Source organism: Acinetobacter sp. 797_lipA (assembly GCF_058243025.1).
The window spans coordinates 1,153,426-1,614,798 of record NZ_JBZAYQ010000001.1 but is presented as its reverse complement, the minus strand read 5'-3'; the positions used below and the strand labels follow the sequence as shown (position 1 = coordinate 1,614,798).

Sequence of the window (461,373 nt, the reverse complement as noted above, 5' to 3'; positions counted from 1 at the left end):
TTTTAAAAAAGTAAGTTTTCTGCGATTAATTAATCAATAAAATGGATTTGGCGAGTTTTGCGGATGACAAATGCTTTTGATTACTTTGGGCTTATCCAAAGTAATAGATGAACTCCAAGTATATGATTTAAAAATATAAGACGCCGTCGTGCATAACTAAAAAGCTAAGGGCTTTACTTCTAAAACCCTTTACTGACTGGCACTATTCCGAAGAGGCTTTTTTATAATATATCAGAGCTTTATATTAAACCGCTGAACGTTCTTCAATTGGCGCCACTTTACGCAGTTCAGGCCCTGTATAGTCCGCACTTGGGCGAATAATACGGTTGTCCGCACGTTGTTCCATCACATGCGCTGCCCAACCTGTCACACGGCTCATCACGAAGATGGGTGTGAAGAGTTTGGTCGCAATATCCATGAAGTGGTAAGCCGATGCATGGAAGAAGTCTGCGTTACAGAATAATTTCTTTTCACGCCACATCACTTCTTCACAACGTACTGATACTGGGTACAGGACCGTGTCACCGACATCTTTCGCTAAGCGCTCTGACCAAATTTTGATGATGCCATTACGTGGGTCGTTGTCTTTGTAGATTGCATGTCCAAAGCCCATGATCTTTTCTTTACGTTCTAATTTGCCCAGCATTTCTCGCTCAGCTTCTTCAGGGGACGTCCAGTTCTCAATCATTTCCATCGCAGCTTCGTTTGCTCCACCGTGTAATGGACCACGCAGTGAACCAATTGCACCAGTAATACATGAATGCATATCGGATAAGGTGGATGCGCATATCAGTGTTGAAATTGCATTACTGTCTTCTACAGCAGCTATTATGTCTGCCGTTTCCCCTGAAAAAGCAACCGCAGCTGGAGCTATTGAGGGTATGGCTTATGAGCTCGGGGCTGGTTTGGGAGTTGCTATTTTTGGATTGTTACTTTCATTATTCTATGCCCAAGCTATTGTTTTACCAGAGATGCTACCTGCAAATATGCTTACTGAGGCAAGCTCTTCAATTGGTGAAGCGATCTCACTGCTTCGACATTTGGACCCAGCGTTGATGCAAGAGCTTAAACAAGCAGCTTCAGACGCTTTTATTCATTCACAGGCTTTGTTGCACAAACCTATCTCTAAAGGCTTATTCCACAATATAATTCTCAAATGAATAAGCCCACACCTAAAATCTATCGTACAACCAATTGGTCTTCTTATAACAGTGCATTAATAAATCGAGGAAATCTCTCAATTTGGTTTGATCCCAAGACGCAATGGTACGCTCAACCCAAAGGTAAACATGGTCGAAATCAAACTTATTCAGATACAGCCATCCAATGCTGTTTAATGATCAAATCCTTATTTCGTCTTTCTTTACGCATGGTCACTGGCTTTGTGCAAAGTCTCATTCATCTTTGTAGATTAGATTGGACAGCACCAGACTATTCCACCATCTGCAGAAGACAAAAGCATATTGATATTGCAATTAACTATCAAAAAAGCAGTAATGGTCTCCAGCTACTCGTCGATTCTACTGGCTTAAAGTTTCTAGGCGAAGGTGAATGGAAGCGTAAGAAACACCAACCTGAATATCGTCGCCAATGGCGTAAACTTCATATTGGTATAGATGCTGAAACCCTTCAAATACGCGCTATTCAACTCACTACAAATAATGTGAGTGATTCACAAGTGCTTGGTGATTTACTCGATCAGATTCCACAAGATGAGCAGATTGACTCTGTCTATACTGATGGGGCTTATGACACCAAGCAATGCCGTCAAGTAATTGCAGACCGACAAGCACATGCGGTGATTCCGCCAAGAAAAAATGCGAAACCTTGTAAAGATACAAAGACCAGCTCGCTAGAGCGAAATGAATTACTTCGAACAGTTAAACGTTTAGGAAGAACAATATGGAAAAATTGGTCAGGCTATCATCGGCGAAGTTTGGTTGAAACTAAGATGCATTGCATCAAATTATTAGGCGATAAACTCCGTGCGAGAAACTTTCAAAGCCAAGTCAATGAGATTCATGCACGTGTGGCCGTATTAAATAAATTTACAGATTTAGGCCGACCTCACACCCAAGTTGCCACTTAAATTTAGATAACTTGGAAGAAGTTTAGCTTTTGAATGTTTGTGCAACAAAGCCGAAAGAAATGAATAACTTAAAAAATTCATTGCTAATCATATAAAAATGCCTGAAATAGCATTTGAGATGAGGCGAACATTAAAGGTTAAAGAAGCTGACGCACTGGAGCACGGTGGCCCTCTCAATGAAATTTAAAAGTGTTAGAGCCTAAAAAAAGTTGTAAAAATAGGCTAAATTACATAAAAAACTGAAATATCCATTTCTATCTGCTATTTAGAAAGCAATTGATATATATAAATTTTATGTATTATATGCAGCAATTATGAAGTAAAATTACAATTGAGTAAGAACTCACCATTGAATAAACAGAACAAACCCCTATAAAGTAATAGCGTGACTACATACAATGTTACAAACTGAGGAAATTCTCATGAAAAAGTTGACTGTAGCGGTTTTTGCCAGTCTTGCAACATTAATCGGGGCGCAAAGTTTTGCGGCATCACCTGAGCAAGAGTGTCAAAAATTAAAAGATGATCATGATGTCATTTATGCATCTAAAGGTTTCTGTTTTAAGGACCCTGAAGCGAAAGCAAAATTTGGCAATGATAATTGCTACACCACTAAACCGAAATTCTCTGAAAAAGAGCAACAACGTCTTGACGCCATTAAAGAACGTCAAAAAGAATTGAACTGTAAGTAAATCAGTTTAAGCGAAACTTAAGGAATAGACATGGCTTACGATGAGCAAAACATTTTTGCACGGATTTTACGTGGTGAACTTCCAGCCATTAAAGTATATGAAGATGACCAAGTTCTTGCATTCATGGATATTATGCCTCAAGCAGACGGTCATACTTTAGTCATACCCAAAACACCTGCGGTGACTTTACTCGACCTCCCTGCCGATACTGCTGCCTACACCATTCAAGTGGTACAAAAAGTAGCAAAAGCCATTGAAGTCGGTTTGGATGCCAAAGGCATTGTGCTCATGCAATTGTCTGGAGCGGCTGCTGGGCAAACCGTTCCCCATGTACATTTCCACCTCATTCCGAGTTCGGTACATGAGCTAGGTAAGCATGCGTTACAAATGGGTGATCAAGAAAAAATCAAAGCACAAGCAGAAAAAATTCGCGCTGCTTTGTAATTCCATCCATTCAATCAAGGAGCTTCGGCTCCTTTTTTTATTTAAATACAATTAAAATACTTAAAAATAAATCACAATTATTAGACCTCTTGCGAAAGTATATTTTTATCTAATTTTTGAATTGGCTAAAACCTCATAAAATATAGCTTTCGGGTGCTTAAAACGTGACTAACGCAAGACGTCTATTTATTACATTTTATTACCCGTCATCAAATTGTAATTTTTTCTTCACTTCAATGTCACAAAGTTTGCAGATACTGCTTAGCAAGTTGGTGAGCTTGTGTAACTTTTTGTACACAAGCTAACTAAATAAGAAAGCAAGGCGAATGCCATTTTTAAAAGTGTTTTGGAGAAATCTTGATGAAAAAATTGCTTCTAGCAGCTACTGTTGCAGCAATGGGTGTAAGCGCAGCACAAGCAGCACCAACTTTATATGGTAAGATCAATCTATCAGTTGATCAAATTCAAAATAATGATTTTGAAAAAGATGAAGATTTCACTGAACTAAATTCTAACGCTTCTCGTATTGGGGTTAAAGGCGAAGAAAAATTAACTGACAATGTGTCAGCAGTTTATGTGGCTGAATGGGAAATCAGTGCAGATGGTGATGAAAGTGATGCTCAAACTTTCAAAAAACGTAATCTTTTTGGTGGTTTAAAGTTTACAAATGTAGGTACTTTAAAAGCTGGTTTTTTTGACTCTTATTTCAAAGATGCTGCTGGAAAATATCAAGATATCTTTAATGATCACACCCTTGATATCACAAACACGATGTATGGTGAAGATCGTCTTAAAAACTCTATCGGGTTTGAAACAGACAAGAAAATGCTAGGTGGTTTACAATTTAATATCCTCGCGCAACAAGGTGAAGATGCAACTAAAGACTATGCCACATCTGGTCAAAAAGGAAAACGTGATGGGTTTGGTGATTCCATCTCTACTTCTTTAACTTATGAAAATAAAGAGGTTGGTGTTGCTCTTGCACTAGCTGGTAACTTTGGCGTTCAAGGTAAATACGCTGGATTAGATGATAAAAAACTATATTCAGATGCTGTACGCGTAACTGGTTCTTACGATTTTAGTAAAATCGGCGCAAATGGTCTAGTGTTAGGTGCTCTTTATCAACAAGCTGAACCTACTGATGATATTAATGGCTTAGAAGGTCTTGAAGAGAAAGCATGGTTAATTAGCTCAACATATAAAGTTGGCAACACACCATGGGTTGTTAAAGCTCAATACCAAACTGCTGAAACTACAGCTGATGCATTTAATGATATCACCATTGACCAATATGGTATCGGTGTTGACTACAACTTAAATAAACAAACTCGTTTCTACGGTGTGCTTGCACAACAGAAACTTGATATTACTGGTGTAGATCTTGAAGAAGATAACAAAACAGTATTTGGTTTAGGAATGGAATATAACTTCTAATCTTAAGATTAAAGTGAATTCTAAAAATAAAAGGGCTTATGCCCTTTTATTTTTTCTTAAATTTAGCGTTTTAAGAAGCCGGAAACTAAATTCAATACCTGTTGAATATCCGCGTTGGCTTCTTGAGGATTAGTTTGTCCTGCTTGCGGGGTAAGTGAATCAATAATTTGCGGTAACACTTGTGAAATAGCACTATATACATCTTGTTTAGGTGCATTCGCTTGCTCTGCAACTTGCTCCACCGCGGCATCATCAAACAAGTTTTGCACTTGTTCTGGATTTACACTGGCATTCTCCCCTGGTCCTGTTGAAACCCAGTCTTCAACCTGACTACTTAAACCCTGCCCTTTGAGTTTATCTAAAGCTGCCTGCAAACCACCTTGCTGTTGAATCCATGCCAAAATCAAAGGCAATACCGCAATCAATAAACTTTTTCCACCGCCTGCGAATCCTGAATTCTGCGAGTTTGGCGCCTGCTGCGACTGCCCACCAGTCAAACCACCCAACACCGAGCCTAAAATATCACCCAGACCACCCTGTTGTGTTTGGCTCGTACCACCCGCTCCGAGTTGCCCAAGCACCGAACCCAAAATCCCACCCAAACCACTTTGCTGATTTGGCTGTTGCTGACCGCCCATGGCCTGCTTTGCCAAAATTTCTATAATATTATTAAGGTTCGTCATCACTTTATCCCGTCTAGGTTTTTAAACAGCATACGATGTTTAAAAAAACCCTATAGAGATAAATTGTTAATTTTTGCTATAAATGGAAAAATACAGTCGCAGTCGAATCACCAACGGAATTTATTCCAGTTTTCAGGATTCGCCCAAAATTTTGAATTGAACCAGTCAGGCACATGCTTATAGGTCAAAATATTAAATTGCCATAAAGCAAAGTTTTTACCATGCGTCGTTTTATCGATTAGCTGCGTAAAACCTAAAGCACGAAGCAGTTGTTCATCCTGCAATTGACTCACCACCACAATACGCTTTGCCATCAAATCTCTTAAACGCACCAATAGTTGTGATTTTTGTTGTGAGCTTATATTTTGCATTTCTGCCGTGTCAAAAAACACAAAACCTAAATCATAGCGCTGGGTAAAAGGCAGACTTAAAAAGTCAGATACGCTAAAATATTGCCATTGAATAGATTGATGATGATTTGGGCTGAGATCCTGCCCAATGCACAATGCAGTTGAAATAGGCTGTTCTTGAGATAAATCGTCTAGCATAGAAGTAATGACGTTCAGTTCAGCCATAACCGCATCCTTAATATTGAGTGAGTAATTCTGTATGGAACTTCAAGGCATTTGCCATAAAATGCATGCAGGTCTTAAGGACCTTAGTGTAACTGATCAACATACACACAAGGCAAATGTTGAATATAAATTTATCCTAGATCGTTCAGAAGTTGACCTTCCTTTTAACTTGGGTCAAGAAATTGAGATTGAATGGACTGGTAAAATCTTCTGTGTTTCATGTGGTACGAAAACCTCTAAATCGTTTTCACAAGGCCATTGCTTCAAGTGCTTTAAAACCAAAGCTTCTTGTGACATGTGTATTATGAAACCTGAAACTTGTCACTACCACTTAGGCACCTGCCGAGAGGACAGCTTCGCGCATGAAGTTTGTTTCCAGCCACATATTGTTTATTTAGCCAACTCAAGTGCCCTAAAAGTTGGGATTACACGGATTAGCCAAATGCCAACCCGTTGGCTCGATCAAGGTGCAACCCAAGCCCTTCCAATTATGAAAGTCGGTTCGCGTCGTCTTTCAGGCCAGCTCGAAATTATGTTTGGCACACAAGTGGCAGACAAAACCGATTGGCGCAAATTACTCAAAGGCGAAGCTGAACCACTCGACTTGATTGAAGTTCGCGAACAACTCATTGAAGAGTTTGCACCTAAAATCCAAACCATTCGTGAGGAATTTAGTCAAAATCTTGAATTCAATGAAACGGTTGAGCTTTTGGAAACTGAACTGCCACGCGAGTTTGTTTATCCAGTTGAGCAATATCCTGAGAAAATTAAATCCCACAATCTGGATAAAACCCCAGTTATTCGCGGTAAGTTACAAGGGATTAAAGGTCAGTACCTGATTTTAGATACAGGCGTGATTAATATTCGCAAATATTCAGGTTATGAACTCAAAATTCGTGCCTAAGCCTGTTTATCCTTAAATAAAATTTGTTTATCTACACACATAAAAAAACCTGCACGAATGCAGGTTTTTTTATGTCATACGATTATTTAATTTTTGCATGTGCTTTTAAGTATTGCACATAATCTTCAGCTTCTTGCTGACCACGAAGTTGTTGATATAACTTCGAAAGCTCAGCCAATTGCTCATCCGTCAACGCACTAGACGTCGTCTTGTTTACGTTTGATACCGCTACCACCACCATTTCTGTTGGCAATAATGCTGTTGTTACAGACCACTGTCCTGCTTTTGGTGCCGCTTGGCTAAACACCGCACGCTCAACTGCACGTGGTAAGCCTTGTGAACGAATAAACACTTGCGGTGGAGTAAAGGTCAAACCGCTCTTGGCAACAACAGATACTGCTGGTTGAGTTTTAAAGTCTTTTAAACTTTGAGCAATTTTGGCTTTAGCAGCATCATAAGCTTTTTGTTCAACCAATTTTGCTTTCACACGTGGTGTTGCTTCTTGAAGCGTTTGGACACCTGCCGCATGATAATCACGTACTTTTGCCCAAACCACATCCCCATTCGGAAGTTGAATGCTGCTGGTCACGTTACGATCACCGTTTTTAACGTCATCGTTAAACAGTTTCACTTTTACCGCAGCATTACTTAATACAGGATGCTGTGTAGATAAGGTCATGCCTTTTACAGTTTGAACTTGTACACCTTTAACTTCTTGAGACACCACATCTAAAGCATCTGAGTCTACAACCAGTTCATTTAAACTGTTTACAGTATCAGAGAATGCATTGGCTGTTTTATTCTTTTGAACTTCCGCCGTCAAACGTGCTTTTTCATTTTCAAAAGATGGCAACTTCACAGCTGGCGCATCAGTTTCAATGACATGGTAACCAAATTCAGTTTTTACAGGCGCTGACACTTGACCTGATTTAAGTGATGCTACAGCTTGGTCAAAAGCATCACCAAAAGTGCCTTTGTTATAAACTGCTAAAGCACCACCATTCGCTTTAGATGCAGTATCTTCAGAGTATTGAGCCGCAGCTGCAGCAAAGCTTGTGCCTGCTTTAATTTTTGCCACAACTTCTTCTGCACGTTTTTTCGCTTCAGCATCTGTACGTGCATCCGTCGTAATCAGAATATGTTTAACCAAAGGCGCAACATTATCTTTTTGTGCTTCAACAAACTGTGTATAGGCTTGCTGCAACTCCGCATCTGTGACAGGTGAAGCAGCTGCAGGAACATTGGCTGGTGCTAACAATACATAGTCAACATCCACACTTGCCACTTGTTTAAACATTGCTGGGTGTTGCTTGTAATAGTTTTCAATCTCTTGTGCTGAAACCTTGACGTTCTTTTTATATTCATCAAGATTTACATTGGCAAACTGCAAAGTACGCTGTTCTGTTTGTAAGTTAGCAATTTGTTGAATATCTAGTTTACTCACCAATGCATAATCAACAAAAGTCGAACGCATCATTTTTAATGCATGGTCTTGACGTAAGTTTGCAACGAGCGCATCACTACTCATACCCACAGACTGTAAATAGCTTGAATAACGCGTTTCTGAAAATTTTCCATTTTCTTGAAAACTTGGCTGTTGAGCAATCATCTGTTCAATTTGAGTATCACTGAGTGAAATGCCCAGCTTTTCAGCCTGTTGCAATAACAAAGTATTTGCGATCAGTTGATCCATCGCTTTATCTTTAATAAAGCTTTGGTTGAGTAAAGTTTCATCCCCATTGGCATAAGCTAAGAATTGTTCTTTAAAGGAAGCGGTTAAGGTCTCTAATTCCTTTTCAGAAATATCTTGGCCATTGACTGATTTCACAGCGTCTTTTGATCCGCTACTAAAATATCCTTCAATACCTACAAGTGCTAAAGGGGTCAAAAACAAAATGAGCAAAGCCTTGCCCAACCAACCCTTAATAACTTTACGAAAAGATTCCATAAGTATTCCAATATTTTATTTGCCCGAGATTTTAACTGAAAAGCAGCAATGAATGAATGTGTTATCGACACATTTTCTAATGTTTAATAAAAAACGCGCCGAAAAGGCGCGTTTAGTATTTATTTAAAAGATTAAGCAACAGAATCTTTTAAACCTTTACCAGCTTTGAAGCTTGGTACTTTGCTTGCTTTAATTTCTAAAGTAGCACCAGTTTGTGGGTTACGGCCAGTACGTGCAGCACGTTCTTTCACGTTGAAAGTACCAAAACCAACAAGTGTAACTGTATCACCAGACTTAAGCGCTTCAGTGATTGAAGCAATTGTAGCGTCTAAGGCCTTACCAGCATCAGTCTTAGACAATCCCCCTTTCTCTGCAATTGCATCAATTAATTCTGATTTATTCATGTGGATCGCGTCCTCTTAATATCGTTTATTTAAGGTCCAAAAATTTAGTATAAATTACCGTAACGCCTTTATAGCAATGCTTTAGGTGAAAACGCAATACTCTGTATATGCTTTTTTGGAAAATAAATCACAAAAAAACGTTGAAAAAGGTACAAAAGCACAACCAGATCACTTTTTATTCACTTTTTCGTTTAACTTCTTATTTTCTTCAATCAAAACATCGATTTTATCATTCAGTTGAAGAATCAGGTTTTCTAAGTACTGAATGTCTTTAACCGTGACCAATCCAATCCTGTTTAAGGAGTGATTTACCCCACGATCTACAATCTTCTCAACCTTGTCTTTAGTATCCGTCACCGATTCACGCGCTTTTTCAGATACCTTTTCAACCGTTTGGTCAGCAATTTCAGTGGTTTTAGATTCTAACTCTTCGCCGACTTGGACCAAGGAGTCAAATAATTTATTCCCCTCTTCCTCTGCACGTGAAAAAGCACCCAAACCGGCTAACCAGATTTGCTTGGTATACTTTCTAAAATCCAAACTATTTTTACGGTGAAAATGATGCTTAGTTTTTGTTTTTTTTAGTGTTTCATCTTCTTGCGAAATATCATCTAACTCTATATCTGCTTTTTCCATTAGCACCATCTCCTGCATGATTTATGTGCAAAAACATCCAAAAAATCTTATAGATTGCACTATACTAGCAAATATTAGACTTGATCGATTTGTAAAACTGTTCTACAAAGCATCTTTATTACATTTTTATTTTTAAGTCTGAAGTTTTTTCGAGCAGGATGCTCATTTCAGGTCAGGATTTAGGTTACTACTTATGAGTGATTCTCAAAAAGAACACAATCAAACACATATGCTACTCACTATGGTGATGATTGTTCTTGAGACGATCTTTTCTCTTATTTTAAAACACGACCGTGTGGTTGCACTTCACTGTAAAAAGTTTGTTGAGCAAAATATTGCGATTAAAATAAATAGCTACCTGCCTTATTTCGACTTCTATATCACCTTTACCGCTCGAGGTGTTTTATTTGACGCCAAAGCCCCCGAAAAACCAGTCGACTTAGATGTACGCACCACATTGATGGATTTAATTAAAATTTTCGTCTTTGGAAACCGTCGTAGTATTAAAACCATGCGTATTGATGGTGATATCACCTTAAAAGATGAGTTCCGAGATTTAATTTTACATTTTAGTGCACCTAAAGTTCTTGCCGATTGGAAAAACTGGTTAACTGAACCAACTGATCCGCAAAATGTGGTTGCATCTAAAAAGCGCATTGCACCACTTTTAGAGAAAATTGAAGAACAACGTTCTAAAATCAACACTCTACAGGTTGAAGTGAAACAATACAAAAATCGTATCCGCCGTATCGAGCAACGTCAAAAACGTATAAATGTCACATTTTTTGTGTTTTCTATACTTTTGATTAGCTTATTGGTATATAATATTTGGCTTGCATAACTACATAATATTTCAAGCAAATTAAATACGCACAATCCCTATTAAAAAAACTTGACTATTTTAGTCAGGATTCTTAAAATCGGCACATCTAGTCTAATCATGTGTATCGAATCATGCGCTTAACAACTCGCGGACGCTACGCAGTGACTGCTCTACTTGATTTAGCTTTGCAGCCAACTGAACAAACGATCACGCTTGCAGAAATTGCAGCTCGTCAAACTATCTCTGTTGCTTATCTTGAACAGTTATTTGCGAAATTAAAGCGCCACGGCTTAGTTTCTAGTATTCGTGGTGCCAACGGTGGTTACCACTTAGCTCGTCGCGCTGATGAAATCACGGTATTAGCAGTTATTGAAGCTGTAAACGAAACAGTTGATGCCACTCGCTGTGACCACAAAGGCAACTGCCAAAATGGCGCAATGTGCTTAACTCACGATTTATGGCAAGAACTCTCCCATCACATTGCCGACTATCTCGCTAAAATCACTCTTGCTGACCTTGTAGCACGTGACAACGTTCAAAAAGTTGCCATTCGCCAAAATACAGCACCTTCAGATTCAGCCCTTTTATCGGTAACAGGTATTTGACATGAAACGTCCAATTTATCTTGATTATGCAGCAACAACTCCTGTAGACCCGCAAGTCGCTGAACGCATGATGGAATGTCTGACATTTGACGGCACATTTGGCAACCCAGCATCTCGTTCTCATGCTTACGGTTGGCAGGCAGAAGAAAAAGTAGAATATGCACGTGAACAAGTTGCGAACTTGATCAAAGCAGATCCACGCGAAATCGTTTGGACTTCAGGTGCAACTGAATCAGATAACTTAGCTCTTAAAGGCGTAGCACAATTCTATGCGTCTAAAGGCAAGCACATTATTACAAGTAAAATTGAACACAAAGCTATTTTAGACACTTGCCGTGAGCTTGAGTCTGAAGGTTTTGAAATCACTTACCTTGAGCCACTTCCAAACACGGGTCTAATTACCCCTGAAATGGTTGAAGCAGCTATTCGTCCAGACACTATTCTTGTTTCACTTATGATGGTAAACAACGAAATTGGTTCTGTGACCGATGTTGCGGCAATTGGTGAAATTACTCGTGCACACAAGATCTTCTTCCATGTCGATGCGGCGCAAGCTGCAGGTAAAGTTGAAATTGACCTTTCAACCATGAAAGTTGACCTTATGAGCTTCTCTGCTCATAAAATTTATGGCCCTAAAGGTATTGGCGCACTCTATGTACGTCGTACTCCACGTGTTCGTTTAAAAGCGCAAATGCATGGTGGTGGTCATGAACGCGGTATGCGTTCTGGTACACTTGCAACACACCAAATCGTTGGTATGGGTGAAGCATTTGAACTTGCAGGTAAAAACTTAGCTTCTGAACAAGCACGCATTCGCGTACTTCGTGACAAGCTTTGGAATGGCTTACAAGACTTAGAACAAATTTTCTTAAACGGCCACCCAACACAAAACGTTGCGAACTACTTAAACGTAAGTTTCAACTTTGTTGAAGGTGAATCGTTAATGATGTCGCTGAAAGACGCTGCTGTATCTTCGGGTTCAGCTTGTACTTCAGCAACATTAGAACCTTCTTATGTATTACGTGCACTAGGTTTGTCTGACGAACTTGCGCACAGTTCAATTCGTTTCAGTTTTGGTAAATACACCACTGAAGCAGACATTGACCATGTACTTACAGTGACGCGTTCTGCGGTCGAGAAACTTCGTGAACTTTCTCCACTTTGGGACATGTACAAAGACGGTATCGACCTTTCTACAGTTGAGTGGGCTGAACACTAATTTTTCCTATTGAAGTCATCCACATACTGGATGGCTTCATTGAAAAATCAAGTTTTGACCCCATATTTAATATTAACGCTGACCCCGAGGTTTGGAGACGCATCATGGCTTATAGTGAAAAAGTAATTGACCATTACGAAAACCCTCGTAATGTAGGTGTATTAGACAAAAATGCTGAAAACGTAGGTACAGGTATGGTCGGAGCACCTGCATGTGGCGACGTTATGCGTTTACAGATTCAAGTAGATGACAACGGTGTGATTGAAGAAGCACGTTTCAAAACTTATGGTTGTGGCTCTGCTATTGCATCAAGCTCTTTAGTGACTGAATGGCTAAAAGGCAAAACTTTAGATCAAGCTCAAGCGATCAAAAACATTGATATCGCAACTGAACTTGCTCTTCCTCCAGTAAAAGTACACTGTTCTGTACTGGCTGAAGATGCTATTAAAGCTGCTGTTGAAGACTACCGCAGCAAAAAATCTAAAGCTTAATTGCTTCGCATTTTAAAGAAAGATTAGGGAGTTTTCATGATCAACTTAACTGAAAATGCTGCAACTCATATCAGCAATTATTTAAAAAATCGCGGTAAGGGTGAAGGTATTCGCGTTGGCGTGAAAACTTCAGGCTGTTCTGGTTTGGCTTATGTGCTTGAATTTGTCGATTCAATTGATGCACATGACACCACCTTTGAGCAGTTTGGGGTGAAAGTATTTGTAGACCCAAAAAGCTTGGTTTATCTCGATGGTATGGAGATGGACTACGTAAAAAATGGTTTAAACGAAGGCTTTGAGTTTAACAACCCAAACAAAAAAGGCGAATGTGGCTGTGGTGAATCTTTCACCGTATAACAGTTCATTAACTTGCTTTTCAACATTAAAACAGTGTGTATCACACTGTTTTAATTGCATTTACATAGAGTGTTTTTGCTTTCGCAATGACCCCCCAATTTAGCGCGGAATCCCTCTCCTATGAATCATTTTGAGTTGTTTAACCTCCCAGTAGCACTCGATATTGATTTAGCAACCTTAAAATCAGAATTTTTAAAGTTGCAGCAACAATATCACCCAGATAAAGCTCTCGATAAAGATCAAGCCCTCATAAAATCAAGTGAGATCAATCAAGCATTTAAAGTTTTATCTCAGGTTGATAGCCGTGCAGGATATTTATTAGGATTAAAAAAACAAGATTATCATCTTGATCAATCCATCAATGATTTTGAATTTCTCCAGTCTGCCTTAGAAATCCGTGAACAACTTGATGAAGCACGTTCAGCAGATGAATTACAATCACTCAAATTAGACGTTCAACAATGGATTGATGGTTTAGTCCGCGAATTCAAAATTGATTTTGAAGAGGAAGATTGGGCCGAGGCACGTGATGATGTCCGCAAACTTCGCTTCTTTGTAAAAGTCATGCATGACATAGATAAAGCTGAAGATCGTTTTGAAGATGACGATAGCTTTGATTTAGATGATGAATTTTAACTTATTTTTAATTTTTGACGCTCAAAGGATGTAACACATGGCTCTCTTGCAAATTGCAGAACCTGGACAATCAAGTGCGCCACATGAACACCGTATTGCCATTGGTATCGACTTAGGTACAACTCACTCTCTAGTTGCAACTGTACTTTCAGGCAAAGCAAAGGTTTTGCATGATGAACAAGGTCGTGTCTTACTCCCATCGATCGCGCATTATGGTGTAAACCAAACCCAATATGGCGACGAAGCGAAACCATTTTTGACTGCTGATCCTAAAAACACCATCGTTTCAGTCAAACGTTTTATGGGACGCTCGAAAGCCGACATTAAGTTTCAACACCCCTACACTTTAGTGGGTGAAGATAATCAAATGCCTGCTTTTGAAACTGCTCAGGGCCGCAAAACCCCTGTTGAAGTGTCCGCTGAAATTTTAAAGCAACTAAAAGATCGTGCTGAAGCGAGCTTAAAAAATGAAGTCAATGGTGCAGTGATTACCGTTCCTGCATACTTCGATGAGGCTCAGCGTCAAGCAACACGCGATGCCGCACAACTTGCGGGTTTAAACGTATTGCGTCTTTTAAATGAGCCTACTGCTGCTGCGGTTGCGTATGGTCTCGACCAAGAAACCAATCTTGCGCATGATCACAACTATGTGATTTATGACTTGGGTGGCGGTACCTTTGACGTTTCAATTTTACGCTTTTCACAAGGCGTGTTTGAAGTGTTAGCGACGGGTGGTCACACTGCATTAGGTGGTGATGACCTTGACCGTTTAATCGTAAAATGGGCGAAAAAAGAACTCAATATTGAGCAGTTCGATGATACTGAATATGCACACGTTTTAGTTGCTGCACGTAAAGCCAAAGAAGCTTTAACCGATGCAGAAAGCGTTCATTTACAAGTCCTAGAGCACAGCTTAACGCTTGATCGTGCGACATTTGAAGGCATTATCAAAGTTGCTTTAGATAAAACAATTAGTGTGTGTAAACGCGTCCTCCGTGATGCGAAGCTTGAACTCAGCGACATTCAAAACGTGGTTTTGGTCGGTGGCTCAACTCGCTCTTATGCTGTACAAAACGCTGTACGCGATGTATTCGCTCAAGAGCCATTGTGTACCATCAACCCAGACGAAGTTGTTGCTATCGGTGCATCGATTACAGCCAATCAGCTGATTGGAAACACAGCCGATGGCGCATTACTGCTTGATGTAACTCCGCTTTCTCTTGGTCTAGAAACCATGGGTGGCTTGGTTGAACGTCTTATTTCACGTAATACCGCAATCCCAGTTGCACGTCGCCAAGAGTTCACCACCTACCAAGATGGCCAAACCGCGATGCTGATTCATGTGGTTCAAGGTGAGCGTGATTTGGTTGAGCATTGCCGCAGCTTAGGTCGTTTTGTCCTTCGCGGTATTCCACCAATGACTGCGGGTCAAGCACGCATTGAAGTGACCTTCCAAGTGGATGCCGATGGCCTACTGACGGTTTCAGCTAAAGAAACAACCTCTGGCGTACATGCACAAATTGACATCAAACCATCATATGGTTTGGCTGATAGCGACATGGAACGCTTACTGCTTGATGGTTATAAGTTTGCTGAAGAAGATAAAAATCTTCGTCACTTACAAGAAACCAAAGTTGAAGCAAAACGCGAACTCGAAGCTTTAGAGCAAGCCCTAAAAGTGGATGCTCACCTACTCACGAATGAACAACTAGTTGCATTAAATGCGGCCAAAACCTCATTAGAAGCAACACTTGAAACAACAGAAATCAAAGCAATTGAATCTGCTGTTGAACAGCTTAAAATACACAGTGATGCTTTTGCAGCAGCACGTATGAATCAGCATATCGATGCAGCGCTGAAAGGCACAAAACTCGACGACTGGTCAAACTCAAACTAATTTATAGGTAAAGACTATGCCACGTATTAAAGTTCTCCCACATGCGCAAATCTGCCCAGAAGGTGCTGAGTTTGAAGTTGAACAGAATGCGAATCTTTGTGAAAGCTTACTGAAAAATGGAATCAAGATTGAACATGCGTGCGATATGTCAGCTGCATGTACAACCTGTCACGTTGTGGTACGTAAAGGCTTCGACAGCTTAGAAGAAATGAATGATGTTGAAGCCGATCTACTGGATCGCGCTTGGGGCTTAGAACCTGACTCTCGCTTGTCTTGCCAAGTGAAGTTAGTGGATGAAGACTTAGAAGTTGAAATTCCTAAATACACAATTAACCACGCATCTGAAAATCACTAATTTTCAAAGCATAAAAAAGCCACTCATTGTAGTGGCTTTTTTACGACTCTCGCTTTGTATCTCATCCTATCAACTTAATGATATTCATTTTTTTGAACAGGTTCTATTACTTCATCTTCAAGATTGAGTTTAACGATACCTTGCGAGTTGGTCATCTTCTGCTGGGTTTGAATGCGTTGAATCATTTTTTCTAAAACTTGAATCAACTGCGGATATTCAAAATTCTGCACTTCATCTAAGTTTAGCAGCAAATGAAACCCTTTATATTCATAATCAAACCAGCGTTGATAGTCTGATTTTTGCGACGTATATTTTTCAACGACTTGCCACGTTTTCACAGCACCTTTAATCCCCTTAAGGAAAATTGGTGCTTTCGGCGCACAAAGATAATCATTTTTTACTAAATTATGTGTATCGTCCGAAATTAAGATTTCATCCACTTGCGCTGCACTTTGTAAGCGTGCAGCAAGGTTTGCATCACGACCAACAATGGTATAAGCCATACGGTGCGATGCGCCATAGTTCCCTACGTGGCAATACCCTGTAGAAATTCCCATACGAATATGTAATGGCGGATAACCCATTTTCACCCAACGTTCGCGCAGGATTTTCATTTGCTGACGCATCGCCATAGCCATTTCCAAACAGTTTTGAGCATCACGCTCTACACCTTCGGAATTAGGATCACCAAAAAACACTAAAATTGCATCCCCCATGAATTTATCAACAGTACCTTCATATTGCTTCGCAATCTCGGTCATGTGTTTTAAATAATCATTGAGTAGGAATGCTAAATCATCCGGAATTAAGCTTTCAGAAAGCTCTGTAAAGCCCTGAATATCTGAAAAGAAAACTGTCAGTTTCTTACGCTTGTATTCAATTTTCGCTTCAGACTCACCCTTCATAATCGATTGCCACAACTGAACTGGTGCATAGCGACTCAGTTGATTGGCAAACTCCATATAACGGTTCATCTGATCAAAATAGTGATTTTTGCGGCGGTATATGTCTTGCATTTGGTTGCGCTGATAATAGCTACCCACGCCAAAATAAGTAGTGAGGCACAAAAAGCCCAATACGATCAGTTCAGTACTGGTAGCCTCGAAATACTCACCAAAACCAAAGACAAAAATAATCGAAATATAAAAGACAACCACCCCAATCAGGCTGGCCAAAGACACCATCAAAAAAGAAATTTTATTACTAATAGCCGTGTAAAGCATAGCAAAAATGGTTAAAAATGTGAGTACGATACTGAGATGTACAGCGGCTAAAATGATCGCTGTAATGACAATATCAATAACAAACATCACACCGCGTCGCATCGTATTATTGAAGCGATAACCTAACCACCTTGAAAATGGGGGTGTGATCAATAATACAATGAGCAACAACAGCGGTACATAAATCTGATATTGCGTATCTGCCATCGTATAATGATAGACGATGGTTATTAAAGACAGCATGCCATATCCCATCACACGATGGAAATACTCAAATTGTTTGGGCTCTTTAGATAACCAATCGTCTAATGGCACTGCTCGTTCCCCACTATGCGCACGATCAAATCATCCCTGATTTGATTTCTCACGTGTATTAGTCCATACGCCAATCGAATGGCATATCACCTTGACCACGTAGTGCAAGCATTAAAGTTTGACGCATATGCGCAAGTACTTCATTGCTATAAGGAACAGCGGGTGTACCCCAAACTGGTTTTGGCCATGCGACGTCGTTTTGATAACGTACAACATGGTGAAAATGGAGCTGCGAAACCATGTTACCTAAAGCAGCAACATTCATTTTGTCAGCACGGAATACACGAGCCAATTGGCTTGATAACCAGCTTGACTCACGTAAAAACTGTTCTTGGTCGGCTTGACTGAGTTCATATAACTCAGTGATGCCTGGCACGCGTGGAATTAAAATTAGCCACGGGAATTGCATATCATTCATTAAGCGACATGTTGAAAGTGGAAAGTCGCCTACAAAAAACGTATCTTGAGCAAGTTGTGGATGCAAACTAAACATATCTTTATAAATGATGCAAATTAGAATAATGGCTAATACTATCACATCCAATCAGAGGTGAATATTGCAAGCAATGTGTTTCAACACAAATAAACTACGTTTTACTTTGAACTACATCACATTTATTACTTTAATAAATTTCATCAAAAAATCAAGTCTTTCTTTTCATAGCGCAAGTCCGCAAGAAAGACCTGATATCTGCATGAAATCACAGCAAATTAGAGCTAAATTTTAATGCAATTCTTTCAGTAAACTTTCCAATAAGTCATTGATAAATTGAATCCGTTTTTCATATTCCTCTAGCATCACCATGACCTTTAAGCGCTGACCACCCTCCATCCTAAAAAAGGTCGGGTGTTTTTGCATCATCTGAATAATACTCATCGCCTGAACAGGAGTATCAGGTGAGAATTCAATCGCCCCCCCATTGGCAGAAATATCCACTTTGGTAATGCCCAGTGTTTCTGCTTTCAAACGCATCTGATGCACAGCAAAAAGCTGCTTCACAGGTTGTGGTGGTATCCCAAAACGGTCAATCAACTCCATACGAATGTTATCGAGCTTTTCCTGACTGTCCGTATTACTAATGCGCTTATAGAACAATAAACGCTGATGGACATCTCCTAGATATTCATCTGGAATCAAGGCTGGCATATGTAAATTGATTTCTGCGGTCAGTGATAGTGGCGCATCGAAGTTTGGGGTTTTGCCCTTTTGAATGGCTTTGGTCGCCTTTTCAAGCATCTCCATATACAAGCTATAGCCAATGGCTTGCATTGAACCACTTTGTTGCTCGCCGAGTAGCTCACCCGCTCCACGAATTTCTAAGTCCTCCGTAGCCAACATAAAGCCCGCGCCTAATGTCGATGCCCGCTGAATCGCATCCAGACGTTTTTCGGCATCGCCTTTCAACCCCTTGATGGATGGCACCAACAGATAGGCATAGGCTTGGTGATGCGAGCGCCCTACACGCCCACGCAGTTGATGCAACTGCGCTAAACCCAGCTTATCTGCCCGTTCAATTAAAATGGTATTGGCATTCGGAACATCAATCCCTGTTTCAATAATGGTTGAGCAGACCAGCACGTTATATTCTTTATGGTAGAACTGTTGCATCACTTGTTCTAACTCGCGTTCACGCATTTGACCATGTGCAACAGCCACACGTGCCTCAGGGACCAGCTCTCGAAGACTCTCCGCTGCACGCTCAATAGTTTCTACTTCATTATGCAGGAAATAAACTTGGCCACCACGCAGTAACTCACGCAAGATGGCTTCTTTAACTGAATCACCCGTATGTTCTTGCACAAACGTTTTTACCGCTAAACGTCGTGCAGGTGGTGTAGCAATAATGGATAGATCACGCATGCCACTAAAGGCCATGTTTAGAGTCCGTGGAATTGGAGTTGCAGTCAGAGTCAACATATCCACATCTGCACGCATTGCTTTAATCCGCTCTTTGTCACGTACACCGAAGCGGTGTTCTTCATCCACAATCATCAAGCCTAAGTCTTTAAACTGGACACTTTCTTGTAGAATTTTATGCGTACCAATCACGATGTCGACTTTGCCCTCAGCTAAGTCTTCAATCGTTTTCGTATGTGATTTACTGCTGCCAAAACGTGATAAAACTTCGATACGAATAGGCCAGTCTGCAAAACGATCTTTAAACGACTCATAATGCTGTTGAGCCAGCAACGTCGTCGGCACCAAAACAGCCACTTGTTTATTGTTCTGTACCGCTAAAAATGCTGCGCGCATCGCAACTTCGGTTTTACCAAAGCCCACATCACCACAAACCAAGCGATCCATCGGTTTAGCCAATTGCATATCATACAAAGTTGCCTCAATCGCATTGGCTTGATCGAGTGTTTCTTCATAGGCAAAGCCACTGGCAAACTGCATATATTGACCTTGATCTAACTCAAAACCAAAGCCTGGTTTGGCTTGACGACGGGCTTGGATATGCAACAACTCCGCTGCTACATCATGGATTTGCTCTAATGCTTTACGCTTTGCTTTGCTCCAAGCATCAGTACCCAACTTATGCAAGGGTGCTAAGTCTGGATCGCCGCCACTATAACGGCTGATCAAATGTAAATTGGTGACAGGAACATAAACTTTGGCCGCATCGGCATAATCGAGCTGCAAGAACTCATAGTCTTGACCATCAATGCTTAAAGTAACTAAGCCCGCATAACGCCCCACACCATAGTCAATATGCACCACCGGAGCGCCCATACTCAGTTCAGTCAAACTGCGGATGAGAAACTCTTCTGAAACCTCTTGCTGGCGTTTACGACGGCGCTGTACAACGCGATGCTCATACAACTGATTTTCAGAAATGATGCTAATGCTGTCTTTTAATACCAAACCACGCTCTAATGGCGCACTGGTAATTGCAATGGCATGTAAGGATTTTTGAAATTCAGCAAAATTCTCAACATTAGGAATCTCTCCCAATGTCGCACGTAAGGCATCTTTTAAAGTTTCACGACGCCCCGCACTTTCAGCAACCAGTAATACTGAATGGTTAGCAGCATCAATATACTGTTTAACCGCATGAAAGGGCTTTTCATTTTTAGGATCGACCGCTAAACGTGGTGGAAGTACGGTGTTTAAATTGGTCACACCCGCTTTTAGATCAAAAGCCTCGACTGAAGCAATAATACGTGGAAAGGTATTGAGTTGTTCTAAAACTTGATTGGTCGAAATAAAAAGATGGTTAGGGGCTAAAATTGGCTGGTCAACATTATGGCGGCGGTCTTCATAACGGCGATCGATTTCTTTCCAAAAAATATCTAAACCATCATCAACCTGCTTATCTGTAATGACAATGGAATGACTTGGTAAGTACGAAAGCAGTGTACTTTGGGTTTCCATCTGCGCAGCACTGAAAAAGAGTGGGAAATAGAACTCAATCCCTGGTGATGCAATCCCTTCTAACACATCCTGATAAATTGGATTTTTCTTTGGATTTGCCGTCGGAAACATTTCTGCATAGCGATCACGAAATATGCGGCGTGCCTCTTTCAGCGGAAACTCTTTAGCCGGTAATACTGAAAATTGTTTTAAGTTTTGCGTAGTGCGCTGCGTTTCAGGGTCAAAAAATTTAAGGGTTTCAATTTCATCATCAAACAAATCTATCCGAATTGGGGCAGCTTGACCTGAGGCATAGATATCCATAATGCTACCCCGAACCGCAAATTCACCATGGTCATATACTGTGTCGACCAAATGATAGCCTGCTTGAATCAAACGCTTCTTTTGCTGTTCCAATTCAAACTTTTGACCAACGTGAATATCAAAGTGTTCTCCCAACACCCACGAAGTCGGCGCTACACGCTGCGCCAAGGTCGAAGCCGAAATCAGTAAGATGCCTGTTTGCGGCATATTGGATAAAATTGCAAGACGCTCAGATACAATATCTTGATGAGGAGATAAACGGTCATAAGGCAGAATTTCCCAGTCTGGGAAAATGGTCGGTCGAATACCGTAAAATTCAAATTCACTTTCGAGTTGTGCTAAGTGTTGATTATTTTTTGCCACAACCACAAAGAGCTTATTATTCTGTGTACTTAACGTATGAATGAATAATGCAGCTGAAGAGCCGAGCAAATTTCCCAGCCAACGTTTTTCGCCTGCTTTTAGTTGTTGCACATTCAGTTGGGAGATTTCTTCTTGGAACATGGACATGGCTTTAGCGTTTAAAAACATGCGTCATATACTAGCATGATGTCCTCTCGCTGCATGTTATTTTTCACGACAAGAACTACTTCAAGTTAGCGCTAAGTCCTTTTTACAACTCAAATTTATGGTTTTTAAAAAACTTACTTTTTGTCACGTATAAACTGGTAATAATAGTCATTAAGTAGCTTAATCATTCGCTTTAACTCAGTTAAGTTTTCTAGATTATTGCCTAAACGTACAACAAATCGCTCATTGGCAATTTCCAAGTCGATTTTCTCATTGATTAACATAGCACTATAAAAAAGTGCATTGAGGTCATCAAACTGACTAATTCTACGATTTGAAAAATAGACCAAACGTTCAGCATGTATGGCATTTAGCACAATACCTTCAATGATAAAGCCTTTTTCATCATCATATTCAATCTGATGCTGCTGCAAAAAAAGTTGTTCTGGCGCATCTTTCTTTAATTTAAATAATTGGCTTAATTTACTCAGCATAGACATCTAATCATGGTTCTTCACTCAAGCTTATTGTAGTTCTAACTGCTACCTTTTGTTAGTTTGTATCGGCTAAAAAGTATAAAAGCAGCGCATTGACTACTTTTATACCTATATATAGTTATAAATGTTCTAGCTAAATTATGCTAAAGATACAACCTTAGGCGTCACCTCAGCAGCCAAGTTTCAAATGAGAAAATGTGACCTAAGGGTTATTAAGTCAACAACCCTTTATCCAATACCACTTGCTGAATTGTTTTGTTTTTCCGCAATGCATTGTTTACCCATTTCATCACATTTCGCATGACCTAAAATTGGATCAAACAAAGTCACCATACCAGCACTACGCATGACTGCATCAAAGCAAACGTTTTGATTAGCTTGAATACATTTGGTATTTAAGGCTGCAATACCATTAATAAGTGACTAAAACGCAGCGCCGTTGGATAGACATCATTGGTCGATTGAGATTTATTGACAAGGTCATTTGGTTGAATAACCTAGCATTTACCCTAAGAAAGGAATACATGCTTTAATGCAAGATTGGCCAGCACTTCGTTTCTATTCATTTAATTGAAGTACCCGCTCCACCTTGATAGGCATCTATGGTTAGATGCAAGGGAAAAGCGTATAACCAACTTTCAGGTGGTTGGATCAATTGCTCATATACCACCGCAATGGTCTGCACAATTTCAGGAGAGATTTTGCCAAATGTGCAGTTAATTTATACCGACTCTATTTTCACTTGTGCCAAAGCAAGCAGAAAATGCCATTGAATTCCTATTTTCTAATTAGAAATTTGAAAGTTTTCCAATGCTCTCAAAGCAAAAACGCCCTAACAGAATTAGGTTAATGGTGAAATATTCGTCTTTTTCACCTATTTCATGACTGTAAATACATTTCATAAATGAAACATTTTATATGGAAATGTGCCTACTCTGCAGGTAATGTAATTTTTCGTAAGCAATAAAAAATCATAAATTATAACTAGCCTGCTGATTTTACGAAATAAAAGCTTAGAATTTCACTTACCCTATAAAAAAGAATAATAAATGATCAATAAACAGCATATTTTCAACAACTTATTGTTTAATTTTAAAAAACAATTAATAATTACACAAAACACACAAAAATACCTCATAACTGTTACAGAGTGTAATTTTATTTTTATGCTTGAATCGCCGTCTCAAACAAAGCGATTAAAAAATCTCCCAAGTCGGATTTTGCCAAGGAATGCCTATGAGTCAAATTAACCCCACCCTCGTCACATTTTTAGTTTATATCATTGCCATGGTTGGCATCGGTTTGTATGCATACAAGTCTACAAACAACTTTGATGATTACATCTTAGGTGGTCGTAGTTTAGGAAGTGTAGTTACTGCGCTTTCTGCAGGTGCATCAGACATGAGTGGCTGGTTACTGATGGGCTTACCGGGCGCAATTTATTTGTCTGGTTTGTCTGAAGCGTGGATTGCCGTAGGCCTAATCATTGGTGCATGGCTCAACTGGCTATTGGTTGCAGGACGTTTACGTGTGCATACTGAAGTCCAAAACAATGCCCTCACCCTTCCTGATTATTTCACAGGTCGTTTCGCAGATCGCAAACGTATCTTACGTATGATCTCAGCTGTCGTTATTTTAGTATTCTTCGCCATTTACTGTGCTTCAGGTATGGTCGCAGGCGCACGTCTATTTGAAAGTATCTTTGGTTGGAACTACACCACTGCACTGTGGATTAGCGCAATTGCAACCATCAGCTATGTATGTATCGGCGGCTTCCTTGCAATTAGCTGGACAGACACCTTCCAAGCAGGTCTAATGATTTTTGCTCTGCTGCTTACCCCAATCATGACTTACCTTGCGATTGATGGTAATGCTGCACAGTTCACAGTCTTACTTGAAACGGCTCGCCCACAAGCATTGCATATTGTTTCTGAACTCAGCACTGTTGCCATCCTGTCATCATTGGCATGGGGCTTAGGCTATTTTGGTCAGCCACACATTTTAGTGCGCTTCATGGCTGCGGATTCTGTGAAAACGATTCCTGCTGCGCGTCGCATTGGTATGACATGGATGATTTTATGTCTAGGTGGTGCAGTAGGTGCTGGTTTTATTGCCATCGCGTACTTCCAACAACACCCTGAACTAGCGGCTGTGGTTTCTCAAAACCCTGAAACTGTGTTCATGGAACTGACTAAACTCTTATTCAACCCTTGGATTGCGGGTATCATTTTAGCTGCAATTTTAGCTGCAGTGATGAGTACATTAAGCTGTCAGTTACTGGTTTGTTCTACAACATTGACAGAAGACATGTACAAAGCCTTCATCCGTAAAACCGCTTCTCAAAAAGAATTGGTTTGGGTGGGTCGCTTCATGGTTATTGCAGTTGCTGTTCTTGCAATTTGCTTAGCAAGCAACCCTGACAGTAAAGTTCTAGGCCTTGTAGCTTATGCATGGGCAGGTTTTGGTGCGGCATTTGGTCCACTGATTATCTTGTCTTTGTTCTGGAAGCGCATGACCTTGAATGGTGCTATTGCAGGTATTATTGTTGGTGCGGTAACTGTGATTGTATGGAAAAATGCATTAGGACACTTAGGTCTATATGAAATTATTCCAGGCTTCATCTTCTCTTGGATCAGCATTGTAGTGGTAAGCTTAATGGGTAAAGCCCCTGAAGCTGAAGTGGTACAACGCTTTGAACAAGCAGACAGCATGTACAAACAAGCGATGGCTGAAATGAAACAAGAATCTACACAACGTTAATTGAACGTGTAGACCAAAAAAAAGGGGCTTTTAAGCCCCTTTTTTTACATCTCATGTACTCAATTATTTCGACAAAGGTTTGTATTTGAGTTGAATACGTGAGCTTTCTTTGATGACTTCCATCACTGGATAACTGCGCGTTTCTTTAACACCCGGCAGTTGCCACAAGACTTGACCTGAGATTTTTCGGAACTCATCCATACTGGCACAGCGAATCTTCACCACAAAATCAAAGCCCCCACTGGTCATATGACATTCCACAATTTCATCATGCTGTAGCACGGCATGGCGAAAATCTTCCAAGACATGTGGCGTGGTTTTATCCAAAAGGATCTCCACAAAAACCACAAAACTGGCATTGAGCATGTGTGGATTTAAGCGTGCTTCATAACTCAGAATAAAACCTTCCTTGGTTAATTTCTGTACTCGAGCCAAAGCAGCCGTCGCTGACAAGTTCACTTCTTCGGCAAGTTTAATATTCGATATTTTTCCATCTCTTTGAAGAATATCTAATATTTTGATATCTGTTCGGTCCAAGCTAAAAATTGGGCTCGTCATCTGAATTAATCTCTAAATAGCATACAAATTATAGTGAGTTATTCGGCATTCTTTCTGTAATCATAAATTAATTACTATAGATCTCTCAACACATTATTGTATGCACAGGATGTAGGCATGAATATGATGGAAAGCAATACGCATTTCAACGACGCTCAAACTCAATTTGAATATATTACCGAATTCAAAGAAAAAAGTGAGCTTGAAGTTGAAATCAATACCGCTTGGCGACGTGCCGAAACTGACTGTGTTCAAAACTTATTAGACCACAGCAAAATCTCTGACGAGATGAATCAACGCATTCATGAACTTGCGTTTGATTTGGCTCATACTTTACGTGAACGTAAAAGCGGCAGCGGTAAAGCAGGCATTGTACAGGGTCTCTTACAAGAATTTGCACTGTCTTCTCAAGAAGGCATTGCGCTGATGTGTTTAGCTGAAGCATTGCTTCGTATTCCAGACATGGCGACACGTGACCTATTGATTAAAGACAAAATCAACCAAGGCAACTGGAAAGAACACGTTGGTCAAAGTAACCTGATGTTTGTCAATGCGGCTGCATGGGGCCTCATGTTGACTGGCAAACTGATGGAAACGCCAAAGCAAAATAGCTTATCAGGCACTTTAACAGGCTTATTGGCACGTAGTGGTCGTGGCATCATCCGTAAAGCAGTTGATGTAGCTATGCGTATGATGGGCGAACAGTTTGTGACTGGCGAAACCATTGGTGAAGCATTACAACACGCTGAACGTCTTGAAGAAAAAGGCTTCCGTTATTCATACGACATGTTGGGTGAAGCAGCACTGACCGATCATGATGCTGATCGTTATATGAAAGATTATACCGATGCCATTCATGCCATTGGTCAAGCGTCAAAAGACAAAGATGTTTATGACGGTCCGGGTATTTCAATTAAATTATCTGCTCTACACCCTCGCTACCAACGTGCGCAAGTTGCACGTATGCATGAAGAGTTGTACGGTAAAGTCTTTACGCTTGCTAAATTAGCACGCGGCTATAACATCGGTTTAAATATTGATGCAGAAGAATCTGAGCGTTTAGAAATTTCTTTAGAAATGCTTGAACGTCTATGCTTTGAACCAGAACTCAAAGACTGGAAAGGCATTGGTTTCGTTATCCAAGCGTATCAAAAACGTTGTTTCTACGTGGTAGACTACATCGTAGACTTGGCTAAACGTAGCGAAAAGCGCTTAATGATCCGTTTAGTGAAAGGCGCGTACTGGGACAGCGAAATTAAGAAAGCACAAATTGAAGGGATGACTGACTACCCTGTATTTACCCGTAAAGTACATACAGACTTGTCGTATATCGCTTGTGCGAAGAAATTATTGGCTGCACCAGAACAAATCTACCCACAGTTTGCAACACACAATGCGCAAACCTTGGCGACTATTTATGAAATGGCCAACCCAGAGAAATACTACGTAGGTCAGTATGAGTTCCAATGCTTACACGGCATGGGCGAGCCACTGTATGAACAAGTAGTCGGCGAAAAACTAGATAAAAAACTGGGTGTACCTTGCCGTATTTATGCACCTGTCGGTAACCATGAAACACTATTGGCTTATCTTGTACGTCGTTTACTTGAAAATGGTGCAAACACCTCTTTTGTAAACCGTATTGCAGACAAGTCACTCGCGATTGATGATTTGATTGAAAATCCAACTCAAACCATCTTAAGCAGTGCAAAACGTGAAAATATCGTGGGTCAAAAGCACCTTTCGATTCCACTTCCTGCTGAGCTTTATGGCCAACTGCGTGCAAACTCTAAAGGTTTAGATCTTGCAAATGACTCTGCATTAATTCATCTGAACCAAACAGCTCAACAGTTTGCTAAGCACCAATGGTCTGCTGCACCAATGGGTGAGCACTTTCAGACCAATGACGCCGTTGCTCCGCAAAGCATTATCAACCCAGCACGTCACTCAGATGTTGTGGGTTATGTACAAGAAGCAACAACTGAACAAGTTGAGCAAGCATTAAACAATGCGCAGGCTGTTCAAGACATTTGGGCACGTACGGCTAAAGACACCCGTGCGAGTTACCTCCTTCGCGCTGCTGACTTAATGGAAGCTCGCTTAGAAGAACTGATGGTTTTACTTTGTCGTGAAAGTGGTAAAACGTATGCCAATGCCATTGCAGAAGTTCGTGAAGCTGTAGATTTCTTACGCTACTACGCAACGCAAATGATTGATCTAGATGCAAACGCAGAAGTTGAGCCTTTAGGCACTATGCTATGCATTAGCCCATGGAACTTCCCATTGGCCATCTTCACAGGTCAGGTTGCTGCTGCATTGGTTGCGGGTAATACCGTGATTGCTAAACCAGCTGAACAAACGCCATTGATCGCAGCTCAAGCAATTCAAATCTTATGGCAAGCGGGTGTGCCTCAAGCTGCTGTACAGCTGATGCCGGGTCGTGGTGAAACTCTGGGTGCACAACTCAGTGCAGCCGAGCAAGTTCAAGGCATCATGTTCACAGGTTCAACTGAAGTTGCTAAGATTTTGCAAAAAACTGTGGCGAAACGTTTAAGCAAAAATGGTGAAAGCATTCCACTGATTGCTGAAACAGGCGGTCAAAATGCCATGATCGTTGACTCTTCGGCACTGACTGAACAAGTTGTACTTGATGTCGTTAGCTCAGCTTATGACAGCGCAGGTCAACGTTGTTCTGCCCTTCGCGTACTATGTGTACAAGAAGATAATGCCGATGCAGTAATTCAAATGCTTAAAGGCGCAATGCAGCAACTTCAAGTGGGCAACCCATATCTACTTAAAACAGATATTGGCCCTGTAATTGATGCTGAAGCGCAAGAAAACATTCAAAAGCACATCGACAAAATGCGCCAAAAAGGTCATCGCGTACACCAATTGATGCTTAATGATGCTCAAGACACTGAGATAAATGCAGGCACGTTCATTACACCAACATTGATTGAACTGCCAAATCTAAATGATTTAGAACGCGAAGTGTTTGGTCCTGTGCTGCATGTGATTCGCTTTAACCAAGGTTCACTTAAACAGTTACTTGAGCACATCAACAGCAAAGGCTATGGCCTGACGATGGGTCTACATACCCGTATTGATGAAACCATTCAAACTGTAATGACCCATGCTGAAGTAGGTAACCTCTACATCAACCGTAACATCGTGGGTGCAGTTGTAGGTGTACAACCTTTTGGTGGCGAAGGTTTATCAGGTACAGGTCCTAAAGCGGGTGGTCCAATTTATCTATATCGCCTAATGCAAAACTGTTCTGCGAAAAAGTTGAATAAACCATTTGCAACAGGTGCTGATTTGAACCCTCAAGTCGAGTTCAGCAACTCTGCATTGTTCCTTGAGTGGGCCGCTAAAACCTTCCCAGCTGTAAAATTGGCAAAAATTGAGAACTTCTGTTCAGGCCATCATTACGAGCTGCAAGGTCCGACAGGTGAAAGCAACCAATACATGGTGATTCCGCGTCATGCAATCTTGTCATTAGCAGAACAAGAAGCGGATCAACTACAACAGTTGAATGCGATTTTTGCAGTTGGTAGCCGTCCAGCAGTACTCGCAGATAACAGCTTTGTGTTAAAATACATGCCAAGCATGCCTAAAGCATTGGCTCAAGCGTTCCATGTCATTAAAGACATCAAAACTGATGCTTTTGATGCGGTATTGCATCATGGTACAACGGCGCAGCTTTTAGCGTTGCAACAGCAGATTGCTGAGCGTCAAGGTGCGATTGTGGGTATTACTCATCTTAGCCCATCACAAACTGCCATTCCTTTGGAACGTTTTGTGATTGAGCGTGCTATTAGTGTTAACACTGCAGCTGCTGGTGGTAATGCAAGTCTCATGACTTTGAATTAAGCCCAATTTAAACCTGCAGTCCTCATCAGGACCGCAGGTTTATTACTATGTTTCCTCTATTGCCAAGTCAACATCTCCTAGTCTGTTTACTTGGCATTTTTTATGCGACTCAGTTTGACTTAATCTGCTCAAAAATTTCCGATGTAGCACCGCATCAAACCACTTGTAGCATGAATAAACCCCACGCTTTTGCTGAATATCTTTAGGCTAATTCGGCAAACTTTGTTACCATCTCTTTTTTCAATATGTTTGCGATTTTTACTGCATATGACTTCTTCTTATCAACAACAACTTGACGCCAAAATTGAACGAATTACAGCTCAATTTACTGAATTCACTCCACCTTCGCTTGAAGTTTTTCAATCTCCTGAAAAAAACTTTCGTATGCGTGCAGAATTCCGTATTTGGCATACCGAAGAGGATATGTTTTATGCCATGTTTGAACGCGATGAAAACAATCAAAAGAAAGTCATTCGTATTGATGACTTCCCAATCGCTGATGCCAGTATTAATCAGCTCATGCCTATTTTATTGGCAGAATTAAAAAGCAATGATCTCCTCTCAAAACGCTTATTTGAAGTGCATTTCTTAGCGACCTTAAAAGGTGAAATGCTAGTTTCGCTGATTTATCGCTGCCCACTCGATGAACAATGGCAGGTTTTAGCCAAACAACTTTCAGAAAAATTAAATATTAAGTTGATTGGCCGTAGCCGTGGTCAAAAAGTGGTACTCACTGATGAATTTGTGGTGGAAGAACTACAAGTTTTTGAGCGCAAATATCAGTACAAACAAATTGAAAGCAGCTTTACGCAGCCCAATGCGCAAGTCTGCCAAAAAATGCTCGAATGGGCCTGCAATGCTGCACAGCAGTCAAATAAAGATTTGTTAGAACTTTACTGTGGCAATGGTAACTTCACCCTACCGCTTTCCACCCGTTTTAACCGTGTTTTAGCCACTGAGCTGGCTAAGTCTTCAGTGTATGCAGCACAGTGGAACATCGAACAAAACCACATCGATAATATTCAAGTCGCGCGTTTATCAGCAGAAGACTTCACACAAGCCTATAACGGCGAGCGTGAATTCCGTCGCTTACAAGAAGCAAATATCGACATGAGCAGCTATGAGTTCAATACGGTGTTTGTTGACCCACCGCGTGCGGGTATTGACGATGAAACCTTAAAATTGATTCAGCGTTTTGAACGGATTATCTATATTTCATGTAATCCTGACACCTTGCATGACAACTTAAAAACACTCAGCCAAACCCATAAAATTTCACAGTTTGCTCTGTTTGACCAATTCCCCTATACCCACCATGTTGAATCTGGGGTTTTGCTGGAAAAAGTTTAAACAATTTGTTGCAACTTAAACCGTATAAAAAAGAAGCTCGAATGAGCTTCTTTTTTAATTTTCATGAAAAAAGATAAGCTTATATAAAATGCAAGTATTTCAACTGTCATAATAACGTTAATACCTTGCGCTATAATCGGAATTTTTCGACATCGATCGCTGCTTTTATCTCTCACGCTGACTTGCATTATTTTACAGATTGGTTATATTTCACCCTATGTTAGGTTGTAAATGAAGTCTATATGAGTTTTTGGCAAAAGCTGTTTTCAAATGAACAGCAAAACGAGCATAAAAATCAAATTGCTTGTGTTGAAAATGACTGCTCTTGTAAAACCAATGAACAGCTCATCGAAAAGCTTAAAACAGCGACCGATGAAGACGTGATTGTTGGGATTAAAAAAGTATTAGCTTCTCGTGGCTATGGCCGTAAGGAGTTAAATGAACTTCAGCATCGACCTCTACAGTAGTAGAGTCACTGAATATTCATCAAAAAAAGGCATTTAGATTGATCTAAATGCCTTTTTTAATGTCTGTACGTCACTCTGCTTATAAAAAAACCACGGCATGTGAAACACAGTACACTTTGAACGTTTAAATATTATACAAAGCCTTAAATTTTTGTTACCTTACAGGCTCAATATAAAAATCAATAATGTTTGAAAATTAAAGGTTTAAGCAATGAAAAAATTACTTATGGTCAGCACATGTATTACCCTTTTATCTTTAACAGCATGTAGCAAAATGCCAAAAGCCTGTGTGGAGTCTTGGGAAAAAATGGAAAAACTTGCCGAGCAGATGGGTTTGCCGGAAGAACAACTCAAAGAACAAAAAAAGAAATTTGAAGAAGATGTGAAAGCGATGAACACTGAAGAAGCAACACGCATGTGCAGTACCCAAAACTCACTTTTAGGTCTAGTGAACCAATAAACACTACTTCATCTTAAAAGAGGATGCTTGCATCCTCTTTTAATGCGATCACAAAAGCTAGACACTCCTTTCCAATCGGTCTCTTTTATTTCTATCATCGTAAACTCAAATAACCGAAACCCACTAAACAGTCGATTATTCTCAGCAGAAGCTTTAAAATACAGATAAAAGACAACTGTAATGAATTAGCACGTATTAGGCATGCAACAACAAAAAGTCCACTACCCCTTGGGGGCTCATCTCATAGTCAAAAATTTTGGCTATACGCATCACGGTATATATGCGGGGCGTGGACGTGTGATTCATTATTCAGGTTTTGCACATCTTTTTAAAAAGCATCCGATTGAAATAACCTCCATCGAGAACTTTAGCCACGGACGTAAAATTACAGTCAATCAGTACCAAGCCCCCAAATATAAAGGCCGTAAAGTGGTTCGCCGTATGCGCTCACGCATGCATGAAAACAACTACCATCTTATTATCAATAACTGTGAACACTTGTGTACGTGGGCCATTACAGGCGTTGAAAGTAGCCCACAAGTCATCAAGATGATGCACCGACTTACTACTATTGGCTATGTTAGCTCTATGATGAGTTTCATGAACAGCCTAATGTTAACGCTGACCACCACCTGTTTTGCCTTGGTGCTGTATATCAAAAAGAAATTACGTGATAAGGCCAAACAGCAGCTTGGGAACTATTTTGAGTTTAAAGAAGAGCGCTCTAAAAAAGATCACTGATGTGAACGCAGTTCAAAAGGTGGAAATTTATCTTCAACCAAGTTGAGCTGGATATCGTATTCAAGCCATGCCTTGGCACCATCTAGCACTGTAGTAAAGCCACCTGTTGCATCCATCACATAATGAATCAGCTCATTACCCTGTAACTCAATATCATAGTTTCGAATGATCACATAGGTATTCATGCTGTCGATTTTTTCAAATACAAAATCTACTTTAGTTTTAGGCGTGCCCCATTCGATGCAGATCAGCTCATTTTCAACGACTTGTAGGACATGAGTCGAGTGCGTAATTTGGTATTTATCCCATGTCCAATCGACCATTGCGCCTTTTTCTAAATAGCCGGAAGACTGACTAAACCAAAACTTGGTGGTTATGAGTGGATCAACAAAAGCGTTAAACACAATATTGACAGAACGCCGAATCAACATCTGAGTTTCGATCACGGTAGTCATTGTTATATCCCTATCACTTTTAAACTTAGTGATAGCACATCTCAATAAACCAATCATATCGAAAATTTGTTATGGCTCAGGCAATCCGCTCATTTTCTGTTATGGATTTGTTCACTGCTTTAACTTAAATTGGCTCTATGTGCGCTCACTGGTTCTGGCAAAGATTCATTTAAAGAACTGAGCATTTCGCGCTCTATGCCCCGCACAATAGCATCTAAAGGCAAGTCGTTTTCTTGAAGTCCGAAGGGTTCTTCTAACTCTGCACTTAGCGCATCTAAACCCAATAAGAGATAGGCAATTAAGGCCACGATCACCGGTGACCAAAAACCGAGACTGGAACTTAAACTAAAAGGTAAAATGAGACAGAAAGAGTACACGGCACGGTGTAACAAAACCGAATAAGAAAATGGCAGAGGTGTAGATGAAATACGGTCACAACCAGCGTGAATATCTCCCATTGCCACCGTATGCTTAGTCAGCATACTGTAAATAATATCGCTAATCTCACCACGCTTATACAACACCGCCAGATCTTTCTGCGTAAGCTCTAATAGATATTGCGGTGGATTAATATGCGTAGCCAATACCTCCCACTGCTCTACTGTCAGTTGTACTTTGGCTTGATAGTGGTCATAGGTATGACTTTGCTGCCGTAAACGATCTCGAAGTAAATGACTAAATAACATCACGCGATACATCAAAACTGTACGCTCTGCATCATTTAAGACATAACTATCACGGATCATATGCCGTGCGTTGGCAATCATTGCGCCCCATAGCTTACGCCCTTCCCACCAGCGGTCATAACACGCTGTATTTCGAAAGCTTAAGAAAATCGAAAGAATCACACCAAATACAGTAAACCCAATGACAGGCACTGCAGGAGCTGTCACGTAATGTTGAGTCGCTAGATAAACCAAAAGAGTTGAAATTAAAACACCGACCATCAGTGCCGGAAACACTTTCGGCAAAATAGTGCCGCGCCAAGCAAATAGTAATGCAAAGCTATTGGTTTTATCTCGAACAATCACAGTGTATTCCTATTGGTTTCGCTACGAAAAGGCTCAACCGAAGTTGAGCCTTATATCTATCCACATCAAGCAAACAGCGCTTATTTAGGCTTAAAGCTGTCTTTTAAGTCTAAAATACGGTTAAACACAGGTTTTTCTGCTGTATGGTCGTATTGATCTGCAACAAAATAGCCTTCACGCTCAAATTGGAAACGGTCTTCAGGTTGTGCTTGCGCCAATGCAGGCTCAATCACTGCTTGTACAATTTTCAATGAATCAGGGTTCAAGTTCGCTAAGAAATCATCACCCACTTCAGGGTCTGACTCTGTAAACAGACGATCATAAATACGCACTTCAGCAGGAATGCCTTTAGTCGCAGATACCCAGTGAATCACCCCTTTAACTTTACGACCTTCTGGATTTTTGCCCAAAGTTTCAGGGTCGATTGAACATTTCAACTCAGCCACTTTACCGTTTTCATCTTTAATCACTTCATCACACTTAATGACATAAGCATGACGTAGACGAACTTCACCACCCGGAATTAAACGCTTGAAGCCTTTTGGTGGTTCTTCTTCAAAGTCTTTACGATCGATATAAATTTCAGAGGTTAACGGAATTACACGCTCACCCATGTCTACATTTGGATGACGTGAATGAGTTAAATCTATATCGTTAGGCAAATTTGTGAGTGTGACTTTGAGTGGATTCAATACTGCCATACCACGAGCAGCTGTATTTTCCAAAGACTGACGGATGCAGTATTCAAGCATTGCAACATCAACAATACCATCTGACTTCGACACACCAACACGCTTACAGAAGTCACGTAGGCCTTCTGGGGTAAAACCACGACGGCGCATACCTACAACGGTTGGCATACGTGGGTCATCCCATCCATTGACATAACCACCTTCAACCAATTTACGCAATTTACGCTTAGAGGTAATGGTGTAGTCGATATTTAAACGGCTAGATTCATACTGACGTGGTACTGCTTCAGAATGAACTTTTTCAACCACCCAGTCATAAAACGGACGGTGATCTTGAAATTCCAAAGTACATAATGAGTGAGTAATGCCTTCAATTGCATCGGATAATGGATGCGCATAATCGTACATTGGGTACATTTTCCATTTATCACCTGTTTGGTGATGCTCTGAATGGAGTACACGATACAAAATAGGATCACGCATATGCACATTTGGAGATGCCATATCGATCTTGGCACGCAGAACAGCTTCACCTTCTGCAAACTCGCCATTGTTCATTTTTTCAAAACGCGCAAGGTTTTCTTCAACTGAAGTATCGCGGTAAGGCGAGTTTTTACCTGGCTCAATAAAGTTACCACGGTTCAAACGAATTTCTTCAGGTGACTGCAAATCCACATAAGCATCACCCTGTTTAATCAGTTGAATCGCCCATGCATGGAGTTGATCAAAATAGCTTGATGCATAGCGCGGTTCGCCATTCCACTCAAAACCTAACCATTTAACGTCATTGGCGATCCCATCTACATATTCTTGTTCTTCTGCATCTGGGTTGGTGTCATCAAAACGTAGGTTGCACAAACCATCAAACTCGTTGGCAATACCAAAGTTTAAGCAAATCGCTTTCACGTGACCAATGTGTAAATAACCATTCGGCTCTGGCGGGAAACGCGTGACTACTTTTTGCGTACGACCTTCAGCCAAATCTTCGGTAATCACTTGGCGAACAAAGTCTAAGCCTGGCTGTTGTTCTTGCTGCGCTGCGACAGAGGCATTGTTACTTGGTGTCGGGTTATTTGGCAGTGTTGAAACAACATCATTCGGCTTCATAGTTTAAAAATCACTTTGATGAAAAAAATTAAGGAAAAATAGGGTCCTGCTATACGAGCATAATTCTAACTGATCTATCAGTCGATTTATGAATATTTTACAGCCCCTTAAACGATATTTGATCTATTTTACAAAGAAAATAACGTTTTTACTTGCCTTGTAGTTTACAGTTTGCTTATGCTTCTCACAACCAAAAAACCCATGGCTTTGATGTCCATGATTAGGAGATTACACAATGAGTTTTCCTCAAGTCGAATTAAACACCAATAAAGGTCGTATTGTTCTTGAACTTAACAACGAAAAAGCACCAATCACTGTTGCTAACTTCTTAGAATACGTACGTGACGGTTTCTATGACGGCGTAATTTTCCACCGCGTGATCGATGGTTTCATGATCCAAGGTGGTGGTATGGATGAAAACTTCAAAGAAAAAGCAACACGTGATGCAATTGAAAACGAAGCTGATAACGGCTTAACCAATGACCTTGGTACAATTGCAATGGCGCGTACACAAGCACCTCACTCTGCATCTGCGCAGTTCTTTATTAACGTGGGTAACAACTCTTTCCTTAACCACTCTGGCAAAAATGCACAAGGTTGGGGTTATGCAGTTTTCGGTAAAGTAACTGAAGGCCTAGACGTAGTAAACGAAATTAAAGGTGTTCGTACTGGCAACCGTGGCTACCACGCTGACGTTCCACTAGAAAACGTTGTGATTGAATCTGCTAAGATCATTTCTGAGTAAGAATCCCTCCTAACCTCCCTTTAAAAAAGGGAGGAAGTCCCTCTTTTAAAAGAGGGATTTAGGGAGATAAATTAAAATGGAAACTTCCGTGACCTATTTGTTTATCGCTGATTTACACTTGTCACCAGATCACCCTCGACTCGTTCGGGGGTTTTTAGATTTATTAGATGCTTATAAGAACAAGAATACCCAACTGTATATTTTAGGCGACTGGTTCAATGCATGGATCGGCGACGACTACACTGCTCCTTGGCTAGATGAAATCATTCGCGCCTTAAAACAATTTTCAAATGCAGGCAATCACATCTATTTCTTAACAGGTAACCGTGATTTTGCCCTAGGACAGCAGTTCCTCGACCAATTTAATGGTCAACTGTTAGCTGAAGTTTGCACACTCAAACTTTCAGATCACACCATTCGTATTGAACATGGTGATTTACTCTGCACGGATGACGTATCCTATCAGCGTTTTCGTAAAATTATCCGCAATCCACTTCTGCTGAAGTTTTTAAAAAGTACACCTCTTGGTTTTAGACAAAAACTGGCCAATGGGTTCCGTAAAAAAAGCCGTCAAGCACAACAGTTTAAAAGCTATGAAGTCATGGATGTGAATCAAGATGCTGTTCAAGCAGCATTAAGCAATGCGGATTTACTGATTCACGGACACACCCATCGTGCCAATATTCATGATATCGATGGGAAAAAGAGAATTGTACTCGGTGACTGGAAAGAAGATTCCGCTCAGATTTTAGAAATTAATGCGAATGGTCATCTACAAAATTTGGCATTAAAAAAATGGCAGTATTAATGCCATTTTTTTACTATACCAATCAATATTATACATAATGCTAACTCAAGTACTTACCCGCCTTAATTCAACTCATTTAGACGGTACAATTGATTAACACCGGTATAAAAACTCAAACCATCTAAGTTCATTGGAAGAGTTTCGCCAGATTCAAGTTGAATCATATGCCCCACTTCAACCCAAATTAAACCGTGATTTGTATTCTGTTTACGTTTAAGTGGCACCAATTTTACATTGATTTCACTACCATTTACGGCTGTAGCAACACGCCATGTATCTAAAGTTGTCAAAATTTTAACTCACTAAGTGAGCTTTTTGTGATGGAACAAAGAGATTAATAAAACGGGTTTTGAATAATAATTCTGTAGTTACAATGATGATATTCAAGCCAAATGCCTGAACTCAGATAGATCACAATCAGCTATATCATAGAAAAGTAGGAACAATACCTACTCGTAGTCTGCATTATACTAGGTTGTCAAGATTTAAGCAAAAGTAGCCCATTTTTTAATAGAATCACTTTTTTATTATTTTATCTGTTTGAAATAAAAAACTTTTCATATAAATACTTTATTCACAGGCGCTTAAATGCGTTTTCAGCCAGTACACATATTCAACTAAAATCTAAGTCTGTTAGAGTTGTAGCGTGATCACAAGTCTCCTTTCATCGGTTAGAATGAGACATCAATAATAAATTGAGTGCGATTATGGATCTGCTAAATATTTCAAAAAGTCGTTATACCACCAAAGCTTATGACCCAAATAGAAAGATCCCTCATGAACAGTTTACTCGATTATTAGAAATTCTCCGCTTAACGCCATCGTCTATCAACATCCAGCCTTGGCATTTTTTCATTGCAGAAAACACAAACGCCAAAGAACGAATTGCAAAAGCACTGGTGGGTAAATACGCATACAATGCTCCCAAAGTACTAGATTCATCACATACAATTTTATTTTGTACCAAAGCCGATATTTCTGAGCAACATTTGGAAAATTTATTGCATCAAGATGACCTACATGGTCGTTTTAAAGATGAGGCAGCTAAACAAGGCCAAAAAGACAGTCGTTCAGGTTATGTCAACTATTACCGCAATGAAAAAGGTGATGTACAGCGTTGGGCTGAAAACCAAACCTTTATTGCTTTAGGTCAAATTCTATTGGCTGCAGGTATTGAAAAAATTGATGCGACGCCAATTGGTGGTTTTGATGAATCCATTATTAGTGAAGAGCTAGGTTTAACCGAACAAGGTCTAGTCCCTTCTGTATTGCTCACACTAGGCTATCGGAGTGATGCCGACTTCAATGCAAAATTGCCAAAGTCTCGTTTAAGCAAAGAAGATATTTTCACGCAGCTGTAATGCTATTTGTATATAAAAGGGACTTCAGTCCCTTTTATATTTTGGGCCTGAAAATTGTTTCATCATTTTCAATATCAAAAACAAAAATAGTGAGGTTGCTGATGTCTGTTAAGCCCAATATGCCGATGAAATTTGAATGTGCACACTGTAATAAAATCTATTTAGGTCAGTATCAACATATTATGCGCCCTCAATATCCCGATTGCCCCAGTTGTGAGCAACCAGGGCTGTTATTAGGAATTGCAGTGATTGAAGATCTGTTCAAGCACCCTTTTTCCTTTGTGCAGAACTATTTTAAACAGACATTGCATAAGCTAAACAAGCCACGCTTGTAATACCCAACACCAATCCGATGACTGTTGGGAATTTGAGCTTCTCTTTAAAGAAAAGTAGTCCGCTGAATACGCCTAACAGCACCACCATAATATTCATGCCCGCAAAAACGACCGCTGGGCTATCCTTGAGTAGCAGATGAGCTTTGACATAAAGTGCGATATTGGCAAAGTTCAACACCCCAAGACATAGACCTGCCACGACGTTCTTGGTTAAGCCGATATTTTTCGTAGTCACGGCAACATAACCGACTGACAATAAAAACGCGCAAATAAACATCAGGTTTAACGAAACGGAAAACTGCACACCCAGCCCTGTTGTATATTTGAGCAAGATATCAATCAGCGCATAACCAAACCAAACTAGTGTTAGATACCACACGGCCTGTTTTTGACCTTCTCCACCACCAGAGGCATTGGTAAATAAAATGCACATCACGGCGGCAAGCCCCAAGACTACCCCGATAATTTTGAGCTGATTAAACTGTTCTTGAAAAATAAAATAAGCCGCCAATAAAGATAAAATCACCGACAAACGCTGTGCGATTTCTGTTTTGACAATGCCTGCATATTGTAAAGACTTGGCCAAAAATAAGAATACACTCGGTAACAAGACACCAAGCGCTATAATCAGCCACCACGGAGTATTTGAAACAGAAACGTGGCTTAGGTCAGGTTTAAACCAGACGTAACACAGTAAACTGGCTGAAGCATAGTTCCAGCTGATCATCTGGATCGGATCAAATCCTTTGTTTTTGCCCCATTTTAAAAGAATGGAGACCACCACACTACAACAGGCCGCAGCAAATATCAGTTCCATAGCACACTCTTATTATTGTCGCCTCGAATATAAACACACATAGAAAAGCCCACATCAGGGTGGGCTTTTCCAATATAAATTATTCAAAAAGAATTATTTATAACGATCAACCATTTTCTCTAAAGAAATTGGACGAATCTTGTCAGCATTGCCCGCTGTACCAAATGCTTCATAACGGTCAACACAAATTTGTTTCATTGCGTCTACAGTTTTCGCGAAGAATTTACGAGGGTCAAATTCGCTTGGTTGTTCAGCCATCATACGACGCATTGCACCAGTCGATGCTAAACGCAAGTCTGTATCGATGTTGATTTTACGTACACCGTGCTTGATTGCTTCAACCAATTGCTCAACAGGAACACCATACGTTTCTTTGATGTCGCCGCCGTACTGGTTAATGATCGCTAACCATTCTTGTGGTACAGAGCTTGAACCGTGCATCACAAGGTGAGTATTTGGAAGCGCCGCATGAATTTCTTTAATGCGGTCAATTGCCAAAATATCGCCTGTAGGTGGACGCGTGAACTTATATGCACCGTGTGAAGTACCTACTGCAATTGCAAGTGCATCGACATTGGTATCTGCAACGAACTGACGTGCTTCTTCAACTGAAGTGAGAAGTTGAGAATGATCAAGAACACCTTCAGCGCCTACACCATCTTCTTCACCCGCCATACCCGTTTCAAGGCTACCTAAACAACCGATTTCACCTTCAACTGAAACACCGCATGCATGCGCCATTTGTACTGTACGACGAGTTACATCAACGTTGTATTCATACGTTGTTGGTGTTTTACCGTCTGCACCCAATGAACCATCCATCATCACAGATGAGAAGCCCAATTGAATTGAACGTTGGCAAACGTCTGGATCTGTACCATGGTCTTGATGCATTACCACTGGAATGTGTGGCCATTCTTCAATTGCAGCCAAAATAAGATGACGTAAGAATGGAGCACCTGCATATTTACGCGCACCCGCTGATGCTTGTACGATAACAGGTGAATTTGTCGCATCTGCTGCAAGCATGATTGCGCGCATTTGTTCTAAGTTGTTTACGTTGAATGCTGGTACGCCGTAAGCATGTTCGCCGGCGTGATCCAAGAGCTGGCGCAATGAAATAAGAGCCATAATGTCCTCCCAGTTGATGCGACATATTCTACATGCTCAAAGGTTTCAATTCAGCAACAAATAACACTATTTAAAAAAAATCCCCGCAATTGCAGGGACTTTTTACGAAATTCGCGTGTATTTAGTGTGCTGTAGCCGCCGAAGCCTCTACCGCAGGATCCGCAGTTGCAGCATCTGCTGGTGCATTTGCAACTTCAGCAGGAATGTCTTTGTTCTTTTCATCCAACTCTGGCTGATCAATCGCATCAATTGCCGCTTGTTGTTCAGCCGTTACAGCTTCTTCAACTGCTGCTGTTTCAGATGCCGCAGCGGTTTGCTCTGGTGCTTCATTTTTCTTACAAGCAGTCAGTGCCAATGGTGCTAACAAAAGTGCAGCAAGGGTCATTTTTAAATTCATAATGTTTTCCTAGAACAGATGATTTAATGCCCTGTAGTTTATTTCAGCATTATTTCATTTTCATGACTGAATGATGAATAGATTTGTTAATCCCATAAAAAAAGGTTGACCGAAGTCAACCTTTTTACAACAGCATGAGCACACAATAATTATTGTGCGCGCTCTATCAACGCTGCAACTGCTGGAAGTGTTTTACCTTCGACAAACTCAAGGAAAGCACCACCACCGGTTGAGATATAACCAATTTTGTCTGCAACTTCGTATTTATCAATAGCAGCTAAAGTGTCACCACCACCTGCAATAGAGAAGCCAGCAGATTCAGCGATCGCTAAAGATAAAGTTTTTGTGCCTTCGCCGAATTGATCAACTTCAAATACGCCCACCGGGCCATTCCAAAGAATCGTTTTCGACGTTTTTAGAATGTCTGCAAATGCTTTTGCCGTTTCTGGACCTACATCCAAAATCATGTCATTGTCAGTCACATCTTCAACTTTTTTCACGACAGCTTTTGCTGCTGCCAATGAACCTAAGAAGTCTGCAAAATCGATTTCAGAAGCATCTGCTACTACAACATCCGTTGGAAGCGGTACAGAAACTTTTGCCGCAATTGCCTTTGCTGTATCGATCAAATCATTTTCACACAATGATTTACCGACATTGAAGCCTGCTGCTGCCAAGAACGTATTGGCAATACCACCACCCACGATCAATTGATCGCAAATATCAGAAAGTGATGTCAACACATCTAACTTAGTCGATACTTTAGAACCCGCAACAATAGCAACCATTGGTTTTTCAGGTGTTTGTAATGCACGGCCAAGTGCATCTAACTCAGCCGCCAATAAAGGACCAGCCGCCGCAACTTTCGCTAAACGTGCCACACCTTCAGTTGATGCTTCTGCACGGTGCGCTGTGCCGAATGCATCCATCACAAATACATCACAAAGTGCTGCATATTTTGCCGCAAGTTCTGGGTTGTTTTTCTTTTCACCTGCGTTAAAACGACAGTTTTCAAGGAGTACCACTTGACCTGCTGCAACTTCAACACCATCAAGGTAATCCGTCACTAATTGAACATCTTGACCCAATGCTTCAGTCAAATACGCAGCAACAGGTGCTAAGGATTGTTCTGGTTTTGGCTCACCTTCAACTGGACGACCAAGGTGAGAATAAACCATTAGGGCTGCGCCTTGTGCTAACGCTGCTTTAATTGTTGGTAAAGCGGCACGTAAACGTGCATCACTTGTAATCACACCATTTTTAACAGGAACGTTTAAATCTTCGCGAATAAGAACACGTTTACCCGTTAAATCGAGGTCAGTCATACGCTGAAAATTCATGTAGAGCTCTCTTTCTATATATAAAAATCGCGTCGATTTTAAATGATTATGCAGAAAAAGGTTAGCTTCTTTTGTAGAAAAGCAAACGAAAGGCAAAGTTTTGCTATCATAGTGAAAAGTCTCACTAGATTTAGCATTTATGTCTATTCATCCTGATCCAAATCTAAACCGTTTAAACGTTTTGGGTGAACCTTTAGCCAGCTGTTGTTATTCCCCGATCACGGGATATTTCCGTAATGGTTTTTGTCATACAGCACCTTCCGATTTGGGACAACACACGATCTGTGTCGAAATGACCTCTGAGTTTTTAAATTTTTCTCAGCGAGTGGGTAATGATCTTATTACCCCTGTGCCTGAAGTTGACTTTCCAGGTCTACAACCTGGTGATTTTTGGTGTATCTGTGTGACCCGTTGGGTAGAAGCTTATCAGGCCGGTTTTGCGCCTCCTGTTAAAGTTCAAGCTTGCCATCAAGCTGTACTCTCCTATGTACCACTGAATGTGCTTATGGAATATGCAGTCGAATGAATACTTCAGAAATTATCTTGGCATCAAGCAGTCAAACTCGTAAAGACCTCATGAACCGTTTACGTCTAGACTACCGCTGCGTTGTCCCCGATATAGACGAATCGCCTCGTGGTGAAAGCCATGCCGATGATTTAGCCAAACGACTGGCTTATGAAAAAGCGCATGTCATTGCGTCACAGAACCCGGAAGCAATCGTGATTGGTTCAGATCAAGTAGCATGGCGTGAAGGTGCACCCGATATTTTTATTGGGAAGCCATTGAGTACTGAAAAAGCCATTAAACAGCTACAGGCTAATTCGGACAAGATTGTCTACTTCAGTACCGCACTCAGCGTGCAGCAACATTCAACAGGTTTTGAACGTAGTCTGGTTGAGCACTATAAAGTTAAGTTCCGTAAACTAGGACTGCCTGAAATTCAGCGTTATGTTGAAGTTGAACAACCACTGATGTGTGCTGGAAGCTTCAAGTGTGAAAGCCTTGGTATCAGCTTATTTGAACAAATGATAGGACAAGATCAAACTACATTGATGGGTATGCCTATGATTCAGTTATGTCATATTCTGCGTGAATTAAAAGTACTTGTGCCTTAATTCTGTAGAAGTATTTTTAGTTGGTTCCTCAATAAATTGAACAGCAGCAGATGTTGCTGTTCAATTTTGAGCATTAAATGTAACAACAGCATTAATATAATATATGACCAATCGCTCAAAGCTTTTTAAACGAATTTGCTGAGAGATAAGCTTGAATGAGTCGTTTAAAGTACATTCGAATTAATAAACTACGGTTAGCGCAATGACCATAAAAAGAATAAGAAATGAAAATAGACCAATATTATTAGGGTCAAAGCTACTCACACTTTCCCTCTGTCTAAAGAGATATTTGACAAATAACAATGCCAATATCAAATAGCCATACCACATTTTATTATATAGCGGATGATCTTCAGCGAGACTTTTGGCTTGTCTAAAAAGTAAGATATGCTGATATTGCGGCACCTTAGCCAAATTTTTTGTTTTATATATCCTATCGATTGAGGATGATTTTTTCGCTAATTTGGACTGACTTTTCTCTCTTTCTTTTTGCAATATCTCATTCGCCATTTTCTCGGCATCTTCTTTACTTAACATTATTTTTCTTCACTATATTTTAGACCTATTATGCTGTAAAAATTTTGATGCCTGCAATCATAACGACTCAGACAAACTTAATTTATTTAAATCAACCAAGCGCATTTAAATAAATCTAACGATACTTGCACATAGGCCTTCGATCATAAGACAATAGTCACAATATTGTTTTAAATTTGCTTAGGCTATTTTCATGTCCCAATCTCTTGATGTTCTTGGCGGTATTACAGCTGAACAATTCCTTGCCGAATATTGGCAAAAAAAGCCATTATTGGTCCGCAACGCGCTACCTGAAATTATCAATATTTTAGAACCTAGCGATATCATGGAACTGGCTTTAGATGAAAATGTCACAGCCCGTTTAATCAAACAAAAAGACCGTGACCCAAATCAGTGGTCGGTCAAGTCTTCACCGCTGATAAAAGCTGATTTCCAAAAGATGCCAAAACTCTGGACTTTATTGGTTCAAGCCGTAGACCACTACTCTTTTGACTTAGCAGCACTGTGGAAAAAATTTCCTTTTATTCCGCAGTGGCGCCGTGATGACATCATGGTGTCCTATGCGCCTAAGGGTGGCTCTGTCGGAAAGCATTTTGACTTTTACGATGTCTTTTTAGTTCAAGGTTATGGTCATCGTCGTTGGCAGTTGGGTCAAATGTGCGATGCTGACTCTGAGATTGTTGCAGGCCAACCTTTAAAATTACTGCCTGAAATTGACGTACATTTTGACGAAGTATTAGCGCCAGGTGATCTACTTTATGTACCACCAGGTTTATCACATTTTGGTGTAGCTGAAGATGACTGTCTGACCTTCTCTTTTGGCTTCCGTATGCCAAACGTCACCGACATGGTAGACCGTGTAGGCGATAAACTATCTGATAACGCGCTACTGCGTAATCCTTTGCTCGATATTGTCCGTGATCAACAAAGCCCGATCGGTCAATTAACACAAAACGAATTGGATTATTTAAAAGCAGAAATTTTGGCTCAGCTACAAAATTCAACTTTGCTTGAAGATGCTATTATGACCTTGATGTCAGAGCCGAAATACCCTGAAAATATTCCTGAAGCTGAAGAAATTGGCACAGGAGATTTAGAAGGTATTTTAGACCAAGGTTATCAGCTGATCTTAGAACCCGCTTCTCGGCTACTTTATACCCACGATGAAGATGAATTCTTATTTTGGGCCAACGGTGAAGGGCTATGCATTTCAGAGCAATTTGCACCATTACTTAAGAACTTAGCAGATGGTGAAGCACTGTTACTTGATGAAAGCTTATATGATGCCGATATTCTAGAAGACATTGCAATGCTGATGAACGAATCCGTCTTAATGCTACTCCCACCTGACGAAGCTTAAGCAAACCAAGTGCTGAGGAATCTAATCTACTCAGCACTTTCTCCCTCACCAAACCTTAAACTGGCAATAATTTTGGTACAGCCTTTTTCAGATTCGATATTGAGCTCAGCACCAATTTTTTCTAAACGCATTTTCATACTGCGCATACCAATGCCCATCCCGTGGTTAAGCACACACTCCACATTAAAACCTACACCATCATCCTGAATAATCATGACTAGGTGAGTTGTACTTGGATAATACATTTTTACATCAATATGCCGTGCTTGGCTGTGCTTCATAATATTGGTCAAACTTTCTTCAAGCACACGAATTAAAGTCAAACATTGTAGTGCTGTCGGTTGTATTTCCCATGCCTCTGGAATGCTCCAAGTCGCCTCAATGTCCAACTCATCCATGATCTGACTAAACCGATGGCGAACAGGAGCAATCCATAACACAGGATTATCTGGCGTTTTGTTATTAGTTAAAGAACCGCTGTCAATAATTTGTCTTAAATCATCTCGAAGCAATTTGAGGATGGATAAAAATTGTTGATTCGACATGGTGCTGGAGCTCTGATCCACTAAAATCATGGAACGAACCAAAGATGCACCCAAACCATCGTGCAAATCGTGTGCTAAATGAATACGCTCTTGTAAGCGGACATTTTCAAGCTCTAATTGGTGTCGAGCATATAAACTAGAGGACAGATTACTGGTCACAAAGCTTACCCGCTGCTCAAGTTCACTATTAAATCTTTGTATTTTTTTAATATTTTTATCTAATCGTGTTGCGAGAATAATCACAATAAAAAAAGTGATCACCGGTGAGGTATACGGCGACAAAGGCTGATGGTCATTAATATGCCCATCAAAAAGTAGTGAAATATCGTAAAGCATAACGATAAGAATCACACTTAAACAAACCACCAACAAGATATAATCACGGCGCTTGGTCTTATAAGCACGATAAATCACAAAAAAGAATGATGCGATAAATAATGCAATACATAACAGGAAAATCACAGCAAATACGATATTGACCATCAAGCTCGGGATAAACAAGATGGTGACAATACACACTGCAGCAACTAAAAATAAGGTTTTCTCTAATTCAGCAAACTTTGTCTTCACAAAACGCAGCAAGTAAATGCAAAAGCAAACATTGTATAAAACAAAAAAAGTCAGGTTAGTTTTCATGACCCACAAGGAGTTTGGATATGGAAACACTTCTCGGTTGATGACATTCCAAATAAACAAGACCCAAAACAAACAGCTAACAGAAAACCACAGAAATGTTGTTTCATTGCGTCTAAAAAACCAAATGACAAAGCACACCAAACCTAAGGTGGTGGAAATGACTAAATTGACTTGAAACAGTGCTCTCTTGTTCCAAATTCTTTTTTGTTGTTTATCATATGCTGTTGTGATATCAGAAAATTCTAGTTTGCCTAAACCCGGACTTTCATAACTATTACCAACCACATAGACCCAAATGTCATTGTTTTTTTGTTTTAAGCTTTCGACAGGAAGGATCCAAAAACGCGGAGTATTCCAACTTTTTGATAGGGGTTCAACTAAATGCTTATCTTTCCAAAGCAGGTTTCGATTAAAAAAAACAGCGCCTGCGCTACTCATGCCTTCCACAGAAAATGCTAAAGGCTGCTTCAGTTCATTACTGTCGTTACAACTCCAATGCCAATTAAAATGGTACCAAACGCCGCCATCGTAATGTGGCCAGCGTTCTGTCCACACGTCAGGGTTTTTAACCTCTACCCATCCCGTCTTCGGAACAACATCGATAGAACTTGTTTTCACCGCAGAAATTTTATCGACATTCACTTTACAGGTTGGACTAACAGCAAAGTTCGTTTGTGCGGAACTGGCAAAACTAAGCGCACACAAACACAGTGTGACAAAAATGCTCAGCCAGCCATTTCTCATAAAATACCTAAAGAACGCGCAGTACTGACTGCTTTGGTTCTTTTTGAAACAGAAAGCTTGCGGTAAATATGCTTAATATGGCTTTCAACGGTATAGCGCGAAACAAATAATTGCTCAGCAATTTCGCGGTTACTCAGGCCTTGTGCCACCAAGTTTAGAATTTCAGTTTCTCGATTGGTCAGTTGATCATAGTCCTGACCATCCAACTGCTCTACACGCTCAGTTTGGGGGGTATTTGAGGTTGAGATTTGATTTAAAATTTCGCGAGCAATAAAGGGATCAATCGGCGCTCCGCCGCGCAAAATACTCCGTATCGACATTAGCACTTCAGCATCATCACGTTCTTTCAGTACATAGCCATTCGCTCCTGCCTTAATCGAGGCAAATAAACTTTGCTGTGTACTCCATGCCGAAATCACCAGAATTAAGGCGCTTTCGTCTATCTCTCTAAGTTTTTCAATTAAGGTAATACCATTCCCATCGGGCAACCCTAAATCAACTAAGGCTAAAGAAATCGGTTGTGATGCAATGATTTGCATGGCTTCAGCTAAATTTTTAGCAAAAATCAGCATATCTTGACTATAGCCCAGCTCCGACAGGATCAGATCTAGGCGCGAGCGAATCATGGCTTCATCTTCCACGATTAAAACAGGTGCAGGCAAAACAGTTTCCTTATTTTTCACTGAAGCTTCCCCTTTTTCTTATCATTCTTCAACCACACTATACCGATGCAAGCTTGGCCTAACCTATCCCTAGAAGTAAGTAATTTATAATTTTTTCTTTTGAACAATAAGCGCTTGTTCATATTCATTTTATATACTTTAAATTCTGAAAGATATCAATCTGTATAAAATTTATCCGTAATTTTAATATTGGATTGCCCCTGCGAATAATAACGGACTTAACAACAATTTATTACTTGTAGATGAAATAGAGACTTGGCACATTAGGTCTAAACAACCAGGAAGGATGCCCAGCCATATGTCTAGCCCTGCTCAATCCATACGGCATAAATTACTCAATACTTTTTTTTCACGGCACTCCATTTGGCTACTGTGTATTTTTATTTTCTTGAGCATTTCTTTTTTTCATTATAGCCATACGCCCATCTATATTAATTATTTTATTTCGGACACTTTACTGAACAGTATTTGGCTGATCACAGGTTTACTAAGTCTTGTTGGCTTGCATGATGTTTTACAAAATAAACATTCGATCTTAAAGAACTATCCGATTATGGGACATTTTCGTTTTATTTTTGAAGATTTCCGCCCTGAAATTCGCCAGTATTTTATTGAGGCAGATCAAGACGCACTGCCTTTTTCACGGATGCAACGCAGTTTGGTCTATCAACGTGCAAAAAACCAAAATGCAGATAAACCATTCGGCTCCATTATCGATGTCTATGCAGACAATTACCGCTTCATGACTCATTCACTGAGCCCATGTACACCTGCTGACCCTAAAACCTTCCGTATTTTGGTGGGCAATTCGCAATGCTCACAACCTTATAGTGCTTCTATTTTCAATATTTCAGCCATGAGTTTTGGCAGCTTGAGTGCCAATGCTATTCGCACTTTAAATAAAGGAGCACAAATGGGTAGTTTTTACCATGATACTGGCGAAGGCAGTTTAAGTCCGTACCATCTTGAGTATGGAGGCGATATTGTTTGGGAGTTAGGCAGTGGGTATTTTGGCTGCCGTACTCTAGATGGGCAATTTGACCCTGAAAAATTTGCCGTTCAAGCCAAACGACCTCAAGTCAAAATGATCGAAATCAAGCTCTCTCAGGGAGCAAAACCCGGCCATGGCGGGATTCTACCGAAAGATAAAATTTCTGAAGAGATTGCCGAAATACGGGGCGTCAGTCGTGATCATGACTGTGTTTCTCCTTCAAGTCACTCTGCCTTCAAAACACCTATTCAGATGATGCATTTTATTCAAAAACTGCGTGAGCTATCTGAAGGTAAACCAGTCGGATTTAAGCTGTGTATTGGCCAGCCTTGGCAGTTTATGAGTATTGTCAAAGCCATGCTACATACTCAAATTATTCCCGATTTTATTGTGGTAGATGGTTCCGAGGGCGGGACTGGTGCAGCACCTATCGAACTGATAGACAATATGGGCGTACCACTACGTGAAGGCTTACTTTTTGTACACAACACACTGGTCGGTGCTGGTTTACGTGATCAGATCAAAATTGGTGCCAGTGGCAAATTGGTTAGTGCCTTTGATATTGCCAGTACCATGGCAATTGGTGCAGATTGGGTCAATTCTGCACGAGGGTTTATGTTTGCTGTGGGCTGCATTCAAGCGCAAAGTTGTCATACCAACCAATGCCCTGTCGGTGTTGCGACACAAGACAAAGAGCGTCAAAAAGCAATCCATGTGCCCACCAAAGCCGAACGTGTACTTCATTTTCATGACAACACATTAAAGGCACTTTCAGAAATGATTGCTTCAGCGGGCTTAAAACATCCAGCAGAAATTAAAGCACGCCATTTAGCACAGCGTATTAATGACCGAGAAATTCGAAACTATGCGCAGCTGCATTTTTGGTTAAAAGATGGTGAACTGCTGTCTTGTGAAAATAAAGATGAAGAGAACTTCTATTTCCGTATGTGGAATATGTCCAAATTAGAACATTTCTAAATAAAAAGGAGGCTCTATCAGCCTCCTTTTTATTTTCGATAAGAGAAATCACAGAATGTTAGTAATATCCACTCGATGAACCCTGCGCATGTAAAAAAGCTGGAATTAGACCTGTTAATGCCGCACGAATATCTGAACGTTCATTGATCAATTGATGTGAACCTTCCTCCAACATCAATAAAGTCTGTAAGCGAAACTTTTCACGAATAAACTCAATGTTATAACGCCAGTCTACCGTCTGATCCAGCGCACCTTGGGCTAACCAGACAGGAATGCGACAGGCTGGGCGCTGCTCCATTTCCAACATCCATTTGGACATAGCCAAAATCCAATCCATACCCATCATGCGAGGTTGTAGCGGATCTTTTAAACGAACAAAGCGTAAGAACTCTGGGTTATGGTTATTCCGCCTAAAATGACGCGGTACTTGACGTTTAATCCGTCGAATAATGCCTAGTCCAACCGAGTTATGCCACCAAGCGGATTTTGCAGGTCGAATGAGTGGCGACAACAACAAAACACGTTGCACATAAGGGTTTTCACGGCGTTCGGCAAATTCAAGCAAATGATGCATCAAAATTGCACCACCCGTGCTCTGCCCTATACCTAACCACGGTTGCGGCAACTGCTCAGCATGTTTAACATAACGCACCACCGCATGTAACACATCTTGATAATGATCAAAATTTTGGATATTCGCAGGTGATCCATCACTGAGTCCATGCCCTGGAAGATCATAGGTCAGTACACTAAAACCTTGTTCAAGCAACTCTTTAATAATGGGTTGATAAATTCCGCTATGCTCTAAATAACCATGCAACAGACAGACTGAACCTTTGATTTTTTCAATTTTTGGTGCAAAAACTTGGACATGCAGCTTAAACAAAGGCATTTGAACATAACCTTGCCAGTGATCACAGTCCAACGCATCTAAACCATATAAACGACGATAAGACACCATCTCCACCGATGCTTCATACGGCTGGTTTAGATTCAAAGGCATTAAAAGCTGTGGTGTCGTCTCACGGCTCGGCACAGGAAGTTCAAGTTGTTTGAGTACGGAAGGATTTAAAAAAGGAAGTTCAGGCATTATGGAATCTCCCGACAGTCACTCGAACCCACCAGAACATCACGAATTGTCGCAAGCATTTCATAATTGGCACGGCGACTATGGTCATAATTTTGTTCACTTGGGCGCCATTGGGTTAATTGGGTCGGCATAGGTGCTTCAATCGGCTGTGTTTCTATACCATTTAAAGCAAATAAACGACGTGTACGTGGCATATGATATTGATCTGTAATTAAAATCACTCTAGGTGCGCCACCTTTTTTCTGCAACAGCAAAGAGCTAAAGCGCGAGTTTTCGCAGGTGTTCATACTACGATCTTCCAATAGTTTCGCATCGACTCCACGTGCCTTTAACCATCTTTGCATATACGGGGCTTCGACACCGCTAAGCACAATGGGGAGCTTGAACTGTTGTTCGACCTGCAATGTGGTTTCAAGACGTAATCGCGTATATTCATTCACCACAATATCTTTACGATTTTTGTCTAAAGTTAATCCACCACCCAAAACAACTATGGCATTCGGCATGTTTAATGCCGCTTTTCTCTCTTCATTTTGTGCATGTATTTGTGCGATGTCCTGATAGATTTGTTCATCTATCGGCTCTTCCTCTACAGTCTCAACTTTATGTGTTTTTAAAAAGTCGAGATAATGTTCCATCAAGGCTTTATTTTCTTTGCTATTCAGCTCTAGTAGTTCTTTGACATTTTCGGTCGGATCAACCTCAGAACTTGCCGTCTCAACCACCAAAGGAATTTGAGGCTTTTGCTCTTTTTCTTGCTCTTCACGCTGTTCAGAAATAATTAACTGTTGCAGTGCTTTATAACGTGCCTGAATCGTGGTTAGGTTTTGCGAATTATGTTCTTTGATTTGCTCTTCCATCAACTGTAAGTACGCTTGACGAGCAATCCATAAATCAGAACCCGGTTCTAAGCTTTCTTGTTCACTGAGTGCTGCCATTTTTTGACTTTGTGCTGCAACTTCATTGACGTCTACAGGGACAAAGGCATTTAATGTCGCCACAATCAGCTTAGAGTAAAAAGGCGTATAAATAAAAATCATTAAACAGCCGAAAAATGCAAACAGCACCGAAGTGATTTGCATTAAACGTACCATTTTATGGGTTTTACTCATACTTTTAACGATCCTGATGAGATTGGATGAGACCCGCCGAATTAAATAGCACAGGCTCAGGTTCCAACAAAACTTTAAATTTATTATACACATCCTGCTGTACTGCACGGTATGTGCTCTGTACATCGTTCAAGTCTGCATTGGCATAATTCACTAAAACCAAGGCTTGTTTAGCAAACATCCCGACAACACCGAGCTGCTTACCTTTCCAGCCCGATTGATCAATCAACCAACCAGCTGCGATTTTAACATCACCATTCGGCTGCGGATAATGTGGCAGTTTTTCAAATTGTTGAGCTAAAAGGTCATAAGCTTGCTGACTAATAATTGGGTTCTTAAAAAAACTGCCTACGTTAGGAAATTCTTTCGGATCAGGCAATTTACTTTGACGAATCTGAATCACTTGCTGTTGTAAATTAAAAGCTGTTAGCTCATCACCCACGGCTTGTTTTAAGTCACCATAGCTAATTTTCAAATCTTCTTTTTTCAACAACTTGAAGGTCACATGCGTAATCACATAGCGATTTGGATTATCTTTAAAAATACTATGACGATAACTAAATGCACAGTTTTTAGCTTCAATATCACTAAATGTTTTCAACTGTCGGTCATAGACTTGCACGCTTTCGATGAACTCACCGACTTCTACACCATAAGCCCCAATATTTTGTACAGGAGATGCACCCACGAGGCCTGGAATCAACGCCAAATTCTGTAAGCCAAATAAATGGTGTTCTGTCGTCCAAAGCACAAAGTCATGCCAAACTTGGCCCGCACCGACCCGTATAGTTTTGGTAGTTGCATCTTCAGACAGGTTTTCTACGCCTAGAATATTCATATGAACAACCAAAGCATCAATTTGTGCAGGAAGCAGCATATTACTTCCACCAGATAAAATCATGATATTCAAAGCGTGTTGCTGTGCATAGTCCAATGCTTCTACAAGCTCATCTGGACTGTGAATTTGAACATAATGAGAGGCTATCGCATTTAAGCTTAACGTATTAAAAGGTTTAAGCTGTTTTTGTGTTTCGATTTGCATGCACGAACCTTAATTACTGTTCAAAGTGTTGTTTAAAAATACTGACCCACGCTTGGCTGCTCGACTCACATTGGTCAAGAACACGTTCAAAACCATCAGAGCCACCATAGTAAGGATCAGGTAATGCTTGCTGCGGATACTGCGCGTCATGTTCAGACATCAGTGCAATTTTAGCGCGGAGAGGCTGAGTACCAAATTCAGTTTGCGCTGTTTGATACAAGGCTTGAATATCATCAAAATTAAGATGATCCATCGCCAAAATTAAATCGAAATGAACAAAATCACGGGTCTGTAACTGTCGTGCGCGTAAGCTGGATAAATCATAGCCCCGTTTTAAAGCATGTTCTTGACTACGCAAGTCAGGTGCTTTGTTGGGATGGTAATTACTGGTTCCCGCCGAATCGATTTCGATGTTGAGCTGATGTGCATCACAAAAATGTCTGAGAACCACTTCTGCCGTGGGAGAACGACAAATATTTCCTAAACAGACACATAACACCTTATAGGGCGCTGTGAATGACATAACCACCTCTAAACAGCTTTATTTTCAAGTGTCTTATGTTAAGTTATTTAGAGGATGAATCCTATAGAAGTACAAAACAATATTGTTGGATAAGATATAAAAAAGGATGCTGATATGAACCAATTTCAATTTCAAACTGTGCCGAATATTATTTCAGGCTTAGGCAGCATTCAGCAACTCAGAGGCATTTTAACAGCACGTCCTTATCAGCATCTGTTATTGGTTACAGATGCAGGCATGTTAAAGCATCAGCTCCATCTTCCCATCTTGGAAATTTTAGAAGATCTCTCTCTGACTTACAGTATTTACAGTGAGGTTGAAGCAGATCCAAGTGAGCAAATTGTTTTAAATGCGGTTGATTATGCCAAACAGCAAAAGGTAGATATCGTTATAGGCTTTGGTGGCGGCAGCTCTATGGATGTTGCAAAAATTATTGCCATCCTCAGCCATCCTGCACAGCAGCAACAGTTATCAGATCTTTATGGGGTAAATAATGCCCAAGCACCTCGCCTACCCTTAATTTTGGTCCCAACCACTGCAGGGACAGGCTCTGAGGTCACACCGATTTCGATTGTCACCACAGGTGAAACGACAAAGACTGGAATTGTAGCACCCGTTCTTTTTGCCGATGTGGCGATTTTGGATGCGACATTTACTGAAAACCTACCGCGTCATATTAGTGCTGCTACAGGCATTGATGCGATGGTACATGCGATTGAAGCTTATACCTCTAAAATCAAGAAAAACCCCTATGCCGACATGCTAGCGAAACAGGCTTTAAAACTGCTGAATCAGAACCTCAGCTTGGTGCTAGAAGATGGTCGAAATTTAGAAGCTCGACAAAATATGTTAGTCGGTTCAATGTTGGCAGGACAAGCCTTTGCCAATGCCCCTGTCGGTGCTGTTCATGCGCTTGCTTATCCATTGGGTGGACATTTTCACATTTCTCATGGACACAGTAATGCCTTAGTGCTGACAGAGGTTTTAAAGTTTAATCTTCCACTAGCTAAGCAACATTATGCAGAACTGATCTGCTGGCTCGACCCAAAAAGTACAGGCTGTACCGATGGTCTTTCTGATCTTTTTGTCGATCATATGCAAAACCATTTAGACCGCAGTGGTTTAACCTTAAAACTCAAAGCGTTGAATGTTTCTGAACATAGTCTAGACCAGCTTGCAACCGATGCTATGTTACAAACACGCCTACTACAAAACAACCCAAGAGAACTGGAGTGGCAACAGGCACGCGAGATTTATCAAGCCATTTACAGCTAAGCCATATAATTAACTTAGGCTATTTATAATACGATTTTAAGGATGATATCGATGAGACAAGCTGCAAAGACACGTGACCAATTTCATTATTTTCTACCGATTCAAACACGTTGGTCGGACAATGACCTCTATGGCCATGTCAACAACGTCACCTACTATAGTTATTTTGATACTGCCGCAAATGCCTTACTGATTGAAAAAGCAAATTTTGATATTCACCAATCCCCTATTATTGGTTTAGTGGTCGACTCAGCATGCAGTTTCTTACATGAGTTGTCTTATCCTGAGATTATTGATGTTGGTGTGACTATTGCCAAAATAGGGAACTCTTCACTCACTTACGAACTTGCCATTTTCAAATTTGGTCAAGAAACTGCTTCAGCTCAAGGACATTTTGTTCATGTCTTTGTAGACCGTGAAACACGAAAAAGCACCCCGATTCCCTCTGAAATGCGGAGTGCTTTGCGCCACTACTTAAGCCATGACATTACTTAAGTTGAATATTGTGTAATTCACCATCAAAAGTTTGTACAAGACCTTTGACCGTGTCTTCGTTTTGCAGTAACTCATGTGCACGTTGAAATGCTTTTTGCTTGCGCTGCGCCTGCATGGTGTACGGGGTAATCGTTTCAACTTCTGCATATTTCACATCAAAACGCGTCTGAGGCCATTCAGCTTTAAGCGCTTCTTCCAAGACATGACGTAATTGGGTGAGGAGTTGCTCATAACGCTGCGGAATCATAAACACAGACTCGGCATTAATTTGCCCAGCCATTAAACCTTGCTGAGCCAACTCTTGTACCGCGGGTGATAAGCCACTGCTTCTGAACCAGTACTCCCACTTCTCCACTGTCCACTCACCGACTAACTGCTGCGGTTGTAGTTGTAAAATATCTTGCGGCATTAAATCGGCTGATGCAGTTGAAACCTGTTCAGGTTGAACGGGCTCTACAATAGCAGCAACAGTTTGCAGGCTTTCATTTTCTACAACTTGGGTGTCCTGTACGCTATCAGCAGACAGCACTTCATTTGCTAAATCAGAAGACTCCGCTTGTACAGCAGGTTCAGCTATTACTGCGGCAGGTTCAACGGATGCGTCATTTTGAGTTTCTGTTTCTAGCGGTACAATTTCATCAAATAAGAAATCATCACTATTTGGCTCATCGTCATTGCTTTGCGCATTAAATTCGTCTGCTTCATCTAAATCAAACAACACTTCATCGCTTGAAGGATCGAATACGATTTGATCAGATTGCTGAGATACATCCACTGGTGGTTTATTATCTTCGTCGCTTTCTGAAAGATCTCCATCATCAAATTCAGGCTTAAACTCAGGTTCTGCATTCTGAGTTATTTCAGCGTCTTCAAATGTCACTTCAACATCTGCGTCTTGATGCAAAGCCGTTTCTGGATCAGAAGTCAGTATTGCCGTTTGTTGTACAGATTCGGATTCAACTACAGCGCTATTGGCCTGAGCCACCAGCACTTCATTCGGTTGTAATGGACGGAACGCCAACATGCGCAGCACTGACATTTCAAAGCCTTGCTCTTGGGTGACTGCTAGCTGTAATTCAGCACGCCCTTTACATGCAATTTGGTAATAAAGTTGTAAGTCTTGTGCAGCAATTTGCTGAGACAATTGCATGATTTTTTTATTAATTTCAGCACTATATTTGAGACTAAGTTCTGGCAAATATTGTAGTAATGCCAACTCATGTAAAGTCGAAATCAGCTGATCTAAAACTAAAGATACATCGAGTGCTTGCTGGCGGAATTGCATCAGCAACTCACTCACCCGTTGTTTTTGGTTTTGATGTATCGCAAGGATCAAATCATAAATAATGGTACGGTCGATTAAACCCAACATTTCTTTGACATCTTGGTGCTGAATAGCACCCTGACCGTAAGCAATCGCTTGATCTGTCAAAGAAAGTGCATCACGTAATGAGCCTTGGGCAGACTCTGCAATTTGCCAAATCGCATCTTGTTCGGCTTGGATGCTTTCTTTATTTAAAATATTCCCCAGATGCTCAGTTATTTCATCGACAGCCAACGGGCGTAATGTAAATTGCAAACAACGCGAGATCACGGTAATTGGGAGCTTTTGCGGATCTGTCGTTGCAAAAAGGAATTTGACATGTTCAGGCGGTTCTTCCAATGTTTTGAGTAAAGCATTAAAAGAATGCGTAGAGAGCATATGTACTTCATCGATCAAATAGACCTTAAAACGACCTTGTGTCGGCGCATAAGGAACATTGTCTAAAAGTTCTCGCGTATCTTCAACTTTAGTCCGTGATGCCGCATCGATTTCAATTAAATCAATAAAACGGCCTTCATTCACGGCGGTACAGGTTGGGCAAACTTCGCACGGCGTCGAAGTCACACCCGTTTCACAGTTCAAGCACTTCGCCAAAATACGGGCAATGGTGGTTTTTCCGACCCCACGCGTTCCTGTAAATAAATAAGCATGGTGCAAACGTCCGCGCTCCAAAGCACTGGTTAGTGCTCGAGAAACGTGGTTTTGCCCCACTAGCTCATTAAAATTGCGAGGACGATATTTCCGTGCAAGTACCTGATACATGTATGCTCCTTTTTATAGGCCTAAGCATACTGTTTTTTTGCCAAAGAGTGAATGAATTACTTCACTCCGTTCTCGCATTTCTAAGCTATAAACCTGATTTAGATCAATAATCCAAAAACCATTAGCTCCATTTTTATCCCACTCTCTATCTCAAGCTATTTATGTATTTAGATTATGGATTTGAAATAAAGTGAGAGCTTTGGAAAAGTAAAAAGGTGTAAATATTAAAATGAATTTCTAAAATACAGCTATTTAGGAAATTAAGCTGGTTTCACTAAAATAAAATCACTCTGCATTTGATATTTTTTTCCAGTCACATCTTCACGTATTTCTAAAACACGATCTTCTAAATCGATATAAAGCAAGTTTCGCGTTGTCATATTCACTAACTCTACCTTGTGCTGATCTTGAGCATTAAAACGAAGTGCTCCAGTCAAAGTTTCGATTTCGTTATGGCCACTCAAACTTTCTCGTTTTAGGGTATAAGTCATGTTTTCATGCAGCTCTAGTGCAACTGCCATACCCGGACAGTCTTCACAACGGGACAAACATCCCATACACGGCATTGTCCCCAGATAACTCCCAACCCACGCAGGAATAATCTGCTTTTGTTCTGCCACTTGAAGTTTAGACTGATCATGTTGCGTTTGATTCGCCTCGGAACAGCCTAACAATAGTCCTGTAGCAACCAGCGGGATAAGAATGGGAGCCTTCATGTCACAAATATTCAAAAATCTAAACCGCGACGAACATAACATATCTTAGACGCTGACTAAATCTCAGACTTGTCAAAACCAGCCTTTTTTGCCTGTTAAGACCGCATCTGCGCAGCGTAAACTTTCTTGGCTCAAAGCCCAAAGTCGATAATCCCCAGTTAAAGAACCTGTAGCAAAGTTATGTGTATAGGCAAAACTTAAGCCTCGCTCACTATCGCTCCAAGCCCCTGAACCATTAAAGCCCATATGACCAAAGCCCTGCTCTGCGGTTTTTCCTAAGGTTAATATACGGTGATACCCCAAGCGCCAATGCATAGGTATCGGCATCACGCGATCTCGATCGGTATATTGCACTCGACTCAATTCAGAAAATACATCTGGACGAATCAACTGCTGACCTTTCCAAATTCCTTTTTGAGATAGCATTGCATACACTTTGGCTAAACTATTGGCTGTAAATACACCATTTGCAGCAGGAATAATCGCCTGAATCGCATCATCATGATAAAAGCTGACCTTTTTCATGCCTTTGGGAATCATGCCATCCTGAAAATCTTGTGGATCTTGCCCTGACCACTGCATCGCTTTATCAAGCAATGAAACCTTACGTACCTTCGTTGGACTTTTTTGATTTGGTTGGATAGGTACAGGACGAGTAATAGGTCGTGCGATACGTTTTAATTCAGCACTGGGTGCACCAAAGTAAGCCCCATCTAGCTCAAGTGGCTCAACTAAATAGGTTTGGAAGAGTTCAGTTAAAGGTTTCCCCGTTGCTTTTTCCAAAGCACCACCGACTAGCCAACCAAATGACAAAGGTTGATAGGCGGCATCTTCACCAATTGCAAAGCGTGGTTGTGCCTTTTCAAATACGTCTAACATATGTGCCCAGTCCAACATCTCTGTTGCATCGGCAATGTTATTACGAATATCAAATAATCCACTTTGATGACTCAACACATGTCTTAGCGTGATCTTTCCTTTACCATTTTGGGCAAATTCAGGCCAATAATCCGCAATCGGTTGGTCGTAGCTTAGCACATCTCGACTGACTAAAATATGCGCCAAGGTTGCGAGCACGCCTTTGCCTGTCGAATAACACACCGACATGGTATTGGCCTGCCAAGGAGAATCTACCGCTGCTAAACCCGTATAGATATCGACAACTTTTTCACCTTGAGAATATAAAACACAAGCTGCACCGCCATATGCTGAACGAGCATCCTGCAAGCGGCTAAACAGATGGGCAACACTTTGAAAACGTGGGTCAACATAGCCTTGGTAATGGTTCGGATTCGCTTGTAAATATTGTTTTAAAATTTTCATTTACACATCCTTGTATTTTTAAGCTGGCATAAAAAAGCCCAGTGTAATCTAAACTGGGCTTTTTAAAATTATAGTGCTTTGACCTGTCCCGTCACATGCGGTTTTTGATTCTTACTATTTCGAATTAAGAAAGCGGTATTTACACCATCTGTAGCAGTCATAAAATCGACAGTTGACGGTAAATACATCGGCAGTTTAAACCAAACATCTGCTTCATAAGCATCAGGCAATGTGATCGAAGCCAACGCTCGCGCCTTACTCCACATGCCGTGCGCAATGGCTTGTTTGAAACCAAAGGCTTTTGCTGTCATCGCATGAATGTGAATGAGGTTGAAGTCACCCGATGTCATTGCATAACGACGACCTGTGTTTTCAGAGACTTCCCAGACTGCATTCGGCTGATAATCTGGAGTCGTTGCTTCAACTAATTTTGGTGCTGTTTTACCATCGGTCTTTTGACGTGCTAAATACGTGGTTAATGCTTCAACGACTACTTCATTTCCAACTTTCACTGTGGTAATAAAATCGAACTGAACACCTTTATCATGTGGCTCAAGCGCGCCATATTTACATGATAAAGTGAGGGTTTCATTGACACCAACTTTACGCATTTGTTTGACTTGATTGCGAATATGTACCAAACCTAGCACAGGAAATGGAAACGGCTCTTGCCCCATCATGTGCATTTGTAGGCTTTGCGATAATACGGCTAAATAAATCGCAGGAATATAACCATTATTTTTAAAGCCACATACTTGGTTATAGGCTTTCAAATGCTTTTGATCGACGTTAAAAGAATCCACCACATACTCAACCTGCGGTAAGACTTTTTCACCTTTTGGCTTTTTAAAGATCAAACCTTGAATGACTTTCGGATAAGCCATATATGGTTTTGGAAGTTGACTAAAATGGCGAGTCTTCATACTGAACCTTTGAGAAGTTTTTATTGCAATATTTTTTTGAAAGCTCCTTCTCCCTCAGGGAGAAGGTTGGGATGAGGGAAAATGCCATCCCATTTATAATATAAAGAGTTTATCTCCCCCTCTAAAGGAGAGATAAATTCAAGCTTTTAAATTAAGCACCCAACAAGCTTTGACCACAAACGCGTACCACGTTGCCGTTTAAACCTGTCGATGCTGTCGCTGCAAATAAAGCAATGGTTTCAGCAACATCTACAGGTAAACCACCTTGGCTCATCGAGTTCATACGGCGACCCGCTTCACGGATTGCAAATGGAATTGCAGCAGTCATTTGGGTTTCAATGAAACCTGGTGCAACCGCATTGATGGTAATGCCATTCGTCAAAGTTGGAGCTGTAAATTTAACTACACCAATGACACCTGCTTTCGACACAGCATAGTTGGTTTGACCTAAGTTACCTGCAATACCTGAAATCGATGATACACATACAATACGACCATTGGCATTTAAACCGTCGTTCGCAAGTAAATAATCATTTACACGTTCAATCGCAGACAAGTTAATATTAATCACCAAGTCCCAAAGCTCAGGCTTCATATTTGCCAAAGTTTTGTCACGAGTAATGCCTGCGTTATGCACGATAATGTCTAAACCACCTTGAGCAGCTGCCGCAGCTTTAATTTTCTCACCAGCATCATTTGCAGTGATATCAATCGCCAGTGTTGAACCACCAATCTCACCTGCAACACGGTCAAGATCTGCTTGTTGCTGTGGTACATCTAAACAAATCACATGCGCACCATCACGTGCCAAGACATGTGCAATCGCTTCACCAATACCACGGCTCGCACCTGTCACTACAGCAGTTTTACCTGCCAATGGTTTAGCCCAATCTACATCTACAACAGCAGCTTTAGAAACGCGAATCACTTGACCAGAAACATAAGCAGAACGTGGCGATGCTGCAAAACGTAAAGTTGACTCAAGATTTTCTTCTGCACCTGCATCCACATAAATCAAATGTGCTGCAATACCCTTTTTAAATTCTTTGCCAACAGACTTCACGAAGCCTTCAAGCGCGCGTTGTGCAATCGCTTTTTTCACACTACCCGCAGTTTCAGGGGTAGTGCCTACCACAATCACACGACCAGAAGCAGCCACTTGGCGTGCGATAGGATTAAAGAAGTTATATAACTCATTGAGTTGCTCTGATGACTCAATGCCTGATGCATCAAAAATAACAACTTTGAATTTAGACTCTTTGTCGCCTGCATTAAATGCACTTAAGTTTAAGCCCACTTTAGCCGCAGCTTGTTGTAACTGTGCATTGTTACCCGCATAGCTATTGGCATGGACATTGGCTAAAATTTGTGCAATTACACCAGACAATGAACTGTTTGTTGCTGCACCCAGTAAAACAGCACCTTTAATCACAGGCGTTGCTGACTCAAAACGGTCTAAAAAAGTTGGTGCAGGTAAACCCAAATTTTTAATGACAAATTTACCAATCGGAGATTTTGCAAAAGTTTGGTATTGATCAGTCATGTTTTTTATCTCTCATACAAATTAATTGTTGATGGATTCAAAGATATCCTTTTAACTTCAAAGTGATGTCTAGAGTCTTATATTTCAATAGTTCCATCGGTTTCTATAGAATCATACTTGAGTTATAGATGATATGTCTTGACCTGAAAGCCTGTTGCAATGTCATTCTAGTCAATTCAGCCCTTTTTATAATATGCTAATGTACACCCTAAGAATAGATTAACATGCTTGGAAAAGCCTTATGAGCAAAACAACTCAAGAAAATCCAGCAGTGGAAAATTCTGCTACGGAAACTGTGTCAAATACATCAAAAAGTACATCTCGTAGAACTAAAAGTACTGGCACAACAACCCAATCAGTAAATAACACGACTAAGCCGACTCGCACCCGTGCTGCGTCAACTCGTAGTAAAAGCCCCGCTTCTTCTACAAATGCTTTAAAACCAAAAACTCAAACTGCTGTTCAACAGGATCAAACCATGAGTCAAAACACTGTTCGCCGCGTGGCTATTATCGGTGGTAACCGTATTCCTTTCGCTCGCTCAAATGGCGCATATTTCACCGCTTCGAATACAGATATGTTCACAGCAGCGCTAAACGGTCTTGTTGAACGTTTTAACCTTCAAGGTCAACGTCTTGGTGAAGTGGTTGCTGGTGCTGTTCTTAAGCACAGCCGTGACTTTAACATGACCCGTGAATGTGTACTAAACACTGCACTTGCACCAGAAACACCTGCTTACGATATTCAGCAAGCATGTGGTACTGGCTTACAAGCTGCCTTCTTAGTTGCCAACAAAATCGCACTGGGCCAAATTGAAGTGGGTGTTGCTGGTGGTGTAGATACAACTTCTGATGCACCAATTGCGTTTGGTGATGGTTTACGTAAAGCATTGCTTGAACTCAACATTGCAAAAACGGGTAAAGACCGTTTAAAAGCTTTAACTAAAATCAACCTAAAAGACTTGATGGATGCGCCAAAAAATGGTGAGCCACGCACAGGTCTTTCTATGGGTGATCACCAAGCTATTACTGCGCTTGAATGGGGTATTGCACGTGAAGCACAAGACGAACTTGCTGCATCTTCACATCAAAAAATGGCTGCAGCTTACGAAGAAGGTTTCTTCGATGACCTAATCACACCATTCTTAGGTTTAGAGCGTGACAACAACTTACGTGCTGACTCTACTGTTGAAAAACTTGCTAAGCTCAAACCAGCTTTTGGTAAAGGCGATGCGCGTACCATGACTGCGGGTAACTCAACCCCACTTACGGATGGTGCATCTTGTGTGCTTTTAGCGTCAGAAGAATGGGCCAAAGCAAACGGTCACGAAGTACTTGCTTACTTAACCTTCCAAGAAACAGCTGCTGTTGATTTCGTTGAGAAAAAAGAAGGCTTATTGATGGCGCCTGCTTATGCAGTTCCACGTATGCTTGAGCGTGCTGGCATTACACTTCAAGACTTCGACTACTACGAAATTCATGAAGCATTTGCATCGCAAGTACTTTCTACTTTGAAAGCTTGGGAAGATCCAAAATTCTGTAAAGACCGTTTAGGTTTAGATGCTCCACTCGGTTCAATTGACCGCACTAAACTCAACGTAAAAGGTTCTTCACTTGCAGCAGGTCACCCATTTGCTGCTACGGGTGGTCGTATCATTGCTACTGCTGCGAAGTTGATTAACCAAAAAGGTTCAGGTCGCGTACTGGTTTCAATTTGTGCTGCAGGTGGTCAAGGTGTAACAGCGATTATTGAAAAATAATCTCGCCTTCGCCGTTAAAAAGCACCTCTTTTGAGGTGCTTTTTAACTGGTCAAAACCATCAATTTGCTCTATAGATAAAAAATAAAATAACCAAATACAAAACTATGCGAAATTCATCCTCATTGTTGGCTTATCTCAATACACCCATTCGCTATTATTATTTTTACCTCATTCCCTTAGGACTAGCACTCCTTATGGTCAGTTTTGATGTTCACTTTCAAGGTGTGTTTCCAAATACCATCGCATCCAACTTATCCAGTCCACATAAATTTCTCAATGACTTTTTTGCTATATGTACTTTCATATGTATTGTCGTTATTTTTATCAATTATTTTCGCGTACAGCTCAACAGACAACAAATCCAGCACATTAAACTACACTACGCAAAACTGAATACACAGCAACGTTCAATGTTTAGCCCGTTAGGCTTATTGTTTTTTATTTTTATGTTGCTCTTTTTCTGCTTAAGCTGGTTTTTGATCAGTGATGAAATCCCATACACAGATTCCAGTACAAAGAAAGGCGCAACCATGGTCTATCTAAAAGGCTTTGCTCATCCGTATATTAGCGCTGTAGTGAATAGCTTACACTATGCCCTCACGGTTCTTTTCGCCTTGATGATCCCTTATATTTTCAATGTTAGAAAATTCACATAAGAATCGCTGCATATTAAAAAAGCCACGACATTGCGTGGCTTATTTTTAATTTGAATATTGTGCTTCAGGTTGAATACCCAATTTAGCTTCCAGCATGTCATAACACCACTGGAAGATAAAGGTATAAACCAAAATACACATGGTTAAACTGAAGTCGAGTACGATGGCTTGCCAAATACTCATTTGCATTGCATATGCGACCATTGGGATGGTTGCAAGCATCAAACCACCTTCAAAACCAATCGCGTGAAGAACACGCACGCCGATGGTTCTTTTTAGCTTTCTTTTCGCTTCAAACTTTTCAAAAAAATGGTTAAACACCATATTCCATATGACCGAAGTGACAGCCATGGCAATACCGAGTACACCTGTGACTTCTAAAGGCATATGGAATATGAAACTTAAGGCAACAGCAATGATCACCAATAGGATGATTTCATAGCTGAGCGCATGAATAATCCTTCTTTTGGAAATCAACATTTTTAATTACTCTTTCATGATTGAATGTTGGCTATTTTATTTTTATAATACTGATTAATCGAGTTAGATTCTTTCAATAAAATTGAAAGATAGAAAATTATGAATATCAATCAAGAGCAACTGATTATTTTTAAAACTGTGATTGAGTCAGGCTCATTTTCAGCTGCTGCACGCAAGTTAGGGAAAGTACCATCGGCCGTGAGTATGTCAATTGCTAACTTGGAAATAGACTTAAACCTACAGCTCTTCTTACGCGAAGGACGTGAGCCTACAGCAACAGCACAAGCCATGACCTTGTACGAAAAGACCGAGCAACTACTGACTGAAATGAATCAATGGAAACAGCATGCCTATGCCCTAAGCCACGGTTTGGAGTCCTCGCTCAACATTGTAGTGGTATCTGAGCTTCTACATATGCAATGGATCGACTACATCGCAATATTAGAAGCCGAATTTCCCAGTCTACAAATCAATATTTTTTCTGCACCTCAAGAAGATGCTCAGAAAATGTTACTCAATGGTACAGCACAACTGGCACTGATGTTTGAACGTGAACAACTGGAAAGCAGCGAACAGTTTGTAGAATTAAAACTCGAAACTTTAGTTCCCGTTGCCAATAAGGACTTTACTCTGGCGAAATTTTCACAAGTCAGCTTTGAACAAATCCAACACAGTCGTCAAATCGTGGTTGCCAGTCGCGATAAAAGCATTAAGCCAGAGTTGCTGTATTCCAAACAGTATTGGCGGACAGACAACCATCACTCGGCTTGCGCCTTAATCATGCAAAATTTTGGCTGGGGTGTTTTGCCCTTAGAAATGTTGAATGAAAACCATCAGCTCAAAACTCAGCTCAAAATATTAGATCTGCTGGATTTCACCCCCAAGTTTGAATATTTTGTAGACTTGGTCTGGAGTCGTGAAAGTGAATTGGGTGCAGCTGCACGTTTTTTAATCCAATACATTAGAAATCAGCGTAAAAAAGTATAATAACTGCTGTTAAAACGTCCGAATCCACTTGGGTTAAAAGCAGTTTGTGTTATAAATAATTTACGGGTAATAACTTTAAGAACGAACGATCAATGACACAAACCGCATTAAACCAATTAAAAAGCTTAACCACCATTGTTGCCGACAGTAGCGATTTAGCGGCGATTAACCAATTTCGTCCGCTCGATGCAACCACCAATCCATCTCTAATTACAGCCGCTGCAAGTCAACCTGAAAATAAGGAATTAATTGAAGATGCTTTCGCTCAAGCCAAAGCTGAAGGCTTAGAAGATGACTTACTTATTGAACGCACAATCGACATTCTTACCGTCAAATTTGGTGTTGAAATTCTCAAGTTGATTGAAGGTCGTGTTTCCACAGAAGTGGATGCAGCGCTGTCTTATGATACCGATGCCACCATTGAAAAAGCCAAAGAGCTGCTGGCGCTATATAAAAACTACGGCGTAGATCAGGATCGTATTTTAATTAAAATTGCTTCGACATGGGCAGGCATTCAAGCAGCGAAAGTGCTGGAAGCTGAAGGCATCCATACCAACTTAACGCTTTTGTTTGGTGTGCATCAAGCACATGCTTGTGCGGAAGCGAATGTCACTTTAATCTCACCTTTTGTTGGACGTATTTTAGATTGGTACAAAAAGGCCGAAGGCGTGGAAAGCTATCCCGTTGAAAAAGACCCTGGCGTACTTTCTGTGAAGCAAATTTACCAGTTCTATAAAGCACATGGGGTTAAAACAGAAATTATGGGCGCAAGCTTCCGGAGCATTGACCAAGTGTTGGGACTAGCTGGCTGCGACCTACTCACTGTTGCACCTAATTTATTGGCTGCACTTGAGCAAGATACGCGTGAAGTCAAAGCACAACTGTCTGCAAGTGATGTTATGCCTGCGACAGCACCACTTGACCCACTCGGTGAAACTGAGTTTAGAGATCAAATTGAACATGACCTCATGGCAACGCAACTGCTACAAGGGGGGATTGATGGATTTATTAAAGCTCGTCAACAACTGAACACACTGTTACGTCAGTCTTTTGGTTTAGATGAAGAAATTTCAGCTTAACTTGATTTTTCTTCTTTTAAAAGCCGATTTTGTTATCATGCAACATCGGCTTTTTTATTGAGAATACGTTGTGTTTGGTATTATCGATATCGGTACTTATATCATCGGTACAACTCTAATTGTGATTTTGCCAGGCCCAAATTCTCTTTATGTGATGTCCATTGCCTCACGATTTGGTATTAAGACAGGTTACTGGGGTGCATTAGGTGTTTTCACAGGCGATTTGATCCTCATTCTATGTACCGTGCTGGGTGCAGCATCTCTTTTACATGCTTTTCCTTGGCTGTTTATTTTATTAAAAATTGTAGGTGCACTGTATCTATCATATTTAGGTATAAAACTCTTGATTGCAGGAATCAAAACCTGGAAGTCCAGCCCGCAACAGCTTGCAGCAAGTACAGACCAGAGCACATTACAAACCTTACATCCTTTTCGTTCAGCGCTGACCATTAGCCTTTTAAACCCAAAAGCCATTTTGTTTTATCTGTCTTTTTTTGTGCAGTTTGTCGACCCAAATTATGCCTACCCAGCACTGAGCTTTGCCTTACTTTCTATTATTCTACAAATCATCAGTATGGCCTATCTTAGTATCCTGATTTTTTCAGGTATTAAGCTGGCGAGCTATTTCAACCGACAGTTTAAAGTTGCCGCCGTTGCGGTGGCGACCGTCGGTCTGCTGTTTTGTGGCTTCGGCTTAAAACTGGCACTTTCCACACTGTAATTCTCGTGAATAATCTCATTATTTTCGATAAAAAATCCATAGTGTGCTGTTTTCTTTTTCAAGAACCAGCGTATGATCCTTGAACAATAGTAATTTTCACTCATTCAAATTATGTTTTGATCTTCATGCAAAAATTATTTCAAGATTTCTCAGTTCCAGCAGTATTCGCAGGTTTTATTACCTTTCTCATTGGCATTAGTGTGTCTTCAGTCTTGGTCATTCAATCCGCCCAAGTCTTAGGTGCAAATACCGCGCAAATCAACTCATGGTTCTGGGCTTTAGGTCTGGGTATTGGTTTGAGTGGCCTGCTTTTATCTTGGAAACTTAAATATCCTGTATCGACCTCATGGTCTACGGCAGCACTGGCCTTAATTATTGCGACAGGCAGTGGTTATAGTTTGCATGAAGCAATTGGTGCATTTTTGGTCTGTGGTTTAGTTACTGCCATTTTGGGCTTTTTCGGTATCTTTGAAAAAGTTCTGACGTATATCCCGCAAAGCCTAACCAGTGCCATGCTAGCTGGTGTGTTATTGAAGTTTGGTATTTCATTGTTCGCCAGTATGCAAGACCATTGGGGTTTTATTTTATCCATGCTGGCGGCTTATATTGTTTCTAAGCGACTTACTCCACGTTACTGCATTGTCATTACAGTGATTGCAGGCTTGTTACTCTGCCCGTTGTTCTTAGACTTCCATACGCCTCAAATCACATGGAGCCTAGCGCAACCTGTTTGGATGATGCCTGAATTTAGTATGTCTGCTATTTTAGGTTTAGCGCTGCCTTTGTTTGTGATCAATATGGCATCGCAGTACTTACCCGGTATTGCCATGATTAAAAGCTATGGCTATAACCCCCACGTCAATCAACTGATTGGTTGGACGGGTACCGCTCAAGCCTTACTTGCACCCTTTGGCTGTTATAGTGTCAATACCGCAGCAATTAGTGCAGCTGTTAGTTTAGATGAACAAGTTCACCCTGATCCATCAAAACGCTATATTGCGGGCATGAGCTGCGGTTTCTTCTACATCTTAATGGGACTATTCGCAGCCACCCTGACCAGCCTTTTGTTGTCTTTCCCTGCGATTTTTATTACAGCCTTGGCTGGTATTGCTTTGTTTGGCACGATTAGTCATAACATCGCGATTGCATTTGAAGCGGTATCAGACCGTGAGGCAGCCCTCATGACGTTCTTATTCAGCGCATCTGGGGTACAGTTCTTTGGCATTGGCTCTGCCTTTTGGGGACTACTCTTTGGTTTTGCAGTTATGCTGATATTTAAGTTTAAAGCCAAAAAAGTTTAAGCCCTCATATAAAAAAGCACCCATCGAGGGTGCTTTTTTATTTTTAAATATTGTCCCGTCCTGAAATAAGTTTACACCTTAAGAGACTTATTTTATGGAACATGCACGAGAACAACGAGTTAAACGTACACAACGTGATTATAGCTTGGCCTTTAAAATGATGGTGGTACATGAAGTAGAAAAAGGGCAAATTACTTATAAACAAGCTCAGGCAAAATATGGTATTCAAGGAAGATCAACTGTGCTGGTATGGTTACGCAAGCACGGACAACAAGATTGGACTTCGAATATGCCGACTTCTTCTAAACGTCAATTGACACCCCAACAACGAATCCGCCAATTAGAAAAACAGTTAGCCGCAGAAAAGCTCAAAACTGAATTTATACAGGATGTGATTTATCACATTGATAAAGAGTGTGGGACTGATCTTGGAAAAAAGTATACCGAGCACGTTTCAAAGATTGGCAAAGCCAAAGAAGACTAAGCGTTTCACGTTATTGTCAGTGGTTAGGAATCACTCGACAAGCTTATTATCAAGCAGAAAAACGTGCTCAAATGACTGCACAAATAACCGAACAAATACTCGAGTTGATTATGGAGTATCGCTGTCTCATGCCAAGTATCGGAACACGTAAGCTGTATTGGCTTATTAAAGGCAAATTGTTGCAGCGTGGTTTAAAGTGTGGACGGGATCAGTTATTTAAAATATTGAAAGAAAATAATTTATTGATTCACCCCAAGCGTCGCTATACAAAAACTACGGATAGCAAGCATTGGATGAAGAAGCATCCAAATTTATTAAAGGATTATTCAGCAGTGCAAGCCAACGAAGTCTTTGTTAGTGATATTACTTATGTTGAGAGTGCTGAAGGCGTACATTATTTATCATTGGTGACAGATGCTTATACCCGTCAGATTAAAGGTTATAAGTTATCGAATGATATGCGTGCGGAGAATGTTATGCAGGCTCTACATATGGCGATGCAGCATGTGACGGATCGAGCGACTAGGATGATTCATCATTCAGACAGAGGCTCTCAGTATTGCTCTGAGCTATATCAATCGGCATTGCGCCATTATGGGATATGTCCTTCCATGACAGATGGAGGAGACTGTTATCAAAATGCATTAGCAGAGCGGATTAATGGAATATTAAAGCAGGAGTTTTTAACTACACGATGTCAAACCATGAAGGAGTTAGATCACTTAATTACGGAATCTATCATGATTTATAATTACTATAGACCACATTTAAGTTTAAATATGAACACCCCGAATCAGATGTATGAACAAACTAAAACCGAGCTAATTGCTTAACTCGGTTTGAAGTGGATACTGTCAATCTATTTCAGGACAAGACATATTGCTAACTTGAAAAATTAATGCTGATAACTTCGTTGAATCAATTCTTGCTTAAGTTGCATGGTCTCAGACAAATTTTCCACCTCAGTAAATGCTGTGAGCCAAATGCCATCCGCAGCATAGCGCAAAATTTTAAGTTCCAAATCATTGTCTGTATCCTGATGTCGCGCTAAACGTTTATCAAGCCATTCTATCCAATACTCATTAAAGGTACGGTCCGTCAGCATAATCATCGAAATAGCTGACCAAGAATGCTCCAAGCCTAGCACCTGCTTTTCCAAAGTAATCTCGATATAGGCTCGGGTAAAGCAACCATAACGATCACGGTCTTGACTAATCAACTCATCAACTACACGATCTAATTGTTCAAGCTGTTCGACAACCATCGCTTCAAGTAGCTTTTGTTTGTTTGGAAAATGATGAAAAACACCACCCTTACTCACGCCAACCAAATCAGCCACTGCTTGTATGGAGACCCCAGTCACGCCTTTTTCAGCAGCCAAACAGATCGCATGTTGTAGAATACTTCGGCGAACCTGTTCTGGTGCCTTTTTACGTGGACTTGCTTGTTGCATCGAACTTAATGCCCTGTTGAATTTGAAAATAAGTTAATCACGACCACACCAGAAACAATCAGTGCAATACCGATCATTGCTGCGAAATCTAGACTTTGTCGGAAAACAAAGTAACCAATCAGAGCGGTTAAAACAATACCAACACCCGCCCAAATCGCATAAGCAATACCCAATGGAATCACTTTAATCACTTGAGACAATAAATAAAATGCCAACGAAAATAAAACTACTACCGCCAGTGAAGGCAATAGCTTGGTAAAACCTTCCGACTTTACCAAAAAAGTCGAACCAATCACTTCAGAAATAATTGCCATCGCCAGCAAAGCATAAGCCATTAATATAGGATTCATCAGAAACTCAACAATAAACATACCGTTCGGTCGGTATGTTATTAAAATAGCAAAAACTAAACAAGGCTTTCTGCATACTTTTTTATTTTGTTTCAGTCGGCCTTGAGGCTTGCTTTATAAAATCAATAGTTCGATCAAAGGTGATCTGACTCGCTTGTTTGCTCATCATGAACTGATATTCATGCACCAAAAACTCCTTAGAGTCTGGATAAAAAGCCTCCGTGACTGCAACCTGATGCTGTTTCAACACCTCGACGAAAGGTAAAGACTGGCTCTTGGTTAAAAAGTCTTTATTTCCCCCACTAATAAATACAGGTGGATACTGTGGCGTAATATGCTCACTGGTTGAAATTGACTTTAAAAAAGCTGCATCCTCTTTACGCTCTCCTGTATACGCTTGAACCAAGTTATAAACGCCCCATTCAATGAACCTGAGTTCCTCAGGAGCGGTGTTCACAAAGCGATATAAGTCATAAATACCACAATGCAAAATTAGCCCTTTAAGCTGTTTCGGCTGAATGCTCGGCTTAAAATTGGATGCTTGAGCAAATGCGGGATTCGTCAAAAGTGCAGCATAATGACTGGCAATATTGGCTCCAGCAGAGTCTCCTGCTAGATACAGCTGGTTCGGGTTAATATGATACTGAGCAGCATTCAATTGTAAGAAATTCAGTGCATGATCGACTTGCTGTAACTGAGTGGGATAAATAGCCTCAGGTGCAAACTGATACTCTACCGAGACCACGTTAAAGCCTTGATTGGCCAAAAGTTTGAAATAACCTCGCGCATGCTCTTTTGACCCCGAAACCCACCCGCCGCCATGAATCCAAACCACCGTGGGCACTGTGTTTAATTGCTCAATATTTTGGGGTTGATAGATGTCAACATTCAGCTCAGGACTAGCTTGATATGGAATATTATTATGTACGATGACATCGGGAGGAGCAAAACGATCCAGCATTTTCATTTGAATACTGGTTGCTGTGTTAAATGTACCCGCAATCAGTTTGGTGTTCTTTTCTACACTTTGACACGCGCTCAATAGCACAATCATGAAAACAGTACTAAGTACTTTTATTATTGATTGAAAAATCATACTGTTCGGCTCTCCCCTTTTTTCAAATGATTCTAATACAATCTCTATCACACCGCATGATTAAACAGGTCTCATTTCAGCCTCATTTAAACACTAGAAGCACCTTTTAGAGAATATTGCTTTAAATCTGAAACTTGAGTTTTTCACTCAAGATTTTGGAGACGTAAATCGGCTTTTTTTTGAATTATTTTCTTTAAATTTCATGAATTTTCAATTTTTAGCCCGATCAAAATTGAACATTTAATGGCAGTGTGTTATCAATAAATCAAGAACTAAATCTTATACAAAAGGAGTCCCTCTGATGGCTTACCAACATATTTTAGTCCCTGTTGACGGTTCACAAATTTCTTTTTCTGCGGTTAAACAAGCGGCTGAAATTGCCAAAGTTTTTGGCAGTCAACTCACATTGATTAGCTTAGTTGCTGAAGACCCTCTCAAAGATGCTGATTTTTACTATACTTCTCCAATCATGAAAGACTATTTCATACAAGCCTACAACAATGCTGAGAAAGCCCTTCAGGATGCTGTTCAAATTGCACAAGAACAAGGTATAACAGCACAGTCTAAAATCATCAAAGGTGAAGTCTCTGAAGATGCTGTGGTCGAAGCAGCCGCTTCACTAAAAAATGACTTGATTGTGATGGGTTCACATGGCCGTAAAGGCTTTCAAAAATTCCTATTAGGCAGCTTTGCTCAAGATGTTCTCAAGTCTACTGAGCTCCCAGTTCTCATTGTTAAAGCTTAATCAACTATAACGCGTCTTTATATGAATTGATTTCGCATGTACTGCAAAATAATCCGCATAAAGATGCACCATTAAGGAGAAGATAATGAGCTACAAACACATTTTGGTTGCCGTCGATGAATCCCCGATGTCTTATGCTGCTGTTGAACAAGCACTTGAGTTGGCCAAAGATTTAAATAGTCGTGTAACACTCATGAGCGTGATTGCAGTCGATCCATTTGTCGGAGTCGACTTTTATAAAGTTGCACCAGCCATCACCGACTATTTCCTACATGCTGAAAAAGTCGCTCAAGACCGTTTAGCCGAAGTAAAGCTCTCATTTGACCGCGATGAAATTGAGGTGGATACCAAAGTGATTCGCGGCATCTCTCCTTCTGAAGGTATTATTCATGTGGCCGATGAAGTCGGTGCAGACCTAATTTTGATGGGCTCACATGGCCGTACAGGTTTTAAAAAGATGATGTTAGGTAGTGTGGCGCAGAATGTTCTCACACAGTCTCCGATACCTGTGCTGATCGTAAAAGTTTAATGTCTATAAAAATCCCTCGAAACCGAGGGATTTTTATGTATCTATTCGGCAAAATGCAGAACTTACGTCATTAGTTTTTAATTTGAATCGCGCGTGCCATTACATCTTCAGGCACTTGATCTGTAAATACCACCGCTAAGGCTTTGTCATTTTTAGGCATTTTCTCTGTATTATTAGCTTCTAATACAGCGTTAATATCCTCTGGTGTAAAGCTGTACATTGCACCTGTCGCTGGATCTACCGCCAGTAAGCCAATCAGTCCGCCAAAAATAATATTACCAAAATACCAACCACTGATTGTGCCTTTGACAGCCACCGTTTTCGGCGTAAACCCATCTTTACTAAAAGTAATTTGGTATTCTTCTGGTTTGAAATAACCAGCACCTTTTTTCAAGCTTACTGTTGTAGGTGTTTGCCCAACATGTACACTTTGTCCTGCACGGTTTTTAATTTCAATTTTGGCTGAATCTGGAACACTGGTAAACGTTAGCGTTTGAGTCGACCCCTTAATAATACTCGCACAACCTGTCATCAGCACTGTTGCAGAAATCATAGAGGCCGCTAATAATTTATTCATTTTTATTACTCTTTTAAAGAAATCTGGCGAAATGTAACAGAAAGCCAATAAATTATGAAGAAAATATGTAGAAGAAACATTTAATTGATCATTTTTTGTGACTAAGTTATCCAAATTCCTCCTTAAATTGTTTTCCGTCAGAAAAAATTCAAGTAAATAAATACTTTATCTCGCTACATTTATTCAGTGACTGTATTTTTAATTTTAATGAAATCAATAAAAAGGCTATTTCCCATTACTGAAAAATAGCCTGAAAATGCTTAAAATTTAGAAAACTTTTTATCAAATACTTAACATACTACTTAAAGTCTCACTGACATTTTTAGATTTCACTTGTGGTTTTAAAGCCTCAAGCTTTGCTTTCACTTCGCTACGCTGTGGCTCTGCCAATGTGTACCAACGAGACAAAACTTGAAGTAAACGAGAACCAACAATTGGGTTTTTCTCATCTAAATATTTTGCCAGCCCAATAAAATGATCCACACCAAAACTCCATGTGTTCACTGGGTTTGCATTTAAGCCGCCACTCACTGAACGAATGCGGTTCGGTACGCCCAAATCATAATCGGCATGTGAAGTGAGATATTGAATGGTTTCCGTCGTAGCACAAGGATGTGCCGCTTGAAGTGTGAACCACTGATCTAGTGACAAAGCCTCATCTTTAAACCGTATGTAAAAATCACGTAAAGCTGCTTCTGCTTGCGGTGCATCATTCCACACCAAGACACGTAATGCGCCTAAACGTTCAGACATATTGCCTGTAGCTTCGTATTGCTGATACGCCAGCTCAAAAGCACTTTCATCACCTTGGCGTGCCATCATACTAAGCATGATGTTTTTTAGCGCACGGACTCCCATGGCTTGTGAGAACTCTTTTTGCAAATCTGGGTCTAAAGCCAAATAAGTGTCTTTACAGAACTCACCTAACTCACGTGCCAGTTTTTCAATTAAAGCATTACGTTGTTCTTGAATCTTCGCTGGTTCGTAGTCGGTGTCGATGCGACTACCTAAATAACCTTCACTTGGCACATCAAATAAACGTGATGCCAAGAGTGGATCTTGTTCAACGAGATCTGACAGTGTGTTTTTAATAGCTTGAATATAAATATGCGCATCATGACCATTGAGTAAAATACGCTCAAGCAGTGTTTGCGTTGCTTGCCATTGGTTAAAACCATTGGTTTCGTATTGAATCAGGAACGCCAACTCTTCATCGGTATAGTTAAATTCTAAGTTGACGGGCGCAGAAAAATTACGCAGTAATGACACGACAGGTTTCGTGCTTAAACCACTAAACACAATGCTGGCTTGGTCTTGGTCAAAAAGATACACACCGTCTTTGACGGTATTTTCAAATAAACTGTCTGAGTTTAAAACCAATTGCTCACCTGTTGCAGCATCGAACAGTGCTAAAGCGACAGGAATTGGAACAGCTTTTAGGTTCGGATACTTAGGATGTGCTTTTAAACTTTGCTTAAAGTTTAAAGTATAGGTTTGCGCAGCAGCATCATAATGACCTTCCGCTTCTAACTTTGGTGTACCAGGTTGGTTATACCATGTTAAGAAATTGGATAAATCTACGCCTGAACCTGCGGTTAAAGCGGCTACCCAGTCTTCAACGGTCACAGCTTGACCATCATGGCGTTCAAAGTACTCATCAGTTCCTTTACGGAATTTTTCTTTGCCCAATAAGGTAGCCATCATGCGGTTAATTTCCGCACCTTTTTCGTAGACCGTTGCAGTATAAAAGTTATTGATTTCCACAAAATGATCAGGACGCGGTGGATGAGACAATGGGCCTGAATCTTCTGGGAACTGATGCGCTTTGAGTACCGCAACGTCATCAATACGTTGAACCGCAGCAGACTGCAAATCTTCTGAGAAAGATTGATCACGGAAAACCGTTAAGCCTTCTTTTAAACACAATTGGAACCAATCACGGCAAGTAATGCGGTTACCTGTCCAGTTATGGAAATACTCATGGGCAATGACCGACTGTACACGCATAATCGCGGCATCTGTCGTATATTCTTCATCCGCCAAAACACATGACGTATTAAAGATGTTTAGACCTTTATTTTCCATCGCACCCATGTTAAACGCACTGGTAGCCACAATCATATAGTTGTCTAAATCATAGGGACGACCATAGTGTTCTTCATCCCAACGCATTGAATGCTTTAAGGCTTCCATTGCAATATGACATTTCGGAATATCTTTTTCTTCAGCATAAATTTCCAAAGCCACATCACGGCCTTCAGAGGTCACATAACGATCTTTTAGAACAGCCAAATCACCAATCACACAAGCAAACAAATACGCTGGTTTTTTGGTTGGATCTTGCCAAATGGTATAGTGACGACCTTCGCCCGCCTCGCCCGCTTCAATCAAGTTACCATTGGCAAGGAGCACTGGATATTTTTTGTCAGCTTCTACACGTGTGGTAAAGACTGAAAGGACATCAGGACGGTCTGGGTAAAAGGTAATTTTACGGAATCCTTCAGGCTCATTTTGGGTAACAAACAAATCTGATGCGGCTTGGTATAAACCTTCAAGTTGTGTATTTGACTCAGGATGAATGATCACCGATGTCTCAAGCTTGATCTGATTTGGTGCATTACGAATCACCAACTGCTCAGTATCAAGCACATATTGCTCTTGGCTGAGTTGCTGGCCATTCAGGACTACACTTTTCAACTCTAAATCACGACCAAGTAAAACCAAATCACCGTCGGTTTGGCGCGTCAGTTCCAGTACAGCATCAACTTGGCTATGCTCATCATAGACTTGAATATCGAGGTGAATGCTATCTACTAAAAAAGATGGTTTTTGATAGTCTTTTAAATAGACGGTTTGATCTGCTTCAATAATTGGATTTGCCGCAATATTCATGTCATGTCCTAATGCTATTGGTCTACAGCTTTATATTGTGTATGTTTTGATCATACGACAAGTTTGCCATGCTGTCTGTGTATGTTGAATGATATTTATATGGGCACGTTGAACAAGCTTTTCAATTCTATTGTTCCTATCCCGCGCATATGACTGCACCAAGTGAATAATAAACAAACAACTCCTCACATCGTGCCGTGCTTGTCTAGCAATATTTGCACCAGCCTTTAGACTTGCACAGTGCCATTAGCTCTCTACCATTCAAACGCTGAGAAACTTAAAGACATCGATAAGATATAAAGCCAGCTCTTTTCAAATATCTAACTTAATTTTCAAATCGGCTACATTTTGTGCACAGTTTTTGCTTGTATCTAAATATGCATAGCGCATGATAAAACTTAAGCAAAACAAATAGAGGTGTGAGATGTACTTAAAAGACCATATCGTCCGCGTCGAAAATATAAAAATGCTGCAAGCCATGCATGCTGCAAAAATTGATCATAAAGTCATTGCCCTGTTCATGAGCTGTGAAGGGATGCCTTTACAAGCACACGATGTCAGCAGCATTTTAAATCACTACGACACACTAGGGAGTAAAAAGTTGCCAAGCAGAAAAGTTCAAGCCATGATTCAAGCTAAAAAATTAGGTATGGAAGATGACTCTCTACCTTGCCCCGTTTAAATTCTACTAGTCCAAAAAATACGGTGCATGCCGTATTTTTTTTGCCCTATATTCGCCACTGCGTTGCTTCATCCGTCTAGCGTTTACAAAGCACCTCTGCTTGTTCAATTACACTGCAATTTACAACGCCTTTCTGAAATTTTAGCGTGTATAATTTGAGAAAATCCTGAGTCTCAAATTCATCTTATGTCGCTTCAAATTTTGCACAAACAACTTGATGAAAGCACGCCTTGTCCACTTTGTCAGGCGGCCATGTTTTGGGTGGATGCTGAACAATACGACAAAGAAATTAACTTTCATGAATGTAGCCACTGCCAACATCGTGTTTTTAGCAATTCAAATCTAAATTGCCACTGCGACAGTTGCTTAGCGCAGCGCAAAAAAATATTGAAAGAAACTCGTCAGCAAGAACAACGTAAAACCAAAACCAAGGACATTTATGAGTTTGAACTGGGCCAGCTCAGTTTTATGCATAAATTATTTTTATTGGCCCTGTTAGATGACTACGCACAAGAACATACACAACATCAAGAGTTTATTGATTGGGAACAGATCAAATATTTTAGTATTACCCCCAATTATCTATTTCAAAATAGTCTCGTCAAACAACTGGTAAAAGAACAAATCCTCGTTGCCAAAGATTTTGCCAGTGAAGCCCATCAGTACTATATTAATGTGCGTTTGGACGGCTATTCTGAACCCAGCCTATTTAGTGTTACGCAGCAGTTACGTTATTGGTTTTATGAAAATCTTAGCCTTGGTGTGCCTTTTAAGACCGCGGATGAAGTCAAAAATGCCTTGTACCAATTGCTCTATCAGGAAATTATCCAATTTATGCAGTTTTACTGTCGTACTTGGGGCATTCAAATTGCAGGAAATAACAGTTTCCAAGTGTTTTGTTATCGTTTACTCGATGTACTCGCGGTCGGACAAATTTATTATTTAATCCAAACTGCATTGGAGTATTTATATGAACGTAAAGCCTTACAACCCAGAAATGAAAACTTTATTAACACCAACTTGTTGAAAAAAACTTTACAACAATACCGTGAACGCAGTGTGGCTGAAAAATGGGAAACTTCAACGCTGCCTCGACCGCATAACCTACCATTCAGCAAAATGAGCGAAGTTTTATTTTTCCGCTTTTTAGGCTATGACGAAGCCATTTTCTTTCAGCCTGTCTCTCGTTCATGGCAAAAAATTGAACCACGTTTGAGTTTCTACTCACAAAAACGCTGTATGTACTGCGGTTCAAATGAGCTCACCGTAGATTATGATGCCGACCAATATGTGACTTTATTTTGTCGCAAATGTAAGCATCAAGACCACTATTTCACCAAATAAGGGCATCCACTATGACCCAGCTTTTAGACCTGTCCTTGCTTAACACAAAACAATCGATTCAAGACCAAACCGATGTCTTGGTGGCATATGTTGCTGAAGCTTGGACTGCCCTGCAAACGCAACAACCTTTGGTACAATGTATCACCAACAGTGTGGCTGCCAACTATGCAGCCAATGTTTTATTGGCTGCAGGCGCCTCACCTGCCATGATTGATAATCCCTTTGAAGCTGAAAGTTTCACACGCATTAGTGCAGCGCTCAGTATTAATCTAGGTACGCCAACCTCTGAACAAATGCAAGCCATGCAAATCTCGGCACAAACCGCGCAGCAGCAAAACATTCCGTGGGTATTAGACCCTGTGGGATATGGGCCGTTTTTAAAGTGGCGCTCTGAAATGGTGGATCAGCTATTGGCTTTTCAACCCACGGTTATTCGTGGAAATGCATCTGAAATCAGCACACTTGCGGGAAACCAGATCGAAACCAAAGGCGTTGATAGTACTGCAAGCAGTGCTGATGTTTACCATCAAGCAAAAACACTTTTAGCGCAGGCTGAAGTCATTGCCATTTCTGGTGAGTCTGACTATATTCTCTCCAAACAACTTGATGCTGTAATCCAAGTCAATGGTGGTTCACATTTACAACCCAAAGTTACTGCTACAGGTTGTGCCCTTGGTGCATTAATTGCAGCCTATAGCGCAGTCACCAATCCTGTCATTGCAGCGCTGTCTGCGCATGTCCACTTTGCCATTGCTGGGCAGCTTGCATATGCCCGAAGCCAAAGCACAGGAAGTTTTAATGTAGCGTTTATAGATCACATTCATCAAATGAAAGCTGAAACCATTTATAAATATGCGGATATACAGCTTATCCGTACCTCAGCCTAAATAAAGTATGGCGAGAGTTTCTGCTTAGGTAACTTCTCGCCCTAAAAGCACATTCATCGCCGCTTCTAGCAGAGTCAACAGATCTAATTTACAGATACACATTAAACCCATACCAATAAAATAATCAGGCGTATGTTGCATATAAAAGTTGATATGACGACTGGCTCGATTTCGAAGCCGAATCAATTGTTCAGGCGTGGTCTGCGGCAGTACACAAGGATGCACAAACACATCCTCACTGCGCTGTTGCACATTCACATGACGGTTTTGCATTAGATCAAGAACCTGTAAGTAATCCTTAGGCATTGGCACTTCTGCACGCGGATAAAAGCGTTTTGAACGTGAAGTAAACAGCCGATATACTTTTGGCTGCATCAAACTCGAAACAAACCATAACTGACGCGTGGGATATTTTAAACGATAACCCAAGGTCACTCGAATTGCGGATAAAAGTGTTCTGTTTTGATTTCGGTAATCAGGTAAAAAAGCTGCACGCGAGCTAAGAATATATAAAGGTTGATGCGCTGTCTTAAGCTTCAATATAGCAATAATATTTTGCCCAACTATTTTTCCGCGATGATAAAAACGAATAATTGGTAATGCCACTACATCAGGGTTATATACTAATTGATGTAGTTCTTCTTGGATTGCATTTGGGAAAATTTGTCGATCAAAAGTTTCAAGCTCTTCAAATAGAACTTGTTTTTTCTCTACTGAAAGCTTTTTAAAATCAACGACCTTTTCCATAAGTTGCATGAAGTATTTCCGTTCTTATTTTGATCACTTGTTTTACTGCTATAGTCTAAATGCAATGCTTTGATAACCATAGGGATAGAAACAAGCTGTCTTCACCAAACAGGTAATTTCAAGTACGAAATACGACAGCCCAATTGCAGGCATAGAATAACTGCTTTTTATTTAAGTGCATAGCGCTTGTTTTATAAGCAGAAAAATGCCAGCACGAAGCTGACATTTTTCTCACAATCTATTATTGCAATGATTAAGCAGTACGATAAGTAATATTTACTGTCTTAATTCGATTTGAATCCAACTCAAGCACTTCAAAGTGAACACCACGGTAGTCCAGTTGAGTTCCAATGTGTACATCACCGTGGGTTTTATCTAAGATTAAACCAGCAACACTAATATAGCCCGCATCTTCTTCAACCAAATCGATCATCCCAAGTTCCAGTTCAAGCTGATATAAATCCAGCATGCCTGTCGCCTTCCACGTCTGATCATCAATCTTCACCAAATCAAGTTGCTCATCGGCATCGGGAAATTCTCCAGCAATCGCTTCAAATACGTCAAGCGGTGAAACAAGGCCCTGCACATTACCAAACTCATCACTCACCAAAACCAGTGAACCTTTAGACGTTCTTAGCGTATTAATCGCATCAATGACTTTCATTTTTTCAAAAATGTAAATTGGACGATGACGTTTGATCAGGTCTTTCAATTGCTCTTCATCATCTAAGACATCAAGCAATTCTTTGGCGCGCGCAATACTGATCACTTTATCCAAACTACCGCGGCACACTGGAAATAAACTGTGCGGTACAGACAATACCTGTTCACGAATTTTCTCAGGTGAATCATCAAGATTGACCCACGAAATTTGACTACGCGGTGTCATGATCGACGCGACTGAACGTTCAGCCAACGTCAATACACCGCCAATCATATAACGTTCTTCATCCGCAAAAGTTTCTTGCGCTTGAAGCTGATCAGGGTCTTCAGCTTGGAGCTTGCCACCCATGAGTTTTAAAATAGAATCCGCAGTACGATGACGCAGAGGAATTTTCGCTTCATGTTTTGCCGCATTGCGCTCACCAAATTGGTTAAAGGCTTCAATTGCAATGGCAACACCAATACCCGAATAGATATAACCTTTAGGAATGTGGAAGCCAAAACCTTCCGCAATCAGGCTGATACCAATCAACAGTAAGAAGCTTAAACACAAGATGACCACAGTCGGATGACGGTTTACAAAAGTCATTAATGGTTTCGACGCCAACAGCATGACCACCATTGCAACGACCATAGCCACCATCATCACATTAATGTTGTCGACCATACCAATCGCGGTAATCACCGAATCTAGTGAGAACACCGCATCAAGGATCACAATCTGTGCCACAACTGCGGTGAAACCTGCGTAGACCACATTGGTGGTCAGCTTAACTTCTGGCTTACCTTCAATTTTTTCATGCAATTCGGTAACGGCTTTATACACTAGGAATAAGCCACCAAATAAAAGAATCAAATCTCGCCCAGAGAATGTCCAATCCAATACAGTAATCAGCGGTCGAGTCAATGTAACTAACCAAGTGATGATAAACAGCAAGCCCAGACGCATTAAAAGTGCAAGCGACAGACCAATGACACGCGCTTTATCGCGTTGCTCAGGGGGAAGTTTTTCAGCCAAAATGGCAATAAAGACTAGGTTATCAATACCTAAAACAATTTCTAATATAATAAGCGTAAGTAAACTTACCCATATTCCCGGATCTAATAAAAATTCCATTATTTTATTACCCCAGAATTATGTTTCTGTTTTAAAAGCATAGACCTGCACGGCGACGGATCCATATTTGTGACCTGTTCAACTAAAGATGAAATAATTATGCCTGAGATGTTTGGCTTGTAATAATTTTTTTATGGTTTTTAACAAAATTTTAATATTCGACCACTTATTATGCAAAAAATACATAAAAATATCGAAATCTCTGTTCGAAATTTTGTCACTTAATGCCAATTGTCGCATTCTCTAAAGATTAGACGCGGCGGTCATTTTTTAGTTTTTCTAATTAAAACCATCTCAAATAAAAACCAAATAATTGTTTTTATTTAATTATTTATTTTAATAATAGTTAAAAAATATCAATTCACTACATTTATGATTTCCAAGAATGACACTTTTTGTTAAAAACACTAGTTCACAAATCCATTTTTTTCACTAAAATGAAACACGACCAGCATTGTTGTAAAAGTGGTCAATTACCCAAACCAAGGATGCGCGGATTGACAATCCGATCAAAGTAATCGAAGACAGGATTCATCGCTATGAACAATGAAAAAGCATTGACCTTCAATAAGACGTCAAAAATGCTTGCCAATACTAGCTATGAAGGCGCATATCTGCATTTAGACTCCTCATTTGATCAGCATCAAGTTAAAGTTGTGGTTTCGCATAATAACCAAAAGTTTGAAATGCACTTGCCTATCGTTCTACAGGACGGTGTTCCCATGGCTAAACTCTCTTTAGATTCTCACCAGAATGCTGAAGTCGAAGATGAAGTTGTACAATTTGCTCAAAGTATTGTGAGCTTCCATCAAGATAAAGACGGCTATACCCTGTCTCTTCTAAACAACCACGCTTAACTTTTCTTGATTACTGGCCAAGGCTTTCTTTTAACAGATTTCCTTTATGATGAGAAATCCAGTAATTTTGTATTGATAAGTGTATGAGTGTTCACATAAAATGTGTTCAAATGATCTATAAAATAAAAATACGATTCACGGGGAATCCGTCACATGACCAAAAAGTACAGTAAGTTCCTACCAGGTTCTGAAGATTTTTCTTTAGAAAGCTTTCCATTTTACTGGGTAACGCAAGTACATGCACAGTATGTACTCAATGTCGATCATGCTTTAAAAAAGTATGGTTTAGATAACTCACGTCGTCGTATTTTACTGGCTCTAGATTCAAAGCCACATGCCAGTGTTTCTGATTTATCTGACATGGTGGTCTCTAAAATGTCGACAACCACCAAAATTGTTTATCGCTTAAAAGATGAAGGATTGGTTGAAACTTATTCTTGTGAAGATGATGCACGTATCACCCGTGTTCTTCTCACCGAAAAAGGTGTTGAAATGACCAATAAGATTAATGATCTCACCAGTGTTGTACTTGAGCAATCATTTGAAGGCTTAACACCTTTGCAAATTGAAAAAATGATGGAAAGCTTAAAACACGTGTTTAAAAATTTAGCTCGCTAAACCGTTTAAAAGTCGAAAAAGTTGAGTTGGGGACTCTCTTTTTCGACTTTTATTTTAGGCACATGTGAACATTCAAACTCTCCAACAGGAAAGCCTTTTACAAAGGATTGAATATTCGGTGATTTCCAGCTGAGCCACTCCTCTAAGCGTTCATGTGGAATCACGATCACTGAGCGTTTCACATTCCCCGGCTCATGAAACTCCCGCATCATTGGGTGGTCTATAGCATCCATTGTAAGCATGGTGGCTGAACGCACTACCTCGCCTGCTATACGACAGATTTCATAAAGTGCAGCAACAAAAATCACTTGACCATCCTGTCGTCTAACACCCCATCTCTGCGGCTTTTGTTCTATATATTTGGACTCATAAAATTCAAAAACTGGGATCACCCCAAACTGATATTTGAAAGTGGCCTCAATAAAACTGGCCTTTTGCAGAAGTGTCTCACTTCGAGCATTATAGGTTTTGCTTGCAATACTCTTATCTTCTGCCCATTTCGGTATTAAACCAAAATGTACCTTACGCCACTCAAGACCTATATTTGATTTGAACAATAAAGGCAGCTCATAACCAGGATAGACTTCTTCGACATAATCAAACGGAATTTCAGGTAGACCAAGCTGTTGTACTTGAGCAAGGGTTAGAGGTTTAAAATTAGCGCACATGGATTTTCATCTAACTTGATGGTTAACAATAGTATGACGAGCTTTATATAGCGAATTGTATAAGGCTTTTATCCGCATCGTCTAGTTGAGATACTGATTCAACCCCACGCTTAAACCCATTTATAGCTCTGAGCAAGCACTAATCTATAGACTCCTCTCACACGTGAGTAAATCAAACCTATCGCCCCCCTATAGACACAATACGACTTATTCCAGCCAATAAAAAAGCCTCCGAAGAGGCTTTTTTAGCTTTACAGATTAGTCACCTGTATAACCTTTTAACTTCAAACGTGCAGCATGCAGAAGTGGTTCTGTATAACCTGATGGCTGCTCACCGCCTTTAAACACTAAATCATAAGCTGCTTTGTATGCATAACCATCGAAGTTTGGCGCCATAGGGGTGTAAAGCGGATCGTTTGCGTTTTGCTCATCTACGATTTTCGCCATACGCTGCATCACTTCTTCAACTTGCGCCGCAGATACGATGCCGTGACGCAACCAGTTTGCAACGTGTTGAGATGAAATACGTAAAGTTGCACGGTCTTCCATTAAACCAACGTTGTTGATGTCTGGAACTTTCGAACAACCTACACCCAAGTCAACCCAACGCACAACATAACCCAAGATCCCTTGAAGGTTATTTTCAAGCTCTTTGGTTTTCTCTTCTTCAGTCCAGTTGGTATCTGTCGCTAAAGGTGGTGTTAACAAATCATCTAATGATAAAGGCTGAGTATTCAATAATTCTTTTTGACGCTCAGACACGTTGCATTGGTGGTAGTGAATCGCGTGAATGACAGCACCAGATGGAGATGGAACCCATGCACAGCTTGCACCCGCTTCTGGATGTTCAATCTTGGTTTTATACATGTCTAAAAGCATGTCTGGTTTTGGCCACATGCCTTTACCAATTTGTGCTTTACCACGTAAGCCCGCTTGAAGACCGATCATCACGTTACGGTTTTCATATGCTGGGAACCAAATTTGTGATTTCACTTCGCCCTTACGAACGAATGGACCTGCTTCCATAAAGGTATGGATTTCATCACCTGTACGGTCCATAAAACCTGTATTAATGAAGATGGTACGGTCTTTCGCTTGCGCAATACAGTTTTTCAAGTTTACAGAAGTGCGACGCTCTTCATCCATGATACCGATTTTTAACGTTTTTGCAGGCAGGCCAAGCGCTTGTTCTGAACGCTCAAACAGCTCAACCGCAAAAGCAACTTCTTCAGGGCCATGCATTTTAGGTTTTACGATGTACATTGAACCTTTACGAGAGTTCTTGTTTTCGTTTTCACCTTTAATGTCTGCAAAAGATAATAGCGGAGTGATTAATGCATCCATGATACCTTCGTAGATTTCAGCACCATCTACAAGAATCGCAGGGTTGGTCATGAGATGACCCACGTTACGAAGAAGCATCAATGAACGGCCATGAAGTTTCGTTTCACCACCGATCAAGTTTTTGTGCGTACGGTCTTTATTCAAAGTACGCGTAACAGTTTTACCATTTTTCTCGATAGACTCTGAAAGCGTACCCTTCATCAAACCTAACCAGTTACGGTAGCCTTCAACTTTCTCTTCTGCATCTACAGCAGCGATCGAATCTTCTAAATCCTGAATAGTCGTTACAGCAGCTTCAAGAACTAAATCTTTTACGCCAGCGGCATCTGTTTTACCAATTGGGCTGTTCGCATCAATTTCAATTACAACGTGTAGGCCGTTGTTTAAAAGTACGATTTCTGTTGGAGCCGATTCTTCGCCATTAAAACCAACAAATTGTGCTTCTTTAGCCAAAGTCGATGTCGAACCGTCTTTTAACGTCACAACTAACTTTTTGCCTTCAACTGCATATTTTGTCGCATCAGCATGCGAACCATTCGCTAATGGGAAGGTTTCATTTAAGAAGTTTTTAGCAAATGCAATAACTTTGTCGCCACGCACAGGGTTATAGCCTTTACCTTTTTCCGCGCCACCGTCTTCTGGGATCACGTCAAAACCGTAAAGTGCGTCGTATAAAGAGCCCCAACGCGCGTTTGCAGCATTTAAGCAGTAACGTGCATTACGCACAGGTACTACCAATTGCGCACCAGCTAATAATGCGATTTCTTCATCTACATTTTCTGTGCTGATTTGGAAATCTTCTACTTCTGGTACCAAGTAGCCAATTTCAGTAAGGAAAGCTTTGTAAGCTCCAAGTTCAAATTTGTTGTTGCGGTGCCATTCATCGATCTTCGCTTGAATGTCGTCACGCTTAGCCAATAGTGCTTTGTTCTTTGGGCTAAGATCGACAACGACTTGTTCAAAGTTTTTCCAGTAAGTTTCACTGTCCAAACCTGAACCTGGAAGTGCTTCATTTTCGATGAAATCGTAAAGTTCTTTAGCAATCGCTAACTTGCCTTTTTGAATACGTGCAGTCATTGTCTTTCCTGATATTGCTACTTTTTATACAAGAGATTCTAGTATACCGATTTAAACTTGGCTGAATAGTAATATCACCGTGCGAAATAGTGATCATTTTTTATTTAATAAAATATACAAACTACCAAATAAAATACTGCTCAAGGCACAAGCATTATCAATTTACAAAATGCTCTTTAGTAGTTTATTAAGTTTTTGAAATGCCGAAATTAGACTTAAGTGCAGTTTTGTATATTTTTTACACTTAAAACCAATATTCTCCCTATTTTCAATCCTGATTAAGCCATGATTATTCAAAAAAGTCGATAAATTAATCGATGAAAATGCACATAAAAAAAGCACCCTTTTGGGTGCTTATATTTTTAAATTTCTTCTTGTTGTTTACTTGCTTCAGCTTGTATTTGTCGATGCGCTTCATTCAAGTAATCATCTGATTGCATTTCCAATAAACGTGAACGCGTGCGTTCAATTTCAAAGGCTAATTTATCACCAGAGTACAAATCGATAATTGTATCTTCTGAGGTTAAAATCAGTTTTACCCCACGATCATAAAACTCATCGACCAGATAAATAAAACGACGTGTGCCTTCAGAAAGATAATCGGTCAAATGCGGAACATTACTCACCAACACCGTATTATAAATATTTGCAATTTCGATAAAGTCAGCAGGACTACGGGGTTTTAAACACAGCTCTGAATACTCACACCATAAAACATCTTCAGTATGCCCGACCGTTTCTACAATACGATTATTAATAATAATCGGCTCATCTGAAATGGTTTGAGTCTGTGTCAATGCGCTAAAACGCTGTGCGATCCAGCGTTGGTGCTCATGTGTTAAAGGTGATTTAAAGAGTTGCGCTTGCTTTAAAACACGCAAACGGTAGTCCACGCCTGCATCTACATTTAAAATCACACACTGCTGTTTCACCATTTCAATGGTTGGAATGAAACGATCACGGTGAATGCCGTTTTTATATAAACCATCTGGCGCAATGTTTGAGGTTGCCACCAAGGTAATGCCACGTGCAAAAAGCTTTTGGAACAAATCACTAAGAATCATGGCATCCGTCACATTCGAGACGAAGAACTCATCGAAACAAATAACCACTGCTTCTTTATAAATTTGATCCGCAACTGCATCTAAAGGGTTACGCTGACCTGAAAGCTTGTTGAGCTCACGATGTACATGTTGCATAAAATGGTGAAAGTGCATCCGTGTTTTACGACGAAAAGGAATTGAGTCATAAAACTGATCCATCAACCATGTTTTACCACGACCTACACCACCCCACATATATACACCACGGGGAGAAGTTTGACGGCGGAAACGACGGAATGCTTTTTTAGATGCCTTAAAACGTTGAATTAATTCATGCCAAACGCGATCCAACTCATGAACGGCCTGAGCTTGTGCCTCATCAGACATGAACTGCCCGGATGCTAAGGCTTGCGCATAGCGCTCTGCAGGAGATAAAGGACTGAATGCGGTAGGTGAATTAAAATCTGACATATCATTTAATACTGTTTTTAGGCTATATCAATTATAGCGGAGTGGAAAAGTTAATATATAACACTTTGGCATAATTATGCTTAGGCTATTTCCCATATTGTCGTGGACTGTAACCAAACCACCGTTTAAATGCATGATTAAAGGCTGCAGGCTCCGAGTAACCCAATAACTCTGCAATCATTTCAATGGAATATTCCTGATATTCCATCAAATGTAGTGCACGATCTTTCATTAATTGCTCACGAATTTGTTTATAACTGCTATTTAACTGTTGCAACTGATGTCTTAAGGTTCGCTCTGGCAAATTCAAAGCTTGCGCGGTTTCAGCCATGGTCGGCAGTAAACCTCGTTGCAACTCCAAATAATCTTGTACACGTTGAATCAGACTCGGTTGCTCTGCCGTTTCTTCCAAACGTTGTAATTTCGCCTGACATTTGCCTGCATAAACGTTAAATGTCATCAAATCTGCTGAAGGAATTGGTACATTTAAAACCCATTCGTCAAACCAAAATTCAGCTTGCTGCGTACCAAAACTCACTTGTTGACCATAAACCTGCTGATAGAGCGCCAGTTTTTTCGCATCTTCAGGTCGTGCAACAGGTAAAGTAATTCGAATCTCAGGCATTTCCAGCCCAATCATCTTATAAATATCTTGTAAAAACTTATAGGTTCCCGCTATCTCAGAATGTGCACGCAACTGTCCCACAGACGTTTGTAGGTCTCGCGGTAGATAACATAGTGCGACTTGATCATTTTGTTTTTTTAAACCCAATAAGCCACTCAAATGCGTCAAACTTTGATAGCGAATACCCTGTTCTAACGCGGTGTGTGTCGTTGGACTGGTCATCAATAACATCAGTAAAGGGCCATATCCCGCCAAGACATAATGCTGACCAATGAACAAGCCTTGCTCAGGCTCAATATCCTCTGCAATGATTTTCAAAATATCCCACTCTAGAGCAGGATGGATGATCGCATTCGGATCAAGCGACTCCACACGTAAGCCAATGCTTTGTAACTTTTGATCGACTGCGACTCCTGCTTTACGCATTCCTTGCATCAAATACATCAAGCCAAGTACAGAACGTTTCATAATCAATTAAAAGCAAAATATTGGCCTATGTTTTACTACAGCCACCTAGCGTACAACAATTGCCGAATCTATCAATTTTCTTGTCAGGGCTATCATAGACCTTCTGGATAGTTGCTCTACAATTAAGTAAAACAAAAAGGAAAAAACAAATGCAGGCAGCAAATTCAACAACCCCTCAGGTAAAAATCGCCATTATTGGTGCAGGCTTTGGTGGTTTAGCTATGGCTATTCGCCTTTTGCAAAATAATATTCGTGATTTTGTAATTTTGGAAAAGGCCAGTGACATAGGTGGCACATGGCGTGAAAACCAATATCCGGGCGCTGCTTGTGATGTACAGTCACATCTCTATTCCTTGTCTTTTTCACCCAAGACCGACTGGTCTAAACGTTATGCTGAAGCACCTGAAATTTATCAATACATGCAAACACTTACCGCTGAACATCAATTGCAGCCTTATATCCGCTTTAATACTGAAGTCAGTGCTGCACATTACTTAGAAAATCAGTGTTTATGGCAACTCACCCTTAATCAAAATGAAACTCTGACCGCTCAATTTGTTATTTTCGCATCTGGTCCGCTGCATGTACCACAAATTCCGTGTATTTCGGGTATCGAGAAATTTAAAGGCAAAGTTTTCCATTCATCACAGTGGGATCATAACTATGACCTCAGCAATAAAAATGTTGCCTCTATTGGCACTGGGGGTAGCGCGATTCAATATATTCCTGAAATTGCAGAAAAAGTGAAGCAACTCTACGTACTACAAAGGACAGCTGCATGGGTTATTCCTCGGGATGAACGTCGTTATTTACCGATTGAGAAAACACTGTTTAATCGATTTGATTGGTTTCGAAAAATTCATCGAGCTCGTCTGTATTGGACAAATGAATCTCGTGTAGTTCCCATTATGAAACCAAAGGTCATGAAATATGCACAAAAACTAGCAGAAGCGTATATTCACCATCAAGTCAAAGACCCTGAAACCGCAGATAAGCTGATTCCCAACTATATTATGGGTTGTAAACGCATCCTGGTCTCCAACAAGTATTACCCAAGCTTTAACCGTAAAAATGTTGAGTTGATTACCGATGATATTTTGGAATTAACTGAGGACAGTATCATCACCAAAGATGGGAAGAAGCGTGCAATTGACTGCCTCATCTATGGCACAGGTTTTGTGACTGACCCACGTATTTATCTTAAATCCTTTAGCTGTACAGGGCTGAATCATGTTGAGCTTACAGACGCATGGCAAGATGGGGCCGAAAGTTACTATGGAATTAGCACCAAAGGTTTCCCAAACTTATTTCAGCTTTTAGGGCCTAATACAGTCTTAGGTCATAACTCAGTTATTTTTATGATTGAGTCACAAGTAAATTACATTCTACAGCTCATCGAGATGGCAGAAAAAATCCAATCTCAAGCAATCGTTGTGAAAGCAGATATTCAAGACCAATTTAATCAGTATTTACAAAGTCAATTTACAGATACCATTTGGCAATCTGGCTGCGTCAGTTGGTATCAACAAGAGGACGGGAAAAATTTCTCTTTATGGCCCAACTATACATGGAGGTATTGGCTAAAAACACGAAAAGCCAATCCAGCAGACTATCGTTTTTTAAATTCCAAGCAAGATAGTCAAGCAATAAATTAAGATCGCGGTCATAATAAGTTAGTATTTTTTCACACTTTATTTGACATGCAATCGTTTTGGTTGATTTTTCAGCTTCTTATTTGTTTAGCACTTGGATTTGTTTTGGCGCGTCGTTTGCCCAAATGGCTTGAACGACTTGCCTTTCAAATCCTGCCCTATTTTACGTATATTCTCTTAATTGCAATTGCGATTGAGTTTTCAACGACTTTGCATAGCATTGCCGAACCTTGGCAGATACTCAATCATGCAGCTCTTTTAGCAGTTATGACCAGTATCGGTGCTTTTGTCTGTTGTTACATATTATTTAAACTTTTGGGTTATCAACCGAGTCATGGCAAAGTGTCCATGAGCCTTGTGAGCAAGTCATTAATCAATATCAGTTATGCATTTATCGCACTGGCCTTGGGTTATGGATTGTCGGAGTTATTTTCAGGTTTCGGTTATACCCTTCATATCAGCACATGGAACTTGTTACTGGTTTTCATGTTTCTGATCGGGCTTGATTTAGCCTATTCGCCACTAGATCGTTCATGGTTGAACTGGCAAATACTGCTCGTTCCACTTGGTTGTATTCTTGGTTCAATTATCGGGGCGTTTGTAACGGCCTATTTTGTTCCGAGCATTCAACTAAAAGACCTGATTATGTTGTCTCAAGGTTATGGTTTCTACTCTATGACTGGCATTGTGGTCACAGAGTTAAAGAATGCACATTTAGGCAGTATTGCTCTGATGAATGATTTGTTCAGAGAAATCTTTGCGATTGTGTTTATGTACATCATTGGCTGGCGTTACCCTCGCTCCGCAATTTCATCTGCAGGAGCTACAGCAATGGATGTTACACTACCAATGGTCAAACAAGCCTGTGGGAATGACTTTATTCCACATGCCATGGTGAGCGGTTTCATCCTGTCAGTTTTGGCACCAATTGTTGTGAGTGTCTTGGCTGCTCTGTAAAGCATAGTGTTCTATTCAATGCTGTCTTTTTATTTTGCTATTGCCACTTAGCTCAACAAAAAAATCTTTTTAAAATTTAATCCATAAAAAAGCCTTTCGAATGAAAGGCTTTTTAGATTTCTAGTCGCTTAAAGCGTCGCTAAAATATCTTTGAGCATCTGACACGGATTTGCAGACTGCGTAATTGGTCGACCAATCACTAAATGTGTTGCACCGTCTAACATTGCTTGTTTTGGCGTTACAATACGCTTTTGGTCATCCGCACTTGAACCCTCAGGGCGAATGCCCGGCGTCACCAAGGCAAACTCTGAACCCAAAGCCTCACGCAGCATTTTTGCTTCTTGCGCTGAACATACCACACCATCTAAACCACTGTCTTTAGTCAGTTTTGCTAAACGTTTGACTTGTTCAAATGGTTCAATATCCAGACCAATATCGGCTAAATCTTCACGTCCCATCGAGGTTAACACCGTTACTGCAATCAGTTGAGTGTTATAGTTACCCGCCTTTAAGCGCTCAACGCAAGTTTCCATCATTTTACGGCCACCTGAAGCATGGACATTTACCATCCAAACCCCCATATCTGCAGCAGCACATACCGCTTGCGCAGTCGTATTTGGAATATCGTGAAATTTTAGATCTAAAAAGACTTCAAAGCCTTCACCATGTAAAGCTTTAACAATAGATGAGCCTTCATGGGTAAATAATTCTTTACCGACTTTTACACGGCATAATTGAGGGTCTAATTGCCCAGCAATTGTCATTGCGTCATAATGACTTTTTGCATCTAAGGCAACAATAATACTCATGGGGAGACCCTTCAAACTCACAAAATTATGGCATTATACGGATTAAGCCTAAAACGACCAAGACTATTTTTCTAAAAACCATTTAAAATTCAAACTAAGTTCTTTATTCATATACTTTTTATATAGTTATCAATATTTTAAATCACAATAAAAAACGCCTTTAGCTATATATCCAAAGGCGTTTAAATCAAACTTGCTTCAATACTTCTAAGATAGAAATCTTACTTGATATTGTGGCTTAAAGCGGTGTAGATGGACGATCATTAGGATTGATGTCTAACACCGTTTTCTCATGTCTTGTATGTGCTGCTGCTTCTGCAGCAGCCAGCTGAGCGGATTGAATCTGCTCTTTACGAAGGTGATCAATGTCTTTACGTAGTCGCTTAATTTCCCAACCTTTCTGGAATACACGAAATACCTGAACACCAATTAACAAACCCAACACAATCCCTAAAGCCATTGTTAATAATAACAATAGACCTAAACGCATTGCTGGAACCTGTATAAACAACAGATCAACGGTTAGCTCAGTTCCGTTTTGTAGTACCAAAGCTAGGCAGTAGCCAAACAGTACAATTAATAATGCGAATAATACGTAACGCATAAGCACCCCAATAAATTTTATTCGCCTGCAGTCTCGTTTACTGCATCACGTAATGCTTTACCTGGTTTGAAATGTGGAACAGCTTTAGCAGCCACTTCTACCGACTTACCCGTTTTAGGATTACGCCCAACACGAGGCTCACGGTGATGGAGTGCAAAACTACCAAAACCACGAATTTCAATACGATTATCAGAAGACAAAGATGCAATCATTTGATCAATCATAATCTTAACAGCTTCTTCCACTAATGGCTCTGCTAAGTGCGGGTTTTTAAGAGAAATACGCTCTATTAAGTCAGACTTATTAAGTGCTTCAGTAGTCATCTGCGACCTCTTTAATTATCAAGCTACCTTGTAGATAGATTGATAATAACCTGTTTAAATACAAAACGGTAGCGTAATAAGTGAATACTACGCTACCGTTTATTGTATTTGTGTAAAAAGTATTAGTTAACTTACATTAACAATACAATTCAAACATCTACTTAGTTGCCCATTTGAGCTTTGATCAAATCACCAATAGTCTTAGGACCATTGTCTTGACCAGTAGTTGCTGTCTTCAAGTTAGCAACTGCTTCTTTCTCTTCAGCTTCGTCTTTCGCTTTGATAGACAAGTTGATAGAGCGAGATTTACGATCTACGTTGATGATTTTCGCTTCAACTTCTTGACCAACTTCAAGGAACTTAGTTGCATCTTCAACGCGGTCGCGGTTGATTTCAGATGCTTTAAGAGTCGCTTCAACTTCGTCAGCTAACTTAAGTGTTGCGCCACGAGCGTCAACAGCAGTTACAGTACCTTTTACAAGTGCACCGCGTTCGTTAGCAGCTAAGAAATCGTTGAACGGATCGCTGTTCATTTGCTTGATGCCAAGGCTGATACGGTTGCCTTCAGCGTCTACAGACAAGATAACCGCTTCAACTGTGTCACCTTTCTTGTAACGACGAATCGCTTCTTCGCCTTGTTCGTTCCAAGAAATATCAGACAAGTGAACTAGACCATCGATACCGCCTGGTAGACCGATGAAGATACCGAAGTCAGTGATTGACTTGATAGTACCTGAAACTTTTTCACCTTTGTCGTGGTTCTTAGCAAACTCTTCCCATGGGTTAGCACGAGTTTGTTTGATACCAAGAGAAATACGACGACGCTCTTCGTCAACTTCAAGAACCATAACATCAACTTCGTCACCAATCTGAACAACTTTAGATGGGTGGATGTTTTTGTTCGTGTGGTCCATTTCAGAAACGTGTACTAAACCTTCAACGCCTTCAGCGATTTCTGCGAAACAGCCGTAGTCAGTTAAGTTAGTTACGCGAGCTTTAACGATTGAACCTTTAGGGTAACGGTTCATGATCGCTAACCATGGATCTTCGCCTAATTGCTTAAGACCTAAAGATACGCGGTTACGTTCTTTGTCAAACTTAAGTACTTTAACAGTAACTTCTTGACCAACTTCAACAACTTCTGATGGGTGCTTGATACGCTTCCAAGCCATGTCAGTGATGTGAAGAAGACCATCAATACCGCCAAGGTCAACGAATGCGCCGTAGTCAGTAAGATTTTTGATAGTACCAGTAACTGTTTGACCTTCTTCAAGCTGAGCAAGAAGAGCTTCACGGTCAGCTGAAGATTCAGCTTCCATAACAGCACGACGAGATACAACAACGTTGTTACGTTTAGCATCAAGTTTGATTACTTTAAATTCTAACTCTTTGCCTTCTAAGTGAGTAGTATCACGAATAGGACGAGTATCAACTAAAGAACCTGGAAGGAACGCACGAACTGGACCGATGTCAACAGTGAAACCGCCTTTAACTTTACCAGAGATAACACCAGTAACGATTTCGCCGTCTTCAAAGATTTTTTCAAGTTTAGTCCAAGTTTCAGCACGTTTCGCTTTTTCACGTGATAAAACTGTTTGACCCATGCCGTTGTCAAGCGCTTCAACAACAACATCAACAGTGTCGCCAACTTGAACTTCAAGTTCGCGTTGTTCATTTAAGAATTCAGCGCGGTCAACAATACCTTCTGATTTAAGGCCAGTGTCAACTGTTACCCAATCAGAATCGATGTTTACTACAACGCCTTGGATGACAGCACCCTTTTCAACGTTGAGGTTTAATTCGCTTTCTTCAAAGAGGGCTGCAAAAGATTCGGTCATGATATACCTGATAAAGTCAGCGGTCTTGGATCAGACAAGGCCGGTTTAGTTAAGCGTCTACATAGTCCATTTTGAACTGATCAAGCTATGCTTCTGCTGAATATAAAAATTCGTTAGTTTGCTAATTGCTTATCGATATAAGCCGTCATAAGCTGAAATACCTCATCAATGTTCAATTCAGAACTATCAATGATGTAGGCATCAGCTGCTGGTCTGAGTGGAGCAACTTCGCGCTCCATGTCACGTTTATCACGCGCCTCAATATTAGCTAAAATATCGTTTATTTTAGCATCCAGCCCCATACCCTGCAACTGCTTTACTCTGCGTTCAGCACGAGATTGGGCTGAAGCGGTTAAATAAATCTTGGCTTGAGCCTCTGGAAAGATGGATGTGGCCATGTCTCGACCATCTGCAACCAAGCCTGGTGCTTGTGCAAAAGCATGCTGACGATCGACTAGCGCAGCTCTAAGCTCAGGAATTGTTGCAACTTTTGATGCAAACTCACCAACTCGCTCAGTTCGAATGGTTTGACTAACATCCTCACCATTGAGCAAGACTTGTGTGCCTTGTGCAGAACTTAAAAATTGTATGTCTAAATGTTTAGCAATTTCGACACACTGACTCAGTTCGCTTGACAAAGCATCCAACAAATCTTGTTGATGCAATGACAGGCCCAACAAGCGATATAACGCTCCCGAATCAAGTAAATGAAATTGATAATGGGCTGCTATTTTTGCAGCCAGTGTGCCCTTACCCGAACCACTTGGACCATCAATTGTGATTATTTGAACTGTCATTGCTTACCCAAAGTTTGTTATACAGATTTAGCGAGTTTTGAAAAACCTAGTTTAATCGCAGATTTAAGCTGTGCAAGGATTAATTTACTTACAAAAGGTGCACGTGCCTGTAATTCAATCGTATAGGTCACTAACGTTTTATTCGAGTCAATCGGCTCAAACTCAATAATACCCAAATGATGTTTGATGAGTGGATTTTTAATAATCTTGTATTCAATACGTTCATTCACATTCATTAATGTGATTTGCTCTTGCAAAGGTTTAATTGGACCAAAACCCATACGACGCACAGAACCAAGCCCATCAGGACGTTCTGGATCTGCTGAATCTTTCACTCGCACCACTTGAACTGGTGCAAAAGCGACGTTATAGGTTGAATGTTTAGAAAGTAAATCAAATACCTGCTCTACAGGTGCATTAAATTCTTTTTTAATCTGAATATTATTCATGGTGGTTCCAGCGCCTTATTTGACAATAATTATTGTCATTTCATTTTACATGAAATTATTATTTTACGAATGGATTCATCCCTTTTCTTGTAGACGGGATAGTCGCTTTTGTTCGCGGCGCATTTTAAAAAAGTGACTGAGCTGCTGTGAGCATTGCTCATGTAAACAACCTGACTCAACCAAGAACTGATGATTATAATAACCCGTTTCAAATAATTTACGTGCACTTATAAGAGAACCCGCTTTCGGCTCTGTCGCACCAAATACCACTTTTGAAACGCGTGCATGCACCAAAGCGCCCACGCACATGGTACAAGGCTCAAGTGTCACATACATGACCGCATCATCAGGCAAACGATAGTTTTGTGTATTTTGGCAAGCATCGCGAAGTGCTTGAACCTCAGCATGCGCGGTAGGGTCATTTAGCGTAATAGGCGCATTAAAGCCCGAACCAATAATTTTATTTTGACTCACAATGACTGCCCCGACTGGGACTTCACCTTTTGACGCTGCAATAGCAGCCTGCTCTAAAGCAAGCTGCATCCATTCACTATCTATTTTTAAAACATCAGTCATAAAGATTAGATTACATCGTAATGTTTAAGGAGTTCATTCCAACTTTCAATGCTCGTTGTCGGTGGATTACCAGCAAAAATACCCTTTAAGCTGTTACTAGCCCCTTGTTTCCATGCTGGTGACAAGTCTTTATCCACTAAACGCGCACGCACACCCTCAACAAAGTCTGCATGACGAATTTTCCAGTCTGAAATTTGCGTTTCAAGCTCAAACACTTCATTCCAAGAATGAACCGGCTTACCCCACTGCCATAGCAACCATGTTAGTGCAGCAGTTGTTGGTGAGCCTTTTTGCAAGTTTTCACTGGCTTGACGAAGCCAATCACTACGTGCATCACTTAAACCAACAATAGCATCATAATCATGCTCGAAGTTCACACCACGACACACACTATGAATGACATCCAAAGAATTCTGTAATGGACCTGGGCCTACCGGACGATGCATACTGTTTAATGTATCATCAATGGCTCTAAAATCACCTGCTGGATAATGACTCCAGTCTATATTGATGACTTTCTCAAGCACCGTATTACGCTGCGCATCACAGATATGTGTTGCCCAACCAATACCATATGCGCCCGCAGCCGTCATGATCGAACCCGTTAAGCCCGTGAACAAACCAATTGCCCCACGGTCCGCCAAGAAACGCGTTGCACCCACATCTGGGTACAAACCAATATTAATTTCAGGCATCGCTAATCGTGAATGCGGCGTCACCAAACGGAATGGCGCTGCCATAAACAGACCTAAACCACCACCCATGACATAACCTTCACCCCACACCAAGACAGGCTTAGCATAGTTGTGTAGTAACAAATCTAAAGCATATTCTTGCTCAAAGAACTGATTGGCTGTTTCAACTTCATCGTTAATCACCAATTGACGAAGTTTACGTACATCACCACCCGCACAGAATGCTTTTGGTGTGGTTGAATCCAACCAAATGGCTTTTACTGCGTCATCGCTATGAAAATCTTGAAACACTTCAAATAAAGCTGAAACAATCGTTTCATCTAAAGCGTGAAGTGATTTTGGTCTATTCAGACGAACAATGCGCCAACCATTTTTTGCTTCTTCTACAATCAAATCTGGATGGTAGTTTTTAGAAACGGGAGAATATGTCATGCGTCCAGCTGCCAATCTATAGGCTCAATGCCATGTTGTTTAAGATAATTATTGGATTTTGAAAAAACTTTACAACCGAAGAATCCACCACGGTTTGCTGCCAAAGGTGACGGATGTGCCGCCTTTAACACCAAATGCTTTTCTTGATCAATCCGTTGTCCTTTCCGCTGCGCATATGCTCCCCAAAGAATAAAAACAATATGCTCACGCTGTTCATTTAAAACATCAATCACATGATCGGTAAAGTCTTCCCAACCTTGTTTTTGATGTGATGTAGGTTGACCAGCTTCAACGGTTAATACACTGTTCAAAAGCAAAACGCCTTGCTGCGCCCAACGAGTTAAATCCCCATGTTTAGGAATATCAATTCCTAAATCTTTATTTAACTCATGGAAAATATTACGTAAAGATGGTGGTAAAGCAAGCCCCTTTTGCACAGAGAAACTGAGCCCATGTGCCTGATTCGGCCCATGGTATGGGTCTTGTCCGAGTATTACCACTTTTACATTCGCCAAAGGCGTCGTATTAAATGCATTAAAAATCAGCGCATTTGGCGGATAAATCACTTTATTCGCTTTTATTTCTGTAACAAGAAACTGCTTTAACGCATCCATCTTAGTACTAAGCAAAAAGTCACTTAATCCATGTTTCCAACTGGCATCCAGCTGAATTTTATCAAGCTTGGTTTGCTGTTGTTCTGTTAAAGACATACTTGCGCCTTATTCCCTTACTGTATATTCCGTGACAAATTTCACAGTTTGACTTGCAATTCTACATTCGGATTGTGAAATTGGATACCTTCTTTTAATTTGGTATACATTTCAGTGTCCGCCCATTCCGCTTGGATTTGTTCTGAAAACTCGATCTGGCTTAAATCTAAAAGCCCCATCTGTGTATTTTCAATATCTTCAATAAAACTCTGTGCATAGCCCGTATCAGTCTCATGCACAATCACCGAGTACACTTCCACATCGCCTTCACCGTTTTGAGTCACGGTAGACGCAAGTACTTGCTGTGCAAGATAAAAGAAAATACGTGAAAATTGTTCAGCGGATGGCGAAACAGGCAGCGACACCCAACGTGCACTAAATGTTTTACATGCTTGGATATATTCTGGATCATCGTTTTGCCAAAAACAAATCGCATGATCAAAAGAGTCATAAAGGTCTTTAATCACCCCTTTCAGCAAGCCAAAGTCATAAACCATTTGACCATGATCTAATTTCGATGCTTTGAGGAGTAATTCAACTTTATAACTATGACCATGAATAGAGCGTTTACAACGATCCGATGTACAGTTGCGTACAATATGGGCATTTTCAAACTTAAATAACTTACGAATTAACATATGCCGTAATGCAATCAAACTTTCTGAGAATTGACTTTAATTATAAAGCAAAAGTAAACCTATGCTTATTTATTTTATTGTTCAATCCAATTTGCAAATCATATCAGTCTTATATTTACCCTTTAAAAAGGTGACATACTCCGATAAGCCACATATACCGCTTGATCTTTTCGCACCAAATCACTACTAAACTGACGCTTACGCTCACTCAGCAACACTTCAATTCTCGCTTTAAAATAGTTCGATTGTACCCCGAGAAAATCATTAACAGCAGCCCGCTGAGCCTCGTCCACTTGCTTAAACGGATCAATCTCCCACAGTTCATTAGCATTGGAAAAATGCTCCAAATTGGCCTGTCTTTGCTTTTGTAAATTTTGAATAGCAGATACATCCAACTTAGGATCAATGCTGGCCAACACCAGCGCAGGTGCAGTATTTATATTTACCCTTAATTCGTTATTCGGTAAAGCACTCACATAAGGTGCAATCAGTTGATAATTGCGCCCCTCAAACCCCCGCACCAACTTCAACTGTTCAACATTATAAAAAGCACGATTTGATGCCAAATACCCCTGTGCTAAACTTTGATAATAAGCAGATTCAGCACCCATCGGCCCACTGACTTCATCATCTTCATCTTGCCAGTCAATCACTGCTTCTGAAAGCTGTGCAGGCAATCCAACACGGACCAACAGCTTTTCAAACCAAAGTTTTGCAGCCTCATTCGGCTTTTTATCCGACTTAACTAAAGCATTTAAATTAAATTTTCCTGACTCATCTTCTAAACGCCCAGAAACAAAACCATCCTCCACTGGAAAAGCAGGCATGGGCTTCGCCCACGTTTCTTGTAGATGATCGACTTCTGCTGCATTTTGAGCATCATCCACCAACAGCTCAGAAAAAAAAGCTTCAGCACTTTTTGCGTATAATAGAGCTTGGTTTTGTCGCATTAAATAAGCCGTACTCTCTGCGGTATTGCGCTGATGTTTCGCAATCGTAGCCGCAAGGATGGTTGCTAAAGCCACCATCACCAAAATGGTGATCAATGCAATGCCATGCTGAGAGCGCTTCAAAACATCCACCTATTTACAACGAATACATTTAAGGAAAAATGGTTTTGCATAGAGTCCGTGAGTTTCATATCCTGCAACTTAATTTTTTTGTTTTAAAAAGTCTGTATTTAATAAACTAAACACCCATTCATAACTCACTTCATTGACAGTGAGGTTTATTTTTAAACCGCGCGGTAGTATTTTTGCCTGAGTCACATCATTTTCACTCAATGCCACCTCAGGCCATTGTGCCATTTCATTGGGATTGAGTAACATAATTTGAAATTGATCAACTGAATCAAGTAGAACACTGGTTTCAGGTTGATCATTACCTGTTTGATTTAAATTTTTATATTTATAACGGTACAGTTTTTTTTCATCTGCTTTATAAATATATTCAACTCGCTCTTCAGGCGGTATGCCTTGCATCAAAGGATCAGTCACGCCAGTTTTACTAAAGGTCAACTGACCATTTTGCAACATGACTGCGGGTTGAACCTGCCCCGTAACATTGGCAGTAATTGGTACAATTTGCACCGTGTCACGTAACACTTGTTGATATGCTTCTTGTAGCTGACCTAAGCGTTGTTCATGTTGGGTATTACGCTCTTTAATCTTGATCAGATAATCAAAAACCTTCCAACCCAAAGCTGAAAGCACAGCAAAAATCGCGATTGCCACCAATAACTCAACCAAAGTAAAGCCTGAGCGTTTTGTCATGGTTGGCTTCCATCACGATGGTTAAAAAAAACTAAACTCGTAACACCCGAATCTGCTTTTCCAGTTTCAGTATTCACCAAGCTCACTTGTACATTGACGCGTTGCACATTAGTACTAATCGTTGCCTGCGCTGATTTATCAATTTGCCAAGTTTCACCTTGTTGGGTGATTTGTTTAGAGGCCGTGCCTTGTAGCCAATCACGATTGATTTCCATCATCGAAATTTCATTCAAGGCAACAAATTGTGCCTTGGTACGCAAGATGGCATGGGCTGTAGACTGAGTATATTGCATACCTACTTTGGTTAAAGCGACCGCTGCCGTAGCAAAAATAGCCAGCGCCACCATCACTTCCAGCAATGTAAATCCTGCGACACGGTTAACTTGAGCAAGGTTGGATCTGAGAGGCACTGCCTTACAAGCAAGGCCAAAAGCTATGTTTGAAGTACGAGGATTAATGAAATAACGTTTCATCCGAGCGCAAGCCGGCAGACTATTGTTTAAATCTTTAGCTCGCATTTATTTTACCCAAATGATCAATTTCAATTTCTGCACCCACGGGCTCATTGGCATAATAAAATTGAATACGAACAGGTTTGGCTTCGCCATTCCCCAACCAAATCAGTTTAGGTGCATTCTCTTGGGTTAAATCCTCGTTTCGGGCTTGGGAAACATCATAGTCTAAGGATTGCACAACAAAAGAAACATTTTTGGCTAACACTTGCTGTGGGAACTCATTATATTTTTGCCATTTTTGTTGATTCAGCATTGCATTATTTTGTTGTTCTGTGGGTATGGTAAATTGAGGATTTTTATATTCAACAACAGAATAAGAAAAATCAGCCACATCGGTCGCAGGATGAACCTCTAGTGCCAAAACACGTGCTTGATCATTTGCCTCACGTGCAATTTTCTGTACATCCATGATAAAAAAATCACGAGCTTGCGCTGCTTTACGTTGGTCGACACCATTGATATTCAACATTACCAATGATGCCATAATGGCCATAATAACAATAACCACCATCAATTCAACTAGTGTAAATCCTTGAATCCTTGAAGGTGGTTTCTGTTTCATACATCCTATCCGCTAAGCAAGATATCCCGCTGCGCCCGTTTGTTTAGGCATCGCCAGAGCTTGGTCGATGTAGGCCACGCGCAAAGTATCGCGCGACCCCAAATATCGTTGATAAAAACTAGAGTTCAAAATCGCTGCGGCACCGTGCGTCAAAGACCAAATAGATGCTAAATAGTCACGTACTGTCATTTGACTCTCTATCGACTCCAAATACCGCTCGGTCATACGAATAATTAAACGCAGACGTTGCTTCCGAATTTGATAAAGTTCAGTAAACAACTGATAGATCCCAACACCTGTGGTGGATAATCGCTCTTCTATTTGGTGAAATAGCACCGTGCGTTCAGGATGATGCAAATGGTGTAACATAAAAAAAGCCAGATGTTCAGGGAACTGCTTATCTGTATCTTTAATCATTTCAAGCAACATCTGCTCATTACGAATAATGAGCAACATATACAGTTCATCTTTACTTTGAAAATGTTTATAAAGCGTACCTTTTGCTAGATCTAATTCCGCAGCCAATGCATCAAGGGTCATTCCTGCTTCGCCATTTTCTAAAAGTAACTGTTCAGCCACTTGGAAAATTAACGCTTCTCTTGCTCGAAACTGAGCCTGACGATCCATTTTCACCCTAGTACTCTCTTATACACTTTTATCGTTTCAATTTATTTACTTCATGTTGAGAAGGTTTTCAAAGTTCTGTGTTGTGATGAACGCCATCTCTTCTAAGGACTTATCATATACATCTGCCAAGGCTTTGGCTACATAAGGTACGTACTTTGGCTCATTAGACTTTCCTCTATATGGCATCGGGGCTAAATAAGGACTATCCGTCTCAATCAACAAACGATCTAAAGGAACTTGCTTCGCCACATCACGTAAATCTTGCGCATTTTTAAAAGATACAATTCCTGAAAATGATACATAATAACCACAGTCTAAGACAGCTTTAGCCGTTTCCCAGTCTTCTGTAAAACAATGCAAAATTCCATGCGTTGATTTTTCAGCACGGATAATATCAACAGTATCGTGCTTGGCAGAACGGGTATGCACAACAACTGGTTTTTTTACGGCTTGTGAAGCATGAATATGTCGTGCAAAACAGTCTTTTTGCTCAGCGATGAAATCTGTACTATGAAAATAATCGAGCCCAGTCTCACCAATTGCCCAAACTTTTTCAGGCTGTGCCAACTCAATTAAATAGTCTGTGGTTGCACGAGCCATGGTTTCAGGATCTTCACAAGGATGTACCCCGACGCTATAGCCCACATCGTCATGCCGTGCCGCAATTTTTGCTAGCTCAATATGATCATCAAGATCAACCGAGATACTCATAAAGCGATGAACGCCCGCTGCACGTGCTTGCGCTAATGCTAAATCTAAATCCCCATCATAAGGGGTTAAATCTAGCATGGTTAAATGGCAGTGTGTATCTACAAACACAGGCGTTTCCTACTTCATATACTTAATTACATAGTGTAACTAGTTCGCCCTTCAGACTTAATACCTGCAAGCAACTTTTCCGCTTCTGATTTGTAATAAACCCCTTTCTCCCCAGAAAGTTGAATACCAAATCCTTGGAGTTTGATTCCATTTTGCTTTTGCGAAATCCAAATCACTTTACCTGTGAGAGGAATTTTCTGTGCTTGCTCTGGCAATGTTGCCAAAACAAAGACTTCCTCTCCCATTTTTACGGGTTGTTTGGATGGAATAAATAAACCACCACCAACCACAAAGGGCATGTAGCTTGCATATAACGTTGCTTTATCTGGAATATTGGCTTGAATAATCCCGCCCATACGTGGTTGCATAAAATTCCCCTGTTTTAAACATCCATCAACCGAATACACAATTGGTCGAGCACTAAATTAGTTTGTACGTTTTGTTCAATATATTGTTTTGACTGTTGCAACTCAGCATAAATTGAAAACAAAGTTTCAAGTGAATACCGTTCTGCCAGCACATTAAAATCCAAATCAGTGTTTTTTAACTGCTGATTTAGCTTGACACAAATCAAATCTGACAACAAGTACTCAAACATTTGACTAAAATCACTAAATGTCAGCGCTTTATTCCACTTGGTCGCAATTGCCATCGGCATATTTTTATCCACCACCAACTTTTGCCAATCTTTTAAAAATTCAGCACGTTGGGGAATCCATTCACTCTCGGACAATGTAATTGCCTGCAACGGCATATGATTGGACAAGTTCATCAACAAATGTTGCTGTGCCAAATCGCTATGGGACAAATGCTGATTTAAAAATTGCTCTGCTTGCTGTTCATTTATGCGATCCAAAGCAAAATGTTGCAAACGACTGCGAATGGTTGCAGGCAGTTTTAAATAATGATCTGCCAATAAAATGATAACAACACGATCACCTGGTTCTTCAAGCGTTTTCAATAAAGCATTGGCTGAAGCTGTATTTAAAGCTTCGGCTGGTTCAATAATGATGACGCGCCAACCGTCTACCGTTTGCTGCACAAAAGGCAGCAGATCACGAATTTTCTCAATTTTGATCTTAGCATTTTGTTTCTTATTGTCTTCATCGGTAGTGATGTGCACATAATTGGGGTGTGTATCCGCCTTTAACCACTGACAACTCCCACACTCCCCACAGGCCAAATGCTTTGGCTGCCGCTTCGCACATAAGACCCAAGCAAGAAACTGCTCAGCTAAAGTCTCTTTACCACAACCTTTTTTCCCATAAAACAATAAGCCATGACCAATATTGGGAAAACGTGTGGTTAAAGTTTCCCAAACATTTTGATGCCACGGATAAATCTGCTCAGGCAGCGTTTGTTTCATGTATACGACCTAAGTTCTATTATGCAAAATGAGCCACATCCATGGCATTTAAACGATCTAAATCCTCTTGTGTATCCACACCCGGTGGTAAGTTCGCTTCTGCGATATCAATGGCAATACGATGTCCATTTTCCAAAACACGCAGTTGCTCTAAGCTTTCGAGCGTTTCAAGTGTACCCATATCCCATGTCACATATTCTTGGAGCAATTTCACGCGGTAAGCATACAAGCCCAAATGACGGAAGGCTTGTTTATGCAACGTTTGTTGCACTTGCTTTGCAGCATCTCGGTCATATGGAATAGTGGCGCGACTAAAGTAAAGTGCTTGTTTGTACTTCGACATTACCACTTTAACAATACTGTCACGTTTAAATTCATCTAAATGCTGAATTGGTTCGCACAAGGTCGACATTGAACAATCGGCTTGTGACTCTAAAAGTTGCGCGACTTGCTTAACCAAAGCTGCAGGCAACAAAGGCTCATCACCTTGAACATTCACAATGATATCTTCGCTGGCCCAGCCCTTAATTTTTGCCACTTCACTTAGGCGGTCTGTTCCTGAGGGATGATCCGCAGAAGTCAACACCGCATCCACACCTTCAGCCACGCAAAGATCATAAATTCGCTGATCATCCGTTGCGACGCAAAGATCATCAAAACCTTCCACTTTCTTCGCCTGATCAACGACCCGTAAAATCATTTCACGGCCATGAATTTTAAGGAGTGGTTTTCCAGATAAACGTGTGCTTGCGAAACGTGCAGGAATAACAATATGCTTCATAAAAGACCTTAAGAAATTTCAATACCTACAGCGGCGAGCTGTTGATGTAAGGTGTCATAACACGCCGTCGATAACACTGCATCGACAGGAACAACCCAAATATCACGGGCAAAACTAGGATTTTGTTTGAGCAACGCTAAAATTTTCACTGCATCTTTTTCAGTGGTAATAATGGGATTGGCATCGTCAAAAACCAAATCCTCTAACTCATATTCATAATGATCGGCAAACTCATGACACTGGAACTGCTGCACCCCCATACGCTCTAAAGTACGATAAAAGCGCTGCGGAAACCCAATCCCCACGACCGCATAAAAATCATCTTGCGGATTGAAAGCTTTTGCTTCAGTACTGTTCAACAAATAAGGCTCTGCAACTTCTAAGTGCATGTGCATAGTACGAGTAGGATGATCTGCATGCTCGATCACTATGCCTTGATCCAACCTAGACTTTGGCTCTCGTAAATAACCTTCGGGCAATAACTTTTCATTGCCTAGTCCACGATTATTATCTAGGACAATCCATTCAATTTGGCGACTCAATGCCCAATGTTGAAGCCCATCATCACTAATGATCAGATCAATGGGATAGTGAGATAAAAGCAGTTCAATACTTTCTTGGCGATTTGGACCCACCGCCATCGGCACATCAGTGGATTGCACGATGAGAGTTGGCTCATCACCTACATTTTCAGGCAATGAGTTGAGATCCACCATAGTCGGAAATGGGCCTTTGGCACCATAACCACGACTGATCACACCCACTCGAATATTCTTACTTTGCAGATAACTCACCAAGTGAATGAGCAGAGGGGTTTTACCACTCCCACCCACGGTAATATTACCAATCACCATGACAGGTACAGGAGCCGTATAGGCTTTTTTAATATTGCACCGATACAACTTACGGTTTAGAAGAAAACCGCCTCGATATAACCAAGACAACGGACGAAGCACAATTAACCACTTTGCCTGTGAGTTCCAAGCATCCTGAATAAACTGTGCACCTGACATGACTTAGTTTTCCTCAAAATTACGCTGATGGAGCTGATAGTAAGCACCCTGCTTCGCAATCAGTTCAGCGTGTGTACCTTGCTCTACTATACGCCCTTTATCCATCACCACAATACGGTCTGCATTTTCAATAGTGGATAAACGATGCGCAATGACAATCGTGGTCCGATCCCGCATTGCAGCATCGAAGGCACGCTGAATAAAGTACTCTGATTCATTATCAAGCGCGCTGGTGGCTTCATCTAAGATCAATACAGGCGCATTTTTCAAAATCGCACGAGCAATGGCTATACGTTGACGTTGGCCACCCGATAAATTAAGGCCTTGCGCCCCCAACTTAGTGTTGTAGCCTTGTGGTAAAGCCATAATAAAGTCATGTGCATAGGCCGCTTTTGCTGCTGCAATTACCTCTTCATCAGAGGCATTTTCAAGCTGACCATAGGCAATATTGTCACGCACAGTGCGGTTAAATAAAACCACTTGTTGATTGACCATTGCCACTTGGGTACGCAGACTATTGATTTCAATATCGTGAATATCAATACCATCAAAGAGGATTTGACCCGAGGTCGTATCTTGAAAACGCACCAGTAAATTTACTAAAGAAGTTTTACCAGCACCAGAGCGCCCCACTAAAGCAATCGTCTCACCCTCTTTGACACTCAGATTAAAATCATGCAACGCTTGATAACCATCCACATAAACTAAGTTCACATCTTTAAAGTCGATATTACCTTTCAGTACTGGAGTTAAAGTCCCAGTATTTTTTTCTTCAGGCAAATCTAAAATTTCAAAAACTGAATGTGCTGCAGCCATACCCCGTTGAATTTTTTCATTCACATCAGTCAATGCTTTAATTGGCCGACTCAACATACCTGCTGCAGTAATATACGCCACAAATTGACCCGCGCTGGTATCTTGTAGAATTTCTGGGCGTAGTGCGATCCACATCACAATACTCAGAGCAATTGACATAATCAACTGTACAATTGGACTATTGAGCTGTTGCACAACCACCATTTTCAAACCGCGTCGTAAATTCTCCAATGAGGTATCTTTAAAACGTTGTTGCTCATACCCTTGACCACCAAAACCTTTCACCACTAAGTGACCATTGACTGTCTCTTGTACCACGTGATTGACATCCCCCATGGTGTCTTGGACTTGAATAGAGAGCTTACGCATACGCTTTGCTGCTTTACGAATAAGCAACCCAATCAGTGGCGCAAAAATCAAAATACACAAAGTCAAACGCCAGTTGCTATATATAAGGTAACCGAGCAATGCAAGAGTGATTAGACCTTGCTGAACAATAGTTCTTAATGACTCTGTAGATGCGGCTGTAAGCTGCTCCACGTTATACATAATTTTCGCAGTGATATGACCACTGTTATTGTCCAGATAATACTGCGAAGGAAGACGCAATAATTTGGCAAAGACTTCTTGGCGAATATTAAAGACCAAGTTTCTGGAAATGACCGCTGTAAAGTAGCCGCCCATGAACAAACCCAGCCCACGGAAGAACATTACCACAACAACCAAAATTGGGAACAATGTCGTAAAACCTTGATCACGGTGTTGAATCGCTTCAATAATTTTTTCAAGTAATTTAGCGACAGAAACTTCTGTCGCCGCATTCATAGCAAAACCAATCACCACAAGAATCGCTACGCCCCAATACGGTTTTAAATAGCTCAGTAGACGTAGATAAACTTTTAAATCGTGTTTCACTAATAACCTCGAGAAGGCACTTTGGTACTAATATTGATATTTACAAATCCCAACTGACCTGCCACATCCATCACACGGATCACATCCTGATGGGTTGCTTTTGCATCCGCAGCAATCACAAACATTAGATCACGACGGTCATTGGAAATCTGTTTAATTGCGGTATTTAATTCTGAAACATCTTTCGATGCAATAGACTGACCATTAATTGAATAATGCCCTGTGGAATCTACCACCACTTCGATTTTATGATCAAATGTTTTCGGTGGAACACCTTGCGCATCAGGCAAGGTTAAATTCATACGACTAAATTGATTGAAGGTGGTGGTCAGCAATAAAAACACCAAAATAAATAATAAGCAATCAATCATTGGTGTAAGGTTAATATGAACATCTTCAACTTGTGAACGTTTGAATTTCATACTTCACCTTAGCTCGCTTGCTTCACAACAACATCATCATGGTTTTCAAGCACAGTTTCTGTTTGCTTATAAAATAAAGCCGCATGAAATAAAGTCGATTGCTGTTCTAATTCAGCAACATACTCTTGAACTAACCGCTGAAAATAACGATAAGCAAATAATGCGGGAATCGCAATGAACATTCCTGCCGCAGTTGTAATCAGTGCTTTAGAAATCCCCGGAATCATCAGTGTTGGATTACTACTATTCCCAATATCAATCATTAAAAATGACTCGATAATCCCAAGTACCGTTCCCAATAATCCTAAAAGAGGCGCGACAGCACTCAATGTTCCCAAAAAATTGATGTTTTTTTCAAGATAACCAATTTCCTGAGAGGCTGTTGCTTCCATCTGTGCACGTGCAAACTGTTCACCTTGTGCCTTACTTTGGTAACCAGCTTCCAAAATACGACCCAATGTCGTTGCCTGTAAATCCTTATTTTGTTTAAGTTTAGGCAAAACCATTTGTACGCTTTGCGCTGGGTTTAATAGCAAATCTTTCGGTAAAATAGTAGTTTTCTTCAAGCGAATAAAACGCTCTAAGCTAATCGCAACAGTAAAGATCGAACAGAGCACAAGGGGCAGCATAAGCCACCCACCTGCTTTTACCAATTCCCACATAACACTTCCCCAAGTATTTAGAAATAGAAAATAAAATTATTCAGCTAAGCAAATATTCAAAATACCATCTAACTCATCGAGTGAATGATAATGAATCGTGAGCTTGCCTTTCCCTTGTTTATTATGATCAATTTTGACATTTGCACTAAAACGATCTGTTAAGCGCTGTGTCAATTGTTGAAGATCTGGTGCAATTTCCGTTTTGGATTTTTCTTGTTTAGGCGCATTGAGATCACGAACATATTGTTCAGTTTGGCGAACAGATAAGCTTTTCTCTATCACCAATTCTGCGACTTTCAGTTGATCTTTCCCTTTCAAAGTCAAAATGGCACGAGCATGTCCCATGTCTAGTAAACCTTGCTGCATAAAGTCTTTAACTTGCTCAGCTAGACTTAATAAACGTAGCAAATTACTTACTGTGGTACGCGCTTTGCCTACCGTATCCGCAATTTCTTGATGACTTAAACCAAACTCTTCATGAAAACGTTGTAATGCCATCGCTTGATCAATCGGATTAAGGTCTTGACGTTGGATGTTCTCAATCAACGCCAGTGCAATTGCAACTTGGTCTGTTAAATCACGAACAATGGCTGGGACTTGCGTTAAGCCAGCAAGTTGGGCCGCACGCCAACGACGCTCACCCGCAATAATTTCATAGGGGTGCTTTTCATTATCAATTGGACGAATCACAATCGGCTGCATCACACCGTGTTTTTCAATCGATGCCGCTAACTCTTGTAAGTCTTGCTCATTAATAAAACGACGTGGCTGATATTCACCACGTTGTAATAAATGCACATCAATTTGTTTTAGCTGACCGTGATCAAGAGCTTGTGCTTCAAGTTGTAATTTCTCTTTTTGAATGGAACCGAGTAAGGCATCTAAACCACGACCTTTTGCCAGTCCACGTTTTTTAACGGTCATGCGTTACTTCCTTTTTTCACTTTGCTTTTCTTAATCATTTCAGCTGCTAAATGTAAATAAGCAACTGCGCCCTTCGAGCTTTTTTCAAAATAAATCACAGGCAAACCATGCGCAGGTGCTTCAGCTAGACGCACATTACGTGGAATGACCGTGTCATAGAGTTTTTTGCCAAAGTATTGTTCTAATTCTTCAGACACATCACGCGTCAGTGCATTACGTGCATCATACATGGTGCGTAAAACACCAATAATTTTTAACTCAGGATTTAATGCTTGTTGAATACGATCAATGGTCTGTGTTAAATCTGCCAAACCTTCCAAAGCATAGTATTCACACTGCATTGGAATCATCACACCATCCACCGCTGCCAGTGCATTAACCGTGATCAAGCTTAAACTTGGCGCACAGTCCACAATGATGTAATCATATGCTTGTTCAATTTCTTGCAACGCATCACGCAGAATAAACTCACGCCCTTCTTGTTCAGCAATCGCAAGCTCAACTCCTGCCAAATCACGGTTTGCACCCAAGACCTTATAACCCACTTCCGCCTTGGTAATTGCAGTTTCTATAGGTACTTCACCCAGTAAAACATCGGTCACTGAATACAGTAAGTCATTTTTTTGAATGCCAGACCCCATGGTCGCATTGCCTTGCGAGTCCATATCAACCAATAAAACACGCTTTTTAAGTACTGCTAAAGATGCAGCCAAATTTACTGCGGTTGTGGTTTTACCTACACCACCTTTTTGGTTCGCAATCGCAATAATTTGTGCCATGACCCGCCCAATCCTTTGAATTTTTTTAGATACGTTTTAATAAAAGTAAGTGTCGTTGTTCGTCCAAACGTGGAACTTTTAACGCAATAATGTCACAGCTAAATTCGTTTTTGAACGCTTCAACTTCGTCATGTGGAATCAAGCCTTTCATCGACGCAATGATGCTGTCTTGGTGCATATAAGGCTTCGATGCATTGATAAAATCGGTTAAAGAGGCAAATGCACGACTGGTAATAACATCAAACTGACCCAAATCATGGATGCTATCTTCATTCTCAACACGCGTTTGAACTGCAATTACATTGGTTAATTTTAAGTCTGCAATAAACTGCTTTAAAAAACGAATTTTTTTCCCATTGGAATCGAGCAAAACACATTGGCGCTCAGGTTGGCATAGAGCAATAATCATGCCCGGCATACCACCGCCTGTACCAATATCCAGCAAACGACCTTTCGGCAAATCTTTTAAAATACTTAAACTATCTAATAAATGCTTCACCAGCATTTCTTTAGGATCGCGAATCGCTGTTAAATTGTAAGCTTTGTTCCACAGCACAAGTGCGTCTTGATACTTCAGCAATAAATTTAATGCTTCTTCACTCAAATCTAAGCCAAGCTTTTGACTACCTTGCTTTAAGTCTTGAAAAAATGGATGCATAAAGAAGACATCTCAATAAAATTAAACTGAAGTATACCGATTTCTCAGCCGTGGAACAGTAGCTAACGCTTAGTGATTATGCACTTAAACGTACATACCTTGACGAATCTGTAGATCTAGATCACTTAATCGCTCAGGTGTGCCAACATCCACCCATGCGGCTTGCATTTTCCCGGCAGAAACTTTTCCAGCAGACATCGCTTCTTTTAGCAATGGAGCCAGTGGACGCTTACCTACTTCTAAACCCTTAAACATCTGTGGGTGAATAACCGCAACACCACTATAAGTCAGTGCTTCACCTGACTGCTCTTGTTCAAAGGTATAAGCACGCCCTTGATTTAAGATAAAGTCGCCTTTGGGATGTTGTGTCGGATTGGTTACAAATATCAGATGCGCAAAATCTTCTCCCAAATCGACATTGAGCAATGATGCAAAATCAAAAGTGGTCCACACATCGCCATTCACTAAAATAAACGGTTCCGTCCCCAAAAGTGGTAGAGCATTAATAATACCACCTGCTGTTTCAAGCCCCTCTTCTTCACGCGTCCAACGAATAGTCACTCCAAACTGCGAACCATCGCCAAGCGCGCCAATCAATACATCGGCCAACCATGCAGAATTAATCACAATTTCTGTGACCCCAATTTGCTTGAGTTTTTCAATATGCCAAACGATCAGTGGTTTACCACCAACTTCAAGCAGAGGTTTCGGTTTATAGAGTGTTAAAGGACGCATGCGGTTGCCAAGTCCCGCTGCCAAAATCATTGCTTTCATGCTGCAACAACCTCATATTTGCCATATTTTGCTTCAAATTTTGGCATCACTTTATCGCAAATAAATTGCATGAAAGGTTGTAGTTCTGCATAAGGTTTGCTTTCTTCAAGTAAATACCACATCACACGTGGTAAATCTTTCAGATAACCTGATTTTCCGTCACGTTCAAATAAACGCACAAAAATACCTAAAATTTTAATATGACGTTGAATGGCCATCAGGTCAGCGTCTTGCTTAAACTGTTCAAAATCACGCCCTTCTTTGGCAGAAGCTGGCAATAGCTCATAAAACACTTTAAACCAATGATAAACGCGCTCAGGATTCCACTGTACATACGCATCACGTGTAATTGAGATCAGATCATAAGTATCTGCACCAATCACAGCATCCTGAAAGTCAATTACGCCTTGCTCTTGCTCATCTACCAAAAGCATGAGATTACGACTATGGAAATCACGATGTACAATCACTTGAGGCTGAGCCAACGCTGCATTGGCTAAAATTGCAAATGTACGTTTAATCAACGCAGACTCATCATCAGAAGGTTGAATCTGTAAACTTGGCAATAACCAATCTGTCAACAACGACATTTCGGTGATTAACTTCTCATAAGAATACGCAGGGAAATAACCTTCACCATCAATAGATTGCAATTGAATCAACTGCTTAAAACTTTGCTCATAATGCGCATCGACAGTCTTGTCATCGAGCTGTGTAGACAATAGCACATCACCAAAATCTTCAAGCAATAAGAAACCTTGGTCCAAATCTTTCGCCACAATATGTGGTACACGAACACCGTTCGTATCAAAAAATTCATCAATCGTCACAAAAGGCACACAATCTTCTTTTTCTGGTGGTGCATCCATCAGCATAAATGTTTTATTATTCAACTTGATTCGTGCATAACGACGGAAACTTGCATCGCCTGCTAAAAAGTTAATTTCAAATTGATCTGAACCAAGTACAGATGAAATCCATGTTTGTATCAATTGTTCACGTTGTGTATTCATTTGCGATAAATTCTAATACAGGCTGAGTTTTTAAAGTGCTAAGTGTAGCCACTTATCAACTTTTTCTCTATGATGCGACAATAATTAATTGCGTTTTAAGCATACTTGGTAAATGAGACACATGAAGCATCAGTTTAAATTTAATCCTTTAGCGACTGCGATATTTACCCTTCTTTGTGGTAGCTCAATCACAAGCTATGCTGCAACACCAACCACGTCTATTTCAGACGAACAACAATCGCTAAAACAAGCACTACAAGAAAGCTATCCTGGGCAAAAGTTTTTCGAACAATACTATGTCGATAAGTCATCTCCTGAAGCTCAACAGCGCCAAGGTCGTTACTTAAGCTCCGCGTATTGCCAAGGCACATGGTTAACCCCTGTAAGCCCTGAAACCAAAGCTGCTGACGCAGCCAATGCGACATCCACCATTACAGCGGACTATGGTCACTACAACCCACAAGGTGACTCTGTTCTTGAAGGTAATGTCCTGATTGATCAAGAAGGTCGTCAAATCCGTGCCGATAAAATCACCATTGACCAGACTCAGACCTTTGCCAATGCTGAAGGTCGTGTGCAAATGGCGCAAAGTGGTTTATTAGCGCAAAGCGACCAAATCAATTACAACCTAAAAACCCAGCAAGGCGATCTGAAAAACAGTTTCTATATTTCAGAAGAACAACATGCACATGGGCGAGCTGACCAAATCCTACGTGAGTCGCAAACGACCACTACGCTAAAAAATGCAACTTATAGCACCTGCCCACCAGAGCAATCGCCAACGTGGAAAATCCAAGCAGACGAAATTAAGTTAAATCAAGAAACTGGACGTGGTGAAACACGCGGCACAAAACTTTATGTTAAAGATGTACCCGTTCTCGCTGTTCCTTATTTTAACTTCCCAATTGATGACCGTCGTACTACCGGTATTTTAACACCAAGTTTTGGCTTCACCAATGATGGTGGTGTCGAGCTTGCAGTGCCTGTTTATCTCAACTTAGCACCTAACTACGATGCGACCGTTACGCCGCGCTATATCAGCGACCGCGGCCCAATGTTTGAGGGTGAGTTTCGCTATTTGACCGAAAACTTTGGTTCAGGTCAAATTTGGGGGGGGTACTTAGCTGGTGACCGAAAATATGACGATGAAGACCGTAAAGATTTGCACTTTTTACATAACTGGCAAATCAATGAACAGTTCTCAACCAACCTTGAATATAACTATGCGTCAGACAAAGACTACTTTACTGACCTAAGCAACAACCCAAACACCAAAACGGACTTAAACCTGCGTCGTGCGTGGGAGTTAAACTATAAAAATGGAATTCCTGGTCTAAAAGCCCAACTGAAAGTTGAAGACTTCCAAACACTAGACGAAACCACACCCTACGTTGACCGTCCGTATGCGCGTTTACCACAGTTCTTACTCAACTATAAAGCGGGTAATGCACTGGGCTTAGAATACGAGTTCAACAACGATACGGCTTACTTTAAAAAGGACTTTGGGACTATCGACGGCGATACCAACGATAGCTTTGAACCAAGCGGCACCCGTGTCTATAATGACTTTTCTGTACGCTATAACTACCGTACACCGTGGGCTTTCGCCATTCCTGAAGTATCTATTCGCAATGTGAACACATTCTACGATCAAGATACCATCAATGAGTTTGACAACACCAACCGCTCATCGAATGACAAATCTTATGTTGTGCCACAGGTGACTTTTGATGCAGGTTTGACTTTTGAAAAAGAAGGCACTTTCTTACAGACGTTAAGCCCACGCATGTTCTATGCCTATGCACCCTATAAAAATCAAGATGGCGCACCAAACTTTGACTCTGCAACAGCATCGATCAACTATGATCAGTTATTTAGTGCAAATCGCTTCTATGGCCATGACCGTCTAGAAGACAATAACTTCTTGTCACTGGGCTTAAGCTATAGTCTATTTGATACGGTGGGTCTAGAGCGCTTAAAAGCCAGTGTGGGCCAAAGCTATTATTTCGAAGACCGCCGCGTAACGCTTGACCAAACAGCAGATGTCTTTGACAGAGAAAATCACTCTGGTCCGATTGTCAGCGTATCTAGTCAGCTCTCACAAAACTTTACCCTCGGTGCAAACTCAGCATGGATGGCAAATGGTGATAATGCGCAACGCGACTTACAACTTTACTTTACGGGTGATAAAGGCAACCTCTATAACGTTGGCTATTTCTACCGTAAAGAAATTGCAGACCGTCAAGAACATTACGACCAAGTGGTTGCATCTTTTGTACAACCGATCCATAACAACTGGCGTATTATGGGCCATGCTCAATATGACTTAGACAACAATGTCGCTCGTGAATACCTCCTTGGTGTCAATTACGAGTCTTGCTGTTGGGGAATCTCCGTTTATGGTCGCGAGTACTATAACGACTTGGATGACGTCAATGCTGCAGGTGTAGAACCTAAACGTGCAATTATGGCCGAAATTACACTTAAAGGCTTAGGCGGACTCAACAGTAAACTTTCATCATTACTAGAAAATCGTATTCTAGGCTTTAACAATATTAATCAGACTTGGACAGACCGTTAATGAAGACAAAACAGTTCAAACAATTTTTTAAAGCGAGTGCTTTGGCTTTAGCTCTCGCAACCGCTATTCCAACTTTTGTACATGCGTCGGATGAAGTTGTTGCTGTTGTCGATAACAGTGTCATTTTGAAGAGTGACTTAGAAGCAAGTATGGCTGAGCTCAAACATCAACTTGAGAGCCAAAAGAAACAAGTCCCACCAGAGCAATATTTGGCACAACAAGCATTAGAGCAACTGATTATTCGTCAGACTCAGCTTGAACAAGTGAAGCGTTACAACATTCAACCTGATGAAAAAAACTTGAATGAAGCGGTTTTAAATGTTGCAAAACAATCTGGTAGCACAAGCCTAGAAGCATTCCAACAAAAGCTCGATAAAATGGCACCAGGAACTTATGCTTCTTTGCGTAGTCGCGTTGCTGAAGATTTAGCAATCAATCGTTTGCGCCAGCAAATCGTTACCTCTCGTATCCAAATTTCAGACCAAGACGTTAAAAACTTCTTAAATACCCCACAAGGTCAAGCAGCACTCGGTAACCAAGTGCATGTGCTACATGTGCGTGTTTCAGGTGACAATGCTGACGCTGTGGCTAAGCAAGTTAAAACGGTACTAGCAAACGACAACGATGTCGCTGCAATTGCTAAAAAGTTCAGTACTGCTGGCACCAAAGTTGAAGGTGCAGATATGGGCTTTAGAGCACTTTCTGACATCCCTAGCGAGCTTGCAGCACGTGTGAGTCCACTCCAAGTGGGACAAACCACAGATTTAATTACAGTGCGTGATGGTGTACATCTTTTAAAATTAGTTGAACGCAAAGGTGCTGAGCAAAAAGCGATTGTGCCTCAATACAAAGCACGCCATATTTTGATACAACCGTCTGAAGTGGTTAGCCCTGAAAATGCTAAACAAATGATCGAAAGTTTGTATAACCGCGTCCAAAAAGGTGAAGACTTTGCCGTTTTGGCTTCCACCTACTCTAATGACACAGGTTCAGCACGTGATGGCGGGAGTTTGGGTTGGGTCAGCCCAGGTGTGATGGTTCCTCAGTTTGAAGAAACCATGAAAAATACGCCTGTAGGTCAAACCAGTAAACCTTTCCAAACCCAATTTGGCTGGCATATTCTTCAAGTGACTGAAACACGTCAACAAGACATGACTGCTGAATACCAAGAACGTATGGCCCGTCAAATTTTAGGTGAGCGTCAATTTGATGCAGAGCTTGATAGCTGGTTACGCGAAACACGTAACAGAGCTTATGTCGAAATTAAAGATCCTAACTTAGATCGTAAGAACAACAAGTCATAAGTTTAAACACATAAAAAGACCAGTATTCATACTGGTCTTTTTTTTTGCTTGGACGAAAACTAAAAATTAGACATAAAAAAAGCCTCTCATGTGAGAGGCTTTTTTAACAATTAATTAACGATTATTTTCGTCATCTTGAGTGTCTTCAAATTTTGATTCGCCATCAAAACCAGTCGATTGACCACCGAAGCCACCTTGACCACCGAAGCCACCTTGACTACCAAAGCCTCCACCTTGACCACCGAAGCCACCTTGACCACCAAAGCCACCTTGACCACCAAAGCCACCTTGTTGACCGCCAAAGCCGCCTTGTTGACCACCGAAGCCGCCTTGTTGACCACCGAAGCCGCCTTGTTGACCACCAAAGCCGCCTTGTTGACCGCCAAAGCTACCTTGTTGACCAGCGCCAGCAGGTGCACCAGCTGGACGTGGGTTACGTGCAGGAACAACTGTAGAAATTGCATGCTTGTAAACCATTTGGCTTACTGTATTTTTTAATAAAACAACATATTGGTCGAAAGATTCAATATGACCTTGTAACTTAATACCGTTTACAAGGAAGATAGAGACAGGAATACGTTCTTTACGGAGAGAATTTAAGAACGGATCTTGCAAAGTTTGACCTTTAGACATGTTATAACTCCAAAAAAATTTAAAAATCAGCGCAAAAAACTATCTTTATTTTTCAATTAAAAATTATAAAAAAGATAGTAGCTAAATTTTGCTTTATCCGTAGCAGTTTCGCAAGTCTTCTTGTGCCTGCGTGATAGTAGAATACGTTGTAAATTTATGTGCCTCTTGCAAAGATCTTAACCAAGTGTATTGACGTTTGGCAAGTTGTCGTGTCGCAAAAAGTGCTTTATCCTCCATTTCACGTTGTTTTTCGACAGTTTTATCTCCTTTCTGTAAAAATTCGAGTGCTTGTCGATACCCAACTGAGCGCATAGAGGGTAAATTTTCGTCTAAATCGTATTTTTTCATAAGTGCTTCCACTTCATTCAAAAATCCGATGTCCCACATAATTTTCAAGCGTTGTGCAATTCTTTGGTGCAATTCCGCACGGTCTGGCATCAAAGCATAATTATGAAAATTATAGCGATAAGGCACGTTTTTAGGTTGTTCAGCTTGAAGTTTAGTAATAGGCTGCCCTGTCAATTTGTAAACTTCTAAGGCACGAATAATCCGTTGTTTATCACTCACTTTAAACTTTTCGCCCGCCAGTGGATCCACACTACATAATTCAGCATAGACCGCAGACCAACCCTCACTTTCACCTTTGGCTTCTATTTCAGCACGAACAGCATAATCTGCGCTCGGTAAATTGCTTGAAAGGCCTTCTAAAAGTGCCTTGAAATAGAGCATGGTTCCACCCACCAAAATCGGGGTTTTACCTCGTGCATGCATATCATCAATTAGACCACATGCATCTTCAACAAAGCTTGCAGCCGAGTAGACTTCTAATGGGCTAATCATATCGATAAGGTGATGTGGATATTGCAGCAACTCTTCTTTGGTTGGTTTAGCTGTACCAATATCCATATCCTTAAAAACCAATGCTGAATCTACAGATATCAGTTCAAAATTCCCTTGCTCATAGAGCTGACATGCCAAAGCAGTTTTACCACTTGCAGTTGGCCCCATTAAATTGATGACCGGCAATTGAGTTGACATGTACAACTACTCTCCTCGAGCAAAAAGCTTATCTAGTTGAGCCAATGGAAACGCACGCCAAGTTGGGCGACCATGGTTACATTGGCTGGCAAATTCAGTTTGTTCCATTTGACGAAGCAAAGCATTCATTTCAGAAAGACCCAAAATGCGATGGGCGCGAACAGCACCATGACAGGCCATACCCGCTAGAATTTGATCACGCTTTTGCAGTAAGCCCTGCGCTTCATCATTTGGATCCAAATCGTTCAGCAATTCAGGTACCAGCGCCTCAAAATTGGCTTTATGTAAAATCGCAGGCACACCACGAACAATGACCTGCTCATCGCCATATTGATCAATTTCAAGACCTAAACGCGCCAATTGATCTTTGAGCTCTTCCACTCGCGTAGCTTGCATTCGCGTGATATTAATCACTTTGGGAATAAGTAACTGCTGAGAAGTCCAAAACTCTGGTTTATCCCATGCTGACTTCATTTGCTGTAGCAGAATACGCTCATGCGCTGCATGCATATCAACAATAATCAGCCCTTCTGTATTTTGAGCCAGCACATAAATACCATGCAATTGTGCAATTGCAATTCCCAACGGATGTTCATCGACTTTAGGGCTTTGCACTGTAACATCAACCAAAGGCTGAGCTTGATCAACAGCAGATGACGTATCACGCAGAGGTGCTAAATAGCTTTGCAAGGCATTATTGAGTTGTTCTGAGCCCTGATAGCGTGAAGGTTGCGCCGAATAATGGACACCTTGCGGTTGATTTGAACTAAAGTCAGTGAGCATATCCGATGGGGCTTGCTCACCAGTTTGTGCAGACTCAACATGACGATGCAACTGCAAAGGCTCTTGATAGCGAGGCTGCACAGACATCGAAGCTTGATTCTCTGCAATCTTCATTGCATCAGATAAATCTGCGGTTGCCGTTTGAAACTGCGATAAAGTCTCTTTGGCATAATGACGTACAAATTCATGTACTTCACGTTGATTCAAAAAGCGAATTTCATGTTTGGTCGGATGTACATTGACATCAATATTTTCAGGGTCTACTTCCAGAAAAAGTAAATAACCCGCATGCTGATGTCCATGCAAAATACCATCATAAGCCATACGCAGCGCATGAGAGATGGTTTTATCTTTAACAATTCGACCATTCACATAAACATACTGCAAGTCAGCCTGAGCCCGCGCATCGGAGGGATGTCCCAACCAACCTGTTAAACGCATGTTGATGCTATCTGCATCCATCCAATAAGCATTTTCAGTAAATGCGCGCCCTAGCAACTGCTGTACGCGCTGAAAACGTAGCTCCCCACTATCTGCAATCGGCAAGTTTAGTTTGATGCTTTGATTATGTTCAAGCACAAAACGAATATCGAAATGCGTCAGCGCTAAACGTCGGACAATTTCCTCAATATGACCAAACTCTGTGCCAGGCTTTTTGAGAAATTTTCGACGCGCAGGCACATTAAAAAATAAATCTTGTACCCGAATATGCGTACCTTTCGGCGCAGCTACAGCCTGAATCTCTTGACGGTCAAATGCAGTTCCATTGACTTCAACTTGATAGCCAATTCCATCATCCGCTTGACTACTGGTCAAGGTTAAACGCGACACCGCTGCAATAGAAGCCAATGCCTCTCCGCGAAAGCCTAAACTGACAATTGCATGTAAATCTTCAGCGGTTTGGATTTTACTGGTCGCATGGCGCATCACCGCCAAAGGGAGATCTTCAGCGTGAATCCCTCGACCATTGTCCATGATTTCAATTAAAGTACTGCCGCCTTGCTCTACCCGAATAATCAGCTCTGTCGCACCTGCGTCAATCGAGTTTTCAAGTAACTCTTTGACCACAGACGCTGGACGCTCAATGACTTCACCTGCTGCAATTTGGTTGGCTAAAGCAGGATTCAAAGTATGAATACGACGTATCTTTAAATCATCACGCATTGTTTAATTGGCTCTCTAATGCTTGTAATAATGCTACTGAATGGAAACTTAAGGTAGCAGACCGCGTCAGTTCATCTTCCGATTTTTGGATATCAATAATTAAGTCCGCCTCAGGGATCTCATCGCCCCCTTTAGACGGCCATTCAAACAAAAACAATGCATTGGGCGTTTCCAAATAGTCACGGATACCCATTAACTCCAGCTCATACGGATCGTTTAAACGATACAAGTCAAAATGGAAAATATCATGCCCTTGAACTTGATACGGCTCAACTAAGGTATAAGTTGGGCTTTTCACGGAACCTTGATGGCCTAAATGCTGTAAATAATGGCGTGTTAGCGTAGTTTTACCCGCACCCAAATCCCCAATTAAATACACCACACCCGTCGTAAAATGCTGTGCCAAAATTTGCGCTAAATTTTGGGTATCTTGTTCATTATTGAGCGTTAAATTAAATGAATACTGCATAATACTCACGACAAGTGACAAAAGAACAATTATGATAGCACTGGACTCACAAAATGCCCAAGCTACAAGCTTGAAATCTCGTATTTAACTGCGCCAACCGATTAGATATTGCCTGTACATCATGCTCAACATAAAAACTGCTGAATTTTGTCCACCCATGCTCAATGGCGTGAGCGCAAGCAAAGTGTTCTTGCCTAAATTAAATCCAACACCACACACCGTATTGGCTTATTTATCTGACCAATTTCCGCATATTAAAGCATCTGAGTGGCAGCAACGTTTTCATGATGGCTTGGTCTATGACGCTGAAGGTAATGTACTCCATACAGATTCGGCATATCGTGAAAATCAGCATGTGTTTTATTACCGTTTTTTAGCGCATGAAATTGAAGTTCCATTTCAGCATGAGATTTTATTTGAAAACGATCATTTCTTAGTGGTGGATAAACCGCACTTTCTGACCATCAGTCCCACGGGGCAATATGTTCAACAAACCCTATTGGTGCGGCTGAAAAAACAAACAGGCATTGAGCATTTAACGCCCATCCACCGCCTTGACCGTGAAACCGCTGGCTTAGTGATGTTTTCCAAATGTATTCACAGTCGAGGGCTGTATCAGCAAATGTTTGCAGATCGACAGGTTCAAAAAACCTATCATGCGATTGCACCTTTTAACCGCGAACTCAAATTTCCACGCATAGTAAAACTGCATATGCAAAAAGGTGAACCGTTCTACACCATGCAAGTCCTAGACGAAGCACCGAACAGTGAAACTGAGATCTTGCTTTTAGAGCATGATGAAACATGGGCAAAATATGAGCTTAAACCCGAGACAGGGAAGCAACATCAACTCCGTGTACACCTCAACTTCTTAGGTCTTCCGATTAAAAATGATCCGTTCTATCCTAAAGTTGTACATAAAACCGACGATGATCTTAGTCAGCCTTTACAGCTCTTAGCTAAGCATCTTTCATTTAAAGACCCAATAACTCAACAGCTTATGCAGTTTAGTTCCAATTTTGAATTGACATTGTAATCTGCTTGTCATTACAAAATAATTTAAAATTCCATTGTATGAATATTGAAATTACAATGAAATTGATTAAAATAACTTCTACCCTTAAGTCGTTCAAATTATTTAAAAAATCATGAGAAAAACAGAAGTCTATCAAATTCGACTCGATTCCCAAGAAAAGAAACAAGCTTTTGCGGTGTTTAAACAACTGGGAATTACGCCTGCGCAAGCCGTTCGTTTGTTCTTCAAACAAGTGGTTTTAACCAAATCCATCCCTTTCTCAATCGAAAACCAGAACATCAATATTGAACAGCTGATTAAACTACGTAAGCTCAAGCAAGAACAGAAAGCGGTTGAACACATCACTAGCGCAGACTCAACAGCAACCAATGATTTATTTGCAGACGATGAACATATTGATCTTTTTGAAGAATTAGCTGCAATCTTGGGAGAAAGTGACAAAACTTAACAGTGTTGCATTTCTAAACAAATTTTAGAAATATCTCTTTCAAAACTTAGGTATGCTTCATGTAAATACTATAAATACAGCATGGAGTAATACATGATCGTTAGACGTGCCACTTTAGAAGACTTAGAAAAACTTGCTGTATTATTTGATGAATATCGCCAATTTTATGGTGCATCTTCCAACCTAGCGCTTTCCCAAAAGTTCCTTAAACTTCGCCTTGAAAACGAACAAAGCGTCATCTTCATTCATGTCAAAGACGATGTGATTACAGGTTTTGTGCTGCTGTATTTAGGTTTTTCTTCTGTAGCCTGCGCAACTTACTATATTTTAGATGATGTTTACGTTTCTCCACCGCATCGTCGCCATGGCTCAGCAAAACAATTGATTGATACCGCTATTTTGTTTGCGCGACACGAAAAAGCCATTCGTATTACGCTTGAAACGCAAAAAAATAATTATCAATCCCACAGCTTATATGAAGCCATGGGCTTTGTAGCGGATAATGAGTTTAAGACCTATCATTGCTTTCTATAGTATTCAGCGTCTAAAGACTACCTTTACTCTCAAGATCCATTACGTGTCTTGGCTAAAGCCACTTGTTCGGCATTTAAATAGATCCAATGCCCTTCGACTAAATCTGGCATACCCGTTAAGTCGAGCGCCCCTATTTGCTGACGATGCAAGCTCTCAACTTTATTTCCAACTGCCGCAAGCATACGTTTCACTTGATGATATACCCCCTGATGCACAGTCATTTGCAATTCACATTCAGCTAAGCGTTTTACATCCGTTGCAGCAAAACTTCCTTTTTCATTTCGCAGCTCCACTCCTTGCTCCAGCTGTTGAACTTGTTCATCTGTAACAGGGTCGGTCGTTTGCATGCGATACACCTTTGCCACATGCTTTTTAGGGTGTGTCATCGCTTGTAAAAACTGACCATCATCGGTGAGTAACAATAAACCTGTGGTGTCTTGATCTAGACGACCTACACACTGAATACCACGATTTAAGAGCACATCGTCAAACAAATCAAAAACACTAAAATGATGTGTCGCCTGATGTGAACATTCATAGCCTTGAGGTTTATTTAAGGCGATATAGACTTTTTCACGGTATTCAAAGCTCTCGCCATGTACCTTGTAGTGCAGCGCATCCAATTTGAGTTTATGTTTAGGGTCAGTAATGATCTTCCCATCAATTTCAATGGCTGCATTTTTAATCAACTGTTGGCAATGCTTTCGCGAACCAAATCCTTGCGACTGCAACATTTTTTCCAACAGCATTAGCACACCACATTTTTAAATAAAGGCTCATTTTATACTGAAATACAGGAACATCAATCAAAGGACTCGGATCATACGGCAGAGTGGCTAAAAAAACGTTACAATGCACATGTTTTTTTGACCAGTCTCGCCCCTTATGCCGAACTTAGATTTGAACTTGATCGTCCTCCTGATCCTACTGGCTTGCGGTATTTTCAGTCACAACTCTGCGGTAACCATTGCTGCGGCAGTCCTCATTATTTTGCGGATGACACCGCTAAGCGAATACTTCCCACTCATCCAACAACATGGATTGAATATCGGGATCATCATTTTAACCATTGCAGTTTTAGTGCCTATTGCAAGTGGTAGAATTAGTGGTGAAAGTATTTTTAAATCTTTTTTAAGTGTTAAATCGTTACTTGCCATCGCGATTGGTGTTTTGGTTGCATGGCTAGGCGGCCGTGGCGTAAAACTGATGTCAAACCAACCCGATGTTGTTGCAGGCTTGCTGGTCGGAACCGTTGCAGGAGTTGCTTTACTACGTGGCGTTCCAGTCGGCCCACTCATTGCGGCTGGTTTACTTACCCTAATCATTGGTACAGGACACCCCTAGCCTAACAAATCCAAACTCTCAAACTAGGTCAGATTAATCTGTATTTGCTGCCTTTAAATTTGACTTCTTTTTATAGAAAGTCCACTCAATATAGCGCTATGAATAAATATTCATCGTGTAGAACCTTCAGAGTTCATATGAATATACGCTTGCTTAGTTCACTTATAACTTTTTTGAACAACCAAATTTTAATGTGATAAAGAACGTATAATACTTTTCATTTTCTCGTCTATTTATGTCCTCTCAAGAAAATAGCATCCCGCCAACCCACCACTTATCTGTCATTATTTTGGCATTGGCACTCGGTGGTTTTTGTATTGGTACGACTGAATTCGTTGCGATGGGACTCATCCAAGAGATCTCACAAAGTTTCAAGCTCAGTATTCCTGTCACAGGGCATTTTATTAGTGCTTATGCTTTAGGCGTGACTATTGGCGCACCTGTGATTGCCATTCTAGCCGCCAAAGTTCCGCGTAAAACACTCTTAATTGGACTCATGCTGTTTTATGGCATCACCAATGCCAGTACAGCACTCGCAAATAGCTATGAGTCTATGTTGGTCTCACGTTTTATTGCAGGTTTTCCTCACGGCGCTTACTTTGGTATTGCCGCTTTGGTGGTTGCAGAGTTTGCAGGAAAACAAAAACGTGCTTCGGCAGTCGCCATGCTCATGATGGGGCTGAATGTCGCGACCGTGATTGGTGTGCCTTTTGCGACATGGCTGGGTCAGCTGTATGGTTGGCGGGCAGGTTTTGAGTTTTCTGCATCTATCGCATTTTTGACTGTGGTCGCAATTTGTTTTGGCCTACCCAAAATGCAACTGGATCACACAGCCAGCATTCAAAATGAGCTGCGTGGACTTAAAAATACACAAATGTGGCTCACACTTGCTGTCGGTGCAATTGGATTTGGTGGGTTGTTTTCTGTCTATAGTTATGTATCGCCTATTTTGACTGAATATACCCATGCTAGCATTCAAGTCATTCCTTTTGCACTGGCATGTATTGGGCTCGGGTTGGTCGTCGGCGGTGTCGTCGCAGGACACTTTGCCGATAAAAACTTAAACAAGGCGATTATTTGGGTCTTAGTTTCTAATGCCTGCTCTTATGTACTTTGTGCCCTGTCTATGGATCACCTTGTCACTGCTTTTATTGCACTCTTCTTAGTCAGCTTCAGTATTGCAGGTTTGGGGCCTTTACTACAAACCCGCTTAATGGATGTCGCTGGTAATGCACAAGGCTTAGCCGCTTCGCTGAATCATTCTGCATTTAATATTGCCAATGCTTTTGGTGCTTTTCTGGGCGGCTGGTTAATTAGCCAAGGTTTAGGTTGGCTAGCTCCAATCTGGGTCGGGGTTCTACTAAGTTTGGGTGGGCTAATTATTTTGCTAGTGGCTTTTCAGCATGAGAAAAAGTCGATATCCGCATGTAAAAGCGATGCAAATCGGACTTGTTAGACCAATCTAGATCTCTATTCAGATAAAGTAAGGCATGTGTATAAATGTACAATTTTAACGTTGTTCACATGCCTTTTTACACCGATTTATTCAGGTAGTTTCTTCCCGCAGTGTGGACAATAGGCATATTGCTCACGCTCTTGCCTTAAAGATTCTTCTTTTTGTTCACGAATGAGCTGTAAAATAATATCGTGTGTTTGCTCTTTGGTCAGCCCAACTTCTTTACGAACTTCTTCAATTTTTTCTGTTTCTAAGACAAAATCAATATCGCTATTTTGGATTAATTCTCGAAATCTAAGTTCAAGTTTTTCTTTACGCTGCTCAAGTTCATTGGCCAAACCATTCGCCAAAATACCCGCAGGTAATGCCGCTAAACCTACACCTAAGATGGTAATAATCGCTCCAAGAAAGCGTCCTAACGGCGTAATAGGCGTCACATCGCCATAACCCACGGTGGTCAATGTAACCACGGCCCACCACATTGAAGCTGGAATAGAGCTGAAAACTTCAGGTTGTGCCTGACTTTCAATCAAATACACCCCTGCAGCCGCCATAATGATCATAATCATTAAGATGAAAATAACCGCTTGAAATGAGCCTTTTTCACGCTCAATGACACGTAATAAAATTTGTAGAGAGACAAAGTAGCGGGTGAGCTTGAGAAGTCGAAGCAAACGAACAATTCTTAAGAATCGTAAGTCGAACTGAACAAAGAAGTTTAAATACGCAGGTAGAATAGCCAAAAGGTCGATAATCGCCCCACCACTTTTGACCCAATTTAGACGGTTTTTCCAATCCGACTCAAAACTATTAGATTCAGCAATTGACCAAAAACGTAAGAGATATTCGACGCTAAAAACGATAATAGAAAAGATTTCAAAATAATAGAAAAAGTCTTGATACAACAGATAGTACTTTTGCACCGACTCCAGCAAGACCGCAGCAGCATTACTCATAATCAGTGCAATGAGAAAATAGTTCAACCCTCGACTTAAGGGCGTCTCATAATCCTCATTATGCAAATTGTTATAAACAAATTTGCGTAGCGTGTACCAAGCTGTCAATTTCATTACGATTCTAAGTTATTCTTATCCCTTAAAATTCAGTTTAACTGAAGTTCCAGGCAAAGTAAGTAAGAAATTTCTGCGCGAAATGCCCTAGTTTTAAGATGTTATTCAATATATAACAGCGCTAAACGAACTTGGTCATAGCCCATACGTGGATTTGTCAGTTCCACAATTGGACGAAGCTTAATCGCACCATCTTCGCTAAAGTGTTCTGTTTGCTGACGCTTCATTAAGCGTTTATAAATTTTCCGCACTTGCTCCACCACTTCTTCTCCAGGATGTGCTACGGAAATATCTAGGCCTTGCTCTTTGTGTAGTTTTGCCAAATGGTTGATAATAGTTGCAGCTGTCAAACCGCGCTCTTGTGCGATATCTGCAATTTCATAACCACCTTCAAACAATTCACGTGTTTCATCGAGTGTTGCAGAAGCATAGTTGGCTTTACCTGCATTACGGGCAATTTTCTTTTCATTACGCTCAATCTCAATTTCATTGAGCGTTCCACCGCAGTGACGAATAAATGCCTTGTGTTGTGGCTCAAGATCAATGGCCTCAAAGTGAGTCTCGGCTTCATCGGACAGTTCTTGGAAGCGGCGGTCTGCTTTAATGGCAAGACTGTCTAACTCCAACGCTTGTTCATTAAAACCTAACAACCTTAAACCTTCCAAACTCTTTAAGCGCGACAAAGCCACATAGCCCTGTCCTTTTTCAAAAGTATGACTAAGATTAATTTCTGCTGCAGCTAAAGTCATCCCTTGTGACTTGTGAATAGTAATGGCCCATGCCAAACGCAATGGAATTTGCTGAAAACTGGCAATGGTTTTCCCCGCATCATTGTCCACTGACCAGGTTTCAGGCTCAACCACCAGTACCGTACCATCAGTCAGTTTGACCTTCGGCAAGATCCCAAAGTCATCATCTTCTTCAAAGCCCACCACTTCGCCTAAGCTACCGTTGATATAGCCCACATCGAAGTTGTTCTTTACAAACATCACTTTGGCATTTTTTTTGAGGGTTAGGTTTTCAGGTGCACGCACAGAAGACTTTAAGGTTTCAATAAGCTTGTCATTGCCATCACACACTGCCTCAAACTGTCGACCTTCATTTTCAATTTCATTCAGATGTTTGAAGTTGATGGTGTCCACGTCCATATTATGCGTATATAGACGTGTAAAGATTTCCCCAATATCTTGCTGACGTGTAGCTTGTAAAGCCTGCAAGTGCTGAGAGTTAATACTCTGACTGCGGATGGCGTTTAGAATATCATTGAGATAATCATTGCCCTGACGGTGCTGCTCGGTCAAATAACACACACGAAACTTGGCTTCGACCCAAGCATCAGACATAAAACAGAATTTATCGCGGTTGCGTTCTTCATTTTTACCAACTGGCGGTAACTGGAAGAAATCACCTGCAACAATCACTTGAATCCCGCCAAATGGCTCTTCACTTTCTTTAAAGAACTTAAGGACTTTATTGACCAAATTGAGTTGCTTGGCATGTAACATCGAAATTTCATCGATGATTAAAACTTGGGCATTTTCTAAATGCTCTTTTAAGTATTTACGTTCTTTCATGCGTTTGAGTTCATCTTCCCCCAACGCATCTTTAATCCCTATACCGGCCCAAGTATGAATGGTCATGCCATTCATATGCGTTGCGGCAATACCTGTAGAAGCTGTAATCGCCACAGGCACTTTACGAGCTTTTAAATAGTTAATGTATTGGTTCAGCGTATAGGTTTTTCCTGCACCAGCGGAACCGGTTAAAAAGACATTTTCGCCCGCTTTTAAGAGTTTGAGTGCAGTTTCTTGCTTCATAAGACCTATACCATTGATGAACGGCTATAGCCTACCGAGTTTTTGCTAAAAAGTTAAGCAGATCTCGTCACACAGTAAATGATGTGCGACAAATTAGGTCCATTGTTGTTTAATTTTAAGAGCTGGGTTATTAGTTTTGGTTCAGCATGACAATGAATTGTTCAGCGACGACAACATCATCGGGTAGTGCTTTTTGGTTATTTGGATATTCAAGCTGATCAAATAACAGTTGTCCTGCAATATAGTGACAACCGAGCGTCAAGTGCCGCTGTGCGTCGGTATGACTCATATGAAATGCAGCATATTCACGAACGATAATTCGCTCAGCAAAACTGGCTGCTAAACAATGTTGAAAGCGACGTGACTCAGCAATGATGCGATCAATATCTTTGAGCTCCTCAAGCACCCAACTCTCAATAAAATAATAAGCTTCATGGCTGATCGGTTGCCATGAGACATAACCAAGCTTTCGTTTCAGCTCCGCAAGTAGCTCTTGGCTATGCAATTGATCATGCCACTGCACAGCCTGATGAAATAGGCTCTTCCATGTGACATTTTTTAAAACCTCCTTTTGCGTCTCAAAATGTTCAGGCAAATAATCGCGCACATAAGCATCAAACACCGAAACTCGTAAAGGCGGCCGATTTAAATAAAACAACTGTCGAAAGCTTTCAATATGCAGTTTATGTTGCTTTAACTGAAGATAAAAATCACGGTGTTGTTGCTTATCTTCGCTAAAATAAATCACTAAGTCTTCTGGGAGTTTCTGCGCAATTTTATCTAGATGTTGAATATAGGCCTGCATTATGCGACTCAATTTTGTGTATACCCGTTTCCCCCATTCGGGCTGCTGTTCTACCACACGGCGTAGCAGTTCGAGCCATTCATCTAAATACAAAATAGACGGGCTGATCGCTATACGCTGATCATCCATATCTTGGCGTCTATTTTTTAAGACCACATGCTGGTTGGCCTCCAGCTCAAACCAATGCTGTTGTAAGGCATGTTCATAGCAACTTTGTATAAATAAACGCGCCGCGACATGTTGGAAGTACTTTAAAGTCGTGACAATAATTTCAGGATGATAAGACTGCGTATCGAGATAACTTAAAGCCGTTACGGCAACGCGTATACTACTGTGCTGAATATTTTGACTCACCCAGTCTGTCACCACCGCTTTTTGTTTGAATAACCAATTTACGGTACGGCTTTCATCAAAAATCGGGAGTTTGGCGACCTTCTTTTGCCATGTCTTGGTCTCAGTTTTTAAAAAATGGCGCTTTGCCAACAAATCACGCGATGTCCAAAGATCCCGATGCATAAGCCGCACAAAGCCAAGCATATTGGGCTGCTCTTTAGCATGCGGATATAACAAGTGAATGTCATGCGTATGATCCACCAACTCTTGTAAAGAAAACCGTTCAGGAAATGCCGTTTGTACAATGCGATAAACATACGGATCTAAGAGTTGACTAGCACTACAACACAGCTCGTCATAACTACTCATCAAAGACTGTAGCGGTAAAATATCTTCCGCCTGATCTGCATCTAAGTTACATAAGCGCTGCAACTCGGCCAGCAAACTTCGCTCAGAAGCTGGATCAGCTGTATTGAATTCAACTTGCTGGCATAACTGTTGAAAGAGTTCTGATTGTGTTTCCCGTATTTCAGGCAAAATCATGTGCACGCGACTCGGTCCATCGAACAAAACAAACACCTGTTGTAGAATCAGCTGACGCAGCTGTTTAACTTTATTGCGCAAATACAAAGAATGTTGTGGGGATTGATCACCCACTAAAAACACAATGTCGTGTAAACAAAACTCTTCGAGTGCTTCCGCATAGTGCCCTTGATAGATAAACTGTGGAACACACAGCTCCGCCTGTTCCGTCGGTGTATAAAACTGAATATGAAAACAATGATTTAAAATTTGAATCCGTTGTTGTTTTACGTCGACACTTAAAACGTTTTGCACATTGAGTGTGGAAAGAAAAGCGGCCTGCTCGTGATAAAGCTGCTGAATACTCGGAACAACTTGTCTTAACTGTATAGCAAGACTTTGATGTTGCTTAAGCTTATCGTTTTGCTCCACGGCTTTTCCTCTTTGAATTTGGCTATTTTCACCACAACTTCAAAACCAATATAAACAAATCCTGAACCACAGGCTATGCCTTTTATCGATAGCCATTTTGTTCGGTGAAGCCATTTTTCCTCATTCCCTTACTCATGGTAGGTATTTGGTAGGTACACAAGTTTTTGGAATCATTCAATACTCTAAAAACGGTAATGAGCACCGATAACAACATAAATAATGGTAGAAGGAATCGCACCATGGCTTTTAAAAATATTGCAGATCAAACAAACGGTTTTTATATCCCTTGTGTTTCACTTTTTGGCCCAGGCTGTGCCAAAGAAATTGGTGGTAAAGCACAAAACCTCGGTGCAAAGAAAGCACTGATTGTGACCGACGCAGGTTTATTTAAATTTGGCGTAGCCGACACCATTGCAGGATATCTCAAAGATGCAGGTGTTGATAGCCACATCTTCCCAGGTGCAGAACCGAACCCAACTGACATCAATGTCCACAACGGCGTGACTGCGTATAACGAACAAGGTTGTGACTTTATTGTGTCATTAGGTGGTGGTTCTTCGCATGACTGTGCTAAAGGTATTGGACTCGTGACTGCAGGTGGTGGTCATATTCGTGACTACGAAGGAATTGATAAAAGTACGGTTCCAATGACCCCTCTTATTGCCATCAACACCACGGCAGGTACAGCATCAGAAATGACACGCTTCTGTATTATTACCAATACAGATACCCATGTAAAAATGGCAATTGTGGACTGGCGCTGCACTCCACTGATTGCAATTGATGACCCTAAACTGATGATTGCAAAACCTGCAAGTTTAACGGCAGCAACGGGTATGGATGCATTAACCCATGCAGTAGAAGCCTATGTTTCAACAGCAGCAAACCCAATCACTGATGCCTGTGCTGAAAAAGCCATTTCGATGATTAGCGAATGGTTAAGTCCAGCCGTTGCGAACGGTGAAAACTTAGAAGCGCGTGATGCCATGAGTTATGCACAATATTTAGCAGGTATGGCATTTAACAATGCATCTCTAGGTTATGTCCATGCGATGGCACACCAACTCGGTGGCTTCTATAACCTACCTCACGGCGTATGTAATGCAGTCCTACTTCCACACGTCTGTGAGTTTAACTTAATTGCCTGCCCTGACCGTTATGCACGTATTGCTGAACTGATGGGAGTTAACACCACAGGCTTATCTGTGACAGAAGCTGGATATGCTGCCATTGACGCGATTCGCGAATTATCTGCATCGATTGGTATTCCATCAAGTTTGTCTGAACTGGGTGTGAAAGAGCAAGATTTGGGTGTTATGTCTGAAAATGCGCAAAAAGATGCCTGCATGCTGACTAACCCACGTAAAGCAAACCATGCTCAAGTGGTCGACATCTTCAAAGCTGCACTCAAATCTGGTGCTTCAGTGGTCGATTTTAAAGCAGCGGTCTAAGTTCTCTCCTTAACTTTTAGTTTGCTTTGACAATTTAAGTGGAATGAAACAGACGTCCATACTGTTTCATTCAGGTAAGCCTAATCCTTGCTTACCTGTGCACTTAAATTGTCTTTTTTTATTTGTGGTTGACAAAATTTTGCACTTCATCAAGGATAAGAAAACTCATGACAATAACAACCAGAGCAAATTATGTCAGCAAATCAAACTCATCCTGCGTATACACCTGATGTCCTCGGCGAAGGCTATGAACAATTAAAACTCAGTTTTCCAGACGATTATGAAGGTACAGTCTGCGCAACCCTCGTACGTAAAAAAGCCTCACAAAATACTCAAAAAGCTGTGCTATATATCCATGGTTTTATTGACTACTTTTTCCAAACCGAAATGGCTGAACAATTTAATCAGCATGGTTATGATTTTTATGCGCTCGATTTAAGAAAATATGGTCGTTCTCACTTGAGCCATCAAAAATACTACAACGTCCGTGATCTCAGTGAATACGATGCTGAAATTACCCAAGCCTTAGAGATCATTGGAAATGAAGGCCATACTGCGGTGCTACTTGCAGGGCACTCTACCGGTGGCTTAATCACGACTTTATACGCTGCGCACAATCCTAAGCATCCGCTGATCAAAGCACTGTGGGCCAATAGCCCTTTTTATGATTTTAATATGCATCCCATTAAGCGCAAACTTGGCGTGCCGCAGCTCAGTCGACTCGCAAAGCATTTTCCTGACCTCAAGTTTCCAAGTGAACTGAATAAATGGTATGTACCGAGCCTACATCAAAACGAGCATGGTGAATGGAACTTTGATTTGGAATGGAAACAACCAAGCTATTCTATGGTTCGAATCAGCTTTGTACGTGCAATCCATGAAGCGCAGAAAGAAATTCATCGTGGTGGTTTGAAGCTCTCTATCCCCGCACTCATCATGCATTCACATCAAACGCTCAACCCAAAGAAATGGGGAGTAGCCGCGCAAACCAGTGATGTGATTTTAGATGTTAAAGACATTGAAAAGCAGGCCAAAAATTTACAAGGTGACGTCACTGTCGTGACCATTCAAAATGGTTTACACGACTTAGTCCTCTCCGCACCTGAAGTTCGTGCCGAAGTCTATGCTGAGCTGTTCCAGTGGCTCGAGCAAAAAATAGTGTAACTACACCTTTCCAACACAATTAAGAATTTTTAAATTTTATATTTCTCAAGTAGCTGATGCGCAGGATGCCCATCCGGTGTCAGCTCAATGAGTCGCTCAACGGCATCAATCGCCTCTGGGTAACGCGCGACATGTTTAAACAACATATCAGTTTCATTGGCTTTAAAAATCACACTGCTTAAACGTGACTCCAAACAGTCGCGCCATGCACATAGAAATGGACTTTCTGTTTTAGGCAGTAAAACACCTGAACACAGCTTCAATGCGGTCTCGATATACGCAGCATCTAAGGCCTGCTCAGCTTGTAAAAAATCGGCCTCAATATGCGCCAAAATTCGATAGGGACGAGATCCCAACATTCCACCGAGCAAGTCACGCAATTGTGACATTTCGGCCTTAAGTGTTCCCACACTCACCTTGCGCTCACCATATAAAGCCTGATGCAAAGTGTCTAAAGTCATGCCCTGTGGGCACAGCGCCAAGATGGTCAAAATTTCAATTTGCCGCGGTGTGAGGACCATCACTTTGCCATTGAAATGTACTTGTGGAACACCAAAAGCACGGATATACAACTGTTGACGCTGGTATTCTAACAGTGCCGTTTGAATGATAGATGCACAGCGCTCTGCTGCGAGTAGACCAAGGCTATTGTGGTTTTTCCATGTGGTGGATAAATCAATTACCCCAAGAACGTGTTTTGAGTAAGGGTCGATGATCGGTGCAGCATAACAGACCCAATCATGGATGGAGCTCATGTAGTGTTCATTTGAAAAGACACAACTGGACTGTTGCGTTTTTAAGGACAAGGCCAACGCATTGGTCCCCACCAATTCCTCTCGCCATTGCCCGCCTTCAACAAAATGTACACTTTCTGCCGCATTACGCATTTGTCTGCTGGACGCACTCCAAATAATCGTACTACCAATATCGCCTACAGCCACCACCATCGAAGACTGCTGTGCAATGTGTCTCAGTTCATCTGCACAATAACTTAAAGCATGCTGTAGCGCTGAACCTTGTGACATAGAACATTCAGAAATGGGCGCAGCAAAGCGATCTTTTGGAATTTCTGCGGAGTTAGAGCGCTGCCATGAACTTGCAATACTTTTTCCCAGTTGTTCAGCTTGTACCGTCGAAATACTGCTGCTGGTTCTAAGCTTTTCTATTTCTTGTCTTTTCTGTATTAAATGTTGCATTGCCATCATTCCTTATTCTCAAAACAATTCCTGATATACGTCCACTGTATTACTTGGTTGTAAACATTTGTCAAAGGCTTGTAAACCTCCTTCCTTCCAACCTTTTTCCAACCTTATATTAGTTATGCTACTTAAATATTGTACAGATGTACCTTATACCAAAGCTGTAGATGCTTTTAAAAAATCAATAAGCAAAGGAACTTCAATATGCGCTATGTAGACCCTAACCAATCTGGTTCTAAAGTAGAATTTAAAGCACAGTATGACAACTTTATTGGTGGCGAGTGGGTTGCTCCAGTAAAAGGTGAATACTTTGAAAATATCTCCCCTGTCGACGGTAAAGTTTTTACAAAAGTCCCTCGCTCATCTGTCGAAGACATCGAACTTGCACTTGATGCTGCGCATAAAGCCAAAGAACAATGGAACAAATCTTCTCCAACTACACGTTCAAATTTACTCCTTAAAATTGCAGATCGTCTAGAACAAAATCTAGAAAAATTGGCTGTGGCTGAAACATGGGATAACGGTAAACCGATTCGTGAAACACTTGCAGCGGACATTCCTTTAGCCATTGACCATTTCCGCTATTTCGCAGGTTGTATCCGTGCGCAAGAAGGTGGCATTTCTGAAATTGATGAAGATACCATTGCCTATCACTTCCATGAACCATTAGGCGTGGTAGGACAAATCATTCCATGGAACTTCCCAATTTTGATGGCAACATGGAAAATTGCTCCTGCTTTGGCTGCGGGTAACTGTATTGTACTTAAACCTGCAGAACAAACCCCTGCGAGCATTTTGGTTTTAATTGAACTCATTCAAGATTTATTGCCTGCAGGCGTACTAAACGTAGTCAATGGTTACGGCGTAGAAGTTGGTCGCCCACTCGCAACCAATCCACGTATTGCTAAAATTGCATTCACTGGCTCTACTGCTGTGGGTCAAATGATCATGCAATACGCCACTGAAAACATCATTCCAGTGACTTTGGAGCTTGGTGGTAAATCTCCAAATATTTTCTTTGAAGATGTTATGGCGCAAGATGACGACTACCTAGACAAAGCACTCGAAGGCTTTGCTATGTTTGCTCTTAACCAAGGTGAAATCTGTACGTGCCCATCGCGCGCTTTAGTTCAAGAAAGCATTGCGGATAAATTCCTTGAAATGGCAGTTGAACGTGTAAAACGCATTAAAACGGGTCACCCGCTCGATACAGAAACGATGATTGGTGCGCAAGCTTCACTTGAACAACAAGAGAAAATCTTGGGTTGTATCGCAACAGGTCGCGGTGAAGGTGCACAAGTACTAACAGGTGGTAGTGAGCGTAATGAAGTGGGTTCTGGTTTCTATATTGAACCAACCATTTTCAAAGGCACCAATGACATGAAAATTTTCCAAGAAGAAATTTTTGGGCCTGTACTTTCAGTGGCAACATTCAAAGACTTTGACGATGCAATTAAAATTGCCAACGACACTATTTATGGTTTAGGCGCTGGTGTATGGTCACGTTCAGCACATACCTCTTACCGCGCAGGTCGTGCAATTCAATCGGGTCGCGTTTGGACCAACTGTTACCACATCTACCCTGCACATGCCGCTTTCGGTGGCTATAAAAAGTCAGGGATTGGTCGTGAAAACCATAAAATGATGCTTGATCATTACCAACAAACTAAAAACTTACTTGTGAGCTATGCAACCAAGCCTATGGGCTTCTTCTAAGTACTTAGCTTATTCGTATTCTGTTCTCTATGTGTTTAGGGTGATTCGTTACCCTAAACATTTCTCCATCAAACATCAAACATCAAACATCAAACATCAAACATCAAACATCAAACATCAAACATCAAACATCAAACATCAAACATCAAACATCAAACATCAAACATCAAACATCAAACATCAAACATCAAACATCAAACATCAAACATCAAACATCAAACATCAAACATCAAACATCAAACATCAAACATCAAACATCAAACATCAAACATCAAACATCAAACATCAAACATCAAACATCAAACATCAAACATCAAACATCAAACATCAAACATCAAACATCAAACATCAAAACAATAATTCAAAACTGTGTCATATAAATATTAGACAGGACGTCTAGTCGCTTGGTACTGAAATTGCATAAATATTGCATCCATCAAGCCATCTATAAAAACTCAAGATATGGAGCTTCACATGACAGATTCTCCCATTAACAGCTCAACGACTCCGCTCTCTACTTCAACAGTAAGCACATCTGACGACTATTTTGAAAAAAGGCAACTGAAACAAGGTGCTGTAGGCTGGCTATTATTAGTCGGTTTAGGCGTGGCTTATGTCATTTCAGGCGACTTTGCTGGCTGGAACTTCGGTCTTGCTCAAGGTGGCTGGGGCGGTATGTTTATCGCAACGGTTGTCGTAGCCATCATGTACTTATGCATGTGCCTGTCGATGTCTGAAATGGCCACCATGCTGCCCACTGCGGGAGGTGGCTATAGCTTTGCGCGTACCGCATTTGGTCCATTTGGCGGCTATCTCACAGGCACGGCGATTTTAATTGAATACGCCATCGCTCCTGCGGCTATCGCATGCTTTATTGGTGCCTACTGTGAGTCCTTATTTGGTATCGGTGGATGGATCATTTATCTCATCTGCTATCTGGTTTTTATGGGTATTCATCTTAAAGGTGCAGGTGAAGCCCTCAAGATCATGTTTGTCATTACCGCCATTGCAGCCCTAGCCCTTTTTGTCTTTATCATCGCAATGGCACCACATTTTAACAGCGCCAACTTATTTAACATCGCACCGACTGAAAATATCGGTGCAAGTAGCTTCCTACCGATGGGTTATATCGGTATTTGGGCGGCAGTGCCTTATGCGATTTGGTTTTTTTTAGCAGTGGAAGGTGTGCCACTGGCAGCTGAAGAAGCCAAAGATCCATCCAAATCCTTACCACGGGGTTTGATCGGTTCAATGCTGATTTTAGCCGCTTTTGCCCTACTTATTCTGTTCTTAGGTGCTGGTGCTGCTGGCGCAGAACAACTTAAAGAATCAGGCGCACCTTTAGTTGATGCACTGGTAGCCGTCTATGGTCAAAACAGTTGGTTAGGCAGTTTTGTCAATTTTGTCGGTCTAGCAGGTTTAATTGCGAGTTTCTTCTCTATCATTTATGCCTATTCACGTCAAATTTTCGCCTTATCCCGTGCGGGTTATTTACCGACCTCATTATCACTGACCAATAAAAACAAAGCGCCCTATTTAGCGATTATTATTCCCGGCATCATTGGCTTTTTATTGTCTCTGACAGGTGAAGGTGATCTGCTCATCCTGATGGCGGTATTTGGTGCGACCATTTCTTATGTCTTGATGATGCTTTCTCACATTAAACTGCGTATCAGCCGTCCAGAGTTACATCGCCCCTATAAAACTCCAGGTGGGATTGTCACCTCCTCGATTGCTTTGGTTTTAGCCAGTATTGCGGTGATTGCTGGTTTTGTGGTGGATCCTAAAGTTTGGTTTATGGCTGCTGCTATTTATGCGGTCTTTATTGCCTACTTTATTTTCCATAGTCGCCATCGACTCGTTCAAGGTACACCTGAAGAAGAATTTGAAAGTATTCGTAAGGCCGAACAAGACTTATAGAAGGATCTATGACATGGCTTATAAAACGTTGATTGGACATCAGCACTATGTGTTTAACGATTTAAAAACTTTAATGGCAAAAGCAACCCCGCTGCGCTCAGGTGATCAACTTGCAGGTGTTGCGGCGGAAAATGCCACTGAACGTGTTGCCGCACAAATGGCATTGGCCGATATTCCATTGAAACAGTTTTTAACTGAAGCGCTGATCGACTATGAACAGGATGAAATAACCCGCCTGATTATCGATGAGCACCGTAGTGATTTATTTGCGCCGATTTCACATTTTACCGTAGGAGACTTTCGTAACTGGCTACTCAGTGAAGATGCGACTACGCAGAAATTACAACAACTTGCCCTCGGCTTAACCCCTGAAATGGTGGCTGCGGTGAGTAAAATTATGCGCAATCAAGACCTCATCTTGGTTGCGCATAAATGTGAAGTCATCACCCAATTTCGCAACACCATTGGTTTAAAAGGCCATCTCTCAACACGTTTACAACCCAATCATCCGACCGATGATCTCTTGGGTATATCGGCCAGTATTTTGGATGGTTTGATGTATGGCAATGGTGATGCCGTCATTGGGATTAACCCTGCAACCGATAACCTACAAAATTTATCGGAGCTGCTCAAACTACTCAATCATGTGATCCAAGAGCATCAAATTCCAACCCAATCTTGTGTGCTAACCCATATCAGTTCGGGGATTCAACTGGCTGAGAAAAATGTGCCGATTGATTTAATGTTTCAATCGATTGCAGGCACACAGCGCGCCAATGAAGGATTCGGCATTAACCTTGAATTATTACGTGAAGGCTATGAAGCAACACTGGCTCTCAAGCGTGGGACTGTGGGACAAAATGTGATGTATTTTGAAACAGGTCAAGGCAGTGCTTTATCTAGTAATGCACATCACGGTGTAGATCAACAAACCTTAGAAGTCCGTGCCTATGCTGTGGCTCGTAAATTTAACCCACTACTGGTAAATACTGTGGTTGGGTTTATTGGCCCAGAGTATTTATACAATGGTAAACAAATTATCCGTGCAGGCTTGGAAGACCATTTTTGTGGAAAGCTCCTAGGCTTACCTATGGGCTGTGACATTTGCTATACCAACCATGCCGATGCCGACCAAAATGACATGGATGTACTACTCACCCTATTCGGTGCAGCAGGTTTGAACTTTATTATGGGCATTCCGGGTTCGGATGACGTCATGCTGAACTATCAAACCACGTCATTTCATGATGCACTGTATTTAAGGCAACTTTTGGGCTTAAAAGCAGCACCTGAGTTTGATCTGTGGTTGGCAGAACAAGGCATCTTTAAACAACAGCAGCAGCACATTCTCTGGCCGGAACATATTCCGCCACAATTTGAAAAACTTCTACATATATAAGGAGCAGCTTATGTCACTTGTTCCTCTAGAAAACTATCAATCTAAACAGCATCAGGATGTTTGGGAAAACTTAAAGAAATTTACCGATGCTCGTATCGCCATTGGTCGCGCTGGTTGTAGCATCCCGACCCATGAACTGCTGAAGTTTCAACTGGCGCATGCGGAAGCGCAAGATGCGGTACATCAAGCTTTAAATGTCGATCACTTAGTTGCGAGTTTTAATACACTAGGTTTGGATAGTCTGACGGTACACAGTCAAGCTGAAAACAAACAAGAATACTTAAAACGTCCCGATCTAGGTCGCCTGTTAAGTCCAGCGTCACAACATGGCTTAGAAGTTTTTAAAGCCAGTAACCCGCAAAACTATGATGTCTGTATTGTGATTGGTGATGGACTGTCTGCACGGGCGATTGAAGAAAATGCGGTACCTTTTATTCAGCATTTGATCTCACATCTGCAAGCGGAAAACTGGAGCATTACACCGATGGTGATTGCTACTGGAAGCCGAGTCGCTTTGGGTGATCCAGTCGCAGAGTGCCTACACGCGACTATGCTCGTGATGCTGATTGGCGAAAGGCCTGGCCTAAGCTCACCGGATAGTATGGGCATTTACTATACATGGAAAGCAGCCTCAGGCACTTTGGATGCTAAACGCAACTGTATTTCAAATGTTCGACCTGCGGGCTTAAGCATTCCTGTTGCAGTACAACGGCTAATGTCTCTCATGCGTGGCTCTAAGAAACTCGGCTACTCAGGTGTAGACTTAAAAGATGAACATGAAATGGTGAATCTAGACACGGAACATACCCCTAAGCGTTTATTTTAAATTCAAGCAGATCAGCCGTAATTTTACGGCTAATCCTAAATAGCATGTTCTGTTAACTTAAGTTTTTTAGCTAGTTTTGTTTAGCGCTTGTTCTACAAAATGTAGGCGATCTTGGCCCCAATACATTTCATCACCCACAAAGAATGTCGGTGCGCCGAAAATGCCACGTTGAATGGCCTGTTCTGTTTCAGTGATCAGTTTTTGTTTCACCACCTCCGACTGAACCATACTCATAATATCTTCTACAGAAAAGTCACTTGGTTTTAGCACTTCTGCCAAGACAGTAGGTTCATTCAGATTTTGTGGTGTACCAAATATCGCATCGAATAACAGTTTCAAAACTTGCTCAAACTTTTCTAGATGCAACAATTGAACGCCTGTCAAAATCCTCATTAGGGTTAAAGTATTCATCGGAAAATGCGGATTCATTTGCATTGGGATATGGTAATACTCCGCCCAACGCTGCATATCTAAGATTGAATAAACCCCTTTGACAGGAATCTCTATTGGACTACGATTGCCTGTTGCTTTAAACACCCCGCCCAGTAAAATAGGCTTATACACAATCTGAATCTCTTGCCGCTCTGCCATTTGCAGTAAACGATAGTAGGCCAAATAGCTATATGGGCTGCCCAAATCAAAATAAAATTCTACGCTTTTCATGCTTTGTCCTTTTACCACGTTTCCATCCAAGGTCTTAAATCTAACTCATGCGTCCATGCATCGCGCGGTTGCTGCGACAAATGCCAATAATTTTCTGCAATATGCACGGGATTTAATATGCCATCCTGTTCTTTACGCGCGTACATTTCAGGAAAAGTGTCTTTAATAAAATCAGTATCAATTGCCCCATCCACCACCACGTGTGCCACATGAATATTTTTCGGGCCGAGCTCACGTGCCATACTTTGCGCTAAGGCACGCAGTGCATGTTTCGCCCCTGCAAAAGCGGCAAAGTTTGCTGCACCTCTTATGCCTGCGGTTGCACCCGTGAAAATAATGCTCCCATGTTCACGCACGACCATACGCTTCGCCACTTCACGCCCTGTCAAAAACGCACCGAAGCAAGCCATTTCCCAAATTTTAAAATACTTACGTGCAGTTTCTTCTAAAATACTACATGGCACATTCGCCCCAATGTTAAACACTAAAACATCGATTTCACCAATATTGGCTTCAATTTCCTCTACCAAAGCGATGACTTGCTCTTCTTTACGTGCATCAGAAGCAAAACCATATGCAAGGCCACCTTCAGCTTCTATCTCTGTAATTAAGGGCTGGAGTTTTTCGGCATTTCTTCGCGTCATGCAGGCGATGTATCCACCACGCGCAAAACGTTTCGCAATTTCACCCCCTGTAGCATCTCCTGCGCCAATCACTAACGCGACTTTCTTTTTAGCATCAGCCTTTTGCAACTGCTGTTCTGGCTGTAATCCATCCATAAATACACTCCCTTTATAAAATAACGATCGTTATCATAACGATCACTATGTTATAGTTTTCAGCATCAGTCAATTTTATTTTGATGAAACTCCTATGCGCTATAAAACAGGCTATAAAGAAGAAAAACGTCAAGAGCTGCTTAAAATCAGTGCTCAACTGGCCAAGAAGCAAGGCTTTGCCAATACGGGTGTCGACGGTTTTATGAAAGCGGCTCAAATGACCAGCGGTGCTTTTTATTCGCATTTTTCATCAAAACATGAATTGTTTGAAGCACTGATCCAGTCCGAGTTACAACATAGCTTTCAAGCATGGCAAGCCAATCCGCATGACAACCTCGAAGAGTGGATTGACTTCGAACTTGAACGTTATTTAGCGCTGTCTCATGTGCAACGCCCAGATCAAGGCTGTGTTATTCCCTCTCTTGCAGCCGAAGTAGCACGTAGTAGTGAAACAACAAAACTGTGTTTTCAACAGGAAATGCTTCGCGGTCACGCACTCTTTACACGACATCTAGGCAGTGAAACACAAGCTTGGGCGGTACTATGTCAACTGGTCGGTGCAATCGTCATGGCGCGCAGCATGGCGGATGAACATCTACAAAGAGAAATTTTAAGCTCAAGCAAATGGATGATTAAGAACATGCTACAGCTCAAGTAAAATCTTGGATTGAATTTATAGTTTTTTTCTGCATCTTTTCTGATTTATTGCCTTCAACTTCTACGCATTTCCCTGTACATTTTTATACTTCTTTAACCCCTGTGAACGAGCCAGCTATGACGACACTACCCGATACCATATACGCGATTCAGCATCTTGCTTTTGAAGATTTGGGCGCATGGGAAGATGTGTTATATCAATTGGGTTATCGGGTACGATATTTTGAAGCAGGCAAAGATGACTTAGCTAAAGCGTTAAACTACACAGGTCTAACCGTCATTTTAGGTGGCCCGATTGCGGTATATGAAACTAAAGATTACCCTTTCTTACAACAAGAAATAGACTTACTAAAAGTTCGCTTAGAAAAGAATTTACCGACTTTAGGCATTTGCTTGGGGGCACAGTTGATTGCACATGCGCTCGGTGCAAAAGTATATGCAGGTCATAGCAAAGAAATTGGCTGGAGTCAGTTACAGCTCAATACCGTTGAACATAACCCTCTACAAGCACTCGTAGGAACTGAAGTGCTACATTGGCATGGCGACACCTTTGAACTCCCTGCTCAAGCTGAACTGTTGGCCAGCTCAGAAGTTTATCCCAACCAAGCTTTTCGTGTAGGCAAAACTATTCTAGGCTTACAGTTCCATCCTGAAGTCGCAGCAGACGGTTTAGAAAAATGGCTAATCGGGCATACTGCTGAACTTCGTCAAGCGAACATCAACATTCCAGCATTGCGTGCAGACAACCAACGCTGTGCAGCTCAACTAGAATATGTTTCTGGACAAGTTTTGACAGCGTATTTAAAAGCACTGGTTTAACAATTCAGCCATAATCCGCTCAATGCATCTTTTGCTCTAACTTTTAAGTTTACAGCAGACATAAAAAAGCACCTCTATGAGGTGCTTTTTTGGGGGTAGATATCGCTTATTTTGCAGCAGCTTTAGGCTGTGGAACTGATGCTTCAGTGGTGATATTCACAGTGATTTTATCACCCACGTTTGGCACGTATGCGCCTACACCAAAAGCAGAACGGTCAAATGAAGTGGTTGCGTTGAAACCAATTGACTGTGCTTTGGTCATTGGGTGCTCACCTTGCTTATTCAACACTGCATCTAAAACGACAGGCTTTGTCACATTTTTAATGGTTAAATCACCTGTGATTTTGTACTTATTCGCGCCTACAGCCTGTACTTTTGTACTTTTAAAGGTGATGGTTGGATATTTTGCTGCATCAAAGAAATCAGTCGCCTGTAAGTGTTCATCTAAAGCTTTTACGTTGGTGTTTAAGCTAGATAAAGGAATCGTTACATTCACCGACGAGTTTGCAGGTTTTGCATTATCAACATTAATCACACCCTGAATGTCGCTGAAGTTTGCAGATGGCATTGAAAAACCAAAGTGGCTCCATGTGAAAACTGTTGCTGTATGTGTAGGGTCAATTTGATATGCCACAGGTTTCGCCATAGCAAATGTAGTCGCAGTTGCAACAGCCAAACCGATTGTTAAAGCTTTAAAGTTCATGTTTTTATCTCACATTGGAATACTGCTTAGTCTATAGAGTTCTACAACGAATACATCTATAAAGATAAAACGATATGTTGCAACTTTAGAACGATATAATTGTTTTTAAATGTAGCGACTTACCTACACCTGATATTGAATGAAACCAATCTTCTTCGCGACTTTATTCTAGATTTGCTGTGAGACTAAATTATCCTGATGGGTGAGCCAATAAACCCGATCACATGCTCGCTTTTCGGTACGCATTTTGACGTGTTCGATTAAAGCTCTTGCAACCCCTAGCCCACGATAGTACTCATGCGTAAACAAATCTTGTAAATATGCATAAGGCTTTAACGTCTAACAACTATCATGTTCTACCACATGCACAATGCCTACAACCCGACCGGCCATAAGTGCGGCAAAACCATATATATGCTCACGCTTAGAATCAGTCAGTTTATGCCACGTATTTTCAGAGTAAGCGTCCGCTGAACCCCACTTTTTCTAACTCATTAATACCGCGATAGTGTCCACTAAATTTAAGTGGACACCTATTTATGGATTTAAAGACAGTTATAGACAGTACAGCAACGCTAAAAAAGCCCCGTCGAACCTTCACGGCTGAATTTAAACATCAACTTATTCAGCAATGCCAGCAGCCAGATACATCGGTGGCTAAGGTAGCAATGCAACATCAGGTCAATGCGAATCTGTTGCATAAATGGATTCGTCAGTCCAGATCAATGCCCTCTGCATTAACACCCCCCTCCATTCCACAGACTGACTTTCTTCCGGTCATTCTTCACCCGACTCCAGTCAAACAAGAAGCGCCTCCGCCATCTGTGCCGGAGAAGAAAGCTGTCGCTCATATCAGAATTCCACTGCATCAGAAACAATGTTCCGCAAGAGATCAGGTGATCGAAATCGAATGGCCAGTGGAGTCTGCAACTGAATTACTGTTACTCATCCAAGGTTTGACTCAATGATCCATATAAATGAAATCTGGCTCTCTACCCAGCCGATGGATATGCGTGCGGGTATGGATACTGCCATGGCTCAGGTGGTGAGAGCCTTTGGTTACATCAAACCGCATTGCGCTTACCTGTTCTGTAATAAACGTGGCCATCGCATGAAAGTGCTGGTGCATGATGGATTGGGCATCTGGCTGTGTGCCCGGCGGCTGGAACAGGGGAAATTTCACTGGGCGCAGGTTCATCAGGGTGAAACCGTAGCCCTCAGTCCGGAACAGTTACAGGCATTGATCCAGGGTTTGCCCTGGCAGCGCATTGGACGACAGCAGGTGGTGACTATGCTCTAAACCAAGCTCGTGCATTCTGCTATTCTCCAAACGTTCTATTTCCTCTGCATCATGACCTCAGGCATACTGCGGTCATGAATACGCTGCCTGATTTAAGCCAACTGACCTATGAGCAACTGCTGGAATTTACCAGACAGTTGGCGATTCAGCATCAGTCTCTAGCGCAATCAAATCAACAATTAGATACCAAGATTCAACATCTAGAAGTATCAAATCAACAATTAGATGCCAAAGTTCAACATCTTGAAGTAACCAACCAACATCTTTCCATTCTCACGCAAAAATACGAGCATGAGCTCGCACTATTTAAACAGCACAAATTCGGCAGTAAAAACGAACATCTAACAGCAAAACAAATCCATCTGTGGGATGAAGCGGTTGAAGAAGATATCGCAGCAGTCGATTTGGAACTGGAACGGCTGAATGCAGATAAAATCGATGCAGCGACACAGAAAGCTCTCGTCAACAAACCTAAACGTCGACCGCTCCCAGATCATCTACTCACTCTCCGTATTGAGCATGAACCTGCATCAACCCAATGTGCTTGTGGATGCCAACTGCGTCGTATCGGTGAAGATGTCAGTGAAAAACTGAATTTTAGACCGGCACAGTTCTATAAGGAACAGCATGTACGTGGTAAATGGGTCTGTGATCAGTGCGACACCCTGACTCAGCAAGCGATGCCTGCTTATGTGATTGATAAAGGCATTGCCAGTCCTGAACTGCTTAGCCATGTGCTGGTGTCCAAGTATGCCGATCATTTACCGCTGTACCGTCAACGTCAAATCTTTCTACGCGCAGGTATTGATCTGTCCAGATCCACATTATCTGACTGGATTGGTCGCTGCGGGGTGGAACTTGAACCCTTGACGGATGTCTTAAAACAGGTGGTGCTGCAGCAGCGGGTGATCCATGCAGATGAAACGCCGGTCACCACCATGCAGCTTGGTGATGATGAAAAAAAACCGAAAAAAGGTTATGTCTGGGCCTATGCCACGACACAGTACAATCCGGTTCAGGCGGTGATCTATGACTTTCAGCCGAGCCGTTCAGGTCAGCATGCTGAAGCCTTCCTGAAAGGCTGGCAGGGTCATTTGGTCTGTGATGATTATAGTGGTTATAAAGCCCGCTTTAGATCAGGCGATGTCATTGAGGTGGGCTGCATGGCACATGCACGTCGTAAATTCCATGAACTGCATGTGACCGGGAAAAGTCAGATCGCTGAACAGGCATTAGTGCTGATTCAGAAACTGTATGCCATAGAAGCAGAACTCAGGAAAAAGACGGATGGTACAACGCAACAACGCTGCGAATACCGGCAACAGCATAGTCAACCGGTGATGCAACAACTGTATGAATGGTTAAACCAACATTATCTGACGGTGCCATCGAGTTCTCCAACCGCCAAGGCAATCAATTACAGTCTGAAGCGTTGGCAAGCCTTAAGCCGCTATCTGGATGATGGCAATCTGCCCATTGACAATAATTGGGCTGAGAACTCAATGCGCCCCTGGGCCTTGGGACGAAAGAACTGGCTGTTTGCTGGCTCGCTGCGCAGCGGCCAACGAGCTGCCAATATCATGACTTTAATCCAGTCAGCAAAACTGAATGGCTTGGATCCGTATGCCTATTTAAGTAATGTGCTGAAAAGGTTGCCGACACATAAAGTGAGCCAAATAGAAGAATTGCTGCCGCACCGCTGGAAACCCGACCAAAATTAAAAAATAGCTATGGGGTTCAGCGCACGCTTACTTTTCAGATATCTGCTCCAATAAATCAGCCTGATAAGCTTGCCATAATACAGCCCAGATCGACTGATCTATTTCTGTCAGTGGCACAATATGAATATTTGGTACTTCCATTTTGTTTTCAAAGTGATGTTTATTTTTGTAAGGCTTATATTTAAATTGAAATCATTACAAAGAAAAAGCCTTATTGAATCGCTTCAATAAGGCTTCTTTTAGACGTGACAACCATCATAGTTTTTCAATCAGAATCCGATCAATCAACTTCATACCTGTCTGCTTTTCATGGTTTTTACGACGGATCTTAATTTGCTTATCTTCTGCTAAATCTTGCAATAACAGTTCAACAGCAACCATCGCCTCCAAAGGTAGATCTGGTCCAATCCACTTCTGTTCGCCCGCATCCATCAATACAACTTCATCATGAATTTGATCGTACAAGCTCATATCATCACCTAAAATTTATGCAGCTACTTCAGCAGCAGCTTGCATATTATATACACCATTCAAAATAAAAGACGCCCCTAAACTGGAGCGTCCTTCAAACAGTTAATTTTAAAAATTAAGCTGTCAATTCTTTTACCGCAGCAACAACTGCTTCAGTGGCAATACCGAAGTATTGGTATAAGTCTTTCGCAGGTGCAGATTCACCATAAGTCGTCATACCAATTACACGACCATCTAAACCTACAAACTTCCACCAGTAGTCTACATGTGCTGCTTCAACAGCAACACGCGCACGAATGTTTGATGGAAGAACCGCTTCACGGTACGCTGCATCTTGCTTCACAAATTCTTCAGCACATGGCATAGACACGACACGCACACCGTCAAGTTGTGCATGCGCTTCCATTGCTAAAGATACTTCAGAACCCGTCGCAATAATAATCGCTTTTAATTCGCCTTTTTCTTCAGCCAATACATAACCACCTTTCGCTACATTTGCAATTTGTGCATCTGTACGTGTTTGGAATGGTAAGTTTTGGCGAGAGAAGATCAACGCTGTTGGGCCTTCTGAACGTACAAGTGCAGATTTCCAAGACACAGCTGCTTCAACTGTGTCACATGGACGCCAAGTATTTAAGTTTGGTGTACCACGTAAAGATGCAATTTGCTCTACAGGTTGATGCGTTGGACCATCTTCACCCAAACCAATTGAGTCATGTGTATATACATGGATTACACGTTGTTTCATCAACGCAGACATACGTACTGCATTACGCGCATATTCCATAAACATGAGGAATGTTGCAACGTAAGGAATGAAACCACCGTGAAGCGCAACACCATTTGCAATGGCAGTCATACCAAACTCACGTACGCCATAGTGTACGTAGTTACCTGCTGGATTGTCTTGAACGCCTTGGCAACCTTTCCAAAGTGTTAAGTTAGAACCCGCCAAGTCCGCAGAACCGCCTAATAATTCAGGCAATAATGGACCAAATGCTTGCAATGTGTTTTGGCTTGCTTTACGTGTAGCAATGGTTTCCGCTTTTGCATTGGTGTCAGCAATAAACGCATCTGCTTGAGCAAGGAATTCAGCTGGCAATTCACCTGAAAGGCGACGTTTCAATTCAGCTGCTTCAGTTGGATATTTTGCTGCATATTGAGCAAATAATTCATTCCAAGCTGCTTCAGAAGCCGTCCCTTTTGCTTTTGCATCCCATGCTGCATAAACGTCAGCAGGAATTTCAAATGGACCTTCAGTCCAGCCCAATGCCTCACGTGTTAATGCGATTTCGTCATTACCTAGCGGTGCACCATGGCAGTCTTCTTTACCTTGCTTGTTTGGTGAACCTAGACCAATAATCGTTTTACAGATGATGATCGTTGGTTTTTTCGTTTCAGCTTTTGCTTGCAAAGTCACAGCACGTAATGCATCTGCATCATGACCATCAGCTTTAAGTACTTGCCAACCATAAGCCAAGAAACGTTGCTCTGTATCGTCAGAGAACCAACCTTCTACTTCACCATCAATCGAAATACCGTTGTCGTCATAGTAAGCAATTAGTTTACCTAGACCTAGTGTGCCTGCAAGTGAACATGCTTCGTGAGAAACACCTTCCATTAAACAGCCATCACCTAAGAAGCAGTAAGTGAAATGATCAACAACACTCATCTCATCTTTGTTGAACTGTGCTGCTAAAGTTTTTTCAGCTAGAGCAAAACCAACTGCGTTTGCAATCCCCTGACCAAGCGGGCCAGTCGTAGTTTCGATACCTGGTGCATAACCTAATTCTGGGTGACCTGGCGTTTTAGAGTGCAGTTGACGGAATGCTTTTAAATCTTCAATTGATAAATCATAGCCCGTAAGGTGCAATAACGCATATTGCAGCATAGAGCCATGACCATTTGATAGTACAAAGCGGTCACGGTTCGCCCATTGAGGGTTAGTCGGGTTATGGTTAAAAAACTCACGCCATACCACATCAGCGATATCAGCCATCCCCATTGGCGCACCTGGATGTCCAGAGTTTGCTTTTTGCACAGCATCCATTGCCAATACACGAATTGCGTTTGCAATACGACGTTCGTTAAGCGGGGTTGTCATAGGTCAGAGTCCAAACAAATGATTTAAAGAGTAAGATGAATAGAATTCAAAGATAGGTGTATTGTCTTAAAAAAAGAGGAATGGGTAAAGCCTAATGGACAATATTTCGCTATTTATTCATCATCAATGTCTAATAAATGCGGGCATTGCCTAAAATCACAACAATTTCACTCAGAAATGTCTCTCTCGCTTTTCTCCAGTTCAAATTCTACACGATAGAATCATCAGCTTTTAAAAGCAAAGCTCAGCCACCCTATTCACTAATCAGAACAAACCGTTATCCTTGAGTATCAAACACATCACAAGATACATTTGTATTTTTTACATACAATTAAACATTCATGGTGAATTTTATTCACCTTTTTAAATTATTCATGAATTAGTACAAATTATAGATTATTTTCTGATACTTATTTTGAGCATTTTTATTTACCAACTTAACACCCAAGCCAAAAAAAACTCAAACAAACTATTGTTTTACAATTAGATATAACCAAAGCACAAAATCTCATGATACGCACCCATAAACTTTGAATCAGAACCCGTTATTTTGTCATTTCGAACTAAAAATAAACGCTATATCAATTTTTTAGATGCTTATATCAGATAAAAAGTCGTTGAATTGAAATAAATTCAGTCATTTTGGTCGTGTAGAACTGGCTCAAACGGCTAAGTCGATGTACCATATTGCGTCTTTTAAATTAACTGTGATAGGACTTATGCGCGAGTACGCTGTATTTACCTCGGAATCTGTAAGCGAAGGCCATCCAGATAAAATGGCTGACCAAATCAGTGATGCTATCTTGGATGCGATCTTAAAAGAAGACCCATATGCGCGGGTTGCTTGTGAAACGCTTGTAAAAACGGGTGCGGTAGTACTTGCAGGTGAAATCACAACAACTGCAAATGTTGACTTTGAAGCGATTGTTCGTCAAACCGTAAATGGCATTGGTTACCACCATTCTGACCTTGGTTTTGATGGTTCAACATGTGCCGTGATCAACATGATTGGTAAACAGTCACCAGAGATTGCTCAAGGTGTAGACCGTCAAAAGCCTGAAGATCAAGGTGCAGGTGACCAAGGCTTAATGTTTGGTTATGCAAGCCGTGAAACTGACGTGCTTATGCCTGCTCCAATTTCATATGCACACCGTTTAATGGAAAAGCAAGCTGAGCTACGTCGTAGTGGCGCTTTACCATGGTTACGTCCAGATGCAAAAAGCCAAGTGACTTTTGCTTATGAAAATGGCATGCCTGTTCGTTTAGACGCCGTCGTATTATCTACTCAGCATGATCCTGAAATTTCTCAAAGCAACTTAAAAGAAGCTGTGATTGAAGAAATCGTGAAAAAAGTGATCCCTACTGAAATGTTCCATGCAGACACCAAATTCCACATCAACCCAACAGGGATGTTTGTGATTGGTGGTCCAGTGGGCGACTGTGGTTTAACAGGTCGTAAAATCATCGTAGACACCTACGGTGGCATGGCACGTCACGGTGGTGGTGCTTTCTCTGGTAAAGATCCATCTAAAGTTGACCGTTCTGCTGCTTACGCAGGTCGTTATGTTGCGAAAAACATCGTAGCGGCGGGTCTTGCAGACAAATGTGAAATTCAAGTGTCTTATGCCATTGGTGTGGCTGAGCCAACGTCTATTTCGATCAATACCTTCAATACAGCAAAAGTATCTGAAGAGTTGATCATTGCGTTAGTCCGTGAACACTTCGACTTACGTCCATACGGGATCACTCGTATGCTCGACCTCATTCAACCGATGTATAAGCAAACTGCTGCTTATGGTCACTTCGGTCGTGAAGGTTCAGATACTGCATTTACTTGGGAAAAAACCGACAAAGTGGAAGCACTTAAAGCTTCAGCTGGTCTATAAGTTTGCTCCTAAAAGAAACCCGCTTAATGCGGGTTTTTTTATTTTAACTAATGGAAAATAGTCCATCAGTTCAGTCGTGAAGTCATTGAACCTCACTACTTAGGTTTGTTGTCATGATTGAGCACATCAAAGAGCGAAGTCACGGCAGCGGGTTCGCTGTTGCGGTCGGCCAAATAGACTTGTACAGATTTAACGATAATCGCTGCAGCAAGACATGCAACAATACAGAAAATCCAAAATCCAAAAGGACTTCGAATATTATGTGATCCACAGTTTGGACAGTCTTTATCTGTTGATGCGACAACTGTTTCACAACATGCGCAGTGGTATTGATAGAGCATCGCTTTACCCCCTTGTTTTTGTCCTTTCTTGTTTTTATTGTCCATCACCCTGCCTCACAGAATGTTAGATTCATTTATCTTATGTGAGTATTTGTTGAGACTCAAGCGCAATTCACCTGAAGTGATGTCAGCAACGGCTTACATTGAAAGATTAATCAATTGATTTAACGCATATTCCTCTTTATAACACCGAATCATGACAATTTCATTTTGTAACATAATAGTTTTTGACGTATTCCGTCATATTTGCTTAAAACCCTTTAGTTTTCTCGCGATTGTTTATTAAAATAAGATGCAACGATGAGGAAGAAAGAATGGTTCAGTTGATTAAAAAAGGCGGTTTACGCGAACGTGCCAACCGCAGTCGTAGCTATAAGGGCTCAGAAAATACCGAAGCGACATTGCAGCCCAACCGCTATGCGCAAAGTAAAAAAGATGAGGTGTCCATCTTGGAACAGGCTCCATCATCTAAAGAGCTTAAAAATGACTTAGATGTAGATTGCGAGAGCATCGTACCAAAGCCATAAAGCAAAAATCAGGAACAGCCCGCCAGAAAAAATGTCAATATAACTTCCTGAACGCTGATATGCCGCCTTAATTTTGGGTAATGACAAGAGCAGCATCAGCAGTGCAAAAGTCATAAAAGTTTGAATGGGAATAATGACCGCAAGTTGCATTTTTAAATAGGGACTTGCGCTAGAACTCAGTGCCAGTGAAAACACACTACTGAAATAAATTAGCGTTTTCGGGTTAGATAGGTTAGTCAGCAAACCTGACATGAAATAATGGTTGGCCTTAGGTGTAGGCAGTTTTTGACCATCATCTAGCAAAGCTTCTTGCTGCATCGTGTTGAGGCCTGCTTTCAACATCAGCCACCCCATACGTGCAAGGAACACCCCACCAGTCACCATCAATACTTGTTGAATCCACGGCATTTTGTCGATGAGTACAGTAAAACCTAACAAGGTTAAAACCACCCAAACGACGATGCCAACGGAAATACCTAAGATCGTTTTTAAAGTATTTTTTTGGGTGGTCGAAGCTGAACTTTTGGCAATCAGCAAAACATCAGGACCAGGACTTAGCTGCGCAACAAAATGCAATGCGCAAATCGTGAAAAGCAATGACATAAAAAAACGGCATAAATTTTAAAAAATAATTATATCGTTTGTTATATTTATTTTAAATCATAAGCACTTAAAACATTTTCATAAAGATAAAAAAAGCCGAGTTAGAACTTGGCTTTAAAATTAGGTATGAATGTCCCGTCCTGAAATAAGTTTACACCTTTAAGAGGCTTATTTTATGGAACATGAACGAGAACAAAGAGTTAAACGTACACAAGGTGATGATAGCTTTGCCTTTAAAATGATGGTTGTACATGAAGTAGAAAAAGGGCAAATTACTTATAAACAAGCTCAGGCAAAATATGGTATTCAAGGAAGATCAACTGTGCTGGTATGGTTACGCAAGCACGGACAACAGGACTGGACTTCGAATATGCCGCCTTCTTCTAAACGCCAATTAACACCCCAACAACGAATCCGCCAATTAGAAAAGCAGTTAGCCGCAGAAAAGCTTAAAACTGAATTTATTCAGGATGTGATTTATCACATTGATAAAGAATGTGGGACTGATCTTGGAAAAAAGTATACCGAGCACGTTTCAAAGATTGGCAAAGCCAAAGAGGACTAAGCGTTTCACGTTATTGTCAGTGGTTGGGAATCACCCGACAAGCTTATTATCAAGCAGAAAAACGTGCTCAAATGACTGCACAAGCAACTGAACAAATACTTGAGTTGGTTATGGAATATCGTTGTCTCATGCCAAGTATCGGAACACGTAAGTTGTATTGGCTTATTAAAGGCAAATTGTTGCAGCGTGGTTTAAAGTGTGGACGGGATCAGTTATTTAAAATATTGAAAGAGCATAATTTATTGATTCGCCCCAAGCGTCGCTATACAAAAACTACGGATAGCAAGCATTGGATGAAGAAGCATCCAAATTTATTAAAGGATTATTCAGCAGTGCAAGCCAACGAAGTCTTTGTTAGTGATATTACTTATGTTGAGAGTGCTGAAGGCGTACATTATTTATCATTGGTGACAGATGCTTATACCCGTCAGATTAAAGGTTATAAGTTATCGAATGATATGCGTGCGGAGAATGTTATGCAGGCTCTACATATGGCGATGCAGCATGTGACGGATCGAGCGACTAGGATGATTCATCATTCAGACAGAGGCTCTCAGTATTGCTCTGAGCTATATCAATCGGCATTGCGCCATTATGGGATATGTCCTTCCATGACAGATGGATACCTTGCGAAACAGTGTTTCTCATATCAAAATGCATTAGCAGAGCGGATTAATGGAATATTAAAGCAGGAGTTTTTAACTACACGATGTCAAACCATGAAGGAGTTAGATCACTTAATTACGGAATCTATCATGATTTATAATTGCTATAGACCACATTTAAGTTTAAATATGAACACCCCGAATCAGATGTATGAGCAAACTAAAACCGAGCTAATTGCTTAACTCGGTTTGAAGTGGAATACTGTCAATCTATTTCAGGACAAGACAGAAATTATTTATTCACATCTCTCATTTCAATTTTTTTCGCATCTGGCGTGACTTCTCGTGCTTCGCCATCAATAATACTCGAGTCACGATAAGCTGAACCACCCTGCTGTTGCTGCATTTCTTGCATCTGGCGCATGATATCTGCAAATGGGTTTTGACCTTGAGCACCACCGCCCATGCCATTCATATCCCCCATCATGCCACCCATCATTTTTTCCATCATCGCTTGCTGACGTTTCATCATCACGTTCATCAGCGCGCCCGTCATGGCTTTTTGTACTGCTGGAATAAGCAATAACACGGCAACCACATCTGTCACCAAGCCAGGAATCAATAAAAGAAAACCCGCAATGATTTTTGGCAGATTGTTTGTTAATGCAGGATCTGCACCCATCTGGCCCGCTTGCATTTGCTGCATTTGTGGCATTAAACCTGCTGAATACTTACGAATCAGGCTCATACCAATAAAGAAAGCGGCAATAAACCAGAAGAACACGTACCACATGCTACCAACGAGGTCGCCCACGCCAATCCATACGAAGACTTCGAGAATGACACCAGCTAATATAAAAAGAAATAATTTCATGAAAATTAATCTAATCTCAACAAAATGAATAAGGTGCAAGAATCAAGTGCTCAATCTACATCAAGCTTTTTTGATACGCTTATGTAACAATATGGGCATATTATTTTTTTTAAAGGGCAAGCATGTCATTAATTATTGGTATTGACCCCGGTTCTCGCCTCACAGGCTACGGTATTATTCAAAAAGAAGGTCAAAAACTAATTTTTGTCGATGCTGGCACCATTCGTACCGAAGCTGCTGATATGCCTGAACGGCTAAAACGTATTTTTGCAGGGATTGATCGTATTGTAAAATTTCATGGCCCAACCGAAGCCGCAGTTGAGCAAGTATTTATGGCACAAAACCCTGACTCCGCACTGAAGCTTGGGCAAGCACGCGGGGCTGCTATTGCTGCATTGGTCAACCTTGACCTACAAGTTGCAGAATACACCGCACGCCAGATTAAACAGTCAGTGGTCGGTTATGGCGCTGCGGACAAAGAACAAGTACAAATGATGGTGATGAGACTCCTAAACCTGAGCATCAAACCACAGCAAGATGCCGCCGATGCTCTCGCTGCTGCCATCTGTCATGCACATGCTTCAGGCAGTATGACCAAGCTTGCTGTACTCAATGCTCTTGGCGGTATGGCGCGCGGACGCAGCCGTAGTAGCTCTCGTCGACGCTAAGTGTTAAGTGACATAGTCTTTAAAGTCTTTACGCATTTCACGTACCGATGGTGCTTTGGGATAAGTTGCTATCAGCATTCTTCCCGAAATGCGTAAATTTTTCTTTTGAGCAGGATCGATACGTATAAAGACCAACTCTTCTGGCTCATTGCGATGGTTGATCTCACAAATCATAATGGTGTAGTTTTTTTCGATCACTTTATAACGACCAAATGCCTGCTGTACGATTTGTTTAAAATTTTTCTGTCCACCTGCTGGTGCAAGTTGGGTATAAATCACCAACAGTATGCATGCACCAACCACCAAGGCCACCAGTAAGTATTTATCCATTATTCCTCCCCTCTTTTACCATTATTCGAAGTCTTTAAATTTTAGGCTTGATTGCGTTATATCGTGTTTTCTTACTACATAATAGTTCTTATGCTACTTCAATATTCTTACTTGGAAGCATTTACTTGATTTTCTTCTATCTGAAAAGAATTAAATAATTTTAAAGAATCACGCTGAATTTTTTCCCAATGTGGCAGAAGCTCCGCATGGAAATCTATATCTAAACTACTCGTGTTAAAGCCATAATTTGGTACATGACTATTTAATTCACACGCCGTAGCACCACTTGGATATGAAGCACACGCAATGACTACACTAATGCCTTTCCCATTTTCTTCTTTCCAGTAAATTTTTTTAGAAATATTATCTTGCTCTCCCAAATCTATTTCATAAAGTGACAAACTTGAATTAAATTTCTTCTCTGAATTAATCTCACTTATGCTCATATCTTTTCGAGCACCCATTCGTTTACTCAAATAAAATTTCAATGAAGGCGTATAATCAAAAAACGTTTTGTCGTCTCCCCACTCATCCTTCCAAATACTACGTTGTGTTAAAGTGAAAGCGATGTCACTGTGTTGATTTGAGGAAAGCCTAAAACCTTCTGAAGGATGCATTTCTGGCCATTTCACAAGAAATGTGGCGTTACCGATTTGATCATTACAATCTTTGGTATTATGCAGCTCTCTATAGCCTTTCTCCCAGTAACTGACATCTTGATATTCAACTCTTGCAAAAAATAAATATCGTCGATCTATACGCATTTTCTGATCGCCAAAACTTCCGCACTCATAAGGTTTTTCTTTTAAGCTCGGTATATCACTTGGTTCTAACACGCTAACAATAACGCTCAAAATGACGATAATGATTGGTGACAATAGTATAAAGATCAAAAAATGTTTTAGCTGAATGGGCTTTCTAAGAAAATCTAAAATCATAAGTCATCTTATTTAATTATTAATTTTTTCATGTACTCCTAAAATTAACATAAAGTATTTGAGATATAGTATTTTTTATTCAAAATACCCATCATATAAAATACCCATCAAATGAGATGGGCTTTTTAGCAAGGACAAATACTTACTTCATGCTTGCAAAAACTTCTTTCGCTGCTTGCAGGGTAAATTCAATATCTTCATCAGAATGAGCAGCTGAAATAAAGCCAGCCTCAAATGCAGATGGTGCAAGGTTCACACCACGGTCTAACATACCATGAAAGAACTTACGGAATGCATCGATATCACACTTCAGCATCGAGTCGAAGCTGGTAATGTCTTCTTGATCGGTAAAGTACAAACCAAACATACCGCCTACTTGTTGTGTTTTAAAAGCAATACCCGCTTCATCAGCTGCGGCTTGTAAACCCACAAGCAGTTTTTCTAGCTGCGCTGTCAATTTTTCATAAAAACCATCTTGGCGCAGGTGTTTAAACATCTCAATCCCTGCACGCATTGCAAGTGGATTCCCCGACAGTGTTCCAGCTTGGTAAACTTTACCCAGTGGAGCAATACACTCCATCACTTCTCTTTTCCCACCAAAAGCACCAACGGGTAAGCCTGCACCAATAATTTTACCCAAGGTGGTTAAATCAGGAGTCACGCCATAGTGAGCTTGCGCACCACCCAATCCAACACGGAAACCAGTCATCACTTCATCAATGATAAAAACAGAACCATGTTCATCACATACATCACGAATCGCTTGTAAGAAGCCGTCGATTGGTTTGACTAGGTTCATGTTCCCTGCCACAGGCTCCACAATCACGCCTGCAATCTCTGAACCAAACTTAGCAAAGCACTCTTTTAAAGTAGCAATATCGTTATATGGAAGAGTCAGTGTGTGTTTGGCAAAGTCGGCAGGAACACCAGCTGAAGTCGCTTCACCTTCGCCGCTGGTTAACAAACCTGAACCTGCTTTTACTAGCAGTGAGTCTGAATGACCGTGGTAACAGCCTTCAAATTTTACAATCTTATCACGACCTGTATAACCACGTGCCAGACGAATAGCAGTCATGGTTGCTTCAGTACCTGAGTTGGTCATACGAACCAGCTCAATTGACGGCATAATTTCGCAAATAATGTCGGCTAAAGTCGTTTCATGTACGGTAGGTGCACCGAAGCTTAAACCATCCACTGCAGCATTTTGAACTGCTTTAATAATTGCAGGATGAGCATGACCTAAAATCATTGGTCCCCATGAGCCCACATAGTCTACATAGCGCTTACCATCCACATCGTACAAGTATGCACCTTGCGCCTTTTCAATAAAGACAGGCGTTCCGCCTACGCTATTAAATGCACGTACAGGTGAGTTCACACCACCCGGAATATGTTTGCTTGCTTGTTTAAACAATTGTTCTTGCTTTGGAGATAAGCTCATGAAGTTACTCAACTCAAAAAATAAAAAAACATCTAAAAATACTTAAGCTTTAGATGCAAATAAATCAGCCCACTGTTCTATACGATCAGGAATCGCAGACATTGATAGCCCTAATATATCACTAATCACCGCGCAAAGGTCGGCACCGGCCTCGATCACTTCACCTGAATTTTCAACTGTTAAGCCACCAATCGCACAAATCGGCACATTCAATTTGGCTTTGGCTTCTTTTAAAGTCTGCAAGCCAATATTGCCAGCTTCTGGCTTGGTCTCAGTTGCATAAATTGCACCAAAAGCCACGTATGTTGCACCTTCAGCAATCGCCTTTTCAGCCAGCTCAATCGAGTTCAAACACGTACGACCAATCACCGCATCTTTTGGCAGGCGTGCGAAAGCTTCAGCAACTTCGCCATCTCCTTGCCCTAAATGCACGCCAACACCGTATTTCACTGCCATTTCTAAGTCATCGTTAATCACAAAAGGAACACCATACTCAGCGCACATAGCTTTCATATACTCAACTTCGTAAGCCTGTTCTTCTTTGGGTACTTTTTTACGGCGATACTGCAAAACGGCAACTTCACATGTTGCCATTGCACCTTCTAATTTAGCCAAAAGTAGCTCTAAAGGATCATCATTTGTAATTAAATATAAACCGCGCATTTAACTCTACCTTTGGGTTATGTCGTTCTATTATAAAGCTAAAGGCGACTGATGCTTTAATGAATTGGAGCTGAAAATGCGTTGCTTTGCACAAAAATCCCGCGACCAAGCCCAGGCTATATAAAAATACCTATTTTCAGTGATAGTCGCCCCACCGCTTTCGCAGTTTAATGGATACAGAAAGCAACAAGAATAAAATAAAAATAACAACTTTATAACAAGAATAAGAGACACACAGCGATCTGATACGGCTTTTTAGCTTTTTAAACCAGTGGTGTTTGAACAACATCATAAAAGCTAAAAAGCCGCATATTTTATTTAAAATCCACATAAAAAAAGCCTAGAGAAGGTCGCTCTAGGCTTGGAAAACTAAAAGCACTTTAAAGTTCAAAGCACTTATATATTATTTGATGAAAATATAATCAACGACCTCATTATTAGAATATTAACTCATACTTTGCAACTGTTAATTTCAAGCTTTTCATAAAACTTTCATGATGACGTCACAAAGTGCTTCACTAACTTGGAATTTTATCCAAAGCACGATCTTGTAAGCTTAAATTTCCACGTAAAACATCGGAAAACATGCGCCAGTCAGAAATAAAACTATACAAAGGCTGTTTAAAACTGGCTGGCTTATTTTTTTCAAAAACAAAATGACCTACCCACGCACAGGCATATCCAGAGACTAAGCCGTATATAAAATAACACGGCTTGCGTTTAAGTATGGCTTTAGAGAAAAAGTACAGTCCAATCGAACTGCCCGCGACATGTAGCCGACGACTCATGATGTTGCGGTGCTCTGTTAAATAAAAACGATAAAACTGGTGATAGTCCTTAATCGGCAATTGAAAATTAGGTTCAGCGTCATGTTCCTGTTTCGGTTCAACCTGAGCATTCATCTGTCATCATCCTGATGGTTTTTTACCAACATAGCTGAAAATATGCAATCTGCAAAGTGCAATCGCCTCTAGGCGCGTGTCCACTAAAAACAGAATTGTTTTTTGATCAATCTCACGCTGCAACTTTGTTTTATTGTGTCGTCAAGTCTTACATACTGTCTCTTTTTCGCTACAATCCAGTGGTCCATTGGTGTGCCTTTAGTGCACATAAAAACAAACTACAGATCATGCATCTAAATACATAAAGGCTTGGCACTGACCTAGCCCCTCAAATTAGGAATTTTTCATGGTTGAAATTGAATTAAAATTTCAGATTAGCGAAGCACGACGTACCGCCCTTCTTAAAGCTTTAGATCCTAAAAAATCTGAAACGATTCAACTTCAAGCCAAGTATTTTGACACGCCTGATCGCCTCTTGGCCCAACATGGTGCTGCTTTGCGTCAGCGTCTTGAAGGTGCTTGCTGGATTCAAACACTCAAAGCCGCAGGTAAAAGTCATTTACACCGTTTTGAACATAATCATAATTTGGGTGAGTTAGAGTCATCTCCTGAACTGGACTTAAGCATTTATGAAGCTATTCCAGAGGCTCAACAGATTTTAACCCAAGCTTTAGGCTCAGATGCAGCTGCGTTAAAGCTCACCTTTGAAACGGACATCCAACGCACCTATCGCGTCATTGAGTTTGAAGATGCTGAAATTGAAGTCTGTTTGGATGTTGGTGTGGTTCGTGCATCTGGTCGAGAACAGACCATTCATGAGGTAGAATTCGAACTCAAATCAGGCTCTGTTCAGTCGCTTTTGGCCTTTAGTTTTGAATGGGTGAAGAAGTATCAACTGTGGTTAGATGTCCGCAGCAAAGCCGAAATGGGTAATCTACTGGCACTTGAGCAAACCGTAAGTCCAGCACGTTTTGAAAAAGAGTTTGTCTTATCGAAAAAAGAAAGTGCGGCACATAACCTGAGTTTGTTGATTGGTCAGCAAATGCAGCATTTACTGCCGAATATTGCTGCAATTTCAGCAGGTGTTGCTGAGCAAAGCCATATTGATCAGGCACAAACCGCTTTAGAGCACTTACAACTAACCTTAGCTTTGTTTAAGGACTGGAATAGCAATATTTCTGATAAATGGGCGATGCAACTTGCCGCATTTAAGCATCAGTTTGATCATTTACAACATTTGCAGCATATGCAAAGCACCCTAGGCGCTTTTCTTCAGAATCCAACCACTACAGAAAATCTTGCCAAAGACATTTTATATGCTCAAGAAAAGCTTGGAAATTTAGTTAAATCGACCCAAAACGTCCATCATTATCTTGAGTTATTAACCTTTAGTTTAAGCTCACATGATCATGTGCAGAAGCAGGATTTAAAAACCTATGCGCACAATACCCTGCAAAACCAATATCGACAGCTACAGGAAAGCTTAAATGCTGCGGATATTAGTCACTTTGAAAGCTTAGATGTATTGGCGCAGAAAATTAAGGAATTGAAGTTTAGCTTTCCTATTTTAACGTCAATTTATGATGTGAAAAATTTGCAGAAATACAGTAAAGCGTTGAATGATGCCCAACAAGCTGCACATGAATATCAAATCTTGGCGACTTCAGCTGCATACATTCAACAGACCGAACTTGAAGCCAGTGATTGGTTTGTTTTGGGTTGGCTCACAGCAAAGCTTGAAGTTTATGCCGATAAACTTTTAGAAGCGACAGAACAGTTCTTAGTTAGCCGTAAATTCTTAAAATAACGCTCTGTATACCAAAGCAGTCATGTTAAATACATGACTGCTATCGTCCCCCACAAGGCCTGACAAGCCGCAAAACCACGATAGAAGATCGTGGTTGGTCGCTTCAAACCGCTAATTTATCTATGACAAAACGGCCTATTATCAAAACAATACAGGCTTTATATTCATTTTTATTCTTAAAAAGTAAGGCTATACATTCCTACTCAATGTAGATTTATTATCACTTCGAAGTAACCATCTGTACTTATTAACTCTGGATATTTCTAACCACCATCTCATTTTAAAAGTGACATCTAGCCCACTATTTCTGCTCTTTTAGCTTATACCTATTCAAATCTGGCCTTTTTTTACTCAATTTAGCATATAGTAAAACGTAGGTTGTCATGAGTCAGGGCTATGCAAGAGATTGAGTTTAAGTTTCAAGTTCCAGTTAAGAAGCGTAAGGCCTTGCAAAAAGCTTTTACACTGCTCAAGGCTGAGCCGATTCATTTAGCAGCCCAATACTTTGATACAGCGGATCAAACACTTGCTAAGCATTGCATCGCGATTCGACGTCGGCAGGAAAATGATGAATGGAAACAAACTTTCAAAGCAGTGAATACCGCAAAAGTATTGAGTCGCTTGGAACTTGAATTTGATATAGCGCCACCTGAGACGACTACACTCGACTTAGAGAACTATAAAGATTATTCCGCTATCTACAAAAAATTAAAACGCGCTTTGGGGCTTCCACTTCCAACCCTTGAATTGCTCTTTGAAACCAATATCCAACGTTTACGCGTTTTGCAAAATATTGAAAGCAGTACAGTTGAAATTGCTCTCGATATTGGCAAAATTTTTAAAGAACAAAACAGTGTTGATATTTTCGAGATCGAATTTGAATTAAAACAAGGATCAACAGAGGATTTGATCGCATTTATACGACCTTGGGTTCAAAAATACCAACTGAGTCTCGACACACATAGCAAGTCAGACTATGGCCTTCTAGCTGTTCGTCAGCAAAGTTGCTTTCCTGCACAGTATCAAACACTTCTTCTACTGAACAGAAGCTCAAGAGAAACTGAAGCGCTACAAAGCATAGTGGCCAATTGCTTACAGCACTTACTTCCGAATGCCAGTTCAATTGCTCGACAGCAGTACTCCACTGAGCATGTGCATCAGGCCCGCGTGGCAATCCGCCGCTTGCGTACCGCACTGAAAAGTTTTGCTGCATGGTCGGAGGCTACGCAACCGCACTGGAAAGCGGAACTCACCACTATTTTTCAAGCTTTAGGTGGGACACGGGACATCGATGCGTTGAACGAAGATTTACTCCCTCAACTGATTGAGGCAGGTTATCCATTAGACTATCTTGCACCAAGTACAGAGGCTATCAGTGATGTCTGCGCCCTATTCCAACGACCAGAAACGACGCAACTTTGGCTTGAATTGATTTTATTTACAGAGCAAGAACTAGATTCGCCTTCAAAAAGCAAACTGAAAAAACATGCGCTCAAAGTGATACATGGTTTACACCATAAAATATGCGCACATGCCGAGCACTTTAGCCAGCTTGAGGATGATGAAAAACACCGTATTCGTAAACAAGTCAAACAACTGCGTTATAGCATTGAGTTTGTGGCGTCTTTACTCGATGCAAAAGCATTAAAAACCTATTTAAAAAAACTCAAAGCAGTTCAGGAAAGCCTAGGGCACTATAATGATTTGGTGGTTGCAGAAACCTTATTTTTACAAGCCCCTGAACCAGAAACCGCTTATAGTTTTGCCGCAGGCTGGATCGCCGCGGAAAAAAATAGAATGCTAAAATTGGTTGAACAAGAGCTGAGGCTGTTCAGTCAAACCAAAAAACTGAAATAGCCGTTTAAATCAAAACACACATCAACCGAGAAAGACTCAAAACAGTCCATTTTTACGGGAAATTAGGTTAGCGATACTTGCCGTATACTTTCCACGTGTTGTTATCTGCGAGTGGGTCATTATAACTATCGCTACGCTGTTTACGTGGTTTGTCTCGAGCATCGACCAGTTCAAAGTGTGCTTCGGTACTTAACACGATACCATTCACATAAAATCGAGTACGGGTATATTCGCTTTGTCCATGCTGAAACACATAGGTTCTGAGGTCAATAAACTCCCGATGTGCAACCAAGGCGGCATTATCATCGCTGTCTAACCAAGCGCGCATGGCTTGGACTTGCTCGGGTTCAAACTGCCCACATTTTTCGATTAGGCTCGCAATGCCACGAAAACTTTTAGACTCTTTGGCACGGGTTTTATTAATCCGAATACGATCGACGTGAAAATAAAACAGCGGTAAATTCAAATGGCTGGGCAAATGAATTGCATCCAACACCTCTTCTTCCATAAAGGGTTGGAACAAGTCTTGCGCCCGCTCAATTAAACTCATCCACTGGCGGTAGTAGTCCTCGACCTCTGCTTTCGTTCCGTAATAGATCGGTAAGCCTTCGACATTGGCTAGATTTTGTGGCGGCCAAGTGTTTTGACGCAATAATGCAATATCACTTTTTAAACTTTGTACAGCAATCGCATCTTGCATGGATATTCTCTATTTTATTGCTTAGGCTATTTTTAGATTAAGGCAAAGGTTTAGTTTCTGCAAGGCTTTGCCTATAATGCAGTCTGAGTTATTTATGTATTTTAGGACAAGTTCATGGTTCAGAAGATTGAAGCAACAGATGTAACCGAAGAAGAAGCGTTGAATGCTGCTTTTTTTGAACGTGCAGATGAATTTATTAAGCAAGCCAACGATTTTTGTCGCACTGAAAAAGGTTCACAAGTGAAACCGGCTGAAATACGTGGCCAAGTGAGTGCTGCGATGTTGTTTGGTACAGCCCGTTTTAACACGTGGGTGGCAGCCAACAACTTTAAAGATGGCGATGAAATGCGTGATGCCAAAGAGCAAGTGATGTCTTATATTTTGCAGCAGTTCCAAATGATGCTTGAAGACAACTATGACGAATACTGTGAACAGTTTGAAAACTACCTTCGTTTCCGTCATAACGAAGAATTTCATGCCAACAAGCATGACCACAAACACGATCACTGATCAATCAAAGCCTGCTTCTGCAGGCTTTTTTCATTTCGTCGTATTTGAAACGAAATACAATGTTGCAACACCTCAATTTACAGTAAGGTAATCGCTAAGGAATATGACTTAGGGAAGAACATGCAGCATTTGGACTTTGCACTCATCGATCCACACATCCACCAGTGGGACCCCTATAACACGCCACATGCAGCGGCTTTGGCAGTTAAATTATTGGGTAAGCATCCTAAGCTTTTGGACAAAATGGTTCGTTTAGGGAAACCTAAAGACCTGATTGAAACCATCGGTCTAACCCGTCATATTACACGTCCGTATTTGCCCCAAGACTATAAACGCGATACTGGCCCATACACAGTAGAACAAGTAGTGCATGTAGAAGCCAGTTGGCATCACAGCAAAGGCAAAGGTGTGGTTGAGGAAACTCAATTTATTGAGTCTTTAGCTTTTGGAGCCGATACGGTCAAATTGGGTGGCATTGTCGCAACAGCTGATCCACGTGATCGTAACTTTAAAAAGATCCTAAAATTACACCATAAAGCTTCACCACACTTTCGTGGTATTCGTAAAATGGCGTCTTTTCATGAAGACAAACAAATCCATGCGTGGACAGATGAGCCACACTTATATCGCAATAAAAAATTTCTCAAAGGCTTCGAAGTGCTGTCCCAATACAACTTGAGTTTTGATGCTTGGGTTTATTCCACACAGCTTGAAGATGTGATTTATCTGGCCAAGCAGTTCCCTGAAACTTCCATTGTGCTAGACCATCTAGGTACACCCGCAGGTTTATTTGGTCCAATTGGTGCAAATACAGGGATGACACAAACGGCGCGGGAAAATATTTTCTTTCGTTGGAAAGACGACTTAGCTGAGCTTGCAAGCTGTCCAAACGTCTATACCAAAATGTCAGGACTCTTCATGCCTGTATTAGGACATCGTTTTCATAAAGAAGACCGACTGGCGTCCAAACAAGAAGTCTTTGACCTTGCACATCCCATGATTACACATGCCCTCGCCTGTTTTGGAACCTATCGGGTGATGTTTGCCTCTAACTTTCCAATGGATTCGGTCAGTACATCGTTAGTGAATATTATCGATGCATTTAGTGACATCGTCGCAGCCTATGACCCTGATGCTTTAGAGCGCGTATTCCATCACAATGCCAAACAGTTTTATCGGCTTTAATTGAAAAAATAAGAAAACTAATTTCTAAAAGCTATAACAAAAAGAACCCCTCAATTTTGAGGGGTTCTTTTTAAATGAAAACTGAAATCTTTACTTTTTCAGCGCTGGTTGCGCTTTGCCATATTGGTCAGCCATCACTTCAACCAACTGATCCAGCTTAATATACTTCTGAATCACCGCATCAACATCGGCTTTACTAATTTTGGCCAATGCTAAATCACGCTGTTCGCGATCCAGTAAAGTACGATTACGCTTCATTTGAGGAATCAACATGCGATGGATATTGCGACTATCTTCAAGTGCAGTCACACGCTTTTTCAAAATATCGGCCTTGGCAGCTTCCACTTCCTGTTCAGTAACGCCTTTTGCCAGTAACTCATTCAACACTTTATAGACCGCTTGAGACACTTGAGCCGATTTGCCTGCGCTATAGTTTGCATCAATCGTCAGTGCTCCTGACTCCGTCCAGTCATCCAGCGAAATGCTGCTGCCAAAACCATAGACCAAGGCATTCTTTTCACGTAGCTCTTGCGCCAAACGAGATGATAACTGCGACTCACCTAAGATATGCTCAAGTACCTGTAAAGCAGGTGCATCTGGGTGGTATGTGCCCACAGGGAACGTCATAATGCTCTGATAGCTACCAAACTCACGCTGCTCTGACAGTGCATGTACACGCTGCGCTTTATATGCAGTAAAGTCAGAAGTAATCCGCTGATAAGTCGCTGCCGAATTCCAGTTTGCAAAAGCCTGATTTAAAGTCTTTTTCATCTTTTTCGTATCAATCACGCCCGTTACCGAAATTTGTGCATGATTCATCGCAAAAAACTGCTGATACAACTGTTTAACCTGCGCTTGTGTTGCGGCCTGATACTGCTTCTTGACATATTCAGGCTCAAAGTGATGTCGAATATCCCCAATTGGATAAGTTTCAAGTAAACGAGCAATGGTTAAAGCTGCTACAGTTTCAGGTTCTGTATAGGGTCGGTCTAGACTTGCTAAGCTTTGTGACTTAATCAAATCAAACTGGCTTTGTTCAAAGGTTGGATTTTTAAGTACATCGATCACGAAGTTAAAAAATTCATCAAACTTTTCTTTCTTGGCCACGATTGAAATATTAATCCCATTGCCATTACTTGAGGCACTTGCTCCACCACCCGCATCAATCGAATGATCGGCAATATCTTGCAAACTATATTGAGTTGATGCTCTGAGCAATAAATAAGAAGTCAGATCTAACAACTCTGCTTTATTAAACAAACTTTCTGCAGTACCAAAATCAATCGAAATGGTGGCATAAGTCTTATCATCACGCGTGCTACTTGGGTACAGCGCATATTGCATGCCATTTTTTAACTTGCCACGCTGAATTTGTTTTTCAGCACTTTCTAAATATTGCTTTGAGCTTTTTACATATCCAGCCACTTCTGCCTTATACGCACTGACATCTTTCAATGGTTCTTCAGCCACGGCTTGTTGGTCTAAAGTTTTTGCTGGGGTCGCTGCTGCCGCTTGTTCAAGTGCTTTTTTCTGATCTTCTGGGGTCGGTAAAATAGTGCCTGAAATACGATGCTCGGGTACTAAAAAGTCATCTAAACGTTGGTTCACATCAGTAACGCTGAGCTGTTGTAACTGTTGCTGATCTTTAAAGTATTGTGTCCAATCACCATTGGCAGAAACCACGTAGTCACTGAGCATACCACCGACTGCCGTTGCGCTGCTGAACATGCTTTCTTGGGCATTTTTAATCATGCTCTTCACACGGTTGAGCTCAATCTCGTTGAAGCTTGGTGTCTTTTCTACTCCAGCAACCAAAGCCGACTCGACTTTTTTCACATCATGGTTGGGTGCATAAACTGCGCCCATAAACACCATATTGAAATCTTGGTCTAACCATGTGGTCGACTGAACAGCTGTCGCCGTTCCCGTTTCTACAATGCTTTGGTACAAATGTCCACTTGGTTGCATGGTGTATAAATACGGTGACACCGCCAGCGCAGTCTTAATGTTCTCATTTTTACCATTCAGATAGATATTATATTTGGCGAAATTACTGCCTTTTTTCACCACAAACTGGCGTTCTTTAATCTTACTGGCATCTAAGACAGGCACCTTAACTTTCGCAGGCACAGCGCGCGCTTTAATCGCACTAAACTTTTCATCAATCTGCTTCAGTACAGCAGCTTGATCAAACTTACCCGAAATGACAAATACCGCATTATTCGGTGCATACCAGTCACGATAAAACTTATTCAGTTCAGCCATTTTGATTGACTGTAACTCGTTTAAATCACCAATCGGTAAACGCCCTAAATATTGATTACCATAAGCAGACTTCCACATCTGATCCATGAGTACCGAAAAAGGCTGATCCATACGGACTTCACGCTCGCGTTTTACAATCGCGATTTCAGATGGTACATATTTTTCTTGGAGCACCAAGCCGTCCATACGCTCGGCTTCAAGATTAATCAGCTCATTAATCGCATTTTGTTCAGGACGAACTACATTAATATATTTGGTTGAATAATAGTCCGTGCTGGCATTATTCATTAAACCGTATTGATCTAAACGGCGTTGAAACTCGTCCCCTGGAACATTTTTAGTCCCCTTGAACGCTAAGTGTTCCAATAGGTGCGCTAAACCGCCCTTACCTTTTGGGTCGTTCAATGAACCAGTCAAATAGACCATGTTCATATACACTTTATTTTCTTTATCGTTTGGCGCAAGAATAATGCGTAAACCGTTATCTAATTTATATTCTTCAATTTTCTGTTCCGATTTTACCAATACGGGTTGTGCCCATACTGTGCCCCCAAAGCCAAGTAGCAATACCGACAAACTCAATGTTTTAAAACGCATAAACATTATTTTTCCAAATAATTCGACAAAATATGAATGATTCTCAACATCATAGAGGAAAGTGAAATTATTTTTATAGTAATTTGGTGAAAAATAGCATTTTAATCAATGCTTATTTTTCACCAGTAGTTTTAATTTAAGAGAATTACAACTTAATCTAAGTAAAGTTCAGCCGTCATATATAACTTGGCATAGCCAGAAATTTGGATTCGTGTTTCAGACTGAATATCACAGTAAAGCAATCCTCCACGGCTCGATGCCTGATATGCAAGCAATGAGGTTTTACCCAACTTCTCCGCCCATAGTGGTGCAAGACCTGTATGCATGGAGCCTGTCACAGGGTCTTCATTGATGCCTTTATGCGGTGCGAAATAACGCGCGATATAATCATAGTCTTGAGACGTTGAGGTCATGATAACATCCAAGTTTTCGGCAGTAATCGCAGTACTGACTTTGTGCTTTTCTGCCATTTGACGAATTTTATCCAAGTTCGGTTTTGCATCCTTAACTGCCTGCTCAGACTCACACACTAAAATATAAGCCTGTGGGTTTAAATAGACTTCTTTAATTTCACAATCGACCAATTCATGAATTTCCGCAGGATAGTCTTCTAACTTTTGCGGTGCACGAATTGGAAAATTCATATGAATCTTGCCATCAATATCTTGATCAATGATAAAAACACCCAAGTCTTTGACATGAAACTGGATACGTTTAGCATCGGTATAATCCCGAAACAGGACGAAACTACTGGCTAAAGTCGCGTGCCCACAAAAGTCCACTTCAACCTGAGGGGTGAACCAACGAATTTCATAGTTTTCAGCATCAATGACTTTCACAAAAGCTGTTTCTGCCAAATTATTTTCCAAGGCAATATTCTGCATCAAATCTACTGCTAACCATTCATCACGTACAATCACAGCGGCAGGATTACCTTTAAATAATTCAGTTGTAAAGGCATCGACTTGATACATTTTCATCGTTTTTCTCCTAAATTGAAGCTTTATTTTGCAAAAAACTGAGTAAAAAAGTAGATACAGTTTTTCGTCATTTATGGATACACGCCCAATAAAAAGAAGCCTAATCATTAAGATAGGCTTCTTTTCAGTTCATATGCTATATATTTTTCAGCTTAGACTTCTTTTAAGTCCACATTGTCTTGCTCAAAAATAAGCTTATCGGTTTGACCTAAGACTTGGCTGGTCACGACACCTGCGGTCATAGAACCATTCACATTCAAAGCCGTACGACCCATATCAATTAAAGGCTCAATTGAAATAAGCAGTGCAACCAAAGTCACAGGCAAACCCAGCATCGGCAGGACAATCAGTGCTGCAAATGTTGCTCCACCACCTACACCTGCTACCCCAATCGAGCTCAAGGTCACGACACAAACCAAAGTCAAAATCCAAAGTGGATCGAGCGGATTAATGCCCACTGTCGGTGCAACCATAACAGCCAACATCGCAGGATATAGCCCCGCACAGCCATTTTGCCCAATGGTCGTACCAAATGATGCTGAAAAGCTGGCAATCGACTCTGGTACACCCAGACGTCGTGTTTGCGCTTCAATATTTAAAGGGATACTGGCAGCACTTGAACGGCTAGTAAACGCAAAGGTCAGCACAGGCCAAACCTTTTTAAAGAACTGAATTGGGTTCACACCTGTGAGCGCCAAAATCACGGCGTGCACGATAAACATAATCGCCAAACCGATATAAGACGCAACCAAGAAACCGCCTAAGTTTAAGATGTCTGCCATTTTAGAGTTGGCCACAATATTGGTCATGAGTGCGAACACACCATAAGGAGTGAGCATCATAATTAGACGCACCAACTTCATGACCCACGCTTGCAAGATGTCAATTGCAGACAACAGTTTTTGCCCTTTCTCAGCATCCGCTTTCATTAGGTTCAAGCCTGCAATGCCTAAAAACACTGCAAAAATGACTACACTGATAATTGAGGTTGGATGTGCCCCTGTCAGCTCGGCAAAAGGATTGCTCGGAATAAATGACAGAAATAAATCAGGCACTTGTAAGTCAGCGACTTGCCCGACATAGTCAGTTTGAATCGTATTTAAACGTTCAGTTTCTTGTGTGCCTTGGACCAAACCTGCCGCAGTTAAGCCAAACAGATTGGTCACCACCACACCGACAAATGCAGCAATCGCTGTAGTAAATAGCAAAGTCCCAATACTGATAAAACTAATTTTACCCAATGAACCTGCATCGTGCAGCTTAATCACAGCGCCTAAAATGGAAACAAATACCAAAGGCATCACCACCATTTGTAGTAGTTTGACATAGCCTTTACCGACCAAATTAAACCACTGTACCGACTCTTGCAGTACAGGCGAATGCGTACCATAAAACCCATGTAAAGCGAGGCCAAAAACAATACCAAGACAGAGACCTGCCAGTACTTTCTTCGCTAAACTCCAATCGGTTTTACGGGTTTGGCCCAGTAAAAAAAGCAATGCAATAAAAATGATGACATTGACGATTAAGGGGATATTCATATTGTTTCCCTAAATGATGCTGTCATAATTATAAATCAAAATTTAAACGGGCTTACTGTTTTGCGCCATATTCCACGCTGAATGTACAAATTTAGACTGAATTGGCAGTTTTAGAATGTGGTATAAAGCATTTAAACGGCTGTTAAAGTGTTCTTTTACATGAATCAATCTCTGCTTAATCCTCACATTCTGCCCGTCCCTTTAGAAAAAGCATATCGGCTACTCAACCACGGCCCAACCGTGCTGGTTTCCAGTCAAGATGATGAAAGCACCGATGTCATGGCCGCGGCTTGGGCATGTGCCCTAGAGTTTAACCCCGCCAAAGTGACGGTCGTACTCGATAAATCTACAAAAACCCGCAGTATTATTGAAAAATCAGGCTTGTTTGCGCTGCAAGTCCCTACACTTAAACAACTAAAAATGGTCTACGCACTGGGCATGATCAGTCAATATGATGCACCTGAAAAGTTACGTCAGTGTGGGGTCGAACTTTTTCAGTTTGATCACAGCTCAATTCCAGTGGTTGAAGGCTGTAGTGCATGGATTCTATGTGAACTCATTCCTGAACCACATAATCAACAGCAGCATGACTTGTTTATTGGCAAAGTCATTGCCGCTTATGCAGATGATCGTGTTTTTAGAGATGGGCATTGGTACTACCATGAAGCCACAGATGAATGGAAAAGTATCCATCATGTTGCAGGCGGACACTTTTATACCATTGGTGATGCAGTGGATATCAATCAACTCAAAGATACTGATTAAATTGACTGCGCCTTTACTCCGCTCGACTAAAGGTGGACATCACCCGATTGTTTTATTGTAAATTTCATCTTATAGTTCAAGTGTATTTTTGAAACAAATAGTCAAATTATGATGAACAGGACGTTCTCAAGCACCGTACAACTGAGTCTCTTTCTCTGCCTGAGTATGTGCTTGGGAATTGGCATCTTACGTTTTTCTTATACCGCTCTACTGCCGTCCACTCGCGAAGCCTATGAATGGTCACACAATTTCGCCAGCCTACTCGGTAGCGCCAATCTGCTGGGCTATCTGATCGGCGCATTTTGGGCGATGAAGTTGCCACAAAATGTAAAAATGCCGATCTATATCATTTTTGCTGCGCTCTTTGGTTCAATCAGCCTGTTTGCCTGTGCATTTGCGCATTTTAACGAAGTTTGGTATTTGGTGTGGCGCATCATTTCAGGTATCGGCGGTGGTTTGCTGATGATTCTATCGCCCAGTATTGTGGCACAGTGCAGTGAGTTACAGCACCGTTTTAAAATTAACCTAATTGGATTTAGCGGAATAGGAATTGGTGTATTGGCAGCCACGCTGTTTATGCCGTATTTAGACCGTATTGCAATCAGTAGCGCATGGTTCATTCTCTGTGGCTTTGCATTTGTCATTACGTGGTTATTATGGATACTGGTTCGTCCTTTCCAAAAGCAACTGCACAGTATCCCTACAAACCAACCCCAGACTCATACAGTGAATAAAATTTACTATAGCTTACTCATTGTTTATGCCTGCAGTGCCTTTGCGTATATTCCCCATTCTTTGTTTTGGATTGATTACTTAAGCCATGTGTTGACGCTGAATTTATATTGGATCAATTTTAACTGGATTTTATATGGCTTAGGCAGCGCTTTGGGTGCAGCGACAGCTTATGCTTTAGCGCGTAAATTTGGCAACTTTCTGGCTTTAAAGATTTTATACAGTGTCTATATTGCGGCAGTTTTTATTGCGGTTCTGAGTTTCTCACCTGTATTTACGCTCCTGTCTTCATTTCTCACAGGCCTACTGAACCCTGCGGTGGTCTTTCTCACCTCCTACACCATCTTACAACTCTACGGCTTGGCCTATAAAAAACTGTGGAGTATGGCGACACTCAGCTTTGCAACGGTACAACTGGTCGGTGGCTTAAGTTTTAGTACCTTGCAGCATTTTGGTTGGTCATATCACTTTCAGTTTATGCTTGCTGCGGGAGTCCTCGGTTTAGGAACATTGCAACTATTTTACTTTACTCGTACGACATCCACCTCCAATCCAACAACTAAAAAAGAGGCCTTTTAATCCTTCACATAGAAGGAAATCGAAAAAGAGTTGTAGGTTCCGTTATAGAGGGCCGTCCATGTTAAATACGTAGTGATATTCTTAACTTACTTTTAAATATTACAAATGTACGGTTTAAGAATAAGAAAAGAACCCAATTGATGAGCCATCTATGACCAATACAATGGACGCATTCGAACTTTTACAGCGGTAGATCAAAGCTCTGTTATTTCAACGCATTTAAAGTTAAATACGGATAAGGATTCACAGCTCCTTTTCCAGTCCTATAAATTCCATAGTGCAAATGTGGTGGCGTGTTCTTGGCATTGCCAGTGTTCCCGACATAGCCCAACACTTCTCCCACTTCAACCCAATCACCCGTTTGAATATCAGGTGCATAAGCATCTAAATGTGCATAGTAGTGACGGCTTAAGTTTGGTCCCATTACCCATACCACTTGTCCACCTAAACTATTGAGGCCGACATCCAAAACAATGCCTGATGTAGCACTTAAGACAGGTGTACCACGTTTAGCAAAGATATCAATACCTTGATGTGTTCGGCCCTGACCACGTGCAGCCCCCCAAGTGTCCTGTATGTGCTTATGACTTACACCTTGTACAGGCACATTTAAGTTTTTCTCTAAAGGCGTCTTATATAACTGCCAATATAAATATGGATAACTCAAACCTGCTGCTTCACCCGAAACGGGTGGCTGACATCCACTCATCAGCAGACTTATACTTAAAATAGCTCCACTCAGAACTAAACGAGGCATGATTCAACTACTCAGCTAATTTTTAGATATTAAAATAAGGTAAAGTTACCTTTTCATACTAAATGCCTCATATATTGAAAGATATCTTATATATGTAACGGCAAAGCCCTCATATAAAATGAGGGCTTTGCTTCAAATAAACCACGTAAAACTACTTACGCTTCTTCAGTTTTTTCTCTAAGGCTTTCAGCTTAGACTGATGCTTAGAGATTTTTTTTAAACGTGCTTTGATCTTCTGTTTTAATGTTTTCACAACATTATTCGACATAGGGTCCTCCTTTGGTTCAACGCCCTTTGATCGATTCTTCCTTGAAATGCCTTTAACATTCGTTCATGAAATAGCAATACGCCTAGCGTTGTTGCTGATCTGGGTTCGGTTGGTTTTGATTCGGCTGTTTTTGCTGGCCTTGATTTGGTTTGGGTTGTTGTTGCTGTTGTTGCTGGTCTGGTTGTTCTTGCGGTTGATTTGGTTGTTGTTGACGTTGCTGCTGATTGTTCTGCTGTTGATTTTGTTGATTAGCCATGAGACTACTCCTTTATCATCTGCCGTAACATTCGACAAAGACCACCATACATCACTCAGCTAAAAACCCAAGCTATAAGCTGTATCAAAGTACTTCATTGTAATTACATATATAAATTGTGGTTAAGAATCAACTCTCCGTTTTATTTAACCTTACCTATACTCACTGAAAGCACGAATCCTTTAACCTAGTTTTACATTGCAAATATATTTCCAGGCCTATTTTCAACACAACAAAAGAAAACCCACAGCATGTGCGGGTTTCTACCGATTCAGCTTAAAGTTTATTCCATATTCGCAATAATAGCCTCACCAAACTCTGAACAACGCAATAAGGTTGCATTCGGCATTAATCGTTCAAAATCATAAGTGACTGTTTTCGCCTCAATTGCCCCTGAAATCCCCTTAATGATCAAATCTGCCGCCTCTATCCAGCCCATATCTCGTAACATCATTTCAGCAGAAAGAATAATGGAGCCTGGGTTGACTTTATCTTGCCCGGCATATTTTGGTGCTGTTCCATGCGTGGCTTCATAAACAGAAATCGCCCCACCAATATTCGCACCCGGCGCAATACCAATCCCTCCAACTTCAGCAGCCAGTGCATCAGAAATATAGTCGCCATTCAGGTTTAAAGTCGCAATCACTGAATAGTCCGCAGGACGCATTAAAATCTGCTGCAAGAATGCATCGGCAATCACATCTTTAATGATAATGTCTTTACCATTTTTTGGGTTTTTAATTTTTACCCATGGCCCGCCATCAATGAGCTCACCACCGAAACGGTCCATCGCAAGCTCATAGCCCCACTCTTTAAACGCCCCTTCGGTATATTTCATGATATTGCCTTTGTGAACCAAGGTCACACTCGGCTTATCATTATCAATCGCAAATTGAATCGCTTTACGCACAAGACGCTGCGTTCCCTCTTTCGATACAGGCTTAATCCCAATACCACAGTTATCTTCAAAGCGGATTTTAGTCACGCCCATTTCTTCTTTGAGGAACTTAATCACTTTCTTCGCTTCAGGAGAGTCGGCTTTCCACTCGATTCCTGCATAAATATCTTCTGAGTTTTCACGGAAAATAACCATATCGGTCAGTTCAGGATGCTGAACAGGTGATGGTACCCCTTCAAACCAACGTACGGGGCGTACACAGACGTACAAATCTAATTCTTGGCGTAGCGCCACATTCAAAGAGCGAATCCCCCCACCAACAGGTGTAGTTAAAGGGCCTTTAATTGAAACCACAAACTCGCGTAGCGCATCAAAAGTTTCTTCTGGCATATAAGAGCCATAAATTTTATTGGCTTTTTCACCGCAGTAGACTTCCATCCACTCAATCGAGCGTTTACCACCATATGCTTTTTGTACTGCAGCATCCACTACAGTTTTCATGGCTGGTGTAATGTCAACACCAATACCATCGCCTTCAATAAAAGGAATAATCGGTTGATTTGGAACATTTAATGATAAATCTGCGTTTACGGTAATTTTACTACCATCCGCAGGAACGATGATCTTCTGATAACCCATTTTGCAGGCGCTCCCTTTTATTATAATTGGCAAATTTAAAAAATAATTGCCGATAGACAATACTTTCCACTCTTCTTATCGCATAATAGCTTAATCGAATTCCGCTGTTTTTGAGATTTATACGAGAAATAACTACATTTCTCTATTAAATAAATCTTGATATTTCTTATTTTATGTAATTACAGAAGTTATTGACTATGAAAATCGTCATCCTGAATAAGCCCTATGACGTCCTCTCCCAGTTCCGTAAAGATGAAGCACATATGACGATGTCTGACTTTGTCAGCGACTCTACTTTGCGCTTGGCTGGTCGTTTGGATATGGACTCTGAAGGCTTGGTATTTTTAACCGATCATGGTGGTTTGAACCAATACATCACCAACCCTGCCAATAAAAAATTTAAAACGTATTTGGTTCAGGTCGATGGTGATGTAACTGAAGAAGCCCTTGAGCAGTTGCGTAAAGGCGTGGAACTGAAAGATGGTATGACTTTACCTGCCGAAGCATCTAAAGTTGAACAACCTGAGTGGTTATGGGATCGTGATCCTCCTGTACGTTTCCGTACGTCTGTGCCGACTTCTTGGGTCGAAATTTCAATTTGTGAAGGCCGTAACCGTCAAGTACGTCGTATGACTGCTGCTGTAGGTTTTCCTACTTTACGTTTAATCCGTACTAAAATTGGTGCAATTGATTTGGTTCAAATGGGTTTACAACCAGGTGAATCCAAAGAAATCGAACCACTTTTATACCCTGACTTTCAAAACATTCCTGCGGAAGAACCTTACCGTTCACGCTCTTATGTGAAAAAACCGGGTGGTACAGGTGGTAAGCCTATGGTTCGTAAGAACAAAGATGGTTCTGTGAAAAAGTCAGGTACAAAGCGTATTTGGCAAATGGATGATAGTGAGAAACCAAAGCGTAAAACCAATGGTACAACACGTCCTAATACGAAAGCTCCACGTGGTCGCGGACGTAATGGTCGTTAAAAAATTAAGTATTTTAAAGCCCACGAAAGTGGGCTTTATTTTTTCAGAAAAAATTCTGCACCAAACTGTAATTCATTACGTTTATAGATTAACAATTTAAGTTCTTTGTCTAAATTTTTGCCATTCTTACAAATAAATCCCATATCAAGCTCAACGAATAATTCCTGTTCACGATTTAATACATCAATCTGTAAATCCGCTAAATCAAAATCAATACTTTGAATATTTCCTCTTGCGATATGATCAACTTTTACCACTATCAATTTCTTACCATTTTCTTTTATTTTCAAATCAAAAATTTCTTCGCCAAAATTTATTAAATTAAAAGTAATTCTAACCAATACATTTTCATTAGAATTTAATAAATGTTTATTTTCAGAATTCCTTTCAACTTCTCTGCCTAATACATTAAATACCTCAGCATCAGAAATAATAAAGCGTGGTTCCAGTAGGTTCTGTTGCTCTTCATATTGCTTCTTTTGGATATTAACAAGTTCTGTTTGCTGTTGAACACTCTCTTTCATCTCTTCAATCTGAAGTTGCAACACCTTTTCTTGTTGTTCTAGAGCTTTCGTATTTTGATCTAACTGCTTACCTTGCTGAACATACCCTAGAATTAACCAGAAGAAAGCAACAGGTGCAAAAATACCAGCAAGAAAATCACCCAAAGCATTTAATTCAATTGGCAAGCTATAGCCATTACTTTGAGTAAAACCATAAATTCCTAGAAACCAAATCAAAGTAACTATTACCCCAAAAACTAAACTCTTTTTATTCATCTCTCAATTAAATCACTAAAGCATTATTAAATTATAGTTATAACAAATATCTGATTTTTTTAATATAAAGCATAAAATACTATTAAAAAAAGCCGATGCATATGCATCGGCTTTTTCACTTCATCGGTAAATTTACCGATTTAGTTTTGGCTTAGATCACTTCAAGTGCAGCGTTCAAAGTCTCGCTTGGACGCATTACAGCATTTACTTTAGCTGTATCTACAGCATAGTAACCACCGATGTCAGCAGCTTGACCTTGAACTTGTGCAAGTTCAGCAATGATCTTGTCTTCGTTTTCAGCAAGTGCTTTCGCAAGTGGAGCAAACTTCGCTTTCAAATCAGCATCTTCATCTTGTGCAGTAAGCGCTTCAGCCCAGAACTTCGCTAAATAGAAGTGGCTGCCACGGTTATCTAACTCGCCAGTACGACGTGATGGAGACTTGTCGTTATCAAGTAATTTTCCAGTCGCTTGGTCTAAAGTCTTCGCCAGAAGTTTCGCCTGAGCGTTATCTTCTTTAATGCCTAGCTCTTCTAAAGAAACAGCAAGCGCCAAGAACTCACCTAAAGAATCCCAACGTAAGTGGTTTTCTTCAACAAGCTGTTGTACGTGTTTAGGCGCTGAACCACCCGCACCAGTTTCGTACATACCACCGCCCGCCATTAACGGAACGATAGACAACATTTTCGCTGAAGTACCAAGTTCCATAATTGGGAACAAGTCAGTCAGGTAGTCACGTAGGATGTTACCCGTTACAGAAATCGTATCTAGGCCACGCGCTACACGTTCAAGTGTATAACGCATTGCACGTACTTGAGACATGATCTGAATATCTAAACCAGCAGTGTCGTGGTCTTTCAAGTATTTTTGTACTTTCTTGATCACTTCATTTTCGTGCGGACGGTATGGGTCTAACCAGAAGATTGCTGGTATACCCGAGTTACGAGCACGGTTTACTGCAAGTTTTACCCAATCTTGAATCGGTGCATCTTTCACCTGACACATACGCCAGATGTCGCCTTCCTCAACATTTTGAGTCATTAACACTTCGCCAGTTTCTAGGTCAGTGATGTTTGCAACACCCGCTTCAGACATTTCGAAAGTTTTGTCGTGCGAACCGTATTCTTCAGCTTTTTGCGCCATCAAACCAACGTTAGGCACAGTACCCATCGTACGTGGGTCAAAGTTACCATTCCACTTACAGAAATTGATCATTTCTTGGTAGATACGCGCAAAAGTTGACTCAGGCATTACTGCTTTACAGTCATAAGGTTTGCCGTCAGCGCCCCACATTTTACCGCCACCACGAATCATTGCAGGCATTGAAGCATCTACAATTACGTCGTTTGGTGAATGAAAGTTTGTGATGCCTTTCGCCGAATCAACCATTGCAAGTGCAGGACGGTGTTCTTGGCAAGCGTGTAAGTCTTCGATGATTTCTTCACGTAAAGATGTCGGTAAAGTTGCGATCTTCTCATAAAGACCAGCCATACCATTGTTTACGTTAATGCCTAGCTCATCGAACAATTTACCGTGTTTTTCAAAAGCATCTTTGTAGTAAATTTTCACACAGTGACCGAAAACGATCGGGTGTGAAACTTTCATCATGGTTGCTTTAACGTGTAAAGAGAACAAAATGCCCGCTTCTTTACAATCATCAAGTTCTTTTTCATAGAAATCGCAAAGCGCTTTCTTGCTCATGAACATTGAGTCGATGATTTCGCCGTCTTGAAGTGCAACTTTTGACTTCAGAACAATCGTTTCACCAGACTTGGTGATGAGTTCCATTTTCACATTACGTGCACGGTCTAAAGTCATCGATTTTTCACCATGGTAGAAGTCGCCTTCATCCATGTGAGAAACGTGAGTTTGAGACCATTGCTTCCACTCGCTCATAGAGTGCGGGTGTTTTTTCGCATAGTTTTTCACTGCAGCTGGTGCACGACGGTCAGAGTTACCTTCACGCAATACAGGGTTTACAGCTGAACCAAGACATTTGCCATAGCGTGCTTTAAGCGCTTTTTCGTCTTCAGTGGTTGGGTTTTCAGGATAGTCAGGAATCGCGTAGCCTTTTGATTGAAGCTCTTTGATACATGCTGTTAACTGAGCAACAGAGGCACTAATATTCGGGAGTTTAATGATATTAGTATCTGGATCTTGGGTAAGACGACCTAGTTCTGCAAGATTGTCTGGGACTTTTTGCTCTTCTTTTAGGTATTCAGAGAATTCTGCGAGAACACGTGCGGCAACAGAGATATCAGTTTTAACGATCTCTACACCAGCAGGTTTAGTAAAGGTCTCAATGATCGGCAGTAGCGAATAAGTCGCTAGCAATGGCGCCTCGTCGGTCAGTGTGTAAATGATGGTTGACTTTCCACCAGCCATATATAGCCCCTTGCGTTAGATTGAGTTTTTTAGGGTGATGAGCTTTTGGCTCAACCCCTGCGAACCGATGTGCTTGAATAAAACCCTGAAAGTATCGTCCCTCAGGGCTTTACAGTCAACGTAATATCCAGTGATAACGACATTTCGCCAGAAAATACCACTACAGCCTTCGTTTTTCAAAATCACGTCTTTCCACAAGGCTTTAGCTTTTGCTTAGCAAATAAACAAATTTTTTAGCGAAATGTGTTATTTACCTCATTTAAACGAGAACATCAGATACTTTTCACATAATACAGTCTTCAAATCCTTTTTATAGTCTTATAGCCCTACATGCATCAGAATGACTTTTTTCAGCACTAAATTTAAATCGGCAAAGCAATCCAACATGCCGCAGCTTAAATATTGATAAATAAACCATGTACTCGTACTCCTCCATTTTTACATTTTTAAACCTATGTTTTTTATAGGGTTGGTTAAACTGAATCTTTTTCCTGCAACGGTAAGGGTCAATTCAATGCTAAAAATGCTGCTTTCGCTCATTGGACTTGGTTTTTCTTCTTGGTGTTTTGCTCAAAATCCATTGAGCGTCCATGTGCTGAATTTGGAAAATGGTCTCCCTTCTGCCAATGTCAAAGTGACACTTGAAGCCCAACAAAATGATAAATGGACAGAAATCAGCTCAAGTACGACCGATGACCAAGGTCGAATCAATGATTTATATCCCAAAGATACGACCTTACAAAAAGGTGTATACAAAGTTACCTTTAAAACGGGTGATTGGTTTCGCCAAAAAAATCAGCGCTCATTCTTTCCAGAAGTGCCCGTGGTATTTGTAATTGATGGCTCATTAGATCATTACCATATTCCTCTGTTAATTAGCCAATATGGCTATTCCACTTACCGTGGTAGTTAATGCAATAAATAAGCGCATAAAAAAACCGATGTCTAGGCATCGGTTTTTGTCTGTACAGAATCAAATAAAGTGGCTTAGGGATTAAGCCTTGAACCACTTCTCTGCTTTTGCTTGGTCTTCAACTTTCAATTCAACTTCAGTCAGCTCTGAGCCAGAAGCTTTTACGTCAAAGCTCATCAACTCATCACGGCGGAATGCCAAAATGCTATATATACCTTCTTGCTTGGCATACTTTTCTATCAGTTTCACCGTTGCTTTGAGACCATCAATCGCAATGATCACATCATGGGCAGAAAGGCCAGCTTGAGCCGCAGCGCCATCACGACGTGCGCTTTGCACCAATACACCTTCTGGCTTTTCTACAAGCTTTAAACCTAACGGTAATGACTTATCATTTTTCAGGCTATAACTTAAACCAAACTCAGGGAAAAGTTGATCCAGCGGTAACTCATCTGTGGTGTTAATTAAGTGATTGATTTGCTCAATCCAGTTATCACCTGTCAGCTCATTACACAACTCAACAATCGTACGCTCATGTACTTGTATGCCCTTTAGCGCGTTCTCATAAAGTTTATGCATAAGTGCATCTAGACTTGAACCACGTAAGCGCAAACCTAAGTCTAAGCATAGTGCAACCAAACAGCCTTTGTTGTAATAGCTGGTGCCTGCATTGTTCGAGTTTTCATCCTGACGGTAAAATTTCACCCATGCATCAAAGCTAGACTCAGACACAGACTGAACAAAACGACCCGGATTTTGCAAATATCGATCAATCTGAGTTTTGAGTAGTTTGATATATGAGGCTTGGGAAATCACACCACTACGCAGCAAAATCAGGTCATCATAATAAGACGTGAAACCTTCAAAAATCCAAAGCAAAGAGGTATAGCCTTCTTTGTTGAGATCATAATTGACAAAGTTTTCAGGACGAATGAATTTGACCAACCATGAGTGGAAGTATTCATGACTACATAAACCTAAGAAGCGTTGATAGTCTTCAGACGGCTCTTCAGGCTCATTGGCTTTTGGTAAGTCTTCACGTGGACTAATCAAGCTGGTTGAATTTGGATGCTCCAAACCACCATAACTATTTGCTGTTGCCATCGTCATAAAGGTGTAGTTTAAAAATGGTGCTGAGCCGAACATTGAAATTTCTGTTGCACAGATTTTTTCAATGTCTTGCTGCATACGTGCAGCATTCATGGCATGTTTACCTGACACCACAAACTCATGTGGGATGCCATTGGCTTCAAAACCAAAACGAGTCTGTTCTGCCAACTCAAATGGTGCATCAATTAGCTCGGCATAGTTTTTGGCTTTTAAAGTAAAACGACCTTTAACGAGGCTTTTTGAAGCCATACCGGTGGCCAATTGGAAGTGTTTTAGCTCATCAGGAAGGAACAATTCAACTTCAACTGCTTTGTCCTCTTGACCCTCCAAACCTAAGCAAGCACATGCAGGGTTTACATATAAACGGTTTTGATCTACATACGCACCGCGCACCGACAGATCGTAGGCATAGACATCATACTCAACCGTAATCAATTCATGGTCAGTATTAAAAAGACGCCATTTATTCTTTTCAAATTTTTGAATTTCTAATAAACGCCCTTCTTCATCATAAGCACGAACCGACTCTATATGCTTTGAAAACTCGCGAATGAGGTAACTACCCGGAATCCAAGTCGGTAATGAAAGTACCTGTGTTGGGTCTGCTACAAAACGTAAAGTCACGTGTATAAGGTGTTGACGATAATCGTCAAATTCGATCTGATAATGCAACATAATGGGCGATACAAAATAAAATGAAATGAGTTATAACTTAGCTTAGCATTATTTACGCCAGTTTTGCGTCACAGTCACATTTGTCTGCATTTTTGACTGGTCATTGAAGTAAAAAAGGCATAGCATTTGCAGCTGTTTTAAGTTTAAAAGTCACGGAATGGCTTGGTTAGGGAATTTCATTGAAAGCTGTCATCTACTTCATCGCTACACTCTTCGCCTTATGTTCAAGTTTCACTCAAGCGGCATTGCTCAACATTGTTCCTGAAACAGTTGAAGCTCAAGCTTGGACAGTTTTTGACAGCCAATCGGGGCAAGTCATTGCAGAGCATAATAGTCATGTTCAACGTGCGCCCGCTTCGCTCACCAAAATGATGGTGGCTTATATTGCACTCAAAGAAATTAATGCAGGGAAGCTCAATAAGAGCGAAATTCTTACCGCAACACCTGTGGTCAGTACGGTGATGTGGGATGAGTCCCAAATGTACTTAAAACAAGGTGAACAGATTTCTGTGGATCAGCTTTTAGCGGGTTTAGTGGTCATGTCTGCCAACGACGCAGCAGTGACTTTAGCGGAACGCATCTCTGGTGATATTCCAAACTTTGTTGCACGAATGAACCAAGAAGCCAAAGCACTGGGAATGACTGAAACGCATTTCCAAAACCCTGCGGGTATCACCATGCCAGAGCACTATTCAACTGCACATGATTTAGCGCTATTAGGCCAAGCCTTGGTGAATGAAACACCAGACTATTTACACTATTCAAAACAGCAAAGTTTTAGCTATAACCAACGCTTTCACCGTGCAACCAATATTCTGTTAAAACAAGACCCGACAGTAGATGGCTTAAAAACAGGTTATACCAAAGCAGCGGGATATAACTTAGCACTGACAGCAAACCGCCCGACCATGAATCCAGACAATCCAAACCGTCGCTTGGTGGTCATCGTTTTGGGTACAGAAAGTGCAGCTAAGCGTGCTGAAGTTGCACACAACCTCATGAATTTGTCTTATACCTATACTCGTAACGAAGTTGCGCTGAAAGATAAGCAAATTATTGCTGAACTGCCTGTAGTTAAATCGACATTGAAAATGTTCAAAGTGGAAAGTAAGCAACCGAAAATTGTGACTACATCACTGTACGATCAACCATATGCCATTGACTTACATGCCTTTGACCAGACCAACCAACGCATTATGCTCAATACAGGCAATGGTACTATTCAACGCATTGATCCATTAGAGTCCACAAAAACGCATTTCAATATTGAAGTGTTGCAAAACAAGCTGACCGCTCCGCTGGCTGAAGTGATGCAACTGGCGAAAGTGCAGGTCTATCAAAACAATCAGCTCATTCAAACGTTTACCATTGAAGAAGATGTACAAATTGAAGAAGCCAATATTTTCCAGCGTCTAATGTTTTGGTTCAAAAGCTTGTTTCCATTTTTATCAAGCGATGAACCTAAAGTAAAAACCTATACACTCGGTTAAGTTCGAGCAGTATACCGAGTTTTATACTTTATGTAACTTGTAAGACAATCTAATTATCAATAAATCAAGAAGATGGCATATTCAATGTCATCTTCTTTTTTTTAATAATAAATAGGTTGCTTCATATGGCTGTACAAACAGAACAAGTGCCACACCATATTGTTATTATTGGCGGTGGTGCTGGTGGTCTAGAGTTAGCAACGCAACTCGGTGACAGCTTCGCAAAATCCAAGTGGGTGAAAATCACCCTCGTCGATCAAAACCTCACTCACATCTGGAAACCCTTACTCCACGAAATCGCGGCAGGTACACTCAACCCAAGTGTTGAAGAAATTAATTATTTTGCACATGCTTCTAAACATCATTATGAGTTTGTTTTGGGTCGTTTTGTTGGCTTAGATCAAGAACATAAACAAGTAAAACTTGAAGCACGCCAATATGCCAAACAAAGCACGGAAACCACGCAGTTTGAACTCAACTACGACACCTTAGTCCTAGCAGTCGGTTCGACCTCTAACGACTTTGCGACCGAAGGCGCTAAACATTACTGCCATTTCCTCGACAGTCGCCAGCAAGCTGAAATTTTCCAGCAAGACCTTCTACATTTGTATTTAGATGCACAAAACCGTCCCGAAACACGCGCACTCAATATTGCGATTATTGGTGCAGGTGCCACAGGAGTCGAGCTTGCTGCCGAATTGGTCCATGCGAAAAGTACCTTTTTTAAATACGGTCTCAATAAAATTGACCCAAATAAAGTCAAAGTGACCTTGATTGAGGCAGCGGATCGTATTCTTCCCGCCCTATCCACCAAAATGGCAAATCACACACATACCCAATTGGAAAAACTTGGCGTTGAAGTCCTCACCCATCACCGTGTTGCCAAGTTAGATAAAGACCATGTCTATTTTGCTGACGGCTCACAAATCGATGCCGATCTAAAAGTCTGGGCGGCAGGCATCAAAGCACCTGTCGTTTTAAATGCGCTTGAAAGCTTTGAAAAAGATGCGATTGGACGTCTTAAAGTCTATGCGACTTTGCAAACCCGTTCCGACCCCAACATTTTTGCCTTTGGTGATTGCGCCCACTGCCAGCCTGCGGCCGATGAACCAGTCCTTGGCCCACGCGCTCAAGTGGCCAGCCAACAAGCTGCCTTTTTGGTTCGAGCGCTCAAAGCGCGCATTCGTGGTCAGTCTTTGCCGATGTTTAAATTTTCTGACAAAGGCTCTTTGGTTTCCCTAAGTCAATATAAAGCTGTGGGCGAGCTACTGGGCCAAGTCAATGTGCAAGGCGTGCTGGCAAAAACCATGTATGTTTCTTTATATCGACTCCATCAGGCCACCTTACATGGCTATACCCAAGCTGGGCTGATGACTGCAAAAGACCTGATGAATAAAAAAGTCGGTCCGAAAATAAAATTGCATTGAAATCTAAAAATGCGTCCCCACTAATAAAAAAACGCCATAAGAACGTGGAAAATGCAGTTTTTTTGCTAAATTTAGTCTACAAAAGCTGCTTTTCACTTTATGATATACCCCTTAAATTCTAAATGAATGGACGAAAAACATGACTGCTATCGCAAATGATCACGTGGTTTCTTTCAACTACAAATTGACTAACGCTGAAGGCGAAACGCTAGACCAATCACAAGGTGAACCACTTGCATATTTGCACGGCGCAGGTAACATCATCCCAGGTTTAGAAAATGCATTGCTAGGCAAAACTGTAGGTGAAAAATTCACTGTTACTGTTCCTGCTGCTGAAGGTTATGGCGAATACAACCCTGAACTCGTTCAAGAAGTTCCAGCGCAAATGTTCCAAGGCGTAGACAACATCCAAGCGGGTATGCAGTTCCAAGCTCAAACTGATGATGGCGTTCAAATCGTAACTGTAAAAGCAGTTGAAGGCGAAAACGTAATTGTTGATGCGAACTTCCCACTTGCTGGTCAAGACTTAACTTTCGAAGTTGAAATCGTAGAAATCCGCGATGCAACTGAAGAAGAATTACAGCACGGCCATGCGCACGGTGCTGGTGGTCACCACCACTAAGATTTAACATCTTAGAAAAAAGGGCGAAAGTTAAACTTTCGCCCTTTTTTTATTTTTGAATACTTGGCAGAGTAAAACTTGAAGTGCGACATAAACCACCTAATTAATTTAAAGAGTTTATGGAGTATATAAAATTGTCATACCATCATCTTAACTTTGAAGATCGTACTGCATTAATGCTTGAGTCAAGAAAAGAAGGCTTTTCAGCCAGAAAATTTGCTGAACTCATTAAAAGACATCCTAGTACGATCTATCGTGAGCTTAAAAGAAATAGCATCAATGACGTTTATCAAGCTCAATATGCTTCTGATAACACCTTCGCTAGACGTAGACGTGGTCACATAAAACTCAAAATCGATTCAATCCTCTGGAAATTTATTGTTGAAGCGATCCGTTGTTTATGGTCTCCTCAGCAAATAGCAAAGCGTTTAAAGAGATTTCCTGATTTGGATCAAACAATGAATGTAAGCCATACAACGATTTATTCAACGATACGAGCATTACCAAAGGGTGAGCTGAAAAAAGACTTACTATCCTGTCTGCGACATGAAAATAAAAAGCGAAAAGCTAACGGTGAACCTAAAAAAGATTCTATATTACAGGATATTAAAACTATTCATGAGCGCCCAACCGAAGTTCAAGAAAGAAAAATACCGGGTCATTGGGAAGCCGATTTAATTAAAGGTAAAGACAATAAAAGTTCGATAGCAACACTTATTGAACGAAAAACACGGCTCTGTATCTTGGCAACATTACCTGATGCAAAGGCAGAATCAGTGCGCAAGGCTTTAACTGAAGCTCTGAAATATTTACCCGCAGAACTGCGTAAAACATTGACCTATGACCGTGGACGTGAGATGTCAGAACATAAAATCCTCGAAGAAGATTTAGGCATAGATGTATATTTCTGTGACCCACATTCGCCATGGCAGAAAGGCACATGCGAAAATATGAATGGTTTAATTAGGCAATATTTACCTAAAGGGATTGATTTAAACCAGGCAGATCAGCATTATTTAAATCAAGTTGCCATGTCACTGAATACTCGCCCTAGAAAAGCGTTAGATTGGCTTACACCATTAGAGAAATTTGCTCAGCTTGTTGATTATCATAAGGCTTTTGAAACTGTCGCACCTCATGTTTGAATTCGCCCTTAGTCATTCGCGACGTATTTGAAAATCTGTAAATTTTTGCTGTTCTGAAGCCAGTTCTACGATGACCACATCCGTGACTACCGCATGAGTTGGCCCGACTTTAGCGCGATTCACCAGTTCGGCAACCACACCATCATGACCCAAAAGCAACGCTTCAACTGCACCTGAAGCCAGACTCTGTACATAACCTTTTAAACCTAAAGCAACAGCATATTGTGCAAACCAGCGTCGATATCCAACACCCTGAACTTTTCCCGATATGGTCAGTTTTACTGCTTTCATACCGTATGCTCTCGGTTCACGACCGTATAAATAGCCTGACTCATTTGCTGCGCTTGTAAACCACGTTCACCTTGCTGAGCCAAAAGGTCACCTGCTTGGGCATGCAAGATCACAATTTGATGTAACGCAATGTCATCTTGCAACTGTGCTTTTAAACTGGCAATCATGCCTGCCAATACATCACCCATTCCACCTGTCCCCATCCCCGGATTACCTGCGGTACAAATCCAGAGTTGCGTATCTAAAATCAAGCTTCCTGAACCTTTCAGCACCCATTGTCCTGCATATTTTTTTTGTAAAGCATAAATCGCGGCAATGCGGTCAGACTCCACCGCTGAGGTACTAATACCGAGCAAAGTCGCTGCCTCGCCAGGATGCGGTGTTGCGTACACCTGTTTGCCAAGCTTTACTGGCTTCTCAGCCAAAAACCATAAAGCATCTGCATCTAATACCAACTGCAAAGCACTGGTTTGAATGAGTGGAAACCATGCATCAAACTGCTGCTGAGCCCACGAGTCTCTTCCCAAGCCCATACCAAAACTGATTGCATCCACATGTGCCACCAACGCTTCACGCTCTTGTATGGACATTTGGTTAATATCACGCAGCATAATATTCGGTGCACGGGCTAAAATCGCAGTATGGTGTTTTGCATCACACACCACCGTCACCTTGCCTGCACCCGTATGAAAGGCTGCTTCTGCGGCTAATATCACCGCACCACCCATCTGTGCATGCCCCCCAATCACCAGTACATGCCCATAACTTCCTTTATGTCCAAAGGCTTGACGCGGTACAAGCTGCACATGCTGTGGAGCAAGTGAAGCCAAAGGTTTTAAAGCACTGTCTACAGGAAGTAGCGAAATAAGCGTGACCTCTCCTGAAAATGCTTTACCCTGTCCAGTAAATAAACCTACCTTTAGGCCGAGAGCCGTAAAAGTATAATCGGCGATAACTGCACAAGGTAAAGCTTGGCCCGTGTTGGCCTGTAAACCACTTGGAATATCAACGGCAATTTTTAAGCCTGTTTGTCTATTGATCTGTCGAATGACCGCTTGCCAGTCTGAACTCAGTTCACGGTTTAACCCAATGCCAAACAAAGCATCAATATAGGCATCATATGAATGTTGAAAAGTAAAACCGGTATGAATCATTATCCCCTGTTGCACAGCTGCTGCATGTGCTTGTTGCAGTGAAGTAGACTCTCCCAAAGCAGCTGCATAAATTTCAACGTCATAACCTTGCGCGGCTAGATACGATGCAATCAAGTAACCATCACCTGCATTGTTGCCTTGACCACAACACACCGCAACGCTTTTGACCTGCTGCTGTTTAAGCCTAGGCAGCATCTGTTCAGTTGTTGCCCATGCGACTTGTTGCATCAACCCATAAGCACTATTTTGCTGCGCGAACCAACGCGCTTCCCATGCTTGAATCTCGCTGCTGTGGTACACTTGCTGATGCATGATTTTTCCTTTGTTCTTGGTTATGACAACATCCACATCTTCCTCAAAAATCCCTGTAGATCAATATGATCCAGAGCAGCTTAAGGCTTGGATTAAAGCTGAAGCACTGGCTTTGGGGTTTTCTGATTGTGTCATCGCCAAACCAGATGCTCAAGCTGAATTGCCGCGTTTTAAAAAATATTTAGAACTTGGTTATCATGGTGACATGCATTTTCTTGCTGAAAACTTAGAAAAACGCGCAGATCCAACACTGCTTGTTCCGGGCACCAAAAGCATTATTTGTGTGCGTATGGATTATTTAGTTGCCGTTCCTGAACCACGTCTTGTGCCTTTTGCACCAAATAGCGCCATCATTGCGCGTTATGCACGCGGACGTGACTATCACAAAGTCATGCGTGGGCGTTTAAAGACCCTTTTTCAGAAAATCAAAGCCAAAGTTGGTGATTTTGAATCTCGCCCATTTGCAGACTCAGCACCCATTTTTGAAAAATCATTGGCTGAAAATGCGGGCATGGGCTGGGTCGGTAAACACACCTTACTCATTCATAAAACATCAGGCTCATTTTTTGTCTTAGGCGAACTCTTTACCTCTTTAGAGCTACCTTTTGACCAAGCCACCACCAAACACTGTGGTTCATGTAGCGCATGTATTGATATTTGCCCGACCCAAGCCATTGTTGAGCCTTATTTATTAGATGCGCGTAAATGCATTGCCTATTTAACTATTGAGTTTCAAGGCATTATTCCAGAAGAACTACGCCGCGGTATTGGTAACCGTGTGTTTGGTTGCGATGACTGCCAGCTCATTTGCCCGTGGAATAGCTTTGCCAAAACCACACCAATTGATGATTTTAACCCGCGTCATGGCTTGGATGACATTCAACTAATTGACCTTTGGCAATGGGATGAAAACACCTTTATGGCAAATACAGAAGGGAGTCCCCTACGTCGTACAGGCTACCAAAGCTTTATGCGTAACGTCGCGATTGGTCTAGGTAATGCACCATTTTCAGATGAAATATTGCAGCAATTACAAGCTTCTCGCCCAGAGCTTAACGATATTGTGCAAGTCCATATTGACTGGGCCACCAAAGAGCAACTGATGAAAAAGCACTAATACTTACTTCAAACAGACTCAATCAATCAAAGTTCAATCAAATAGCCATTTGCTTGCATAATTTTATTTATTTTATCTATTTAGCTGCATTTTCAGTGTAACTCAAAATCTAAATAAATAGAATTTTGCGGCCAAATTTCCGAAAAATCGCTCAACTTTGCAACTATTTTTACAATCTCATAAAAAGATAAAATTAAAAACATAATCGGGAGATACTATTAAAACTGAGCAATAATGCCTTTTAAGTTGGCACGTTAAATGTATGATGTATACAAGTTAGAATTAAAAATGGATCGCCATTATGAACCTACGCAATGATTGGACGCGTGAAGAAATCGAAGCTTTGTATGATCAGCCTTTTCTTGATCTCGTCTTTCAAGCGCAGACCGTACATCGCCAACATTTCCAAGCCAATACCATTCAAGTCAGCACTTTATTGTCGATTAAAACAGGAAAATGTCCTGAAGACTGTAAGTATTGTTCTCAGTCAGCACGTTATGACTCAAAACTTGAAGCTGAAAAGCGAATTGCTGTAGACAAAGTTATTTCAGAAGCCAAAGAAGCTTTAGCCTCAGGCTCATCTCGTTTTTGTATGGGTGCAGCTTGGCGTAACCCACATGAACGTGACATGCCTTATGTACTAGAAATGGTTAAAGAAGTGAAAGCTCTTGGTTTAGAGACTTGCATGACTTTAGGGATGCTGAATGAGTCTCAAGCTGGACGTTTAAAAGATGCAGGTTTAGATTATTACAACCATAACCTCGACACTTCACGCGAGTATTATTCACATATTATTAGTACACGTACCTTTGACGACCGTTTAAATACCTTAGAATATGTCCGTCAAGCAGGTATGAAAGTGTGTAGCGGTGGTATTGTTGGTCTAGGTGAAAAGAAAGAAGACCGTATTGGTTTATTGCAAGAGCTTGCAACCATGCCAATTCACCCAGAATCTGTGCCAATCAACATGTTGGTTCCAATTGAAGGCACGCCACTGGCAGATGTTGAAAAACTCGATGTGACGGAATGGATTCGTACCATTGCAGTTGCGCGCATTATCATGCCGCACAGCTATATCCGCCTATCTGCAGGTCGTGAAGCACTTTCTGACTCAGACCAAGCACTTGCATTTATGGCGGGTGCAAATTCGTTGTTCTCAGGTGAGAAACTACTGACCACGCCAAATGCAGGCGAAGGTAAAGATCGTCAACTGTTCACCAAATTAGGTTTAGTGGCAGAAAAGCCAAAACCAACAGTGGCAGACCTTAGCCTAGATGCCATGGCAAGCTAATTCCCAAGATTTGCTAAACACAAAAAAGCCCCTTATTCAGTATGGGGCTTTTTTAATGTCTATCTATTTAACCTTCAGGCGACTGAGCAAAATTATGTGCAGTAATTAAAATACCATAACTGGCATTCAGATAATCACCTTGGAAGATCTCATCTTCACCATTGGCATGGCGTACCGTTAAGGTTTGGCAAATCGCGTCATAGTGAAAAGAATCAAAACACTCTTGATGCTGACACAACCAGCTTAAGGTATCACTCAGATTATCATCGACAATATAAGTCTGTGCTTGAAAATTTTTAGTCATTATCTGTATACGCTAAACACTGTTATTCAGCTATTGTAAGCCGTTCTGCGTCAATTCAGTCGAACTAAGCCATAAAAAAATACAGGCATTAAAAAGTGAGCCTACGCTCACTTTTCCTTAAGATGATTAGTCAGTTTTAGAATCACCGCACTTTCGGCATTCCATATGCTCTCCTATTTCAGTCATTTGTTCATATTCATAAACGTGGATGCAAAATAATTTTTTAAACAACTGAAGCATTTTTAACTCCTGTAAATGATTTTTTAAAAATTCACTTCTTAAAATAGGTATATCTTCCTGAAATACCCACAACTCATATCTCATGAGCTATACACAGTTTTAAACATACTTTTTATAAATTTCAAGTGCCTTTTGTCAAATAACATCATAAAGTGATAAATGGTCATTTACTTTTTTAAATGATGCTTTTTATTTACTTATTGTTCTGCTTCACATCGCTTTTAAAAATGCGGCTGAGAATGAAACAATGCTTGATTTAAATTTGGATCAAGCTAGGATAAAAATACAATCAATGCTCAAAACAGATGTTTCGAGCAACCAATAAAGAGTTTGATAAAAAAGCAACGATAAGGATATTTATACATGCTTGGACGTATGATGTTTCAACCGCTATTAATTAGCAATCTTATTGATCACGCAGAACGCTACCATGCGGATACAGCCATTATTTCTAAAAATACAGACGGCAGTATCACTGAAACCAACTGGGCCAATGTCGCAGCCAATTCTAAGCGATTTGCCAATGTACTCAAAGATTTAGGGCTTTCGCAAAGTGACCGCGTGGCGACCATCGCATGGAACAACCATCGTCACCTAGAATCTTGGTATGCGATCTCTGGCAGTGGTTATATTTGCCATACTATCAACCCACGTTTATTTCCAGAACAACTGATTTTTATTATCAATGATGCCCAAGACCGCGTGGTGTTATTTGATAAAACCTTTGCGCCACTTATTGCTGCAGTAAAAGCCCATTTACCCCATGTAGAGCACTTTATTTGTTTAGATGCTGCAGATGACGCTATTACAGAAAAAATTGCCGATGTGAAATTTTATGATGACTTGGTCAGCAAAGAGTCTGAACAGTTCACTTGGCCAAGCTTTGATGAGCAAACAGCAAGTTCTTTGTGCTATACCTCAGGCACAACGGGAAATCCAAAAGGCGTACTATATAGCCACCGCTCTACCATTTTGCATAGTTTTGCCATCAGCCTACCCGATTCTCTTAATCTGTCTGCAAATGACATTATGTTGCCTGTAGTGCCCATGTTCCATGTTAATGCTTGGGGTACACCTTATGCAGCCGCTATGGTCGGTTGTACCGTTGTATTGCCAGGGCCAGGCTTAGATGGGCCAAGTTTAGTGAACATGATTGATACGTATAAAGTCACTGTGGCTTTGGGTGTACCAACCATTTGGCAAGGTTTACTGGCAGCAGCCAAACAAACAGGCAGCCAACTGGCAAGTATGAATCGTAACGTAGTCGGGGGTTCTGCATGTCCACCATCCATGTTAACAGCCTTTAAAAATGAATATAACTGTGACACCATCCATGCATGGGGCATGACCGAAACCAGTCCACTCGGTTCTGCCAACCAACTTAAAGCCAAACATCAACGGCTCTCTGAACAAGAGCGTTTCAAGCTACGTCTTTCTCAAGGCCGTCCGCCTTTTGGCGTAGATTTACGTCTTACCGATGAAGAAAAAGGCAGCCATGAAATTGCCCGCGATGGTGAACAAATTGGAAATCTACAAATTAAAGGGCACTGGATTATTGACAGTTACTTTGGTAAAGATGAATCCGCACTCACGACCGATGGCTGGTTTGACACAGGTGATATTGCAACCTTAGATGAAGACGGCTTCTTATGCATCAGTGACCGCTCTAAAGATTTAATTAAGTCTGGCGGCGAATGGATTTCATCGGTTGAACTTGAAAACCTGGCGATGGGACATTCAGACATTCTTATGGCAGCCGTTATTGCAGCTGAACATCCAAAATGGGATGAGCGTCCTATTGTCATCGCTGTGAAGAAACCCGATAGCACGGTCACTGAACAAGGTGTCTTAGACTACTATACGGACAAAATTGCGAAATGGCAGATCCCTGACCGTGTGATCTTTGTCGACAGTATTCCACTGAGCGGTACGGGTAAAATGCTAAAACGTGAACTCCGTGCTCAATATGGCCAAGTACTACTGGAACAAAATCCTGTTTAACGTTGTTTAAAATAAAAAGCCTGATCATATGGTCAGGCTTTTCTTTATGTTCGGATAGTTTAAATACCATCAATACAATTTATTTGAAAGCACGTCTAATAAAGACGCTTTAAAGACCTCACCATGCTTTAGATTTGGATAGATTAAAAATTTAGACTCTATGCCCTGCTGATCGAATATAGACAAAATTTCTCTATTTTTATTGATGCCATTTGCATCAAAATTAGCACTTTGCTGTGTTCCACTATGTGTTAAAAGATCACCTTCCATCAGCCATACATGTTTTTGTGGCTCTTTGACTAATTTTACTGTTCTAATTTTTTGCATCATGCGCTCATCTGCCCAAGAAAGTGATGGACTTGCAGCAAAGAAATGGCTGAAATAACGACCATCGAGCAAGCTATCAAGCACAAAAAGCCCTCCATAGGAATGCCCCCATAACGCTCTTTTTTGCGCATCCAGCTTTACATTCCGCTCAACCCAAGGGGCAATATCCTTCAAAATCACATTTCTAAAATCAGCACTTCCCCCGCTCATCCGCTCTGGATTTCTTGGGTCTTGAGCGGGTTTCCCCGTTAATAAATCTGCTGGAGTATAGTCAAGTGAACGAAAAGCTGTGGCAAATGGCAAATTGGTTTTATAACCAATGGCAACCAATACAGGGGCATCATTTTCATACAAAGATTTGAGTATTTCTTCCTTCAGATGGGACATCGCAGCGTTCCCATCCAGCATAAAGACCGATGCATAGGCGTTCTGCGTCTTCTGTACGGTCTTTGGAATACCTAACCAAACGCGATAAGTTTTATTTTGATCTGTAGTTGTAAATTTTTTGACTTTAAAACTGTAATACGCCGAGCCAATTTCAGCAATATTGGCAGGTAAAGGTTTCATTTCAGGTTTTGCATAAATACTTAAGCTGGCACCCAAAATCAACAACGAGCCAAAAATTTGCGAAAGCACAGTAGTAAAAATCTTTCTATAAAGATGAGTCATTTTTCGTATATACAGCCATGAGATACCGAAGCTTAACACACAATAATAGTTATCATTATCAATTAAGTAAATCTTAATCATCTCTCTGTCATGACGTACATCTCATCGATTAAATAGACTACATTTTCTTTGACCACGCACTCCGAAAGATGATTTTTCCTTTTTATACGGATTCAACAAGTCTAGAAAATACCCTTCCAGCTTTTTTATCCCTAAAAAAAAGCCACCGCACTATGAAAGTGCAATGGCTTTATCGACACAATCAAAAAACTTAAAGCTTTTTCCATGTCATGTTGCTCAAACCTTTCGCATCTTTTGCTGTGGCTTGTACCTTCATCTGATCTTTACCAGCATTTAACTGCGCAGTATTGATGTTATACACACGGCCATCTTGAGGATTCAGCCATTGGCCTTTTGCGAATTTTTGACCTGTTGCATCACCCATTAAGCCATTCAGCACTTGCATACCAAAAATCGGTTTATCCTTAAGCCCACCCTGACACTTACTACATACATCACTTACAGGCGCCCCAGCCAAAGGATAGTACTTGGTCACCACTGCACTATATTGTGATGTTTTAGAATTCTTACGAATCACAATATCTGAAATGTAATACCCTGTCCGATCATCAATCACTTTCCATGTTCCAATAAGCGGGTCAAATGGCATGGCGAAAGCAGAATGAGACAACCCCAAAAACAGTGCTGATGCACACAAAAACTTATGTTTCATAAAGTAAATTACAATAAAAATGAAGAAATAAACGGTCGCGATTATAGCAATTCTATTCTTTTAATTATCTATTATTTCATTAAAATTAAATATTTATATGAATTAAGCTGTGAGAAGCATCAACAAAAAAATTGCATATAAAAAAAGCCTCCGAAGAGGCTTTTTTTATAATGTATCAGAGCTTTATATTAAGCCGCTGAACGTTCTTCAATCGGTACTACTTTACGCAGCTCAGGCCCCGTATAGTCCGCACTTGGACGAATAATACGGTTGTCCGCACGTTGTTCCATCACATGAGCAGCCCAACCTGTCACACGGCTCATCACGAAGATTGGTGTGAATAACTTGGTCGCAATATCCATGAAGTGGTAAGCCGATGCATGGAAGAAGTCTGCGTTACAGAATAATTTCTTTTCACGCCACATCACTTCTTCACAGCGTACTGAAACTGGATACAGTACCGTGTCACCGACATCTTTGGCTAAACGCTCTGACCAGATTTTGATGATGCCATTACGTGGGTCATTGTCTTTGTAGATTGCATGTCCAAAGCCCATGATCTTTTCTTTACGTTCCAATTTGCCCAGCATTTCTCGCTCTGCTTCTTCAGGGGACGTCCAGTTTTCAATCATTTCCATCGCTGCTTCGTTTGCTCCACCGTGTAATGGACCACGCAGTGAACCAATTGCACCGGTAATGCATGAATGCATATCCGATAAGGTTGATGCGCATACACGTGCTGTGAAGGTTGATGCGTTAAATTCATGCTCTGCATAGAGGATCAGTGAGACATTCATCACTTGTTCATGCAGTTCATTTGGTTTTTCACCACGCAGCAAGTGTAGGAATTGAGCACCGATTGAGTCGTCATTGGTGTTTTCTTCAATGCGTACGCCATCATGGCTAAAGCGGTACCAGTAGCAAATGATCGCTGGAAGCGTTGCGAGAATGCGGTCTGCAACATCTTGCTGTTCGGCAAAAGATTGTTCTGTTTCGAGGTTACCTAGCATCGATACGCCTGTGCGCATCACATCCATCGGGTGTGAATCTGCTGGGATACGCTCTAAGACTTCTTTGAGTGCTTGTGGCAGTTGGCGCAGTGATTTGAGTTTAGCTTTGTAAGCGGTGAGTTGTTCTGCTGTTGGCAGTTCACCAAAGAAGATTAGGTAAGCGACTTCTTCAAACTGGCAGTTTTCTGCTAAGTCTTGGACGTCATAACCACGGTAGGTTAGACCTGCTCCGCTTTTGCCTACGGTTGATAGTGCTGTCTTTCCTGCGACTTGTCCGCGCAATCCTGCGCCTGTGAGGACTTTTCCTTCAGCCATTTTTAATTCTCCTGTTTAAACAGCTTGTCTAATGTGTTTTCAAAGGTGTGGTAATCCAGAAATTCGTAGAGTTCTTTGCGCTGTTGCATTTTGTCGAGAACGTTGACTTGGGTACCGTCATTGCGAATGGCATGCATGACTTCCAGTGCTGCTTTTTGCATGGCACGGGTCGGTGACAGTGGGTACAGCACCATCGAGATGCCTTGTTCTGCCAGTTGTTCTTTGGTGTAGTATGGGGTATCGCCAAATTCGGTGATGTTGGCCAATACAGGGACACCGACTGCATCACAGACGGTTTTGTACATGGTAATGTCAGTCATGGCTTCGGCAAAGATCGCATCAGCACCGGCTTCTACACAGGCACAGGCACGGTCAATTACCGCTTGTAGGCCTTCTTTTTGTAGAGCATCGGTACGTGCCATCACCACAAAGTTTGCATCGGTTTTAGCATCGACAGCCGCTTTTACGCGGTCGACCATTTCTTGTTGGGTGACGATTTCTTTGTTTGGACGGTGGCCACAGCGTTTTTGTGCTACTTGGTCTTCGATGTGCACTGCGGCTGCGCCTGCGGCAATCATTTGTTTCACAGTGCGGGCAATGTTAAATGCCCCACCCCAACCGGTGTCGATATCGACCAGTAATGGGGTGTCTACACGTTCGGTAATGCGGCGTACATCTTCCAAAACATTATCCAGACTGGTCATGCCTAAGTCAGGCAATCCATAAGAGTAGTTGGCTACACCAGCACCCGAAAGGTAGATGGCCTTGTAGCCCACCTGTTTCGCCATCATTGCTGCATAAGCATTGACTGTACCGATAATTTGTAATGGTTTTTCCACTTCTAGTGCTTGTCTAAATCTTAAGCCTGCAGATTTTTGTTCTGTCATCGTCCTTTCCACGGCATTTACTTTAATTTTCGAGTTTTGAGTATAGCCATAATGACTGAATTGGCTATGACATTTTAGAATGAAAACTCTAAAACTTTAGTCCCATGGTTCACGCTTTTATTGTGTAATTTTCTTCCATGCATTGGGCTTTAGTGGTAAACAGTTAAGCCCCAAAACAACAATGTGTACATATTTTTGCTATGATAGCAACTAGAGATCCACATTTATTAGGCTGTTGTTAGTTATATGCACGACTCAGTTCAACTAGAACCCCTTACACGTGACATACCTCACACAAAACGAGGTCATGAACGCTGTCTTGCATTTTTATTAAGTGCAAACGAGTTGTTTTTGCAACATGGCTACGATGCAGTTTCACTTGATGATATTGTCAATCATGCGGGTGGTTCAAAAGCATCGATTTACAAATATTTTGGAAATAAAGACGGTCTTTTTACAGCCATTTGTGACTATCGTCGTGAGCTGTTTTTTAAAGATATTTGTATACCTTTTGATTTTACTAAGGACAATTTGCGCGTTTATTTAATACAAACCATTTTAAATATTCAAACGCATCTTGTGCTTCCAGAAAATGCCTCTTTTTTAAGACTCATTATGGAACAAGTACAACGTAATCCGCAGTTGGCCTTTCATATTCACAAACAAGGGCCTAAACATATTGAAGATGCTGTGGCTTGTGTTTTAACCAAAGCAGATGAAATAGGTATTATTCGATGTGAACACCCGAATTATTCTGCGCAGCTTTTTTTTGGCATTGTGCGCGAATTAGAGTGGCGAGTACTCATGAACATCTATGTTGAAGAAAATGAACAAGAAAATCTAGAATATGTTCATTATTGTGTAGATCGCTTCTTAGCAGGTCATCAAAAAGTCTAGTTTTTTTGCAATTTCCTTTGCATATAGTATATTAATCGACTCTCTTTTTTCTTTTCACCAACCAACAACTAATTGTTGTTCTGTACCTATTTCGGTTTTCAGCAATTATTGTGGAGTAACAATGGCTCTACGTCACTTTCTTACCTTACGCGATTTATCTACTTTAGAACTGAACCAAGTTGTGCAACGCGGTATCGAACTAAAGCGTAAACAGCACAACAGCGAAGTATTCCAACCGTTTGTTGGTAAAGTCATGGGTATGATTTTTGAAAAATCGAGCACCCGTACCCGTGTATCGTTCGAAGCAGGCATGAGCCAGTTTGGTGGCAGTGCAATTTTCCTCTCTCCACGAGACACCCAATTGGGTCGTGGTGAACCGATTGAAGATTCAGCACGCGTGATTTCAAGCATGTTGGATATTGTGATGATCCGTACTTTTGGACATGACATTGTTGAACGTTTTGCCTCTTATTCAAAAGTTCCTGTGATTAATGCTTTAACCGATGATCACCACCCTTGCCAACTACTTGCAGATGTTCAAACTTTTGTTGAACACCGTGGGCCTATTGCAGGCAAAACGGTAGCGTGGATTGGTGATGGCAACAATATGTGTAATTCATATATTGAAGCTGCGCATATGTGGGGCTTTAAGTTAAAAATTGCTGCGCCTAAAGGTTATGAACCCAAAGCAGAATTTTTAAGTGAATTTGCACATTGTGCAGAACTGGTGAACTCAGCTGAAGATGCTGCCGTAAATGCAGACCTCATCGTGACCGATGTATGGGCAAGCATGGGCCAAGAAGAAGAGCAAAAAATTCGTGAAGCTGCGTTTGCAGACTATCAAGTAAATGAACGTCTTATGGATCTTGCTCATCCTGATTGTTTATTTATGCATTGTTTACCTGCACATCGCGGCGAAGAAATTTCTGAAAAAATGCTCGACCATAAAAATGCCGTGGTTTGGGATGAAGCTGAAAACCGCTTACATGCACAAAAAGCATTGGTTGAATTTTTAATCAATGAAAATACTAAGAAAGATTAATTAATTTTTCCAACGAAAAGCACCTAAGGGTGCTTTTTTTATACGGGTAAAGCTATAATCTGAACATAATTTTTATAAGCGACACTTTCCATGCATTTCAAAAAAACTGGCCTGTGCCTTGCTACAATTCTAAGCTCTACGTTTTTTCAGGTCCAAGCCTCAGAGTTTGATGACTACTTACAATCCAAACAAATTATTGATCAAAATTTTAAAATTAAGCAACCAGAAACGTTGAATGAAATATTAACGGTATTAACTGCAGAAGACTCTCGAACCCTCCCAATTGAAATTGATAACAACACTATCATTGAACAATTTAATCTATATGCAGACCGTACCGAGCTTAAAGGCTTGATCATTACCCCTGACTTCGCGCAATTTGAACAGGATTTGGGTACGAAAGAAGTTCAAAAAGTGATTAAAAAGAATGTTGTGCAAAACTGCAATATTTTCTTCGAGCATCAATATCAACGCCATAATCCCTACATTGTAAAATTACAGCTCAGCTCTGAGAAAAATAGCTACGATTTAGAATTAAAGCAAAAAGATTGTGGTATCAAATAGTACCTTTTTAGCGATTGGTTCTCTACTTTAGCGAACCAATCCTTGCGGTTGTAAGATAATCATGGCCGCACCAATCAACACCACTGTCCCACCCATTATGTCCCAACGGGATAAATAAACTTGATCGACATAACGCAACCATAGCAATGCGGTAAAAATATAAATTCCGCCATAAGCGGCATAAATACGTCCCGAAGCAGCCGGATGTAAGGTCAACAACCATACAAAAGTACCTAGCGCTAAGGCTGTAGGAATCCACAACCAATGACTTCTTCCCTGATTTAAAATCAAATAAGGGAAATAACAGCCTAATATTTCCATCACAGCGGTTACCAAAAACAGTACAAATGTACTTAAAACTTTCGTCAATTGAATATCCATGCAACCTACTTTTATTACTTCTAACTGTTAAATACTTTTTTCAATAAAAAACCCGTGCGAACACGGGTTTTTTATTATGTAGCAATTCTTAAGCAGGTTCAGCCGTTTGGTCTTCAAAAACTTCAAGTTTTAGACCCACCGCTTTACCATTTTCGTTCTTCACAGAGACCGCAACATTGCCACCATGTTCTGCAAGCTCACCAAATAGAATCATTTCAGCCAGTGGTTTTTTCAAATGCTCTTGGATGAGTCGTTGCATTGGGCGAGCGCCCATTAAACGGTCATAGCCATTTTCAGCCATCCACTCACGCGCACTTTGATCCACTTCTAGAATGACTTTTTTCTCATCCAGTTGCGCTTGTAGTTCAGTTAAGAACTTATCCACCACATTTTCAATTACTGTCGTTGGCAAAGCTTTAAACTGAATCACACTGTCCAAACGGTTACGGAACTCTGGAGAAAACGCTTTCTTCATCGCATCTTGGTTATCATTACTGTTGTCTTGATCCATGAAGCCAATACTCACGCGAGAAATAGTTTCTGCGCCAATATTTGTGGTCAAGACCAACACCACATTACGGAAGTCTGATTTACGACCATTGTTATCGGTCAATGAACCATGATCCATGATTTGTAGCAATAAGTTGAATACGTCTGGATGCGCTTTTTCAATCTCATCTAGCAATAATACACAGTGCGGATTTTTATGAATCGCATCGGTCAACAGACCACCTTGGTCAAAGCCGACATAACCTGGAGGCGCACCAATCAAACGTGAAACTGCATGGCGCTCCATGTACTCCGACATATCGAAGCGAACCAGCTCAACACCCAGTAATTTCGCAAGCTGCTTGGTGACTTCTGTTTTACCTACCCCAGTTGGGCCTGCAAAAACAAAACTACCCACAGGCTTATCTGGTGATTTTAAGCCTGCACGCGACAGTTTAATTGCTGAGCCTAAAGCTTCAATGGCTTCATCTTGACCAAAGACCACACGTTTTAAATCACGTTCAAGATTTTCAAGAACGGTCTTATCATCTTTAGATACGGTTTTTGGTGGAATACGTGCAATTTTCGACACGATATCTTCAATATTTTCCACGGTAATCAAGGTGTCATCTTGTTCAGCTTTCAGACGACGTTGTGCCCCTGCTTCATCAATGACATCAATGGCTTTATCTGGCAAGAAACGATCATTAATGAACTTTGCAGACAGCTCAACCGCAGAAATTAAAGCTTTGTCATCATATTTAACATGATGGAAATCCTCAAACTTGCTCTTCAAACCACGTAGAATATCAATCGTTTCTGAAATAGATGGCTCATTGACATCAATTTTTTGGAAACGGCGTGACAATGCATGATCTTTTTCAAAGACTTGGCGGTATTCTTGGAATGTGGTTGAACCAATGCAGCGCAATGAGCCATTGGCCAAAGCGGGTTTAATCAAGTTTGATGCATCCATCGTACTGCCCATACTTGAGCCCGCACCAATAATCATGTGGATTTCATCAATAAACAAAACTGCTTCTGGTTTCTTTTTCAACGCGTTCAAAAGCTGTTTTAAACGTTTTTCAAAGTCACCCCGGTATTTGGTTCCTGCTACCAAAGCACCAATGTCCAAACTATACACTTCAGCATTTGCCAATGGTTTCGGTGCTTTACCATTAACAATGAGCCAAGCTAAGCCTTCAGCAATCGATGTTTTACCGACGCCAGGATCACCGACCAATAACGGGTTGTTTTTACGACGACGGCACAAAATTTGCGCAGCACGTTCAATTTCTTTTTCACGACCAATTAAAGGATCCGTTTTGCCCTTTTGTGCCTCAACATTTAAGTTGGTTGTATACAGCTCTAAAGGGCCTGCGTTGCTTGAACTGGTCGATTCACCATCGAGATCTTCAATTTCTTCTTCCACTTGCACTTCGTCTTTACGTGTGCCGTGGGCCAAGTATTGTGTCAGAGTTAAACGGTTAATTTGATGGCGTTTCAAGAGGTAGACTGCAAAAGAGTCACGCTCAGAGTACATCGCCACTAAAATGTCTGCGCCTTCAACTGTACGATCACCACCGCTTGATTGCACATGAAAAATTGCACGTTGTAAGATACGGTCAAAACTTTCAGTTGGATGCGGAGCTTGGTCACTGTTTTCGCCCAGCTTAGGAGTGTGCTGCTCTACATATTCTTCAAGCTCTTTGCGAAGCACAATAATATCTGCACCGCAGGCTTTCAATGCATTTACGGCCGAATCATTATCGAGTAAAGCCAATAATAAATGTTCAACGGTTAGGAATTCATGTCTCTTTTGTCGAGCCATACTAACAGCCAAACGTAAGGATACTTCTAATTGACGACTGAGCATGGAACCCCCTTAATCTTTCGGCTCAATCTGACAAAGTAAAGGATGACCTTGAGACCGAGCGTAATTATTGACTTGGTTTGCTTTTGTTTCCGCGATGTCTCTCGGGTAAACGCCTGCAACACCTTTTCCTTCATAATGTACAGTTAGCATTACTTGAGTGGCTTGGTCAAGATTCAAAGCAAAGTATTGTTGTAAAATTTCAATAACAAAGTCCATTGGGGTGTAGTCATCGTTCATTAAAACGACAGCATAGAGTGGCGGACGCTTAAGTTCTGGTGGCGCGGTTTGGACAGCGACATCCCCATTTTCTTCTTCATGCGGTTCATCATTGCTCAAGCGCGGGCTGATATGCCAATCGACATAGCCAGATTCATGAAAAGACTGCTTGATTTCATTTAAACACGTTGAACGCTTAGAGATACCCATAAACTTACAATTCACAATTATTGTGCATTCGCCTCAGCCTGAGGAATTTCAGAGACAAATGCTGATTGACTTTCTACGGCTTCACCACGTGACCAACTAAAGCGTCGTGTCACTGGTGTGCTACCTGTTAAACGGACTTCGATAAACTGCGGCGTAAAGCCTTTAGGCATCGTCCAACGCCCTGTTAAACGCTCATAGTTTTCAAAGTTAAAGTTTTTGTCTTCAAGAGGCACAACTAAAACCTCTGTACCACGAATGAGTCGGAGTTCAACTGTACCTGAAGCTGCACGTTTAGATGGACTGACTTGAACCAAGTCAAGTTGATATTCAAATGCATTTTCAGGCAAAGGTTTAATCGCAATATGCTGCACAGCCAGTGGAATACCACCGCGTTGACGCAAAACCTCACGGTAAATCACAGCAGTGGTTTCAGATTGCGCTTGTTGATCTAGAGCTTTTTGCAATGACAAATACAGCTCATTTGAATTGGTCACAGCAACATCACGCTCCTGAACAGCAGCGTTATAGTTTTTATTTAAAGCATCCAGACTGGTCTTTTGCTTTTGTACCACTTCGACCAGTTGCTCAGCATCTGCATCAAAACCTACCACCGTTAAACCCTGACGATGTCCGACGGTATAGCCCAATCCCCCACTTGCAAGCATCAATATTGCAGCACCAATTGCCAAGGGCTTATTGGTCTGTAAAAACGGCTTTGCAGGTTCAGGCTGTTGTGACGTCATATTTGTGTCAGTGTTCGGCATCGTCATCTCTTATTTTGATTCAATTCAAAACACACATTTAAATCGAAATCTAAATGTGTGTGAAGTTTTAAAACGTTTTTTATGGTAATAAACCAATTCCGTCTAGGCCCGCTGTTTCAGTAAATCCAAACATTAAGTTCATGTTTTGAACGGCCTGACCTGCTGCACCTTTAACCAAATTGTCTTGTACTGAAATGACCACTAATTTTTTCGGTTGTGGTTTATACAGCGCAATACGTAGTTGATTTGCACCCCGCACAGAACGTGTCTCTGGTGAACTTCCCGCAGGCATCACATCGACAAAAGCTTCATTGGCATAAAACTGTTCATATAAACTTTGCACATCAGCAGCTTCACCTGCATCGGTTAAGTCCACATAAATCGTGCTCAGCATGCCACGAATCATTGGCACCAAATGCGGGACAAATAAAATGTGGTTAAACACCTCTTTTAAGCCTGAAATATTTTCCAACGCTTCCACAATTTCAGGATGATGACGGTGACCTGCAACGCCATAAGCTTTGAAATTATCTGCATTTTCAGAATAGATCATACCAAGGCTGGCTTTACGACCTGCACCAGACACACCCGATTTTGCATCAATAATAATGCTTTCAGGTTTAACTAATGTGTCGTTTTGCTTAAATAACGGCGCTAAACCCAGTTGTACTGTTGTTGGATAACAACCAGGGTTACCAATGACATTGGCATGTTTAATCTGTTCACGGTTTAATTCTGACAAACCATAAACCGAGTCTTTCAGTAGTTCAGGGCACGCATGTTGCATGCCATACCATTTTTCAAACTGTTCTAAGTCTTGTAAACGGAAGTCTGCGGCAAGGTCAATCACTTTAGTATTTGCAGCCACCAACTCTTCGGCATGCTTCATGGCAACGCCATGCGGTGTCGCAAAGAACACCACATCACATTTTTTCAGTTCATCAATATTCAAATCTGAATATTTAAGTTCGGTATGTCCACGTAGGCTTGGGAACATATCATCTACACGGCGACCGTCTTCTGTACGCGATGTTAATACGTTTACTTGCACATTTGGGTGTCGTAGTAAAAGACGCAACAATTCAACGCCTGTATAACCTGTACCGCCGACAATACCAACTGAAATCACGTGTATTACCTCAAACTTAAACTGTCCATTTCGTAACTGCCTAGTATGACAGGAAGTTTCTGCTTTCTAAACTGTTTTACTTGGAATTTATGCGTTTTTAGTGCTATCGACACCTAATGAGACACATCCAATATACTCTGTGCAGGCTCAAAACCAATCTGATTTCGTCCCGAATGTTTCGCCTGATATAACAATTGATCGGCATCATGTATGGCATATTTTAAGTTGGGTTGATGTACTGCAGCCAGTCCAAAACTTGCTGTCACGGCAATATTTTTTGAGGATAATCGTGCATCGGCAATACCTAAACGAATACGATTGGCAATATTATAAGCCAGCGTGGGGTCATCAATTTGCAATAAGACAATGAACTCCTCTCCACCAAAACGCCCCACTAAGTCGTGCGCACGGACGTTTTGCCCAATAATTTGACCGACTTGTTGTAAAATTTGATCACCCACCAAATGCCCATAGGTATCATTTATTTTCTTAAAATGATCAATATCACACATGAGCAAGAAATAAGACTGTTTAGAGAGCTGATGCAACTTCCGTTTAGCCGCTTCGTTAAAACCACGTCGATTGAATAAATGCGTTAGCGGATCTCTTAGTCGCTCATCATTAAGTTGATGGATAATATCGCGCACCAAGGTTCCGAGCAGCACTATTGCAAACCACATACTTAAGATAATGCTCGCAGCAAGCATCATCAGCCACCAAACTGAATTTGCCAGCATGTCTGCTTCGATATTTCTTAAAAAGAGAAAAATAATGATTCCGCGAACAAAGGTATACAGCACAATAAACAAGTAGGAAAAGTCGACTATTTTATTGAGCAAATCAATCCCTTGATAATGTTTAAACATTGAAAACAAAACCAAAGACTCAACCAATGCAATTGAAATGTTTAAAATCAGCATTCTGATCCACAGTTGATCATCTACGTAGGAATAATAACTGAGTGAAAGTAAAGCCATCACGACCAAGGCCAGACACCAATATGGACGTGCATTGGCATTCTTTCTTAAGCCTATGGCATAGGCGCTGGCCCATGCGCCAAACAAATACATACTGCCTAAAATGGGTGCCGACAAAGCCAACTGCTTATTCGACATCAAACTTTGTGCCGCCACAGAAAACGAAGGCACAATATATCCAAGCCCGAGCCACAATAAATATGAGGGAGCCCTAAAAGCAAAATGACATATTAAAAGCAAGCTTCCCATTAAAATCAGGCAAGCTGGAACGATTAATATAAAATAGTGGATATCTGTAAAATTCACATTTGAGGTCTTTGGACTGAAATTGAGGAATGTTTACCTTAGATCATGAAGTTTAGAGCATTTTTTGACTAACGCTCAATCAATCAGAAGAAATTATTTTTCAATTTTGTACGTAAAATTAACTTTAAGCGCTTGCCCACCAATACGGCAATGCGGTTGTTTTTAAGGTTCTTTGATGCTGCTGAAAAGCGGCATCATATTTAGCAACTTCCGCCCAGAAACGTGCACTATGATCAAAATGTTGCGTATGTGCGAGTTCATGCACACAGACGTAACGCGTAATGACTTCAGGAAACAGCACTAAGGCACTGTTAAGCATGATGTCATGTTTGGCACTACAACTCCCCCAGCGGGTCTTGGGCTGACGAATTGAACATTGTGCAAATTTCAAACCAGTTTCATGACTAATCTGTTGCAAATAAATAGGCAAGTGCTGTTTGGCATATGCAATTACAAAAGATTTTAAATAACTTTCGGGCTGACGGTCACTGATCCAAAGCTGATGATTATCCTCATCCCAAATATACGCATTTTTTTGTGTTTTATAGCTCACCGTTAAAGCATTTTGGCGATTAAATAACCGCAACTCTGTGGGAAGGGTTCGATCTATCTGTACCAGACTGGCTTGTTGCTTCTGCCAAGTTTCAACCATCCACTGTTCAGATTGATTTAAAAAATCCTGAATTTGCCGTTTGCTACAAAACTTAGGCACGGTTAAACGAATTTGAGTTGGTTCAACACGAAGTCGTAACCGGGTCGCACGTGCATGATGGGTGATTTGAATTTCAGGTAGGTCTGCTAAGGTCATTAATATTATTCTTTTATTGAATCATCCTCCCCGGCCCTCCTTTTGAAAGGAGGGAGAAAAACATAAGATAAAAATGTTTTTGCTTTTAGCCTCTTATTTTCAAAGAGAGGTTTGGGGAGATTTAAAATTAAACCGCCGTACGTTCTTCAATACCGCTGTCTGTTGCAACAACTGCCACATCTGCTTTATTGATTGCAAAAATACCATTACACACCACACCTGGAATGTCGTTAATGGTTTTTTCAAGCTCAAGCGCATTTAAGATATTTAAGTTATAGACGTCTAAAATCACGTTACCGTTATCCGTCACCACGCCTTCACGGTAAGCAGGATCACCACCGAGCGCTACAATTTTACGTGCCACAGCTGAACGAGCCATTGGAATCACTTCAATCGGAAGTGGGAAGTCACGCCCCAATTGATCAACCCACTTAGAGTCATCAACGATACAAACAAATTTTCTCGCAATTGAAGCCACGATTTTCTCGCGAGTAAGTGCAGCCCCACCACCTTTGATCATATGCATATGACGGTCAATTTCATCTGCACCATCTACATAGGCATCTAAACCGCCCACAGAGTTCATATCAACCACTTCAATGCCTAATTTTTTTAAGCGCTCAGCCGTTGCTTCTGAACTTGCCACAGCCGCTTCAAGCTGAAGCTCAGGTAAAAGTTCAATTAAGAAATTGACGGTGCTGCCTGTACCCACCCCTAAAATGCCACCTTTAGGTAAGTGCTTTAAGGCAGCTTTTGCAGCAGCTTGCTTTTTTTCATCTTGGGTAGCATACAGACTCATAATTTGGCTCAACTATTTTTTGACATTTGTTGCTGATTTTACAGCCCAAATGTACAGGGGTTTGTTACAATGATCCTCTATTTTAAACTGTTAAATGGGAAATTAACATGCTGTCTCGTTTGGTTCGACAAATATTACAAGCAACAGTCTACGATGTTGCAATCGAAACTCCACTCGAAGCGGCACCTCGAATTAGTGAGAAACTCAATAACAACATTCGTTTTAAACGTGAAGACTTACAACCAGTCTTTTCATTTAAGCTGCGCGGTGCCTATAACCGCATTAGCCAACTCCCTAGAGCCCAACTTGAACGTGGCGTGATTACTGCGTCTGCTGGCAACCATGCCCAAGGTGTAGCACTGTCAGGTAAAAAACTCGGGATTCGCGCCATTATTGTGATGCCGAAAACCACCCCAGATATTAAAGTTCAGGCAGTCAAACGCTTAGGCGGTGAAGTAGTTCTCCATGGCGACTCTTTTGATGTTGCCAACAAATATGCAATTCAACGTGCTGCAGAAGACGGTATGAGTTTTATTCCACCCTATGACGATGAACTGGTCATGGCAGGTCAAGGCACGATTGGCAATGAAATTTTGCGCCAATGGCGCGATGTCGACTATGTCTTCGTCGCTGTTGGTGGCGGTGGTTTAATTGCTGGTGTAGCAGCCTACTTAGGCGATGTTGCACCACATGTCAAAGTCATTCCAGTTGAATATGACGAATCTGCTTGTTTAAAAGCTGCATTTGAAGCAGGTGAACGTGTTGTACTGCCTCAAGTCGGCTTATTTGCTGATGGCACAGCTGTAGCACAGATTGGTGAAAAACCATTTGAAGTGATTCAACTACAAAAGTCAGATAACTCAGGCCCGCTCGTTGAGCGTGAAGTAGTTTTAGTCAATACAGATGAAATTTGTGCCGCAATTAAAGACACCTATGATGAATGTCGTAGCATCGTTGAACCATCGGGTGCGATGGCCTTAGCAGGGATTAAAAAATATGTTGAAACACACGAGCTAATTGGGCAAAACATCGTCTCAATTGTATGTGGTGCAAACATGAACTTTGACCGTTTACGTTATATTGCAGAACGTACTGAATTGGGTGAACGCAAAGAAGCTATTTTTGCTGTGACCATTCCAGAGAAAAAAGGTTCTTTTCTGAATTTCTGCCGAGCGCTACAGGGCCGTAATATCACCGAGTTTAACTACCGTGCGAGCGATGCCAGTGCAGCGCAAGTCTTTGTCGGCATTAGCTTAAAAGGCGGTGAAAAAGAGCGTCATGATATTTTTGAAGCACTCAAAACTCAGTTCGATGTCGATGACTTATCTGATGATGAAGTAGCAAAACTGCATATTCGCTACCTGATTGGTGGTCATGCAGATCTTGAAAATGAGCGTTTGTTCCGTGTTGAGTTCCCTGAACGTCCAGGTGCTCTGTTAATGTTCCTCGAACGCCTTGGACCTACGCATAACATTACCCTATTCCACTACCGTAACCACGGTGCTGCGGAAGGTCGTGTCCTTGTAGGTTTAGAAGCAAGTGACGCGAAACAAAACCCAGATGGTTTGATTGAAACCTTAGAAAGTATTTCGTATCCATATGAAGAAATTACCAATAACCTAGGTTATCAACGTTTCTTAAAATAAAAGATTCAATACATACATAAAACCGCCCTTCGAGGCGGTTTTATTCTATGAGCTGCATCGGCTCTTCATCACCGAACGTGTGATTATATGTAACAATAATTCTATCGATCAGCTCATCATTATGCGGTACCAACAGCCAATAAGGGTTTTCCCGCTCAATAACCAGCAAACTGAGTTCATAAGGCTCGATAAAAATTTTAATGTGGTTAAAAATAACATCAAAACTAAACTCAAAATCATAACCATGCATGTCTGAGGTTTCTTCTTCCTCACTGTCATACATTTGATAAAAAGACGCCATATCATCATTAATTTGGTTTTTCAGCTCGTCTAAGTCAATACCTAACTGTTGGAGTCGATGGCATTCATCAATACCATTTTGTCGAAAATCATCGAGTTCTATTTTTTGAATGTTTGAATAATCGCTATTCAACCAACGTACAAAGTGCTCGAACTCATCTTGTTCTTCTGGAATTGCGGTATCATTCAATTCTGGAAACGCGACCCTCAGGGATTCATACAGTGTCTTCCGCATTTATATACTCCTTTGGATGAGTGATATATTGGTATAAGGCAAAGCGCGGTTGAGCGAAAAAAGCGTGTCTGTATAAAGATGACATCTTGTGAAATTTGGCACAACATTCGTTAACAATCGACGTATAAAAAATTTAAAGGAAAGATGACATGGCACAATTTGCAGTGATTGGTTTAGGAAGCTTTGGAGCCACAGTTGCAACTCAACTCATTGAACTGGGACATGATGTCATTGGTATCGATAGCGAAAAAAAATATGTTGAAAATATTTCTGAGCAGGTGACCCATGCTGTCATCGCCGACGCAACAGATGAACATGTCCTCGATGAATTAAATATTAAAAACTGCGATGCCGTGGTGGTCGCAATTGGTGAAAATATTGAAGCCAGTATTTTGTGTGTGCTGCACCTCAAAAATATTGGGGTTGAAAAAATTTGGGTCAAAGCCAAATCAAAGTCGCACCATATGATTTTAAGCCATTTAGGGATTAGTAAAATTATTCACCCTGAAGAGGACATGGGCGTACGGATTGCGCAGTCTTTATGCTACCCCATGGTCAGTCGCTATATGGCGCTTGAAGATAACCACTATATTGTCAAAATTGAAATTGATGAAAAACTACAAGGGACTCGCTTCCGCCAACTGATGGATCAAGCACCTGATGTGAAAACATTACTCCATAAACGTGGCAAAGACGTTTTGTACAGCATTGACCCCAATTTAATTTTACAAGTGGGTGATATTCTAGTTGTTGAAGGTTTACTCGAAACATTACGTCGTCTTTCAGCACGGTTCAAATCATGAAAAAAGTCAAAGAATGGCAAACCCAACCAAACAGCACCATTAATTTAAGCCCGCCCAGCCTGCTGGCTTTGGGGTTTTTGAGCTTTATTATTATTGGGACTCTATTATTAAAGTTACCCATTTCGCACCACGGTGAACTGAGTTGGATTCACTCTTTGTTCACCGCCAGCTCAGCAGTCACCATTACGGGACTGTCTGTGGTGAATGTCGGTGAAACTTTTACCGTAACAGGTAAAGTCATCATCATGCTACTGATTCAAATTGGTGGCTTAGGCTTTATGACTTTTGCAATTTTAGCCGCACTGAGTCTGTCGACCAAACTCGGTTTAAAGCAACAAATCATGGCGCAAGAGACCATTGGTCAAACCAGCTTATCCAAAGTGTCCTTCACCATTAAAGGTGTACTGCTGTATTCCTTATTTTTTGAAGCGATCGGTACGGTTATTTTGACCATTGCATGGTTAGAAGATTACAACTTCAACCAAGCTCTTTTTTATGCGGCTTTTTATAGTGTATCCGCATTTAACAATGGTGGCTTTTCACTGTTTCCCAACAGTCTAATGAGCTTCTCGGGTCAGTATCTCATTACCTTTACCATCAGTATGCTATACATCATTGGTGGGACAGGTTTTGTGGTGTTAATGGACATTAAACACAGCAAAAGTTGGAAAGGCTTAAGTACCAATAGCAAACTGATTTTATCCACCATTGCAGGCTTAAACCTCATCGCTTTTGTTCTTTTATGGGCGATTGAATCGAACAATCCCCTCACTTTAGCGCCAATGAGCTTAGGTGACCAAGCTTTAAATGCATGGTTCCATGCCACCGTACCTCGTTCATCGGGCTTTAACAGTCTTGATTTGGCACAGATGAAAGATGCTTCGACCCTCGTGACTATGTTACTGATGTTCATTGGGGGTGGCTCGATGAGTACCGCAGGCGGGATTAAAGTAGGTACTTTTATTATTGTTTTACTCAGCGTGATTAGCTTCCTTCGACGCGAAGATGAAATTCGTGTGTTCAATCACTCTGTTTCTCAAAAAACCTCTTTTAAGGCGATGGCTGTCGTCTCTATTACCGCAGCACTTATTTTCTTAGGCATCTTTAGTTTATCTTTAATCGAACCTAATCATCAGTTTATGGATTTGTTATTTGAAGCCATTTCCGCTGCTTGTACTGTCGGTTTGTCACGCGGCATCACGGGTGAACTTCAACCTGCAAGTTTATTTATCTTGATGCTCTTGATGTTTGCAGGTCGTTTAGGTCCTTTAACGCTGGCCTACCTGATAGCGACGCCGAAAAAGAGCCGCCTAAAACACCCAACTGCCGATATTCAAATTGGTTAAAACACCTAACACTTAAACATAAAAAACCACGTATTGAACGTGGTTTTTTTATGTTTCTAAATTAGTACCAATTCATTAAGGAAACACCCAAGCCCACATAAGTCGCTCGGTGGTTATAATCAATTAAGCTTTCGCCATAACCATCAAATAACTGGAAATGGCCACGCAACTTCCCTGAAATAGGAAAAGCCCAGTCAAACTGTGCAGCACCGCGCGAGTCATCGCCACCTTTTAAACTATGGCGTAGCATGAGTGAAAAATCATGTTCATTCCAACGGTAGAATGCTGTTAAGTCACCCCGTCCGACATAATCCTTAATATCAGGGTTATTATCATCATCTGCATCTTCGTCTAAGCGATACCAAGGGCGCAGCATGAGAGCAAAGTTGTCTCTTTCAAAACCCACATTCAACATGACACGGTTCCAACTACGTGACAGCGGATCGGAACGACCATTAGACTGATGATTGAAAGTTAATCCCAGCAAGCGGCCATTTAAACCCAACAATTCATAATTGGTGCGGAAAACCAAACTGGCTTCAGGCTCATAGTTCGTTTCACGGAACGGACGTGATTCATCACTATTATAAAGCTGCCAACGAGAAGACTGGGTATAACCCAACCAAACATCGCCATTGTCCCCAAATAGGTTTTCCACCGCTTTGGTTTTTAAAGACAGTTGGAATTTCGCTTCCATTGACTTTAGGTTCTGATCTTCATCCACCGTATTGGTCGGATTTGGACTTTGTGGATATTCATTTTTATCTGTCGTCCAAAAACCAGGCATTAAATACACAGGTTGGTAGGCACGAATATTCCAAGTTCCCAGTTTGCTTTCTGGTGAAAGCTCCCAACGGCTATCCATTAAAGATAAATTTGGCGATATTTTAGGGCCTTCCGAAGCAAAGACAGAGCTTACACTTTGCGCAATCTTCCCTGTGATATTTTCAGGTTCTGGCGCAATTTCCATGGCTGCACGTTGCTCAGAAACAATGCGCGGCTTTACTGCTTCAGGAATTTTGAATAATGCATCATAACAAGCCAAACGGTCTGCATTCGATGCTAATGCAACACATGCCTCGGCTGTTGCAGGAGTTGCAGGTACTTCGGAAATTTGTGCATGTGTTTTAGCGACACCCAAAGTACTGAGCACAGTCATGCTCAGTACTAAAGTTGAACGCTCAAATGATTTGAACGCCATACGACCCTCTTATTGTTTTACTGAACTTGTTGAATACTAAAACCTAACTCAATTAAAGTATCACGCTTCGCCATAGGTGCAACCACGGCTTTCGTTGGTTTTTGTTCAAGCAAGTATTGTACCGCCACACGTTGCAAGTCCTCTAAACTCACAGCCAAAAGACGGCTACGCAACTGCTTACGGAAGGCTGGTGTACGTGCATGTAAAAGTGCATAACATGCCGTAATCGCTTCACCCGCTGGTGAACCTGGTTTGTCCATACCCGCAATCAAACCTAAAATTGCTTCTTCAAGCTGATGTGGTTTTTGCTCAGTATTGAGCAACCATTGCACACTGGCTTCAAAGTCATTAAAAGTTTCAGCCAAACGCGGATCACGGTAGCTATAGAAGCGGAATGAACATGCATTGCCGTCATAGCTTGCGCCACCACCATAAGCCCCACCTTTTTCACGAATTGCACTGTGTAAGAAACCATTACGCAAGTACGCTGCCAGTACCATCAGCGGTGCAGCATCTGGATGTGACACCTCAACGGCTTGATAAGCCGATGAACAGAATTGAACATTGGCTTGAATTAACCACGCCTCATCTGCATCGGTATCGATCTGCTCAGCCATTTTCAAACTCACAGTTTGCTCAGGAATAGCTAACTTGTCCCACACATTTTGAACTTCTTCAACCAAACGGTCTGACTGATGTTCTTCACAAACCAGTAAGAACTGTTTTGGTGCTTGTAAAAGTTTTAAATGAATCGCTTTTAATTCATTGATAAAATCATCATAAGCTACTGCATCTTTTTCAATACGGCTGACTAGATCGCCTAACCAGTTTAACGCACCTAGGCCCGTGTTGTGATAATCACGTTTTGCCAAAGCGCTGTGGTTACGTCCCGCAATTTGCATGGCATAACTATGGCCTGAACCTGAAAGACGGGATGCCCAACGTGTTTTACGTTGTTGCAATAACTCAACAATGCGATCTTTTTCGTCAAAACGCAGTTGTTCAAAAGCCAGTTTCAACAATGCAATACTGTCAAAATTACTCACCAACGATTTTGTGGTCAGCGTTAACCATGCACTGATTTGATTTTTGTCATTTACTTGAGATCGTAAAGAGGCGCCCATACCTAAACCACCACTCACCGCAGTTTGTAGTTGTTGTAGTTCTAGATAGTCATATTGACCTGCACCAACTTCACCCATCAAAATGGACAGCAAGTTAAAGTAAGGTGACTGCACTACATCTTGCGGAATCTGGATCAGCACTTGGTTGTAGTAAATACCATTCGTACCCGCATGATAAAGATTCAACGGATAATCGATACGATTTGAGATAATCTCGCGCAACTGCCCTTGTACAATTTGCAGTTCAGCAGGCACATCTTCCAAGCCCACTTTTGGCAAAAGATTAAGGTCATCTGGGGTATCTTGACGGACTTTGAGTGCTTCAGTTTGTGCTTCAATTTCTGCTTTTTCAGCTTCTGTTAGCTGTGCACCTATTTCGGTTAAACGTGCTTTTTCTGCCGCTGCTTCCACTGCAGATTTATTGGCATCAGGCACCAACGTCATTTGTACACGGTGTGGGTTATCAATCAAATAAGTTTTGATTAAGTTTGACAACCACATTGGATCTTTCAGTTCTTCTTTTACCGCAGCAATGGCTGAGTCCACATCCCATACAGTGACTGGGTCACTGTGGTGAATCGCACTCCCCAAACCATTTAAAATCAGGCTTAGACCATAAGGCATGCCATCGCCATTGATTTCACGTTGATGCAATTCAATTTGATGTAAAATCGCATCGACCATGTTTTGATCGACAGGTTTTGAAGCGACGTCTTCTAAAACCTTAAACACACCTGCTTTAAACTCAGTTGTATGTTCAGGGTTTGAACCCTGTACGCCACAGTAGAAGGTCATTTCATAATTTGAATCATCTACTCCCATAATCGGGCCAGTAGACTGTGCATAACCACAGGTCTCAAGGTAATGACGCAATGGAGAAGCTGAATCTTCTAACAACACACCTTCGACAAGGCGCATACCTAAGCGTAGTTTGATCTCGCTGGCTTTAGGCAATAACCACGAAATAATGTGATAAGTTTTGTCTTTTAAATCTTCCGCATCTACCGCATAGGTTTCAGTCACTTCTAGTGGCGCAGTCAAACGGCGCTCTTCTTTAGAGAATAGCGTTTCCCCTTTTGAAAACTTCGCCAAGGCTAAAGTTTCAAATTGTTCTTGTAAGTTATAAGCAGATTCATTACCAAAGGTCATGAAAACTGCATTACTTGGATGATAGTGGGACTTGTAGAAACTCACTAACTCATCATAAGTTAAATCTGGAATATCTTTAGGGTCGCCACCTGAGTTGTAATGATAAGTGGTTTCAGGGAATAAGTGATGCGCTAACTGATGATACAACTGGTCTGAAGGCGAACTCATTGCCCCTTTCATTTCGTTGAAAACCACACCTTTATAAACAGGCTCACCGTTTTCAAGCTCAATGCGGATTCCTTCTTGAGCAAAATCCAGCGGATTCAAATTGGCTGCAAAAGCCGCATCTAAATACACTTCGAGTAAATTTTGGAAATCTTTCTTATTCTGAGTCGCAAATGGATACGCTGTCCAGTCCGCCGCAGTAAAGGCGTTCATAAAAGTGTTCAGTGAACGACGAATCATTAAAAAGAACGGATCACGAACAGGAAATTTTTCCGAACCACATAGTGCTGTGTGTTCTAAAATATGCGCTTCGCCTTTTGAATCCATAGGTTGGGTGCGAAAGGCAACCAAGAATACATTTTCATCATGATTGGTGGCCAAGTGATAATGCACTGCCCCAGTGACTTTATGTTTATATTCAGACACTAAAATGTCTAAAGCTTCAACATGGTGTTGACGTACCAACTGAAACGCAGGATGTACAGTTTGAGAAATGGTTTCAGTGACATCTACAGTCATGTGATCTCCTAACAATAATTAATACACTGCCTGCATTATAGCTTTAGTTGTCAAAAGATTTCACGCTGAAAACCCGAGTAATTTGCTGGAAATTTGAAAAGCATCTCACTGCTTTCCAAATTTCAGTCTTTTTGAGTGAAGCGTTCTCAGAAAGTAAAACTAGATGAGATATTTAAAATAATTATAGTTCGGGTGATTCTCTACAAAAACATAGTTTTGCTTTTGATAAAAACTGGCTGCGGATAAATCTGCGGTATTTAAACACAGTGCAGAAAAGTTTGGACGCGCACATTTTTCTAGATGCGCCAACAACTGACGACCCACACCGCTCTTACGGTATTTAGGGTGTACATAAAAACGGCGTACGCGCCCAATACGCGCCTCGATTTCATTTTCACCCCATTGCTGATTTAAACCGCCACAGGCAATCAATTGGTCTTGATCATAGGCCAATAACAACACTTCACCCTTTTGATCAAAACGATTTTTTCCACTTTGATATTCTTCGATCAAGCGGGTCAACGGTTCATATCCTTCTTTTGCTGCGAGTTGTGCCAAAGCTTGTATTTGAGGAGGTAATTGTTCTGCCGCTTGAATTAAAATTTCCATCTAAACTTCCTTGAATATGAGCAAAGCCATTTCACTACATTTGCCACGTAAATAAAATGAATTTTCCTCAACAAACTACAGCAATCTTGAGCATTGGTGTAAAATGTCGCTTTATTTTCAATACGTGACGAAAAAAGACATGGCAACTGTGGATCTTTTTGCAATTGGTAATGCACTAATCGACCAAGAATTTAAAGTCTCTGACGACTTCCTTATTCAACAACATTTGCAAAAAGGCACTATGCAGTTAACTGATGGTGAAACACAAGCAGATCTTTACAAAAAATTAAAAGAAACACAAAGCTATAAAGGTCAGGCTTCAGGTGGTTCAGCAGCCAACACCACCGTTGCTTTTAGTGCCTTGGGTGGTTCAGCATTTTATGCATGCCGCGTGGGCAATGATGAACTAGGGCAAACTTACCTCAATGGTTTACACGAAGCAGGCATTAAAAACACTGATAAATCAATCAGTGAAGGCGTAACAGGCACGTGTATGGTTCTAGTCAGTGAAGACTCTGAACGCACTATGCATACCTATTTAGGTATTACAGCCGAGTTAACTGAACAACAGATTGACTTTGAACCCTTAAAAACAGCGAAATGGCTCTATATCGAAGGTTATCTTTCAACCAGCGATAGCGCACGTTTAGCTGTTAAGCAGGCTCGTGAAATTGCCAAAGCTCATGGTGTTAAAATTGCATTAACCCTATCTGACCCTGCGATGGTGCAATACGCGCGTCATGGTCTAGATGAAATGATAGCGGATGGTGTGGACTTACTGTTCTGTAACCAGCAAGAAGCCATGATGTACACCGAAACTGAAACAGTTGAGGCGGCTTTAGCAAAACTTAAAACACTGAGCCAGCATGTGGTGATTACGCTTTCGGCGGAAGGTGCTCTTATTTCAAATGCACAAGAAACATTTAATGTCGCGGGTCGTAAAGTACACGCTATCGATGCCAATGGTGCAGGTGATGCCTTTGCTGGTGCCTTCCTTTATGCAGTGAATGCGGGCTTAGGCTTACATACAGCTGCGCAACTTGCAATTTTGATTTCAAGTGAAGTGGTGTCACAGTTCGGCCCTCGTTTGGCTGTGGCAGATTACGCTGAATTGTTCCAACAACTGCAAAAGGAATGTGCATGATGCAAAAAATTTGCATGACAGAAGACATCCCAGAACGTGAAGCGCGCTCTTTTGAAACACCTAAAGGGGATACGATTTTTATCACCCAACGTGACGGTGCCTTCTTTGCGTACCAAAACATTTGCCCGCATTTGCAAGTTGAACTTGAATTTTTGGAAAATCAGTTTTTAGACCGCGACCAAGAATTTATTGAATGCTCGACCCATGGTGCATTGTTCATGGTTGAAACAGGTGAATGCATTTCTGGCCCATGCCAAGGCGAAGCACTTGAAAAAGTAGCGATTACCGTGCATTCTGACGGTGGGATTTATCTCACAGAAGAATAATGAAATTGGACGTTCACCATGTATGAGTTGCTACATCACCCTGGCTTGATGCTCTTTCATTTCAGCTTATTGACTTTAGTCATACTCAGCATGGTGGAAACCTTAGGCTACTTTTTTAAATCCAGCCCAAGTCATTTCATCAAAAGGCTCTCCCCGCAAAAATTGACTGAATCTCCACTGCTGGACGTTAAGTTTTCTAAAGTGCTGATTGTGGTTTTTCTCTTACTTAATTTTAGTGTTGCAGGTTATTTCCTTCAGTTCTGCATCTATGCCAAAGAACAAACCTTTACTTCGGCTTACTATCTAATCTTGCCTGCGCTAATTATTGCAATTTTCTTTACCGTTTTTATGATCCACTGTTTGGATCAAGTTATTAAACCCAGACCAGATAAAAAACAAACCAACTTACTGGGTCGTCTGGCGACCATCTCCAGCGGGAATGCACGTCCCGGTTTTTCGGCCCAAGCTCGCGTTCGCGATGAATACGGTCAACTACACTATGTGCAAGTTGAGCCTGAGTTTGGTGAGCTTGAGTTTCAGTCACAAATTATTCTCATTCGTCTAAAAAAGTCGCATTACATAGCAAAGAAAATTTCAAAATCCAATCAACTTTTTAGTGGCGAAAGTACGCGCTAAACAAGCACCAAATCCAATCCTATTTCAACGCTGTACGTCTTTATGAGCAAGTTTATCCTTTGCAATGCCTAACCCTACCAAGATCTTGATACAACGTCAGCCTCCAACAAACGCCTCACAACGCGCTGTTTAAATCTAACCCTTGCCTCATCTTCTGGTTGAAGCTTTTTAAAGCAATCTTTCCATTCACAATCCAGCTTTCTGCATTTTAAGAAAATTTACACAGACTAAGCTCAGGATGAGAATTCTATCTCCCACCTCTGCCCTCAACCCAAGATGACACAACAGAAAAAAGTTTCAATATTAATTCGATTTTCAATTCCTAATTTCCTTGTGATGTATACAACAGATCAAATAACCAATCCTCCATATCAGTTAAAATCCATAATTTAAAATCCCCGTCACTTTTATACTCTTAATAGGAATTAACAATAAAATATCGATGAACGTTAAATATAAGCGTTTTAGTCGGATTTAAAATAAATATATACAAGTATTTTAGTCAGGTATTTAAATATAAACATAAGCAATTTGGTCAACTTTAAAATACAAAAATATTAGTTTATTTTTCATCACATCATTATTTTAAGTACATGTATTTAAAAGACTTAATAATATATTTTTTATTTAAGTTTAAAGACTATTTATCTTTTGTATGTTTTTGTTTAATAATATAAAGCAAGTTAAAAAATAGGCTTTATGAAATGAGCTTAGTCCCCAAAAATCTCAATCAAAAAGTCACCAGAGAGATTGTGGCCATTTTAATCATTAAGGTGATTATTTTAATGGTCATTAAGAACATCTGGTTTGACGCCCCGACTATCCCTAAAAATTTTGACAATCAAGTTGCTGAGCGTATTGCAGGCAATCCATCCCCAATCAAGGAGACACGTTGATGATATCTGAAAGCGTGGTCGATCTTTCGCGGTTCCAGTTCGCTATGACCGCGATGTATCACTTTATTTTTGTTCCACTTACACTGGGGCTTGCCTTTATTCTTGCCATTATGGAAACCACCTATGTGATTTCAGGTAAAGAAATTTATAAAGACATGACCAAGTTTTGGGGGAAACTCTTCGGTATTAACTTCGCTTTAGGGGTCACTACTGGCTTAACCATGGAGTTCCAGTTCGGGACTAACTGGGCATATTACTCACACTATGTGGGGGATATTTTCGGTGCTCCATTAGCCATTGAAGGATTAATGGCATTCTTCTTAGAATCGACATTCATCGGTCTGTTCTTCTTTGGATGGGATCGCTTATCCAAAGTGCAGCACTTATGTGTGACATGGCTGGTTGCACTCGGTTCTAATATGTCTGCCTTATGGATTTTGGTTGCAAATGGTTGGATGCAAAACCCTGTCGGTTCTGTATTTAACTATGAAACCATGCGCATGGAACTGGTAGATTTTGGTGCTCTCATTTTTAACCCAGTTGCGCAGGTAAAATTTGTACATACCGTGTCTGCGGGTTATGTGACAGGCGCTATTTTCGTCCTTGCTATTTCAAGCTACTACTTACTGAAAAAACGCGATATTCCGTTTGCGCGTCGTTCATTTGCCATTGCCGCAATTTTTGGTTTAGCTTCAACACTTTCAGTGATTTTACTGGGCGATGAGTCAGGTTATGAACTGGGTGATGTTCAGAAAACTAAACTCGCGGCCATTGAAGCAGAATGGGATACTCACCCTGCACCTGCACCCTTTACTTTGTTTGGTATTCCAAATAAAGAAACCATGACTACAGATTATGCAGTGAAAATTCCATATGTGATGGGTCTTATTGCAACACGTTCTTTAGACAAAGAAGTGACTGGCATTAAAGATTTGATCGTACAACACGAAGATCGTATTCGTAACGGTATGGTGGCTTACTCACAACTGGAAAAACTACGCGCGGGTGATACTTCTCCAGAGCTAAAAGCTGCCTTTGCTGAAACTCAAAAAGACTTGGGCTACGGCTTACTGCTGAAAAAATACACACCAAATGTAGTTGATGCATCTGAAGATCAAATCAAATCTGCTGCGAAAGACACGATTCCGCACGTACCAAGCTTATTCTGGGCATTCCGTGCCATGGTTGTATCTGGTTTCCTTATGTTGTTGTTATTTGCTCTAGCAACCTTTGCTGTGGCAAAACGCAATGCAGAAAACAAACCATGGTTACTGAAGTTCGCGCTTTTCGCTTTGCCTCTGCCATGGATTGCTGCACAAACAGGTTGGTATGTTGCTGAAGTAGGTCGTCAACCGTGGACGATTGGTGAAGTTCTACCTACACACTTGTCAGCATCAAGCTTAAGCACAGGTGATGTATGGGGTTCTATCGCTGCTTTAGCTGCGTTCTATACCGTTCTTTTGATTATTGAAATGTATTTAATGATCAAATTCTCACGTCTTGGTCCAAGTTCACTTCACACTGGTAAATACCATTTTGAAAAACTTGAAGCAGCTCGTAATGAGGAGACTCAAGCATGATCGAATATGAATTACTCAAAATCATTTGGTGGGTTTTAGTTGGCGTCTTACTGATTGGCTTTGCCCTCACCGATGGCTTCGATATGGGCTCTATGGCGATCATGCCATTTGTGGGCAAAACAGATGAAGAACGCCGTGCGGCTATCAACACCATTGCTCCGCACTGGGATGGTAACCAAGTTTGGTTCATTACTGCTGGCGGTGCATTGTTTGCCGCATGGCCAATGGTTTATGCAACAGCATTCTCAGGCATGTATTGGGCGCTACTGTTGGTACTGTTTGCCCTATTCTTACGACCTGTCGGCTTTGACTACCGCTCTAAACTGCAAAATACCAAATGGCGTACGTCATGGGACTGGGGTTTAGCAGTCGGTGGTGCTGTGCCTGCACTGGTCTTCGGTGTGGCTTTTGGGAACATGTTCTTAGGCGTGCCATTTAGTTTAGATGATACCGTCCGTTCAACTTATACAGGGAGCTTCTTTGCCCTACTCAACCCATTTGCTTTAGTCTGCGGACTAGTTAGTTTATCGATGCTGTGCGCACACGGCGGTGCATGGCTCATGCTTCGTACCGATGGTGACTTACGCAGACGCTCAGCACAAGCAACGAAACTTATGGGCATTGTTTATCTCATCTGTTTCTTAGGTGCTGGTGCTTGGTTGTACTTTGGTGGAATCGAAGGTTATACCTTAGTCACTCCATTTGACACCAACGGTGTTGCTAACCCATTAGCAAAAGAAGTGTTGACCAATGCCAACCATGGCTGGATGAACAACTACTCGACTTACCCAATTACCATGATTGCGCCTATCGCAGGTATCTTAGGTGGTTTGATTGTGGTGCTTGCAGCAAGCAAAAACAAAGCGGGCTTTAGCTTCTTAGGTTCGAGTTTAGCGGTCGTGGGTGCAATTTTAACTGCTGGTTTTGCGCTGTTCCCATTCTTAATGCCATCAAGCATTCAACCTGTTGCAAGCTTGACCATGTGGGATGCAGTTTCAAGTAAAACGACGTTAACTGTAATGACAGTTGCTGCATGTATCTTTGTCCCACTCATTTTGTGCTATACCACCTGGTGTTATTACAAAATGTGGGGTGTTATTACCAACACACACATTAAAGAGAATTCACACAGCCTTTACTAAGGCTGTGTCTAAGGAGATCAAATTATGTGGTATTTTGCATGGATTCTCGGCATTTTGATGGCTTGCTTTGCAGGTGTACTCAGTGCTTTGTATATCGAACATCATCAAGACCTTGATGAGGAATAAACCATGACAGACGTTGCTATGGAAAACCAAACTGTAGATAAAAAGCCGAACAAATTTGCGATGCTAATTTCCTGCCTATTGGCCTTTCCACTTGCAGCGGTGTTGTTAGTGCATCCTGCTGCTATGTTGGATGACAATGGTCACTATAGCCACAGTGCGCTGATGTATATCATGATTGGTATATCAGGTGGCTTTATCCACGGCGTCGGGTTCGTGCCACGCCACTGGATTTGGAAATGGCTGTTTAGCCCGTTTCTATCGTGGCCACTGATGATCTGGGGTTATTACACTTGGTTCTTCAGTTAAATAAAAAAGCCCTCATTTACTGAGGGCTTTTTTATGTTCCGCTATTCGTGGATTCTACATTTCAGCCATGACGCCAATAATGCCATTAATAATCATATCTACCGCAATGGTTCCAATCAGTAAGGCTGACAGTCGCCCGACAATATCAACATAACGGTCAATATATTTGGCATGCTTATAACGCAAATGGTCATGCGCAAATTTCATTAAAATCATCAAGCCACAGGTCAACGCCAAAGTCAGGAAAATAATCATGGCTGCGCCGCTGATTGGCAGTGCCATACCTGTCACCACAGCAGCACTGATGGTTCCTGGACCAATCATAAAAGGCATCGCAATGGTTCCTGCCAAATGCTCTGGCGCACCACGCATTTCACCAATGGTATCTGCCCCCTGAAACACGTAGCGATAACCAATCACCAAGAAAATCAGACCACCAAATATTTGAAAGGCTTCAAAGCGTACATTTAAATATTTACTAAAAATCGCTTCTCCGCCCCATGCAAACAGCATAAATACTATAAAGGCAATGAGACAGCCCTGAATCAAGGCCTTATTAAACACTTTAGCTTCGGAGTTCCGAATCATGCCAATCATGTAAATACTCATTAAGAACGGATTCAGCAATGAGAAAAACAAAGCAAAAGCATGTAAATATGAGGTCAACATGGTTCCTCCTAATTATCCTTGAGGGTCTGGAAATAAGGGACGATTCCCCGGACTAATTCGATTGATATGCAAGAAGGTCATATGGCGTTCATAACGATCTAGCACATCATTAATCACTTGCTCTTTGGTGTAGCCAACAAGGTCGTTGCCTTGAGAACCTTCATACAAATAGGTTTCAAGACGGTAATAAAACCGTTTACCCAGTTTGCCGCGTTCACTAAAGGTCGGTGCGATATAACGTACAGGCCAAATTTGATAAACAAAGTTTTGTTCTTCTTCCAAATGAATCATCAAATCTAAATGATACAGATTTGGATCTTCTTCTAACGCACTCTCTTGAACACTGATGTTGATACCCCGTTTTTGCATTTCCTCTGCAACCGCCATCACCGCGGGTCGACAAATATCATCGAGCATACGCCGAGTATCGGTTGTTCCAGGGTGATGCATAACCCGAGACAAACGCTTTTTCCAGTTGAGAATGTCGACATTCCCTACCACAGGTGCTGCATTTAAGCTACTACTGGCTTGTCGATAATCTTCAAGTCTTAACGATTTGTATAAACCCGCCATCACCAAGAACATGACAAAACTAAACGGTAGTCCCATGATGATGGTGGCATTTTGCAGTGCAGTAATCCCATTAGTCATCAACATGGCAAGGGTCAATAAACCAATCGCCACTGCCCAAAACACGCTTAACCAGCGTGGTGCATCATGATCTACATTGGTAAATTGCGTGGTGAAATTACCCAATACCAGTGCACCTGAGTCCGCTGAGGTCACATAAAACAGCAAGCCCGTAATGGTGGCTACCCCTGCAATAAACGGAAACCACGGATACTGTGCCAGTAAGTCATAAAAACCGTGTGCTGGGTTGGCAATCACACTCTGGGCAAGGGCTAAATTGCCATCAAAAATCACACTATGTAGCGCACTATTTCCAAATATTGATAACCACGTGAGGGTGAAAAATAAAGGAATAATGAGCGTCCCACTAACAAACTCACGAATGGTTCGACCACGTGAAATCCGTGCTAAAAATAAACCTACAAATGGTGACCAAGCCACCCACCAAGCCCAAAAGAACAATGTCCAACTGTTCATCCATTCTTTCGGTTGTTGAAAGGCAAAACTTTCCAAAGTCATACTTGGAAAACGGTTAATGTAGTCCCCAATATTTTGCACAAAAGCATTCAATAGAAATTCGGTATTGCCTAAAAACAAAATAAACAGCATCAACCCGACAGAGACATAAATATTGATCTCGGAGAGAACTCGCAGCCCTTTATTCACCCCTGAAGTTACTGAAATAATGGTCATTACCACCGCAACCACAATTAATGCGGTTTGCATCCAGAGGTTTTCGGGTAAATCGAACAGCACATGCAAGCCGTAGTTCAGCTGTACTACCCCAATCCCGCAGGTTGTCGCAATACCAAAAATAGTCCCGATGACCGCAGCCGTATCGACACTATGACCGATCGGCCCATGAATCTTATTCCCAAAGATCGGATATAAAGCAGAGCGAATAGTCAGTGGTAAGTTATAGCGATAACTGAAATACCCCAATGCCATGCCAATCAATGCATACATACACCATCCAGTTAGACCATAGTGAAACAAGGTCCACACCATGCCTTGACGTGCAGCTTCTAAGGTCTGCCCCTCACCCACAGGTGGATGCATATAGTGGGATAAAGGTTCCGCCACCGAGAAAAACATCAAATCGATGCCGATCCCAGCTGAGAACAACATTGCAGACCAACTTAAAAGGCTAAATTCTGGCTTGGAATGTTTGGGGCCTAATTTAATGTTGCCGTAGCGAGAACAGGCAATAAAAATGACAAAGACCATATACAGAGTCGCTGCGAGTAAGTAATACCAACTAAAAGTTGAACTCACCCACGCCAAGACTGTATTTAAGGTTCGATTGGCAAAGTCATTAAACAAAATGGTGGTAATAGAAAAAATTAAAATAATGAGAGCTGAAATATAAAAGACCACACCATTTAAACGGTCTTTAGGCGCTAATGTTTGATCATCAACTGCTCTTGGATTATCTGTTGCCATACAATCCTCAAGAAAGTAAATAAAAAAAGACAAAAGCCAATTTTTAAACTTCTCGTGGTCGAGAGCTTAAAAATCGACTAACGAAATCGACAGTATTTTTATCAGAAATAAAAACGCTATCTTCTTTAAACCTGAAGGTTTAAATCATTTATGAGGTGCATTTGCTACACAGGCTTAAAATGTGAGCCCCCCTTGTTCATCGATATTCCGATTGGAATCTTGTAGATCTCCCTTCAACATGACTATATGAGCTTTCTCAACTCGAAAAAAGTATAAAACCGTAAGCTCATAGCTCATCAGCTCACTTTTCTGAAAGATGTCCTGAGATTAAACCCTTATGGCACATCCATTTGATAAATAAAAAGTTATGTCGAATACTCAAAGCAATTTAGCAGTATTTTGCTTTGAATTTAACCATAAGTGTACTTTTTATTGATTGAACGTTCAATCAATAAAAAGTATCATAAAAAAATGCTATGATGCTTTCCATGTAAGTTATTGAATCTAACGCCTTTAAATTTAAGGCAAATTGTTCTGGATTGTCATGAATAAACGTAGAGTAAAACCTGAGCATGAGCGCCGTGAAGAAATCATTAATGCTGCCTATGCAGTCATTTATGAAGTGGGCTTATCCAACACCACTATTGCTCAAATTGCGAAAAAAGCACAGCTTTCTACGGGCATTGTGAGTCATTATTTTGGCGATAAACAAGGCCTCATTCACAGTTGCATGCGCCAAATGCTCAATGTCTTAGCCAAGACTACGGCGAGCTATAAAGCAAAGGTGACGCAGCCCAGTCCAGAACATTCGCTCAAAGCCATTATTGATGCCAACTTTGACATCAGTCAGGTCAACAACACTGCTATGCGGGTTTGGCTGGATTTTTGGTCTGCCAGTATGCACCTACCCGACTTAGGTCGACTGCAACGAATTAATGACCAACGGCTTTATTCAAATTTGAAGTTTCATTTCTTGCAGCTCATGCCAAAGGCCCAAGCAAGCCAAGCCGCTAAAGGTCTAGCAGCACTGATTGATGGATTATGGTTACGTGGAAGTTTAAGTGGTCATCAAGCATTTGATCGTGATTTGGCACGTTCTATTGCATACGACTATGTCGATATGCAACTTCGCTTAATTCAACAGATACGGCAGGAACAACAAAATGAATGATGTACAGCTTCACTCGCTTTATATTCACGGACAATATTTCAATGTCACCAGTGGTCAAACCTTTGACAGTATCAACCCCGCTACAGGTGAAGTCATTGCCACCATTCAACAAGCATCCAAAGCTGATGTCGATTCAGCCGTGCAAAGTGCTGTACAAGGGCAGCGTGAATGGGCTGCCAAAACAGCGGTCGAACGTGCCCGTATTTTACGTCGTGCAGTCGATATTTTACGCGCTCGTAATGACGAATTAGCACGCCTAGAAACACTGGATACAGGTAAAGCGTTCAGTGAAACCTCTACCGTCGATATTGTCACTGGTGCAGACGTTTTAGAGTACTACGCGGGACTTGCAACTGCCATTCAAGGTGAACAAGTGCCGCTACGTGAAAGTAGTTTTTTCTACACGCGCCGTGAACCTTTAGGTGTGGTGGCAGGCATTGGTGCTTGGAATTATCCAATCCAAATAGCACTTTGGAAATCAGCTCCGGCCCTCGCTGCTGGGAATGCCATGATTTTTAAACCTAGCGAAGTGACCCCTCTTACCGCCTTAAAGTTGGCAGAGATCTATACTGAAGCAGGCGTACCTGCTGGGGTTTTCAACGTGGTACAAGGTTTTGGTGCTGAAGTGGGTCAATGGTTGACTGAACACCCAGATATTCAAAAAATTTCATTCACAGGTGGTGTGGCAACGGGTAAAAAGGTCATGGCCAGTGCTGCGGCTTCTAGTCTCAAAGAAGTTACCATGGAGCTCGGTGGCAAATCACCTCTGATTATTTGTGCCGATGCCAACCTTGATCGCGCAGCCGATATTGCGGTGATGGCGAACTTCTTTAGCTCAGGTCAAGTATGTACCAATGGCACCCGTGTGTTTGTACCACAAACCCTCAAGGCTGCATTTGAACAAGCAGTGATTGAGCGTGTAAAACGTATCCGCATAGGTGACCCGATGCAGGCTGAAACCAACTTTGGACCTTTAGTCAGCTTTCCGCATATGGAAAAAGTCTTGTCTTATATTGAGTCAGGCAAACAACAAGGTGCGACCTTATTGATTGGTGGACAACGTGCCACCGAAGCAGCACTTGCTCAGGGCGCATATGTATTACCAACCGTGTTCACCGACTGTCATGACGACATGCACATTGTGCAAGATGAAATCTTTGGTCCGGTTATGAGCATTTTAAGCTATGACAATATTGAAGAAGCCATTCAACGTGCCAACAACACCAGTTATGGTTTAGCCGCAGGTGTGGTCACACAAGATATTTCCCAAGCTCATCGTATTATTCATCAGCTTGAGGCAGGTATTTGTTGGATCAATACATGGGGCGAATCCCCTGCTGAAATGCCTGTAGGTGGTTATAAACAGTCAGGGGTCGGACGTGAAAATGGTATCACCACACTTGAACACTATACCCGCATCAAATCAGTTCAAGTTGAACTGGGTCAATACCAAAGTATTTTTTAAAGTCTGAATTTTAGCCACCTAAATCCTTACTTCCTTTTTATTTATTCTTTTTTTCATCCTCAACTCAACATGTGGCCACGTTCTCATGCAACGTGGCTCTGCCATAGAAAAAGGATCATTATGCATTCTCAACACTACGATTATATTATTATTGGCGCAGGTTCAGCAGGTAATGTACTGGCTGCTCGCTTAACTGAAGACCCCGATGTTTCGGTACTGTTACTCGAAGCAGGCGGACCTGATTATCGCCTCGACTTTCGCACTCAAATGCCTGCAGCTTTGGCTTATCCCTTACAAGGGCGTCGTTATAACTGGGCATATTTAACCGACCCAGAACCCCACATGAACAACCGTCGTATGGAATGTGGTCGCGGCAAAGGCTTAGGCGGTTCATCCCTCATTAATGGCATGTGTTATATCCGTGGAAATGCCATGGATTTAGAACAATGGGCAACCCTTAAAGGTCTTGAGGACTGGAGCTATGCGGACTGTCTGCCTTACTACAAAAAGGCTGAAACCCGTGATATTGGTGGCAATGACTATCATGGCGATGCTGGTCCTGTTTCTGTCGCCACACCTAAAGCAGACAATAATGTTTTATTCCACGCCATGGTTGAAGCTGGTGTGCAAGCAGGCTATCCACGCACCGATGATTTAAATGGTTATCAACAAGAAGGTTTCGGCCCAATGGATCGAACCGTGACCCCCAAAGGTCGACGCTCAAGCACAGCACGTGGCTATTTAGATATGGCCAAAGGTCGAGCGAATCTAACCATTATTACCCACGCCATGACCAATCAAATTTTGTTCAATGGCAAACAAGCGATTGGTGTTGAATATATTCAAGGTACTAATCAAAACAACTTGCTTCAGGTCTATGCCAATAAAGAAGTTCTACTTTGTGCAGGGGCAATTGCATCACCGCAAATTTTGCAACGTTCAGGTGTGGGTTCAAGCACCTTACTTCAATCTCTCGACATTCCAGTCGTGCATGACTTACCGGGTGTCGGTGAAAACCTGCAAGACCATTTAGAAATGTACTTACAATATAAGTGTAAGCAACCTGTTTCTCTCTACCCTGCTTTAAAATGGCAAAATCAACCTGCAATTGGTGCAGAGTGGTTGTTTAACGGAACAGGGATTGGAGCAAGCAACCAGTTTGAAGCAGGTGGCTTTATTCGATCCTCCAAAGAGTTTGCTTGGCCAAATATTCAATACCACTTCTTGCCTGTTGCAATTAACTATAATGGCAGCAATGCCGTCAAAGAGCATGGCTTCCAAGCCCATGTCGGTTCGATGCGCTCACCTTCACGCGGTCGAGTACAGGTGACATCTAAAAACCCTTTCGATCATCCAAGTATTTTATTTAACTACATGTCGACAGAACAAGACTGGCAGGAATTTCGTGACGCGATTCGAATCACCCGCGAAATCATGCAGCAACCTGCGTTTGATCCTTACCGAGGCGAAGAAATCAGTCCCGGAAAAGATGTGAGTAGCGATGCTGAATTAGACGAATTTGTGCGTAATCACGCTGAAACGGCTTATCATCCATCCTGTAGTTGTAAAATGGGTGAAGATGATATGGCGGTAGTCGATGGACAAGGTCGTGTGCATGGTCTGCAAAGTTTACGCGTGGTGGATGCATCGATTATGCCGCTGATTATCACGGGTAACTTAAATGCAACCACCATTATGATGGCTGAAAAAATCGCGGATCAAATCCGTGGCCGCACAGCCCTACCTCGTTCTCATGCACCTTTTTATCAAGCTGAAACTGAATAAGTTTTAATAGCTCAGCACCTGACTTTAATTAGCTTTAAAATAATAAAGTCAGGTGATTGTTCATTTTTTCTTAAACAACAGTGCTGCGTTTTGTACAGACAATGCTATTTCTATTAGAATCCAATTTATACATTTTAGCTTTTAAAAAATTGAATGCCTGTATATATATTCAACATCAGCATCTTAATTATTAAATCTTAACAAAAATAAACACCAATAAAAACAATGATTAATATTACACATCACTCATATTTATAGTTCAACCCAAACCATTTACAATAAAAATTACTAAGTCAATACATATTTAGTCTAAAATATTCATAAATCAGGACTGTGTAATAGACTCAAAACTTATATTTTTTGTGCGCTTTTCAGCTTTTAAGTATTACTTCAACTATACCAAGCTGATCTTTATAAGCAGCTCTATCATTCTTCTTATTTTTATTCTATTCGCTATAAAGCGATCCAAAACCTGCTCCCCAAGGTCATAATCGCATGAACAAATTCTTAAAATACCTTTTGGTATTGATCGTACTGCTTATTATTGCAGTCGTAATTTTCTTATTTAGACCCGTCACGTCTAAAAAAATTCAAACCACCAACAATGAGCTTGTTGTTGACGCAGTCTTAGTCGGCGGTGGGATCATGAGTGCAACTTTAGGCACATATCTAAGCGAGCTTGAGCCAAACTGGCAAATTCGCATGTATGAACGTCTAGACAATGTTGCACAAGAAAGCTCAAACGGCTTCAACAATGCTGGCACAGGCCACTCTGGCTTTATGGAAATGAACTATACCTCTGAAAAAGATGGAAAAATGGACATTTCTAAAGCTGTGAACGTTGCGGAACAATTTGAAGTTGCAAAACAGTTCTGGTCTTATCAGGTGAAAGAAGGCGTTTTGGGTCAACCAAATAGCTTTATCAATCCTGTACCGCACATTGCCTTCGTTTGGGGCGATAATGTGAATTTCCTAGAAAAACGTTATGCTGCAATGGTTAAAAACCCGATGTTCTATGGCATGAAATTCTCTGAGAATCCTGCTGAAATTAAACAATGGGCACCTTTAGTGATGAATGGCCGTGATACTGCACAGAAAGTAGCTGCAACACGCATGGATGTAGGTTCGGATGTGAACTATGGTTCGATCACCACTCAATTGGTCGATCACCTTAAAAAACAATCTAACTTCAAACTACAAACATCAACTGAAGTGACTGGCATTAGCCAAAACGATGATAAAACGTGGACTGTTGCATTTAAAAACCTCACTACAGGGAAAACAGATCACGTGAAAACGCGCTTTGTCTTTATTGGTGCAGGCGGTGCAGCGGTTAAACTTTTACAAATGACAGGCTTACCAGAAGCGAAGCAATATGCTGGCTTCCCTGTAGGTGGCGTGTTCTTAATGACCGACAACCCAAAAGTCACTGAAGGTCATACTGCAAAAGTTTATGGTCGTGCTGAATTAGGCGCACCTCCAATGTCTGTTCCACATATTGATACACGTTATATCGATGGTAAAAAATATGTGTTGTTTGGTCCATTTGCAACTTATTCAAACAAGTTCTTAAAACAAGGTTCTCAGCTTGATTTATTGAAATCAACCACTAAGAACAACGTTTTACCAATGACCGCTGTGGGTATGGAAAATCTTGATTTGGTGAAATACTTAGTTAGCCAAGTCATGATGACCGATGAAGACCGTTTTAATGAGTTGAAAAAATACTATCCTGATGCAAAACCAGAAGACTGGCGTATGAACCAAGGTGGTCAACGTGTTCAAATCATTAAGAAAGAACCAGGCAAACCTACAAGCTTGCAATTTGGTACCGAGATTTTTGCATCACAAGATGGTGCTGTGACTGCCCTATTAGGTGCGTCTCCTGGTGCTTCAACTTCCCCTTATATTATGTTGAGCTTGCTTGAAAAAGCATTCCCTCAGCAAGTAGCAGGTAAATGGAATCCGAAATTACATGAAATTGTAAAATCGTACCAACAAGAACTCAGCACTAATCCTGTGCTTCTTGACCAAGTTCGCCAATACACCAGCACAACCCTTGGTTTGAAATATACACCTATGGCTAAGGCTGCAAATGACGAAACTGTTACGGTAGCAAAAGCACAGTAATCTGCTTTAAACCCTAAAAAGGATGGACTTTGCGCCATCCTTTTTTAATTCATATTTGAAACTATTCTGTTTATGTCGCTTTTCCATTCCGATGCTTTTTTGGCTTTTCATTCACGTGATTTTTCACTTCTGAGTGTCAATCAGTTGTGCTTAATTCTAACCATCATGATTCAAGAAGTCGTCATTGCCTATAGTATCTATCAACTCACTCAAAATCCACTCAGCCTTGGCATGATTGCCTTAATTGAGTTACTCCCCTTTATTTGCCTCTCCCTGATCAGTGGCGACTGGGCTGATCGCTATAACCGACAAAAAATTGTGCAGTGGAGTTTTAGCTGTAGCACTTTAATTCCATTATTATTTATTGTTCTTTTTTTTCAGTACCAACAACAGCACATTCAACAAAATACACTTTTATGCGGCATTTATAGCCTCATCTTTTGCTTAGGCATACTTAGAGGCATTTACAGCCCATCATTTAATTCATTACGCCCTTTTCTAACCCCAGAGTCAGCCTATAGCAATGCAGCCACATGGACTGCTCTCATTTGGCAAATGGGCGGCATCTTAGCACCCTTATGTGCAGGACTGTTACTTGGCCAACTTGGGCTTGAAAAAACTCTCTTTATCGTTTTTTTCTTATGTTGCGTAGGTAGCATCTGCTTATTCGCATTAAGCGCTCGCGACTTCCCAAGCCCGCATAAACAACATTTAAGCAAAAGCTTAAAAGAGGCCTATTGGTTTATCTTTAAACATCCACTGATGTTTTGGAGTATGTTGCTGGATCTCAGCGCCATGCTTTTTTGTAGTGTCATTATCTTACTGCCTATTTTTGCACACGAGATCCTGCATCTAGGCGTTGAAGGCTTAGGTATACTCAGAGCGGCCCCAGCCATTGGCGCCTGTATCATGATGTTGGTGCTTACCTGTTATTCTCCAATGCAAAATGCATGGAGAAACATGCTCTATAGTAGTTTTGCAATTGCTTTGTGTACTTTAGCTTTCGCACTATCCCCCCATATTTGGCTCTCAGTCTTCTTTCTTGTTTTGATCGGTGCCTTTGATAGTATCAGTATGGTCATTCGACAAACTTTATTACAGCAACTCCCCCCAAAAGCACTATTAGGACGTGTAGCCGCTTTAAATGGCATCTTAGTGACTTCAGGTAATCAACTCGGTGCCCTACACATGAGCCTGATGACGCGCTATTTTTCGGTAGTGCCAGCAGTACTTATTGGCGGGACGCTGTGTTTAATGATCTGTGGTCTAAGTTCTACTCGTCCGCGACATTTACTCAAGCCATCTCCAACACAACAAAAACATGCCACCGTCACAAGAATCGAATAGCATGTTAAGCTTCAAATCTTCTTTTAATATGATGTGAGTTTTCAATAGAGCAAATTATGAAACAGATTCTCCACTTTTCACACACTCTCTATGTCAAACTCTATTCTTTCGTACTATCCATGTTGTTGGCTTATTGCCTATTCAATGCAATCTATAGTGTGATTATTGGTGGAAAAAGCGCATACCTTTTCAGTAGTCTGATTTTAATATTTCAAACCATTAATGTTTTTAAAGCATCTGTAAATAAGAAGATCTATAACTACATGGGATTGATTGGACTCATTCTAATTCTGATTTATCTCAATCATTGGACGTTTCTTTCTCAGCCTGAGAGTATTGCCATTCTTCCCTCAGTCATACTCACCCTACTTAGCTTAGGCTATTTTTCACAGCAACATTCGCGTTTAAATCTATTGAAGGCAGCTTTAATTTTTGGGTTTTTAGTACTGGCCTATACGCAATACCATGACTTGAATACTCTACAAGACTATTATGACAGCCTGCATACAGGCGAAACATGGCAGCAATATGGTGCTTTATAAAGATCAAAAAACCGTTAGCGTTTTCTTCTTATTTTAAGCACAAAAAAGCCAGCAATATCGCTGGCTTGATTCTTTTAGACTCTAGCGATGAGTATGAATCGACATCACAATGCCCATGCTCGCTAGCATGGTAATCACCGCGGTCCCCCCATAACTCATCAGTGGTAATGGATCACCTGTTACAGGTAAAATCCCACTGACCATCCCCGAGTTTAACAATACAAAGAAGAAGAACGTTAAGCCCACAGCACCCGCGTATAAACGCCCAAAATTATGGAAGCTGTTCATACCAATAATCAAACAACGAATGATAATGGCCGCAAACAAACTAAACAGCAAGAACACCCCAATAAAGCCAAACTCTTCCGCATACGTCGACATAATGAAGTCGGTATGGTGCTCAGGCAAATACCCTAAATGTGACTGTGTACCCTCTGTAAAACCCTTCCCCATTAAGCCACCTGAACCAATGGCAATCTTGGATTGGATAATATTCCAACCGGCACCCAATGCATCCGACTCTGGATCAAATAAAGTGAGCACTCGCTTTTTTTGGTACTCTTGCAAAAAGAACATCCAAAGTAAGGGAGCCACAACAGCCAACGCACCACAGGCCAAAGCAATGAGCCGCCAAGAGATACCGCTGAGGAAAATGACGCACACACCAGGAATCAAGAGACCTAGGTTTAAGTCGGGCTGTAAAGCCGCCAATAAAAATGGCAACATCATAATGCCCAACGAAATCACAATATGCATAAACTTAGGCGGGAATGCGCGGCCTGCAAAGTACCACGCCATCATCAAAGGCATGGCAAACTTCATAAACTCAGAAGGCTGCATGCTACCAATACCGGGTAGACTAATCCAACGTCTTGCTCCCATGCGGGTTTCGCCCACCACCAAGACCAGTACCATTAAAATCACAGCAAAGATGAAAAAATAAGGACTAATGGCCTGATAGACTTTGGGTGGGATTTGCGCACAGATAATCATCACAATGAAGCCCACAGCAAAGCTCGTGGCTTGGCGAAACACCATGCCCATATCTTGCGCTGAAGCACTATAAATAACCAACAATCCCAACACGGCATTTAAAATCAGAAAGCATAAAAGCCATGGATCTAAATGTAATTTAGCCCAGCGAGATGAGTCATGTTTAATGCTTCTACCGTCACGTAAAGACTGACGTAAAAAACGATACTGCTGTGATGGTATCATTTGCGTAAATTGAATGAGCTAAAGACAGGGCAAATTATAAGTTCAAAGTGTTTTAGATAACATCATTCAAACCCATATTTCTGTAGTTTTAGCCCAATAAATCCAAATAATTCTTATTGTGCCGCCAAAATCAGGCGTGCAAGCTCAAGGTCATCTGGATAGGTAATTTTAATATTATCGGAGCGCCCTTGTACGACTTGAACCTTTTCACCTACAAACTCTAAAGCACTGGCTTCATCTGTAATTAAAGCTTGTGCCTCTAGCGCATGTTCAATTGCTTTTTTTAGCACCCCCAGTTTAGCAATCTGTGGGGTTTGTGCCTGCCAAAGCTCTGAACGATCAACGGTTTCTTGAATATCTTGCGCTGAGATCACACGCTTTAAAGTATCTCTAACAGGAATAGCTAAAATTGCCCCTGTATTGGACTGAATAGCAGTGTCAACCAGTCTCACCAAACAATCCTGCGTGACACATGGACGAGCTGCATCATGGACAAAGACCCAGTCGTCAGCATCAGCGATTGTGGAAAGATAATTGAGCGCATTGAGCACTGAGTCTACACGCTCAGCACCACCTTCACAGAAATGTGCTTTTTCTATGTGAGTAAAAGGCAAACTTTGAGCAACATCATCATCTGAACCAATCGCCAAAACATAGCCCTGCAAAGGCAATTGATTAAGACGTAAAACCGTATGTTCAAGTACGGTCTTTTGTCCAATCATTTGATATTGTTTTAGTTCAGTTTTAGAAAAGCGACTACCCGAGCCAGCAGCAGGAATAATAGCCCACAATTTATGGAGTAGCTGGAGGGGTTTCAGGCTCATCGTCTTCATTGGTTCGCAAATCAATTTGGGCGTTAGGATCAATATAAACAGGCTTATATTGAGTACTGATGGTACTCATTTGAATAAACGTTTCTCGGGGTTTGATTAAACCCAAGTCTAAACGCGCATGCTCTTCAATGGCTTCAATACCATTTTTTAAATCATACACCTCAGCTGCCAAGACGCGATTACGTTCTTTTAAGTCGTTATTAATTTCAGTTTGTTGTTGGATTTTTTGTGTGAGTTGTAAATGGTCTTGATAACCACCCTCACCAAACCAGTATAAATACTGAAACCCTGCGATCAAAATGATCGCAAGGCCTAGTAGTACTTTACTCATCAACGAGTCGAATACATTGAACATTGACATCAGTCGCTTAGTTTAAACCTTTAAACTCAGCTTTACCGCGGTAAGCAGCATTTGTCAATTCTTCAATACGAAGCAATTGGTTGTATTTCGCTACACGGTCAGAACGGCACAGTGAACCTGTCTTAATTTGACCAGCTGCAGTACCCACCGCAAGATCCGCAATCGTAGAATCTTCAGTTTCGCCAGAACGGTGTGAAATCACTGTAGAGTAACCATTTTCTTTCGCAAGATAGATTGCATCTAGAGTTTCAGTCAACGTACCAATTTGGTTGTACTTGATTAAGATAGAGTTACCCACTTTCTCATTAATACCACGTTGAAGGATTTTCGGGTTTGTAACGAACAAGTCATCACCCACCAACTGGATTTTGTCGCCAAGGATAGACGTCAAGTAAGACCAACCTTCCCAATCTGACTCATCTAAACCATCTTCAATTGAGATAATTGGATATTGGTTTACAAGTCCAGCTAAATAGTCAGAGAACTGGTTGCTTGTGAATGCTTTATTGCCTTCACCAGCAAGGATGTATTGACCATTTTTGTAAAATTCTGAAGATGCACAGTCAAGCGCAAGCATAATATCAGAACCCGCTTTGTAGCCAGTTTGACCAATCGCTTCAAGAATAACTGTGATTGCTTCTTCGTTTGAACGCAAATTCGGTGCAAAACCACCTTCATCACCTACAGCAGTATTTAAACCCTTTTTGTTTAAAACTGATTTTAGAGAATGGAAGATTTCAGCACCTGCACGTAATGCTTCAGAGAATGAATTGAAGCCCACAGGCTCAATCATGAACTCTTGAATATCCACATTGTTGTCTGCATGCGAACCACCATTGATGATGTTCATCATTGGTACAGGCATAGTCAAAATCGTTTGACCACGTAAGTCTGCAATGTATTGGAATAGAGGAATTTTCTTTTCATCAGCAGCAGCACGTGCAGCAGCTAGTGATACAGCTAAAGTTGCATTCGCACCCAATTTTTCTTTGTTTTCAGTACCATCAAGCGCAATCATGGTGTTGTCGATGTCTTTTTGTTCAAACACTGATTTACCCATTAGAGCATCACGGATCAAAGTGTTTACGTTATTAACCGCATTTTTAACACCCTTACCCAAATAGCGTGCTTTGTCGCCATCACGAAGTTCTAAAGCTTCACGAGAACCAGTTGAAGCACCAGATGGTGCACATGCACGGCCAACTACGCCAGATGCTAAGATTACGTCTGCTTCGATGGTTGGGTTACCACGAGAGTCCAAAATTTCACGTGCACGGATGTCAACGATTTGGCTCATGAACAATTCCTCAGTTGATTAATAACGAGATGCTTTAGATGGCATCAATGAGTTTATAATTTAGTGTGTATCTAGCTTTTTGAAACCTTTAACCAAGGTGTCCAATTCTTTTAGCTGTGCCAAGAAAGGCTCAAGTTGAGACATACGCAATGCGCATGGTCCATCACACTTGGCTTTTTCTGGGTCAGGATGCGCTTCCAAGAATAAACCTGCTAGACCTGTTGCCATTCCCGCGCGAGCAAGTGTCGTGATTTGCGCACGGCGACCGCCCGCAGAATCTGCACGACCACCCGGAGTTTGAAGCGCATGGGTCACATCAAAGAACACAGGGACATTCATTTCTTTCATGATGTCGAAACCCAACATGTCTACAACCAAATTGTTGTAACCAAATGCCGAACCACGTTCACAAATAATGAGCTTGTCATTCCCTGCCTCTAAACACTTATGCAAAATATGGCGCATTTCATGAGGTGCAAGGAATTGTGCTTTTTTGATGTTAATGATGGCATCCGTTTTGGCCATCGCTTCAACCAAATCCGTCTGACGACTTAGAAAAGCAGGAAGTTGAATAATATCCGCAACTTCCGCTACAGGTGCAGCTTGGTAAGGTTCATGTACATCAGTAATAATGGGTACATTAAAATGTTTTTTAATGTCAGCTAACCACTCAATCCCTTTTTCTAGGCCTGGCCCTCGAAACGAGTTCAAGCTTGAACGGTTGGCTTTATCAAAACTGGCTTTAAATACGTAAGGAATCTCCAAACGCTTGCAGATGTCGACATAAGTCTCTGCAATTTCAAAAGCCAAATCTTTAGACTCAAGTACGTTCATGCCGCCGAATAGTACAAATGGCAAGTGGTTTGCCATTTGTATATCGCCTAAACGTACAATTTCTTGTGGTTTTAATTGTGACATTTAAACTTCCTAGTTTATTACTTAACCCAAATTACTTCGCTTTTTTGTACTGTACTTTCGCAGCATCAATAAAACTAGCGAATAATGGGTGTCCATCACGTGGTGAACTTGTAAATTCCGGGTGGAATTGTACAGCAATAAACCAAGGATGTTGAGGAATTTCAACTGTTTCTACTAAGTGCTGTACAGGTGAATAGCCCGAAATTTTCATGCCCGCTTCTTCAAGCGCTGGAATAAAACGGTTATTCATCTCATAGCGGTGACGGTGACGTTCAATAATATCTGCTGAACCATACACTTCACGTGTTTTGGTGCCTTCAACCAATTCTGATTTTTGAGCACCAAGACGCATCGTACCACCAAGATCAGAATCAACATTACGCTGTTGAACTTCACCACGTTCATCTAACCATTCAGTGATTAGACCAATCAATGGAGACTTAGTCGAACGGTTGAATTCAGTCGAACTCGCATCACTAATACCCACGACATTACGTGCATATTCGATCACAGCCAACTGCATACCTAAACAGATACCCAAGAATGGAACACCGTTTTCACGTGCGAACTTAATCGCTTGCATTTTCCCTTCAGTACCACGTTCACCGAAACCACCCGGAACTAAGATTGCATCTGCATCTTTCAATACTTCTGCTACATCTTGGCTTTCAAGCTCTTCAGCGTTTACGTAGTCGATTTGCACTTTCACACGGTTTTGAATACCGGCATGTAAAAGTGCTTCGTTTACAGATTTGTAAGCATCTGGAAGTTCAACATACTTACCCACCATTGCGACACGTACTGTGTATTCAGGGTTAAGTAATGCTTCTACAACATTATCCCAATCTGTTAAATCAGCTTCAGGAAGATCGTTATAGCCAAAACGTTCACAAATTAAATCATCAACGTTTTGTTCGTAGAATGTACGTGGAATTTGATAAATCGAGCGCGCATCTTTACACACCACAACTGCACGTGCTTCTACGTTAGTGAACAAAGCAATTTTGCGGGTCGTGTCTGCATCAACATCATATTCAGTACGACAAATTAAAATGTCTGGCTGAATACCAATCGACAACAATTCTTTTACCGAGTGTTGAGTTGGTTTAGTTTTCAACTCTGCCGCAGATTTGATATATGGAAGCAAAGTTAAGTGCATAAGCATAGTGCGCTTATGACCTAGTTCAACCATAAGTTGACGTACAGATTCCATGAATGGGAGAGATTCGATGTCACCTACTGTACCGCCAATTTCAACAATCGCAACGTCATAACCTTCGCCTGCACGAAGTACACGTTCTTTGATGTTGTCTGTAATATGTGGAATAACTTGAACAGTTCCACCAAGGTAGTCACCACGGCGTTCTTTATTTAAAACGTCTTGGTATACGCGACCAGAAGTAAAGTTATTTAACTTGGTCATTTTCGCACGACGCAAGAAACGTTCGTAATAACCCAAGTCTAAATCGGTTTCTGCACCATCCTCTGTGACAAAAACTTCACCATGTTGGAACGGGCTCATAGTCCCTGGATCGACATTAATGTATGGATCCATTTTTACCATGGTTACTTTTAATCCACGGGCTTCTAAAAGCGCAGCAACTGAAGCAGCTGAAATACCTTTACCTAGTGATGAAACTACACCACCAGTCACGAAAATAAAATGGGTCATTGGGTTTCTCGTACAATCGAGCCTAATTCGGCCTGCAATGTTGCGCAATTTTACTTTACCTTGTACCAATAAAGCAAAGTCAATCCGCATCAATTCATAGAACAATAAACAATTGGATATTCTATCAGCATTTGGCAGATAAAATTAAGCTAAGTTCATAGGATTTTCATCTTGCATTTTGCTGTTATAATGGCACGATCCTTCAAACACTCGATTTTATGTAATTATGAATAAAAAACTTTTAATTTGTGGCGCCATTGCAGCAGGCTTACTATTAACAGCATGTGTAAAGAAAGAAGCGCCTAAAGAAGATGAACAAGAACAAGTTGAAGTCGTCACTACAGAGCAACAACAAACTGTTGAACTGCAACCTTTAGCAGCGTCTGAGCCGGAGATTCCAGCGCAAGTTGAAGTGATTCGCGAAGAAACACCGAATACAACTACCGAGATCCGTCGTGAAACGCCAGCACCTGCTCCAGCAGCTCAGCCTGCACCTAAAGCAGAAGCACCAAAAGCTGAAGAAAAACCAACGCAAGCACGTCCAAGTAATACAAACCCAAATGCACAAACTGAAGACGATGCCGTTGCAGCAGCCATTGCAGCAGCGACACCAGCTTTAGAAAACTAATTATCACTATTTAGATGATTAAAAAAACCCGATTGATATCGGGTTTTTTATTGCTGATTTATAAGTAGTCTTTTAATTTTTCTACAAGAAAATCAATAAATAAACGAATACGCTTTGGCACATAGTTCTGTTGATAGTAGACTGCATGTATTTTCTGCTCTTTGATCTGAATTTGGTCTTCCAACAAAGCAATAAACCGCCCATCTTGAATATCTTGCTCGACCATAAAACGTGACAAACACGCAATCCCTGCCCCTTGCAATGCCAACTGACGAACCGTTTCACCATTTGAGCATTTAATTTTGGCCTGAATAGTTAAAGGTTCATCCTCCAACTGAATAGGCCACGTATTTAAATGTGCAGGCTGACTAAAACCAAGCAAAGTATGTGAGCTTAATTCTGCTGCATTTTTAGGTAGACCATGTTTTTGTGCATAAATCGGACTTGCCACAATATATAAACGACTTTTGCAAAGCAGCTTGGCATGTAAGCTTGAATCCGCCAACTCACCAAACCGAATCGCGACATCGGTTTTATGTTCAAGTAAGTCTATAACCTGATCGTGATTGGTAATTTCTATATCAATTTTTGGGTAGTGCTGCATAAATTCTTCAATCAGCGGCACTATCACATGCAGTACAAAAGGCGTTGCTGAATCAATCCGAATTAAACCAGACGCCTCAGCATCAGTATTTTGCAGACTTTCTTCAGCTTCGGTCAGATCGAGTAAAATTTTACGCGCCTTTGCCAAAAACTGCTGTCCTTCATAGGTCAGCTTGAGCTTCCGTGTCGTTCGTTCCAGCAACGTCACATTCAACTTCGACTCTAAACGTTGTAAGGCACGGCTGACACCTGATGTGGTTTGATCCAATTGCTGCGCAGCTTTGACGATAGAGCCACTATCAACAATGCTCACAAAAGCCGTTAATTCTTCTATGGTTGATTTCATGTGTAATTATTGATTAATAGTCAATAATATTTTGCAAATTACCCAGTTTTTAAGCAAGTCTTTTTTCTACAAAATAGCCTCATTCCATGAAACAAGTTATCGAGTAAAAAATGAATATCGTTCCTCAATTCGGCCTAGGTACTTTCCGTTTAACAGGTGACACTGTCATTGAGTCTGTGAAAACTGCACTAGAAGTCGGTTATCGTGCGGTCGATACTGCTCAAATCTATGGTAATGAAGCTGAAGTTGGTCAAGCCATTGAACTCAGTGGTATCAACCGTCAAGATCTTTTTCTCACCACAAAAATCTGGACGGAAAATTACTCAGCAGAAAAATTGATTCCAAGCTTAAAAGAAAGTTTGCATAAACTAAAAACCGATACCGTGAATCTAACCTTGATCCACTGGCCTGCCCCAAGTACAGGTGTGAACATTACAGAACTCATGCAGAACTTATTGGAGGCAAAACAACAAGGTTTGACTGAGAACATTGGTATTTCTAACTTCAATATTGAGCTGACTCAACAGGCGATTGAGAGTATTGGGCTGGAAAACATCGCAACCAACCAAATTGAACTCAGTCCTTACCTACAAAACCATCAACTGGTTGATTTCCTCCAAGCGCAAAACATTGATGTCACTTCATATATGACACTGGCTTACGGTAAGGTTTTGAATGATCCTGTTTTAATGCACATCGCGCAGCAACATCAGGTATCAACTGCACAAATTAGCTTGGCTTGGGCATTACAACGTGGTTTTGCAGTCATACCTTCTTCAACCAAACGTGAACACTTGATGTCCAACTTAAAGGCGCAAGAGATTCAACTGTCGACTGAAGAAATGATGGCAATTACGCAATTAGACCGAAATCAACGTGAAGTTAGTCCTGAGGGATTAGCACCGATGTGGGATTGAGCATCGCTATGAAAATTAATTTTCCACTTTTGGCACTTGCAGTGGGTGCTTTTGCCATTGGAACCACCGAGTTTTCACCCATGGGCTTTTTGCCTGAAATTGCCAACGATTTGTCCGTTTCAATTCCACAAGCCGGACTGCTGATTAGTGCCTATGCAGTAGGTGTCATAATTGGGGCTCCGCTCATGACCTTATGGCTGGCACGCTTTCCTAAGAAAACCGCTTTAATCCTATTGATGGCTATTTTCACGATTGGGAATGTGTTGGCGACCGTTGCACCTGATTATATGAGCTTAATGGGTGCACGTTTAATTACCAGTTTAAACCATGGTGCATTCTTTGGCTTAGGTTCGGTGGTGGCGGCCAGTGTTGTGCCTAAAGACAAACAAGCCAGTGCAGTCGCCATGATGTTTATGGGTCTCACCATTGCCAATATTGGCGGTGTGCCACTTGCAACGTGGCTCAGTCAAAATACCAGTTGGCGCATGGCTTTTGCTGCGATTTCAATCTTAGGCATTATGACCATATTGGCACTATGGAAAGCACTCCCACAAGATCACGATATGGTTAAACCGAATGTAGCAAAAGAATTACGTGTTTTAACACGTGCGCCTGTCGTCCTTGCTTTATTAACCACGGTCATGAGCGCGGGCGCAATGTTTGCGTTATATACCTACATTGCTCCGAGCCTACATGTATTTATGCAGGCATCACCGCAAACCATCACCTTAATGTTGGTTTTAATCGGGATTGGTTTCTCCATTGGTAATCATTTGGGTGGAAAGTTTGCCGATCTATCCCTAGAGAAAACCCTGATAGGCTTCCTTATACTTTTAATGGTGATGATGCTTGTTTTCCCAGTATTAGCGCAAACAACCGTTGGTGCAGCGATTGGCTTAGTGATTTGGGGTACGGCAGCATTTGCGGTAGTACCACCACTGCAAATGCGCGTCATGTCAGTTGCAGCAGATGCGCCTGGTCTCGCCTCTTCCGTTAACATTGGCGCGTTTAACTTAGGCAATGCCTTAGGTGCCTTTGCAGGAGCAACCGTATTAAGTATGCAACTCAGCTATGCAGCGGTTTCATATGCAGGTGCCGCACTCAGCTTTATGGCCTTAATCTTGGTTTTACTGCAGATGAAGTTCGGTCTCAGCAAGAAAGCTTGTGAAGCCGTTTAAGCCTTACACGACTAAACCAATCAAAAAAAGACCTACACTGCTGTAGGTCTTTTTTATACTTAGTGTTTTTGTTGTTCCAATTTCAAAAAATCCGCAATCAGCTTGGTTGCCCAAGACTCAGTATTAAGCGCCCCTTCATAGAAGCCACAATGGCTGCCTTTTTTGGTGGTCACAACGGCAATATTCGGCATTTGACGGATCATGTCTTTATACGGTTCAAAATTTTTAATGTGACAGACGGGATCATCCTCTGCATTTAAAATCAGCAATGGAATGGTGACATTTTCAAATACATAGATTGGGTTTGTGGCTTGGTTATAACTATCATAGTCCACATAACCCGCCATTTCATAATAACTGGACTCAAACTCAGCCAAGGTTTTGGTCATTAAGACTTGCGACACAGACGCTGTTTGTTGCCACGTTTGCTGGTAGGGAAAAATAAATTTCTTAAACAGCTTCTTGGTCATGACTTTACTGTAAAAGGGATGCACATTTACAAAACCCAACTCCGTGTTATAACCTGGGCACAGCGCAAAAGCCGCTTTAAAAGGGGTCTGACTCCCTTCTTCGCCTAAGTAACGCACCAAAAGCCCTGTTCCTGCAGAAGAGCCTACCGCATACAACATTGAACTTGGAAATGTACTTTGAATAAAGGCAATTTGCTCACGTAAATCATCGGTTGAACCAAAAAGATTCATTTTGGGTACAGGCATTGGAAGGTCTGCATGTCCACGGCGTAAGCACAGTGCAACACGCCAACCCGTATAGCGATTTAAGTCACGCACCACCTCACGCATACTTTCAGGAGAGCCTGTAATCGTATGCATAACCACAACTGTTGGCGTCGCTTCAGGCAAGTCATAACCAAACCACATGATGCCAGTGACCCCACCGTCTTGCATCTCTAACTGATCAAAATGATCGTATTCCAATTGAATTCGACGCTTGCGAATCACATCAAAATACAAAAGATGGGCATGCGTGTTGGATAACCACGGCGTTGGTCGGTACTTTTCTTGAAGCTGTGTAAGCGCCCCAACAGTCTCTTGAATTTGCCCTTGAGGGTTAATATAGAGCTTCGGTTGTTCCGCACCAGTCACTCGATCCCACGCCGTTTGGCTTAATTGGTTTAGCAAACTGAACACAGCATTCATATCAGTACCTTCTTTTTCCTATCTTTCTTGGTGATGCATCAATTTTCTTGCCTAACTATAAATAACAAGTCACACGTTTATCATCCAGCTTGAGGTGAAAAAGCTGCCATTCGCTGTCCCATTTGTACAGCTAAGGCCTCTAGCCCAGATTTAGGGCGGATCATCACTTCAAAATCTACAATTTGACCTTGCTCATTAAAACGAATCATGTCAATCCCTTTGAGCTTTTTTTCGCCGACATTGGCAGAAAACTCAAGGACGACACTTAAACCATCTTCTGTAAAAAATTCACGGTGGTAAGTAAAGTTTTCAAAAACCTGAATCACATTACTTAAAATAAAAAAAACCACTTGCTTACCCGGATAAGGATTAAATGCCACAGGTGAACGGAACACGACATCTTCTGCTAAAAGCTCATTTAAGATGCTCATATCACGAGTCGTGGCCATATCATGCCAGCGTACCAATGCTTGTTTTGTTGTTGCTAAACTCATTCTTATGTCCTTATGAAAGTGAATCCACTCAAATCTGCAATAAAAGCACCTTCTCTTAGACCACATACGTTTCATGGAAAAGGCTACACGAGGGAAAAGATAATATTTTAGAAAATATCTCTCCCAAACCCTCTCCGTATAGGAGAGGGAGCTTTATTACAAATTTTAAGCTGATAAATTATTGTTATCGATTAAATGGTCGCAGCCAGTTCAGCGCCTTGACGAATCGCACGCTTCGCATCCAACTCACCTGCTTCTTTCGCACCACCAATCAAATGCACATTTTTACCATCGGCTTTTAATTGGTCGTACATTGCAGTATAAGACTCTTGTCCTGCACAGATAATCACGTGATCAACCTCTAAAACCGTTGGCTGATCATTCACTGTAATGTGGAGACCTTGATCATCAATTTTGTCGTAGCTTGCACCTGCAATCATTTTTACATCGCGATGTTTTAGCCCTGTACGGTGAATCCAACCCGTGGTTTTACCTAAGCTTGCACCGACTGCCTTCGCTTTACGCTGTAGAAGGTAAATTTTCCGATCCGATTGCTCCAAGACTGGCTGTTTTAAGCCACCGACATGTGCATAGCTGGTATCAATTCCCCATTCATCATAGAATTTTTGTGGGTTTAAACTACCGCTTTCACCTTCATGGCTTAAGTATTCTGCTGTATCGAAACCAATACCACCCGCACCAATAATTGCTACTTTTTTACCGACAGGCTTACGCTCACGTAGAACTTCGATATAACTCAACACTTTCGGGTGATCAATCCCTTCTATAGTTAGCTCACGTGGAGTAACGCCTGTTGCAACCACGATGTCATCATAGTTTTCAGCGCTCAGTTCTTCATAAGTTGCGGTATGATTCAGCACCAATTTGATATTCGGTTGTAATTCAATTTTACGTTTGAAATAACGCAGTGTTTCGTAAAACTCTTCTTTACCGGGAATAGTTTTCGCAATATTAAACTGACCACCAATCTGACTGGCTGCATCAAAAACAGTTACTTGATGTCCACGGTCAGCGGCATAAGTCGCAAAACTCAAACCTGCAGGCCCAGCACCAATCACCGCAATATTTTTCTTAACTGCACTTTCTTTAAAAATCAGTTCAGTTTCATAGCATGCACGCGGGTTGACTAAACACGTCGCAATTTGCATGGAGAAAATTTGATCTAAACAAGCTTGGTTACAACCAATACACGTATTGATTTCATCACTACGACCTTGTTCTGCTTTGAGTACAAACTCAGCGTCTGCAAGCATTGGGCGTGCCATCGACACCATATCCGCATCCCCCTGAGCCAAAACATGTTCAGCCATTTCAGGGGTATTAATACGGTTAGATGTCACTAAAGGAATTTGAACCGAACCTTTTAGCTTCTTGGTCACCCATGTAAATGCCGCACGTGGCACTTTGGTTGCAATCGTTGGAATACGCGCTTCATGCCAACCAATACCTGTGTTGATAATGGTTGCACCCGCCTTTTCAATTTCTTTGGCAAGCTGAATCACTTCTTCTAAAGTCGAACCACCTTCAACCAAATCCAGCATTGAAAGACGATAAATAATAATAAAGTTTTCACCGACTTCTGCACGAGTGCGTTTTACGATTTCAATCGGAAAACGAATACGATTTTCATAGCTTCCACCCCATTCATCATCACGATGATTGGTACGTGCCGCGATAAATTCATTGATTAAGTAGCCTTCTGAACCCATGATTTCAACACCATCATAGCCAGCAACTTGTGACAATTTTGCACAATTCACAAAGTCTGCAATAGTCTGATTCACTTCAGCAGAAGTAAGAGCATGGGGTTTTACAGGGTTAATCGGTGCTTGAATTGCAGAAGGTGCAACGTTTTCAGCCTGATAAGAATAACGACCAGTATGTAAAATCTGTAATGCAATTTTACCACCCGCATCATGTACGGCTTGTGTGATGACTTTATGCTTTTCCGCTTCTTCTAAAGTATCTAATTTAGAACCACCGTGAAAAGTCACACCATGATCATTCGGTGAAATACCCCCTGTTACAATGAGTCCTACACCGCCAGCGGCACGCTCTGCATAAAATGCCGCCATGCGATCATAACCACCTTCAACTTCTTCAAGTCCAACGTGCATAGATCCCATTAATACGCGGTTTTTTAATGTGGTAAAGCCTAAATCTAAAGGCGCAAGTAAATGCGGATAATTAGACATGTGTACTCCTTGGCGTGCTTTCGCTGGCTGGTATTTTTAAATATAAGGTTAGATCAAATTATTTAATGCAACAAGTTGCATAATGTTTATCTTTATAATCGAGATTTGTTTTTTATGCAACATGTTGCATAATGACTCTACGTCCATTTTATTTGCGAAATATTACCGAAATGTCATTAGCTCATGTTTTATTGACCAGTTTGATTGAAAAACCAAGCACAGGTATTGAGTTAGCGCGTCGTTTTGACCGTTCAATGGGCTTCTTTTGGAATGCTACACATCAACAGATATATAGAGAACTCAGCGCTATGCAAAGCAAAGGCTGGATTTCAACAATAGAAGATGATGGTGCAACCTCGCGTAAAAAAACCTATCAGGCAGAACAGCTCGGACGTACAGAACTTGCAGACTGGCTGGTAAAACAAAGCCCACCTGCCCAGCTCCGTGAAGAACTGATGGTGAGACTGCGTGTTGAAGCTCAACTTGGCGGCAACACGGTTTTGCCTGAACTGGAACGACATCTCACCCTACACAAAGAAAAATTACAAATTTACCAAAGCATTTTTGCCAAAGACTTTGGTCATGCTGAAGAAAATGATCGCACCTTATACATCCATAAAATGATTTTACAACTTGGAATTAATTTAGAATGTGGTTGGATTGAATGGCTAGAGACCATAATTCCAGCACTTAAAAACTTCGAAAAATAAAAAACCACACAAAGGATTGACCATGCCACATTATTTAATGCCAGATGGCGAAAAACTCTATGTTCGAGAATTTGGACAAGGCACACCAGTACTGGTCTTATCTGGCTTAGGGATGCAAAGTTGGCAATGGCTGCCTTTTTTATATCAACACCGTAAAAAGTACCGTTTTTACATTCCTGACTGGCGAGGTTTTGGTGGTTCAGCGCAGTGCAAAATTCCCACACTGGATGCGATTTCCAGCCACTGGCAAGATTTAAACTGCTTTCTAAATCAATATGCTGATACAACATTCCATGTGATTGCCTACTCTATGGGCGCCACGACAGCCATGCATGGTATGCAATATGGTCGCTTTCAAGACCATATCAGTAGCTATTTACACATTGACCAAACTCCCAAGATTAGCGTAGATGCAGACTGGCCACATGGTTTATTTGCTGAAAAGCATGCTGACTTCAAAGTCATCCTACAAAACATTGCAGACCTATTGGCCCAAAATGCACAGTATCGTTTGATCTCAGACTTAACAGCGTCTATGCGTACAGAACTGGTTAAGCAATGGTTGGCTTTTATTCAACTACAAGCCACGCCATCTCGAACTGCGGCCTTATTTCAAAAAGCATTTCAACAGCCATACTTGCAAAAATTCATGCTCCCGATCCAGCGTTTAGACTATATGGCTTGGTATATTCAAAATTATCTTGACCATCAAGAAGACTATCGCAGTGCGCTCAGTCAGATTGACCGACCGGCTACATTTTTTATTGGTGAAGGCTCAAAACTTTATCCTGCTCAAGGACAAAAGCTGATTGCCTCAAGCGTACCGCATGCCAAAACGGTGATCTTTAAAAAATCTGGGCATACGCCTTTATTGAGTGAACCGCGCAAATTCTCCCAAGAAATTACACGTTTCCTCAACGCTACGGATGTTTGAATGTGTGTCGTATTATCAATCAAATAATGAATATTTTTATAAAAACTAAATATATATACACTTAATCATTCCATTGTAATGACAAAAAATCAGAGCAACCCGATAAAACACCAATGCTTAGGAATTAAAAAAGGCATCTCTAAGAGGTGCCTTTTTCTTATGCTGCATAGGTCTGCTTGAGATAAGCAACAATATCCGCCGACTCAAACAAAGCCGTTTCAGTGTTCGGATCAACCAAATATGGCACTTGAATATCACGCCCCATCACCTGCATAACTTGCTCACGCTTTCCACCTGCCAAAGGTACATACTTGCCCGGCTTCAAACGCAGTACTGCTGGGCCTTGATCTTGCCAACGTTCTTTAGGCACATTATGAAACTTAAAAGGCAGCTCCAACTCGGTCAGCAAACCACGGACAATCCGAGTATAAGGACTGGCTTCAAATCCCCAAAGTTGTAACAGCTGTTCTGGCGCTACGCGATCTTTAATGTTCTTATTGATCCACACTCCACTCGCTCCATTTACCAATGTCCCAACATAAGCAACATAAGGTGTTTTGGGATAATGTGCATACTTTTTCGGTGTTTTACCACTGCGGCCATACTGTTCAAACAAGTAGTGAATAATATCTTCAGATTCGTACAGCTTGGTGTCTGTATTTTCATCAAGTAAAAAAGGAAATTGGGTTTTCCCACCCAACTGTTTCACCAAAGGGCGATATTTAGTTCCACCCTTAGGACATGGATACACTTCATAATCCAAGTTCAACAAAGTCAATACTTCACGCACACGACGACAATATGGCGAGCCTTCAAACTCATAGAGCTTTAAAGGTTGCTCAGGTTGTTTAGGATGCGGCGTTCCTGTTACACCACGTCCACCTTGCGCAAGCCCAGAAAAAAGAGCCTGAATCACTTTAATTTGATGCTTCACCATATTACACGTCCATATCTTTTGTTGATGTTGTTATGAGTCTGGTTGGTGCTTATGCATCGACCAGTTTTTCTTTTGCAATGACAATGCCGTTATTATCCGCATAGAGATAATGACCTGATTGAATGGTGACACCACCAAAATGCAAGCTGATATCAACTTCCCCTACACCTTTACGGTTACTTTTTTGTGGAATAGCAGCTAAAGCATGCACACCTAAATCTAGTTCAGCAATGGCATCTACATCACGGACACAGCCATAAATCACCACACCATTCCAGTGATTTTTGACTGCTGACTCTGCAATTAAGTCTCCCATCAAGGCACAGCGCATCGAAGCGCCACCATCCACAACCAATACTTTACCCGTACCATCTGTTGCTAACAGCTCTTTCACCCGAGAGTTATCTTCAAAGCATTTAACCGTAACCACCTGACCACCAAAGGTTTTACGCGCACCATAGCTCTTAAAGAACTTACCATCCATTGATGGGCTGACCACTTGTAAATCAAGTTCAGGATGATCATCCAATAAATCGCATGTCACAAATGCTGTCGTCACTACACTTCCCCTCATTTTGTCTTTTGTATGCGTAAATTATCATATATTTCAAATTTTTCGGTCTGCGTTTGGGCAGCCTCGACCATAGTATGAGCCACTTGTTCTGCTGTCACTGGCTTATATTTAAAATGCTTTGGTATAAAATGCGATAGTTTGGTATAAGCCTTTTGGAAAATATCTTCCGACATGCGACCTTCATTACGCTGTCCGATCAGTAAGGATGGCTGCATAATACTGACCTTATATAAATCGAGTCCACGAATGGTCTCTTCAAGCTCACCTTTGACGCGATTATAGAAAATTTTTGAATTGGCTTGCGCGCCCAAGGCACTGATCAACACATAATGGGTTTTGGTCAAAACAAACAATTCAGCAAAATGTGCATTCACCACATAGTCGATGGCATAAAACTGCTCTTTTGAGCCAGCTTTCTTTAAAGTCGTCCCCAAACAACTAAAAGCATGACTGTAGCCCTGAACATCCTCATGGTTGAGTAATAAAAAATCATCCAGCTCCAGTTGCTGAACTTTGTCATAGTGATCGAGCTGCACATTATGCTTTCTGACCACAGCCAGTATTTTGCTACAACTTGGCAGTTGTTGTAATTGTTGAATCAGGTTTATGCCCACCAAACCCGTTGCTCCAATCACAATCGCTTGTTCTATATTTTGTGTCATTTTTATACAAACTCCCATGCAGATGGCTAATCTTACCTTTTCTTTAGAATTTTTATGTATCTTAAATATAGTCAAAGCATGTCAAGACTTGACTTCACTGCGTATATTAATCAAAATATGCCACTTGTTTACGGGCTGGTGATTGTTCTTCTGATGTGGTTTTCAGTTTGAATTTCAGCCCGCCCAGACCAATCTATTTCAAGGAGTGCACGAGTGGCAAACTCTGCTCAAGCTAAAAAACGTGCTCGTCAAAACGTTAAAGCACGCAAACACAACGCAAGCTTACGTTCTATGGTTCGTACTTACATCAAACGTACAGTAGCTGCTATCGCTGCTGGTGATTACGCAGTTGCTTCTGAAGCATACAAAACTGCTGTACCAGTAATCGACCGTATGGCTGATAAAGGCATCATCCATAAGAACAAAGCTGCTCGTCATAAGAGCCGTTTAAATGCACAAGTTAAAGCTTTAGCTAACTAATTTATGCATTAAAAAAAGCCCTTTTTAAAGGGCTTTTTTTGTATCTATTTTTTGAACCTTCCAACGCCTAAACCTTTTCCAATACATCTTTTACTTAACAATACAGCTTAAAACTCAAATAGAATCTATCAACCCTCTCTAGCGGCCACGAGAACATCTACTTACAAAAAAAGCCCCCCTTTAGGGAGCTCTTTTTCATTTCATGTTAAATCATTTGCCAGATGAGCAGTGGTTTAATTCAAAAATTGAGTCTTCAGGTTTTTCACTAAAATACCAATATTTCTTGATGTTGCCCCAGCTAAAATCAAGCTTGTATTTTGGTTCAGCATTGTCCATCTTTGATTGTTATTTCCAGAGCAACCATATCGAATTGCAATCTGACGGTTATTTACTAAATTACCCGAGTTTAAATCTAAGCACTGTCCTGATTGTTTAATGGCAGACGTCGTCGCATCCATTGACCACACTTGTGCTGCATTATTCACCACACAGTCAGTCAAGGTGACTTTAGCACTTCCTCCATTACCCGTTAAACATTGTCCCATAGCCGCTTTGCTATGTATACGTCCTAAACTGTCATAAACCCACTGCTCAGTATCATCAGCAGTACAAGCCGACGGGCCACTAATGTAAACATCCATTTTTTTGTTCGCAGTTAACTCCGTTTTTAAACAGTTTTTGTTATTTTTCAACAATCCACTTTGTGCAAGTGGGTCATCTTGTTGTAAACCTAGCTGTTTGATAAAAGCATTGACTGCATCAATCGCAGCAGGTAGATCTTTGGCTAAATCATCATAATAAACATTTACCCAACGATTTAAACGCATCCACCTAGTTTCTTGCTCTTCATAACGCTCAAGTACCTGCTGTGCAGCTAAACTCATCTCATTTTTATATGACTTATAAGCCTGATAAAGCATTGAACCATTTGGTGACAAAACAATAATATTGTTCGCCGCTTGATTCAGTAGCTCTTGCTCAAGTAGAGGCAACTCTACATCGCGTAAGGTTTTATAACCCTGTGCTTTACCAATCTTAACTGCAGGTGTAATAGCCGTAGCATATTGGGGAATCACTGTAGTCGATAATAATTTGGCAGCAGCATTGGCCTGCTTACAATATAAATCAACTTTTTGAGGGTGATCTGCAAGTGCTAAATTGACATGTAATTTATTGGCATTACTACCTAATCGTGTCGGAGCCAGTGCAATATTGGTCACTGTATTTGGATACTGTACATTTAACCAACATGCATCCTGATTTAACGCCGTATTTGCAGCGGGTAAATCATAGACATTACCCCAATTTGAACGTGCCGCAGGATATAGTAGCCCAACCTTTGCAACAGGGTCATAGCCACCCAAAATAGTCACTACAGGCTCACCAAAGACACGTGGGCGTAAATAGTTTTGCTTTGGTTGATACCAAACAGGTGCAGCAGAATCTGGCATAGTAGGTTGAGCCACTTCCATCTGCCGTGTGACTTCATTCCATTTTTTATAACCCGTCGGTGAAGTCTTGTCCCACACATAACGGTTAAAGTGCGGTTGAATTTTTAAATAAGTGCTATAGCCCGTATAGTGGATATAACGTGAAACTGAGCTTGATGCATAACCGCCAGACATTGCATCTCGGCTATGTGGATATAAAGCTAAAAAATTTGCAATTCCTGTAGAATTAGCCCATAAATCCTTATTATTCCAAATCAAATTACCCCGCATCATATTGCGATACGGAATGTAACCCCAACCACTATCCGCATGATGTGAAGTCCAGAACTGGTTATCACCCTCCTGCCCAGGATAATGCCCCAGTCCATAGTGGTGTCCAATTTCATGACTAAACTCGTTTCCAACCGAATCATACAACGTCAGCATGCCGTTACCACCACTTAAACCATGATTACTTTCGCCATTGGCATATTTTCCACGGCTATGGTGTGCAACTACGGTTTGGGTTAATTGTGGTTGATTTTGACTTGCCATCGAAGCACTGGTAATGCCCCAGTTTGCTAGATTAATGCCTACGCTAAATGTCGACTTACCCACGTTTTCACGCATGTCACCCTCATAAACCCCGCCTTGGCTGGCACTTGCCGTATCGTAAATCGTCCCGTCGGCAATCATGACGCGATCTAACTGAATATCATCATATTTTGCAACGGTCATTTCAGCAGCTGGAATCGTTTGAAAGTAATCTGAACCTGCCCGAACAGGATCATTCAGCATATAGTGACCATTGAAAACAGGGGGAGCTGTTAACATGCCGATACGAATATTATTTAAGACCAACTCTCCCGGAGAGGCAAAATCAATTTTATCTTCCGCAATTTGCCCCTGACGTCCAAGAGAATCTTTGAGCTGAATACGCAAACCTGGACGTATTTCATCCCAATTGAGTTGAGCACTCCACGCACGCTTACTATATTGCACACGCGCACGCTCATCGGTATTGGTTTGATCAGACTGAGGAATCTGAGTTGGATCGTTAAATGTAACTGTGCGGAGCAACTGATTATTCATGTAAATATCAGCACTCAGACCATCAATTTTCCCCATGCTATCAGTTGGCGTAACTAACAATAGCGCTTCTTTTTCCATCGTCAGACGCGGCATTTTTTTACTTTCATTACCATTTGGATCAACCACATGACTCTGACCAAATTGCAGCATTGCTTCGAAGTTACCAGTTAAGTCATTTCGTATCACACGCCTATTGGAGCTTGCATCGTAATCAAAATAACCCAATGTATTTCCATCAGCCACATCCTGTGTAGGTTCAGCATAGGTTTTCACTACAGACGTTGTAGAGTTTTCGGTTCCACTTTCTCCACCACACGCAGCTAACATCAGTGTTACAACGCAAAGACTTAGCTTGCAATACAAGAACTCATTCACACTTTTCACATCTCCCCCCCAAAATAGTCACAAATAAAAATTAAAAAACCATTAATAATTTATATAAATCAAAAGCTTAATTATTTAACACTATTTTCTATACATATTCAATTTACATAATTTGTCACTTCAGGACATATTTTTTATCGGTCTTGAAACTAAAGTCCGAAAAGTAAAAGTTCTGTGACAGGGCTTGAATTTATGAAAAATAATGATGAGTTATACATTTGAATTTGCACCAATATAGTGCCAATATTTATCAGTCAATTTCTTTAAAAAAATATATTTCAATTAATTTTCTTTGTAAGCACGTAGCTTATTTTAATTTTTAGATCCAAAATGATTAAAATCCCATAAATAAATTATGGTATTCTGTTTTCTTATAATGAAACCACATAGAATGTTCTACTGGGGAATAGCATGATTAATAAATTTCTTCCAACACTTGAAAAATTCCAACCGACAGAACAACAATATATTGAGTATTTTTATGCCAAAGGTGAAAAAGACATACTCGCCAAAGTCATCTCAAATATGCGCGGAACCGCAGAAATTCAGGCCTCTCAGGGCGTTGACGCGTGGTTAGGCTATGGCGTCTATTTACCTGCAATTGAACGTATTTTTGCACTGCACCAAGGGGAAACTGAATCTGAGTTTTATACCCGCACTCAATATCCAACCGATGTTGTCAACGCTTATACCCTTTCGAATCATGAAATTGCCACGTTAATTGCTGCAGATAAATACAATCGCATCCATCAGCACAGCGTAGCGGTGAATACCTCATTATGGCCGTTAAATGACGAAGGCTTGAGTATTGACTTGCTCGATTTTCCCAATCGACTCAAAGCAAAAATTTAAACTTATGTGGTATATCATTCAATAACAGTGACAAATGGTCGATCTATAAATCTCGTATATTCTTTTTCTCGTTCAAACGAACGCCTAAATGAATCAACGAGATTTATAGCTGATTTTTTATTAATAAACAAAACACTTACAGATTTTGAAACTCATGAATATTCAGCTCATTCATTTCCCCGCGCCAAATCCATTTCAATTTTGATTCCAAAAACACATCCCCCTCAAACCACACAAAAAGACCTTCCATCATTTTCGGCCAGTCTTCTTTGGTCACAATCGTGCGCCCTGAAATAACCGCCAAAATCGCAGCTAAAATCGTGTCATGACTGACCGCAAGGCTCAAACCATAAGGATTGTTCGGATGCGTGTTATATATGAGTTCCAATACATCTACTACGCCATGAATCGGATGCTTCATACCGGGTAAGGCATTATTAACAAAGCTATTAATAAATCCTAGAGCACCTTGACGCTGAAAATAAGGCCCAGCTTGCTTAATATCCAAAACAAAACTGCCTGGCTCAACCAATAAACCTTGTTCGATAATTTCAATACGGTGGGTATTTGGCTCAAGGGTTTGTCCATCTGCCCCTTGAATCATTAGCGCAGCGGTATCAATACAACGTTGAATTGGGCTAGAAATACAGTGTTGTATCACTCGATCCGTATTATCGATCAGATAAGAACCCCAAGCCTCCGCCAAATCTCGCCCTTGATGCGTCAACTGTAAATCATAGCCTGCAAGCCCCTGACCCGTAACAACTTCACGAATGGAATGACGTGTAAACAACGTCACTGGCGTTTTTGCATCTGGCAATAAATCGATTGCCTTCAACATACTAGGCGGGAGTAACTCTAAGGCCATAATCACTAGCAACTCAATAATTCAAAAAACACTATAGCACGCTCAGTTTTTAGCTCAAGCCGACGAAGGCATTAGTTCAAGTGCTTGTAATGCCAGTTTTTTCATATCGTTATTTCGATATGCAATAAAACCGCCATTCAGTAAACTCAATCTTTGGTTATATACGAATGGTCGTCCCTGAAAATCAACCAAACCACCACCGATCCGCTCCAATAAACACTGTCCAGCACTGGTATCCCACTCACTCGTTGGGTGAAAGCGCGGGTAAATATCGACTCGATCTTCCAACACCATACAGAACTTATATGCACTCCCTGCTCGATACTCTTGAATAGGCGTAAGTTTTTCTAACTGCTCTAAATACACTTGGTACTGCGGTTTACTCTGACTACTTTGGCTTAAGCCGACTTGAACAGCACTGTAGTTTTCAACTGGAACATATACAGACCATACGTCTTTTTCAATATTGTATTTTAAAGGCTGACCTTGTAGTGGACAGAAGTAAATTTGCTGTTCACAAGGAATAGCCAGCACAGCAAAAGTTGTATGCGCACCCTCAATAAGACTGAGATTAATGGTGAATTCAGGACGTTGATGCAAAAATTCTTTGGTGCCATCTAAAGGATCAAGCATCCAAAAAGACTGCCACTGCTGTCTATGCGCATGCTGCCCTTCTTCAGAAAGAACAGGCAAATGAGGAAAGGTATTATTTAAAGCATCAGTAATAAATTGATTGACACGATAGTCCGCTTGCGTAACGGGTGAATGATCGGATTTTCGTTCAACTGTAAAATCACCACCTGCAACATAAGCTTGATACTCTGCTCGTAAAATCTCGCACGCTTGAGTCACAATCGGTACAAGTTGCAATATCAGTGCATCTTGAGGTGCAGTTGTGGGCTTAAACATGAGACCGCCTTATTATTCATTAAGTTATAGATCGAGAAGTTCATCTATTGGGATAGCAGCATGCTGATCGCCTCGTATTCAACGGTATACTGTCACCTCAAAGTGAGAACACGCGAACACTTTTTCAACACTGCCTTAAAAATATTATACGCCTAAGACACTCAGGAAATATCACTCAATTCCAATTCTTCTTTTGACTTTGGGTTGAGTAGTCCAATCAACCTGACTTTGCCTTTACCCACACCTTAAATATTGAGACTAGAGAAAGTCACAAGCTGACCGTTTCTAATTTGTGCTTACGCTTAATTTCTTTTCAGCTTTATACATCCAAGTGATTTCTTTATGAAAAATCATCGCGCAAAAAAATCCCACGCATGGGAGCGTGGGATATAAAACAAGAAAAGCTACAGCGCTTTAATTTCGAGTATAGTATAAACCTGTATTTCAAATACATCAATTAAAAAAATGCGGTATCCCTGCAGTTTTTTTAAATTACTTTACAGCGACTCATTTTTATCTGAACACTTCACTTCTAATTGATACTCATCCTGCGTCACTTTGATCTTAATCTTTTGATACTTTCTTTTATTCGGATCCATAGCCGAACTAGCGACTTCATGCAAAAACTTTCGGTCATTCATAAGCTCGCTATATGCTTTATAACCAATCAAAATCTTTTCAGGCTTTTTATTTTTGGAAATTAATTCTTTTAGAATATCGTCTAGTTCATTTGCAGTAACAATTGACATATCGAAGCAACTCAAAATAAAAAAGATTATCCATGAACAATATGATCAAAAGATGTCAAAAATCATCTTTCTCACTATTTTCATTTCAATAGAAAAATAAAAGCCCGATCAGTATAAAAACAAATCGGGCTTTTAGTCTGCAATCACTCAGACCAGAAAGTTATTATAATAAAAAACCTGTTTACCTCTCTCCAAATAAACAGGCTTAACTGCACAAACATCATCTAATCATTATATTTTCATTTCTTTATGTCACACACTCTACAGACCAAATATTTCAGATAAATGAAACCTTAGGTTTTTTAACACAATTGAATACTTAATCATCATTACGTAAAAAGGTTAACTCATATTCATCGTGCGTAATTTTAATCTTGGTATTGCGATAAGTCCGCTTATTTGGATCTAAAGATGAACTCATTACATTTTCTGCAAATTTTTTATTCGACATAAATTTTGCATAGAGCATATAACCAATACGGATTTTTTTAATGGCCTTTTTCTTACCTTTTGCTTCATATTTATCCAAGGTTTCATCTAAAAAATCTAGATTTAATTCACTCATCCATTCCTCTCTATTTTATTCTCATTCGCCACATCTTTTTTAACCGATTCTTGTTTAAATAACCAGCAAAACCACTTTATTTTTATTTTCATTTTTGTTAGAAAACTTACTTTTATTGCTCTGGGCTGGATACAACGAATCTTTCTCTGTCAGCTGAAGTGGTTTAACTTTAGCTTCAAACATAAAAACTACCCTCAGGTGGTTTTTATGGTATCAATATAAAATGAACATTTGATGAAATAGACATGAGAGCCGAATAGCTAAGTATTACTGAAAAGCTGACAAAACCAATGATGCTGTCCGTTGTAATCCATGGCTGATTTAGGTCAGCAGCAACAGTAGAGGTTTTCGATAATAATGACAGCTCTAAGTGTTCTCATCGGATGTTTATAAAAACTCTTCCTTCTCCATCAAGGTAAATCATTCCTTATGCTGGAATTTCAATATTGTTATGGATCAATGCACAGTTAACACGTCTTATATGCTCTTACTTAAAAAATTGAGATCCTGTATTCTTCAATTTTTGACAATGGGATATGCAAGTCCGTAATCTTATACAGCTATACGCTATAATTACGCCATATTTGCATAAAGCAAAACTGCTAAATCGGTTGCTAACTGTTTTCTATCGCGATTGCTGAACTTTGAAATATTGGAGATTTTTTGAGTGGAAAAGCCAATTATCATTTTTGATATGGACGGTACATTACTGGATCTTGCCTATGATGATTTTATTTGGAATCATCAGCTTCCTATCCGTTATGCTGAACAACACCAGTGCTCTTTAGAACAAAGTACTCAGGCCCTGTTTCAGTTTTATCAAACCCATAATCACACACTCAATTGGTATTCTACGCGCTTTTGGACAGCTAAAGTCGGCGTAGACACGCTCGCTTTGCAGCAGGAATTTAAGCATAAAGTTGGCCTGCGTGAAGGCTGTATTGAACTTCTCGACTATTTAAAAAGTAACGGCTACCCTTGCTGGCTTGCCACTAATGCGGACTGTGAGGGACTCAAGTTCAAACTCGAACACACGAAACTGGCCTCATATTTCGATGTCATCATTAGCAGCGAAACCCTCGGTCATGCCAAGGAATTTACTGAGTTTTGGCAACATCTCCATGAACGCCATCCTTTTGCAGCCACACAGTGTTACTTTATCGATGACACTGAAAAAGTACTAAAGGGTGCTGAAAGTTATGGTATTCAAAACCTATTTACCATTGCTCAACCCTCATCACTAGGTCAAAGCAAGACATCCAGCCCTTATCCGATCTTAAATCAGCTCACCGATTTAATTCCTTATTTAGAGCAAGCTGAGGTCACGGCCAAATATGCGTAAATCCACTTTAGCGGAAGATGCTGTAGGCATGCGCATTGACAAATGGTTATGGGCAGCACGTTTTTTTAAAACGCGCTCCATTGCCAAAAATGCAATTGAGGGGGGCAAAGTTCACCACCATGGCGAACGTGTCAAAGTGTCGAGAGAAGTTCGGGTTGGAATGGAACTCACCATACAACAAGGTATTGACAAGAAAACCGTAGTGATCAAAGAACTCTCTGACGTGCGTGGCCCCGCTCCTGTTGCACAAAAATTATATGAAGAAACTGAAGTCAGTATTACACGACGGGAATTGATTGCAAGCCAAAGAAAGTTGCATAATCTAGCTCGACCTGATCATCGTCCAAGTAAAAAAGACCGACGCGATATCAGTAAGTTTAGACAAGAAAATGATCAACAATTTGACCAATATTGGTCTTATAATGATGATGAATGACATGCGTCATATTGTGTCGCACACGATCTGACTTTTATAGAAGATACAGACTAAATCTGTCACTATACTGAGCATATTCAGTAAATATCCGTGACATCGTTTTGAGGTTGTAAGATGGATGATAATAAAAGCAAGGCGCTCAATGCTGCGCTAAGCCAAATTGAAAAGCAGTTTGGTAAAAACACAGTAATGCGTCTTGGTGACAACACCGTACAAGCCGTTGAAGCGGTATCTACAGGTTCTTTGACACTTGATATTGCACTAGGCATTGGCGGCTTACCGAAAGGTCGTATCGTTGAGATTTATGGTCCTGAATCTTCAGGTAAAACAACCATGACTTTACAAGCGATTGCCGAATGTCAAAAAGCAGGTGGTACATGTGCATTTATTGATGCAGAACACGCTTTAGACCCACAGTATGCGCGTAAACTTGGCGTAGATATTGACAATCTACTGGTTTCTCAGCCTGACCATGGTGAGCAAGCACTTGAAATTGCAGACATGCTGGTTCGCTCTGGTGCTATTGACCTCATCGTTGTCGATTCTGTTGCAGCATTGACACCACGTGCGGAAATTGAAGGTGAAATGGGCGACTCGCACATGGGCCTCCAAGCACGTTTAATGAGCCAAGCATTACGTAAAATTACAGGTAATGCAAAACGCTCAAACTGTATGGTGATTTTCATTAACCAAATTCGTATGAAAATTGGTGTAATGTTTGGTAGCCCTGAAACCACGACTGGTGGTAATGCGTTGAAATTCTATGCGTCTGTGCGTTTAGACATTCGTCGCGTAGGTCAGGTCAAAGAAGGCGATGAAATCGTTGGTTCTGAAACCAAAGTGAAAGTTGTCAAAAACAAAATGGCACCTCCATTCCGCGAAGCGCTCTTCCAAATCCTATATGGTAAAGGCGTCAACCACTTGGGCGAACTTGTAGACTTAGCTGTTCAACAAGAAATCGTACAAAAAGCAGGTGCTTGGTATTCATACCAAGGTGATAAAATTGGTCAAGGTAAAAACAATGTGATCCGTCACCTTGAAGAAAACCCTCAGTTGGCTGAAACCATTGAGAAAATCATTCGAGAAAAACTACTGACGACTGCAAACGCTGCGCCTGTAGAAGAGAATGAAGAAGAGCCAGACTTTTTAGATGCTTAATTAAAAGTATCGAAAAAGATTAAATGTTATTACACGACATTTAGGCTTACACTCAGAAACGCCCTACGGGGCGTTTTGTTTATTCAGATCTATTTCATAGCCGATTATGCCTAATTCAAAATTCCCCAAACTCCTTGACTATGATGCTCTCAAACAACAATTTGGTGAGGAAGAATCCCCTGCTACTCAATACGGCCACACGCAGGTAACACAAGAAACTGATGATGCTTTAGATTTTGATGAAGAAAATCAGCCCAAACCCACAGGTTTAACAGGTTCTCGTCTACGTTCTTATGCCTTTGCTGTATTAACACGTAAGGAATATTCAAAAGCAGAATTGATTGAGAAACTGGCTACATGGGCGATGCACCGTGAAGAAGTGATTACACTGGTTGAAGAGCTTTCAGCACAAAACTATCAGAGTGATCAACGCGTAGCTGAGATCATGCTATCGAGCCAAAAGCGTAAAGGCAAAGGCCCTAATCGCATTAAAATGGCGCTAAAAACCAAAAAGATTGACACTGGTTTAATTTTAGAAGAATTGAAAGAAACGGATTGGGGCGAACAAGCCTATCAACTCAAAGTTAGAAAGTATGGAACTGAGGTCGCAACAGATCCAAAACTAAAAGCCAAGCAAATCCGTTTTTTAATGTATCGTGGCTTTGAAATGGACGCGATTATGAAAGCGATTTCTAGAAAAGTGGAAGATTAAACGGCTATTTACCTGCACTAGCCCACACATGATTGATCTGTCATCTAGCTATATCAAGAAAACGTAAACAGGCTTATCATCTATTAAACCATAAATGCTAAAAATCTAATTTACTGCAGCTCATAAGCTGACCAAGTGATGCCTAAGTTACCTTTATGTAGTGTCATCTTATAACCACCATCAACATTTGTATTATAGTAGTCACCAGATCTCACTTTGACACGCTGTACCGCACCATCAGACATTCGTACATCTAAATAATAATGCGAAAGCGAATGACGACGCGCGCCTACTCTCCAAACACCCTCGCTCTTCTCCTTATTTACGACCTGCACATCTTGAGAACTTAAAATACTATTATCATTTATGCTATTCACAATACGCACCAAACTCGCAGAATAAATACCAACAACAGGTATAGCAAGTGCGATCACCATGATCATTTGCCGCTTCATTTTCTGAGCAAACTTCTTTTTAAATACAATATATAGAGAAGATAATAGAAAGCTCATGCATATCAATGAATAAAATAAAAAAGCTAAATCGTAATGCTGGATAATACCCCTAAGAAATAAATAATTGCATACAAACATAATCAGAAAAGACAGCACTTCTGTAGAGATTTTAGCCTTTTGCATATAAATAATATAAAAATTATGATGCTTTGGATAACTAAGGTATAGATAAACCAAAGCCATACCATGAAATAAAAGATCTGACCAATCAAATATAGGGGCTAAAAAGAAAATAATAACCGTCAATACATCTAAAATTTTTCTAAATCTTAATGCATATTTTAAATATTTTTGTTGCTGTTCACTGGAAATATTTTTTGTATGTTCTTGTATAAAATTTTGTTCTTGCTCTCGTTTATTAACAACCTCAATATCTTCAAAATGTGCCATGAACATATTACAAATTCTTTTATATGACTCAAAATCTGAACTAATATTAACGATTTGATGATGCTGATCAATCAGTAGCAAACGACTTCTTTTTCTAAAAGATAAAATTTCATAGCCTTTTATTTCACTATAGAGCACTTTTTTAACAGTGAAAACTTTACGATAGAGAAGATGATCTTCATTAAAAACAATCTCGGTATTTATGCTTTCAAGCAACAAATAAAAAATGCAGAATAAAACACAGAGACAAGATACAACAAAGCCTATGGCAATATAATTTAAAAAACCATTTGAAATAAAATATAGAATTGAGAAATAGATAAAAATAGTGGTAATTGCAAAAAATAGAAGAAAAAGCAGAATACTTTTCACTTTCTCAGAGGATTCAATACTTACAACTAGACCTGCATCAATGCCATAGTAGTCTTTCATTTTTATTCTTTTTATTTATAAAACTGGTGGCAACCCTACCAGCAAGACTTCGGCACATCATATTTCTACTACCGTTGCTACCTTCCGGTCCTGGCGGGGTTCGTAGAGTACAATTGCGAAGTAACCAGCAGGGCTACCATTGCAAGAACAGAGTATAGAGATTTTTCCCTAAGTTGCAAGCCTATAAACAACTTTTCAATAAGCATTTCATTCAATTGACTATTTATAAAACAAACTCAAGAAAAATCGCTCAATTATTGGTAACGACTAGGCTACATTCATTTACCTAAATATACGACAACAATGTAAAAGCTTATTGCAATTCATAACGTTGCCGTTTTTAATGGGGTAAATGAATTTTGTTTGATGTATTCCCCATCAAAGCCTTATAACACGGATATTTTATGATGCTAAAGAAGCATAGCCTATGTGCCCTCACCCTACTTTGCACAACGCCTGTTTTCGCCAATATTCCAATTGAATCTCGTGGCTTAAGCCAAACAACGAACAATAGTGTCAACTCAACCAGCGTCGCAGTAGACACGGGCGCCAGCACAACAGCGACCAATATTAATTGGCAAATCATGCAAAAGAACCAACAATTAGAAAGTGATTTGCGTAGCTTACGCGGCAAACTTGAAGAACAAGACAATGAGATCGCTCAACTCAAACATGAGTTGGAAAACCGTTACGCTGACCTAGATCAACGCTTAGAGTTACTTCAGCAAAAAATAGACCCTGAAGCGAGCAATACAACGGAGGATAACCAACAGGATACTCCTCCCAGTAACACCACAATCACCAACGCCAGCAGTAGCACAACCGCGGCCGCAGTAAACAAAGCACCTATAGTGGTCAGTACTCAAAACACATCAGAACCATCTGAGCTAGAAAAAGCCGCGTATACTGTCGCATTGGATGCCTATAAGCAAGGTGGTGCGAAGAAAGCGATTGCACCCATGCAAAATTTTATTAAAAACAACCCCAACAGTGTTTACATCAGCAATGCATATTTCTGGTTAGCGGAATTTAATTTAGCGATTGAACCTACCAACTATGCAGAAGCGAAAAAGAACTACGGGATTGTAGCAAACCAATACCCAAACTCTTCGCGCGCACCTCGAGCCGTCTATCAACTCTATAATATTGCCAAAGAAGTGGATAAAAACTCGACTCAGGCCAACCAATACAAAGCCAAACTTCTTAAGCAATATCCCAAGTCTGAAGAAGCCTCTTTCTTTAAAAAATAATTTTCCTACAGATATAAAAAAAGACACGCGAAGTGTCTTTTTTTATCTTTGGATTAAACTTAACGCACAATGCCACGCTCTGACTGTTCTAAGGAGTCAATGAGCAATTGTACCTCAGCGACTTCAGGCAAAATTTCTGCACGGATACGTTCTAAAGCCTGCTCTGTCGTCAAACCTTCTTTATAGATCAGTTTAAATGCTGTACGTAAACCTTGAATCACATTTTTAGACCAACCTTTACGACGCATACCTTCAACATTCATCGCAAAAGCATGTGCAGGATTACCAGAAACCATCACATAAGCAGGGACATCTTTTACAATCAATGATGCACCACCAATCATGCTATAAGAGTCAATCTTACAGAATTGGTGTATACCCGAGTTACCGCCGACAATCACATAGTCACCTACATGAACATGGCCAGCCACGCCGACATTGTTTGCAAAAATATTATGATCACCGACCACACAGTCGTGTGCAATATGCGTATTTACCATCAATAAATTATGGCTACCAATCTTGGTTATACCGTGATCCTGAACCGTGCCACGGTGTAAACTACAATGTTCACGAATTTTATTATGGTCACCAATTTCTAACCAGGTTTCTTCACCTGCATATTTTAGATCTTGGCAGACCTCACCCACGCTTGCGAATTGGAAAATTTCATTGTGTTCTCCAATACGTGTATAACCACCGACCACTACGTGCGAATGTAACTGCGTACCTGCACCAATAGTGACATTTGGACCAATAATACAATACGGTCCAATCTTTGCATCTGCTGCAATCACGGCAGATGCATCGATGATTGCTGTTGGGTGAATAAATTCGTTATTGCTCATGATTGCTCTATTTTCTGATGCGAAACCATAATTTCCGCAGATGCTGCTACTACACCGTCAACGGTGGCAATACAATTATATTTGTAAATACCACGTTTCTGCATAACCAATTCTGATTTTAACACCAATTGATCGCCTGCAACGACTTGCTTTTTAAAGCGAACTTTCTCCGCGCCTGCAAACAAGAACAAAGAACCTTCACTCGGTTTCTCATTATTCATGATGAAACCAAGAATACCTGAAACTTGCGCTAATGCTTCGACAATCAAAACACCAGGCATAATTGGATAATTAGGGAAATGGCCTTGAAGAAACTCTTCATTAATAGACACATTTTTATACGCCACAATTCCATTTTCAGTCACATCAACAACACGATCGACCAATAAAAAAGGATAGCGGTGTGGTAAGTACTCACGAATAGTTTGAATCGTCATTGGCAATTCAGGTTTCGTGAAACTAGTAGAATTCGACTCAGTCATCATATTTCTATTTACGCAATTTAATTGTTGATTCAAGGGACTCGATTTGAGCCTGCATATGATCAAGTTTTTTTACCAATTGGGTCAATGGCACATCTGCTAATTGTCTTAAACGAACAACGGTGCGTTTCCACTTTTGATTTTCAAACAGCCCAATTCCTGAAGAATACGTTCCAGCCACAGAAATATTATTTGTGACCATTGACATTCCAGTTAAAGTGACATTATCAACAATATTTAAGTGCCCTGCAATTGCAGACCCACCACCTACGATGCAATTTTTGCCAATGGTTGTACTACCGGCTATTGCAGTATTGGCAGCAAAAGCCGAATTGGCACCAATTTTAGCGTTATGGGCGATTTGCACAAGGTTATCAATAATGACACCATCTTCCAAAATTGTGTCATCCAATGCACCGCGATCAATACTACAATTTGAACCAATCCGCACATCATTTCCAATGATGACCGAACCCAATTGAGCAATTCGATGCCATTTCCCTTGATAAGGAGCAAAACCAAAACCTTCACTACCAATCACAGTATTGGCATGAATACGTACACGATCACCAATTTTGCATGACATCAGATTTACATGCGATTCAATTAAACCGCAGCGGCCAATTTCAACGCCATCACGTATGCTGACATGTGAATGGATAATCGTGTCATCGCCAACAACGCAATTTGCACCAATGACTACATAATGACCAATATAAGCAGTATCTGAGATGATTGCAGAAGGATGTATCTGTGCAGTGCTTTCAATGCCCTGCTCAGTGTGTTTGGCCTCAAAAGCATGAGTTAAAATGGCAAAGGCCAAATAAGGATTGGCAACAACAATAAAGTTTTGATGTTCAACCAAGAGATCTTTCAGATCTGCTGTAACAATAAATGCTCCAGCTTTAGACTGCTGTGCTTGCTCTAAGTACTTTTCACCATTTACAAATGCAAGATGTCTAGATTCTGCCGAATCTAGACTTGCTAATCCCTTAAGGATTAAATCAGCTTGACCTACACACTCACCTTGGACTAAACGAGCAAGATCTTCTAAGCGGTACTGTTGAGGATTCATTGATTACTTAATTGCGTTAACCTTTTGAATCATTTTATCAGTTAAATCATACTTAGCGTCATAGGCAAGTGCTGAGTTTTTATTCAAAACAACATCTAATTGATTTTCTTTACGCAATTGTTCAGCAACTTGCTTCACACGACCATCAAATACAGTACGTACTTGCTGAATAGAGCTTTGCACACTGCTTTGCATGGTTTGTTGTAAAGTATTGAACTCGTTCATTTTGGTTTGATACTGAGTCACCATTTTTTGCTTATCCGCAGCGCTCAGCTTATCACCTGTTTGTAAACGCTGTTGTAAGTCTTGAAGCTCTTTACTAAGTTGATCAAGCTTCGTACTTTGCGGTTGAATTTTCTGTTGAAAACTCGAATTTTGCTGTTTTAAATAGGTACTATTTTCAACAACACGCTCAAGATCCACCACACCATAGCCAGCAGCATTCGCCACTGTAGAAGTTAATGCTGTAAGTGTTAAAGCTGTAAGAAATTTTTTCATATTTATATCTTTCATGTAGAGAAACGGTCGACCTTAGAAGGTACGACCGATTTCAAATTGAATGTTCTTTGTTTCATCGCCATCTTTATCATTCAATGGATATGCATAGCTGAGAGACAATGGACCAATCATCGTAATCCATGTAAAGCCTACACCCACGCTATAACGCATGTTATCAACATCGAAACCGAAGTTGTCTTTACAATATTGCTTAGAGTCTACATCAGCACCATTCACATAAATGGTTGAACTCGATACATTACATTGAGTATCAAAAACTTGTGCACCTTCAGCAAACAGTACTGGACGGACTTGACGTGTCCAATCCCCTTTAAATGGTAAAGGCAAAGCCAATTCTGTACCAAATTGAATCAACGCATTACCACCGACTTCTTCAGGGTCATAATCAACATCATCAGATTCACTGTACGTTACACCTGGATACTTTGGACCTAATGTGCTGTTGTCATAACCACGGACTGAACCAAAACCACCTGCATAGAAGTTTTTATAAAATGGTAAGTCATTACCATAGCCTAACTTACCATAACCGCGAAGTACGAAGTCTTTGCCTAATGGGAAATAAGCTTGCGCATCATAAGTCAGTTTTTGATATTCAACATCACTGCCTGGTAGTGCAATTTCACCATTTACACGATGCGACATACCAGATGTAGGGAACACCGGACGGTTTAAAGTGTTATATGACCAACCCAAGTTTAAGTTATACGTTAGGAAATCACCGTTAAATTCATTATCATAATCAACAGTCTGACCATTACATTTCGTACCAGTTATTTTTGTTGGATCAGCAGGATCCTCATACAAGTTTTCTATAGTACCAATACAAACATCTTCAGCTTTGCCAGTTGCCTTACCGCCATGTGCCAGCAAGTAATCACGCACATAGGTCGATACATACGGACCTGTGGTGACTTCAGTTTGGTCAATGTTTAAACCCGCACTAATGCTTTGGTTTTCATCAATGGGATAACCGAAATTGATACCACCACCAAAACTATCCGTCACATAGTTGTTGACGTTATAGTCTTCATCCAACTTGGTTTTACGGTAGTACATGTTATAACCACGACGTACACCATCAATCGTAAAGTACGGGTCCGTCACACTTAGGTTGTAATAATCTTGTGTTTGTGAGCGGGATAAATCAATGGCAACAGAGTTACCTGTGCCCATGAAATTAGTTTGACTTAGACCCGCTTGGAAGGTTATACCGCCGCTTTGCGAGAAACCAACTGCCAAGGTACTGGTACCCGAGTGCTGCTCTTCAACATTAATATTTAAATCAACTTGGTCGGCTGTGTTCGGAACACGTGCAGGTTTGATATCTACAGTCTTAAAGAAACCTGTGCGCTCTAAACGAACTTTAGATAAATCAATTTTCTCATTACTTGCGAGTGCACCTTCCATTTGGCGCATTTCACGACGTAATACTTCATCCGCAGTTTTCGTGTTGCCGGTAAAGTTAATACGACGCACAGTGACTTGCTGACCTGGATTCACATAATAATTTAAATCCACCAGATGAGTTTCTTTATCAATCTGAGGCACGACGTTCACTTCTGCATAGTAATAACCTGCATTACCGTATTTACGTAGAAGCAACTGTTTAACCGCATTCACTTTTTCTTGTGAATAGATATCGCCATCTTTATATATTTGTAACGCTTTCAGTTCTGCTGGGGTGTATAAAGCATCGCCCAAAAATTTGGTTTCGCCAAATTTAAACTGTTCGCCTTCATCCACTGAAACTTCAACAAAAATATTCTTTTTATCTTCACTTAAATTTAAGCTTGAGTGATTGATATTAAAGTTGATATAGCCTTTGTTTAAATAAAGTGCACGTAAAGACTCTAAGCTTGCAGCCATCTTTTCACGTGCATAACGGTCACTACGTGAAATAATGGACGTCCAACCACTTTCTTTTACCGCAAACGCTTGTTCAATTTCGCTTTCTTTAAATACGGTATTACCAATAATATTGATATCTACAACTTTTGCAGCCTTACCTTCAACAAACTCAATAGTAAGATCTACACGGTTGTTCGGCTTCGCTGTTGTCACAACTTTTACATCAGCATCATAACGACCTTGCTGCATGTACTGTTGTTCAAGCTCAGACTCAACCGTCTGTAGCGCTGATTTTTTCAGCACTTCACCTTCGGTAATCCCCATCTTCTTCAAGCCTTCTTCCAAGGCCTCTTTAGGAATGAGTTTATTACCTTTAAATTCAACTTTAGAAATTAGTGGACGTTCGACAACTTTGAAAACCAGCGTATCACCCTGCTTTTCTGTTTTAATGTCATCAAACAAACCTGTTGCATATAAACTACGAATGGCATTGGCAAGTGCTGCATCGCTCACACGATCCCCACTATTCAACGGAATCATTCCATAGACATTTGCTGGCGTTAAACGAACAAGTCCATCAACCTTAATATCACGTACTATATAATCTTCTGCTGCATATACTTGTTGTACTGTTGCCATAGCACTGATGAGCGCCAAAGGCATAAATAAATGTGTGTGCTGCATGCCAGTTTTTTCCGATGTAAAATTTAATTCCGTATCTACGCTTTTTTACAAACGCATAAAATCATTGAATAGTGCCAAAAGCATCATACTTCCGAGCAATACCATACCAATTTTTAAACCAACCAATTGTATTTGTTCAGAAACAGGTTTACCACGTATTAGTTCTATAAAATAATAGACCAAATGTCCACCATCAAGCATAGGAATAGGCAATAAATTTAATATCCCTAAACTTACACTCATCAATGCCATAAATGAGATAAAAGTTTGCCAACCCATTTCCGCACTTTGTCCTGCGACTTTGGCAATCGTGATCGGTCCTGATAGGTTGTCTAGACCAATCAAACCGCGCACCATTTTCACAATCGAGTTCAAAATCATACTCGACAGTTGACCGGTTTTATCCACCGCCATCATGAAGGCTTCAGCAGGATTATATTGTATCGTTTGTTTATATTCTGTAGGAATACTGATTTTCCCAGGGTCACTTTGTACACCTAAGACACCAGAAACCTTGCCCATATTGTCGCGCTTACCTTGCGGCATCACTTCAAGCTGTACCAATTTATTTTGACGAAGCACATCAATTTTTAACAATTTCTCAGGCGAGGCTTGAACCACTTGAACCACATCAAACCAATCATTCATCTTGATGCCATCAATCGCGACAATTTTGTCACCTTGTTGCATACCCTGACGAATGGCTGCGCCATCTTCGCTCAACTTAGTCACGACCGCAGGAATTTTAGGTCGATAAGGCGTAAAACCCAGAACATCAAGCGGAGACTGTGTTTGATCTTTCAAGAAGTTTTGAATAGGCAAACTAAATGTCTTAACTTGTCCCGCACGTTCGGCCTGAATTTGGATTGATCCCGTTTCACCTACACGATCAACCAAGGCAAAATTCAACTTTTCCCAAGTGGGTGTCGTTAAGCCATCAACAGCGGTAATTTTATCGCCCACTTGCATTTGAACTTGTGCTGCAGATGTATTAGGTAGCACTTTACCCACACGTGTATTCAACTGCTCTTGTGCAGGCAAAAACAAAATCCAAAACAGAAAGATTGCAAATACCAAGTTAATCAATGGGCCAGCCGCAACAATTGCGATACGCTTCCAAGGTGATTGACGATTAAATGCTTTGGGCACATCCTCTTCAGCAACATCGCCTTCACGCTCATCCAGCATTTTGACATACCCCCCTAAGGGCAATGCTGAAAGCTGATATTGAATACCAGACTTTTTAGACGTCCACTTTAAAACCGTTGGTCCAAAACCAATGGAATAAACTAAAACTTTTACGCCCAATTTACGCGCAACAAAATAGTGCCCAAACTCATGTATTGCAATAAGTGGGCCTAAAAGCAAAATTGCCGCAACAATCATAAACAAGGCGCTCATGCTTAAATTCCTATATTCACCACATATTGCTGAGCAACATGACGTGCGTTTCGATCGGCTTCTAAAATAACATCAAGTTGTGTTGCTGCTTGATGTGGGATGGTATTCAAAGTGTGTTCAACAATAGCAGGAATATCCATAAACCCCACCTGTTGATTTAAAAATGCAGCAACCGCAATTTCATTGGCAGCATTTAAAATCGCAGGGGCTGTACCCCCAGTTTTCATCGCTTGACGTGCCAAGCTTAATGCAGGGAATCTATGCGTATCTGGCGCTTGAAAATCCAACTGATGATTTTTAAATAAATCTAAAGCTGGAACATGGGTTTGAATACGCTCAGGCCATGCCAAAGCATGTGCAATCGGCGTACACATATCAGGATTTCCCATTTGCGCCAATGTTGAACCATCCACATATTGCACCATGGAATGAATAATACTCTGCGGATGCACAACTACTGTAACAAAATGTTCTTCGATTGAAAAAAGATGACAAGCTTCAATTAGCTCTAACCCTTTGTTCATAAGGGTCGCCGAATCAACCGAAATCTTCTGTCCCATGGACCAATTCGGGTGTTTGCACGCCTGTGCAGGCGTTACATTGTGTAATTCATCTAAACTATGTTTTAGAAATGGCCCACCGGATGCGGTCAGAAGAATACCAGAGACGCCGAGTTTCGGCTGTCCGTGACGCTCAGCTTGTAAATAGGTCTGCGGCAAGCATTGGAAGATTGCATTATGCTCAGAGTCCACAGGAAGTAAAAGAGCCTGATGATCATGAGCAGCCTGCATCATGATGTCACCCGACATCACTAGTGCTTCTTTATTTGCCAAAAGGACACGCTTTCCTGCTTTTACCGCTGCTAGCGTCGGCATTAAACCTGCCGCACCCACAATCGCCGCCATCACCACATCCACTTCTGGATGTTCAGCAACTGCGATGAGGCCCGCCTCATCCGCCAAAATTTCAATGCTTTGCAAATTGGCTGCGACAAGTAGTTGGCGTAGTTCATCTACTTTTGCTTGAGGTACAACTGCAATTTGCGGTTGAAACTGCTGACAAATATCAACAAGCTCTTGCATCCGACTATGTGCCGTAACAGCAAACACACGATAGCGTTCAGCATGTTGATGCAATATTTTTAAGGTGCTCTGCCCAATCGAACCTGTAACACCTAAAATACAAACAGATTGAGACATTTACAAATCTACGCCAATAAGTTTTAACACATATACACCCGCAGCAAAGATAGGTGCAGCAGCCAGTAACGAGTCAATACGATCCAATACCCCACCATGCCCCGGCAAAATACGACCTGAGTCTTTAATTCCAGCACGACGTTTAATCATAGATTCAAACAAATCACCTAAAACTGAGCTAAATACAGTCACTACAGATAAAATAAGAAATAATAAATGCTGTGCGTACGTTAAGTCTAAATAGAGGATTTCAACAGCAACCACGATGATCATGGCCGTAATCACACCACCATAGAGACCTTCCAATGATTTATTTGGACTCACTTCAGGTGCAAGTTTACGCTTACCCAGTTTACGCCCAACAAAATATGCCCCGCTGTCAGCACCCCAAACCAATAAAAACAGGTACATCAGCCACCACGGAGACATCTTCCAGAGTGCAAAAATAGCGGTCACAGCTGAAGATATCAGAACAATACCAACCACCTTAAGGGTTGAATTATACCAAGCATCATAATTTGGATAGGATTTAACCCAATACAGGCTGAGCAGCCAACATAGGATAGAGGCAGCCCAAAGTAGAAGCGCAATATCGGTAAAGTATAAAGCAAGTGTAGCAAGGCCAGCACTTAGTAAACCAAAACCCCACACTAGAGGTTTATTAACATTTTTTGTTGTACGGGGCATGAGTTTAAACCACTCATAGCCTGCAACCCCTGCCGCAATAATCATCAGCACAAACATTGGATAGTGTGACTGGGTTGCAAACATACAACTCAGTACAACGGCCACCAAAACCAATGCGGTTATAATCCGCTCTAACATTTATTAGTTCTCAATTTTATCTTGTAGAATTTGTTCCGTCGTTTTCCCGAAACGACGTTCACGCCCACCAAATACAGCCAAGGCGTCATCAAACTCTTCTACACTGAACTCTGGCCAAAGAGTTGGAGTGAAGTAAAGCTCTGCATAAGCTGCTTGCCACAACATAAAGTTCGATAAACGAAAATCCCCACCTGTACGAATCAATAGATCCACAGCCGGTAAATCACTCAAACTTACGTATTGGCCAAAAATATGTTCATCAATTTGCTCAGGATCTAACGCTTGAGATTGAACAGCAAGCGCAATCTGCTTAGCCGCATGCGCCATATCCCACATCCCACCGTAACTAATTGCGATGGTCAAAGTCATTTTGTCGAAATTAGCAGTGTCTTGTTCAGCATGCAACATTAAGTCACGCAATTGCGGAGATAATTTAGAACGATCACCAATAAAACGTAAAGACATTTGATATTGATGCATACGAGGCAACTGTTCATGAATCGTGTCTTCCAACAGTTTCATGAGCAAATCAACTTCAGCTTGAGGGCGCTTCCAATTTTCACTCGAAAAAGCAAAAACGGTTAATGCTTGAATATTTCTTTTTCGACAATGCTCAACAATCGGGTCAAGGACATTTTTTCCTTCACGGTGACCATCGCCCTTTTGCATTGCATTTTTTTTGGCAAAACGATTGTTGCCATCCATGATGATGGCAACATGTTTTGGAAGAGTAAGCTTATCTTCTGAATCGGTCATTATACAAATTAGACCTTCAACAACTCAGCTTCTTTATTCGCAAGACGTTTGTCGATTTCAGCAACAAACTTATCTGTGATTTTTTGAATATCATCAGATGCACGACGTTCATCATCTTCAGAAATTTCTTTTTCTTTCAACAATGCTTTGATGTCGCCCAGTACATCACGGCGAATATTACGTACTGCAACTTTTGCATTTTCAGCTTCGTTACGCGCAACTTTTTGCATGTCACGACGTGTTTCTTCCGTCAATGCAGCCATTGGAACACGAATCGCATCAGCCGTAATCGGGTTTAAACCCAAATCTGATTCACGAATCGCTTTATCAATTGCCGCAACCATCGTGCGCTCAAATGGCTGAATCAACAAGGTACGCGAGTCTTCAACACCCACGTTTGCCACTTGGTTTAATGGCACATCTGAGCCATAGTAAGGAACCATTACCCCGTTTAAGATAGATGGATGCGCACGTCCTGTACGAACCTTGGCAAAACCGTGTTCTAACGAGTCAAGTGACTTGTTCATACGGTCTTCTGCGTCTTTTTTAAGATCGTTAATCATGTGATCTTCCTTACTTAATTCGAAAAGATATAAATTCTAAAATAGCGTGTAGTATAAAGAGCTTTCGAGGTCACGTACATTAGTTCGTTACGTGAGTACCCTCTTTTTCACCCATAACCACTGAAAGCAATGAGCCTGCTTTATTCATGTCAAAGACTTGAAGCGGCACATTGTGGTCACGACACAAGCAAATCGCTGTTAAATCCATCACACCCAATTTCTCATCTAACACTTGGTCAAAAGTTAATGTGTCATATTTAACAGCATCATCATATTTGCTTGGGTCTTTGTTGTAGACACCATCAACTTTCGTTGCTTTTAGGATCAGGTTGGCTTCAATCTCGATACCACGTAAGCATGCTGCTGTATCTGTGGTAAAGAATGGGTTACCTGTACCTGCGACAAACACACAAACTTCACCTTGTGTTAGATGACGAATGGCATCACGGCTTGAGTATGATTCAACTACAGCACCAATTGGCAATGCTGACATCAAACGCGTTTTGATATTACGACGTACCAAAGCATCACGTAATGCTAGACCATTCATTACGGTTGCAAGCATACCCATTTGGTCACCCGTTACACGACCAACCAAACCATCTTTTTGCAATTGACTACCGCGATATAAGTTACCACCACCCACAACGATCCCGACTTGCACACCCAAACCCACTAAGTGCGCAATGGCCAAAGACATTTGATCAAGTACTTGAGCATCAATACCCATATCTTTATTTCCAGCCAATGCTTCGCCAGAAAGTTTCAGTAAGATGCGTTCAAAACGTGGTTTTTTAGAATCCAACATCGCAATAACTCCAATATCTAAATTTTAAAATTTTATTTGTGTCTTAATTCGATTTAATCGAAATCAACTGTGCATACAGATCATATTCATCTGCATCGGTAATTTCGACTTCTAACAAATCGCCTGATTTAATCTGGCTTTTATCAATATCTTCCACAAAGACATTGCCATCAATTTCAGGAGCATCTGCGTATGAACGTGCAATCGCAACTGGGAATTCCTCATCCAGCTCATCAACCAGCACCGTCATTTTCTGACCAACACGCTTTTGAAGTTTTGCAGCAGAAATCGTCTGTTGCACCTCCATAAAGCGTTCATAACGCTGTTGCTTAATCTCTTCAGGCACGTGATTTGGCAAGTCGTTTGCTGTCGCACCTTCAACAGGTGAATAGGTGAAGCAGCCTACGCGATCAAGTTGTGCTTCTTTCAACCACTCAAGCAAGATCTCAAAATCTTCTTCAGTTTCGCCTGGGAAACCCACAACGAAGGTTGAACGAATCACTAAGTCAGGACATTTTTCACGCCACAGCTTTAAACGCTCAAGTGTATTTTCACTATGTGCAGGTCGTTTCATTAATTTTAAAACTTTTGGACTTGCATGTTGGAATGGAATATCCAAATAAGGCAAAATTTTGCCTTGTGCCATCAAGTCAATCACTGCATCCACATGTGGATATGGATAGACATAGTGCAAACGCACCCAAATACCCAGTTGACCTAAGGCCTCACACATGTCATAGAACTTCGTCTTAACAGGTTGACCATTCCAAAAATCTAATTTGTATTTGGTATCGAGGCCGTAAGCAGAAGTATCTTGGGAGATAACGAGTACTTCTTTTACACCGGCACGTTTAAGCGCAGCCGCTTCTTCTAAAACAGAACCGACTGGGCGAGACACTAAGTCACCACGCATACTTGGAATAATGCAGAAGGTACAACGATGGTTGCACCCTTCTGAGATTTTTAAGTACGCATAATGCTTCGGCGTTAAACGAATCCCTTGTTCTGGAACAAGGTCAATAAATGGGTTGTGTTTTGGTGGCTCAGGCACGTATTGGTGCACAGCTTCCATCACTTCTTGATATGCAGCCGCCCCTGTCACTTTTAAGACATTTGGGTGCATTTGGCGAATTTTGTCTTCGTCTTTACCTAGGCAGCCCGTAACGATTACACGACCGTTCGCACTCATGGCTTCGCCAATGGCATCTAAAGACTCTTGCACTGCAGATTCAATAAAACCACAGGTATTTACAACAACTAAATCCGCACCATCATAATCTGATGCTACATCATAACCTTCAGTCTTCAACTGAGTTAAAATTCGTTCGGAATCAACCAATGCCTTAGGACAACCTAAAGAAACAAAACCGACTTTGGGGGATTTCATGAATCTGCGCTCCACTAGAATGCGCGTATTGTATGTCTTTTCTGTTTATAAAAACAGATCGATTCCACACTCTTTGTTTAATGCACCAAAATAAAACCAACACTGTAGTAGAATTAATATAACGCACCATTTTAAGTCACTTTCAGTTTACTTGATTTTTAGAATCCGCTATATCTTTAGCTAATCGTTCATTTACAGCGCATTCCGCAAAAAAAGTGTGCTCATTTCACTATACAAAATCAAAGTTGGCGTGCATTTTGCTTTATTTGCATCAATTCAGTCCGCTATTTGGAACGGTTAATGCTTTATCAAGATGCCATTGCGCTATTTTAATACAGGATACATTCGCTAATGGATCACCCTATTTCTATCGACTATCGCCTTTTAGTGGACAATTTGACCACTGCGATTCTATTGGTCGACAGTAAATTAAATATTTTTTACTTAAATTCCTCTTGCGAAGCATTATTTGATATCAGTCTTTTACGTGCCTCTGGCCAACCTGCGCTTAATTTACTCCATGCACCCAATGATGAGTTCAATACAGAAGAAGCACTTCTCAATACTTTAAACTCGGGACAACACTACACCCGTCGTGAAGCCATTATAAAGGTCAACTTTAAAGATATTCATGTTGACTATACCGTGTCACAGCTAAATTCAAATAAACCCTACCATCCTTTGCTTTTAATTGAGATCAATCCGATTGATCGGATGCTCAAAATTTCCAAGGAAGAAAACTTCTTACAACAACATCAGGTTGCACGCCAACTGATTCGTGGTGTTGCACATGAAATTAAAAATCCGTTGGGCGGAATTCGCGGCGCTACACAACTGTTAGCGCGTAGCCTCAATGATCCGCAATATAGCGAGTTCACCGACATTATTATCAGTGAAGTCGATCGCTTACGTAATTTAGCAGACACCATGCTTGGTTCTCGTCAGCTCCCAAGTTATGAGTTGGTCAATGTACATGAACCTTTAGAGCGTGTCCGCTCACTCATTACCAATCAAACCAAAAAGAAAATTAAGATCACCCGTGATTATGATTTGTCGTTACCTGAAGTGATGGCTGATCGTGATCAACTGATCCAAGTCATGTTGAACATTAGCGTTAATGCAGTGCAAGCCATGACTGAAAATAAAGAGTTCTTTGTCGACCATCAACCTGAGCTAATGTTACGTACCCGTATTCAACGTTTAGTGACCATTAATGGTGTCCTGCAACGCTCCGTAGTGCGGATTGATATCGAAGACAATGGTCCAGGCGTTCCAGAAGAAATTTTAGAATCTGTGTTTTACCCGCTGGTCACGGGTCGTGCTAAAGGCACAGGACTAGGTTTAAGTATTGCGCAAAATATTATGCATCAACATAACGGAATGATTGAATGCCAATCTGTTCCCGGAAAAACAACTTTTAGCTTATATATACCTTGGGAGTTAAACCATGTCGCGAAATAAAATATGGGTAATTGATGACGATCGCGCCATGCGCTGGGTGCTGGAAAAAACATTCAAAGAAGAAGGTTTCGACGTCACAAGTTTTGAAGAAGCTCAATCTGCTTTAGACCAGCTCAGTTTAGATGCACCCGATGTGATCTTGACCGATATTCGTATGCCCGGCATAGATGGCTTAACTTTTTTAGCGAAAGTTAAAGCCAACTATCCTGATCTACCTGTCATTATCATGACGGCTCACTCTGACCTAGAGTCTGCTGTTTCAAGTTATCAAACAGGCGCATTTGAGTATTTACCCAAGCCTTTTGATATTGATGAAGCCTTAGCTTTAGTGAATCGTGCGATTTTGCACATCACCAAAATGCAGCAGCAAGAATCGGCAAAAACGGTACCACCGATTCAATCGACCGAAATCATTGGCGAGTCTCCTGCTATGCAGGAAGTCTTCCGCGCGATTGGTCGTTTGTCTCAATCGCACATTACAGTGTTAATTAATGGTGAATCTGGCACAGGTAAAGAGTTGGTTGCGCATGCTTTACACCGCCACTCACCACGGAGCAGTAAACCTTTTATTGCACTCAACATGGCCGCAATTCCCAAAGACCTGATTGAAACAGAGCTTTTTGGTCATGAGAAAGGTGCCTTTACAGGGGCAAATACCCAACGCCAAGGTCGCTTTGAACAAGCCAATGGCGGAACACTGTTTTTAGACGAAATTGGCGATATGCCGTTTGAAACCCAAACACGTTTACTGCGTGTGCTTGCTGATGGCGAGTTCTATCGCGTCGGTGGGCATATCCCAGTAAAAGTAGATGTACGTATTGTCGCGGCAACGCACCAAGACTTAGAAAAATTAGTACATGATGGTCGCTTCCGTGAAGACTTATACCACCGTCTGAACGTGATTCGCATTCACATTCCAAAACTGGCGCATCGTAGCGAAGACATCCCAATGTTAGCGCAACACTTCTTGGCACGTGCAGGCAAAGAATTAGGCGTCAGCCCTAAAATCCTTCGCCCTGAAACGCAAGAATATATGCAACAGCTGCCTTGGCAAGGAAACGTACGTCAACTTGAGAACACCTGCCGCTGGTTAACGGTCATGATTACAGGACGCGAAGTTTATCCTGAAGACTTACCATCAGAGCTGAAGCAAATTCCAATTACCCGCTCAGGTGAAGATGCGCAAGCCGCGCAAAACTTAGATCGCATTGCAGTCCACCATTGGGACGAGTTATTAGGTCAATGGGCTGTGCAAAAGCTGAAAAATGGCGAGATGAAAATTCTCGATATCGCAACCCCAATGTTCGAACGTACATTGATCATTGCTGCGCTGCAACAAACCCGTGGCCGTAAACGGCATGCGGCTGAGTTACTCGGTTGGGGGCGCAACACCCTTACGCGTAAACTCAAAGAGCTAGGTATGGATACCGCAGATGATGAAAGTGAAGAAGAAGCTTTAGAAAACTAAGGCAGATTCAAATAAAAGCGCCGCAATGGCGCTTTTATTTATTAAGCTGTAAAGCCTAAATAGCGTGAATAGCCTTCAACACCAAGTGGTGCTTTTAACATGATAAATTTTGGGTAACTGGCTTGAGTTAACTCTTCAAACATAATGACTTGATCATCATGTGCGTGGAGATCATCAACACTGCGCTGCATAGTCGCTTCAAATTCATCTGTGATATATTCAAAGCCAATGTCCATCGCAATAAATAAGGTATGTTCACAAGGCTGAACGTATTGTTCATGAGACCAATCAATTACCTGTTGTTGGCAGTGTGGGCACGCTACGGGATCTGTCGCTTCACAGTCTAGTGGGATCAATTGATAAGTCATAATTTAGTTTTTAAACAAAGATGCTGCGAAGTTTAGCATAGGATAAAGTACCTAGAATAATCATGTCGACTTTAGAAAAAGCCATTGCACTGGCTGCAACCCAACATGCAGGGCAACTCGATAAGGGCGGACAACCTTACATCTTGCATCCATTACGCCTCATGTTGCAATTTTCCAATCCCACCCTACAAATCATTGCCGTGTTGCATGACATTTTGGAAGACACCGCAACGACTGCTGAAGACTTAAAAGCGCTTTGCTTTAGTGCCGAGATCATTCAATCCATACAAGCACTGACCAAACAAACAGGTGAATCACGTTTGGAAGCGGCTAAGCGCACTGCATTAAACCCTCTTGCAACCCAAGTGAAATATGTTGATGTACTCGATAATATGAACCTTACGCGCATAAACAATCCAACAGCACACGACTTTGCACGACTTGAAGAATATAAAGTGGTGCTTGAAATACTCAAACAAGCGAAAACTCAGTGAAACCCTTAAAATAACTAAGTATTTTCAATTAAATCTCTACAATTTCAAAATTGACAAAATGCAACGATCACTTTTTAATTAAGCCTATCGTTGCACAAATGGACATCGTGAATGTTAAGCGATTTAGATGATTTTTATTGTTTTGCTCAAGTGGTTGAACATGGTGGTTTTAGCGCAGCCGAACGCGCAACAGATATTCCCAAATCCAAGCTCAGTCGACGCGTGTATAACCTCGAAGAGCGCTTGGGTGTACGCCTGATTCAACGCAGCTCTCGCCATTTCGCAGTGACCGATATTGGTATGAATATTTACCGTCATGCGCAAGTGATGATGAATGCTGCACAAGCCGCACACGACTTGGTCGATCATCTCAGTTTACAACCTCGTGGTGTAATTAAACTCAGCCTACCTGTATCAATTGCACAAAACGAAATTGCACGCATTTTACCAAGCTTCTTAAAAACCTATCCCGAAATTAAAGTACAAATGATGGTGACCAATCGCCGTGTGGATATTATCAACGAAGGTTTCGATATCGCGCTGCGGGTTCGCTCCAATCTAGACGATGATCCAAGTTTGGTGATTCGTAAATTTGAAAATATCGAGCAGCATTTATTTGCCAGCCAAGCCTACTTGAATGAATTTGGCGAACTGAAACAACCTGAAGATTTAAGTCAACATCATATACTGAGTATGGTTGATGAGCATTTAGATCAACATATCATCGTGCATAATGATGCACAGCAACAAAAAAAAATACGCGTCAACCCTGTGGTGATGGGCTCTGATTTGAGCATGTTGGCTCAACTGGTGCGTAAAAACTGCGGCATTGCCCTACTTCCAGACAGCATCGTACAAGATATGGTGAAAATTGGTGAGCTGGTTCGTGTCCTGCCCGTCTGGAAAGCACCACACGGTATTTTTCATGCTGTGTATCCTTCACGTCGTGGTTTATTGCCTGCTGTCCGTGTGTTTATTGACTATTTAATTGAACACCTTAGCTCAAATAAATCACTTTAAACCCTACATATGCTCAATGACACTGAGCCAATCCATGAGACAAAAAAAAGAGCTTAACCGAGGTGGATAAGCTCATGAACTTACAAAATAAGAAACTACAGCGAGTATCTTAGAAACAATTTTAGTGTCAAAATGAAGTCTAGACCAATAGCTTACATGTATAAGTTTTAATCAAAAAATAGAAAAAATGCGATAAATAAAGGGGTTCAGAAATATCAGTGATTGCTTTTAAGACTTAATTTAGCTTTTAGGCCACAAAGCTAGACCAAAGTCTAAAATTTAATCAACGACAAAACATCAACTTAAATTTCTGGATAACTGCCCGTACCTTCAGGCCAAGGTGATAGTAACTCAAAACCGGTTTCAGTCACGAGTACCATATGCTCCCACTGCGCAGTTAAAGACTTATCTGCAGTCACGACTGTCCAACCGTCCTTGAGCTCTTTGACATGTGCTTTGCCCATATTAATCATCGGTTCAATCGTGAACACCATGCCCGCTTTAAGCTGCATCCCCTTACCTGGTTGACCATAGTGCAATACGCTTGGCTGTTCGTGATAAACCTTGCCTATACCATGACCACAATACTCGCGTACCACACTATAACCTTCACGGTGCGCAACTGTCTGGATGGCATAACCAATATCACCAAGCGTTGCACCTTGTTTCACAGCATGAATACCTGCAACCATCGCCTCATAAGTCGTATCGACTAGCTTTTTGGCTTCCGGTTTCACTGTACCGACATAGTACATACGACTGGTATCACCAAAGTAGCCATCTTTAATAATCGCCACATCAATATTAATAATATCGCCATCTTTGAGTACAACATTCGGCGATGGAATACCGTGACAGACCACTTCATTTGGAGAAATACAGGTAGTTTTAGTATAGCCATGATAACCAATATTGGCAGGCGTCACTTTTAAGGTATTTACAATGAAGTCATGACAGATATCATCCAGATATTCAGTCGTGACACCTGGCTTTACATGCTCACCAATCATCGCTAAAACTTCGGCAGCCAAACGACCAGATATACGAAGTTTTTCTACATCTTGTTCAGTTTTTATGCTCACATTTAAGCCACGCATTGAAATATCCTCAATTATGAAGTCGCAAGTATAGACCTTTTCTCAATATTTTTGTTCAAACTTAAATCTTAGGGTAGCCTCCAACAACCAACCTTTAAAAAATTTGTGTAATTTTAAAGCATTTGCACTACGACTTTTAATTTAAGAAAAACAGTGCCTCAAGCTTTTAATATTTATAATTTTTGTATTTTAAAATGGATAATCAATCACATATATCAACCTATTTTTTACAAGTTGATATATTCACTTTTCATCTTATAAAAAAATTTAATACCACCCATGAAATAAATTAGCCAAAAAAACACATATGCACTAAAATCGTCCCCCTTTGTTCAACTCGATCTCCCTTTTATGACAAGTCTGCGTACTCGGGATATTGTTGCTTTGGGTTTTATGACTTTCGCACTCTTCATTGGTGCGGGCAACATTATCTTTCCACCGATTGTGGCTCAACAAGCGGGTGAGCATGTATGGCTAGCAGCTTTTGGTTTCTTAATCACTGCTGTAGGCTTACCTGTAATCACCATTATTGCGCTGTCACGTGTCGAAGGTTCGATTCAAATTTTAAGTTCACCTTTGGGTAAAATAGCCAGTCTCATTTTAACCATTACGTGTTACCTAACTGTCGGACCACTCTTTGCGACACCACGTACTGCAACCGTTTCTTATGAAATTGGTTTTTCATCTTATCTTGGAACATCAAGCAGCAGCTTGCTGATCTACAGTGCAATCTACTTTAGTGTAGTCACCCTCATTTCACTGTATCCAAACAAGATTTTAGACACGGTTGGCTATGTACTCTCACCACTAAAGATTTTATCTTTGACTATCCTTGGCATTGCGGCGATGATGATTCCAACGGGTTTCGTTCCGCCAGCCATCAACAATTATATCGACAGCCCTGTTTCTGAAGGTTTTGTAAATGGTTATTTAACCATGGACACTTTAGGTGCTTTGGTTTTTGGTATTGTGATTATTCAAGCCATTCGTTCACGCGGTGTAAGCAATCCTAAACTGATTACACGTTATGCGGTTATTGCGAGTATCATTTCTGGTATTGGTTTAACTGTAGTTTATCTCAGCTTATTTAAACTTGGCCTTGGAAGCCATGAAGTCGCAGCAAATGCGAGCAATGGTGCAGTGATCCTGCATGCATATGTTCAACATGCATTTGGTGACTTAGGTTCTATCTTCCTTTCTGCCATGATTTTTATTGCGTGTATGGTCACTGCCATTGGCCTGACCTGTGCTTGTGCTGAATATTTTAGTTCAATCACTAAAATTGGCTATAAAGTTTGGGTCTTCATTCTGATTGGTTTCTCTTTCATTATTTCAAACTTAGGTTTAACCAAACTCATCGCCTTTTCTGTGCCTGTTTTAAGTGCAATTTATCCACCTGCAATTGTGGTGATTATGCTGAGCTTTGGCTGGAAATTCTTTAATCATCCTCGCCGAGTGATTGCACCTGTTACAGCAGTGTCTTTGGTCTTTGGTATTCTAGACGGTTTAAAAGTTGCAAACTTTGAACTGCCTTATGCGCTGACTCACTTACCTCTTGCAGAACAAAACCTTGCATGGCTTATTCCATCATTAGTGGTTTTTGTAATTGCCATTGTAATCGACAAAGTGAAAAAGTAAGCAAAAACTGATGTTGTTAAAGTCTGGTTTTACCCAAACCTGATTTTAAGCATGATCAATATTTGTCACATTTTATCCAAATGGACACATATTGTTTCATTTCTTTCTACATCAGGTTTTGTACATACTGACACATTTTATATACACCGCTAAAGTCGTATATCAACACCTTCATATCTCTTATAAATTTAATATTAGAAAATAAAAAATTCTTTAAAGCCTGTCCTAGCAAGCCATTCATGGCATCAATATTGCTTTATACAATCTATGTATAAGCTTACATGCATCATTTATTTGTCCTCTTATACCGTAACGAAATACTATTTATTCACTAAAAAAATGCTACATACATATTTTCTGATTGGTATAGCATAATTTCTCTGAAAAATAGTTGTTTTTGCTCTTGATCAACGCAAGTTTTAGCAGTACAACATTAAGAACTAATCCGACTAAACACATTGGTTTTTAGTCAAAAACTCAAGGAGGGATGGAGATGTTATCATTACATTTCAACAAGCAAGTCTTCATTAACGCTCTGAAGGCAAACAAGAATATGGTGACGTATTTAAGTACCACCATTGCCCTGATGGTCATTATGATCATGCATGGCTTAATTCAAGGTAACCTTAAAGCTGAATATTTTGCTTACGCTATCGTCGTATCATTTGCCTTTTATTTATGGGCAGTCGTCGATCAAAAATTCCGAAAGGCCACACAGTCAATTGACTAGCAAACAGGTGGATGATTAATCATCCACCTTTGTAAAAGTATAAAAATTAAAAAAACTATAAGAACAACTTAAAATAAACCTAAAAACATTCCCCACAACAAACCCAACGTCGCCACAATTTCCCCCACAACCAATGCCATCATTGCCATCAACATGATTGATTTGGGTAAAGTCCATTTGCCTAAAACATGCGGACTACGAAATTGGTTATTGGTGTCTTGCAATACCCCATGCACAATATAGCTCAGTATAGAGAAGCTAAAAAAGAATAAATTGATTCCCACAAACAGCATATTCACAGGTTCAGGCCAGACTGAAATTGCGGCCATTACCGCAATAATTAAACTTGCAGGTGCATATAACAAACTGCTTCGGTGTGCGATATCAACATAATAATGCGCACGAAACTGTGGTGAATGGCGAATTTGCGCATATTTCCATACCCCTGTCAGCATCCCAACAAACAGAAAAATCCCACTAAACAAAAGTGCAAATTTTACCGACATATCTAATTCAACAAACTGCATGTGTTTTCCTTTTTTATTTTCACCCTATTCTATACAGATCTACTTGACTTCAAAGTCATAGATTAGACAAGTTTCTTTTTGGAACTTAGGTAGAGTAGAAAAAAATTCTATGCTTAACCGATTATGCAAAATTACGAAACTTTAGCTATTACCTGCTCTGACCATTATTCACTCAGTGGACGCTTTTATGCAGCCCAAGGTACACAACAAGCCCTACCTGTTTTAATCTGCCCTGCCACAGGTATTACCCAGCAGTTTTACCACCATTTTGCATCATGGCTTGCAGAACAAGGCTATGCCGTTTTGGTTTTTGACTTTCGCGGTATTGGTGAGTCTCTGCATGAACCACTGAAAAAGTCGAAAGCCAGTATCGTGCAATGGGGGCAATTAGATATCCCAGCGGCGATGGAGGTATTATTGAATAAGACCCAAGCGAAACAAGTGATTTTGCTAGGTCATAGTGCAGGCGGGCAACTGTTAGGTATTAACCCAAACTATGAAAAAGTCGCAAAAGTCGTTGCTGTTGCAGGCTCAACCGGACACGTAAAAGATTTGAAAGGTCGTACCAAACTCTTGGCTCCTGTGATGTTTAAACTGATCTTTCCTATTGCACGTTATACCTTAGGTTACGGACCGACCAATGCGATTGGCATGGGCGAAAACCTACCCAAAGATGTAGCACGTGATTGGGCACAGTTTTGCAGCAAACCGGGTTATGTAATTAATGCCCTAGGCAAAACAGTACAAGATGACTTCCACCGTGATATTCGCTGTCCAATCACAGCCATTTGGGCATCGGATGATGAAATTGCCACGCAAGTGAATGTCAAAGGCCTACTCAGCCTTTACCCAAATGCACAAACAGATCAAATTGAACTCAAACCACAGGCATATGGCCACAAAGCCATTGGTCATATGGCAATGTTTAAGCGTTCCCATCAAAACTTATGGCCTGAAATTGCAGCACAGCTTTCATCTTAAGGCGGCACATATCAAGCCAAGCCTGTCGCCAGTTCAAGCAGCACTTACTTGACTGGCTTTATTTTCACCGCAAAATTGTAGCTTTCAGATAAAAACCAACGCTATTGATAAATTTAATTTCATTAATCGATAAATAAATATTATATTTCCACCACGAATTTTTATTAAGTCATAGTTCATGTGATGTCTATCGCATGTGCTAGAGATGGATGAATCATGTCTGCACAACAGCAACCCCAGCTTAAGCATGGGCTGAGCAACCGCCATATTCAGCTGATTGCTTTAGGCGGCTCTATTGGTACAGGCCTATTTTTAGGCATTTCGCAAACCATTAAACTGGCGGGCCCTTCTGTTATTTTAGGCTACGCACTGGCGGGCTTAATTGCATTTTTCATGATACGCCAGTTGGGTGAAATGGTGGTTGAAGAACCAGTAAGTGGCTCTTTTAGTTATTTTGCCTATAAGTTTTGGAGCCCTTTTGCGGGCTTTATGTCGGGTTGGAACTATTGGGTACTCAATATCTTGGTCTGCATGGCGGAACTAAGTGCCATAGGCCTCTATGTCCAGTATTGGTGGCCTGAAATTCCCACATGGATTTCAGCACTTGGTTTCTTTGTACTGATCAATGCCATCAATCTGTTACATGTCAAAGTCTTTGGTGAAACAGAATTTTTATTCTCCATGATTAAAATTCTCGCAATCATTGGCATGATTGGATATGGCGCTTGGTTACTGGCAAGTGGTCACGGTGGTGCACATGCCTCTATTTCCAACCTCTGGGCTCTAGGCGGTTTCTTTCCCAATGGCATTTCTGGCTTAATCATGGCGATGGCCATCATTATGTTTTCCTTTGGCGGTATTGAACTCGTTGGTATAGCAGCTGCGGAAACTAAAAATCCGACCACAACTATTCCTAAAGCAGTCAATCAAATTGTCTACCGTGTGTTACTGTTTTATGTGCTTACGATCATCGTTCTGCTCTCATTGTTTCCATGGAATCAAATCGCAGAAGGCGGTAGTCCTTTTGTTTTGATATTTGACTCCTTAGGTAGTCAAGGCGTTGCAACTGTACTGAATTTTGTGGTCTTAACCGCAGCTATATCGGTGTATAACGGTACCAGCTATGGCACGAGTCGTATGCTGCTAGGTCTGGCAGAACAAGGCAATGCTCCACAATTTTTAAAGAAAATTAACCAGCGTGGCATCCCTTATGCAGCCATTTTATGCTCTGCATTGGTGACCTTACTGTGCGTCGTCTTGAATTATATCTTCCCAGAAAAAGCCTTTAAACTACTGATGAGTCTTGTAGTTTCAGCCATTGTGATTAACTGGATGATGTTGGCGTTGACCCATTTAAAATTCAAGCAACGTATGCTGGCATTGCAAAAATCAACCTTGTTTCCAACTTTGATTTACCCTATCAGCAACTATATCTGTATTGTATTTATGCTTGGTATTTTAGTGGTGATGTGGCTCACACCTGATATGCGAATTGCAGTGATGCTGATTCCACTTTGGATTGGCTGCTTAACCCTAACTTATTGGTTTAAACAAAGATCAAAAACGCAAAAAATACAATAATAAGTCAGCAAACAGCGCCGTTAAAAGGCACCCTTCCCTTTAAAGACGCTGTTTGCAAATCAAAGTCAATTTCCCAAATGACTTTGATTGAATCACTTTATTGTAGTCATGACCGATGCAGAGTGTTTCTCTTTTATTTGCTTATTTTGAGTATTTATTGAGAAATATTTTCACATAAAATAGTTTATAAAGAAAATTATACGAAGGAATACGTTATGAATGATGCTCACTACGTTTTAGATAAAATTGACCGCCGTATTTTGTCTGAACTTCGCCAAGACGGCCGTCTGACCGTTACCCAGTTGGCGGAGAAAGTTGGGCTCTCGTCTTCTCCGTGCTGGACACGTGTAAAACGCCTAGAAAATCTCAACATCATTGAAGGCTATACAGCAAAGATTAATTCAAAAGCCATTGGGATTAATGAGCTGTTTTTTATTGAAATTACGCTTGAACGCCATGATGATGAAATCTTAGAACAATTTAGTGAAGCACTGGCTTACATGCCTGAAGTGGTTGAAGCGCATTTAGTAACTGGCGATTACGACTACTTACTCAAAGTCGCAGTGAAAAATGCGGAACACTATGAACGCTTTTTGCGTAAAAACTTATACTCAATGAAAGGTGTACGACATACACGCTCCATTTTTGCCTTACGCCCTTTGAAGCTCGAAAATAAATCAGACCTCATTATGATTGAGTGATTGCTGCAACTATTGTGTAAATGTGGTTTAATACTCTCAGTATGAGATGAGCCTCTTACAGTATGTGCCTTAGATGTGCATACGACTAGCCCCTAACCATGGGGCTTTTTAATGCCTATAAGTTTTAGAATACTGATATTTTAGATAGTGAAAATCATTCCAATACAAAACCGTAACCAATAAAAAAGCACCCTAAAGTGCTTTTTATTAACGGTATCATCTCTAAAAATATTAACCTAAAATACCAATTGAGAGCTGAATCACAAAAGCATTCACAATATCGACAAAGAATGCACCCGTCAGCGGAATGATCAAAAAGGCTTTATGGGATGGTCCATAGGTATTGGTTACCGCTTGAATATTGGCAATTGCTGTCGGTGTCGCACCTAAGTTGACACCACATTGACCTGCACACAGTACTGCAGCATCATAGTTCTTGCCCATTACACGGAAAGTTACAAAGTACAAATAAAGTGCTAAAAATATTGTTTGAACAATCAAGATAATCACCAGTGGACCAGCCAAATCTGCCAACAACCAAAGCTGTAAGGACATCAACGCCATGGCTAAAAACAGTGCCAGTGAAGCATTGCCAAATACATCGATACAGCGGTCAAAAACCTGAACTCTCAACCCATGCTCTAAAATATTACGTAAAACCACACCACACATCAGTGCCCAAACAAAACTTGGTAGCTCAAACCACTGCCCTTTAGCTACCCCTGTCATGAAGTATGCAAAGCTGATACAAATGGCAAACATCCCCATGGTTTTGACCGCATCATCTGCCGTAATTAGACGCGTTTTTTCAGGAAATTCAAATGGTGCCGTTTGTGCTGAAGGTGGCGCTTCATTACGCCCTGTTGCTGCTGGAATTTCTTCAGCCAACTGGTAGCGACGTATCAGAAATTTAGCGATAGGTCCACCTATTACCCCACCAATGATTAAACCAAATGTTGCACTTGCCATACCCAGCACAATCGCACCATGCACACCATGTTCTTGTTCAAATATCGTGCCCCATGCACCTGCTGTCCCATGACCACCTGTGAGTGTGACCGAGCCTGTAATTAAACCAATCAGCGGGTCTAGACCTAAAACTTTGGCAAGACTAATACCAACCACATTTTGCAGCAGGACAAATACAATAACGCAGACTAAAAATATAAGCAGCGACTTCCCACCTTCTTTGAGCTTAACTAAGCTTGCACTTAACCCCACAGAGGTGAAAAACATCAGCATAAAAATTTGCTGAATATTGGTATCAAAGTTGACAGTTATGTTTGAACTTTTAAATAAGATATAAGTGATAACAGCTGCAATCAACCCACCCGCAACAGGTTCGGGAATGTTATATTTTTTTAAAATACTGACTTTATTCACAAATACATAACCGACCAATAGCACAGCAACTGCTGCAACAATGGTCATAAATGCATCGAATTGATAGTTCATGAGATATCCAATGATGCTTATTGCATTAATTCTAAAACAGATAAGTCAGTGATGAACAGGCTAAAGTTTCTCAATGTACAATTTCTATGCTTTAGATTACATGATGTTTTAAAACTGAGCTCAGTATTTTAAAAATACATAATCTTAAAAAACAAAAAAGACTCAATTGGGTCTTTTTGTTTTTATAGCAGCGTAACTTTAAAATTAAAATTTATAATTAAAGCTTAATGTTGCATTTAATGGATCACCCCAAGCCATAGCATTTGGACCAATGCCTTCATAATACTTCTTGTCAAAGATATTATTTACATTTGCTTGCATACTCATATTTTCATCAAATTTATAACCTAGCATCGCATTTGCAAGATACAAATCACCCCGATCAATTCGCGCAGCACCTGTACCGATATAAATTTTACTGTAGTAGTTTAAACCTGCACCTGCATACCACGAATCATTTTTATATTTTACAAAAACATCAGCCGTGGTACGTGAGTTTGTAGGATTGTAGTCATCACCTTTGGCATCCTTAGCATCAAAATTGGCAACACCAAAGCTAAGCCCCCAGTTATCATTGATTTCACCATCAATATTTAACTCAACCCCTTTGCTCACGACACCATCTGTCCCGTAATAAGCATTTTCATTGGTTGTACCATCAACTTTAACATTTGTACCATCTGCTTTCAGTAAAGCTTGAGCTGCATTACTTTGCTCGATGCGAAACACTGAAAGCCCCGCATTTAGACGCTTATCAAGAAACTCCCCTTTTACACCAGTTTCATACGTTTTACCTTCTACAGGATCTAAGTAGTCACCCGACTGATCTCTATTTGTTTGTGGTTTGAAAATACTGGTATAGCTTGCATACCATGAATAGTTCGGTGCAAAGTCAAAAATAAGACCTGCATAAGGGGTTAATTGATTTTCGAATTTACGATCCGTTGTATGTGTTTCTGACTCATACTCCCAATTTGAAACACGTAAACCAGCAACTGCTTTTAATGGATCTAAAATGTGGAATTTACCTGCAATATACCCAGCGGTTTGCGTGGTTTCATTCAATGGATTGGTTTTATCCATTTCTAATGAGCCTGTCAAACGCGTATTCATGTGATTAAAATCAATTACATCTTGCCCTAACAAATCGATTAGATTTTGCTTAGTTAACGCAGGGTTATTTGGAACAAAGGTCTGCCCATAAGTATTTTTCTTGAGCTGGGCTTTATTCCAAGAGCCACCTAAAACGATTTCCTGATTTCGCCCTGCAAGGGTAAATGGTGCAGTAATATAAACATCGACATTATTTTCATCGTTTCGCTTTTGGTCTCGATATACCGAAGCATTTTCAATAGGAATCGTATTCGTTGCTTTAGTCACTTTTCCTGCAGTATAGAAAATAAAACTATCGGTATCATCTCGACGGTATGAGTACGCAACATTTAAATCAACATTATTAAATAAATTTTGCTTTAAGTTTGCAAAAAGTGATGCGGACTTTACATCCCAAAATGTCCAATCCGAACTCACAATCGATGATCGGTCAAAATTGGTTTTTGTGCCATCGGTATAAAAAGCGGGTAAGCCACCCCAGCGTACTCCATCTCGGTTCAACTCTTGGTAAGAGGCAGCCAAAGAGAGTGAGGTTTTATCGCTAATATCATAGTCAATTGCACCGTAGGCAACATTGCGCTCTTTTTCATAAAAATCCATAAATGATTTTTCATCAGAATGTTTTACAAAAACGCGCCCACGAAGTGAACCATCACTGTTTAAAGGTGCTGACAAATCTGCCGAGCTTGAGTAGCTATCCCATGAACCTACCGATGCTTCAACCTTTCCAGTGAACTCTTTTGCGTTTGCGCGCTTGCGAATCAGGTTCAAGGCCATTGCAGGGTTGCCTGCGCCCGTCATTAAACCATTGGCACCTTTTACGACTTCAACACGGTCATAAATACTGAGGTCTGGATCACCAGCGCCTAAAGTTAAGTTGCTTGGCATACCATCAACTAAGTAATAGTCAATTTGAAAACCACGGGCAAATGCACTCTGCCGTTCATCCGTACGTGTAGTTGACACACCTGTGATGTTATTGAGTAAATCTTGGAAGGACTCAATATTGCGGTCATCCAAATATTCACGGGTATAGACTTTGACTGTTTGTGGCGTTTCACGTAGGGATAAATTTAACTTGGTTGCGGTATTTGTGCTGCTGGTCGTATAGCTACCTGTATTTTCGGTGACTGCTGTTTTATCTTGGGCTGTAAGGGTAATGGTCGCCAACTGTGCATTTGGCTGAGACCTTGCATTCGCCTCCTCCTCTTCCACGGTGTTTGCGTGTGTTATAGACAGCATGGCAGTTGAAGACAGGAAAATAATTTGCATCGCCAAATAGAGTGGCTTTTGCGTAGACAACGGACGTTTAGACATATCAGGACATTCACAGCTAATGAGAAAAAATAAGACAATGAATTGATAATTTTAAAGTGCGCACGTGCCTACTATGCTTAAGTAAAACAAGCACCTTTGTAGCATCACAAGTACTAAGATTCGTAAAATCCTTTTCGAACATCTCAGTGGTTTGAGTCATTACATATCAATCCATTTCGAAAATTATAAACAAAAAATAACGCAAGTGATACTAATTATCATTAGCAAATACATCTTTAATTTAGATTTAAGATATTTGTATTGCCGATATACGTTCCTTTTCACAGAAAAACTGGGTGAAAAAAAACAATCGATATTTATAATGCTCTAATTTTTTATAATTATAAAAGATAGCAACAAAGAAATAGACCACGTGTATTTTGGTCTATTTTTAACTCATGGTCTTGTCGAGGACTTACTCGATGTCATAGACCCAGTTTTTGGCTTGTTGGTCTGTTGTCGTTTCACACACATAGTAGTCTTGATCCCACGCGTCTTGATGGAAAATTTCCATTTTTCGGTAGGTCACTTGTTTGCCATTTTCCACACAGATAAAGCTATCACCTTGGTCTTTGACTTGGGTTCCGTTGAGGAAGCCACCAATACAGAGGAATCGGGATTGTTTGGGCATTGGAAATATTAACTTTAACTATTTTAATCTAGCTAATTAGATGCTCAATTTTATAACATGTAAATAATATTCACTAAATTTCTTTAAGTTCCTAATATTAAAATGACATTACTATTGATTTATATTCATAAATTCATGTATTCTGCCTTCGCAGTTTATTTCAATAATAGAAAGAATTTATCGAATAAAGACGATAATTGCGTATAGTCTTTTCAAAAACTATGTTCGCTTTAGTGTTTCCGATTGAAATTTACTGCATTTTTCCTCTTCTTAGCTCAAACACAGAATAGAACCAAATATTTTGGTTCAACAGGCCATTGTTAACATCATATAATCTTTCTCTTTTAAGAATAACCTGAACTACACTTGAATCTCGATAATTAAAGCTTACATGTGCCCTGATTCCAATATAATCTCTAATAAGTATTTTGTTAGGATCAATTTTATTTTCGATATCTATTCTATCTAATACCTTAAAACTGGCTACATTTTCAATAATATTTCTAGCAATAGGCAATAATAACCATGATGCAATGATTCTCTGGCTACCACGACCTGCTCTAGTTATATGTTTCCACCCCATCCCATTAATATATATATCACCCAAATTAGGATGCTTAAAAACACCTCGCTGTCTCCAATTTTTATAATAATTCCAAGCATCAGTCTTTAAAGTGCTTTTTGTTCCTAGATGTACAGGTAGTCCCTCATTACTTTTTACGAATATATTGCCTAAAGTCTCATCCCCTAGATAACTCCTACATAGGTTATGAAAATCGCTTTTACTCTTTAGACTAATCTTATTCTTTTTAGGAACTAAAATTAGTTGTTTGTTTTTTCCACAATAGCTTTCATCTTTTTTCAAATCCACCCAATACATAACTGGTTTGTATTTATGAGGCTGCCCAACTTCATAAGCATCAGCATCAACAAAAATAAGAATCGCTGGACTTGGTACTATATTCCATTTATGTCTATGACTTTCAATATAATCCCTCCCAACATGTACACCTATATTATCAGGATCTGTTATCCTTTCTTTTTTATAACCACCCGAAGTACCACATTTTATTTGGACAAAAATAATTCCTCCAGTTTCACGTAATGCATTGCTACCTCTTTTCATAATAATCATACCATCGAATGCATTATCATTCTTAGCATCATACCCCTGCCACCCACACAACAAATGTGTTTCAACGAAGCTAGTGACTGAAGTTACACCTAAATTATCTAATATTCTTTTATCAATCGACATAAAAAAGCCCCACCTAAGTGGAGCTTTTATAAACTACTTTAATTTATTTTTCAATAAATTAAGTCAACTGAGCAGCAGCAATTTTCTTGGTATCAACGTCTTTAGCAGCGTTAGTATATTCGCTCATCTTGTCAAAGCTTAAGTATTGATAGATGTCAGCTGACATGCTGTCAATTTGAGCTGCGTACTGTTGGTATTCTTCTGGAGAAGGTAATTTACCCAATACAGCAGCAACAGAAGCAAGTTCAGCAGAAGCCAAGTAAACGTTAGCACCTTGACCTAAACGGTTCGGGAAGTTACGAGTAGAAGTCGATACACAAGTCGTGTTCGGCGCTACACGTGCTTGGTTACCCATACATAATGAACAACCTGGCATTTCAGTACGCGCGCCAGCTTTACCATAAATGTTATAGAAACCTTCTTCCATCAACTGATGTTCGTCCATACGCGTAGGTGGAGCAATCCACAAACGAGTTGACAACGCACCACCAGGAACTTTCTCTAACAATTTACCAGTCGCACGGAAGTGACCGATGTTCGTCATACATGAACCAACGAATACTTCGTCAATTTTCGCGCCTTGAACATCAGAAAGAAGTTTCGCATCATCTGGATCGTTCGGGCAGCAAAGAATAGGTTCTTTGATGTCTGCAAGATCAATTTCATACACTTTGGTGTATTCAGCATCAGCATCCGCTTTGATCAGGCTTGGATTAGCCAACCATTTTTCCATGTTCTCAACACGACGAGCCATAGTACGCGCATCGCCATAACCTTCAGAAATCATCCACTTCAACATGGTGATGTTTGAACGAAGGTATTCAGCAACTTTCTCTTCAGAAAGTGTGATAGAACAACCTGCAGCAGAACGTTCAGCAGAAGCATCAGAAAGTTCGAACGCTTGCTCAACAGTCAGGTCAGTTTCCATTTCTGTTAAGTCGATCTCAAGGATACGACCAGAGAAGATGTTTTTCTTACCTTTCTTCTCTACAGTTAAGTCACCTTCCTTAATTGCGTAGTAAGGAATTGCATGTACAAGGTCACGTAGAGTGATACCAGGCTGCATTTTACCTTTGAACTTCACAAGTACAGATTCAGGCATGTCTAATGGCATAACACCAGTTGCTGCAGCGAACGCTACAAGACCAGAACCCGCCGGGAATGAAATACCGATTGGGAAACGAGTATGCGAGTCACCACCAGTACCAACAGTATCTGGAAGAAGCATACGGTTTAACCAAGAGTGAATAATACCGTCACCTGGGCGTAAAGACACACCACCACGGTTCATGATGAAATCAGGAAGCGAGTGTTGCATTTGAACGTCAACTGGTTTTGGATACGCAGCTGTATGACAGAAAGATTGCATAACAAGGTCAGCAGAGAAACCTAGGCAAGCCAAGTCTTTCAATTCGTCACGCGTCATTGGACCTGTTGTATCTTGCGAACCAACAGTAGTCATCTTAGGTTCACAGTAAGTACCTGGAAGTACGCCTTGACCTTCAGGAAGACCACAAGCGCGACCCACCATCTTCTGAGCTTGAGTGAAACCTTTGCCAGTTGCAGCAGGTTGAACCGGAGTACGGAACATTGTAGATACTGGAAGACCTAAAGCTTCACGAGCCTTAGTCGTCAAACCACGACCAACGATCAGGTTAATACGACCGCCAGCACGTACTTCGTCTAGAAGAACTGGAGTTTTAAGTTCAGCTTCAGCGATTTGCGCGCCGTCTTTGAACGCAGTTACTTTAGCAGCAGCGTGATCGATCTTAAGAACGATTTCATCGCCCATGTTCATGTTGGCAACATCGATCTCGATCGGTAACGCACCAGCATCTTCCATCGTGTTGAAGAAAATTGGAGCGATTTTAGAACCTAGGCAGTAACCACCGTCTTTTTTGTTCGGGATGTGCGGAATGTCGTCACCGAAGAACCAAAGTACAGAGTTAGTTGCTGATTTACGGCTTGAACCAGTACCAACAACGTCACCTACGTAAGCAACTTGGTTGCCTTTCGCGATTAAGTCTTTGATTTGGTTTAATGGACCAACTTCACCAGGAACTTCTGGGTTGATACCGTCACGTACGTTTTTCAACATTGCATTTGCGTGCAATGGAATGTCTGGACGGCTCCATGCGTCTTGTGCAGGTGACAAGTCGTCAGTGTTAGTTTCACCAGTTACTTTGAAAACAGTCAGTTTGATTTCAGTTGGAACGTCTTTACGAGTCGTGAACCATTCAGCGTCAGCCCAAGATTGCATAACCGCTTGTGCATTCGCGTTACCCGCTTTTGCTTTGTCTGCAACGTCATGGAACGCATCAAATACAAGAAGCGTTTTCTTAAGTGCTTCAGCTGCTAATTCAGCAAGTGCAGCATCGTCAAGAAGAGCAACTAAAGGAGCAACGTTATAACCACCAAGCATAGTGCCTAGTAAGTAAACCGCACGTTCTTTAGAAACTAATGGTGAAGTCGCCTCGCCTTTAGCCAAAGCAGCTAAGAATGCAGCTTTAACATATGCAGCTTGGTCAACACCCGCTGGAACACGGTTTTCTAGTAAATCAACTAAAAATGCTTCTTCGCCAGCTGGTGGGTTTTTTAATAATTCAACTAATGCAGCTGTTTGAGCATCGTCAAGTGGCTTCGGTGGGACTCCGAGTGCGGCACGTTCTGCAACGTGTTGGCGGTAAGCTTCTAGCACGGTGTTATTCCTCTTTTTTAAAAAATTATTTACGTATTCCTGCTTTAAATAAAGCTACGTAAATAATATGGACTGCTTAATTTTACTAAAATTCCAGTTAAAAGTTAATGCGCTACAAGTGTTTCTTCGTGATGCCCATTATTTTCTAACTAAATGATGTTCATATCGATTGGACATAAAAACAGCAATATAGTCAGATCGTTTGGAATTGTTTCACATTAACTTTGAACTGCCATTTAAAAATAAAAAAGGCAACCTATGTTGCCTCTTTTTACGCAATATAAATATTCAACCTTAGTGTACCGTTGTCGCTTGAATATATTGTTTGAAACTTTCACGACAGCCTTCAAATTTCATCTGAATTTCGTCCTCATGTAAATTTTGATGTGCAGAGCTTGCAAAAGAAATTTGTACTGAAATTCGTGTAGGTTCATGGTCAAGTGCGTGTTTGAAGTATACATGGTCACCCAAGCTAAGGACATAATGACCACCGCCAATTACGGCCACACCATTTTCATCTTCCAAGAGTAAATCTGCGTGATTTAAATAGCCAACAACTTCCATTTTCTGCTCCTCTCGTTTTTTTATTCTAGGTTCATTATTCTTTATTTTTATATGCTTTGCTATATATATGATTTAGAGTTTTGTCACAAAAAGTTCCATCCAAAAAATAAAAAACCGTTCCTTAGAACGGTTTGTAATCTGGCATTTCGGTATGCGGTGTTGCGATACATTTTTCAGTATATTTCACACGAATTTTTTCACGCGCACCTTCAATATCGGATTTAATTTCAGCCTCAGGTAAAGCATAAACATCTTCAATAATTTCTAACGCAAATGCCTTGGTCATTTCGTCTTCAACTTTATTGGCATGCTCAATCGCTTTATCTTTTTCAATGGCATTTTGGCGGTCTAACATAATTGAACGTGCTGCATTACCAATACTTTTACAATAGCCATGCCATTGCTCTTCTGGGGTTAGCGGTTTTTTTTCAGCACAACCTACCAGTGCAATTACAGCAGCCAAAGCGAATAACTTTTTCATTACAACTCTCCTATTCGCCCTATCATAAACAAACTTTTTCAAATGAAGAACCATTACCCACTTTAAATAAAATAAAAGCCCAAATTCGAGCTTTTATTCTTAGAAAAATTAACCACAGTTTGCTTGAACCACTTTATTAGTTTTCGGATCGACTGTTACTGTCACACGGTCTTCACGATAATCCATAGTCACAGGCTGCCCTGGTTGTACTAAGCGTACCATCTTCGCACTGGTTTTTTGCTTAATCTGCGCTTCAGTTAAATGTGACTGACCAATCAAGGCTGTCGCCTGCTCGGCAACACATTTGCTTTGACTAGCACGGAAAAGTGCCCATTCTTCAATGACCTGACCATTCGGCAAATGGCAATAGCCTACTTCACCATTGGCCTCTTTTCGAATCTCTAATTTACCACCCTGTTCAACACAGTACGTACTGGCAGGATTAGCCATACCTAAAGTTGGCTTTTCAGTTTTATTCTTTTGCGCAGTACTACAACCCGAAATAGCAGCAACCATTAATCCAAGCATTAAGATTTTTTTCATAAAAAATATTTCTTTAAATAAAAGATCAACATAGCAAATATGTTTTAAAAAAACTGTGCGAGTTTTGCAAAATTTAAGGTTTAATAAAAAAGCCCATCACTTGACGGACTTTTTTATGCTGATAATCTTTTTTTCAGGTCATTTTTAATTGACTGAGTGAATATCAAGCTCTTCGTTTTTCGCTAAAACTACAGATGCTAGAATTGGAGTACCTAAAATGAACGGCATAGCAAAGATCCAAAAGACCACGGTATAGTGCGGATCAAAGAAAAACTGAATAGCAAGCGCCACTAAAATTAAAACTGAAAATAAAATCGCTGCAAAGCGTATTACAAATTTGATCGGCATAGGGATCATCACTCTAAATTTAGCAAGTCCATTTACTATACACCTACTTTCATTATGGTTTAATTGATTTTAAGTATCTAGTGTCTGTTATTCATAGGTTTTCTTCATCTATCAAATAAAGAGTTTTATCAAATAGTGAATTAAGCTTTTTTAACACCTAAAAATAAAGCCTACATGATGTAGGCTTTATTTAGCAGAAGAGTAGCTTTAGAACTTCCAGTTATAGAAGACGTCGATGGCACGCTCTAATGACTGACTCGCCTCTAAGTACATACGTTTGTTCATTTGATAACGCAGAGTCAGTTTATTGACTGGTGTAAAGACACCCACGCCATAACGGATATATAAGTCAGGTGTAATATAACCCGTCAGGCTGACTTGTGTGTCATCCCCTGTACCTTGCGCATCTAATGCTAAACCACTTAAGCCAAAAGTACGTCCAATTTGGTTAGTAAAGGCACGTGTACCACCTAAACCTAAACTGATCCCTGCGGCAGCAATGGTGTTGTTGACATCTGACTTGAAGCCTTCAGTTTGACTTAAACCACTTGTACCCTCGTTAATGCGGCCTGTAATTAACGCGTTCAAAGCCTCTTGCTCAGACAGCCCTGCATCGTTATAGACCTGAATATTTGGTGATGTTGCCGTACCCGTCACACGGAAACCCACCGTGCTGCCTTGTACATTTTTATTTGCATCAACATCCAGTGTTGGGTTGCTCAACACACCGTTAAAACGCGCAATGGCACGGTTTAAATCCAAACTCTGCCCATAAGCTTCAATTTTAACTTTCTGACTTACCCCAATTGCACCATTGGCACGCATTGCGGTTTCAGCACCGCGCTGCGACAGATATAAACGACCTAACAATGGAATACGACTATTAAACCCTTGGAAGACAACTTGATTACCTAGTCCAACCATCAGATCGGCACGAATGTCCCAAGGTTTTGCGCTATTTAAAATCGCCAATTGGTTTTGACCTTCTCTGACCACGCGTACATCTGACGATACGTTCACCACAGGTACAGATGCTTCAGGCATGGAAATAAGCGCACGAGGAACTTGAATTTCACCGTTTAAGGTTAATTTCTTACTCAACGGTAAAACATCCAGTGTGATTTTCGGCGTCACTAGCGCGGTAATTAATGGCGCTTGGCGAATCAGTAGATTTTCTCCATTCAACTGAAGCTGAATACGTGGATCATTTTTCCAATCGACTGTCCCTGTAAGTGTGCCCACCCCACGACCACTGTTAAAAGCACCATTGATGGTGGCTTGGTCTTGGCGTATAGCCGAATACAGCTGAATATTGGTCAAGTTGACTGGGAGTGAAATCATACTAATCGAACCGTCTTTCAGGCGGAGATCACCTGTAAGTAGTGGTGCTTTTAGCGTTCCATTAATCTTACCTGCATACGAAATTGTTCCGCCCATCGAACGTACATCCGCAATGAAAGGTTTAAAGACTTTGAGTTGTACCTGATCAAATGCAATTTCACCGCGCATAGGCATATTGTCCCGATACGGATCAATAACCACATTGGCATAGCCCACACCAATTTCAGGTGTTTTGACATCCAAACGGATTTGTAAACCTTCCGCGATGCTTTTGGCAACCAAAGCCACTTGTTCATATTTTAAGGTTGAACCCATATCTTGTGGGTCATCCGCCGCCAAGCCAATCACACCATCACGGGTGACTAAGCGCGCATCAATTTTTGGTTTAGATCCTTGTGCCCAAACCGCTTTAGCATGTCCATTTAACTTACCTGTAATCGCTAATCCTTCAGGCATAAAGGCAGCAAAGTCTTTTAGGTCGAGGTTTTGAGTCACGAATGAAATATTGCCACGTGTTTTACTGACACGAATCGGCTGGTCAAAACACAACTGACTTTGTTGACTCATCCAACAATGCGCACCAATCAACAAATCTGCTTTGGCACTGTTATAGACCACGGCTGCACTTTGGCGCTGTACCAAACGTGCACGCAAAGAGTCAAAATCACCTTTTTGGATTTGGCCTAACCAATCATTTTGCGCATTAAAACCACCTGCCAATTGCACATAAAATTTCGACTTTTCGTTTTGCGCAGAAACTTTTAATAAATGGGCTTTACGAATACCTGCCAGTGAAATTTCACCTTGTTGAATTTCACGATTACCACTTCTTAAGCTTTCCATTTTTGCAGTTAATAATGACGGTGTTGTTTCCGATGTCGGCAATTGCCCGACAATGCGTAATTTACGCATATTAATCAGATCTTTAAAGCCAAAATTATCCACTGCTAAGTTTGCCGTAGCTCTTAAACGTGGTTGAGATTGGATATTTAAATAGCCGTAGGCACGGCCACGTAAGCCCGCATAAATTTCATACAGAGTAGGTGCATTAATATTCAGTCTTAGATTTTGTGCATTACCCGTCGCTTGTACTTGGTTTTTGGCATACGCCAACAGTAGGTTATTCGCTTCAAACTGTTGCGGTAAAAAGCCCTTTTCGCTGGAGTTGAGCACCAAAGCTAAATTACCTGTGCCACGGACTGGCTTATTGTTCAGCGTACCTGCGAGGTTTAAGCTTTCAATGTTAATGCGTTTTAAAGCATCCGACCATGTACCTTTGGTTTTCACTACACCAGACAATTCGCCTTTAACACTAGACGCAAAATATTGAGGTTTAAAACGAATGAATGCTGCATTCACATCCCAAGTGATGCCGTGAATAAAATGCACCAAACCGCTGGCATTAATTTGGCCTGCCACACCATTATGTTTCAGCTCAGTCACTTTAATAAATTCAGGCGTTCCTGAAAGTTTTAGGTTCAACGTACCTTGACTGGCTTCAAACTGGCTGGCTTTTAAAGCGCCATCGTAGTTCACTGCATAGCCTTTGAAAGCACCACCAGCTTTTTCATCATTAAACAGGAGTGCTGCGGTTGACTGACCAGTTAAGTGAACCGTTTCATTATTACCCACCAATTTTCCAGTCAGATCAATCCCCTGTAGCTGAATGATCTGCTGATTCGGTTTGGCATAGCCATTTGCTTGTAGCTTTCCATTCAATAAATTAACCGGTGAAGCCTCTGCCACCATTTGTGGGTTAAAATCTTTCGCGTTTAAAGTGGCTTTCCACTTCAGTTGACGTTTCTCATCTGGTAGCTCAACCACCGCATTACCACTTAAGCTTCCCTTACCTGCCACATAACTAAAACTCGGCACATTTAAATTATTATTTTTAAAATTTAACTGTGCAAGGTAATTACCTGCAGGTAACGTCGCTTTTTCGTGTTTACTCACAACAGTTGCAACATGAATATCTTGCTGACCTTCAACCAACGCCAGTTTTACATCCCCTGAAGCACTACTTAACCAGCCGATATAAGGCACGGCACGATCAATATTTTTCCAAGAGACATCCATCAACATTAGCTGGACTTTGTTATTTTTCTCTGGGTTTTGGTCTAGTGCGAGATGCCATGCTTCATAACGATCAAAGTCTAGATCTGCAGTTAAGTGTAAACCCTTTTCAAGCGTACCTTTGGATGCAATTTTTGCATCCAAACTTGGTGGTAGAAAGTCAGAAACTACTTGTGGCAGTACATCATCTTTAGGATTGATTTTATCTAAACGACCTTGTATGTCCCAAGTGACATGATCCTTCCAACTTACCACACCACCCAGATTGACCGAACCTTTCATCAACTGAGCATTTAAGTTATCAATGTCAAGTTGATGAACCAAATCGGTATGCATCAAAGCAGTATATTGACCTTTTGGAATATCTTTACCACTCAGATCTGTATTTAAGTCAATATTTAAACGTTCGATATCACCTGAAAATTTAGCAATGCCTTTTTCAGCATAGAGTTTGTAATCGGTCAGGAGTGGTAAGTTGTAATGATTAAATTTAAGCTGACCTTGCATCGGTACATGCTTACGTACAGGGTGCAAAATAGCCCAACCCGTCAACAGGTCAGGTGTCCGCGTTGCAAAACCCGCTTGAATAGTATCCAATGTCCCTGTTGCGTGTACAGCAATATCATGCACATTTAAACTATCACGCAGTGACGGTAGGTTGGCAATAGCACTCGCCTCAAGTGGATATTTCCCTGAGAATTTCATTTTCCCAGTTGCATTACGAACTGCTAAATAGCCCATGTCCATGCGAGAGTCTTCAAACTCAAGTTCCGTCCCCGACCAGAGGGCATTATTTAAATGCACATCATAAAAATCTACTTGGGCATCGGATGCAGTCCGGATATTTAAATGATCAATATCTGCTGTATCTAAACGTAAAACAAAGGGTAATTTAATTTCGCTGAACTTAAAGGGTTCATCACTCGGTTCACCTTTGGTAATGATGCGCAAATTGCGTACATCAGCTTCACGTAGATGAATCTCCTTATCTAAGATGGCACGCCAACCCAAAATCACGTCAGCACGGTCAATTTTGACATCGACAGGCTTTAAGGTAACCACCACATTTTTAAGGATAATACCTTTCCACAAGTTACCGCCTTCATACTCATATTGGATAATCTGCTGACGTTGTAAAACTTGGTCGAGTAAAAACTTACTGCCTTTGTCGGTAGAAAACATGACTGCAAGCGATATCACCAACAAAATGAGCGTCAACAACAGTGTCAAAATGACACTTCTAAAAATACGTCGCTGTTTGATAAGCGGCGCAGGTGGTGTTGGTTCTTGCTGCTGTTCTACTTCAGCCATAGTCTTCCCAAAAAAGTGTTAAATATTATAATAATGAGCCAATAAAGAAATGCACACGTATCGGATGACTATCATCAGAAATACCTGAAGCTACATCGATCCGGATCGGTCCTATCGGTGATGCCCAGCGCACACCAAGACCAACACTGTATTCGGTGTCATTGCTAAAATCTGTATCATAAGCATTACCAAAGTCGCTGAATACTGCTGCACGCCAGCCTTCTTTAAACTGATAATTATATTCCATGGAGCCGACAGCTAAGGCCTGACCACCCACTTTAAAACCATCGACCACAGGTGACAAACTCTTGTAGTCAAAACCGCGGATACCTTGGTCTCCACCCGTGAAATAACGTAAGTTATAAGGGACTTTATTAAAGTCTGGGGTAAAGATATAACCGAGATCGCCACGTCCGACAAACTGGTGATTATCATTTTCACCCAATGAATAGATAAAGCGCCAACCCGCATTTACAATAGCCATATCTGCATCTGAAAGTAGGCTTTCGCTTCCCAGTTCAATTTTATAAGTTTGTTTAATTCCTTTACTAGGGTTTACACGTTTATCACTGTCAATTCTAGAAATTTCATAGCCCAATAAAAGCGACTCTTGCTCAGGGTCATTATTTGCAATAAATGCATCCGGCAAATCATCTACATTCGCTGAACCCTTTTGCGTCAATCGATCTAAACGGTAACGCACACCATAGGTATGTTGCCAATTCCCCATTGGGTTTTTGATAACACGGTCAGCCCCAGCAACAGCAGATTCAGTGAGTAAGTTTACGCCTTGTCCGATGTCATCTCGTTCTTCACGCTCATACCCCCCCACGAGACTAATATAATCATTTAGTGGATGCTTATAGGGAATATTATAGCGACCATCAATAGCCTGTCGAATTTCTGAAAGTTCTAAGTTGGCATCAAAAGAGTGTCCACGCTGGTTCACAATCGCACGGCGATACTGTGTACGTAAGCGTGCACCTGAGTCACTACCGTAACCTGCACCGACTTCGACACTATTTAACTGGTCTGCATTTAAAGTGACTTTAACAGGAATTACTTTTGTTTCCCGAGCTTCAAGTTTTAAACGCTCTTCTTCACTCTGTTTGGTTTCTTGTGCGGTGCGAAGCGCTGCTTGTGCTTTATTCTGCTCGGGATCATTGACACCGGCAAACTGTGCCTCACTGACCACAGACTGTGTCACTTCACGATTCGAAGCAACCTTCTTTTTCTCTTGAACCAAAACATCCTGACGAGAAAGTTGTTGATCATCGACCAACTGCTGTAAATCAGGCGGTAACTCACGGATTCCTTCAACCGGATCAGGTCGAACAGCATCTACCAAACTGTAGTTGAAGTAACGTGAGTTGGTCAAATTATTGGCCAAACCATTAACACGCCAAAAGGTATAGTCCGCGCCAGGCTCCCAAGTCACTAAACTTTGTAAAACATCTAAATCAATAGGCAGTGGTTTGCTTGGATCACTCATCACAAACTCAACACCGCCGAGTTTATAACGTTGACCTGTTTCATAACGTAAGTTAATGTCTGCCGTATTTTGCGGCTGCTCAACTTTCACATCATGTAAACGCCAGTAACTATCAAAAAAACCGTTATTGCTGGCCGCTTCATTAATTCGTGCTTTGGTCGACTCGTATAAGCCGTGGTGCAATACATCACCGATGTCTTGCTCCGGTAAGACTTTAATCACTTGGAACTGCGGTAAGTACTGACCTGCACCACTAAATTCGATATTTTGTTCTTCAATCCGTACAGGTGTATTCGGTACCACTTGAATGCGCACACGGTTACTGCTGGTTTTTTCAAACTTAAACTCAGCATTATAAAACCCGACGGCTTGAGCGGCTTGGTTGGAAAGTGAACGCAACTGTGGCAGTGCAGAAGGAAAGTCTTCAAAAGACTCTTCGGTAAAGCTAGAAACCTTGCCTTTGATATTTTCTTTTAGATTGACCAAAGCAGCCTGATACGCTTTATTGGATATCTCGCCTTCATATTTAGCATTAATGATTTCGACATCCGCACTGATCCGCGGAACTTTTGCAGTATCCAATTCTCTTGGTGGTCGAATTTTATAAAGCATGCGTTTAAAGAAATTAGGTTCTTTGGCAATTTGCTCTTCAGCACTCATGCCAAAATCTAAAGTATTTCCTTCCGTGTTGGCTTCTACTGAAATTTTACTGTCTGCTTGAATACTTTGCATCAGTTGATCAACATTGACCGGAGCTTGATTAATTTCCGCCATTTCCTGCTGAGTTGCATCGCTCAGCACCAACTCGGTCGTTTTACCACTTCGGTAAGCTTGAGCTTCTGCTTTCGCTTGCTCAGCCATCTGATAAATATCATTGGCCATACCTTGGTCAACTTGGACAGTTGGCAAGTCCTCAAGGCTATCAAACTCAATCGGTGCAAATTCGGGTAAATTTTTTAAAGCTGCCTGTTGCTGTTGCAACATTTGCATACTGTCCGGAACACTTGGCTGAACTACAGAATTTTCAACTTTTTTTAATTCGTCCGCGCTGCCCATACCTTGGCGAATTGCTTCTTTTTTAATGTCTTCAGTGAGTTGCGTAGAAGTTTGTGGCTCGACTTGTGCATTACTTGGTTCAATCGCAACGGAGGTTTCAGCCAAAGCCGCTTGTGACAAAAGCGTTAAAAAGATACTCAGACACAAATATTTATTGTTATGATGCCACGGTATGAAAGAATTCATACTCAATGAAAGAGTCGACTTTTTAAATTGTGTTTTGGCAAGCATAGAAAACTCTAAATTTATTTAATCGTTATGGATTTGCTCTAATGAATTGTCACAAAAGAACTGAAATCTATTGATTATTTTACCCAATTTCAGGTTTTAAATATCTTACATGATTTTATTGGACGTTTGAGCAATTAGTCACATTTCTTAATAAAACTTAATGCAGTGCAAAAAGCATGAAAAACAATGAACATCTATTAAGTACCCGTCGTTTTCTTCCCATGTTTATTACCCAATTTTTTGGTGCTTTAAACGACAATGTCTATAAACAAGCTTTGCTTTTAGTCATTACTTATGGATGGATTAATCAACAAGCTACAGATGTCAGTACCTTAAATAATTTGGCCGCGCTGTTATTTATTTTGCCTTACTTCATTTTTTCTGCAACCGCAGGACAAATTGCCGATAAGTTTGAGCGCTCACAACTCATTCGTGGCATCAAAGTTCTAGAAATTGTGATTATGCTCATTGGTTCCGCGGGCTTCTTATTGGGCAATTTATGGCTGCTGCTCTTGGCTCTATTTATGATGGGCACACACTCCACCTTCTTTGGCCCCATTAAATACGCCATTTTACCTGAGATTCTAAAACCGAATGAACTCATGTCAGGTAATGCACTATTTCAGTCGGGCACATCCATTGCTATTTTAATCGGGATGATTTTGGGTGGCGCAGTCATTTCGGTTTCTCAGGGCAATCTTATTTGGATCAGCCTGACTGTCGTCATCATTGCCGTTTTGGGTTATCTCTCCAGTCGATTTATTTTAAAACAGCAAGTCAGCTCACCCGACTTAAAAATTGACTGGAATTTCTTTAGAACCAGTTTTCAAACACTCCAATATGCCAAAAGCCTCCCCCTCATCTTTATGATTTTACTGGGAAATTCATGGTATTGGTTTTACGGAGCAACCTATCTCACCCAAATTCCACAGTTGACTCAACAAAACCTACACGCATCAGAAAATGTCGTCAGTCTTTTACTCACGTTCTTTTCTGTCGGGATTGGAGTTGGTTCACTGCTGTGTCGTAGAATTGGTGGCTCTGAAGTGAATATTAAAATGGTGCCTATCGGTGCGATTGGACTCACCCTATTTGCCTTTTACTTGGCTTTGAGTCTAGCCTTTGTACCTGAGCGTACAGGCGCGATGATGAATGTCGCGGATATGTTTAACCACGGTGCAATTTACTACCATGTCATGCTTGCGGTGACCTTGCTCGGCATCAGTGGCGGTTTTTATATTGTGCCGCTATACGCCATGATGCAAGCCTATTCACCGCGTTCACATCGTGCACGTGTTGTTGCCGCAAACAATATATTAAATGCGGTGTTTATGGTGTCTTCTGCTATATTTTCGATTATCATTTTAAGTGTTTTAAAGATTGATATTAAAATACTTTTCAGCATTACTGCTGTATTAAGTGCGGGCTTTACGCTGTGGTTGTTATATCGACTCAAACCCATGCTAAAAACTGTACAACCTGAGTTAGAGGACTAAAGTTATGCGTCATTACACTGGCATCGATAAATTTATCAATTCTTTTGATCAAGCCCTGCGCAGCTTAGTTCCAGGCACGACGTCTGCTCAACGTGAAAACCCAGGCAAGGCGGTCGAAACACAACTCGCAGTGAGTGAAGCACGTCATGTTGCAGGTTTAATGCGGGTCAACCATAGTGGCGAAGTGTGTGCTCAAGCGCTTTATCATGGGCAAGCTTTAACGGCGAAACTGCCAAATGTACGCCGTGAAATGGAACAAGCCGCGATTGAAGAACAAGACCATCTTGCATGGTGTGAAGACCGCTTAAAAGAGCTAGACAGCCATACCAGTCTGCTTAATCCAATTTGGTACGGTTTATCCTTTGGTATGGGTGCAATCGCAGGTATTGCAGGTGATAAATATAGCTTAGGTTTTGTTGCAGAAACTGAACGCCAAGTGAGCCTGCACTTACAGCATCACATCAGCCAACTCCCAGCCCAAGATGACCGTTCACGTAATATCCTTGTGCAAATGAATGAAGATGAATTACACCATCGTGATACAGCACTGAATGCTGGCGGTGTCGATTTGCCAATTCCTGTCAAAATCACCATGACGGCTATTTCAAAACTCATGACCAAGACCAGTTATTTTATTTAAACAAACATGATTTAGCCCAATAAAAAAGCAGTGGAATAACCACTGCTTTTTTATTGACTCTAATTTGCTTATTCCGCTGATATCGGCAGTAATAAGATATTACCCGCTTGCTTTAAATTCGCCGTATATTTTGATGCTAGTGATGGATTGGATGGATAGCTTTTCCCATTGTACTTCAGTACAACTTGCCCTAAACCACGCGTATAAACCGACAAGTCACGCCAACCTTGGGTTTGGGTACTTAAAGCATAAATCGGTGTAGATGACACAGTCATTTTGCTATGCGGTTGAAAACTTCCATTTGCAAGGCCTTTAAAGACCAACAACGTACAGCCACCTGAACCACACCACTCCATCCCACTTAACAAAACCACGGCATCATCGATTCCGTCTTGGTTTAAATCATATAGGCTAGTTTGATAATCCGATTGATCTTGGGTATAGGCCTGAACAGCTAGTTTTAACCCTTGTTTTTCAGTCGTTTGAGATACACTCGTTATATCCATAGCAGTTGTCGCTGTCGTTTTGGACGGAGTTGAATGACAGCCCGCTAAAAGCACTGCTAAAGAAAGAGCACTCAAAATTTGTATTTTCATGAAAATAGCTCGCTGCGAATTATATTTTATAAGCATGTTAAGCCAGTTCAAGTGCCAATCACACTTCGATATGTTACTTGGCTTCCAAGCAGCTCACCGTTGGAAATACATGCGCTTGATGTTGAAATGCATTATCCTTCCACACATCGAACATTGGAATTTTAACATCTAAAGCCAAAGGCAATTTTTTGGGATTGAACTGCATATGTTCTAAGTCTATCCCCCATGCAATCAAATCAACATCCAATGAAATCTGATGCGATGGGCGGATACGCCCAGATTTGGCTTCCATATTTTTCAGCAATACTGAAATATCGGTAACGGACAAAGATGATTTCAGCAAACAGGCTGCATTCCAATAATCTGCCCCAACCCCATCACGGCATGGAATTAAATAAATATTCGAAAATTGCAGTTGCCCAATTTTAGCAAGTTGCTCAGAGGCATATAAAAAATGTTGCTTTGGATTATTATTACTCGCCAGAGCTAGGGCGAAAATCTTTTCGGTGGCGTTCAAGACGAATTCCTACAGAATTTGCTTGCGCGATAATGGCAGGCTTACGGATGGTAATATTAATCGATTCAATCGCATGAAAGGTAGAAAAAAGTGCGTTGATGACCAATTTTGCCGCATGTTCAATTAGCTCAGGCTTAGCATCTTGAATGACCTTTGCTGCAATTTCACAAATTTCAGCATAATTTAAAGTATGGTCTAAGTCATCTAAGTTTGAAGCTTGTTCCAAATCTGTTTGAATAATCATATCCAACATTAAAGGCTGAATAATCTGACGTTCCCAGTTAAAGCAGCCAACCACTGTTTCAACCTTTAAGCCTTCAATGATAATTGCGTCCACATTATTACCTTTAACAGATTTTGACATTTTAATCCCTGTCTTAGGAAACTATGTTTTTCATCCCCTAAACAGGAAAGCATTTTTCAGTCCCTCTTTTAAAAGAAGGACTGAAAGGGATTTTTTGGTGAGTGTGCTTCAAAAGAACTTAGTTTTTTAACAACACATTTGGATCCATAGTTTGCACCATTTGCAAACGCTGGTCAGCATAGATGTCGGTATACGGTGCAAGGATGCGCATGAAACGATCGAAATACAGCATCTGTTTAAATAACAATGCAAAATCACGCGGGAAGCGAATACCGTGACGCTCGCCCACTGCGACCATATCCATCATGATGTCATTCAAATCTGCTGGGTTTGAACTCAGCAATTCTTGCGGATCTGCCAATAACACACCACTAAATAAACGCTCAAGATCGGCAGCCAAAACTTGTGTATCAATCTGTACCGCGGTCATGCCCATTTTCAGCATGTTTTCCGCCATGAGTACATAATCCGTTTTTTGTAAGGCATCCATAAAGGCGATACAAGCTGTCCACACTTCAGGTTTCAACTGCCCCACAATGCCGAAATCAATAAAACCCACACGACCATCATCAAGCAACATTAGGTTTCCAGCATGTAAGTCAGCATGGAAGCTATTACACATCATCAAACTACCAAACCATGTATTCATGGCGGTAATCAGGACTTGGGATGGATCTTTACAGCGCTGTTTCACCACATTGAAATCGGTTAATGGCACACCGTAAAGACGCTGCATGGTGAGTACACGGCGCGTTGAATATTGGTGATAGACCTTAGGTGCCATCGCCTTATGGTTTTGCGTGATATTGAGATAGTTCACAAAGTCATCCAGATTACTGGCTTCTTCAATAAAATCGACTTCACGAACCATGCGGGTTTTAATTTCTTCCACAATGTCTGCAAGAGATGCAAATTTGACTTTAGGCACTGCTTTTTCTAAAACCTTGGTAGCCCAGTGCAGAACATTTAAGTCGGTATAGAGAATTGTTTCTACACCTGGCTTTTGTACTTTAATCACCACATCTTCGCCCGTCACCAGCTTTGCGGCATGGACTTGGGCAATAGATGCTGAAGCTAACGGTGTTTCATCAATCGATGCAAAAATCTCAGACAGGTTTCGCCCTGCAAACTCAGACGCCAAAACCCCTTGTACATAACTAAACGGTAAAGATGGAGTTTGGTCTAAACAGCCTTGAAACTCTTCAACATATTCACGTGGAAAAAGTGAAGGTGTACTCGCAATAAACTGACCCAACTTGATATAGGTTGAACCTAGAGACTCGAAGGTTTCACGCATCAGTTTGGCATTACTTGGTTTTTCAGTTGCGTACTTAATACCCGCACGTGCTGCAATGACTGCTGTTTCCCCAACACGGGCAACAGAGCGCAGTCCATCTAAAAAGATATTGTTTTTCATAATATCGGTCAAAAATAAATTGTATTGAGTGTATCAAAGAATGAAAAAATTGTAGGCTTATCTTGCCTGACAAACTGGACAATCTGTATCTTTTTCGAAAGCAAGCAAACGTTGTTTCATACTTAAGCCATCCCAAAGCAACAGGCGTTGTTTGAGTGCGGTGACATTTAAACCCAAGTATAAAAGTGCATGATGCGCTTGAAGACTGGCCATTACATTTGGGGTGGTAGCTAAAACGCCCGAATCTGCACAGCGTAGGCTTTCATTCGCATGTTCTTCTTTCGGGAACAGACATTCATAACAAGCAGACTCACCTTCCACCATAAACAACTGCCCTTGAAAGCCAATGGCCGATGCACTGATGAGTGGAACATTGGCCGCTTTACACTGCTGATTGACCAAATACCGTGTCGTAAAATTATCACAACCATCAAGAACTAAGTCTTGACCAACAATTAAGCTAGCTGCATTAGATGTATCTAGCTTTACAGTATGCGTATGGACTTGAATATAGGGATTGATCTGCTTTAAACGCTGGGCCAAAACCTCTGCTTTATAGAAACCGACATTGTTTTCTACATAGGTAATCTGTCTTTGTAGATTGCTTACTTCGATCGTATCTGCATCAATCAGAGTGATTTGCCCTACGCCAGCACGTGCCAGTAACTCCGCAGTCAAACAACCGATGCCTCCACAACCCACGATGAGGACGTTGGCCAACTTGAGTTTTTCTTGTGCCTCTATATCCCATCCGTCCAATAAAATTTGGCGGCTATAGAGATGCATTTCAGCACTACTGAGTTCTAGACTTTCATCTAACTCGTCCATGATTCAGCCTTTTGCTAAAGAAAATGTTGATGGCGAATTATAACCATGAAACCAAGGTTAGCTATGCACAAATTCAATAAATGCTATGTGCTTTAGATAGCTCAAATTTTTCATTTTTAAGTAATGGAGATTGAATCATAATAGTTGCCTATTTTAATTTACTTAGGCTATTTATAGCTCTAACTATATTTCAAGCGGTGTTCCACAAGTCACATGCCACTATAAATTGTTAAAAGAAAAAGCCAGCCTATTTAGAACTGACTGACTTTAGCTTTAAGACCCTTTTATTTGTAAATTAAATGGCAGCTTGTAAAGTTTGCATCTTTGCCACTTCTTGCTGTTTCAGCAAATTACGTTGAATTTTTCCACTCGACGTTTTTGGCAAGCTTTCAACAAACTCAATTTCTTTAGGATACGCATATTTAGATAAACGTGAACGCACATAGGCTTGGAGTTTGCTATCCAACTCTTTAGAGGCTTTGTGCTGTGGCTTTAGCACCACAAAAGCTTTCACCACTTCAGTGCGCTCTGGATCAGGCTTACCAATCACAGCTGACTCGAGTACTTCCGCACACTCAAGCAAAGTACTTTCGACATCAAAAGGTCCAACTCGATAGCCTGACGTTGTAATGACATCGTCAGCACGTCCAACAAAGTCGATACCACCAATTTCATTCAGCTTGACCGTATCACCTGTTAAATAATACTGTCCCACAAAGGACTTACGATTATTGCCACCATAGCCCTTAAACCATGTCAGTGGCGACTGGCTAAAGTCTATCGCCAACGTTCCAATTTCGCCGTACTTCACTTCTTGGTAGTTCGCATCAAGTACAGCAAAGCGATGTCCTGGGTTGGCAAAGCCTGCCGAACCAATTTTTTTCTCATGCTCCAATGCATGATGGTTCGCAATCACCATGCCCAACTCAGTTTGTCCATATTGGTCATAAATGTTGACGTTCAGATCATTATTGAACCAATGAATCACTTCTGGTGTCAAAGGCTCACCCGCACTACTGACGGCGCGTAAATGTGTCTTAATGGAAGGATCAAACTTTTCTTTAAAACCAAAGAACATCCGAAAAGCTGTAGGCGAACCCGTTAAGTTACTGACGCGATACTTTTTAATGACTTCAACCGCATGATCGACGCTAAATGCGCGCTCATCCATAATGATGCTATGCCCCAAGCTGAGCGGCCCTGTGATTCCGTAGTACAAACCATAAGCCCAGCCCGGATCGGCTAAATTCCAAAATGAATCGTCTTCTCTTAAATCGACCGCATGTTGCATATAGCCCTTAAAAGCCAAAACCGCTTTTAAAGGGACAGGCACGGATTTCGCCAAACCTGTGGTGCCTGAGGTAAACATCATCAGGAAATCATCATCAAAGCTACGCAAAACAGCTTCACATTGATTGGACTGTTGTTTTGCTTCCTGCCAAAAATCAGCTTCATTGCTAGCTAAGTTTGTTCCCGCATTCACTGTAAGAATATGTTTGACTTCAACATGATTAAGCTTTGGTCGTTGCTCTGCATTGGTCACAATCAATTTAGTGTTTGCAGTTAAAACTCGATGTTCAATCGCCTTCGACTCAAAAGCAGTAAACAAAGGCTGATAAATCGCGCCGATCCGCCATGTTGCTAAAATTGTAATCAGCAGTTCAGGCGTACGCGGTAACAACCCTGCGATACAGTCACCCACTTGAATCCCAATACTTTTAAAATAATTTGCCACCTGAGCTGAGGCAACATCGAGCTGTTCAAAACTCCATTTCTCAGACTCACCATTTTTTCCTTCCCAGATCAGTGCTATTTTTTGCTGCCCGACATAGCGCTGACAACACTCAATATAAGCATTGATTGCATTGGGTTGGCCGACCAATTGTTCCCGAATCAATTGCTCATAGTTAAATTCTTGATGGGCTTGTTCTAATGTCTTCATCACGACAACCTTGCATTATCCATTTTTTAAGGCCAAATCCACTTTGGCCGTCCATGTTCTTTATCGTTTTAAGCGTTGAACTGACCTCATTGTCAGTCCTATATTGTTTGAAAACCTAGAGCAGCTCAGCTGCTCGACTTAATACTTGTAACTAACTGCTGCACCTAGATAACCATGTTTTAAATGAACCTACAATTTCCAAATCCCTCAATGAAAATGCAGGCTTTGAACATCGACCAAGGTCTAAAACTGAGTCGACTTAAACCTTGGTGACTTCACGTGCAATGACAAGACGCTGGATATCAGACGCCCCTTCATAAATCTGGCTCACACGGACGTCCCGATAAATTCGTTCAACAGGAAAATCTGAAACATAGCCATAGCCACCATGAATTTGAATCGCATCAGAACAAACACGCTCCGCCATGGTTGAGGCAAACAATTTGGCCATAGACGCTTCTTTTAAACATGGCAAACCTGCATCCTTCAAAGCGGCTGCATGGAAAATTAACTGACGTGCAGCTTCAATTTGTGTCGCCATATCGGCTAAACGAAAAGCAACTGCCTGATGTTGTACAATTTCAACACCAAAGGCTTTACGGTCATTGGCATATTCAACTGCTGCATCTAAAGCGGCGCGAGCCATGCCCACTGATTGCGCAGCAATACCAATACGTCCCGACTCCAAATTTGAAAGCGCTATTTTATAACCTTCGCCTTCAGCACCTAGCAAATGATCAGCAGGAATGCGGCAGTTCTCCAAAACAATGGTTGCCGTATCCGAACAGTGCTGTCCCATCTTTTCTTCTATACGAGAGACAATATAGCCTTCGGTATCGGTTGGGACTAAAAAGCAAGAAATACCTTTCTTACCCGCAGCTTTGTCTGTGACTGCAAAAACCAAAGCGACTTGCGCATGCTTTCCTGTGGTAATGAATTGTTTGGTTCCATTCAGCACCCATTCCTCACCTTCACGAACGGCCTTGCACTCCAACGCACCTGCATCTGAGCCTGCTTGTGGTTCAGTGAGACAAAAACATCCCAACCACTCACATGTGGCAAGCTTGCTTAAATATTTCTGCTTTTGAGCATCAGTTCCGTAGCGCTGGGTAATACCGCACGGCAGTGAGTTTTGCACACTGACAATGGTCGAAATCGCACCATCACCTGCTGCAATTTCCTCAAGTGCCACCACCAGTGAAATATAATCTAAACCCGCACCACCCCACTCAGGTGAAACAGTCATACCCAAAGCACCCAACTCACCTAGCTCTTTAAGTTCTTGCGCAGGAAACTGCGCTGTTTTATCACGTGCAGCCGCGGTTGGCTTCAGTTTTTCCTGCGAATAACTACGCAACATATCCTGAACCATTTTTTGTTCTTCATTTAAAAGCATGGAGTATCCCTTCTCTGTTCAGGTTATTAAATTTAATAAATATTTGATACACGGCGACCCATTCGCAACCTGAAAGCCTTTCAAAAGATAAAGTTTCTGCGAGAAAGTAGTCTGTAAATTTAATAAAACAGGTTTTGCGAATGGAGATGGTTTTGCCTACTTTTCCCGAAAGAAAAGTAGGTCGAACCGAAGGTTATAAGAAGCCCTTACTTATCGACCTAAAGACTCCGTCATAAACTCAAAGATCACAAGTCAAAATAGATTATTTAGGCTGCATACGAATTGCGCCATCTAAACGAATCACTTCACCATTCAAATAACTATTTTCAAAAATATGCCCTACAAGCTGAGCAAACTCTTGCGGTTTTGCCAAACGCTTCGGAAATGGCACCATTTCACCCAACGCATCTTGTACATTTTGCGGCATCGCCTTCAACATTGGTGTTTCCATAATGCCTGGAGCAATGGTCATCACTCGAATTTTCTCACGCGCTAGTTCACGTGCCAGCGGTAAAGTCATTGAGACAACAGCACCCTTAGAGGCTGCATAAGTGGTCTGTCCAATTTGTCCGTCATAAGCTGCAACCGAAGCTGTATTCACAATCACTCCGCGTTCTTCTTCACCGGCTTGAGGTTCATATTTCGCGATTAACTGCGCAGCAAAACGCAGCATATTAAAAGTACCTGAGACATTGATGTTTAATACTTTTTGGAATAACGCCAGCTCATGAATACCATCACGCCCCAACACTTTGGCTGAAGGCGCTACACCTGCGCAGTTCACCAAACCATTCAATTGCCCATATTCCGCCTCGACTTCTTGGAAGAAACTTTGCACAGCGTGCTCATCAGTAACATCGAGGCTTTTAAACTGAGCATTTTCACCCAACTCACGCTGTAGCTCTGCACCTAAAGCTTGGTTCATATCCACCAAAATGACTTTCGCACCTTGCTCAATCAAATGACGTGCTGTTGCTGCGCCTAAACCCGATGCTCCACCCGTGACAACAAAAACCTTCCCTTGAATCTTCATTTATTTTTCCTTGTATGATTGAATGCTACGACTTAAGAAGAAATGTAAACATAGAACCCTTTAAGTACAATTTCCAAATATTGCATCTTCCATGATGGTTTTGGACAATGCTCAAAATGCACAATAAAAATATGGAAGCCACTATGACTGCATCGGAACATGCAAACGCCCAAAAAGATTCCATTTCAATTGCTTTGGTACACGAAGCATTGTTTGAGGCTGAAAAGCAGGGATACGCAGTTGCTGATATTTTGAAAAATGCAGGCATCAATAGCGAACTGTTAAGTGCGACAAAAGCACGAGTCTCAGTCAATCAATATGCGCAGCTCTGGACTGAACTGGCCAATGTCATGAATGATGAGTTTTTTGGGATGGATCGCCATGCTATGCGCCGTGGCAGTTTTCAATTTTTATCTAAATCACTATTGCACACCACCCAGCTGGACCAAGCTATTCAGCATATTTTGCAGTTTATGAATTTGGTACTAGACGACTTTAGCAGTCAGCTCATGGTGCAAGAACATTATGCTTATATTGTGATTTATGAACGACAACAGCCCAAGCGTATGTTTAGTTACGCAACTTACATCATGCTGATTCATGCTCTAATGTGTTGGTTAGTGGGTCAACGGGTGATTTTGAATCAAATTCAACTCAAATGTGATGCACCTACAGATGACATCGATTACAAAGTTCGTTTTTGTGAAAATATCCAGTATCAAATGGCTGAAAACTATATTCAGTTCGATGCAAATTATTTAAAAATGCCCATAAAACAGGACAATAAATCGTGGTATCAATTTATTCAGCAAACCCCACATATTTTACTGACCCGTTATAAAAATCCACATTCAACCAGTGCCCAAATTCGTCGCTATTTAATGCAAGAACCCCCTATACAGTGGCTTGAACTGTCTGAAATTGCCCATCATTTCAATATGTCTGAGGCGACTATTCAACGGCGACTGAAAAGTGAAGGTTTCAGTTATCAACAACTCAAAAATGATATACGCCGTGATATGGCGATTGAGCTACTCAGTAACAGCCAAGTATCATTACAAGACATTAGCACTGAACTCAATTTTCATGATCCGAGTGCTTTCCATCGTGCTTTTAAAAAGTGGACTGGGGTCAGCCCTGGCGCTTATCGTCAAAATAAGGACGCTTAACTTCAGTCGATTGGTATAAGCAACTACGCGACGCTCTTGCTCTTTCCACATAACAAGTAACCAACCCATACCATTCTCTCGTTAAAGTAAAACCTTATCATTCAATTGTTCTAGGTTTGGTTTTGATTTGCCAAATGAAATGTCAACAGAGCTTATAAATTAAATTGAATTTTTGATGCTCATTCATCGGAAAATCAAGGTGCTGTCGCACTTTGTCACTGACTTAAAAAAATTACCTACCATAGTGATCTCGTCATATTGTTTTACACAATATTGAATAAAAACATCATGGAGGGAACACATGAGCACCCAATTAAATAAAAACTTAATGAAAAATATCGGATGGTTATCATTACTGCTGTGTACACAGCAAGCGATAGCAGACTCATACATTTATGTGACCAATACCACCCCTGAAATGGTATCCGTCAATATTAATCATCATGGTACACGCACCTTAACTCAAGGGAGTCAATGGGCTCAAGAAGCCACCCAAATTGCACCTTATGAAACCAAACGTGTACTGCGTTTTAACCGTTATACTGGGGTAAATTCAGGTCAAACCTATAATTTTGATACCGTGATTACAGGCGGGGGTTCAAGTGTCACCCTGAAACAATCTATGACTGGCACTTGGTCTGGCAGTGATATTAAACACTCTGCATCTGGCAGTGATTTCTCTGCACCATGGTTCAACAATCGTAATATTCAGCGCTTCAACACCAATTATGCAGGAAAAGCCGCGCAGACTGTTCTTAAAGCTGAGTACACTGGTGGTTATGACGACTTCCACTACACTATCCATCAAAATACCGTGCCAGAACCCGTTGTCAGCAGTGCTGATGAGTTTAAAGTTTTAACCTACAATATTTATGCTCTTCCTTTGGTGGCAAGTAAAATTGATTCGCGTTTAGAGCAACTGCCGCAAAACCTAAAAGGCTACGACGCGATCTTATTCCAAGAAACCTTTGCTTCTGGGCGTACCGCCATGTTGGCCAAATTAGCGCAGGAATATCCGTACCAAACCTATATTCCAATCGGTTCAGGTTTCAATATCTATGACAGCGGCATATTGGTTGCAAGTCGTCATCCTATTGTAAAAACAGATCATTTTATTTACCCGAGCTGTACAGGCATTGACTGTTTTGCCGATAAAGGCGTGATTTATGCTGAAATTCTCAAGAATGGCAAAGCCTACCATGTGACCTCCACGCATACCGCATCGTTTGATACCGACGCGGCACGTGATATGCGCCAGCAACAATTTAAGCAAATCCGAGCTTTGGTCGATAAGCAAAATATCCCGTCATTTGATGCGGTCCTCATGGGCGGTGACTTTAATGTCAACAAACTCCTGTGGCCTCAAGATTATGCGCAAATGCAAATTAACTTGAATGGTACGGTACCAGTCAGCACAGGATATACCGAATCGACCTTCGATCCACGAGTGAATAAACTCGCAGGTGCAGGACTCACGGGCGGCTCCACCGTGGAGTATTTAGACTACGTGGTGTCATCCAATAACCACCGTCAGCCTATGCAAGCACGTAATGATGTCCGCATTCTTCGCTCGGCTGCCGACCCCTTATTTATGACTTGGGACTTATCTGACCACTTCCCAGTAATGGGTCAATTCCAATATAACCCATAAGGAAGAACAATGAAGCGCTTTGGGCTTATCGCTTTGGTGCTGAGCGTATTGGTGATCGGTGTGGTGATATGGTTGGGCCTTGGCTCATCATATGCCACATCGGGTCAAACTCAGGCATCCTCACCGTCCCTTACAGAGACTGCTCAACCCAGCAATTTGCAAGAGAAGCTTGCTGCTGCAAACAATGACGAGTCAAAAATGCAGCAACAACAGCAACAAGAATCCATCCAAAAAATCATTCAACTCTTTCAAAAAAATCCGGGCAATATCACACAATTATTAAACCAGTTACAGCAAAACTGCCCTGATACCAACTGTCAGGCATTATTAAAACAGGTATTGGCCGAATATCCAGATCAACAGTTTGCCCAGACTTTAAAACAATTGATAGAACGCCTACCACTGTACGAAAAAGAAATGCAAGCTAAAACCATGTCCACACAAATGACACCGCAACAGCGTTATCAGGAGATTTGGAACTTACGCGAACAGACTTTAGGTAAGCAAGAAACACAACTCGGCTTTGCTGAAGAAAAAGAGTTTGCCAGCTATCAGTTTGCTTATGGTGAGCTCTTGAGCCGCGCATCGCACATGACCTTACAACAACGACTGAGTGAACTTTCACAACTACAGCAACAATATAAAAACCCGAGCAAAAATATTGATGGTCAAAGTGGTAGTTATGATAAAGCCCTTAAATTGGCTTTAATTGGCATCACCGACCCAATACAACAGCAAGAAATTACCCAACAAATTCGTAACAGCTACTTTTCAGGGAAAGAAGCGGCGCAGTTGGCTGAACGCGAACAACAAGTCGCTCGGCAACAACAACAAATCGCCAGTTATCAATCTGAGCTTGCTGCTCTAAACCAAGAAATGAACCAGCAAAAACAAAACTTAGCTGAAAGTGCATGGCAGCAGCAATATCAACTCCGTCTAGAACAACTGAGGCAAAAGCACTTTAACTAGTGGCTTAAACGTTCATCATTCTCCACATCAAACAAAGACAGCTAAAGCAAGATGATATACCTCATGTTGCTTTAGCATGTCCTTATAAATTGCAATTCCACAATGTTTTGAGTTCGCATCAATGATGCGTGAAATAAAGACCATTGCAACAAAAATATTAATAAAATATTATTTTTCAACATCTTAAAAATAACTTAAATAACTTTTTAATTGAAGTCCCTCGATAGTCGGCATTGAATACTTCTTTTGATCGATCTGAGTCCATTTGAGCAGTAGCGTAAAATGTAAACATGCACTCAATTTAATAAATTTAATCTTTTCATTTACTTAACAAATCCATCTTTCATTTATCGGAATCTATTTGCAAAAAGTTCCAAAATGGATTATTTTTCAACCAATTTTAAAGCATTCTTTAATGCTTATTTTCCGGCTGTACTCCCCCTGTTTAATCACCTTATTTCTTTTAAAGGTTATGACATGCTTAAAATGATTGATGTTCTCGATCAACGTCTAGTGCAAAACTTTACTCAAGCTTTGCAGTCTCCTACCCCACAATTTGAAGAGCAATTGGATCAAGGTATTCTCAATGCATCAGACCTTGAATTAAATCATGCTGTTACTGCATTTTTTAATGAAGTTAATGCGATTGAAGCTGCTCAAGCGTTGGATATTAGCGCTGACCGTATTCAAGCCCTACAGTTAGGTGCATCGTTTAAAGATGAACAATATTTAGCTGATCTAAAGAAAATTGTGACACTTTGTCTTGCACTTGAAACTGATGCTTTAGAGCAAGTTGAAGTGTTTGACAGCTTACAAGACTATCCTATGTAAGCTTGCAAGCCCTTAAAAAAGCGACTATTACAGTCGCTTTTTTACATTCAAAATGAATGATTTAGTTATGCAATCTTCATATAAGAAGAAATTATTCTATGCTTTTTTAAAGTTATTCTATACTCCAAAAACTACACAAAGTTCAATCAAGTTATTAAAATTCAGATACTTAAATCAAGACTATCTACTTATTTCAATTTAATATTTTATTATCCATTTTTCTTTTTTTATTTTTCGCATACATAACGTTAAAAGAACTCACAAATGAACTTATTTAAATGATGCAACATGAAAAACTTTAAACTACTGAGCACTTCACTGATTTTAGGTCTGATCGGCTCGTATGCCAATGCCGCTATTCCAAACACACTTAAACTCGATTATGCCTACTACGCACCAACCAGTCTTGTGGTGAAAGAGCAGAAATTGTTAGAAAAAGCCTTACCTAAAACTGAAATTAAATGGGTATTTAGCCAAGGCAGTAACCGTTCACTGGAATATTTAAATAGTGGCAGTGTCGATTTTGCTTCAACCGCAGGGCTTGCAGCCGTACTTAGTCGTGCCAACGGCAGTCCAATCAATACCGTTTATATCCAAAGCCAACCTGAGTGGACCTCTTTGGTGGTTGCTAAAAACTCCCAAATTAAAAGCCTAAAAGACTTAAAAGGAAAGAAAATTGCCGCAACCAAAGGCACAGATCCATTTCTGTTTACCTTACAAGCGTTGGATACAGTGGGTCTAAATAAACGTGATGTACAACTGGTTCACTTACAACATCCAGATGGCAAAACAGCTTTAGAACGTGGTCAAGTCGATGCTTGGGCAGGCTTAGATCCCTTGATGGCATCAGCACAAGTGCAATCTGGCGCAAAACTGCTGTATCGAAATATTGGGTTTAACAGTTATAGCGTACTCAGTGTCAAAGAGTCTTTTACTCAGCAAAGTCCCGAAGCCATTGAAGCAGTGATTAAAGCTTATGAGCAAGCACGTAAATGGGCCAAAGCTAACCCAGAGAAACTGGCGGAGTTATTGGCACGCGAGTCCAAACTTCCGTTGAATGTCGCAAAATTACAATTAAGCCGTACCAACTTTGATCAAAACATTCCGTCAGCCAAACAGATTACCGCATTACAAAAGTCTGGTGGCATCTTGAATGAAGAAGACTTAGTCCGTAAAGGCACCAATGTTAATCAAGTCGTGACTCAGTTGTTTAAACCACAATATGCACAAAAGGTTGTAAGCAAATAATGATCAAGTTAGTCACGAGCTCTTTCACCCCTATTGAAGTGAAAAAGGGTTCCTCATTTCAGTTGAAATTGAAGAGTGTTCTCAAAGCGATCACCCTTCCAGTGCTCTTACTGATTGCTTGTGAATATCTGGTTCGTGCAGGTTTTATTGAACCTTATTTATTGCCTGCACCTAGTAGTCTGTGGCAAACCTTTCTAGATTTATGTCAGGCAGATTTATGGATGCATGTCTGGACCAGTACATGGCGGGTGTTTTTAGGCTTTTTTATTGGGAGTGCTCTGGCGTTAATTTGTGCGATTTTGGTCGGGCTTAACAAACAGGTTGAAGCATTTTTAGAACCCAGTTTTTCAGCGGTTAAATCCATCCCAAGCTTAGCGTGGATTCCTCTACTTTTACTGTGGTTGGGAATTGATGAAGCATCGAAGATTACCCTAATTGCAATTGGCGCATTTTTTCCGACCTATACCAACACTGTCGCAGCGATTAAAGGTGTAGATCGCAAGCTTATAGAAGTCGCACAAGTCTATCGGCTGAAGTACTGGCTGAACCGTACCGGGTTTGTCGGAGACTTTTTTATTTAAGTTAGGCCACCTGACCTAACGGGTTAATCTTATCATAGTACATTGCTTCAAACTCAAAAGGCGATACATAACCCAGTGCACTGTGTACACGCTTTTTATTGAACCAATATACCCAGTTTAGTGTCGCAAGTTGTACATCTGCTAAACCTTGCCAATCTGCTTTTAAATATTCAATCACCTCTGTTTTGTATAAGCCATTCACCGTTTCAGCCAGAGCATTATCGTATGAATCACCAGTTGTACCGACTGATGCTCGTAAATTTGCAGCTTCTAAACGATTGGTATAGCGAATAGAAAGATATTGAACACCTCTATCTGAATGATGAATCACATTCTTAGGCATACCTCGATCGTGCAATGCTTGCTCCAATGCATCGAGCACCATATCTGTATTCATCCGTGTAGATACTTTCCATCCAACAATTGCTCGTGAGAACACATCAATAACAAATGCGGTATATACCCAGCCTGAATGAGTTTGAATATACGTAAAGTCACCCACCCATAGTTGGTTTGGATGATCAGCATTAAAATTACGTTTCACTAGGGCTTGTTGAGAATTAACAAAGGCTACTGATTAATTTATAATAGTACTATGGATAGATACATACTTACTGATGCCCAATGGGCAAAAATGGAACCTTTTTGCCTAGGTAAAGTGACCGATCGAGGTCGTAGTGGAAAAGATAATCGATTATTTTTAGAAGCAGTCCTATGGATTGCCCGTACAGGCAGTCCATGGCGTGATCTACCTCCTCATTTTGGTAAATGGAATACCGTCTTTAAAAGATACCGTGATTGGGTGAAAGCTGGTGTATTTGAAACTATTTTTGCATCTGTAAATGAAGATGTTGATTTGGAATACGCCATGATTGATGGAACGATTGTTAAAGTTCATCGACATGGGCAAGGTGCAAAAGGGGGACTTTCAAACAGTCTATAGGTAAATCTCGAGGTGGAATGACCTGTAAAATTCTTGCCTTAGTGGATAGTCTAGGCAACCTTATTAAATTTCGATTAATGCCTGGTCAATATCACGATTTAGTAGAAACCAAACCTTTAATTGAAGATGTTGATTTTCAAGCATTACTGGCTGATAAAGCATTTGATGCAGATTGGCTCATCCAAGAACTCAATGAACGTAAAGTGAAAGTGGTGATCCCACCTAAATCTAATCGAAAAGTAATGAGAGCATTTGATACGATTATGTATAAATGGCGTCATCTCATTGAAAACTATTTCTGTAAGTTAAAAGAATTTAAACGTATAGCGATGCGTAGTTGTAAAACAGATACGAGTTTTGAAGCCATGATTCAATTGTGCGCGAGTTTAATTAACTCTCGGTAATTCTCAACAGACCCTAAATCATCTGCCCGTTTTTGGTCATCTCGGTTACGAGTAGTTTGTTTATTCTTACCACGCCAAACACCTTGTATACCTAGCTTTTGCATCAATCGAGCAACTGTACAACGTGCAATAACATAACCCTCACGTTTCAATTTTTGCCAAACTTTACGTACACCATATCGACCTGAACTTTCTTTCCAAATACGTTTGATTTGCTCTGCATGATGTAAATCATGCAGAGCACGTTTCGCTCGATGTTCTGGGTTATCAACGAGATCTAAAGCCCGATAATAGGTCGAAGCTGCAATCGGTAAAATTCTACAAATCGCTTCAACACCATATCGATCTTTATTGTTATGGATAAAATCCACCATTATTTGTGTGGGCGGTCGAGCTCCGCCTGGGCGAAAAAAGCGGCTGCTTTGCGTAGAATTTCATTGGCACGTTTTAATTCTTTAATTTCACGTTCCATTTGCTTCATTTTTTCTTGGTCAGATATCTGTTGTACTTTGGCAGGATTTAGTTGATCCAGATGCTTTAAATACCAAACACGCAATGTTTCAGGAGTACAACCGATTTTAGGAGCAATAGCTGTGATTGCTGCCCAAGTAGAAGGATAATCTTTTTCAGATTCAATTAGTAATTGAACCGCTCTTTCTCTGATTTCAGGGGTATAGTTTGGTTTTTTCATCGGCATAGTCTCTCAGAATATTGAGTCTCCGACAAACCCGGTACGGTTCAGGCAGCAAGTGCAACAGATTATTTTGCCTGCAGCATCTCCGGGAATTTTAACGGGACTGCGTAACAGTTTAAGTTTGGCATGGATGTTTATGATTGCAGCAGAACTGATTGCAGCGACACAAGGCATAGGCTACTTACTGAGTGATGGCCGAGAAACTTCACGTCCCGATATTGTGATCTTAGCAATTATTCTTTTAGCCGTACTTGGAAAATTCAGCGATGGCATTATGAAAGCCATCGAGACTTGGCTACTGCGTTGGCGTGACGTATTTGGAACATAAGGTAGAAAAAATAAAAGCGCATCAACTGCGCTTTTATTTTGAAGGGAACAATGAAATTATTGTGTCCACTGCCCTAAAGTGACGCGGTCATTACCACCATAATCTTTCACCGTACGGACTTGTTTATAGCCCGCTTCTTTAAAGATTTTCTGTACAGCGTCAGCTTGGTCATAACCATGCTCAAGTACCACCCAGCCATCAAGAGTTAAATGCTTTTTACCTTGCTGGATAATGACTCTTAAATCAGCCAAACCATGATCTGCTGCAACTAGGGCACGTTCAGGCTCAGTTGCTAAGTCTTGCATGTGATCATCATCGGCATCGATGTACGGCGGGTTCGAGACAATCACATCAAAAAACTTTCGATTCAGCGGTGCAAACCAACTGCCACACACAAAAGTCACATCATTTAAGTCATGCTTTTCTGCATTTTGCTGCGCCACGGCTAAAGTTGGCTCATAAATATCGGTAGCCGTGATGTCCCATGTGTCCCGTTCACTGGCCAATGAAAGCGCAACCGCACCCGTCCCCGTACCTAAATCGACAATGCGGGCATCTTCAGGTAAGTCTAAACGTAGTACAGTTTCAACCAATACTTCGGTATCTGGACGTGGCACTAAGGTGTCAGGAGTGACAATCAGATCCAATGTCCAAAACGGCTGTGAACCTGTCACATAGGCCAAAGGTTCACCTGCTTCAATTCGCGCCAAGGCAGCAACATAGGCTTGCTCTTGTTCATCGGTCAGCACTTGATCTTTTTTCATAAACAAATCAAAAGAATCAATTTTGGTGATGTGTTCCAGCAACCATGCGTTCTCTTGACGTTCGTAACTCTCGGCTTCACCACGTAAAGCCAAAGCTTGGGCAATATTCATTATCCACCATTCTGCTGTGCAAGCATCGCAAGCTGATCTGCTTGATATTCACGATGTAAGCTATCTAATAGTTCAGTTAAATCGCCTTCCATAACCGCGTCTAACTTGTATAAAGTTAAGTTAATACGGTGATCGGTCATACGACCTTGCGGGTAGTTATAGGTACGGATACGCTCTGAACGATCACCCGAGCCGACCAAGTCACGGCGCATTTCAGAAGTTGCTGCATCAGCTGCTGCACGTTTTGCATTTTCCAAACGTGAAGCAAGCAAAGCCATCGCTTTGGCTTTGTTTTTATGCTGCGAACGCTCTTCCTGACATTCCACCACCGTTCCTGTTGGAATGTGGGTAATACGCACAGCAGAATCGGTTTTGTTGATGTGCTGACCACCCGCACCTGAGGCACGGTAGGTATCAATACGTAAGTCTGATGCATTAATCTCGACCGTTGTATCGACATCAATTTCAGGCAAAATCGCAACGGTACACGCCGAAGTATGTACACGACCCTGAGACTCCGTTGCAGGTACACGTTGTACACGGTGCGCGCCACTTTCAAACTTCAAGCGACCGTAAACGCCTTCACCATTCACCAAACAAATGATTTCTTTATAACCACCGTGTTCGCCTTCATTTTCAGACAACACTTCAATACGCCAGCCTTGTGATTCAGCGTACTTGGTGTACATGCGATATAAGTCACCTGAGAAAATAGCAGCTTCATCACCGCCTGTTCCCGCTCGAATTTCCAAATATGCAGAGTTCGCATCATTTGGATCTTTCGGAATCATTAAGATATTTAAATCAGCTTCTAAAGACGCAATAATGGCTTTATTTTCTTTAATTTCTTCAACAGCCATTTCCTTAAAATCAGGATCTGACAGCATCGCTTCAGCCGTTTCAATATCAGCTTCTGCTTGTTTGTACTTAGTCCACACTTCTGTGATTTCGCTTAAATCACTATGTTCACGTGACAACTGACGAAAGCGTTTGTTATCCGAAATGACTTCTACATCTGCAAGTAATGCTGTTAATTCTTCGTGACGGTCAGAAAGTTGATCTAATCGTAAACGTAACGATTCTTTCATTAGGAAAATATCTCAATATAAAGGCTGCAATACAGTTTCACAGCACCAAAAAATTTGCGCTTAGTTTAACGGCTCTATCACGCAAAGAACATCTTTATTCAATCCTGAGCGACGTTTACTTTATACACCGCAGTGGATTGATACACTTTTAATGCGTGTTTATGCGCTTACTAGCGTTCAAAAAATGTAGAACAGCTTATTTCATATACATCTTTTAAATAGGTCATTTCAGCTCAAAATTCAGAGTGTGAACTGCATCACTCCTAGGTTTATCCACATTTGCATGATTTTGGATAAATTTCATTCTGCTTATTCACATTTGTAATAAAACTGATACAAACAAGAAACCAACGGGTTTCAATTTAGTTTTAACTCTCCACAATTAACTGGAATCTTTTTGTTACATTAGCCACATCGAAAAAAGTAAGACAGTTCAACCAATGTTGGACATGGAGAAACACATGAAACTTAATACACTCTTAATGTCAGCAACATTAGCAACGGCATCTATGTTTACTGCAACTGCGTATGCAGACAGCACAACTCGCGTTGCAGCAGCCAGTGCTTTAGGTAGTGTTGCAGGGACAGCAATTGGTAAAAACATGGGCGGCACAACTGGTGCAACTATTGGCGCAGCACTTGGTGGTGCAGGTGGTGCAGCAGTTGCAAGTGACAAACGTCATCGTACTGAATCTGCTATTGGCGGTGCGATCGGTGGTGGTGCGGGCTATACCGTAGGTAAAAGCATGGGCGGAACCAATGGTGGCTACGTGGGTTCTGCATTAGGTGCAGCGGGCGGTGCAGCACTCGGCAACAAAATCTCAAAAGATAAACAGTATGACTCTTACCATGGTAAAAAATGGAAGAAAAAACATAAACACCATTAATTAGCTGCATCGTAAAGATGTCATTGAAAGCACCTTCGGGTGCTTTTTTATGGCACAGATTTAGACGCAACAACACATCAGCCAAACTGGTAGAAAATACGAAGAGTCGTTACACAGCACTTACCAAAGCAACGGTTTCGATAAAATTTCTCTTCATTATTCTTCCCACTTGTTTCGCTAAAGTGAAATCAAGACAAAATAGACATGCTCTTAGGAGTTTAAAAATGAAAATTAAATCAATTTTAATGAGCACCGTAATTGCAGCTTCAGCATTAACGATGACCACAACATATGCAGGTAATACAACCAATACTGCACTAACGTCTGCATTAGGTGGTGTTGTCGGTGCTGCGATTGGTAACCAAATGGGTGGGCAAACAGGCGCGATGATTGGTTCTGCCATTGGTGGTGGTGCAGGTGCAGCTGCTTCAGCCAACAAACGTGACCGTAATGGTGCAATCATTGGTGGAGCACTCGGTGGTGCTGGTGGTTATACCGTAGGTAAAAACATGGGCGGTACCAATGGTGGATATATTGGTGCAGGTCTCGGTTCAGCGGGTGGCGCAGTTCTAGGTAAAAAAGTCTCTGAAGACCGTCGTTATGATGATGAATATGACCGCCGTTACGATGACCGTTATGATCGTCGTTATGACAGCCGCGGCTACCGTAACAGCAATTATAAATATAATGGTCGCGACTATCGTGGTGACAATGGCCGTCACTTGGGCTGGTACAAAAACGGGAAACGTTAAGCACCTATAAAATATTTTCAAATAAAAAGCACCTTCGGGTGCTTTTTATTTATCTCACAGCCGACACTCAAAAAAGACACTGTATCGTCTCTGCGATGCAGTAGCTTACTTCTTTTTGCTTTAAACGTATGTGTGGCTGGTGCGGATCAACGATGTTGAATAGATATTTAGTTTTATTTTTAAATCAATATCTTATATAAAACAACCAGAATATCGAATAAAATCGATATACAAAATAACAGTTATATCGTATTATTTCGATATATAAAGCAAAACTGAGAAGTAGAATGCGCACGTTGTCCGAGACTCAATTTTCTATTTTAGAATTAGCTCCTGTCCGCGAAGATCAGACTGTACAACTCACCCTACAGCATAGCTTAAAATTGGCCCAACAAGCTGAGCGTTTAGGCTATAGCCGACTCTGGCTTGCGGAACATCATAATATGGATGGTATTGCCAGCTCTGCAACTGCGGTGCTACTCGGCTATTTACTCGCAAATACCTCAACCTTAAAAGTGGGTTCTGGCGGTATCATGCTCCCAAACCATGCACCACTGATCGTAGCGGAGCAATTCGGTACGCTTGCGACACTCTATCCAAACCGGATTGAATTAGGCTTAGGTCGAGCACCGGGCACAGACCAAGTGACCATGCGTGCACTTCGCCGTGGCCGTCAAGAAACTGAAGATCAGTTCCCACAAGATGTCTTAGAAATTCTGCACTACTTTAAGGACGCTGAGCCGAATCAGCGCATCATTGCAACTCCGGGGCAAGGGACACATGTGCCCGTATGGCTACTCGGTTCAAGTTTATTTAGTGCGCAACTGGCTGCAAAACTCGGACTTCCCTACTCTTTTGCATCACACTTTGCACCGCGTATGCTGAAACAAGCGATTCAGCTCTATCGTGAAAACTTTGAACCCTCTGAATACTTATCGAAACCTTATGTATCTATGGGTGTCCCGACAGTCGTTGCTGAAACTGATGCTGAAGCTGAATATCTAGCGACCAGCGCCTACCAACGGGTTTTAGGTCTCATGCGCGGTCAAAGTTTAAAGTTAAAAGCACCAATTGCCAGTATGGACGGTCTATGGTCACCTGCGGAAAAAATGTCGGTAGATAGTTTTTATGCCATGGCGCAAATCGGTTCCAATGGCACGGTGAAAGAAGGCTTGAAACAGCTTCTTTTAGAATATGATGTCGACGAATTCATTTTCACCTGTGACATCTATGACACAGACAAACGTTTAGAAAACTTTGAACGTCTCATGCAGATCAAAAATAGCTAAGTACAAATAAAAGCTAATCGCCTTATGCGTATTAATGCATACCCATAAGGCGACGTGCATAAATGAATAACTAAAATCTCAGCCGATATCTAAAAGATCCTCAAAACTCTGCAAAAACTGCTGCTATGTCTAGACTAAAGTTATCGTGACTGCTCAGACAATTTATCACTTTGCCTTTTTAGAGCAAAAGCACTAAAAATAACAAACTAAGGAAAGACGATAAAAAACAATTAAGGATCGAGCATGGTCAATTTGCATTCAACAGACAACGGATCTGGTTTATTTCAAAACCATCCCGAATATTTTCAGCATTTTAAAGGGCAACTGATTCCCTCATCAGAAATTAAACAACATACTTTTGCTGAGCAACGTGTCGCGATTATTGGTACCAACCAACATACAGTAACTGCCCTCGAATCGATTTGTCAGGTCGCTCAATCGGTCTATGTTTTTCAAAACGCGCCGCAATTCATCTTGCCAAAAACGGAACGCGGCATTCAGCCTTTAATCCAACATCCACTGGTTATTAAGAACCGACGTCTATTTAATACACGGATCAAATGCCTACTGGCTTTACGCTTTTTAGAAACCCAAGTTCAAGACCCATGGCTTAGACACCAACTCAAACCTAACTCCGCTGCCGGTAAGCTTAAATTTTTTAAGTCCGATCATTATTATCATGCCCTACAGCGCGACAACTGTAAGCTAATCACTTGGCCAATCGTCAAAATTCGAGAACATGATATTCAAAGTTTAGATGGTGCTGAATATCCAGTCGATGTGATCATTACCACCTATAGCCATTAACCATATAGGGTAAGTTTCCCTACTTACCCGTTGTTTATTTCGTCACACCTGTATACCGATAGCCTGTATTTGAACACTAATAACGTAAGTACTTTCCAGTCGGTCGACTGTTTTGATCCAATAAAGTGATATCAATCTTGTTTAAGTCTTTTGAAACACGAATATATGAACCGCGCTGCTCTTCGTCACAATGACAGTCATAATCTACTTCAATTGAACTTAACTGCTGTTTTTTGGTCTGAAAAACTGGTGTTGCTGTCAAAGCTTGGGCATGCATTTTAAAGGCTTGAATTTGATAGAGACCGTGACAACTATCGCCTTTGTAATAACTTTGAATCAGATAAATCGGCTGTGCACCCCATTTCACTTGATCAATCTTTAAAATATAGCCTGTTTCTAAAGGCTGAAGTTTAGTGGAATTGCTCGATTTCATCTGCACATAGGATGAAAATTCACCCATGGTACCGCCACCACCTACATCAAAGGTATAGAATTTAAGCAGTTGGTCCGGTGAGGCATTAATCTTTAGTCTAAGATTCTCAGTCAATTTGGGGAAAGAATAAGCATAACTTTCTGCATTTTCACGGATTAAATCAACCACATCACTTTCGATCTGTTGATTCGCTGCATAAAAATCTAGCGCTGCATATTTTTGATCAATGGCCTGCTCAGCCTGCTGAATTGATATATTTTGCGCATATACAGCCATATTAAAATGAGCAAAACAAAATACACCTAATAGGCATTTTGATATTATTTTCATTTGATCTAATCTGTATTTTTATATTGATCAACATTATAAAGCATCATCAATATGACGCTTTATAATGTAATGACAATATCAACCAATGCGACGTTTTAAACCCGTCATTTGGAGTACACGAGTTGAAATTTCTTCAATCGACATTTCCGAGACATTTAAGTATTTAATCCCTTCAGAGATATAAATCCCTTCAATTGCACGAAGCTCCATTTGGCACTGGCTGAAGCTTGCATAACGGCTATTGGCTTTACGTTCAGAGCGAATAGCAACAAGACGTTCAGCATCAATCATCAAACCAAAAAGCTTCTGTTTATGCGCGCGAAGTACCGCAGGTAAACGGTTGTCATCTAAGTCTTCTTCAGTTAAAGGATAGTTTGCAACACGAATACCAAACTGTAATGACAAATAAATTGACGTCGGTGTTTTACCCGAACGTGACACCCCAATCAGAATCAGGTCAGCCTTGTCATAGTGGCGTGTACGTGCACCGTCATCGTTATCTAAAGCAAAATGCACCGCATCAATACGTGCTTTATAAGACTCCGAATCGGTCACCGCATGGGTCTGTCCGACTAAAGTTGTAGGCGGCGTTCCTAGCTCTTCAGACAATTTACTAATAAGCCCTTCAAATACATCAAGATTTATAGCATTTGCAGTATTAATAATGTCACGCACGTACGGGTCGACTAAAGTGTCAAAAACCAGTGGCTTTTGTCCGTCTTGTTGTGCCCTTAAATTGATCTCAGCAACCACATTCGTAGCAGCTTCTTCAGAGCTAATATAAGGAATAATATGAATGTCAAAGTCAACATTTGGAAACTGCGCCAATAGCGAGTGCCCAAGGGTTTCAGCGGTAATCGCAGTACCATCAGATACAAAAAAAACACTCCGCTTAAATTGTTTACTTCCCGACATTAAAATTCTCCTCAAAAATTTGTCTTAGTGCTATATAATCTTTATAGTAAACCGATCTTACATGACTGTCGCTTAGTAAAATCAAAAAGCTAAGTAGATTTGTTATAATCTGATGCCAAGATAGTGATTAAATACTGCAAAAGTGGAGTAACAACTTTGGAAGCGCGCGTAATTGGTCTAGAAAAATTAGGGAAACACGACGTTGAACTTGTAGGTGGGAAAAACTCATCTTTAGGTGAAATGATCAGCCACCTATCAAATGCAGGTGTATCTGTACCAGGTGGCTTTGCTACTACAGCTCAAGCATATCGTGAATTTCTCGAGCAAAGTGGCCTAAACGCTAAAATCAATGCAGAGTTAAAAGTCCTCAATGTTGATGATGTAAATGCTCTTGCTGAAACAGGCGCGAAAATTCGCCAATGGATTGTAGATACTCCACTTACGGCAGAACTCGAACAAGAAGTTCGTAAAGCATTTGCAGAGCTTTCAAACGGCAACCCAGACATCGCGGTTGCCGTTCGTTCTTCTGCGACAGCAGAAGATTTACCAGATGCATCTTTTGCAGGCCAACAAGAAACCTTCTTAAACATTCGCGGTATCGACAACGTATTGATCGCGATCAAAGAAGTATTTGCATCACTGTATAACGACCGTGCAATTTCTTACCGCGTACACCAAAACTTTGCGCATGATGTTGTGGCTTTATCTGCTGGTATTCAGCGTATGGTTCGCTCTGAAACTGGTGCAGCGGGTGTAATGTTTACACTCGACACTGAATCAGGTTTCCGTGACGTAGTCTTCATCACTGCATCTTATGGTTTGGGTGAAATGGTCGTTCAGGGTGCAGTAAACCCTGACGAATTCTACCTCTCTAAACCCCTTTTAAATGCAGGCAAGCACGCTGTCCTCCGTCGTAATCTAGGTTCTAAACACCAAAAAATGATTTACGGCGAAGAAGCCTCTGCAGGTAAATCAGTTGTTGTGGTTGATGTTGAAAAACAAGAGCGTCAACAATTCGCATTAAACGACCACGAACTACAAGAACTTGCAAAACAAGCGCTGATCATTGAAAACCATTATGGTTCTCCAATGGACATCGAGTGGGCAAAAGATGGCGATGACGGTCAAATTTATATCGTTCAAGCGCGCCCTGAAACAGTGAAGAGCCGTGAAAACGTCGGTACCATGGAACGCTACCTTTTGAAGCAAAAAGGCACAGTGATTTGTGAAGGCCGTTCAATCGGTCAACGTATCGGTTCTGGTAAAGTACGCATTGTTACGTCTATTAAAGAAATGGACAAAGTACAAGACGGTGACGTGCTTGTATCTGACATGACTGACCCAGACTGGGAACCAGTAATGAAACGTGCCGCTGCAATTGTCACTAACCGTGGTGGTCGTACGTGTCACGCAGCAATTATTGCACGTGAACTGGGTGTTCCAGCAATCGTCGGTTGTGGTAATGCAACTGAAGTTCTAGTAGACGGTCAGGAAGTGACTGTTTCATGTGCTGAAGGTGATACAGGTTTCATCTACGAAGGTTCTTTAGATTTCGAGATTCAAACCAATTCAATCGAATCAATGCCAGAGCTTCCGTTCAAAGTGATGATGAACGTCGGCAACCCTGACCGCGCATTTGACTTTGCACAAATTCCAAATGAAGGGATTGGCCTTGCACGTCTTGAGTTCATCATTAACCGTATGATCGGTGTCCATCCTAAAGCATTGTTGAACATTGACAGCTTGCCACGTGAAACACGTGCTGCGGTGATGGCGCGTACTGCGGGTTATGCATCTCCAATCGAATTCTATGTTGAAAAACTGGTTGAAGGTATTTCTACCCTTGCCGCAGCATTCGCAGACAAACCTGTGATCGTTCGTATGTCTGACTTTAAGTCAAATGAATATGCAAACTTGATCGGTGGTAAATTATACGAGCCTGAAGAAGAAAACCCAATGTTGGGCTTCCGTGGTGCAAGCCGTTATGTGTCTGACAACTTCCGTGACTGCTTCGAATTAGAATGCCGCGCGTTGAAAAAAGCACGTGACGAAATGGGCTTAACCAATATTCAAATCATGATTCCTTTCGTACGTACTGTACATGAAGCAAAACGTGTAATTGAATTATTGGCGTTAAATGGTTTGAAGCGTGGTGAAAATGGTCTGAAAGTGATCATGATGTGTGAGTTACCAACAAACGCATTATTGGCTGAACAGTTCCTTGAACACTTCGATGGCTTCTCTATCGGTTCAAACGACTTAACTCAGTTAACGCTTGGTTTAGACCGTGACTCTGGTATTGTATCTCACTTATTTGATGAACGTGATCCAGCTGTAAAAGCACTCCTTTCTATGGCAATTCATGCATGCCGTAAAGCAGGTAAATATGTGGGTATTTGTGGTCAAGGCCCATCAGATCATCCAGATCTTGCGCAATGGCTGATGGAACAAGGTATCGAATCTGTATCACTTAACCCTGACTCAGTATTAGACACTTGGTTCTTCCTTGCTGAAGAGAAAGTTCAAAAAGCTTAACTTTTTGATCCGATAAAAAAGACCCTTTCAAGGGTCTTTTTTTATATCCACTCTTTCAACGCATTCGCATTGAAACAAACGTTTTTATACAAAAACTTAGACTAAGTCTGGCATTCATGCACCAACATCTTGATTGAGAAGAGATCGCATTGCGATAAAGCTAGAAGAAGCAGCATAATCCTTGCTACACTGTCCTGCATTTTGTGTAGTTTTGGTTAATTTTAGCTTGAAATTCTCTAGACTATCCGCATGTTTTATCATAGATTTTTATTTGTTTTTAATCTAAAAACAAATACATTTATTATTTTAATATCCCAATTTATATTTTGAGATTAAGTTTATATGCAGATTTACTTGGCACGAAATAATCAACAAGCCGGTCCATATACCTTAGAGCAATTGAATCAGATGCTCGCAAGCCAACAAGTTTTATTGACGGATTTAGTTTGGCATCAGGGTATGCCTGAATGGAAAGCTTTAGGTGAACTCACCCAAGGAAAACTGGCGTATGAACCTGTAGGTTATCAACCTCAGCCCCCTATTCCTGAGCCAATACATACGCCAAATCAATTTTCACAGCCAAACCACACAGCGGCGAAAGTTGCTCAACCTGAACTGGCATCAATAGGCACACGTGTCTTAGCCAAAGTCATTGATTTACTTCTTTGGCTCCCTGCCGCTGCTATTCCCTCGTTCTTTTTACAAGCAGATAAATTTGGTGAACTCACTGAAATTCAGCAAAAAATGCAAGCGGCTACTACAGCAACTCAGGCCAGTGAACTACAAGCACAACTGTTCAGTTTGATTCCTACTGAAGCATGGACCACCATGGGCATTTACCTGCTGATTATGCTCGGTATCCAGGCCTTTTTCTTAGCAAAAAATGGTCAAAGTATTGGTAAAAAAATCACCAAAATTAAAATTGTAGATGTTGAAACCAACGAAAAAGTCAGCCTTTTGCGTGTATTCACATTACGCAGTGTTGTCTTTATTGTACTCAATATGCTGTTCATGCCGTTTATTACCATCGCCGATCACGTCTTTGGTTTAACTGCAAAGCGTCAAACTTTGCACGATAAGCTGGCAAAAACCAAGGTCATTAAGCAGTAATTTGACCATATTTAAGCTGAGGTTTGGCGCACCTCAGTTTTCTGCAGTTTATTGATATTCAAAATAAATCCCTAAAGAAATTATAAAATTCCGAGTGAAAAATCGGTTTTTATAACAGCCATTTAAAGCATCTTTACGTATAGCTTAGTTTGTCGATATGAGGCATAATGCCCTACAACGTAGCGGTGTCTTATGATTGAGAAGTGTTTTTAGACTTAAAAAGAAACTTTTCAATCATGCGACACTTTAATCGCTATCCCAATTTTATTAGGGAATGGGACTCTTCACCGAGGTTGTAAAATGAGACAAACGATTTTAGCTGTATTGTCTTTATCTGCGATCGCCGCGCTCTTAACTGGGTGTGGTGGTGATATGGTACTTCTAAACTCAAAAGGTCCAGTTGCACAAGGTCAATCTGACTTAATGATGACTGCGATCTATTTAATGCTATTGGTGGTTATTCCATCAGTCGTAATGGCATTATGGTTTGGTTGGAAATATCGCGCGTCGAATAAAGATGCAGACTATAAACCTACATGGGCACACTCTACTGCAATTGAAATTGTAGTTTGGGGTATTCCTGTCATTATTATTGGTATTCTGGCTTGGTTAACTTGGTGGGGTTCACACAAGTATGACCCTTACCGCCCGCTCGAATCTGATAAAGCACCTGTAAATATTCAAGTCATTGCAGAACAGTTTAAATGGATCTTCATTTACCCTGATCTTAACATTGCGACGGTTAACGAAATTCGTTTCCCTGAAAAAACTCCAGTTGCACTTAAAATTACCTCTAACTTCACGATGAACTCGTTCTTCATCCCTGCGTTAGGTGGTCAAATTTATGCAATGGCAGGTATGCAAACGCACTTGAATTTGTTAGCAGATGGAACTAGCCCAGCTGAAGGCTACCGCGGTTTCTCTTCGAACTATTCAGGCTACGGCTTCTCGCAAATGCGCTTCCGTGCTCACTCTGTAACTGACGCTCAATTCGCTGAATGGGTTGCTGCAGTTAAAGCAGGTAACGGTACAAGCATTAATCCTAACGCTGTACAAAAAACAATTTTAGATCAAGCTGAATTTGAGTCTTTACGTGACGGTAACCGTGGTAAACACCAAATTGAAGTTTTGATTTCAAAAGCAAAAACTCCTGAAGAGAAGGCTGCTGCTGAGGCAATGAAGCCTTATCCAACTAAGCCACACCCTGTGACTTACTACTCTTCTGTAGAGGAAGGCTTGTTTAAGTCAGTCATCAGCAAATATATGAGCAACTATCACGGTGCTGATCACTCAGCGACTGCGGGTGCTCACGGGGCTGCTTCATCTGAAGCACATGCCGCTGTTGAACCTGCTTCATCAGTTGTAGGGGAATAAGACATGAGCTTCTTAGGTAAGTTAGGTCCGGACGTTATTCCGCACGATCCAATTGTACTGGTCACAGTTGCAATGATGATCTTAGGTGGTATCGCAGTTGTTGCTGGTATTACCTACTTTAAAAAATGGGGCTACTTGTGGAACGAATGGTTCACATCAGTCGACCATAAAAAAATTGGTATCATGTATCTTTTCGTATCGATCATCATGCTTTTGCGTGGTTTCGCCGATGCGATTATGATGCGTCTTCAACTGTTCCTTGCAAAAGGTGGCGGTGAAGGTTATTTACACCCAGAACACTACGATCAGATCTTCACCGCACACGGTGTAATCATGATCTTCTTCGTAGCAATGGGTCTAGTTGTTGGCTTAATGAACATCTCTGTACCACTTCAAATTGGTGCACGTGACGTTGCCTTCCCATTATTAAACTCTCTAAGCTTCTGGCTATTTGCTGGTGCTGCAGGCTTAATGATGGCATCTCTTGCAATTGGTGAATTCGCTGCAACAGGTTGGATGGCTTATCCTCCTCTTTCAGGTATCGAATACTCTCCAGGCGTGGGTGTGGACTACTATATCTGGGCACTTCAGATTTCAGGTTTAGGTACGCTATTAACGGGTGTTAACTTCTTCGTTACCATCATTAAAATGCGCGCGCCTGGTATGTCACTTATGGACATGCCGATCTTTACTTGGACATCTTTGTGTACAGCTGTATTGATCATTGCGTCATTCCCAGTGTTAACAGCAACAATTGCAATGTTAACGCTTGACCGTTACTTCGGTTTCCACTTCTTTACAAATGACATGGGTGGTAGCCCAATGTTGTATGTAAACTTGATTTGGACATGGGGTCACCCAGAAGTTTACATCTTAGTATTACCAGCATTTGGTATTTACTCTGAAGTTGTATCAACGTTCTCTCGTAAAACGTTGTTCGGTTACAAATCAATGGTGTATGCAACAATTGCGATCACAGTACTTGCGTTCGTAGTATGGCTTCACCACTTCTTTACCATGGGTGCTGGTGCGAACGTGAATGCGTTCTTTGGTATCATGACCATGGTTATTGCGATTCCTACAGGTGTGAAAATCTTCTCTTGGTTATTCACAATGTATAAGGGTCGTATCACCTTCACTACTCCTATGTTATGGACGCTTGGCTTCCTTGTAACATTCGGTATTGGCGGTTTAACTGGTGTATTAATGGCGGTTCCACCTGCGGACTTCCTTGTACACAACTCATTGTTCTTGATTGCTCACTTCCATAACGTAATTATCGGTGGTGTGGTGTTTGGTATGTTTGCCGGCATCATTTTCTACTGGCCGAAAATGTTTGGTTGGAAGCTCAATGAAGCATGGGGTAAAGCTGCGTTCTGGTTCTGGTTCTTCGGTTTCTACTTTGCATTCATGCCACTTTATATCCTTGGTTTCATGGGTATGACTCGTCGTTTGAATACATATGACAACCCTGAATGGGATCCGTACATTGCTATTGCATTCTTCGGTTCTGTGTTAGTCGCGATTGGTATTGCATGTTTCGTTATGCAGATTGTTGTTGGTTACTTACAACGCAACGACAACCTCGACCTTACAGGCGATCCATGGGATGGTCGTACACTTGAATGGGCGACTTCGTCTCCTGCTCCGTTCTACAACTTTGCTCACCTTCCAACAATCAATGGTATTGATACATTCTGGAATGACAAAGAGAATGGCGTAGCGTATGCGAAACCTACTTCATACGAAGACATTCATATGCCAACGAATCGTGCTGCTGGTGTTGTGATTGCCATGTTCATTACTGTTATGGGCTTTGGTTTAATCTGGCATATCTGGTGGTTAGTTGTTGTGATGTTCATCGCTTCTATTATCAGCTTCATCGCGTCTTCGTTCACGAAGAAAGTGGACTACTATGTTCCTGCTGCTGAAGTTGAGCGTATTGAAAATGAACGTTACGCGATTCTTGAAAAACATTTGAAGAAGGACTAAGACAATGGCTGACGTACTTCATCACGAAAACCACGGACACGATGAGCATCATCACCACGATGATACTGACATCACCGTCTTTGGTTTTTGGACTTATTTGATGAGTGACTTGATTCTATTCGGTACACTCTTCATTGCATTCGCTGTTTTAAGTAGCCATGTGCCTATGGGCACACCAAGTGCAAAAGAATTATTCGGTGAATCTTTAGGTTTCGTTTTAACTGAAACTTTCGCCCTCTTGATCTCTTCTGTAACTTTTGGTTTTGCGGTTCTTGCTGCATACAAAAAGAACGTCAACCAAGTTTTAACTTGGTTAGCGATCACTTGGTTATTCGGTGCTTCATTCATCGGGATGGAACTATATGAGTTTAATCACTTAGTTCATGCTGGCCACGGTCCAAGCGTAAGTGCGTTTTTATCGTCGTTCTTTACTTTAGTAGGTACGCACGGTATTCACGTAACTTCAGGTTTAGTATGGATGATCATTTTGATGATTCAGATCAAGAAAAATGGTTTGACTCTTCCAAACACTCGTCGTCTTGCTTGCCTAAGCTTGTTCTGGCACTTCCTTGACATCGTTTGGATCTGTGTATTCAGCGTAGTTTACTTGATGGGAGTTCTATAATGAGTCACGATCATAACTCAGCTGGTGCTTCACACGGTAACACCAAGCAATACACGATCGGCTTTATCCTTTCAGTTATCCTGACCGTAATTCCATTCGGTATGGTAATGGCTGGTGGTTTTGGTCGCGGTATTGTTATGGCGGTTATCGCAATTACAGCGGTTGCTCAGGTTCTAGTTCAATTAGTTTACTTCTTGCACATGAACTCATCTTCAGAGCAACGTTGGAACGTGATTGCATTTATCTATACAGTACTTTGTATTGCTGTACTTCTAGTCGGCTCTGTATGGATTATGAACTACTTACACTACAACATGATGATCTAAACTGATCGTCATGTTGAAAAAGTATTTATTCCTGACTAAACCAGGAATTCTCTTTGGTAACTTCGTTACCACTCTGGGCGGCTTCTTTTTAGCCGCTCAGGGGTCTGTAGATTTCCTCCTCCTTCTCATCACCCTACTCGGTACAACACTGGTTGTTGCTTCTGGCTGTGTCGTCAATAACGTCATTGATCAAGATATTGATCAAAAGATGGAACGGACGATGAACCGTGCATTAGTTAAAAAAACCATCAGTCCTTCCGTTGCTTTGGCATTTTCTGCTGCGCTTGGAATATTAGGTTTCGCCCTACTCTGGTTCTTTGTTAATGCTTATGCCTTTGGCTTTGCTGTACTTGGTTTTGTGGTTTATGTGATTTTTTATAGTCTATGGAGCAAACGCACATCCATTCACCAAACCGTGATTGGAAGTATTTCTGGTGCTAGTCCACCAGTGATCGGCTATACAGCTGTGACCAATGAATTTGATGTTGCCGCATTGTTGCTTTTCTTAGCATATGCACTTTGGCAAATGCCTCATTCATGGGGAATTGCGGTATACCGCTTTGACGACTATAAAAATGCAGGCATTCCAATTTTACCTGTAGCACGTTCAATTTTCCGCACGAAAGTTGAAAGCTTGATTTATGTCTTGCTGTTTGCTGCGGTGTTAAATGGTTTGTATTGTTTTGGCTATACCAATATGTTTTTTCTTATCACCTTTAACGCACTCTGTGCTTATTGGGTATATTTATCAATCATTGGTTTTAAAGCTGAAAATGATCAGGTTTGGGCAAAACGCTATTTCTTATATTCAGTGATTTTAATTACTGCATTAAGTTTTAGTTTTAGTTTTAGCTATGTCTCACCTGCTCCACATTTGCCGCTGTTTTAAAAAGATAGAGTTCTCTCTATCTTTTTTTTATTTCAACTTATTCAATATTTAAGTCTAGTCTTTAAATTGTTACCATAGCAGACACAACAATAACTCATGCTCTGTAATGAAAATGCCATCACAATTTTTTAAAAAATCTATTTTTATTAGTCTATTCCCTATCACTCTTGCTTATAGCACGCACAGTTTTTCTGGTTTTGATGTTACTTGCTACCCATCGACCAACATTCAAACCAATGCCTATACAGCCTGTGACAATTTGCCTGCGCTCACGCCCGCCAATGACAATCAAACCAATATGCTCCTACTCCTGAGCGACATGGGCTTGGCCAAATTGAATTTTAATCAGCCAAATAGTCCGCTTTGGGAAACTGAATATAGCAACGTACCATTTGCGGCTAAAACATTGTTTGAAAGCGCAACCAATAAACGACCGAATGCCCGATTAAAACCAAACAATCAAAAGACTCCTTACCAAGAACATTGCAGTAGTCTAGACAATGGTGCGGATCAATTTACCCAACAGGTGAAAGCCGACCAAAATCTCAGCAAAGTGGAAAAAGATTTACTGATTCAAGAAAGACAAAATATCTCGGCCTGTGACCGTGATCTTGCCCTCATCCAAGTCAATCCGAACTGGTCTATACAAGCACGTCAGTATGCGTCTTATTTAAATGCAACCATTGCCTTTTATAATAGTAACTTTTCCACAGCTACTAAAATTTACTCAGTATTAACTACGGTTGATCAGTCTTGGATCAAAGAAACATCGCAATATATGTTGATCCGTAGCAGCCTCAATGAAAGCTATCAGTCGGGTATCGGTGAATATGGTGATTTAAAAATCGATAAAGTAAATCAGACTTTACTCAAAAATACCTATGAGCATATCACTACCTACTTCAAACGCTTCCCTGAGGGAAAATATGCGGCAAGCGCACGCGGTTTACTACGTCGTTGTTATTGGCTGAGTGGAAATACCGAACTCCTGACCAGCGAACTCGCATGGCAAATCAATCATCCCGATTCCAAATACTATAATTTAGAGCTCGATAATCTAGTCTTTGAAATTGAACCGTACCGGGTTTGTCGGAGACTTTTTTATTTAAGTTAGGCCACCTGACCTAACGGGTTAATCTTATCATAGTACATTGCTTCAAACTCAAAAGGCGATACATAACCCAGTGCACTGTGTACACGCTTTTTATTGAACCAATATACCCAGTTTAGTGTCGCAAGTTGTACATCTGCTAAACCTTGCCAATCTGCTTTTAAATATTCAATCACCTCTGTTTTGTATAAGCCATTCACCGTTTCAGCCAGAGCATTATCGTATGAATCACCAGTTGTACCGACTGATGCTCGTAAATTTGCAGCTTCTAAACGATTGGTATAGCGAATAGAAAGATATTGAACACCTCTATCTGAATGATGAATCACATTCTTAGGCATACCTCGATCGTGCAATGCTTGCTCCAATGCATCGAGCACCATATCTGTATTCATCCGTGTAGATACTTTCCATCCAACAATTGCTCGTGAGAACACATCAATAACAAATGCGGTATATACCCAGCCTGAATGAGTTTGAATATACGTAAAGTCACCCACCCATAGTTGGTTTGGATGATCAGCATTAAAATTACGTTTCACTAAATCATCTGCCCGTTTTTGGTCATCTCGGTTACGAGTAGTTTGTTTATTCTTACCACGCCAAACACCTTGTATACCTAGCTTTTGCATCAATCGAGCAACTGTACAACGTGCAATAACATAACCCTCACGTTTCAATTTTTGCCAAACTTTACGTACACCATATCGACCTGAACTTTCTTTCCAAATACGTTTGATTTGCTCTGCATGATGTAAATCATGCAGAGCACGTTTCGCTCGATGTTCTGGGTTATCAACGAGATCTAAAGCCCGATAATAGGTCGAAGCTGCAATCGGTAAAATTCTACAAATCGCTTCAACACCATATCGATCTTTATTGTTATGGATAAAATCCACCATTATTTGTGTGGGCGGTCGAGCTCCGCCTGGGCGAAAAAAGCGGCTGCTTTGCGTAGAATTTCATTGGCACGTTTTAATTCTTTAATTTCACGTTCCATTTGCTTCATTTTTTCTTGGTCAGATATCTGTTGTACTTTGGCAGGATTTAGTTGATCCAGATGCTTTAAATACCAAACACGCAATGTTTCAGGAGTACAACCGATTTTAGGAGCAATAGCTGTGATTGCTGCCCAAGTAGAAGGATAATCTTTTTCAGATTCAATTAGTAATTGAACCGCTCTTTCTCTGATTTCAGGGGTATAGTTTGGTTTTTTCATCGGCATAGTCTCTCAGAATATTGAGTCTCCGACAAACCCGGTACGGTTCAAAATAGATCGCCATGTTTTTCAAAGCCGCTCATTCAATGCAAAAAATCTAAAAGATCCCTTCTTTCTGACCATTACAGATTTAATGCAAATGCGTCAGGCAACATCAGCAGAAGATAAAGTCTTAAGCTGGTCTGAACTCAACAACCAAAAAACACTATTTAAAAGTCAGCCAGAACTGTTCCAATACCTACAAGCCAATCACTTATTCTTTGTGCAGAACAAACCAGCCGAAGCTTTAAAATATTTGCCAGAACATTCCTCTAATTCAATCGATAGTTACCTTCAACTCAGTCAAATCTTGTTAAAAGGTCGTATTTTAGAAAAACTCGGACAAACTCAAAATGCGCAACAATATTGGGAAGGTTGGCTTAGTCACTCGAAAGAAGTTGAACAACGTGGCTTATTTGAGCTGATGTTGTATCCACATTATGCTCAACAGCAAAGTGCAAACGTATTCATCGGTTCAAATGCTAAAATCAAACAAGCTTCATTGCAAAAAAGCTTTATTGAAAATGAAGCCAATGAAAAAAGCTTAATGCAAATTGTACAGAGCAAAGCATCAAATACAGATCAAAAAAATTTAGCCTTATATAAAACTTTGCAAAAATCATTGGTGCATCAGAACTTTAAACTGTTTAATCAAGCCTTTGTACTGCTACCACAAGATGTCGCGAAGTATAAATATGACTCAGAAACATATAAAAATTATAAAAATCAACCCCCTTTCAGTGATTTAATTTGGGTAGGAACAAAAATCACGCCACAGATTCAATGCCCCGATTTATTCAGCCTGACTCAAAAACTTGAAAATTCATCTCAAGATTTAAAGCTCCGACTTTGTTTGGGCGAATATGCACGCTCGACTCAAGGCTACAACATAAGCTATGTCACCGCTTTAGAAAAAGAAACTTCCAGCTTTCAAGGTGCAATTTTTGCCCGTGGTCAAGTGTATAAAGACATCATCAAATCCAGTTCTGTACCCGATTTAAAAGCTTATGCGCTTTATCGCTCAATCATGTGTTATTCACCAAGCGGGATGAATGACTGTCAGGATGCAGAAGTTGAAAAATCCACCCGAAAACAATGGTTCGACCACATTAAACGCGATTATCCAAGTACCTCTTGGGCACAATCTTTAAAGTATTACTGGTAAGACTATATGTTGAAGCAGATTTTTTCCGTTGTTATGACGCTGATCTGTATGCTCAGCATCATGGCTTGTCAGCCGAGTCAGTCAGCTTCAACATCTGGTCAGGTAAATGCCGAAGACTATGATGCATTTTGGATTTGGGGCAATATTTCATCTGCCCCTTACCTAAATGCGGCTAAAGAACTTTATATTTTACAAGGTGAAATCCGTTTAGATTCCCAAACACATCACTCTAAGCTCATACCGCAAGGCGTAAGCGTCTTAACGATTCCTCAGCAAAAGGTGTGGCTGGTTTTTCGTAATTATCATTTAGACTGGCAAGGCCAAGAGCTTACACAAATTTTAAAACGCGTTCAGCAATGGGAAAATGCAGGGAATTATATTCAAGGCATACAAATTGATTTCGATGCCAAAACCAAACACATTCACCAATATACCCTATTCTTAAGTCAATTAAGAAAACAATTGCCGCAGCACTATCAACTCAGTATCACGGGTTTAATGGACTGGACCAATGTCACAAATCAGGAGACTTTAAACCTCCTGAATAACACCATCGACGAGTTGGTCATTCAAACTTATCAAGGTTCAACCACCATACCCAACTATGCAGCTTATCTAAAAAAAGTTTCAGCACTGAAACTGCCTTATAAAATTGGCATCGTTCAATACGGTGAGTGGCATAGACCGCCAAAGCTTGAAAATGATACGAACTTTAAAGGCTATGTTGTCTTCCTTTTACGCTCAAAACCTCAAAATAATTAGGGCTTTTTAAGAGAAGTTCTTGAATTTGGCGAGCAAAGTCTCTAAAATTCCCCCTTCGCATCTAATGCGACACAACCTAGGTTGTGACTCCTTGCTTCTAACAACTTTTTGTTAGGGGCTGTTTAAACCGTAAGGAGCTGACAATGCGTCATTACGAAATCGTACTTTTAGTACACCCTGATCAAAGCGATCAAGTCGTTGGTATGGTAGAACGCTACCTAACTCACATCAAAGAAGCTGAAGGTCAAATTCACCGTCTTGAAGACTGGGGCCGTCGTCAATTGGCTTACCCAATCAACAAGATCCACAAAGCTCACTACATTCTTATGAATGTTGAGTGTGGTCAAACTACTCTTGATGAGTTAGAAGAATTGTTCCGTTACAACGATGCAATTATTCGTAGCCTTATCATCCGTCGTGAGAACGCTATCACTGAAGAGTCACTATTGGCTAAGAGTGCTGAAGAAAAACGTGCGCGTAAAGCTCAACGTGAAGAAGCACAACAAGCTCAAGACTCTGCTGAAGCATAAGGAGAACATCAATGGCACGTTTTTACCGTCGTCGCAAGTTCTGCCGCTTTACAGCTGAGAACGTTACGTACATCGACTACAAAGATATCGACACTTTAAAACAGTACATCACTGAAAACGGCAAGATTGTTCCTAGCCGTATTACAGGTACTAAAGCTCGTTACCAACGTCAATTAGCGCTTGCTATTAAACAAGCTCGCTACTTGTCTTTGATCCCTTACACTGACAATCATAAGTGAGGTTGAGCTGTGGATATTATCTTATTACAACGCATTAAAAACCTTGGTAAATTAGGCGATAAAGTTTCAGTTAAAGCTGGTTACGGCCGCAACTACCTTATCCCTCAAGGTCAAGCAGTAGCTGCTACTGAAGCTAACACTGCTGCTTTTGAAGCTCGTCGCGCTGAACTTGAGAAAGCTGAAGCTGATGTTTTAGCTGCTGCTCAAGCACGTGCTAGCCAATTAGACGAAGTTAACATCGTAATCACTGCGAAAGCTGGTGACGAAGGTAAACTATTCGGTTCTATCGGTACTCGTGATATCGCTGACGCGTTAACAAATGCTGGTCTTGAAGTTGACCGTGCAGAAGTTCGCTTACCGAACGGTGCACTTCGTCACACTGGCGAATTCAACATCGCAATCCAATTGCACCATGATGTTGTTGCTGAAGTTCTCGTTACTATCGTATCTGAGTAATTTCTTGCAAAAAAAGAGCATGCTTTTGCATGCTCTTTTTTTTATCTCTATGAAAAAGTAGTTTCATTGCTCAGCTTAAAACTTCATCAGTCTGCCCCACAAAATGCCAAATTTGAATATTATGGGTTTTATCCATAAGCCTTGAATTCAGCACACAGCAGCTGCATTTTTTGATAAAGTGCATAGAGTTAAATGGCTGTAATTTTTTCCAAATTTACAGTGAAATTTATCTTAAGTTATCCCTCTTACTGTATTAAAAATCAGGGCGTTATATGTCACAGGCGAATGCCACTGCTCAAAAGAGCTCATCGAAACAAGACAATAAACCGAATGAGTCAGGGCAACTGAAAGAATTCCGTACACCTCCGCATAACTTAGCATTGGAACAAGCCGTACTTGCCGCTTTAATGACGGTTGCTGAATCCTTTGAACAAGTTGGCGATGTACTGACTGAAAATGACTTTTATGCGACGCGCCATAAATATATTTTTCGTGCGATTGCGCAACTCTCCAAAGACAGCTCACCCTATGATGCGGTTTTAGTCCATGACTGGCTCACCACACAAAACCTACTCGATGCGGTTGGTGGTGAAGAGTACCTGATGCAATTGATGGCAGACTCCCCGTCTAGTTTCTATAACATGGAAACTTATGCCACTAAAATCAAAGAATTTTCGACTTTGCGTAGCATGATTAAGGTCAGCTCTGAAATTTTACAAAATGCCTATGACACCAAAGGTCGTAACGTCAGTGAAATTTTAGATTTAGCCGAAACCAATATTTTCTCCTTGGCAGAACAACACAATAACAACGCCAAAGCTCAAGGGCCTAAAGCCATCAATACAGTTGTGGCCGATGTCTTTGATAAGCTGAATGAGCTGTCGCAAATGGAAGGCAGTATTACGGGTTTAACCACAGGCTTTCTTGAACTCGACAATAAAACCTCGGGCATGCAAGCAGGTGATTTGATTATTGTTGCAGCGCGTCCATCGATGGGTAAAACCACCTTTGCCATGAATTTGGTTGAAAGCGTGCTGTTTAATAATGACCTACCTGCCTTGGTTTACTCCATGGAGATGCCAGCCGACTCCATCGCTATGCGTTTGATTTCATCTTACGGGAAAGTCCATCAGGGCCATTTACGTTCAGGTAAACTCGATGGCGATGAATGGTCAAAAGTTACGGGTACCATTTTGCAACTGCAAGAGAAGAAGCTCTATATCGATGACTCCTCTGCTCTTCCACCTACAGAAGTTCGAGCACGCGCACGTCGTATTGCCAAACAACATGATGGTAAGCTCGGCTGCATCATGGTCGATTACTTACAGCTGATGAAAGTGCCAGGTATGGGTGATAACCGTGTCGGTGAGATTTCGGAAATTTCACGAAGCTTAAAAGCTCTTGCCAAAGAAATGATGTGCCCTGTGATTGCACTATCGCAGCTTAACCGTTCCCTCGAGAACCGTCCCAACAAGCGTCCCGTGATGTCAGACTTACGTGAATCCGGTGCGATCGAGCAGGACGCCGACTTGATCATGTTTATTTACCGTGATGAAGTCTATAACAAAGAATCCAAAGAAGCGGGCACTGCCGAAATTATTATTGGTAAACAACGTAATGGCCCTATTGGTACCGTTCGACTTGCTTTTGAAGGCCAATACACCCGCTTTAGTAACTTATCCCCTGAGTTTTATGCTCAGTACGATGATGAGGAATAATTAAAACCTCATCGTCGCCTTTCCATGACCCTGTAGGAGTAATTAGGGTGCGTCAAGCAACAGTTTATATTGATAGCCAAGCGCTGCAATATAATTTAAACCGTGTCAAACAACTTGCCCCAAACGCGAAAATCGTCAGCATGGTCAAAGCCAATGCTTATGGACACGGAGTCAAAGAATGTTTAGCAGCCTTAAGTGAAACCGATGCCTTTGGTGTCGCCTGTTTAGAAGAAGCACTAGAGATTCGTGAACTCGGCTTTAAACAGCCGATTACCCTGATTGAAGGTGTTTTCTCAGCAGATGAAATGCAAACCGTCATTGAGCAAAATATCGAGTGTGTGGTTCATCAGCAACAGCAAGTCGATTGGTTAATCTCACACAAAGCAGCGTATATCGATCAAAAGCTTAAAGTATGGGTCAAACTCAATAGCGGTATGAACCGTTTAGGCTTTAAAGTTGCTGAAATCATTGATGTCATCAACACTTTAAAAGCAGAAGGCTTTACATGTGTCCTGGCAATGCACTTTGCCAATGCCGATGCGGATCACCCACTCAATGAGCAGCAACGTGCGCAATTTCTACACATCAAAGAAGCCTGTTCACCGATTCTAGCCTCATGTTGTAACTCAGCTGCTATTTTTAAATGGCCTGAACTTAATTTTGATTTTGTTCGTCCTGGCATCATGCTTTACGGTGCATCACCTTTTGCCGATAAAAATGCACACGACTTAGACTTAAAGCCAGTTATGACCTTCACGGCGGAAATTATTGCATTAAATACCATTCAAGCAGGTGAAGGTGTCGGCTATGGTTCACATTTTGTCGCAAACCAAGAAACTGAACTGGCCATTGTTTCGATTGGTTATGGAGATGGCTATCCACGTGCATTTTCAAAGCAAAACTATGTTGCTATAAATGGTCAGGCAGTAGCTGTTGTGGGCCGAGTAGCAATGGACATGATTGCTATCGATGTGACGGGTTTAAACGCCAAACTCGGTACAAAGGTTGAGCTCTGGGGTGAAAACCGCTTAGTTGACGATGTTGCGGAAGCCAATGGAACCATTGGTTATGAGCTACTTTGCCGGTTAAGTAATCGCCCTATACGTAAGCAAATCTAACAAAAAAAGCCCAAGTTCTACTTGGGCTTTTTTCAACACAAACTCTCATCAGACTGGGCATCGTAAAGGTCTTGTAACAACTGATCAATTTGTTGTTGACTCATACTCTGCGGTTCAAATTTTGCAAAACCCATCTCACGCATTTTGGTATGTACGCTACTCATACGTTGCACATACTTCATGCCCCAAGCTCTAAAATGTGCCGCGTGAATCGTTTTCGCCTCAAAGACTTTAATATCTTTATGTCTAGGGTCTTTCAATAATTTCGACATTAATAATTCTAAAGCAGCTTCATCCCCTTCTAAGCACTGGAAATAATGCTGATCAGCATAATAAAGAACGCCTGAAATATTATGTACTGTATTAAAATCACATGCTTCGCTTAAAATGTCCCGAACATCTTGAAGAAGCTGTACATGATCCGAAGTTGAAGTACTTGCATAGCAAATTTGCCGCATAGACTTCCCCAATTGATTGATTTCATTATTTTTAGCATCTAACACGTTTATACTAAATAGTCATCCGTCGGCTTTGCCAATTCTTGTAATCCTTTTCTTAAGGTATCCGACCATTGCTTACTGATGCTTGAAAAATACGGATCTTCTTCATCAATCCGCTTACCCACTGGAATATGTAAACTATCTCTTGTATACACCAAAGCATCTAAGGGCAAACCGACAGAAACATTGGAACGTAAGGTTGAATCAAAAGAAATCAAACTACACTTCACCGCTTCGGCTAAGGGCATGTCATACCGTAATGCACGATCTAGAATCGGCTTTCCATATTTACTTTCACCAATTTGAAAATACGGCGTATCTTTGGTCGCACAAATAAAATTCCCCTGCGGATAAATATTATAAAGTTGCATTTCTGCCCCTTTAATTTGTCCACCGACCAATAAGCTACAGTAGTAATTACTCTGTTCTTGCGTGTCTGGTGCCATATCCGCCAAGACTTTTTTCAAAGTGTGCCCGACCAACTCAGCCGCTTCGAACATGGTATTGACACTATATAAATTCGGTTCTTGGCTTAACTCCAGATGATTTTTTAAATGCCCAATCACCGCTTGGGTCGTTGCTAAGTTTCCTGAGGTTTGAATCGCAATAAAGCGTTCACCCTCCACACCAAAGGTATACAGTTTCCTAAACACGGATATATGGTCTACACCTGCATTCGTACGCGTATCACTTATAAAAACCAAACCATCTTGCAGACGAAGTGCACAACAATAGGTCATAGAACATCCTTTTTCAGCTAAACCTTAACAACTTAAAACTTGTACCATGGAATGCATCGATTCCACCCCACCTTTTTCACGTACGCCACGAACGGGAGCCACATCCCAATAATCGCGCCCAATAGCTACATAGATATGTGACTGTGGTTTGAACAATTGATTACTGGTATCAAAACAATACCATGCATCATCAATATACACCTCGGCCCACGCGTGACTGGCGAGGTGTGAAGTTTCAGGCACATGCAAATACCCCGATACATAACGTACCGGTAAGCCAAGATGCTTACACATGGCAATAAAAACATGACTATGGTCCTGACATACGCCTTGCTGCCCATTGAATGCATCGATTGCCGAAGTGAGTACCGAGGTTTCAGCAGGTACATAAGGAATATTCGCTAAAACTGCTTCTGACAGTTTCATCAAATTTTCCCGATTCAGCTCAGGCACATACTGATGTGCAAATGCCTTCATTTCGGCATTGCACTGAGTATTGGGCGTCGGTTGTAAAAATAAATTGGGATTCAGACGATCTTGGATGCCATGTTCTGCCAAGCTATTAATTTCAACAATGCCCTGTGCCATTATGGTCAGCTGTTGATACGCTTCACGTTGCGAACTGGTAATCCAAATATTTTGGAAGGCATCCCGTTTTTCTTCACGCTCTCCTGGCACACTCACATGCCAGTGACATACCTTTTGGTGTGAATTATTCGTGGGTGTCATTTTGATATATTGAATGCTATTCAGGGCCAATTCACTATATTGATAATGCGTTTGATGATTGATCATAAGTTTCATACATCAACCTCAAACAATTGTTGAATATAATCACTAAAATGATAAAAATTCATCGCATCAGGTTGTGATTTGAGCTCTAGCCAAGCCTGTGCCAAATTTAGCCAGCCCATTTCTTTTAACAACATGACGATGTTTTCTATTTCAACTAAAGTATTTTGTGCATCCTGTTTCAGGCGAATTTGACGGTCGAGCTGCTCAATCATTTGCCCCAAACTAAAGAATAAAAAGACATCACTGGCTTCAGACTCAAGCACATCTTGACACTCTCCAACCACATCACAAATATAGGCGGTGTTTTCAGTGGCATTTTTGATAAATTGATTCAGTTCCGCATATGCCTTTGCAGATAAAATCCCGCGCAAGTCTTGAACATTACTCTTAGCGCTTTGAAATTGCTGGTTAAATGAAGCAGGATTGTTTGGGTTTAAAATCAGCTCATTCAGTGAGCACGCATCAAAAGCAGGCAAACAAAATGCATGCGCATAATCCATTGCAGGCTGGTCTTGGGTAAAAGGAAACTGAGCACACAAATATTGAGTACGTGTTAAATAACGCCCTAACCAAAAAATATTTTCAGCATTGGTGCTTAATAAAATCATAGTTCTACCCTCATATTTGTTTATTTTATGAATGTAAGTTTTCCACGACCCAAGTGTCTTTAATTCCTCCTCCTTGGGATGAGTTGACCACCAACGAACCTTCTTTCATCGCAACACGTGTTAAACCGCCAGGGACAATTTCGGTACGATACGGTGAACTGAGCACAAACGGTCTAAGGTCAATATGACGCTCAGAAACACCCGATTCAGTCATGGTTGGACTGACTGAAAGCTCTAAAGTGGGCTGGGCAATATATAAATGCGGCGTCGCCATGAGCTTATCTCTAAATTGCTCAATTTGACTTTTACAGGCTTGCGGTCCAATCAGCATACCATACCCACCCGAACCTTGCGCCTCTTTGACCACTAACTGCTCAAGGTTCTCCAGTACATAAGCCAAGTCTTGCTTGTTACGGCATTGATATGTCGGAACATTTTTTAAGATAGGTTTTTCACCTAAATAAAACTGAATCATTTTGTCGACATAAGGATAAATCGATTTATCATCCGCAACCCCTGTGCCTGGTGCATTCGCAATAACCACGTTATGACTCAGATAAGCTGACATCAACCCTGCGACACCTAAAGTGCTATTCGGCATAAAGCACAGCGGATCAAGATAAGCATCATCCAAACGTCGGTAAATCACATCTACTCGTTGACGGCCACGAATGGTTTTGACATAGACTTTATCATGCTCTACAAACAAATCACGCGATGTCACCAAAGGCACATCCATTTCACGGGCTAAAAAAGCATGTTCATAATAGGCACTATTAAAACGTCCCGGTGTCAACACCACGATGAAAGGCTGATCGACATAAGCATTTTCAGCCAAGATTTCTTTGAGTAATTGTGGGTATTGTTCTATGCCTAAAATATGGTTCTTCTGCATCAAATCAGGCATAAGTTTTTCACTAATCTTACGACTTTCAAGCATATAAGATACGCCCGATGGCGTTCTTAAATTATCTTCAAGTACATAAAACTCACCCTGCCCATCACGGATAATATCAATTCCACTAATTTGGCTATAAATCTGACCTTTTAAACGGTGCTCATACATATGCGGTTGATAAGCTTCATGCGTCAAAACTTGCAGTTCTGGAATAATTTTAGCTTTGAGAATGTCTTGTTGATGGTAAATATCATGTAAAAATAGATTTAAAGCCCGCACACGTTGTGCAGAGCCAAGGGAGATTTTATTCCATTGTTGTTTAGCGATCACACGTGGAATTAAATCATAAGGAATGGTGCGCTCAATGCCCTCAGATTCACCATATACAGTAAACGTAATACCTTCATATAAAAAATGCTGTTTGGCAATTTGGTTCAGTTCTTCGAGTTCTTCTACACTATGCTGTGACAACCAGTGCTCAATACGCGCACAAGCCTCACCAGACATCGCTTGGTCATCTGTCATTTCATTAAAGAAATTCGAGGTCATTTGATGAAACAATCCAACAGACTGGCTCGATAGACGATCATGAGAGTGAATCGGATTTAATACAGGAGAGTTAAGCTTATATCCGTCCAACATCTTATTTACATTTGTATCTTTATCTTCTTTAAACATACAAACCTCTCAATTGTTATCGATATGTAACCCATACGTAGCAATATCTATGCCATGGATTTCTAAAGATGCTTTGTTTATTAATCGATAAAAAACACATTGCTTCAATTCTATTTCGCATTAAGTTGTGTCAAAAAATATAACTGAAAAATTTCAAGCAAAGCTTGCTTAAACGAATGAGTTTTCTTATTGTGTTCACATTCAAGTAAGTAATTTCGACTCCTATATTTTATTAAACTATGTCTATACAAGAAAAAGAAACGTCCAATAGTCTCTATCGCCAATGGCAAATTTTGTCTCGTCTTTCCACTGGAAAATGGATGGGGACTCGAGAGCTGCAAGAGATTTTACAACGTGAAGGCATCGATATTACTTTGCGAACCATTCAACGTGATTTAAATCAAATCTCTCAACGCTTCCCGATTGAAAACAATGGCGCTGTACCTCAAGGTTGGCGTTGGCGTTCTGATGCCCCGATTCAAAGCTTACCGCACATGACCAGCTCTCAGGCGGTGACGTTTATGATGGTTGAAGAACACCTTAAACATCTACTTCCACCAAGCTTAATTGAAGAAATGAACCCATGGTTTGACTTAGCACGTCGTAGCCTATCGACCCAAAACAATGTACGCCAATGGATTAACCGCGTACGCATTGTGCCTGCGACACAACCGCTGATTCCCCCGATTGTGGAGAAAACAGCACAGCAAGCCATCTATGAAGGGCTACTCCAAGACAAACAGCTGGAATGCGTTTATCAAGGCTTAAACCAAGCGGCTGAAGCAAAAATCTATACCCTCAACCCGCTGGCATTGGTTCAAAAAGGTGCAATTATTTATCTAATTTGTACGCGCCACGACAAAACCGATATTCAAACCTTTGCACTGCACCGTTTCAAATCAGCGACGGTTTTAAACACACGTGCCTTACACCCAGTCAATTTTGATATCGATGAATACATCGAATCAGGTGCATTAGGTTTCCGTGTAGACTTTTCAAAACCTACAGAAACCGTTGCACTTACCCTGACTATGACTGAAATAGATGCGCTGTATTTGGAGGAAACCAAACTCAGCACCAATCAGGTTTTAGAACCGCTTGGAAATGGGCAAATCTTGGTTCATGCGACCGTACCTTTTACCAATCAACTGGTGTGGTGGTTACGTAGTTTTGGGCATAAAATTAGTCACATTGAACCCAAAGAAGTTCGTGATGCAGTTAATCAGACCATCACCGACTAAAATAAAAAAAGCCCCAAGTATTAGGGGCTTTACAGTCTTTTTGGTATTAGATATTTGAATTGCTTGGGTTTGTCGTTTTCATTGCTCATCTTGGTTTAATGCCTCCCCTAAACCAAGATAAGTGCGCTGTTTTTGGTGATTGATACAAACTAGCATTGGCATGCAAGTTCTCCACTGTTAAAACGGATCGATTTCATCGTCATGGTGTTGACCTCATGTTAAGAACGTAAAATCAATTTAAAAGATGGCGATACTTTTGTGAAATAACATGATTGGCTATTTTTATCTGTTTTTATCTTAAACAACTCTTTTGCTTTGTTTATCTGCCAAAACAAAAAGCCAGCCTTATGGTCAGCAGGCTTATGATTAGCCCCTTGCATTTCAAATGTGGATTGCAAGAACCTTTCGACAGTAATCGTTACAAATCATCCGCTTTTATTTCTTCCAAAATTGCCACTTGCTACGTTTAGGCCGCTTTTCTTCAATACGCACCAATCCCTTGAGTGCTTCATTATTGATTCTGTCATACATTTTTAAATACTCAGGATTCAACTGCTCTCCGATATATTCAGGCGTATACGATGTACAAGGTTTTCGTAATGAGCGCTCATACCATTTTTGTGCAACATCTAAATCGGTATTAAAATAGAGCCCTTTTTCATACAAATAACCAATTTTACATTCCGCATATTGGTCTTTCTGATCAGCCGCTTTTTGAATCCAATACACGGCTTCTTCCAAATTTTTCTCAGTGTACAAGCCATTTAAATACCAATAACCCACTTGATACTGTGAGGAAGCTTCTCCTTTTTGGGCATTCAGTAAAAATAGTTTGAAGAATAGTTGTTTGGCTTCATCCATATGCAGAAATGAATCAATCTTTCGGATTTGTTCATTAACCTGATCAATTGAGTAGTCCCGTGCATTTTTGAGAACATGTTGAGCCTGTTGCAGTGGACTTTCTTCAGTAAAGGATGCGATTAATTGCATTGCTTCTGCCTGCATCTCATCTATCCCACTGATACGCGCATCCAGTACGACATTTAAATGTTTTCGAGCCAATTCGAAATCTTGCTCAACACCTCGCCCTTCTACATACATACGCCCCAAACTTAAATCTGCCGCTATGACCTGACCTGCTACTTGTTGATACAGTCCAATTGCCATATCTAAATCAAGTGGTACACCTAAACCATGCTCATACTTATCCGCTAAATTATTGATCGCAACGGGATTACCCAGATCAGCAGACTTTTGATACCAATAGACACATTGCTCGTAGTCTTGTTGAGTCCCAATACCATCTTGATACATCCAGCCTAAATGATAATAAGCATTTGCCAAAACACCTTTTTCAGTTTCGGGCGCTTGTGACGAGATTCGATGATAAAGATAAAATGCTCGTGCCGAGTGAATCACATGTTCGCTCACCACGCCATAATTCTGATAAACTGAATTTACCAAGAAACACGTTAACCAGCCAAAACGATAATAAGCCGCCAACCCCAATGTGGCTGCCCAACAACCTTGTTCAGAGGACTGCTCCAAGAGCTGCAAACTTTTTTGTAAATCTTGTTCGGTGCCATGAGCTCGTGCATAGCATCCCGCCAACTGATATAGCGCTATGCTATCCATTTTGGATGCAGCTTCTCGATACCAGTTAAAACTTCCTTCCAGACTTTTTTGTAAAATTCCACCAATGAATAATTGCTGCGCTAACTGACACATCGCAGGGGTATAACCCGACTGAGCAGATTGACGTAGTAAATCAATATAGAGCTGAAACTCACGCTCTTGATAGGCTTGATCTGCCAAATAATATTGATAAATACCCCGATGTTGCTCGGCTTTACTTCTAATTAATTGAAGGATTAATGCTCCATGACCTGTTTCATGCTCAGAAAAATACTCAATACGTTCAATCAATCCCAAACTTTTAGACACTTGCTCAATGGGTAGAAACCATCGTGTAATGGTATAGAGTCCCGGAACATCTTTCATTTTCACAATGTCAGAAGATGGCTCAGGATCTTCGGGTCGAACCAAAGCTCTCAGCATCTGCATAGGAGATTCTGCTTCTGGTGGCATTAAATTTACCCCAACCAACTCTCTATCATTGGTTTTAGCAACCTCCCAAACTTTCATAATGGCTTGATCAAATTGATAAAACTCACCACTTTGATTGAGCCAGATAACCACATCACCCGCGCGAATCTCTTCTCCACTTTTATAATGTAATGACATAATTTACCTTATTTTTTATTGTATATTTCCCCTGCACAGATTTTACCCAAAAAAAAGCCCGCATAAAGCGGACTTTTTCAATAACTTTCAAATATTAAGCAGACTTTTTCGCTTGTGCATTTTTACGGATCGTAATCATGATCAATTGCACTGCTGCAGGTGTTACCCCCGGAATACGATTTGCTTGTGCCAGTGTCTCAGGGCGTACATCTTTCAATTTTAAAGTAATTTCACGAGATAAACCTGAAACCACATCATAATTAAAATCAGCAGGAATTTTGGTTTCTTCCAAACGCTTCATTTGCGCGACATCTTCATGCTGACGGTTAATATAACCTGCATATTTCACCGCAATTTCAATTTGATCGCCCACTTGTGCAGAGACTTCAGAACCTGTGAGCTCCGCAATTTGAGCAAATGAAATATTCGGACGTTTTAACAAATCAATCGCAGAACACTCTTTCGATAAATCCGCACCTGTCATTTCGACAAACTTTTTACCCATCGGGTTATTTGGTGCAGCCCAAAGGTGTTGTAAGCGACCAGTTTCTTGTTCAACGGCTTCCATTTTTTCACAGTAAGCTGCCCAACGCACATCATCTACCAAGCCCATTTCACGACCCACTGGCGTTAAGCGTTGATCCGCATTGTCTTCACGCAACATCAAACGATATTCGGCACGTGAAGTAAACATACGGTACGGTTCTTTCGTACCGAGCGTAATCAAGTCATCCACCAATACGCCCATATAGGCTTCATCACGTTTTGGTGTCCATTGCTCTTGATCCCACGCACGACGCGCAGCATTTAAGCCTGCTAGTAGACCTTGCGCACCCGCTTCTTCATAACCTGTCGTACCATTGATTTGACCGGCAAAGTACAAGTTATTAATAGCTTTGGTTTCTAAAGTAAACTTCAACGCTTGCGGGTTGAAATAATCGTATTCAATAGCATAGCCCGGACGTAAAATGTGCGCATTTTCCATCCCGCGAATTGAACGAACCAGCTCAAACTGCACATCAAACGGAAGTGAAGTTGAAATACCATTTGGATAAAGCTCATGTGTATCTAAACCTTCAGGCTCTAAGAACACTTGGTGTGAGTCTTTATCGGCAAAGCGGTGAATTTTGTCTTCAATGGATGGGCAGTAACGTGGGCCCACACCTTCAATAACACCAGTGTACATCGGTGAACGGTCTAAACCGCCGCGGATGATGTCATGGGTTTTTTCATTGGTATGTGTAATATAACAATTCACTTGTTCAGGGTGCATAGATGCATCACCCATGAATGACATAGTCGGTGATGGAAAGTCTCCCGGCTGTGGAATCATCACAGAAAAATCAACCGAACGCGCATCAATACGTGGTGGCGTACCTGTCTTTAAACGACCCACGGGCAAATTCAATTCACGTAAACGGTGTGCCAGTGAAATTGAAGGTGGATCACCTGCACGGCCGCCACTTGATTTTTCAAGACCAACGTGGATTACACCACCCAAGAACGTCCCTGCGGTGAGTACAACTGTTTTCGCATCAAAGCGAATACCCGTTTGAGTTACAACGCCCTTTACAGTATCACCCTCAACAATCAGGTCGTCTGCGGCTTGTTGGAAAATATCGAGATTTGCTTGGTTTTCTAAAGTGTCACGAATCGCGGCTTTATAGCGAATACGGTCTGCCTGTGCACGTGTTGCACGAACGGCAGCACCTTTACGTGAGTTTAGGATACGGAACTGAATACCACCTTTATCGGCAGCCAATGCCATTGCACCGCCCAAGGCATCAATTTCACGCACCAAATGCGATTTACCAATACCACCAATTGCTGGATTACAGCTCATCTGCCCTAAAGTCTCAATATTATGAGTTAAGAGTAAAGTCTGTCGCCCCATACGTGCCGCAGCCAATGCTGCTTCTGTACCTGCGTGACCGCCGCCGATAACAATGACATCGTAAACTTTAGGATAATGCATAGTGGTAAAGGAGATTAAAAAATGATAACGAAAGATTATAGCAAATTTTCGATTGTAAGTTCACAGATTCCGTGGAATTTATTGTATATGCAGTGCTGTGGTTACTGCGCCAGCGCTAGGTTTATGTAATTTTACTTGCAGAGCAGTAGCAAAAACTCAACAAAGGATGCGTTTTGTTACCTGAAAAGCCTTGTATTAATTTGATCATTTTTTATCCTATAAGTTGATCATACAACAACCAAAGGTAAGCATTATGAATAAGAAAATTCTTTTTTCATCCATTCTCTGCGGTTTATTTTTTTCGCCTTTTGTATCAGCCAACGACAAAGTTGAAAAGGTTTATGACAGTCAACGTTATCAACAAGTCTGTAAAGGCAAGTCACAAGGAACAGCGGTTAGTTTTGCCTATCGAGGCATTATTTGGAATGGTACCTGTGAAACCCAATTTTTCCCAAGCTCAAAAAATGCCAATATTCATGGTGATGAAGCTGAGTTAACCAGTATTTGTCAAGGTGACTCTAATGCGACATCAATCAATATCGAAGGTAAAGAAATCAAAGGTAAATGCGCCCTTGGTTTTGTAGCACCTAAACCAAGAATGTAATCAAAACAACTTAAAGTTCATGCTGTATTGAGGGTAAAAAATAGTCCATTTTTTACCCTTTTTTCTACCTTGTAAATTATTGAATTCTGTATACACTCAAAAACACAAAAGATAAAAACGAATAAAAAAAGGTATTCCATGGATTCGGAATTGTTTACAGTTTTTTTGCCTTTGACTTTGGCCTTGATGATGATGGGTCTTGGTTTACACCTACGCCCAGCTGATTTTTATCGCCTCACACTGCACCCCAAAGTCATTTTCATCGCTCTATTTTCACAGTTAGTTCTACTGGTGGGCATTGCGTTCCTCATTTGCCAGTTTTTAAATTTAGCGCCTATTTTCGCGATTGGTTTGATGCTCGTTGCAGCTTCACCAGGTGGGCCAACGTCAAACCTATTGACCTATTTATTTAAAGGTGATGTTGCGCTCAACATTACTCTTACAGCCACGAACTCCATCATTTCCACACTAACCCTGCCATTTATTATTAATTTTTCACTGATGTACTTTCTACAGACATCACAACCCGTTGACATGCCCGCCATGAAAATGATTAAGGTATTTTTCATTACTCTACTTCCAGTCAGTATGGGCATGTTTTTACGTTATTACTTTCCAAAACTTGCCGACAGATTAAACCGCCCAATGCGTATTTTATCTGCAAGCTGTCTTCTTTTTATCTTTTTTCTCGCACTGTACTTAGAGCGACATAATTTTGTTGAATATGTGTTTGAGATTGGGCCTGCCGTAGCCTTATTCTGCTTCTGTAGCATGTTTATTGGTTTTTTTGTGCCACATCTTGCCAATATTCCAGAAAAACAAGCCTTAACCTGCTCTTTTGAGATCACCATTCACAACACCGCACTTGCCATTACGGTCGCCCTGTCAGTCTTAGGCAACACCGCCATGGCCATTCCTGCCGGTATTTATTCTATTTTCATGTTTGTATTTGCTGCGTTATTAGGCCTATTAATCTCGCGAAGAAATGACAGTTTATTTTTGAAGAAAGAGACCGCAGCTGAATAATTTCACGGTCATGATTTATATAATTTTAAGGAGAATATACACCTATGGATTCAGGAATGATAACTATTATGTTACCCCTAGCTCTTGCCATCATCATGATTGGCTTGGGCTTAGAGTTAACCCCGAAGGATTTTGCACGTGTGAGCAAGCATCCCAAAGCAGTATTGGTTGCTTTATTTTGTCAATTGGTACTTCTTGTTGGGATTGCCTTTGTAATTTGCAAAGTACTCAACTTACCGCCACTGCTTGCCGTCGGCTTAATGCTTTTAGCAGCTTCTCCTGGTGGCAGTACTGCAAATTTATTTAGCTATTTGTTTAAAGGTGATATTGCGCTCAATATTACCTTAACAGCCATTAACTCCGTTATTGCAGCGTTTACCTTACCGCTAATTGTCAACTTTGCCATTCAGTACTTTATGCAGGATGGACAACACGTCAGTATGCAGTTTAGTAAAATCTTACAGGTTTTCTCAATTATTCTTATCCCTGTCTGCATTGGTATGCTGATTCGCCACTATGCACCCTCTTTTACCAAGAAGCTGAATAAGCCATTACGTATTTTTTCTGTTGTGTTTTTAGTCTTAATCATTGTTGGCGCAATAGCCAAAGAACGCGCACATATTCTGGAGTATCTGACTCAGGTCGGTTTAGCCACAGTCATTTTCTGTATTTGTAGTTTAATGATTGGTTATTTTGTACCGAGACTACTCGGGATCAACAGTGCTCAAGCACGGGCTTGTGCATTTGAAATTGGCATTCATAACAGCACCCTTGCCATGACCATTGCACTCACCGTGATGGCCAGTACCACCATCGCCATGCCCGCAGCTGTCTATTCTATTTTTATGTATATCTTTGCTGCCATCTTTGGGACATTACTCAACCGGTATGCCCCATCGGTTCAAACCAGCACAGAACAAGCCTAGAACTGATATAGGTCTAAGGATGCTTCGGCATCCTTTTTTATTTTGAGGAATGCTGTCGAACCGCCCCCCGTTCCGCTACAATATTTATTTATACATAAATATTAGGTTATTCCTGTGAAGTGGCTACAAATTCATATTACGGTTGATCAAGCGCAAGTCGATTTTACTGAAACCCTTTTAGAATCTTTGGGTGCAGTCAGTGTCACATTAGATGATGCAGAAAACCAAGACTTACTTGAACCACTTCCAGGTGAAACGCCACTTTGGAATAAAGTCATTGTGACGGGTATCTATGCGCAAGAAGACGACGAAGAAATTGATGTCAATGCATTAGAAACTTTTATTCGCACTCAAATGCCTGATGCACCGATGCGTAGCGAATTTCTTGAAGACCAAGAATGGGAACGCACATGGATGGATGCCTACGAACCGATTCAAATTGCTGATAAATACTGGATTGTGCCTGAATGGATGGAAGCACCAGAACCGGATGCAGTGAACATTAAACTTGATCCAGGCTTAGCGTTTGGTACGGGGAACCATGCATCTACTTTTCTTTGCCTGCAGTGGTTAGGTAAAACTGATGTTAAAGATAAAATCGTGATCGACTATGGTTGCGGTTCAGGTATTTTAGGTGTTGCTGCTCTACTCCTTGGTGCAAAAAAAGTCTATGCCACAGATATTGATCCACAAGCAATTTTAGCCACTGAACAAAATGCGGCGCTCAATGGCGTGGCTGAGAACCTTTATGTCGGCTTACCAGACGAGTTCAATTTAGAGCTGGCTGACCAAAAAGCAGATGTCTTTGTTGCAAATATTTTAGCAGGCCCGCTCATGATGTTAGCGCCTGAATTCGCAACTTTAGTCAAATCTGAGGGAGAGTTCGCACTTGCAGGTGTAATTGAAGAGCAAGTTTCTGATGTTTCTAGTGTTTATTCTGAGTTTTTTGATATATTAGAGGTCGAGAAACGTGATGAAAACTGGTGCCGAATCTCGGGTAAACGCCACACCCTTTAAATGAACCCTTAATACACTATGAGCGACAAACAAACCTCTTGCCCTAAATGTCTAACCATCTACAAAGTAAGTGTTGCACAACTCACTGTTGCGCAAGGTATGGTTTGTTGCCCAAAGTGTTCGATGACCTTTAATGCACTCTCGCATTTAACCACGGATCATACTTTTGACACAGGTGAGGAAAGATCGTCGAATCAGAATGACATGAGCATGTCTTCAAATTCAGCATTTTCCTCTCCTCGTGTAGACAGCATTCATTTTGATTTATCACAATCTGCTGCACTTTCAATGTCGACATCAAATTTGCTTGATATTTTCAACCTGAAAGTTGAGCACTCCAACATTGACCTCAAAACTTATTTAAACAATTTAAACTATTTTAGTACTGACCCGATTGGTAACTATCCTGCCATGAATTTGGCAGACAACAATCCAGCGAAACCGCAAAAAAGCCCGATGTACTATATGCTTTGGGGTATGATTAACTTCAGCTTATTGGCATTATTGTGTTTCCAATACTTATGGTTTAACCCACATATCCTCAATAACAGCCCCGCATTAGGTGCAACCTATAATAAAATTTGTCTCGTACTGAACTGTAGCAGCCTACAAGAACGTTACAGTCTGATCAGCATTAATAAATTAAAAGTAAAACGTCTCGATGCACAGAAAACTCAATTTTCAGGTGAACTGATCAACTATCATGACACCAGTCTTCCCTTACCAGATCTTAAGGTCATTTTAAAAGTGGATGGTGAAGTCGATTCAACCTATCAACTACATGCAAATGAATATTTGATTGATAGTCTGGTTGGAATCAAACGAATTCCTAAAAATAGTCCGTTCAAATTCAAATTTAGCTTGCCAGTCAGCCGTAAAAGCTTCAATCATTACAGTTTAGAAATAGTCCAGCCCTAAAATTTAAAAAAAATGTAAAAAAAGTGAAAAAAAATGCAGTTTTCTTGCTCACTTTTTCTTAGACAATGGTATGATACGCGCCACAAAAGCTTAGTGCTGCAATCTCCTCAGTCTTTTAATACAAATAGAACATCAGCAAAAATGCGCGTTATCGAAATATCGCGTATTGAGCAGATTTTTTTGTTTAAAAAAGGTCGGTAACAAATATTTAACTATTGTTACGCTTATATTTCGACCAACTTAGCGATATTGTGGCATGCTAAATGTACAGTTTTAGAACTAGTCGTTTTAGGATCTAAAACGAAGTTCATTTTAATTTTAGACCACTTTATATATGTCACTTTACCCAAGTGATATTTAGATTTTTCGGATTACTTCGCATGAATAGCAAATCTCCTATTTTTACTGCACAGTCTGATGTCGCTCTTCGTATTCACGTAGATCGCGCAGTTCGCCACTATTTTGCACAACTGCAAGGCGAGCAACCATCTCAGGTCTACGACATGGTGCTGGCAGAAATGGAGAAACCTCTTCTATCTGTAGTTTTAGAATATACCCGCGGTAACCAAACACGTGCTGCTGAGATTCTAGGACTTAACCGTGGAACTTTACGTAAAAAGTTGAAAGCTCACGGTTTAATGAGTGAATAAATGATAAAATGCTTGCGGCTTCCGCGGGCATTTTTTTTACCTGCTATTTTTGGCTTTTTGTTTTAATTCTTGATAACTGTGACGAAGATCATGACCATTAAACGCGCTTTAATCTCTGTTTCCGATAAAACTGGCATTGTTGAGTTCGCTCAAAACCTTGTTGCTCTAGGGGTAGAAATTTTATCTACTGGCGGTACATATAAGTTGTTAAAAGACAACAATATCGCTGTAGTTGAAGTTTCAGAGCATACGGGTTTCCCAGAAATGATGGATGGTCGTGTAAAAACGCTACACCCGAAAATTCATGGTGGTATCTTAGCTCGTCGCGGTCTAGACGAAGCTGTGATGGCTGAACACAATATCGATGCGATCGATCTTGTGGTTGTAAACCTTTACCCATTTGCTGCAACAGTCGCTAAACCAAACTGCTCACTTGCGGATGCGATTGAAAATATCGACATCGGCGGCCCAACCATGGTGCGTGCTGCTGCGAAAAACCATGCTTCTGTCGGTATTGTGGTCAATGCTACAGACTATGACACTGTTATTGCTGAGCTAAAAGCAAATGGTGCTTTGTCTTACGAAACTCGTTTTGACTTAGCCGTTAAAGCATTTGAACATACAGCACAGTATGACGGCATGATTGCTTCTTACCTAGGCGCTCGCGTAGGCAAGGAAGAAGGTCAAGCAGACAAGTTTGCACGTACCTTCAATACACAGTTAAATAAAGCTCAAGACTTGCGTTATGGTGAAAACCCGCATCAGTCAGCAGCATTCTATGTAGAAAGCACAGCAACTGAAGCATCTGTTTCAACAGCGAAACAACTTCAAGGTAAAGAACTTTCTTATAACAACATTGCAGATACAGATGCCGCACTTGAATGTGTGAAATCATTTGCAAAACCTGCTTGTGTCATCGTTAAACATGCCAACCCATGTGGTGTTGCGGTGTCTTTTGATGGTATTCAAGCGGCATATGACTTGGCTTATGCAACAGATCCTGAATCAGCTTTCGGCGGCATCATTGCATTCAACCGTGAATTAGATGTTGCAACTGCACAAGCGATTGTTGACCGTCAGTTTGTTGAAGTTATCATTGCGCCAAGCATTGCTGAAGGCGTACTTGAAATCACGGGTGCGAAGAAAAATGTTCGTGTTCTCGTTTGTGGTGAATTACCTGCACTTGATGAGCGTGCGCCACAATTGGACTATAAACGCGTCAATGGTGGTTTATTGGTTCAAGACCAAGACTTAGGCATGATCACCAAAGATGATTTAAAAGTCGTGACGAAACGCGCACCAACGGATGCTGAAATTGATGACTTAATTTTTGCATGGAAAGTTGCGAAATACGTGAAATCAAATGCCATTGTTTATGCTAAAGGTCGTCAAACCATTGGTGTAGGCGCAGGTCAAATGAGCCGTGTTAACTCAGCGCGTATTGCTGCGATTAAAGCGGAGCACGCAGGCTTAGTGGTTGAAGGTGCTGTAATGGCATCTGATGCATTCTTCCCATTCCGCGATGGTATTGATAATGCAGCAAAAGCAGGTATTAAATGTATTATCCAACCAGGCGGTTCTATGCGTGATGAAGAAACCATTGCTGCTGCAGATGAAGCAGGTATTGCAATGGTCTTTACGGGCATGCGCCACTTCCGTCACTAAGTGATAGATGCAGACCGTAATGACAAAGTCATACATGTGGTTTAAAACAGATTTCTAAATCTTACATAAAGTCCTCTCCTTTTTAGGCTGAGGACTTTATGTCATTTCGATTCATGGAGTATGAACCGATGAACATTTTAGTTTTGGGTAATGGCGGTCGTGAACATGCATTGGCATGGAAAATCGCGCAAGATGAAAAAGTTGCAAAAGTTTTTGTTGCGCCAGGCAACGCAGGAACTGCAACAGAAAACAAATGTGAAAATGTTGCACTCAACATTTTAGACAATGCTGCAATTATCGACTTTGCAAAAAATAATGCAGTAGATTTGATTATTGTGGGTCCAGAAGCACCGCTGGTAAATGGTGTAGTTGATGCTTGCCGCGCGGCAGAGCTTCAAATTTGGGGGCCAACTCAGTTTGCTGCCCAGCTAGAAGGCTCAAAAGCTTTTGCTAAGCACTTCTTAAAACGCCACAATATTCCTACTGCGTTCTACGATGTATTTACTGAAGTCGATGCAGCGAAAGCATTTGTTGAAAAAAATGGCGCGCCAATCGTGATCAAGGCCGACGGTCTTGCTGCGGGTAAAGGCGTAATTGTAGCCATGACCAATCAAGAGGCTTTTGATGCGATTGATGACATGCTGGCGGGCAACAAGTTTGGTGATGCTGGTTCTCGTGTTGTGATCGAAGAATTCCTTGCTGGTGAAGAAGCGTCTTTCATTTGTATGATTGATGGCGACAACATCTTACCAATGGCAACATCTCAAGACCATAAGCGTATTTTTGAAGGCGACCAAGGTCCAAACACGGGTGGTATGGGTGCTTACTCTCCTGCTCCTGTGGTGACTGCAGATGTATTTGAAAAAACCATGAATGAAGTGATGCGTCCTACCGTTGAAGGTATGAAAAAAGACGGTCACGTTTATACAGGTTTCTTATACGCAGGCTTGATGATTGATGACAAAGGTCAACCAAAAGTGATCGAGTTCAACTGTCGTTTTGGTGACCCTGAAACTCAGCCGATTATGATGCGTTTAAAATCATCATTGGTCGATCTGGTTGAAGCTGGTATTGCAGGTAATCTTCCAGTAGAAGCTGAATGGGATGAACGCAAATCAATTGGTATTGTCCTAGCAGCAGAAGGTTACCCAGAAACCGTTCGTCAAGGTGACGTAATCTCTGGTCTTGGTCAATCTCCTGAGAACACAAAAATCTTCCATGCGGGCACTACAATGAGTGCCGACGGTCACATCTTGACTGCGGGTGGTCGTGTTTTATGTGTCACAGCTCTTGGCGATACCGTACTTGAAGCGCAAGTCAATGCTTTAGAAGTTTGTGGTCAAGTTACATTTACAGGTATGCAATATCGTACAGATATTGGTTATCGTGCTATTGCGCGTGAAAATGCTTAAAAACATTCATACCGTAAAAACCCGCTAAATGCGGGTTTTTTATTGCAAACCACTGCGAAGCTTTTTTAGCTGTCTCGGTGTTACACCAAACCAATTTTTACAGGCACGGCTTAATGCTGACTGCTCGGAAAAACCCAGTACAGAAGCGATTTGACTCATCGATGCTTTTGAGTCTGCTAAATATTGCAACAACAACTGTTGTCTGAGTTTATCTCGAATCTGCTCAAAGCTGGTCCGTTCTTCATCTAATTTACGTTGTAAGCTTCGAGGATGCATCGCAAGCATATTTGCAATATCTGTTTTATTGGCCTTTGGGCCCGATAAATGAATGCGTATCGCATGTCGTACACGATCGCTAAATGAACCTTGATGACTCCGAAAACTCCGCTCCAGATAGCTGTCCACAATTTCACGTAAGCCATGATCAACACTATCTAAAGTAATATTCAACATATCTCTGTGGAAATACAAAGCTGCATGCTGTTGATCGATCATCACTTCGGCATGAAAAAACCGTTTATACACATTTAAGGATGCAATTGGACTATGCGGTAGTGCAACTCGGAGCGGCTGATAACGCTCACTACTCAAATAACGTAGAACCCGATGACACACAGCGAGCCCCATATCCATGGTTTGTCGTTTACTTAAAATATGTGTAGCGTCATGGAGCTGAATATCAAAAATAAGTTCAACAATATCCGAGTTGGATTCAAATACATCTGTGCTAACACGATCATTAATATATAAACGTAAAGCAGAACCATGTAAAAACAGTAAATCTAAACTGTATTTAATCACCTCACGAAGTGTCGATACACTTTGCAAGATCAGCCCAAGTACGCCCAAAATGCAAATATCTTGATACTGAGAGATCTGCATACCTAAATCGGCACAGTTGGCCTGTTGCGCACTTTCTTCTAGAAGTTGAATGAGTGCTGTATGCGAAATCCATGCATTGTCATCTTGTAATTGTGCAAGTTGCATTCCATGCTTGGCCAACAACGGCATTGGGTCAGCACCCAGTTGTGCATTACCTCTAAATAGCCACGTAGCCCTGAACTATGCACCATATCCTCATGGATATTTTTCGGGTACTCAACTGCGAGTGAATCTTCCTGATTCATTTCCACAATCCCTGTCTCAATACGTCAAAAAATTGACTCATTACGTCAAGTTAGCATAAAAAAGCCACGGCAGAATAGCCCTATGAGCAATTTATTTGTTCATCAATTTTGCGCTTCAAACACATAAAACGCTGGCGCGAATAAATGTAGCACATGGATATGAACACTACATTTTTCATCAAGGATAAAACAAGGAATACAAAATGAATTTTAAGAATGTAACTGTTGCTGGCAGTGGTGTACTCGGTTATCAAATTGCGTTTCAAACTGCTTTTCATGGTTTTAAAGTGTCGGTATATGACATTAATGACGAAGTACTTGCTAAAGCCAAAGCTAAGTTCTTTGAATTAAGCGAATGCTATAAACGCGATATTAATGCGACCCAAGAACAACTCGACAATACATTTAACAATCTCAGTTACTATTCAAACCTTGCAGAAGCCGTGCAAGATGCGGATTTAGTCATTGAAGCAGTGCCTGAAGATGTCGGTATCAAAACTGATTTTTATGAAAAATTGAGTCAAGTGGCACCCGCTAAAACCGTTTTCGCAACCAATACCTCAACATTATTGCCAAGCCAGTTCCGTGACTTGACCGGTCGCCCAGAGAAATTCCTAGCACTACATTTTGCCAATTTAATTTGGGTCAACAACATGGCTGAAATCATGGGACATGACACCACTGACAAACAAGTATTTGAAGATTTAGTGCAATTTGCCAAAGCAATTGGTATGGTGGCTTTACCTGTTTATAAAGAACAACCTGGCCTTATCTTAAATTCAATGTTAGTGCCTTATTGTGTTTCAGCATTAGAACTTTGGATAAACGAAGTATCTGACCCTCATACCATCGATAAAACATGGATGAAGTCATTTGGTTCACCTAAAGGTCCATTTGCAATTTTGGATATTATTGGTATTACAACAGCATACAATATTGCAAAATTACATGCTGATGTGAACCCAATCATGGCACGTATTAAGGAACGCCTTGAAAACGAATTCATCAACCAAAATAAGTTAGGTCTTCCAACAGGACAAGGTTTCTATAGCTACCCAAATCCTGCATATGAATCTGCAACCTTTTTAAAGGGATAATGGATTGAAATATCAACCGAGCCTTTGGTTTTTTGATATTTCAACTTCTTCGCATACAGCTCAAACTAAAGCATCACTCTTTTTTAGTGATTGCTTTAGTTTGTTCTCACAACCATCAAAAAATAACTAAGACTCTTTAAGTTGCTTTAAAAATAGAACATACACCTTGTAATAACTATTTCTCCTATACACCAAATGCATTAAGCCCATGCCGTTCTTTTAAGAGCATTAGGATGACTACTCTGCATACATTAGGTTTTACACTTTATACTCGTTATATCTATTTTTTGTATTTAGTTTAGATAAAATCTTATAAAGCACAAAATTTATGCAAATTATTATTTTTAAATAGATTAATTAAAAATAATATATTGTTTTCATTATAAAATTATAAACAAAATGCAAATTACTAATCTTTAAATCAGATAAGTATTGAACTTTTATGCTCTATATCGAATATTAGTTTGTTGGTATGATGTGCAAAATTTAACGATTGAGCAGAGATGTTTCTAGTGAGTTGAAAAAATTAATCTTTTTCAAAGTGAACGCCTATATTCGACTGATATCGAATTGCACACTTGCAAAACTCACATTACAGTCATATGCATCAAATCAGGCATACCTGATTTAAAATCAATTAATCTCTCTATTGTTCAGCTAAGTTAAGCCTCATTTAGATGCTTACTCGGGAAGAAAAAATGAAAAAAATTCTAGGAATTGCGCTGGGTTTATCTGTTGCTTTGACCGGTTGTAGCAAACCTGAAGCACCTGCAACAGATGCGGCTAAAACGGATACTGCAGCAGCTGAGCAAACAGTAACCATCGCATCGACTGGTTCTGATGCTGATATTTGGCGCCACATTGCAACTTTGCCAGAAACTAAAGCAGCTGGCTTAAAGTTAGACATTAAGAACTTCACTGACTATGTTGCAATGAACACTGCTGTTGCAAACAATGAAGTCGATGTCAACGCATTCCAATCTTATGCTTACCTTGTAGCATATAACGAAGCGAACACAGCGAAGATTGCCCCTCTTTCAACGACCTACTTAGAGCCTATGGGCATCTATTCAAGCAAAGTCAAAACATTGGCTGAATTTAAAAATGGTGCAACGATTGCAATTCCAAATGATGGTGCGAATGAATCACGTGCATTGTTATTATTACAATCTGCGGGTCTTGTGAAGTTAAAAAATGACTTTGACTTCGTGAAAGGCACTTCGAAAGACATCGTTGAAAACAACAAAGCTCTCATCATCAAGCCTATTCAAATGGCAACAGCTGTACGTGTGAAAGACGAAGTTGATGCAATTGTTTTGGGTAATACACTTGCAATGGAAGGTGGTCTAAACGTATTGAAAGATGCGATTTACTATGAACCAATCGATCAAACCACAAAAATGAACATAAACGTACTTGCTGTGGCTGAAGCGCGTCAAAATGACCCTGTACTGAAAAAAGTCGGTGAACTTTACCATGTCGCTGCAGTAGGCAAATATGTTCAAGAACATTTTGGCGGCACAAAAATTGATGTGAACAAGCCAGTAAGCTACCTTACTCAAGCTAAATAGTAATATAATCAAATCAACGAAACAGGCAAAGTCTCTTTGCCTGTTTTTTCATTTTTGTGTAGTTTTTGACGATATGATTCAATTTAAAAACATTTCAAAGCACTATCAGTTGAAGGGCCAAACCATTCCTGCACTGGACCAAATCAATTTGGACATTCCAGAAGGCAGTATTTTTGGCGTTATTGGCTATAGTGGTGCAGGTAAAAGTACCCTCATTCGTTTGATCAATTTACTTGAACGCCCAACTCAAGGCCAAGTAATTATCAATCAGAAAGACTTTACTGCATTAGATGCAAAAGCATTACGTCAAGAACGTGCAAATATTGGCATGATTTTCCAGCATTTTAATTTACTGCAAACCAAAACCGTTGCAGCCAATATTGAAATGCCAATGAAACTTTTAGGTTATAGCAAAGCTGAACGTGAAAAACGTTTGAATGAGCTACTTGAGTTTATTGATCTCAAACACAAAAAAGAAGCTTATCCAGACGAGCTTTCGGGTGGTCAAAAACAACGTGTCGGTATTGCACGTGCGCTTGCCAACCATCCTAAAATATTACTTTGTGACGAAGCGACTTCTGCACTAGACCCACAAACCACCAAGTCAGTTTTAGACTTGCTCAAAAAAATCAATCAAGAGCAAGGCATTACCATCGTCATGGTGACACATGAAATGGATGTGATTCAAAGCATCTGCTCACATGTGGCCGTGATGGAACTCGGCAAAGTAGTTGAAACTGGGAAAACGGTGGACTTATTTAGTCGCCCACAACATGCAACGACACAGAATTTTATTCAAACGATTTTGCATCAACAGCTACCTATTAAGCTTCTGAATAACCTCGAACATAAGCATCATCATAGTATTTACCGCTTACAATTTCTGGGTAACTCTGCCCACGAAACCGTAATTCAAAACTTAATTAAGCAGTTTGATATTAGTCTCAATATCCTGTTTGCCAACATGATTGAAATTGATGGCAATGTGATTGGGCAAATGTTTGTTCAGCTCTTGGGCGATGAAAGCCTGATCGCTGAAGCGGTTGAGTTTTTAAAACAACATGGTGTGGCTGTTGAACAATCAGGAGAGCTGGCATGAGAGATTTAATTGTCCAGTGGTTAACTCAAATCACAGCACCTTTTTGGAAAAGCTCTTTATCAATTGATCAGTTTATTACTGCTTTGCAAGAAACATTTCATATGGTGTTTTTTGCAATGCTATTTGGCTGTATTTGGGGCTTTATTCAGGCCATCATTTTATTGGTCACACGTCCTGATGGTATTTTGCCAAACAAAGTGATTTATCACAGCCTGAACCCGATTGTGAATGCTCTGCGCTCTCTGCCCTTTATTATTTTGCTGATTGCGGTTTTACCTTTAACTAAACTCATCGTCGGTACATCGATTGGCACGTGGGCTGCGATTGTTCCGCTCACCATTTATGTCGGACCATACATTGGTCGTTTGGTAGAAACTTCATTACTTGAAGTGAATGAAGGCATTATCGAATCTGCACAAGCCATGGGTGCAACTCCGTTACAAATCATCTTTAAGTTTATTTTACCTGAAGCACGCAGTTCACTGATTTTAAACTTAACCACAGCCACAATTAGCTTAATTGGTGCAACCGCGATGGCCGGTGCAGTGGGTGCAGGCGGTATTGGTGACCTTGCTATTTCTTATGGTTATCAACGTTTTGACACCAGTGTCGTGATCCTCACGGTGATTGTGCTGTTGATCATGGTGCAAATTGTACAATCCGTTGGCGATTGGCTATCTAAACTGCGCTAACAAAATTAAGCTCTCAATATTGGGAGCTTTTTTTCAGGTCTCAATTTTATATAATCTGGCAAATAAAATTTTTAAAAGCTATAACGATGAAAATAACAACTCTATTGATCAGTCTAAGTCTTTTGCCGATGCTCAGCCATGCAGCTTCAAATCCCTATAACTACGTCACCAGTGTGAAAGTGAATCAGGTTGAACTCAATGCATCTGTGACAGCACATCAAGTTAGTGAATTACTCGCTCCTCCGAATGGAATAACCAGCAAACAATATGCAGAATGTACAGGCAACTATGAATACAGTATTACAACTGCCCAACCCAAAACCCTAAAATTTGAGATTTTTAGCGAAGATAATCCCAAAATTCAGGCTGAAAAATTCTATAAAGACAAAGCGAGTTTAAAACAACTCGGTCACACCAAAGGCCGTGTTTGGCTTGACTGGAAAAGCACTCAAGCGATGAGCGAAAATATACGTGTGCAAAATATTCAGATCACACCGAATTATACTTTACAGCAGTTTAAACAAGACTTTAAATACAGTGCACAAGGTATGGCAACATCAGGGGAAGCCCTAGTTTTGCTCTTACAACCCAATGAAATCAAAGCCTTTCTGAAAGAACCGCAAGACTTTGCCCCACCCTACACGGCTTATCTCAACTTTGGTTTTAAAAATGGACAGTTAAGCAGCTTTGCCATTCAGCAAGCAGTGGCCTGCTAAAGGCTTTTATTCCAAGAAACAATGCGACTGACATTGCCTTTTTTAAGTCGTTTAGAACTTACTGACAATAAAATAAACAGTCCAAACACTGTAGCCTATTAAATTTTGCCAATTCATTTGAATCGCACTCAGAATGAAGGCAGAGCATGTTAAACTATTCAGCGGTTTTTGCAGGGACTCACTTATGCACTTTGTACATCTTGGTATTCATACAGAATTTTCAATCACAGAATCAATTGTACGTATACCTGATTTAGTCAAAGCTGCTAAGGCAGAAGGTATGCCAGCCCTTGCCATTACTGACTTATCTAACTTACATGCTGCTGTAAAATTTTATGGTAAATGCTTAGATAATGGTATCAAACCGATTATGGGTTCAGAAGTTCGCTTGAACGATGCTGAACATCGCGTGACATTATTGGCGATGAGCAATGTTGGCTGGCGTAATCTAACCGAACTGGTTTCAGAAGGTTTTATCCGAGGTCAACAGCTTGATATTCCTTGCGTTGCAAAAGACTGGATTTTAGAACAAAACCATGACCTGATTGCGCTACTTGGCATGCGATCTGATGTCGGCAAAATGCTCTGTACATCAAATCCACAAAAAGCCGAACCTTTACTCGAAGAATGGATTGCAAAATTTGGCAATCGTGTTTATTTGGCTCTATGTCGGACAGAACGCTCAGGTGAAGATGACTTCAACTATGAAGCATTAAAACTGGCTAAAAAATACAATATTGGTGTAGTTGCGCACAACGATGTGCACTTCATGAAAGAAATAGACTTTGAAGCACACGAAGCCCGAGTCTGTATTGCCGATGGTTATGTATTAGGGGATAATCGCCGACCAAAAAATTACTCTCCAGAGCAATATTTTAAATCTGGCCAACAAATGGTGGAATTATTTGCAGACATTCCATCTGCAATTGAAAATACTTATCAGATTGCTAAACGTTGTAACGTTACACTGCAATTAGGTAAATACTTCCTGCCTGACTACCCTATTCCTGAAGGCCATACCATCGACACCTACTTTGCACATTTATCCAAAGAAGGTTTAGAAGAACGTTTAGACTTTTTGTACCCACCTGAAACGCGTGATGAATACTGGCCTCAAAAACGTAAAGAATACGATGATCGTTTAGAGTATGAAATTGGGACCATTCTTAAAATGGGTTTCCCGGGCTACTTCTTAATTGTCATGGACTTCATCCAATGGTCCAAAGGTAATGGCGTTCCCGTTGGTCCAGGCCGTGGTTCAGGTGCAGGTTCACTTGTTGCCTACAGCTTAAAAATTACGGATCTCGATCCTCTCCCATATGGGCTGCTGTTCGAACGTTTCTTAAACCCTGAACGTGTTTCAATGCCCGATTTCGACGTCGATTTTTGTATTGCTGGTCGTGATCGTGTGATTGACTATGTGGCGCGTACATACGGACGCGATGCAGTATCACAAATTGCTACTTTCGGCACCATGGCAGCCAAAGGCGCTATTCGTGATGTGGCGCGTGTCTTGGGTAAATCCTATGGTTTGGCAGACCGAATCTCAAAAATGATTCCGACCAAACCTTTAGGTTTAAGCCTCGAAGAATCGATTGAAGCAGAGCCACAGCTTAAAGATATTGTCACTAACCCGTCCAACCCAGACAATGACGATGCGGCTGAAATTTGGGAAATGGCATTAAAACTCGAAGGCATTACCCGTAACACAGGTAAACACGCAGGTGGCGTGGTCATTTCCCCGACTAAAATTACCGACTTTTCTGCCGTGATGTGTGATGCAGATGGTACAGGCCGTGTTGCGCAGTACGATAAAGACGATGTTGAATCTGCAGGTCTAGTAAAGTTCGACTTCTTGGGTCTGCGCAACTTAACCGTCATTGAAGATGCCGTGAAGAATATCAATAAGCGCATTCAGCTAGATGTGCCTTTAGACATTGCGTTCATTCCGCTTGACGACAAAGATGCATACCTCATCTTTGCCAATGCCAACACCACAGCGGTCTTCCAGTTTGAATCCGTGGGCATGAAAAAAATGCTCAAAGAAGCACGTCCAAGCAAATTTGAAGAAATTATCGCCTTCGTATCCCTTTACCGTCCGGGTCCGATGGACCTGATTCCAGACTTTATCCACCGTATGCATGGTGGCGAGTTTGAATATCTCCATCCCCTACTTGAAGGTGTACTTGAACCGACTTACGGCATTATGGTTTACCAAGAACAGGTAATGCAGGCAGCGCAGTATTGTGCGGGCTATAGCTTGGGTGGTGCGGACCTACTGCGTCGTGCGATGGGTAAGAAAAAGCCCGAAGAAATGGTCAAACAGCGCCAAATTTTCACGGAAGGTGCAGCGAAAAAAGACATTGATGAAGCCACTGCCAACCATATCTTTGACTATATGGAAAAGTTCGCAGGTTATGGCTTTAACAAATCGCATGCCGCAGCTTATGCTTTAGTGGCCTATCAAACGGCATGGCTAAAAGCGCATTATCCAGCTGAATTCTTAGCAGCGGTGATGTCATCGGAAATGCAAAACACCGATAACGTGGTGTTCTTGATTGATGACTGTCGCCACAATGATATAGAGGTATTGCCGCCTTCGGTCAATATGTCCATCTATCAATTCCATGCTTCGGACGACAAAACGATCGTCTATGGGCTCGGTGCAATTAAAGGCGTCGGTGAAGCGGCGATGCAGTCGGTTATTGACTCGCGTATTCAAGATGGGCCGTATCGTGACTTGTTTGATTTCTGCCATCGTATTGATCTGAAAAAAATCAATAAACGGACTTTAGAAGCATTGATTCGCTCAGGTGCTTTAGACTGCCTCGGCATTGAACGCTCAAGTCTAATGGCACAGCTACCTGAAGCGGTACAAGCAGCGGATCAAGCTCGCTCAAACCGTGAAACAGGCATCATGGACTTGTTTGGTGAGGTTGAAGAAGTACAACGTAAACCCGCTAAACCCGTTAAACCTTGGTCAGATGAAGTCCGTCTCAAAGGTGAGAAAGACACCCTAGGTTTGTATTTAACCGGCCACCCAATTGATGTCTATCGCACTGAATTGAAAGCGTTTATTCCGAATAAAATTAATGAACTTACCCCAACCCGTCGTGGCGTGACTACGGTTTTTGCAGGTCTCGTGGTCGATGTAGCCAACTTCCCGAACCGAATGATGGTGACCTTAGATGATGGTACCTCACGAATTGAAGTCTCTGCGAATCATGAACGCTTTATGCGTTTTAAAGACATCATTCAAAATGAAAAAGTCGTGGTAATTGAAGGCGAAATTTACGAGCGTGAAGGTTTTGACCGTCCAATGGGACGCTTAACCAAAGCATTTACGCTGAATGAAATTCGTCAAAAACGCGCTAACTGTATTCAAATTCGTCTCGACCCAACACATAGTACAAAAACACTGAGCCAAGATTTAAAAAATATACTTGCACCCTTTTGTAATGTCGATATGTGTAATCACATTCCGCTGCAATTGCTGTTGGACTACCCGTATGCCACGGCTGAATTGCACTTAGGGATCAATTGGAAAGTGGCACCGCTGGATGAACTACTTTCTAAACTGCGTGACTATTTTGGTAAAGAAAATCTTCATGTGGAATATCAAGTCAAATCCAAAGCAGCCAAAGCGGTGAGCTATGAAGAAGCCAAACCTGTAGATGTACCACCGCCACCTGCGGATATGAGCATGGATGATGCCATGGACTTATATCAAACTGAAGTCGGTCAGTTCTCTTAATTATTTAAATTTTAAAGATTCATTGGAAAAATCATGAGCCAATTTGACAATGCCGCTGTTTCAGCGCATCTCTCCCATGTGCGTATTGTCATGGTCAATACCACACTCCCTGCGAACATTGGTAGCGCACTGCGCGCCATGAAAACAATGGGACTCTCAAAACTGGTTTTGGTTGCGCCAAAAACCTATCCGCATCCCGATATCGATGCTTTGGCTGCGGGTGCAACGGATTTAATCGAGCAGATTGAAATTGTTGAAACCCTTGCCGATGCCATCAAAGACTGCCATTTAGTGTTTGGTACCAGTGCGCGTAGTCGTACCATTCCTTGGCCTTTGCTTGACGCACGCCCTGCGGCAGAAAAATCAATTTCAGCAGTGGTGAATGATCAGCAAGACGTTGCTATTGTATTTGGTCGTGAAGACCGCGGACTGACCAACGAAGAACTGGCCATGGCTAACTATCATGTCACCATTCCTGTAAATACAGACTATGGCGTGCTAAATGTGGCTCAAGCGATTCAAGTGATTTGTTATGAAATGCGTATGGCAACTCTTGCTGCTGTAGAAAGCGCTGAAGATGAAGCTGCAACCATGCCTGTAACAGATACAGAGTCTATGCAGTGGGATGAGCCTTTGGTCACACATGAGCAAATGGAACAGTTCTACCCGCACATTGAAAAAATGTTAGCCGAGATTGAATTTTTAGATCCAAAAAATCCTCGATTACTGCCTTTACGCTTGCGTCGTCTTTTTGGACGTATACAATTAGATCGTATGGAATATCATTTACTTCGTGGTATTTTTAGTCGTGTACAAGCCTTAAATAATGGCACATGGAAAAAGTCAAATACGGATCAGACAGAGGATCAATCTAATGCTTAAACAGCTCAAAGAAGATATACAAGCTGTATTCGCGCGCGATCCTGCGGCACGAAACACTTTAGAAGTTCTAACCACATATCCAGGCATTCACGCCTTGATCATGCACCGTATGGCGCATGAGTTATGGAAAAAAGAATGTAAAGGCTCAGCACGTTTATTGTCTTCTTTTAGCCGTTTTGCAACAGGTATTGAAATTCACCCGGGTGCCAAAATTGGTCGTCGTTTTTTTATTGACCATGGCATGGGCGTCGTGATTGGTGAAACCGCTGAAATTGGCGACGATGTGACCTTATATCACGGTGTCACTTTAGGTGGAACTACATGGAATAAAGGCAAACGTCACCCGACCTTAGAAGACGGCGTGGTGGTTGGTGCTGGTGCTAAAATTTTAGGCCCTTTTACTGTCGGTAAAAATGCGAAAGTCGGCTCAAATGCAGTCGTCACCAAAGCAGTTCCAGCCGACACGACCGCAGTTGGTAACCCTGCGCGCTTTATTTCTAAAGATAAACCGAAAGATGAAGCAGAAACACGTCGTCGCGATTATGCAGAAAGTATTGGTTTCCAACCTTATGCTGCAACGCAAGACCAGTCTGATCCAATTCTTGAAGGTATGCGTGTTCTACTTGACCGCATTCAGCTGAATGAGAAACGGATGAACACCCTTTGCCAACGTTTGTCTTTACTTGATCCAACTTTTAAAAAGCAACAACAAAATGAACAACCTTTTAGTGCTGAAGAATTGAAAATTTTGGAAGATGTACGCCGCGAATGTGAAGCTCAAAGCCTGCCATCTAACGACTAAACATGAAAAGTGTTAGTTTTTGAAAACCTGCCTATAGCAAACCTTGCATGTTCATCAGAGTTTTTTTAGACTGACGAACATGCCTTTTATACCACTTCTTAAAATAATGAATGGAAGAACCTTATGATGCTTAAACCCTTAGCGGTTGCTGTTCTTGCTGTCTCGTTTTTAACAGCGTGTAGCTCAAACCCAACGAAGAATAACAACGATACCATCGTTTTTACAGAGCCTGAATTAACTGCACCATTTTATGCACTCAATCCATTTAATTATGATGCGCCACCTCCATTTGAAATTAACTTAAAAAAAGCAGCGGCTCAACCCGTAACTAAAATGGAAGTGACTCGCTCTGACGACCCAACTAAAAAACTGCTTTTAGACACCAATAAACTGATTATCCCGACCGTAAACAGCAAAGACCGTCAGTTGAAGTTTGCCGTACTGGCAGGCGACAATGAAGTCGACATTACTGAAATTGATGACTTCTTACAGTTGGTTGAAGGCAAAGCCCGTCACTACCCACCACGCTTTACAGAACGCCAAGAGCGTAAAGGTTTTGAGTTAAAACTGAAAGAAGTGACACAACAGCTCGATACGTTAGCGTCGAAAGACAATGCCTCATTTGATGTACTGGTTCGTGCGTTCAAAGCTAGCGTTATGGCACGTAATTTAGACCTCGGTTCAGTCTATACCACCAAATCTTTGGCTTATGCACAGCGTATTTTAAAAATTAACCAAGAAGACCCTGAAGCAAACTTCTGGTTCGGTTTTGCTTTGTCTGAAGGTGGTGGCCAACGCGAAGCGATGCCATACCTCGATAAAGCAATGAAATCTGGTGTTCAAGAAGCCTATTTAGCGACAGCAAATAACTACATTGCTATGGAACAAAAGAAAAATGCGGTGCAAACCTTGAAAAACTACAAGCTGAAATATCCACAAGAAGCCGAAGTTGCGGATCGCTTGATTAATGAAATAGAAAAACAAGGTCGTTGGAATGTTTGGCAAGTTCTAAATACTGCAAAATAATTCCATCACTTCTGATGTACCTAAAAATAGACCGAATTTTCGGTCTATTTTTATTGATAAATCCGAGAATTATCGTATGATTTAAAAAATTCAAAAGAATAAACGGTAGTCGACGCTTTTTATGCCTAAATACATCCGTAGCACCTTGATGGTAACCACTCTATTTTCGCTCTTGAGTGGTTGCCAAGTGGTCAGTGTGAAAAATCAATCACTGAACGTCACGATTACCAATGAGCGTGAGAGTATTTTAACGCGGGATAAGCTCAGTGAAGCGAGTCTAAACGTGCTGTCTATGACGGGTCGAGAAGCCAAAATCTGTTCAGAGCAACCTGAAGAATGCGTCAGTGAACTCAAACAAATTCCACAAATTCAAGATGAACAGCTCCTCTCTACTGCCAGCGAACTCTATCTCGCTAAAGCACTTTCCTTAGAAAAATCATCAGCCTGTAAAGTAAGTATTTTAGCCAAGACACACTCTGAAGAAAAACAGGCGCTACAAAAACAAAACTACCAAAACTGCCTAGATCAACAACTTGGCATGCTGGATAAAAGCATTCGCTATAGTTATGCCTACATGTTTAACACCAAACGTGGCCCGCAAGACCGTATTTTTGATAACCGTCAAGTCCAACTCCGTGACTTTTATAACCAAGCTATCGCTAAGCTTGTAAATAGTTATCGCTTACGCCATGGGCCATCTGAAGTCGGCAATCAAATAAAAGTGGGGCAAAGTATTTACCGCATAAATTATGACAACTACCCACTTTTAAAAAACCGTCAAGTTGAACAACTGATGTCAACTTACAATATGAACTTTTCAGGCCTACGCTCTATCACACGTCGCGATGGTTTTGGGTCAGAGTTTCTGATTGTCCTCCCACCCGAGCACAACGACACCTCACCCGAAAAAGCCAAATATATTGTCGATCCACTGCATTATCAGTATACCAATGGTCGTAATCCTAACATTCACAATGCCCGTTATTTGGCGGCAACTATTACCGCACAGCCACGCTCTGCATCCAGTATCGATGAGATCTTAAACAACCCTGAGTTTGAAATCTCAGCTTATGATCCCTATAAGTTTGAATCTGCGAAAATTGCAGGCAAAAGCTATCCTCTTGCTGCGAACTTTTCTGCACCTTATGGCTTATGGTTAGCACAAAACAATTTAGGTAAAGCCGCGTATTTATCACTGATTGATCGTGATGCACGCCTCACTATGCCGCACCTATACATGCTTGAGCCGTACAACCCAAATAAAAAAGTGGTGGTGCTCGTTCACGGACTAGCCAGTAGTCCAGAGGCATGGATTCGTTTGACGAATGATGTCATGGGCGATCCCGTGCTACGTGAACACTATCAAGTCTGGCAAGTGTTCTACTCGACCAATATGCCAATTTTGGAAAGTCGTTTCCAAATCTATGCAATCATTCAACAAAGTTTTAATTTGGTCGATAGCAAAGCGCCTGCCAAAAAGGATGCCTTGCTAGTGGGTCATAGTATGGGCGGTATTATTGCGCGGCTTTTGGTGAGCGATGCTGACTTAACCCCTACGGCAATGAAACTGCTACCCAATCGACGTGCGCAACAATTTAAAAATGACCCTCTGTTTAAATCACGTCTCGACATTCAACCGATTCCAAACTTTAGTCGGGCCATTTTCTTGGCAGCACCACATCGTGGGACAGAGTTTGCTGACCGCTGGTTTACCCTTGCGGCACGTAAAGTCATTCGTCTACCAGGTGCATTTTTGGGGGCACTGACCGATGTTATACAAAGTAGTGACCCTGACCTACAAGCCTTCATTAAAGATGTCGATAATGGACTCATTCAAAATGGACCAAGTGATCTCAGCAAGAACTCTAACTTCACTCGGTTAACTAAAAACGTCGTTCCATACAAAGGCATGAAATTCCACAGCATCATGGGGAATGCGACCAAAAGTGATGACCTCAATATCATTACAGACGATGTCGTGCCTTATACGAGTGCCCATCTAGATGGTGCATTGTCTGAGAAGATTATTAAAGGGGGACATTCTATTCAAGAAACGCCTGAAGCTGTTCTTGAGTTACGTCGTATCCTGCGGTTGCACCTGACTGAACTTGGTCTGTATAAGCCTTAAATCTTTAAAAGCCTAAACAGATGTTTAGGCTTTTTATTTTTGCTTTACACCTAACGCCTACAACAATAATCACTTGGCTGTTTAACAACTGTTCGCTTTATAGATGATTTATTGTTTAGTCGTTTTCAATTTTGCTAAGATATTGCCATTCATACAATAGCTGTTCATAGCGCATAAATACACACGGTAAGCGGTGTCGCTCGGTCTATTTTTATATTGTGTATTTTCAAAGATTTAAGGATTTCACCTACATGAGCAATTCGGGAATCATAACTGATTTGTCCACCCTCACTCCCATGATGCAACAGTACATGGGCGTCAAAATGCAACATCCGTACTCTTTGATGTTCTATCGTATGGGTGACTTCTACGAGCTATTTTTTGAAGATGCACACAAGGCCGCTAAACTTCTCGGGATTACCCTGACCCATCGTGGCAAAGCCAATGGTGAACCCATCCCTATGGCAGGTGTTCCTTACCATGCAGCTGAAGGCTACCTTGCTCGCTTGGTGAAAAAAGGCGAAACCGTCGTTATTTGCGAGCAAATTGGTGAAGTCACAGGTAAGGCCCCTGTTGAACGTGGCGTTGTCCGGATTATTACACCGGGTACACTGACTGACGATGCTTTACTGACGGCACATCAAAGTTCAAACCTTGTGGCGCTTTGCGTACAACAAAATGAAATTGGTATTGCATTGTTAGATTTAAGTGCAGGTTTATTCAAAGTTCAGCAACAAGAGTTCCAACTTGAGCAACTCGGTATTGAACTGTCTCGCCTCATGCCAAGTGAAATTTTGGTCGATGAAAATATTGTCGACCCTAACATTATTGAACACATTAAAAAACTGCTCGACTGCCCTGTGACACGCCGTCCAAATGTCGACTTTAACCTAAACAATGCACAAAAAACTTTATGTGATCAGTTTGCTGTATCGACTTTAGCTGGTTTCGGTATTGATCATTTGCCGCTTGCCAAAGCAGCAGCAGCATCCCTGATTCATTATGCCAAAGAAACGCAAAAAACAGCCTTACCGCATATTCGCACTATTCAGCTTGAACAAAGCAGTGATTTCATTGCGCTTGATCCTGTGACACGTAGAAACTTAGAGCTGGTTGAGCCTTTGTTTGAACACGGCACGTCATTATTCCAACTCATCAATGACTGTCAAACTGCAATGGGTGGACGTTTACTTAGTCGTACGCTGATGCAACCGTTACGTGATACCAAGCTCTTAGACGCACGTTTAGATGCTACCAAGAGTCTTGTGGATGGCTACCATGAATCGCCAGTCCGTTTAGTATTAAAAGAGATTGGAGACATCGAACGTGTCCTCAGTCGGGTGGCTTTAGGTAGTGCCCGTCCGCGTGACTTAGTGCAACTGCGCCAAGCCTGTGCGCAAGTCCCTTATTTACGTCATGCCATTCAAGCCGTGATTCAAAGTAAACAGTCCGCTCTAATTACCCAATTGAATGAGGAATTGGGTGATTTCCATGGCTTACATCAACGTTTAATGTCCGCCATCGTTGAACATCCACCTGTGCTTTTACGGGATGGAAATGTGATAGCCGAAGGTTTCGATCATGAACTGGATGAACTGCGTAAAATCCGCGATCATGCAGGACAGTACTTGATCGACCTTGAAATTCAAGAACGTCAAAATACTGGAATTTCGACCTTAAAAATTGGCTATAACCGTGTCAGTGGGTATTACATTGAACTGACCCGTGCACAAGCCGAGCAAGCACCTGATCACTACATTCGTCGTCAAACCTTGAAAAATGCTGAGCGTTATATCACGCCTGAGCTGAAAACCTTTGAAGACAAAGTGCTTTCGAGTGAGTCCCGCGCATTAGCCCGCGAAAAAATGCTGTTCGAAATGCTTTTAGATGAACTGCGCGCCGACATTGGTCATTTACAAATGATGAGTAGCGCTATTGCGCAAATCGACCTCTTAGCCAACTTTGCACATCAGGCTCGCTTACGCAATTGGTCACGTCCTGAGTATAGCCCAGAAATTGGGGTTAAAATTATTGCGGGACGTCATCCAGTAGTTGAGGCGTTGAACAAAGCCACATTTACACCGAATGACACGACACTTGATTTTAACCACCGTATGGCCATTATTACAGGTCCTAACATGGGTGGTAAATCAACCTTTATGCGTCAAACGGCTTTAATTAGCCTATTGGCCTATTGTGGCTCATATGTACCAGCCCAATCGGCAGTCTTAGGTCCTATTGATCGAATCTTTACCCGTATTGGTTCTGCAGATGACCTATCTACAGGCAAATCGACCTTTATGGTGGAAATGACCGAGACCTCGCAAATCCTACATCATGCAACCAATCAGTCCTTGGTTTTGATGGATGAAGTTGGTCGTGGCACCAGTACCTACGATGGTTTATCTTTGGCATGGGCTTGCGTACTTGACTTAACCAAACGCATTAAATGCTTATGTTTATTTGCCACGCACTACTTTGAACTGACCGAGCTGGCCAAAGAAACTGCTATTGATAACTACCATGTCACTGCAAAAGAACTCAACGGCAACCTCATTTTGTTACATAAAGTCCAACATGGGCCAGCGAGCCAAAGTCACGGCTTACAGGTCGCAAAATTGGCGGGTATTCCTGCCAGTGTGATCAAAGAAGCACAAAATCGTCTGAAAATTTTAGAGAAGCAACAACTGCAAAAACCTAAAGTCGTTCAAAATGATTTGTTTGCCGCGATAGAAACACCTGAACTTGAAATCATTGAACGTGTGGTCGAAATTGAGAAGCCTTCTGCCGCACTTGAACTACTCAAGAGCATTGATGTCGATAACTTAAGTCCACGTGAAGCCTTACAGCAGCTTTATGCATTGAAAGATCAGCTACATTCATAGTAGTTTTCTATTTTTGTAAACCGTCTAGACCGTCAAAATGACGGTCTTTTTTATTGTAAAAAGCAATTTTCAGCAGAATGTTCAGTTTTTATCAAATTTAACAGCCGTGCATATAACAAATATCAATAAAAGCAATTGTTAGTTGGTGCTGTTTTTGCCTAAAATACACATTAGTTATTAGAACCATATTTTTAGGTAGCCTTCGCCATGACCTTTGTTGTCACTGAAAATTGTATTAAATGTAAATATCAAGACTGCGTAGAAGTTTGTCCAGTAGACTGTTTCTATGAAGGTCCAAACTTTCTAGTGATCAATCCGGATGAGTGTATCGATTGCGCACTTTGTGAACCTGAATGTCCAGCAAATGCAATTTTCTCTGAAGATGAACTGCCAGAAGGTCAAGAAGTATTTATTGAACTAAATGCTGAGTTATCACAAACTTGGCCGAACATTACCCAGATTGGTGACCAACCTGCTGACCGTGAAGAATGGAACGGTAAAGCAGATAAGTTACAATACTTAGAAAAGTAAGCCAGAAAAAGATCAGCATAAGCTGATCTTTTTTTATACCTAAAACACACATTTGATTGCAATATTTCCAATTTTTCCTCACAAATTTGGATTAAAATAATAGCCGTATTTTTTAAATATTTGATTTCTATAATGAAGAAATTTTTAAAGGGATTATTTGCGGTTAGCATAATCCCCTTGGTGATGATTGGCTGTACGACTTCATCCCACAAAGGACAGACCATCACAACTCCTGATGGAAAACGTATTTTTATCCCACAAGAGAAAATTAGTTTTGACCGCCCTGCTCCACCTAAAATTATTCCTTATACCTACAATGCTTGGATGTCTGTCGGTGACACGCTAGCACGCGTACGTGAGTATGAAGTTTTTCTTGAACGCAATGGCGTGGGAAATATCATCCCAAGCTTTGAATTGCTCAGAACAGCACGTGACTGGCAAAAATGTGGTCGTTCACAATATATGATCCCGAACCGTGAACTTTGGAAAAACCAAATTGCGACCTTAAAAGTATTTAAATATTTAGTTGCAGCCAAAGTACTGACCGATTTTGAAGTCACTTCAGTTTATCGTGATCTACCTTTAAACCAATGTGCTGGCGGTGCAAACTCATCACGCCACTTATTCAATTCTGCCATCGATTTTCGAATTGGGTCTGAAAACCCGCAACCTGAAGATTATGCTTATATTGAAAATACAAAATATCGTCTATGCCAATTTTGGACCCAGCATGGTCAGAGCTTGAACATGGGCTTAGGTTTATATGCTTCTGGTCAGATTCACATTGATACCCAAGGATATCGTACATGGGGGCCAGACCTCAGTCGCAATTCTTCGATGTGTAGTTACTAGTTTTTAAAAATTAAAAGAGGTCAATATGACCTCTTTTTTTGAGCATTGATTTCAACAAATATGGTCGGAAAAATTGCACTCTGAAAATAAAAGTTTAAAATGCTCCTCATCGCAACCAAGGTGAACATGCTATGCAACAAATGTGGACAGAGATTGATAACTATATCGATGCACATTTAATTCCTGAAGACCCAATTCTACTGCAAACTTTAGAAAATACTGAGAAGCATGGTTTTCCAGATCACTTAGCTGTTGCACCCAACCAAGGCATGCTTTTACAAATGCTGATTCAAATGAATCAATGTAAACGTGTGTTGGAGCTCGGAACTTTTGCTGCCTATAGCACCATGTGGTTAGCGCGTGCTTTACCTGAAGACGGTTATATTTTAACGATTGAAGGGCGTGATACGCATGCCGCGATGGGCCAAGAAAATATCGACAAAGCTCAGCTCAAACAAACCGTTGAACTCAAATGTGGACGCGCAGCAGATATCCTTAAATCACTGCCTGCAGATATTGAACCTTTCGACTTTATTTTCATTGATGCCGATAAACAAAGCTACCCAGAGTATTTGGAATTAAGCCTGAACCTATCTCATTCAGGTACTTTGATTTTCCTCGATAACGTAATTCGTGCAGGCGATATTATCAATCCTGAAAATCATAAACCAAGTATTGAAGGGATTCGAGATATGTTCAAAGCGATGCAAAACCATCCAAAAATTTTGTCGTGCACAGCACTTCAAACGGTCGGTAGCAAAGGACATGATGGATTTGCCTTAGCCATTGTAAAATAAGCTAAAACTTAGATTAAAAAACAATCGATTAATTTAAGCTTATATAAATTATAAACTTACATTTACTGTCCATATAGTTATCCACAATTAATGCGGATAACTATGGATAAAACAGTTCCAATTTAGATAAATCACTCTAAATTAACGTGCCACCAGTAAGGGAACTTTGGCATTCCTAAAAATGGTGGTTGCAATACTGCCCAAGAAGAACTGATGAATTTTACTGTGGCTGAACGCACCGAGCACAATCAGTTGTATGCCATGCTCATTTTGGTATTCCAGAATATTTTCAGCCACGTCGCCGTAACGATATTCTGTAATCACATCCAAATTTGCATCTTTCAGATATTGTTCAGGCTCTCTTAAAATTTCAGGATGGTCACCGACATAGACCAAATGGCATTGTAAGAGGCGCAGTAGATCACTTTGCGCAATCCGTTTCATCATCTTCACACACGTCGGTGAATACTCGTAGGCAAAGATAAAGCGCGTAGGTGGCTTAAAGCTATCACCTACCGTCATGACGGTACAGTTTGCACCACGGATAAAGTTTTCAACATTACTGCCCAATGGTTTATTGCGTTCAGCCGATTTCTCACCCACACGGCCAATCACCACAATGTCATCTTCATGCAATAAGTTAAAACTTTGCTCTAGAAAGTCACCCTTTTCTTGAATATGTGTCGTATGTAGGCCATGCGTTTCGAGAATGAGTTTAGAAATATGATCGAGCAAATTATTGCTATAACTGAGCGCAAGTTCACTTTGTTTTTGCTCTAATTCAGCCAGCTCTTTGAGCAACATTGCATTGCTTTCAAATCCAATTACCCCGCTAATTTCACCTAAGTGATAACTTGCAGGATAATAATCCAAAACTTGTAAAAGGACCAATTCCCGCCCCGTCTGTTTTGCAATCCACGCCGCAGCTTCTGCTAGGGCATTGATACAAGGGGAAGAATCAATACATGCAATGACTCGTTTCATTATCGCCTCTCATTACACCGCATTCGGTATAAGGTCTCATTGTTGTTCTAAACTTAGCATATCTTTTTTTTTGATGGCAGGTTTTTATGTAATTAAGTATTGATAAATGTTCAATATTCTTTGATATCTTAATCACGTAAACGAATAAACTGAGCAGGATTGCCAGCAACAATCGATTGCTCAGCGATATCTTTGGTTACCATACTATTCATTCCCACCACTGCATGTGCACCAATTTTCACTCCATCTTTCACGCCCACATGCGCACCCAACCAAACATCCCGACCAATTTCTATCCCTTGTGAACGTACAGGTTGTTGATAAATCGGATCGCTAAGTACCATACCATGGTCAAAGGCATATAAGTGACAATAAGCCGCAATACGCACTTGATCATGTAACTTAATCCCCACACGACCACCATCTAAAATACAATGGTGGTTGATCGCGACTTCGCTGCCAATATCTAAAGGCCCATGCAAAGTACAATCGGCAGCAATAAACGTGTTGTCGCCAATGACAATTTTGCGGCCAGGCTCTGCAAATATGTGTGCCAATGGAGAAATAAAACAGTTTTGACCAATTTCAACGGTTTCCATTTCCATTAGATAAGCTTGGTATTCTTGCTGCCATACTTCAGCCCACTCACGGTTTTTAGGCTTGAGCGACCAATACAACCAGGGCATATAATTTAAGCGATGCTTATGCTGCTCACGATATTTTAATAAGGGATCAGTCATGATGGTCATCCACAATTTTTAACGCTTCACGCCCACGGGTTATGTCTTGTATTTTAAGTCTGAGCGCTTTAATCTGATGCACTTGTAAGAATGCTTCTACAATTACGCCATCCGCAGTATATTGCTCATTAAACTCAATCTGCTGGCTATTCAGCTCATACTGGAAAATCGCCCATTCATTAAATTGGCAGGCAAAATGCACTTTTTTCTTCTCAATGAGTTCTATTTTTTCAGCCAACAGTAAACACTGTCCTGCAGTTCCACCATAAGCACGTACCAGTCCGCCTGTGCCTAGCTTGACACCACCATACCAACGATTGACTAAAACCAAAATATTGGTCAGCTCATTGCCTTCAATGGTCGCTAAAATAGGACGACCTGCAGTACCTGAGGGTTCACCGTCATCATTAAAACGAACATTGTGGCCAATTTTCCATGCCCAGCACTGATGCGTGGTGCTGATATCTTTATATTGCTCTAGAAAATCTTTAACAGCTTGTTCATTTTCTACAGGCACAGCAAAAGCTTGAAAACGACTTTTTTTAATGTCTTCTTCATAGCTCATTAAACTAGAGATGGTAAATGGCATAGCGTAATTTTTAAAAATTTCACAAAAAATTATAACGTATTTTCAATCAGCTATCGTATGAAAATGGCTTTTCGCTTTAAGCCAACACGAAAAAAGATATGCATATTGTGTAGCATGCTGAAAAAGCGATTTCAAAAGGATGGCAGGGTGCGCGGTTTGAATATAAAGAAATGCCCTATTCTTAATTCAATGCAAAGCGATGCATTAAAAATATGACAGGGAAATCTGCGCCAATTATTTTCATTGACGCAGAAAAAGCTTATACAGTGAAGTCATCACCAAGGTAAACTTGACGCACGGTTTCATTGGCTAAGATTTCATCTGGAGTACCTTCAGCAATCACCGCACCCTCACTCACGATATAAGCACGTTCACAAATCGCCAAAGTCTCACGAACGTTATGATCCGTAATAAGAACGCCAATACCACGGTCTTTTAGGGTACGAATAATATCTTTAATGTCACCCACTGAAATTGGGTCAACCCCAGCAAAAGGTTCATCGAGCAACATAAATTTTGGATCGGCTGCCAACGCACGTGCAATTTCAGCACGACGACGTTCACCACCAGACACACTCATACCCAATGAATCTTTAATATGGCTAATTTTGAAATCGGCTAATAATTCATGCAGACGCTGTTTACGTTGTTCTTTATTTAGATCTTTGCGCGTTTCCAAAATCGACATAATATTTTCAGAAATAGTGAGTTTTCTAAAAATTGAGGCTTCTTGAGGTAAGTAACCAATGCCTTTACGTGCACGTTCATGCATGGCCAAATCAGACATATCTAGGTCATCAAGATGAATTTCACCTTTGTCCATACGCACCAGTCCAACCACCATATAGAAACTGGTGGTTTTCCCAGCACCATTAGGGCCCAGTAAACCTACGATTTGTCCGCTTTGCATGCTAAAAGATACATCTTTCACTACCCAACGCTTACTGTAGTTTTTCGCGAGATGCTTAATACATAGGGTTTGTGGCTGATTGAGAGTTTGCTCCATTAGTCACGCGCTCCTGGGAAGGATTGAGAACCTGAAGGTGGGATCACAATCTTAACACGACCACTCGACGAACCACTGTTATTTGGTGTACCAATCGCTTCGATATCACCTTTATTCATACTATAACGCAATGTATTACCGCGAATACTGGCACCATCTTGTTCTAGAAGTGCACTGCCCGATAAGGTAATAATGCCTGTTTCTGCATTATAAATAATTTTTTGCGCCTGACCTTTGGCAATACCTTTGTTGGTACTAACTTGTTGTTGGAAACGTGCAGGCTTACCATTGGCCGTAATGGTGCTAATTTGACGGGTTTGATTTAAATTGGCAACAATCGAATCCGCTTGTAGTTTCATCGTACCCTGTTCAATGATGACATTGCCTGTGTACGTCGTAACACCCGTTTTTTCATTAAAAGTTGCACGATCTGCCACCAACGAAATCGCTTTACTACGGTCACTTGGCAATGCCAAAGCAAAAGTTGAAACAGCCACACCTAAACTCAGTGCAAGTGTTTGCTTGAGGAAAGTTTTCGAAATAGAAAATTTTGGATTATGGTTCATACTTCCCTCGAATATGGAAAAAGTCATATTGACCCGTATTTAAATTCGCTTTTAAGCCCTGACTAACAAATTCTGCTTGTGGTGTCGTAACAACCACTTGATGCTGAGATTCAAGTTCACGCGTCTGTGGAAACGCAGTCAGTTCTGCTGTCTCAAACTGCATCTGACCTTGATCCAACATTTTCTTTGCAACCACTTGGTTTGTCAGAACGACTTTTTCGTTGTCGTTGATGCCATTGGCTTGCTTGGCATAGAAAGTTGCATCCACTTTTCCATCTTTATACATCTCAGCATTTAAGTTTTCTAACTTAGAGGTCTTCTTTTGCATGTCCTGCTCAAGACGATCTACTTTTGCACGGACGTATAAATGACCCTGCTCATCTGTTTGAGTCAGTTGGATCTGCTCAGCAGAATAGGTCATGCTTTGCGCACCATCGACCTCGAGCTTTTGCCCTTTTCCACTGTAATAGTAATAACCACTACTGATAGCCGCAATGGCTACAGCAGTGATATATAAAACTTTAGTATCCATAAATGTTAACTAAACTCTCATGCATGCATACAGATTAATGCGGGACTGCGGTGTACTTTTCAAGTAAAGTTTCGTATACACCTTTGGCTTGTAAAATCATATCGCAGATTTCACGTACCGCGCCACGTCCACCCATCGCTTGAGTTACCAAATCGGCACGACGACGTACTTCTAAATGACCATTTGGCACGGTCACTTTCATGCCTGCAATGGCAAATGCAGATAGGTCAGGCCAGTCATCACCCATGTATAAACAATCTTCAGGTGAAATACCAAATTTTGCACAAGCCTCGCGCAGTGCAACACCTTTGTCTTCACGGCCTTGATAAACAAGGTCCACGCCCAAATCAGACATCCGTTTTTCTACGATCTGACTTTTACGTCCTGTGATAATAATCACTTTCACACCAGCTTGCTGAACCAGTTTCATACCTAAGCCATCACGGATATCGAAAGATTTGATTTCGTCCCCCGAGTTGGTCAAAGTCACAAAACCATCACTTAAAATACCATCAACATCCAAAACTAGAGCTTCTACATAACGCGCTTGTTCTAACAAAATATAAGAAGCCATTTTTAATTTACCCCAGCTTGAATCAGGTCATGCATACTCAAAACACCAATGACTTTATTGCTCTCATCAACAACGACAAATTGGTTAATTTTCTTTTCATTCATTCGCTCTAATGCTTCAACAGCACGCGCTTCAGGTGAAATCGTCAGCGGGCTCTTAATCATCACATCAGACACCGCCAAGTTCACATCAAAACCTTGCTGTTTATCAATCAAACGGCGTAAGTCACCATCAGTAAAAATCCCCAATAGATGATCATTGTCATCCACAATTGTGGTTAAACCTAGGCGTTTGTTAGAGATTTCGTACAGAACTTTGTTCATTGCTGTATCTGGAGACACTTTCGGTAGTTCGTCCCCAGTGTGCATTAAATGCTTCACATGTAATAACAAGCGTTTACCCAAAGCACCCGCAGGATGCGAGCGTGCAAAGTCATCTGAAGTAAACCCGCGTGCATCTAACAGTGCAACAGCCAATGCATCACCCAAAGCTAAAGTCGCCGTTGTACTCGATGTTGGTGCTAGACCTAATGGACAAGCTTCTTGAATATTGCCCAACGTCAGCGCCACATCTGCATTTTGTGGCATCGGCCCACGGTCATCACCGCTGATCGTAATTAAAGGCACACCCAAATATTTGATCAAAGGCATCAGCATCATGATTTCATCACTCTTGCCCGAGTTTGAAATCGCAATCAGCACATCACCTGCAACCAACATCCCTAAATCACCATGCCCCGCTTCACCTGGGTGCATAAAGAATGATGGCGTACCTGTAGAGGCAAAGGTGGCTGCCATTTTTCGGCCAATATGCCCTGATTTACCCATGCCAGTAATGACTAAGCGACCTTTACACTTTAAGATAATTTCACAAGCACGGCTAAAACGATCATCGATTTGCTGAGCAAGTACCGAGAGTGCCTGACGCTCTATCTCTAGTGTTTCTAAAGCAACTTTTTGGAAATCAATGGGATTTGACATATTTTCAGAATTCAACGTTGTTTTACCTGAACCGTGTGACGAAATGAAACGTCAGCACATAAAAATAATTTTCGCAATTTTATCATATCTCTGTAGACAACTAGCGCGGAAATCTTTGGATTTTCACAACATATCTACAAATGTGTTTTGCTGATGATGGAAGACCTTTGTTTCAAGTGCATATAGCTCGCTCCCTTTTTATTATTTTTTCTTTCGACCACGTATGACTGCACATCTTTCACGCTGAGAGGCTCTTATTAATTTCTTAACTTAAGTGAAATAAAAAGTAGCCACCACAAAGCTAAACAATGTCGCTAATTCAATTATTTCAATACTGGCACCAATGGTATCTCCCGTCACACCACCAATACGCTGTATAAATTTATACCGCAAATACCATAATACCAGATAAAAAGTGGCAATCACCACAACACCAATCCATGTCCAATACAAAGCCACCAAAGGTATCAGCAGTAAAAGTGCCATTGCAATTGGTCGTGCTAAATGTTGGCCCAACTGGCTGCCGAGTCCTTTAGCACGCACATAGTCTGTGCTTAAAAAGAAAAATAGCGGCACAAGACGCCCTAAGACAGGAAATAAAATGAGTGTGCTATAACACTGCTGCTGCAATAACACATACAGTGCAGACCACTTTAATATGCATACAATGACAAGGCTGAGTACACCTATCGGCCCACAACTCGGATCTTTCATGATCTCAAGTGTGCGTGCTTTATCGCCAAAACCACCGACCCAAGCATCTGCGGTATCGGCCAAACCATCCAGATGCAAACCACCTGTCAGCCAAATCCATAACACCAGAATCACACTGCTTAACAGCACAAGTGGCAAAGCATGCAATAACAGGGCGATCCCATACAGAATGGCTCCTATGAGCAAGCCCACCACAGGATAAAATAACAGTGCTTGCGCATTTTGCTGAGGCGTTGGCATCGTGCTTAAACGAACTGGAAAGGTCGTTAAAAACTGCAGTGCAATCCAAAAAGGTGTCATTACACGTCCTCACTTTGAATAAACTGAAGTTGCCCTTGATCGAATACAAAACGGTTCAACTGTCCCAACTCTGCTGACATTTTTAAAAGGTCATTAGCATTTTGCTTCAGCGCTTGGCATTTTAAGAGTTTAATCACTCCACCATGGGAAATAATCAATGCGCGTGTCCAGCCCTGCGCATACATTTGTTGGGTCAAGGTCTCTACAGACTCTAGAACACGACTTTTAAATGCCAATAAGCTTTCTGCCTGGGGCGGTGTAAAGCTTAACGGTTTTTGCCAAAATTGAGCCAATTCATCTGGGTAGAGTTGATAGAGTCGATCGGTCGGCTGAGCTTCCCATTCTCCAAAATCCATTTCTTGCAAATTCGGTTCTATATACAAAGGGAGCTGTTTTTGCTCCGCCCACTGCTCTGCAAACAGACGACAGCGCTGTAATGGTGAGCTATAAATGACATCCCACGCCTGACTAACCTGCTCAGCCTGAGCGATAGTAGACTGCATTTGCATCCATCCTTTCTCCGTCAAAGCATCGTCCGTTTTACCCCGTAGGGTATGACTTAAGCTGGTTTCGCCGTGGCGCAGAAAATCTAAATACAACATCTCTAAACTTTCTCACCAATCACTGCTGCTTCAGCAAATGTTGCCATCTCATTGTGTAAGCGGCAGGCGAGTTTGATCAGCCCAAGTGCAGCTCCTGCTCCGCTGCCTTCACCTAAACGTAGGTTCAGCTTCAATAGAGGCATAGCTTTAAGTTCTTCTAACAAACGGACATGACCATATTCAGCCGACTGATGCCCAAAGAGCATCCAAGCACGAACGTCTGGATTTAAACGTATTGCGAGCAATGCCGAAACAGTACTGATAAACCCATCAACCACCATCGGCAGCCCCAGTTGTGCACAGCGAATATACGCGGCTGTCATGGCTGCAATTTCAAGCCCACCCACCGCACATAAGGCTTTAAACGGATCATTCCCGACATATTGCGCATGCAGTGAAAGTGCTTGGTCAATCACCTGTTTTTTATGTATCAATTGTTCAGTACGGATACCTGTTCCAACACCCGTGAGCTTTTCAGCGGGTTCAGCCAATAAAAAACAAGCCACGGCTGAGGCTGAACAGGTATTTCCAATGCCCATCTCACCCGCGACATAGATATCTGCCCCATAAGCGATGGCATCTTCCACACTTTTTTGCCCCAAAGCAAAAGCTGCTTCACATTCAGCTTCAGTCATGGCTTGGGTTTGAGCAAAGTTAGCCGTGCCAGCACGGATGCAGTGGCGTTCAACCCCGACATATTCATACGCTTCACCGACTGAACCACAGTCAATGACTTGTAACTTGGCTTGATACTCTTTGGCAATCACACTAATACACGCCCCGCCAGTTGCGAAGTTCTGCAACATTTGACGTGTCACCGCTTGTGGATAGGCAGAAATATTTTCCTCCATCACCCCATGATCGCCTGCAAAAATTGTAATCCATGGGCGGTCAATCTTGGGTTTTACAGTGTTTTGCAAACTAGCTAAAGTCACTGCAACCGATTCAAGCTCCGACAACGAGCCTGTCGGTTTGGTCAACTGTGACTGGCGTGCTAGGGCTTGAGCCAATACAGACTCACTCGGACTTTGACATGCTTCTAACCACCAACTCACACTTGTTCTCCTTTTAAAATCATTGGAAATCCTGCTACGCAGAACACCACTTTTTGAGCAATTTGACCTAACTGCTGATGCAATCGCCCTGTTTCATCAACAAAACGTCGGCTAATTTGTCCCATTGGAACCACACCTAGGCCTGTTTCATTACTCACTAAAATCAGCTCAGACTGTAAATTTCCGACAACATCTAACAACTTTTGGCATTCTTGAACTTGCAAATCTGGGTCAGCATGCATCAGTAAATTACTCATCCATAAGGTCAGACAATCGACCAAAATGGTTTGGTTTGGGCGATCTAATTTGACCAACTGCGCTGCAAGATAAATGGGTTCTTCACACAGCCCCCAATCTTTGGGTCGTTGTTGCTGATGGTGTTGAATACGCGCTTGCATCTCCCCATCCAAGGCTTGTGCAGTTGCCACATAAACCACAGGCTGCGCCAACTGTTGGGCAATCTGCTCCGCCAAGCGGCTTTTCCCCGAACGTGCACCACCTAAAATCAGTTGCATTGCGCATTCCCCAACTCAATTTGTGCATGTGAAAACAATAGCCCTTGTAGGACATGGGCCTGATAAAAACCAAACGTGAGCTTTGAGACATTTAAGCTATAGCTAATATCTTCAATTTCAGCTATCCGTGCCAATACATGATCACTACACACTACTTCACGGTATAGACCTAATGTAATATGTGGACAATAACTCAATGCCGCGACTTCCTGCGAGGTTTGCAGCAATGTTTTTCTAATTTGATCCAACACGCCTGCGGTATCATCTACTTTTAAAAATAAGGCACTTTCAAAACTATTTAATTCACCCATCTGTAACTGAAAAGATTCTAGTTTTAAATTTTTAAGGCGTTCAAGCTGCTGATTCAGTTGCACTCGACTAAAGTCATCCGACTGTGTTGCCTGTTCTACCCAAAAACCTGCAACAAATAAAGTGATATGAAACTGCCGTTGATTTGGTTGATAAAGCAAATCTGAGAACTGCTCACGAAGCTTTGTTAAATAGCTGATCAAAACGGGATCATCCACTTCAATATACCAAAGTGCATAGCATTCTCGTCCCAAATGCCATTCAGGATAGTCTCGAGCTTCGGTCGGTACGACAGTGCTATTGGGTTGGAGAAACACAATTTTATTCACAAATGAAGATGAATGATTTAAGCATATTTTTGTCAAAATTATGGGCTGACACACCGAGATAATTTCACATTTGAATGAATTATTTTCAACACACTCAAATTACAGACATAAAAAAACCCCAAGTTGAACTTGAGGCTTTTTAAATTTTGGAGCGGGAAACGAGACTCGAACTCGCGACCCCAACCTTGGCAAGGTTGTGCTCTACCAACTGAGCTATTCCCGCAATATGGATGTGCATTATAGAGAGTTTCATCAAACTGTCAACACTCTATAATGCAATTGCTGAATTAATCAGCACGGCGCCAGATTGTCCCTTGGCGATTGTCTTCCAAAACTACACCCTGATCTAACAAGGACTGACGAATTTCATCCGCTTTGGCAAATTCTTTGGCTTTTTTCGCATCTTGACGTTGTTGAATCAAATCTTCAATTTGCTCTTCAGACAAAGCCAAAGCCTCTTGCCCAATATCAGACTTCAGGAACTCTTCAACATTGTGTTGAACCAAACCTAGAATATTGGTTAAATGACGCAAAGTTGCATAGTAAATCGCCGCTTGTTCCGCTTGTTGCTCTTTCACGGCACGGTTCAATTCTTTGTTGACTTCAAACAATACCGCAATGGCCTCAGCGGTATTGAAGTCATCACGCATGGCACTATTGAAACGCTCAAGCAATGTTTCATCTAAGGTACCGACTTGTGTATCGCCATAGGCTTGTTGATAAGCTTTAAATGAATGATAGAAGCGTGACAGTGCTGTTTTTGCTTCTTTTAAAGCAACATCAGAGAAGTTCACAGGGCTACGATAGTGTGAAGACACAATGAAGTAACGAATCACTTCAGGATGGAACTTATCCATCACATCGCGAATGGTAAAGAAATTGCCCAATGACTTCGACATCTTTTCGCCATCAACGTTGATGAAACCGACATGCATCCAGTAGTTGACATACTGCTCGCCAGTTGAAGCCTCAGACTGTGCAATTTCATTTTCATGGTGCGGGAACATGAGGTCTGAACCACCACCATGAATGTCAAAATGGTTCCCTAGGCAGCAAGTCGACATCGCAGAACATTCAATATGCCAGCCCGGACGACCTTTGCCCCACGGCGAAGCCCATGCAGGTTCATTTTCTTTGGCATGTTTCCAAAGTACAAAGTCAAAGGGATGTTTTTTCTCAACTTCAACATCGACACGTTCAGATGCACCCGCTTGCATATCTTCCAGTTTACGACCCGAAAGACGACCATATTTGGCGAATTTTTCCACTTGGAAATACACATCACCATTGGCAGATGGATAAGCAGTACCCTTTTCAACCAAGTTGCCAATCATGCTTTGCATTTGATCAATATAATCCGTTGCACGCGGTGCTTCATCTGGATGTAGGCAGCCTAGATTTTCAGCATCTTCATTCATAGCTTGAATAAAGCGGTCTGTCAACTGAGTAATCGACTCGCCATTTTCATTGGCACGTTTAATGATTTTGTCGTCAATGTCGGTAATGTTACGTACATATTTCACGCTCCAACCTTGGCTACGCAGGAAGCGAATAATATAGTCAAATGCAACCATCACACGCGCATGTCCAATATGACAGTAGTCATACACCGTCATACCGCAGACATACATATCAATATGTCCCTCAACACGAGGTACGAATTCTACTTTTTTGCGTTGCTCTGAGTTATATAGAACAAATGGTTGCATAGCGATTCAAAAGACTTCAAATATAAGAATTGATCATCTTAACCTAAGCATTATTTTTCATAAAGTTTTCAGAAGATTTTTCTTTCAATTATCTCGCCACTTTTCATTCATACGCAACTGATACTAAATTTTCTTCATTCAGGTCTTAAAGGGATTATTGGTAAATATTGGCATTGCATGATGCATTTACTAGGGATGAACATGTACATGCTCGCAATGCTCATGGCTATGAGGTTTTGGCGCTTCATGATCTGTTCGAATACAACAGCCCTCGACATACTGACTGGTGCCATCCACATAAAACTCCTCTTTCCACACAGGAACTTCATGTTTTACCCGTTCTACCGCTTCCTCACAGGCTTGAAAGGCTTCACGGCGGTGCGCAGCGTAAGCCATTGCAATAATGGCAGTATCACCAATATCTAAAGCACCAATACGATGCACCACTCGAACATAAGACACTCCATATTTTAATTGGATTTCTTGTTCAATTTGACGAATCATTTTTTCAGCGACTGGTGCATAAGCGGTATATTTTAACGCTTTTACAGCTTTGCCTTGATGGTGATTCCGCACTGTACCAATGAATATGCCAATGCCACCACACTCAGGAAAATGCTGAATGCCATCAAAGTCATTTTGGCTAAAAGTCACTGTTTGAATCCGTGGAAATTGTTTTAATTCCATATCAACCCCCTGCCACAGGGGACAACAACACCAAAGTACAATCTCGACTTAAAATGGTCTGCCTTGGAACAATGTCTTCACCCATTGCACAGGCACAGCGCTCCAATAATGTGTGGACAGCTGGGTATTGAGCAACGACATCCTTTAATACCGCTGCAACTGATGAATCAGGCTCACATTGCAGCGTTAAATTGGGGGGTAACTGGCGTTCAATCGCACCAAAAGCTTCGATCTTCACTCTAATCACGTTGTTTAATTCCTGAGTCATCCTAACCTCCAATCATATGCATACTGATTTTTCGCACGGGCTGATGCAACTGCTGTTTTTGAATAGCATGAAAGCCTTGCTCTTTATGCCAAACATAAGTTGAAAGTTTCCCCTCTAAAACAAAGGATTCATGCTGATTAATTTGGGCAAGTTGTTGAATGTCTGATTTTAAATTTAAGCCTTGCTTAGCAAAAAGACAATTATAAAACTCACCCTGTGCATTCAACCGCAGTCGATCACATTCCCCACAAAACGAGTTGCTAATGGTGGAGATAATCCCAATGTTCGCACCATCCACTCGATAACTACGTGCTGGATTGGCACCTTGTCCTTCAAGCACTTGCACCGTAAATTGCGAGCTGAGTTGGGACAAAATCTCTTGTTCAGTGACAACATCGGCTTGCGACCAATTTTGATCGCCATCTAAAGGCATAAACTCAATAAAACGTAGTTCTACCTTTTGCTGCTTTGCCCACTGCACCAAAGGGACAATTTGATCGTCATTGATGCCTTTCATCAGCACGGTATTGATTTTGATGTTAAAACTAAGCTGTTGTGCAGCCTGAATGCCTTCCAACACTGTATGTAGTTGTTTCTTGGTGAGGTGTTGAAATTGCTCGGCATCTAAACTGTCTAGACTAATATTTAAATCATCTAACCCTGCTTGCTTTAAAGCAACGGCATATTGTTTTAAATAATGACCATTGGTGGTCATGGAAATACGCTTCAACCCCTGTTTTTTTAGGCTTTGTAACTGTTCGATAAAATGTACCACACCTTGGCGCATCAACGGTTCACCCCCCGTGATACGAATTTGCTCAACGCCATGCTGCACCATAAATTTGCAAAAATGGTAGAGTTCTTCAAAGCTGAGCAAGTCGTGTTTTTTCATCCATTCGGGATGTTCTGGCATGCAATAGACGCATTTAAAATTACAACGATCCGTCACCGAGATTCGTAGTTTGCGCTTTTCACGTCCAAACTGATCTTGGAATACTCTAACTGCAGATACATGGGTCATGCTGTTCATCTGTCTTACCTATGCGTCCTTTGAGCGATGTGGGTGCAGTTCATATTTCACGCCCTATTTTCTGAAGTATATTTTGCAATAACTGTTCCAACTTTGTGCACTTTCTAAATTTTGAGTATTTCAGTTCACCGCCGCAATGAGTGATCACTGCTGCATACATTTATAATCTAAATAAAATAACGACTCCCTCTGAATTTATTTCAAATGATTGTTTTTATAATAAATTTAGTATCAACATGAATACTTATTTGGTTCTTTTATAGATTTTTATTTAAACAGTCAAATCAGTTTATGGCAACATCTTCTACTCTCGACACAAACCTCCTCTCTTCAATATCTGAGGTATTCATAAAAAATTGAGTTGCCGATGCTGTTGTAGCTCATCCAAAGAGTTGATGCTATGAAAAAACAGTGCATGATTTTTAAATCGTGCCACTTGTGGGTGCAGATCTGCAAAACACTGCCTTAAACTGCGCTGATTTTGCTCAAGGTGCTGAATCAATGTCGGCAAACTGCTCCGTTTTAACAAACAAAACGGATACAGTGCACGGTCATTGATTTCTACAATAACGACACCACAGTTCGGATCTTGTTGCATCGCTTGATGTAACCGTGAAAACACTTTTTTCGGAATAAAAGTTACATCACAGGGTACGAACAGCACATAGTCTGATTGCACATGTGTCCATGCACTTTTCATCCCCATCAAAGGCCCTTGAAAGCCTGTTGTCTCATCTTCAAAAAAACCAATCGACGGAATCAACCGCTCATAAATGGAATGATCCCTATGGCTGTTGACCCATACCTTGGTTGCACGTGACTTTAACTGCTGATGAATTTTGATAAGTTGAATTTCATCATCAAATTTTTGCAAGAGTTTATTAATGCCATTCATACGACGCGCCTGACCGCCCGCCAAAATGACAACTTCAGTTTCTGGGTAGCTCACGGGTTTGAATATTTTTCTTTTCATTCGACATCCTCCGTTTGACAAGCTTTGATCAGACCTCGAATTTCAGGTAAGCAGGAACCGCAATTGCCTCCTGCCTTTAAGCATGCAGTGACTTGTTTTTCATGGGTGATATTTTTTTCTTTAATGACATCGATAATACGATTTTTCCCAACTTTAAAACAGCTACAGACCAGTGGGCCATCGCTATTAGTCATTGACATGGCTTGCCCTGCCAATAAAGCCTTCCGATGCATCGCGCTTAAGCGTTCGCGCTTAAACAGACTTGCCACCCAGTCTCGATCTGGCAATAAGGCTTTGGGCGCAATATACAGACTCGCAATGAGGTGGCCATCTTGTAACACCAAACTATGACTAATATGAGCGGTTTGATCTTCTACATTGAGCCATTCAAAACTTTCATCATCAAAAGGCAATAAAGCTTTGAGTTGTTCGGTCGTTTCCGTAAAACGTCGACGGTCTGCCAACTCATAACGAATAGCTTTGGACGTTTTGATTTTGGTCCACCAAATGCTTTGTTCAATGCTTTGTTGCACCAAATGTTCAAAGCCCGTTCTGACATAAAACACGCCCTGCCATTGCGTATAAAACGGATGAATCATCACAGGGGTATGTTTGAACTCAGGTTCTCCCGAAATAGCATCCACTACAGGATTCACCACTTTGCCAATCCGTGCATCAGATGCGAATTGATCACTCCAGTGAATCGGTGCAAAAATCTGTCCTCGGCGGATATTGTCACTGACCGTGGCACGCAGTACGCAATTTCCCCAAGCCGATTTGATCTCTACCAGTTCTCCATCTTTCAAACCATATTTCAGGGCATCATTTGGGTGAATTTCACAATAAGGTTCTGCTTTATGAGTGCTTAAATTGGCTGATAAACCTGTACGCGTCATGGTATGCCATTGATCACGGATGCGCCCCGTATTCAGCACCAATGGATACTCACTGCTAATTGGATTCACCGCACCAACTGCCGTTGTTGCAATAAACTTGGCTTTACCATCTGGATGACTAAACTGACCATCTTTAAATAATTGTGCAAAAATGTTTGGCTTGGTTTGGCCGTTTTTCAAAGGTACAAGTACAGGCCACTGCGTCGGTTCAAGTTCTTGGTAGTCATCAAATGAAAGTTCCGTAAGGCCTGCCAAATTAAAATAGCGGAATGTTTCAGTCGATGAACGTAAATCGATTTCTGCATTTTGATAAGCTGAAAGCTGGGCATGTTCTTTGAAAATGTCATGGCTACTTTCAAAGTCAAAACCCTGAAATCCTAACTTTTTCGCCACTTGTGACACTGACCACCAATCCGCTTGTGCTTGGGCTGGTCGTTCTAAAAAGGCTCGCTGTCTGGAAATCCGGCGTTCTGAATTGGTGACTGTGCCATCTTTTTCTCCCCAACCCAATGCAGGCAGCAACACATCGGCATATTGCGTGGTATCGGTATCTAAACAAATGTCTGACACCACCACAAACTCACATTTCTCTAGTGCACGTTTCACCTGATCAGCATTGGGTAAACTCACCACAGGATTGGTCGCCATAATCCAAATGGCTTTAATTTTTCCAGCTTCGACCGCTTCAAAAAGGTCGACAGCTTTTAAACCCACTTGCTTTGCAATGGTTGGACTATGCCAAAACTGTTGAACCAATTGTTGATGTTGTGGGTTATCCAAATCCATATGGGCAGCCAACATATTGGCAAGTCCACCCACTTCACGTCCGCCCATTGCATTCGGCTGGCCCGTCATCGAAAAAGGTGCAGCGCCCAATTTGCCAATTTTGCCCGTTAACAAATGACAGTTGGTAATGCTATTGGCTTTATCTACCCCACGTGAAGACTGATTCACACCCATTGAAAATAAGCTCATCACTTTTTCTGTTTGAGCAAATTTTTCAAAAAAGAGTGCTAATTTTTCAACAGAAATCCCCGTCCGTTCGCTCACACTCGCTATTGATGCTTCAGATGCACTGCTTGCCAGCGCTTGCTCTAGGCCTTGAGTATGCTTTGCAATAAAATCGGTATCGGTATAATGATTGGTTGCTAAATACTGTAATAGACCATTGAACAGTGCGACATCCTGCCCCGGTAAAATTGGTAAGTGTAAATCAGCCGCCTCACAGGTTGCAGTAAAACGCGGGTCAATCACGACGACAAAAAGATCTCGCTCCTCTTTGGCTTTCATGATACGCTGATACATCACAGGATGACACCAAGCTGTATTTGAACCGACTAAAACCACCATATCAGTGTGTTCAAAATCACTGTAACTGGCTGGAACTAAGTCTTCCCCAAAAGCACGTTTATGCGCAGCAACGGCTGAAGACATACACAACCGTGAATTGGTGTCGATATTGGCTGTACCCAAGTAGCCTTTAACAAATTTATTGACCACATAATAGTCTTCAGTCAGCAGTTGACCTGAGACATAAAAAGCTATACTTTCAGGCCCATATTGATCGATATAATGTTGAAATTTGTTGGCGATTAAGTCTGTTGCGGTGTCCCATGAACTTACCTCACGTTGCGGTTTACGCCCCAACATGGGATGTAAGACGCGCGTTTCTAAACCTACCGTGTCGGCTAAATTACTGCCTTTAATACACAACTTTCCGAAATTAGATGGATGCTGGGCATCACCCACCACAGAGACTTTTTGCCCTAAAGCCGTTTCTTCAACAGTTGCTGTTACCCCACACCCCACCCCACAATATGGGCAGGTGGTTTGTGTAGTTGTAATCATTTTTTCTGTGGAGCTATGCAGTTCCATTACAGGGATACTATTCATTTCTGCTTCGCTCCTTTATCTATGGCAAATACTTAAAATCACCCCCTCCTTTTTAGAAGGGGTTAGTGGAAGGTTTTACCCTGCTTTTTTTAATGCAAAATCTTTACCAAATAACAATTTATTTCGAATTGAAGAAATTGGGGTTTGATCGGAAATAAGTTCTGCATACCAAACACCATCTTCGGTATCACCAAACAACACCGCGCCAATGACCTTATCCTTTTGAATAATAATGCGCTTATAAATCTGACGTTTTTCATCATTTAAAATGATGTCTTCAAAGTCATCCTTCGGTTCAAAATTACCCGCTGAGAACACATCACAGCCACTTACCTTTAACTGTGTTGGAACAGTTGGTGCTTTAAAGGTAAGGCTGCCATGCTCTGCTAAATGTGAGGCACAAATGAACGCCTGCCCCCAAAGTGGCTCAACCAAGCCAAAAGTCTGGCTACGATGTTCAATACACTCCCCCACGGCGTAAATACTTGGATCAAAAGTCTGCATGGTGTCATTCACCAACACACCACGGTTACAGCGCAGTCCTGCACTTTGTGCAAGTGCCATGTTCGGACGAATACCAACTGCAAATACCACAAGATCCGCCTCTAGGACTGTACCATCTTTCAAGCGAATTTGAGTGACATGACCATCTATACCCACCAATGCTTCAGTATTGGCCTCAGTAATAATGGAGATACCCTTTTGTTCAATACTATGGCGTAGCATTTGGCTGGCTTTACTGTCTAATTGGCGCTCCATAATACGATCCATCAGATGTAAAACCGTGACATTCATCCCGCGTTGTTTGAGGCCATATGCAGCTTCAAGTCCCAACAGTCCACCACCGATTACCACGGCATTTTTCTTGGTCTTGCAGTAATCCAGCATGGTGTTGATGTCATAGATATCTCGGAAACTAATGACACCTTTCAAATCCGCTCCAGCAATTGGAGGAATGAACGGTTTCGAACCTGTCGCTAAAATTAAACGATCATAATCAACCACTTCACCTTTTTCGGTATAGACCTGCTTACGAGGACGGTCTATACGTACCGCAGGATCACCCGCAATGAAACGAATGCCTTTGTCGCTATACCATGCATGTGGATGCAACATGATGTCGTCAATGGTTTTATCTCCTGACAATACAGGCGATAACATAATACGGTTGTAGTTTCCCCAAGGTTCTTCACCAATCACTGTCACTTCATAACGGTCTGGTGCCATGTCGAGTAAATCTTCCAAACAACGCATCCCCGCTAGGCCATTACCAACCAGCACTAACTTCATTTTTTCCTGAGATGCACCTGTGTTGGTGATGTAGGTTTTTTGTGGTGTCGGACTAATCCACACTCGACCATTTTCAATTTTACTTGGAAAAACCAATAGTTTCTGATCTTTATCTTCCAAACAACGTCCTGTCGCCAAACTAAAATGCTGTTTGTAAATCGGGGATGCCACCACCCGCTCACCTTGTAAATCACCAATAATGCCGCGCGACATTACAAAAGCTTGGCTAAATGGATCCTGATTGCTCAAGGCATATACCCGCTTTTCAGCACCGACACGAAAAATAGCAATTTGCTGATGTTCAATAAGTGCACCTACGCCTGTATTTGGCGTTAGATCATCTAGCGCACAGACATCAACCCAATCTAGCTCATTCATTTCTTTTAAAATTGTCATCATCTTGATCCTTTTAAACTTATTCATTCATTTAGTCCCTCTATTTTTGCTTTTGAGAGAGTGCTGAAGAAAGAAGTTTGAATATCCTAATTTGTTAAGCTTCAACCACTGGAATACGGCTACGATCTCGTTCAGCCTCAGTTTTAGGACGAATCTGGCCACGAACTTCTGCAAACTGAATATGCGGATCTTGTTGTTGCTCAGCTTTGGCATTGATGAAAGTCACGAAGCGTTTACGTACTTCTGGGTCTTCAACAGCCGTACGCCATTCATCTTGATAAGTCCCCACCACATGGCTCATACGACGTTCTAGTTCAGCAGCTAGACCTAAAGAATCATGCACAACCACATCTTTGAGATAATCTAAACCACCTTCCATGTTGTCGCGCCATACCGAAGTTCGTTGTAAACGGTCTGCGGTTTGCACATAGAACATAAAGAATCGGTCGATGTATTTAATTAAAGTTTGGGTGTCAAGATCCGAAGCCAATAACTCGGCATGGCGAGGCTTCATCCCTCCATTTCCGCAGACATACAGGTTCCAGCCTTTTTCAGTGGCAATCACACCGACATCTTTACTTTGCGCTTCGGCACATTCACGGGTACAGCCTGAAACAGCCATTTTTAATTTGTGCGGCGAGCGCAGTCCTTTGTAGCGGTTCTCTAGGAAAATAGCTAAACCAACCGAGTCATCCACACCGTAACGACACCATGTGCTGCCGACACAAGACTTCACTGTACGCAGCGATTTCCCATAAGCATGGCCTGACTCAAAGCCCGCCGCGATGAGCTTTTCCCAAATTTCAGGAAGTTGGTGAATTTGCGCGCCAAACATATCGACACGTTGCCCACCAGTGAGCTTGGTATATAGGCCATATTCTTTAGCAATTTGCCCCACAGCAATTAAGCCATCAGGCGTCACTTCACCACCTGCCATCCGTGGGACGACAGAATAAGAACCATCTTTTTGAATATTGCCTAGGTAGTAATCATTGCTGTCTTGTAGACCTGCATGGCTTGGTTTTAAAACAAAGTCATTCCAACACGACGCTAAAATATTGGCTGCAGTTGGCTTACAAATATCGCAGCCCAAACCATGACCATGTTGTTGGATCAGGTCATCAAAAGTTTTGATTTCATTAACCCGTACCAAGTGATACAGCTCTTGACGTGAGTAAGCAAAGTGTTCACAGATATGATTATTGACCGTAACGCCTTGGCGTTGTAATTCAGACTTCAATACTTGAGTGACCAGTGGCGCACATCCACCACACGCAGTGGCTGCTTTGGTACATTTTTTTAGGGCACCTAGAGACGTTGAGCCCTCGGCGATTGCACTGCAAATATCGGCTTTAGATACGTTATTACATGAGCAAATGGTTGCACTGTCTGGCAATAAATCAACTCCACTGCCGCCAGATTTACTTGAGGATTGTGCATAACCCGGCATGATTAAACTTTCAGGATTTTCTGGAAGCACTAATCCATTCAGCATCATTTGTAGTAAGTCGTTGTACTCTTTTGCACAGCCCACTAAAACTGCGCCAAGTAACTTGGTTTTTTCGCCGTTCACCACGATTTTTTTATAAACTTGTGTATCTTCGTCGGCATAGAAATAACTGAGTGCATTCGGTGTCATCGCATGTGCATCGCCGACAGAAGCCACATCAACGCCCATCAGTTTCAACTTGGTGCTCATGTCTGCACCCGCAAATTCAGCACAAGCTTGTTCAGTGACATGTTTTGCTGCAATACGTGCCATGTCATAGCCCGGTGCCACCAGACCATAAATTTTGTTTTGCCACAGTGCACATTCACCAATGGCATAAATATCTGGATTTGACGTTTGGCAATAATCATTAATCGTGATCCCGCCACGCTCTCCAAGCGTTAAACCGCTTTGACGTGCCAACTCATCACGTGGGCGAATACCCGCTGAGAACAAAATGATGTCTGTTTCAAGCTCAGAACCATCTCCAAATTTCATCACATGCTTAGTTGCAGTACCTTCCTCAATCGATGAAGTTGCTTTTTGGGTATGGACTTTTACGCCTAAGTTTTCAATTTTTGCACGTAGAACCTTTCCGCCCAAGTCATCAATTTGGACTGCCATGAGACGCGGTGCAAACTCAACCACATGGGTTTCCAAGTTCAAATCCCGTAGCGCCTTAGCGGCTTCTAGGCCCAGTAAACCACCACCAATGACCACACCCGATTTCGCATTAAGACTCGCAGCACGAATCGCATCTAAATCTTCAATGGTTCGGTAGACAAAGCAGTTTTCACGGTCATTACCCGAAATAGGCGGAACAAAAGCGTATGAACCTGTTGCCAAGATTAGTTTGTCAAAACTAAGAACATCACCATGATTCGTCGTCACCGTTTTATGGCTTTGATCAATTGCAACCGCTTTGGTATTTAAACGTAAATCTATGCCATAAGCATCAGCAAAATCTGCACGACAAAGGGTTAAATCCTTTGCTGATTTACCACTGAAATATTCAGTCAAATGTACACGGTCATAAGCCAAGCGCGGTTCTTCGGCCAAGATGGTAATTTCAACATCATCACCCACATGTTCGAGTACTGATTCGATAAATTTGTGGCCAACCATGCCATGACCAATCATGATGATTTTCATATTCTTTCTCCGCAATATTTCATTTGTTCTGCCTAAGCCTTGAGGCTTGGGTTTAATCTCTTTATTTAGTTTTGCGCTTCAGCAATGCTACGATCATGTACTGCTTGTTCGAATAAGCGCTGTTCCTTTTCTTTATGCTCAACAGAGAAGCGAATCATGAGAACAAAACTTGCAGCGATGACCACCAAGCCACCTAAAATCATCAGTGTGGTTTGAATATCCAACATACCTTTGAGTAGGAAACCTGCTGCCACTGCACCCACGTTACCCCCTGCGCCAATAATGCCTGCCACACCGCCTAAGGCATCACGATCAATAAAAGGTACCAAAGCATAAGTTGCACCACATGCCATGTGCGTGAACAATGCGAAGACTGTCATTGCGAGTATCGCAAAGATAGGGGTATTCATTTGAGAGAATAGGACGAGGAAAAGGCCTTCCAGCAAAATCATGCCAAACAACACTTTGGTACGACCATCAAGCCCTTTTTTGGTTGCGACTTTGTCTGACACAATGCCGCCCAGAGCACGAGCGAACAATGCCAGTAAACCGAAAATACCAGCCGCCATCCCGGCTTCTTTTAAACCAAAGCTAAAGTGGTCAACGTAGTACATCGCGACAATGTTATGAATAAAAATTTCAATCCCGAAACACGCGGCATAGGCACCAAATAGAATCCAAACACGGTAGTTTTTCGCAGCATGCATCAGAATCGCTACACCACCTTTTTTATCTGAACCAACACTGACACCCTCTGCACGAAGTTCTTTGAAGTTGCCTTGTGGGCAGTCTTGGGTAAATTTCCAATACATCAAACCCACGATCAGCATCAAGACACCCGGAACAATCAGCGCAATTCTCCAGCCCATCGCTTGCTCTACACCAAACATCACCAAGGCACCGAGCATCAATGGCATGAGTACTTGTGTTGCACCACCGCCTGCATTACCCCAGCCTGCTGTCGCTGCGTTTGCAGTCCCGACTACGTTTGGCGCAAACATAATGCTGGTGTGGTACTGAGTGATGACAAAGCTTGCCCCAATCGCACCAATCAATAGACGGAAGAACAAGAAGGATTCATAGCTATTTGCAGACGCGACTCCAAAGACTGGAATGCTGCCGAGTACAAGAAGCGCAGTATAGGTTTTACGTGGCCCGTATTTATCACACAGCGGCCCCACAATAAGACGAACTAAAATGGTGATGGCTACAGCAGCAATATTAATATTGGCAATTTGATCTTTGGTTAAGTGAAATTCACCCGCAATCACTGGCATCAGCGGAGCACAAGCGAACCAAGCAAAGAAGCAGACAAAAAAGGCGAGCCAACTCATGTGGAAGGCTCTCATTGCTGCGCCGTTAAAACTGAAAAGACTTATTTTTGTTGCTTTTTTAGCATGTAAATTTGAAGACATAACCTTCTCCAGACTGAACTGAGCGTATAGTTTTTCTACAGCACAAACACTTGGGATGTAGAAGCGATCAGAACGGACGTCGTTGGCCGTCTTACAAATTTGATTTAGAGTCGTCTTTGACTCATTAGGGATAATGCAACGAGTGTGCCAATATTTATAATTAAATCTTAATATGTTGTATTTTAATATTTTATTTAAAATAAAATCTTATAATTCGATATAATCAGCTCTTTTTATTTTTAAAGCACAACAGCTAATTTTTCCGACTTTTTAAAACCCTGCTACCTCTTGGTGCATTTTGCATTATCGATGAGCATCTTTTTTCTCAAATAAACGACATTGCTTTGTTCTAAGCACGACATCTAGAAATTCTCCCTTAGATGTACAAATCGACTGTGAACATCAACACTTCAATTTACTGAATCCATATCCGTAAACTCTTTCATGAAAACTCCGATCACAACATATGCAACATGCATACTTTGTCTGTAATCGCGACCATAAAGATTGACTGCCTAATCCGAGATAAAGCTGGCATTTGTTAAGTTTGGCATTTAAATTGCTTGTACACTTTTAGATCTCATTTTCAGGTTTTCCTGAGCACTGTACAGTATGCCTAAACTGAAAATTGCATTGATTGATGACAATCAAGAACGCGCACAATATATTCGAAGTTCCCTCATCGAACATGATTTCGATGTAGTTGCCTGCCTGATTATCGATCACATCAATATTAGTCGTCTTGAACAATTAAGTGCTGACGTTATTTTGTTAGATATGGACCATCCGCAACGTGACATTATTGAAAGCTGTGTCAGCCAATTTAATCTACCCACTGTTTTATTTACTAAAAATAGCCATAAAGACACCATTAAAAGTGCCATAGATGCTGGAGTGACAGCTTATATTGTGGATGGGATCGATCCTTCAAAGTTAGAAAATATTTTAGAAATCTCAATCGAGCAGTTTCGTAAACACAAAAAGTTGCTCACAGACTTACAAGACACCAAAAATAAACTCGCCGATCGTAAAGATGTGGAGCGTGCGAAAGTCTTGCTGATGCAATTACATGGGCTATCTGAAGACGATGCCTTTCAATTGCTACGTAAAAATGCCATGAGCCACCGTATGACCATCGGTGAAATGGCAAGACGTCTGTTGGATGCTCAACAGCTTTTACAATCTCAACTCAAGGACTAAGTCATGGCTCAACTCGAAAAGTCACAACTTCATCTGGGCTATATCCCACTTTTAGACTGTGTCTCTTTACTATGGGCTAAAGAACGTGGTTTTTTTGAGGAAGTAGGCTTAGACGTAAGCTTAGTCAAAGAAGCGTCTTGGGCAAGCTTAAGAGATCGTTTGGCTTTTGGTTTTCTAGACGCCGCGCATTGTTTATCTGCCATGTTGCCTGCTGCTGCACTCGCTCAAGATCAACTCGGTATTCCGCTACAAACCCCTCTCGTATTAAGCTACAACAGTGCTTTTATCAGCTTAAGCCAAAAACTATGCTATGCGCTCGATATCAAAAAAACTGACGATGCAGCCACCACTGCACAGAAATTTTTTAGCGCCATGCAGTATGAACAGTATCTTCCGATTGCCCATGTGTTTAAGCAGTCTATTCATCATTATTGTTTACGTGAGTGGTTGGCGTTGGCCAATCCTGAATTTGCCAAACGCGTACATCTCCGCACTTTACCGCCGCCCTATATGGTGGAAGCCATTTCAAACCAATTGATCGATGGTTTTTGTGTTGGGGAACCTTGGAACACACAAGCGGAAATTCAAGGTTATAGCCAAATCATTGCGACTGGCTCAGACATTATTCCTCGCGTCGCAGACAAAGTACTGGCTGTGACTCAAGAATGGGCTATCTCCAATCCCAATACACTTTCAGCCCTCGTCCAAGCCATCCAAAAAGCACAAGTTGAACTTAAACAGATGCCGGATCTTGAACCTGTTTGGCAAGTCTTGGTCGATTACAACATCATTCGCTTTGCGTGTTCAGCAAGTGTTCACGTCGAAAAATATCACCTGATTCAGAACATCATTCGTGGTTTTATTCCAGAACAAGCCCAGCCGCAAGTTTCGGATTTTGTTTGGCTCACACAGCAAATGCAAAAATGGGATGATATAAATTTAGATAGTGATGAAATTCGCGGTATTAGTGAAAATTGCGTCCTTCAAACAAATTCTTGATTTTTAAATTATTACTATATGTTACTTGATACGTAATTACGCACCATTTTAAAACATTTATTCTGAAAAATATTTTGAAGTAAATCTGTGATCTAACTTTACTACCACTTTATCAGACATTTTTCTTTAGCTTCCATTTATCTGAGCGTGCTATTTACTCATGCGAAAAACACGCTAATATCTTTTAACACATGAAAACAATAGATAAATAATCTTCATCACAACTTCTTTTTTAAACGTCAAACTAACCCAAGGACAGCGGGGTGTATTATGTTTACCGAGGAAAATCGACATGTTTCTTTATTACATGCGATTAACAAAATACTGATTAAAGACTGGGATCCCCTGCGGATCTATCGTAATCCTGCACTACAAGATGAATATGAGGAATACTTACCCAGTTTATTTCGATTCATTTGCGAACAAGCCAGTGAAACTGAAATTTTTGAATATTTATGGTGGGTGGAAAATAAGGTTATGGAAGTCAAAGGGAATAAGACCCATACTTTAAAAATTGCACATTTGTTGAAAGATTTACAGGAAGACTAAGCAGATTTTACGCCTGCAAATGCTCAATCAAATCGGTCACCATGTTGCTGTTGACGCAATACTCTTAAGTCTGCAAGCCCAGTATAAATTTCTGCTGCAATCAAGTCGCGGAACTGCTGTAACTGTTCTAAGTTTTCAATATGCATCAAACTTTGTCTGGGCATAAACTTAAAATAAAAAGGCAAGCGTTTCGGAATCAAATGTTTCGGTAAAGATGGAATCACCTCCCCTTTACGCAGCAGGCGACTTAACTGCTGCACTTGTAGCAACTTTTGAAAATATTGGTGCTGAACAACTTTATTAGCATCAAAACCAATATCAAAGACTTCATCTCCGCCTAACGCGGCAAAGGGTACAATGTCATAGCCAAATTCTTGAGCGAGCTTTAAAAAGCCGTAGCGCTGTTTCCAAATCAGTTGATACTGTTCACCCTCACGTTTTAGAACTTCGCGTCCGCCACCAGGAAAAACCAAAATAGAATAGCCTTGTTGCATGGCTTCACGCACATAGGCTGGGACACCATCGACTGCACCAAATTTTTTCACCACACTACGCCACAGTGGCAAATAAAAATGGCTATGATCAGCAATACTGACCACAGCCACCTGATGCTCATTGTAGAGATAATCAATCAACATAGGTGAATCGAGCACACCATATAAGGAATGATTTCCTACATACATTGCAGGTTGTGATGCATCTAACTGTTCAGCACCGATAAATGTCGGTGTGAAATAAACTTTGGATAAAGCACTCAGGCGTTTAATCCATTTTGCATCATGCTCAACCTGCAACATACTGGCTTATGCGACGTGTTTTTTCACAAGCACAGCACCAACAGAGTAACCTGCGCCGAATGAACACAAGACACCGTATTCACCGTCATTGACTTGGTCTGCTGTGCGATGCAACGCAATGATGACACCTGCTGAAGAGGTATTTGCAAATTCATCTAAAATGATCGGCACTAAATCAGGCTGAGCATTTTCTTTGCCTACGACTAATTTCAAAATCAGCTCATTCATGCTGGCATTGGCTTGGTGTAACCAGAAACGCTTCACATCAGTCGGTGCAATGTTATTTTTCTCAAGTTGCGCTGTAATCATTTTGGCAACCAGTGGACAAACTTCTTTGAACACTTTACGACCGTCTTGAGCAAAACGATTATTTTCAATGTCTGCATCGACTTCACTTAAGTTTAGGAAACCAAAGTTATTGCGGATGTTGTTTGAGAACTGGGTGAATAAGTTAATGTCTTCAATTTCAAAACCAGTTTTGCTGTCGGTTTCTTCAATGATTGAAGCCGTTGCAACATCACCAAAGATAAAGTGGCAATCACGTGAACGGTAGTCGGTATGACCAGAGGTGATTTCTACATTCACCAATAATACACGGCGTCCGCCCGCTTTAATCGCATCATACGCTTGTTTAATGCCAAAGGTTGCGGCCGAACATGCCACGTTCATGTCGTAGGCATAGCCTTGAATACCCAATGCTGTTTGGATTTCAATTGCAACAGCAGGATAAGCACGCTGTAAATTAGAGCACGATAAAATTACCACATCGATATCTTCTGCAGTCACGCCTGCATTTTCCATCGCTTGTTTTGCAGCGATCACGCCCCATTCGGCTTGAATCGAGAGTTCATCATTTGAACGTTCATGTAACAATGGACGTAAACGCTTTGGATCTAAGATCCCTGTTTTCTCAACCACATAACGACGTTTTACACCAGATGCTTTTTCAATAAACTCTGCACTTGACCCACGACGGGCTTCCAACTCGCCCGAAGCAATTTTGTCAGCATTGTCTAAGTTATACTGTTCCACATAAGCATTTAAACTTTCAACTAACTCTTCATTGGTAATGATGTCTTCAGGATGATAAAGACCCGTACCTGTAATGCGGATGCCCATGTAAAACTCCTTCTTTAAATTACCTATATCTTAACTGATTCCAAGTTTTTCCCATACTTTTTGCAAGCGAGTCGGAGAAATGGGCATCTTTGTCTTCATCGGTTGAGAGAATAAAGAAATCCGAAACTCCTCAACCATGAAATACAATTCTTTAAGGCGAGTGTCATTTTTAAACTTAAATAATTTTTCCATCCACGGGTCAACTTGATCAATGGCAGAATTATCCCTCTGTAGGTTATTGGGCAGGCGCTCCAAACGCAAGACCAATGCTTTCAAATATCGAGGAAATTCAAGCCAAATATCGGAAGATTTCACATAAACAAAATTTGATAAGCACATCAAATCTAGCTGATCTTCAACATCATCAATATTTTTCCCAAACACAGCATCATCTAAAACCAACAGTTTTCGACGTATATCCTGCCATTGAATATAGATCTCTGTCACATCTGCCAGTGCTTTTTGCCCATGGGTCAGAAAAGTTTTTTTGACATTTGCAACCAAGTTTTCAAACTCTTGTGCGTTGACAGGCAGTTCATTGATCGACATTTGCAGTGTGGCATAAACTAACATTTGTTCCAGCTGCACCTTATCGCCCAAAGGTGAATACGCCAATGCCAACGGTTTGGAAATTTGCTTTTTCAACTGACGAACCAAATCCCCCAGTTGTATATGCACCAAACGGAGTACACCCTCACGGTGCTGTTTAGTTGCCTCAGCTTGATCATTAAAGGTCTGAATCACCACACCAGACTCATCCTTTTGTTCCAGTGCCGCAAAGGCCTTGGTCGGGACTAAAGCTTGATACTGCTTCACCACCACACCCGTCACTTTTTGTGATGCTTCAAACATAAAATTTTCAGGAAAAGTTTGGAACTCACCTTTGAGCTGTTTGACTGGACTATGAGTTTCTGTTCGACAGCGCGCTTTTAACTCAGACAAGTCACGACCTTGTTCAATCACACGGCCTTTGTCGTCAATGACTTTAATCAACGGCAATAAATATTGTTCAACCCGCTCAAAGCTAAAGTCTTTTTCAGAGATTTGTTCGCCACGCAACTGGAAGGCTAAAAAGCTAAAAATATGCTGCTGCAAATGCATCGCATCTACTTTCGCCATTAGCTTTGCAGCCGTATCAGGGATAGGCACCAAATGACGTCGTTTATCTTTAGGCAGCGCCTTGAGTAACGCCTCCATTAAATCCTGACGCCAACCGGGAATACCCCAAGACCACAAGTTTTCATCCACCTGAGGCAAAGCTTGCAACGGAATTTTTACTGTTGCACCATCTTCGTCATGGCTTGGATCAAAACGGTAACTGGCCGCAAGGCGCAGTTCACCATTGCGTAAAAAATCGGGAAATTGCTGCGTGGTTGGACGGTCGTTCAGCCATAGCGCATCATCATCGATAAATAAATAACGTGGGTTTTGCGGTTCAACCGTTGCGCGCCAGTCTTCAAAACTACGACGACTTGCGACCTCTTCAGGAACTTTAGCCGCATAAAACTGGTAAATAGTCTCTTCATCCACCACCAAATCACGGCGGCGTAGCTTATCCTCGACCCGCTCTACTTCTTCAAGTTTAAGCAGGTTGTGTTTTAAAAATGGTGGCGTAATGCCCAAATGCCCTGTCGTCAGTGCATCTCGAAGGAAAATTTCATGTGCTGCAACATGGTCGACTTTTTCATAGTTGATTTGACGTTTCGGCTCAATAATTAAGCCAAATAGTGAAATTTGGTCATAGGCATTGACCACACCTGCTTTTTTCGACCAGTGCGGCTCAAAATAGTGGTGCTTCAGCAAATCACCTGCTGCAAGCAAAATCCACTCAGGTTCAATTTTTGCTAGTGTACGAATGTAGACCTGTGAGGTTTCTACCATCTCAAAAGCCATGACCCAAGGCGTATTGGTCTTATGTAAGGTAGATGCTGGAAAAATGCGGGCCTTTTGCTGACGCACCGCCATAAACACATTGCGTTCATCGGTTTTATTGGCAATAAAAGACAACAAACCTGTTAAAAGTGCACGGTGTAAATTTTCATAACTGGCTTTTTTCTCATTAAAAGACAGCTTTAAGCCTTTTGCCAAATCAACCAATTGCTCATGAGTTTTCTTCCACTCACGTAGACGCAACCAACTTAAAAAGTGATTACGCGCAAAAGTACGGCGTTTGTTTTCACTCATGTCTCGGTTGGCAACCAGCGCTTCCCAAAGTTTGATATAAAATAAAAAGTCAGAATCGGCTTCGCGGAACAACGCATGTTTCTGATCCGCCTGCATTTGTTTATCCGCAGGGCGTTCTCGTGGGTCTTGTACTGCCAAAGCGGCAACAATCACCAAGACTTCATTCAACACTCCAAAATGTGCCCCACCCAAAATCATACGGGCCAAACGTGGATCAATTGGCATTTTGGCCATTTGTTGACCAATTTTGGTTAGTCCACCTTGTACGCCTCCTTTACCCACAGAAGAAGATGTTACGGACTGCTTTTCATCTGTAACTTTTGGCGGATTCTTATCAGACATTGCCCCAAGTTCAACCAACAACTTACGACCATCGTTGACTAAACGATGATCTGGCGGCTCAATAAAATCAAAATCTTCTAAAGCACCCAGCCCTAAACTTTGCATCTGTAAAATCACTGAAGCTAAGTTCGTTCGCTTAATTTCGGGTTCGGTAAACTCTGGGCGACTTTGAAAGTCTTCCTCAGAATACAAACGAATACATACACCTGGGGCAATACGACCACAACGACCTTTACGCTGATTTGCCGCTGCTTGCGAAACCGCTTCAATCGGTAAACGCTGTACACGTGAACGATAGTTATAGCGAGAAATACGCGCAAAACCACTGTCAATCACATAACGAATATTGGGTACAGTCAGCGCTGTTTCTGCAACGTTGGTGGCGATAATAATGCGTCGCCCACCACCTGATGGATTAAAGATTTTTTGTTGTTCAGCCAAGGCCAAACGTGCGTATAAAGTCAGAACTTCGGTATGTCGAGGCCCATGCTTTTGCAAAGTTTCTTGTAATTCACGAATCTCTTGTTCAGTGCTGGCAAAAATTAAAGTATCAGCATATTCAGGGTGACCTTTTTCTTGTGCATCCCGAAAACACTCCTCCACAGCTTGAACTACAGCACGAGGTAGATTTTCTTCAAAGTCATCAAACTCATCATCATCACTACCGCCAATGCTCATTTCAGATACAGGGCGATAACGTAGTTCGACTGGAAAGCTACGACCTTCTACTTCAAAAATAGGCGCATTGTTAAAGTACTGACTAAAACGATTTACATCTAAAGTTGCGGAGGTGATGATGACTTTTAAATCTTTACGGCGGGGCAAAAGCTGTTTGAGATACCCCATGATAAAGTCAATATTGAGTGACCGCTCATGCGCTTCATCGATAATAATGGTGTCGTATTTATTGAGATAACGGTCATTGGTCAGTTCTGCCAGCAAAATACCATCCGTCATTAAACGGACAATAGAATCCTGCGATCCTTGTTCATTAAAACGAACTTTAAAGGAAATTGACTCACCAAGTTTTTCACCTACTTCTTCCGCAATACGCTGGGACACACTACGTGCAGCCAAACGACGTGGCTGTGTATGCCCAATCAGACCCGTTAAACCACGACCCGCCAACATCGCAATTTGCGGTAGCTGTGTCGTTTTACCTGAACCTGTTTCCCCTGCAACGATAATCACTTGATGCTCTTGAATGGCATCAATTAACTTATCTGCATACTGCGTAACAGGCAGGTCTTGATTCAGTTTAATATTCGGAATGCGTTCGATACGCTCTAAAACTTTTAAATGCGACTGTTCAAATAATGCTTGATATTGCTTTTCGTTGGCATCTTTTCCTTTTTTGAGTCGGTTTAAACGATGACGGTCTTTGACCATCACCAATTGCTCTATATTTAAAGGACGCTGCACAGAAAAAATACCCACATCAAAAACATCAATCGCTTAGTTTACGTGGTAATACAGCGAAGCGAAAGTACAGCATAATTTTTTAATTTTAACTTTTTTTCAAATATCCCCTTGAATTTTAAGCCTAGGGACATCATGTCTGTAGACGAGTTGCGGAATAGATGATTTTGTCATTTGGTCATCATATTTATCATGCTAAATGAACAGAATGATCACATTCGCTGAAATAGTCTGGAGTAAGATTCGGTTTTTCCGATTCTTGTAATGTAAAAATACTGTTTCAGCAATAACAAAAATTTCGATACCCTATTCAACATTAAATACAACCCCAATCATGGAGACAATGATGAGCTTGATTAATACTGAAGTAAAACCATTCGCAGCTACTGCATATCACAACGGTCAATTTGTTGACGTAACTGAAGCAGATCTTAAAGGTAAATGGTCTGTAGTATTCTTCTACCCAGCTGACTTCACTTTCGTTTGCCCAACTGAACTTGGTGACCTTGCTGATAACTACGCTGAATTCCAAAAATTAGGCGTGGAAATCTACGGTGTTTCTACTGACACTCACTTCACTCACAAAGCTTGGCACGACACTTCTGAAGTTATTGGTAAAATCCAATACCCATTAATCGGCGACCCAACATGGACTCTTTCTAAAAACTTTGACGTTCTAATCGAAGCTGCTGGTCTTGCTGACCGTGGTACTTTCGTAATCGATCCAGAAGGTAAAATCCAAATCGTTGAAATCAACGCTGGTGGTATTGGTCGTGATGCTCAAGAATTACTTCGTAAAGTTAAAGCAGCTCAATACGTTCACGCTCACCCAGGTGAAGTTTGCCCAGCTAAATGGAAAGAAGGCGAAGCAACTCTTGCTCCTTCAATCGACCTAGTAGGTAAAATCTAATCTAAATTAGATTGAACACATAAAAAACCACGCTTTTTAGCGTGGTTTTTTATGGCCAAGATAACAGCACAATATGACAAGAAAGAGAAAAATATAGAATAAGAAAGAGCTATCCTTTATGCGTTACACATAATTCATGACTGGAATTCAGTACTTGTACCCGCTACAGTAGAATGAATACATGCAGCTCTTTGAAGAAGAAAAATGACTTATCAAGTTCATATGATTAATGTAAAAAACCAACTCCAAAACTATATTTGGCTACTGGAACACACCTCATCAAAGCAAGTCGTGGTGGTTGATCCAACTGAGGCTGGATTAGTTGAAGATTATTGCACTGAACATGGCTTAAACATTGCTCAAATTTGGCTGACTCATTGGCATAAAGACCATATTGGCGGTGTCTCTGACCTGATTGCGAGTCGGAATATTCCTGTGTATGGGCCACGTGAGGAATTATCTAAAATTCCATTCATCACCCATGCATTGATGGATGATGACTATTTTTCATTTCATGATTTACATGTCGACGTTTTAGCAGTTCCAGGCCACACACTGGGCCACATTGTGTACTTTATTGAATCTATCCAGACTTTATTTTGCGGTGACACCCTGTTTGCTATGGGCTGTGGGCGAGTGTTTGAGGGTACACATGAGCAGATGTATCATTCGCTCAATCGTTTAGCAGCTTTGCCTGCCGAAACCAAAGTCTATTGTACGCACGAATACACGCTCTCTAACGCGAAGTTTGCCAACCATGTCGAACCAGACAATATCGCTATTCAAGAGCGTTTAGACCGTGTCGAAACCATGCGCTATTTGGGCCAATGTACCCTTCCTAGCAGTATTGAGATCGAACTCGAAACCAATCCTTTTTTACGTACAGAAAATGTTGAAGAGTTTAAACGACTGCGTGACCTGAAGGATCAATTTTAATTGGTCTCCCCCTTCTAGAGACTGCTAACGAACGCAGTCTCCTATTATGTATGTATGCTTCTATTGAGTTAAAACGATCAGTTGGGGCTTCTACCCTTAACCTTTGAGCTCTCAAAATTTCAACCAATGCAGTTTCAAGCCACACGATGCCATAATCGAATGATCACGAGCAAGACTGAATGGCATTACTGTCTCAAAGTACCCAGCCTTTGAAAAAAATCATTACATTTCTATTTACGACAAAATACTTCTCTATCACGAACGCACATGATTCCATTATATTGAGACTCATCTCAAAATATTATTATTTTTCATCATGATAAAATTATTTTAAACAATGAAAAACTATCGTTTATGCTTTCTATACGTTTTCGCCTTAGTTTAGATTGCTTTAAAAAGAGACAAAAACAAAAATATATAAAAAAATCCCCTTTAAAAAAGCGTGAAATATCCCTATTAATAATTTATCAGTGAAAAAGGAATATCCTCGTGAAAAAAGTAGTGAAAGCAAAAAACCTCATCGCCTTCCGTATTTGGCTAGAGAAATTAGGTTATTCAGTTAAAACCTTAGCAGACAACCGTGGCTTTACTTTTAGCTTTAAAAAAGAATATGGACTGGTGACTTGCGACCTAGCGGGCAATAACTTGGCCATGCAGCTCGGTGAAGAATTCGAAGACCATTTGAAAGCCTAAAATTGCTCCATACTTACTTCGCGTGATGAATCAAAATTTAGCCCCCTTAAAGGGGCTTTTTTTATATATGAATCATCTATTAAATTTTAGGCAATAAAAAAGCAAGGCTTAATACCTTGCTTCATTACTGATGGTGGGGACGGAGAGACTCGAACTCTCACACCTTGCGGCGCTGGAACCTAAATCCAGTGCGTCTACCAATTTCGCCACGTCCCCATCAGGGTGCTAACTTTGCGTTAGACTTTAAGTTGGCAGAGGATCAAGGACTCGAACCTTGACGAACGGTTTTGGAGACCGTCATGCTACCATTACACCAATCCTCTATTGCCTTATAAACCATCTTAATTCAAATGATTTATGGTGGGGACGGAGAGACTCGAACTCTCACACCTTGCGGCGCTGGAACCTAAATCCAGTGCGTCTACCAATTTCGCCACGTCCCCAATGGCTGTGTATATTATAGCGATAGACACTATATGACAAGCGCTTTTATAAGCAATCACCCGCTTTTCTGTCATAAAATCAGCAGTTGAATCTATTTTTATGTTCTATCTGTATAAAAAGGCTATTCCGTTCTTCACTAAATTTCAGGCAATAAAAAAGCAAGGCTTAATACCTTGCTTCATTACTGATGGTGGGGACGGAGAGACTCGAACTCTCACACCTTGCGGCGCTGGAACCTAAATCCAGTGCGTCTACCAATTTCGCCACGTCCCCATCAGGGTGCTAACTTTGCGTTAGACTTTAAGTTGGCAGAGGATCAAGGACTCGAACCTTGACGAACGGTTTTGGAGACCGTCATGCTACCATTACACCAATCCTCTATTGCCTTATAAACCATCTTAATTCAAATGATTTATGGTGGGGACGGAGAGACTCGAACTCTCACACCTTGCGGCGCTGGAACCTAAATCCAGTGCGTCTACCAATTTCGCCACGTCCCCAATGGCTGTGTATACTATAGAGATCATTTTCGCATGACAAGCAATTTTTAAGAAAAACACACTCAATTGATTAAATAAGAAACAAAAACTTTATACTTGGCTTTTTCTCATTCAATTTCAGTCATTAAGCATCGTTTTGCAGCCATGATATTTTGCCATCTTTGGCTTTTTTGCTTAGCTAAAAGTCCATGTAATAATGGACTAAAACCCTGAAAAGGTTCTGGAAGTGCTATCTTCAAAAACTGACAGTGTAAATATGCCCAATCTTGGTAGCTTGATGCCTGCAAACGTTGATCAGTCAACCACTCAAGTAGAATGATCCCGAGTGCATACAGGTCGGTTTGTACGGTCTTTGCTTCACCATGAAATAATTCAGGTGCCATATAGCGCGGTGTCGCCGTTAGAGCCTTTTTACAGCTTATTTCACCAATTCTTTGGCTCTGCTCAAAATCAATTAACTTACATGTAGAACCGTTTAACAAAAAATGCGAAGGTTTTAAGTCAGCATGAATCCAACCCATCTGATGTAATTCTTCAACAGCATTCAGCATTTTAAAAATGATATGAATGACATGATCTCGACTTAACTGACGGGGATTCGCCATAAGTAATGATGGAACATTTTTTAAGATGAGTGCGACTTTCACCTGCTCTGAGTGAAGCTCAAAATTTTCAAGGATTTGCACTTCAGGCAAGAACTTCGGCAGTTGCAGCATCGCAAGTGCATGTTGATAAAAACTAAGTTCAGTGTCAAAGCCGTTAATTAGCGCCACATGCTCTGATAGCGACTGATACTTTAACCAATACCCCTGCCCTGCAACTTCAAAGCGATAAAGCCTTCGCCCCCAGCCCAAACGCTGAGTCGGAGTATGAAGCGACATCGCGAGAGCATTTAATTCTTGACGATTAAACTGCCAAGAATTCGGATTCATTCATCTCTGCCGTATCCAATGCAGTTAAGACCTCTAAACAATGTTGTATAGTTTTCCCGACACGAGCATGTGTTTCAATCATTGAGATTTTTGGCCAAGTTGCACGTTCGCCTTCACGTTGTAAGAGTTTAAATAAGTGTGGTCTTGGATTTTGCAGCATATAGCTATAATGGCGCAGGCCATATTTCCCTACAATGTTTACATCGCCATAATAACGCTGATCGACCACACCATAACCATGATCCAGTAAGCGGCGGATCGGTGGAATCATCCCCACACGCTCACGGGCAAAGTCCATCACCCCTTTACTAATCACTTTGCCTTGTCGGCGTACAATCCGTTCAGGCCAGCTCAACATGTCTTTACGAAACCGCGCTTCATCCGACTGCATAAACGGCACCACATGCGGGTTCACTTGACTGGCAATCGTGTAATTTAAGTTGTATAAACGCGCCATTTTCTCCTGCGGAAAATCGCTACGCACGCTGCCATCAACCCAGCGAGTAGAAGACATATAGGGGGTATATAAGCCATCATGTCGTTTACTGGTGAGCTTGACTGGCGGAAATAGAATCGGCACTGCACAAGACGCGAGCACCGCGCTCCACACCAATAAGTCAGGTGAAGTAAAGGTATTCATAATGCGCGGATTTTGTGAGGCATCATAAGGTGCAACCGCGACATTGTTATACAAGCCTGACTGCTTAAAGGCCTCTTCAAAGGTAACGTCACCCAAATTTGCAATTAAAAAGTTTTTTAAATGCTTTACATCCGCTAAGCCGCCATTGCCCTTTAAGACCTCACGAAAACCCCGAAACTGAAAGGCATCGGTGAAAAAGTTTTCACCATTTAAGATGCTCAGCATTTCTGCAGGCGTCGCTCGCCCCAGCATCGCTGTCATAATGGCACCAGCACTTGAACCAGACAGCACTTTTGGCATGAGGTCTTGCTCAAGCAAAGCCTTGCACACACCTGTATGAAACAGTCCTAATGTTGCACCGCCTGAAAACATCATGGCTGGTTGCCCAAAAGCTTTTTGACAGTGCTGAAAAAATTCAATTTTTTGCTGTTTATCTAAACACTGGCAATCCGTAGATGCTACAAATGCTAAACCTCGACTAACTTCTTCAATATAGTCTTCAATAATTTTCTTGGTGCCGACATAGGTTGCAGTAAACAGCATGGGGTGAGCAATATTAGCAATGTCATAACTCAGACCTTCACGTAGCAGGTACATTAAATCGGTCGTACGCTTTTGTTGACGATAACGCTTCAACAACCCTAAACGATGGGTAATCACTTCTGCATCGAAATAAGGTGAACAGTTGTCATACTTCCACTCTTGCGCCCCTGACTCTTCATCAATTCTAAGTGCAATACTTTTCCACTCAGTATAGTTGTCTGCCTGAGCCAATTGGTTTTTCAGTTTTTTGATTCGATAGGCTTGGTGCGGGTTGATTTCCCGTGTGAAATCTTTAAACAACATATTCATCCTCACCCACTTTTTTTGTTTTCCTAAAATTTCACTGACACGTTCAACCGTCAGTCTAACTGACTATGTGCAAATTATGTGAGCATTACAATTGCCATTTCAACCCTAAAATTGGCAAATCTGCACCGCTTTAAGGGTTTGATACGACTAGATCGGATGTTAAGATCGACGACAAGTGTAATTATAAGCTGATTAATCATGGCGACCATTGACCTACCGAACAATATCTTAGAAGCACTATCGACTGTACTCCAACAACTACAGCAAAGCCTACCAGAAGTTAAACAAGCACCTGATTTTTCAGCGATTGCCTTTAAATGGGAAAATGGCGAGTTAAAAGCCATTCATCAGCTCAAACGAATCGAATTAAATGATTTAAAAGGCATTGAGCGTCAAAAAGAAAAAGTACTGCAAAATACAGAACAGTTTCTTAATGGTTTACCTGCCAATGACGTTCTGCTAACGGGCTCTCGCGGGACAGGCAAGTCCTCTATTGTGCGTGCTTTATTAACGGAATACGCAGAGCAAGGCTTAAGGCTGATTGAAATTGAACGTGATGATTTATCCGAACTGCCTGAAATTCAAAAGCTGATTGCAGAACGTCCTGAAAAGTTTATTGTGTATTGTGATGACTTGGCGTTTAACGCCGAAGATGAAAACTATCGCAGTTTAAAAAGTGTGCTAGATGGGTCTTTGCAGTCAGGTTCAAGCAATTTTATTATTTATGCCACCAGTAACCGTCGTCATTTGCTGCCTGAATTTATGCATGAAAACACGCCAGTGACTCGGGTCGATGTACCGCAGTACACTGAACTGCATCCACAAGAAGCGATTGAAGAAAAAATTTCACTCTCCGATCGTTTTGGATTATGGCTGTCTTTTTATCCAATGGATCAAAACTTATATTTGGACATTGTGCAGCACTACTTAGCAAAAGCTCAAATCGCCATGGACGATATGGTACGAGCCGAAGCGCTTCGTTGGTGTCAGGCGCGAGGACAACGCTCTGGACGTGCCGCGTATCAATTTTCTAAACACTGGGTCGGTTCACAACAATTAAAGCAGCTTTAGTTTAAATATACTGATCAACGCTTAAATATCTATTTTATTTCAATTATTTTGATAGTTCAACCTAATCAAAGAAACAACCCAAATTCCGCATCAGAATTTGGGTTGTTTCTTTGATTAGGGATAGATTTCAATTCACATAGGTTTGGTCTGATTATTGATATTTATCCAAGTTTGTTTCTGGCCCATCTTTGACCACAGCTTGTGCTTTTGCATAACTTTCCATCAAGCATTTATATTCCGGGCAAATGTGTTCCGAAATAATTTCAGCAAAACGCGAGCCTTCTGGACGGTTCCAAGTACGCATTAACTCGGCCACAATCGCAAAAGTATCGGTTGGAATTGCGCCCGCTTGGGTCACACGAGCAATTGATGTATCTGTGGCTAACTTGCTCCAGTTACCTGATGCATCCACAAGACAATAGACGTTATAACCTTCTTTACGAGCGCTTACAGCAGGGAAAGTCATACATACACTGGTCAGCGTTCCAGCAATAATCAGTGTCTTCCTACCCGTTTTTTTAACTTCATCTACAAATAAGGGATTGTCCCAAGTATTAATTTGTCCAGTCCGTGGTACATAAACTGCATGCGGAGCAAAGTGGTGAATTTCAGGAATTAAAGGACCATTAGGGCCGTCAGGTACAGATGCAGTGGTAATTACAGGTATATTTAATAAAGTTGCCGCTTTTGCAATTGCAATCACATAATTGCGTAAGTCGGGTACAGGTACATCGCGTACGGTATTAAAAAGTCCACTTTGATGATCAATCAGTAGAATTATCGAATCATCAGGGTCTAGCATTCCATTAGTATAGTAGCCGCCATGGGTAACACCTCTAAAATTTTCTTCTAATTATGTACTTCCATTGTTGTAATGAAAGTTCCTAAAACAGACCGTCATAGCTTTGAGGTTTATACGACCAAGATATTTTTTAAGAAAATCTATATCTGCCTTTCATATAAACTAAAGAATATCCTTAAGCTCAGGAAGCTAAATCATGTTACGTGTTGTAATTGCAATTCATGGTTTTACACTTATTGATGAGCACTCATAAAATCTTACAAAGATTATTAAATTAACCATATTAATCAAATATTTAAAACCAAATAAAAATAGACTTCCAATTTAGTTTATAGGTTTTTATAGTTTCAACATTTCATGAGTCATCTAAAATTATACATTCCATACTTATCCCCAATTTCTATGGATAAACCTATGGGTAAATACTTTTAACTTGATGCTTAGCTACATTTAAGTGAGTCAAAAATATTCTTAAAGTCTAAGCAGAGCATTTTTAAAAGCCCTTTGATAAAGACCTAAATGTAAAAAGCCCAACATTTAGTCGGGCTTTAAGCTTATCAAATGAAAGTCTTAGACTTCACTGGGATTGGTCAACTCAGTCATTGGCCAGCGAGGTGTTGTCGTTACAGCCAAACCGTCATGCTGCCCTGCTTTTAACCGCTGATAACCAGCAAAAGCAATCATAGCGCCATTGTCCGTACAAAGTGCAGGTTCGGCATAGTAAACCTGAGCACGAATCTTGGTTAAATCTACTTCTAAACGCTCACGTAAACGTTTATTGGCACTGACACCACCAGCGATCACTAAACGTTTTAAACCTGTTTGCTTCAACGCTTTCACAGATTTTTTAACTAAGGTATCCACGATGGCTTCTTGAAAACTCGCTGCAATATCCGCATCACGGTTTTCATCACCTAATTTTTTCATTTGCACAGATACGGCTGTTTTTAAACCACTAAATGAAAACTCCAAACCTTGATGCAGCATTGGGCGTGGGAAAGCAAAGACATTCGGATCACCTTGCTCAGCCAGTTTTGAAATATTTGGACCACCTGGATACGGTAATCCCATCATTTTCGCAACCTTATCAAAGGCTTCACCTGCAGCATCATCAATCGACTCCCCCAACAATTCATACTGTCCAATCCCATAGGCAGCCATCAGTTGAGAATGTCCGCCTGAGACCAAAAGTGCTACAAAAGGAAATTCTGGCGGCGTTTCCGATAAAAGTGGTGCCAACATATGCCCTTCCATATGATGCACACCAATTGCAGGTTTATTTAAAGCAAAGGCCAAAGTTCGACCAAACAGCGCGCCTGTCATCAGCGCACCCATCAAACCTGGGCCACGCGTATATGCCACGGCATCAATTTCAGATTTTTTTACACCACTTTCTTCAAGCAGTTGATTCATCAATGGAATCAGCTTACGCACATGGTCACGCGATGCCAACTCTGGTACCACACCACCATACTCTGCATGCAGTTTAATTTGGCTGTACAGCACTTGCCCACGCAAACCCAACTCGCTGTCATAAAGGGCAAGTCCTGTTTCATCACAAGATGTTTCTAAGCCTAAAACGATCATTAAACTGCCTATAACCTGTATCAAATCTATTGCGTGAACCATTATAGACTTGTGGTATGAGATGTAAATGAGTAAAATACTGACCTTCACTTGTGATCAGGGCAATCTCGCCCAGATCTTATCCATAACTTAATGAGGATTCTTCATGCCACAAGTTAAATTGAAAGAAGGCGAACCAGTAGACGTAGCTATCCGTCGTTTCAAACGTTCATGCGAAAAAGCGGGCGTTTTAGCTGACGTACGTAAGCGCGAATTCTACGAGAAACCAACTCAAGAACGTAAGCGCAAAAAAGCTGCTGCTGTTAAACGCTACCAAAAGAAATTGGCGCGTGAATCAGTACGTACTACTCGCCTTTACTAAGATTAATTTGTGATTGACTGCCTGGACTAAATAATGACTACTTTAAAAAGCCAAATAACTGAAGTTTTGAAAGCCACTATGCGTGCTAAAGAAATGGATAAGTTAACGGTAATTCGTGGTCTACAGGCGGCAATTAAGCAAATCGAAGTCGATGAGCGCAAAGAACTTGACGACGCTCAAGTTCTTGCGGTTATTGAAAAACAAATTAAACAACGTAAAGAATCGATCAAAGCCTTTGAAGGTGCTGGTCGAGAAGATTTAGCTAGTAAGGAACAAGCCGAACTTGAGGTTTTATCTCAATTTCTACCAGAAGCTATGACTGAGGAAGAACTTGATTCCATGATTGCGCAAACGATTGCAGCGCAAGAAGCTACTAGCATGAAAGATATGGGTAAGGTGATGAATTCTCTGCGTCCGCTCATAGCCGGGCGCGCCGATCCTTCTCAAGTTTCAGCAAAAATTAAAGCAAAACTGGCTTAATTTAAAAATCTTTAAATCGATTACGTTGAACTGACCTTAAGAAAGGCAGTTCAAAGTTTTAGTTTCTATAAAAATTATTATTCTTCTTTTTATTTTATCTATTCATTCTCAGCTTTAAAACAAATCCTGACTCATCTCTGTTTTATCCCTCTATTTGCAATACCGCTTTCCTAAGCTCTAAATTGTCGATCCTTTTGCATTTGGGTTAAACGCGTTTTAATGGTCGCTGACATTGATTCATTATCTTTCGCTAAACGCTGAGCATGCAATAAAGATTTAATCGCTTCTTCTTCAAAACCCGACCAGAACTGCACTTCAGCCCGGTAGCGCAGAACATTAATGGTATGCATTGGGGACTTTTTATCTAAACTTGCGGCTTGCTGCATCAGTCTCCACGCATTCACATCACGCGGATTATTTTTCAAAAAACGATTGAGTACAGGCTGCGCAAGCTCAGGTCGATTCTGACGAATATAAACTTCAGCCAATTTATAATTTAAAGCCCGATTTTCAGGCATGATGCTCGCAGGTGATTGGATAACAGCAAGTGCTTCATTCACACGATTTTGTCCAAGCAAAATATCAGTTTGAATCAAGGTCTGCAGGTTATGTAATTTCTGATGCGACTTGGCCTGATCTAACACTTGTTGAGCAAGTTTATAGTCACCTTGTTTGAGGTAAAAACTAGCCAAAGCCAATTGTGCTGCATAGCTGTTACGGCTTACCAGCATCTGAAGTTGCTGTTCTGTCGCCTGATTCGAGATCACCGCGGTATACAGCTTCAAGATTTCAAAGTCTTCATCACGCCAAGTAGATTTCACTTTAGGCAACTGATTCGCTCTAAGTCTCGCTTCACTCATTCGCTCAGTCGTGAGTGGGTGTGTGAACCAAAAGTCAGGTAAAAAACTCACTCGACTGGTTGCACGGTGCATCACTTCAAAAAAATCAGCCATACTTTGTGGATTATAACCAGCGCTATACATGTACTGCATCCCTATACGGTCAGCTTCACGCTCTTGGTTACGACTATAAGACAGCTGCTTGTCCATGAGTGCGGCTTGCGTACCAACCATGACCGCTGAACCGACATCACCATCGGCTTGAGATGCAACCAAAGCACCAACCAAAATCCCTGCCAGCGCGAGTAATCCCTGCCCCTTAAACGCCTCTTGCGAACGACTGTAGTGGCGCTGTGTGACGTGCGCAATTTCGTGCGCCATTACGCCGGCAACTTCATCCATATTATTGGCATTGGTAATCAAACCAGCGTTTAATGCAAACAATCCACCCGGAACTGCAAAGGCATTAATTTGCGGGTCATTAATGACCACCAGACCAATCGGTTGACCAAGTTGGGTTTGACTCAAAATGCTTGAAAAAGCATTCATCAGTTGATCTTCTAGCCACGGATTTTGCGTAACAGGTAGCTGACGCTGCACTTCACGATAAACTTTTTCACCAATATAGCGCTCATTATATTGATCAATAAAACCTATACCTGAACCAATCTCAGGCACATTAAACTGTGGAGCATTCGTAAGAAATTGACCTTCTGCAAAACCAACAGTCGAAATAAGACTTAAACTGCACGCACACAGAAAACGCTTCAACCCTCACCCCGACTTTATTTAAAGGAATCGAATGACTATAACATTGATAATTGAATGAAAATGCAATGAAGTGTTATCAATTCTTTATCTAAATTCAGGATTCACCACATATTGAGGTTGACCACCTTCCAATGCTTTCACCAAGTTTTGGTAAGCCAACTCTGACATTTTTTTACGTGTTACAGACGTTGCAGAACCAATATGCGGCAGCGTTACTACATTATGCAGCTGGAACAGTGCTGAATCTTGCAAGGGTTCTTTTTCATAAACATCCAACCCAGCTGCAAAAATTTGCTTTTGCTCCAAGGCCTGAATGAGTGCCTGCTCATCTACTATGGCACCACGCGAAATATTTACAAAGACGGCATGAGATTGCATTTTCTTAAATGCTTCTGCATCAATCAAATGCTGCGTATTCGCGTTTAGATCAACCGCCACAACAATGAAGTCCGATTGCTCCAACAGCTCATCTAATTCGCAAAAACGTGCATTTAATGGCTGAGCCAATTCTAATTTTTCTCGGCGCCCGTGATACAAAATATTCATATTAAAACCATGAAAACCACGTCGCGCAATTGCCGCACCAATATTTCCTAAGCCAATAATACCCAATGTTTGACCAAAAATTTCCTGACCAAATTGTGCCTGCCCGACAGTACGCGACCACTGACCTGTTTTGGTCCATTGATCCAAATAAGGCACTTGACGCGCCGCACTCATCAACAACGTAAAGGCCAAATCGGCAGTGGTTTCAGTTAGCACATGAGGGGTGTGGCTGAGCCAAATTTTTGCTTGGTTTAAGTAGTTCAGATCATAATTGTCATAGCCAACACTAACACTAGATATAATTTTGAGCTGTTTCGCAGTTTTTAGGTTGTTTTGATTCAGTAAACGCCCTGCACCAATCATGGCATCCGCATCCGCAACTTGCTCACGGATTTGCGTATTTACATCACCTGCTTTCGGGTTGATGACCACCACGTGATAACGCTGCTCTAAGCACTGTAATACTTCTGCATCTATTTGACTAAAAACAACGACTTTCTGCTTCATACCTATTCCATATTTTGTTGTTTTGCTCGCATCATGTGCCACAGGGCTTTTTTAAGTAATGGCTGATCAAGCATTTCTTGTAAGCTTGCTGATTGTGTGACTTTTATACTATTAGCATTTGGTATAAAGCCCAATGCAATAACAGTTTTACCCTGACTTACACCATCAATGAAACCTTGAATATAACTCTGAACGCCGCGCCCATCTTGGAAATTCAACAAAGGAAAAGGCCAATTCAGCGCATACTTTTGCGCAGGTAAGGCTTGCACAATATTTTGCCACAGCTGTTGCTGCTCCACGCTCAATTGTGTCGCTTCAATGACCAAGGCGCAGTGCTCCAAGGAAACAGCTTGCAACTGAAAAGCCTCAACATGGATGGCCTCTCGGACAATTTCTTCTTTTAATCCTGTAACAACTTCTTGTTCAATCGGCTGCGTTGCAATTTCAGCAGGAGGCGCTGGATGTGGAAGCTTATTCTGTACAAGTGGAGGTTCAGGAATGCTTTTGGCTTCGGGCTGAGATTGAGGTCGCACAATTTCAGAAATAATCTCAGTCGCGCTTTGATCTCGCCAGATCGATGTGGCTACATTTTGTTGAGACGGCAAAAAATCTGGAACCCACAAATCAATTCCTAAACTCGCCAAAACCTCACGCTGATGCCCGATCATCTTATACCTTCACACTTCATTCAGTGCATATTCTATCGAGAAATGCCTAGAGATGCTGTTCTTTTCACATTTTATTCGCATAGACACTAGGCAAATATCAAGAACATGCTCAAGGCCAAATTCACCACTCAATTAAACAATCATCAAGCGATTCTTCTTTTGCATTTGTTCAACGATCTCTTCACTGTCAAAACCGAGACGCCAATAGAGCAACTCCAAAACATCCTGCTCATCTTGAGTAATAATACGGTCATTCCATAAACAAATTTCAGCCACCCCCAAAATACTCAAACGATCTCGCAGCAGCAGCCCTGCCATATCATTTAAAATTTCGGCCAAATCAATCGGCTCATCTGAAATTTCCGCATACTGCTCCAACTCTTGTACAGTTAAAACTCGACGCAAGATTTTCTCTCGTACTTCCAGCTGCGTTTCACTATTGATTTGTTGCACATGTAACAAAGCATCAATTAAACGCACAATCTGCGGTTTAACCTCATCTAGAGCTGCAGGTGTATGTACAGGCAACAGATTCAGCTCAAACTTAACTCGTTCGAGCAACAGCGCATCCAACAGTCCAATTTCACCGTCTTCCTGAATAATCCTCGCCAACTTTAATAGAAACTGACGTGCAATTGTCGCTGGCATGCCACCAATATTTCGGCATGCCTCATGGAAAATTGAAATATGAACACGACCATCTAGGTTTAACAATGAATCAACAATGGCACGGCTCACTTCAGCCTCAGCAGGAATAAACTCACGGAATTGGCGAATCATGAGAATTGCGACCATCAACTCGCGTGAACCTGTTGCGGTCTGTAAAGCACGCTGAATTAGCTCTGGACGTTCAATATGCGCACGTACTTCAGGGTTAAGCGGTTTAATCGCATCTTTAATGGCAAAACTAATCGGAGACAGTCTTAATAAGGGCAAAGGCTGCGGTGAAGTCCAAGGGGCTTGAAAATCCGCGTACTGCTCTTCTAAGGAACGAAACAAGCCAAATAGCGGACGGTTGCGCAGTTTTTCTAGGTTTTCTAACTGTATGTCTTGAACCAAATTCGGATTCATTTCATAAATACGTTCTTCAATACTTGGATGAATATTCATCCAACTTTGTGCACTTAATGAGTTGGCAAAACACATGTGTGCAATCGACTCAGAATATTCACTGTGAATTTGCGAACCTGCGTGATGCACATAGATACGCATCAAGGTTTGAATATTGGCATCATTTTGCATCAGACGACGTGTTTTCATATCATTTTTTAAAGTGCGCCCCCCCAAAGTCAGAAACTTAATACAGCGTGTAACCAGCACCCCCAAACTACCAATCAGCCAGATCACACCACCTGTTGCAACAAAAGTCGTTTCAAAACTTTGTGACTTTTTATGATGAGTTGAAAATCCCAATTTAGCAATTTTACTACCCCACTGACTAAAGGTCGTGAGAGCACTATATAAAATTTTTAACCGTGTATTTTCAGCGGTCTCACCTGATAAAATTTGATTAAACTCATGATTCAATAACCCCGTCAGCTCAAGTTCATCAAGATTTTGCAGGGCGCCCCACGTTAAAATAATCGCAATATCTTTGGGATAAAAACCAGCGGTTAAGGCATTTACCCCCACTTCATCGGGCAAAACATACACAGCAGGCGTTTCAATTAAAAAAGTATCAGCTAGTTTTTCTGTAATTTTCAGCGCAATACTTTCTTCTGGTGTACTTTCAATCAAACTTAAACGTCGTGCACGCAGTTGCTTGGCCAGACTGTGTCCGCCTGAACGGAACACATACAGCTCATATACCACGGAATAACTCATCACCAAGAGCAACAAACCAATGATATAAATACTCAAGCTATGCCAAAAAATGCTTTGACTCGAATCAAAATAAAAAACCAGCAGTCCAGCCACAGTATTTAAAATAAATAGCGACAAAAGCACCGCAAGCAAGCAGATACTTGCAGACCACAACATGTTTTTATTCTTTATGATTGAATAGCTTACACCCTTCAATGTAAATCCCTTTTCTTACATTGTTTGAATCAATCCATCATAAATGAAAAAAGCGGGAAACTCCCGCTTTTCTCAAATCTAAATCAATTAGACTTCTTTCACACCCGTCAAATCAACGGAAGCTGCATCAATATTGACATCAATATAGCTGTCTTTCTTTTTCGATGTTTCACGACGTTTCGCCTGTAATTCATCTAAATAAGCTTCATCGATACCACCAGCAACATATTGACCATCAAATACCGAGCAATCAAACTCTTGTAAATCTGGCACTTTGCTGGTACGCACAGCTGCTTTTAAGTCTTCCAAATCTTGGAAAATTAGACGATCTGCACCAATAATTTCACGAATTTCTTCAACTGTACGCTCAGATGCAATCAGCTCTTCTTTTGCTGGCATATCAATGCCATACACATTTGGATATTTCACCATCGGCGCAGCAGAAGCAAAGAAGACTTTTTTCGCACCCGCATCACGTGCCATTTGGATAATTTCATTACACGTAGTACCACGTACAATCGAGTCATCCACCAAAAGTACATTTTTACCTTGGAACTCAAGTTCAACAGGGTTCAACTTTTGACGTACTGATTTTTTACGCAATTGCTGACCCGGCATAATGAAAGTACGGCCAATATAGCGGTTCTTCATAAAGCCTTCACGGAACTTCACGCCCAACATATTTGCAAGTTCAAGTGCAGAGGTACGCGAGGTATCTGGAATTGGGATCACAACATCGATATCGTGCTCTTCACTCCACTCCGTCAGAATTTTTTGAGCAAGCTTTTCACCCATTTTTAAACGTGCTTTGTAGACTGAAATGCCATCAATAATCGCATCTGGACGCGCAAAGTAAACATATTCAAAAATACATGGGCGGTATTCAGGCGCTTCAGCACACTGCTTGGTAAACATCTGCCCTTGTGAGTCAATAAAGATCGCTTCACCCGGCGCAATATCACGCTCAACTTTAAAGCCGAGTGCCGTAATAGCGACAGACTCAGATGCAATGATATATTCCATACCTGCATCAGTTTCACGCGAACCGTAAATCAGTGGACGAATACCATTTGGATCACGGAAACCCACTAAGCCATGCCCAGTAAGCATTGCAACCACGGCATAACCACCTTTACAGCGCTCATGTACTTTACTAACCACATGGAAGATATCGTCTGCTGTAGGCATCAATTTGCCACGTTTTTGCAACTCATGCGCAAATACGTTTAACAGTACTTCTGAGTCTGAATCCGTATTCATATGACGTAAGTCTGTTTTGAACAGATCGTCATGAATTTCTTCAGCATTGGTTAAGTTACCATTATGCGCTAACGTGATCCCGTAAGGTGAGTTCACATAGAAGGGCTGCGCTTCAGCGCTGCTCGATGAACCCGCAGTAGGATAACGCACATGCCCAATACCATAGTTACCTTGTAATGCACGCATATGGCGAGTGTGGAACACATCACGAACCATGCCATTGTCTTTACGTAAGAATAAACGACCTTCGTGGCAGGTTACTATCCCAGCTGCATCTTGCCCACGATGTTGTAACATCGTTAATGCATCAAACAACATTTGGTTAACAGCTGATTTACCAGCTATACCAACTACTCCACACATAGCAACCTCGCAGACAAGCTAGGATTAATAAAAAGGATTATTTGTTGACTCACCCTGTCCCTCAGCATTTTTCGAGGAAATTTTCGGTGAAGAATCTGAAGATACATGCGTATCTTTAGACTTGATATGTGACATCGCCTCGCTTGCAGCCTCTTTAGAAAGCTCCATCGCCCATGGCGCATAAGGCAAAAGTGTTTGGACAAATTTGGATTGTCTCCAATATGGAGAACTTTCAACCCAAGACCCGACACCTTGCATCGTAATCAGAACAATTAACAACCCTTTTAATGAACCAAAAGCACCGCCGGCTAATCGATTCAAAGGCCCGAGTTTTAAACTCTTCAATATGTTATTCAGTAATGCCGTGACTATCCACGTCAAAACCACAATAACCAATACAATAAATGCAAAAGCTGCAATTTTTTGAACCACTGGATCTTCACTGAGTGAGACCATCGAAGGTGCTAGGACGCTTGCAAATTTAGCACCAACAATCAGCGCTAAAATCCATCCTATCAAGTTCGCAAAGGCTTTAACAAATCCTTGACGCAAACCGTTGAGCCCTCCAATGAGCAATACAATCAATATGAAGATATCAATGGCATTCATGTTGTTTTCATTGCAGAGACGCAGTCTTGAATTAAGGTTGGTCCTGTATAGATGAGGCCACTATAAACTTGTACAAGGTTTGCCCCTGCATTTTGTTTTGCAAGCGCCTGCTCACCCGACAAAATCCCCCCCACACCAATCAAAGGAATCTGACCTTTTAAAACCTCAGCAAAGGCTTTTAAACACGCTGTGCTTTTCTCAAACACAGGCGCACCAGATAAACCACCCGCTTCATCACCAAAAGGTAAGTTTTCCACCCCTTCACGAGACAAAGTCGTATTGGTCACAATCAGACCATCAATTTTAAACTGAAGCAGTTGTTTCGCAATAAATTGAATATCTTCCGCTTCCAAATCCGGCGCAACTTTCAGTACCAGTGGTACATAGTGCTGTTGCTCTTCAGCCAACTCTAACTGACGTTTTTTCAGCGTCTCTAGCAACTCGGTTAAAGCATCGCCACTTTGCAAACTACGCAGGTTTTTTGTATTTGGAGAAGAAATGTTGACGGTAATATAAGACGCATAGTTATAGACTTTTTCTAAACAAATGAGATAGTCATCTACTGCGTTTTCTACTGGAGTATCCGCATTTTTGCCGATATTAATCCCCAAAACACCTTTAAACTTTGCCGCTTTGACATTTTCAATCAGTTGATCCACGCCATCGTTGTTAAAACCCATACGGTTAATAATGGCTTTAGCTTGTGGGATACGGAATAAACGCGGTAGAGGATTGCCCTGCTGTGGACGCGGAGTAATGGTTCCAATTTCAATAAAACCAAACCCTAGACCTGCCAGTGCGTCAATATAAGCACCATTTTTATCTAGACCAGCAGCCAAACCTACAGGATTGGGGAACTCGATGCCCATACATGTCACCGGTTTAGCCGCTATATTTTGACGCATTAAGCCTAGCTTATGCGTTGATTTCAATAGCGATAGTGTTAGCTCATGTGCACGCTCTGGTGCTAAAGTAAACAACAAAGGGCGGGCAAGAGAATACAACATATCTGTAAAAGTCTACTGCTTTTTAAGTCGCCATATTATAGGCATAGCCTCGCTAAAACACCATGCTTCGTCTGGCTTTATTTTTAGCGATTATTTCACGCTCGCCGATAATTTAATCTGCCCTGCATCTGAGACCAACTCCATTTTTTCAATACTCAAACCATTTTGCGTTAGTTGAGTCAAAAAGTTGGCCAACACCACATAGTTTGCGTGGCTTACCACCAACTGAATTTGTTCAGCATTCTGCTGCGAAGCAACCGACAAACCTTGCTGCTGTGCAATACGTTGGATCTGCTCCATCGGAGTCAGTTGCCCATCTGAGCTCGATTTCATGATGACTGCATTGCTCTGCATCCATGTCATGGTTTCTTTGAGCTGGTTCACGCGTTTTTGCTGTTTCTCTGCCGCAGCATGGGTATACCAAAGCGCAGCCCCTATCGAGCTCACCAAGACAAAAATGACCAAGAAGATGGCTAATACACGGTCGCGCGGTGTAAGACGATCAAAATAAGCACTGATCAGCTCTAAACGCTGATCCAAAACAGTTTGTAAATTTTGCATGGCTTTCATTATTGTATTTTCACCATTCCAATTGCCCCACCCGTGGTCGGCTGAATATTGCCTAATTCAACCTGAAAACCTTGTTGATTAAGCTGCTGAGTGAGTGTCTGTAAAGCCTCTGCCGAGTTAGCTTTAAGTTGCATATTTAAGCTATTTGCTTCATACATCACCTGATTTGCCACAATTTGCTGTTGCATGAGCACAGGACCAACGCGACTCAATAAAGATAAAGCTTGAGCATCAGCTTGTTTATTCATATTCAGTTGATATTCAAACTGGCTTCGCAGGGTTTGCTCGCTCACAGGATAGTTCGCACCAAACCAATATTTAAATTGATCGACTGCTTGCACAGCCACTTGCTCTGCAAGCTTTTTATTTTGATACCAACGCGTCGCATCGTAGGTCAGTTGGGTCACAATCAACGCAACCAATACCGCTGCACAGGCTTTCCAATAGCCCGTTGAAACATGTTGCTCTTTCACCTTCGGCAAAAGATTCCATGGATGCTGTTTTGCTCTTGGCAATACCACCCATTCATAATGGAAAGACTCAAGCTGCTCCTGCGTCACACTGGCGTTTAAGCTATCCATGTGTGAAGCACTCAAGTTACAAATCTTATATTTTTGATTGGCTGCTTGATAATCTAAAAATACAGCAAGATCATCAATTGATCCGCCCAACCAAGTATTAGAGCGAAATAAGAGTCGCTCTTCAATACAACCCAAGATTACCTGCTCTGCGTCAGGTACAGGCAAAATCAGAAAATCAGGCAATAGACTGACCAGCTTCACAGGAATCAAACTCAAGGCATGCTGCAAAGTCTCTAAACGATGCTTTGAAATACCCAAAACAGTGAGTTGTTCAGGCGCTTGAAAGTGATGTAATACTTTCATCTGATCGATTGAGCTCAATACATATTCTTCGAGCAAATACTTCACACCTTCAGCCCCCAACTGCTTGTATTGAGCCTTAGGCATATTTTGCTGAATAATTTGCACATCACGGCTTGGAAAGAAAACAGTTGCTTCCTCACCATGATGCGCTTGTATATCTTGGATCAATTGCTCAAGTGTATGAGCAGATTGCCATCTTTCACCTATAGACCAGTGCCATGTTCCATCGGCTTCGGGCATCCAAATTTGCAACATGTATTATATTCTGCCGTTTTAATTGGTTTTTATATGCTAGGTATAAATGCTTTTGTTTGTGTCGACAAGCCTTCCGCAATAACTGCTTGCTCATAAATCCGTGCTTCAGCCAAAGCATAAGGATTGAAAGATTCTGTCACCAAAATCGAGGCCATGTGTGCCACCACATTCATATGACACACCACTACAATAGACTCATACGGCAAATGTGATAACCATTCCACAGCCGCTTTTGCATCATCATCTGGCTTAATGGTATTACAGATTACAACAGGTACATCCGCAAAGTGCTGTTTAATGTGTGCCAATGTTTCCTGCGCACGCAGCAATGGGCTAACCACAAAGACATCAGGTTGGATCCGTGACTTTAAAAAGTCAGCAGTTTGCTCTGCCTGTGCATGCCCACGTTCGGTGAGTGGGCGCTTAGTGTCATTCCCCATGATCGGTGGTGCAGCTTCGCCATGACGTACCAAAGTCAGTTGCATAAAAAATCCTTATTCAAATCCTGATTATTTTAATTAATTTTTATGACAATTCAGTCATTCTACCCACTTAAACGCTCATTTTATTTCGTTTTTTAAGTGACTTTAAACCTCATGATGCGGCAAAACAAACTCCACATCACTGCGGTGTCCATTTTTCATTAAGGATAATGCAATTGTCATTGGTGGCGCATTTTCAAAAATAACACTGTATAAAGCGCTAGTAATCGGCATATACACATCCAACTCTTCGGAACGTGCTTTGACTTGCACAATCGTGTTAATGCCTTCTGCTGTTTGCCCCAATTCAGTGGTTGCCTGTTCCAAGCTCTTACCTTGACCCAATGCAAAACCAACTTGATAGTTGCGACTGAGTGGACTGCTACACGTTGCGAATAAATCTCCGACACCAGACAATCCTAAGAAGGTCAGTGGATTTGCCCCTAACTTCACAGCAAAACGACTCATTTCCGCCAAAGCACGAGTCAAAATCATACTCTTCGTATTTTCACCGACTTTGTATGCAGCAGCCATTCCCATCGCAACCGCATAAATGTTTTTAAGCGCACCGCCAAGTTCTACACCATGCACGTCATCGCTGGCGAAAACACGGAACAAGGCACTATGCAAAGCTTGTTGTACAGCGTAACGCACTAAGTCAGACTGGCTTGCTATGACTGTTCCCGCTGGTTGTCCTGCCACAATTTCCTTGGCCAAGTTTGGCCCAGATAACACGCCATAAGGCACTTCTGGTAGCTCTGAGCGAATAATATCACTCATAAAACTAAAAGTATTCGCTTCAATACCCTTGGTCAAAGACACCACTGCTTGCGAAGTAATAAACGGTTTGATTTGTTTAAGGACATCACGGAAAGAATGACTCGGAATCGCCACCAAAATAATGTCGCGATCACGAACAGCCTCTTCTATATTTGAAACTGCACGTAAACCATCTTCAAGTTTAAAATCGGGCAAATAGCGTTTATTTACGTGCGTCGCATTAATATCAGCCGCAACCGCTTCATCACGAATCCAAATCATGGTATCGCAGCCATTACGAACCGCGGTATTCGCCATGGCCGTCCCAAAACTACCACCACCCAAAACTGTAATACGTAGTGCCGTTTTTTGATCTACTGCTACAGGTTCAACCAAATCTGAAAATTTTAACTCTGACATTATTTTTATATCCTAAAATGGAACTATTGATTCCAATAACTTACATAATCTTGGGTTTGAATTTCGGCACGTGGCGGAATTGCTTTAACTGCCGTACCAATATATAAAATACCTGAGATCAAATCATCTGCGGTGAGGCCCAAAGCCTGTTTGAAATGCACCGATTCCACCACTGCTCCACTACGCCACATACTCGAAAAACCTTGAGCTTGTAAGGACAAAATAAAATTCTGAATAGCAGCCCCACTACTCAAAGTCTGCTCAAAATTAGGGACTTTCGGATGCGATTGAAATTTAGTCAGTGCCAAAACCAGTAATGGGGCACGAAAAGGATGATTTTTAACACGCTCTAATTGTGCTGATTCCGTTTCGCCCAAATCAGCCAAGGCTTGTGACAATAACTCACCAAATGCCTCACGTTGATCTTCAGCAATTACGATAAAACGTGTCGGCTTTAAACGATGATGATCTGGCGCAGTCAATGCGGCTTGAAATGCTCGCTCTAATTGTTCTGCATTGGGAGCAGGCTCGACCAAATGGCCAATCGATTGACGTTGATGCATATTCTGGTGAACGATATCTACCGCGAGTTCCGTCATTAGGCTCTTAATCTTTCAAATTAAACAATACGTTTTAGAGTAGCACACTCTGAAAAGTTTGCTCTAGCGCTTCAGTATGAAATACCCAGTTTTGGCAAAACTAATTTTAAAATATTGAGTACTTTTTAAACTATTCGATAAGACTGCATTTTTCATACATTTCTTACATGATTCATCCGACAAGCTATGTTCCAATAAACAATGATTTAATAAAACATGACTGGGGTATGAAATGAAAAAGAATATCGCTATTGCTGGAGCAGCAGCACTAACACTACTTCTAAGCGCTTGTGCATCGACACCAAGCAATTCTTTGGCGATCCAAAAAGCTGACAATCAATACGAAGTTACGGGTATTGGTAAAACTGCATTGATTGCAAAAAACAACGCCATTGAAGCAGCAGCTAAAACTTGTGGCTCTAAAGCAACGGCGATTGTGAGTGATGAAAAAACTGAATATCAAGGTGCTTTAAAAGGCGTCGTGAGCGATGAAACTGGAAAAATGATCCAAGCAGCCGCATCTGTACTAGGTTCTATTTCGGGTACAAACTCAGGCATTAACCAAGACAGTGACTATCAAACAATCCTGACTTTTTCGTGTAAAGCAAAATAAAGATGCCATAAAAAAACCGCTTATCTGAGCGGTTTTTTTTACACCAATCACGTCAAACGATTAGCAATAACCTTCTAAACGTGTCAGTGGTAGTTTTTGCCCAATGGCTTTTTCAATTTCGGGTAGATAGAACGCATCATCTTCAGATAAAAAACTAATACTCACACCACTTGTACCTGCACGGCCTGTACGACCAATACGGTGTACGTAGTCATCCGACTGTTCAGGCAAGGTGAAATTCACCACATGCGATACACCATCCACATGGATACCACGCCCCGCAACATCAGTTGCAATCATGATGTTATGTTGACCATTTTTAAATTGATCTAGCATTTTCAAACGTTTGTCTTGTGCGATTTCACCTGACAACATCACCACTTTATAGCCATCACGCTTTAAGTTGTCATAGAGTTTACGCACTTGATCGCGCCGATTTGCGAAAATCATCACTTTTTCAATAGGCTCATCGCGCAGAATGTCTTGTAGCAATTTATATTTATCTGACTTTGCGACCATGTACACCCGTTGTTCAACATCTGCATTGGTCTTCTTCTCTGGCTCAATTTCAACAGTTACAGGTTCAAACAACCACTGCTGTGCAAGGTTTAAAACATCGTAACTAAACGTTGCAGAGAACATCAGAGTCTGACGTTGTTCCTTACGCGGTGAGAAACGAACAATACGTTTTACTGAAGGAATAAAGCCCATATCCAATAAGCGATCGGCTTCATCAATCACTAAAAATTCAATCTGGTCGAGCCAAACTTCTTTTTGTTCAACAAAGTCAATCAGACGACCTGGCGTCGCCACCATAATATCGACAGGTTTTTTATCAAGTTGTGCTTTTTGTTTATCAAAGTCAACGCCGCCTAAAAGCGTCACGACATGTAAATCTGAGAATTTCGTGAGTTCTTTCGCATCGCTTTCAATTTGCAATGCAAGCTCTCGGGTCGGTGCTAAAATCAAGGCGCGAGGTTCACCGCGGTAGCGCTGCTCTTGAATTGGGTTATTCAGCAAGTCGTTAATCACGCTCACCAAAAATGCCGCTGTTTTACCAGTTCCCGTTTGCGCACGACCAATTGCATCGTGTCCCGCCAAAGTGAATTTTAAAACCTTTTGCTGAATAGGCGTCATATCCTTAAAACCTAAAGCATCAATAGCTCGTTTAAGTTGAGGATGTAAATTTAAGGTTTCAAAACCTGATGACATATATGTGCGCTCTGACGAAAAATCACGAAAATTAATCTGTAGTATAAACAAAAACGCCCCAATTTACATTGAGGCGTTTTAAAGTACGTTCAGACAATTAGTCTAAAGGTTGTACTTCTTCAGCTTGGAAGCCTTTTTGACCTTTTACAACGCTGAATTCAACGCGTTGGCCGTCACGTAGTGAACGGTGGCCGTCGCCTTGGATTGCACGGAAGTGAACGAATACATCGTCGCCGCCATTGCGTTGAATAAAGCCGAAGCCTTTAGTGTCGTTGAACCATTTAACTACGCCTTGTTCACGAGCTGTCATAAGTTAATCCTCATTGTATCTAAAAGAAGGACCACCCGGTGTTGCAAACAGCAGACCAAACAAGGTTTAAAAATATTTATTATTTCTAAGCTTGTAATCATTCTGTATAACTATTAACAAAATCCCGGTTACATCCATTTGTAAAATAGGATTTAAAACAATTTATGGTTGTGTTAAATCCCAGTACGCGACGAGCTTAACATGGGTTAAAAACAATTCATACCCTTTTTTTTGATTAATCGTCTTTTTAATTCAGCATATTTTTTAACTAGTTATTTGTAATTTTAGATATAGCGACTATAGGCCTACAACACATGAAATATTTGGGTTTTGGCACTGAATTTGCTACTATTTCTACCCACCTAAATGTTGTGAAGCCTGCCCTAGCTATATGAGTGATATCGAACAAAATACCAACATTATTGATGCAATAGGGCAACCATGTCCTATGCCTCTGTTGTTGCTTAAACGCGCACTTAAAAAGAGTCCGGCGCAGCATTTTCTATTAAAATCGTCTGATCCGCACAGTCAGATCGATATCACGCGTTATTGCGAAATCCATCATTTAACTTGTGTTTTGAAACAAATTAATGAACATGAATTTCACTACTTCATTGAATCTTAATTCTTTTCAATTACACTAAGTCTATTCACATTTGCATAAAAGTTTACATTTCTATACCCAATTTTCCATTATTCAGTGGAAGATTGGATTAAGATAAATTCAATTGTTGGGTAAAAATGAAATCCCTAAGGAGAACACATGAGTGACAGCAGCAATCAATTGATGCCCCTGTCATTATCGGCACCAGGTGTAAACTTGGGCGCTTATATTAGTACTGTCAACCAAATCCCGATTTTGACAGCGGAACAAGAAAAAGAGCTAGCTGAACGCTACTATTATGACCAAGACCTCGATGCCGCTAAACTTCTAGTCATGTCGCATCTACGTTTTGTGGTTCATATTGCCCGCAGTTATGCAGGCTACGGCTTACCTCAAGGTGACCTCATTCAAGAAGGTAACTTGGGCTTAATGAAAGCCGTTAAACGCTTCGACCCAAACATGGGCGTACGCTTGGTCTCTTTTGCGGTGCATTGGATTAAAGCAGAAATTCATGAATATGTGATTCGTAACTGGCGTATTGTCAAAATTGCGACAACTAAAGCACAACGTAAACTGTTCTTTAATTTACGTAGTCTAAAAAAATCGTCCAAAAAGCTCACTCTAAAAGAAGCGCAATCGATTGCAAATGACCTCAATGTAACACCTGAACAAGTGTTGGAAATGGAAGGTCGTTTAACTGCTTATGATGCAGCATTTGAAGCTCAGGGTGATGATGACGATGAAGGTTCAACCCATGTTGCACCTGCGCTTTATCTTGAAGATAACCGCTACGACCCAGCGCGTTTGGCTGAAGAAGAAGATTACGAAGAACAAAGCACCAATGCTCTGCATGATGCGATGGAACAACTTGATGATCGTTCACGTAATATTTTACAGCGCCGTTGGTTAGATGATGAAAAATCGACGCTGCACGAACTGGCTGCTGAATATAATGTTTCCGCAGAACGTATTCGTCAGCTTGAAAAAAATGCCATGGAAAAAATTAAAGTGGCGATGTCATCAAACTAAGATGATACCAATACAGAAAAGGGCGAAATGCCCTTTTCTTTTTACCAATAAATGAGACTTTTTGTCTTTTAACCTGTCTTAAAAATATGCTACTTTGTTGCGCACAGTGATATAAGTAAAGCATTGCATATGTGGATTGCGATTTCAGCGCTGAATTTAGCGTTTGCCGTTATATTAGGTGCCTTTGGCGCACATGGTCTCAAAGCACGTGCTACTGAAGCCCAATTGGCTTGGTGGCAAACTGCAACTGATTACTTTATTTACCATGCACTTGGTTTACTGGCGCTTGGCATTTTGGCCAAAGTTATTCCCCAACTTCCCATCAAAACCAGCTTTTTACTGATTCAAGTTGGCATCTTCTTTTTCTGTGGTTCCCTGTATGTCATGGCATTGGGCTTACCGCGTGGCCTAGGTGCGATTACCCCGATTGGTGGGGCATTGATGATTGCAGGTTGGTTGGTTTTGGCATGGAATGCCATGAAATATGCCAAGTAAATAACTAGAGATGAGCACGATGCAGATTTATTTAAACGGTGAACTACAGCATACCGAATGTAAAACCCTGCTTGAGTTGGTGCAAACCTTTGCACTTGAAGGCAAACGTTTTGCTGTTGAGCAAAATGAAAACATTATTAGTAAAAGTAAATTGGAACACACCCCAATTTGTGCAATGGATCGAATTGAAATTATTCATGCCGTCGGTGGCGGTTAATACGGAGTTCACATGCAAGACAGCCCTCTCATCATTGGTTCTAGATCATTTCAATCTCGTCTACTGGTGGGCACAGGTAAATATAAAGACCTGCAAGAAACCGATTTGGCCATTCAAGCCAGTGGCGCAGAAATCGTGACGGTTGCGATTCGTCGGGTCAATATTGGTCAGCATCCTGATCAACCAAACTTATTGTCCGTGGTCCCACCTGAAAAATATACCATTCTCCCAAATACAGCAGGCTGCTTTGATGCCAATAGTGCCGTGCGTACCTGTATGTTGGCGCGTGAATTATTAGACGGTCATAACTTGGTCAAGCTTGAAGTATTGGGCGATGAAAAAACGCTATATCCAAACATTACCGAAACATTAAAAGCGGCACGTACCTTGATTGACGATGGTTTTGAAATCATGGTCTATACCTCGGATGACCCAATTGTGGCACAAGAACTTGAAAGCATGGGCTGCGTTGCCATCATGCCTTTAGGTAGTTTGATTGGCTCTGGTTTAGGAATTTTAAATCCACACACGATTTCTATTATTAAAGAAAATGCCAAAGTCCCTGTATTAGTAGATGCTGGTGTGGGAACGGCAAGCGATGCAGCCATTGCCATGGAACTCGGCTGTGATGGCGTGTTGATGAATACCGCGATTGCTGCCGCTCAGCAACCAATTTTAATGGCTTCTGCTATGAAAAAAGCAGTTGAAGCGGGTCGAGAAGCATTTCTCGCAGGCCGTATGCCTCGCAAACGTATGGCCAACGCAAGCTCACCAGAAACAGGTTATTTCTTTAAATAATCTCTTAATCTGTTTTAAGCGATAAAAAGGATTCTTCGGAGTAATGCTGATCAGTTAAGACAAAATAGCTGAAATGCGGTAAAAATGAGCGTATCCAGATACGCTCATTTTTTTATGACTTTTTCTCAGAATTTAAGTTCAGCATTTCAGCAGACAGCTCCTTCACTTTCTAATTTTAGCGAATTAATTGATTTAAACTGGATTGAAGACTGTTTAAAACGGACCGGGAAAGCATCGGTCAGAAAAAGAAAACTCCCCGCAGAGCATGCTGTATGGCTAGTTATTGGACTTGCATTGTTCCGCGACCAGCCCATCTGGTATGTTGTTCAGCAGCTGCAGCTGGTTTTTGGCACGGCTGAAAGCTGCGCCCCAAGCGCATCAGTGCAGGCCAGACAGCGCTTGGGTCTGGAGCCTTTAAATGTCCTGTTCAATACACTGAGTCAGACATGGTTTGAAGATTCTCAGCCGCAATATTCCGCCTTTCATGGCCTAAGCATCTGCGCTGTAGATGGAGCCGTCTGGTCCATGCCCCACACAGATGAGAACTTCAGGCACTTCGGTTCTTCCAAAGGCAAAACGATAGCAGCACCTTGGCCGCAAGCCAGAGCGGTTTGCCTGATCAACACCAATACTCATGAAGTGATTGATGCCGGGATTGGAAGTATGGATCAAGGCGAGCTGACTTTAGCGAAGAAATTGAAAGTGCCTGCAAATAGCCTGACTTTATTTGACCGGGCCTACTTCTCTGCTGATTTCTTATCAGGGTGGCAGTCTCGGGAAAACTGCCATTGGCTTATGCGGGCTAAAGACAATCTGCGCTATGAAATTATCAGGAAAAACTCAGCGCATGACTTTCAAATCAGAATGCCTGTTTCTCCAAGAGCGAAGAAACTGAATCCGGATTTAGGTGACTATTGGGAAGCCCGCCTGATTGAAACTGAACAGTCTGGAAGGGTTAGACGATACGTTACATCATTATTAGATTCAAAGGCTTATCCTCTGGAAGAGGTCAGTACGCTGTATGCTCAGCGCTGGGAAATCGAGATGTGCTACCGTGAAATCAAGAGCGACCTGCAAGATGGGATGCATTTAAGAAGCAAGCAGCCTGAATTGGTGTATCAGGAATTATGGGGTGTATTGATTGCTTATAATATTCTTAGAAGGCAAATGAAATTTATGGCTCAACGGGCGAAAGTCAGCCCTTTGCGTATCAGTTTCCATATTGCTTCAATCAGCATTATCAATATATTAAGGCATACTCCGCTGGAATCGGCAGGGAATTTGCCCAAGCATTTAGAGCGTTTGCTGGAACAGTCTAAAATGTTTGTTTTGCCTGAAAGAAGATCAAGGCAATGCCCTAGAGTCGTCAAAATAAAGCCTCAAAAGTACCCAAGAAAATGCCAGTCAATTTCTTAACTGACTGGCATTAATTCTTCGGAGTCCTTTTTTATTTATTTCAACACTAGGACAACACTTTATGATGACCTAGGTTGTAGGGACATTTCGCCACACGCTTTGATACACTCAACCATCTTTATTTATTAACATCGATAACCATATAAAAATGAGAGGAAACGATGCCCATTCAAAAATGGATCAGACCAACACTCATACTCAACACCCTATTTTTCATAACACTCACAAGCAATGCTTGGGCCAAAGTAGAGGAAAAACCGACTCTCAAAACAAGCTACCAATCTTTTGTGCCAAAAAACTGGAAGATTTTAGAAAAAGTCCAAGGTGATTTAAACCAAGATGGTCAAGCGGATATTGCCCTGATTATTGAAGACACCAATCCTGAACATATTGTTAAAAATGATCGCTTAGGGAGTGATGTCCTCAATATCAATGGACGAAAAATTTTGCTTTTATTGAAGCAAACGCATGGTTATCAACTTGCGGCGACTAATACTACTTTGCCGACAGAAGGTGACATAGAGTCCCCTTGCCTCGCAGATCCACTCGGTGAGACTGAAGCATTAAGCATTCAAAAAGGTGTGCTTAAAGTTCATTTGCACTACTGGTTAAGCTGTGGTTCGTGGTATGTGACCAATCACACGTATACCTTCCGATACCAAGACCGTGCATTTAAACTGATTGGTTATGATGTCGATGATTTCCACCGTGCATCAGGCGACATCACGGCGCGAAGTATCAACTTTATGACAGGCAAAGTAAAAAGTACAACAGGTAAAAATGAGTTTGCTGAAACAACACAACCTGTCAAAGTTCAATGGTCAACATTAAAACAGCGTTATGCATTGAAACTCGAACAGGTTCAGTTTAATGAAACACTGGAGTTTCAATAAACGGAGCGAAGAAAAGCGCTGTCAAACTCATATGCATCACTTATTGCGCTTCTAAAATACGAATTTGTACATGAGCAACTGCACCTTCGGTTGCTTGAGCATGTTGCTGCATATTGATACTGTGCATATGGGTTTCTAAATGCTGCATGCTTTCCCATTTTTCATACATCATGATTGAAAACGGTACTTTGGTTTGTAATGCACTCTCAACAGCAGGATGGTCGATATGCACATCATAGAGATGGCAACCGGGCTCTTGTAATACTTGCTCACGGATGTTGTTGAATGAATCAAGAACCGTTGTAAAATCTTGCTCTGAATGACAAATAATTTCAGCTATTACAGTTAACATGGTCACTTCTCCCGATTAAGCAAAAACTTGCGTCAAATGGTCACGGTACTGTGCCATATAGGCTTCAACTTCAGGGGCTTTAATCACATCATTGACAATAAACGTCGGTAAGGTTTTCATTCCTAAGAACTGATTGGCTTTGTGAAAAGGTAAATAAACCCCGTCGACCCCAACCCCATGGAAAAATTGTTCAGCATCATTAAATGCATCCATCGGTGCATTCCATGTCAACGACAGCATATAGTTTTTATCGTGAATCAGACCACCTGAACCATATTTTTTTGAAGCATCTGCACGTGAGCGACCATCATTGGCATACAGACTACCGTGCCCTTCGGTAAAGACATCATCGATATACTTTTTCACAGTCCATGGTGCACCCATCCACCAACCCGGCATTTGGTAAATCACGGTGTCTGCCCACAGAAATTTTTCCACTTCAACTTTTGCATCATATTCACTGTCAGCGCGTGTCACTTGAACCTGATGTCCTAAGCCTGACAAGACCTCTTGTGCAAGTTCAGTTAAGGTATCGTTTAACTGACCATTTGAGTGTGCAAAAGTTTTCGCACCGTTAATTAATAAAATATTTTTCATGGGAAGAGCCTAAAAACCAAAATCTATGCAGGCACTATAAAGACTCTGTTCTGCGCTAAAAAGTAGTGAATCTGCAAAATATTATTGACTAAATATCAATAATAAATTTTAAAGTATGAAAAAAAGCGCCTTTCGGCGCTTCTTCAATGCATCAAAATTAAGGAATTAGACCTTCATCTCGCATTGCTATTTGTACCGACTGACGTTCAGCCACTTTATTACGGATAAAGATAATATTTTTATATGGTGATAAGTCATGTTCGATGCCATTTGACCAATTGGTGAGGACAAATAAATACGCATCTGCGGGGCCAAAATTATCATCGACCAAATAGTCATGATCCGACTCACCAATTTGTTTATCAATATAACTGAGTAAACGATCAATCTCAGCGTAGGCTTTTTCTTTGGCAGCAGCATCTAATGGCGCACCGAAGAAAACAGCATAAGCATCGTGCAATTCAGAGTTTAAATAACCTAACCATTCTAAAACTTTGGCACGCCCCAAACCCGATGGCGGAATAAGATCTTGTTTTGGATCATGTTGTGCTAAAAATGGCAAAATGGCTACATTTTCAGTCAGAATCAAACCTGGATTAATTTCTAAAGCGGGTACATATCCTTTTGGATTAATTTCGTAATAATCTGCACCTTTTTCTGTTTTATGTGTTTTTAAATCTACTCGGACTAAATCAAAGTCAACATTAATTTCATTGAGGATAATGTGCGCCGCAAGTGAGCACGCACCCGGTGCATAATAAAGCTTCATATCTGATCCTTGTTATAACTCTATTCTCTGTTTTAAATGGCTTCTAACAAACTTTCAAGTGATCAAAACCTGTAAATTGCAAAAAAGCGTAAACGAAAAATCATTCGTTCGCCTATTGAATATTGTCTAATTCACATTTTTTTTCAAGTACAACAACACTGCAATTTGCGACAGAGTTGTTTTAACATAGCGCCCTTGACCCTAAAATGAATTTGATCTGTGATTAGCCTTAAAAAAAATGAATGGTTTTCTAACATTCGTACCGATGTTCTTGCTGGTTTAGTGGTAGGACTTGCACTCATACCCGAATCTATTGCTTTTTCAGCCATTGCAGGTGTCGACCCTCAGGTCGGTCTTTACGCCTCCTTTTGTATCGCAGTAAGCATTGCATTCTTTGGCGGTCGTCCTGCCATGATTTCCGCAGCAACAGGCGCGATGGCATTACTGATGATCACCTTGGTCAAAGAACATGGTCTCCAGTATTTACTGGCAGCAACCATTCTCACTGGTGTGATTCAGATCATAGCGGGTTATTTTAAAGTCGCTAAACTGATGCGCTTTGTTTCACAGTCCGTGGTCTATGGCTTTTTAAATGCATTGGCGATATTGATTTTTGTGGCACAACTGCCCGAATTAAACCGAATGGACAGTATGGGTTATGTCTTTGTAGCCCTTGGCCTCGCTGTCATTTACCTATTCCCTTATATTCCTAAAATAGGTAAAGCGATCCCCTCGCCTCTGATTTGTATTATTGTTCTCACCACTTTGGCGCTGTTTTTAGGTGCGGATATGCGTATGGTCAGTGACTTAGGTCATTTTCCCGATACTTTACCTATTTTTTTACTGCCTGATATTCCACTGAACTTTGAAACGCTCCAGATTGTTTTTCCTTACTCCATCACACTGGCAACCGTGGGCCTGCTTGAGAGCATGATGACCACCACGGTAGTCAATGAAGTTACAGGCACCGAAGGCGACCGTCATCAAGAATGTCGTGGACAAGGCATGGCCAATATTGTGAGTGGTTTTATGGGCGGTATGGCAGGCTGTGCCATGATTGGGCAGTCTGTGATTAATGTCAGCTCTGGTGCGCGTACTCGACTTTCGACCCTAGTAGCAGGTGTATTTCTGCTATGTTTAGTGGTGTTTTTTAAGGATTGGCTAGCTTATATTCCGATGGCGGCTTTGGTTGCCATTATGATCATGGTGGCGTTTACTACATTCCAATGGGACTCGGTTAAAAACATCGCTAAACACCCGCTACAAAGTAATGTAGTGATGTTGAGTGTCGTGATGATTGTCTTAGCCACACATAATCTTGCCTTAGGTGTCTTTGTCGGAGTTTTACTGTCTGCATTATTTTTCATAAACAAGCTGGAAAGTACGGTTCATGTCCAGTCGGAACTACATAACCATACCCGTCGCTATCTAGTAGGCGGTCAAATTTTCTTTAGTAGTTCAGAGAAATTCTTTCAGTTTTTTGACTTTAATGAACATATTCAGAAGGTTGAAATTGAACTCAGTAATGCACATATTTGGGATATGACTTCAGTCCAAATGTTAAATGCTGTAGTTGAAAAGTTTGAAGCCCAAGGTGTTGTGGTCGAGGTGTTAGGCTTAAATGAAGCCAGCACTACCCTCATTGACCGTATCAGCTCATAAAAGGTTTCAAATCATAAACAAATTAAAAGGGCGATGACGCCCTTTTATTATTATCCATAAAGCAAGTTAAGACTGATTCTTGCGACGTCTTAAACTGCCATACAAGGCCAAACCAATTAACCCTAATGCAGACCACAACCCTGTACTTCCCGCACTGGTTTTATCCTCATCGTTAACCACTGCATCGTTTAAGTCTAAATCCACAATCACGGGGTCATGGTCAGAAGAGCGGTAAGCATCGTCCGCATAGAATGCAGCAATTTGCTCCTCAGTTTTATATTCTTCGTTATAGTCTAGTGCCGTCGGTTCATCTGCATTGATATGCCATGCAAATGCTTTTTTCACCAAAGGATAAAGTGCTGCATCAGCAATCGCATGGTCTAAATTGCCTGCACCACCATAACCTTGGGTATTACTGGCTACGCCGAAAACATAGCTATAAGCTGCTTTCCCCTGACCAATTTTTCCATCATTCAACAGCACTTTATAGTTGGCTTGTTCAAGCGCCAGAATTGGATCTTCTTTGGCATAACTGTTCATATCCCCCAACAGTAAGACATTCGGTTTACTTACCTGTGTTGGATTTTTCGCGACCCATTGCATTAACGCTTGTACCGCTTTAACGCGGGTTGGATTCCAGCAACCTTGACCATCGCCCTGATCTGCCTCTATCGAAATTTTATCATCTGGACAGCTACCTTTAGACTTCAAATGGTTCGGAATAACCGTAAAAGTTTTCCCGCCTGATAAGGCTTGAAAGGTCTGCGCCATCGTGACTCGGTTTTTCTGGCTCTGGTCATCAAAGACCGCTGCAACATTGATTGGTTTGACCCGCTTGGCATTATAAATAATAGCAACAGCAATCGCATCGGTTCCAAGTTTGTCAGCATTCGGAGGCGTTACATATTTCCAGTCGCTTCCAAGTGCCTCAGCTAAATAAGCAACTGCGCTACGCTCGCCATAACCATTGTTGGCAATTTCCATCAGACCATAAACATCTGCATCAATCGCTTTTAATGCACTGACAATTTTCAGATGTTGCTTTTTAAACTCAGCCTCAGAACTTGCACCACGTTCAGTTGGAAAACCTTGTGCCAAACCATTGTCATAATTCAGTACGTTAAATGCTGCAACACGAACTTGCTGTGTAGCCTTTGCTGGAACGCTTGCACGTGGGTTTGTCGTGTCTAAGACTTGCGGCGCTGTTGCACCAAGCACAGGTTGAATTCGCCATTGGTTATAGCGGTATTCTAAAATGCCTTGTACATTTTGCAGTTGTGCACCTGTTCGTAGGGTGTTTTTAGCACTAAAGGAAGTTGGCAACCACGGCGTTCTGTTCTGATTATTATAACCATCATCCAAAATGAGTTTAGACCGTAAATTTTGCTGTGCCAGTGCTTTGGCTTCGGTTGAATGAGCAGGATATAGATTGGTTGGGATATATAAACGCGCGGGGCTTAAAGCCAACTGACCATAACGCCCATAGTCATAGTTTTCACTGACCGTTAAGGTTTGAGGAATATTGACCAACATGCCTTGATAGCGTTTTGGTGCATGGCCTGACATTTCAGTCAAATTATCAAAGGGCAAATTGATCGCCATTGGCTTAACCCAATCACTTGCCGAAGGATTACATACGTTTATATCGCTGCTTAAATCTTGAAGCTGTAATTGGTTTTGATAGGTTTTCAGTTTGCCTTTGAAAATGACTTCCTGCCCGACTTGCCCACCGGTCACGCGACTTGAAGAGGGAACATAGACAAACACCGCATTACTGGTATTTGCAGTAGCCTGAGCATCTGGAGTTTGGACAAAGAAACCTGAAAAACCATTGTTATAACGATAATCAGCCGTGATTACGCCTTTCACCACATACTCCACATCTTGCGCGGCACTTTGCAATGCTGCAATTGGGGTAGCTGTCGTACTACAGCTCACGGTGGTCAATGGTGGTACCACTGTATTTCCAGCAAGATAACTGGAAAAAGCATCTCGATCTGACCATTTTTCCCATGCCGATGCCAAATCAAACGGCGCGGTAACGTCTATCCCCGTACTAGAAACATTATTACTTAATAGTATGCGTTTAAAACTATTCGCTGTTGCAACACTACCCCATCCAGTGCTTGGTCTTTCGCCCACTGTACCAAAGCGGTCAATCGCAATACCATTATGATAAAGCACCAAAGCATCGTCACCATTGAAAGCTAAGTTCGCCTGCTGTTGTACCGCATCGCCCAGCGCTTCTTTTAAAGCAGAATGCCCGACTAGATAATGCCCCTTTCCTACCAATTGCCCTGTCAAACTCACCGTCAAATTTGCACTGCTACTGCCATTTGCAAACTGCTTGATCTGATATTCTGCCAAGTTGACCGTCGTCGGATCTGGATTATAAACTTCCAATCCTTTCTTATTTGAAGTTCCATCTACATACTGACTAAATAATAGTTGTGCATACGCAGGAAAAGAACAACCTGCCAAAATCAGGCTCAGGCTTAATATCTGTGGCTTAAAATTTTTCATCATTTTTTTATCAGTTGGTTAAATCGTATGGCAGGTTAATTTTTATTCGTTACATCATGATTAATAAATGATGACAGTTTTTAGGCTAATCAAAATAGAGCGTGCTGAATTTGATAAATTCTGAGTAAAAAATTTGACTTGTCCTGCTCAGGACTTACAATACCGCTTTCGAATTTCTACATCTGCCAAAATTATGACGAATGATCAATTAGACCAGCAAGTCGTCGAGCTAGACAACTTAAATGAACACCGCGAAATTGTGACATTTATGCGTCGTTCATCTCCGCTGAACACCTCGCAACGCACTGCGCTTGAACAATATGGTCACATGATTTTGGAATATCCTGTAGGCGACTTACGTCAGCAGTTTGAACATCCAGAGCGTCCGCTCACGGTTGAAATTGGCTTTGGTATGGGACGTTCATTGGTGTTGATGGCACAGGCCAACCCTGAACGTAACTATGTCGGGATTGAAGTGCATGTTCCGGGGATTGCGCAATGTGTGTATGAAGCTGGAATTGCAGGTTTAATCAATCTTCGTCTTTTAGATGCAGATGCCATTCAAGTATTACGTGAAATGCCAGATAACAGCATCAACGCTGTGCAACTCTACTTCCCAGATCCATGGCAGAAAAAACGTCACTTCAAACGTCGTTTCGTTTCCCATGACCGTATGCCACTGGTTGAGCAAAAGTTGGAAATGGGTGGCACATTCCACGCAGCGACAGACTGGGAACCGTATGCAGAGTGGATGATTGATGTACTCGATAACCGTCAAAATCTTGAAAATATGGCAGGTAAAGGTAACAGTTACCCGCGTCCAGACTGGCGTCCACAAACTAAATTTGAACGTCGTGGACTCGAAGAAGGTCATAAGATCAACGACTTCTTATTTAAG

General features: G+C 41.2%; 429 protein-coding genes, 7 tRNA genes, 1 other RNA gene, 8 pseudogenes and 2 other annotated features (1 of these 447 only partly in view). Of the genes and pseudogenes, 195 read left to right on the top strand and 250 right to left on the bottom strand.

What is annotated here, in order from left to right:
- Window positions 1-244 precede the first annotated feature (244 nt).
- Window positions 245-790: pseudogene (locus AC4CU2_RS07810) on the bottom strand (citrate/2-methylcitrate synthase); the annotation flags it as partial.
- Here AC4CU2_RS07810 and AC4CU2_RS07805 point away from each other — a divergent pair.
- The 5 genes and pseudogenes from AC4CU2_RS07805 to AC4CU2_RS07785 form a co-directional block, all read left to right on the top strand.
- Window positions 789-1,100: pseudogene (locus AC4CU2_RS07805) on the top strand (MFS transporter); the annotation flags it as partial. The pseudogenes AC4CU2_RS07810 and AC4CU2_RS07805 overlap by 2 nt on opposite strands.
- Window positions 1,101-1,156: 56 nt before the next feature.
- Window positions 1,157-2,089 (top strand): IS5-like element ISAha1 family transposase, encoded by a 933-nt coding sequence (locus tag AC4CU2_RS07800; RefSeq protein ID WP_234951019.1) that lies wholly within the window; start codon window positions 1,157-1,159, stop codon window positions 2,087-2,089.
- A 422-nt stretch (window positions 2,090-2,511) separates the two neighbouring features.
- Window positions 2,512-2,781, top strand: a complete 270-nt coding sequence (locus tag AC4CU2_RS07795; protein ID WP_004697032.1) for a YARHG domain-containing protein — start codon at window positions 2,512-2,514, stop codon at window positions 2,779-2,781.
- 30 nt (window positions 2,782-2,811) lie between these two features.
- A complete protein-coding gene (locus tag AC4CU2_RS07790; RefSeq protein WP_279043757.1) occupies window positions 2,812-3,225 on the top strand; it encodes an HIT family protein in 414 nt (137 codons plus the stop codon).
- A 360-nt stretch (window positions 3,226-3,585) separates the two neighbouring features.
- Window positions 3,586-4,659, top strand: coding sequence for a porin (locus AC4CU2_RS07785; protein WP_490768575.1), 1,074 nt, complete (start codon window positions 3,586-3,588; stop codon window positions 4,657-4,659).
- Window positions 4,660-4,721: 62 nt separating this feature from the next.
- On the opposite strand, the gene AC4CU2_RS07780 is transcribed toward AC4CU2_RS07785, so the two are convergent.
- Both AC4CU2_RS07780 and AC4CU2_RS07775 read right to left on the bottom strand, forming a co-directional pair.
- Window positions 4,722-5,342, bottom strand: coding sequence for a YidB family protein (locus tag AC4CU2_RS07780; protein WP_490768574.1), 621 nt, complete (start codon window positions 5,340-5,342; stop codon window positions 4,722-4,724).
- 107 nt (window positions 5,343-5,449) lie between these two features.
- A complete protein-coding gene (locus AC4CU2_RS07775) occupies window positions 5,450-5,917 on the bottom strand; it encodes a DUF6231 family protein (RefSeq protein ID WP_201706547.1) in 468 nt (155 codons plus the stop codon).
- Between the two features lie 34 nt (window positions 5,918-5,951).
- Between AC4CU2_RS07775 and AC4CU2_RS07770 the strand changes: the two genes are divergently transcribed.
- Window positions 5,952-6,821 carry a DUF2797 domain-containing protein gene (locus AC4CU2_RS07770; RefSeq protein WP_062032770.1) on the top strand — a complete coding sequence of 290 codons (870 nt, stop codon included), beginning with the start codon at window positions 5,952-5,954 and terminating at the stop codon, window positions 6,819-6,821.
- A gap of 82 nt (window positions 6,822-6,903) precedes the next feature.
- On the opposite strand, the gene AC4CU2_RS07765 is transcribed toward AC4CU2_RS07770, so the two are convergent.
- The 3 genes from AC4CU2_RS07765 to AC4CU2_RS07755 all read right to left on the bottom strand — a co-directional run bounded on the left by AC4CU2_RS07765 (window position 6,904) and on the right by AC4CU2_RS07755 (window position 9,809).
- Window positions 6,904-8,769: a SurA N-terminal domain-containing protein gene (locus AC4CU2_RS07765; protein WP_490768573.1), complete on the bottom strand. Its 1,866-nt coding sequence runs from the start codon at window positions 8,767-8,769 to the stop codon at window positions 6,904-6,906.
- A gap of 131 nt (window positions 8,770-8,900) precedes the next feature.
- Window positions 8,901-9,173, bottom strand: a complete 273-nt coding sequence (locus AC4CU2_RS07760; RefSeq protein ID WP_004697018.1) for an HU family DNA-binding protein — start codon at window positions 9,171-9,173, stop codon at window positions 8,901-8,903.
- A gap of 168 nt (window positions 9,174-9,341) precedes the next feature.
- Window positions 9,342-9,809 (bottom strand): phasin family protein, encoded by a 468-nt coding sequence (locus AC4CU2_RS07755; protein ID WP_004984677.1) that lies wholly within the window; start codon window positions 9,807-9,809, stop codon window positions 9,342-9,344.
- Window positions 9,810-10,002: 193 nt separating this feature from the next.
- Here AC4CU2_RS07755 and AC4CU2_RS07750 point away from each other — a divergent pair, with 193 nt between their 5' ends.
- From AC4CU2_RS07750 to fdx, 8 genes are all read left to right on the top strand, one after another.
- On the top strand, window positions 10,003-10,650 hold the full coding sequence (locus AC4CU2_RS07750) for a hypothetical protein (RefSeq protein WP_062032765.1): 648 nt from the start codon (window positions 10,003-10,005) through the stop codon (window positions 10,648-10,650).
- A 113-nt stretch (window positions 10,651-10,763) separates the two neighbouring features.
- Window positions 10,764-11,237, top strand: coding sequence for an Rrf2 family transcriptional regulator (locus AC4CU2_RS07745; protein ID WP_004697011.1), 474 nt, complete (start codon window positions 10,764-10,766; stop codon window positions 11,235-11,237).
- Between the two features lies 1 nt (window position 11,238).
- Window positions 11,239-12,456, top strand: a complete 1,218-nt coding sequence (locus AC4CU2_RS07740; protein WP_004697009.1) for an IscS subfamily cysteine desulfurase — start codon at window positions 11,239-11,241, stop codon at window positions 12,454-12,456.
- Between the two features lie 104 nt (window positions 12,457-12,560).
- Window positions 12,561-12,947, top strand: a complete 387-nt coding sequence (iscU, locus tag AC4CU2_RS07735; RefSeq protein WP_004697007.1) for a Fe-S cluster assembly scaffold IscU — start codon at window positions 12,561-12,563, stop codon at window positions 12,945-12,947.
- Window positions 12,948-12,983: 36 nt separating this feature from the next.
- A complete protein-coding gene (gene iscA, locus AC4CU2_RS07730) occupies window positions 12,984-13,304 on the top strand; it encodes an iron-sulfur cluster assembly protein IscA (RefSeq protein WP_004697006.1) in 321 nt (106 codons plus the stop codon).
- Between the two features lie 120 nt (window positions 13,305-13,424).
- On the top strand, window positions 13,425-13,940 hold the full coding sequence (gene hscB / locus AC4CU2_RS07725) for a Fe-S protein assembly co-chaperone HscB (protein ID WP_004697004.1): 516 nt from the start codon (window positions 13,425-13,427) through the stop codon (window positions 13,938-13,940).
- A gap of 37 nt (window positions 13,941-13,977) precedes the next feature.
- Window positions 13,978-15,837: a Fe-S protein assembly chaperone HscA gene (gene hscA, locus AC4CU2_RS07720; RefSeq protein WP_490768572.1), complete on the top strand. Its 1,860-nt coding sequence runs from the start codon at window positions 13,978-13,980 to the stop codon at window positions 15,835-15,837.
- Window positions 15,838-15,853: 16 nt separating this feature from the next.
- The gene (gene fdx, locus AC4CU2_RS07715) at window positions 15,854-16,192 is read left to right on the top strand and encodes an ISC system 2Fe-2S type ferredoxin (protein WP_004697000.1); all 339 of its coding nucleotides are present in this window, start codon (window positions 15,854-15,856) and stop codon (window positions 16,190-16,192) included.
- A gap of 74 nt (window positions 16,193-16,266) precedes the next feature.
- Here the strand turns inward: fdx and AC4CU2_RS07710 are convergent, their stop codons facing one another.
- The 5 genes and pseudogenes from AC4CU2_RS07710 to aspA form a co-directional block, all read right to left on the bottom strand.
- Window positions 16,267-17,730, bottom strand: coding sequence for an adenylate/guanylate cyclase domain-containing protein (locus AC4CU2_RS07710; protein WP_004984691.1), 1,464 nt, complete (start codon window positions 17,728-17,730; stop codon window positions 16,267-16,269).
- Window positions 17,731-17,788: 58 nt separating this feature from the next.
- Complete coding sequence (locus AC4CU2_RS07705; RefSeq protein ID WP_490768571.1) at window positions 17,789-18,223, bottom strand: HIT domain-containing protein; 435 nt, start codon at window positions 18,221-18,223, stop codon at window positions 17,789-17,791.
- Between the two features lie 231 nt (window positions 18,224-18,454).
- Entirely contained in the window at window positions 18,455-21,913 is a 3,459-nt protein-coding gene (mfd, locus tag AC4CU2_RS07700; protein WP_490769222.1) for a transcription-repair coupling factor, read from the bottom strand.
- A gap of 140 nt (window positions 21,914-22,053) precedes the next feature.
- Window positions 22,054-22,419, bottom strand: coding sequence for a hypothetical protein (locus tag AC4CU2_RS07695; RefSeq protein WP_080543921.1), 366 nt, complete (start codon window positions 22,417-22,419; stop codon window positions 22,054-22,056).
- 212 nt (window positions 22,420-22,631) lie between these two features.
- A pseudogene (gene aspA / locus AC4CU2_RS07690) lies at window positions 22,632-22,836 on the bottom strand (aspartate ammonia-lyase); the annotation flags it as partial.
- 816 nt (window positions 22,837-23,652) lie between these two features.
- On the opposite strand from aspA, the gene putP reads away from it, so the two are divergent.
- Complete coding sequence (gene putP / locus AC4CU2_RS07685; protein WP_005401209.1) at window positions 23,653-25,176, top strand: sodium/proline symporter PutP; 1,524 nt, start codon at window positions 23,653-23,655, stop codon at window positions 25,174-25,176.
- Window positions 25,177-25,239: 63 nt separating this feature from the next.
- Here putP and AC4CU2_RS07680 read toward each other — a convergent pair whose 3' ends face one another.
- On the bottom strand, window positions 25,240-25,734 hold the full coding sequence (locus AC4CU2_RS07680) for an Lrp/AsnC ligand binding domain-containing protein (protein WP_490768570.1): 495 nt from the start codon (window positions 25,732-25,734) through the stop codon (window positions 25,240-25,242).
- A 117-nt stretch (window positions 25,735-25,851) separates the two neighbouring features.
- Here AC4CU2_RS07680 and putA point away from each other — a divergent pair, with 117 nt between their 5' ends.
- The 5 genes from putA to AC4CU2_RS07655 all read left to right on the top strand — a co-directional run bounded on the left by putA (window position 25,852) and on the right by AC4CU2_RS07655 (window position 32,625).
- A complete protein-coding gene (gene putA / locus AC4CU2_RS07675; RefSeq protein ID WP_490768569.1) occupies window positions 25,852-29,607 on the top strand; it encodes a trifunctional transcriptional regulator/proline dehydrogenase/L-glutamate gamma-semialdehyde dehydrogenase in 3,756 nt (1,251 codons plus the stop codon).
- Between the two features lie 267 nt (window positions 29,608-29,874).
- Window positions 29,875-30,957, top strand: a complete 1,083-nt coding sequence (trmA, locus tag AC4CU2_RS07670) for a tRNA (uridine(54)-C5)-methyltransferase TrmA (RefSeq protein ID WP_490768568.1) — start codon at window positions 29,875-29,877, stop codon at window positions 30,955-30,957.
- Between the two features lie 242 nt (window positions 30,958-31,199).
- Window positions 31,200-31,424, top strand: coding sequence for a hypothetical protein (locus tag AC4CU2_RS07665; RefSeq protein WP_004984703.1), 225 nt, complete (start codon window positions 31,200-31,202; stop codon window positions 31,422-31,424).
- 211 nt (window positions 31,425-31,635) lie between these two features.
- Window positions 31,636-31,884, top strand: a complete 249-nt coding sequence (locus AC4CU2_RS07660; RefSeq protein WP_490768567.1) for a hypothetical protein — start codon at window positions 31,636-31,638, stop codon at window positions 31,882-31,884.
- A 201-nt stretch (window positions 31,885-32,085) separates the two neighbouring features.
- Window positions 32,086-32,625 (top strand): lecithin retinol acyltransferase family protein, encoded by a 540-nt coding sequence (locus AC4CU2_RS07655; RefSeq protein WP_279043768.1) that lies wholly within the window; start codon window positions 32,086-32,088, stop codon window positions 32,623-32,625.
- On the opposite strand, the gene AC4CU2_RS07650 is transcribed toward AC4CU2_RS07655, so the two are convergent.
- The 3 genes from AC4CU2_RS07650 to AC4CU2_RS07640 form a co-directional block, all read right to left on the bottom strand.
- Window positions 32,619-33,080 (bottom strand): SRPBCC domain-containing protein, encoded by a 462-nt coding sequence (locus AC4CU2_RS07650; RefSeq protein WP_058869690.1) that lies wholly within the window; start codon window positions 33,078-33,080, stop codon window positions 32,619-32,621. The two genes, AC4CU2_RS07655 and AC4CU2_RS07650, sit on opposite strands and share 7 nt — an antisense overlap.
- Window positions 33,081-33,199: 119 nt before the next feature.
- Window positions 33,200-34,111 carry a bestrophin family protein gene (locus AC4CU2_RS07645; RefSeq protein ID WP_004696975.1) on the bottom strand — a complete coding sequence of 304 codons (912 nt, stop codon included), beginning with the start codon at window positions 34,109-34,111 and terminating at the stop codon, window positions 33,200-33,202.
- Window positions 34,112-34,191: 80 nt separating this feature from the next.
- Window positions 34,192-35,910: a glutamine--tRNA ligase/YqeY domain fusion protein gene (locus AC4CU2_RS07640; protein WP_490768566.1), complete on the bottom strand. Its 1,719-nt coding sequence runs from the start codon at window positions 35,908-35,910 to the stop codon at window positions 34,192-34,194.
- A 235-nt stretch (window positions 35,911-36,145) separates the two neighbouring features.
- Here AC4CU2_RS07640 and AC4CU2_RS07635 point away from each other — a divergent pair, with 235 nt between their 5' ends.
- Both AC4CU2_RS07635 and AC4CU2_RS07630 read left to right on the top strand, forming a co-directional pair.
- The gene (locus tag AC4CU2_RS07635; protein ID WP_004696971.1) at window positions 36,146-36,655 is read left to right on the top strand and encodes a peptidylprolyl isomerase; all 510 of its coding nucleotides are present in this window, start codon (window positions 36,146-36,148) and stop codon (window positions 36,653-36,655) included.
- Between the two features lie 88 nt (window positions 36,656-36,743).
- On the top strand, window positions 36,744-37,463 hold the full coding sequence (locus AC4CU2_RS07630; RefSeq protein ID WP_004696968.1) for a UDP-2,3-diacylglucosamine diphosphatase: 720 nt from the start codon (window positions 36,744-36,746) through the stop codon (window positions 37,461-37,463).
- Window positions 37,464-37,525: 62 nt separating this feature from the next.
- Here AC4CU2_RS07630 and AC4CU2_RS07625 read toward each other — a convergent pair whose 3' ends face one another.
- Complete coding sequence (locus AC4CU2_RS07625) at window positions 37,526-37,753, bottom strand: transposase (RefSeq protein ID WP_490768565.1); 228 nt, start codon at window positions 37,751-37,753, stop codon at window positions 37,526-37,528.
- A 417-nt stretch (window positions 37,754-38,170) separates the two neighbouring features.
- On the opposite strand from AC4CU2_RS07625, the gene nfsB reads away from it, so the two are divergent.
- Window positions 38,171-38,824: an oxygen-insensitive NAD(P)H nitroreductase gene (gene nfsB, locus AC4CU2_RS07620; protein WP_126036716.1), complete on the top strand. Its 654-nt coding sequence runs from the start codon at window positions 38,171-38,173 to the stop codon at window positions 38,822-38,824.
- Between the two features lie 101 nt (window positions 38,825-38,925).
- The gene (locus AC4CU2_RS07615; RefSeq protein WP_490768564.1) at window positions 38,926-39,159 is read left to right on the top strand and encodes a hypothetical protein; all 234 of its coding nucleotides are present in this window, start codon (window positions 38,926-38,928) and stop codon (window positions 39,157-39,159) included.
- Here AC4CU2_RS07615 and AC4CU2_RS07610 read toward each other — a convergent pair.
- The 4 genes from AC4CU2_RS07610 to AC4CU2_RS07595 form a co-directional block, all read right to left on the bottom strand.
- Window positions 39,119-39,976, bottom strand: coding sequence for an EamA family transporter (locus AC4CU2_RS07610; protein ID WP_490768563.1), 858 nt, complete (start codon window positions 39,974-39,976; stop codon window positions 39,119-39,121). The genes AC4CU2_RS07615 and AC4CU2_RS07610 overlap by 41 nt on opposite strands.
- A 93-nt stretch (window positions 39,977-40,069) precedes the next feature.
- Window positions 40,070-41,107 (bottom strand): class II fructose-bisphosphate aldolase, encoded by a 1,038-nt coding sequence (gene fba, locus AC4CU2_RS07605; protein ID WP_004984718.1) that lies wholly within the window; start codon window positions 41,105-41,107, stop codon window positions 40,070-40,072.
- A 121-nt stretch (window positions 41,108-41,228) separates the two neighbouring features.
- Window positions 41,229-41,504, bottom strand: a complete 276-nt coding sequence (locus AC4CU2_RS07600) for a hypothetical protein (protein ID WP_004696954.1) — start codon at window positions 41,502-41,504, stop codon at window positions 41,229-41,231.
- 149 nt (window positions 41,505-41,653) lie between these two features.
- Window positions 41,654-42,844, bottom strand: coding sequence for a phosphoglycerate kinase (locus AC4CU2_RS07595; RefSeq protein WP_058869696.1), 1,191 nt, complete (start codon window positions 42,842-42,844; stop codon window positions 41,654-41,656).
- 139 nt (window positions 42,845-42,983) lie between these two features.
- Here AC4CU2_RS07595 and AC4CU2_RS07590 point away from each other — a divergent pair, with 139 nt between their 5' ends.
- Both AC4CU2_RS07590 and AC4CU2_RS07585 read left to right on the top strand, forming a co-directional pair.
- Window positions 42,984-43,370: a DUF2237 family protein gene (locus AC4CU2_RS07590; protein WP_004984725.1), complete on the top strand. Its 387-nt coding sequence runs from the start codon at window positions 42,984-42,986 to the stop codon at window positions 43,368-43,370.
- A complete protein-coding gene (locus AC4CU2_RS07585; RefSeq protein WP_004984727.1) occupies window positions 43,367-43,960 on the top strand; it encodes a Maf family protein in 594 nt (197 codons plus the stop codon). The genes AC4CU2_RS07590 and AC4CU2_RS07585 overlap by 4 nt, the downstream gene beginning before the upstream one ends.
- A 180-nt stretch (window positions 43,961-44,140) precedes the next feature.
- On the opposite strand, the gene AC4CU2_RS07580 is transcribed toward AC4CU2_RS07585, so the two are convergent.
- Window positions 44,141-44,497, bottom strand: coding sequence for a hypothetical protein (locus tag AC4CU2_RS07580; protein ID WP_490768562.1), 357 nt, complete (start codon window positions 44,495-44,497; stop codon window positions 44,141-44,143).
- 193 nt (window positions 44,498-44,690) lie between these two features.
- Here AC4CU2_RS07580 and AC4CU2_RS07575 point away from each other — a divergent pair, with 193 nt between their 5' ends.
- The gene (locus AC4CU2_RS07575) at window positions 44,691-45,857 is read left to right on the top strand and encodes a ribosomal protein uL16 3-hydroxylase (protein ID WP_490768561.1); all 1,167 of its coding nucleotides are present in this window, start codon (window positions 44,691-44,693) and stop codon (window positions 45,855-45,857) included.
- Between the two features lie 26 nt (window positions 45,858-45,883).
- Here AC4CU2_RS07575 and AC4CU2_RS07570 read toward each other — a convergent pair whose 3' ends face one another.
- The gene (locus AC4CU2_RS07570; protein ID WP_490768560.1) at window positions 45,884-47,782 is read right to left on the bottom strand and encodes a sensor histidine kinase; all 1,899 of its coding nucleotides are present in this window, start codon (window positions 47,780-47,782) and stop codon (window positions 45,884-45,886) included.
- On the bottom strand, window positions 47,779-48,465 hold the full coding sequence (locus tag AC4CU2_RS07565) for a LuxR C-terminal-related transcriptional regulator (protein WP_004696942.1): 687 nt from the start codon (window positions 48,463-48,465) through the stop codon (window positions 47,779-47,781). Before AC4CU2_RS07565 ends, AC4CU2_RS07570 begins: the two co-directional genes overlap by 4 nt.
- 298 nt (window positions 48,466-48,763) lie before the next feature.
- On the opposite strand from AC4CU2_RS07565, the gene AC4CU2_RS07560 reads away from it, so the two are divergent.
- Complete coding sequence (locus AC4CU2_RS07560; RefSeq protein WP_419276286.1) at window positions 48,764-50,434, top strand: FMN-binding glutamate synthase family protein; 1,671 nt, start codon at window positions 48,764-48,766, stop codon at window positions 50,432-50,434.
- Between the two features lie 58 nt (window positions 50,435-50,492).
- Here the strand turns inward: AC4CU2_RS07560 and AC4CU2_RS07555 are convergent, their stop codons facing one another.
- The 4 genes from AC4CU2_RS07555 to AC4CU2_RS07540 are packed head-to-tail and all read right to left on the bottom strand — an operon-like array spanning window position 50,493 to window position 54,201.
- The gene (locus tag AC4CU2_RS07555) at window positions 50,493-51,524 is read right to left on the bottom strand and encodes an alpha/beta hydrolase (protein WP_004696940.1); all 1,032 of its coding nucleotides are present in this window, start codon (window positions 51,522-51,524) and stop codon (window positions 50,493-50,495) included.
- Window positions 51,524-52,636, bottom strand: a complete 1,113-nt coding sequence (locus AC4CU2_RS07550; RefSeq protein WP_490768559.1) for a YdcF family protein — start codon at window positions 52,634-52,636, stop codon at window positions 51,524-51,526. The genes AC4CU2_RS07555 and AC4CU2_RS07550 overlap by 1 nt, the downstream gene beginning before the upstream one ends.
- Window positions 52,637-52,640: 4 nt before the next feature.
- The gene (gene murB, locus AC4CU2_RS07545) at window positions 52,641-53,678 is read right to left on the bottom strand and encodes a UDP-N-acetylmuramate dehydrogenase (RefSeq protein WP_490768558.1); all 1,038 of its coding nucleotides are present in this window, start codon (window positions 53,676-53,678) and stop codon (window positions 52,641-52,643) included.
- A 13-nt stretch (window positions 53,679-53,691) separates the two neighbouring features.
- Window positions 53,692-54,201: a low molecular weight protein-tyrosine-phosphatase gene (locus AC4CU2_RS07540; RefSeq protein ID WP_490768557.1), complete on the bottom strand. Its 510-nt coding sequence runs from the start codon at window positions 54,199-54,201 to the stop codon at window positions 53,692-53,694.
- Between the two features lie 114 nt (window positions 54,202-54,315).
- On the opposite strand from AC4CU2_RS07540, the gene AC4CU2_RS07535 reads away from it, so the two are divergent.
- Window positions 54,316-55,476, top strand: coding sequence for an iron-containing alcohol dehydrogenase (locus AC4CU2_RS07535; protein WP_490752902.1), 1,161 nt, complete (start codon window positions 54,316-54,318; stop codon window positions 55,474-55,476).
- Between the two features lie 51 nt (window positions 55,477-55,527).
- The gene (locus tag AC4CU2_RS07530) at window positions 55,528-55,971 is read left to right on the top strand and encodes an acyl-CoA thioesterase (RefSeq protein ID WP_419276278.1); all 444 of its coding nucleotides are present in this window, start codon (window positions 55,528-55,530) and stop codon (window positions 55,969-55,971) included.
- Here AC4CU2_RS07530 and dnaX read toward each other — a convergent pair.
- The 5 genes from dnaX to AC4CU2_RS07505 form a co-directional block, all read right to left on the bottom strand.
- Window positions 55,964-58,057 (bottom strand): DNA polymerase III subunit gamma/tau, encoded by a 2,094-nt coding sequence (dnaX, locus tag AC4CU2_RS07525; RefSeq protein WP_490768556.1) that lies wholly within the window; start codon window positions 58,055-58,057, stop codon window positions 55,964-55,966. The two genes, AC4CU2_RS07530 and dnaX, sit on opposite strands and share 8 nt — an antisense overlap.
- 260 nt (window positions 58,058-58,317) lie before the next feature.
- Window positions 58,318-58,773, bottom strand: coding sequence for a copper resistance protein NlpE N-terminal domain-containing protein (locus AC4CU2_RS07520; protein ID WP_490768555.1), 456 nt, complete (start codon window positions 58,771-58,773; stop codon window positions 58,318-58,320).
- A gap of 72 nt (window positions 58,774-58,845) precedes the next feature.
- Window positions 58,846-60,096, bottom strand: a complete 1,251-nt coding sequence (locus tag AC4CU2_RS07515; protein WP_490768554.1) for a serine hydrolase domain-containing protein — start codon at window positions 60,094-60,096, stop codon at window positions 58,846-58,848.
- Between the two features lie 68 nt (window positions 60,097-60,164).
- On the bottom strand, window positions 60,165-61,019 hold the full coding sequence (locus AC4CU2_RS07510; RefSeq protein ID WP_490768553.1) for a MaoC family dehydratase: 855 nt from the start codon (window positions 61,017-61,019) through the stop codon (window positions 60,165-60,167).
- A 151-nt stretch (window positions 61,020-61,170) separates the two neighbouring features.
- Window positions 61,171-62,562 carry a 3-oxoacyl-ACP reductase gene (locus tag AC4CU2_RS07505; protein ID WP_489773782.1) on the bottom strand — a complete coding sequence of 464 codons (1,392 nt, stop codon included), beginning with the start codon at window positions 62,560-62,562 and terminating at the stop codon, window positions 61,171-61,173.
- Between the two features lie 241 nt (window positions 62,563-62,803).
- On the opposite strand from AC4CU2_RS07505, the gene AC4CU2_RS07500 reads away from it, so the two are divergent.
- Both AC4CU2_RS07500 and AC4CU2_RS07495 read left to right on the top strand, forming a co-directional pair.
- Window positions 62,804-64,321, top strand: a complete 1,518-nt coding sequence (locus AC4CU2_RS07500; RefSeq protein WP_490768552.1) for an acetyl-CoA C-acetyltransferase — start codon at window positions 62,804-62,806, stop codon at window positions 64,319-64,321.
- A gap of 105 nt (window positions 64,322-64,426) precedes the next feature.
- Window positions 64,427-64,978: a hypothetical protein gene (locus AC4CU2_RS07495; protein WP_110973961.1), complete on the top strand. Its 552-nt coding sequence runs from the start codon at window positions 64,427-64,429 to the stop codon at window positions 64,976-64,978.
- A 45-nt stretch (window positions 64,979-65,023) separates the two neighbouring features.
- On the opposite strand, the gene aceI is transcribed toward AC4CU2_RS07495, so the two are convergent.
- A complete protein-coding gene (gene aceI, locus AC4CU2_RS07490; RefSeq protein ID WP_062032662.1) occupies window positions 65,024-65,458 on the bottom strand; it encodes a chlorhexidine efflux PACE transporter AceI in 435 nt (144 codons plus the stop codon).
- A gap of 99 nt (window positions 65,459-65,557) precedes the next feature.
- On the opposite strand from aceI, the gene aceR reads away from it, so the two are divergent.
- The 5 genes from aceR to AC4CU2_RS07465 all read left to right on the top strand — a co-directional run bounded on the left by aceR (window position 65,558) and on the right by AC4CU2_RS07465 (window position 70,863).
- Window positions 65,558-66,445 (top strand): HTH-type transcriptional regulator AceR, encoded by an 888-nt coding sequence (aceR, locus tag AC4CU2_RS07485; protein WP_490768551.1) that lies wholly within the window; start codon window positions 65,558-65,560, stop codon window positions 66,443-66,445.
- 92 nt (window positions 66,446-66,537) lie between these two features.
- Window positions 66,538-67,524: a transaldolase gene (tal, locus tag AC4CU2_RS07480; RefSeq protein WP_058951893.1), complete on the top strand. Its 987-nt coding sequence runs from the start codon at window positions 66,538-66,540 to the stop codon at window positions 67,522-67,524.
- A 70-nt stretch (window positions 67,525-67,594) separates the two neighbouring features.
- A complete protein-coding gene (leuE, locus tag AC4CU2_RS07475; RefSeq protein ID WP_234963865.1) occupies window positions 67,595-68,245 on the top strand; it encodes a leucine efflux protein LeuE in 651 nt (216 codons plus the stop codon).
- Window positions 68,246-68,370: 125 nt separating this feature from the next.
- The gene (locus AC4CU2_RS07470) at window positions 68,371-69,546 is read left to right on the top strand and encodes a benzoate/H(+) symporter BenE family transporter (protein WP_183173112.1); all 1,176 of its coding nucleotides are present in this window, start codon (window positions 68,371-68,373) and stop codon (window positions 69,544-69,546) included.
- A 94-nt stretch (window positions 69,547-69,640) separates the two neighbouring features.
- A protein-coding gene (locus tag AC4CU2_RS07465) for an IS3 family transposase (RefSeq protein ID WP_395475001.1) occupies window positions 69,641-70,863 on the top strand; the annotation gives its coding sequence in 2 pieces (ribosomal slippage) (window positions 69,641-69,977 and window positions 69,977-70,863; 1,224 coding nt in all).
- Window positions 70,864-70,925: 62 nt separating this feature from the next.
- On the opposite strand, the gene AC4CU2_RS07460 is transcribed toward AC4CU2_RS07465, so the two are convergent.
- From AC4CU2_RS07460 to AC4CU2_RS07450, 3 genes are all read right to left on the bottom strand, one after another.
- Window positions 70,926-71,483, bottom strand: coding sequence for a TetR/AcrR family transcriptional regulator (locus tag AC4CU2_RS07460; RefSeq protein ID WP_114837629.1), 558 nt, complete (start codon window positions 71,481-71,483; stop codon window positions 70,926-70,928).
- A 5-nt stretch (window positions 71,484-71,488) separates the two neighbouring features.
- Window positions 71,489-71,833 carry a DMT family transporter gene (locus AC4CU2_RS07455; protein ID WP_005401176.1) on the bottom strand — a complete coding sequence of 115 codons (345 nt, stop codon included), beginning with the start codon at window positions 71,831-71,833 and terminating at the stop codon, window positions 71,489-71,491.
- 82 nt (window positions 71,834-71,915) lie between these two features.
- Window positions 71,916-72,929 (bottom strand): alpha/beta hydrolase, encoded by a 1,014-nt coding sequence (locus AC4CU2_RS07450; protein ID WP_195728016.1) that lies wholly within the window; start codon window positions 72,927-72,929, stop codon window positions 71,916-71,918.
- A gap of 301 nt (window positions 72,930-73,230) precedes the next feature.
- On the opposite strand from AC4CU2_RS07450, the gene AC4CU2_RS07445 reads away from it, so the two are divergent.
- Window positions 73,231-73,674, top strand: a complete 444-nt coding sequence (locus tag AC4CU2_RS07445; protein ID WP_058869721.1) for a universal stress protein — start codon at window positions 73,231-73,233, stop codon at window positions 73,672-73,674.
- Window positions 73,675-73,759: 85 nt separating this feature from the next.
- The gene (locus AC4CU2_RS07440) at window positions 73,760-74,203 is read left to right on the top strand and encodes a universal stress protein (protein ID WP_004696899.1); all 444 of its coding nucleotides are present in this window, start codon (window positions 73,760-73,762) and stop codon (window positions 74,201-74,203) included.
- A gap of 70 nt (window positions 74,204-74,273) precedes the next feature.
- Here AC4CU2_RS07440 and AC4CU2_RS07435 read toward each other — a convergent pair whose 3' ends face one another.
- On the bottom strand, window positions 74,274-74,780 hold the full coding sequence (locus AC4CU2_RS07435; protein WP_279678206.1) for a peptidase associated/transthyretin-like domain-containing protein: 507 nt from the start codon (window positions 74,778-74,780) through the stop codon (window positions 74,274-74,276).
- Window positions 74,781-75,062: 282 nt separating this feature from the next.
- On the bottom strand, window positions 75,063-77,672 hold the full coding sequence (pepN, locus tag AC4CU2_RS07430) for an aminopeptidase N (RefSeq protein WP_490768550.1): 2,610 nt from the start codon (window positions 77,670-77,672) through the stop codon (window positions 75,063-75,065).
- Window positions 77,673-78,096: 424 nt separating this feature from the next.
- Between pepN and AC4CU2_RS07425 the strand changes: the two genes are divergently transcribed.
- The 3 genes from AC4CU2_RS07425 (at window position 78,097) to thiM (ending at window position 80,585) form a co-directional block, all read left to right on the top strand.
- Window positions 78,097-78,354: a hypothetical protein gene (locus tag AC4CU2_RS07425; RefSeq protein ID WP_279665947.1), complete on the top strand. Its 258-nt coding sequence runs from the start codon at window positions 78,097-78,099 to the stop codon at window positions 78,352-78,354.
- Window positions 78,355-78,540: 186 nt separating this feature from the next.
- On the top strand, window positions 78,541-79,698 hold the full coding sequence (locus AC4CU2_RS07420; protein WP_017397110.1) for a hypothetical protein: 1,158 nt from the start codon (window positions 78,541-78,543) through the stop codon (window positions 79,696-79,698).
- Between the two features lie 11 nt (window positions 79,699-79,709).
- On the top strand, window positions 79,710-80,585 hold the full coding sequence (gene thiM, locus AC4CU2_RS07415) for a hydroxyethylthiazole kinase (protein WP_279698343.1): 876 nt from the start codon (window positions 79,710-79,712) through the stop codon (window positions 80,583-80,585).
- 24 nt (window positions 80,586-80,609) lie between these two features.
- Here thiM and AC4CU2_RS07410 read toward each other — a convergent pair whose 3' ends face one another.
- Both AC4CU2_RS07410 and AC4CU2_RS07405 read right to left on the bottom strand, forming a co-directional pair.
- The gene (locus AC4CU2_RS07410; protein ID WP_279698342.1) at window positions 80,610-81,341 is read right to left on the bottom strand and encodes a hypothetical protein; all 732 of its coding nucleotides are present in this window, start codon (window positions 81,339-81,341) and stop codon (window positions 80,610-80,612) included.
- A gap of 244 nt (window positions 81,342-81,585) precedes the next feature.
- Complete coding sequence (locus tag AC4CU2_RS07405) at window positions 81,586-83,112, bottom strand: TerC family protein (protein ID WP_058869725.1); 1,527 nt, start codon at window positions 83,110-83,112, stop codon at window positions 81,586-81,588.
- Window positions 83,113-83,651: 539 nt separating this feature from the next.
- Between AC4CU2_RS07405 and AC4CU2_RS07400 the strand changes: the two genes are divergently transcribed.
- Both AC4CU2_RS07400 and AC4CU2_RS07395 read left to right on the top strand, forming a co-directional pair.
- Window positions 83,652-83,969: a hypothetical protein gene (locus AC4CU2_RS07400; RefSeq protein ID WP_004696886.1), complete on the top strand. Its 318-nt coding sequence runs from the start codon at window positions 83,652-83,654 to the stop codon at window positions 83,967-83,969.
- A gap of 153 nt (window positions 83,970-84,122) precedes the next feature.
- Complete coding sequence (locus AC4CU2_RS07395; protein WP_004696885.1) at window positions 84,123-84,587, top strand: MarR family winged helix-turn-helix transcriptional regulator; 465 nt, start codon at window positions 84,123-84,125, stop codon at window positions 84,585-84,587.
- A gap of 5 nt (window positions 84,588-84,592) precedes the next feature.
- On the opposite strand, the gene AC4CU2_RS07390 is transcribed toward AC4CU2_RS07395, so the two are convergent.
- The 4 genes from AC4CU2_RS07390 to AC4CU2_RS07375 form a co-directional block, all read right to left on the bottom strand.
- The gene (locus AC4CU2_RS07390) at window positions 84,593-85,255 is read right to left on the bottom strand and encodes an SOS response-associated peptidase family protein (protein ID WP_490768549.1); all 663 of its coding nucleotides are present in this window, start codon (window positions 85,253-85,255) and stop codon (window positions 84,593-84,595) included.
- Window positions 85,256-85,513: 258 nt separating this feature from the next.
- Complete coding sequence (locus AC4CU2_RS07385) at window positions 85,514-87,676, bottom strand: malate synthase G (protein WP_279740871.1); 2,163 nt, start codon at window positions 87,674-87,676, stop codon at window positions 85,514-85,516.
- Between the two features lie 362 nt (window positions 87,677-88,038).
- Window positions 88,039-89,190: a cell division protein ZapE gene (zapE, locus tag AC4CU2_RS07380; RefSeq protein ID WP_004696878.1), complete on the bottom strand. Its 1,152-nt coding sequence runs from the start codon at window positions 89,188-89,190 to the stop codon at window positions 88,039-88,041.
- 85 nt (window positions 89,191-89,275) lie between these two features.
- Entirely contained in the window at window positions 89,276-90,283 is a 1,008-nt protein-coding gene (locus tag AC4CU2_RS07375) for an AraC family transcriptional regulator (protein ID WP_490768548.1), read from the bottom strand.
- Between the two features lie 149 nt (window positions 90,284-90,432).
- On the opposite strand from AC4CU2_RS07375, the gene AC4CU2_RS07370 reads away from it, so the two are divergent.
- Window positions 90,433-91,938 carry a flavin-containing monooxygenase gene (locus tag AC4CU2_RS07370; protein WP_490768547.1) on the top strand — a complete coding sequence of 502 codons (1,506 nt, stop codon included), beginning with the start codon at window positions 90,433-90,435 and terminating at the stop codon, window positions 91,936-91,938.
- 45 nt (window positions 91,939-91,983) lie between these two features.
- Entirely contained in the window at window positions 91,984-92,892 is a 909-nt protein-coding gene (locus tag AC4CU2_RS07365) for a LysO family transporter (RefSeq protein ID WP_490768546.1), read from the top strand.
- A gap of 128 nt (window positions 92,893-93,020) precedes the next feature.
- On the opposite strand, the gene pyrF is transcribed toward AC4CU2_RS07365, so the two are convergent.
- The 28 genes from pyrF to AC4CU2_RS07225 form a co-directional block, all read right to left on the bottom strand.
- The gene (gene pyrF / locus AC4CU2_RS07360; RefSeq protein WP_004984814.1) at window positions 93,021-93,701 is read right to left on the bottom strand and encodes an orotidine-5'-phosphate decarboxylase; all 681 of its coding nucleotides are present in this window, start codon (window positions 93,699-93,701) and stop codon (window positions 93,021-93,023) included.
- 238 nt (window positions 93,702-93,939) lie between these two features.
- Window positions 93,940-94,305: a lipopolysaccharide assembly protein LapA domain-containing protein gene (locus AC4CU2_RS07355; protein ID WP_004696867.1), complete on the bottom strand. Its 366-nt coding sequence runs from the start codon at window positions 94,303-94,305 to the stop codon at window positions 93,940-93,942.
- 17 nt (window positions 94,306-94,322) lie between these two features.
- On the bottom strand, window positions 94,323-94,628 hold the full coding sequence (locus tag AC4CU2_RS07350; protein WP_004696865.1) for an integration host factor subunit beta: 306 nt from the start codon (window positions 94,626-94,628) through the stop codon (window positions 94,323-94,325).
- Window positions 94,629-94,789: 161 nt separating this feature from the next.
- Window positions 94,790-96,466: a 30S ribosomal protein S1 gene (rpsA, locus tag AC4CU2_RS07345; RefSeq protein ID WP_004696863.1), complete on the bottom strand. Its 1,677-nt coding sequence runs from the start codon at window positions 96,464-96,466 to the stop codon at window positions 94,790-94,792.
- A gap of 113 nt (window positions 96,467-96,579) precedes the next feature.
- Window positions 96,580-97,263 carry a (d)CMP kinase gene (gene cmk / locus AC4CU2_RS07340; protein ID WP_004984817.1) on the bottom strand — a complete coding sequence of 228 codons (684 nt, stop codon included), beginning with the start codon at window positions 97,261-97,263 and terminating at the stop codon, window positions 96,580-96,582.
- 17 nt (window positions 97,264-97,280) lie between these two features.
- Complete coding sequence (locus AC4CU2_RS07335; protein ID WP_004696860.1) at window positions 97,281-97,712, bottom strand: SRPBCC family protein; 432 nt, start codon at window positions 97,710-97,712, stop codon at window positions 97,281-97,283.
- A gap of 75 nt (window positions 97,713-97,787) precedes the next feature.
- Window positions 97,788-98,288, bottom strand: a complete 501-nt coding sequence (gene tadA, locus AC4CU2_RS07330) for a tRNA adenosine(34) deaminase TadA (protein WP_005401161.1) — start codon at window positions 98,286-98,288, stop codon at window positions 97,788-97,790.
- A 5-nt stretch (window positions 98,289-98,293) separates the two neighbouring features.
- A complete protein-coding gene (locus tag AC4CU2_RS07325; protein WP_490768545.1) occupies window positions 98,294-99,415 on the bottom strand; it encodes an enoyl-CoA hydratase/isomerase family protein in 1,122 nt (373 codons plus the stop codon).
- A complete protein-coding gene (gene ung, locus AC4CU2_RS07320; protein ID WP_004696856.1) occupies window positions 99,412-100,125 on the bottom strand; it encodes a uracil-DNA glycosylase in 714 nt (237 codons plus the stop codon). The genes AC4CU2_RS07325 and ung overlap by 4 nt, the downstream gene beginning before the upstream one ends.
- A gap of 41 nt (window positions 100,126-100,166) precedes the next feature.
- Entirely contained in the window at window positions 100,167-100,763 is a 597-nt protein-coding gene (locus tag AC4CU2_RS07315; protein ID WP_004696854.1) for a 6-pyruvoyl trahydropterin synthase family protein, read from the bottom strand.
- Window positions 100,764-100,885: 122 nt separating this feature from the next.
- Window positions 100,886-101,836 carry a type II secretion system minor pseudopilin GspK gene (gspK, locus tag AC4CU2_RS07310; protein WP_114836890.1) on the bottom strand — a complete coding sequence of 317 codons (951 nt, stop codon included), beginning with the start codon at window positions 101,834-101,836 and terminating at the stop codon, window positions 100,886-100,888.
- Window positions 101,837-101,914: 78 nt separating this feature from the next.
- A complete protein-coding gene (gspJ, locus tag AC4CU2_RS07305; RefSeq protein ID WP_087013490.1) occupies window positions 101,915-102,535 on the bottom strand; it encodes a type II secretion system minor pseudopilin GspJ in 621 nt (206 codons plus the stop codon).
- Window positions 102,532-103,053: a type IV pilus modification PilV family protein gene (locus tag AC4CU2_RS07300; protein WP_490768544.1), complete on the bottom strand. Its 522-nt coding sequence runs from the start codon at window positions 103,051-103,053 to the stop codon at window positions 102,532-102,534. The genes gspJ and AC4CU2_RS07300 overlap by 4 nt, the downstream gene beginning before the upstream one ends.
- Window positions 103,043-103,612: a prepilin-type N-terminal cleavage/methylation domain-containing protein gene (locus tag AC4CU2_RS07295; protein ID WP_490768543.1), complete on the bottom strand. Its 570-nt coding sequence runs from the start codon at window positions 103,610-103,612 to the stop codon at window positions 103,043-103,045. The genes AC4CU2_RS07300 and AC4CU2_RS07295 overlap by 11 nt, the downstream gene beginning before the upstream one ends.
- Before the next feature lie 12 nt (window positions 103,613-103,624).
- Entirely contained in the window at window positions 103,625-104,239 is a 615-nt protein-coding gene (locus tag AC4CU2_RS07290; RefSeq protein WP_114836892.1) for a TetR/AcrR family transcriptional regulator, read from the bottom strand.
- A gap of 45 nt (window positions 104,240-104,284) precedes the next feature.
- Window positions 104,285-105,058 (bottom strand): TatD family hydrolase, encoded by a 774-nt coding sequence (locus AC4CU2_RS07285; RefSeq protein WP_078425022.1) that lies wholly within the window; start codon window positions 105,056-105,058, stop codon window positions 104,285-104,287.
- Window positions 105,059-105,084: 26 nt separating this feature from the next.
- Window positions 105,085-105,426 carry a PilZ domain-containing protein gene (locus AC4CU2_RS07280; RefSeq protein ID WP_005401154.1) on the bottom strand — a complete coding sequence of 114 codons (342 nt, stop codon included), beginning with the start codon at window positions 105,424-105,426 and terminating at the stop codon, window positions 105,085-105,087.
- 14 nt (window positions 105,427-105,440) lie between these two features.
- Complete coding sequence (locus AC4CU2_RS07275) at window positions 105,441-106,424, bottom strand: DNA polymerase III delta subunit-related protein (protein ID WP_490768542.1); 984 nt, start codon at window positions 106,422-106,424, stop codon at window positions 105,441-105,443.
- Between the two features lie 19 nt (window positions 106,425-106,443).
- Window positions 106,444-107,205: a 3-deoxy-manno-octulosonate cytidylyltransferase gene (kdsB, locus tag AC4CU2_RS07270; RefSeq protein ID WP_490768541.1), complete on the bottom strand. Its 762-nt coding sequence runs from the start codon at window positions 107,203-107,205 to the stop codon at window positions 106,444-106,446.
- 8 nt (window positions 107,206-107,213) lie between these two features.
- On the bottom strand, window positions 107,214-108,218 hold the full coding sequence (gene lpxK, locus AC4CU2_RS07265; protein ID WP_078388680.1) for a tetraacyldisaccharide 4'-kinase: 1,005 nt from the start codon (window positions 108,216-108,218) through the stop codon (window positions 107,214-107,216).
- Window positions 108,219-108,221: 3 nt separating this feature from the next.
- On the bottom strand, window positions 108,222-109,949 hold the full coding sequence (gene msbA / locus AC4CU2_RS07260; RefSeq protein ID WP_078388679.1) for a lipid A export permease/ATP-binding protein MsbA: 1,728 nt from the start codon (window positions 109,947-109,949) through the stop codon (window positions 108,222-108,224).
- On the bottom strand, window positions 109,949-110,371 hold the full coding sequence (locus AC4CU2_RS07255) for an ExbD/TolR family protein (RefSeq protein WP_004696832.1): 423 nt from the start codon (window positions 110,369-110,371) through the stop codon (window positions 109,949-109,951). Before AC4CU2_RS07255 ends, msbA begins: the two co-directional genes overlap by 1 nt.
- Window positions 110,372-110,379: 8 nt before the next feature.
- Window positions 110,380-111,033 carry a MotA/TolQ/ExbB proton channel family protein gene (locus AC4CU2_RS07250; RefSeq protein WP_490768540.1) on the bottom strand — a complete coding sequence of 218 codons (654 nt, stop codon included), beginning with the start codon at window positions 111,031-111,033 and terminating at the stop codon, window positions 110,380-110,382.
- 36 nt (window positions 111,034-111,069) lie between these two features.
- The gene (locus AC4CU2_RS07245; RefSeq protein WP_004696828.1) at window positions 111,070-111,957 is read right to left on the bottom strand and encodes a ParB/RepB/Spo0J family partition protein; all 888 of its coding nucleotides are present in this window, start codon (window positions 111,955-111,957) and stop codon (window positions 111,070-111,072) included.
- Window positions 111,954-112,736, bottom strand: coding sequence for a ParA family protein (locus AC4CU2_RS07240; RefSeq protein WP_004696827.1), 783 nt, complete (start codon window positions 112,734-112,736; stop codon window positions 111,954-111,956). Before AC4CU2_RS07240 ends, AC4CU2_RS07245 begins: the two co-directional genes overlap by 4 nt.
- A gap of 25 nt (window positions 112,737-112,761) precedes the next feature.
- Window positions 112,762-113,394 (bottom strand): 16S rRNA (guanine(527)-N(7))-methyltransferase RsmG, encoded by a 633-nt coding sequence (gene rsmG / locus AC4CU2_RS07235; RefSeq protein WP_114836897.1) that lies wholly within the window; start codon window positions 113,392-113,394, stop codon window positions 112,762-112,764.
- Window positions 113,395-113,478: 84 nt separating this feature from the next.
- On the bottom strand, window positions 113,479-114,168 hold the full coding sequence (murU, locus tag AC4CU2_RS07230; protein ID WP_490768539.1) for an N-acetylmuramate alpha-1-phosphate uridylyltransferase MurU: 690 nt from the start codon (window positions 114,166-114,168) through the stop codon (window positions 113,479-113,481).
- Window positions 114,165-115,181, bottom strand: a complete 1,017-nt coding sequence (locus AC4CU2_RS07225) for an aminoglycoside phosphotransferase family protein (RefSeq protein WP_490768538.1) — start codon at window positions 115,179-115,181, stop codon at window positions 114,165-114,167. Before AC4CU2_RS07225 ends, murU begins: the two co-directional genes overlap by 4 nt.
- 121 nt (window positions 115,182-115,302) lie before the next feature.
- Between AC4CU2_RS07225 and AC4CU2_RS07220 the strand changes: the two genes are divergently transcribed.
- Window positions 115,303-117,762: an LPS-assembly protein LptD gene (locus AC4CU2_RS07220; RefSeq protein ID WP_062032897.1), complete on the top strand. Its 2,460-nt coding sequence runs from the start codon at window positions 115,303-115,305 to the stop codon at window positions 117,760-117,762.
- Entirely contained in the window at window positions 117,762-119,066 is a 1,305-nt protein-coding gene (locus AC4CU2_RS07215; RefSeq protein ID WP_236769389.1) for a peptidylprolyl isomerase, read from the top strand. The genes AC4CU2_RS07220 and AC4CU2_RS07215 overlap by 1 nt, the downstream gene beginning before the upstream one ends.
- A gap of 114 nt (window positions 119,067-119,180) precedes the next feature.
- Here AC4CU2_RS07215 and hfq read toward each other — a convergent pair whose 3' ends face one another.
- The 4 genes from hfq to tsaE form a co-directional block, all read right to left on the bottom strand.
- Window positions 119,181-119,699: an RNA chaperone Hfq gene (gene hfq / locus AC4CU2_RS07210; RefSeq protein WP_062032896.1), complete on the bottom strand. Its 519-nt coding sequence runs from the start codon at window positions 119,697-119,699 to the stop codon at window positions 119,181-119,183.
- Window positions 119,700-119,792: 93 nt separating this feature from the next.
- The gene (miaA, locus tag AC4CU2_RS07205; protein ID WP_279740907.1) at window positions 119,793-120,737 is read right to left on the bottom strand and encodes a tRNA (adenosine(37)-N6)-dimethylallyltransferase MiaA; all 945 of its coding nucleotides are present in this window, start codon (window positions 120,735-120,737) and stop codon (window positions 119,793-119,795) included.
- A gap of 6 nt (window positions 120,738-120,743) precedes the next feature.
- Window positions 120,744-122,684, bottom strand: coding sequence for a DNA mismatch repair endonuclease MutL (mutL, locus tag AC4CU2_RS07200; protein WP_490768537.1), 1,941 nt, complete (start codon window positions 122,682-122,684; stop codon window positions 120,744-120,746).
- Window positions 122,677-123,153 (bottom strand): tRNA (adenosine(37)-N6)-threonylcarbamoyltransferase complex ATPase subunit type 1 TsaE, encoded by a 477-nt coding sequence (gene tsaE / locus AC4CU2_RS07195; protein ID WP_279665940.1) that lies wholly within the window; start codon window positions 123,151-123,153, stop codon window positions 122,677-122,679. Before tsaE ends, mutL begins: the two co-directional genes overlap by 8 nt.
- 121 nt (window positions 123,154-123,274) lie before the next feature.
- Here tsaE and AC4CU2_RS07190 point away from each other — a divergent pair, with 121 nt between their 5' ends.
- The 3 genes from AC4CU2_RS07190 (at window position 123,275) to AC4CU2_RS07180 (ending at window position 125,171) form a co-directional block, all read left to right on the top strand.
- Window positions 123,275-124,189, top strand: coding sequence for a pseudouridine synthase (locus tag AC4CU2_RS07190; protein ID WP_490768536.1), 915 nt, complete (start codon window positions 123,275-123,277; stop codon window positions 124,187-124,189).
- Window positions 124,190-124,301: 112 nt separating this feature from the next.
- A complete protein-coding gene (locus AC4CU2_RS07185) occupies window positions 124,302-124,637 on the top strand; it encodes a type II toxin-antitoxin system RelB/DinJ family antitoxin (protein ID WP_004984882.1) in 336 nt (111 codons plus the stop codon).
- 93 nt (window positions 124,638-124,730) lie between these two features.
- Entirely contained in the window at window positions 124,731-125,171 is a 441-nt protein-coding gene (locus tag AC4CU2_RS07180; protein WP_004696801.1) for a GNAT family N-acetyltransferase, read from the top strand.
- 29 nt (window positions 125,172-125,200) lie between these two features.
- Here the strand turns inward: AC4CU2_RS07180 and AC4CU2_RS07175 are convergent, their stop codons facing one another.
- Window positions 125,201-125,920 (bottom strand): pseudouridine synthase, encoded by a 720-nt coding sequence (locus AC4CU2_RS07175; protein WP_490768535.1) that lies wholly within the window; start codon window positions 125,918-125,920, stop codon window positions 125,201-125,203.
- A 136-nt stretch (window positions 125,921-126,056) separates the two neighbouring features.
- On the opposite strand from AC4CU2_RS07175, the gene AC4CU2_RS07170 reads away from it, so the two are divergent.
- Both AC4CU2_RS07170 and AC4CU2_RS07165 read left to right on the top strand, forming a co-directional pair.
- Window positions 126,057-126,515: a DUF441 domain-containing protein gene (locus AC4CU2_RS07170; protein WP_428871589.1), complete on the top strand. Its 459-nt coding sequence runs from the start codon at window positions 126,057-126,059 to the stop codon at window positions 126,513-126,515.
- Window positions 126,516-126,750: 235 nt separating this feature from the next.
- Complete coding sequence (locus AC4CU2_RS07165) at window positions 126,751-127,971, top strand: MFS transporter (RefSeq protein WP_148825929.1); 1,221 nt, start codon at window positions 126,751-126,753, stop codon at window positions 127,969-127,971.
- 86 nt (window positions 127,972-128,057) lie between these two features.
- On the opposite strand, the gene AC4CU2_RS07160 is transcribed toward AC4CU2_RS07165, so the two are convergent.
- From AC4CU2_RS07160 to AC4CU2_RS07150, 3 genes are all read right to left on the bottom strand, one after another.
- Complete coding sequence (locus AC4CU2_RS07160) at window positions 128,058-129,041, bottom strand: ion transporter (RefSeq protein WP_490768534.1); 984 nt, start codon at window positions 129,039-129,041, stop codon at window positions 128,058-128,060.
- A gap of 101 nt (window positions 129,042-129,142) precedes the next feature.
- On the bottom strand, window positions 129,143-130,858 hold the full coding sequence (locus AC4CU2_RS07155; protein WP_490768533.1) for an AAA family ATPase: 1,716 nt from the start codon (window positions 130,856-130,858) through the stop codon (window positions 129,143-129,145).
- Window positions 130,859-130,988: 130 nt separating this feature from the next.
- Window positions 130,989-132,950 carry a hypothetical protein gene (locus tag AC4CU2_RS07150; RefSeq protein WP_490768532.1) on the bottom strand — a complete coding sequence of 654 codons (1,962 nt, stop codon included), beginning with the start codon at window positions 132,948-132,950 and terminating at the stop codon, window positions 130,989-130,991.
- Window positions 132,951-133,189: 239 nt separating this feature from the next.
- Here AC4CU2_RS07150 and mdh point away from each other — a divergent pair, with 239 nt between their 5' ends.
- Together mdh and AC4CU2_RS07140 are read left to right on the top strand one after the other, a co-directional pair.
- Entirely contained in the window at window positions 133,190-134,401 is a 1,212-nt protein-coding gene (gene mdh, locus AC4CU2_RS07145; RefSeq protein ID WP_490768531.1) for an iron-dependent methanol dehydrogenase, read from the top strand.
- Window positions 134,402-134,593: 192 nt separating this feature from the next.
- The gene (locus AC4CU2_RS07140; RefSeq protein WP_490768530.1) at window positions 134,594-135,565 is read left to right on the top strand and encodes an alpha/beta hydrolase; all 972 of its coding nucleotides are present in this window, start codon (window positions 134,594-134,596) and stop codon (window positions 135,563-135,565) included.
- Window positions 135,566-135,594: 29 nt separating this feature from the next.
- Here the strand turns inward: AC4CU2_RS07140 and AC4CU2_RS07135 are convergent, their stop codons facing one another.
- A complete protein-coding gene (locus AC4CU2_RS07135) occupies window positions 135,595-136,770 on the bottom strand; it encodes a helix-turn-helix domain-containing protein (protein WP_490768529.1) in 1,176 nt (391 codons plus the stop codon).
- A 198-nt stretch (window positions 136,771-136,968) separates the two neighbouring features.
- Between AC4CU2_RS07135 and exaC the strand changes: the two genes are divergently transcribed.
- The 4 genes from exaC to eutC all read left to right on the top strand — a co-directional run bounded on the left by exaC (window position 136,969) and on the right by eutC (window position 142,625).
- A complete protein-coding gene (gene exaC / locus AC4CU2_RS07130; protein ID WP_205666762.1) occupies window positions 136,969-138,480 on the top strand; it encodes an acetaldehyde dehydrogenase ExaC in 1,512 nt (503 codons plus the stop codon).
- Between the two features lie 474 nt (window positions 138,481-138,954).
- Window positions 138,955-140,400, top strand: coding sequence for an ethanolamine permease (eat, locus tag AC4CU2_RS07125; protein ID WP_490768528.1), 1,446 nt, complete (start codon window positions 138,955-138,957; stop codon window positions 140,398-140,400).
- A 13-nt stretch (window positions 140,401-140,413) separates the two neighbouring features.
- Window positions 140,414-141,799: an ethanolamine ammonia-lyase subunit EutB gene (locus AC4CU2_RS07120; protein ID WP_490768527.1), complete on the top strand. Its 1,386-nt coding sequence runs from the start codon at window positions 140,414-140,416 to the stop codon at window positions 141,797-141,799.
- 10 nt (window positions 141,800-141,809) lie between these two features.
- Window positions 141,810-142,625, top strand: coding sequence for an ethanolamine ammonia-lyase subunit EutC (gene eutC / locus AC4CU2_RS07115; RefSeq protein WP_490768526.1), 816 nt, complete (start codon window positions 141,810-141,812; stop codon window positions 142,623-142,625).
- Between the two features lie 66 nt (window positions 142,626-142,691).
- On the opposite strand, the gene AC4CU2_RS07110 is transcribed toward eutC, so the two are convergent.
- Window positions 142,692-143,288 (bottom strand): 2-hydroxychromene-2-carboxylate isomerase, encoded by a 597-nt coding sequence (locus AC4CU2_RS07110; RefSeq protein WP_490768525.1) that lies wholly within the window; start codon window positions 143,286-143,288, stop codon window positions 142,692-142,694.
- Between the two features lie 11 nt (window positions 143,289-143,299).
- Window positions 143,300-144,067: an SDR family oxidoreductase gene (locus AC4CU2_RS07105; RefSeq protein WP_490768524.1), complete on the bottom strand. Its 768-nt coding sequence runs from the start codon at window positions 144,065-144,067 to the stop codon at window positions 143,300-143,302.
- 94 nt (window positions 144,068-144,161) lie between these two features.
- Between AC4CU2_RS07105 and AC4CU2_RS07100 the strand changes: the two genes are divergently transcribed.
- Window positions 144,162-144,725 (top strand): TetR/AcrR family transcriptional regulator, encoded by a 564-nt coding sequence (locus AC4CU2_RS07100; RefSeq protein WP_490768523.1) that lies wholly within the window; start codon window positions 144,162-144,164, stop codon window positions 144,723-144,725.
- A 116-nt stretch (window positions 144,726-144,841) separates the two neighbouring features.
- Entirely contained in the window at window positions 144,842-145,543 is a 702-nt protein-coding gene (locus tag AC4CU2_RS07095; RefSeq protein WP_490768522.1) for a glutamine amidotransferase, read from the top strand.
- Between the two features lie 106 nt (window positions 145,544-145,649).
- On the opposite strand, the gene AC4CU2_RS07090 is transcribed toward AC4CU2_RS07095, so the two are convergent.
- Both AC4CU2_RS07090 and AC4CU2_RS07085 read right to left on the bottom strand, forming a co-directional pair.
- Complete coding sequence (locus AC4CU2_RS07090; protein WP_490768521.1) at window positions 145,650-146,246, bottom strand: YceI family protein; 597 nt, start codon at window positions 146,244-146,246, stop codon at window positions 145,650-145,652.
- 168 nt (window positions 146,247-146,414) lie between these two features.
- A pseudogene (locus tag AC4CU2_RS07085) lies at window positions 146,415-146,705 on the bottom strand (GNAT family N-acetyltransferase); the annotation flags it as partial.
- A gap of 80 nt (window positions 146,706-146,785) precedes the next feature.
- On the opposite strand from AC4CU2_RS07085, the gene tnpA reads away from it, so the two are divergent.
- From tnpA to tnpC, 3 genes are all read left to right on the top strand, one after another.
- The gene (gene tnpA, locus AC4CU2_RS07080; protein ID WP_121775635.1) at window positions 146,786-147,214 is read left to right on the top strand and encodes an IS66-like element accessory protein TnpA; all 429 of its coding nucleotides are present in this window, start codon (window positions 146,786-146,788) and stop codon (window positions 147,212-147,214) included.
- Complete coding sequence (gene tnpB / locus AC4CU2_RS07075) at window positions 147,211-147,546, top strand: IS66 family insertion sequence element accessory protein TnpB (RefSeq protein ID WP_121775636.1); 336 nt, start codon at window positions 147,211-147,213, stop codon at window positions 147,544-147,546. The genes tnpA and tnpB overlap by 4 nt, the downstream gene beginning before the upstream one ends.
- Before the next feature lie 74 nt (window positions 147,547-147,620).
- Window positions 147,621-149,267: an IS66 family transposase gene (tnpC, locus tag AC4CU2_RS07070; protein WP_121775637.1), complete on the top strand. Its 1,647-nt coding sequence runs from the start codon at window positions 147,621-147,623 to the stop codon at window positions 149,265-149,267.
- 255 nt (window positions 149,268-149,522) lie between these two features.
- Here the strand turns inward: tnpC and AC4CU2_RS07065 are convergent, their stop codons facing one another.
- Together AC4CU2_RS07065 and tkt are read right to left on the bottom strand one after the other, a co-directional pair.
- Window positions 149,523-149,738 (bottom strand): hypothetical protein, encoded by a 216-nt coding sequence (locus AC4CU2_RS07065; protein WP_004696769.1) that lies wholly within the window; start codon window positions 149,736-149,738, stop codon window positions 149,523-149,525.
- A gap of 115 nt (window positions 149,739-149,853) precedes the next feature.
- Window positions 149,854-151,842: a transketolase gene (gene tkt / locus AC4CU2_RS07060; protein ID WP_490768520.1), complete on the bottom strand. Its 1,989-nt coding sequence runs from the start codon at window positions 151,840-151,842 to the stop codon at window positions 149,854-149,856.
- Window positions 151,843-152,561: 719 nt separating this feature from the next.
- On the opposite strand from tkt, the gene metK reads away from it, so the two are divergent.
- Window positions 152,562-153,728: a methionine adenosyltransferase gene (gene metK / locus AC4CU2_RS07055; RefSeq protein WP_078424995.1), complete on the top strand. Its 1,167-nt coding sequence runs from the start codon at window positions 152,562-152,564 to the stop codon at window positions 153,726-153,728.
- A 95-nt stretch (window positions 153,729-153,823) separates the two neighbouring features.
- Here metK and AC4CU2_RS07050 read toward each other — a convergent pair whose 3' ends face one another.
- The gene (locus AC4CU2_RS07050; RefSeq protein ID WP_005401120.1) at window positions 153,824-154,069 is read right to left on the bottom strand and encodes a hypothetical protein; all 246 of its coding nucleotides are present in this window, start codon (window positions 154,067-154,069) and stop codon (window positions 153,824-153,826) included.
- 314 nt (window positions 154,070-154,383) lie between these two features.
- Between AC4CU2_RS07050 and AC4CU2_RS07045 the strand changes: the two genes are divergently transcribed.
- Window positions 154,384-154,596, top strand: a complete 213-nt coding sequence (locus AC4CU2_RS07045; RefSeq protein WP_004984928.1) for a hypothetical protein — start codon at window positions 154,384-154,386, stop codon at window positions 154,594-154,596.
- Here the strand turns inward: AC4CU2_RS07045 and AC4CU2_RS07040 are convergent.
- A complete protein-coding gene (locus AC4CU2_RS07040; protein WP_490768519.1) occupies window positions 154,558-155,199 on the bottom strand; it encodes a LysE family transporter in 642 nt (213 codons plus the stop codon). The two genes, AC4CU2_RS07045 and AC4CU2_RS07040, sit on opposite strands and share 39 nt — an antisense overlap.
- Before the next feature lie 175 nt (window positions 155,200-155,374).
- Between AC4CU2_RS07040 and AC4CU2_RS07035 the strand changes: the two genes are divergently transcribed.
- Window positions 155,375-156,612, top strand: a protein-coding gene (locus AC4CU2_RS07035) for an IS3 family transposase (RefSeq protein WP_490768518.1) whose coding sequence is annotated in 2 segments (ribosomal slippage) — window positions 155,375-155,711 and window positions 155,711-156,612 — 1,239 coding nt in all. Because the reading frame shifts where the segments join, the coding sequence is not laid out codon by codon here.
- Window positions 156,613-156,661: 49 nt separating this feature from the next.
- Here the strand turns inward: AC4CU2_RS07035 and AC4CU2_RS07030 are convergent.
- On the bottom strand, window positions 156,662-157,243 hold the full coding sequence (locus AC4CU2_RS07030) for an FxsA family protein (RefSeq protein ID WP_490768517.1): 582 nt from the start codon (window positions 157,241-157,243) through the stop codon (window positions 156,662-156,664).
- Between the two features lie 122 nt (window positions 157,244-157,365).
- On the opposite strand from AC4CU2_RS07030, the gene ruvC reads away from it, so the two are divergent.
- The gene (gene ruvC, locus AC4CU2_RS07025) at window positions 157,366-157,911 is read left to right on the top strand and encodes a crossover junction endodeoxyribonuclease RuvC (RefSeq protein WP_004984936.1); all 546 of its coding nucleotides are present in this window, start codon (window positions 157,366-157,368) and stop codon (window positions 157,909-157,911) included.
- Between the two features lie 3 nt (window positions 157,912-157,914).
- Here the strand turns inward: ruvC and AC4CU2_RS07020 are convergent, their stop codons facing one another.
- The 5 genes from AC4CU2_RS07020 to AC4CU2_RS07000 all read right to left on the bottom strand — a co-directional run bounded on the left by AC4CU2_RS07020 (window position 157,915) and on the right by AC4CU2_RS07000 (window position 162,185).
- Window positions 157,915-158,241 carry a hypothetical protein gene (locus AC4CU2_RS07020; RefSeq protein WP_010326887.1) on the bottom strand — a complete coding sequence of 109 codons (327 nt, stop codon included), beginning with the start codon at window positions 158,239-158,241 and terminating at the stop codon, window positions 157,915-157,917.
- A gap of 107 nt (window positions 158,242-158,348) precedes the next feature.
- Window positions 158,349-159,179 carry a hypothetical protein gene (locus AC4CU2_RS07015; protein WP_159127444.1) on the bottom strand — a complete coding sequence of 277 codons (831 nt, stop codon included), beginning with the start codon at window positions 159,177-159,179 and terminating at the stop codon, window positions 158,349-158,351.
- Window positions 159,180-159,321: 142 nt separating this feature from the next.
- Entirely contained in the window at window positions 159,322-160,620 is a 1,299-nt protein-coding gene (gene hemL / locus AC4CU2_RS07010; protein ID WP_490768516.1) for a glutamate-1-semialdehyde 2,1-aminomutase, read from the bottom strand.
- A 42-nt stretch (window positions 160,621-160,662) separates the two neighbouring features.
- Entirely contained in the window at window positions 160,663-161,283 is a 621-nt protein-coding gene (thiE, locus tag AC4CU2_RS07005) for a thiamine phosphate synthase (protein WP_490768515.1), read from the bottom strand.
- A 518-nt stretch (window positions 161,284-161,801) separates the two neighbouring features.
- A complete protein-coding gene (locus tag AC4CU2_RS07000; RefSeq protein ID WP_195728043.1) occupies window positions 161,802-162,185 on the bottom strand; it encodes an Mpo1-like protein in 384 nt (127 codons plus the stop codon).
- A 286-nt stretch (window positions 162,186-162,471) separates the two neighbouring features.
- Between AC4CU2_RS07000 and AC4CU2_RS06995 the strand changes: the two genes are divergently transcribed.
- Both AC4CU2_RS06995 and AC4CU2_RS06990 read left to right on the top strand, forming a co-directional pair.
- A complete protein-coding gene (locus AC4CU2_RS06995; RefSeq protein ID WP_078424987.1) occupies window positions 162,472-163,932 on the top strand; it encodes a CYTH domain-containing protein in 1,461 nt (486 codons plus the stop codon).
- A 396-nt stretch (window positions 163,933-164,328) separates the two neighbouring features.
- Window positions 164,329-165,789 (top strand): CYTH and CHAD domain-containing protein, encoded by a 1,461-nt coding sequence (locus AC4CU2_RS06990; protein ID WP_490768514.1) that lies wholly within the window; start codon window positions 164,329-164,331, stop codon window positions 165,787-165,789.
- Window positions 165,790-165,856: 67 nt separating this feature from the next.
- On the opposite strand, the gene AC4CU2_RS06985 is transcribed toward AC4CU2_RS06990, so the two are convergent.
- Window positions 165,857-166,489: a hypothetical protein gene (locus AC4CU2_RS06985; RefSeq protein WP_490768513.1), complete on the bottom strand. Its 633-nt coding sequence runs from the start codon at window positions 166,487-166,489 to the stop codon at window positions 165,857-165,859.
- A gap of 114 nt (window positions 166,490-166,603) precedes the next feature.
- Between AC4CU2_RS06985 and AC4CU2_RS06980 the strand changes: the two genes are divergently transcribed.
- Window positions 166,604-166,999, top strand: coding sequence for a DUF3144 domain-containing protein (locus AC4CU2_RS06980; RefSeq protein ID WP_004696747.1), 396 nt, complete (start codon window positions 166,604-166,606; stop codon window positions 166,997-166,999).
- Window positions 167,000-167,119: 120 nt separating this feature from the next.
- On the top strand, window positions 167,120-168,184 hold the full coding sequence (locus AC4CU2_RS06975; RefSeq protein WP_490768512.1) for an amidohydrolase family protein: 1,065 nt from the start codon (window positions 167,120-167,122) through the stop codon (window positions 168,182-168,184).
- 90 nt (window positions 168,185-168,274) lie between these two features.
- Here AC4CU2_RS06975 and AC4CU2_RS06970 read toward each other — a convergent pair whose 3' ends face one another.
- From AC4CU2_RS06970 to AC4CU2_RS06960, 3 genes are all read right to left on the bottom strand, one after another.
- A complete protein-coding gene (locus AC4CU2_RS06970; RefSeq protein WP_490768511.1) occupies window positions 168,275-171,052 on the bottom strand; it encodes a M16 family metallopeptidase in 2,778 nt (925 codons plus the stop codon).
- Between the two features lie 146 nt (window positions 171,053-171,198).
- Window positions 171,199-172,026 (bottom strand): PhzF family phenazine biosynthesis protein, encoded by an 828-nt coding sequence (locus AC4CU2_RS06965; protein ID WP_490768510.1) that lies wholly within the window; start codon window positions 172,024-172,026, stop codon window positions 171,199-171,201.
- 152 nt (window positions 172,027-172,178) lie between these two features.
- Window positions 172,179-173,567, bottom strand: coding sequence for an L-cystine transporter (locus AC4CU2_RS06960; RefSeq protein ID WP_490768509.1), 1,389 nt, complete (start codon window positions 173,565-173,567; stop codon window positions 172,179-172,181).
- Window positions 173,568-173,726: 159 nt separating this feature from the next.
- On the opposite strand from AC4CU2_RS06960, the gene AC4CU2_RS06955 reads away from it, so the two are divergent.
- On the top strand, window positions 173,727-174,332 hold the full coding sequence (locus AC4CU2_RS06955; protein WP_490768508.1) for a flavin reductase family protein: 606 nt from the start codon (window positions 173,727-173,729) through the stop codon (window positions 174,330-174,332).
- A gap of 108 nt (window positions 174,333-174,440) precedes the next feature.
- On the top strand, window positions 174,441-175,643 hold the full coding sequence (locus AC4CU2_RS06950; protein WP_490768507.1) for a YbfB/YjiJ family MFS transporter: 1,203 nt from the start codon (window positions 174,441-174,443) through the stop codon (window positions 175,641-175,643).
- A gap of 205 nt (window positions 175,644-175,848) precedes the next feature.
- Here the strand turns inward: AC4CU2_RS06950 and AC4CU2_RS06945 are convergent, their stop codons facing one another.
- The 3 genes from AC4CU2_RS06945 to icd all read right to left on the bottom strand — a co-directional run bounded on the left by AC4CU2_RS06945 (window position 175,849) and on the right by icd (window position 178,461).
- Window positions 175,849-176,400 (bottom strand): M23 family metallopeptidase, encoded by a 552-nt coding sequence (locus AC4CU2_RS06945; protein WP_279745894.1) that lies wholly within the window; start codon window positions 176,398-176,400, stop codon window positions 175,849-175,851.
- Window positions 176,401-176,750: 350 nt separating this feature from the next.
- Window positions 176,751-176,924, bottom strand: a complete 174-nt coding sequence (locus AC4CU2_RS06940; protein ID WP_004696738.1) for a hypothetical protein — start codon at window positions 176,922-176,924, stop codon at window positions 176,751-176,753.
- Between the two features lie 283 nt (window positions 176,925-177,207).
- Window positions 177,208-178,461: an NADP-dependent isocitrate dehydrogenase gene (gene icd, locus AC4CU2_RS06935; protein WP_201706564.1), complete on the bottom strand. Its 1,254-nt coding sequence runs from the start codon at window positions 178,459-178,461 to the stop codon at window positions 177,208-177,210.
- 197 nt (window positions 178,462-178,658) lie between these two features.
- Between icd and AC4CU2_RS06930 the strand changes: the two genes are divergently transcribed.
- Window positions 178,659-179,447, top strand: coding sequence for a pseudouridine synthase (locus AC4CU2_RS06930; RefSeq protein ID WP_279744228.1), 789 nt, complete (start codon window positions 178,659-178,661; stop codon window positions 179,445-179,447).
- A gap of 35 nt (window positions 179,448-179,482) precedes the next feature.
- Here AC4CU2_RS06930 and AC4CU2_RS06925 read toward each other — a convergent pair whose 3' ends face one another.
- A complete protein-coding gene (locus AC4CU2_RS06925; RefSeq protein WP_234963783.1) occupies window positions 179,483-180,226 on the bottom strand; it encodes a hypothetical protein in 744 nt (247 codons plus the stop codon).
- Window positions 180,227-180,377: 151 nt separating this feature from the next.
- Window positions 180,378-182,609 (bottom strand): NADP-dependent isocitrate dehydrogenase, encoded by a 2,232-nt coding sequence (locus AC4CU2_RS06920; protein WP_490768506.1) that lies wholly within the window; start codon window positions 182,607-182,609, stop codon window positions 180,378-180,380.
- Window positions 182,610-183,123: 514 nt separating this feature from the next.
- Between AC4CU2_RS06920 and uraH the strand changes: the two genes are divergently transcribed.
- Complete coding sequence (gene uraH, locus AC4CU2_RS06915) at window positions 183,124-183,522, top strand: hydroxyisourate hydrolase (RefSeq protein ID WP_279678268.1); 399 nt, start codon at window positions 183,124-183,126, stop codon at window positions 183,520-183,522.
- Window positions 183,523-183,603: 81 nt separating this feature from the next.
- On the opposite strand, the gene AC4CU2_RS06910 is transcribed toward uraH, so the two are convergent.
- Complete coding sequence (locus AC4CU2_RS06910; protein ID WP_490768505.1) at window positions 183,604-185,307, bottom strand: M61 family metallopeptidase; 1,704 nt, start codon at window positions 185,305-185,307, stop codon at window positions 183,604-183,606.
- A gap of 179 nt (window positions 185,308-185,486) precedes the next feature.
- Between AC4CU2_RS06910 and AC4CU2_RS06905 the strand changes: the two genes are divergently transcribed.
- From AC4CU2_RS06905 to AC4CU2_RS06890, 4 genes are all read left to right on the top strand, one after another.
- Window positions 185,487-186,797, top strand: coding sequence for a D-alanyl-D-alanine carboxypeptidase PBP6B (locus AC4CU2_RS06905; protein WP_419282386.1), 1,311 nt, complete (start codon window positions 185,487-185,489; stop codon window positions 186,795-186,797).
- Window positions 186,798-186,922: 125 nt separating this feature from the next.
- A complete protein-coding gene (locus AC4CU2_RS06900; protein WP_333640122.1) occupies window positions 186,923-188,224 on the top strand; it encodes an NAD(P)/FAD-dependent oxidoreductase in 1,302 nt (433 codons plus the stop codon).
- A gap of 139 nt (window positions 188,225-188,363) precedes the next feature.
- Entirely contained in the window at window positions 188,364-188,846 is a 483-nt protein-coding gene (gene slyD / locus AC4CU2_RS06895) for a peptidylprolyl isomerase (protein ID WP_004696728.1), read from the top strand.
- Window positions 188,847-188,965: 119 nt separating this feature from the next.
- Window positions 188,966-189,991, top strand: coding sequence for an IS30-like element ISAba125 family transposase (locus tag AC4CU2_RS06890; RefSeq protein WP_490768283.1), 1,026 nt, complete (start codon window positions 188,966-188,968; stop codon window positions 189,989-189,991).
- 12 nt (window positions 189,992-190,003) lie between these two features.
- On the opposite strand, the gene AC4CU2_RS06885 is transcribed toward AC4CU2_RS06890, so the two are convergent.
- The gene (locus AC4CU2_RS06885) at window positions 190,004-190,282 is read right to left on the bottom strand and encodes an acylphosphatase (RefSeq protein WP_490768504.1); all 279 of its coding nucleotides are present in this window, start codon (window positions 190,280-190,282) and stop codon (window positions 190,004-190,006) included.
- Window positions 190,279-191,748 carry an NAD(P)H-hydrate dehydratase gene (locus AC4CU2_RS06880; RefSeq protein ID WP_490768503.1) on the bottom strand — a complete coding sequence of 490 codons (1,470 nt, stop codon included), beginning with the start codon at window positions 191,746-191,748 and terminating at the stop codon, window positions 190,279-190,281. Before AC4CU2_RS06880 ends, AC4CU2_RS06885 begins: the two co-directional genes overlap by 4 nt.
- Window positions 191,749-191,770: 22 nt before the next feature.
- Here AC4CU2_RS06880 and queG point away from each other — a divergent pair, with 22 nt between their 5' ends.
- Window positions 191,771-192,865, top strand: coding sequence for a tRNA epoxyqueuosine(34) reductase QueG (gene queG, locus AC4CU2_RS06875; protein ID WP_490768502.1), 1,095 nt, complete (start codon window positions 191,771-191,773; stop codon window positions 192,863-192,865).
- A gap of 301 nt (window positions 192,866-193,166) precedes the next feature.
- Complete coding sequence (bioB, locus tag AC4CU2_RS06870) at window positions 193,167-194,156, top strand: biotin synthase BioB (RefSeq protein ID WP_004981788.1); 990 nt, start codon at window positions 193,167-193,169, stop codon at window positions 194,154-194,156.
- Window positions 194,157-194,223: 67 nt separating this feature from the next.
- On the opposite strand, the gene AC4CU2_RS06865 is transcribed toward bioB, so the two are convergent.
- Window positions 194,224-194,460: a hypothetical protein gene (locus AC4CU2_RS06865; protein WP_078390266.1), complete on the bottom strand. Its 237-nt coding sequence runs from the start codon at window positions 194,458-194,460 to the stop codon at window positions 194,224-194,226.
- Window positions 194,461-195,063: 603 nt separating this feature from the next.
- On the opposite strand from AC4CU2_RS06865, the gene AC4CU2_RS06860 reads away from it, so the two are divergent.
- Complete coding sequence (locus AC4CU2_RS06860) at window positions 195,064-196,701, top strand: long-chain-fatty-acid--CoA ligase (RefSeq protein WP_490768501.1); 1,638 nt, start codon at window positions 195,064-195,066, stop codon at window positions 196,699-196,701.
- Between the two features lie 69 nt (window positions 196,702-196,770).
- Here the strand turns inward: AC4CU2_RS06860 and AC4CU2_RS06855 are convergent, their stop codons facing one another.
- The 4 genes from AC4CU2_RS06855 to prpB all read right to left on the bottom strand — a co-directional run bounded on the left by AC4CU2_RS06855 (window position 196,771) and on the right by prpB (window position 200,642).
- Window positions 196,771-197,697, bottom strand: a complete 927-nt coding sequence (locus AC4CU2_RS06855) for an alpha/beta hydrolase (RefSeq protein ID WP_125281340.1) — start codon at window positions 197,695-197,697, stop codon at window positions 196,771-196,773.
- Window positions 197,698-197,968: 271 nt separating this feature from the next.
- On the bottom strand, window positions 197,969-198,430 hold the full coding sequence (locus tag AC4CU2_RS06850) for a DUF2147 domain-containing protein (protein WP_010326945.1): 462 nt from the start codon (window positions 198,428-198,430) through the stop codon (window positions 197,969-197,971).
- Window positions 198,431-198,618: 188 nt separating this feature from the next.
- Window positions 198,619-199,755 (bottom strand): bifunctional 2-methylcitrate synthase/citrate synthase, encoded by a 1,137-nt coding sequence (prpC, locus tag AC4CU2_RS06845; protein ID WP_224468976.1) that lies wholly within the window; start codon window positions 199,753-199,755, stop codon window positions 198,619-198,621.
- Window positions 199,756-199,757: 2 nt separating this feature from the next.
- A complete protein-coding gene (gene prpB / locus AC4CU2_RS06840) occupies window positions 199,758-200,642 on the bottom strand; it encodes a methylisocitrate lyase (protein WP_062033198.1) in 885 nt (294 codons plus the stop codon).
- Between the two features lie 246 nt (window positions 200,643-200,888).
- Between prpB and AC4CU2_RS06835 the strand changes: the two genes are divergently transcribed.
- The 3 genes from AC4CU2_RS06835 (at window position 200,889) to AC4CU2_RS06825 (ending at window position 203,145) form a co-directional block, all read left to right on the top strand.
- Window positions 200,889-201,539, top strand: a complete 651-nt coding sequence (locus AC4CU2_RS06835; protein ID WP_078388813.1) for a TetR/AcrR family transcriptional regulator — start codon at window positions 200,889-200,891, stop codon at window positions 201,537-201,539.
- A 121-nt stretch (window positions 201,540-201,660) separates the two neighbouring features.
- The gene (gene argF, locus AC4CU2_RS06830; protein WP_010326946.1) at window positions 201,661-202,581 is read left to right on the top strand and encodes an ornithine carbamoyltransferase; all 921 of its coding nucleotides are present in this window, start codon (window positions 201,661-201,663) and stop codon (window positions 202,579-202,581) included.
- A 90-nt stretch (window positions 202,582-202,671) separates the two neighbouring features.
- Window positions 202,672-203,145, top strand: a complete 474-nt coding sequence (locus tag AC4CU2_RS06825; RefSeq protein WP_176537833.1) for a hypothetical protein — start codon at window positions 202,672-202,674, stop codon at window positions 203,143-203,145.
- Between the two features lie 27 nt (window positions 203,146-203,172).
- On the opposite strand, the gene AC4CU2_RS06820 is transcribed toward AC4CU2_RS06825, so the two are convergent.
- From AC4CU2_RS06820 to rpiA, 8 genes are all read right to left on the bottom strand, one after another.
- Window positions 203,173-203,526, bottom strand: a complete 354-nt coding sequence (locus AC4CU2_RS06820; RefSeq protein WP_201703135.1) for a YnfA family protein — start codon at window positions 203,524-203,526, stop codon at window positions 203,173-203,175.
- An 88-nt stretch (window positions 203,527-203,614) separates the two neighbouring features.
- A complete protein-coding gene (gene clpA / locus AC4CU2_RS06815) occupies window positions 203,615-205,891 on the bottom strand; it encodes an ATP-dependent Clp protease ATP-binding subunit ClpA (protein ID WP_151836134.1) in 2,277 nt (758 codons plus the stop codon).
- A 9-nt stretch (window positions 205,892-205,900) separates the two neighbouring features.
- A complete protein-coding gene (gene clpS, locus AC4CU2_RS06810) occupies window positions 205,901-206,317 on the bottom strand; it encodes an ATP-dependent Clp protease adapter ClpS (RefSeq protein WP_004981811.1) in 417 nt (138 codons plus the stop codon).
- 17 nt (window positions 206,318-206,334) lie between these two features.
- Complete coding sequence (locus tag AC4CU2_RS06805; RefSeq protein ID WP_078424936.1) at window positions 206,335-207,081, bottom strand: DUF6776 family protein; 747 nt, start codon at window positions 207,079-207,081, stop codon at window positions 206,335-206,337.
- 79 nt (window positions 207,082-207,160) lie between these two features.
- On the bottom strand, window positions 207,161-208,216 hold the full coding sequence (gene argC, locus AC4CU2_RS06800) for an N-acetyl-gamma-glutamyl-phosphate reductase (protein WP_490769221.1): 1,056 nt from the start codon (window positions 208,214-208,216) through the stop codon (window positions 207,161-207,163).
- Window positions 208,217-208,323: 107 nt separating this feature from the next.
- A complete protein-coding gene (locus tag AC4CU2_RS06795; protein WP_490768500.1) occupies window positions 208,324-209,358 on the bottom strand; it encodes a GGDEF domain-containing protein in 1,035 nt (344 codons plus the stop codon).
- Window positions 209,359-209,617: 259 nt separating this feature from the next.
- A complete protein-coding gene (locus AC4CU2_RS06790) occupies window positions 209,618-210,301 on the bottom strand; it encodes a YgjP family zinc-dependent metalloprotease (protein WP_490768499.1) in 684 nt (227 codons plus the stop codon).
- A gap of 127 nt (window positions 210,302-210,428) precedes the next feature.
- A complete protein-coding gene (gene rpiA, locus AC4CU2_RS06785) occupies window positions 210,429-211,100 on the bottom strand; it encodes a ribose-5-phosphate isomerase RpiA (protein ID WP_004696685.1) in 672 nt (223 codons plus the stop codon).
- A 107-nt stretch (window positions 211,101-211,207) separates the two neighbouring features.
- Between rpiA and ilvA the strand changes: the two genes are divergently transcribed.
- Window positions 211,208-212,746, top strand: a complete 1,539-nt coding sequence (gene ilvA, locus AC4CU2_RS06780; protein ID WP_004696682.1) for a threonine ammonia-lyase, biosynthetic — start codon at window positions 211,208-211,210, stop codon at window positions 212,744-212,746.
- 40 nt (window positions 212,747-212,786) lie between these two features.
- Here the strand turns inward: ilvA and AC4CU2_RS06775 are convergent, their stop codons facing one another.
- Complete coding sequence (locus AC4CU2_RS06775) at window positions 212,787-213,281, bottom strand: hypothetical protein (RefSeq protein ID WP_490768498.1); 495 nt, start codon at window positions 213,279-213,281, stop codon at window positions 212,787-212,789.
- Between the two features lie 149 nt (window positions 213,282-213,430).
- Between AC4CU2_RS06775 and AC4CU2_RS06770 the strand changes: the two genes are divergently transcribed.
- Window positions 213,431-214,084: a potassium channel family protein gene (locus AC4CU2_RS06770; RefSeq protein ID WP_168158807.1), complete on the top strand. Its 654-nt coding sequence runs from the start codon at window positions 213,431-213,433 to the stop codon at window positions 214,082-214,084.
- A complete protein-coding gene (locus AC4CU2_RS06765) occupies window positions 214,081-215,430 on the top strand; it encodes a TrkH family potassium uptake protein (protein WP_490768497.1) in 1,350 nt (449 codons plus the stop codon). The genes AC4CU2_RS06770 and AC4CU2_RS06765 overlap by 4 nt, the downstream gene beginning before the upstream one ends.
- 61 nt (window positions 215,431-215,491) lie before the next feature.
- Here AC4CU2_RS06765 and AC4CU2_RS06760 read toward each other — a convergent pair whose 3' ends face one another.
- From AC4CU2_RS06760 to AC4CU2_RS06750, 3 genes are all read right to left on the bottom strand, one after another.
- Window positions 215,492-216,631 carry a phospholipase A gene (locus tag AC4CU2_RS06760; RefSeq protein WP_490768496.1) on the bottom strand — a complete coding sequence of 380 codons (1,140 nt, stop codon included), beginning with the start codon at window positions 216,629-216,631 and terminating at the stop codon, window positions 215,492-215,494.
- A gap of 17 nt (window positions 216,632-216,648) precedes the next feature.
- The gene (locus AC4CU2_RS06755) at window positions 216,649-219,588 is read right to left on the bottom strand and encodes an insulinase family protein (protein WP_490768495.1); all 2,940 of its coding nucleotides are present in this window, start codon (window positions 219,586-219,588) and stop codon (window positions 216,649-216,651) included.
- 159 nt (window positions 219,589-219,747) lie between these two features.
- Window positions 219,748-220,197: a GNAT family N-acetyltransferase gene (locus AC4CU2_RS06750; RefSeq protein WP_004696669.1), complete on the bottom strand. Its 450-nt coding sequence runs from the start codon at window positions 220,195-220,197 to the stop codon at window positions 219,748-219,750.
- A gap of 139 nt (window positions 220,198-220,336) precedes the next feature.
- On the opposite strand from AC4CU2_RS06750, the gene AC4CU2_RS06745 reads away from it, so the two are divergent.
- From AC4CU2_RS06745 to AC4CU2_RS06710, 8 genes are all read left to right on the top strand, one after another.
- The gene (locus AC4CU2_RS06745) at window positions 220,337-221,341 is read left to right on the top strand and encodes an adenosine kinase (protein ID WP_490769220.1); all 1,005 of its coding nucleotides are present in this window, start codon (window positions 220,337-220,339) and stop codon (window positions 221,339-221,341) included.
- Window positions 221,342-221,355: 14 nt separating this feature from the next.
- Window positions 221,356-221,667: a Rieske (2Fe-2S) protein gene (locus AC4CU2_RS06740; protein WP_010326961.1), complete on the top strand. Its 312-nt coding sequence runs from the start codon at window positions 221,356-221,358 to the stop codon at window positions 221,665-221,667.
- A gap of 18 nt (window positions 221,668-221,685) precedes the next feature.
- Window positions 221,686-222,303: an OB-fold-containig protein gene (locus AC4CU2_RS06735; protein ID WP_490768494.1), complete on the top strand. Its 618-nt coding sequence runs from the start codon at window positions 221,686-221,688 to the stop codon at window positions 222,301-222,303.
- A gap of 704 nt (window positions 222,304-223,007) precedes the next feature.
- Window positions 223,008-223,199 (top strand): cytochrome oxidase putative small subunit CydP, encoded by a 192-nt coding sequence (cydP, locus tag AC4CU2_RS06730; protein WP_004696660.1) that lies wholly within the window; start codon window positions 223,008-223,010, stop codon window positions 223,197-223,199.
- Window positions 223,199-224,779, top strand: a complete 1,581-nt coding sequence (locus AC4CU2_RS06725; RefSeq protein ID WP_004696658.1) for a cytochrome ubiquinol oxidase subunit I — start codon at window positions 223,199-223,201, stop codon at window positions 224,777-224,779. The genes cydP and AC4CU2_RS06725 overlap by 1 nt, the downstream gene beginning before the upstream one ends.
- A complete protein-coding gene (gene cydB / locus AC4CU2_RS06720; protein ID WP_004696656.1) occupies window positions 224,776-225,921 on the top strand; it encodes a cytochrome d ubiquinol oxidase subunit II in 1,146 nt (381 codons plus the stop codon). The genes AC4CU2_RS06725 and cydB overlap by 4 nt, the downstream gene beginning before the upstream one ends.
- A 24-nt stretch (window positions 225,922-225,945) precedes the next feature.
- A complete protein-coding gene (gene cydX / locus AC4CU2_RS06715; RefSeq protein WP_002120988.1) occupies window positions 225,946-226,047 on the top strand; it encodes a cytochrome bd-I oxidase subunit CydX in 102 nt (33 codons plus the stop codon).
- A 3-nt stretch (window positions 226,048-226,050) separates the two neighbouring features.
- Entirely contained in the window at window positions 226,051-226,353 is a 303-nt protein-coding gene (locus AC4CU2_RS06710; protein WP_004696655.1) for a cyd operon YbgE family protein, read from the top strand.
- A 54-nt stretch (window positions 226,354-226,407) separates the two neighbouring features.
- Here the strand turns inward: AC4CU2_RS06710 and AC4CU2_RS06705 are convergent, their stop codons facing one another.
- Entirely contained in the window at window positions 226,408-227,022 is a 615-nt protein-coding gene (locus AC4CU2_RS06705; protein ID WP_004981851.1) for a MarC family protein, read from the bottom strand.
- Between the two features lie 12 nt (window positions 227,023-227,034).
- Window positions 227,035-229,095, bottom strand: coding sequence for a choline transporter (locus AC4CU2_RS06700; protein WP_490768493.1), 2,061 nt, complete (start codon window positions 229,093-229,095; stop codon window positions 227,035-227,037).
- 544 nt (window positions 229,096-229,639) lie between these two features.
- On the opposite strand from AC4CU2_RS06700, the gene betI reads away from it, so the two are divergent.
- The 6 genes from betI (at window position 229,640) to AC4CU2_RS06670 (ending at window position 237,535) form a co-directional block, all read left to right on the top strand.
- The gene (betI, locus tag AC4CU2_RS06695) at window positions 229,640-230,266 is read left to right on the top strand and encodes a transcriptional regulator BetI (protein WP_078388798.1); all 627 of its coding nucleotides are present in this window, start codon (window positions 229,640-229,642) and stop codon (window positions 230,264-230,266) included.
- Complete coding sequence (gene betB, locus AC4CU2_RS06690) at window positions 230,259-231,731, top strand: betaine-aldehyde dehydrogenase (RefSeq protein WP_490753022.1); 1,473 nt, start codon at window positions 230,259-230,261, stop codon at window positions 231,729-231,731. Before betI ends, betB begins: the two co-directional genes overlap by 8 nt.
- Window positions 231,732-231,851: 120 nt before the next feature.
- Window positions 231,852-233,516, top strand: coding sequence for a choline dehydrogenase (betA, locus tag AC4CU2_RS06685; protein ID WP_490768492.1), 1,665 nt, complete (start codon window positions 231,852-231,854; stop codon window positions 233,514-233,516).
- 495 nt (window positions 233,517-234,011) lie between these two features.
- A complete protein-coding gene (mqo, locus tag AC4CU2_RS06680) occupies window positions 234,012-235,646 on the top strand; it encodes a malate dehydrogenase (quinone) (RefSeq protein WP_490768491.1) in 1,635 nt (544 codons plus the stop codon).
- 72 nt (window positions 235,647-235,718) lie between these two features.
- Complete coding sequence (locus AC4CU2_RS06675) at window positions 235,719-236,993, top strand: MFS transporter (protein WP_490768490.1); 1,275 nt, start codon at window positions 235,719-235,721, stop codon at window positions 236,991-236,993.
- A 56-nt stretch (window positions 236,994-237,049) separates the two neighbouring features.
- Window positions 237,050-237,535, top strand: coding sequence for a hypothetical protein (locus tag AC4CU2_RS06670; RefSeq protein ID WP_114837400.1), 486 nt, complete (start codon window positions 237,050-237,052; stop codon window positions 237,533-237,535).
- Between the two features lie 81 nt (window positions 237,536-237,616).
- Here the strand turns inward: AC4CU2_RS06670 and rodA are convergent, their stop codons facing one another.
- The 6 genes from rodA to pyrG all read right to left on the bottom strand — a co-directional run bounded on the left by rodA (window position 237,617) and on the right by pyrG (window position 243,834).
- A complete protein-coding gene (rodA, locus tag AC4CU2_RS06665; protein ID WP_004696637.1) occupies window positions 237,617-238,753 on the bottom strand; it encodes a rod shape-determining protein RodA in 1,137 nt (378 codons plus the stop codon).
- A gap of 113 nt (window positions 238,754-238,866) precedes the next feature.
- A complete protein-coding gene (gene ispD / locus AC4CU2_RS06660; RefSeq protein ID WP_490768489.1) occupies window positions 238,867-239,586 on the bottom strand; it encodes a 2-C-methyl-D-erythritol 4-phosphate cytidylyltransferase in 720 nt (239 codons plus the stop codon).
- Entirely contained in the window at window positions 239,546-239,947 is a 402-nt protein-coding gene (locus AC4CU2_RS06655) for a septum formation initiator family protein (RefSeq protein ID WP_010326966.1), read from the bottom strand. Before AC4CU2_RS06655 ends, ispD begins: the two co-directional genes overlap by 41 nt.
- 7 nt (window positions 239,948-239,954) lie before the next feature.
- On the bottom strand, window positions 239,955-241,244 hold the full coding sequence (gene eno, locus AC4CU2_RS06650; protein WP_490768488.1) for a phosphopyruvate hydratase: 1,290 nt from the start codon (window positions 241,242-241,244) through the stop codon (window positions 239,955-239,957).
- A 60-nt stretch (window positions 241,245-241,304) separates the two neighbouring features.
- Entirely contained in the window at window positions 241,305-242,162 is an 858-nt protein-coding gene (gene kdsA / locus AC4CU2_RS06645; RefSeq protein ID WP_005401052.1) for a 3-deoxy-8-phosphooctulonate synthase, read from the bottom strand.
- A gap of 31 nt (window positions 242,163-242,193) precedes the next feature.
- On the bottom strand, window positions 242,194-243,834 hold the full coding sequence (gene pyrG, locus AC4CU2_RS06640) for a CTP synthase (protein ID WP_490768487.1): 1,641 nt from the start codon (window positions 243,832-243,834) through the stop codon (window positions 242,194-242,196).
- 226 nt (window positions 243,835-244,060) lie between these two features.
- Here pyrG and AC4CU2_RS06635 point away from each other — a divergent pair, with 226 nt between their 5' ends.
- Window positions 244,061-244,462, top strand: a complete 402-nt coding sequence (locus AC4CU2_RS06635) for an internalin (RefSeq protein WP_078388789.1) — start codon at window positions 244,061-244,063, stop codon at window positions 244,460-244,462.
- 58 nt (window positions 244,463-244,520) lie between these two features.
- Here AC4CU2_RS06635 and AC4CU2_RS06630 read toward each other — a convergent pair whose 3' ends face one another.
- Complete coding sequence (locus AC4CU2_RS06630; RefSeq protein WP_490768486.1) at window positions 244,521-245,411, bottom strand: LysR substrate-binding domain-containing protein; 891 nt, start codon at window positions 245,409-245,411, stop codon at window positions 244,521-244,523.
- 110 nt (window positions 245,412-245,521) lie between these two features.
- Here AC4CU2_RS06630 and dkgB point away from each other — a divergent pair, with 110 nt between their 5' ends.
- Together dkgB and AC4CU2_RS06620 are read left to right on the top strand one after the other, a co-directional pair.
- A complete protein-coding gene (dkgB, locus tag AC4CU2_RS06625) occupies window positions 245,522-246,328 on the top strand; it encodes a 2,5-didehydrogluconate reductase DkgB (protein ID WP_062033131.1) in 807 nt (268 codons plus the stop codon).
- Window positions 246,329-246,336: 8 nt separating this feature from the next.
- Window positions 246,337-247,506 (top strand): MFS transporter, encoded by a 1,170-nt coding sequence (locus AC4CU2_RS06620; RefSeq protein ID WP_490768485.1) that lies wholly within the window; start codon window positions 246,337-246,339, stop codon window positions 247,504-247,506.
- A 59-nt stretch (window positions 247,507-247,565) separates the two neighbouring features.
- Here AC4CU2_RS06620 and AC4CU2_RS06615 read toward each other — a convergent pair whose 3' ends face one another.
- The 3 genes from AC4CU2_RS06615 to AC4CU2_RS06605 all read right to left on the bottom strand — a co-directional run bounded on the left by AC4CU2_RS06615 (window position 247,566) and on the right by AC4CU2_RS06605 (window position 251,373).
- Window positions 247,566-248,663, bottom strand: a complete 1,098-nt coding sequence (locus AC4CU2_RS06615) for a YheT family hydrolase (protein WP_184119057.1) — start codon at window positions 248,661-248,663, stop codon at window positions 247,566-247,568.
- Window positions 248,664-248,743: 80 nt separating this feature from the next.
- Window positions 248,744-249,157, bottom strand: a complete 414-nt coding sequence (locus AC4CU2_RS06610) for a nuclear transport factor 2 family protein (protein WP_490768484.1) — start codon at window positions 249,155-249,157, stop codon at window positions 248,744-248,746.
- A 191-nt stretch (window positions 249,158-249,348) separates the two neighbouring features.
- Complete coding sequence (locus AC4CU2_RS06605; RefSeq protein ID WP_490768483.1) at window positions 249,349-251,373, bottom strand: NADPH-dependent 2,4-dienoyl-CoA reductase; 2,025 nt, start codon at window positions 251,371-251,373, stop codon at window positions 249,349-249,351.
- A gap of 170 nt (window positions 251,374-251,543) precedes the next feature.
- Here AC4CU2_RS06605 and AC4CU2_RS06600 point away from each other — a divergent pair, with 170 nt between their 5' ends.
- Window positions 251,544-252,083 (top strand): PadR family transcriptional regulator, encoded by a 540-nt coding sequence (locus AC4CU2_RS06600; protein WP_058869883.1) that lies wholly within the window; start codon window positions 251,544-251,546, stop codon window positions 252,081-252,083.
- Between the two features lie 22 nt (window positions 252,084-252,105).
- Window positions 252,106-253,017: an alpha/beta fold hydrolase gene (locus tag AC4CU2_RS06595; protein ID WP_490768482.1), complete on the top strand. Its 912-nt coding sequence runs from the start codon at window positions 252,106-252,108 to the stop codon at window positions 253,015-253,017.
- Window positions 253,018-253,174: 157 nt separating this feature from the next.
- Here the strand turns inward: AC4CU2_RS06595 and AC4CU2_RS06590 are convergent, their stop codons facing one another.
- Genes AC4CU2_RS06590 through AC4CU2_RS06580 form a run of 3 tightly spaced genes read right to left on the bottom strand, consistent with a single transcriptional unit; the run spans window position 253,175 to window position 255,190 of the window.
- Entirely contained in the window at window positions 253,175-253,954 is a 780-nt protein-coding gene (locus tag AC4CU2_RS06590; RefSeq protein ID WP_004981887.1) for a glutathione S-transferase N-terminal domain-containing protein, read from the bottom strand.
- 49 nt (window positions 253,955-254,003) lie between these two features.
- On the bottom strand, window positions 254,004-254,528 hold the full coding sequence (gene rraA / locus AC4CU2_RS06585) for a ribonuclease E activity regulator RraA (protein WP_130235142.1): 525 nt from the start codon (window positions 254,526-254,528) through the stop codon (window positions 254,004-254,006).
- Complete coding sequence (locus tag AC4CU2_RS06580) at window positions 254,525-255,190, bottom strand: Rossmann-fold NAD(P)-binding domain-containing protein (RefSeq protein WP_490768481.1); 666 nt, start codon at window positions 255,188-255,190, stop codon at window positions 254,525-254,527. Before AC4CU2_RS06580 ends, rraA begins: the two co-directional genes overlap by 4 nt.
- Before the next feature lie 213 nt (window positions 255,191-255,403).
- On the opposite strand from AC4CU2_RS06580, the gene rpsT reads away from it, so the two are divergent.
- Window positions 255,404-255,670 (top strand): 30S ribosomal protein S20, encoded by a 267-nt coding sequence (gene rpsT, locus AC4CU2_RS06575; protein WP_004696602.1) that lies wholly within the window; start codon window positions 255,404-255,406, stop codon window positions 255,668-255,670.
- A 233-nt stretch (window positions 255,671-255,903) separates the two neighbouring features.
- On the opposite strand, the gene AC4CU2_RS06570 is transcribed toward rpsT, so the two are convergent.
- Window positions 255,904-258,519 (bottom strand): M66 family metalloprotease, encoded by a 2,616-nt coding sequence (locus AC4CU2_RS06570; RefSeq protein ID WP_490769219.1) that lies wholly within the window; start codon window positions 258,517-258,519, stop codon window positions 255,904-255,906.
- A gap of 468 nt (window positions 258,520-258,987) precedes the next feature.
- On the opposite strand from AC4CU2_RS06570, the gene AC4CU2_RS06565 reads away from it, so the two are divergent.
- Window positions 258,988-259,428, top strand: a complete 441-nt coding sequence (locus tag AC4CU2_RS06565) for a hypothetical protein (protein ID WP_490768480.1) — start codon at window positions 258,988-258,990, stop codon at window positions 259,426-259,428.
- 136 nt (window positions 259,429-259,564) lie between these two features.
- On the opposite strand, the gene AC4CU2_RS06560 is transcribed toward AC4CU2_RS06565, so the two are convergent.
- The 5 genes from AC4CU2_RS06560 to AC4CU2_RS06540 all read right to left on the bottom strand — a co-directional run bounded on the left by AC4CU2_RS06560 (window position 259,565) and on the right by AC4CU2_RS06540 (window position 262,702).
- On the bottom strand, window positions 259,565-260,296 hold the full coding sequence (locus AC4CU2_RS06560) for a histidine phosphatase family protein (RefSeq protein WP_004696597.1): 732 nt from the start codon (window positions 260,294-260,296) through the stop codon (window positions 259,565-259,567).
- 54 nt (window positions 260,297-260,350) lie between these two features.
- Window positions 260,351-261,205, bottom strand: a complete 855-nt coding sequence (locus AC4CU2_RS06555) for a 3'(2'),5'-bisphosphate nucleotidase CysQ family protein (protein WP_428869773.1) — start codon at window positions 261,203-261,205, stop codon at window positions 260,351-260,353.
- A gap of 497 nt (window positions 261,206-261,702) precedes the next feature.
- A complete protein-coding gene (locus tag AC4CU2_RS06550; RefSeq protein ID WP_005401037.1) occupies window positions 261,703-261,954 on the bottom strand; it encodes a hypothetical protein in 252 nt (83 codons plus the stop codon).
- A gap of 319 nt (window positions 261,955-262,273) precedes the next feature.
- A complete protein-coding gene (locus AC4CU2_RS06545) occupies window positions 262,274-262,519 on the bottom strand; it encodes a hypothetical protein (protein WP_004696593.1) in 246 nt (81 codons plus the stop codon).
- Window positions 262,520-262,573: 54 nt separating this feature from the next.
- A complete protein-coding gene (locus AC4CU2_RS06540; protein WP_490768479.1) occupies window positions 262,574-262,702 on the bottom strand; it encodes a hypothetical protein in 129 nt (42 codons plus the stop codon).
- Between the two features lie 484 nt (window positions 262,703-263,186).
- On the opposite strand from AC4CU2_RS06540, the gene AC4CU2_RS06535 reads away from it, so the two are divergent.
- The 4 genes from AC4CU2_RS06535 (at window position 263,187) to AC4CU2_RS06520 (ending at window position 266,167) form a co-directional block, all read left to right on the top strand.
- Complete coding sequence (locus tag AC4CU2_RS06535) at window positions 263,187-263,861, top strand: HAD-IA family hydrolase (protein WP_490768478.1); 675 nt, start codon at window positions 263,187-263,189, stop codon at window positions 263,859-263,861.
- The gene (locus AC4CU2_RS06530) at window positions 263,854-264,297 is read left to right on the top strand and encodes an RNA-binding S4 domain-containing protein (RefSeq protein ID WP_348924444.1); all 444 of its coding nucleotides are present in this window, start codon (window positions 263,854-263,856) and stop codon (window positions 264,295-264,297) included. The genes AC4CU2_RS06535 and AC4CU2_RS06530 overlap by 8 nt, the downstream gene beginning before the upstream one ends.
- 114 nt (window positions 264,298-264,411) lie before the next feature.
- Window positions 264,412-265,455, top strand: a complete 1,044-nt coding sequence (gene recA, locus AC4CU2_RS06525) for a recombinase RecA (protein WP_005401034.1) — start codon at window positions 264,412-264,414, stop codon at window positions 265,453-265,455.
- Between the two features lie 106 nt (window positions 265,456-265,561).
- Complete coding sequence (locus tag AC4CU2_RS06520; protein WP_490768477.1) at window positions 265,562-266,167, top strand: regulatory protein RecX; 606 nt, start codon at window positions 265,562-265,564, stop codon at window positions 266,165-266,167.
- 110 nt (window positions 266,168-266,277) lie between these two features.
- Here the strand turns inward: AC4CU2_RS06520 and AC4CU2_RS06515 are convergent, their stop codons facing one another.
- Together AC4CU2_RS06515 and ffs are read right to left on the bottom strand one after the other, a co-directional pair.
- A complete protein-coding gene (locus tag AC4CU2_RS06515) occupies window positions 266,278-267,504 on the bottom strand; it encodes a hypothetical protein (protein WP_490768476.1) in 1,227 nt (408 codons plus the stop codon).
- A gap of 33 nt (window positions 267,505-267,537) precedes the next feature.
- Window positions 267,538-267,634, bottom strand: an RNA gene (gene ffs / locus AC4CU2_RS06510) — signal recognition particle sRNA small type.
- Between the two features lie 274 nt (window positions 267,635-267,908).
- On the opposite strand from ffs, the gene AC4CU2_RS06505 reads away from it, so the two are divergent.
- On the top strand, window positions 267,909-268,754 hold the full coding sequence (locus tag AC4CU2_RS06505; RefSeq protein WP_490768475.1) for a YbgF trimerization domain-containing protein: 846 nt from the start codon (window positions 267,909-267,911) through the stop codon (window positions 268,752-268,754).
- Window positions 268,755-268,813: 59 nt separating this feature from the next.
- Here the strand turns inward: AC4CU2_RS06505 and lpxA are convergent, their stop codons facing one another.
- From lpxA to rimO, 12 genes are all read right to left on the bottom strand, one after another.
- Window positions 268,814-269,602 (bottom strand): acyl-ACP--UDP-N-acetylglucosamine O-acyltransferase, encoded by a 789-nt coding sequence (lpxA, locus tag AC4CU2_RS06500; protein WP_010326982.1) that lies wholly within the window; start codon window positions 269,600-269,602, stop codon window positions 268,814-268,816.
- Window positions 269,599-270,084, bottom strand: coding sequence for a 3-hydroxyacyl-ACP dehydratase FabZ (gene fabZ / locus AC4CU2_RS06495; protein WP_010326983.1), 486 nt, complete (start codon window positions 270,082-270,084; stop codon window positions 269,599-269,601). The genes lpxA and fabZ overlap by 4 nt, the downstream gene beginning before the upstream one ends.
- Before the next feature lie 7 nt (window positions 270,085-270,091).
- The gene (lpxD, locus tag AC4CU2_RS06490) at window positions 270,092-271,159 is read right to left on the bottom strand and encodes a UDP-3-O-(3-hydroxymyristoyl)glucosamine N-acyltransferase (protein WP_201951671.1); all 1,068 of its coding nucleotides are present in this window, start codon (window positions 271,157-271,159) and stop codon (window positions 270,092-270,094) included.
- A gap of 3 nt (window positions 271,160-271,162) precedes the next feature.
- Window positions 271,163-271,657, bottom strand: a complete 495-nt coding sequence (locus tag AC4CU2_RS06485) for an OmpH/Skp family outer membrane protein (RefSeq protein WP_201951673.1) — start codon at window positions 271,655-271,657, stop codon at window positions 271,163-271,165.
- A 33-nt stretch (window positions 271,658-271,690) separates the two neighbouring features.
- The gene (gene bamA / locus AC4CU2_RS06480; RefSeq protein WP_490769218.1) at window positions 271,691-274,168 is read right to left on the bottom strand and encodes an outer membrane protein assembly factor BamA; all 2,478 of its coding nucleotides are present in this window, start codon (window positions 274,166-274,168) and stop codon (window positions 271,691-271,693) included.
- Window positions 274,169-274,258: 90 nt separating this feature from the next.
- Window positions 274,259-275,614 carry an RIP metalloprotease RseP gene (gene rseP, locus AC4CU2_RS06475; RefSeq protein WP_287167592.1) on the bottom strand — a complete coding sequence of 452 codons (1,356 nt, stop codon included), beginning with the start codon at window positions 275,612-275,614 and terminating at the stop codon, window positions 274,259-274,261.
- A 2-nt stretch (window positions 275,615-275,616) separates the two neighbouring features.
- Complete coding sequence (ispC, locus tag AC4CU2_RS06470) at window positions 275,617-276,813, bottom strand: 1-deoxy-D-xylulose-5-phosphate reductoisomerase (protein WP_490768474.1); 1,197 nt, start codon at window positions 276,811-276,813, stop codon at window positions 275,617-275,619.
- A complete protein-coding gene (locus AC4CU2_RS06465; RefSeq protein WP_004696564.1) occupies window positions 276,814-277,638 on the bottom strand; it encodes a phosphatidate cytidylyltransferase in 825 nt (274 codons plus the stop codon). It lies immediately after the preceding gene.
- A 3-nt stretch (window positions 277,639-277,641) separates the two neighbouring features.
- Window positions 277,642-278,394 (bottom strand): polyprenyl diphosphate synthase, encoded by a 753-nt coding sequence (gene uppS, locus AC4CU2_RS06460; RefSeq protein ID WP_004696563.1) that lies wholly within the window; start codon window positions 278,392-278,394, stop codon window positions 277,642-277,644.
- An 8-nt stretch (window positions 278,395-278,402) separates the two neighbouring features.
- The gene (gene frr, locus AC4CU2_RS06455) at window positions 278,403-278,957 is read right to left on the bottom strand and encodes a ribosome recycling factor (RefSeq protein WP_004981941.1); all 555 of its coding nucleotides are present in this window, start codon (window positions 278,955-278,957) and stop codon (window positions 278,403-278,405) included.
- 79 nt (window positions 278,958-279,036) lie between these two features.
- Entirely contained in the window at window positions 279,037-279,765 is a 729-nt protein-coding gene (pyrH, locus tag AC4CU2_RS06450; protein WP_004696558.1) for a UMP kinase, read from the bottom strand.
- Between the two features lie 43 nt (window positions 279,766-279,808).
- On the bottom strand, window positions 279,809-281,152 hold the full coding sequence (gene rimO / locus AC4CU2_RS06445) for a 30S ribosomal protein S12 methylthiotransferase RimO (RefSeq protein WP_490768473.1): 1,344 nt from the start codon (window positions 281,150-281,152) through the stop codon (window positions 279,809-279,811).
- 351 nt (window positions 281,153-281,503) lie between these two features.
- Between rimO and glnL the strand changes: the two genes are divergently transcribed.
- The gene (glnL, locus tag AC4CU2_RS06440) at window positions 281,504-282,613 is read left to right on the top strand and encodes a nitrogen regulation protein NR(II) (RefSeq protein ID WP_004696555.1); all 1,110 of its coding nucleotides are present in this window, start codon (window positions 281,504-281,506) and stop codon (window positions 282,611-282,613) included.
- On the top strand, window positions 282,600-284,081 hold the full coding sequence (gene glnG / locus AC4CU2_RS06435) for a nitrogen regulation protein NR(I) (protein WP_004696552.1): 1,482 nt from the start codon (window positions 282,600-282,602) through the stop codon (window positions 284,079-284,081). The genes glnL and glnG overlap by 14 nt, the downstream gene beginning before the upstream one ends.
- Window positions 284,082-284,122: 41 nt before the next feature.
- On the opposite strand, the gene AC4CU2_RS06430 is transcribed toward glnG, so the two are convergent.
- On the bottom strand, window positions 284,123-284,449 hold the full coding sequence (locus AC4CU2_RS06430; protein ID WP_058951729.1) for a hypothetical protein: 327 nt from the start codon (window positions 284,447-284,449) through the stop codon (window positions 284,123-284,125).
- A gap of 62 nt (window positions 284,450-284,511) precedes the next feature.
- Between AC4CU2_RS06430 and AC4CU2_RS06425 the strand changes: the two genes are divergently transcribed.
- Together AC4CU2_RS06425 and AC4CU2_RS06420 are read left to right on the top strand one after the other, a co-directional pair.
- On the top strand, window positions 284,512-284,943 hold the full coding sequence (locus tag AC4CU2_RS06425; protein ID WP_490768472.1) for a phosphohydrolase: 432 nt from the start codon (window positions 284,512-284,514) through the stop codon (window positions 284,941-284,943).
- Window positions 284,944-285,054: 111 nt separating this feature from the next.
- Window positions 285,055-285,963, top strand: a complete 909-nt coding sequence (locus AC4CU2_RS06420; RefSeq protein WP_490768471.1) for a LysR family transcriptional regulator — start codon at window positions 285,055-285,057, stop codon at window positions 285,961-285,963.
- Between the two features lie 302 nt (window positions 285,964-286,265).
- On the opposite strand, the gene map is transcribed toward AC4CU2_RS06420, so the two are convergent.
- Window positions 286,266-287,060, bottom strand: coding sequence for a type I methionyl aminopeptidase (gene map, locus AC4CU2_RS06415; protein ID WP_005400725.1), 795 nt, complete (start codon window positions 287,058-287,060; stop codon window positions 286,266-286,268).
- A gap of 351 nt (window positions 287,061-287,411) precedes the next feature.
- Here map and brnQ point away from each other — a divergent pair, with 351 nt between their 5' ends.
- Both brnQ and AC4CU2_RS06405 read left to right on the top strand, forming a co-directional pair.
- Complete coding sequence (brnQ, locus tag AC4CU2_RS06410; protein ID WP_279687394.1) at window positions 287,412-288,698, top strand: branched-chain amino acid transport system II carrier protein; 1,287 nt, start codon at window positions 287,412-287,414, stop codon at window positions 288,696-288,698.
- Between the two features lie 493 nt (window positions 288,699-289,191).
- Window positions 289,192-289,428, top strand: coding sequence for a hypothetical protein (locus tag AC4CU2_RS06405; protein ID WP_004696541.1), 237 nt, complete (start codon window positions 289,192-289,194; stop codon window positions 289,426-289,428).
- 68 nt (window positions 289,429-289,496) lie between these two features.
- Here the strand turns inward: AC4CU2_RS06405 and AC4CU2_RS06400 are convergent, their stop codons facing one another.
- The gene (locus AC4CU2_RS06400; protein ID WP_078424894.1) at window positions 289,497-289,955 is read right to left on the bottom strand and encodes a hypothetical protein; all 459 of its coding nucleotides are present in this window, start codon (window positions 289,953-289,955) and stop codon (window positions 289,497-289,499) included.
- 123 nt (window positions 289,956-290,078) lie between these two features.
- On the opposite strand from AC4CU2_RS06400, the gene AC4CU2_RS06395 reads away from it, so the two are divergent.
- The 3 genes from AC4CU2_RS06395 to AC4CU2_RS06385 all read left to right on the top strand — a co-directional run bounded on the left by AC4CU2_RS06395 (window position 290,079) and on the right by AC4CU2_RS06385 (window position 293,218).
- Entirely contained in the window at window positions 290,079-290,936 is an 858-nt protein-coding gene (locus AC4CU2_RS06395; RefSeq protein ID WP_490768470.1) for an alpha/beta hydrolase family protein, read from the top strand.
- Between the two features lie 216 nt (window positions 290,937-291,152).
- Window positions 291,153-292,517 (top strand): amino acid permease, encoded by a 1,365-nt coding sequence (locus tag AC4CU2_RS06390; protein ID WP_490768469.1) that lies wholly within the window; start codon window positions 291,153-291,155, stop codon window positions 292,515-292,517.
- A gap of 215 nt (window positions 292,518-292,732) precedes the next feature.
- A complete protein-coding gene (locus AC4CU2_RS06385; RefSeq protein WP_004696532.1) occupies window positions 292,733-293,218 on the top strand; it encodes an Lrp/AsnC family transcriptional regulator in 486 nt (161 codons plus the stop codon).
- 231 nt (window positions 293,219-293,449) lie between these two features.
- Here the strand turns inward: AC4CU2_RS06385 and gltS are convergent, their stop codons facing one another.
- The 11 genes from gltS to AC4CU2_RS06330 form a co-directional block, all read right to left on the bottom strand.
- Complete coding sequence (gltS, locus tag AC4CU2_RS06380; protein WP_490450751.1) at window positions 293,450-294,673, bottom strand: sodium/glutamate symporter; 1,224 nt, start codon at window positions 294,671-294,673, stop codon at window positions 293,450-293,452.
- 204 nt (window positions 294,674-294,877) lie between these two features.
- Entirely contained in the window at window positions 294,878-297,103 is a 2,226-nt protein-coding gene (locus AC4CU2_RS06375) for a TonB-dependent siderophore receptor (protein WP_490768468.1), read from the bottom strand.
- A gap of 415 nt (window positions 297,104-297,518) precedes the next feature.
- Window positions 297,519-297,734, bottom strand: coding sequence for a hypothetical protein (locus AC4CU2_RS06370; protein ID WP_087012331.1), 216 nt, complete (start codon window positions 297,732-297,734; stop codon window positions 297,519-297,521).
- Window positions 297,735-297,984: 250 nt separating this feature from the next.
- Window positions 297,985-298,992, bottom strand: a complete 1,008-nt coding sequence (locus tag AC4CU2_RS06365) for a DUF4365 domain-containing protein (protein WP_234955894.1) — start codon at window positions 298,990-298,992, stop codon at window positions 297,985-297,987.
- Window positions 298,993-299,050: 58 nt separating this feature from the next.
- On the bottom strand, window positions 299,051-301,690 hold the full coding sequence (locus AC4CU2_RS06360) for a bifunctional aconitate hydratase 2/2-methylisocitrate dehydratase (RefSeq protein ID WP_490768467.1): 2,640 nt from the start codon (window positions 301,688-301,690) through the stop codon (window positions 299,051-299,053).
- Between the two features lie 294 nt (window positions 301,691-301,984).
- Window positions 301,985-302,254 carry a hypothetical protein gene (locus AC4CU2_RS06355; protein WP_004696516.1) on the bottom strand — a complete coding sequence of 90 codons (270 nt, stop codon included), beginning with the start codon at window positions 302,252-302,254 and terminating at the stop codon, window positions 301,985-301,987.
- Window positions 302,255-302,375: 121 nt separating this feature from the next.
- Window positions 302,376-302,735: a hypothetical protein gene (locus tag AC4CU2_RS06350; RefSeq protein ID WP_058869841.1), complete on the bottom strand. Its 360-nt coding sequence runs from the start codon at window positions 302,733-302,735 to the stop codon at window positions 302,376-302,378.
- A 108-nt stretch (window positions 302,736-302,843) separates the two neighbouring features.
- Window positions 302,844-303,278, bottom strand: a complete 435-nt coding sequence (locus AC4CU2_RS06345) for an I78 family peptidase inhibitor (RefSeq protein WP_490768466.1) — start codon at window positions 303,276-303,278, stop codon at window positions 302,844-302,846.
- Between the two features lie 144 nt (window positions 303,279-303,422).
- Entirely contained in the window at window positions 303,423-303,626 is a 204-nt protein-coding gene (locus tag AC4CU2_RS06340) for a hypothetical protein (RefSeq protein WP_058869843.1), read from the bottom strand.
- A gap of 207 nt (window positions 303,627-303,833) precedes the next feature.
- Window positions 303,834-308,351, bottom strand: a complete 4,518-nt coding sequence (locus tag AC4CU2_RS06335) for a translocation/assembly module TamB domain-containing protein (protein ID WP_490768465.1) — start codon at window positions 308,349-308,351, stop codon at window positions 303,834-303,836.
- Window positions 308,352-308,376: 25 nt separating this feature from the next.
- On the bottom strand, window positions 308,377-311,130 hold the full coding sequence (locus tag AC4CU2_RS06330) for an autotransporter assembly complex protein TamA (RefSeq protein ID WP_490768464.1): 2,754 nt from the start codon (window positions 311,128-311,130) through the stop codon (window positions 308,377-308,379).
- Between the two features lie 176 nt (window positions 311,131-311,306).
- On the opposite strand from AC4CU2_RS06330, the gene AC4CU2_RS06325 reads away from it, so the two are divergent.
- Both AC4CU2_RS06325 and coq7 read left to right on the top strand, forming a co-directional pair.
- The gene (locus AC4CU2_RS06325; RefSeq protein ID WP_490768463.1) at window positions 311,307-312,626 is read left to right on the top strand and encodes an MFS transporter; all 1,320 of its coding nucleotides are present in this window, start codon (window positions 311,307-311,309) and stop codon (window positions 312,624-312,626) included.
- A gap of 4 nt (window positions 312,627-312,630) precedes the next feature.
- Window positions 312,631-313,266, top strand: a complete 636-nt coding sequence (gene coq7 / locus AC4CU2_RS06320; RefSeq protein ID WP_004696505.1) for a 2-polyprenyl-3-methyl-6-methoxy-1,4-benzoquinone monooxygenase — start codon at window positions 312,631-312,633, stop codon at window positions 313,264-313,266.
- Between the two features lie 68 nt (window positions 313,267-313,334).
- Here the strand turns inward: coq7 and AC4CU2_RS06315 are convergent, their stop codons facing one another.
- From AC4CU2_RS06315 to AC4CU2_RS06280, 8 genes are all read right to left on the bottom strand, one after another.
- Window positions 313,335-313,862: a COG3650 family protein gene (locus AC4CU2_RS06315; protein WP_490768462.1), complete on the bottom strand. Its 528-nt coding sequence runs from the start codon at window positions 313,860-313,862 to the stop codon at window positions 313,335-313,337.
- A gap of 73 nt (window positions 313,863-313,935) precedes the next feature.
- Complete coding sequence (locus tag AC4CU2_RS06310) at window positions 313,936-314,379, bottom strand: 2-amino-4-hydroxy-6-hydroxymethyldihydropteridine diphosphokinase (protein ID WP_490768461.1); 444 nt, start codon at window positions 314,377-314,379, stop codon at window positions 313,936-313,938.
- Window positions 314,336-314,716: a dihydroneopterin aldolase gene (gene folB, locus AC4CU2_RS06305; RefSeq protein ID WP_490769217.1), complete on the bottom strand. Its 381-nt coding sequence runs from the start codon at window positions 314,714-314,716 to the stop codon at window positions 314,336-314,338. The genes AC4CU2_RS06310 and folB overlap by 44 nt, the downstream gene beginning before the upstream one ends.
- A 145-nt stretch (window positions 314,717-314,861) precedes the next feature.
- Complete coding sequence (locus AC4CU2_RS06300; RefSeq protein WP_078389335.1) at window positions 314,862-316,160, bottom strand: ABC1 kinase family protein; 1,299 nt, start codon at window positions 316,158-316,160, stop codon at window positions 314,862-314,864.
- Window positions 316,161-316,217: 57 nt separating this feature from the next.
- On the bottom strand, window positions 316,218-316,988 hold the full coding sequence (locus tag AC4CU2_RS06295) for a HesA/MoeB/ThiF family protein (RefSeq protein ID WP_490768460.1): 771 nt from the start codon (window positions 316,986-316,988) through the stop codon (window positions 316,218-316,220).
- A 295-nt stretch (window positions 316,989-317,283) separates the two neighbouring features.
- A complete protein-coding gene (locus AC4CU2_RS06290) occupies window positions 317,284-318,930 on the bottom strand; it encodes an AMP-binding protein (protein WP_058951711.1) in 1,647 nt (548 codons plus the stop codon).
- A gap of 259 nt (window positions 318,931-319,189) precedes the next feature.
- A complete protein-coding gene (locus tag AC4CU2_RS06285; RefSeq protein WP_490768459.1) occupies window positions 319,190-320,326 on the bottom strand; it encodes an acyl-CoA dehydrogenase family protein in 1,137 nt (378 codons plus the stop codon).
- A 262-nt stretch (window positions 320,327-320,588) separates the two neighbouring features.
- Window positions 320,589-321,359 carry a 3-hydroxyacyl-CoA dehydrogenase gene (locus tag AC4CU2_RS06280; protein WP_490768458.1) on the bottom strand — a complete coding sequence of 257 codons (771 nt, stop codon included), beginning with the start codon at window positions 321,357-321,359 and terminating at the stop codon, window positions 320,589-320,591.
- 143 nt (window positions 321,360-321,502) lie between these two features.
- Between AC4CU2_RS06280 and AC4CU2_RS06275 the strand changes: the two genes are divergently transcribed.
- From AC4CU2_RS06275 to AC4CU2_RS06250, 6 genes and pseudogenes are all read left to right on the top strand, one after another.
- Window positions 321,503-322,528 (top strand): AraC family transcriptional regulator, encoded by a 1,026-nt coding sequence (locus AC4CU2_RS06275; protein ID WP_490768457.1) that lies wholly within the window; start codon window positions 321,503-321,505, stop codon window positions 322,526-322,528.
- 328 nt (window positions 322,529-322,856) lie between these two features.
- The gene (locus tag AC4CU2_RS06270) at window positions 322,857-324,179 is read left to right on the top strand and encodes a sphingomyelin phosphodiesterase (protein ID WP_490769216.1); all 1,323 of its coding nucleotides are present in this window, start codon (window positions 322,857-322,859) and stop codon (window positions 324,177-324,179) included.
- Between the two features lie 9 nt (window positions 324,180-324,188).
- Window positions 324,189-325,148 carry a hypothetical protein gene (locus AC4CU2_RS06265; RefSeq protein ID WP_490768456.1) on the top strand — a complete coding sequence of 320 codons (960 nt, stop codon included), beginning with the start codon at window positions 324,189-324,191 and terminating at the stop codon, window positions 325,146-325,148.
- Window positions 325,149-325,625: 477 nt separating this feature from the next.
- Window positions 325,626-325,979, top strand: coding sequence for a hypothetical protein (locus tag AC4CU2_RS06260; protein ID WP_029575052.1), 354 nt, complete (start codon window positions 325,626-325,628; stop codon window positions 325,977-325,979).
- Between the two features lie 288 nt (window positions 325,980-326,267).
- Window positions 326,268-327,227 (top strand): aliphatic sulfonate ABC transporter substrate-binding protein, encoded by a 960-nt coding sequence (locus AC4CU2_RS06255; RefSeq protein ID WP_490768455.1) that lies wholly within the window; start codon window positions 326,268-326,270, stop codon window positions 327,225-327,227.
- Window positions 327,227-327,769 (top strand): annotated as a pseudogene (locus AC4CU2_RS06250) (ABC transporter permease); the annotation flags it as partial. The gene AC4CU2_RS06255 and the pseudogene AC4CU2_RS06250, both read left to right, overlap by 1 nt.
- A gap of 40 nt (window positions 327,770-327,809) precedes the next feature.
- On the opposite strand, the pseudogene AC4CU2_RS06245 reads toward AC4CU2_RS06250, so the two are convergent.
- Window positions 327,810-328,355, bottom strand: a pseudogene (locus AC4CU2_RS06245) (IS3-like element ISAba19 family transposase); the annotation flags it as partial.
- Between the two features lie 48 nt (window positions 328,356-328,403).
- On the opposite strand from AC4CU2_RS06245, the gene AC4CU2_RS06240 reads away from it, so the two are divergent.
- Window positions 328,404-329,155, top strand: a protein-coding gene (locus tag AC4CU2_RS06240) for an IS5 family transposase (protein WP_101495461.1) whose coding sequence is annotated in 2 segments (ribosomal slippage) — window positions 328,404-328,740 and window positions 328,740-329,155 — 753 coding nt in all. Because the reading frame shifts where the segments join, the coding sequence is not laid out codon by codon here.
- A gap of 14 nt (window positions 329,156-329,169) precedes the next feature.
- On the opposite strand, the pseudogene AC4CU2_RS06235 reads toward AC4CU2_RS06240, so the two are convergent.
- Window positions 329,170-329,846: pseudogene (locus AC4CU2_RS06235) on the bottom strand (IS3 family transposase); the annotation flags it as partial.
- Window positions 329,455-329,571: a sequence feature (AL1L pseudoknot), on the bottom strand. It overlaps the preceding pseudogene by 117 nt.
- A gap of 52 nt (window positions 329,847-329,898) precedes the next feature.
- Here AC4CU2_RS06235 and AC4CU2_RS06230 point away from each other — a divergent pair.
- Window positions 329,899-330,177 (top strand): annotated as a pseudogene (locus AC4CU2_RS06230) (ABC transporter permease); the annotation flags it as partial.
- A 56-nt stretch (window positions 330,178-330,233) separates the two neighbouring features.
- Here AC4CU2_RS06230 and prmC read toward each other — a convergent pair.
- Window positions 330,234-331,052, bottom strand: a complete 819-nt coding sequence (gene prmC / locus AC4CU2_RS06225) for a peptide chain release factor N(5)-glutamine methyltransferase (RefSeq protein ID WP_490768454.1) — start codon at window positions 331,050-331,052, stop codon at window positions 330,234-330,236.
- Window positions 331,052-332,140: a peptide chain release factor 1 gene (prfA, locus tag AC4CU2_RS06220; RefSeq protein ID WP_004982013.1), complete on the bottom strand. Its 1,089-nt coding sequence runs from the start codon at window positions 332,138-332,140 to the stop codon at window positions 331,052-331,054. Before prfA ends, prmC begins: the two co-directional genes overlap by 1 nt.
- A gap of 461 nt (window positions 332,141-332,601) precedes the next feature.
- Between prfA and AC4CU2_RS06215 the strand changes: the two genes are divergently transcribed.
- From AC4CU2_RS06215 to AC4CU2_RS06200, 4 genes are all read left to right on the top strand, one after another.
- Window positions 332,602-333,027, top strand: coding sequence for a glycine zipper domain-containing protein (locus tag AC4CU2_RS06215; protein ID WP_004696467.1), 426 nt, complete (start codon window positions 332,602-332,604; stop codon window positions 333,025-333,027).
- Between the two features lie 224 nt (window positions 333,028-333,251).
- Window positions 333,252-333,779 carry a YMGG-like glycine zipper-containing protein gene (locus AC4CU2_RS06210; protein ID WP_004982017.1) on the top strand — a complete coding sequence of 176 codons (528 nt, stop codon included), beginning with the start codon at window positions 333,252-333,254 and terminating at the stop codon, window positions 333,777-333,779.
- Window positions 333,780-334,066: 287 nt separating this feature from the next.
- Window positions 334,067-335,068, top strand: coding sequence for an LLM class flavin-dependent oxidoreductase (locus AC4CU2_RS06205; protein WP_004696463.1), 1,002 nt, complete (start codon window positions 334,067-334,069; stop codon window positions 335,066-335,068).
- A gap of 243 nt (window positions 335,069-335,311) precedes the next feature.
- Window positions 335,312-335,875: an NAD(P)/FAD-dependent oxidoreductase gene (locus AC4CU2_RS06200; RefSeq protein ID WP_490768453.1), complete on the top strand. Its 564-nt coding sequence runs from the start codon at window positions 335,312-335,314 to the stop codon at window positions 335,873-335,875.
- A gap of 76 nt (window positions 335,876-335,951) precedes the next feature.
- Here the strand turns inward: AC4CU2_RS06200 and AC4CU2_RS06195 are convergent, their stop codons facing one another.
- Together AC4CU2_RS06195 and ppsR are read right to left on the bottom strand one after the other, a co-directional pair.
- Window positions 335,952-336,584 carry a hypothetical protein gene (locus tag AC4CU2_RS06195; protein ID WP_490768452.1) on the bottom strand — a complete coding sequence of 211 codons (633 nt, stop codon included), beginning with the start codon at window positions 336,582-336,584 and terminating at the stop codon, window positions 335,952-335,954.
- A gap of 132 nt (window positions 336,585-336,716) precedes the next feature.
- Window positions 336,717-337,553: a posphoenolpyruvate synthetase regulatory kinase/phosphorylase PpsR gene (ppsR, locus tag AC4CU2_RS06190; protein WP_005400687.1), complete on the bottom strand. Its 837-nt coding sequence runs from the start codon at window positions 337,551-337,553 to the stop codon at window positions 336,717-336,719.
- 156 nt (window positions 337,554-337,709) lie between these two features.
- On the opposite strand from ppsR, the gene ppsA reads away from it, so the two are divergent.
- From ppsA to AC4CU2_RS06150, 8 genes are all read left to right on the top strand, one after another.
- Window positions 337,710-340,088 (top strand): phosphoenolpyruvate synthase, encoded by a 2,379-nt coding sequence (gene ppsA, locus AC4CU2_RS06185; RefSeq protein ID WP_004982030.1) that lies wholly within the window; start codon window positions 337,710-337,712, stop codon window positions 340,086-340,088.
- A gap of 342 nt (window positions 340,089-340,430) precedes the next feature.
- Window positions 340,431-341,198, top strand: coding sequence for an RDD family protein (locus AC4CU2_RS06180; protein ID WP_490768451.1), 768 nt, complete (start codon window positions 340,431-340,433; stop codon window positions 341,196-341,198).
- Window positions 341,199-341,498: 300 nt separating this feature from the next.
- Window positions 341,499-342,572 carry a ubiquinol oxidase subunit II gene (cyoA, locus tag AC4CU2_RS06175; protein ID WP_490768450.1) on the top strand — a complete coding sequence of 358 codons (1,074 nt, stop codon included), beginning with the start codon at window positions 341,499-341,501 and terminating at the stop codon, window positions 342,570-342,572.
- 3 nt (window positions 342,573-342,575) lie between these two features.
- Window positions 342,576-344,564: a cytochrome o ubiquinol oxidase subunit I gene (gene cyoB, locus AC4CU2_RS06170; protein WP_176537896.1), complete on the top strand. Its 1,989-nt coding sequence runs from the start codon at window positions 342,576-342,578 to the stop codon at window positions 344,562-344,564.
- 4 nt (window positions 344,565-344,568) lie between these two features.
- Window positions 344,569-345,189, top strand: a complete 621-nt coding sequence (gene cyoC, locus AC4CU2_RS06165; protein WP_004696446.1) for a cytochrome o ubiquinol oxidase subunit III — start codon at window positions 344,569-344,571, stop codon at window positions 345,187-345,189.
- Window positions 345,186-345,515, top strand: coding sequence for a cytochrome o ubiquinol oxidase subunit IV (locus AC4CU2_RS06160; RefSeq protein ID WP_026056475.1), 330 nt, complete (start codon window positions 345,186-345,188; stop codon window positions 345,513-345,515). The genes cyoC and AC4CU2_RS06160 overlap by 4 nt, the downstream gene beginning before the upstream one ends.
- Window positions 345,516-345,525: 10 nt before the next feature.
- Entirely contained in the window at window positions 345,526-346,404 is an 879-nt protein-coding gene (gene cyoE / locus AC4CU2_RS06155; protein WP_004982036.1) for a heme o synthase, read from the top strand.
- Between the two features lie 112 nt (window positions 346,405-346,516).
- A complete protein-coding gene (locus AC4CU2_RS06150; RefSeq protein ID WP_490768448.1) occupies window positions 346,517-347,518 on the top strand; it encodes a PA5441 family protein in 1,002 nt (333 codons plus the stop codon).
- Here the strand turns inward: AC4CU2_RS06150 and AC4CU2_RS06145 are convergent.
- Window positions 347,515-348,734, bottom strand: a protein-coding gene (locus AC4CU2_RS06145) for an IS3 family transposase (protein WP_085944224.1) whose coding sequence is annotated in 2 segments (ribosomal slippage) — window positions 347,515-348,458 and window positions 348,458-348,734 — 1,221 coding nt in all. Because the reading frame shifts where the segments join, the coding sequence is not laid out codon by codon here. The two genes, AC4CU2_RS06150 and AC4CU2_RS06145, sit on opposite strands and share 4 nt — an antisense overlap.
- Window positions 348,343-348,459, bottom strand: a sequence feature (AL1L pseudoknot). Its footprint overlaps the gene before it by 117 nt.
- Between AC4CU2_RS06145 and AC4CU2_RS06140 the strand changes: the two genes are divergently transcribed.
- From AC4CU2_RS06140 to alr, 7 genes are all read left to right on the top strand, one after another.
- Window positions 348,733-349,938 carry a PA5441 family protein gene (locus AC4CU2_RS06140; protein WP_490769215.1) on the top strand — a complete coding sequence of 402 codons (1,206 nt, stop codon included), beginning with the start codon at window positions 348,733-348,735 and terminating at the stop codon, window positions 349,936-349,938. The genes AC4CU2_RS06145 and AC4CU2_RS06140 overlap by 2 nt on opposite strands.
- A gap of 6 nt (window positions 349,939-349,944) precedes the next feature.
- A complete protein-coding gene (locus AC4CU2_RS06135) occupies window positions 349,945-350,700 on the top strand; it encodes a DUF3142 domain-containing protein (protein WP_490768447.1) in 756 nt (251 codons plus the stop codon).
- A gap of 143 nt (window positions 350,701-350,843) precedes the next feature.
- On the top strand, window positions 350,844-351,230 hold the full coding sequence (gene rpsF / locus AC4CU2_RS06130; RefSeq protein WP_004696436.1) for a 30S ribosomal protein S6: 387 nt from the start codon (window positions 350,844-350,846) through the stop codon (window positions 351,228-351,230).
- An 11-nt stretch (window positions 351,231-351,241) separates the two neighbouring features.
- Window positions 351,242-351,469, top strand: coding sequence for a 30S ribosomal protein S18 (gene rpsR, locus AC4CU2_RS06125; protein ID WP_004278792.1), 228 nt, complete (start codon window positions 351,242-351,244; stop codon window positions 351,467-351,469).
- Window positions 351,470-351,478: 9 nt separating this feature from the next.
- A complete protein-coding gene (gene rplI / locus AC4CU2_RS06120; RefSeq protein WP_004696433.1) occupies window positions 351,479-351,925 on the top strand; it encodes a 50S ribosomal protein L9 in 447 nt (148 codons plus the stop codon).
- A 272-nt stretch (window positions 351,926-352,197) separates the two neighbouring features.
- A complete protein-coding gene (gene dnaB / locus AC4CU2_RS06115; RefSeq protein ID WP_004696432.1) occupies window positions 352,198-353,643 on the top strand; it encodes a replicative DNA helicase in 1,446 nt (481 codons plus the stop codon).
- Between the two features lie 47 nt (window positions 353,644-353,690).
- Window positions 353,691-354,761: an alanine racemase gene (gene alr, locus AC4CU2_RS06110; protein WP_490768446.1), complete on the top strand. Its 1,071-nt coding sequence runs from the start codon at window positions 353,691-353,693 to the stop codon at window positions 354,759-354,761.
- A 32-nt stretch (window positions 354,762-354,793) separates the two neighbouring features.
- Here the strand turns inward: alr and AC4CU2_RS06105 are convergent, their stop codons facing one another.
- From AC4CU2_RS06105 to AC4CU2_RS06085, 5 genes are read right to left on the bottom strand one after another with little or no spacing between them, the layout of a single operon-like run.
- On the bottom strand, window positions 354,794-355,219 hold the full coding sequence (locus AC4CU2_RS06105) for a BLUF domain-containing protein (protein WP_039890155.1): 426 nt from the start codon (window positions 355,217-355,219) through the stop codon (window positions 354,794-354,796).
- Between the two features lie 47 nt (window positions 355,220-355,266).
- Window positions 355,267-356,001, bottom strand: coding sequence for a proteasome-type protease (locus tag AC4CU2_RS06100; RefSeq protein ID WP_176537901.1), 735 nt, complete (start codon window positions 355,999-356,001; stop codon window positions 355,267-355,269).
- 24 nt (window positions 356,002-356,025) lie between these two features.
- Window positions 356,026-356,805 carry a transglutaminase family protein gene (locus tag AC4CU2_RS06095; protein ID WP_490768445.1) on the bottom strand — a complete coding sequence of 260 codons (780 nt, stop codon included), beginning with the start codon at window positions 356,803-356,805 and terminating at the stop codon, window positions 356,026-356,028.
- On the bottom strand, window positions 356,802-357,404 hold the full coding sequence (locus AC4CU2_RS06090) for an alpha-E domain-containing protein (protein ID WP_004982053.1): 603 nt from the start codon (window positions 357,402-357,404) through the stop codon (window positions 356,802-356,804). The genes AC4CU2_RS06095 and AC4CU2_RS06090 overlap by 4 nt, the downstream gene beginning before the upstream one ends.
- Before the next feature lie 25 nt (window positions 357,405-357,429).
- Window positions 357,430-358,980, bottom strand: a complete 1,551-nt coding sequence (locus tag AC4CU2_RS06085) for a circularly permuted type 2 ATP-grasp protein (protein WP_279736141.1) — start codon at window positions 358,978-358,980, stop codon at window positions 357,430-357,432.
- 239 nt (window positions 358,981-359,219) lie between these two features.
- Between AC4CU2_RS06085 and AC4CU2_RS06080 the strand changes: the two genes are divergently transcribed.
- On the top strand, window positions 359,220-360,221 hold the full coding sequence (locus tag AC4CU2_RS06080; protein ID WP_490768444.1) for a helix-turn-helix transcriptional regulator: 1,002 nt from the start codon (window positions 359,220-359,222) through the stop codon (window positions 360,219-360,221).
- 435 nt (window positions 360,222-360,656) lie between these two features.
- Here AC4CU2_RS06080 and AC4CU2_RS06075 read toward each other — a convergent pair whose 3' ends face one another.
- Window positions 360,657-362,465, bottom strand: a complete 1,809-nt coding sequence (locus AC4CU2_RS06075) for a tetratricopeptide repeat protein (protein ID WP_490768443.1) — start codon at window positions 362,463-362,465, stop codon at window positions 360,657-360,659.
- A 94-nt stretch (window positions 362,466-362,559) separates the two neighbouring features.
- A complete protein-coding gene (gene mnmG, locus AC4CU2_RS06070; RefSeq protein ID WP_087012274.1) occupies window positions 362,560-364,440 on the bottom strand; it encodes a tRNA uridine-5-carboxymethylaminomethyl(34) synthesis enzyme MnmG in 1,881 nt (626 codons plus the stop codon).
- Window positions 364,441-364,693: 253 nt separating this feature from the next.
- On the opposite strand from mnmG, the gene AC4CU2_RS06065 reads away from it, so the two are divergent.
- The 8 genes from AC4CU2_RS06065 to purD all read left to right on the top strand — a co-directional run bounded on the left by AC4CU2_RS06065 (window position 364,694) and on the right by purD (window position 372,658).
- Entirely contained in the window at window positions 364,694-365,044 is a 351-nt protein-coding gene (locus tag AC4CU2_RS06065; RefSeq protein ID WP_159128416.1) for a hypothetical protein, read from the top strand.
- Between the two features lie 138 nt (window positions 365,045-365,182).
- Window positions 365,183-366,070 (top strand): bile acid:sodium symporter family protein, encoded by an 888-nt coding sequence (locus AC4CU2_RS06060; protein WP_490768442.1) that lies wholly within the window; start codon window positions 365,183-365,185, stop codon window positions 366,068-366,070.
- Window positions 366,071-366,114: 44 nt separating this feature from the next.
- Window positions 366,115-366,996 carry a bile acid:sodium symporter family protein gene (locus AC4CU2_RS06055; protein ID WP_039890107.1) on the top strand — a complete coding sequence of 294 codons (882 nt, stop codon included), beginning with the start codon at window positions 366,115-366,117 and terminating at the stop codon, window positions 366,994-366,996.
- 114 nt (window positions 366,997-367,110) lie between these two features.
- Complete coding sequence (gene prmA, locus AC4CU2_RS06050; protein ID WP_004696394.1) at window positions 367,111-368,013, top strand: 50S ribosomal protein L11 methyltransferase; 903 nt, start codon at window positions 367,111-367,113, stop codon at window positions 368,011-368,013.
- 18 nt (window positions 368,014-368,031) lie between these two features.
- Window positions 368,032-368,931 carry an MJ0042-type zinc finger domain-containing protein gene (locus AC4CU2_RS06045; protein WP_490768441.1) on the top strand — a complete coding sequence of 300 codons (900 nt, stop codon included), beginning with the start codon at window positions 368,032-368,034 and terminating at the stop codon, window positions 368,929-368,931.
- 380 nt (window positions 368,932-369,311) lie between these two features.
- Window positions 369,312-369,581, top strand: a complete 270-nt coding sequence (gene fis / locus AC4CU2_RS06040; RefSeq protein WP_001086304.1) for a DNA-binding transcriptional regulator Fis — start codon at window positions 369,312-369,314, stop codon at window positions 369,579-369,581.
- 90 nt (window positions 369,582-369,671) lie between these two features.
- The gene (gene purH / locus AC4CU2_RS06035; protein ID WP_005400665.1) at window positions 369,672-371,246 is read left to right on the top strand and encodes a bifunctional phosphoribosylaminoimidazolecarboxamide formyltransferase/IMP cyclohydrolase; all 1,575 of its coding nucleotides are present in this window, start codon (window positions 369,672-369,674) and stop codon (window positions 371,244-371,246) included.
- Window positions 371,247-371,374: 128 nt separating this feature from the next.
- Complete coding sequence (purD, locus tag AC4CU2_RS06030; RefSeq protein WP_286406583.1) at window positions 371,375-372,658, top strand: phosphoribosylamine--glycine ligase; 1,284 nt, start codon at window positions 371,375-371,377, stop codon at window positions 372,656-372,658.
- A 39-nt stretch (window positions 372,659-372,697) separates the two neighbouring features.
- Here purD and AC4CU2_RS06025 read toward each other — a convergent pair whose 3' ends face one another.
- Window positions 372,698-373,669 (bottom strand): AraC family transcriptional regulator ligand-binding domain-containing protein, encoded by a 972-nt coding sequence (locus AC4CU2_RS06025; RefSeq protein WP_490768440.1) that lies wholly within the window; start codon window positions 373,667-373,669, stop codon window positions 372,698-372,700.
- Between the two features lie 319 nt (window positions 373,670-373,988).
- Here AC4CU2_RS06025 and AC4CU2_RS06020 point away from each other — a divergent pair, with 319 nt between their 5' ends.
- The 14 genes from AC4CU2_RS06020 (at window position 373,989) to AC4CU2_RS05955 (ending at window position 392,617) form a co-directional block, all read left to right on the top strand.
- Complete coding sequence (locus AC4CU2_RS06020; protein ID WP_490768439.1) at window positions 373,989-374,882, top strand: 3-hydroxyacyl-CoA dehydrogenase; 894 nt, start codon at window positions 373,989-373,991, stop codon at window positions 374,880-374,882.
- 698 nt (window positions 374,883-375,580) lie between these two features.
- Window positions 375,581-376,453, top strand: a complete 873-nt coding sequence (locus AC4CU2_RS06015; RefSeq protein WP_490768438.1) for a MetQ/NlpA family ABC transporter substrate-binding protein — start codon at window positions 375,581-375,583, stop codon at window positions 376,451-376,453.
- A gap of 73 nt (window positions 376,454-376,526) precedes the next feature.
- Window positions 376,527-377,552, top strand: a complete 1,026-nt coding sequence (locus AC4CU2_RS06010) for a methionine ABC transporter ATP-binding protein (RefSeq protein WP_126037103.1) — start codon at window positions 376,527-376,529, stop codon at window positions 377,550-377,552.
- Window positions 377,549-378,244 carry a methionine ABC transporter permease gene (locus AC4CU2_RS06005; RefSeq protein ID WP_490768437.1) on the top strand — a complete coding sequence of 232 codons (696 nt, stop codon included), beginning with the start codon at window positions 377,549-377,551 and terminating at the stop codon, window positions 378,242-378,244. Before AC4CU2_RS06010 ends, AC4CU2_RS06005 begins: the two co-directional genes overlap by 4 nt.
- Before the next feature lie 86 nt (window positions 378,245-378,330).
- Entirely contained in the window at window positions 378,331-378,960 is a 630-nt protein-coding gene (locus tag AC4CU2_RS06000) for a hypothetical protein (protein WP_062033571.1), read from the top strand.
- 184 nt (window positions 378,961-379,144) lie between these two features.
- Window positions 379,145-382,714: a DNA polymerase III subunit alpha gene (dnaE, locus tag AC4CU2_RS05995; protein WP_490768436.1), complete on the top strand. Its 3,570-nt coding sequence runs from the start codon at window positions 379,145-379,147 to the stop codon at window positions 382,712-382,714.
- 33 nt (window positions 382,715-382,747) lie between these two features.
- Window positions 382,748-383,596 (top strand): RNA methyltransferase, encoded by an 849-nt coding sequence (locus tag AC4CU2_RS05990; protein WP_183172833.1) that lies wholly within the window; start codon window positions 382,748-382,750, stop codon window positions 383,594-383,596.
- Window positions 383,589-384,398: a serine O-acetyltransferase gene (gene cysE, locus AC4CU2_RS05985; protein WP_004696365.1), complete on the top strand. Its 810-nt coding sequence runs from the start codon at window positions 383,589-383,591 to the stop codon at window positions 384,396-384,398. Before AC4CU2_RS05990 ends, cysE begins: the two co-directional genes overlap by 8 nt.
- A 123-nt stretch (window positions 384,399-384,521) precedes the next feature.
- Entirely contained in the window at window positions 384,522-385,424 is a 903-nt protein-coding gene (locus tag AC4CU2_RS05980; RefSeq protein WP_490768435.1) for an ABUW_2363 family tetratricopeptide repeat lipoprotein, read from the top strand.
- A gap of 121 nt (window positions 385,425-385,545) precedes the next feature.
- Window positions 385,546-387,552, top strand: coding sequence for an esterase/lipase family protein (locus AC4CU2_RS05975; RefSeq protein ID WP_490768434.1), 2,007 nt, complete (start codon window positions 385,546-385,548; stop codon window positions 387,550-387,552).
- A 251-nt stretch (window positions 387,553-387,803) separates the two neighbouring features.
- Window positions 387,804-390,437, top strand: a complete 2,634-nt coding sequence (gene mutS / locus AC4CU2_RS05970; RefSeq protein ID WP_490768433.1) for a DNA mismatch repair protein MutS — start codon at window positions 387,804-387,806, stop codon at window positions 390,435-390,437.
- A 207-nt stretch (window positions 390,438-390,644) separates the two neighbouring features.
- A complete protein-coding gene (gene fdxA / locus AC4CU2_RS05965) occupies window positions 390,645-390,968 on the top strand; it encodes a ferredoxin FdxA (protein ID WP_004696359.1) in 324 nt (107 codons plus the stop codon).
- 132 nt (window positions 390,969-391,100) lie between these two features.
- On the top strand, window positions 391,101-391,820 hold the full coding sequence (locus tag AC4CU2_RS05960) for a D-Ala-D-Ala carboxypeptidase family metallohydrolase (RefSeq protein WP_004982106.1): 720 nt from the start codon (window positions 391,101-391,103) through the stop codon (window positions 391,818-391,820).
- Between the two features lie 131 nt (window positions 391,821-391,951).
- On the top strand, window positions 391,952-392,617 hold the full coding sequence (locus AC4CU2_RS05955) for an O-methyltransferase (RefSeq protein ID WP_004982107.1): 666 nt from the start codon (window positions 391,952-391,954) through the stop codon (window positions 392,615-392,617).
- A 141-nt stretch (window positions 392,618-392,758) separates the two neighbouring features.
- Here AC4CU2_RS05955 and AC4CU2_RS05950 read toward each other — a convergent pair whose 3' ends face one another.
- The 23 genes from AC4CU2_RS05950 to AC4CU2_RS05840 form a co-directional block, all read right to left on the bottom strand.
- Complete coding sequence (locus AC4CU2_RS05950; RefSeq protein ID WP_004696353.1) at window positions 392,759-393,601, bottom strand: universal stress protein; 843 nt, start codon at window positions 393,599-393,601, stop codon at window positions 392,759-392,761.
- A 128-nt stretch (window positions 393,602-393,729) separates the two neighbouring features.
- The gene (locus AC4CU2_RS05945; RefSeq protein ID WP_490768432.1) at window positions 393,730-394,341 is read right to left on the bottom strand and encodes an acyltransferase; all 612 of its coding nucleotides are present in this window, start codon (window positions 394,339-394,341) and stop codon (window positions 393,730-393,732) included.
- A complete protein-coding gene (locus AC4CU2_RS05940) occupies window positions 394,334-394,930 on the bottom strand; it encodes an IMPACT family protein (RefSeq protein WP_490768431.1) in 597 nt (198 codons plus the stop codon). The genes AC4CU2_RS05945 and AC4CU2_RS05940 overlap by 8 nt, the downstream gene beginning before the upstream one ends.
- Before the next feature lie 259 nt (window positions 394,931-395,189).
- A complete protein-coding gene (lptB, locus tag AC4CU2_RS05935; RefSeq protein WP_436904740.1) occupies window positions 395,190-395,936 on the bottom strand; it encodes an LPS export ABC transporter ATP-binding protein in 747 nt (248 codons plus the stop codon).
- Complete coding sequence (gene lptA, locus AC4CU2_RS05930; protein ID WP_078389213.1) at window positions 395,936-396,502, bottom strand: lipopolysaccharide transport periplasmic protein LptA; 567 nt, start codon at window positions 396,500-396,502, stop codon at window positions 395,936-395,938. The genes lptB and lptA overlap by 1 nt, the downstream gene beginning before the upstream one ends.
- Window positions 396,492-397,034 (bottom strand): LPS export ABC transporter periplasmic protein LptC, encoded by a 543-nt coding sequence (lptC, locus tag AC4CU2_RS05925; RefSeq protein ID WP_078389214.1) that lies wholly within the window; start codon window positions 397,032-397,034, stop codon window positions 396,492-396,494. Before lptC ends, lptA begins: the two co-directional genes overlap by 11 nt.
- A gap of 34 nt (window positions 397,035-397,068) precedes the next feature.
- On the bottom strand, window positions 397,069-397,608 hold the full coding sequence (locus AC4CU2_RS05920; protein ID WP_004982122.1) for a KdsC family phosphatase: 540 nt from the start codon (window positions 397,606-397,608) through the stop codon (window positions 397,069-397,071).
- Window positions 397,609-397,610: 2 nt separating this feature from the next.
- On the bottom strand, window positions 397,611-398,588 hold the full coding sequence (locus AC4CU2_RS05915) for a KpsF/GutQ family sugar-phosphate isomerase (protein ID WP_218288297.1): 978 nt from the start codon (window positions 398,586-398,588) through the stop codon (window positions 397,611-397,613).
- A gap of 270 nt (window positions 398,589-398,858) precedes the next feature.
- Window positions 398,859-399,602 carry an adenosylcobinamide-GDP ribazoletransferase gene (locus tag AC4CU2_RS05910; RefSeq protein WP_490768430.1) on the bottom strand — a complete coding sequence of 248 codons (744 nt, stop codon included), beginning with the start codon at window positions 399,600-399,602 and terminating at the stop codon, window positions 398,859-398,861.
- Entirely contained in the window at window positions 399,602-400,204 is a 603-nt protein-coding gene (locus AC4CU2_RS05905; protein ID WP_490768429.1) for a histidine phosphatase family protein, read from the bottom strand. The genes AC4CU2_RS05910 and AC4CU2_RS05905 overlap by 1 nt, the downstream gene beginning before the upstream one ends.
- Before the next feature lie 2 nt (window positions 400,205-400,206).
- The gene (gene cobT, locus AC4CU2_RS05900; RefSeq protein WP_184118266.1) at window positions 400,207-401,259 is read right to left on the bottom strand and encodes a nicotinate-nucleotide--dimethylbenzimidazole phosphoribosyltransferase; all 1,053 of its coding nucleotides are present in this window, start codon (window positions 401,257-401,259) and stop codon (window positions 400,207-400,209) included.
- On the bottom strand, window positions 401,256-401,774 hold the full coding sequence (gene cobU, locus AC4CU2_RS05895) for a bifunctional adenosylcobinamide kinase/adenosylcobinamide-phosphate guanylyltransferase (RefSeq protein ID WP_184118267.1): 519 nt from the start codon (window positions 401,772-401,774) through the stop codon (window positions 401,256-401,258). The genes cobT and cobU overlap by 4 nt, the downstream gene beginning before the upstream one ends.
- On the bottom strand, window positions 401,765-402,412 hold the full coding sequence (locus tag AC4CU2_RS05890; protein ID WP_490768428.1) for a 2'-5' RNA ligase family protein: 648 nt from the start codon (window positions 402,410-402,412) through the stop codon (window positions 401,765-401,767). Before AC4CU2_RS05890 ends, cobU begins: the two co-directional genes overlap by 10 nt.
- Before the next feature lie 147 nt (window positions 402,413-402,559).
- Window positions 402,560-402,635, bottom strand: a tRNA-Gly gene (locus AC4CU2_RS05885).
- Window positions 402,636-402,699: 64 nt separating this feature from the next.
- Window positions 402,700-404,121: a cysteine--tRNA ligase gene (cysS, locus tag AC4CU2_RS05880; RefSeq protein WP_490768427.1), complete on the bottom strand. Its 1,422-nt coding sequence runs from the start codon at window positions 404,119-404,121 to the stop codon at window positions 402,700-402,702.
- A 189-nt stretch (window positions 404,122-404,310) separates the two neighbouring features.
- Window positions 404,311-404,808, bottom strand: a complete 498-nt coding sequence (locus AC4CU2_RS05875; protein WP_148825788.1) for a molybdenum cofactor biosynthesis protein MoaE — start codon at window positions 404,806-404,808, stop codon at window positions 404,311-404,313.
- Window position 404,809: 1 nt separating this feature from the next.
- On the bottom strand, window positions 404,810-405,076 hold the full coding sequence (locus AC4CU2_RS05870; protein ID WP_490768426.1) for a MoaD/ThiS family protein: 267 nt from the start codon (window positions 405,074-405,076) through the stop codon (window positions 404,810-404,812).
- A gap of 1 nt (window position 405,077) precedes the next feature.
- Window positions 405,078-406,106, bottom strand: a complete 1,029-nt coding sequence (moaA, locus tag AC4CU2_RS05865) for a GTP 3',8-cyclase MoaA (protein WP_490768425.1) — start codon at window positions 406,104-406,106, stop codon at window positions 405,078-405,080.
- Window positions 406,107-406,452: 346 nt separating this feature from the next.
- The gene (gene mobA, locus AC4CU2_RS05860) at window positions 406,453-407,079 is read right to left on the bottom strand and encodes a molybdenum cofactor guanylyltransferase (RefSeq protein WP_039890087.1); all 627 of its coding nucleotides are present in this window, start codon (window positions 407,077-407,079) and stop codon (window positions 406,453-406,455) included.
- Complete coding sequence (locus AC4CU2_RS05855; RefSeq protein WP_490768424.1) at window positions 407,076-409,868, bottom strand: molybdopterin-dependent oxidoreductase; 2,793 nt, start codon at window positions 409,866-409,868, stop codon at window positions 407,076-407,078. Before AC4CU2_RS05855 ends, mobA begins: the two co-directional genes overlap by 4 nt.
- Window positions 409,869-409,943: 75 nt before the next feature.
- Complete coding sequence (nirD, locus tag AC4CU2_RS05850; RefSeq protein WP_490769214.1) at window positions 409,944-411,554, bottom strand: nitrite reductase small subunit NirD; 1,611 nt, start codon at window positions 411,552-411,554, stop codon at window positions 409,944-409,946.
- Window positions 411,555-411,648: 94 nt separating this feature from the next.
- A complete protein-coding gene (gene nirB, locus AC4CU2_RS05845; RefSeq protein WP_490768423.1) occupies window positions 411,649-414,195 on the bottom strand; it encodes a nitrite reductase large subunit NirB in 2,547 nt (848 codons plus the stop codon).
- Between the two features lie 65 nt (window positions 414,196-414,260).
- Entirely contained in the window at window positions 414,261-415,610 is a 1,350-nt protein-coding gene (locus tag AC4CU2_RS05840) for an MFS transporter (RefSeq protein ID WP_058869915.1), read from the bottom strand.
- Between the two features lie 612 nt (window positions 415,611-416,222).
- On the opposite strand from AC4CU2_RS05840, the gene AC4CU2_RS05835 reads away from it, so the two are divergent.
- From AC4CU2_RS05835 to AC4CU2_RS05825, 3 genes are all read left to right on the top strand, one after another.
- Window positions 416,223-416,810, top strand: coding sequence for an ANTAR domain-containing response regulator (locus AC4CU2_RS05835; RefSeq protein ID WP_004696311.1), 588 nt, complete (start codon window positions 416,223-416,225; stop codon window positions 416,808-416,810).
- Window positions 416,811-416,813: 3 nt separating this feature from the next.
- Entirely contained in the window at window positions 416,814-417,809 is a 996-nt protein-coding gene (locus AC4CU2_RS05830) for an ABC transporter substrate-binding protein (protein ID WP_242759352.1), read from the top strand.
- Between the two features lie 270 nt (window positions 417,810-418,079).
- Window positions 418,080-418,358: a hypothetical protein gene (locus tag AC4CU2_RS05825; protein ID WP_004696307.1), complete on the top strand. Its 279-nt coding sequence runs from the start codon at window positions 418,080-418,082 to the stop codon at window positions 418,356-418,358.
- 23 nt (window positions 418,359-418,381) lie between these two features.
- On the opposite strand, the gene AC4CU2_RS05820 is transcribed toward AC4CU2_RS05825, so the two are convergent.
- The 3 genes from AC4CU2_RS05820 to hrpA are packed head-to-tail and all read right to left on the bottom strand — an operon-like array spanning window position 418,382 to window position 424,222.
- Window positions 418,382-419,155: a 1-acyl-sn-glycerol-3-phosphate acyltransferase gene (locus tag AC4CU2_RS05820; RefSeq protein ID WP_242759354.1), complete on the bottom strand. Its 774-nt coding sequence runs from the start codon at window positions 419,153-419,155 to the stop codon at window positions 418,382-418,384.
- Window positions 419,156-419,161: 6 nt separating this feature from the next.
- The gene (locus AC4CU2_RS05815) at window positions 419,162-420,274 is read right to left on the bottom strand and encodes a beta-ketoacyl-ACP synthase III (RefSeq protein WP_004696303.1); all 1,113 of its coding nucleotides are present in this window, start codon (window positions 420,272-420,274) and stop codon (window positions 419,162-419,164) included.
- Between the two features lie 30 nt (window positions 420,275-420,304).
- Window positions 420,305-424,222, bottom strand: a complete 3,918-nt coding sequence (gene hrpA, locus AC4CU2_RS05810) for an ATP-dependent RNA helicase HrpA (RefSeq protein ID WP_490769213.1) — start codon at window positions 424,220-424,222, stop codon at window positions 420,305-420,307.
- A gap of 343 nt (window positions 424,223-424,565) precedes the next feature.
- On the opposite strand from hrpA, the gene ahpC reads away from it, so the two are divergent.
- The 3 genes from ahpC to AC4CU2_RS05795 all read left to right on the top strand — a co-directional run bounded on the left by ahpC (window position 424,566) and on the right by AC4CU2_RS05795 (window position 426,758).
- Window positions 424,566-425,129, top strand: a complete 564-nt coding sequence (gene ahpC, locus AC4CU2_RS05805) for an alkyl hydroperoxide reductase subunit C (protein ID WP_004982189.1) — start codon at window positions 424,566-424,568, stop codon at window positions 425,127-425,129.
- A 204-nt stretch (window positions 425,130-425,333) separates the two neighbouring features.
- Window positions 425,334-426,065 (top strand): hydroxyacylglutathione hydrolase, encoded by a 732-nt coding sequence (gene gloB, locus AC4CU2_RS05800; protein WP_490768422.1) that lies wholly within the window; start codon window positions 425,334-425,336, stop codon window positions 426,063-426,065.
- Between the two features lie 489 nt (window positions 426,066-426,554).
- A complete protein-coding gene (locus tag AC4CU2_RS05795; protein WP_004696295.1) occupies window positions 426,555-426,758 on the top strand; it encodes a hypothetical protein in 204 nt (67 codons plus the stop codon).
- Between the two features lie 131 nt (window positions 426,759-426,889).
- On the opposite strand, the gene AC4CU2_RS05790 is transcribed toward AC4CU2_RS05795, so the two are convergent.
- The 8 genes from AC4CU2_RS05790 to AC4CU2_RS05755 all read right to left on the bottom strand — a co-directional run bounded on the left by AC4CU2_RS05790 (window position 426,890) and on the right by AC4CU2_RS05755 (window position 430,120).
- Window positions 426,890-426,974, bottom strand: a tRNA-Leu gene (locus AC4CU2_RS05790).
- Window positions 426,975-427,007: 33 nt separating this feature from the next.
- Window positions 427,008-427,081: transfer RNA gene (locus AC4CU2_RS05785), tRNA-Trp, on the bottom strand.
- A gap of 35 nt (window positions 427,082-427,116) precedes the next feature.
- Window positions 427,117-427,201 (bottom strand) — tRNA-Leu (locus AC4CU2_RS05780).
- Between the two features lie 189 nt (window positions 427,202-427,390).
- Window positions 427,391-427,475: transfer RNA gene (locus tag AC4CU2_RS05775), tRNA-Leu, on the bottom strand.
- A 33-nt stretch (window positions 427,476-427,508) separates the two neighbouring features.
- A tRNA-Trp gene (locus AC4CU2_RS05770) sits at window positions 427,509-427,582 on the bottom strand.
- A gap of 35 nt (window positions 427,583-427,617) precedes the next feature.
- Window positions 427,618-427,702: transfer RNA gene (locus tag AC4CU2_RS05765), tRNA-Leu, on the bottom strand.
- Between the two features lie 107 nt (window positions 427,703-427,809).
- Window positions 427,810-428,634: a serine/threonine protein kinase gene (locus AC4CU2_RS05760; RefSeq protein ID WP_490768421.1), complete on the bottom strand. Its 825-nt coding sequence runs from the start codon at window positions 428,632-428,634 to the stop codon at window positions 427,810-427,812.
- Window positions 428,609-430,120: a DUF3336 domain-containing protein gene (locus AC4CU2_RS05755; RefSeq protein ID WP_004696290.1), complete on the bottom strand. Its 1,512-nt coding sequence runs from the start codon at window positions 430,118-430,120 to the stop codon at window positions 428,609-428,611. The genes AC4CU2_RS05760 and AC4CU2_RS05755 overlap by 26 nt, the downstream gene beginning before the upstream one ends.
- A gap of 204 nt (window positions 430,121-430,324) precedes the next feature.
- On the opposite strand from AC4CU2_RS05755, the gene AC4CU2_RS05750 reads away from it, so the two are divergent.
- Complete coding sequence (locus tag AC4CU2_RS05750) at window positions 430,325-431,197, top strand: ATP-binding protein (protein ID WP_010327089.1); 873 nt, start codon at window positions 430,325-430,327, stop codon at window positions 431,195-431,197.
- 151 nt (window positions 431,198-431,348) lie between these two features.
- Here AC4CU2_RS05750 and AC4CU2_RS05745 read toward each other — a convergent pair whose 3' ends face one another.
- Both AC4CU2_RS05745 and tsaD read right to left on the bottom strand, forming a co-directional pair.
- Window positions 431,349-431,999: an isochorismatase family protein gene (locus tag AC4CU2_RS05745; RefSeq protein WP_490768420.1), complete on the bottom strand. Its 651-nt coding sequence runs from the start codon at window positions 431,997-431,999 to the stop codon at window positions 431,349-431,351.
- Window positions 432,000-432,569: 570 nt separating this feature from the next.
- The gene (gene tsaD / locus AC4CU2_RS05740; protein ID WP_490768419.1) at window positions 432,570-433,586 is read right to left on the bottom strand and encodes a tRNA (adenosine(37)-N6)-threonylcarbamoyltransferase complex transferase subunit TsaD; all 1,017 of its coding nucleotides are present in this window, start codon (window positions 433,584-433,586) and stop codon (window positions 432,570-432,572) included.
- 145 nt (window positions 433,587-433,731) lie between these two features.
- Here tsaD and rpsU point away from each other — a divergent pair, with 145 nt between their 5' ends.
- A complete protein-coding gene (gene rpsU / locus AC4CU2_RS05735; RefSeq protein ID WP_001136722.1) occupies window positions 433,732-433,947 on the top strand; it encodes a 30S ribosomal protein S21 in 216 nt (71 codons plus the stop codon).
- Between the two features lie 33 nt (window positions 433,948-433,980).
- A complete protein-coding gene (locus AC4CU2_RS05730) occupies window positions 433,981-434,427 on the top strand; it encodes a GatB/YqeY domain-containing protein (RefSeq protein ID WP_004982206.1) in 447 nt (148 codons plus the stop codon).
- Window positions 434,428-434,597: 170 nt separating this feature from the next.
- On the opposite strand, the gene AC4CU2_RS05725 is transcribed toward AC4CU2_RS05730, so the two are convergent.
- The 12 genes from AC4CU2_RS05725 to AC4CU2_RS05670 form a co-directional block, all read right to left on the bottom strand.
- Entirely contained in the window at window positions 434,598-436,037 is a 1,440-nt protein-coding gene (locus tag AC4CU2_RS05725; protein WP_490768418.1) for a M48 family metalloprotease, read from the bottom strand.
- Window positions 436,038-436,121: 84 nt separating this feature from the next.
- Complete coding sequence (locus AC4CU2_RS05720) at window positions 436,122-437,090, bottom strand: 2-hydroxyacid dehydrogenase (RefSeq protein ID WP_490768417.1); 969 nt, start codon at window positions 437,088-437,090, stop codon at window positions 436,122-436,124.
- 2 nt (window positions 437,091-437,092) lie between these two features.
- Entirely contained in the window at window positions 437,093-437,758 is a 666-nt protein-coding gene (locus AC4CU2_RS05715) for a hypothetical protein (RefSeq protein ID WP_004696276.1), read from the bottom strand.
- A gap of 132 nt (window positions 437,759-437,890) precedes the next feature.
- Entirely contained in the window at window positions 437,891-439,777 is a 1,887-nt protein-coding gene (locus tag AC4CU2_RS05710; RefSeq protein ID WP_168158907.1) for a M48 family metalloprotease, read from the bottom strand.
- Window positions 439,778-439,864: 87 nt separating this feature from the next.
- On the bottom strand, window positions 439,865-441,400 hold the full coding sequence (gene purF / locus AC4CU2_RS05705) for an amidophosphoribosyltransferase (protein WP_062033868.1): 1,536 nt from the start codon (window positions 441,398-441,400) through the stop codon (window positions 439,865-439,867).
- 24 nt (window positions 441,401-441,424) lie between these two features.
- Entirely contained in the window at window positions 441,425-442,009 is a 585-nt protein-coding gene (locus AC4CU2_RS05700; RefSeq protein ID WP_004696270.1) for a CvpA family protein, read from the bottom strand.
- Window positions 442,006-443,016: a quinone-dependent dihydroorotate dehydrogenase gene (locus AC4CU2_RS05695; RefSeq protein WP_078426204.1), complete on the bottom strand. Its 1,011-nt coding sequence runs from the start codon at window positions 443,014-443,016 to the stop codon at window positions 442,006-442,008. Before AC4CU2_RS05695 ends, AC4CU2_RS05700 begins: the two co-directional genes overlap by 4 nt.
- 90 nt (window positions 443,017-443,106) lie before the next feature.
- Window positions 443,107-443,586: a type II secretion system protein M gene (locus tag AC4CU2_RS05690; protein ID WP_490768416.1), complete on the bottom strand. Its 480-nt coding sequence runs from the start codon at window positions 443,584-443,586 to the stop codon at window positions 443,107-443,109.
- Window positions 443,586-444,725, bottom strand: coding sequence for a type II secretion system protein GspL (gene gspL / locus AC4CU2_RS05685; RefSeq protein WP_490768415.1), 1,140 nt, complete (start codon window positions 444,723-444,725; stop codon window positions 443,586-443,588). Before gspL ends, AC4CU2_RS05690 begins: the two co-directional genes overlap by 1 nt.
- Window positions 444,726-444,754: 29 nt before the next feature.
- Window positions 444,755-445,210, bottom strand: a complete 456-nt coding sequence (locus AC4CU2_RS05680) for a phosphoglycerate mutase family protein (protein WP_005400615.1) — start codon at window positions 445,208-445,210, stop codon at window positions 444,755-444,757.
- Between the two features lie 102 nt (window positions 445,211-445,312).
- Window positions 445,313-446,386 (bottom strand): NAD(P)H-dependent glycerol-3-phosphate dehydrogenase, encoded by a 1,074-nt coding sequence (locus tag AC4CU2_RS05675; protein WP_004982230.1) that lies wholly within the window; start codon window positions 446,384-446,386, stop codon window positions 445,313-445,315.
- Window positions 446,387-446,409: 23 nt separating this feature from the next.
- A complete protein-coding gene (locus AC4CU2_RS05670; protein WP_490768414.1) occupies window positions 446,410-446,985 on the bottom strand; it encodes a nitroreductase family protein in 576 nt (191 codons plus the stop codon).
- A 232-nt stretch (window positions 446,986-447,217) separates the two neighbouring features.
- Here AC4CU2_RS05670 and AC4CU2_RS05665 point away from each other — a divergent pair, with 232 nt between their 5' ends.
- Entirely contained in the window at window positions 447,218-447,598 is a 381-nt protein-coding gene (locus AC4CU2_RS05665; RefSeq protein WP_004982234.1) for a hypothetical protein, read from the top strand.
- 60 nt (window positions 447,599-447,658) lie between these two features.
- Here the strand turns inward: AC4CU2_RS05665 and rhlB are convergent, their stop codons facing one another.
- On the bottom strand, window positions 447,659-448,810 hold the full coding sequence (gene rhlB / locus AC4CU2_RS05660) for an ATP-dependent RNA helicase RhlB (protein ID WP_004982241.1): 1,152 nt from the start codon (window positions 448,808-448,810) through the stop codon (window positions 447,659-447,661).
- 97 nt (window positions 448,811-448,907) lie between these two features.
- Entirely contained in the window at window positions 448,908-449,120 is a 213-nt protein-coding gene (locus AC4CU2_RS05655; protein WP_004648643.1) for a cold-shock protein, read from the bottom strand.
- Between the two features lie 391 nt (window positions 449,121-449,511).
- Between AC4CU2_RS05655 and AC4CU2_RS05650 the strand changes: the two genes are divergently transcribed.
- The 7 genes from AC4CU2_RS05650 to AC4CU2_RS05620 all read left to right on the top strand — a co-directional run bounded on the left by AC4CU2_RS05650 (window position 449,512) and on the right by AC4CU2_RS05620 (window position 454,572).
- Window positions 449,512-449,745 (top strand): sulfurtransferase TusA family protein, encoded by a 234-nt coding sequence (locus AC4CU2_RS05650; protein WP_234950430.1) that lies wholly within the window; start codon window positions 449,512-449,514, stop codon window positions 449,743-449,745.
- A gap of 138 nt (window positions 449,746-449,883) precedes the next feature.
- Window positions 449,884-450,753, top strand: a complete 870-nt coding sequence (gene rpoH, locus AC4CU2_RS05645; protein ID WP_004982243.1) for an RNA polymerase sigma factor RpoH — start codon at window positions 449,884-449,886, stop codon at window positions 450,751-450,753.
- A 129-nt stretch (window positions 450,754-450,882) separates the two neighbouring features.
- Window positions 450,883-451,248: a DUF423 domain-containing protein gene (locus tag AC4CU2_RS05640; protein WP_078388930.1), complete on the top strand. Its 366-nt coding sequence runs from the start codon at window positions 450,883-450,885 to the stop codon at window positions 451,246-451,248.
- Window positions 451,249-451,267: 19 nt separating this feature from the next.
- A complete protein-coding gene (gene thiS, locus AC4CU2_RS05635; RefSeq protein WP_078388931.1) occupies window positions 451,268-451,465 on the top strand; it encodes a sulfur carrier protein ThiS in 198 nt (65 codons plus the stop codon).
- Between the two features lie 12 nt (window positions 451,466-451,477).
- Window positions 451,478-452,263: a thiazole synthase gene (locus AC4CU2_RS05630; RefSeq protein ID WP_004696243.1), complete on the top strand. Its 786-nt coding sequence runs from the start codon at window positions 451,478-451,480 to the stop codon at window positions 452,261-452,263.
- 114 nt (window positions 452,264-452,377) lie between these two features.
- Window positions 452,378-453,679 carry an IS4 family transposase gene (locus AC4CU2_RS05625; protein ID WP_039891156.1) on the top strand — a complete coding sequence of 434 codons (1,302 nt, stop codon included), beginning with the start codon at window positions 452,378-452,380 and terminating at the stop codon, window positions 453,677-453,679.
- A gap of 161 nt (window positions 453,680-453,840) precedes the next feature.
- Window positions 453,841-454,572 (top strand): hypothetical protein, encoded by a 732-nt coding sequence (locus tag AC4CU2_RS05620; protein ID WP_490768413.1) that lies wholly within the window; start codon window positions 453,841-453,843, stop codon window positions 454,570-454,572.
- Window positions 454,573-454,612: 40 nt separating this feature from the next.
- Here AC4CU2_RS05620 and AC4CU2_RS05615 read toward each other — a convergent pair whose 3' ends face one another.
- From AC4CU2_RS05615 to AC4CU2_RS05605, 3 genes are all read right to left on the bottom strand, one after another.
- Window positions 454,613-454,924 carry a putative quinol monooxygenase gene (locus tag AC4CU2_RS05615; RefSeq protein WP_125273496.1) on the bottom strand — a complete coding sequence of 104 codons (312 nt, stop codon included), beginning with the start codon at window positions 454,922-454,924 and terminating at the stop codon, window positions 454,613-454,615.
- A gap of 15 nt (window positions 454,925-454,939) precedes the next feature.
- Window positions 454,940-455,521 carry an NAD(P)H-dependent oxidoreductase gene (locus AC4CU2_RS05610; RefSeq protein ID WP_490768412.1) on the bottom strand — a complete coding sequence of 194 codons (582 nt, stop codon included), beginning with the start codon at window positions 455,519-455,521 and terminating at the stop codon, window positions 454,940-454,942.
- Between the two features lie 157 nt (window positions 455,522-455,678).
- The gene (locus AC4CU2_RS05605) at window positions 455,679-456,290 is read right to left on the bottom strand and encodes a glutathione binding-like protein (protein ID WP_078388936.1); all 612 of its coding nucleotides are present in this window, start codon (window positions 456,288-456,290) and stop codon (window positions 455,679-455,681) included.
- A 219-nt stretch (window positions 456,291-456,509) separates the two neighbouring features.
- Here AC4CU2_RS05605 and AC4CU2_RS05600 point away from each other — a divergent pair, with 219 nt between their 5' ends.
- A complete protein-coding gene (locus tag AC4CU2_RS05600; protein WP_490768411.1) occupies window positions 456,510-457,952 on the top strand; it encodes a SulP family inorganic anion transporter in 1,443 nt (480 codons plus the stop codon).
- A gap of 66 nt (window positions 457,953-458,018) precedes the next feature.
- Here the strand turns inward: AC4CU2_RS05600 and AC4CU2_RS05595 are convergent, their stop codons facing one another.
- Window positions 458,019-460,475 (bottom strand): ExeM/NucH family extracellular endonuclease, encoded by a 2,457-nt coding sequence (locus AC4CU2_RS05595; RefSeq protein WP_490769212.1) that lies wholly within the window; start codon window positions 460,473-460,475, stop codon window positions 458,019-458,021.
- A 193-nt stretch (window positions 460,476-460,668) separates the two neighbouring features.
- Between AC4CU2_RS05595 and trmB the strand changes: the two genes are divergently transcribed.
- On the top strand, window positions 460,669-461,373 hold the 5' portion of the coding sequence (gene trmB / locus AC4CU2_RS05590) for a tRNA (guanosine(46)-N7)-methyltransferase TrmB (protein ID WP_490768410.1). Its footprint extends 12 nt past the window's final position; the window shows 705 of its 717 coding nt (coding positions 1-705); it begins with the start codon at window positions 460,669-460,671; its stop codon lies off the right edge, out of view.

What these genes read in the sequence shown, in the direction of transcription:
- AC4CU2_RS06075 (WP_490768443.1), bottom strand. Translation starts at nt 362,465, where the DNA reads ATGTCATTACATTATAAAAGTGGAGAAGAGATTCGCGCGGGTGATGTG.
- AC4CU2_RS07705 (WP_490768571.1), bottom strand. Translation starts at nt 18,223, where the DNA reads ATGTTTAGTTTGCATCCACAACTTGCTCAAGATACGTTTTTTGTAGGC.
- AC4CU2_RS06985 (WP_490768513.1), bottom strand. Translation starts at nt 166,489, where the DNA reads ATGCAAGATGCGATTGCTGTACAAAGTTTAAAAAGTGATATTGCATTA.
- AC4CU2_RS07635 (WP_004696971.1), top strand. Translation starts at nt 36,146, where the DNA reads ATGAGTTTTCCTCAAGTCGAATTAAACACCAATAAAGGTCGTATTGTT.
- AC4CU2_RS05910 (WP_490768430.1), bottom strand. Translation starts at nt 399,602, where the DNA reads ATGACACCTTTTTGGATTGCACTGCAGTTTTTAACGACCTTTCCAGTT.
- dnaE (WP_490768436.1), top strand. Translation starts at nt 379,145, where the DNA reads ATGCACTTTGTACATCTTGGTATTCATACAGAATTTTCAATCACAGAA.
- AC4CU2_RS07650 (WP_058869690.1), bottom strand. Translation starts at nt 33,080, where the DNA reads ATGACTACCGTGATCGAAACTCAGATGTTGATTCGGCGTTCTGTCAAT.
- mutS (WP_490768433.1), top strand. Translation starts at nt 387,804, where the DNA reads ATGAGCAATTCGGGAATCATAACTGATTTGTCCACCCTCACTCCCATG.
- AC4CU2_RS06060 (WP_490768442.1), top strand. Translation starts at nt 365,183, where the DNA reads ATGGATTCGGAATTGTTTACAGTTTTTTTGCCTTTGACTTTGGCCTTG.
- rhlB (WP_004982241.1), bottom strand. Translation starts at nt 448,810, where the DNA reads ATGTCATCAGGTTTTGAAACCTTAAATTTACATCCTCAACTTAAACGA.
- AC4CU2_RS07015 (WP_159127444.1), bottom strand. Translation starts at nt 159,179, where the DNA reads ATGATTTTAGATTTTCTTAGAAAGCCCATTCAGCTAAAACATTTTTTG.
- gspJ (WP_087013490.1), bottom strand. Translation starts at nt 102,535, where the DNA reads ATGACAAAACGCTCAGGCTTTACTTTGGTTGAGTTATTGGTGGCAATC.
- zapE (WP_004696878.1), bottom strand. Translation starts at nt 89,190, where the DNA reads ATGTCAGATTTTAATTCACCTACCGCATTCAGTCCTTTATCTCCTGCA.
- AC4CU2_RS07595 (WP_058869696.1), bottom strand. Translation starts at nt 42,844, where the DNA reads ATGAATTTTCAGCGTATGACTGACCTCGATTTAACGGGTAAACGTGTT.
- AC4CU2_RS06260 (WP_029575052.1), top strand. Translation starts at nt 325,626, where the DNA reads ATGCTTAAAATGATTGATGTTCTCGATCAACGTCTAGTGCAAAACTTT.
- AC4CU2_RS06970 (WP_490768511.1), bottom strand. Translation starts at nt 171,052, where the DNA reads ATGTTTATGCGTTTTAAAACATTGAGTTTGTCGGTATTGCTACTTGGC.
- AC4CU2_RS07600 (WP_004696954.1), bottom strand. Translation starts at nt 41,504, where the DNA reads ATGAATTTAAAAATGACCCTTGCTGCACTTTTGTTAGCACCATTGGCA.
- AC4CU2_RS06980 (WP_004696747.1), top strand. Translation starts at nt 166,604, where the DNA reads ATGGTTCAGAAGATTGAAGCAACAGATGTAACCGAAGAAGAAGCGTTG.
- mnmG (WP_087012274.1), bottom strand. Translation starts at nt 364,440, where the DNA reads ATGCATTATCCTAAAGTTTACGATGTCATTGTTATCGGCGGCGGTCAC.
- rpsF (WP_004696436.1), top strand. Translation starts at nt 350,844, where the DNA reads ATGCGTCATTACGAAATCGTACTTTTAGTACACCCTGATCAAAGCGAT.
- AC4CU2_RS07530 (WP_419276278.1), top strand. Translation starts at nt 55,528, where the DNA reads ATGAGACAAGCTGCAAAGACACGTGACCAATTTCATTATTTTCTACCG.
- AC4CU2_RS05720 (WP_490768417.1), bottom strand. Translation starts at nt 437,090, where the DNA reads ATGAAGCAGAAAGTCGTTGTTTTTAGTCAAATAGATGCAGAAGTATTA.
- AC4CU2_RS07040 (WP_490768519.1), bottom strand. Translation starts at nt 155,199, where the DNA reads ATGTCATTGCTTTTCACGATTTGCGCATTGCATTTTGTTGCGCAGCTA.
- AC4CU2_RS07745 (WP_004697011.1), top strand. Translation starts at nt 10,764, where the DNA reads ATGCGCTTAACAACTCGCGGACGCTACGCAGTGACTGCTCTACTTGAT.
- AC4CU2_RS06865 (WP_078390266.1), bottom strand. Translation starts at nt 194,460, where the DNA reads ATGACTAAAAATTTTCAAGCACAGACTTATATTGTCGATGATAATCTG.
- AC4CU2_RS06315 (WP_490768462.1), bottom strand. Translation starts at nt 313,862, where the DNA reads ATGAAAATACAAATTTTGAGTGCTCTTTCTTTAGCAGTGCTTTTAGCG.
- AC4CU2_RS06740 (WP_010326961.1), top strand. Translation starts at nt 221,356, where the DNA reads ATGACAGAAGACATCCCAGAACGTGAAGCGCGCTCTTTTGAAACACCT.
- AC4CU2_RS06405 (WP_004696541.1), top strand. Translation starts at nt 289,192, where the DNA reads ATGTTATCATTACATTTCAACAAGCAAGTCTTCATTAACGCTCTGAAG.
- AC4CU2_RS07370 (WP_490768547.1), top strand. Translation starts at nt 90,433, where the DNA reads ATGCAGGCAGCAAATTCAACAACCCCTCAGGTAAAAATCGCCATTATT.
- AC4CU2_RS06765 (WP_490768497.1), top strand. Translation starts at nt 214,081, where the DNA reads ATGAAAAAAGTCAAAGAATGGCAAACCCAACCAAACAGCACCATTAAT.
- pepN (WP_490768550.1), bottom strand. Translation starts at nt 77,672, where the DNA reads ATGAATATTGCGGCAAATCCAATTATTGAAGCAGATCAAACCGTCTAT.
- murU (WP_490768539.1), bottom strand. Translation starts at nt 114,168, where the DNA reads ATGAAAGCAATGATTTTGGCAGCGGGACTTGGCAACCGCATGCGTCCT.
- AC4CU2_RS07280 (WP_005401154.1), bottom strand. Translation starts at nt 105,426, where the DNA reads ATGCAACCACGTATGGGCGGGATTATTCAAGCCAATATTCCAGATAAA.
- AC4CU2_RS07470 (WP_183173112.1), top strand. Translation starts at nt 68,371, where the DNA reads ATGCAAAAATTATTTCAAGATTTCTCAGTTCCAGCAGTATTCGCAGGT.
- AC4CU2_RS06930 (WP_279744228.1), top strand. Translation starts at nt 178,659, where the DNA reads ATGAAAATCGTCATCCTGAATAAGCCCTATGACGTCCTCTCCCAGTTC.
- AC4CU2_RS05915 (WP_218288297.1), bottom strand. Translation starts at nt 398,588, where the DNA reads ATGTCAAATCCCATTGATTTCCAAAAAGTTGCTTTAGAAACACTAGAG.
- AC4CU2_RS07500 (WP_490768552.1), top strand. Translation starts at nt 62,804, where the DNA reads ATGAGCAAAACAACTCAAGAAAATCCAGCAGTGGAAAATTCTGCTACG.
- ppsR (WP_005400687.1), bottom strand. Translation starts at nt 337,553, where the DNA reads ATGTCGGGAAGTAAACAATTTAAGCGGAGTGTTTTTTTTGTATCTGAT.
- AC4CU2_RS06605 (WP_490768483.1), bottom strand. Translation starts at nt 251,373, where the DNA reads ATGTCTAATTATCCGCATTTACTTGCGCCTTTAGATTTAGGCTTTACC.
- AC4CU2_RS06790 (WP_490768499.1), bottom strand. Translation starts at nt 210,301, where the DNA reads ATGACCTTAGCAGACCTACCTGAAATTCAAATCACCCATCATGCACGT.
- AC4CU2_RS06560 (WP_004696597.1), bottom strand. Translation starts at nt 260,296, where the DNA reads ATGGCCTTAGAGTTACTCCCGCCTAGTATGTTGAAGGCAATCGATTTA.
- dnaB (WP_004696432.1), top strand. Translation starts at nt 352,198, where the DNA reads ATGTCACAGGCGAATGCCACTGCTCAAAAGAGCTCATCGAAACAAGAC.
- AC4CU2_RS06065 (WP_159128416.1), top strand. Translation starts at nt 364,694, where the DNA reads ATGAATAAGAAAATTCTTTTTTCATCCATTCTCTGCGGTTTATTTTTT.
- AC4CU2_RS06835 (WP_078388813.1), top strand. Translation starts at nt 200,889, where the DNA reads ATGCACGACTCAGTTCAACTAGAACCCCTTACACGTGACATACCTCAC.
- AC4CU2_RS06745 (WP_490769220.1), top strand. Translation starts at nt 220,337, where the DNA reads ATGGCAACTGTGGATCTTTTTGCAATTGGTAATGCACTAATCGACCAA.
- AC4CU2_RS07610 (WP_490768563.1), bottom strand. Translation starts at nt 39,976, where the DNA reads ATGGAACTGATATTTGCTGCGGCCTGTTGTAGTGTGGTGGTCTCCATT.
- AC4CU2_RS06630 (WP_490768486.1), bottom strand. Translation starts at nt 245,411, where the DNA reads ATGAAATCAACCATAGAAGAATTAACGGCTTTTGTGAGCATTGTTGAT.
- glnL (WP_004696555.1), top strand. Translation starts at nt 281,504, where the DNA reads ATGGATCACCCTATTTCTATCGACTATCGCCTTTTAGTGGACAATTTG.
- AC4CU2_RS07615 (WP_490768564.1), top strand. Translation starts at nt 38,926, where the DNA reads ATGTCTGTTAAGCCCAATATGCCGATGAAATTTGAATGTGCACACTGT.
- AC4CU2_RS06420 (WP_490768471.1), top strand. Translation starts at nt 285,055, where the DNA reads ATGTTAAGCGATTTAGATGATTTTTATTGTTTTGCTCAAGTGGTTGAA.
- AC4CU2_RS07505 (WP_489773782.1), bottom strand. Translation starts at nt 62,562, where the DNA reads ATGACTGATCAATACCAAACTTTTGCAAAATCTCCGATTGGTAAATTT.
- AC4CU2_RS07520 (WP_490768555.1), bottom strand. Translation starts at nt 58,773, where the DNA reads ATGAAGGCTCCCATTCTTATCCCGCTGGTTGCTACAGGACTATTGTTA.
- AC4CU2_RS07000 (WP_195728043.1), bottom strand. Translation starts at nt 162,185, where the DNA reads ATGAATGCTCAGGTTGAACCGAAACAGGAACATGACGCTGAACCTAAT.
- map (WP_005400725.1), bottom strand. Translation starts at nt 287,060, where the DNA reads ATGCGTGGCTTAAATGTGAGCATAAAAACTGAACAAGATGTAGAAAAA.
- icd (WP_201706564.1), bottom strand. Translation starts at nt 178,461, where the DNA reads ATGGGTTATCAGAAGATCATCGTTCCTGCGGATGGTAGTAAAATTACC.
- AC4CU2_RS07020 (WP_010326887.1), bottom strand. Translation starts at nt 158,241, where the DNA reads ATGGATAAATACTTACTGGTGGCCTTGGTGGTTGGTGCATGCATACTG.
- AC4CU2_RS06855 (WP_125281340.1), bottom strand. Translation starts at nt 197,697, where the DNA reads ATGACTCATCTTTATAGAAAGATTTTTACTACTGTGCTTTCGCAAATT.
- kdsB (WP_490768541.1), bottom strand. Translation starts at nt 107,205, where the DNA reads ATGAAGCATATTGTTATTCCTGCACGTTTCGCAAGCACACGTTTATCT.
- AC4CU2_RS07570 (WP_490768560.1), bottom strand. Translation starts at nt 47,782, where the DNA reads ATGAGAAATGGCTGGCTGAGCATTTTTGTCACACTGTGTTTGTGTGCG.
- AC4CU2_RS07445 (WP_058869721.1), top strand. Translation starts at nt 73,231, where the DNA reads ATGGCTTACCAACATATTTTAGTCCCTGTTGACGGTTCACAAATTTCT.
- AC4CU2_RS06820 (WP_201703135.1), bottom strand. Translation starts at nt 203,526, where the DNA reads ATGGATATTCAATTGACGAAAGTTTTAAGTACATTTGTACTGTTTTTG.
- rimO (WP_490768473.1), bottom strand. Translation starts at nt 281,152, where the DNA reads ATGAAATCCCCCAAAGTCGGTTTTGTTTCTTTAGGTTGTCCTAAGGCA.
- AC4CU2_RS06105 (WP_039890155.1), bottom strand. Translation starts at nt 355,219, where the DNA reads ATGCGGCAAATTTGCTATGCAAGTACTTCAACTTCGGATCATGTACAG.
- AC4CU2_RS05625 (WP_039891156.1), top strand. Translation starts at nt 452,378, where the DNA reads ATGACTTTTTCTCAGAATTTAAGTTCAGCATTTCAGCAGACAGCTCCT.
- AC4CU2_RS07050 (WP_005401120.1), bottom strand. Translation starts at nt 154,069, where the DNA reads ATGCTCTATCAATACCACTGCGCATGTTGTGAAACAGTTGTCGCATCA.
- purF (WP_062033868.1), bottom strand. Translation starts at nt 441,400, where the DNA reads ATGTGTGGAGTAGTTGGTATAGCTGGTAAATCAGCTGTTAACCAAATG.
- bamA (WP_490769218.1), bottom strand. Translation starts at nt 274,168, where the DNA reads ATGGCAACAGTACAACAAGTATATGCAGCAGAAGATTATATAGTACGT.
- AC4CU2_RS07560 (WP_419276286.1), top strand. Translation starts at nt 48,764, where the DNA reads ATGTCTAGCCCTGCTCAATCCATACGGCATAAATTACTCAATACTTTT.
- AC4CU2_RS05905 (WP_490768429.1), bottom strand. Translation starts at nt 400,204, where the DNA reads ATGTTGTATTTAGATTTTCTGCGCCACGGCGAAACCAGCTTAAGTCAT.
- AC4CU2_RS06995 (WP_078424987.1), top strand. Translation starts at nt 162,472, where the DNA reads ATGGTTGAAATTGAATTAAAATTTCAGATTAGCGAAGCACGACGTACC.
- AC4CU2_RS06635 (WP_078388789.1), top strand. Translation starts at nt 244,061, where the DNA reads ATGAATAAAAAACTTTTAATTTGTGGCGCCATTGCAGCAGGCTTACTA.
- pyrG (WP_490768487.1), bottom strand. Translation starts at nt 243,834, where the DNA reads ATGACCCATTTTATTTTCGTGACTGGTGGTGTAGTTTCATCACTAGGT.
- AC4CU2_RS06005 (WP_490768437.1), top strand. Translation starts at nt 377,549, where the DNA reads ATGAGAGATTTAATTGTCCAGTGGTTAACTCAAATCACAGCACCTTTT.
- miaA (WP_279740907.1), bottom strand. Translation starts at nt 120,737, where the DNA reads ATGTCAACTCAATTGCCGGTCATCAATTTAATGGGGCCAACTGCAAGT.
- AC4CU2_RS07425 (WP_279665947.1), top strand. Translation starts at nt 78,097, where the DNA reads ATGTACTTAAAAGACCATATCGTCCGCGTCGAAAATATAAAAATGCTG.
- AC4CU2_RS06090 (WP_004982053.1), bottom strand. Translation starts at nt 357,404, where the DNA reads ATGATTTTATTAAGCACCAATGCTGAAAATATTTTTTGGTTAGGGCGT.
- AC4CU2_RS07190 (WP_490768536.1), top strand. Translation starts at nt 123,275, where the DNA reads ATGCTCAACATAAAAACTGCTGAATTTTGTCCACCCATGCTCAATGGC.
- AC4CU2_RS06760 (WP_490768496.1), bottom strand. Translation starts at nt 216,631, where the DNA reads ATGGCGTTCAAATCATTTGAGCGTTCAACTTTAGTACTGAGCATGACT.
- AC4CU2_RS06095 (WP_490768445.1), bottom strand. Translation starts at nt 356,805, where the DNA reads ATGAAACTTATGATCAATCATCAAACGCATTATCAATATAGTGAATTG.
- kdsA (WP_005401052.1), bottom strand. Translation starts at nt 242,162, where the DNA reads ATGTCACAATTAAAACCACAAGAAATTGTACGTTTAGGCGATATACAA.
- argF (WP_010326946.1), top strand. Translation starts at nt 201,661, where the DNA reads ATGGCTCTACGTCACTTTCTTACCTTACGCGATTTATCTACTTTAGAA.
- slyD (WP_004696728.1), top strand. Translation starts at nt 188,364, where the DNA reads ATGACTGCTATCGCAAATGATCACGTGGTTTCTTTCAACTACAAATTG.
- AC4CU2_RS07290 (WP_114836892.1), bottom strand. Translation starts at nt 104,239, where the DNA reads ATGGATCGTCAGGCTCAGTTTCGAGCAAGAGAAGCGTTAATTTTCCAA.
- AC4CU2_RS07335 (WP_004696860.1), bottom strand. Translation starts at nt 97,712, where the DNA reads ATGAATAATATTCAGATTAAAAAAGAATTTAATGCACCTGTAGAGCAG.
- AC4CU2_RS05700 (WP_004696270.1), bottom strand. Translation starts at nt 442,009, where the DNA reads ATGAATGCCATTGATATCTTCATATTGATTGTATTGCTCATTGGAGGG.
- eat (WP_490768528.1), top strand. Translation starts at nt 138,955, where the DNA reads ATGACAGATTCTCCCATTAACAGCTCAACGACTCCGCTCTCTACTTCA.
- AC4CU2_RS06900 (WP_333640122.1), top strand. Translation starts at nt 186,923, where the DNA reads ATGGCTGTACAAACAGAACAAGTGCCACACCATATTGTTATTATTGGC.
- AC4CU2_RS07045 (WP_004984928.1), top strand. Translation starts at nt 154,384, where the DNA reads ATGGTTCAGTTGATTAAAAAAGGCGGTTTACGCGAACGTGCCAACCGC.
- AC4CU2_RS06020 (WP_490768439.1), top strand. Translation starts at nt 373,989, where the DNA reads ATGAATTTTAAGAATGTAACTGTTGCTGGCAGTGGTGTACTCGGTTAT.
- rpsU (WP_001136722.1), top strand. Translation starts at nt 433,732, where the DNA reads ATGCCACAAGTTAAATTGAAAGAAGGCGAACCAGTAGACGTAGCTATC.
- AC4CU2_RS06400 (WP_078424894.1), bottom strand. Translation starts at nt 289,955, where the DNA reads ATGCAGTTTGTTGAATTAGATATGTCGGTAAAATTTGCACTTTTGTTT.
- cydB (WP_004696656.1), top strand. Translation starts at nt 224,776, where the DNA reads ATGATCGAATATGAATTACTCAAAATCATTTGGTGGGTTTTAGTTGGC.
- AC4CU2_RS06670 (WP_114837400.1), top strand. Translation starts at nt 237,050, where the DNA reads ATGAAACAGATTCTCCACTTTTCACACACTCTCTATGTCAAACTCTAT.
- AC4CU2_RS07695 (WP_080543921.1), bottom strand. Translation starts at nt 22,419, where the DNA reads ATGTCTATGCTGAGTAAATTAAGCCAATTATTTAAATTAAAGAAAGAT.
- murB (WP_490768558.1), bottom strand. Translation starts at nt 53,678, where the DNA reads ATGCAAATCGAAACACAAAAACAGCTTAAACCTTTTAATACGTTAAGC.
- AC4CU2_RS06755 (WP_490768495.1), bottom strand. Translation starts at nt 219,588, where the DNA reads ATGACTGTAGATGTCACTGAAACCATTTCTCAAACTGTACATCCTGCG.
- ispC (WP_490768474.1), bottom strand. Translation starts at nt 276,813, where the DNA reads ATGTCTCAATCTGTTTGTATTTTAGGTGTTACAGGTTCGATTGGGCAG.
- thiM (WP_279698343.1), top strand. Translation starts at nt 79,710, where the DNA reads ATGACCCAGCTTTTAGACCTGTCCTTGCTTAACACAAAACAATCGATT.
- rpoH (WP_004982243.1), top strand. Translation starts at nt 449,884, where the DNA reads ATGAGTGACAGCAGCAATCAATTGATGCCCCTGTCATTATCGGCACCA.
- AC4CU2_RS07100 (WP_490768523.1), top strand. Translation starts at nt 144,162, where the DNA reads ATGCGCTATAAAACAGGCTATAAAGAAGAAAAACGTCAAGAGCTGCTT.
- AC4CU2_RS05855 (WP_490768424.1), bottom strand. Translation starts at nt 409,868, where the DNA reads ATGAATAGTATCCCTGTAATGGAACTGCATAGCTCCACAGAAAAAATG.
- pyrF (WP_004984814.1), bottom strand. Translation starts at nt 93,701, where the DNA reads ATGAGTATTATTGTTGCCTTAGATGCAAAAAGTCATTATGACGCAATG.
- lptB (WP_436904740.1), bottom strand. Translation starts at nt 395,936, where the DNA reads ATGGAGCAAACTCTCAATCAGCCACAAACCCTATGTATTAAGCATCTC.
- hfq (WP_062032896.1), bottom strand. Translation starts at nt 119,699, where the DNA reads ATGTCTAAAGGTCAAACTTTGCAAGATCCGTTCTTAAATTCTCTCCGT.
- AC4CU2_RS07540 (WP_490768557.1), bottom strand. Translation starts at nt 54,201, where the DNA reads ATGTCATTCACAGCGCCCTATAAGGTGTTATGTGTCTGTTTAGGAAAT.
- AC4CU2_RS05630 (WP_004696243.1), top strand. Translation starts at nt 451,478, where the DNA reads ATGCAAGACAGCCCTCTCATCATTGGTTCTAGATCATTTCAATCTCGT.
- tnpA (WP_121775635.1), top strand. Translation starts at nt 146,786, where the DNA reads ATGGATTTAAAGACAGTTATAGACAGTACAGCAACGCTAAAAAAGCCC.
- AC4CU2_RS06675 (WP_490768490.1), top strand. Translation starts at nt 235,719, where the DNA reads ATGTCGCTTTTCCATTCCGATGCTTTTTTGGCTTTTCATTCACGTGAT.
- AC4CU2_RS07365 (WP_490768546.1), top strand. Translation starts at nt 91,984, where the DNA reads ATGCAATCGTTTTGGTTGATTTTTCAGCTTCTTATTTGTTTAGCACTT.
- AC4CU2_RS07680 (WP_490768570.1), bottom strand. Translation starts at nt 25,734, where the DNA reads ATGACGAGCCCAATTTTTAGCTTGGACCGAACAGATATCAAAATATTA.
- AC4CU2_RS06530 (WP_348924444.1), top strand. Translation starts at nt 263,854, where the DNA reads ATGCGTAAATCCACTTTAGCGGAAGATGCTGTAGGCATGCGCATTGAC.
- moaA (WP_490768425.1), bottom strand. Translation starts at nt 406,106, where the DNA reads ATGAACAGCATGACCCATGTATCTGCAGTTAGAGTATTCCAAGATCAG.
- AC4CU2_RS06880 (WP_490768503.1), bottom strand. Translation starts at nt 191,748, where the DNA reads ATGCATCAGCAAGTGTACCACAGCAGCGAGATTCAAGCATGGGAAGCG.
- AC4CU2_RS07450 (WP_195728016.1), bottom strand. Translation starts at nt 72,929, where the DNA reads ATGATTTTTCAATCAATAATAAAAGTACTTAGTACTGTTTTCATGATT.
- AC4CU2_RS07765 (WP_490768573.1), bottom strand. Translation starts at nt 8,769, where the DNA reads ATGGAATCTTTTCGTAAAGTTATTAAGGGTTGGTTGGGCAAGGCTTTG.
- AC4CU2_RS07165 (WP_148825929.1), top strand. Translation starts at nt 126,751, where the DNA reads ATGTCCTCTCAAGAAAATAGCATCCCGCCAACCCACCACTTATCTGTC.
- AC4CU2_RS06150 (WP_490768448.1), top strand. Translation starts at nt 346,517, where the DNA reads ATGCCATCACAATTTTTTAAAAAATCTATTTTTATTAGTCTATTCCCT.
- AC4CU2_RS07405 (WP_058869725.1), bottom strand. Translation starts at nt 83,112, where the DNA reads ATGGAATTTTTATTAGATCCGGGAATATGGGTAAGTTTACTTACGCTT.
- AC4CU2_RS06195 (WP_490768452.1), bottom strand. Translation starts at nt 336,584, where the DNA reads ATGGCTGTATATGCGCAAAATATATCAATTCAGCAGGCTGAGCAGGCC.
- AC4CU2_RS06375 (WP_490768468.1), bottom strand. Translation starts at nt 297,103, where the DNA reads ATGTCTAAACGTCCGTTGTCTACGCAAAAGCCACTCTATTTGGCGATG.
- AC4CU2_RS06135 (WP_490768447.1), top strand. Translation starts at nt 349,945, where the DNA reads ATGTTGAAGCAGATTTTTTCCGTTGTTATGACGCTGATCTGTATGCTC.
- AC4CU2_RS06330 (WP_490768464.1), bottom strand. Translation starts at nt 311,130, where the DNA reads ATGCTTGCCAAAACACAATTTAAAAAGTCGACTCTTTCATTGAGTATG.
- cyoB (WP_176537896.1), top strand. Translation starts at nt 342,576, where the DNA reads ATGAGCTTCTTAGGTAAGTTAGGTCCGGACGTTATTCCGCACGATCCA.
- AC4CU2_RS05715 (WP_004696276.1), bottom strand. Translation starts at nt 437,758, where the DNA reads ATGATCGGGCATCAGCGTGAGGTTTTGGCGAGTTTAGGAATTGATTTG.
- lptA (WP_078389213.1), bottom strand. Translation starts at nt 396,502, where the DNA reads ATGAACCATAATCCAAAATTTTCTATTTCGAAAACTTTCCTCAAGCAA.
- AC4CU2_RS05840 (WP_058869915.1), bottom strand. Translation starts at nt 415,610, where the DNA reads ATGTCTTCAAATTTACATGCTAAAAAAGCAACAAAAATAAGTCTTTTC.
- AC4CU2_RS07065 (WP_004696769.1), bottom strand. Translation starts at nt 149,738, where the DNA reads ATGAGCTTGTACGATCAAATTCATGATGAAGTTGTATTGATGGATGCG.
- AC4CU2_RS05955 (WP_004982107.1), top strand. Translation starts at nt 391,952, where the DNA reads ATGCAACAAATGTGGACAGAGATTGATAACTATATCGATGCACATTTA.
- gltS (WP_490450751.1), bottom strand. Translation starts at nt 294,673, where the DNA reads ATGAACTATCAATTCGATGCATTTATGACCATTGTTGCAGCAGTTGCT.
- AC4CU2_RS07240 (WP_004696827.1), bottom strand. Translation starts at nt 112,736, where the DNA reads ATGGCACAAATTATTGCGATTGCGAACCAAAAAGGTGGTGTAGGTAAA.
- AC4CU2_RS07575 (WP_490768561.1), top strand. Translation starts at nt 44,691, where the DNA reads ATGTCCCAATCTCTTGATGTTCTTGGCGGTATTACAGCTGAACAATTC.
- betI (WP_078388798.1), top strand. Translation starts at nt 229,640, where the DNA reads ATGAATAAACGTAGAGTAAAACCTGAGCATGAGCGCCGTGAAGAAATC.
- AC4CU2_RS07185 (WP_004984882.1), top strand. Translation starts at nt 124,302, where the DNA reads ATGAGAAAAACAGAAGTCTATCAAATTCGACTCGATTCCCAAGAAAAG.
- AC4CU2_RS05870 (WP_490768426.1), bottom strand. Translation starts at nt 405,076, where the DNA reads ATGACTCAGGAATTAAACAACGTGATTAGAGTGAAGATCGAAGCTTTT.
- AC4CU2_RS07660 (WP_490768567.1), top strand. Translation starts at nt 31,636, where the DNA reads ATGAAAAAATTACTTATGGTCAGCACATGTATTACCCTTTTATCTTTA.
- thiE (WP_490768515.1), bottom strand. Translation starts at nt 161,283, where the DNA reads ATGCGCGGTTTATATTTAATTACAAATGATGATCCTTTAGAGCTACTT.
- AC4CU2_RS07295 (WP_490768543.1), bottom strand. Translation starts at nt 103,612, where the DNA reads ATGAAACAGAAACCACCTTCAAGGATTCAAGGATTTACACTAGTTGAA.
- AC4CU2_RS06540 (WP_490768479.1), bottom strand. Translation starts at nt 262,702, where the DNA reads ATGTTTGAAGCTAAAGTTAAACCACTTCAGCTGACAGAGAAAGATTCG.
- lptC (WP_078389214.1), bottom strand. Translation starts at nt 397,034, where the DNA reads ATGGATACTAAAGTTTTATATATCACTGCTGTAGCCATTGCGGCTATC.
- AC4CU2_RS06565 (WP_490768480.1), top strand. Translation starts at nt 258,988, where the DNA reads ATGATTAATAAATTTCTTCCAACACTTGAAAAATTCCAACCGACAGAA.
- dkgB (WP_062033131.1), top strand. Translation starts at nt 245,522, where the DNA reads ATGAATATCGTTCCTCAATTCGGCCTAGGTACTTTCCGTTTAACAGGT.
- AC4CU2_RS06850 (WP_010326945.1), bottom strand. Translation starts at nt 198,430, where the DNA reads ATGAAACATAAGTTTTTGTGTGCATCAGCACTGTTTTTGGGGTTGTCT.
- exaC (WP_205666762.1), top strand. Translation starts at nt 136,969, where the DNA reads ATGCGCTATGTAGACCCTAACCAATCTGGTTCTAAAGTAGAATTTAAA.
- AC4CU2_RS07095 (WP_490768522.1), top strand. Translation starts at nt 144,842, where the DNA reads ATGACGACACTACCCGATACCATATACGCGATTCAGCATCTTGCTTTT.
- AC4CU2_RS06570 (WP_490769219.1), bottom strand. Translation starts at nt 258,519, where the DNA reads ATGTTAGCTGCGTGTGGTGGAGAAAGTGGAACCGAAAACTCTACAACG.
- mfd (WP_490769222.1), bottom strand. Translation starts at nt 21,913, where the DNA reads ATGTTCCAAGAAGAAATCTCCCAACTGAATGTGCAACAACTAAAAGCA.
- rseP (WP_287167592.1), bottom strand. Translation starts at nt 275,614, where the DNA reads ATGAGCGCCTTGTTTATGATTGTTGCGGCAATTTTGCTTTTAGGCCCA.
- AC4CU2_RS05975 (WP_490768434.1), top strand. Translation starts at nt 385,546, where the DNA reads ATGCCTAAATACATCCGTAGCACCTTGATGGTAACCACTCTATTTTCG.
- nirB (WP_490768423.1), bottom strand. Translation starts at nt 414,195, where the DNA reads ATGAAAATCATCATGATTGGTCATGGCATGGTTGGCCACAAATTTATC.
- AC4CU2_RS06885 (WP_490768504.1), bottom strand. Translation starts at nt 190,282, where the DNA reads ATGAAAGCAGTAAAACTGACCATATCGGGAAAAGTTCAGGGTGTTGGA.
- AC4CU2_RS06700 (WP_490768493.1), bottom strand. Translation starts at nt 229,095, where the DNA reads ATGGCAACAGATAATCCAAGAGCAGTTGATGATCAAACATTAGCGCCT.
- AC4CU2_RS07110 (WP_490768525.1), bottom strand. Translation starts at nt 143,288, where the DNA reads ATGAAAAGCGTAGAATTTTATTTTGATTTGGGCAGCCCATATAGCTAT.
- AC4CU2_RS05605 (WP_078388936.1), bottom strand. Translation starts at nt 456,290, where the DNA reads ATGAAGCTTTATTATGCACCGGGTGCGTGCTCACTTGCGGCGCACATT.
- AC4CU2_RS05815 (WP_004696303.1), bottom strand. Translation starts at nt 420,274, where the DNA reads ATGGGCATCCGCATTACAGGTACGGGTCTTTATCATCCTGAAGACATC.
- glnG (WP_004696552.1), top strand. Translation starts at nt 282,600, where the DNA reads ATGTCGCGAAATAAAATATGGGTAATTGATGACGATCGCGCCATGCGC.
- AC4CU2_RS07780 (WP_490768574.1), bottom strand. Translation starts at nt 5,342, where the DNA reads ATGACGAACCTTAATAATATTATAGAAATTTTGGCAAAGCAGGCCATG.
- purD (WP_286406583.1), top strand. Translation starts at nt 371,375, where the DNA reads ATGAACATTTTAGTTTTGGGTAATGGCGGTCGTGAACATGCATTGGCA.
- ahpC (WP_004982189.1), top strand. Translation starts at nt 424,566, where the DNA reads ATGAGCTTGATTAATACTGAAGTAAAACCATTCGCAGCTACTGCATAT.
- AC4CU2_RS06430 (WP_058951729.1), bottom strand. Translation starts at nt 284,449, where the DNA reads ATGACTTATCAATTGATCCCACTAGACTGTGAAGCGACAGATCCCGTA.
- thiS (WP_078388931.1), top strand. Translation starts at nt 451,268, where the DNA reads ATGCAGATTTATTTAAACGGTGAACTACAGCATACCGAATGTAAAACC.
- AC4CU2_RS05960 (WP_004982106.1), top strand. Translation starts at nt 391,101, where the DNA reads ATGAAGAAATTTTTAAAGGGATTATTTGCGGTTAGCATAATCCCCTTG.
- AC4CU2_RS05825 (WP_004696307.1), top strand. Translation starts at nt 418,080, where the DNA reads ATGTTTACCGAGGAAAATCGACATGTTTCTTTATTACATGCGATTAAC.
- cydX (WP_002120988.1), top strand. Translation starts at nt 225,946, where the DNA reads ATGTGGTATTTTGCATGGATTCTCGGCATTTTGATGGCTTGCTTTGCA.
- lpxD (WP_201951671.1), bottom strand. Translation starts at nt 271,159, where the DNA reads ATGAATCCTCAACAGTACCGCTTAGAAGATCTTGCTCGTTTAGTCCAA.
- AC4CU2_RS06925 (WP_234963783.1), bottom strand. Translation starts at nt 180,226, where the DNA reads ATGAATAAAAAGAGTTTAGTTTTTGGGGTAATAGTTACTTTGATTTGG.
- AC4CU2_RS07390 (WP_490768549.1), bottom strand. Translation starts at nt 85,255, where the DNA reads ATGTGCGCTAATTTTAAACCTCTAACCCTTGCTCAAGTACAACAGCTT.
- AC4CU2_RS06015 (WP_490768438.1), top strand. Translation starts at nt 375,581, where the DNA reads ATGAAAAAAATTCTAGGAATTGCGCTGGGTTTATCTGTTGCTTTGACC.
- prmC (WP_490768454.1), bottom strand. Translation starts at nt 331,052, where the DNA reads ATGAATATTGCCCAAGCTTTGGCTTTACGTGGTGAAGCCGAGAGTTAC.
- AC4CU2_RS05980 (WP_490768435.1), top strand. Translation starts at nt 384,522, where the DNA reads ATGATGCTTAAACCCTTAGCGGTTGCTGTTCTTGCTGTCTCGTTTTTA.
- AC4CU2_RS06025 (WP_490768440.1), bottom strand. Translation starts at nt 373,669, where the DNA reads ATGCCGTTGTTGGCCAAGCATGGAATGCAACTTGCACAATTACAAGAT.
- AC4CU2_RS06300 (WP_078389335.1), bottom strand. Translation starts at nt 316,160, where the DNA reads ATGAAAAACAATATCTTTTTAGATGGACTGCGCTCTGTTGCCCGTGTT.
- AC4CU2_RS05945 (WP_490768432.1), bottom strand. Translation starts at nt 394,341, where the DNA reads ATGACTGATCCCTTATTAAAATATCGTGAGCAGCATAAGCATCGCTTA.
- AC4CU2_RS07225 (WP_490768538.1), bottom strand. Translation starts at nt 115,181, where the DNA reads ATGAATACACAACGTGAACAATTGATACAAACATGGATTTCATCTGTA.
- AC4CU2_RS07455 (WP_005401176.1), bottom strand. Translation starts at nt 71,833, where the DNA reads ATGAATCCTATATTAATGGCTTATGCTTTGCTGGCGATGGCAATTATT.
- AC4CU2_RS07355 (WP_004696867.1), bottom strand. Translation starts at nt 94,305, where the DNA reads ATGCGTTACGTATTATTCGCATTATTAATTGTACTGTTTGGCTACTGC.
- gspL (WP_490768415.1), bottom strand. Translation starts at nt 444,725, where the DNA reads ATGTTGCAAATTTGGATGCCCGAAGCCGATGGAACATGGCACTGGTCT.
- AC4CU2_RS07795 (WP_004697032.1), top strand. Translation starts at nt 2,512, where the DNA reads ATGAAAAAGTTGACTGTAGCGGTTTTTGCCAGTCTTGCAACATTAATC.
- cydP (WP_004696660.1), top strand. Translation starts at nt 223,008, where the DNA reads ATGAGCTTAGTCCCCAAAAATCTCAATCAAAAAGTCACCAGAGAGATT.
- AC4CU2_RS07275 (WP_490768542.1), bottom strand. Translation starts at nt 106,424, where the DNA reads ATGAAACAAACGCTGCCTGAGCAGATTTATCCGTGGCATCAAAATGTT.
- AC4CU2_RS07220 (WP_062032897.1), top strand. Translation starts at nt 115,303, where the DNA reads ATGAAGCATCAGTTTAAATTTAATCCTTTAGCGACTGCGATATTTACC.
- pyrH (WP_004696558.1), bottom strand. Translation starts at nt 279,765, where the DNA reads ATGTTGGATTCTAAAAAACCACGTTTTGAACGCATCTTACTGAAACTT.
- AC4CU2_RS07375 (WP_490768548.1), bottom strand. Translation starts at nt 90,283, where the DNA reads ATGAAACGTTCTGTACTTGGCTTGATGTATTTGATGCAAGGAATGCGT.
- AC4CU2_RS07215 (WP_236769389.1), top strand. Translation starts at nt 117,762, where the DNA reads ATGAAGACAAAACAGTTCAAACAATTTTTTAAAGCGAGTGCTTTGGCT.
- AC4CU2_RS05835 (WP_004696311.1), top strand. Translation starts at nt 416,223, where the DNA reads ATGCCTAAACTGAAAATTGCATTGATTGATGACAATCAAGAACGCGCA.
- AC4CU2_RS06270 (WP_490769216.1), top strand. Translation starts at nt 322,857, where the DNA reads ATGAAAAATATCGGATGGTTATCATTACTGCTGTGTACACAGCAAGCG.
- AC4CU2_RS07350 (WP_004696865.1), bottom strand. Translation starts at nt 94,628, where the DNA reads ATGACTACTGAAGCACTTAATAAGTCTGACTTAATAGAGCGTATTTCT.
- AC4CU2_RS07135 (WP_490768529.1), bottom strand. Translation starts at nt 136,770, where the DNA reads ATGATGGCAATGCAACATTTAATACAGAAAAGACAAGAAATAGAAAAG.
- AC4CU2_RS06180 (WP_490768451.1), top strand. Translation starts at nt 340,431, where the DNA reads ATGCAGATTTACTTGGCACGAAATAATCAACAAGCCGGTCCATATACC.
- aceR (WP_490768551.1), top strand. Translation starts at nt 65,558, where the DNA reads ATGAATATCAATCAAGAGCAACTGATTATTTTTAAAACTGTGATTGAG.
- tal (WP_058951893.1), top strand. Translation starts at nt 66,538, where the DNA reads ATGACACAAACCGCATTAAACCAATTAAAAAGCTTAACCACCATTGTT.
- aceI (WP_062032662.1), bottom strand. Translation starts at nt 65,458, where the DNA reads ATGTTGATTTCCAAAAGAAGGATTATTCATGCGCTCAGCTATGAAATC.
- AC4CU2_RS05990 (WP_183172833.1), top strand. Translation starts at nt 382,748, where the DNA reads ATGAGCCAATTTGACAATGCCGCTGTTTCAGCGCATCTCTCCCATGTG.
- AC4CU2_RS07435 (WP_279678206.1), bottom strand. Translation starts at nt 74,780, where the DNA reads ATGAATAAATTATTAGCGGCCTCTATGATTTCTGCAACAGTGCTGATG.
- betA (WP_490768492.1), top strand. Translation starts at nt 231,852, where the DNA reads ATGCATTCTCAACACTACGATTATATTATTATTGGCGCAGGTTCAGCA.
- AC4CU2_RS05875 (WP_148825788.1), bottom strand. Translation starts at nt 404,808, where the DNA reads ATGGAATTAAAACAATTTCCACGGATTCAAACAGTGACTTTTAGCCAA.
- AC4CU2_RS07440 (WP_004696899.1), top strand. Translation starts at nt 73,760, where the DNA reads ATGAGCTACAAACACATTTTGGTTGCCGTCGATGAATCCCCGATGTCT.
- AC4CU2_RS06045 (WP_490768441.1), top strand. Translation starts at nt 368,032, where the DNA reads ATGAGCGACAAACAAACCTCTTGCCCTAAATGTCTAACCATCTACAAA.
- AC4CU2_RS07420 (WP_017397110.1), top strand. Translation starts at nt 78,541, where the DNA reads ATGTCGCTTCAAATTTTGCACAAACAACTTGATGAAAGCACGCCTTGT.
- iscU (WP_004697007.1), top strand. Translation starts at nt 12,561, where the DNA reads ATGGCTTATAGTGAAAAAGTAATTGACCATTACGAAAACCCTCGTAAT.
- AC4CU2_RS06520 (WP_490768477.1), top strand. Translation starts at nt 265,562, where the DNA reads ATGCCTAATTCAAAATTCCCCAAACTCCTTGACTATGATGCTCTCAAA.
- AC4CU2_RS06205 (WP_004696463.1), top strand. Translation starts at nt 334,067, where the DNA reads ATGCGCACGTTGTCCGAGACTCAATTTTCTATTTTAGAATTAGCTCCT.
- AC4CU2_RS06550 (WP_005401037.1), bottom strand. Translation starts at nt 261,954, where the DNA reads ATGTCAATTGTTACTGCAAATGAACTAGACGATATTCTAAAAGAATTA.
- putA (WP_490768569.1), top strand. Translation starts at nt 25,852, where the DNA reads ATGAATATGATGGAAAGCAATACGCATTTCAACGACGCTCAAACTCAA.
- betB (WP_490753022.1), top strand. Translation starts at nt 230,259, where the DNA reads ATGAATGATGTACAGCTTCACTCGCTTTATATTCACGGACAATATTTC.
- AC4CU2_RS05820 (WP_242759354.1), bottom strand. Translation starts at nt 419,155, where the DNA reads ATGTTGCAGGTTGAGCATGATGCAAAATGGATTAAACGCCTGAGTGCT.
- AC4CU2_RS07580 (WP_490768562.1), bottom strand. Translation starts at nt 44,497, where the DNA reads ATGTTAAGTAAAGAAGATGCCGAGAAAATGGCGAATGAGATATTGCAA.
- AC4CU2_RS05745 (WP_490768420.1), bottom strand. Translation starts at nt 431,999, where the DNA reads ATGCTAGACCCTGATGATTCGATAATTCTACTGATTGATCATCAAAGT.
- prpC (WP_224468976.1), bottom strand. Translation starts at nt 199,755, where the DNA reads ATGGCTGAAGGAAAAGTCCTCACAGGCGCAGGATTGCGCGGACAAGTC.
- AC4CU2_RS07585 (WP_004984727.1), top strand. Translation starts at nt 43,367, where the DNA reads ATGAATACTTCAGAAATTATCTTGGCATCAAGCAGTCAAACTCGTAAA.
- AC4CU2_RS06705 (WP_004981851.1), bottom strand. Translation starts at nt 227,022, where the DNA reads ATGTTGACCTCATATTTACATGCTTTTGCTTTGTTTTTCTCATTGCTG.
- AC4CU2_RS07655 (WP_279043768.1), top strand. Translation starts at nt 32,086, where the DNA reads ATGCAACAACAAAAAGTCCACTACCCCTTGGGGGCTCATCTCATAGTC.
- AC4CU2_RS05670 (WP_490768414.1), bottom strand. Translation starts at nt 446,985, where the DNA reads ATGACGGAACTCGCGGTAGATATCGTTCACCAGAATATGCATCAACGT.
- frr (WP_004981941.1), bottom strand. Translation starts at nt 278,957, where the DNA reads ATGATTAACGATCTTAAAAAAGACGCAGAAGACCGTATGAACAAGTCA.
- AC4CU2_RS06920 (WP_490768506.1), bottom strand. Translation starts at nt 182,609, where the DNA reads ATGGCTGGTGGAAAGTCAACCATCATTTACACACTGACCGACGAGGCG.
- AC4CU2_RS06295 (WP_490768460.1), bottom strand. Translation starts at nt 316,988, where the DNA reads ATGGACGAGTTAGATGAAAGTCTAGAACTCAGTAGTGCTGAAATGCAT.
- AC4CU2_RS06770 (WP_168158807.1), top strand. Translation starts at nt 213,431, where the DNA reads ATGGCACAATTTGCAGTGATTGGTTTAGGAAGCTTTGGAGCCACAGTT.
- AC4CU2_RS07300 (WP_490768544.1), bottom strand. Translation starts at nt 103,053, where the DNA reads ATGCGAGCTAAAGATTTAAACAATAGTCTGCCGGCTTGCGCTCGGATG.
- AC4CU2_RS07770 (WP_062032770.1), top strand. Translation starts at nt 5,952, where the DNA reads ATGGAACTTCAAGGCATTTGCCATAAAATGCATGCAGGTCTTAAGGAC.
- AC4CU2_RS05690 (WP_490768416.1), bottom strand. Translation starts at nt 443,586, where the DNA reads ATGAAAGCCATGCAAAATTTACAAACTGTTTTGGATCAGCGTTTAGAG.
- ispD (WP_490768489.1), bottom strand. Translation starts at nt 239,586, where the DNA reads ATGAAGACGATGAGCCTGAAACCCCTCCAGCTACTCCATAAATTGTGG.
- AC4CU2_RS05760 (WP_490768421.1), bottom strand. Translation starts at nt 428,634, where the DNA reads ATGAATCCGAATTCTTGGCAGTTTAATCGTCAAGAATTAAATGCTCTC.
- fdx (WP_004697000.1), top strand. Translation starts at nt 15,854, where the DNA reads ATGCCACGTATTAAAGTTCTCCCACATGCGCAAATCTGCCCAGAAGGT.
- AC4CU2_RS07400 (WP_004696886.1), top strand. Translation starts at nt 83,652, where the DNA reads ATGAACAATGAAAAAGCATTGACCTTCAATAAGACGTCAAAAATGCTT.
- AC4CU2_RS07160 (WP_490768534.1), bottom strand. Translation starts at nt 129,041, where the DNA reads ATGAAATTGACAGCTTGGTACACGCTACGCAAATTTGTTTATAACAAT.
- AC4CU2_RS06555 (WP_428869773.1), bottom strand. Translation starts at nt 261,205, where the DNA reads ATGTTTAAGCCCACAACTGCACCTCAAGATGCACTGATATTGCAACTT.
- AC4CU2_RS06595 (WP_490768482.1), top strand. Translation starts at nt 252,106, where the DNA reads ATGCCACATTATTTAATGCCAGATGGCGAAAAACTCTATGTTCGAGAA.
- AC4CU2_RS06655 (WP_010326966.1), bottom strand. Translation starts at nt 239,947, where the DNA reads ATGTCAATGTTCAATGTATTCGACTCGTTGATGAGTAAAGTACTACTA.
- mutL (WP_490768537.1), bottom strand. Translation starts at nt 122,684, where the DNA reads ATGCGTGATGATTTAAAGATACGTCGTATTCATACTTTGAATCCTGCT.
- AC4CU2_RS06290 (WP_058951711.1), bottom strand. Translation starts at nt 318,930, where the DNA reads ATGAAGACATTAGAACAAGCCCATCAAGAATTTAACTATGAGCAATTG.
- AC4CU2_RS06775 (WP_490768498.1), bottom strand. Translation starts at nt 213,281, where the DNA reads ATGCGGAAGACACTGTATGAATCCCTGAGGGTCGCGTTTCCAGAATTG.
- AC4CU2_RS07030 (WP_490768517.1), bottom strand. Translation starts at nt 157,243, where the DNA reads ATGAAATTATTTCTTTTTATATTAGCTGGTGTCATTCTCGAAGTCTTC.
- AC4CU2_RS07775 (WP_201706547.1), bottom strand. Translation starts at nt 5,917, where the DNA reads ATGGCTGAACTGAACGTCATTACTTCTATGCTAGACGATTTATCTCAA.
- clpS (WP_004981811.1), bottom strand. Translation starts at nt 206,317, where the DNA reads ATGGGTATCTCTAAGCGTTCAACGTGTTTAAATGAAATCAAGCAGTCT.
- AC4CU2_RS06350 (WP_058869841.1), bottom strand. Translation starts at nt 302,735, where the DNA reads ATGAAAAAGTTATTCGCTTTGGCTGCTGTAATTGCACTGGTAGGTTGT.
- AC4CU2_RS07395 (WP_004696885.1), top strand. Translation starts at nt 84,123, where the DNA reads ATGACCAAAAAGTACAGTAAGTTCCTACCAGGTTCTGAAGATTTTTCT.
- AC4CU2_RS06340 (WP_058869843.1), bottom strand. Translation starts at nt 303,626, where the DNA reads ATGCCGATCAAATTTGTAATACGCTTTGCAGCGATTTTATTTTCAGTT.
- gloB (WP_490768422.1), top strand. Translation starts at nt 425,334, where the DNA reads ATGACTTATCAAGTTCATATGATTAATGTAAAAAACCAACTCCAAAAC.
- AC4CU2_RS06600 (WP_058869883.1), top strand. Translation starts at nt 251,544, where the DNA reads ATGTCATTAGCTCATGTTTTATTGACCAGTTTGATTGAAAAACCAAGC.
- AC4CU2_RS06425 (WP_490768472.1), top strand. Translation starts at nt 284,512, where the DNA reads ATGTCGACTTTAGAAAAAGCCATTGCACTGGCTGCAACCCAACATGCA.
- AC4CU2_RS05665 (WP_004982234.1), top strand. Translation starts at nt 447,218, where the DNA reads ATGAAAAAGAATATCGCTATTGCTGGAGCAGCAGCACTAACACTACTT.
- AC4CU2_RS06465 (WP_004696564.1), bottom strand. Translation starts at nt 277,638, where the DNA reads ATGTTAGAGCGGATTATAACCGCATTGGTTTTGGTGGCCGTTGTACTG.
- mqo (WP_490768491.1), top strand. Translation starts at nt 234,012, where the DNA reads ATGAACAAATTCTTAAAATACCTTTTGGTATTGATCGTACTGCTTATT.
- AC4CU2_RS05655 (WP_004648643.1), bottom strand. Translation starts at nt 449,120, where the DNA reads ATGACAGCTCGTGAACAAGGCGTAGTTAAATGGTTCAACGACACTAAA.
- AC4CU2_RS07385 (WP_279740871.1), bottom strand. Translation starts at nt 87,676, where the DNA reads ATGACTGCACGTATTCAAAAAGGCAAGTTAGCGATTGCTAAAGAACTT.
- AC4CU2_RS06990 (WP_490768514.1), top strand. Translation starts at nt 164,329, where the DNA reads ATGCAAGAGATTGAGTTTAAGTTTCAAGTTCCAGTTAAGAAGCGTAAG.
- AC4CU2_RS06345 (WP_490768466.1), bottom strand. Translation starts at nt 303,278, where the DNA reads ATGAAAAAAATCTTAATGCTTGGATTAATGGTTGCTGCTATTTCGGGT.
- AC4CU2_RS07315 (WP_004696854.1), bottom strand. Translation starts at nt 100,763, where the DNA reads ATGTTAATTCGTAAGTTATTTAAGTTTGAAAATGCCCATATTGTACGC.
- putP (WP_005401209.1), top strand. Translation starts at nt 23,653, where the DNA reads ATGAGTCAAATTAACCCCACCCTCGTCACATTTTTAGTTTATATCATT.
- AC4CU2_RS07245 (WP_004696828.1), bottom strand. Translation starts at nt 111,957, where the DNA reads ATGACCGTTAAAAAACGTGGACTGGCAAAAGGTCGTGGTTTAGATGCC.
- AC4CU2_RS06975 (WP_490768512.1), top strand. Translation starts at nt 167,120, where the DNA reads ATGCAGCATTTGGACTTTGCACTCATCGATCCACACATCCACCAGTGG.
- AC4CU2_RS06000 (WP_062033571.1), top strand. Translation starts at nt 378,331, where the DNA reads ATGAAAATAACAACTCTATTGATCAGTCTAAGTCTTTTGCCGATGCTC.
- fdxA (WP_004696359.1), top strand. Translation starts at nt 390,645, where the DNA reads ATGACCTTTGTTGTCACTGAAAATTGTATTAAATGTAAATATCAAGAC.
- AC4CU2_RS06010 (WP_126037103.1), top strand. Translation starts at nt 376,527, where the DNA reads ATGATTCAATTTAAAAACATTTCAAAGCACTATCAGTTGAAGGGCCAA.
- AC4CU2_RS06710 (WP_004696655.1), top strand. Translation starts at nt 226,051, where the DNA reads ATGACAGACGTTGCTATGGAAAACCAAACTGTAGATAAAAAGCCGAAC.
- rodA (WP_004696637.1), bottom strand. Translation starts at nt 238,753, where the DNA reads ATGATACCATCACAGCAGTATCGTTTTTTACGTCAGTCTTTACGTGAC.
- AC4CU2_RS05750 (WP_010327089.1), top strand. Translation starts at nt 430,325, where the DNA reads ATGGCGACCATTGACCTACCGAACAATATCTTAGAAGCACTATCGACT.
- AC4CU2_RS05680 (WP_005400615.1), bottom strand. Translation starts at nt 445,210, where the DNA reads ATGCAACTGACTTTGGTACGTCATGGCGAAGCTGCACCACCGATCATG.
- AC4CU2_RS05595 (WP_490769212.1), bottom strand. Translation starts at nt 460,475, where the DNA reads ATGAAAAATTTTAAGCCACAGATATTAAGCCTGAGCCTGATTTTGGCA.
- AC4CU2_RS05920 (WP_004982122.1), bottom strand. Translation starts at nt 397,608, where the DNA reads ATGGCTTCTTATATTTTGTTAGAACAAGCGCGTTATGTAGAAGCTCTA.
- AC4CU2_RS06080 (WP_490768444.1), top strand. Translation starts at nt 359,220, where the DNA reads ATGTCTATACAAGAAAAAGAAACGTCCAATAGTCTCTATCGCCAATGG.
- hscB (WP_004697004.1), top strand. Translation starts at nt 13,425, where the DNA reads ATGAATCATTTTGAGTTGTTTAACCTCCCAGTAGCACTCGATATTGAT.
- AC4CU2_RS05615 (WP_125273496.1), bottom strand. Translation starts at nt 454,924, where the DNA reads ATGTTAACTGTAATAGCTGAAATTATTTGTCATTCAGAGCAAGATTTT.
- dnaX (WP_490768556.1), bottom strand. Translation starts at nt 58,057, where the DNA reads ATGTATCAGGTACTTGCACGGAAATATCGTCCTCGCAATTTTAATGAG.
- AC4CU2_RS06280 (WP_490768458.1), bottom strand. Translation starts at nt 321,359, where the DNA reads ATGAAGATTCAAGGGAAGGTTTTTGTTGTCACGGGTGGAGCATCGGGT.
- AC4CU2_RS06390 (WP_490768469.1), top strand. Translation starts at nt 291,153, where the DNA reads ATGTCTGCACAACAGCAACCCCAGCTTAAGCATGGGCTGAGCAACCGC.
- AC4CU2_RS06325 (WP_490768463.1), top strand. Translation starts at nt 311,307, where the DNA reads ATGAAAAACAATGAACATCTATTAAGTACCCGTCGTTTTCTTCCCATG.
- tnpB (WP_121775636.1), top strand. Translation starts at nt 147,211, where the DNA reads ATGATCCATATAAATGAAATCTGGCTCTCTACCCAGCCGATGGATATG.
- AC4CU2_RS07510 (WP_490768553.1), bottom strand. Translation starts at nt 61,019, where the DNA reads ATGAAGACTCGCCATTTTAGTCAACTTCCAAAACCATATATGGCTTAT.
- AC4CU2_RS07590 (WP_004984725.1), top strand. Translation starts at nt 42,984, where the DNA reads ATGTCTATTCATCCTGATCCAAATCTAAACCGTTTAAACGTTTTGGGT.
- AC4CU2_RS05610 (WP_490768412.1), bottom strand. Translation starts at nt 455,521, where the DNA reads ATGAAAAATATTTTATTAATTAACGGTGCGAAAACTTTTGCACACTCA.
- AC4CU2_RS07755 (WP_004984677.1), bottom strand. Translation starts at nt 9,809, where the DNA reads ATGGAAAAAGCAGATATAGAGTTAGATGATATTTCGCAAGAAGATGAA.
- AC4CU2_RS06750 (WP_004696669.1), bottom strand. Translation starts at nt 220,197, where the DNA reads ATGGAAATTTTAATTCAAGCGGCAGAACAATTACCTCCTCAAATACAA.
- fba (WP_004984718.1), bottom strand. Translation starts at nt 41,107, where the DNA reads ATGGCTCTTATTTCATTGCGCCAGCTCTTGGATCACGCCGGCGAACAT.
- queG (WP_490768502.1), top strand. Translation starts at nt 191,771, where the DNA reads ATGACAACATCCACATCTTCCTCAAAAATCCCTGTAGATCAATATGAT.
- AC4CU2_RS06200 (WP_490768453.1), top strand. Translation starts at nt 335,312, where the DNA reads ATGGTCAATTTGCATTCAACAGACAACGGATCTGGTTTATTTCAAAAC.
- hemL (WP_490768516.1), bottom strand. Translation starts at nt 160,620, where the DNA reads ATGAGCTTATCTCCAAAGCAAGAACAATTGTTTAAACAAGCAAGCAAA.
- AC4CU2_RS06615 (WP_184119057.1), bottom strand. Translation starts at nt 248,663, where the DNA reads ATGAATGCTGTGTTCAGTTTGCTAAACCAATTAAGCCAAACGGCGTGG.
- AC4CU2_RS07170 (WP_428871589.1), top strand. Translation starts at nt 126,057, where the DNA reads ATGCCGAACTTAGATTTGAACTTGATCGTCCTCCTGATCCTACTGGCT.
- AC4CU2_RS07800 (WP_234951019.1), top strand. Translation starts at nt 1,157, where the DNA reads ATGAATAAGCCCACACCTAAAATCTATCGTACAACCAATTGGTCTTCT.
- AC4CU2_RS05755 (WP_004696290.1), bottom strand. Translation starts at nt 430,120, where the DNA reads ATGTTGTTTAAAGATTTCACACGGGAAATCAACCCGCACCAAGCCTAT.
- AC4CU2_RS06395 (WP_490768470.1), top strand. Translation starts at nt 290,079, where the DNA reads ATGCAAAATTACGAAACTTTAGCTATTACCTGCTCTGACCATTATTCA.
- AC4CU2_RS06945 (WP_279745894.1), bottom strand. Translation starts at nt 176,400, where the DNA reads ATGCCTCGTTTAGTTCTGAGTGGAGCTATTTTAAGTATAAGTCTGCTG.
- AC4CU2_RS07555 (WP_004696940.1), bottom strand. Translation starts at nt 51,524, where the DNA reads ATGCCTGAACTTCCTTTTTTAAATCCTTCCGTACTCAAACAACTTGAA.
- lpxA (WP_010326982.1), bottom strand. Translation starts at nt 269,602, where the DNA reads ATGAGCAATAACGAATTTATTCACCCAACAGCAATCATCGATGCATCT.
- AC4CU2_RS05675 (WP_004982230.1), bottom strand. Translation starts at nt 446,386, where the DNA reads ATGTCAGAGTTAAAATTTTCAGATTTGGTTGAACCTGTAGCAGTAGAT.
- AC4CU2_RS06505 (WP_490768475.1), top strand. Translation starts at nt 267,909, where the DNA reads ATGATGCTAAAGAAGCATAGCCTATGTGCCCTCACCCTACTTTGCACA.
- AC4CU2_RS06825 (WP_176537833.1), top strand. Translation starts at nt 202,672, where the DNA reads ATGCATTTCAAAAAAACTGGCCTGTGCCTTGCTACAATTCTAAGCTCT.
- nirD (WP_490769214.1), bottom strand. Translation starts at nt 411,554, where the DNA reads ATGACAATTTTAAAAGAAATGAATGAGCTAGATTGGGTTGATGTCTGT.
- AC4CU2_RS06735 (WP_490768494.1), top strand. Translation starts at nt 221,686, where the DNA reads ATGTATGAGTTGCTACATCACCCTGGCTTGATGCTCTTTCATTTCAGC.
- AC4CU2_RS05620 (WP_490768413.1), top strand. Translation starts at nt 453,841, where the DNA reads ATGCCCATTCAAAAATGGATCAGACCAACACTCATACTCAACACCCTA.
- AC4CU2_RS06265 (WP_490768456.1), top strand. Translation starts at nt 324,189, where the DNA reads ATGAAGCGCTTTGGGCTTATCGCTTTGGTGCTGAGCGTATTGGTGATC.
- AC4CU2_RS07515 (WP_490768554.1), bottom strand. Translation starts at nt 60,096, where the DNA reads ATGAAAATTTTAAAACAATATTTACAAGCGAATCCGAACCATTACCAA.
- mdh (WP_490768531.1), top strand. Translation starts at nt 133,190, where the DNA reads ATGGCTTTTAAAAATATTGCAGATCAAACAAACGGTTTTTATATCCCT.
- AC4CU2_RS07460 (WP_114837629.1), bottom strand. Translation starts at nt 71,483, where the DNA reads ATGCAACAAGCAAGTCCACGTAAAAAGGCACCAGAACAGGTTCGCCGA.
- cyoC (WP_004696446.1), top strand. Translation starts at nt 344,569, where the DNA reads ATGGCTGACGTACTTCATCACGAAAACCACGGACACGATGAGCATCAT.
- ilvA (WP_004696682.1), top strand. Translation starts at nt 211,208, where the DNA reads ATGCTGTCTCGTTTGGTTCGACAAATATTACAAGCAACAGTCTACGAT.
- AC4CU2_RS06100 (WP_176537901.1), bottom strand. Translation starts at nt 356,001, where the DNA reads ATGACCTATTGTTGTGCACTTCGTCTGCAAGATGGTTTGGTTTTTATA.
- ruvC (WP_004984936.1), top strand. Translation starts at nt 157,366, where the DNA reads ATGTCATTAATTATTGGTATTGACCCCGGTTCTCGCCTCACAGGCTAC.
- AC4CU2_RS06910 (WP_490768505.1), bottom strand. Translation starts at nt 185,307, where the DNA reads ATGTTGCATTATCAGATCGAATTTGACGATTATCGTCAACACCTTATA.
- AC4CU2_RS07255 (WP_004696832.1), bottom strand. Translation starts at nt 110,371, where the DNA reads ATGAAATTCAAACGTTCACAAGTTGAAGATGTTCATATTAACCTTACA.
- clpA (WP_151836134.1), bottom strand. Translation starts at nt 205,891, where the DNA reads ATGCTCAGTCGTCAATTAGAAGTATCCTTACGTTTGGCTGTTAGTATG.
- AC4CU2_RS07550 (WP_490768559.1), bottom strand. Translation starts at nt 52,636, where the DNA reads ATGAGTAAAACCCATAAAATGGTACGTTTAATGCAAATCACTTCGGTG.
- rraA (WP_130235142.1), bottom strand. Translation starts at nt 254,528, where the DNA reads ATGAGGGGAAGTGTAGTGACGACAGCATTTGTGACATGCGATTTATTG.
- AC4CU2_RS06515 (WP_490768476.1), bottom strand. Translation starts at nt 267,504, where the DNA reads ATGAAAGACTACTATGGCATTGATGCAGGTCTAGTTGTAAGTATTGAA.
- AC4CU2_RS06285 (WP_490768459.1), bottom strand. Translation starts at nt 320,326, where the DNA reads ATGCTTTTAAATGAAGAACAAAAAATGGTTCAGGATATGTTGCGTAGT.
- AC4CU2_RS06890 (WP_490768283.1), top strand. Translation starts at nt 188,966, where the DNA reads ATGGAGTATATAAAATTGTCATACCATCATCTTAACTTTGAAGATCGT.
- recA (WP_005401034.1), top strand. Translation starts at nt 264,412, where the DNA reads ATGGATGATAATAAAAGCAAGGCGCTCAATGCTGCGCTAAGCCAAATT.
- AC4CU2_RS07535 (WP_490752902.1), top strand. Translation starts at nt 54,316, where the DNA reads ATGAACCAATTTCAATTTCAAACTGTGCCGAATATTATTTCAGGCTTA.
- cyoA (WP_490768450.1), top strand. Translation starts at nt 341,499, where the DNA reads ATGAGACAAACGATTTTAGCTGTATTGTCTTTATCTGCGATCGCCGCG.
- rpsR (WP_004278792.1), top strand. Translation starts at nt 351,242, where the DNA reads ATGGCACGTTTTTACCGTCGTCGCAAGTTCTGCCGCTTTACAGCTGAG.
- lpxK (WP_078388680.1), bottom strand. Translation starts at nt 108,218, where the DNA reads ATGTCAGGTGCACAGTTTATTCAGGATGCTTGGAACTCACAGGCAAAG.
- AC4CU2_RS06805 (WP_078424936.1), bottom strand. Translation starts at nt 207,081, where the DNA reads ATGCCGAACACTGACACAAATATGACGTCACAACAGCCTGAACCTGCA.
- AC4CU2_RS07175 (WP_490768535.1), bottom strand. Translation starts at nt 125,920, where the DNA reads ATGCTGTTGGAAAAAATGTTGCAGTCGCAAGGATTTGGTTCGCGAAAG.
- AC4CU2_RS06950 (WP_490768507.1), top strand. Translation starts at nt 174,441, where the DNA reads ATGATGAACAGGACGTTCTCAAGCACCGTACAACTGAGTCTCTTTCTC.
- prfA (WP_004982013.1), bottom strand. Translation starts at nt 332,140, where the DNA reads ATGAAAGAATCGTTACGTTTACGATTAGATCAACTTTCTGACCGTCAC.
- AC4CU2_RS06355 (WP_004696516.1), bottom strand. Translation starts at nt 302,254, where the DNA reads ATGGAAGTTGTTGGCTATTTAAATCACGCAGATTTACTCTTGGAAGAT.
- AC4CU2_RS06590 (WP_004981887.1), bottom strand. Translation starts at nt 253,954, where the DNA reads ATGGTGAAGCATCAAATTAAAGTGATTCAGGCTCTTTTTTCTGGGCTT.
- metK (WP_078424995.1), top strand. Translation starts at nt 152,562, where the DNA reads ATGCGCGAGTACGCTGTATTTACCTCGGAATCTGTAAGCGAAGGCCAT.
- AC4CU2_RS07155 (WP_490768533.1), bottom strand. Translation starts at nt 130,858, where the DNA reads ATGAAGCAAGAAACTGCACTCAAACTCTTAAAAGCGGGCGAAAATGTC.
- AC4CU2_RS07140 (WP_490768530.1), top strand. Translation starts at nt 134,594, where the DNA reads ATGTCAGCAAATCAAACTCATCCTGCGTATACACCTGATGTCCTCGGC.
- tsaE (WP_279665940.1), bottom strand. Translation starts at nt 123,153, where the DNA reads ATGCAGTATTCATTTAATTTAACGCTCAATAATGAACAAGATACCCAA.
- AC4CU2_RS06215 (WP_004696467.1), top strand. Translation starts at nt 332,602, where the DNA reads ATGAAACTTAATACACTCTTAATGTCAGCAACATTAGCAACGGCATCT.
- cysS (WP_490768427.1), bottom strand. Translation starts at nt 404,121, where the DNA reads ATGCAACCATTTGTTCTATATAACTCAGAGCAACGCAAAAAAGTAGAA.
- AC4CU2_RS05650 (WP_234950430.1), top strand. Translation starts at nt 449,512, where the DNA reads ATGAGTGATATCGAACAAAATACCAACATTATTGATGCAATAGGGCAA.
- AC4CU2_RS06940 (WP_004696738.1), bottom strand. Translation starts at nt 176,924, where the DNA reads ATGGCTAATCAACAAAATCAACAGCAGAACAATCAGCAGCAACGTCAA.
- prpB (WP_062033198.1), bottom strand. Translation starts at nt 200,642, where the DNA reads ATGACAGAACAAAAATCTGCAGGCTTAAGATTTAGACAAGCACTAGAA.
- fabZ (WP_010326983.1), bottom strand. Translation starts at nt 270,084, where the DNA reads ATGACTGAGTCGAATTCTACTAGTTTCACGAAACCTGAATTGCCAATG.
- AC4CU2_RS05940 (WP_490768431.1), bottom strand. Translation starts at nt 394,930, where the DNA reads ATGCCATTTACCATCTCTAGTTTAATGAGCTATGAAGAAGACATTAAA.
- coq7 (WP_004696505.1), top strand. Translation starts at nt 312,631, where the DNA reads ATGCGTCATTACACTGGCATCGATAAATTTATCAATTCTTTTGATCAA.
- eno (WP_490768488.1), bottom strand. Translation starts at nt 241,244, where the DNA reads ATGAGCCAAATCGTTGACATCCGTGCACGTGAAATTTTGGACTCTCGT.
- AC4CU2_RS06620 (WP_490768485.1), top strand. Translation starts at nt 246,337, where the DNA reads ATGAAAATTAATTTTCCACTTTTGGCACTTGCAGTGGGTGCTTTTGCC.
- tadA (WP_005401161.1), bottom strand. Translation starts at nt 98,288, where the DNA reads ATGACTGATGTTTTAAAAATAGATAGTGAATGGATGCAGCTTGCTTTA.
- cysE (WP_004696365.1), top strand. Translation starts at nt 383,589, where the DNA reads ATGCTTAAACAGCTCAAAGAAGATATACAAGCTGTATTCGCGCGCGAT.
- AC4CU2_RS06055 (WP_039890107.1), top strand. Translation starts at nt 366,115, where the DNA reads ATGGATTCAGGAATGATAACTATTATGTTACCCCTAGCTCTTGCCATC.
- AC4CU2_RS07105 (WP_490768524.1), bottom strand. Translation starts at nt 144,067, where the DNA reads ATGGATGGATTACAGCCAGAACAGCAGTTGCAAAAGGCTGATGCTAAA.
- AC4CU2_RS06955 (WP_490768508.1), top strand. Translation starts at nt 173,727, where the DNA reads ATGAATCAATCTCTGCTTAATCCTCACATTCTGCCCGTCCCTTTAGAA.
- AC4CU2_RS07665 (WP_004984703.1), top strand. Translation starts at nt 31,200, where the DNA reads ATGAGTTTTTGGCAAAAGCTGTTTTCAAATGAACAGCAAAACGAGCAT.
- AC4CU2_RS07325 (WP_490768545.1), bottom strand. Translation starts at nt 99,415, where the DNA reads ATGACATATTCTCCCGTTTCTAAAAACTACCATCCAGATTTGATTGTA.
- AC4CU2_RS05730 (WP_004982206.1), top strand. Translation starts at nt 433,981, where the DNA reads ATGACTACTTTAAAAAGCCAAATAACTGAAGTTTTGAAAGCCACTATG.
- tkt (WP_490768520.1), bottom strand. Translation starts at nt 151,842, where the DNA reads ATGACAACCCCGCTTAACGAACGTCGTATTGCAAACGCAATTCGTGTA.
- nfsB (WP_126036716.1), top strand. Translation starts at nt 38,171, where the DNA reads ATGGATCTGCTAAATATTTCAAAAAGTCGTTATACCACCAAAGCTTAT.
- brnQ (WP_279687394.1), top strand. Translation starts at nt 287,412, where the DNA reads ATGACAAGTCTGCGTACTCGGGATATTGTTGCTTTGGGTTTTATGACT.
- rpiA (WP_004696685.1), bottom strand. Translation starts at nt 211,100, where the DNA reads ATGAGTCTGTATGCTACCCAAGATGAAAAAAAGCAAGCTGCTGCAAAA.
- purH (WP_005400665.1), top strand. Translation starts at nt 369,672, where the DNA reads ATGACCATTAAACGCGCTTTAATCTCTGTTTCCGATAAAACTGGCATT.
- AC4CU2_RS06580 (WP_490768481.1), bottom strand. Translation starts at nt 255,190, where the DNA reads ATGACACAAAATATAGAACAAGCGATTGTGATTGGAGCAACGGGTTTG.
- AC4CU2_RS06085 (WP_279736141.1), bottom strand. Translation starts at nt 358,980, where the DNA reads ATGTTTAAAGAAGATAAAGATACAAATGTAAATAAGATGTTGGACGGA.
- AC4CU2_RS05950 (WP_004696353.1), bottom strand. Translation starts at nt 393,601, where the DNA reads ATGAAACGAGTCATTGCATGTATTGATTCTTCCCCTTGTATCAATGCC.
- cobU (WP_184118267.1), bottom strand. Translation starts at nt 401,774, where the DNA reads ATGCAACTGATTTTAGGTGGTGCACGTTCGGGGAAAAGCCGCTTGGCG.
- tsaD (WP_490768419.1), bottom strand. Translation starts at nt 433,586, where the DNA reads ATGATCGTTTTAGGCTTAGAAACATCTTGTGATGAAACAGGACTTGCC.
- AC4CU2_RS07180 (WP_004696801.1), top strand. Translation starts at nt 124,731, where the DNA reads ATGATCGTTAGACGTGCCACTTTAGAAGACTTAGAAAAACTTGCTGTA.
- AC4CU2_RS07785 (WP_490768575.1), top strand. Translation starts at nt 3,586, where the DNA reads ATGAAAAAATTGCTTCTAGCAGCTACTGTTGCAGCAATGGGTGTAAGC.
- AC4CU2_RS07740 (WP_004697009.1), top strand. Translation starts at nt 11,239, where the DNA reads ATGAAACGTCCAATTTATCTTGATTATGCAGCAACAACTCCTGTAGAC.
- AC4CU2_RS07495 (WP_110973961.1), top strand. Translation starts at nt 64,427, where the DNA reads ATGCGAAATTCATCCTCATTGTTGGCTTATCTCAATACACCCATTCGC.
- AC4CU2_RS07090 (WP_490768521.1), bottom strand. Translation starts at nt 146,246, where the DNA reads ATGAACTTTAAAGCTTTAACAATCGGTTTGGCTGTTGCAACTGCGACT.
- AC4CU2_RS07640 (WP_490768566.1), bottom strand. Translation starts at nt 35,910, where the DNA reads ATGAAGCCGAATGATGTTGTTTCAACACTGCCAAATAACCCGACACCA.
- AC4CU2_RS05695 (WP_078426204.1), bottom strand. Translation starts at nt 443,016, where the DNA reads ATGTTGTATTCTCTTGCCCGCCCTTTGTTGTTTACTTTAGCACCAGAG.
- AC4CU2_RS07250 (WP_490768540.1), bottom strand. Translation starts at nt 111,033, where the DNA reads ATGTGGGAATTGGTAAAAGCAGGTGGGTGGCTTATGCTGCCCCTTGTG.
- AC4CU2_RS06725 (WP_004696658.1), top strand. Translation starts at nt 223,199, where the DNA reads ATGATATCTGAAAGCGTGGTCGATCTTTCGCGGTTCCAGTTCGCTATG.
- AC4CU2_RS07760 (WP_004697018.1), bottom strand. Translation starts at nt 9,173, where the DNA reads ATGAATAAATCAGAATTAATTGATGCAATTGCAGAGAAAGGGGGATTG.
- mobA (WP_039890087.1), bottom strand. Translation starts at nt 407,079, where the DNA reads ATGAAAAGAAAAATATTCAAACCCGTGAGCTACCCAGAAACTGAAGTT.
- AC4CU2_RS07120 (WP_490768527.1), top strand. Translation starts at nt 140,414, where the DNA reads ATGGCTTATAAAACGTTGATTGGACATCAGCACTATGTGTTTAACGAT.
- eutC (WP_490768526.1), top strand. Translation starts at nt 141,810, where the DNA reads ATGTCACTTGTTCCTCTAGAAAACTATCAATCTAAACAGCATCAGGAT.
- AC4CU2_RS06960 (WP_490768509.1), bottom strand. Translation starts at nt 173,567, where the DNA reads ATGAATATCCCCTTAATCGTCAATGTCATCATTTTTATTGCATTGCTT.
- trmA (WP_490768568.1), top strand. Translation starts at nt 29,875, where the DNA reads ATGACTTCTTCTTATCAACAACAACTTGACGCCAAAATTGAACGAATT.
- cmk (WP_004984817.1), bottom strand. Translation starts at nt 97,263, where the DNA reads ATGACAGTTCAAATAATCACAATTGATGGTCCAAGTGGTTCGGGTAAG.
- AC4CU2_RS06365 (WP_234955894.1), bottom strand. Translation starts at nt 298,992, where the DNA reads ATGTCGATTGATAAAAGAATATTAGATAATTTAGGTGTAACTTCAGTC.
- ung (WP_004696856.1), bottom strand. Translation starts at nt 100,125, where the DNA reads ATGTCTTTAACAGAACAACAGCAAACCAAGCTTGATAAAATTCAGCTG.
- AC4CU2_RS06385 (WP_004696532.1), top strand. Translation starts at nt 292,733, where the DNA reads ATGAATGATGCTCACTACGTTTTAGATAAAATTGACCGCCGTATTTTG.
- AC4CU2_RS06965 (WP_490768510.1), bottom strand. Translation starts at nt 172,026, where the DNA reads ATGAAAATGTATCAAGTCGATGCCTTTACAACTGAATTATTTAAAGGT.
- hscA (WP_490768572.1), top strand. Translation starts at nt 13,978, where the DNA reads ATGGCTCTCTTGCAAATTGCAGAACCTGGACAATCAAGTGCGCCACAT.
- uraH (WP_279678268.1), top strand. Translation starts at nt 183,124, where the DNA reads ATGCTAAAAATGCTGCTTTCGCTCATTGGACTTGGTTTTTCTTCTTGG.
- bioB (WP_004981788.1), top strand. Translation starts at nt 193,167, where the DNA reads ATGAACCTACGCAATGATTGGACGCGTGAAGAAATCGAAGCTTTGTAT.
- AC4CU2_RS06485 (WP_201951673.1), bottom strand. Translation starts at nt 271,657, where the DNA reads ATGAAAAAATTTCTTACAGCTTTAACACTTACAGCATTAACTTCTACA.
- AC4CU2_RS07750 (WP_062032765.1), top strand. Translation starts at nt 10,003, where the DNA reads ATGAGTGATTCTCAAAAAGAACACAATCAAACACATATGCTACTCACT.
- rsmG (WP_114836897.1), bottom strand. Translation starts at nt 113,394, where the DNA reads ATGCATCCATTTTTTCAAGACTTAAAGCAAGGTAGTCAAAAGCTTGGC.
- uppS (WP_004696563.1), bottom strand. Translation starts at nt 278,394, where the DNA reads ATGACCGATTCAGAAGATAAGCTTACTCTTCCAAAACATGTTGCCATC.
- rpsA (WP_004696863.1), bottom strand. Translation starts at nt 96,466, where the DNA reads ATGACCGAATCTTTTGCAGCCCTCTTTGAAGAAAGCGAATTAAACCTC.
- AC4CU2_RS06860 (WP_490768501.1), top strand. Translation starts at nt 195,064, where the DNA reads ATGCTTGGACGTATGATGTTTCAACCGCTATTAATTAGCAATCTTATT.
- AC4CU2_RS05830 (WP_242759352.1), top strand. Translation starts at nt 416,814, where the DNA reads ATGGCTCAACTCGAAAAGTCACAACTTCATCTGGGCTATATCCCACTT.
- AC4CU2_RS06545 (WP_004696593.1), bottom strand. Translation starts at nt 262,519, where the DNA reads ATGAGTGAATTAAATCTAGATTTTTTAGATGAAACCTTGGATAAATAT.
- AC4CU2_RS06210 (WP_004982017.1), top strand. Translation starts at nt 333,252, where the DNA reads ATGAAAATTAAATCAATTTTAATGAGCACCGTAATTGCAGCTTCAGCA.
- AC4CU2_RS07410 (WP_279698342.1), bottom strand. Translation starts at nt 81,341, where the DNA reads ATGCAACTTATGGAAAAGGTCGTTGATTTTAAAAAGCTTTCAGTAGAG.
- cyoE (WP_004982036.1), top strand. Translation starts at nt 345,526, where the DNA reads ATGTTGAAAAAGTATTTATTCCTGACTAAACCAGGAATTCTCTTTGGT.
- iscA (WP_004697006.1), top strand. Translation starts at nt 12,984, where the DNA reads ATGATCAACTTAACTGAAAATGCTGCAACTCATATCAGCAATTATTTA.
- AC4CU2_RS06255 (WP_490768455.1), top strand. Translation starts at nt 326,268, where the DNA reads ATGAAAAACTTTAAACTACTGAGCACTTCACTGATTTTAGGTCTGATC.
- AC4CU2_RS07790 (WP_279043757.1), top strand. Translation starts at nt 2,812, where the DNA reads ATGGCTTACGATGAGCAAAACATTTTTGCACGGATTTTACGTGGTGAA.
- fis (WP_001086304.1), top strand. Translation starts at nt 369,312, where the DNA reads ATGAATAGCAAATCTCCTATTTTTACTGCACAGTCTGATGTCGCTCTT.
- AC4CU2_RS05640 (WP_078388930.1), top strand. Translation starts at nt 450,883, where the DNA reads ATGTGGATTGCGATTTCAGCGCTGAATTTAGCGTTTGCCGTTATATTA.
- AC4CU2_RS06610 (WP_490768484.1), bottom strand. Translation starts at nt 249,157, where the DNA reads ATGAGTTTAGCAACAACAAAACAAGCATTGGTACGCTGGCATGATATG.
- AC4CU2_RS06335 (WP_490768465.1), bottom strand. Translation starts at nt 308,351, where the DNA reads ATGGCTGAAGTAGAACAGCAGCAAGAACCAACACCACCTGCGCCGCTT.
- AC4CU2_RS06370 (WP_087012331.1), bottom strand. Translation starts at nt 297,734, where the DNA reads ATGCCCAAACAATCCCGATTCCTCTGTATTGGTGGCTTCCTCAACGGA.
- tnpC (WP_121775637.1), top strand. Translation starts at nt 147,621, where the DNA reads ATGAATACGCTGCCTGATTTAAGCCAACTGACCTATGAGCAACTGCTG.
- AC4CU2_RS06275 (WP_490768457.1), top strand. Translation starts at nt 321,503, where the DNA reads ATGACTGCATCGGAACATGCAAACGCCCAAAAAGATTCCATTTCAATT.